Genomic DNA, 453,595 nt, shown 5'->3' on the forward strand with positions numbered 1-453,595 from the left:
ATGCACGGGCAGGTTGGTGCAGTAATTCACCGTGTTCACCACCTCGTCGATGTCGGAGAAATCGAGGCCGGGGTTCACGCCCTGCGTGTACATGTTGAGCGCGACGGTCACGAGATCGCAATTGCCGGTGCGCTCGCCATTGCCGAGCAGGCAGCCCTCGACGCGGTCGGCGCCGGCCATCAGCCCGAGCTCCGCCGCCGCGACGCCGGTGCCGCGGTCGTTGTGCGGGTGGAGCGAGATCACCACGCAATCGCGGTTGCGGATGTTGCGGCAGAACCATTCGATCTGGTCGGCATAGATGTTCGGCGTCGCCGCCTCCACCGTCGCCGGCAGGTTGAGGATCAGCGGGCGCTCGGGGGTCGGACGCAGCACCTCCATGACGCCCTCGCAGACCTCGACCGAGAAATCGAGTTCGGCAGTCGAGAAGGTTTCGGGGCTGTATTCGAAATGCCAGTCGGTATCCGGCCGCTTCGCCGCTTCGTCGCGCAGCACCTTGACGCCGTCGACGGCGATCTGGCGCACCTCGTCGCGGCTCATCCCGAACACGATCTTGCGCCACGCCGGCGAGACGGCGTTGTAGAGATGGACGATCGCGCGTGGCGCGCCGTCGAGGCTCTCGAAGGTCCGCTCGATCAGGTCGCGGCGCGATTGGGTGAGTACCTGCACCGTCACGTCGTCGGGCACGCGGCCCGATTTGACGAGGCCGGAGATGAAATCGAATTCGGTCGCGCCCGCGCTCGGGAAGCCGACCTCGATCTCCTTGATGCCGACCTTGACCAGCAGATCGAAGAAGCGACGCTTCTTCTCGGCATCCATCGGATCGATCAGCGCCTGGTTGCCGTCGCGCATGTCGGTGGACAGCCAGCGCGGCGGCTTGGTGATCGTTCGGTTCGGCCATTGCCGGTCGGGCAGGTCTACCTGCGGAAAGGGGCGGTATTTGACGCTCGGATCGCTCAGCATGATGCTTCCTCGGGGCTCGCGGGGGCAGCGGACACGCGCTGCCGAATGGCGGTTCTGGTGGTAGAAGGGAAGCCCTTAGGCGGATGCGGCGCTCATCAAGCGCGCAAAGAGGCTCCGCCTAAGGGCGGATAAGTCGTGCGCCGAGAAGAAGCTGCATCTGCATCGCGCGAGGGGGTGTGGCGCATTCGTCAGATTTTGTCCAGCAGATGATCTCGATCAATATCGCCTTCACCAAATCTTCAAGCGCCTGGTCGCAAATGACGGCAGCCGATTTTTGGGTAGAGGACCGCGCAATGTTGCAACTCGTCTATGTCAGCACCGCCGCACCGGGCGTGTCGGAGCGCGAGGTGCAGCAGATTCTCGCCCGGTCGCGGGCGAACAACGCGCGCAATCTGTTGACCGGGTTGCTTTACTTCGATGGGCTTCGCTTCATGCAAGTGCTCGAAGGAGCGCCCGATCGGATCGAGGCGACCTATGCGCGGATTACCGCCGACCCGCGCCACCGCGCGCTTGTGGTGGTATCCCGCCGAACGATCGAGGCGCGCGAGTTCGGCAATTGGGCGATGGCCTATGGGCTGTCCTTTGGTGAGCGTCAGGCGCTCGGCAACAAGGTTTCTGCGCTGGTTGAAGGCGCGTCGCCGGCGGTGCGAGGCATTTTTGAAGGTTTTCTGGCGGCGCGGCGCGCGGCTTAATCGTCTGCGAACAGTCGATCGATCGGGCTTTTTGGCAAAAACCACAGCAGTGCCACCAGCCCGGCGCAGGCGATCCCCAGCCATGGCGCGACGAACGCTAGCGGGAAGCCGGCGAGGTAAATCACCGTCGCTGCGAACCCCTTGCGCACGCTCTGGCGGTAGTAGCGCTGTGCCGCGGCGCTTTGTGAACCCGTGACGCGGATGATTTGCTGAAACGGCGTGTAGGCCAGCGCCGGCAACAGCATCGAGACGAGATAGACCAGCGTCGCATCGCGGCTGAAATGCTGGCCCCCAAGGTAAGCGGTCGAAAACGGCACCAGCGACAGCGCGAACAGCAGCAGTAGGTTGAACCAGACGAGGCCGTTGGTCACCCGTCGCGCATGGCTGACGAGGCGATGGTGGTTGACCCAATAGATGCCGACATAGGCGAAGCTGAGGATGTAGGCGAGGAAGGTCGGCCACAGCCGCCAGAGGTGGTCGAGCCCCGGCTCCTCGGGCGCCTTCAGTTCGAGCACCATGATCGTGATGATGATCGCGATCACGCCGTCCGAAAACGCCTCGACGCGCCCGATGCCGGGGCCGATTTCGGTGTCCTCGGCGGCGTTCACTTCATTTCGAACGCGGCGTTGATCGTCAGCAGCACGTCGTCGGAGAGCAGGGGAACGTCGGCGCCCATCCCCCAGTCGCTGCGCTTGATCGTCGTCGTCGCGGCGAAGCCGACATTGGGGTTGGGCGGCCCCATGATCCCCTTGCCCGCGCCGACGAAGCGCGCGTCGAGGCTGACCGGCTTGGTGACGCCGTGCAGCGTCAGGTTACCGTCGATCGTTGCCGCGCCATCGCCGGTGACGGTGACCTTCGTCGAGACGAAATGTGCGGTCGGATATTTGGCGGCGTCGAAGAAATCGGCGGTCTGCAGATGCTCATCGAGCGCGGGCACGGTGGTGCGCACCTTGGCGATCGGGAAGGTGACGTCCACCTTGTCGGCGGCGGGGTTCTTCGGATCGAGCACCAATGTGCCGGTCGGCATCGTGAACATGCCGGTATATTCGCTGAAGCCGAGATGGCTTAGCGTGAACAGCAGCTGGGTATGCTCGGAATTGACCTGGTAGGTGCCGGCGACGACGCGCGACGGATCGGGCGCGCCGGGTGCTTCGCTCGGCATATCCTGCGCTAGGACGGGAACGGCGGCGAGGGCGATGAGGCTGGCGATCACGAAACGCATCGGACGAATTTCTCCAACGAAACGGGCCGCGCCAGTCTGACGCGGCCCGTAACGATTGCAAGCGGCTTTGCCGTGGGGATCAGTTCTTGTCCTTGTCCACCAGCTTGTTGGCGCCGATCCACGGCATCATCGCGCGCAGCTCCGCGCCGACCTTCTCGATCGGGTGCGCGGCGGCGGCCTTGCGCGCCGCCTTCAGCTCGGGCTGGCCGGCGCGATTGTCGAGCACGAACTTGGAGACGAAGCGCCCGCCCTGGATGTCGGCGAGCACGCGCTTCATCTCGGCCTTGGTCTCATCGGTGACGATCCGCGGGCCGGTGGTGATGTCGCCATATTCGGCGGTGTTGGAGATCGAATAGCGCATGTTGGCGATGCCGCCCTCATACATCAGGTCGACGATCAGCTTCACTTCGTGCAGGCACTCGAAATAGGCCATTTCGGGGGCGTAGCCGGCCTCGACCAGCGTCTCGAACCCGGCGGTGATGAGGTGGCTGAGGCCGCCGCACAGCACCGCCTGCTCGCCGAACAGATCGGTTTCGCATTCCTCGCGGAAATTGGTCTCGATGATGCCCGAACGGCCGCCGCCGACGCCCGAGGCATAAGCGAGCGCGATATCATGGGCGTTGCCCGAGGCATCCTGATCGATCGCGATCAGGCAGGGCACGCCGCCGCCGCGGACATATTCGCTGCGTACGGTATGGCCGGGGCCCTTCGGCGCGATCATGATGACGTCGATATCCTTGGGCGGCTCGATCAGCCCGAAATGGACGTTGAGGCCGTGCGCGAAGGCGATCGCGGCGCCGGGGCGGATGTTGCCCTTGATATCGGCGTCCCAGATCGCGGCCTGATGCTCGTCGGGCGCGAGCATCATCAGGATGTCGGCCCATTTCGCGGCCTCGGCGTTGGACATCACCTCGAAGCCGGCGTCCCTGGCCTTCTTGGCCGAGGCAGAGCCGTCGCGCAGCGCGATCGCCACGTTCTTGACGCCGCTGTCGCGCAAATTCTGGGCATGGGCATGGCCCTGGCTGCCATAGCCGATGATCGCGATCTTCTTGGTCGTGATGAGATTCAGATCGGCGTCGCGATCGTAATAGACACGCATTGCATTCCCTTTCTTATCGAACGTCATGCCGGCGAAAGCCGGCATCTCGCGCCGCCAGCGCGCATGTGGATGGAGCCCCGGACCCGCGCCGGGGTGACGGTAAAATCTATGCCCCCTTCGGCCCTCGCGCGATCGCGACGATGCCGGTGCGCGCGACTTCGACCAGGCCGACCTCGCGCATCAGGTTGATGAAGGTATCGATCTTGTCGCTGCCGCCGGTCACTTCGAACACGAAGCTCTCGATCGTCGCGTCGATCACGCGAGCGCGATAGACGTCGGCCAGCCGCAGCGCCTCGATCCGGTGGTCGCCGGTGCCCGCCACCTTGACCAGCGCCAGCTCGCGCTCGACGTGCGGGCCGAGCAGCGTGAGATCGAGCACCTTGTGCACCGGCACCAGCCGCTCGAGCTGGGCGATGATCTGCTCCATCACGTGCACGCTGGCCGAGGTGACGATGGTGATCCGGCTGACGAGATCGTCCTCCGAGATGTCGGTCACCGTCAGGCTCTCGATATTATAGCCGCGCGCGGTGAACAGCCCGGCGATCCGGGCGAGAATACCCGGCTCGTTGTCGACGATGACGGCAAGCGTATGCCGCTCGATGGTTTCCTGTTTGATGTGCATCACTATTCCCTTCCTCCCCCTTGACGGGGGAGGATACGGAGACTTGCCGGCGTGCCGGCTAGTCGAAGTTGGTGAGGGTGGGGACGAAACGTACGTTGGCGTGCGCTCCCCTCTCTAAGCGTTGCTAGGCAGCCAAGCTGCCAAGCGCCGCTATTCTCCCCCGCCGGGGGGGAGAAGAATGTTTGGCTGTCCATCACACCAGCGCCTTGGCTTCGTCGTCCATCGTGCCCGACACCTCGTTGGCCTGGAGGATCATGTCGGTATGCGCGGCGCCCGACGGGATCATCGGGAAGCAATTGGCGAGTTGCGATACCGCGCAATCGACCATCACCGGCCCGTTATAGGCGAGCATGTCGGCAATGCCGTCATCGAGCTGGTCGCGCGTTTCGATGCGGATGCCCTTCCAGCCATAAGCCTCGGCCAGCTTCACGAAGTCCGGCAGGGACTCGCTGTAGCTGTTCGAATAGCGGCTCGAATAGGTCAGTTCCTGCCACTGGCGGACCATGCCCATATACTGGTTGTTGAGGATGAACACCTTGACCGGCAGGCGATATTGGCTCGCCGTCGCCAGCTCCTGGATGTTCATCTGGATCGAGGCTTCGCCGGCGATGTCGATCACCAGCGCGTCCGGATGGCCGAGCTGCGCGCCGATCGCCGCGGGCAGGCCATAGCCCATCGTGCCGAGCCCGCCCGAGGTCAGCCACTTGTTGGGCGCCTCGAACCCGAAATGCTGCGCGGCCCACATCTGGTGCTGGCCGACCTCGGTGGTGATGATCGGCGCCTTGTCCTTCGTCGCCTCCCACAGCGCCCGGATCGCGCGCTGCGGCATGATCGCGCGGGCGTCGGTCTCGGGAAAATCGAGGCTCCGGGTCGCGCGCCAGCCCTGAATCCGCGACCACCATTCGCCGAGATCGGGCGTCGGCGTGGCGCGCTGCTTCCACAAGGCGATCATCGCCTCGATCGCGCGGCCGGCATCGGCAATGATCGGCAGATCGACGCGGACGTTCTTGTTGACGCTCGATCGATCGATATCGACGTGGATCTTCTTCGAATGCGGCGCGAAGGCATCGAGCCGGCCGGTGACGCGATCATCGAAGCGGGCGCCGAGCGCGACGATCAGGTCCGCCTTGTTCATCGCCATATTGGCTTCGTAGGTGCCGTGCATGCCGAGCATGCCGAGCCACTGGTCGGACGAGGCGGGGAGCGCCCCCAACCCCATCAGCGTCGAGGTGACCGGCGCGCCGGTGATCCGCGCCAGTTCGCGCAACGCATCCGATGCCGCGGGGCCGGCGTTGATGATACCGCCGCCGGTGTAGAAGATCGGGCGTTCGGCCGCCGCCAGCATGTCCACCGCGGTTTCGATCAGCGCCGCATCGGGCTCGGCTTGCGGCCGATAGGTCTTGTGCGCGATTCCGCCGGGCGCGGCATAGCGCGCGGTGGCGACCTGCACGTCCTTGGGAATGTCGATCGCCACCGGGCCGGGGCGGCCCGAGGTGGCGATGTGGAACGCTTCATGGACGATATCGCCGAGCCGCGCCGGGTCTTTCACCAGGTAATTATGCTTGGTGCAATGGCGGGTCAGGCCGACGGTATCCGCTTCCTGAAAGGCATCGGTGCCGATCAGGTGCGTCGCGACCTGGCCGGAAATGACCACCATCGGGATCGAATCCATCAGCGCGTCGGTGATGCCGGTGATCGCGTTGGTCGCGCCGGGGCCGGAGGTGACGAGCACCACGCCGGGCTTGCCGGTGGCGCGGGCATAGCCCTCGGCCGCGTGGGTCGCCGCCTGCTCGTGACGCACGAGGATGTGGCGGATCTTATCCTGCTGGAACAGCGCGTCGTAAATCGGCAGCACCGCGCCGCCGGGATAGCCGAATACGAGCTCGACACCGAGATCGCACAAGGCCTCGATCAGGATGTCGGCGCCGCTCTTTTCGGCCATGATCAATCTCCGTGGTTTGCCGCAGTGCAATAGCATTGCGCGGGCTGGCCTGCTACCGGCATGAAAAGTGCTCGTCAACCCTTACGGGGATAATCTTGTTTCAAATCGAAGTGCAAAATTGACTGTTTCTTTCTCGCTCGTTCGTGGCCATGCCTCGGGCGGCTGGTTGCGGAACCAGGTATATTGCCGCTTGGCGTAGCGGCGGGTGGCGAGGCGGGCGCGCTCCAGCGCGGTGTCGCGATCGATGTCGCCAGCCAGCATCGCGGCGATCTCGGGCACGCCGATCGCGCGGCGGATCGGCGCGTCGGCGGGCAGGTCGGCGCGGGCGAGCAGGTGTTCGACCTCTTCGATCGCGCCGCCATCGAACATCATCGCCAGGCGGCGGTCGCAGCGATCGACCAGCCAGTCGCGATCGGGCAGCAGGATCAGCGGCACCAGGTCGACCTCGCCGCCGATCCCGCCGGCGCGCGCGGCTTGCCAATCGGCGAGCGGGCGCCCGGTCGACCGGACGACTTCAAGCGCGCGGGCGATTCGGGTGGTGTCGTTGGCATTGAGCCGCGCTGCCGCCGGCGGGTCGAGCGCCCGCAACTGTGCGTGCGCTTCGGTGACGGGCAGCGCGCGAATGTCGGCGCGGATGGTCGGCTCGATCTCCGGCACCGGCGCGATGCCGTCGAGCAGCGTACGGAGGTAGAGGCCGGTGCCGCCGACCAGGATCGGCAGGCGATCCCCGGCGTGCGCCTCGACGATCGCGGCGGCCGCATCCGCCGCCCAGCGCGCGGCGGAGCAGCTTTCGGCGCCGTCGATATACCCGAACAGGCAATGCGGCGCGCGCGCTTCTTCCTCGATCGTCGGCCGCGCGGAAAGCACGCGCAAATCGCGATAGACCTGCGCCGAATCGGCATTGATCACGGTGCCGCGATGCCGCTCGGCGAGCGCCAGCGCCAGCGCGGACTTGCCGCTCGCGGTCGGGCCTGCAATGAGCGCGACGCGGGGGCGCGGCATCAGCGGACCTCCGTTCGCCCTGAGCCCGGACTCGATCCGGGGAAAGGGCGGGCTTCGACAGGCTCGGCCCGAACGGTCTTGGGGATAGCGGAATCCATGTTCATCGCGACACTGATAGCAGCAGACCAGCTCGATCGCACCGCCGTCACCGCGGCAATCGATAAGCTGAATCAGGCGCATTGCCGGCCCGAGGATTGGCACTGGATCGATGAAGGGCGCGCGGCCGATATCGCGTTCGGCCACGATCCCGGGCAGGCGCGCGCGATCCTCGATGCTCCCGGCAACCTTTACGATGTCGTCGTCCAGCCCGCGGTCGGCCGCGAGAAGAAGCTGCTCGTCGCCGATATGGATTCGACGATGATCACCGTCGAATGCATCGACGAGCTCGCCGATTACGCGGGGATCAAGGCCGAGATCGCCGCCGTCACCGAGGCGGCGATGCGCGGCGAGCTCGATTTCGCCGAAGCGCTCGACGCGCGCGTGGCGCTGCTCAAGGGCCTCGACGCCACCGCGATCGACCGCTGCCTCGCCGAGCGCGTGACGATCATGGCCGGCGCGAAGACCTTGATCCGGACGATGCGCGCGCGCGGTGCCGAGACGATCCTCGTCTCGGGCGGCTTCACCCGCTTCGCCGAGCCGGTCGCCGCCGAGATCGGCTTTACCCAAGCGATCGCCAACGTGCTGGAAATCGACGGCGCCGCGCTCGCCGGCACGGTGGCCAAGCCGATCGTTGATTCCTCGACCAAGCAGCGCACGCTGCTCGAAGCCCGCGACCGCCTCGGCCTCGCCGCCCACGAAACCCTCGCGGTCGGCGACGGCGCCAACGACCTCGCGATGATCAAGCTCGCCGGGCTGGGCGTGGCCTATCACGCCAAACCCATCGTCGCCGCCGCCGCCGGCGCCCGCATCGACCGCGCCGACCTGACCGCGCTGCTCTATGCCCAGGGGATCGGGCGGGGAGAATGGGTGGAATAGTGTGGTGGAAACGACCTTCGCTGCATCAAGATCGAACCGTCACCGGCGAACTCGTTTCAGGGTCCATGGTGCTCCATCACCGTTGAGCGCGCCGGTTAAGTTGCACCATGGATGCTGAAACAAGTTCAGCATGACGACGCTTATGACGCGAACGGTAGATTCGAGTGACTGGGGGGCTGCTTTTGGGTGGTTAGGTGCCGCCGATATCCTCTCCCCTTGCGGGAGAGGATACGGAGCCTTGGCAGCTTGCTGCCTAGGCGCAGTTGGTGAGGGGGATGCGCGGCTGCGCCGCGCGCGAGGCGAGGCCTCGCATCCCCCCTCACTAAGCTCTGCTAGGCGGCAGAGCCGCCAAGCGCCGCTATTCTCTCCCACAAGGGGAGAGAAATTAATGTCTGCCGTTGGGGCGGATGCCGACCGACCGCTGCTGGTGCCCAATTGCTCGACTCGGTGACCAGAGTTTAGGTGGGGAACTGCCCGGCCGGCTTCGGTTATCACTAGGCGGAAAAAAAGGCTCTTATTTCTTCAAGCTGGCCAACGCCTCTTTCACGATATCTTGTTCCATGTCCTCAGTGTTCGTGGTCGTGTAGGCCTCCATTCTCCAACGCCCATCAAGGTAGTGCTTGCCTATCGGCTTGCCGAGAAATGCATTAATCTCTTTCAATTCGGCTTCCGCGAACTCCCAGTTGAGATGTTCTTCGTAAGCCTGCTGGTATGCGGCTCGCCGCTTGACATAAGCTGCTTTCAGTGCATCGAACCGCGCCTTAAATCCGTCGCTGAGGCTCTCTGTGAACTCACCCGGCGCGACTGCCCACATTGGTCCGCCAGGAATGGCATAGCGCTCCAGAAAGCTGCCCGTATCAAGCCGATCTTGAAGGCCAATCAATTGCATAAACTGCCTGATTAGCTTGAGCTTGGCAGGACTCGCCGGTTCCTCGATCTGGGCGGAAGGAGCAATTGTCGAAGGCATTGCCTCTACTCCTATGACACTTGCCTGCATGCCGAGCGCAAAGAGCGTTGCGAAAGCTAACGTCTGCATTCGAGTGTTCTGTAACTTCGTCGGTGTGTCCGCAAGTGGGGCGAGAGCTGCCGAGGCTTCCAATGTTGGAAAATGTTTGAGACACCGTCGCGGTCCGCTCGGGCGACCGCTCTTTGACAGATCTATTAACTTGGCCGCGAACCCGTCGCGTCGCTGTCGCCTCGGCGTGCCTCATCGTCGCGTCCCCGTCGCGTTTCGTCCCGCACGTGTAGCGCGACTGTCGCGTGGGCGTGGCGAACGGGCCGCTTTGTTGGTGCGTTCCCGGCGCAAAAGCCGCGAAAACGCTCCCGGGGTCTCTACTTTCTCCACTTCACGCCGAAATCGGAGCGACACCTGCTCTTGCGTCGCGCCGTTACGGCGCCACCGGCAGACACTGCCCGCCCGCGCGTTTGACGTCGGCGCAGGCGTGGGCTGCGTCGGCGCTCGAGGCGAAGCCGCCGGCTTGCAGGCGGACGATCGCGCCGGCCTTCACGTAATAGGGCTGGGCGCCCCGCAGCGCCCCGACCTTGGGGCTGATGGTCTGCCACAGGCTCTTCGCACGCGCCTCCGTGCTGAACGCGCCGAGCTGGACGCGCCACGCGCCGCCCGATGGTTTCGCGGCGGGTTGCGGCGCGGGCTTGGGCGGCGGGGCGCTCGGCTTCGCCGTCGCTGCCGGCGGTGAATAGGACGCGCCGGGCCCGGCGTTGGCCGCGACCTGCGACGGCGGCACCGGCGTCGTCTTGATCGTCGAGCCCGCGGTCACTTCGGGCGGCAGGTGCGTGCGCTGGGCATCGGCCTGATACTGACGGGCGAGCGCGAGGCCCTGCTTGCGTTGCGCTTCGGGAATATAGCGATCCATCTCGCCGAGCGTCTGGCTGGCTTGCGGCAGGCCGGCGTTCGAGGCGCGGGTCATCAGCGCATAGGCGCGCGGCCAGTCCTTCTGCAGCCCGCCGTCGCCGTTGAACAGCATCGTGCCGTAGATCAGCTCGCCGCGCGGATCGCCGCGCGCCGCAGACTTTTCGAGCCACGGCGCGGCCTGGGCATAGGCGCCCTTTTCGAACAGCATGCGGCCGTAATTGTCCTCGGCCTGAAAATGGCCCTGCTCGGCGGCCTTGCGATACCAATCCTCGGCCTTGGCCTTGTCGATCGGCACGCCCTTGCCGAGCCGATAGGCTTGGCCGAGGTTGAACTGGGCATCGGCATCGCCACGGGCGGCGGGGCCCTGCCAATCCTGGATCGCGGTCTTGTAGTCGCCGCGATCATAGGCGTCGACGCCGTTCTTGACCGGGTTCGACTGTGCCCAGGCGGCGCCCGCCGCCGCCACCGTCAACAATCCGGCGCCGAGCATGGCTCGCTTGATCGTCATCATCGCCGCTTTTCCCTCTTGCCCGTATCGGGACGATCATGCCCCGAGCCGGAGCCGAAGCAAAGGGGGCGATCGCCACGCGGCGCCGGAGCGCCCGCGATTCCGGCGCATTGGGCGCCGGCCGAGGCGCGGGCGACGCCCTGTCCCATTTTCGGACAGCAGACATATCGATACGACCAGGCGACTCTGGCGCGCGACGAACCGATGGCGGGGCATCGTGACGATTCGGCAACGATCGCTGACCACCCGGAATGGAGCGAGGGGCCAGCAGCCCTCATTCCTACATCCCCCCGCTGCTGGCTGCCGGGGGCGGCATTTCATAGCGACTGGAGTCGCCGTCCCCGAAAGCCCTGGGCCAATGGCCGCGGCGGACACATTGGCGACACATTCGGCCATCAAGGGCGGTCGCGACCGATCAGACCTCCCTTGTCTCGGTCAGCGGGGGCGGCGGCCCGGACAGCAATCTCGTCGTCGTCCCCGCATCCGTTGAAGGCTGGCGATGCCTCAACACCCCGGCCGTCTTAACCACTTCTTATCCTCGCCGTGACATTCCGCATGCCGGAGCAGACGGATTTCAGGGGAAATGATGCGCGTTCTCGCGATGGCTTCACAGAAAGGCGGCTCGGGCAAGACGACCTTGTCCGGTCACCTTGCCGTACAGGCGCAGCTGGCGGGGCAGGGGCCCGTCGTCCTGATCGACATCGATCCGCAAGGCTCGCTGTCGGATTGGTGGAACGAGCGTGAAAGCGAATATCCCGCTTACGCGCAGACTACCGTGGCGCGGCTCGCCGCCGATCTGGAGGTGCTGCGCCAGCAGGGCTTCCGGCTGGCGGTGATCGATACGCCGCCCGCCATCACCATGGCGATCCAGAGCGTGATCGCGGTCGCCGAGTTGATCGTCATCCCGACGCGGCCGAGCCCGCACGATCTGCGTGCGGTCGGCGCCACGGTCGATCTGTGCGATCGCGCCGGCAAGCCGCTGATCTTCGTCGTCAACGGCGCGACGCCCAAGGCGCGGATCACCTCCGAGGCCGCGGTCGCGCTGTCGCAACACGGCACGGTGGCGCCGATCACCGTCCACCACCGCACCGATTTCGCCGGATCGATGATCGACGGGCGGACGGTGATGGAGCTCGATCCCAAGGGCAAGTCGGCGCAGGAGATCGAGGCGCTGTGGGCCTATATCTCCGATCGTCTCGAAAAGAATTTCCGCCGCACCGTGTTCGCGGCGCCCACCGCGAACCCGGGCTACATCCCGCAACGTCCGATGAGCGGCTTCGGCCGCCGGGTGGTGAGCTGAGATGGCGGCGATCATGGGACAGCCCAAACCGCAAGCCTCGCTGTCGTCGAGCCTGCTCGCCCGCAAGGGCCAGGCGCGCCCGGCGATGCGGCCGCAGGGATTCTCCGGCTTCGGCAATCCCGCCGGGCAGATGGACGATCTCGGCTGGAACGACATGGGCGCGGCCGAACTGATGGCCGAGCCGCCGGTTCGCGAGGTTGCCGAGCCGGCGCCGGCGCCAATCCCCGAGCCACCGGTGCTGCGCGAGCGTGAGGCGCTGAAGGCCGAGATCGAGGCGCCGCGCAAGCAGCCGGTCGCGATCGACGCCCCGGCCAAGCCGGCAATGTCCGACGCGGCGCTGACGCGGATCGGCCGCAAGGTTCGCGCCAAGCAGACCAAGGCCAAATCGGCCTTCACGCTGCGCCTCGACGCGGAGCGGCACCTGCGGCTGCGCCTCGCCGCCGCGGTATGCGATCGTTCGGCGCAGCAGCTCGTCACCGAGGCGCTCGACGCTTTCCTTGCCACGCTTCCGGAAGTGGAGGCGCTGGCCCAGTCGTTACCGGCCAAGGGCCGCAAATCCCGGGGGGAATGATCCGATGAACCGCCGCCTTGCTGCTTCGTTCACGCTGTCCGCGCTGCTGCTCGGCGGCACGATGGTCGGCTGCACGCATGATGCGCATCTCGCCTCGGCCAGCGCGCGCGATGCCGACAAGGTCGCCGCCCAGGCTGCCGATCTCGCCGCCAAGGCCGGCAAGGCCGTGGCCGCGAAGAAGGGCGACAAGGCGGTCGAATATGCCGAGGCCGCGGTCGCGCTGCAGCCGCGTGACGCGGATTACCGTGCCGTGCTCGGCCAGAGCTACATGCAAGCGGGCCGGTTCGCCTCGGCGCATCAGGCGTTCGTCGATACGCTGTCGCTCGACCCGAAGAACGCCCGCGCGGCGCTGAACCTTGCGCTTGCCGAAACCGCCGAGGGCAATTGGTCGGGCGCGCGGCAGACGCTCGCCGATCATGCCGACATCATCCCGGCGAGCGATCGCGGGCTGGCACTGGCGCTGGCCGGCGATCCCAAGGGCGCGGTCGCGATCCTCTATCCGGCGGCGCGCGAACCGGGGGCCGATTCGAAGACGCGGCAGAACCTCGCGCTGGCGCTGGCGCTGGCGGGTGACTGGCGCGACGCGCGGCTGATCGTCAGCATGGATCTGTCGCCGGCCGATGTCGACAAGCGGCTCGGCCAATGGGCGCAGTTCGCGCAGCCGCGCCAGGCATCGGATCAGATCGCGTCGCTGCTCGGCGTCACGCCGATGCAGGACCCTGGCCAGCCGATCGCGCTCGCGCTCAACGCGCCGGCCGCTCCAGTGGCGCTCGCCGCGGCCGAGCCCGCCGCTGAACCGGCACCGGCACGGGTCGATACGCCGGCCTTGTCCGCCGCGGCGTCCGCGCCGGTCGCCGAAGCCAAGCCGGTGCAGACTGCATCAGTGGCGTTCGGGCCGCGTCATGAGGTCGTCCAGCAACTGCCCGCCGCGCCGGCGGCGCCGGTTCGCGAGAGCCGTGCGCCGGTGGTCGAGCAGGCGGCAGCCAAGACGGCGCCCAAGCCGCTCGCCGAGGGCAATTACTATGTCCAGTTCGGCGCATTTGATAGCCCTGCGGTGGCGCACGACGGCTGGGCTCGCGCGATGCGCCGGTTGCCGTCGCTTGCCGAACAAACGCCGCACGGAATGAGCTTCAGCCAGAACGGGGCGACCTATTATCGCTTGTCCGCCGGTGGCTTCGCCAAGGGTGACGCGCGGCGGCTGTGCAACCAGTATCGCGCGCGCGGCGGCCGCTGCTTCATCCGCACCGGCGCCGGCGATCAGGTCGCGCAATGGGTGGGCAAGGGCACCGAACTGGCGTCACGCTGAGCCCTCCCAGATCGTCATTGCGAGGCGCGTAGCGACGAAGCAATCCAGGGGCGGCGCGCGCGACCTAGTCTGGTGGAATCGATCAAGATCGAACCGTCACCGGCGAACTTGTTTCAGGGTCCATGGTGCTCCCTCACCGTTGAGCGCATCGGCTGCCGTTGCGCCATGGATGCTGAACCAAGTTCAGCATGACGACATTTATGATGCGAGCTCGATTCAGATGACCAGATTGCTTCGCTGCGCTCGCAATGACGAACTGGTCAAACCAGCGCCGCGCCGCCCTTGAACAAGCGGAGCACCTTGCCCTGAACCGGCAGCCCGTCGAACGGCGTGTTGCCGGCTTTGGCGCGCATCCGCTCGCTGGCAATCTGCCACGGCGCGTCGCGGTCGACGAGCATCAGGTCGGCAGGCGCGCCGGGGGCAAGCGTGCCCGCATCTAGGCCCAGGACACGGGCGGGGTTGGCGGAAATGAGCGCGATCAGCCGTTCGATCGGCAGCAGCTCGTCGCGCACGAAGCCGAGCGCCAGCGCCAGCAGCAATTCGGCATTGGCCGCACCGGGCGCCGAATCGACGAAGGGCAGGCGCTTTTCTTCCGGCCCGCGCGGATCATGGCCCGACGACAGGACGTCGATCGTCCCGTCGGCGAGCGCGGCGAGCGCGGCCTGGCGGTCCGCTTCGGAACGCAGCGGCGGGGAAAGGTGCGCGAAGGTGCGGAAATCGCTCATGGCGATGTCGCTCAGCAGCAAATGCGACGGCGTGATCCCGCAGGTGACGCGAACCCCGCGGCGCTTGGCGGCGCGAACGAGGTCGAAGCCCTGCTCCGTGGTCACCTGGCGCAGGTGAAGGCGCGCGCCGGTTTCCTCGGCCAGCATCAGGTCGCGCGCGATCGCCAGCGGCTCGGCGAGCGCAGGGGCGGCAGCGAGGCCGAGCCGCGTCGCGGTTTCGCCCGCGGTGGCGACGGCGTTGGCGGCGAGTCCGCCGTCCTCCGCATGCGCGACGACCGCGAGGTCGAGGTCGCGGGCATAAGCGAGCACCTTGCGCATCACGTTCGAGTCGGCGATCCAGCGGCGGCCGGTGGCGACCGCTTTCGCGCCTGCGCCCCGATTGATCGCCATTTCGGCGAGATCGGTGCCGGCCAGGCCCTGCGTGGCGGCGGCGAGCGGGTGGATCCACAGCTTGGGCTTGCCGATCAAGGCGGCGCGCTGGACGATGCCGGGATCGTCGAGCACCGGCGACTGATCGGGCATCAGCCCGACGCGGACGATGCCGCCCGCGTGGAAGGCGTCGAGATCGATCGCGAACACGCCCAGATCGACGATCGCGGGGCTGAGCATCTTGCCCTTGCAGTCGATCGTCTCGGCGTCCGAGGGCATGTCGATGCTGCCGGTCGCGGCGATCGCGCCATCCCTGACCAGCAAATTGCCGGTGGAGACGCCACTATCGGGGCAGACCAGTTCGGCGTTGAGGAAGGCGAGGGGACGGCTCATGCCCAACCCTCCACGCCGCGCGCCCGCCTGGTCAGCACGTCGAGGCATGCCATGCGGACGGCGACGCCCATCTCGACCTGCTCGGTGATTGCCGAGCGTTCGGGATGGTCGGCCACGCTCGAGGTGATCTCCACGCCGCGGTTCATCGGGCCGGGGTGCATGATGAGCGCATCGGGCCTGGCGCGCTCCAGCCGCTCGGGCGTCAGGCCGTAGCGCAGGTGATATTCGCGGGTCGAGGGGATGAAGCCGCCGTTCATCCGCTCGTTCTGAAGGCGCAGCATCATCACCACGTCGGCGCCGTCCAGCGCGGCATCGAAATCGGTGAAGGGGGTGACGCCCATCCGCTCGATCGCATCAGGCATCAGCGTTGATGGCGCGCAGACCCGCACCTCGGCGGCCAGCGCGGTCAGCGCGAGGATGTTGGAGCGCGCGACGCGGCTGTGCAGCAGGTCGCCGCAGATCACCACGCGCTGCCCGGCGATCGATCCGCGCCGCCGCCTTATGGTCAGCGCATCGAGCAACGCCTGCGTCGGGTGCTCATGCGAGCCGTCTCCGGCGTTGAGGACGGCGCAATCGACCTTGTCGGCGATCAGCTGCACCGCTCCCGACGCCATGTGGCGGATGACGATCACGTCGGCGCGCATCGCATTCAGCGTCATCGCCGTGTCGATCAGCGTCTCGCCCTTCTTCACCGAGCTTTGCGCCGCGTGCATGTTGACCACGTCGGCGCCCAGCCGCTTCCCCGCGATCTCGAAAGACAGCAGCGTCCGCGTCGAATTCTCGAAGAAGGCGTTGATCTGGGTCAGGCCGCCGAGCGGGTGGTGGCTCTTGGCGTGGCGCCGGTTCCAATCGACCCATTGTTCCGCCTCGTCGAGCAGGAACATGATCTCGTGCGGCTGCAATCCGCCGATGCCGGTCAAGTGGCGGTGCGGGAAAACGGCGCCGCCCTTGATCTGGGCGCCGGGTCGATGATCGGAAGCTGACATTAAAGCGATCGCGTAGCCCCCGGCCCGGAACCGCGCAAGGGCGCAGTCGAAAATCGACAAGCCCGTGTCCGGTTTTGCTTGAACCGGGCGGGGAGGGGTATACAGTCAACCCGTTCGGATCAAACGAGGAGTTGGCGTCACGGCATTGGCTTGAGCTTTGGAGTGTGGCGATCCCGCCAAGGGATGCGCCGTGCGATTTGGCTGTTGCTTCGTCGTCCCCCGCCTACGCCCGTTTTCGGGCGCATCCGTCGGCCCCGAACACCTTTCCAATTCGAAATCATCCAATCGGCTGCGGCTTTTGCCGTCGTCTGCCCGCGCGCTCGCGTCGTCCGACGCCTGAGGGGAATTCACCCCGCAACAGGGAGACTGGAAATGGCTTATTCTGACCGCAAGGTCGCGCTTCGGATGCCCGGACGCTTCAAGGGCTGGTGGATCTGGCTGATCGTCGCCGTGGCGATCGTGCTGCTGATGAGCAGCTTCGCGCGCGTGCAGCCCGGCAACGTCGGCATTCGCGTCAACAACGTCGCGGGTGGCGTATCGCCGCGCTCGCTCGGCGTGGGCTGGTATTTCGCGCCGCCGGGCACCCACATCTACGAATATCCGGTGTTCACGCGGACCTATACCTGGACGGCCTCGACGACCGAGCAGAGCACGATCGACGAGAGCTTCAACTTCCAGGACAAGAACGGCCTGTCGCTGAGCGCGGATGTCGCGGTGTCGTATCATGTCGATCCGATGCGGGCGTCGATCCTGTTCCAGCGCTATCGCACCAGCATGGACCAGATCATCGCGGGTCCGTTGCGCAATGCAATCCGCAACGCGATCGTCGAGCGTGCCGCGCAGCTCGGCGTCGAGCAGATCTACGGCGACCATAAGGCGGAGCTGATCCAGACCGCGCAGCAGCGCGTCCAGGCCTTCTTCGCGCCGGTGGGGCTGCAGATCGAGCAGGTCTATTGGGCCGGCAATATCGTCGTGCCGCAGCAGGTGCTGGCGCAGATCAACGCCAAGATCGCGAATGAGCAGGCCGCGCTGGCGGCGCAGGCGAATGTGGCCACCGCCAAGGCCGACGCCGAATCGCGCGTCGCCAAGGCCGAAGGCGACGCCAAGGCGATCCAGGTCGAGGCGGAGGCGATCCGCACCAACCCGGAGATCGTCAAGATGCGTGCGGTCGAGAAATGGAACGGCCAGTTGCCGACCTATACCGGCAACGGCCCGATGCCGTTCATCGACGTCAAGTGAAGGGGCGGGGCACTCGGCAGACCGGGTGCCCCATTTCGTCAGATCGCGAACAGCGTTACGCCAGCGTACCGTTCCTCGGCGGGATCGAACACCGGCTGCGGCTCGAACGAATGCTCGCCGACCTTGGGGTCGTGGATGCCGGTCAGCTTGAACGAGCCGACCTTGAGCTCGCGCGGCGGCTGGCCGTCGCGCTCGAGCGTCACCGCGTCGACATAGAGCTCGTCGTGCTTGGTATAGAGGATGTGCGGGGCGAGCCGGACCGCCTGGCGGTTGTAGACCCCTTCGAGGCACTTTCGGGTGGCGATGGCTTCGAGAACGAGACGGCTGGCTTCCATGCGCGCGAATTTAGGCGGCGGAACGAATCGATCAAGTCAAAATTGTGCAATGCAACATTTCCGTAACATCGCCATGTCGCAATCGTGATATCATCGGCGGCGCGACAAGCGCATCCTCTCCGGTCGGGACAGGAGAGAATTATGCCGCAATTCGTCATCGAGCGAGATATGCCGGGCGTCGGCACGCTGGGGCCGGGCAAGCTCAAGGGCGCCTCGCAGCAATCGTGCAGCGTGCTGCGCGACCTCGGGCCGGAAATCCAGTGGGTCCACAGCTATGTCACCGACGACAGGATCTACTGCATCTATCGCGCGCCCGACGAAGCGATGATCCGCCAACATGCCGAAATCGCCGGATTTCCGGCAAATCGCATCTCGGCGGTGCGCGCGATGATCGATCCGACGACGGCGGATTAGCCCGCGGTCAGCGCGTCGATCGCGCCCTGCAGGATGTAGGCAGCGGCCATCTTGTCGACCAGCTCGGCGCGCCTGGCGCGGCTCGCGTCCTGCTCGATCAGCGTGCGGGTGACGGCCTGGGTAGACCAGCGTTCGTCCCACAACAGCACCGGCAGGCCCCAATCCTCGACATTGCGGGCGAAAGCGCGGCTCGATTGGCTGCGCGGGCTCTCGCTGCCGTCGAGATTGAGCGGCAGGCCGATAACGACGCCCTTCACCGCCTGGCGCTCTATCACCGCGGCGATCGCGGCCTTGTCCTTCTGGAATTTGGTGCGGCGGACCAACTCGGCGGGGCTGGCGAAGCTCCAGCCGGCATCGCACAGGGCCAGCCCGATGGTTTTCGTGCCGACGTCGAGGCCGATCAGCCGCCCGCCTTCGGGCAGCGAGTCGCGAAAGATGGCGCGGTCGGCGGTAATCATCGCCGGCGCCTTAGCGCGGCGGCGGCCGACACAAAAGCGCCCGGCCGCATCGGGCCGGGCGCTCTATACGAAAGTATCGCGTCTTACTGCCCGGACGGGCCCGTCGATCCGCCCGCGTCCGGTGCCGCCTTGGGCGAAGCCTGCATCTTGGCGGCCGCGGCGGTCTGGATACGCTTCATCAGCGCGGGATCGGATTGCGAGGCCTTGGCGATCGCGTTGAACTTCTCGGGCGAGAGGCCCGACGAGGACACGGCAGACGCCATCTTGGTCTGCTTGTCGGCCGCCGCCACGGTCGAATCGTTCTGGATGTTCTGAACGGCGATCGCGGCCGATGCGAATTGGTCCACGTCGGTATCGCTGAACGACGTTTGCGCGGTCGCCCCGGCGGACGGCGCGGCGGCCCCGGGCGTCATGCCCGAAGCGGGCGGCGTCTGTGCCGGCGGGGTCTGCGTCGCGGTCGATTGTGCCAGCGCGCCGGTCGCGCCCAGCGCGACGGCGGCGGTAAAGGTGGCGAATTTACCCAGGCGGGTCATTGATGCTCTCCTGTCGATTGGCTTGGGAACAATATAACGATCCCGACCTCGGCATCGGCTACGGCGGTTCAATGCAAAAGTGGTCGCGCTGTGCCGTGGCCGCGACGGAGCGAGCCTCAACCGCAAGTGAAGCGGCCCGCAATCCTTCCTCAGCGCGATTCGAACGAAGACAAACGCCGCGCGGCGTCGGCACGAATATTCGCCCAGAACAGCGAATAGTCGAACACATGGTAATTGTTGCCCGGCAGCACGTAATTGCCGACCAGATCGGGCGGTGTGCCAATCGACAGGATGCCGCGCCCCTCGCATTTAGCGCCGATCCGCCCCGGCGTGATCGTCGCAGTGCGCAGGTCTGCGGCGGGATAGAGCGTGCCCTGATTGGCGTCGGCCGGCGCGGCATCGTCGGGCATGCCGGTCAGCGGATTGGTGCAGACCAGCGCGGTGCCCGCGCGCGGCGCGCCGGTGAACCCGGTGGTGGCGTCGAACGCGTCGAAGATCAGCGATGGATCGGCCGGTTCGGCGAACGTCTGCCACGAAAGGATGCAGCCGGCCTGGTCCGGCGTCGTGCATTCAGACAGCCCCAGCGCTGGAACATCGGCGGTCTTGGAAACCGGCCAGCCGATCACATAGGCCGCGACGATCCGGCGCGCGAGCGGGGTGCCGGCGACGCGATCGTGGAGCAGGTGCGTCAGGTGCAGCGCGCCCTGGCTGTGGCCGGCGAGGATGATCGGCTGGTTCGGCCCGATCTGCTTCAGGAAGGCATCGAACGCGGAGAGGACGTCGCGATAGGCAAGCGCGCGGGCGTCGAGCGCGGCCTTGCTGTCGGTCAGGAACGCGCCGAAGGTCGCCTGGCGATAGCGCGGCGCCCAGATCGCGCCGATGCCGTTGAACGCGCTCGCCTGGCCGCGCAGGAACAGGGCGGCGCGGGTATTGGCTTCGGCATCGTCGAGCGGCGCGTTCCACTGCGCACGATTGAGATACGAGGTCGGGTGGATGAAAAACACCGCGGCTTGCGGATGCGTGGTGGGGGTATAGCCTCGCGGCGTCCACAGCGCGGGATTGTCCGGAATATCCGGCCGCGCCAACCACATCCTGCGATCGTCATAGGCATTGCCGGCAAGCGCGGGCTCGGCCTTGAACGTCGTCGTCGGCACCATCGCCTGCCGAATCAGCTGCGCGCCGAACAGGCGGTAGGCGAAGGCGGCGGCGACGGTGAGCATGATGATGGCAGCAACCAGATAGAGGAACTTGCGGGCCAAGATGGCAGCTCCATTGTGCAATGCAACATAAACGCGCGGGGCGCGAGCAGGTTTCTCGTGCATGATGGTTGTTGCGAACGCAATCGCGAAGGCCATTGCCTTGCCGCGCTGCGCGGTGCTAGCCGCGCCCTTATGTCCGTAGACACTGCAACCGTGAAGCGGATCGCGAGCCTTGCGCGCATCGCGATCACCGAAGAGGAAGCCGGCCGGCTCGCGCCCGAGCTGGGCAACATCTTGGGCTGGATCGAGCAATTGGGCGAGGTCGACACGCGCGACGTCGCGCCGATGACGGCGGTGATCCCCAACCATCTGCGCCTGCGCGACGATGTCGTCACCGATGGTGGCGTGCGCGATGCGGTGCTTAGCAACGCACCCCAGGCCGAACACGGCTTTTTCGCGGTGCCGAAGGTGATCGAATAATGACCGAACTCACCGATCTCGGCGTCGCCGCCATCCGTGATGGCGTGCAGGACGGCGCCTTCTCCGCGCGCGAGGTGGCCGAGGCGTTCGTCGCCAAGGTGTCTGCCGCCAAGCAGCTCAACGCGTTCCTGGTCGAAACCCCCGATCACGCCTTTGCCGCCGCCGATGCCGCCGACAAGGCGCGCGCGGCGGGCGAGGCGGCCAAGCCGCTTGCCGGCGTGCCGATCGGGATGAAGGATCTGTTCTGCACCAAGGGTGTGCCGTCGACTGCGGCGAGCCACATCCTCGAAGGCTTCACGCCGCCCTACGAATCGACCGTCTCGCAGAAATTGTGGGACGCCGGCGCCGGGATGCTCGGCAAGCTCAATATGGATCAGTTCGCAATGGGCTCGTCGAACGAGACCAGCGCGTTTGGCAACGTCATCTCGCCGTGGCGGCGCAGCGACGGCGGTAATGCACCGCTCGCGCCGGGCGGCTCGTCGGGCGGCTCGTCGGCGGCGATCGCCGCGCGGCTGTGCCCGGCGGCGACCGGCACCGATACCGGCGGCTCGATTCGCCAGCCCGCCGCGTTCACCGGCATCGCCGGGATCAAGCCGACTTATGGCCGCTGCTCGCGCTTCGGCATCGTCGCCTTCGCTTCGTCGCTCGATCAGGCCGGCCCGATGGCGCGCGACGTGCGCGACTGCGCGATAATGCTCGAGGCGATGGCCGGGTTCGACGCGCGCGACGCGACGTCGCTGGAGCTCGACGTACCCAGATGGGAAGCTGGATTGTCGAGCGATCTCAAGGGCAAGCGGATCGGTATCCCCAAGGAATATCGGGTCGAGAACATGCCTTCGGAAATCGACGCGCTGTGGCAGCGGGGGATCGATTGGGCCAGGGACGCCGGCGCCGAGATCGTCGAGGTGTCGCTGCCGCACACCAAATATGCGCTGCCGGCTTATTACATCATCGCGCCGGCCGAGGCTTCGTCGAATCTCGCGCGCTATGACGGCGTGCGCTACGGCCTGCGCGACCTGCCCGACGGCGCGAACCTGCAGGATATGTATGCCGCCACTCGAGCCGCCGGCTTCGGCGACGAGGTGAAGCGTCGCATCATGATCGGCACCTATGTCCTGTCGGCGGGCTATTACGACGCCTATTTCACCCAGGCCTCGAAGGTCCGCACGCTGATCGCGCGCGATTTCGATGCTGCGTGGGAAAGCTGCGACCTGCTCCTCACCCCGACGGCGCCGTCAGCCGCGTTCGCGCTGGGCGAGAAATCGGCCGATCCGATCGCGATGTATCTCAACGACGTCTTCACCGTGCCGAGCTCACTCGCGGGCCTGCCGGCGATGAGCGTGCCCGCCGGGCTGGACGGCCACGGCCTGCCGCTTGGCCTGCAGGTGATCGGCAAGGCGCTCGACGAGCAGGGCGTGTTGAACGCCGGCTTGGCGCTGGAGCAACGCGCCGGATTCGCGGCTCGGCCGGAGGCGTGGTGGTAAAATGGGCAGGGACACCTTTCCGGTTGCGATGGCAGGGCTGCATGCGTCGCTGCACTCTCTAAGGATTTTGGCCAACCGAGGATTGGTTTCGCCAAAGGAAGTCGACGAGTCGTTAGATGGCGTCTCCGAGACACTTGAAAACTTGTCTCCCGAGCTGCTTGCGGTAGTTCAACGAAATTTAGATCCGATAATGGTTGATATAAAGCGTGCGGCTGGGTCCGCGTGGCGAGGCAAAGATGGTTGACTATCGTATTCAGGGCGCCACCGGCGAGTGGGAGGTCGTGATCGGCCTCGAAGTGCATGCGCAGGTCACCTCCAACGCCAAGCTGTTCTCGGGCGCCTCGACCGCGTTCGGGGCGGAGCCGAATACGCAGGTCAGCCTGGTCGACGCGGCGATGCCGGGGATGCTGCCGGTGCCGAACCGCGAGTGCATCCGTCAGGCGGTGCGCACCGGCATGGCGATCGACGCGGCGATCAACAAATGGTCGCGCTTCGATCGCAAGAATTATTTCTACGCCGATCTGCCGCAAGGCTACCAGATTTCGCAGCTTTATCATCCACTTGTGGGCGAAGGCTCGCTCGATATCGAGCTCGATGAGGGCGGCACCAAGACGATCGGCGTAGAGCGTATCCATGTCGAGCAGGATGCCGGCAAGTTGATGCACGATCAGCATCCGACGCGCTCTTATGTCGATCTCAATCGCTCGGGCGTCGCGCTGATGGAGATCGTCAGCCGGCCGGACATGCGTTCTCCCGCCGAAGCAGGTGCTTATGTGCGTAAGCTCAGGTCGATTCTGCGCTATGTCGGGTCGTGCGACGGCAATATGGAAGAAGGCTCGATGCGTGCCGACGTCAACGTCAGCGTGCGCAAGCCGGGCGCCCCCTTCGGCACCCGCACCGAGACCAAGAACGTCAATTCGGTCCGCTTCGTGATGCAGGCGATCGAGCATGAGGCCAATCGCCAGGTCGACGTGCTCGAAGCCGGCGGCACGATCGTTCAGGAAACCCGCCTTTACGATCCCGACAGCGGCACGACGCGGTCGATGCGCTCGAAGGAGGATGCGCACGACTATCGCTATTTCCCCGATCCCGACCTGCTGCCGCTCGAGCTCGACGACGCTTTCCTCGACGAATGTCGCGCCAGCCTGCCCGAACTGCCCGACGCCAAGCGCGCGCGCTATGAAGGGTTGGGGATCACCCCGTACAATGCCGGCGTGCTGACCGCCGAGGTCGAGACCGCGCGCTGGTTCGATGCGTTGCTTGAGGCGGGCGCGAAGCCGGTGCAGGCGTCGAACTGGGTCGCCTCGGAACTGTTCGGCGCGCTCAACCGGCTTGGCAAGGGAATTGAGGAAAGCCCGGTAAGTCCCTCGCAGGCGGCCGAATTGCTTGGCCTGGTCGCCGATGACACTCTGTCCGGCAGTCTCGCCAAGCAGGTGTTCGAGATCATGCTCGAAACCGGCGACGATCCCGCGAAAATCGTCGAGGAGCGCGGCCTCAAGCAGACCAGCGACACCGGCGCGATCGAAAAGGTGATCGCCGAGGTAATGGCCGCGAACGAGGATAAGGTCGCCGATTATCGTGGCGGCAAGGACAAGTTGTTCGGCTTCTTCGTCGGCCAGACGATGAAGGCGATGGCCGGCAAGGCCAATCCGCAGGTGGTCAACGAACTGCTGAAGAAGGCGCTCGGCTGATGCTCGGCGCGGCGCTTGCGTTGATGCTCCAGGCGGCGCCCGCCGCGCCGCCGCCCGCGCCTGCATTGCCGCGCGTCGACCTCGAAACCAGCGCGGGGCCGATCGTCGTCGAGGTCGATACCGTCCACGCGCCGATCACCGCGAAGAATTTCCTCGCCTATGTCGATCAGCACAAGCTCGACGGCGAGACCTTCTATCGCACGGTGAAGGTGCAGGATCATTTCGGTTTCGTGCAGTTCGGTGTGAGCGGCGATCCCAAGCGCGTGCTGCCGCCGATCGAGCACGAGCCGACCACCGAGACCGGCCTGCACCACACCGACGGCACGCTTTCGATCGCGCGGCGTGAGCCCGGCACCGCGCAGGGCGAGTTCACGATCATGGTCGGCGATCAGCGGCCGTCGTTCGATGCCGATCCGTCCAAGCCGGGCGACAATCTCGGTTATGCCGCCTTCGGGCACGTCGTCTCGGGAATGGACGTGGTCAACGCGATCCTCGACGGCGCGGTCGATCCGGCGGCGACGGTGCGTGGCTCGTTCAAGGGCGAGGTGCCCGCGCAGCCGATCAAGATCATTTCCGCGAAGCGCGAGCCCGCGTCTAGCTGATCGCGCCATCCGCTTGCGGGTGATGCGGCTCGAGCACCAGGTCGCGGCCCTCGACGCGCCACGATTTGAGCATCGACAGGAAATTCATGCCGAGCACGTCGGTATCGCCGAATGCCGGCGAGACGACCACCGGCAGATCGCGCGCGACGATATCGCCGAGCCGCAGTTCGGGCAGGGTCGCGGTGCGCGCGGTGATCGATCCGTTGGCGGTGTTGAGCACCACCGGGAACAGCTGCTGGTCGGTCTTGAGTCCCGCCGCGGCCGCGGTGCCGCTCGACAAGGCGGTCAGCGTCGCGCCGCTGTCGATCAGCATCCGCCGCGGCACGCCGTTGACGGTGACATGCGCCCAAAAATGCCCGTCGGGCGCCATGCGGATGCGCACCGCCTGGCCGACCACGTCCTGCCCGCCGAGGTGCAAGGCGGAGACGAGCCGCGAGAAATAGGGATCGTACCGTCCGCGCTGGATGACGACGACGATCAGCAGGCCGATCAACCCCGCCGTCACCGCGAAGCTGACGATCGAGCGCAACAGCCGCACGCGCAGCAACACCGTCGCGGCGATCGCGATCAGCGCGATCAGCAGGTAGAGGTGGATATCGGGGGAGAGGTGCGGCAGCATCGTGGTCATCGCGGGATCGATCGGCAAGATAGGATGCGTCGGCGCGTCGGCCAATGCCATAAGCGCCGCATGCGACTCGGCTTGCCCTCAGCCGTTGCGCTGCTATAGACGCCGCCGACCTGCTGTCCCACGCGGGCGTGGCGGAACTGGTAGACGCGCTGGATTTAGGTTCCAGTATCGAAAGATGTGGGGGTTCGAGTCCCTTCGCCCGCACCAGTTGCGTTGACTCGAAAACGTCCCTGGGGACGTTTTTCGGCAACGCAACTCCCGAGCGAAGCGAGGGACTGCCCAGCCCAGGAAAGAGATTGAAGACGAGCTTATGCAGACTGTCGAGACGTTGAACGAAGGCCTCAAGCGCGCCTACACCCTGACGATAACTGCCAAGGACATCGACAAGAAGGTCGAGGCCGAGGTGAAGCGCGTCGCGCCGCAGGTGCGCATGCCGGGCTTCCGCCCTGGCAAGGTGCCTGCCAACCTGATCCGCAAGATGCACGGCGAGGCGCTCGCCGCCGACGCGCTCAACACGTCGATCCAGGAAGGCGTGCAGAAGGTCATCGCCGACAACAAGCTGCGCCCCGCGATGCAGCCGTCGGTCGAGCTCGACGAGGGCTATGAGGCCGGCAAGGACGCCGAGGTCAAGGTCGAGCTCGAGGTGCTGCCCGACGTGCCGACGCCGGCGATCGACGCGCTCAAGCTCGAACGGCTGACGGTGCCGGTCGAGGATTCGGCGGTCGACGAGCAGCTCAAGACCTTCGCCAGCCAGATGAAGAACTGGAAGGACGCCGCCAAGACCCACAAGGCCAAGGAAGGCGATCAGGTCGTGATGGATTTCGTCGGCAAGGTCGACGGCGTCGCCTTCGACGGCGGCACTGGCGAGGACATGGCGGTCGAAATCGGCTCGGGTCGCCTGATTCCGGGCTTCGAGGACCAGATCGTCGGCGTCAAGGCGGGCGACGAGAAGACGATCAACGTCACTTTCCCCGACGATTACAATGCCGAGAATCTGAAGGGCAAGGCCGCGACCTTCGATCTGACGATCAAGAAGGTGCAGGTCTCGGGCGAGAGCAAGATCGACGACGAGCTCGCCAAGTCGATGGGGCTCGAGAGCCTGGAGCAACTCAAGGGCTTGCTCAAGGGCCAGGTCGAGCAGGAGCACAACCAGCTCACCCGCACCCACATGAAGCGCAAGCTGCTCGATCAGCTCGCCGAGGGCCATGATTTCCCGGTGCCGCCGTCGATGGTCGAGGCCGAGTTCAATCAGATCTGGGCCCAGTTGCAGCATGAAGCGAGCCACGAGGAAGACCCCGAGGCGGCGATCAAGGAAATGGAAGCCGAGCGCGACGATTATAAGGCGATCGCCGAGCGTCGCGTGCGCCTGGGCCTGCTGCTCTCCGAGATCGGCCAGGCCAATGGTGTCGAGGTCAGCCAGCAGGAAATGAACCGCCTGATCGCGCAGGCCGCGCAGCAATACGGGCCCGAGGATCGTCAGCGCTTCATCCATTATGTCCAGCAGGAGCCGATGGCCGCGGCCCAGCTGCGCGCGCCGCTCTACGAGGACAAGGTCGTCGACTTCCTGTTCGAAAAGGCCGAGATCAGCGATCGCGAAGTGACGCGCGAGGAGCTGGAAGCGGCGATCGAATCGGAAGATGGCTTCGCCACCGGCACCTACAGCCACGATCACGACCACGACCACGACCACAAGCCGAAGAAGGCGGCGGCGAAAAAGCCCGCGGCCAAGAAGCCGGCTGCCAAGAAGGCGGACGAGCCCAAGGCCGAGGAACCAGCCAAAAAGGCCGCGACCAAGGCGGCGCCGTCAAAGGACGACAAGCCGGCCAAGGCGCCTGCTGCCAAGGCCAAGGCAGACGCGCCGGTGAAGGATGCTGCGCCGAAGAAGGCGCCGGCCAAGAAGGCCGAGACCGCCAAGCCCGTTGCGAAGGCGGCGGCCAAGCCTGCGGTAGAAGCCAAGCCCGCTGCCAAGAAGCCGGCCGCAAAGAAGGCGCCGGCGAAGAAGTAAAAGTCATGTCGGTCGGCCATGGGCGCGTGTCAAAGCACCATGGTCGGCCGCGAGACGGCGGCATAAGACCGGGCGTCACCCTTAACTTGTTTCAGGGTCCATGGACCGCCATTCGCGCCAGTCGCGTCGCCGGCGTCGCACCATGGATGCTGAAGCAAGTTCAGCATGACGGGGTTTATGTCGCGAACTCGGGAATAAGGCGGCCACGGTAACGGGAACCCTTGTTCCGACATCGACGGTGGGGCAGGAGTCGCGCAGGCGGCACCTGCCGCCCGGTGGGCCCGGAGCGAGTCCGGGGTGATGAGGGGGCGACGTGACCGGTCCGAGAATCGCAGTCCTGCTGCCCTGCTATAACGAGGAAACCGCGATCGCGCAGACGGTCGCCGGGTTCCGCAGCGCGCTGCCGGATGCGGCGATCTACGTTTACGACAACAACAGCCGCGATCGCACGATAGAGGTCGCGCGCGCCGCCGGCGCCGTCGTCCGCAGCGAGCGGATGCAGGGCAAGGGCAATGTCGTCCGCCGCATGTTCGCGGACGTCGATGCCGATATCTACGTGATGGCCGATGGCGACGCCACCTATGACGCCGCCTCGGCGCCGGCGCTGATCGCGCGGCTGATCGACGAGCAGCTCGATATGGTCGTCGGCAGCCGCGTCGGCGAAGCGGTCGAGGCCTATCGCCGCGGCCATCGCTTCGGCAATCGCATGCTCACCGGCATGCTTGCTCGTCTGTTCGGACGCAGCTTTTCCGATATCCTGTCGGGCTATCGCGTGTTTTCGCGGCGCTTCGTCAAGAGCTTCCCGGTGCTGTCGTCGGGCTTCGAGATCGAGACCGAGATCAGCGTCCACGCGCTCGAGCTCAAGATGCCCGTTGCGGAGATCGAGACGCCCTATTTCGCGCGTCCCGAAGGCTCGGCCTCGAAACTCAGCACCTATTCGGACGGCTGGCGCATCCTGCGCACGATCGTCACGCTCTATCGGATTGAACGGCCGTTGCTGTTCTTCGGCTGGATCGGCGCGGCGTTTGCGGCGCTGGCAGTGATCCTCGCGGTGCCGCTCGTCATCACTTATATGCACACGCATCTGGTGCCGCGCTTCCCCACCGCGATCCTCGCCACCGGCCTGATGATCCTCGCTTTCCTCAACGGTTTCGCCGGATTGATCCTCGATACCGTGGTGCGCGGCCGCCGCGAAGTCCGCCGCCTGGCCTATCTCGCCCATAAGGCGCCGGGCGTTTGACAGCGGAACGGGGGAAGACCCCTTCAAAAGTTGGATTATCTCTGATCTATCCTGCGCGATGAACCGACACTTGCGCCAGCATCTTCACGCGCAACGGGCGCGCCACTGGCCTCCTCCGATCGTCACCCTGAACTTGTTTCAGGGTCTAAGGGCCGGCATTCGCGCCAGCCGTGCCGCCGTTCGTGCTGAGCTCGTCGAAGCATCGCTTTGTTGTGCACCACGCCTCGCCGGCGCAAAGCCGCCGCCAGCCCGCAGCGCCGGCGGCGCGACTCGTTTCGAAATCGTCGCGCATCGGTCGCCCATGCGCCGCGCCCGTGTCGCGTTGCTGTCGCGTCGTGGTCGCCTCGCAGACGAAAGCCGGCAAAAAGCCTCCGACGCTCTCCACTTTCTCCGCTTTCTCCACTTTGTCCCGATGCTCCCCTGCGAATCGCTGCCCGCGCCGTCAATTTGGTCAACTTCGGTGCGGGCGTTCAACCGGGCTTGAACTCATTCGCGCCAGCGCCGATGTTACAAAGCGAACTCAAGAGGACCTGAGACCCTTCATGCAAAATCCGTTCGAGACCGGTGATTTCATCCAGCCGCTGACCACGCTGACCAACGGCTTGGTGCCGATCGTCATCGAGCAGTCGAATCGCGGCGAGCGCAGCTTCGACATCTTCTCCCGCCTGTTGCGCGAACGGATCGTGTTCGTCACCGGGCAGGTCGAGGACCAGATGGCCTCGCTGATCACCGCGCAATTGCTCTTCCTGGAATCGGAAAACCCCAAGAAGGACATTTATATGTATATCAACTCGCCGGGCGGTGTCGTCACGGCGGGCATGGCGATCCACGATACGATGCAGTATATCCGCCCGCGCGTCGGCACGGTGTGCATCGGCCAGGCGGCGTCGATGGGCAGCTTCCTGCTCGCCGCCGGCGAGCCGGGGATGCGCGTGGCGCTCACCAATGCGCGGATCATGATCCACCAGCCGTCGGGCGGCGCGCAGGGAATGGCCAGCGATATCGAGATTCAGGCGCGCGAAATCCTTCGTATCCGCCACCGGATGAACGAGCTTTACGCGAAATATACCGGCAAGCCGATCGAGGAGATCGAGAAGGCGATGGATCGCGACAAGTTCCTTTCGGCCGAAGAGTCGAAGGAATTCGGCCTGATCGACGAAGTGTTCGACAAGCGCCCCGCGCCGACCGACGATGCGTCGGACGTGGCGAAGCTGCCGAGCGACAAGTCGTAACGGCGCATTTAGGTGATTGTGGTAAGCAGCGTTGCCGGTCTAGAATGATCGGCATGCTCGAACGCGCCCGGGTATGTGTGACGGCGCAAGGATGGATTGAATGACGAAACTCTCTGGCGGCGATAGCAAGAGTACGCTGTATTGCTCGTTCTGTGGTAAATCGCAGCACGAGGTCAGGAAGCTGATCGCCGGCCCGACGGTTTTCATCTGCGATGAATGCGTCGAGCTTTGTAACGACATCATTCGCGAAGAGACCAAATCGGCGCTCGTCTCGAAGAAGGACGGCGGCGTACCGACGCCGCAGGAAATTTGCGACGTGCTCGATGATTATGTGATCGGGCAGAAGCAGGCCAAGCGCGTGCTCTCGGTCGCGGTGCACAATCATTACAAGCGTCTCGCGCACGGCCAGAAGGGCGCCGACGTCGAACTCGCCAAGTCGAACATCCTGCTCGTCGGTCCCACCGGCTGCGGCAAGACGCTGCTGGCGCAGACGCTGGCGCGCATCCTCGATGTGCCGTTCACCATGGCCGACGCGACGACGCTGACCGAGGCCGGCTATGTCGGCGAGGATGTCGAGAACATCATCCTCAAGCTGCTGCAAGCGAGCGACTATAATGTCGAGCGCGCCCAGCGCGGCATCGTCTATATCGACGAGATCGACAAGATCAGCCGCAAGGCCGAGAATCCCTCGATCACCCGCGACGTGTCGGGCGAGGGCGTGCAGCAGGCGCTCTTGAAGATGATGGAGGGCACCGTCGCCTCGGTCCCGCCGCAGGGCGGTCGCAAGCATCCGCAGCAGGAATTCCTCCAGGTCGATACGACCAACATCCTGTTCATCTGCGGCGGCGCTTTCTCGGGTCTCGAGAAGATCATTGGCGACCGATTGCAAGGCAAGTCGATCGGCTTCGGCGCTTATGTCGCTGCGCCGGAAGAAAAGCGCACCGGTGAGGTGCTGCGTCAGGTCGAGCCCGAGGATCTGCTCAAGTTCGGCCTGATCCCCGAATTCGTCGGCCGTCTGCCCGTCATCGCGACGTTGGAAGACCTCGATATCGATGCGCTGGTCAAGATTTTGACCGAGCCGAAGAACGCGCTGGTCAAGCAATATCAGAAGCTGTTCGATCTCGAATCGGTCGGCCTCGGCTTCACCGATGATGCGTTGGTGTCGGTCTCCAAGAAGGCGATCGATCGCAAAACCGGCGCGCGCGGATTGCGCTCGATCCTCGAGGGCATCCTGCTCGACACGATGTTCGATCTGCCGTCGATGGACGGCGTCGACGAAGTGATGATCGACAAGGACGTGGTCGAAGGCCGCAAGGACCCGATCCGCGTCTATGCCAAGAAGGAAAAAGCCAGCGGCGACGCTGCCTGAGGTGGCCGCGGGGGGCGTCACGGCGATCGGCATGGGCCGGTTGCGGCCGCCGCTCTTCCTGTTGGACGACACCGGCCCGATGCTCGGTTACGTGCTGCGCGCGTGGCTGCTCGCGCTGGTGCCGGCGGTCGTCATCGGATCGATAGTCGCTTGGGCGTTTCCCGCAGGTGTGCCGAACTTCGGGGCGATGCCCTATGCGTTCGTCGTCATCTACGGAATCATCGGTGCGCCGCTGATCGAGACGGCATTGATGGCGGGATGGTTGGTGGTCGTCGAGCGGTTCGCCGGATCGATGATAGCGGTGCTCAGCAGTGCGGCACTGTGGGGGGTGATCCACGGGCTCGATTCGATCGATCAGGGCCTGACGGTGGTGTGGCCGTTCCTCATCTTCTCGATCGCGTTCGTCGTATGGCGGCGTCGGGGGATCAACCGCGGACTTCAAGCGGCGGCTTCAATCCACGCGCTTTATAATGCCTCGCTCTTTGCGGCAGCGACGGTGCTGTCTTAGGGATGGCGTTGGCGAAAGGGCAGTGTCATCATCGCGCAATGGCTGACCGTCAACTGCCACACGTCCGCATCGCGGCGCACGCCGATCGACCGGCGGTTGCCGCGATGCTGGCGCGGGCGTTCGCCGACGATCCGGCGATGCGCTTCATTTTCCCCGATCCGGCCGACCGCGCGAAGCGGCTGCCGCGCCTGTTCTCCCTGCTGTTCGATGGCGATGCGCCGGTCGGCATGCGGCTCGTCACCACCGGCACCGAAGCCGCGACCCTGTGGCGCGCGCCGGGCAAGGCGGAGACGGGCATCTGGGAGATGATCCGCCACGCGCCGCGCCTGCTCCACGCGCTCGGCGGCGCGACCGGCCGGGCGCTGCGTGTCGCCAATGCCATCGATGCCCACCACCCGAAAACCGCTTTCTGGTATCTCCACATCGCCGGCTGCGATCCCGCTTTTCAAGGGCGCGGAATCGGTGGCGCCATCATCCGCCATGGCCTTGCGCGCACCGCTGGCGATAACCTCCCCTGTTACCTCGAAACGCCGCTGGAAAAGAATGTCGGTTTCTATCGGGGGCTCGGCTTCGAGCTTGTCGACACTTGGGATGTGCCGCGCGGCGGCCCGCGGTTCTGGTCGATGGCGCGTCAGCCAGGCCCGTGATACAGCACTGTAAATAGGGGAGCATGGAGGGGGCATGCGACGGGGGATTTGCCTGCTGGCGACGGCGGCGTGCGTAGCGATGATGCCGGGCCGAGCGGCGGCGGTGGAACACCATTGCCAAATCGGGAAATTGCTCGATCTGCCGGTGACGATCGTCGACCGCCAGCCCACCGTCGAGGCGACGCTCGATGGTCATGCGCTGCGCCTGGCGGTCGATAGCGGCGCGTTCTTCAGTTCGCTCAGCCCGGGTACGGCGGCGGAATACGGCTTCAAGCGGCACATGGCGCCGCAGGAATTGCGCGTCTACGGTATCGGCGGCGAAGTCGAAACGGACATCACCACGATCGACGATTTCAAGCTCGGCCGGCTCCAGCTTCATCATGTCGAATTTCTCGTCGGCGGCAGCGAGGTCGGGGCAGCGGGATTGTTGGGGCAGAACATCCTTGGCGTCACCGACGTCGAATATGATCTCGGCAACGGGGCGATCCGGCTGATGCGCCCCGAACATTGCGACAAGGATCTCAACCTCGCCTATTGGGCGAAGGGAAAATCGGTGTCGGTCGAGGAGATCGAGCCGGTAAAATCGGCGCAATTCCATACCCAGGGCACGGTCGTGCTCAACGGCGTCAAGCTCAAGGCGATGTTCGATACCGGCGCGGCGGCCACACTGCTGTCCACCCGCGCCGCGGCGCGGGCCGGCGTCAAGCCGGGCAGCCCCGGCGTCGTCGAGGCCGGCTATCAGGGTGGGCTCGGGCGCGGCAATATCGAGACATGGATCGGCTCGTTCGACAGCCTGCAGATCGGCGATGACGAGCGGATCGAGAAGATCAGGCTACGCTTCGGCGATCTTGGCGACATGAACGATATCGATATGCTGATCGGCGCCGATTTTTTCCTGTCACACCGCGTCTATGTCTCGAACAAGCTGCACCGGATGTATTTCACCTACAATGGCGGACCGGTGTTCGATCTGTCGATGAACCGGCCAACCAAGCCTGTCGCCGGCGGCGAACTGACCAGCGCGGCGGCCTATGGCGGACGCGGTATGGCATCCGCCGCGCGACACGAATATGCGGCCGCGCTCGCCGATTTGACCCATGCGGTCGCGCTGGCGCCCGACGATGGCCATTATCGATACCAGCGCGCGACGATCGAACTGGCGATGCATGACGAGAAAGCGGGGAGCGCCGATCTCGACGCGGCGATCGCGCGCTTGCCGGACGATGCCACGGCGAGACTGGCGCGCGCCTGGCTGAGGGTGAAACAGGACGACCATACGGGCGCCGAGGCCGACGCCGATGCCGCCGATCGCATCCTGGCGACGCCGAGCGACACGCGGTTCGAACTCGGCACGCTCTATGACGCGCTTGATCTGTCGAAGCAGGCGATCCGCCAATATGGCATCTGGATCGATGCGCACCCGCGCGACAACAAGCTCGCCACCGCGTACAACAATCGCTGCTGGGCGCGCGTGACGCATGGGATGGATCTCGATGATGCGCTGTCGGACTGCAATCACGGTCTTCACTTGCGACCACACGATCCGAGCATTCTCGACAGCCGCGGTCTCGTTCGCCTCGAGCGCGGCGATTTCGATGATGCGATCGACGATTATGACGATGCGCTGAAGCGCAACCCGAAGATTGCGACGTCGCTCTATGGGCGCGGTGTCGCCAAGCTGCGACTGGGGCAAAGGGCGGCGGGCGATGCCGATATCGCCGCGGCGAAGAAGCTCGACGCCGATATTGCCGCGACGATGAAGGAATATGGCGTTTCGCCGTGAGCGCTCAGAGCAGCCCCGGAATGAAGCGCGCCACACGAGCGGCATAGGCGTCGTAGGCAGGACCGAACATCGCGCGGAGCAGCCTCTCCTCTTCGGCGATCCTGAGCCGGGTGCCGAGCGCGTAGAGCGGCAGCGCGACGATCAGCCGCCACTCGTTGCCGAGTCCGATGGCGAGCGCGAGCAGGATCAGCGCCATCGCGCTGTAGATCGGGTGGCGGACGTAAGCGAACGGGCCGGTGGTGACGAGTTCGTGGTCCGCGCGGGTGCGGGCGACGATGCTCCAGTTGCGGCCCATCGCGCGCGTCGCCCAGACGAACAGCCACACGGCGGCAGCCATCAGCAAGGCGATCGCGGCCGCTTCGATCAGCGCGAGCGGCGACAGCGGGTCGAGCATGGCGTTGCCGGAGCCGAACGACGTCAGCAGGAAAGCGACGCCCTGGATGGCGATGCCGATCATCGAGCGGAGCGAGCGCCGCGACGTCGCGCCATCGGTCTCTCCACGCCTGGCGCGCGCGACGATCACGGCGAGCAGGAACGCGAGGAAGCCCAGCGCCAGTGCCGCAAGGCCGGGAAGGCCGACCGGATAGCTCCGCAATATTCTCACTCCTTCCGATCCGCGTTCCGTCAGTCCGCTGCCTTGGTGCCCGCCCTCTGCGCGGCGAGTTTTGCCTTCCACGCCTGATAAGCGTCGATCGCCGGCTCGTCCTTGAGCACGCGATCATAGGGATCGATCGTGACATGCGCATGCGCGGGAACGATGATCGAGCCCGTGCCGTCGGCCATCGCCAGCTTGGTAATCGCATCGCCGATCTCGACCTCGATCGGCATCGGGAACGGCAGGCCCGCGGGTGCCAGCCAGGTGAGTGTGAGCCTGTCGCCGTCGCGCCGCGCGACGAGTTTGGGAAGCGGCGCCTGGCGCAGATAGACGTCGAAGAACCAGGAATAATCCTTGCCCGTCACCTTGTTGACGTTGGCGATGAACTCGTCGGTCGAGCCGAAGCGTGGCTGGAAATTGCCCGGCTTCGGATCGGGGCGGCCATAGACCTCCAACCGCGTCGCCTCGAAAAAAGCCTTGTCGCCGATCAGGTTGCGCAGCGTATGGAGGATCCATGCGCCCTTGTAATAGATGTCCTGTCCGGGGCCGCCCTTGCTGGGTTCGTAAACCTCTTCCTCGGTGATTACCCGGCCGCGGACGATCGGCACCCGGTTCTCGATCTTGTTGCGCTGATCGAGCATCATCGCGTCGTAGCGCGCCTCGCCCTGCAGCCATCGGCCGTAGAGCGGCTGCATATATTCCTCGAACCCTTCGTGAAGCCAGTAATCGTCCCAATTGGCGGCGGTCAGTTGGTTGCCGAACCATTCGTGGCCGAATTCGTGCTGGAACAGCCAGTCGAAGCCCTCGGGGCCCTTCGCGTAGTGATTGCCATAGGCGTTGATCGTCTGGTGCTCCATGCCCTCATAGGGCGTTTCGACCACGCCCATCTTTTCGTTACCGAAAGGATAGGGGCCGATCATCGTTTCGTAGAAATCGAGCGTCGGCGCGAATTCGGCAAACAATGCCTTGGCCTGTTCCTCCTCGCCGGGCAGGTACCAATAGAACATCGGAATATCGTTGCCATACTGGCTGTGATAGGCGCCCTCGACCACCTCATAAGGGGCGACGTTGAGCGCGATCGCATAGGTGTTGGGATGCGCGATCGACCAGTTCCAGGTGGTGCGGCCATCGGGTAGCGTGTCGACGCCCTTGAGCACGCCGTTCGAGGGCGCCTTGAGCCCTTTCGGCACGGTGATGTGGAGATCGACGCGGCCGGGCTCGCCGGTCGGAAAATCGAGGCACGGCCAGAATATGTCGCAGCCATAGCCTTCGGAGGTGGTGGCGAACCACGTCTTTCCGGCCGGGGTCTTGGCCCAGACCATGCCATCGTCCCACGGCGCCTGAACGGCGACGTGCGGTTGGCCACTGTATGTGATCGTCGTCGAGACGTGGCCGCCGGCTGCAACCGGCGCGGGCAGCGTGATGACGAGGCGACCGTCGGGATTGGCCCAGGCGTCTTGCGGCAGCGGCTTGCCGTCGATCGCGACCGCCTGCGGACCGAGATTGTGGTCGAGATCGATAACCAGCCTGGTCAGTGGAGCCTTGGCGGTGAAGGACAGGGTGGCAATGCCATTCAGCGTCTCGGTCTTGGGGATGACCTCGAAGCGCAGGTTGGCGACGTCGAATTGCAGTTTCGCCTGATCAGGATCGATCGGGCCGCCCGATCTTTGCGTCTGCGCGGTGAGCGGAGGCTCTCCTTTGGCCGGCAGGGTCGCAGTCTGCGCGTCGACGCCGGCCGCGATCGAAAGCAGCCCGCTGGCGACAAGCAGATGCGGCAATATTGCCTTCATCGTCATGCGGTTACGCGCGCCCGATTGATGCCGTGGCCGGCGCCACCATATAAGGAGCAAAGCGCGTCCGAATCCGGACGTATCGGAGTGTTCATGACCCAAAGTTTTCCCGTTCTTCCCCTGCGCGACATCGTCGTCTTTCCCAATATGATCGTGCCGTTGTTCGTCGGCCGCGACAAGTCCGTCGCCGCGCTGGAAGCGGCGATGACCGCCGACAAGGAGATCTTCCTGATCGCGCAGCTCGATCCGTCGGAGGACGATCCCGGCCGCGATGATCTGTATGACGTCGGCGTCAGCGCGACGGTGTTGCAGCTCCTCAAGTTGCCTGACGGCACGGTCCGGGTGCTCGTCGAGGGCAAGGAGCGCGCTCGCCTCGAGATGCTTGAGGAAACCGGCGATTACCTGACCGGCACGGTCGAGCCGGTCGAGGATCAGGGCGAGCTCGATCGCGCCGATCGTGAGATCAAGGCGTTGATGCGTTCGGTGATCGAGCAGTTCGAGAATTATGCCAAGCTGAATCGCAAGCTGCCGGCCGAAACCGCGGTGCAGCTTTCCGAGATCGACGACGCCTCGCGGCTCGCCGATGCGATCGCGGGGAACATCTCGATCAAGGTTTCCGACAAGCAGACGCTGCTTGTCGAGCGCGATCCGGCCAAGCGGCTGGAAATGGCGTTCGCCTTCATGGAAGGCGAGCTCGGCGTGTTGCAGGTGGAGAAGAAGATCAAAAGCCGCGTCAAGCGCCAGATGGAGAAGACGCAGCGCGAATATTATCTCAACGAGCAGCTGAAGGCGATCCAGCGCGAGCTTGGCAACGAGGGCGACGAGGGCGAGGGCGACGAGATCGCCGAACTGACCCAGAAGATCGCCAAGCTCAAGCTCTCCAAGGAAGCGCGGAGCAAGGCGACGGCCGAGCTCAAGAAGTTGAAGACGATGGCGCCGATGTCCGCCGAGGCGACCGTCGTGCGCAACTATCTCGACGTGCTGCTGGGGCTGCCGTGGGGCAAGAAATCCAAGCTCAAGAAGGATATCGAGGCGGCGCAGGCGGTGCTCGACGAGGACCATTATGCGCTCGAAAAGGTCAAGGACCGGATCGTCGAATACCTCGGCGTCCAGGCGCGGACCAACAAGCTGAAGGGGCCGATCCTGTGCCTCGTCGGCCCGCCCGGCGTCGGCAAGACCTCGCTCGGCAAGTCGATCGCCAAGGCCACGGGGCGCGAGTTCGTGCGGCAGTCGCTGGGCGGCGTGCGCGACGAGGCCGAGATCCGCGGCCATCGGCGAACCTATATCGGCTCGCTGCCCGGCAAGATCGTGACCAATCTGCGCAAGGCGGGAACGAGCAACCCGCTGTTCCTGCTCGACGAGATCGACAAGCTGGGCCAGGATTTCCGCGGCGACCCGGCGTCGGCGCTGCTCGAGGTGCTCGATCCCGAACAGAACAACAAGTTCCAGGATCATTATCTGGAAATCGACATCGATCTGTCCGACGTGATGTTCGTCACCACGGCGAACACGCTCAACCTGCCGCAGCCGCTGCTTGACCGGATGGAGATCATCCGGCTCGAGGGCTATACGGAGGACGAGAAGGTCGAGATCGCCGAGCGGCACCTGATCGCCAAGCAGGTCGAGATGCACGGGCTGAAGGACGGTGAGTTCACGCTGACCAACGAGGGGCTGCGCGACCTCATTCGTTATTATACGCGTGAGGCGGGGGTTCGTACGCTGGAGCGCGAGATTGCCAAGCTGGCGAGGAAGGGGCTGCGCCGCATCCTCGAAGGCAAAGCCGAGAGTGTGACGATCACGCCGGAGAACCTCGCCGATTTCGCGGGTGTGCGGAAATTCCGCTTCGGCCTGTCGGAAGAGGAGCACCAGATCGGCGCGGTGACCGGGCTCGCCTGGACCGAGGTCGGCGGCGAGTTGCTGACGATCGAGAGCGTCACCGTGCCCGGCAAGGGCGCGATCAAGACGACCGGCAAGCTCGGCGACGTGATGAAGGAATCGGTGGAAGCCGCGTTCAGCTTCGTCAAGGCGCGCAGCCCCAGCTACGGCATCAAGCCGAGCCTGTTCGCGCGCAAGGATATCCACGTCCACCTGCCCGAGGGCGCAGTGCCCAAGGACGGGCCCTCGGCGGGGATCGGCCTGGTCACCTCGATCGTCTCGACGCTGACCGGCGTCGCGGTGCGCAAGGATATCGCGATGACCGGCGAGGTTACGCTGCGCGGCCGCGTGCTGCCGATCGGCGGCTTGAAGGAGAAGCTGCTCGCGGCGCTGCGCGGCGGCATCAAGACGGTGCTGATCCCGAGCGAGAACGAAAAGGATCTCACGGAAATCCCCGCCAATGTCCGCGAAGGGCTGGAGATCGTGCCGGTCGCGCATGTCGACGAGGTTCTGCGGCTGGCTCTCGTCGATGTGCTTGAGCCGATCGATTGGAGCGAGGCGGACGAACTGGCGGCGCAGCCGCCGGCTGCGGTTCCCGGAATCGGCGGCGAAATGCATCATTGAGGGACGGTTGCCCGTGATTCCTGCGCTTTCGGGCGTGGAAATCACGGTTTTGCTTTGACTCGCGCGTGCCGACTCGCCTTAACTGTGCAACCGGCTTCGGCCGCGAATCCATTCCAGTCACGGTAAACCAGGGGGTTCCATCGGCATGAACAAACAAGAACTGATCGGCGACGTTGCCGACAAGTCCGGCCTCAGCAAGGGCGACGCCAGCAAGGCGGTCGAGTCTGTATTCGATTCGATCACAGCGGCGCTCAAGAAGGGCGATGAAGTCCGTCTCGTCGGCTTTGGCACCTTCTCGGTTTCGAAGCGCAAGGCCTCGACCGGCCGCAATCCGCGCACCGGCGAACCGATGACGATCAAGGCGTCGACCCAGCCGAAGTTCAAGGCGGGCAAGGGCCTCAAGGACGCGGTCAACTGATCGCTTGCCGGGGCTGGACAAGCCCCGGCCGGCTGCCTAAGGGCAGCGCGACGCAGCAGGCGCCGGGGCAACCGGCGCCGCTTCGTTTTTCGGGCGCGTAGCTCAGTGGTAGAGCACTGTGTTCACACCGCAGGGGTCGCTGGTTCAATCCCAGCCGCGCCCACCATATACAAGAGCCGGTTCGCTGCCGCGAGCCGGCTCTTTGTCGTTGTCGGTCAGGGCTGAACGAGCCTCGGCAGCAACGATCACCATGTCGATCGGCGCGAATTCGTGTTCGCCATCGTGGCCGGCGCGGCGGCAGCAGACATAGCCGCCAGATGCCATGCCGGCGAGGCAATGCTCGCCTTCCCGCAAGATCACCAGCGAAATCATGGTTGCACGACGGACGCGACAATATTGGCCATCAGTCCTTCCCGGTCTGAAGCCCACCCCACGTCCGCACCCTATATGGACGATGGCGTCATAGCACTAATCTCGATCAGTTGCACCTGTGTTGCCCTCGCGCAATGTCATGTAACTGTCACTTGAATGTCATCCATGAGTCTCCGAACTCGCATCAAACCGTCATCCACGACGTCTAGCCCGGCGCCGGGATCGACAGGGGGAACCGAGTCGATCTGAGGCGCGCCATCCGTGCGCCGACGCCAACGAAACGCGATCGATCGGAGATAGTATGACCAGCTTCAAGCGTGTCGGGATGATCCTGCTCAGCGGCACCGCGGTGGCCGCGCTGTCGGCGTGCGGCGCCGACGACATTGCGTCGCCCGGCAGCGGCGGCAACATCACCATCAATAACCCGGCGCCCTCACCGTCGCCGAGCCCCAGCCCGAGCCCCAGCCCGAGCCCGACCCCGGGTGTGACGCCGGCGGCGGACTGTCCGACCGGCACGACCAAGGGGGATACCAACGGCACCACGATCACCGGCCCGACCGGCGAGTATCTGATCTGCACGCTGCCCGCGAAGATCAGCTCGAATCTCGAGCTGCCGTATGAGCAGGGCTTGCTCTATCGCATGGCTGGCCGTGTCGACGTCGGTGACGATGGCGGCCCGACCAAGACCGCGAGCGACACCAATGTCACGCTGAAGATCGATCCGGGCGTCATCATCTATGCCGATGCCGGCCCGACGTGGCTCGCAGTCAATCGCGGCAACAAGCTCAACGCCGTCGGCACCGCCGACAAGCCGATCATCTTCACCAGCAAGGACAACGTCCTTGGCCTGACGTCCGATAGCTCTTCGGGCCAGTGGGGCGGCGTCGTGCTGATGGGCCGCGGTCAGGTCACCGATTGCGAGAGCCCCTCGGCGACCCCGGGCACCACCGCCTGCGAGCGCCAGACCGAAGGCGCGGCCGATCCTGCTGTTTATGGCGGCGACGACAACGTTACCAGCAGCGGCGATCTGGAATATATCCAGATCCGCTATTCGGGTTACGCGCTGTCGCCGGATAACGAGCTGCAGTCGCTGACGCCGGAAGCAATCGGCAGCGACACCGTGATCGACCATTACATGTCGTACAACAGCTCGGACGACGGCGCCGAATTCTTCGGCGGCCATCCGCACCTCAAGCACTATATCGTCGTCGGCGACGAAGACGATGCGATGGACAGCGATACCGGCACCAAGGCGCGCTTCCAATATGCGATCGTGGTGCAGCGCCAGGGCATCGGCGACACGATGATCGAGGCCGATACCGACAACGCGACCGCATCGGACATTCCGCGGCAGGATACCCGCGTTTCCAACTTCACCTTCATCGATCGTTCGCCGAACAATTCGGACAAGGCGTCGATCCTGCTGCGCGGCCAGACCGATTATTCGCTGCTCAACGGCATCCTGGTGAGCCCGGACAATCCCTGCCTGCGCATCAGCGACCCGGCGACGCTCCAGGCTGCCGATGCCTCGAAGGACGAAAATGGCCCGCCGGTGTTCAAGTCGATGGTGATGCAGTGTGCATCGACCAAATATGTCGGCAGCGACACCAACGGCACAGTGACGGCGGCGCAGGTCGAGGCTGCGTTCGGATCGGGCAGCAACAACAACAACGACTCTTTCACGCCCTCGCTGACGGATACGATCATCGATGGCGCCAACGAGTTGGCGGTACCGGTTTCCGACCCGAAGGCGTCGGACCCGTTCTTCGACACCGTGTCGTATATCGGCGCGGTCAAGGACGCCAACGACACCTGGTACAAGGGCTGGACCTGCAACAGCGCTGCGGTCGATTTCGGATCGACCAACGGTGCCTGCACGACCTTGCCCGTTTACGACAACTGAGCCGACGCGTGACGAAAGGGGGTGGGGCGGTGCCACGGCAGCGCCTCACCCCTGCTTGACTGTTTTCAAGGGGGTTTCGGGATGAACAAGATGCTGGCGCTCGGGCGTTTGTTGTTGGCGACGTCGGCGATCGTCGCACCTGCCATGGCATGGGCGCAGACCTCGCCGGGCACGTCGGGTATCGACACGCCGCAGCCGCAGCCGGATACGACGCAGACGCCGAGCGCAATCGAGCAGACCGGTGCGCCGCCCGCCGATAGCGGCGCGCAGGAGCAGCCGGACGTATCGGTGCCGGGCGGCGATATCGTGGTGATCGGCCGGCACACGGTCAATATCGAGCAGGCGACCCCGCAGGTCGTCTCGGTGCTATCCTCGGCGGATATCGCGCGCACCGGCGAGGGCGATATTGCCGGAGCGTTGTCGCGTGTCACGGGCCTCAGCGTTGTCGGCAACGGCTATGTCTATGTCCGCGGCCTCGGCGATCGCTACTCGCTGGCGCTGTTGAACGGCCTGCCGCTGCCGAGCCCCGAGCCGCTCAAGCGCGTCGTGCCGCTCGACATCTTCCCGACTAACGTGATCGATTCGTCGCTGGTACAGAAAAGCTATTCGGCGAATTTCCCCGGTGAGTTCGGCGGCGGCGTCATCAACCTCACCACCAAGGCGGCGCCACGCGAGGGCTTCATCTCGATCGGCGGCAGCATCGGCGGTGATACCTACACCACCGGCAACCTCGGCTATACCTATTACGGCAGCCCGACCGATTGGACCGGCTTCGACAATGGCCAGCGCGACAATCCGCCGGCGCTGAAGGCGTTCCTCAACAGCGGCAAGACGTTGCCCGAACTGTCGCAGGACGATCGCGAAGCGCTGGCCTCGCAGCTTGTCGTCGGCCGCATCGACGTGGTGCAGCGCAACAACAATATCCCGGTCAACTGGAACGGGAATGTCACCGCCGGCAAGACCTTCGACCTCGGCGGTGCCTCGCTCGGGTTGATCGCCACGGCGGGCTATTCCAACAAATGGCGGACTCGCGACACCACCAATCAGACCGCGAGCAACGCCGATCTTTCTAGCCTTGCGACTGATTATCAGCGCATCATCACCGACAATCGCGTCGTCGTCGACGGCCTGTTCGGTGCGGGCCTCGAGTTCGGCGAGAACAAGATCCGCTGGACCAATCTATTCATCCGCGACACGCTGAAGGACACGCGCCTGGCCAAGGGCGAGACCTTCTACAATGGCTACAAGCGGATGATCCAGAACACCGCCTGGTACGAGCGGCAACTGATCGATTCGCAATTGGTTGGTGAGTTCAAGTTCGGCGCGGTCGATCTCGACGCACGGCTCGGCTACGCCAATTCGAAGCGCAACGCGCCGTACGAAAGCGAGTTCGGCTACTCGCTGGTCGAAGCGGGCCCGTATGCAGGCAATTATGTCAACGTGCTCGATAGCCAGTCGGGCAATGCGGCGGTATCGTTCTCCAAGCTCAACGAGAATTTGTGGTCCGGCGGGCTCGACATCACGATGCACGCCGCCGACAATTTCGCGCTGACCGCGGGCGCCGCTTATACCGACCAGCGGCGCACATCGAGCCGTCGCGAGTTCGATTACTTCCTGCAGAACCGCACTGCCGACGGTTTCGGGTTCAATATCAACAATCCGGGGCCGGTGTCACTGTTCCGGCCGGACTATCTGCTCGAACCGACAGTCATCAAATATTACAACGTCGACATTTCCGAGCCGACCCAGGCCTCCGCGGCGTTCGGCGCGACCCTGCGCAACAATGCCGCCTATCTGCAGGGTGACTGGCACATCAACGATGCGCTCGAACTAAACGTCGGCGCGCGTTACGAACATGCCGTCGAGACGGTCGATCCGCTGCAGGTGTTCGACGTGCCGGTCAGTTCCACCGCGGGCAACCGGATCGATCGCGACTATCTGCTGCCATCGGCTACGCTGACGTGGCAGATCGCGCCTGAAATGCAGCTGCGTTTCAATGGTTCGAAGACGATCGCGCGGCCCCAGTTCCGCGAATTGCTCTACCAGCGGTTCTACGATCCCGACACCAACCGCGATTATTACGGCAACCCCAATCTGGTCGACAGCCAGCTGTATAACGTCGAAGCGCGATACGAATGGTATTTCGCGCGTGAACAGCATGTCTCGCTCGCGGTATTTGCCAAGCGGATCAATCATCCGATCGAGCAATATCTCTATACCGACGGCAATACCTATTTCTCGAGCTTTGCCAACGCCCCCAAGGCGCGTCTGTACGGTGTCGAGGCCGAGGTGCAGAAGCATTTCGATCTGTTCGCCACGCGGCGGGCCGTGATTGTCGCCAACTACACCTATTCGCATTCGCGGGTATCGGTCGGCGATAACGACACGACGATCAACAATCTCGGCCGCGAGATCGCGGCAACCGACCTGTTCAAGGACGGGCGCCCGCTCACCGGCCAATCGGATCACGTCGCCAACCTGCAGATCGGGCTCGAGGATACCGACCACCTTTCGCAGCAGACCTTCATCCTGTCCTATGCGAGCAAGCGGTTGACCGATCGCGGCCCCGGCGCGCAGCCGGACGTCTACGAATATCCCGGTTTCGACCTGGATTTCGTCGCGCGGCAGGGGATCACGATCGGCGGCGTGGATTTCGAGGTGAAGCTCGACATCCGCAACATCACCGGGACCAAGTACAAGGAATACCAGCAGGTTGGCGACAACAAGGTCTATTGGAACCTGTACGATGTCGGCACCAGCGGATCGATCGGGCTCAGCCTGAAGCTCTGACCGTCTGAAAAGGGGAAAGGCCCCGGTCGCATCAAAGGAGCGGCCGGGGTCACGTTATCCCCAGGGGCGTTCGCGAAACCACTTGGTGATGACGTATTTGGTGCCCTCTCGAACCTTCATGCCATGATGGATCGTCGAAGGGTTGCCCGATCCATCGGGCCTGAGGTTGTTCCAGGCGAGCAATTTGCCGGCTTCGGGCTGGACGATTTTGTTGACCGCCTTGAACCGCGTCGCGCCGCCGGCGCCCGGCTCGTTCAAGTAGATCATCGCCGTCCAGGTGCGATTGCCGGCGATCGAGCAATATTTCTGGAAGTCCTGCCCGCGCGGATCGAAATAATCGGTATGTGCCTTGAATTCCTGGCCAACGGCGTAGCGCTGACCCTGGATCGGCTCGCCATGCGCGGGGTCGAGCCCAGTAAACGCGATGATCCGCGCCTCGACCGCGGCGACGATAGGATCGCTCTTGTCGAGATCGCAAGTTTCGCTGGTACGGAACGAGGCGTCGCCATTGTAATCGGAGACGGTCGAGGGGCGGCGCTTGGCATCGATCATATCGATCAGCGCGGCGCACAGCTCGGGCTCGAGAAAATCGCGCTTGAGAAACAGCGTCAGCTTGGGGTTGGGCACCTTCTGCACGTTCGCATGCGACTGGATGAACGCCACTACAGGTTCGGACGGATAGCCCGAACCGAACGTCTCGGGCGGCGGAGCGGGATTCGCGAGGCTGGCCATGGCGGCATTTTGCCAAATGGCGTTCGCCGGCGCCAGAGCGGAGGCAAATCGCCACACGCTCGCCCAAAACATTTCACAGCGCAGCGATCAGTCTGTAACAGGAGCCCGGACGAGCGGAGTCCGGGGATAGGGTTCGCATGCGATTGGTGTTGAGTGGCCGCGCGCGCGCGTTGCTCCGGCGGTTGCCGAGGGCGAACGTCTATTCGCTCGCGGAGATCGTGTTGATTGCGTTGCTTGCGGTGCAGTGCGCGCGGTTGGTGTGGGTGATCGTCACCCCGGTGACGCCGCTTGGCGACTGGCGCCCGGCGCAGCCGGGGGGCGCTTCCGCCGGATTGCTCGGTGGATTCGATCCGTTTTTTCGCTTTTCGGGCAACGAGGACAAGCCGGCGGCGGTCACGTCGTTGCAACTCACGCTTTACGGCATTCGCGTCAACGAGGCCACCGGCGGCGGCTCGGCGATCATTGCCGGTCCCGACGGCGAACAGAAGAGCGTCGCGGTCGGCGGTGAAATCATGCCAGGGGCGACGCTGAAGGCGGTCGCCTTCGATCACATCACGATCGATCGCGGCGGCACGATCGAGGATCTCTACATCGATCAGTCGAAGCCGGTAACGCCAAGCGCACCCACCGCCGGTGCCGCTCCCGAACAACAGCATCTGTCGTTTTCTGATATCAAATCGCAAGGACTGACGCTGGCGCAGATCACCAGCGGGATCGGTTTCATCCCGCGCATCGATGACGGCCGGATCACCGGCCTGGTGCTACGCCCCAATGGCGACGGCCAGGCTTTTGCCAAGGCGGGGCTGCAGCAGGGCGACATCGTCACCGAAGTGATGGGCAAACCCGTCACCGGGCCCGACGACATCGCGAACCTCAAGGGACGCTTCGACAATGGCGGCATCCTTTCGCTGATGGTCGAACGCGGCGCCAAGAAAATTCCTATCGGCATCAACGTGACGGGTTCATGAAGAAGATAACACTGGTTCCGGCCATCGCTCTGGCGCTCGCATCGCCGGCGGTCGCGCAATTATCCCTGAACGTGCGCGATGCCGATATCCGCGCATTCATCGCCGACGCCGCACAGGCGACGGGGCGGACGTTCATCATCGACAATCGCGTCAACGGCAAGGTGACAGTGGTGACCGATCATCCGCTGTCGAAATCGCAATATTTCGAGATTTTCCTCTCGACGCTGCGTGCCAATGGCCTGGTCGCGGTGCCGACGTCGGGCGGCGCGTTCCGCATCCAGCCGATCGACAACGCCGCTTCGCAACCAACCCCGGTGGGTAGCCGCGCGGCGGCGCGCGACAGTTTCATCACCGATATCGTCCGGCTGCGGTCGATCGATGCACAATCGGCGCTCGACACGGTCAAGCCGCTGGTCAGCCCGCAAGGATCGGTAACCGCCAACAAGGCGGGCAATTCGCTGGTGATCGTCGATTTCGCCGATAACGTCCATCGTATCCGCCAGGTGATCGCCGGCATCGATACCGATCAGGCCTCGACGCGCGTCGTGCCGCTCAAGAACGCAGGCGCGCGGGAAATCGCCACGGCATTGAAGGGCTTGATCGGCGATGGTGGCGGACAGAATGGCACACCCGGCGTTCAGGTCGTATCGGTCGACAGCTCTAACTCGGTGGTGCTGAGAGGCGATCCCAATACGGTTTCGCGGCTGGCGACGGTGGCGGCACAGCTCGACCAGAAGGCCGAAGCCGGAACCGAGATTCGTGTCGTGTTCCTCGAGAATGCCGACGCGGCGCAGCTTCTCCCGGTGCTTCAGGAACTCGTCGGCGAGCAGCCGAGCGCAATTCCCGATGAAGATCAGGCGATCACGTCTAATTTCCTGTCGCAATCGGGCAGCGGTTCGAGCGGGGTCAGCCAATTGCAGCCGAGCGCCAATCGAACGTCGACGCCGACACCCACCCCGGCGGCGAGCCAGAGCAACAGTAATGGCGAGAATGGCACCAACAAGCCGGCGATCGTCGGCGAGGGCGGGCGCACGGCGGCAGTCGTCACGCGCTTTGCCGGGGCCAATGCGATCGTCATCGCCGGGCCGCCCGAGGTGCAGCGCCAGCTTTCCGAAGTGATCCGGCAACTCGATACGCGGCGTCAGCAGGTGCTCGTCGAGGCAGTGGTCGCCGAGGTGTCGGACAATGCCGCGAAGCAGCTCGGCGTACAGTTCCTGCTCGGCAATCTGAAGGGCGGGGCGTTCGCGGCGACCAATTATTCGACCTCGGCGCCGAGCCTGCTGTCGATTGCCGGTGCGATCGGCGCGCGGAAGCTGGCGACATCGACGACTACCGTTACCGACGGCGGCACGACGATTACCGGCCAGGATACCACGATCAGCGATCAACTCGCGCAATCGGCGGTGAGCTCGATCCTCGGTACCAACGGCGGCTTCTTCGGCGGCGGCGCGCAGATCGGCGATACGATCCTGGGCGGTATCATCAACGCGGTGAAGAGCGATACACAGTCGAACCTGCTGCAATCGCCTTCGGTGGTGATGCTGGACAACACGCCGTCGCATCTGCTGGTCGGGCAAGAGGTGCCGATCACCACCGGCAAGGCACTTTCGGATAATTTCGACAACGCCTTCCAGACGATCCAGCGCGAGAATGTGGGTATCGAGCTCGACGTCAAGCCGCAGATCAATTCGAGCGGGACGATCAAGCTGTTCCTTCACCAGACGGTGAGCTCGATCGCCGGGCCGGTGTCGAGCGACAATAGCGAGTTGATCATCAACAAGCGCGAAGTGCAGACCACGATGACGGTCGATGACGGCCAGATCGCGGTGATCGGCGGGCTGCTTGACGACAACGAGCGGCGGACGCTGGAGAAGATTCCTTATCTCAGCGACATCCCGCTGCTCGGCAATTTGTTCAAATCGCATTCGAAGAGTCATACCAAGACCAATCTGATGATCTTCATCCGGCCGACGATCTTGCGCACGGCGGACGATACGCAGAAAGTAACCGAGCAGCGCTACGGCTATCTCCGCGCGGTGCAGGGACAGATGAACCCCGACCAGGAACCGAGCATCGACCAACTCGTTCGCGACTATATGGGCGCGGCGCCTCCGACTCCGCCGGCGCCGCTGCCTGGCAACATCCACGATCCCCAGATCATGGTGCCAACGGTGCGCAGCTCCACCGAGGTGATTCGCCCGGCGAAGAGGGAGCAATGAAGATAGCACGAGGCGATGAGGCGGTGATGGACGCGGAGGCGCCGATCGAACCGGCGGCTGCGGCTGCCAGCGTCGCATTGCTGCCGGCGATCCCCTATCCGTTCGCGCGGCGCTTCGGCGTCGTGTTCGATGGCAATGCCGAAAAGTCGATCGTCGCGATGCGCGAGGGCGGCGATCCCAAGGTGCTGATCGAGCTGCGCCGCCATCTCGGGCGGCCGTTCGACGTCGAGTTCGTGAGTGCCGAAGCATTCGATAAGCTGCTGTCCGATCGGTACGCGATGGATGGGCAAGCAGCGGCGATGGCCGCGGGCAATCTCGGCCTCGACGGCGATCTCGATCTGCTGGCAACCGACTTGCCGACGGCCGAGGATCTGCTCGATTCGGCCGATGACGCGCCGGCGATCCGCCTCATCAATGGCGTTATCGCCGATGCCGCGCGCAACGGCGTGTCGGATATCCATATCGAGCCTTACGAGACCGGCCTCGTCATCCGGATGCGGATCGACGGCGTGCTGCGCGAGACCTTGCGAATGCCGCCCCACGTCGCGCCCGTCGTGGTCAGCCGCATCAAGGTGATGGCGCGGATGGATATCGCCGAGCGGCGCGTGCCGCAGGATGGCCGCATCGGCCTCACGCTCGGTGGCAAGCTGCTCGACGTGCGCGTCTCGACGCTGCCGAGCCGCGCCGGCGAGCGCGTGGTGCTGCGCATCCTCGACAAGGACAACGCCGGGATCGACCTCGAACAGCTCGGCATGCCGGCGGCGACCGACAAGGTGGTGCGTGGCGCAATCGCCGAACCCAACGGCATCGTCCTCGTCACAGGGCCGACGGGATCGGGCAAGACGACGACACTCTATGCCGCGCTGCGCCTGCTGAATGACGACAGCCGGAATATCCTGACGGTCGAAGATCCGGTCGAATATGCCGTCGAAGGCGTCGGGCAGACGCAGGTCAACGCCAAGGTGGGGCTGACCTTCGCGGCGGGCTTGCGGGCGATCCTGCGTCAGGATCCTGACGTGGTAATGGTCGGCGAAATCCGCGATCGCGAGACGGCGGAAATCGCGGTTCAGGCGTCGCTGACCGGGCACCTCGTGCTGTCGACCGTGCACACCAATGATTCGTTGGGGGCGATCACCCGGATGCGCGACATGAAGGTCGAGCCGTTCCTGCTCGCTTCGACCTTGCGCGCGGTGATCGCGCAGCGGCTGGTGCGGCGGTTGTGCCCCGAATGCCGCAAGCCGGTCGCGGCGGGCAATTCGCTTGCCGGTCTGCTCGGGATCGAGGCGGATGCCGTGGTCTACGAGCCCGGCGGCTGCCCGGAGTGCAACCATACCGGTTTCAAGGGCCGGATCGGCGTGTTCGAGGCGATCCGCATCGACGAGACGATGCGCCGGTTGATCAACGACGGCGCCGATGAGGGCGTCATCGCCCGTCACGCCTTCGCGCGCGCAGATACGCTGGCGATCGCCGCGCGGCAATTGGTCCGCGACGGCGTGACCACGCCGGAGGAAGCCGTAAGGGTTTCCCGGGCCGAAATGGCCGAGGTCGATGGCTGACGGCGATACATCATCCGTTCGCCCTGAATGTGTCGGAGGGCGGGGTGTGAACGGGCTTCGACAAGCTCAGACCGAACGGACGGGGCGGGCCGACCATGGCTGACTTCGACTTCGTCGCGATCGACGCGCGCGGGCAGGAGAAAGCCGGCCACGTCGCCGCCGCGACGATCGAGGCGGCACGCGCCACGCTGGACAAGCGCCGGCTCTATGTCGTGCGGATCGAGCCCGGTTCGGCGCCACCGCCGCGCGGGCGGGCGCTGCTGTCGCTGCCGAGCCTCGGCAACCGCATGACGGGCAAGCAGCTGACATTGTTCACGCGCCAGCTTGCGACCCTCAACCGCGTCAGCCCGCTCGAGGAATCGCTGCGCACGATCCAGCGCCAGACCGAGCAGGATCAGGTCCGCGCGATCGTCTCGACCGTCCATTCGGGCGTCGTTGAAGGGCGTCGCCTTTCCGACGCGATGGGTCGCGAGCCGAAGAGTTTCCCGCCGCTTTATCGCGCGATGGTTTCAGCGGGTGAGAGTTCGGGGACGCTGCCGACGATCCTCGACCGGCTTTCGGCGCTGCTGGAGCGGCAGGCGGAAATTCGCGGCAAGCTGATTACCACCATGGCCTATCCCGCGGTGCTCGCGGTGGTGGCGATGGGCGTGGTCGCAGCTCTGATGATCTTCGTGGTGCCACAGGTGGTGCAGCAGTTCGACACGGTGGGGCAAACGCTGCCGCTGCTCACCCGGATCGTGATGGCGATATCCTATTTCCTCGCGCATTATTGGTGGTTGCTGCTGCTGATCGCCGCCGCGCTGGGCGCGATCGCGTGGCGTGCCTTGAAGGAGCCGCAGATCAGGCTGGCGTTCGATAGCTGGCTGCTGCGGCTGCCGCTGCTCGGCCGATTGTTGCGCGACCTCCACGCGGCGCGGATGGCGCGAACGCTGTCGACGATGGTGGCGAGCCGGCTGCCGCTGCTCGAGGGGCTGGCGCTGACGGCCGGAACGATCAAGAACACCCGGCTCAAGATCGCGACCGACGAGATCGTCGAAGCGATCCGTGGTGGTGGCAGCCTGTCCGCGGCGATGCGCCGCAGCGAGGTGTTTCCGCCGCTGCTCGTCTATCTCGCGGCGTCGGGCGAGGCGGCAGGCCGGCTCGACGAAATGCTCGAACGCGCGGCCGACTATCTCGAGCGCGAGTTCGATCGCTTCACCGCGACGGCCCTGTCGTTGCTCGAGCCGCTGATCATCGTGCTGATGGGCGGCGTCGTCGCGACGATCGTGCTATCAATCCTGCTTCCCATCCTCCAGCTCGAAACGCTGGCCGGTCAATGAGGTTATCCATGGTTCGCTTGTTTCGCCGCTTGTTCTCCCCGCCCGCGCGCTCGCCCGACGAGGAGGGATTCACGCTCGTTGAGTTGATGGTTGTGATCGTCATCATCGGGCTGCTGGCCGCGATCGTCGCATTCAACGTGTTGCCGATGGGGGACAAGGCGCGGATCGAGAAGGCCAAGAGCGACATCTCGACGATCGATCAGGCGTTGGAAATGTATAAGCTGCAGAACATGCGCTATCCCAGCACCTCGGAAGGATTGCAGGCGTTGGTGACGGCGCCGAGCTCGGCCGACCCGTCGCATTATCAGACCGGCGGGTACATCAAGAAGCTGCCCAACGATCCTTGGGGACGGCCGTATCAATATGCGTCTCCGGGACAGCACAGCGAAGCCGACGTGTGGAGCTGGGGCGCCGACGGCAAGGAAGGTGGTAGTGGCACCGATGCCGATATCGGCAGCTGGCAATAGCCAGTCGCGCCTATTGGGCCTGTTGCACCCCGTTCGCGCGGATGGGGCGCAAGAGGGGGGCTTCACGCTTGTCGAGCTGATGGTGGTGATCGCGATCATCGGCATCGCTTCGGCGGCGGTGGTGCTGATGATGCCCGATCCGCGTGGCCGGCTGGCCGACGACGCCGATCGCTTCGCGGCGCGGGTGCGGGTGGCGCACGACGCTGCGGTACTGAATGCGCGGACGACCTCCGTATGGGTCGCGCCGGGGGGCTATGGCTTCGACATCCACAGCGGCGACGGGTGGCAGCCGATGCCCGACAAGGGATTGCGTGTGGCTCAGTGGGGCAAGGGTGTCCGGCCGCTCATTTCCGGCGGCGACAGGGCGCGGGTGATCTTCGATTCGACCGGGCTGGCGGATCAGCCGCTCGATCTGCGGCTCGAGCGCGACGGGCGGATCGCGACGGTGCATATCGGCGCCGGCGGCGAGGTGCGCGTCGATGGGTAACCAGCGCGGCTTCACCCTCATCGAGATGATGGTCGCGCTGGCGGTGTTCAGCCTTGCGGCGCTGGCGCTGATCCGGCTCGAAGGGGCGACGTTGCGTTCGACCGGTATCCTCGACGAGACGCTGACGGCGCAGATGGTCGCGCGCAACGTCGCGGTCGAGGCGCTGACCGACGCGCAACCGCCGGCTGCCGGCGAAACCAGCGGCAGTGAGGACAACGGCGGCCGCAATTGGACATGGACGCGACAAGTGACGCCGCTCGGCGATGCCGGGGCGCTACGCATCGACGTCGCGGTGGCGGGGGCGGGGCGGCCGATCGCGCACTTGATGGTCGTGCGGCCGGGAGGGTGATGGTGAGTCGATCGCCTTCCGAAGCCGGCTTCGAGCTTCCCCGACGTTCCGCTGAACCCGGCTTGAAGTCTTGCGGGCGTTCCGCCGAACACGGCTTCGAGTCTTGCGGGGGTTCCGCCGAACACGGCTTCACGCTGGTCGAGCTGATGGTCTCGCTGCTGATCTTCTCGCTGCTGGCGGCGGCTGGCGTCGGGCTGCTCGCATTCAGCGTGCGTGCGCAGCAGGTCGGGGCGGAAAAGCTCACCGATATCGCCAAGCTCAATCAGCTCGCTTCGGCGCTGTCGGCCGATCTCGCGCAGGTCCGCGCGCGGCCCACCCGGAACGAGGCAGGCGACCCCGTGCCGCCGTTCTTCGGCGCGCGCGATTCGGGGACGACACCGATGCTGCGGCTGGTTCGCGCGGGCTGGACCAACGTCGATGCCGCGCCGCGGCCAAGCGAGCAGAAGGTCGAATACCGTCTCGATAACGGATCGTTGCTGCGCGTTTCCTATCCGATGCTCGATGGCGCGGCACCGGGGCCGGCAGCGACGATCCTGAACGACGTGGCCTCGATCAAGCTGCGTTATCGTTTTGCCGGAGCCTGGAGCGACCAGTGGAACCCCGCGCCCGATCGTCCGCTGCCCGACGCGGTGGAAATGACGATCGCGCGAACCCATGGCACCACGTTCCGCGAACTGTTCCTGGTCGGCACCGGATACCGCGTCCACGGAGGCGGCAATGCGGGTTAAGGCTTCCGAGCGGGGGGCGGCGTTGCTGACGGTGCTGCTGCTCGTCGCGGTGATCTCGGTACTTGCGGCGAGCGCGCTCGAGAAGTTGCGGTTGTCGACCCGCCTCGCCGCGAACGGCGCGGCGATCGAGCAGGCGAGGGCGTTCGCCTATGCGGCCGAGACGGTCGCCACGATCCGGGTCAATTCGATCCTCGCGCAGGATGCCGCGCGCACCACGCTTGCCGGCGGTTGGGCGGGCAAACCCTATGCGCTGCCAGTGCCGGGCGGGATCGCGACACTGACGGTTACCGATGGCGGCAATTGCTTCAATCTCAACGGACTGGTCAAGCAGACCGAGCCCGGCCTCTACGTGGCGCAGCGCAATCAGGTGACGCAGTTCGTCCGGCTGATGAAGCTGATCGGCATCCCGGGGCAAGTCGCCGACGGCATCGCTGCCGCATCCGCCGACTGGATCGATACTGACGCCAACCCGCTGCCGATGGGCGCCGAAGACAGCGCCTATCTCGGCAAGGACGTGCCCTATCGCACACCCAACACGCTGATGACCGATCCCAGCGAGTTGCGCGCGGTCGCCGGGATGACACCCGAGATCTACGACAAAGTGGTGCCGTGGGTCTGCACCTTGCCTGTCGCGAAACCGTCACGGATCAACGTCAATACGCTGCAGCCCGAACAGGCTCCGCTGTTCGCGATGCTGTTTCCCGACACGATGGACCTGGGCAAGGCGCGCGCGCTGCTACTCCAGCGGCCTCCCGACGGATATGACAGCACGGTGGATTTCTGGAACCAGCCGGTGCTCGGCAACCTCAATGCCGATCAGGACGCGAAGAACAACGAGACGGGGGTGAGAACCTACTGGTTCGATATGAAGATCGACGTTACCGCATATGGCGTGCAGCTGACCCAGACTGACCTTCTCGACGCGACGCACCAGCGCGCCCAGATCGTCTCGCGCCAATGGAGCGATCCGGCGTGAGCGAGACCATCGTGCTATTCCCGCCGCAGGATGGGGACGAGCCCTATCGCTGGCTGCGCATCGCCGGGGACGCGGTGGTCGCGCGTGGCGAGGGCGTGCCTGCGTTGCCGGGGCCAGAGGATGAGCCGCAGCGGATCGTGTCGGTCGCGCCGGCCGATGCGGTGACGCTGCATTGGGCCGAACTGCCCGATCGCTCCGTGGCGCAAGCGGTTGCCGCCGCGCGGATCGCGCTGAGCGAGGCCAGCGCCGCGTCGATGGCCGATCTCCACGTCGCGGTCGGGCGCGAGGACGAGGCGGAGGAGCGGCCGATCGGCGTCGTCGGAGTCGAGCGGATGCGCGCTTGGCTCGGTGCGTTGGCGGCACAGGGGATCGATCCCGACGCCGTCGTTCCCGCTCCCATGCTGCTGCCGCGGCCAGAGGTAGGGTATGTCCGCGCCGATCTCGCCGGGCATGGCGTGGTGCGTGGCGCGACCGCGGGATTCGCCGACGAAGCGCGGCTGACCGAGCTAGTCACCGGCGGTACGCCGCCTGAAACGCTCGATCGCGATGCGGTCGATGCGGCGATCGTCGCGGCAGCAACGGCGCCTGCGCTCGATCTCAGGCAGGGACCGTTCGCCAAGCGGCGGCGGCGGGCGATCGACTGGGCACTGGTCAAGCGGCTCGGCTGGCTGGCGGCGGCAATCGTCGTCGTCACCGTATCGATCAGCGTATTCCGGATCATCCGCACCGAGATCGCCGCCGAAGGAATCGAGACCCGCACGGCGATGGTGGCCGAGCAGGGCCTGCCGGCCGGGACTTCGATCAGCGATCCCGAACGCCAGCTTGCCGCGCGGCTCGCCGGGATGCGCGGCGCAGGATTGGGCTTCAGCAGCACCGCGGGCGCCGTTTTCGGGGCGGTGCAGGCGATCCCCGGTACCGAGCTTACCGCGCTGACCTTTGACGATACCGGCGCGCTCAAGATCACCGTCACCGCGCAGGGAGAAGCGGCGGCCAACGATCTCAAGCACAGGATCGAATCGCTCGGCTTCACGGTCGATGCGAGTACCTTCACGTCGAATGCGGGGCAGGTTTCGGGCGACCTGACGGTGAAACCATGATGGCAGCGTTCAAAGCCTGGTTCGATGGTCGTTCCCTGCGCGAACGCCGGATGCTGCTGGTGATGGCGGCGATGATCGTGCTGACCATCATCTGGTTCGCGATCTTCTTGCCAATCAGCGATGGATTATCGTCGTCGCGCACGCGGTTGAACGACGCGGTCATCCGGCTGGGCCAGGCGCAGGCCGAGCGTGATGCGATCGCCGATCTCGCGAAGCAAAAGCCGCAGCCGATCCCCGGCGCGCTGGCCGATTATCTCCGCCAGAGCGCCGGTGATGTCGGGTTCGCGCTGTCCAACGTCGATGCCCAGAGCGACGATCGCGTCCGTATCGCGATTCCGACCGCGCGGCCGGGGGCGCTGTTCTCCTGGATCGCCGGGCTCGAACGTGCCGGCATCGTCGTCCAGACGATCAACGTCACCAACAATGGCGACCAGACGGTTGCGGCGGAGATGCTGCTGACGGAGCGCGGATCATGAGGCGAATCCGGCTTCGTACCGGCCCGGCTGCCTTGTTCGGGGCGATCTTCGTCGCGGCGCTGATCGTTTTCCTGCCGATGCGATTGGTGCTTGGCTGGATCGGGCTCGGCGATCTCGGCCTGACCGCGCGACAAGTGACGGGCAGCATGTGGTTCGGTTCGTTGACCGAGGCGCGAGCCGCCGGGTTCGTGCTGGGCGATATGGACGCGCATGTCTCGCCGATCCAACTGCTGGTCGGGCGGGCAAAGATCGATGTGGCGGGGAAAGGGCGCGCCCCGCTTCAGGGCGCGGCGAGCGTATCGCGGCACGGTTTTGGCGTCGACGACGTCAGCGCCAGCCTCGCGGGCGGGGCGGCGTTCGCGCCGTTGCCGGTTACGTCACTCGATCTCGACGATGTCAGCGCGCGGTTCAAGGACGGGGCGTGCGACCATGCCGAGGGCCGCGTCCGCGCGACTTTGGGCGGAGCATTGGGCGGCGTGCCACTGCCGCAGGCGATGGCCGGCACCGCGCGGTGCGATGGCAACGCGCTGCTACTGCCATTGGTGAGCACGGCGGGGACCGAGAGCCTCGACGTTCGCTTCCACGCCGATGGCAGCTATGCGGCGGACCTGACGATGCGCACCGGTGATCCGGCGCTCGGCACGAAGTTGCAGCTTGCGGGATTCCAGCCATCGGCAAACGGCTTCCTGCTTTCGGTCCAGGGGCGCATCTGATAGGCTTGACGGTAGCGGCTTCCCCCCGCTAGGGCGCGCGGATTGCGGCGATCGTAGCTCAGTTGGTTAGAGCATCGGTTTGTGGTACCGAGGGTCGCGGGTTCAAGTCCCGTCGATCGCCCCATTTCCTGTTGAACAACCCCGGGAAATTTGATGATCACCGGCTGGGGCTTCCCTGATTTCGATGCCCATGAAGGCGTCCACTTGTTCACCGACCCCGATTCCGGGCTGAGCGCGGTGATCGCCGTGCATTCGACCAAGCTCGGGCCGGCGGCTGGCGGCGTGCGCTTCTGGCATTATGCCACCAGCGATGATGCCATCACCGATGCGTTGCGCCTGTCGCGCGGCATGAGCTTCAAGAACGCGATGGCCGGTCTCGATCTCGGCGGCGGTAAGGGCGTGGTGCTCGCCGACAAGCCGGGGGCGACGATCAGCGAGGCGCAGCTCAAGGCGTTCGGCCGCGCGGTCGAATCGCTCGGTGGGCGATATGTGACGGCCGAGGATGTCGGCATGTCCGAAGCGCGGATGAAGGTGATCGCGAGCGAGACCAAATATGTCTCCGGCCTGCCTGTGCAAAGCGGCGCCGCGGGCGGCGATCCGGGGCCGTATACGGCGCATGGCGTCTATCTCGGCGTCAAGGCGGCGGCGAAGCGCGGACTGGGCGCGGACGATATGAAGGGCGTCCATGTCGCCATTCAGGGCGCCGGCTCGGTCGGCGGTGGACTGGCGCGGCTGCTGGCGAAGGACGGCGCACGGCTGACGATCGCCGATGTCGACGCCGACAAGGTCAGGGTGCTTGCCGATGAACTCGGCGCCGACCTGGCAGCAGCGGATACCGTGCTGGGTATCGAGGCGGACGTGGTGAGCCCCAATGCGCTTGGCGCAATCCTCACCGAACGTTCGATCGATGCGCTCAAGACCAGCGTGATCGCGGGCGGCGCCAACAATCAGCTGGCGACACATGCGGACGGCGCGCGCCTTCATGCGCGCGGCATCACTTACGCGCCCGATTACGTGATCAACGCAGGCGGCATCATCAACGTCGGGCTCGAATATCTCGGCCACGGCGATGAGGCCGAGGTGATGGCGCGGATCACCAGGATTCCCGATCGCCTCAACCAGGTGTGGGATGAGAGCGAAGCGAGCGGGCGCCCCGCCTCCGAAGTGGCCGATGCGATCGCGCGACGGCTGATCGGGCGCGGCTGATTTTCGCCAAGGATCGGTGGATTTGTTAGGTTTGTTTGCCTAAGCCCTGGTTCGTGCCCGCGATCCACGCCCTCGCCAATCCCGCCCGCTTCCTGAAGATCGCGCGGCCGCTGACGCCGCTGCTGTTCTGGCTGGGCATTGCGCTGGCGGCGTTCGGCTGTTGGGCGGGGCTTACCCAGACGCCCCCCGATTACCTGCAAGGCGATGCGGTGCGGATCATCTATATCCATGTGCCAACCGCATGGCTCGGCATGGCGGGGTGGAGCGGGATTGCGATTTCGAGCATTGCCTATCTCGTCTGGCGCCATCCGCTGGCGCGTGTCGCAGCCCAGGCGATCGCCATGCCGGGTGCCCTTTTTGCGGGCCTGTGCCTTGTCACCGGCTCGATCTGGGGCCGGCCGACCTGGGGGACGTGGTGGCAATGGGACGGGCGGCTGACCTCGATGTTGCTGCTGTTTTTCGTTTACCTGGCGTATATGGCGCTGGTCCGTGCCGACGATGATCGTGGTGGCGACGGGCGGATTCCAGCCATCTTCGGTATCGCCGGATCGGTGTTGCTGCCGATCATCCGTTATTCGGTGGTGTGGTGGAACACGCTGCATCAGGGCCAGAGCATCGGGTTGACCAGTTCAACGATCGCGATGTCGATCATGTGGCCGCTGTTCTTCACGCTGGCGGGGTTCACGCTGTTCTTTGCCGCCATCGTGCTGATCCGGATGCGCGCGCTGATCGCGGGGGCCAAGGCCGAGGCGCGGCTGCGGCGAAAGGCGACAGTATGAAGCTCGATCCCTGGCCGTTCGTGACCGCCGCCTACGCGATCGTCGCTATCGCGGCGGTCGCGATGTCGTTGCTGAGCTGGCGCGCGATGCGCCGCGCCGAGCGCGCGCTCGAGGAGAGCCGGCGGGCATGAAGGCTAAGCACCAGCGGTTGACGCTCGCGCTGCTCGCGCTCGCTGCGGTGATCGGTGCAGCGCTACTCGCGCTGTCGGCGCTCAAGGATCAGGCATCGTTTTTCTACGCGCCCTCGGACGTCGAGCGCGACGGGCTGCCGCTCGGCAAGGCGGTGCGGCTCGGGGGGATGGTCGAGGCGGGCTCGATCAAGCATCTGCCCGATGGCATTTCGATTCGCTTCGTGGTTACCGATGGACAGGCGAGCGTGCCGGTGTCGTTCAGCGGCATCGTGCCTGACCTGTTTCGTGAAAAGTCCGGTGTCGTTGCCGAGGGGCATTTCCAACCCGACGGCAGCTTCGTTGCGACCAACCTGCTCGCCAAGCACGACGAGAAATATATGCCGCCCCAGGTCGCTGGCGCGATGCACGAAACCAAGAGCCTCGAGCAATGATCGCCGAAGGCGGCCTTGCAGCCTTGTGGTTCGCTGCGGCGCTGGCGCTGCTGCAATTGGTGTTGGCGGCGGTGGCACTGTCGCGACGTCAGACCGCGATCGGGGTCGAGGACATGCTCGCCGCGGTGCGGCCGATCGCGATCGTGCAGGGCGTGCTGGTGGTGCTGGCGATGCTGCTGCTCATCGCGGTGTTCGTCGAGAGCGATATGTCGGTGCGGCTTGTTGCTGAAGATTCGAGCGCGGCCAAGCCATTGATTTACAAGGTCGCGGGGGCCTGGGGAAACCACGAAGGCTCGATGCTCCTGTGGGTGACGATCCTCGGGCTTGCCGGCGCGGCGGTGGCGTTGTTCGAGCGGACGTTAGAGCGGAAGACACTGGTCGCGACGCTCGGCGCGCAAGCCGCGATCGCGCTCGGCTTCTATGCGTTCCTGCTGTTCTCCTCCAATCCGTTCGCGCGGCTCGATCCGCCGCCGCCAGACGGGCAGGGGCTCAACCCACTACTGCAGGACCCCGGCCTCGCCTTCCATCCGCCGACGCTCTACCTCGGCTATGTCGGCATTTCGGTGGCCTTCTCCTTCGCCGTGGGCGCGATGATTACGCGCGATGTCGGCCCGGCCTTCGCTCGCGCGATGCGGCCGTGGGTGTTGGCGGCGTGGATATTCCTGACGATCGGCATCACCGCCGGGAGCTATTGGGCCTATTACGAGCTCGGCTGGGGCGGTTGGTGGTTCTGGGATCCGGTCGAGAACGCCTCGTTGATGCCATGGCTGGCAGCAACCGCGCTGCTCCATTCGGTGACGGTGCTGGCCACGCGTGACGGGTTGCGCGCCTGGACGATCATGCTCGCGGTTGTCGCGTTCTCGATGTCGATGATCGGCACCTTCCTCGTGCGATCGGGCATTCTGACCAGTGTTCACGCCTTCGCCATCGACCCGAAGCGCGGTGCTTTCATCCTCGCGCTGCTGGTGATCTATATCGGCGGGGCGCTGGCGCTGTTTGCGCTGCGCGTCGGTACGATCCGGCAAGGCAACACGTTCGAGCCGATCAGCCGTGAGGGCGCGCTGGTGGTCAACAACCTGCTGCTTTCGGTGATCCTCGGCATCGTTTTGATCGGCACGCTTTATCCGATCGTCGCGGCGGCATTCGGAACGCAGCTTTCGGTCGGGCACCCTTTCTTTGATTCGACGGCGGGTCCGATCGCATTGGCGCTTGTCGCGCTGATGGGTATCGGACCATTGCTGCGGTGGCGGCGTGACGACCTGCGTGCCGGGCTGAAACGGATCGCGATTCCGGCGGCGGTGGGCGTCGTGGCGCTGGTTGCGCTGTTGGTGCTCGCACCCGGCATCCATATCCTGCCGCTGCTGGGGCTCGCGCTGGCGGCGGGCGTCGCAGTGGCGAGTGTTGCGCCGCTATGGGGACGTGACCTCAAACGAACGCCGCTGTTCACCTATGGCATGGTGATCGCGCATCTGGGCATTGCGGTGAGCCTCGCCGGCATGGCGTCGGAAAGCGCCTTCAACAAGGAGACGCTGGTGGCGACGCGGATCGGCGAGCCGCAGCACGTCGGGCCGTATACGGTGACGCTGCTTGGCGTACGGCCGGTGGTCGGCGTCAACTGGTCCGCGGTCGAGGGCGTGTTGAAGGCCAGTCGTGGCGGGGCGTCGACGACGCTGCTCCCGCAATCGCGTTTCTTTTCGACACCGCCGCAGATGACCAACGAATCGGCCATCAAAACGGTGCTCGACGGCCAACTCTACACTGTGCTCGGCAATCAAGACGATGCCGGGCGGTGGCAGCTTCGCTTGTGGTGGAAGCCCTTCGTGACCCTTATCTGGGCGGGTGGCGCGTTGATCGCGATCGGCGGGGCGCTCTCGCTGCTCGGACGGCTGCGCCGCGAGCGTCGCGCGAGAAGGGGAGAGGCATGAAGCGCGTATTGCTGTGGGTGCCGCTGGGCGCGTTCGCGCTATTGTTTGCAGTCGTGGCGAGCGGGCTGTTCCGGCCGAGCGACCATCTCGTTCACTCGCAGATGGTGGGTAAGGCGTTGCCGCAATTCACGTTGCCGAAGATGGTGCCCGATGCGCCGGGCCTGGCCAGCACCACGTTCACCGATGGCAAGCCGCGACTGCTCAACGTGTTCGCAAGCTGGTGCATCCCGTGCATGGCCGAGAGCCCGAACCTGATGGCGCTCAAGCAACACGGCGTCGAGATCGACGCGGTGGCGGTCCGCGATACGCCGCGGAACGTCGAGGATTTCCTCAAGCGCTTCGGCAATCCCTATGCGCGGATCGGCGACGACCGGCAAAGCGCGGTGCAACTGGCGCTCGGTTCCTCCGGAGTGCCGGAAACCTATGTGATTGACGGTCACGGCCGGATCGTCGAACAGCATATCGGCGACGTCCGCGCCGAAGACGTGCCCGCATTGCTTGCCGCGCTGAAGAAGGCGGGCGGATGAAGCGGGCTGCCGCCCTTGCGCTGCTGGTCGTCGCTGCGCCGGCGGTTGCCGATACGCCGCTGCCCCCGGCAGCGCTGGCCGATACGCAGCTTCCCGATCCGCATCAGGAAGCCGAAGCCCGCGCGTTGATGGAGACGCTGCGCTGCGTCGTCTGCCAAGGGCAGTCGATTGCACAGAGCGACGCCGACATGGCGGGTCAGATGCGCGCGATGGTCCGCCAGCGGATCGCCGCGGGCGAGAAGCCGCGCGAAATCCGCAAATGGCTGATCGACCGCTATGGCGATTATGTCAGTTACGACCCGCCATGGAGCGCGGTAACGGCGCCGCTATGGCTGATGCCGCTGGCCTTGCTCATCATTGGCGCGTGGATCGCGCGGGCGAGCTTCAAGCGGCGCAAGCGGGGGCAAGGTTGATGGGCTGGGCGTTGATGATCGCCACCGGCGTCGGCGCCGCCGGCCTGCTCCTGGTTTTCGGTCTCCGGCGCGGATTGTGGTCGACCGTCGGCGCTGCGCTGATGCTCGGCGCGATCGGCTACGCGGTGCAGGGGAGCCCCGGGCTGGCTGGCCATCCGGTACGGGCCGATGCCGAGGGAATCGTCGTTGACCCCGGCATCACCGAGCTGCGCGGCGCCATGTTCGGTCGATACGGCGACGATGCGAAATATTTTATCACCTCCGACGCGCTGCAGCGCGCGGGTGACAGCGATCGTGCGGCGCGAGTGTTGCTCGGCGCGATTCGCCACAAGGGAGACGATGCTGCCCTGTGGACCGAACTCGGCACCGTCATTGCGGCGCATGACGGCGGCTATGTGTCGCCGGCGGCGCAACTGGCCTTCAAGCGCGCGCAGCAGCTCGCGCCGACCAATCCCGGGCCATTCTTTTTCGCAGGGCTCGCCGCGGTCCGCGCCGGCGACTTTCGCTCGGCGGTGCCGTCTTGGAAAAAGGCGCTGGCGCTGACGCCCGTCGATGCCGGGTATCGGCCGCTGCTCGCAGAACGGGTCAAGCTGCTCGAACGCTATCTGGTGCTGGCCGGGCAATAACGCCTGGCCGGATACCGGGACGGTGCCGACACCGTCCCGGCTTGCTCTCAGCTCGTTACGACCACGCTTCGAACGGCATGTCGAATGCCTCGGCGACGGCCTGGTGGCGAATCTTGCCGTCGGAGACGTTGAGGCCGGCCGCCAAATGCTTGTCGGCGCGCATCGCCGCCTCGGCACCGAGGTTGGCAAGTTTGAGGGCGAAGGGCAGCGTTGCGTTGTTTAGGGCGAACGCCGAGGTGCGCGCAACCGCGCCCGGCATGTTGGCGACGCAATAATGCGTGACGCCGTCGATCTCGTAGACGGGATCGTCATGGGTCGTCGCATGGCTGGTTTCGAAGCAGCCGCCCTGATCGATCGCGATATCGACGAGCACCGAACCGCGCTTCATCGTCTTGAGCATCTCGCGGGTGACGAGCTTCGGCGCCGCCGCGCCGGGCACCAGCACCGCCCCGATGACGAGATGCGCCTTGGCCACCGCGGCCTCGATCGCGGCCTTGGAGGCATAAGCGGTCTTGATCTGCGAACTGAAGAACATGTCGAGTTCGGCAAGCCGGCGGTTGGAGATGTCATAGATGGTGACGTCGGCGCGCATGCCGACCGCCATCTGCGCCGCATTGACCCCGGCGACGCCGCCGCCGAGGATCGCGACGCGCGCCGGCGCGACACCGGGCACGCCACCGAGCAGCACGCCACGGCCGCCCTGTTCCTTCTCGAGATAATGCGCGCCGACCTGGATCGACATGCGGCCGGCGACTTCGGACATCGGCTTGAGCAGCGGCAGCGAGCCGTCGTTGGCGGTCACCGTTTCGTAAGCGATGCAGGTCGCGCCCGATTTGATCAGCCCCTCGGTCTGGGGACGGTCCGCCGCGAGATGGAGATAAGTGAAGAGCAGGTGGCGCGGCTCGAGCATCGCGATCTCGCTCGCCTGAGGCTCCTTGACTTTCACGATCATGTCGGCTTGCGCGAACACCGTCCGGGCATCGGGGACGATCCGCGCGCCGACATCGACATAATCCTGATCGTCGAAATCGATTCCCGAGCCAGCCTTGGTTTCGACGATCACTTCATGGCCGGCGGCGACCAGCTCGGCGACCGACGACGGGGTCAGGCCAACGCGATATTCGTGGTTCTTGATTTCCTTCGGCACACCGATGCGCATGGAGGCTCTCCCAATAATCTGATGCTTGCCAATATATCCGATTGTCAGCCGCGAATCCGTGCAAAGTGTGCGTTGATGGGACTATTTGCTGCATGGACGTTTGGCCTATTGCCGACTAGACCGAACAATCATGCAGACAGATCGGATCGACTCGGGCATACTCCAACGCCTTGCCGCCGACGCGCGGGCCTCGGTGAGTCGGATCGCGTCCGAGGTAGGCTTGTCGCAATCGGCCTGCACGCGGCGTATTCAGGCGCTGGAAGCGGCGGGATTGATCGAAGGCTATGGTGCGCGGCTGGGGCACAAGCGGCTCGGCTTTCACGTTACCGCGCTGGTCGACATTACGCTCGGCACGCAGGTCGAGGAAGATCTCGCCCAGTTCGAATCGGCGGTGGCCGGCATCGACGGCGTCGTCGAATGCGCGCTGGTTTCGGGAGCGCAGGATTATCGCCTCAAGATCGTTTGCCGCGATCTCGACGATTACGAGCGGCTCCATCGCGAACATCTCGGCAGATTGCCCGGAGTCATCACGATTTCGAGCAGTTTCGTACTACGCGCGGTGCCCACCCGCGGAGAAGCCGACGCATTGTTCGGCGGAGCGAAATGACCTCTCCTCGCGTTACGTTGCGGTGCATCATCGGCCATGCTAGAGGCGCGATCGCTATGACGAGGGGCGTGATACAGGGGCCGTTCAGGGCTCAGCCGGCGTTCGAACGAGCACGAAGCATCTTTCAGTGACCAACACGAACGATCAAGCGGGCGACGCTGACGTGCGTCCGCCCGAGTCGGCTGGCCATGGCGCGCATGGGCACCAGGAGGGTTTCGCCAAGCTCGCCGTTGGCGCCGTCGGCGTGGTGTTCGGCGACATCGGTACCAGCCCGCTCTATGCCTTCCGCGAAACCTTCGCCGGCGAGCATACGCTGCCGCTCGATACGCTGCACATCATGGGCGTCGTCAGCCTGATGTTCTGGTCGATGATGATCGTCGTGACGCTCAAATACGTCTCGATCATCATGCGCGCCGACAACAAGGGCGAGGGCGGCAGCCTGGCGCTGCTGGCGCTGATCTCGGGCAAGGTCAAGAATCTGCGCTGGACGAGCGGGATCATCCTGCTTGGCGTCTTCGCCACCGCGCTGTTTTACGGCGATTCGATGATCACGCCGGCGGTCTCGGTGCTCGGCGCAATCGAGGGCCTGTCGGTCGCGGCGCCCGCGTTCGGCGGGCTCGTGCTGCCGCTTGCGGTCGTCATCCTCGTTTTCCTGTTCGCGATCCAGCGCGGCGGCACCAGCAAGGTCGGGCTGTTCTTCGGCCCGGTCATGATCTTTTATTTCGTGGTGATCGGCACGCTCGGGCTGATCAGCATCGCCAAGACGCCCGGCATCCTCTGGGCCTTTTCCCCGACCTACGCTTTAGCCTTCTTCGCCGCGGGGCCGCTCCATGCCTTTCTGGCGATGGGATCGGTGGTGCTGGCGGTGACCGGCGCCGAAGCGCTTTACGCCGACATGGGGCATTTCGGGCGCAATCCGATCCGTTTCTCGTGGTTGTGTTTCGTGCTGCCCGCGCTGATGCTCAACTATATGGGGCAGGGCGCCTTGCTGTTCCGCGATGGCGCACACGCGCTGGAAAGCCCGTTCTACATGCTGGCCCCGGATTTCCTGCAGCTGCCGCTGGTGCTGTTGGCGACGGCAGCGGCGATCATTGCGAGCCAGGCGGTGATCTCGGGCGCCTTTTCGGTGACGCAACAGGCGATCCAGCTCGGCTTCATGCCGCGCCTGCGGATCGAGCATACCAGCGCCTCGACCGCCGGGCAGATTTACATTCCGCTGGTCAACTGGCTGCTGATGACGATGGTCATCCTGCTGGTGCTGTTCTTCCAGACCTCGTCGAACCTTACGTCCGCTTATGGCATCGCGGTGACGGGAGCGATGACGATCGACACCTGCCTGCTGGGTGTCGTTCTGTTCCGGTTGTGGAACTGGAAGCCGCTCTACGCGATCCCGCTGCTTGCCTTGTTCTTCCTCGTCGACGGCGCCTATTTCGCCGCCAACATGACCAAGGTGCCATCGGGCGGCTGGGTGCCGTTGCTGGTCGGGTTCATCGTCTTTGCGGTACTGACGACCTGGGCCAAGGGGCGCCAGCTGATGATGAGCAGGCTGCGCGAAGCCTCGATGCCGATCAAGGTGTTCGTCCAGTCGGCTGCCAATTCGGCCTCGCGCGTGCCGGGCACCGCAGTGTTCATGACGTCGAGCCCGGAGGGCGTACCGCACGCGCTGCTGCATAATCTGAAACACAACAAGGTGCTGCACGAGCGCGTTATCCTGCTGACCGTGAAGATCGCCGACGAGCCGTTCATCACCGAAGCGGATCGCGTGCGTCACGACGATCTCGGCCAGGGCTTCCACCGCATTATCATCCGCTACGGCTTCATGCAGGATCCGGACGTGCCGGCGGCGCTTTCCAGCGTGCATGATTGCGGCACCGATTTCCGGATGATGGATACCAGCTTCTTCCTCGCCCGCCAGACGCTGCTTCCGGCCGAAAAACCCGGCATGATGCTGTGGCGCGAGAAACTGTTCGCGTGGATGCTGCGCAACGCGGAAAGCGCGATGGAATTCTTCAAGCTGCCCACCAACCGTGTCGTCGAACTGGGCAGCCAGGTCGAGATTTGAGCGCGCCGGCGCCGATCATCGTCACCGCGCTGCTCGGTTCCGAGGACCAGGCCCATTTCGATGCGCTGCGCCGCCGCTGGTTTCCGGCGCAGCTCAATCATCTCGATGCGCATCTTACGCTGTTCCATCACCTGCCGCCATCGATCGCTCCCGAATTGAAGCACAGGCTGATCGAGGAAACCCGCGGCATCCGCCCCCCGGATGCGCGCGTATCGTCGGTGATCTCGCTTGGTCGCGGTGTTGCCTATCGGATCGAGGCGTCCGGACTGGTGGCGATCCGTTCGCGGTTGGCCGAGGCGTTTGCCGGCCTGCTGGTGCCGCAGGATCTCGCCGCATGGCGTCCGCACATCACGATTCAGAACAAGGTGGTGCCGCCCGATGCGGCGGCGTTGCTGCGTGAATTGCAAGCCGATTTCAGGCCGCACCCGATGAAGATCGCCGGGCTCGCGAGCTGGTGGTATCGCGGAGGGCTATGGGAACCGCTATCGCGCCATATGTTCGCTTGACCGGGCAGGAAGGCCTTTCTATAGCCCGCGCCTCACGGACAGCGTGGCGGAGTAGCTCAGCTGGTTAGAGCAGCGGAATCATAATCCGCGTGTCGGGGGTTCAAGTCCCTCCTCCGCTACCATTCGTAGGCCTTTCATGAAAATCCGGCGGGCGCGTTTTCGCCCTGCGGGGCGGCGTGTCGCCCAAAAAAGCCGTCGCCTACCCAATTTGATCGCGCGAGCGCTACCCGTGCCCGTGCTAGCCCGATTGTCCGGGAGCAGTCGCGCAGGTCGCCAGGGCAGGAGTGATGAAACGACCCCGTCGCCATTTGGCCACACACCCTTTCCTCGGCCCCAACAACTGGGCGCGCGCGATTCGCAATCCGCGCCAGCTGATCAGTTTCGGACGGTTCACGACGGCCTCCTTCGCCGCGGTCGCGGTCTGGCTCGATCCAACCAGGCCGGCGCACGATCTCGACATGATCGCGGTAATCCTCGCGAGCTATCTCGTTGCATCGCTTGGTGCAATCTTCTTGGCCCTCACGGATCGGTTGGGCGAAGGCGCGTTGCGGCTGCTTCACGGCATCGATCTCGCCGTGCTGGGGCTGCTCGCCTATTTCAGCGAAGAACTCGACAGCCCATTCTTCATCTTCTTCACCTTCACCATCATGTCGTCCGCGCTTTTGTGGAAGATGAGGGGCGTGTTGTTGACCGCCGCGGCGCTGCAGCTGGTTCTGCTGGCGGTCGGATGGTCCGACATCGAGGACGGTGATTCCGAACTCAACATCCTCATTATCCGATCCTGCTACACGTGGGTGACGGCCGCGATGCTCGGCTATTTTGCAACGTATCGCGAAACGATGCGCACGAAGATGGCCAAGCTCGCCAGCTGGCAGCCTGCGGCGCCGCCGACCGGGGGCGATTCCACGCTCGCGGCGTCGCTGTCCTGCGCGCTGGAGGTTCTCGAATCGACGGCGGTCGTGATCGCCTGGCGCGATGCGGCCGCGCGGTATGGCAAGGCGATCCTGTGCAGTGCGCATGACTGGCGGGCCCTCAACCGTATATCGCCCGATTTTTTCGCCGCGCGGCTGTTGCCGGAACGGCAATTGGCACTGATCGAGAGGCGCGGCGCGCAAAGTGCGCCGATTCATGCGCTGATCGATCATTTCACGATCGATACCGAAGAGGCGCCTATCTCCGATTGGCGGTTCGCTGCGGTCGAACGGTTCCACAGCCGTTATCAGGCTGGCGCGGTGGTCATTCTTGATCCCGCCGCGACCGAGGAAATCGGGCCGCTGATGGCCTTGGTGACGGCACGAGTGAGCGAGCAGCTCGATCAGATCGCCAATACGCAGGAGCAGGCCGATGCCGCTATGCTGATGGAGCGATCGGCCGTCGCGCGCGATCTGCATGACGGCGTTCTGCAAGACCTCGCCGCCGCGGCGCTACACCTCAAGGTGGCGTCGACATCGGCGCCGCTCAACCCGGATGGCGCGATCGAAACGGCGTCGGCGATCCTGCGCCAGCAACAGCGCGCGATCCGGCGCTTCGTCGAGACGTCGAGGCCGTCGGAACTGGAGACCAACCAGTCCTTGCGCCATGGCCTTCTCACCGTGCGCGCGGTTCTCGAGCGGCAATGGAAATGCCGGATCCAGATCCATGTGTCGCCGCCGGCCCTGCTCGTGCCGGAGGACTTGATGGCCGAAATCTGCCTGATGCTTTCTGAAGCGGTGTCGAACGCGGTGCGGCACGGCAACGCCAACACTGTCACGGTCGAGGTCCGCGAGGATTGCGGAGCGCTGATGGTATCGTTCAAGGATGACGGCGGAACGGCGCAACATCCCGGGCCGCGATTGGTGAAATCGCCGCGCTCGCTCGATGCGCGCGTGCGCCAGCTCGGCGGAACGGTGAGCTGCTTCCATGCGCCCGATGGCTATACGATCTCCTCTGTCCTGCCGATTGGCGGCGTGAATGATGCCCACCATCACGCTGGCTGACGATCACCGGATTCTGCTCGAGCCGATGAAGGTGCTGATCGAGCGCGATACCGATCTTCGCGTCGTCGCGACGGCGGCGAATGGTGCGGAGGCGATCGCCGCGATCAAACGCTTGCAGCCGGACATCGCGTTGCTCGATCTTGCGATGCCGCCGCCCGGCGGATTGCAAATCCTGCGTACGCTGGCGCGCACGCCGGGCGACTTTTTCGGCACCAGGATCGTGTTTCTCACCGCTTCGATCGGCGAGGCGGAGATCGTACAGGCGGTGACATTGGGCGTCGCCGGCATCCTGCTCAAGGAATCGGTGCCTGAGGAACTCGTCGAGTGCCTGTCCGCCGTGCTGCGCGGCGAGCGCTGGTTGCCGAGACAGTTGGTCGGCCACGCACTCGCCACAACCATGGAACGCTATCGCCGGGCCAGTGCCGCGCTGACGGCGCGCGAACGCGAGATCGCCCAGGGCGTGGCGAGAGGCCTCTCAAACCGCGAAATCGCCGATCAGTGCGGCATTTCCGAGGGGACGGTGAAGATCCATCTCCACAACATCTTCGGCAAGCTCAAGCTCGAGAGCCGGTCGCAGCTCGCCTTCTGCGTCGGCACGGAGCGCGCCGGCTCGGGGTCGGCGATCGCGATCGGCTGACCGCCGTCCGGCTTATCGGATCATCCTTATGCGGCCTCGGGCAAGACCGATTTGCGGATCAGGAAATTGCCGAGCGCCAGACTGTCCATCCCGGTGCCGAAGAACGTTCTGAGCGCGTCGGTTGCGGTGCACACGATCGGCTCGCCCTTCACGTTGAACGAGGTGTTGAGCAGCACCGGCACGCCGGTAATTTGCTCGAACCGCTTGAGCAGGCTGTGGAATAGCGGGTTGGCGGTTTCATGCACCATCTGCACGCGCACCGTGCCGTCGACATGGACGATCGCCGGCGCGTCTTCGCCCAGCTCGGGCTTGGCGCGGAAAGCGACGACCATGAACGGCGCGTCGTCCCACCGTTCGAGATAGCGATCGGCGGCCTCAGCGGTCATCGACGGGCAGAACGGGCGCCAGGGCTCGCGATATTTGATGACGTTGTTGACCCTGTCGCGCGCGCTGACGTGGCGCGGGTCGGCGAGGATGCTCCGCTGGCCGAGCGCGCGCGGCCCCGCCTCCATGCGGCCCTGGAACCAGCCCACCACGCGCCCTTCGGCAAGCTCGACGGCGACCGACCGCGCGATGTCGTTCGAGCGCGCATAGGCGACGCCGCAGCGCTTGAGCACCGTTTCGATATCGTCGTCGCTTTCTGCGTTGCCGAGCGCAAGCGTGACGAGCGGTTCCGGGCGGATGCCGGTCTGCTGCCAGCACGCGACCAGAGCGGCACCGGCGGCAGCGCCGCTGTCGCTGCACAGCGGATGCGGGAAAATGCGCGAGATGCCCTCCATCTCGAACAATTTGCTGTTCATTTTGACGTTGAGGCCGACGCCGCCGCCGATGACCAGCGCGCTCGCCCCGGTTTCGCCCTGCGCCCAGCGCACGAGGCGCTGCGTTGCCGTCTCCAGCGCTTCTTGGATTGCGTAGGCGAAATCGAAATGCCACTCGGCGAGCGGTTCGCTGGCCGCGCGCGGGGCACGGCCGAACAGTTCGGCAAAGGCATCAGTGAACCGGCTCGACCAATTGTGGCGGCCATAATGGATCAACGCCGGATCGAGCCGGTAGCCGATCCCGTCCTCGGCTGCGAACAGCAGGTGATCGACCGCGCGCTTGATCTCGGGATTGGGGTGGCCATAGGCTGCAAGACCCATCACCTTGTATTCGCCGTCATAGGCCTCGAAGCCGAGATATTCGGTCGCAGCGGCATAGAACCAGCCGAGTGAATGCGGCATCGCCACTTCATAGAGAGGGCGCACCGCGTCATCCTGGCCATGCCAGACGACCGTGCAGAACTGATCGCCCGAACCGTCCACCGTCAGGCAGATCGCGTCGTCGAACGGCGATTGCAGAAAGGCGTGCATCGCGTGGACATAATGGTGCGGGATCGGCCAGATCGGCGGCATTTCCTGCGCGCCGAACGCCCGGCGCCAGGCAGTGGCGTGGCGTGCCTTGACGCTCTCTTCGCTGAAGTGGCGCAGCACGCCGTTCTGCCAGTTGATCGTCTGCTGGTCGACCGGCCATTCGCGGCGCATCTGCTGGAAGAAGTCGCGCATCGCGCCGTTGGTGTAGGACGGCACATCCCAGTTGATCGCCAGCGCGGAAACGTCGCCTGGCCCGATACCCGCCTGATCGAGGCAAAAGCGCAGCGACCGCGCCGGGTACCAGCCGTTGGCATGCTTGTTTCTGATGAACCGTTCTTCTTCGGCATAGGCCAGCAGCTTGCCGTTGCTGACGATGCCGACCGCCGGATCGTACCCGCCTTCGAAAATCCCCACAAAATGATCGGCCATCGCTGCCTCCCTGCCTTGATGGGGTCAGCTTATCCGGCGGGCCGAGGGGCGACCATTTATCGGCGATATACTTCCCACGGGGGAGGGCCGGCCTAACCATTTTGCGCCGTGGGATGGGCACATCTGGCGGAGCGGCCGGATCAGGATGCGGCCGCTTCCTCGCGCCGCGTCGCGCGTGCCAGCCTGGCGAGCACGGCGACTGCCGACGCGGAGCCTGGCGCAGCGCGGCGATGGACAATCAACCCCGATTCATTGTGCGGCTCGGCAAAATCGAGCTGGACGTCGAGTTCGCGCGGCGTTTCGTGCGGCGCGTGGCTGCGCTCCAGGTAGATCAGGCCGGGTATATCGAGCCGGCAACGCGCGACCAGCGGATCCAGCAGACGATCGACCTCGGCCGGCGAAACGTCGTCGAGCAATAGGGCGATACGCACACGTCTGCTTGCCTTGTACGCAAGACGGATCATTTCTTCGGGCAAGCGGCCATCGGCCTGCCGGTGAATGTCGAGTATCGCGAACGTGCTGGTCATGGCAGCGTCTCCTGTCGCGATTCTATCCTCGATGCGGGAGGATCGCATTAGGGGCAGAAGGCGTATAACCGGGTCGGATATTGTTTTTCGTGACCGCCGCGCTGGCGATCGAGCCGCAACCCGACACGCAACGATTTTCTTGGATCGTCCCGAAAATCCCCGCCATCTAGGTTCCTGACGAGGCCGCACGGAGCATGATTCGCGCTGGCAGGACGGGGCTTTCAATGGAAACAATCGGTCGGGATCTTCGCGAGATGCAGCGCGTGCCTCTGGCATCTTCGCATGTCGATGCGCTGCGTGAAGCGGGGCAGCTCGTTCATTATCCGGCAGGCGCCGTCATCGTGCGACCCGGCGATCCGGTCGATCACTTCGTCTATGTAGAGGACGGCGAGATCGAGGTGATGAACCCGTTCACCGGCGAACGTCATGTGCCGTCGACGCTCGGGCCGACCCAGTTCATGAGCGAGATATCGTTCCTCTATGGCGGCAGCTGGACGATGCCAATGCGCGCTGTTCGCGATACGCGGGCAATCGCCGTCCCGCGCACGGCGATGCTGCGGCTGATGTCCGAAATCCCGGAAATGTCCGATATCATCATTACCGTGCTCGCGGCGCGGCGGCGGCGTCAGCTCGATGCCGGTGACGGCATGTTGGTGCTGATCGGCGAGGAGGACCGCCGGATCCGGCGCATCGCCGAGTTCGCCAGTCGCAGCCGCTTGCCCTATAGTTCTTACGATATCGGAAGCCCCGAAGCCGCGCGGATCGCGGAGAGCTGCGCCATCGAAGCGGGGAAGCCGGCCGTCATCTTCGGGCGCGACGAGGTCGTTTCCGATCCCACGCCCGAAAAGGTGGCCCGTTTGTTCGGGGTCAATCGCGACCTCGCCGAGGACGAGCCGTTCGATGTCCTGATCGTCGGCGGTGGTCCGGCAGGCGTCGCGGCGGGCGTTTATGCCGGCGCCGAGGGGCTGAGCGCGCTGGTCGTCGACGAGATCGCCATCGGCGGCCAGGCGGGCACGTCGAGCCGGATCGAGAATTATATGGGTTTCCCCACCGGGATTTCGGGCGCCGATCTCGTCTGGCGCGGCGAGGTTCAGGCGATGAAATTCGGCACGCGCTTCGTCGTGCCGCGCCGTGTGGTGAAGCTGGAACGGCTGGAGGGCCGCCAATTCTGCGCCACGTTCGACAACGGGCAACGCGTCCGCGTCGGCGCGGTCGTGGTTGCGACCGGTGTCCAGTATCGCCGCCTTCCGATCGACCGGCTCGCCGATTTCGAGGGCGCCGGCGTCTATTACGCAGCCACCGAGAACGAGGCGCGCTTTTGCCGGGGCGCCGATACGATCGTCATCGGCGGCGGCAATTCGGCCGGCCAAGCGGCGATGTTTCTGTGCCGGTCGTCGAGCCACGTCCGCGTGATGGTGCGTGGCGCGTCACTTGCTGCATCGATGTCGAGCTATCTCTCCAGCCGTCTCGCGGCCGATCGGGCGATCACCGTGGAATATGGCACCGAGGTTGTGGCGTTGCACGGCACCGACAAGCTCGAAGCCGTCACTATCCGCGATTCGCGAGACCAGTCCGAACGCAAGCTTGCCACCTGCGCGGTGTTCGTCATGGTCGGTGCGGCGCCCAATACCGGGTGGCTGTCCGGGCTGGTCGCGCTCGACGACAAGGGCTTCGTGCTGACCGGCGATGCCGTCGGCGGCGGATCGCCATACGCCACGTCGCAGCCGGGGATATTCGCCGTGGGCGACGTGCGAGCGGGATCGGTGAAGCGCGTCGCTTCGTCGGTCGGCGAAGGATCGGTCGTCATCTCCAAAGTGTGGGAGCACATCAACGGCAAGTGATTGATTATGACATTGGACCGCCTTGTCCTTCTGTTGTCCGCTGGCGCATGAAGGCGGGATGAAGACACTCGTTGATCCCGACCGCGCGCTTGCCGCGGGCCTTGCCTCGATCCGATCCGATTTCCAGGTGCCTGACAACTTTCCGCCGGACGTGATTGCCGCCGCGAAAGAGGCAGCGTCGCGCCCGCTGCGCGATCATGTCGATCGCACGGCGACGCGCTTCGTCACGCTCGATCCGGCAAGCTCGACCGACCTCGACCAGGCGTTTGCGATCGAGCAGGCGGGGACGGACCTGGTGTTGCGCTATGCCATCGCTGATGTCGCGTGGTTCGTCGCCGATGACGATCCGATCGATGCCGAGGCGTGGCGACGGGGCGAAACGATCTATCTGCCCGACGGCAAGGCGACCCTGTATCCGCCGCTGTTGAGCGAAGGCGCGGCGAGCCTGCTGCCGGATGGCGACCGGCCGGCAGTCGTTTTCGCGGTGCGCGTCGCACCCGATGGCAAGGCCACGCTAGACGGCGCTGAACGGGCGCTGATCCGGTCGGCGGCGAAGCTGGCGTATGAAACGGTGAAACGAGAGGATTTGCCAGCAGGCTTCGACGAGCTGGCGCGACGGATCGGCGCGGCCGAGGACGCGCGCGGTGCCGCGCGTGTCGATCCGCCCGAGCAGGAAATGGTGCACGGTGACGACGGCCGGTTGCGGCTCGCGTTCCGCCCGCGATCCATGGCCGAAGACGATAATGCCGGCCTGTCGCTTGCGACCAACCTCGCCGTCGCCACTGCCCTGCGGGCGCATCACACCGGGTTGTTCCGGGTGATGGCGCCGCCCGATCCGCGAGCTGTCGAGCGGTTGCGGCATACCGCGCGCTGCTACGCGCTCGACTGGCCTCGCGAGGAGACGCTCGAGCAATTTTCGCGCACGCTCGACGCGAACGAGCCGCGATCCGCCGCGATGATGTTGGCGATCCGGCGTGCCGGCAATGGCGCTTCCTATGCGCCGTACAGGGCCGGGACGACGCCGTGGCACGCGGCAATGGCGGCGACTTACGCGCAGGCGACCGCGCCGCTGCGGCGGCTTGCCGATCGCTATGTCATCCAGGCGGCGCTCGCCGTCGCCAACGGACGGCCCGTGCCGGAGGGGGTCGTTGCCGCATTCGAAAAACTGCCCAAGGTGATGGCGCGCGCCGATGGCCGGTCCTCGCAGATCGAGCATGCCGTGATCGACCTGGCGGAGGCGGTGTTGCTCGCGGGGCGCGAGGGGGAGGTGTTCGGCGCTACAGTGGTCGACGGCGACGATGGCAGCGGGCACGTGCAGCTCGACGATGTCCCGGTGATCGTGCGGATCAACTCGGCGGGGCTGATTCCGGGCGAGCAGGTCAATGTTCAGTTGGTCGCGGTCGATGTCGACAAGCGGACGACGCGGTTCGTGCCGGTTGGCCAGATCGGACATTGACGTCATAATCTGGCGAGATCGGCGGGCGTATTGACGTTGGTGAGCGGGGCGGGGGTATCGACCGGGGATGCACCGATCCGATCGGCCCAGCCCCGGATCGATCGCTTCGGATCATGTTCGACATGCCGGTCGAGCGCGGCCGCCAACGAGGCGGGCCAGCAGCCGAGGATCGGGGCCGACGCGCAATAGGCGGGCTGGCGTTCGACCAGCGTCTCGATGAGCTTGGCCGGTATGCGCGGCATGTCGCAGCCGATGGTGAGGACCAGATCATGACCATGCGTTGCCGCATAATGCGTGGCGGCGGCGATACCGCCGAGCGGGCCGAGCCCGGCGCGGGGTCGGTCGTGGAGGCACAGCCAGCCGGGACGATCGCGGCCGACGAGCACGATCGCGCCGACATAAGGCCGAAGCTGGCGCGCGGCGTGCTCGACCAGCGGGGCGCCGTCGAGCAGCGCCTCGGCCTTGTCGCTGCCGAACCGTCGTGATTGGCCTCCGGCGATGACGGCACCGAGAATCAGCTTGCCTTCTCCAGCCTGACGGGCACCGATTTGCCCGCCGGTACATGGCTTTCCAGGGCGTGGTGGGCAACCGGGATGAGGTCGTTGCACTCCGGATAATAAGCGCCGATGCAGCCTTCGGGTACGTCGTAGCGGACAACACGCAGGCCATCGACGCGGCGTTCGATATTGTCTCCCGAATCGCCGAGCAGCGACACGGTATCACCCTCGGCGAGGCCCGCGCCGGCAATGTCCGCCGCGTTCATCAACACCACGTCGCGCGTGCCTTTGATCCCGCGAAACCGATCGTGATAGCCGTAGATCGTGGTGTTGAACTGATCGTTCGACCGCAGCGTCATGAGCCGGTAGCGGCCGGCCTTTTCGTCGAAACCGGTGGCGTTGAGCCCGGCCGGGCAATTGAATTCGGCCCGGCCGCTTTCGGTCTTCCATTGGCGGTGCGCGGCGGCGTTGCCTTTCCAGAACCCGCCGGGCGTCCATAGCCGCTGATTGAAATCCTTGAACATGTCGGGATAGGTCGCCTCGATCGCATCGCGGACATTGGCGTAATCCGCCACCCACGCATCCCAATTGACCTTGGGATTGGGGGCAAGCGTCGCCTTGGCCATTTCGGCGACGATCATCGGTTCGGAAAGCAGATGCTCGCTGGCCGGCGTCGCCTTGCCGCGCGAGCCATAGATATTGCTGAACGAATCCTCGATCGTCACCGCCTGCGGGCCCGATGCCTGCATGTCGGTTTCGATCCGTCCGAGGCAGGGGAGCAGGTAACAGGTCTTGCCCGGCAGCAGGTGCGAGCGGTTGAGCTTGGTCGCGATGCTGACGGTGAGATCGAGCTGGCGCCACAAGGGTTCGATCCGCGCCTGATCGGGGATCGCACGGGTGAAATTGCCGCCGAGCCCGATGAACGCCTGCGCGCTGCCATCGAGCACCGCCTCGCAGGCCTCCACCGTATCCCAGCCCTTTTCGCGCGGCGGCTCAAAATCATAGAGTTTCTTGAGCAGATCGAGCGGCGCCAGTTCGGGCTTTTCGGTAATGCCGACAGTGCGCTGGCCCTGCACGTTCGAATGGCCGCGCACCGGCCCCATGCCCGCACCCGGCTTGCCGATATTGCCGCGCAGCAGCATCAAATTGACCAGCATATGGACATTGTCGATGCCGTGGCGGTGCTGAGTCAGCCCCATGCCGTAGACGGCGATGACGCGTTCGGACCGGCAATAGACCTTGGCGGCATCGGTGATTGCCTTGACGGAAAGCCCGCTTTCGCGCTCGATATCGTCCCAGGAGGTGTTGCGCGCGCGCTCGGCGAAGGCCTCGAAACCATGGGTATGCTCGGCGAGAAACGCGTGATCGAGCACCGCGGGCTCGCCCTTGGCGCGCGCCGCATCGTCGAGTTCGATCGTATATTTGCACATGCCCATGATCGCGGCGATGTCGCCGCCGGTCTTGACCTGGTGATATTGGGTCGAGATCTGGGTCGATTTTCCAGTGGCCATCTGGATCGGGTTCTGCGGATCGGTGAAGCGTTCGAGCCCGCGCTCCTTCAACGGATTGAAGGTGATGATCTCGACCCCGCGATCGGCGCAGGCCTTGAGCGGATGGAGGAAGCGCGGGCTGTTCGACCCGGTGTTCTGGCCGAAGAAAAATATCGCGTCGCACGTCTCGTAATCTTCGAGATGGATCGTGCCGACCGGCGAGCCGATCGCCGACTTGAGGCCGACCGAGGTCGTTTCGTGGCACATGTTCGAGCTGTCGGGCAGGTTCTGGCTGCCGTACATCCGGGCGTACAGCGAATACATGTACGACGTCTCGAGGCTGGCGCGGCCGGAGGCGTAGAAGATCACCTTGGTCGGATCGTAGGTCTTGAGGTGCGCGCCGATGTCGGCGAACGCCTCGGCCCAGCTCACCGCGACATATTTGTCGGTCGCCGCGTCGTATTTGAGCGGGTGCGTGAGGCGGCCGGCCTGTTCGAGATCGAAATCCTTCCAGGTGAGCAGTTCGGAGACGGTATGCTGCTGGAAGAAATCCGGGGTGACCCGGAAACTGGTCAATTCCCAGGCGGTGGCCTTGGCGCCGTTCTCGCAGAATTCGGCGAGGTGCGGCTTGGCCGGTTTGCCCCAGGCGCAACTGACGCACATGAAGCCTTCGGGCTTGTTCTGACGGGAAAGCTCGCGCAGCGTTTCGACCGGGGGGACTTTTTCCCGTGCATTGATTTCGGCGAGCGATTTCATCGACCCCCATCCGCCCGCCGGGCCTTGATAGGGTCTGGTATCGATTTCGCGGTCGTCGCTCATGGTCTTCTCCCGAGGGGATCAACGATGGTGCAAGGCAATCGATGCATCGGCAAAGCATTTCTCGCATTTGGCGGGCGAGGGTGGATCACCATGTTGCCAGCGACCTCTCTTGCCCCGTAGATGCGGGACGATTTTCAAACGGGATTGACGAATGACCACTCACTCGACGCGCATGCTGATCCTCGGTTCGGGGCCGGCGGGGCTTTCGGCAGCGATTTACGGGGCACGGGCGGGGATGAAACCGATCCTCGTCCAGGGCATCCAGCCCGGCGGGCAGCTGATGACGACGACCGACGTGGAGAATTATCCCGGTTTCGCCGACGTGATCCAGGGGCCGTGGCTGATGGAGCAGATGCAGAAGCAGGCGGAGCATGTGGGGACCACATTGATCTATGACACGATCGTCGACGTCGACCTGACCGGCCGGCCGTTCCGGATGACCGGCGATGGGGGCGACGTGTACGAGGGCGAGGTGCTCGTCATCGCCACCGGCGCGCAGGCCAAGTGGCTGGGGATCGACAGCGAGGAGGCGATGAAGGGCAAGGGCGTCTCCGCTTGTGCGACATGCGACGGGTTCTTCTATCGCGGCAAGAAGGTGGCGGTGATCGGCGGCGGCAACACCGCGGTCGAGGAAGCATTGTATCTGACCAATCATTCGGACGACGTGACGCTGATCCACCGCCGCGATTCGCTGCGGGCGGAGAAGATCCTGCAGGAGCGGCTGTTCGCGCATCCCAACGTCAAGGTGCTGTGGAACAAGGAAGTCAGCGGGTTCATCGGCGGCGGTTCTCCCGAAGGACTGGTGGCGATCGACCTCAAGGACACGGTGACGGGCGATATCTCGCGGCTCGATGTCGAGGGCGGGTTCGTCGCGATCGGGCACCATCCGGCGACCGAGCTGTTCCGCGGGCACCTGGAGCTGGACAGCGACGGCTATATCAAGGTGGAGACGGGGTCGACGCGTACATCCGTTCCGGGCGTGTTCGCGTGCGGCGACGTGATGGACAAGGTTTACCGCCAGGCGGTGACCGCGGCGGGCACCGGCTGCATGGCCGCGCTGGATGCCGAGCGTTTCCTGGCGGCGGCCGAGTTCGCCGGCGACGCCATCAGCGAGGCGGTCGCGGCGGCGGGCTGACCGCACGGCCTGCGGTGATCGCGGGCAGTGATATCCCTCTTGGCAATGAGAACAAAAAGGGATTGTTCACTTATGCCAAGAAGGGGGCTGTAGGAAAGTTAAAAATGCGGCGCGGATGAGGTTGCGCGTCAGGCGACGATCTTGAGCGTCGGCGCCTGGGCATGGCCGGCCTCGGCTTCGGCCGCGGCGAGGCGGCTGGCGTAGAGACTGGCGAGCTCGGCATGGGCGCGGCGCGCGGGTTCGCTGTCGGCATTAGCGGCGCTGGCGCGCGCCACGTCGAGCCGATGGCGCAGATAGGTGATATCCATGAAATGCCTCCCATTTTTCGCGTAAGCGGGAGTGCGGGTAGCCTCTCAGTCGTCGGCGCTTACTTGTGGTCAGACTGCCGACGATGGTTATGGGGTAGCACGGCCGGAGCCATCGAGTCCTTGCCTCAGGTTAGGCCAGCTCGTCCGACGCGGCGAGGCGCGCAGCGGCAGCGGCCGCTTCGCGGGTTTCGCGTTGTGACAGAGTGTGTTCGGCGCGCTCGGCCATCCGTGTCCAGGCGGCCTCGGCGCGCTGGGCGCGATCGCGGACATTGTCGAGCGTGGCGGCTTCCGCCGCGGCGTGTTCGGCGGCGGCGCGGGCGCGGTAGAAGACGGGATCGCTGGTCATGCCGATCTCCTTCGGGGGAGGGAAGCGGCGGCGCCGGGCATGGCGCCGCCGTGACGATCGGGATCAGTCGGCCGCCTGGAGGTTGACCGCGCTCATCTTGCCGCGGCGATCCTCTTCGAGATCGTACTGGACGCGCTGATCCTGGGTGAGGGTCTGCATGCCGGCGCGCTCGACTGCGGTGATGTGGACGAAGGCATCGTTGCCGCCGCCATCCGGAGCGATGAAGCCGTAGCCCTTGTCGGCATTGAAGAATTTGACGGTGCCGGTGGTGGCCATGTGGATAGTCCTTCTTGTCTGGCGGGCGCGCCGACTGCCGGCGCGCGCCGGTGCCGCGGCAGCAGGGAAAGAAGGAAGAGGGTGCCGCAAAGCGCCGAAGACCGTCGATATGCGACTGTAGCGGGACGCTATATAGCGTATCGTCGGACGGATTGTAAGCCGGTGGCGGGAGCGGGGCGATGGGACAGGTGACGGTGAGGCTGGGCAGCGTCGCGGGGATGGGCGCGACGCTGGGGCGTGGGAGCGGCGGCGCATCGGTGGTGGTCGACCGGCCGGCGGGGCGCGCGGGCGGCACGGGGATCGGCTTCAACGGCGCGGAGCTGCTGGGGCTGGCGCTGGGCGGGTGCTTCGCCAACGATCTGCATTATGCCGCCGACGCGCTGGGCGAGGCGATCGAGCGGTTGGCGATTTCGGTGACGGTGGATCTGGACGGCGAGCCGCTGGTAGCGACGGCGGCGGTGATGACGGCGGACGTGGCGCTGGCGAGCGGCGGCGACCCGGCGGCGGTGATCGCGCGGGCCGAGGCGGGCTGCACGATCGCCAACACGCTGCGGCGCGGGATGAGCGTCGATCTGGCGACGGCACGGGGGGCGTGATGGGGGCGATCGATTTCCTGTTCGGGCTGTTTTCGCTGCTGCTCGGCCTGGCGATGGCGGAGGTGCTGGGCGGCTTCGCCAAGGTGCTGAAGCTGCACGCGCGGGCGCGGGCGGGCCATGAGCGCGAGGTGCGGGTGGGCTGGCTGGTGCCGCTGCTGGCGGTGTTTATCCTGCTGGCGCAGCTGAGCTGCTGGACGATCATGTTCCGGGTGCGCGACCAATTGCCGTTCAATTACGTCGCGCTGGTGGTGATGACGCTGGTGGTCGGCGGCCATTACCTGCTGGCGTCGCTGGTATGGCCCGAGGAGCTGGACGAATGGGCCGATTTCGACGCTTATTACGACCAGCACAACCGCTTCATCCTGACCGGGCTGTTGATCCTGACGGTGATCGGCGCGGTGATCGGCGCGCATTATGCGCCGCCGGCGGGGACGGCGCCCGAGCTATCCGACGATCCGCTGACGGTGACGGTGGCGCTGACCGGGGTGTATGGCGCGCTGGCGCTGAACATCGCGCTGATCTTCGTGCGGCGGCGGCGGTTGAACGCGGCGTTGCTGACGACGCTGATCGTGCTGGAGCTGGCGGGATCGGTGGCGATGGCGGTGGTGTTGGGGTAGCGCGGACGCGCGCGCACCGATGATTTAGCGACAGCTAAATCGAGCGCGGCGCGCAGGCGCCGGCGCGCCCGGCCGGCGGGTGGCGCAGCCAGCCCGTTCGACGTCACGGGAGCGGCAGGTGCGCAATGCCCCGCATTGCGCAGATCATGCCGGGGGCATGATCGACCTGCCGCTCTCCCGTGACGGGCCAAGCGCAGTTACCGATTTAGAGGCCACTAAGAACCCTATCGAAGGGCGTTGCCTAGGGGGATAGCCGGATTGGCCGGGCCCGCCCTCTAAGCGCCCTCTAAGTCCGAATATTTGGCTTGAGCAATATTGCTATTAGTTATAATACGGCTTATAGCTATTTCACCTAGACAGCAGAGTTCCCCCATGTCAGAACCTCTATTCGAAGTCTCGGCGAAGGATGTCGCCAACCGTTTCGGCTTCTACACCGACGAGGCGATGCAGCGGCCGGTGGGAATTCAGCGGCACGGCACGACGCGCGTGGTGATGCTGTCGCTGAAGGAATATGAGCGGCTGAAGCGTCGGGACCGGCAGGTGATCCGCACCGAGGACCTTGATGACGAAACGCTCGACGCCATCCTCAACGCCCCCATCCCCGAAGAGGCCGAGCGGCTCAACCACCTCTTGGACGATCCCGCAACCGACTGACGTTCTGTCCTACGTCTATCTCTGGGCGCGCGAGGCGGACCAGGGACGCGACGAGGGGAGCAAGGAACGGCCGGTCGTCGTCGTGCTGTCGGCTCGCGAGGGCAAGGATGGCACTCAGGTCATCGTCGCGCCGGTGACGACGCAGCCGCCGCGCGCCGGCGATGCGGTGGTGGAAATGCCGGCGGCGGTGCGGGCGCATCTCGGATTGGGCGACGCGCGATGCTGGATCGTCGCGAGCGAGGTCAACAGCTTCCTCTGGCCGGGGCCGGACCTGCGGCCGGTGCGGCGGACGGGCGACCTGTCGCCGTACTACGGCAAGGTGCCGGGCAATCTGCTGCGCAAGGTGCGCGAGCTGTATCGCCGAGCCGGGCCGCGGATTACGCCAAGATCAACGTGATTTGGTACATTTAGTAAACTGTGACCGTAATATTTTATCGCGTGTTCAAAATATCGTAAAAGTCGAGTTGATCTACATCTTTTTTTGGAATTGCCTCGGGAAATGCTCGATAAAATGATCGGTCGAATTGTTGCCGATCGTTTACCGACTCCCCGATGCCGACAACCTGCCAAAGATGTTGTCTAAACGCAGGAACGCCTATCTCATCAGAGAGGTACTGAAAGAATTTTCTTTTTCTTCCTCCAGAATCATACACTACCGGATTATGTTGTTCGAGATTATCTAAAATTGCCCCGTTGCTGTTAGCTAACGGGTAATAAATGTACCTCCTGATGAAATGTCCGAAAAATTGGGGATGCTTCGTGCTATCAGGCTGTTGACGTCTAAGGCCGTAAAGACGGTAAATCATATCAAAGAACTTATCGGGAAACTCTTTTTCCCATTGGCGAAACTCAGCTCTAATGAAGCCATCAAAGAGTTTCCGATACTCATCCCTCGTCTTATCGACATATCCCGTTGCCTCATCGACTAACGCAATAATTCCTAGTTTTGCTGCTGATCGAAAAATTATTTCTGCTTGGCGCGCCAGAAAGAACTGAGAGGGAGATAAATTTTTACTATTCTTGGCTTCGATAATAGCGTCGCAGACTTCTATCAGTGTTTCCGCCTCATAACCATCGGCTAGTTCTCCTCTCATCCCATAGAACGAAAGCGGCCTCTCAATCTTCTCGATGAGTTCGGGCGAGAGCGCTGACTGGATGCCTTTCCGCGACATCGTTCGCATGAAGGCGTTGCCGCCCTGCGATTTTAGGTTGAGACCGCGCGCAATTCCCTTCTTACTGATCACTCGCTGGCCGTTATCCAGCACATAAGCCTCAATCTCGACCTCCCCTATGCGAAGGCTCCCACCGTTTCGGGCGGTCGGAATCCTCGTCTGGGTCCGAGCGCGCTGCCATCTCGCCTTTGCGGCCTCCTGCGCGATCCGGCGGCGCTCTTCACTCGACAATCGGATCGCGCGTGCATCGCCTCCGAGACTTTGTGGGGTTCTTGGCATGGTGCGTCTGCTTGCTAGAGTCGCGGGCCTTTATGCTTGCTATCGGCAGCGCAAGCAAGCATAAAGTCCACGACTCGTGGAGAATGCTTGCTGGAGGACGATATGGCTTCGGCCGTTGTTCCATTGCCAAAGAATCGGGCGCTTATTGCGCTACCTACGGATGAGCTCCTCGATGAGTTTGGCGCTGGGCGTCATTCACCAGGGTCGGGAAGCGCTGCGGCGTTAATGGCCCTGCTGTCGGCCAAACTCAGCGCTACAGTATATAAAATTTCCATCCGACGAGATCACGGCGACGCAGCGCAGTTCGCTTACCTCCTAAAACAACTCGAAGATGTCCTCGTGCCGCGGCTCAAAACGCTGTTCCAAGAAGACGCGGAAAAGTTTGATGAGGTTATTTTGGTGCGGCAGGCGCGCGATTTGGAATCGGACTCGGCGGCCAAACGTCGGCTGCGCGAGCGCGCACTTCGGCTCTTACGGCAGGCGACTGACATAATTTCTGAAATAGTGAGGATTTGCAGCCAGTTGGTCGACTACGGAATTATCGCGTTTGATTCTGGTCCAGATCGCGTACGTGGTGACTCCGGCTCTGCAATAAGCGTCGCAATCGCGGGAGCGATGTCGGGCCTGTTCATTTTAAAGCTGAACCTCGAGTCCTTTTCGGAAGGGCAATGGGCGACCGATCAACGCGCTACAGTGGACCGATTGCAGGACATGATTCTTAACAAGCAAGCTGAAGCTCTCGCGAGAATTGCTCGATTGGCCCCAGCCGACGTTCGGTCTGCGCAATCATCATTTTTGTGATCGTAGAATCCAGTGCGGACGACAACCTTCTGAAGTTAAGAATAGCTTGTCATTCAGCCGCTTCAGCGGGGCGCGTCAAAAGCGGCGAGAGGTATTTGCCGGTGAACGAGCGCGGTTCGCTGGCGACGGCTTCCGGGGTGCCTTCCGCGACAATCTCTCCGCCCTTGACGCCGCCCTCCGGCCCGAGGTCGATGATCCAGTCGGCGGTCTTGATGACGTCGAGGTTATGCTCGATCACCACCACCGTATTGCCCTGCTCGACCAGCGCGTGGAGCACTTCGAGCAGCTTGCGCACGTCCTCGAAATGCAGGCCGGTGGTCGGCTCGTCGAGAATGTAGAGCGTGTTGCCGGTGGCCCGCCTGCTGAGTTCCTTGGCGAGCTTGACGCGCTGCGCCTCGCCGCCCGACAGCGTCGTCGCCTGCTGGCCGACCTTGACGTAGCCGAGGCCGACCTCGACCAGCATCGCCATCTTGTCGCGGATCGGGGGCACGGCCTTGAAGAACTCGGCGGCGTCCTCGACCGTCATGTCGAGCACGTCGGCGATCGAGCGGCCCTTGAACTTCACCTCCAGCGTCTCGCGATTGTAGCGCGCGCCGTGGCAGACGTCGCAGGTGACGTAGACGTCGGGGAGGAAGTGCATCTCGATCTTGAGCACGCCGTCGCCCTGGCACGCCTCGCAGCGGCCGCCCTTGACGTTGAACGAGAAGCGCCCGGGCTTGTAGCCGCGCGCCTGCGCCTCGGGGAGGCCGGCGAACCAGTCGCGGATGTTGGTGAAGGCGCCGGTATAGGTCGCCGGGTTGGAGCGCGGGGTGCGGCCGATCGGCGACTGGTCGATGTCGATCACCTTGTCGAGATGCTGGAGGCCGGTGATCTTCTCGTGCCGGCCGGCGAGGACGCGGGCGCCGTTCAGTTGCCGCGCGGCGGCGGCGTAGAGCGTGTCGATGGTGAGCGACGACTTGCCCGAGCCCGACACGCCGGTGATGCAGGTGAAGGTGCCGAGCGGGATTTTCGCGGTGACGTTTTGCAGGTTGTTGGCGGTGGCGTTGTGGATGGTGAGGTGCTTGCCCGAGCCCTTGCGGCGCTTGGTGGGCAAGGGGACTTCGCGGGTGCCGTTGAGATAGTCGGCGGTGATGCTGTTCTTCGATTTGAGGAGCTGCTTGAGCGTGCCGTGGGCGACGACCTCGCCGCCATGGACGCCGGCGCCCGGCCCCATGTCGATGACGTAATCGGCGGCGCGGATCGCGTCCTCGTCATGCTCGACGACGAGCACGGTGTTGCCGAGATCGCGCAGCCGCTTGAGGGTGGCGAGCAGCATGTCGTTGTCGCGCTGGTGGAGGCCGATCGAGGGCTCGTCGAGGACGTAGAGCACGCCTGACAGGCCGCTGCCGATCTGCGACGCGAGCCGGATGCGCTGGCTCTCGCCGCCGGAGAGCGTGCCCGAGGTGCGATCGAGGTTGAGGTAATCGAGGCCGACATTGTTGAGGAAGCCGAGCCGCTCGTCGATCTCCTTGAGGATGGCGCGGGCGATCTCGTTCTGCTGGGGCGAGAGGTCGGCGGGGAGGTGGGCGAAGAAGGCGAGCGCGTCGACCACCGAGAGGCGGGTGACGCTGGAGATGTCGCGCATCGCGACCTTGACCGCCAGCGCCTCGGGCTTGAGGCGGGCGCCGTGGCAGACCTCGCAGGGTTGGGCGGCCTGATATTTGGAGAGCTCCTCGCGCATCCAGGCGGATTCGGTCTGGAGCAGGCGGCGGTTGAGGTTGCCGATGACGCCTTCGAAGGGCTTGCGGACGTCGTAGGACTTGCGGCCGTCGACGAAGCGGAGCGTGACGGGCTTTCCGCGGGTGCCGTGGAGGATGATGCGCTGGACTTCCTCGGGGAGGTCCTTCCACGGGGTTTCGAGGCTGAAGTCGAACTCGCGGGCGAGGGAGCCCAGGACCTGCATGTAATAGGGGCTCGGCGGGTTGGACTTGGCCCAGGGGACGACCGCGCCCTTCTTGATCGACAGATCGTGGTTGGGGACGACGAGGTCCTCGTCGAACAGCATCTTCTCGCCGAGGCCGTCGCAGGCGGGGCAGGCGCCTTGCGGGGCGTTGAAGGAGAACAGGCGGGGTTCGATCTCGGCGATGGTGAAGCCCGAGACGGGGCAGGCGAAGCGTTCGGAGAAGACGATGCGGTTGTCGGGGACGCCGGCGCCTTTCATCGCGCCGCCCGCGTCCGTGTCGGACTCGCGGCCGGGGACGGGGCCGTCGGCGAGGTCGACAAAGGCGAGGCCGTCGGCGAGCTTGAGCGCGGTTTCGAAGCTGTCCGCCAGGCGCGTGGCGATGTCGGGGTTCACGGCGATGCGATCGACGACCACTTCGATGTCGTGCTTGTATTTCTTGTCGAGCGCGGGGGCTTCCTCGATCTCGTACAGCTCGCCGTCGATGCGGACGCGGGTGAAGCCGGCTTTCTGCCATTCGGCGAGTTCCTTGCGGTATTCGCCCTTGCGGCCGCGCACCACCGGCGCGAGCAGATAAAGCCGCGTGCCCTCGGGCAGCGCCATCACGCGGTCGACCATCTGGCTGACGGTCTGCGCGCTGATCGGCAGGCCGGTGGCGGGCGAGTAGGGGATGCCGACGCGCGCCCACAGCAGGCGCATATAATCGTAGATCTCGGTGACGGTGGCGACCGTCGAGCGCGGGTTGCGGCTGGTGGTCTTCTGCTCGATCGAGATGGCGGGCGACAGGCCCTCGATGTGATCGACATCGGGTTTCTGCATCATCTCGAGGAACTGGCGCGCATAGGCCGACAGCGATTCGACGTAGCGGCGCTGACCCTCGGCATAGATGGTGTCGAACGCGAGGCTCGACTTGCCCGAGCCGGACAGGCCGGTGATGACGGTGAGCGTGTCGCGCGGGATATCGATATCGACATGCTTGAGATTATGCTCGCGCGCGCCGCGGACGGTGATCTGGGTAAGGGCCATGCGTGGAGTTCTAGCTTTGTTCTGAACGGGGGGCTAGGGGGCAGATAGGAACGACGCGCGGGCGTTGCGAGGGTTGCGACCGTGCATCGCCAGTCATCCGCCATTCACCTCTGCTGGGGCAGCCAACCGACGCAATCGGGGAGGCCGGCATGATGCAGAAATGGATGGTTGGCGCGGTGATGCTCGGGCTGGCGGCTCCTGCGCTCAGCCAGGTGACGGGGATGGGCCAGGATGGCGGCATGGGCCAGATGGGAGGCGTGGGCCAGATGGGCGGGATGGGCCGGCACGGTCCCCGCGGCGGCGGCCACCTCATGGGCGGCGATGATGCGCGGCACGGGCCCAGCTTCAAGCCGATCAAGCGCGCGCATTTCGATGACGTGGTGACCGCGATCTACCGCGATCTGGACACCAGGCACGACAATCTGGTGACGATGGAGGAGGTGAACGCGGTGCGCGCCGCGCAACGCGACCAGGCGATCCGCGACCGGTTTGTGCGGATCGACACCAACCATGACAAGCTGATCGAACCCGACGAATTCCTCGCGTGGCAGCGCGGGCAGGGCGATGCCGTGGCGGAAGGCACTGGGCTTGGCGTCAACGCCGGCATCGCGATCGCCGACGCGGTCAACCTGCCAGGCCACGACAAGGGTGAGGACGGCATCATTCGCCGCATCATCGGGCCGGTCGACGGCGTGGTGATCGCCAAGGCCAATACCAATTACGATGCCGGCGTCTCGCTCGACGAGTTGCTTGCTTACGAAAACGCCCGGTTCGACGCGATCGACACCGACCATGACGGCGCGCTGTCCCAGGAGGAACTGCGCGCGGCCAAACTGGGTGGCGAGCGAGGCGGCTGGCGTGGCCGGGCCGGCGGCGGCCCGGGCGCTGACGCACCGCCGCCGGCGCCGGACGCGGATGACGGCGGGGGGATGTGACGAGGGCGGCCTGCCCATACCGTCTCGAGGAACGAGCGATCGCAGGTCGATAGCGTTTCGATATAATATGGTGGAATCGGTCTTCGCCGTATGAGGATCGTCATCGGCGAACTCGTTTCGGGGGCAGTGGCCCTCCTGACCGTCAAGCGCGCCGGCTGCAGTCGCTCCATGGATGCTGAAACACGTTCAGCATGACGATGCTTTCGAGGGGACCGTCAGATTCGGGTGAATAGCAGCGCGCCGTCTCCGCCCAGCGCGTGTCGAGGGAGAGCCTTGATCTGTCCGATCCGGCCGGCTCACGATGCCAGCGTACCAATTCGCTACCTCGCGTGCGCCCGCTTCAAAGAGCGTTGCCATGCCGAGGGCGGGTGATAGGGTATTGGAAAACAAGCAGGGGCTGCTGTCATGACGATGAGGAAGCGGGCGGTAACCGTCTCGATGGCCGGGGTGCTGCTGTGCGCGGCTTCCGCGCCCGACAAGGGCGCGGCGCCCGCTGTCTTGCAACCGGTGGGTGCCTGGCGGGTCGAATACAGTCAGAACATGTGCGTTCTGAGCCATGAATTCGGCACCGGCAAGGACAAGATCACCTTCGGCTTTCGGCCCTTGCCGCTTGGGGAGCTTGACGACATCGTCATCATTTCGCGGAAAAATCTATTTTCTCCCGATGAAGGGAAAGGTCAGGTGACGTTGCGTCCGGGCGGTAAGGCAATCGACGCCACGTATGAAAGCGTAACGGTGACCAAGGGGCCTTCGCGTCTGACGACGATGCAGGTATCGCATGACGAACTGTCGGACCTTGCCTCGGCGACGCAGATATCGATATCCGCCGGCCGAGACGTCGAAGCCACTATTGCTCCCGTGAATACCAAGGCAGCGCTGGCGGCGCTACAGACCTGCCAAGACGATCTCTTGCGTTCCTGGGGCCTTGACCCTGCGATGCAGCAGAAGATCGCCGTGCGGGCGAAAGGCAATGTCGGCGCACAATTTTCGCCTGACAGTTACCCCCCGGAGGCGATGGCAGGTGGAGAACAAGGAAATACGATAGCCGTCTATCAGGTGGGTCTCGACGGCAAGGTAACGGATTGTCGCATCGTGATTTCCAGCCATTCGGCGTCGCTGGATAAGGAAACGTGCCTCGAAATCTCGCACACCCACTTTACCCCCGCGCTGGGTTGGGATGGGAAACCGATGGTCTCAACCGAAACGACGACCGTGCGATGGCGGCTCGCGAGTTGACGATGTGGCCGATTGCCGCGCGGCCACGGATCGCGGCTGACATGCACACACGGCAACCTTTCTGGGACAGGCATCCATGATTGTGAGGTGTCCACCGCGCCGGTTTGTGGCACATTGATCGGATGCCGTTCGAAACCGATTCCCGCGTGCATCGCAAGCTGATCGATCAGCTCTATGTCGAGGCGATGCTGCTGGCCGATGAGGCGCGGGGGTATTTCGATGCGGCGGGGAAGGGCGATCGCGACGGGCTGACGCCGCTGCAACGCGTCGCTTTCTCGTGCGAGAGCCTGAAAGTGACGACGCGGCTGATGCACGTCATCGCGTGGCTGCTGACGCAGCGCGCGGTCGATGCCGGCGAGATGCCGCGGCGCGACGCGCTCGATCCGTCGCGGCGGCTGGGGGCGGCGCCGCAATCCGATGCCGATGCGGTGGCGGCGATGCCCGAGCCGGCGCGCGACCTGATCGCGGCGAGCGCCGAGCTCTATCGCCGGGTGGCGCGGCTCGACGCGGCGCAGGGGCAGGACGATGCGCCGGCGAGCCCGGCGCGATCGATGCTCAACCGGCTGGCGCGGGCGTTTTAGGGTCTGCGGTTATTCAGCCCATGGCGGGCTGCAAATGACGACTTCCTGCGCTTGCGGTGCTCACAGGCCTGTAGTCCGCTGCCGGTTCTCGAATGCTACGCTTTATCAGCCCGATCGTCGCGCATCGCGGCGTGGAGCGTTTTACGGCAAAGCAGCAGGATGAAGCGATCGGGAAAAGGCCGTGCGCCGCCGGAAAGAATAGGGCATGGGGATGCCAAGCGCTGGCATCCGGTTCACGATCCATGCGGCCGCGATGATGCCCGTGATGGCAGTGACCACGCCGGCCAGCAGATCGACGACATAATGCCCACCTATCGGCACTGCGGAGGCCAGCATCAGCGCATTGAGAACGGCGAAGGGCCATCGCACGGTGCGAATCGACCAAAAGCCGTAAGTCAGCAAAACGGCAGCGCCGGCATGGAAGCTGGGATAGTCAACGATGCCGTCCAGCGTGCCGAGAGAAATCAGCCTTAGCGTTCCGCGGTGCAAGCCCTCCAACAGCGCGGGCTGATTCCAGGGCGTGGGATCGAGCATACCCGGAACGTCGGCCGCCGCAATGCCGAAATGGTGATAGGCCCCGAGCACCGGGTAGAAAGCGAAAATCGCGACAACGATGCACAGCGTTGCGATCCACGACAGCAGGAAATGCCAGACCCGGCCATAGGCGGCGGCCAGCGACAAGATGGCGATCAGCAACTGGGGCTGCCAGTTGATGCTTTCATATACACGGTTGGCAATTCGGACAGGCAGCCCGGACGCCGAAAAGGAACGCATCGCGCCCGGCCAATTGAACCAGGGCAACAATAAATGATCCGCGTGCGCCAAGGGAGCATCGACGAACGCCCGGTCGCTCGTCCCCGCGACAAAAGTCATCAAGCAGAAAGTGACGCAGAGCGCATAAAACAATGTCGATGCCTCAAGCGCGGTGGCGACGCGCGCCAATCCGCGCCCGCGCAAACACCAGGCGAACCATAGCACGAAGGCAAAAATGCCCCCGACCAGGCCGAATTCGGCGGACGCGATGCGCAACCCGCTGATGGTCAGCGCCAGCGGCATCAACCCCCAGCTCACTATCAGGAAAAGATATATCGGTGCGGCGCCGATCGCAAAGGGCGACCGGCCGGGTTGCTCGAACGACAAGGCGGCGGAACGGCTGTCAAGCATGGCGCACTGCATGCACCGTGGTTTCTTAAGGACAAGCAAACCGACCGGCAATTATCCGGAAACCGGCGTTTTTTAGGCGCGCTCGCAACCAGCGGGCAGGGATGGCTCAGGCCGGGGCCGTGGCGGGGAGGTCGACTGGCTCGATCGCATAGCGCGCGACGTAGCCGACATGATCGGACAGCATGGCGCCGTCGCCCTCATGCCCGAACGGCGTGGTGATCGCCTCGACCGAAAGGCGCGTGGTCGGAGAGGAGACCGGGAGCTGCAGATCCTTGTTCTTGGCCCAGGAGAACAGCGCGTCGGGGGGCAATGAAACGCCTTCGGCAACCATCGTCGCCATCGCCGGCTGAGCATCGAGCGCGGCGATCGTCGAGGCGATCATCCGGTTGCGCGGTGCCGACTTGCCGACGTTGAAATCGCCCGCGACGATCATCGGCAGGCGCGGATCGTGGGCGCGCGCGACGAAGGCGTCGAACGCGGCGAGCTCGCGCTGGTAAGCGGCGTCCGCGCGTGCATCCTCGACGCCCGTTTCCTTACGGCAATTGAGGTGAGTTGTGACGATCTCGACCGGCGTGGCGAGACCCGGCACCGCGATACGGGCCAGCACCACGCCCTTGTTGGCGAGGCAATCGTACCCGGCGCAGCCATCGCGCGGATAGGCCATGGCGGTGGTCGACACGACGGGATAATCGGACAGGATGACGAGGCCGCTGTCGAGCACCGGCCCCTCCGTCTCGCCACGCAGCCAACGCGCGCCGGCCAGAAAGTGCGCGTCCGCCGCGCCGTCAGGATCGGCGCCGCGAAGCTGCGCGTCGGGGCCCTGGACGATGTAGCGATAGCCTGCCTCGCGCCCGATCGCGACGGCGGCGCTGGTGAACGCCTCCTGCATCACGACGACCTGCGGCGCCGTGCCGGCCGCGCGCATCGCAGCGAGGCGGGCGGCGATCCGGCGGAACGCGGCGGGCCGGTTCCTGGCGAGGGGCCAGGGCAGGCCGTGGACGTTATAGGTCAACACCGACAGCGAGCCATCGAACGGCATCGCCGCGGCGGCAGGCGGCGCAGCGGTCTGCGGTGCGGCAGCGACGCGGCCGGTTGCCAGTGCGAGCAGCATTGCTGTGGCACCGATCGCCGGCAGGAACCAGGCGGCGGAGGGAAATTTCTTCATCGTCGTTAGACGAGGCGACCCGGTGCGCGCCGCAGTCGCTGTCCGGGACTTGGGCGTGCGATCGGCATTGCTTGCGGCGCGACTGGTCGTGCATTGATCGTTCATATCGGCGCGGCTAAAGGCGCGGGCCGGTGACGCGCGCCATGGCGGCGCACAGCCTTCTGAGACAGCGCCCGCATGGCCGAATCCCCCGTCTTCTACGATGCTTCCGGGCGGAGACGACGCCGCTTCGCGCTGGCGGTGATCGCCTTCGCGATACTGATCCTGCTGGCGGCCGCGGTGTTCTTCGTCTCGGTGGGCGCGGTGCCGCGAGCGCCGCTGCTGCCGGTCCGTTCGGAGGCCGCCGCCATGCACCGGCTTCGTCCGCCGCACGAGGGCGTGCTGACGCGAACCCGTCGCAGCATCGACTGGTACGCACGCGCCATCTTCGGTGCCGTACCGGCGCGGCGCGGCGCGGCGGCAAACGCACCGCTGGCGATTGCTTTCCACGCGCCATGGGATCCATCGAGCACCGCGTCGCTGCGGCGGCACATCGACCAGCTCGACTGGCTGGTGCCGGGATGGCTGTCGGTGACCGGGCCGGATCACCGCATCACCGAATTCCAGGACAATCCGGGACGGGCGATCATCAACCGGGCGACGCACCGGCCGATCATCCTGCCGATGGTGCAGAACGCGCTGAACGATCAATGGGACGGGCCGGATACAGCGGCGCTGCTGCGCGACAAGACGGCGCGGGCGGCGTTGCTCGACCGGCTGGAGGGATTCGTCGCGCGCAATCATGCCGGCGGCGTGTTCTTCGATTTCGAGCAATTGCCACGCCCGGCGCAGCGCGACTATCGCCGCTTCCTGATCGAGGCGCACCACCGGTTCGCCCCGCATGGCTGGATCGTGGCGATCGCCGCCCCGGTGGGCGATCCGGACTGGAACCTGCCCGCTTATGCCGGGATCGTCGATAAGCTGTTCCTGATGACCTATGACCAGCACGAGACGAGCGGTCCGGCGGGGCCGATCGCCGCACAGCGCTGGTTCGCCGAGGAGGTCGCCCGCGCCGCACGGGGCATCCCGCGATCCAAGCTGGTCGTCGCGTTCGGCAATTACGCTTATGATTGGCACGATCACGGCGGCGATTCGCTCGACGTCGAGGAAGCGTGGCAGGAAGCCGCCGATTCCGGCGCGACGCCGAGCTGGGACGCGGCGAGCGGCAATTCGGGCTTCGCCTTCGAGGATGGCGACAGCCGGCATGTCGTCTGGCTGCTCGACGCCGCATCGGCTTATAACGAACTCCACTTCCTGAAGCAGGCCGGGATCGCCGGCGCGGCGTTGTGGCGGCTGGGATCGGAAGACCCGAGCCTGTGGTCGATCTTCGGTCGCGATCACCGCGCGTTGCCGCCGGCAACGGCGATCGACGCGATCCCGGCGGGCACCAACGTCGATATCGAGGGCGCGGGAGAGATACTGAAGATCGCGAGCTCGCCGGTTGCCGGGCGGCGGGCGACGCGAACGGCGACGGACGGCACGATCGACGGAGTCGACTTCCGCCAGCTGCCATCGCCCTATGTCGTCCAGCGCACGGGCAATATCCACGGCGACGTGGCGCTGACTTTCGATGACGGGCCCGATCCCGAATGGACTCCGCGGATCCTGTCGATCCTCGAGGCCAGGCACGTGCCGGCGACCTTCTTCATCGTCGGCGAGAACGCCTTGACCCAGCGGGGGCTATTGCAGCGCATGGTGCGCGACGGCGACGAGGTGGGCAGCCATACCTATACGCATCCCAACCTCGCCAATGTCTCGCATCGGCAGGTGGCGCTGGAGCTCAACGCCAACCAGCGGCTGTTCCAGGCCTTTACCGGCCATTCGCTGCGGCTGTTTCGCGCGCCCTATTTCGGTGACGCCGAGCCGACCACCGCGGATGAGATCGATCCCGCGCTGCAGGCCCAGCAGCGCGGCTATGTGTCGGTAGGGCTGCATGTCGATCCCGACGATTGGAAGCGCCCCGGCGTGGCGGCGATCATCCAGCGCACGATCGACGGCGTGACCAGCGGCCCGCCGACTTGCGGCGCCAACGCCGATGCCAATTGCAGCCGCAACATCGTGCTGCTGCACGACGGCGGCGGCGATCGCGCTGAGACCGTGGCGGCGCTGCCGGCGATCATCGACGGGCTGCGCGCCCGCGGCTACCGGCTGGTTCCGGTCTCGACTCTGGCGGGGCTGTCCCGGCAAGCGGTAATGCCGCCGATTTCGGCCAGCGACCGCCTGATGGCCGGCGCCGATCTTGCGTTGTTCACCACGATGGGCGCGATCGTCATCGCGCTGCGCTGGCTGTTCATCGTCGCGATCACGATCGGCATCCTGCGCGCGATCGCGCTTTCGGCGCTGGCGCTGATCCAGGCGCGGCGGGAAAATCGCGAGATATTCCCGGCGATCGACCCGATGCGATCGGTGACGGTGCTGATCCCGGCGTTCAACGAGGAGCGGGTGATCGAGCGCGCGGTGACGGGCGTACTCGCCTCGACCGACGTGCATGTCGAGGTGATCGTGATCGACGACGGATCGACCGACCGGACCAGCGCGGTCGTCGCCGCCGCCTTCGCCAACGAGCCTCGCGTGCGGCTGCTCACGCTCGACAATGGCGGCAAGGCGCGGGCGCTCAATCGGGCGCTCGATCTGGTTACGTCCGAGATCGTCATCGCGCTCGACGCCGATACGCAGTTCGAGCCGGTCACGATCGCGCGCCTGGCGCGGTGGTTCGGCGATCCGAAGCTCGGCGCAGTGGCGGGCAACGCCAAGGTGGGCAATCGCGTCAATCTGGTGACCCGCTGGCAGGCGCTGGAATATATCACTGCGCAGAATCTCGAGCGGCGCGCGCTCGGCCGGCTGAACGCGATTACCGTCGTCCCCGGCGCGGTCGGCGCCTGGCGGCTCGATGCCATCCGCGCCGTCGGCGGCTATCCCCACGACACGCTGGCCGAGGATCAGGACCTGACCATCGCCATCCAGCGGGCCGGCTGGTCGGTGCGATACGACCAGTTCGCAGTGGCGTGGACCGAGGCACCGGAAAGCCTGAAGGCGCTCGCCAAGCAGCGCTTCCGCTGGGCGTTCGGGACGCTGCAATGCCTGTGGAAGCATCGCGCCGTGATGGCCAGCGGACAGCCGCGCGGCCTCGCCCGGATCGGCCTGCCCCAGGCGATCGTGTTCCAGATCGCGCTCGCCGCGATTTCACCGATCATCGATCTCGCGCTGCTGGTGAGCTTCGTCGCGACCTATCTTGCGGTCGAAGCGCATGGCTGGGCGCAGACATCCCATGACGTGGAGAAGATGCTGGCTTTCTGGCTGGTGTTCACGGCGATCGACCTGCTGGCCGGCACGATCGCCTTCGCGCTGGAGCGGCGCGAGCGGTGGCGGCTCCTATGGCTGCTGATCCCGCAGCGCATCGGTTATCGACAGGTGATGTATTACGTCGTCGTCAAGGCGATCGCCCAGGCGGTGCGCGGACCGAAGGTGGGCTGGGGCAAGCTGCAACGCACCGGCCGAGCGGTGGTGCGGTAGGGCGGCCCAATCGTCTGGAGGCGGCGAAGGCAGGCTATTGCGCGCACAATCGCGCGCGCGCCGCGGCGTATTGATCGGCCATGCGGGCGATGCGGACGGCGGCGGGTTCGACCGCGTCGATCGCACCGATGCCCTGGCCCGAGCCCCAGATGTCGCGCCACGCCTTGGCCTTGGCGCCATTGCCGGTGCCGAAGTTCATCGTCTTGAGATCGCCCTCCGGCAGGTTCTCGGGATCGAGGCCGGCGGCTTCGATCGACTGGCGCAGGTAATTGCCGTGAACCCCGGTGAACAGGTTCGAATAGACGATATCGCTGGCGCGGCCGGCGACGATGCCCTGCTTGTAGGGATCGACCGCATTGGCCTCGTCAGTGGCGATGAAGGGCGAGCCGATATAGGCGAAATCCGCGCCCATCGCCTGCGCCGCCAGGATCGCATCGCCGGTGGCGATCGCGCCCGACAGCGCGAGCGGGCCTGTGAACCACTGGCGGATTTCCTGGACCAGCGCGAAGGGTGAGAGGCGGCCGGCATGGCCACCGGCGCCGGCGGCGACCGCGATCAGGCCGTCCGCGCCCTTTTCGATCGCCTTGCGCGCGAAGCGATCGTCGATCACGTCGTGCAGCGTGATCCCGCCCCAATCGTGGACGGCGTGGTTCAAATCCTCGCGCGCGCCCAGCGAGGTGATGACGATCGGCACCTGCCACTTGGCGCAGGTGGCGAGATCGGCCTCGAGCCGGTCATTCGAGCGATGGACGATCTGGTTGACCGCGAACGGGGCGGCGGGCTGGTCCGGATTGTCGCGATTCCAGGCGGCAAGCTCCTCTGTGATGCGGTGGAGCCATTCGTCGAGCAGCGCCTGCGGGCGCGCGTTGAGCGCGGGGAACGCGCCGACGATCCCCGCCTTGCACTGCGCGATCACCAGATCGGGACCGGAGATGATAAACAGCGGCGCACCGATGGCGGGCAGCCGCAGGCGGTCGAGCGGAGGGATCGCGGTCATGTGCGTTTCATAGCGCAACCTATCTCGCTGTCCAGCCAATCCGCGTTGCTTATGGTCTCCGATGAAACTAGGCATCCGAAGCTGACGCGCGCCGCATAAGCGTCGTCATGCTGAACTTGCTTCAGCATCCATGGAGCAACGGTAGCCGCGCACGCAACGGTGATGGAGCGCCATGGACCCTGAAACGAGTTCAGGGTGACGATGCCTATGCGACGGCCTTCTATTCCAAACCGCACAAGCGGACGTTCGGGGAGATGTAACGATGAAACTCGCGCTGCCGCTGGGCCTCGGCCTGCTGCTTTCGGTATCGACGCCCGCGCTGGCGGCGGGGCAATTGCCGCAGACGGTGGCGCCGATCGCCTATGACATCACGGTCGTCCCCGATGCGCAGGCGATGACCTTCGCCGGCAGCGAGAGCGTGACGATCGACGTCAAGCAGGCGACCAGCACGATCGTGCTCAATGCGCTGGAGCTGAACATCTCCAGGGCGACGTTCGACGGCAAGGCGGCGCCGGTAAGCTATGACAAGGCGCTGGGGCAGATCACGGTGACGCTGCCGACAGCAGCGAGCGTGGGCAAGCACGTGATGACCTTCGCCTGGACGGGCAAGATCAACCAGACCGCGGCGGGCTTCTTCGCGATCGATTACACCAATACCGACGGCTCCAAGGCGCGGATGCTGGTGACGCAGTTCGAAGCGCCCGACGCGCGGCGGTTCGCGCCGATGTGGGACGAGCCGGGGTTCAAGGCGACGTTCCGGCTTTCCGCGGTAGCGCCGGGCAACGAGACGGCGTTCTCCAACATGCCGACCAGCGCGGTGGAGAAGCGCAATGACGGCACCAAGCTCTATCATTTCGACGTGACGCCGAAGATGTCGAGCTATCTGCTGTTTCTCGGGTTGGGGGACGTCCAGCGCAAGGCGATTCAGGACGGCAAGACCGAGATCGGCGTCATCACGCGGCGCGGGGTGGTCGATCAGGGCGATTATGCGCTGCAATCGGCCAAGCGCGTGCTGGATTATTACAACGATTATTTCGGCACGCCCTATCCGCTGCCCAAGCTCGACATGATCGCCGGGCCGGGATCGAGCCAGTTCTTCGGCGCGATGGAGAATTGGGGCGCCATCTTCTATTTCGAACCGACGCTGCTGTTCGATCCGAGCCACGAGACGGTGAGCGACAAGCAGGACATCTTCCTGACCGTCGCGCACGAAATGGCGCACCAGTGGTTCGGCGATCTCGTTACACCGCAATGGTGGGACGATCTGTGGCTCAACGAAGGCTTTGCCTCGTGGATGTCGAACAAGGCGATGGGCGACCTCAATCCGGGTTGGAACATCCCGGCGCAGAACGTCGCGCATGATCGGGAACGGGCGATGGGCGCGGATTCGACCGCGGCAACCCATCCGATCATCCGCCACCTGACGACGGTCGACGAGATCGGCAGCGCTTTCGATGGGATCACCTATTCGAAGGGTCAGGCGGTGATCGGGATGATCGAATCGACCGTGGGTGCGGATACCTTCCGCAGCGGCATCCGCGATTACATGCAGAAATATAATCACTCGAACACGACCACCGACGACCTTTGGGCGGAGATCGGCCAAGCCTGGGGCAAGCCGATCAAGGCGATTGCCGACGATTTCACGCTGCAGGGCGGCGTGCCGCTGATCAACGTGGCGAGCGAGACCTGCGCGGGCGGTAAGACCAGCGTCGCGATGAGCCAAGGGCGGTTCGGGCTCGATCAGGCATCGAAGACGCCGCAGACGTGGCAGGTGCCGGTGAAGATCGGCGCGATCGGCGGCGGCACGGCCGATGGCATCGTGGCCGGGCCGACGACCACGGCGATGACGGTGCCGGGCTGCGGCCCGGTGGTCGTCAACCTGGGCCAGAAAAGCTATTTCCGGACGCAATATGACGCCAAGGATCACGCGGCGCTCGTCGCGGCGTTCGCCAAGCTCGCGCTGAGCGATCAGCTCGGCCTGCTGGGCGACGACATGGCGCTGGCGCGCGGCGGCTATCAGGATCTCGGCGTTTATTTCGACACGCTCGACGCGGTGCCGCAGAATGCCGATCCGCTGGTCTGGTCGATGGTGGCGGGCGATGTCGGGAGCTTCGCCGCCCTGTATCGCGACACGCCGCTCGAAGCACCGCTGGAGGCCAAGGCGGAGGCGATGCTGGCGCCGGTGCTCGACCGCGTCGGCTTCGAGGCCAAGCCCGACGAGGAGCCCTATGTCACCGATTTGCGATCGACGCTGATCAGCCAGCTCGGCGTCGATGGCGATCCGGCTCTGCTGGCCAAGGCGCGCAGCTACGTCGCGGCGCTGAAGAACGATCCCGAGGCGATTCCCGCGGCGATCCGGCGGCCGATCCTGATTACCTATGCCTATAACGCCACGCCGGCGGAGTGGCAGGCGCTGCTCGACCTGACCAAGGCCGAGACCAATCCGGTCATCAAGAATTTCGACGTGGTGATGCTGGGGCTGGCCAAGGATAGCGCGCTGGCGCAACGCGCGCTCGATCTGGTTAAGACGGCGACGTTTACCGATCCGCAGCGCGCGAGCCTGCTGGCGGCGGTCGCGCAATTCCATCCCGATCTGGCATTCGACTTCGCGGTGGCCAATCTGGACACGGTCAACCCGCTGCTGGAGGAGAGCACGCGCGCCGGGTTCGTCGTCGGGCTGGCGGCGCGATCCAACGATCCGGCGATGCCGGGCAAGGTGCAGGCGTTCGCCGACAAGAACTTGCCGGAAGCCTCGCGCCAGGGCGTCAAGGAAACGCTGACCGCGATCGCGGTGCGCAAGGCGATCGCCGACCGCTTGCGGCCGGCGGTGACGAAATGGGCGGGGAGGTAAATCCGCGCCCCCGACGTTCTTCATCCTTACGAACCTGGTTCAGGGTCCATGGTGCGGCATTTGTTCGCGCGGCGCCGATGGTGCGCCATGGATGCTGAAACGAGTTCAGCGTGACGGTGTTGGGGCAGGTCGTCAGTCGATCCGCTCGAGCCCGGCTGCGTAGCGGCGGGCCTTGTCGGTGTAATGCGCGGCGGAGGCCTTGAGCATCGCTACCGCGCGATCGTCGAGCTGGCGGACGGCGCGCGCGGGGCTGCCGACGATCAGGCTGCGGGCGGCGAAGTGCTTGCCTTCGGTGACCAGCGCGCCGGCGCCGACGATACATTCCTCGCCGATCTCGGCACGGTTGAGGACGATCGCGCCCATGCCGACCAGCGACCGCGCGCCGATCGTGCAGCCGTGGAGGATGGCATGATGGCCGACCGTCACATCCTCGGCGATCGTCAGCGGCGCGCCGGGATCGGAATGGAGCATCGCCGATTCCTGGATGTTGGTGCGCGCGCCGACGATGATCGGCGTGTTGTCGGCGCGAATCACGGCGCCAAACCAGACGCTCGCGCCGTCACCGAGCCGGGCGTCGCCGATCACGTCGGCGCTCGGCGCGATCCACGCGTGCTCGCCGAGCGTGGGGCGGTGGCCGTCGAAAGCATAGCGGGGCATGGCGCGTTCCATCGTGATGCCGCAAGGGCGGTTCACGCCCAACCTGCCGCGATCGGCGGCGCTTGTCACCCGCTGTGGCTTGCCCCCGCCGCCCGGTGCGGATAGTCGCGCGAACGGGCATGACCGATTCCGCACCTCGCCGCCGTCAGTTTCGCCTGCCCGAGGGGGTTCGTGCCTCGGCGCGCAATTTCGGCTGGCTGATGACGACGCGCGGCGTCGTCGCATTGCTCTCGCTGGTCTATCTCGGCATCGCGACGCGATCGCTGGGCGTCGCCGATTTCGGGCGATTTGCGCTGATTACCGGCGCGGCGCAGGCGATCGCGACGATGGCCGGATTCCAGACCTGGCAGATCATCGTCCGCTACGGCGTCGATCATCTCAATGCCGAGGATGACGTGGCGCTGGGGCGGCTCTATCGGTTGTGCATCCTGCTCGATGCCGGCAGCGCGGTGGTCGGCGGGCTGATCTCGGCGGTAATCCTGATCCTGTGGGGCAAGGATTTCGGGATTACGCCGGACTTGATGAAGGTGACGATCGGCTTCGTCATCGTCGAGCTGGTGACGATCCGCCAGAGCCCGATCGGGATGCTGCGGCTGCGCGACAAATTCTCGCGCGCGGCGCTGGCCGACAGCACGACGCCGGTGATGCGCTTCATCGGCGCGGCCGGCGCGGCGCTGCTGATGCCCGACGTGACCGGCTTCGTGATCGCCTGGTCGATCGCCGAAGTGGCGACCTCGGCGGTCTATTGGGTGATGGTGTCGCGCACCGGCGACCTGCGACTGGTGGGGCGCGGCGGCGCGCCGGGGCGGCAGGTGTTTCGCGAGAACCCGGGGCTGACGCGGTTCATGCTGAGCACCAACGCCACCTCGACGCTGGGGCTATCGACCAAGCAGGCGCCGCTGTTGATGGTCGGCGGATTCGTCGGGCCGGCGGCGGCGGGCGCGTTTCGCCTCGCGTTCCAGATCGCGCAGGCGCTGACCAAGCTGTCGCAGCAAGTCTCTCGCGCGGCGTTTCCCGAGATCGTGCGCGCGGTGCGCGCGCCGCAAGGACGCAATGTCGGCAAGATGATGGTGCGCGTGTTCCTGGCGAGCGCGGCGGCGGCGCTGGTCGTGCTGGCGCTGATCGCGGCGCTGGGCCACCCGATCCTGATCCTGGTCGGCGGCAAGGACTTCCTGCACGGCCGCGCCTCGATGCTGTGGCTGGCGGCGGCGGGGTGCATCGACCTGGCGACGGTGAGTTTCGAGCCGGTGCTGATGGCGGTGCATCGCGCCGGAACCGCGCTGGCGGCGCGCATTGCCGCGGCGATCGCGCTGTTCGCCACCTCGCTCTACCTGCTGCCGCGGGAAGGCACGTCGGGCGCGGCGATGGGCGTGATGGCCGGATCGGTGGTGGCCGCCGTGCTGCTCGGCTGGGCGGTGATCCACTATGTTCGGCAGCATCCGCGAGCGGCGGCGGCCGGCTCCTAATCGTTCGCGGCGATGAGCTGGCGGAGGTCGGCGGTATCGGCCTTGAGATCGGGGCTGGTGCTCGACAGGTCGCTCATCAGCAAGCGGGCGTGGCCGTCGCGATCGAAGGCGTAGAGCGCCGAGCTGTGGCTGACGACATATTTCGCCGGATCGGGATCGGGCTTGACCGAATAAGCGACGCGATAGCGCTTGGCGAGCGTCTCCAGCTCATTGGCAGGGCCGCGCAGCCCGACGAATTCGGGGCCGAAATTGGCGGTATAATCCTTGAGCGTCTTGAGGTCGTCGCGCCCCGGATCGACCGTGACGAACAACACGCGGACGTCCTTGGCCGATGCCTGGATCGGGGTGAGCATCTGGGCGATGTGCGCCAGCGTGGTCGGGCAGATATCGGGACAATAGGTGTAGCCGAAATAGAGCAGCACGATCTTGCCGCGATAATCCTTCGCGGTGACGGTCTTGCCGTCGGTCGCGCGGGTGAGCGTGAACTGGAGATCGGGCGTCGAGCCGCTGACATCGGTAGAGTGCCAATGCTGCGGGGCGTGGCAGGCGGTAATCGCGGCGGCGGCCGCGAGGGCGAGAAACGTGCGACGGGAGCAGGGCATGTGCCGGTTATCGCGACACGATCGCCGCGATGCAACCGGAACCGCGATGGCGCTCGCGCGTCGAGCGCGGTAGAAGCGAGACGACAACGCGGGAGAAGTATCATGGCCGACAAGAAAACCGACGCCAAAAACGCGACGCACGAGATCACCGAACGGATGAAGGCGGCGGGCGAGAAAATGCGCGCCTCGGGCGAGAAGATTGCCGAGCGCGGATCGGAAATGTCGATGAAGCTGCTCGATCAGGCCGAGCACAATACGCGCGAGGCATTCGACGCGATGCGCCGCGCGGCCAAGGCGCGCGATCTTTCCGAAGTGATGCACGTGCAGGGCGACTATCTGCGCGAACAGGGCAGCCGCTCGATGGCGCAGGCGCGCGAGATCGGCGAGATGATCGCCAATTTCGGCCGCGAGGCGATCGGGCGGATGACGGGGCACGACGAGAAGAAGTGACGGGCCTCAGGTCGCCAGCCGCATAAGGATCGAGCGCGCCATCAGCGTCGAGTGTGCTGGCGATCGTTGCTCCATGGATGCTGAAACAAGTTCAGCATGACGATGCGTGTGGGGCGAACGTCTATTCCCTGTCAGTAACTGAACTCGGCCTCGAGGAAGCCGTAATGGGTGTCGCCGGTATCGGGGGCGTTGGCGGCGGTTTCGAGGAAGCGGCCCTTGGCGAGGATGGCGAAGCCGGCGTTGAGGCGCAGCCGTTTGGGGATCGCCCAATAGCGGGCGCGCCAATCGATCTGGGTGCCGGCATAATGGCCGGCGCTGCCCGCGGCGTCCTTCACGCCGGTGCCGCTGAAACTGTCTGTGGCGCTGTCGAGCCATAACGGGCGCACGGCGACATAGCCGTCCCAACGGGCGCTCGGCTTGATCTCGGCGCGAGCGGCGAGGCTGACGAGATTGGCGCGTGAGACGGCGCCGTAGAAACTGCTCGGTCCGTATTCGAACACGCGGGCGCCGAACAGCGTGTCGAAGCGGCCGTATTTGCCGCCGCGATGATCGCCGCTGGCGTAATCGACCGCGATGGAGAGGCGAGGCTGCCAGGCGTTCGCGACGGTGTAGCCGACGCTCGAATGGCCGAACCAGGCGGAGACGTCGAGATCGTCGGTATCGGTGGGCGCCGTGGTGGCGCGGGTGCGGCCGGTCTGCCAGGCGCCCTCCAGCTCCCAATCGATCGCGCCGCTCGCGGGCGCGCGATAGAGCCGCAAGCCGGGCGTCCAGAGATGGCGGTTCCTGGTCTGCTGCGAGGGAGAATCGTCCTCGGCGAGGCGATAGACATAGGCTTCGAGCGTGCCGCCGAACACGCGCTGCTTGGTGCCCGATACGCCGAAGAATTGCAGGCCGCTGCGTTCGCGATCGAGCTCGACGTGATTGTCCTCGATGGCGGCGAGGCCATCCGGCAGGCGGGTCTGCGGCATTGTCCAGAAAACGGTCAGTGCGTCGCCGGCGCGCGATGACCAATCGAAGCGAGCGCCGGTGAAGGCGTTGGTGGTGTTGCGATAGGCGGCGCGCGCGACGAGGCGGCGCGAGCCGAGATTCATGGTGAACCGGCCCGCCGTCAGCGACGCGCCGCCGCCGAGATGGCCGGTGACATAGGCCTGGATCGGTTCGAGCGCGTTGACCTCGGTCGTGCCAACCGACGACGCCCTGTTTTCGAAATAGGCACGCGAATCGACCAACTCGCCGCCGACGGTGACGGGGCCGGCATCGTAAGTGGCGGCGAGCGAGGTGCGCAGCAGCAGCGCCGTATCGCTAGGCGTCGCGCCGGGGCGGAACTGGCCGTCGAACGTCTCGATCCGCGCGCGCAGATCGAAATCGATCGACAATGGGCTGCCGGCGCGATCGGCGGCGAAGGCTGGTGTCACGATGACGGCCGCGGGCAAGGCCAGGAGAAGGACAAGGCGCAATTGGTCGCTCCCTGCGTTCGGGCTGGTGCCCGCGACGATAATTATATACGGCTGGCTATAACCATTCGAGGAGCAATGTCATGCGCCGATTTCTTGTGTGGCCATTGCTATTTCTGCTGAGCCTGACCGGGGTCGGCGCGATCGCCGCGACGCCGCAGCCGCCGATCGTGCTGGCGGCGGCGAGCCTGCAGGAATCGCTCAATGCTGCGGCGGACGCCTGGTCGAGGCAAGGGCATGTGCGGCCGACCTTGTCGTTCGCGGGATCGTCGGCGCTGGCGCGGCAGATCGACGCCGGGGCGCCGGCCGACCTGTTCCTTTCCGCCGACGAGGACTGGATGACCGACGTCGAGAAACATGGCGCGGTGGTGGCGGGCACGCGGGTGACGTTCCTCGGCAACCGGCTGGTGCTGGTCGCGCCGGTGACGCGGACGGCGCCGGTGGTGACGCGGCCGAACAGCGCATTGGCGACGACGCTCGCGTCCGGGCCGGTGGCGATGGCCGATGTCGGCGCGGTGCCGGCGGGGAAATACGGCAAGGCGTCGCTCGAGCATATGGGAATCTGGGCGAGGGTCTCGCCGCATGTCGTGCAGGCGGACAACGTCCGCGCGGCACTGGCGCTGGTCGAGCGCGGCGCGGCGCCGCTGGGGATCGTCTATGCGACCGATGCCAAGGCCTCGCCCAAGGTGAAGATCGTCGGCGTGTTTCCCGACGCGAGCCACAAGCCGATCCGCTATCCGGTGGCGCGGTTGAAGGCGGGCAAGAGCCCGGAGGCCGAGGGGTTCCGCCGGTTTCTGATCTCGCCGGCGGGCAAGGCGATTTTCGCGCGCTACGGCTTCTCGCCGCAGTGAGTTTCGCGCTATCGGCCAGACGATGTCGCTGACCCCCACCGAATGGCAGATCGTCGGCCTGTCGCTCAAGGTCGCGCTGGTGGCGATGGCGGCGACGCTGCCGGTCGCCTTCGCCCTGGCCTGGATGCTGGCGCGGGGCCGGTTTCCCGGCAAGGTGGTGCTCGACGCACTGGTGCATTTGCCGCTGGTGCTGCCGCCGGTGGTGACGGGGTGGCTGCTGCTGATCGCATTCGGGCCGCACGGGCCGATCGGCGCGATGTTGCAGAACTGGTTCGGGGTCGGCGTACTCTTCCGCTGGACCGGAGCGGCGATCGCCGCCGGGGTGATGGCGCTGCCGCTGATGGTGCGCGCGATGCGGCTGTCGATCGAAGCGGTCGACCGGCGGCTGGAAAGCGCGGCGCGGACGCTGGGGGCGGGGCCGTGGCGGGTGTTCGGCGGGATCACGCTGCCGCTGAGCGTGCCGGGCATCCTGGCCGGCTGCGTGCTCGGCTTCGCGCGATCGATCGGCGAGTTCGGGGCGACGATCACGTTCGTTTCCAACATTCCCGGCGAGACGCGGACGCTGCCGCTGGCGATCTATTCGGCGCTGCAACTGCCCGATGGCGACGCCGAGGTGCTGCGGCTGGCGCTGGTTTCGGTGGCGCTGTCGCTCGGCGCGCTGATCGCTTCCGAGCTCATCGCGCGGCGCGGGGGGCGCACGCTGCATGTCGTTTGATATCGACGTGACCAAGCGGCTGGGCGACGCGCAGGTCGGCGCGGCGTTCGTCGCGGGCGAGGGCGTGACGGTGCTGTTCGGGCCGTCCGGCGCGGGCAAGACCTCGACGCTCAACATGATCGCCGGGCTGATCCGGCCCGACTGGGGGCATGTCCACGTCGATGGCGAGACGCTGTTCGATTCGGGCGAGCGGATCGACGTCGCGGTGGAGCGGCGGCGGATCGGCTATGTGTTCCAGGAGCCGCGGCTGTTTCCGCACAAGCGCGTGCGGGCGAACCTGGCTTATGGGCGGCACGATGCGGGCGAGAGCTTCGCGTTCGACGACGTGATCGCGTTCCTGGGCATCGGCCACCTGCTCGACCGCTGGCCGCGCACGCTATCCGGCGGCGAGGCGCGGCGGGTGGCGATCGGGCGGGCGCTGCTCGCCAATCCCCGGACGCTGCTGCTCGACGAGCCGCTGTCTTCGCTCGACGACGCCCGGCGCGAGGAGATCATGCGCGCGATCGAGCATATCCGCGACGTTTTCAGGCTGCCGGTGCTGATGGTGACGCACGACATGGCCGAAGCCGAGCGGCTGGCGACGCGGGTGGTGCGGGTTTAGGGCGCGTGAGGATTCAGCTCAGAGCTGGTTCCATCGCCGTCAGCGCGCTGGCCGGCGTTGCGCCATGGATGCTGAAACGAGTTCAGCATGACGATACCTATTGAAGCGACCTTCAGCTCTATTTGTAAGGAGCGACGGCGAGCCTGAATTTGCTCGGTCGCCCCGGAACAAGTCCGGCATGACGACGATGTCGCTGGCTCGCTTTTCCCGATCAGGCGACCAGTTCGATCGCCATCGCGGTGGCTTCGCCGCCGCCGATGCAGAGCGATGCGAGGCCGCGCTTCTGGCCGGTGGTTTCGAGCGCGGAGAGCAGGGTGGCCATGATCCGCGCGCCAGAGGCGCCGATCGGGTGGCCGAGCGCGCAGGCGCCGCCGTGGATGTTGAGCACGTCGTGCGCGATGCCGAGATCGCGCATCGCGATCATCGCGACGCAGGCGAAGGCCTCGTTGACCTCGAACAGGTCGACGTCGCCGATCGTCCAGCCGGCCTTGTCGAGCGCCTTCTTCATCGCGAACACCGGCGCGGTGGTGAATTTCGCCGGGGCATGGGCGTGGGCGGCATGGCTCACCACGCGGGCGACCGGCTTGATGCCGAGCGCGTCCGCCACCGACTGGCGCGTCATCACCAGCGCGGCGGCGCCGTCCGAGATCGACGAGGCGTTGGCGGCGGTGATCGTGCCGTCCTTCGAGAAGGCGGGTTTCAAGGTGGGGATCCTGGCGACGTCGCCGCGCGCGGGTTGCTCGTCGAGCGTGACGGTCTGCGGACCCTTGCGGGTGGCGATCTCGACGGCGACGATCTCGCGATCGAAGGCGCCCGATTTCTGAGCCTGTTGCGCGCGCTCCAGGCTGGCGATGGCGAAATCGTCCTGACCCTTGCGCGTGAACTGATATTCCGCCGCCGTCTCCTCGGCGAAGGCGCCCATCAGCTTGCCGGGATCATAAGCGTCCTCGAGCCCGTCGAGATACATATGGTCCTTGAGGACATCATGGCCGATCCGCGCGCCCGAGCGATGCTTCATCGACAGGTAGGGCGCGTTGGTCATGCTCTCCATACCGCCGGCGATGAGCAGATCGGCCGAGCCGGCGGCGAGCGCATCGGCGGCCATGATCGCCGCCTGCATCCCCGAACCGCACATCTTGTTGACCGTCGTCGCCTCGACCTGCTGCGGCAGGCCGGCGCGGAGCGCGGCCTGGCGGGCGGGGGCCTGGCCGAGGCCGGCGGGCAGCACGCAGCCCATGTAGATGCGCTCGATCGCCGCCGGATCGACGCCCGCGCGCTCGACCGCGCCGCCGACCGCCGCCTGGCCAAGATCGGTCGCCGCAGCACCAGCGAGGCTGCCCTGGAAGCTGCCCATCGGGGTGCGGGCATAGGACAGGATGACGACGGGATCGGCGGACATGCGGGGGCTCTCCGGTGGTTTGATTGTGTGACGACGATCTAGGTGCGGTGGGTGGCGAGGTCCAGTCGCGCAGCAAAAAGGGGCTCGCCGTGTGGCGAGCCCCGATGGTGGAAGCGACGTTTGCCGCGTAGGTCGTCACCCTGAACTCGTTTCAGGGGCTATGGCGCTTCATCGCCGTCATGTATCACGGCTGAGGTTGCTCCATGGATGCTGAAACAAGTTCAGCATGACGGCTTTTGGTGTTGGCTTCAGCTTCGCTGAATCGGTTCGGTGCCAGCCCGCTCCCCCCACCCCGCATAATGTTCTGGGAGGTGGGGTGGGGGGAGCAGGCTGGTGCCGCTTCCAGCGTTCAATATTTGAAGCGGAAGGTGGCGCCGAAGGTGCGGGGCGCGCCGAGGAAAGCGTCGAGCACGCCGGTGGCGTTGGTCGGCACGTTCTGGAAGCCCGAATCGAACGCGATCTGCTTGTAATGCGTATCGAGCAGGTTCTGCGACCAGACCTCTATGCCCCAGCGATCGTTCTGCGGGCCGAAGCCGATCCGTCCGTTCATGATGACATAGCCCTTCTGCACCTTGCCGGGATCGAGATCCGAGCCGGTGTTGTAGCTCGACGAATATTTGCCGCCGAGATTGAAGCGGATCTTGTAATCGGCGCCGATATCATGGCTGTAGGTGCCCGATAGCGAGGCCGAATAGAGCGGCGCGAGCGACATGCGCGAATGCTTGCCGCCCTGGAACCCCGTCTTGAGCTCGAGCGCGGCGAGCTGGGCATCGGTGAGATGATAACGAGTATCGGCGATGGTGAGACCGCCCTGGAAGCTCAGGTTGTTGCTCGCGAACCAGACGAAATCGGTGTCGATGCCCTTGCTGATGACTTGCGGAATCGAATCGACGACGAACACCAGGCCGTTGAAGGTGTTAAGCTGGAAGCCCTTGTATTTCTGATAGAACAACGTGGCATTGAGCAGCAGCTTGCGATCGAGCAGCGTCGCCTTCTCGCCGATCTCGAAGGCGTCGTTGGTCTCGTCCGGGAAATAGGTGTCGCGGATCGGGGTGAGCGCTTCGGTGCTGCCCGGCTCGCAACCGGGCTGGCCGATCGTGCACTGGACGCGATCGAGATTGAAGCCGCCCGCCTTGTAGCCGCGCGCATAGGACGCATAGATCAGGAAATCGCGATTGAAGCGATACGACAGCTTGGCGGTGCCCGAGAGATTATGCTCGGTCTCGTGCTGCTGGTTGTGGAAGCCGTTGAAGCCGGGGCTGAGGAACGGCAGGCACATCGTGTTGTTGACCGCGGCGAGCTCCTCCGCCGCCTCGGGATTGACGCCGTTCAAGATCGCGAAAGCGGCGTTGGCGGCGGCGCAGCCCTGGCCGTTGCCGATATTATAGTCGAAATTATCGAGGTTCTTCTTGTCGATGGTGTAGCGCAACCCGGCATTGAGCTCGAGATGATCGCCGAAGTGGAAGGTCTCGTCGGTGAACAGCGCATAGGTGTCGTCGGTCTGGCGATACTGGTCGCGCGAGCCGTCACCCGCATTGTACTGGACGCCGCCGACATAGGGGAAAGTGAGCCCGGTCTGCAGGAAATTGGGATCGGGCGTGCCTTCGACCAGCGATGAAAAGAGCAGGCTGAGATACGGCGTGAACTGGCTGCCGACGCGGACGCTGGTGTTCTGGTTCAGGCGCTCGTTCGAATAGAAACCGCCGATCAGATAATCGAGGAATTTCGACGAGCCGGCGTAGCGGACTTCCTGGCTGAACGTCTTGAACTCGGTGGAGTTCGACTTGTCGGGCGGCAGGTAATCGATATCGGCGGTGGAGAAATCGGCATCGAAACCGGCAGTGGTCTTCCAGTCGCGATAGGCGGTGATCGAGGTAAGCGTGCCGGGCCCGACATCCCAATCGAACTGGGTGGAGATGCCGGCATCCTTGATGCGCTGGCCATCGGGGCGGTTCGCATAGGCCTGGCGGCGATAGGGGTGAGCGGCATCGCCATCGTTGCCGCCCAGCGCGGCGACGAGGTTGTTGGCGAAATTGCCCTCGCTGTTGCGAACGATGACGGCCATGCAGCATTGTTCGTCACGGCGCGAATAATCGCCGATCACGCGCATCGAGACATCGTCGGTCTTGAGCAATAACTGGCCGCGCAACGTGTAGAAATTGCGATTATTGTCCTTTTTCGAGGTGCGCGGGCCGGGGCCGGTGTCGACATCGAAATAGCCATCGCGCTGGCGATCGGCGAAATAGATGCTGCCGGCGAGCGTATCGCCGATCAGCGGGCCGGTGGCATAGACGTCACCGCCATAGGCGCCGTAATTGCCGATCTCGAAAGAGGCATTGCCGTGATAATCGAATTGCGGCGCCTGGGTCATGATGTTGATCACGCCCGCGGTCGCCGACTTGCCGAACAGAGTGCCCTGCGGGCCCTTGAGCACCTCGATCCGATCGAGATTGCCGAGATCGCCGAAGCCTACGCCGTTGCGCGACCGATAGACCCCATCGACGACGACGCCGACCGAGGATTCGAGGCCGGGATTGTCGCCCACCGTGCCGATGCCGCGGATGCGCGCCGTGGTCGAGGCTTCCGAGGTGGTGGAGGTGACGAGCAGGCCCGGCGCGAGCGTGGCGAGATCCTTGATGTCCTTGACGCCGCTGTCCTGCAGCAATTGCTGGTTCACCGTGGTGACGACGATCGGCACGTCCTGCAGATTCTGGCTGCGCTTCTGCGCGGTGACGATGATCTCGTCGACATTCTGCGGCGCCTGGCTCGCGGCCGGTGCGGCCGGCGCGGGCGTGGGTGTGGTCTGGGCGAGGGCGGGCGCGGCTGACGAGGCGGCAATGATCGCGGCCGACGAAACGACGAGACGCAGGCGTACTGACGATTTCATGAATGTCCTCTCCGTTTGCACTTCTGTTTTCGCCGGCATCGTTAACGCGCCAGTCGAAAATTCGAAAACAGGGTGTGTTAAAAATCGGCTGAGGTAAAGCCCTGACGGCGCAATTTGATCAGTCGGTCGGTAAATGTTGCGCTTTGGCCACGATCGCCCGGACGAGATCGAGATCGGCGGGCTTGTCGACGTCGATCGCGGCATGGCCGTCGTGCGCGGCGACGATCGCGGCGCGGATGCCGGCGGTGCGGCCGAGATGGGCGACCGCGTCGGCCAGCGTCAGGCGACGCAGCAGGTAGCGCAGCAGAAGGCCGGGGCCGAGGCGGCGGACGATGCGCCACGGGCGCTTGCGATCGGCCTCGACCGCGCGCCACAGCTCGATCGCGGCAGCAGCGCGCGGCGTGGCGAGCAGGAACAGGTTGCAGCCCGACCAATCGCCATCGGCAAAGCGCAGATAGGTGCGCCGCGTGCCCGGCGCGGCCGTCTCGATCAAGTCGCGGCGGGCGAGCAGCGCGGCGACGTCGGCGCCGGCAGGAGCATCGCGCAGGAACTGGCTGATCCACGCGGGCTCGAGCAGGGCGTGATCGGCGGTAGTGACGACGAGCGGCGCGCCGAGCGCGGCGAGACCGGCGGCGGTGCTGCGGCTGGGTCCAGGCTCGGCGGCGAGCGGCTCGGTGCCGAGCGCGGCGGCGTGATCGGCAACGGCGGGCGAGGAAGCGGAAACCGCGATCCGAGCGGCGCCGGCGGCACGCAGCGCGGCGACGACGCGGGCGAGCATCGTTTCCCCGTCGATCTCGATCAGCGCCTTGTCGCTGACGCCGGCGTAGAAGGCGAGCGGATCGGCGCCGCCGCGCGAGCCGGCGAGGACGAGGGCGTTGAAGCTCATTTGCCGCGCCAGACCTGCCACAGCACGCCGGGCGCGGCGAGGATCGGGTGACGCTCGCGCCATGGCGTCAGCGCGAAATGGCGGCCGGTGTGGCGCTCGATCTTCCACAGCGCATAAGCGGCGGCGCCATCGAAGGTGAAGGCGGCCTTGGCGAGGCGGGCGAGGTTGAGCGGCTTGCCGGCGCGGCGGCGCGCGCGCCAGCGGGCGCGCAGGCGGCGGCGCTCGGCGGGCTCGATCGCCGGGCGCAGATCCGCGCCGTGCCGCGTGACCTCGATGCCCGCAGCCTGCCAGGCGAGCGGGAGCAGGTGCTCGAAATGATCGGGGGCGTTGTCGATGATCTGGGTCTCGCGGCCGGGGCGCTCGACGCGCAATTCGGTGCGGTAGGTGGCGGCGAACAGCGCCTGCCAGTAAGCGCGCGGCGGGCCGGCCTCGGGGCCGAGCGCGGCGGCGAAGCGCGCGGCGGTGATCGCGGCGGCGGCGATGGCATCGCGAACCGCGTCGCGCGCGGCATCACTGGCGCACCAGGCGAGGATCGCGGGCTGGACGAAGCGGGTCCAGATCGTCGTGTCGAGAAAGGCGCCGCGCGCCGCCTGCGCGAAGGTATCGAGCGGCATGGTGGCGACCTTGGCGCGGATCGTGCGGCCGCCGATCGGCATCTCGTGATAGCTGACGTCGGGCCACAGCCAGCGATTGGCGAGGCGGCGCACGCCGCGGTGACCAGGCGAAGCGGTGAGAACGTAGAAATCGAGCACGCCGTCCAGATCGCCGGTGCGCAGGACCGAGCCGTAGAACAGCACCGCGCTGCCGCCGAACTGGTCGGCGAGGCGGCGGGCCGCTTCGGCGATTTCGGCGGGGACGGGGCGATCGAGCGCGGCCGCGACGACCTTGCCCAGATCGCTCACGGGACGGCGAAGTCGATCGGCGCGCCGGTGGCGACGATCAGCTCGCCGCCGGGATAATGTTCACCGTCGAGGATGAATTCGGCATCGAGCGACAGGCGGAAGGCGCCCGGATCGGCGTGGTGGTAGCCGGCCCGCGCCAGCCGCTCGCTCTGCGACCCGGCAAGCAGCGCGGGGACGTGCAGCGCCAGCGCCTTAGGCGGTGCATCGACCGCGAGAACCTTGAGGCCGGGGCGCACGGGGCCGAGCGGCTTCAGGCCGAGCGGCAGGTTTTCCAGCGTGGCGCCGAGCAGGATGTAGAAATCACGATCGACCGAGCGTCCGTCTTCGGTGCGGATGGCCATGCGTTGGCCGGCGCGCCACGCGTTCGACTTGCGGCCGAACGCGGTCTGGCCGAGCGCGAGGGTTAGCGACAGGCCGACGGCCAAGCCCTTGAAGGCGCCGGCGCGATGCGTGCGCTGCGCGAGCTTGGTCGCCTGAACGAACGCCCCGGCGCCGAACAGGAAACCGCGCAACGGAACGGCGTCGCTGCCTTCATGGGCGATCTCGATCGGCGCGCGGCGCGCGAAGCGGCCGGCGCGCGCGGCAGCGACGGCATCCTCGACCGTCCAGCTGGCGGGAATGCCGAGATCGATCGCCAGCGCGTTGGTCTTGCCCGAGGGTACGACCGCGAGCGAGGGCAGCCGATCGCCGAAAAAGGCGGGCGCGGCGGTGATGACGTCACGCACGGTGCCGTCTCCGCCGTCGATGACCAGCAGATCGATGTTCGCCGCGGCAAGGCGGGCGAGGGCGCCAGCAAGATCGGCGCGCCGGCGCGGGGTTTCGACGAAGCGGGCGACCTCCGCCGATACGCCGGTGATGCCGTCACGCTTGTTGCGGTGGCTGCGCGCATTGGAGATCACGCCGATGCGATCGGACGAGAACCAGCTCGCGCGGCCGGGATGTTCGACGCGCACGGGCATATCGGCGCGCGCCAACAGCCCGTCATGCAGCATACGCGGCGAACCGAGCGCGGCCGTATCGGCGGCAATGGCGGTTGGTCTCGTCAAAACTGGCTCATCCGTAATCGTTGCGCGGGCGAAGCGGCATATCCCCTCGATGTGGCGGTTCAGGCCGTTTTCGCAAGACCCGCGCGCCCGGACGAACCGATCGCGCGGTGTTCAGGCGAGCCAGCTCTCCACCACGCCGCCGCTTTTACGCAGCAAAAAGGCCTGAATGAGGCGAACGAGATGAAAGACGAGCGAAATCACCGTCCATATCGCCACCGTGATGATGCCGAAATCGGGCCGGGCGACGAGCATCGCGGCGAACAGGATGACCATGTTCGGATTGCGCCGCGCGGTGATCAGCCGGAAATCGCTGTCGGCCTTGCGCCAGACGTGGATGTGCATGCCGAACGCGCGCATGAAGATGCCCTCGATCACGCGCTGGGCGACATAGCCGAACAGGATCACCGCCATGACGCCAATGAAGGTGGTGTGATCGAGAGGACGGCCATAGGCCGCACAGCCGACCGCCCAGGCCCACCACCAGAACGGCGGGTGGACGAGATCGATGCCATGATCCCAGAGGTTGCCGATCGGTGACGAGGTGATGGTGCAGCGCGCCAGCTTGCCGTCGACGGTATCGAGCACCATGAAAACGAGGCCGGTCGCCATCCCCGCCCAGAACCAGCCGTACCAGAACAGGATGGTGGCGACGACGCACAGGATCGTGCCGATCGCGGTGACGCCGTTGGGCGACAGGCCGATCCGCGCGGCGAGGCGGGTCAAATGGAACGCCCAGCTCGGCCAGAGATATTTGGTGAGAAGATCGGTGACGCCCTTGTAGGCGCCGGCATAGCTGGCGCGCTCGATCGCAGGGACGGTGGCGGGGGTGAGCGGCTGGACGAAGGGGCGTTCGCGCTTGCGCAGCGCGAGATTGTAGATGCCTTCGGGCGCGGCTGCGTCGATCACCGCGAGGCCGGTATCGGGCGGCAGCGCCGCGCCGGTCTGCATCGCGGCCGCGACCGCCTCGCGCGCGGGGCCGGCATCGACATGGGCGAGGACGGGACGGCCGTCCGCGACCAGCACGGTGCCGGGCAGCCCGGCAAGATGGGCGCTCCACGCCGGATCGAACACGAAGGCGAGGTTGGCGAGCAACTGACGCGGCGCGGCGGCGTTATCGAAGGACAGGCGCTGTTGCGCCGCGATCCGCCGCACGCGCTCGCGATTGGGCATGCCCCAGATGGGAACGGGATTGTCACCGATCGGGACGAGGCTCGGCGAAGGCATGTCGGGGAACGCGTTCGGCATCCGCGGGCGCCTAGCCAATCGCCTGATGATTGAGAAGAGGATTTGCCGCTATAGCCGGCGGATAGGGCGCAGCGAGGAGAGAAAGCGATGAACGAGACGATCCGGAAGTTCGGCCATCCGGCGACGCTGATCCGCGATTATGCGCATTGGGTGGTGCTATTGCGCCCGGCACAGGTGACGCTGGGATCGCTGGTGCTCGCGGCGAAATCCGACGCGACCGATTTCGCCGCCTTGCCGGCGCCGGCATTCGCCGAGATGCGCGAGGTGGTGAGTGATATCGAGCGCGCGCTGGCGCGCGCGATCGAGTATCAGAAGATCAATTATCTGATGCTGATGATGGTCGATCCTCATGTGCATTTTCATGTGATCCCGCGCTACGAGGGGAGCCGTTCGGGCGCCGCCCTGACGCTTGCCGACAAGGGCTGGCCGGGACCGCCCGACTTGGCGACCGCGGCGAAGATCGACAGCAGCGAGATCGCCGCGCTGGCGACGTGGCTGAAGGGTTATTGGCCGCGGGCATGACGGCGCTAGGCACCTGAATCTAAAGTTCGCGTCATACGTACCGTCATGCTGAACTTGTTTCAGCATCCATGGTGCAACACCAACGGCTCGCTTGGCGGTGATGGAGCACCATGGACCCTGAAACGAGTTCAGGGTGACGGTTCGATCTTGATGCAGCGAAGGTCGATTCCACCACGCTAGTTCGCGTAGCGGCCGGCGGCGACCCATCTGGCGGTGAGCGCGCGGGCGGCGTCGAGATCGGCTGAGAAATCGACCTCCGCCCAGTCGAGCCCCTCGATCGAGACGGTGCCGATATCATGGTCCGCCGCGAGCAGGTCGATCGCGCGGAGATACCAGCGCTGGACGCCTTCGGGCGTGCGCATCATCGCCTCGACCTGGTTGCGGAAGATCGCCGGGCCGTCGCCGGTGAAGGCGAGCATGCCGATCGATTCGGCATTCGATTGTTCGGGCGGCATGCGCTTGCCGATCGCGAGCAGCCGGCCGTTCTCGCGATGGACCTTCATGTCATCCTCGTCATAAGCGGGCTTGACGTCGATCGTGACGTTGATCGGGCGCGTGGCGCCGGCAATCAGCCGCGCGACGATCTCGTCCGAGACGATCGTGTCGCCGTTCAGGATGATGAAGTCCCGATCCATCGCCGCGCGAGCGATCCAGCAGCTGCCGAGATTGTCGGCGACCTTGTAGAAGGGGTTGAACAAGGTTTCGACGCGGATGCCGTCGATCGCGGCGAGATGCGCCTCGACCTTTTCGGTGTGGAAGCCGGTAACGACCGCGATGTCGGTGATGCCGTTGGCGCGCAATGCCTCGATCTGCCACTCGATCAGCGTGCGGCCGTTGAACTCGATCATGCACTTGGGGCTGTCCGCCGTGAGCGGCAAAAGGCGCGACCCCTGGCCGGCGCTGAGGATGATGGCTTTGCTGATCGTCATGGGAACCTGTTTGTTGAGCGCCTCTCGGCGAAGCCGGTGCCGAATCCGGAAAACCACCGCGCTTTAACCCGGTAAGCGGGCGAGGCAAACCCGCACCCGGTTCAGCCGCGCGGCAGCTCGGCCTTAGGGAAGCCCTGCCACACCTGATCGTAATCCTCGTCTAGCGCACTCGTTTTGAGCGCGTAATCGGTCGGCGAGAAGATCCAGCGGCTCTCGACCATGAAGGCCATGGTGTCCTCGATCTTGTGTGGCTTGAGCGCGGCTTCGCTGGCGCCCTTCCAGCTCGCGACATCGGGGCCGTGGCCGGACATCTGGTTGTGCAAGGAAAGCGCGCCGGGGCGGAAGCCCTCCGCCTTGGCGTCATAGGCGCCGGTGATGAGACCCATGCACTCGCTCATCACATTGCGGTGGAACCAGGGCGGGCGGAAGGTATCCTCGGCGACCAGCCAGCGTGGCGGGAAGATGACGAAATCGACGTTCGCCGTGCCGGGCACGTCGCTGGGCGAGGTGAGGACAGTGAAGATCGAGGGATCGGGATGGTCGTAGCTGATGCTGCCGATCGTGTTGAAGCGGAACAGGTCGTATTTGCAGGGCGCGAGATTGCCGTGCCAGGCAACGACATCGAGCGGCGAACGGCCGAGATTGGTGGTCCATAGCGAGCCGCGGAATTTCTGAACGAGCTCGAAATCGCCCTCGACGTCTTCGAACCATGCAGTCGGGGTTTCGAAGTCGCGCGGATTGGCGAGGCCATTGGCGCCGATCGGGCCGAGATCGGGGAGGCGGAAGGGTGCCCCGTGGTTCTCGGCGACATAGCCGCGTGCCTTGCCGTCGGGCAGCGTGACGCGGAAGCGGACGCCGCGCGGGATCAGGGCGATCTCGCCGGGCTGGAGGTCGATGCGGCCCATTTCGGTGAAGAGGGTGAGGCGGCCCTGCTCGGGGATGACGACCAGCTCGCCATCGCCGCTGACGAAGGCGCGGCGTGCCATGTCGCGGGTCGCGCGATAGATGTGGACAGCGACGCCGGCCTGCGTCGTCGGCCCGTCGCCGGCGACCACCATCGTCGTCAGGCTGTCGATCCAGTCGGCCTCGCCGTCGATGTCGAGCGGGCCCCAGCGCAGGCGGTTGGGGGCGAAGGGCTGCTTGACGACGCCGGGCGCGAACAGCGGCGCGCCCTGGTAGCGGGTGAAGGCGGGGTGCGCTGCCGAGGGGCGCAGGCGGTAGAGCCACGAGCGGCGGTTCTCGCTGCGCGGCGCGGTGAAGGCGGTGCCGGAGAGTTGCTCGGCATAGAGGCCGAACGCGGGCTTCTGCGGCGAATTGCGGCCCTGAGGCAGCGCGCCGGGGATCGCTTCGGACGCGAAATGATTGGCGAAGCCGGTCATGTAGGAAGTCGTCATGCCATCCCTTCCTCCTCCCCCTCGACGGGAGAGGATAGCGGAGCTTGCGAGCATTGCTCGCTAGCGTAGCTTGGTGAAGGTGGGGGCCACATGCACGACCGTTTCGCCCTCGAGGCTCCACCCTCACCAACTGCGACTAGGCAGCGAGCTGCCAAGTCTTCGTATCCTCTCCCGTCGAGGGAGAGGAAGGCCATCAGGCCTCGGTCTTTTCCTTCGCGGGCACGACGCCGCGGCGGATCTGGTCGAGCTCGATCGATTCGAACAGCGCCTTGAAATTGCCCTCGCCGAAGCCGTCATTGCCCTTGCGCTGGATGATCTCGAAGAAGATCGGGCCGACCATATTCTCGGTGAAGATCTGCAGCAGCAGGCCGCCGCCGGTCTCGGGCGCGCCGTCGATCAGGATGTCGCGCTTGCGCATTTCCTGGACGTCGTGATTGTGGCCGGGCAGACGCTTGTCGACCAGCTCGTAATAGGTTTCGGGCGTGGTCTGGAAGCGGATGCCGTTGGCGCGCAGCGCGTCGACGGTGGCGAAGATGTCATCGGTGGCGAGCGCGAGGTGCTGAATGCCTTCGCCCTTATAGTCCTTGATGAATTCCTCGATCTGCGAATGCTCGTCCTGGCTTTCGTTCAGCGGGATGCGGATCTTGTCGTCGGGCGCGGTCATCGCCTTGGAGAACAGGCCGGTCGATTGGCCTTCGATGTCGAAATAGCGAATCTCTCGGAAATTGAAGATCTTCTCGTAATATTCGGCCCAATAGTTCATCCGGCCGCGCTGCAGATTGTGGGTCAGGTGATCGAGCGTGTGGAGGCCGGTGGAGCGATCGTTCGCGCTCTTGCCGGTGGGCGTGAAATCCGTGCCGTAAATATCTGATTTCTTGTCGACGAGATAGAGATTGGCGCCACCGATCCCCTCGATGGCAGGGATGTCGAGCTCGCCGGGGCCATGCTCGCCCTTGACCGCGACGGCCCCGCGCTCGACCGCCATCGCGAGCGCCTTCTCGCCATCGGCGACGCGGAACGCCATCGCATTGGCGGAGGGGCCGTGAGCATCGCGGAAGCCGGCGACCTGGCCGGCCTTTTCCATGTTCAACAGGAAATTGATGTCGCCCTGCGCATAGCGGCGGACGTTCTTCGACTTGTGCGTGCCGACATGGGTGAAGCCCATCTTCTCGAACAAATCGGCGAGTGCCTGCGGGTCGGGACCGGTGAATTCGACGAACTCGAAGCCGTCGAGGCCCATCGGGTTTTCGCGTTGATCGGCGGTCATGGCATGGCTCTCCGTAAAACTGGTATCTGTTGATACTATATCAGCCGAAGCGGCGCAGTTCAAATAGTTCGAACGCATCGCCTGGCGGAACTTTCCCCGGCATTTTGGCAAGCGCGCGCGACTGGTCTATGCGCGACCGTGACTCGACCACCAACAGGGAGACCCGCCTTGCGGACACGCGCGCGGCTTGCCGGACTGACCGCTCTTTCCACCGTCGCTCTCGCCATCGGCGCTTCGGCGCAGCAGACGCCGCCGGCGTCGCCGCCGATCTCCGCCAAGGCGCTCGATCAGGCGAGCGCCCAGCCCGAGAGCGGCGACTGGCGCAATGCGCAGCCGGTGATGGCGCCGCACGCGATGGTGGTGGCGGCGCAGCATCTGGCGACCGATGTCGGCGTGCGCATCCTGCAGGAGGGCGGCAATGCCGTCGATGCCGCGGTCGCGGTCGGCTATGCCGAGGCGGTGACGCATCCGTGTTGCGGCAATATCGGCGGCGGCGGGTTCATGGTCGTCCACCTCGCATCGGGCAAGAACCTGTTCCTCGATTTCCGCGAGAAAGCGCCGCTGAAGGCGACCGCGACGATATTTCAGGACGAGGACGGCAACGTCGTGCCGGGCCGATCGACCGGAACCTGGCTCGGCGTCGGCGTGCCGGGGACGGTGATGGGGCTGAACGAGGCGCTGGCCAAATACGGCACGATGCCGCTCAAGAAGGTGATCGCGCCGGCGATCGCGCTGGCCGAGAAGGGCTATGTGCTGGCGCCGGGCGACGTCAAGATCATGGACAATCGCGTCAAGGATTTCGCGCAGGAGCCCAATGTCGCGCCGATCTTCCTCAATCACGGCCAGCCGTGGAAAGCGGGTGACCGGCTGGTGCAGACCAACCTCGCCAAGACGCTGAAGCGGATTGCCAGCAAGGGGACCAAGGCGTTCTACAGCGGACCGATCGCCGAGAAGATGGTGCAGGCGAGCCAGGCCGGCGGCGGGCTGTTCACGATGAAGGATTTCGCCGATTACACGGTGAACTGGGATACGCCGGTGACCTGCACCTATCGCGGCTACCAGATCATCGCCGCGCCGCCGCCGAGCTCTGGCGGGACAACGGTGTGCGAGATCCTGAAAACCGTCGAGGGCTATCCGCTGGGCCAATATGGCTTCGGGTCGGTGGAAGCGACGCATTATGTCGTCGAGGCGGAGCGGCGCGCGTTCGCCGATCGCAACACCGATCTCGGCGACCCGGCATTCGTCCACAATCCGGTCGCCCGGCTGATCTCGCCCGAACATGCCGCCAAGCTGCGCGCGTCGATCCTGCCGGACAAGGCGACGCCGTCGAGCGAGATCAAGGGCGGGGTGAGCGCCACCGAAGGGATCGACACGACGCATTTCTCGGTGGTCGACGCGCAGGGCAATGCCGTCGCGGTGACCTATACGCTCAACTATCTGTTCGGCGTCGGCAAGATGGCCGGCGACACCGGCTTCTTCCTCAACAACGAGATGGACGACTTCACCTCGAAGCCGGGCGTGCCCAATGGCTTCGGGTTGGTGCAGGGCGCCGCCAACGCGGTGGCGCCGGGCAAGCGGCCGTTGTCGTCTATGTCGCCGACGATCGTGCTGCGCCCCGACGGCAAGGTGCTGATGGTGACCGGGAGCCCTGGCGGCTCGACGATCATCACCACCGTGGCGCAGACGATCATGAACGTGATCGATTACGGCATGAACGTGCAGCAGGCGATCGACGCGCCGCGCTTCCACCACCAATGGCTGCCCGACACCGTGCTGGTCGAGCCCGGCTATCTGACGCCGGACACGCAGGCGAAACTGGAGGCAATGGGCTATTCGTTCCACCCGATCGCGGCGATCGGCGCGGACGAGGCGATCGTCGTCGATCCCAAGACGGGGATGCTGCACGGCGCCAACGACCGCCGCCGGCCGGCGGGCGAAGCCAAGGGGTATTGAGCGAGACTTTAGGTAACGGCGACCTTTTCTACCTCGTCACGCCCAGCTGGTTCCGGCATCACCGGGCGTGAACCACAGGAAGAGGGGAGGGACCATGGCCGACACGCTGAAGCTCGACGATTTCCTGCCGTATCGGCTGTCGATCGCCTCCAACCGCGTGTCGGGGGCGATCGCGACGGCATATCATGCGCTGTTCGGGCTGCGTATTCCGGAGTGGCGGCTGGTCGCGGTGCTCGCCGAGGGCGGCGAGATGACGCAGCGCGCGATCGGCCACGTCACGCAGATGGACAAGGTGACGGTGAGCCGCGCGGCGATCGTGCTGGTCGAGCGCGGGCTGGCGGCGCGCAGCCCCAATGAGGACGATCAGCGATCGCACCACCTGTCGCTGACCAAGGCGGGGCGGCGGCTCTACGACGAGGTGGCGCCGATGGCACTGGCGATCGATCACCAGATTTTCGAGGGGTTCTCGCGTGATGAGCTGGCGACCTTGCGCGCGATGCTCGAGCGGCTGGAAAAGGCCGCGACGGCGCTGGAAGTCGATCAGGGTTGAAGCGAGCGGCCGTTTTGCCGTAAACGCGCGGCCAAGCCCTCCCCAGGCCGAACGACGCATGACCGTTTGAGGAGGACCTATGATCGATCGCGCCGGCCTGACCATTGCCGACCCGCTTGCCCGCTTCGTCGAGGATAACGTGCTGCCGCCGCTCGGCATCGCGGCGGATGGCTTCTGGGCGGGCGTGGCCGACATCTTTGCGCGGTTGGCGCCGGAGAACCGGGCGCTGCTCGCCAAGCGGGATGCGATCCAGGCGCAGATCGACGATTGGTACGACGCCCACCCCGGCGAGGACATGCCCGATGCCTTCCTGCGCGAGATCGGCTATCTGGTCGATGCGCCGCCGTCGTTCGCGATCGGCACCCGCAACGTCGATGACGAGATTGCCCGGATGGCGGGGCCGCAGCTCGTAGTGCCGGTGCTCAATGCGCGGTTCGTGCTCAATGCCGCCAATGCGCGCTGGGGCAGCCTGTACGATGCGCTGTACGGCACCGATGTGCTGCCCGGAACGGCCCGGCCCGGCGGTTACGATGCCGAGCGCGGCGCGCAGGTGATCGCGCGGGCCAAGGCGTTCCTCGACGAGGCGGTGCCGCTGGCCGACGGACGTTGGGCGGATTGGCGCGGCGGCGAACCTGCGCTCCGCGATCCCGGGCAGTTGGTCGGGCGGCGCGGCGAGTCGCTGCTGTTCCGACACAATGGGCTGCACATCGAACTGGTGATCGACCACAATTCGGCGATCGGACGTGACGATCCGGCGGGGATTGCCGACGTGCTGATCGAGGCGGCGCTGACGACGATCGTCGATCTGGAGGATTCGGTCGCGGCGGTCGATGCCGAGGACAAGGTGGCGGCGTATCGCAACTGGCTGGGGCTGATGCGCGGCGATCTGGAAGAGACGTTCGACAAGGGCGGGCGCGTGATGACGCGGCGGCTGGCTGCGGACCGGACCTATGACGTGGCCGATGGCGGAACGCTGACGCTGCCCGGCCGATCGCTGCTGTTCGTGCGCAACGTCGGGCATCTGATGACGACGCCGGCGGTGGCGCTGGCGGACGGATCGGCAGCGCCCGAAGGCATTTTAGACGCGATCATGACCAGCCTGATCGGGCTTTACGACCTGCGCAGGCTCGGCCGCTATCGCAACAGTCGGGCTGGATCGATCCATATCGTCAAGCCGAAGATGCACGGGCCGGAGGAATGCGGCTTTACCGACCGATTGTTCGATGCGGTGGAGGATCTGCTGGGGCTCGACCGGCACACGATCAAGGTCGGCGTGATGGACGAGGAACGGCGAACCTCGGCCAATCTCGCGGCGTGCATCCACGCGGTGAAGGACCGGATCGTGTTCATCAACACCGGCTTCCTCGATCGTACCGGCGACGAGATCCACACCGCGATGCGCGGCGGGGCGGTGGTGCCCAAGGGGGAGATGAAGGCCGCGGCGTGGATCAAGGCCTATGAGGATCGCAACGTCCGCATCGGGCTTGCCTGCGGGCTCTCCGGCAAGGCGCAGATCGGCAAGGGGATGTGGGCGGCGCCCGATCGCATGGCCGACATGCTGGAGCAGAAGATCGCACATCCGCTGTCGGGCGCGAACACCGCCTGGGTGCCATCGCCGACCGCGGCGACGCTGCACACGCTGCATTACCATCAGGTCGACGTGTTCGCGCGGCAACGCGAGATTGCCGGCGAGGCGGCGCCGGGGCTCGAGGCGCTGCTAACGGTGCCGTTCGCGCGCGGCCGCAACTGGACGCGAGACGAGGTGGCGCGCGAGCTCGACAACAATGCGCAGGGCATCCTGGGCTATGTCGTGCGGTGGATCGATCAGGGCGTTGGGTGCTCGAAGGTGCCCGATATCGACGATGTCGGGCTGATGGAGGACCGCGCGACGCTGCGCATATCGTCTCAGCATATCGCCAACTGGCTGCTGCACGGGGTGGCGACGCCGGACGAGGTTGACGCGGCATTCGCGCGGATGGCGGCGAAGGTCGATGCGCAGAATGCCGGTGATCCCGCGTATCGGCCGATGGCGGACGATCCCGAGGGCCTGGCGTTCCAGGCGGCGCGGGCGCTGGTGTTCGAGGGCGTCGACCAGCCCAACGGCTATACCGAGCCGCTGCTACATCGCTATCGTGCGCTGGCCAAGGCGCGGAGCTGAGGGCCAGGACCCGAACCTGCCCGCACCCTAATATTTATCGCGGCGCGGCTTGTTCTGGCGATGGCTGGGCAGCGTATCGGCCATCGTCGCGCCGCGTTCGCCGCGCGGGCGGGGGGCGCCGGTCGTCGTGTCGATGCCGGTCTGGCGCTCCGCCTCGGCGTTGATCTCGGCGCCGATCAGCACGGCATAGGCCGACACCCACAGCCACATCATCAGCACGACGACCGCGCCGAGCGACCCATAGGTCGCGTTGTAATTGGCGAAATTGGCGACATAGACGCCGAACAGCACGGTCGCGAGCAGCCACAGGATCGTCGCCGCGATCGATCCGATTGTCAGCCATTGCCAGCGGGCATCGGCGCGATCGGGGCCGTAGCGATAGATGAAGCCGAACGCCCAACTGGCGATGCCGGCGGCGACGATCCAGGTCAGCGCCTGGATGATGACGACGCCGGCCTTGCCGAGCACGGTAACGGCGTTGCCGAGATAGCCGAGCACGATCGCCGCGAACAGGCCGATCACCCCGGCGGCGACCGTGACCATGGTAAGCCGCGCGGACAGCCAATAGACCGCGACGATCGAGCGGCCATCCTCCTCTTCGTAAATGACGCTCAATGCCTGGATGATCGCACCCGAGGCGCGCATCGCGCCGTAGATCGAGAAGATCAGGGCAACGAAGAAACCGAGCCCGGCCTTCGACGCCGCCGTCTGCGCGACGTTGGTGAGCTGATCCTGGATCAACTGCGCGGCATCGGGCGGCACGAGATCGATGATCGTGCGCATGTGATCGGCAACCGTGGCGGGATTGGCGACGAGGCCGTAGAGCATCACCACCGCGCCGAGCAGCGGGACGAACGACAGGAACGCGTAGAAAGCGACGCCCGCGGCCATCAACGAAAGGTTGTGATAGCCATCCATCACATAGATGCGCTTTAAGATAGCCTTCCATGCCGGCCAGGGGTGATGCCAGGGCGCGAGCGACTCGATGCCGGGGATGGCTAAAGGCTCGACTTCGGTTGTGGTTTGCGTCATTGACCTCGGGCTCGCTCGGTGGATGTCCAGTCAACCAACGGGCGGCTGACCGGGTTCACGCGCGCATGGAATCCGGGCGTTTCGAAGCGATTGGGAGCAAAAGAGCGGCCCGATCGTTTCGTGTGGAACGAGGGGTTTGCTGCGTTCGCGGCCAGGCCTGGGAGGAGACCAAGCGGGCGTGCGAGCGTTGACCGCATTTCGATGGGCGATTGTAACCGGTACCATGCTGGTGCCTGCGGCCGCGTTTGCCCAGACGATCGATACCCATACGACGCCACCACCGGTGCCGTCGGAGGGCGGCGATCAGGCTCAGGCCGACCAGCAGGCGATGCCGGCCCAGCCGGCCGATCCCAAGGGCGATCAACCGGTCATCCCGGACAGTCAGTTCGATGCCGCGCTGCCGCCCATCACCGACGATATCGAGGCGCCGCTGGAGCCGATCCAGCAGAACGGCCCGCTGCTGCCAGTTTCGCCGCTGCCCACCGCAACCGGCCAGGCGAACAGCGAGCAGCCGTCGGTCGATGTCGAGCAGCAGGACCAGTCGATCGTCCAGGAACAGCAAGCGGCATCGGGCGAGCTGCAACAGCCGCTGCAGCCGCTATCGACCTTCGATACGGTGCCGCTGCAGACGGTCGCCGACCAGGAGAATGCGGAGAAGACGCCGCAGGTGAATTACGACGTGGTGGTCAACGGGCTCAACGCGATCGGGCTCGACGACCAGTTCCACGATCTTTCGGCGCTCTATGACGGCAAGGGCAAGGCCGAGAACGGCACGATGGTCGAGGCGCGCGCCAAGCAGGACGAGGGCCTGGCGGTGCGGCTGATGCGCTCGATCGGCTATTACGACGCGACCGCGCTGTCGACGATCGAGCGCGAGCCCAACCAGCCGGGGCGGGTTCGCGTGATCGTGTCGGCGACGCCAGGGCAGCTGTACCGGCTAGGCACGATCGCGATCGATGCGCAGCCGACGGTGCCCGACGACCTGATCCGCAACGCGCTGACGCTCCATACCGGCGAGCCGATCAAGGCGGCGAAGGTTGAAGGCGCCGAGGCGAACGTCAGCCTGGTGCTGCCGCAGCAGGGCTATCCGTTCGCCAAGCTGGGCACGCGCGATATCGTGCTCGACGACGAAACCTATACCGGCGACTATACGCTGCCGGTCGATACCGGGCCGCGCTCAAGCTTCGGGGCGTTCCGGCTGCGCGGCAAGAATCCGGTGTTCAGCGAAAAGCACATCGCATTGCTGGCGCGGTTCAAGCCGGGCGACTTGTACGACGTGCGCGAGGTCGACGACCTGAGGAAGGCGCTGGTCGCGACCGGATTGTTCTCGACCGCCTCGGTGCGGCCGGTGAAGACCGGCGAGCCGGGGCCGGACGGGACCGAGATCGCCGACCTTCAGGTGCGCCAGGTGGCCGGGCCGCCGCGGACGCTGGCGGCGACGGCGGGCTATTCGACCGGCGAAGGGTTCAAACTGGAAGGATCGTGGACCCATCGGAACCTGTTCCCGCCCGAGGGCGCGTTGATCCTGACCGGCACCGCCGGCAGCCAGGAACAGGGCGCGAGCGCGACCTTCCGGCGATCCAATGCCGGGCGGCGCGACAAGACCTTCTCGCTCGGCCTCGCGCTCGATCACAACAATTACGACGCCTATGACGCGTTCACCAGCACGCTATCGGTGCGCTGGGCCTATGATTCGACGCCGCTGTGGCAGAAGAAACTGACCTACGCCTATGGCGCCGAGCTGGTCGGCACCAACGAGAGCGTCTACGATTTCGACAAAGGCGAGCGGGTGCGGCGTACCTATGGCATCCTGGCACTGCCCGGGCAGGTGCTGTTCGATCGCTCGGACGATTTGCTCAATCCGACCAGGGGCTATCGGCTCAAGCTCAACCTCAGCCCCGAAACCTCGGTGCAGGGCGCGGTGCATCCCTATGCGCGGACGATGGTGGAGGCGACCGGCTATTATCCGGTGATGGACAATCTGGTGCTGGCCGGGCGGGCGCGGGCCGGCTCGATCCTCGGCATCGACCGCAACGCGCTGGCGCCGTCGCGGCGCTATTACGGCGGCGGCGGCGGATCGGTGCGCGGCTATGGTTATCAGCGGCTCGGGCCGTTCGATCCGAACGGCGATCCGATCGGCGGGCGATCGTTGAACGAATTTTCGATCGAGGCGCGCTATCGCTTCGGCAATTACGGGATCGTGCCGTTCCTCGATGGCGGCAACGCCTATGAAAGCAGCATGCCGCAATTCGATCACCTGCATTTCGGCGCCGGCATCGGCGGGCGGCTCTACACCAATTTCGGTCCGCTGCGGATCGACGTCGCGACGCCGCTCAACCCGCGCAAGGGCGACGGGCGGATCGCGCTCTACATCTCGATCGGACAGGCCTTCTGATGGTCGAGAACCCGGTGCCGACGCCGCCCGAGGAGCGCGACGAGGAGGTTACCGTCGTCGAACGACGGCCGCCGTGGCAACGTATCCTGAAATGGATCGGGATCGCGATCGTCGCGCTGATCGCGCTGGTCGGGCTGATCCTGCTGGGCCTCAACACCGGGCCGGGGCGGCGGTTCGTCGCCAATCGCATTGCCGGTTATACGATGGCATCCGGCCTCAATATCTCGGTGGGGCGGATCGATGGCTCGATCTACGGCGCGATGGTGCTGAAGGACGTGCGGGTGAGGGACACCAAGGGCGTGTTCCTGATGTCGCCGGAGATCGATGTCGACTGGCGGCCGTTCAAGTTCATCAACAACCATATCGACGTGCGCTCGGCGACGAGCCGGCTGATCGTGATGACGCGCAACCCGGCGCTGAAGGCGACGCCAAGCCAGCCCAACCAGCCGATCCTGCCCAATATCGACATCGACGTGAACCGACTGGCGGTCGACCGGCTGGTGCTCGAGCCGCCGGTATCGGGCGCGAAGCGCGTCGTGCGGTTGAACGGCGCTGCGCATATCGCCGACCGCCGGGCGCAGATCACCGCCAATGCGGCGGCGCTGAGCGGCGCTGGTGTGGTCGGCGGCGACCGGCTGGCGTTCAAGCTCGACGCGGTGCCGGACGACAACAAGCTCGATATCGATGCACAATTGCGATCGCCGGCGGACGGGATCGTCGCGGGGCTGAGCGGGGTGAAGAAGCCGATTACCGTATCGATCGGCGGCACTGGCGACTGGAAGGCGTGGAACGGCAAGGCAGTGGCGACGCTGGGCGGCCAATCGCTTGCCGACCTGACGCTGGCGGCGCGTGACGGCACGTTCAAAGTGCGTGGCAATGCGCATCCCGGCTTGTACATGGCCGGCGCGGTTGCGCGGCTGACGGCGCCGCGGCTCGACATCGCGCTCGATACGACGCTCAACCAAAGGCAGGCGAACAGCCGGCTGACGCTGCGATCGAGCGCGTTGGCGGTCGATGCCAGCGGGTTGCTCGACCTCGGCAACAGCCGGTTCGGCAATTTCCAGGTCGACGCGCGGCTGCTGACGCCGGGCGCAGTGGCGCCGAAAATGACCGCGAAGGACGCCGCGGCGCATCTGACGCTCGACGGCGCCTTCGCCACGCCCAGCGTCGGCTATGTGATCCGGGCGGCCTCGATCGGGATCGACACGATTGCGGTCGAAGGGCTCTACGCGACCGGTCAGGCGAAGGTGAATGCGAACCGCATCCTGATCCCAGTCAACGCGCGCGCGGCGCGGGTGACGGGATTGAACGCCGCGGCCGGCGGGCTGCTCGACAATGTGACGATCAACGGCGACCTAGCGATCGACGGCAGCACGATCCTGTCGGACAATCTCCACCTCAAATCGAACAAGATCGACGCGACCGCGATCATCGCCGCGAACATGGCGACCGGGCGCTACACCGGCGCGCTGAAGGGGCGGGTCAACGACTACCGCGTGGACAGCATCGGCGTGATCAATGTCGTGACCGACGCCAATCTGGTTCCCGGCGCCAATGGCGGCTGGGGGATCAAGGGGCATGTCGTCGCGCGCACCTCGCAGATCTTCAATTCGGGCGCGCGCAGCTTCCTCGGCGGCAACGCAACGGTCTCGACCGACCTCGCCTATGACACGAACGGGGTCATCAGCTTCTCCAACCTGCGGCTCAACGCCCCGCAATTCCGGGTGACATCGGGGAGCGGGCGATATGATGCCGACGGCCGCCTGCTGGTCAACGCCGATGCCTTCTCGACCAAATACGGGCCGCTGACGGCGCGGGTGACGGGAAGTGCCACCAATCCCGACGTGCTGTTACGCGCGCCGCGGCCGGGGCTCGGCGTCGGGCTCGCCAATCTCGAAGCGCATGTGCGCGGCGCGAACGGCGCCTATGCCGCGATCGCCACGGGCGATACCGATTACGGGCCGTTCAGCGCCGATGTGACGCTGCGGCCGGGCAAGGCGCTGACGGTGGACGTCGACAAGCTTCTGTTCGCCGGAGTCGATTTCCATGGCCGCGTGCAGCAGACCGCGGCGGGGCCGTTCGCGGGCGATCTTGCCTTTGCCGGATCGGGGCTGAGCGGCAACGTCAAGCTCGGCGCGCAGGATGGCGTGCAGCGGGCGGACATCGCGGCGCATGGCTATAACGCGAAGATTCCCGGGCAGGTCGATTTCACCATCGGCCGCGCGCTCGTCAACGCGACCGTGGTGATGTACCCGAACGCACCGGCGGTCACCGGTGACGTGCAGGTCGCCGATCTGCATTACGGGCCGACCGCGATCGCCAAGGCGCGCGCCAAGATCGATTATCACGGTGGCAAGGGGACTGCGCAGCTCGTCGCCAATGGATCGAACGGGGTGCCGTTCAACATCTCGGCCAACGGCCAACTGGCGCCGCATGCCTGGCTGGTCGCGCTGGAGGGCAATGCGGCCGGCGTCAATTTTCGCACCGCCAACCCGGCGCGCGTGGTGAAGGCCGAGGGCAGCTATCAGTTGGCGCCGACGCGGATCGAATTCGATCGCGGCACGCTGCGCGTCGCGGGCAAATATGGCGACGGGCTGACGGTGCAGGCGCGGCTCGACCGGCTCGACCTGGTGATCGTCAACGCCTTTGTATCGGGGCTGGATATAGGCGGCGTCGCGACCGGCAGCATGGATTTCTCGATGCCCAAGGGCGGCGGCACGCCCAACGCTCAGGCGCTGATCACGATTAACGACTTCACGCGATCGAGCATCTCGACCGTTTCGAGCCCGGTCGACATCACGCTGAAAGGCGCGCTGCAATCGAACGGCGCCGACGTGCGCGCGCTGGTGAAGCGCGGCGATACCGCGATCGGCCGCCTGGTGGCGACGATGCAGCCGCTCGGCGGTGGCGAAAGCTGGACGACGAGGCTGGCCAATGCCCCGCTGAATGGCGGCATCCGCTACAACGGGCCGGCGGCGGTGCTGTTCTCGCTGTCGGGGCTGGCCAACCAGCAACTGACCGGGCCGATCGCGGTTGCCGCCGATTTCTCGGGACAATTGAATGCGCCGCGAGTCAACGGCCTGATCCGCGCCGACAATCTGACCTATGAGAACGAGACCTATGGCACGCGGCTGACCAGTATGGCGGTGCAGGGGCGGTTCAACAACGACCGGTTCGAGCTGACCAGCCTGAGCGCCAAGGCGGGCGACGGGTCGCTCAAGGCGCAGGGGTCGGTCGGGCTGGCGGCCGCGAGCGGCTTCCCGATCGACGTGACGGCGACCTTTGACAATGCCCGGCTGGCGCGCGGTGACTCGCTGGCCGCGACGACCACCGGCACGCTGAAGATTCATCACGACAAATCGGGCGGGCAGATCACCGGCGATCTTTCGATCCCCGAGGCACGCTACCAGATCGTCCGGCAGGGATCGGCCGATGTGCCCGAGCTGGACGGCATACGGCGCAAGGGGCAGCCGCTTGAGAGCGAGCAGCAAAAAGCCGAGGCGGCGCCGATCGGCCTGTTCCGTCTCAACATCCGCATCCATGCCGACAACGAGCTGTTCGTTTCGGGCATGGGCCTCGATTCGGAATGGAAAGCCGACCTGCGTGTCCGCGGCACCACCGCGGCGCCGCGGGTGACGGGCGAAGCCGACGTGGTGCGCGGCACCTACTCGTTTGCCGGCAAACGGTTCGACATCGATCACGGCATCGTCCATTTCGAAGGCGGCGCGCTGACCGATCCGACGCTCGACATCTCGGCCTCGACCAGCGTCAATGATATCGATGCGGTGATCAACATCACCGGCACCGCGCAGAAACCGCAGATCGAGTTCACCTCGACCCCGGCCCTGCCGCAGGACGAGGTGTTGAGCCGGCTGCTGTTCGGCGACAGCCCGGAGAATCTGTCGGCGATCCAGGCGATCCAGCTCGCCGCGGCGCTCAATTCGCTGCGCGGATCGGGCGGGGGATTAAACCCGCTCGGCAAGCTGCGCTCGGCGACGGGGATCGACCGGCTGGAGATCCTGGGCGCCGATCAGGCGACCGGGCGCGAGACTGCGGTTTCGGCGGGCAAATATATCACCAACAACATCTACGTCTCGATCATCACCGACGCGCGCGGCTTCACCGCGACGCAGCTGGAGGTGTCGCTGACCAAGGCGCTGAGCGCGCTTTCCGAAGCGGGGTCGTTCGGCGGATCGAGCGTCAGCCTGCGCTATAAGAAGAACTATTGATCCGTTTGCGTTGCGTTTTGAAATCGAATATTGGGTATCGTGAGAGGATGCGAGGCCCATGGAGCATTTCGACGTTATCATAGTCGGTGCCGGAATTTCGGGTATCGGCGCGGCATATCATCTGCAGCAGCATTGCCGGGACCGGTCCTATGCGATCCTGGAAGGACGCGCGGACATCGGCGGGACATGGGATCTGTTCCGCTATCCGGGCATCCGATCGGATTCGGACATGTACACGCTGGGCTATGCGTTCCGGCCGTGGACCGAGGCCAAGGCGATCGCCGACGGGCCGGCGATCCTGAAATATGTAAAGGAAACCGCGGCGCATTACGCGATCGATCGGCACATCCGCTTTCGCCACCACGTCAAGACCGCGAGCTGGTCGACCGAGACGGCGACCTGGACGGTGACGGCGACCGGCGCGTCGGGCGAGGAGGTGCGGTTCAGCTGCAATTTCCTCTTCATGTGCTCGGGCTATTACAATTATGCCAAGGGACATGCGCCCGATTTCGCCGGCAGCGAGGATTTCGCCGGGCAGATCGTCCATCCGCAATTCTGGCCCGAAGACCTCGACTATGCCGGCAAGCGCGTCGTGGTGATCGGCAGCGGGGCGACGGCGGTGACGCTGGTGCCGGAAATGGCCAAGCAGGCCGCGCACGTGACGATGCTGCAGCGCTCGCCGACCTATGTGGTGTCGCGGCCGGCGGAGGATCGCTTCGCCAACTGGCTGCGGCGGCACCTGCCGGGCAAGATCGCCTATGATATCGTGCGCTGGCGCAACGTGCTGTTCGGCATCTATTTCTTCAATCGCGCCCGCAAGCAGCCCGCCAAGGTGAAGGAGCGGCTGATCGGCATGGTGCGCGACGAACTCGGCCCCGATTACGACGTCGAAACGCACTTCACGCCGCGCTACAATCCCTGGGATCAGCGGTTGTGCCTAGTACCCGACAGCGACTTGTTCGCATCGCTTCGCGAGGGGAAATCGTCGGTGGTGACCGGACAGATCGACCGGTTCGTGCCCGAAGGCATCGCGCTAGCATCCGGCGAAACTGTGCCGGCGGACATCATCGTCACCGCAACCGGGCTCGAGCTGCAATTGCTGAGCGATGTCGCGTTCAGCGTCGACGGGCGGACGGTCGATCTCGCGCACAGCTATAATTACAAGGGGATGATGTTCTCCGACGTGCCGAACCTGGCGTCGGCGTTTGGCTATACCAATGCCTCGTGGACGCTGAAGGCGGACCTTACCGCGCTTTATGTCTGCCGTCTGCTCAACGCGATGAAGAAGCGCGGGATGCGGCAGGCGACGCCGCGCGTGGCGGAAGGCGAGATCGAGCCGGTGCCGTTCCTCGATTTCTCGTCGGGCTATGTGCGGCGCGCGATTGATAAATTCCCCAAGCAGGGCAACCGCAAGCCGTGGAAGCTCAACCAGAATTATGCGCGCGACCTGATGGCGCTCAAATTCGGCTCGGTCGATCGCGAGATGGAATTCTCCAATCCCGTGCCGAAGGAGCGGCGCGCGGCCTGATCGGAACCAGCCGCGCGCGATCGCGTTAGAGCACGCAGCGCACCGCGTTTATCCCACAGAAAGAAAGACCTTGCCCCGTTCGTTCGAACGAACTAGGGGCGCGGGTGATGGCGCACGACAAACTCCTGGAAGTGGCGGTTCGCGAATTCGGGCAAAGGGGCCTCGAAGGCGCGAGCACGCGCGGTATTGCCGCGGCCGCGGGCACGGCGATGTCGTCGATCACCTACCATTACGGCGGTAAGAAAGGGCTCTATCTGGCCGCGGCGGATTATATCGCGCAGCAGATGGAGGATGTCGGGAAGGGGCTCGAGTTCGAGCGCGCTGGACTGCCGGAGACGCCAGAAGCCGCACGCGCCGTGATCCAGACCGTGCTCGGCCGGATGATCGACAAACTGACGAGCACGCAGACCTCGCCCTGGTCGATGTTCATCGTGCGCGAGCAGATGAATCCGACCGAAGCATTCGATCGCATTTATGCGGGGCCGATGGGCCGGTTCATGGAAATGCTGGTCGAGCTTGTATGCATCGCCACCGGACGCCGCGACCGCAATGTCGCCAGTGTCGCGGTCGTGACGCTGTTCGGTCAGGTGCTCGCGATGCGCGCGGCGCGCGCGACCTGCGCGCGGCTGTTCGAGCGGCCGGTCGATGCACCCGATTTGATCGCCGAGGTCCGCGCGCGGATCGCCGCCAATACCGATGCCATTCTCGACCGTCTGATCGCTGAACGACAGGAGCCGCAATGAGCGAGGATCAGGACCGCGACACCGACGACGCAGCCAACAGCCATGACGGCGAAGGTGCCAGCGACGATAACGACAACAACAGCAACAACGAGAAGAAGACCTCGTTGTTCAGGACGCCCAAATTCTGGATCATCCTGATCGTCGTCGTCGCCGTGATCGCGGTCGGCGCGCTGCTCTACTGGCTGCATTCGCGGCAATATGAATCGACCGACGACGCGTTCGTCGATGCGCATGTCGTGCGGCTGGCGCCGCAGGTTTCGGGCACGCTGATCCAGGTCGCCGATGTCGACAATCGCCACGTCGAGGCGGGGCGGCTGCTCGCGGTGATCCGGCCGTCCACGCCCGAAGCACAGCTCGCTGAAGCGAGCGCCAACGTGCAGCAGGCGATTTCGCAGGAAAAGCAGGCCGAGGCGCAGGTGACCGCGGCGATCGCGGCGCGCGACCAGGCACAGGCGCAGGCGCGGGCACCGCTCGCCGACGCGCAGAAGGCGGCGCAGGATCTGGCGCGTTACGAACACCTTCAGGCGATCGACCCCAATGCGGTCGCCGGGCAGCAGCTCGACCAGGCGCGCGCGCAGGCCCGCTCGACCGCGGCGCAGGCTGCCGCGGCGCGGCAACAGATCGACAACGCCGATGCCCAGATCGCGGTGGCACGCAAACAGGTGACGGCGGCTCAGGCGATGATCACCGCGCGGCAGGCGCAAGCCAAGCAGGCGCAAGTCAATCTCGGCGATTACCGGTTGACCGCGCCGGTTGCCGGGCAGGTCGTCAATCGCTCGGTCAATCTCGGTTCTTATGTCGCGCCGGGCATGAACCTGATGGCGATCGTGCCCGATCACATGTGGGTGACGGCCAATTTCAAGGAAACCCAGCTCGCCGCAATGCGGATCGGGCAGCCGGTCGACATCAAGGTCGACGCCTATCCGGACGTCCATTTCAAGGGGCATATCGATTCGATCCAGCGCGGCGCCGGCCAGGCCTTCTCGATCCTGCCGCCGCAGAACGCGACGGGCAATTACGTCAAGGTCGTGCAGCGCGTGCCGGTGCGGATCGAATTCGATACCAAGAACGGGCCCGATCCGCGCAAATATCCGATCGGCCCGGGCATGTCCGTAGTGCCGACCGTCAAGGTGCGCTGACGTGGCCAGCGCTGCGGCAGCGCATACCTGGACGCCGACGCGATCGGCCGCAGGGCCATACAGCCCGTGGCTGATCGTGGTGATCATCTCGCTGCCGACCTTCATGGAGGTGCTCGACACCTCGATCGCCAACGTCAGCCTGGCGCATATTGCCGGCGGCCTGTCGATCTCCAACGACGAAGCGACCTGGGTACTGACCAGCTACCTCGTCGCCAACGCGATCGTCATCCCGATTTCGGGATGGCTGAGCGACGTGATCGGGCGAAAACGCTATTTCATGATCTCGATCGCGCTATTCACGATTTCCTCGCTGATGTGCGGGATGGCGCCCAATCTGACGACGCTGGTGCTCGCCCGGGTGTTTCAGGGGATCGGCGGCGGCGGGCTGGCGCCGGTCGAGCAGTCGATCCTCGCCGACACCTTCCCGCCGGAGAAGCGCGGCGTCGCGTTTGCCGCCTTCGCTATCGTGGTGATCGTCGGGCCGGTACTGGGGCCGACGCTGGGCGGCTATATCACCGAGCATTCGAGCTGGCACTGGATCTTCCTGATCAACGTGCCGGTGGGGATCATCGCGCTGGGCCTCACCGAAATCTTCGTCGACGAGCCCGAAGCGATCAAGGAAGAGCGGCGGCAGCTCTACCAGCGCGGCATCCGCATCGATTATATCGGCGTGCTGCTGGTCGCGCTGGGGCTCGGTTTTCTGGAGATCACCTGCGATCGCGGGCAGCGCGAGGACTGGTTCGCCAGCGGGATGATCGTGACGACCGCGATCATCTCGGCCACGTCGCTGATCGCCCTGGTGTTCTGGGAACTCAACCACGACGAACCCGTGGTCGACCTGTCGCTGCTCAAAAACCGCAATTTCGCGCTGACCATCCTGGTGATGGCGACGACGGGCATGATCCTGTTCGGCACGACGCAGCTGATTCCGCAGATGCTGCAACAGGTGCTGGGCTATAGCGCGCTCGACGCCGGGCTGGCGCTGACCGCGGGCGGCGTCGCAACGCTGGTGGCGGTGCCGATCGCCGGACGATTGTCCGATAAGATCGATGTGCGGTTCATGCTTTTCCCGGCGTTGCTGGTCCAGGCAGCGGCGCTGTGGAACATGTCGCGGCTGACCGCCGACATCTCGTTCGGCGATGCGGCAATGGCGCGGCTCTACCAGTCGATCGCGTTGCCGTTCCTGTTCATCCCGATCAATGCGGTCGCCTACGTCGGGCTGCCGCAGCGCAAGACGGCGCAGGCATCGAGCCTGCTGAACGTGTTCCGCAATCTCGGCGGCACCGTCGGCATCTCGTTCTCGCAAGTGCTGCTGGCCAACGGATTGCAGGTGCATCAATCGGTGCTGGTCGAGCAGCTCAATCCGCTCAACCCCAATTATACCGACTGGATCCAGAACGCTGCGCCGATGTTCGGCGGCAGCGGACAGCCGGGCGCGATCCCCGATCCGACGACGCTGGCCGTGCTCTACCAGCAGGTGCAGCGACAAGCGGCGATGCTGTCGTTCCTCGACGTGTTCCACGCGCTGATGATCGTCGTGCTGATCGTGTCTCCGGTCGCGTTGCTGATGCGCCCGCCCAAGAAGGGGCAGGGTGGAGGAGGAATGGGACATTGACCGCAAAACGCTTGCTCGCCGGCCTCGCGCCGTTGGCGCTGATGACGGCATGCACCGTCGGGCCGAATTATCACGCGCCCGAGATGGCGGTGCCGGTGTCTTATCAGGGGCCGACGGCCGAAGCGCCTCCGCCGGGGGCCGAGGTCGATCCGGCGACATGGTGGCGAGCCTATGGCGATCTCGAGCTCGACGCGTTGGTCAAGCGCGCGCTGGCCGGCAATCCCGACATCCAGGTCGCCGCGTCGCGCGTGCGCCAGGCGCGGCTCGCGGAGATCGTTGCCGAGGCGCAGGGCAAGCCGACGCTCGATGCGCAGGCCAATGTCAGCTACATCCATTTCTCGAAGAACGCCGGCCTGTCGTCGCTGGCCAAGCAGTTCGGCGGGGGTGGATCGGAATCCGGCAGCGGGTCATCGAGCGGTGGGGTCGCACTGCCGGGCGACGGCATCACGACCTATTCGGCCGGGTTCGACACGAGCTGGGAGCTCGATCTGTTCGGCGGTGCGCGCCGCGGCGTCGAGGCGGCGCGGGCGCGCAAAGAGGCCGCAGTGTGGAACGGACGCGATGCGGCGGTGACGCTGGCTGCCGAGGTCGCCGATGCCTATTTCGCGCTGCGGGCCGACCAGGAACGCGCGCGCATCGTCAATGAGGAAATCGCGCGGCAGACGCGGGCGTTGCAGATCGCGGCGCATATTGCCGAGGCCGGTCTGGCGCCGCATGTTGACGTGACACGGCAGAACGCCAGCATCACCAGCCTTCGCGCTACGCTGGAGCCGATCAACGCTGATATCGCGATGAAGAGCCATGCGCTCGGCATCCTGATCGGCGAGGCGCCCGAGACGCTGACCGCCGAGCTTGCCGCGCCGGCATCAGCGATGGCGCCGGTACCGTCGGTACCGGCGGGGCTGCCGTCCGATCTGTTGCGCCGGCGCCCCGACGTGCGGGCGGCCGAGCGGCAACTCGGCGCGGCGACGGCGGACATCGGCGTGGCGGTCGCGGACCTCTATCCAAAGTTCAACCTGACCGGGATGGCGCAGCTGATCTCCTCGGCGCTTTCGAACCTGTTCACCGGCGACAGTCTGCAATTGACCGGGACGGGGGCGGTACAGTTTCCGTTGCTCGACTGGGGGCGGCGCAAGGCGACGGTGGGGATGCGCAAGGAAGATCGCGAGCAGGCGTATCTCAATTATCGCAAGACCGTGCTCGGCGCGCTGCGCGACGTCGAGGATGCGCTGGCGCAGATCGATACCGAGCGGCGGCGCAATGCCACGCTCAATAAGGCGCTCGCCGATAGCGAAGAGACCGCCAAATCGGTCGAGGCGCAATATCGGACGGGCTTCGTCGCGCAGGATTCGCTGCTGAATGCGGAGACCGATGTGCTCAAGGCACGCGAGCAGGTGGCGATGAGCGACGCGCAGTTGCGCGAATATACCGCTGCCTTGTTCAAGGCGCTGGGCGGCGGTTGGCAAGCCGATGCTGCGAGCTCAGACACGGGCAAGTGACGCCCGTTCCATAAAATAAAAATGCCGCTGCCTGACGAAAGGCGCGGCATCAAGCCCATAATGGTACACCCGATTCGCTTATCGAATCGGGTCAATAGTCATGGCTGTGCAAGCACGCCGATAATCGTCGAACGCCTATCGGCAAAACAGCCCGGATCGCATAATTCCCCTTACAATACAAGGGGAAAGCGCGATCCGAGCTGGCCTGATATAATTACCAGGGGTGGACTTCGATGGGGTGTCCAGCCCCGAAAAGCAGCATCATCATTGTCGTTTCTCCCTTAGCACGCTCGCGAGAGCGTTGCCGATTATTAAAGCAAAATTAAGCATTAGGCAACGAATCGACTGACGTGCCGATCCCGCTTTGGGACCGTCGGTATCCTTAAGGGTTCATCAACATCGTTGACCTAGGGAGGGGCGCATGACTCGCGCGTCTTCCTTCCGGCCTCAGCGTCGTGATGCAGCGTTTCGGCGCGCCGGTGCCGGGGACGACAGATATTTGCCGCCAGTTCGCCCGACGGTGCGGGCCGAGCGTTCGCCGGTGCGCCAGCGCCGGCCCGTCCACTTCGGCCGTATTCGCAGCCAAGCGACGGCGTCTAATTCGACCAACGGCAACAAGCCGATGGCGTGGACCTTTCTGTGCACGGTCGAGATCACGAATTTCTCGGAACTTAGACGCCTGTTGGGCGTCACCGAAGCCGCGCAGGTGATCGACGAGGTTGCCGAGCGCATTTCATCGCTTCTTCCTGCGGCGCGCATACATCCGACAGGGCGGGCAAGCCTCGAATTCGGTTTCGAAAGCGATAACCGGGAGGCTTTGGACGCCACTCTGGAGCTGACGCTCAAGCGTCTGGCCGCAAGTCCTGAGTCGGCGGAGTGCGGATATCGGCTCGACGTCGCCCTGGCCGGCGTGGCCTGCCGGCTGGCGGTAGCGGATGAAGTTCGTATTGCCGAAGCGATCGAGGCGGCGGCGGCGGTCGCGCGGCGCGAGCATCGAATCGTCATCTACGATCTCGACGATGCGACCGGCTCGCTTGACCGCGCCGGGTTGAACCGGGATCTGGCCGGGGCGATCGCGCGTGGCGAAATGTGCCTTCACTATCAGCCCAAGCTCCACGTTCGCCGCCAGGAGGTGACCGGCGTCGAGGCGCTGGTGCGCTGGCGGCATCCGGAAAGGGGGCTGATCTATCCCGGCGATTTCATTCCCGCGGCGGAAGAGGCGCGGGTTATCGCCGACCTGACTTTATGGACACTCGATCAGGTGATTACGGATCAGCGTCGCCTTGCCGCGGCAGGCCACGATCTGGAAATCTTCATCAATATTTCCGGGCAATTGCTCAACGATGCCGGGTTTATCGCCGAGGCGTGCCATCGCGTTCGGACCGCCAATGGCAAAATCGGGTTCGAGATCACCGAGACGTCGGTGATCCGCGACCCCGAGACGGCGATCGCGCATCTGCGGGAGATCGCGGCGATCGGCGTGCCGATTGCGATCGACGATTACGGGGCCGGGCTGTCGTCGCTCGCTTATCTGAAGCAGCTTCCTGCGCGTGAGCTGAAGATCGACAAGATGTTCGTCATCCAGCTGACGAGCAGCAATCGCGATCCCCTGATCGTCCGTTCCACGATCGACCTTGCACACGCGATGGAGATGGAGGTGACCGCCGAGGGCGTCGAGACGCAGGCGGCGCTGGCTTTACTGAGCGTGATGGGCTGCGACATGGTGCAGGGGTTTCTGATCAGCCGGCCGGTACCTTTCGACGTGCTGCTCGAATTCCTGGCGGCGGAACTGCCGATCGCGCATTCGGCGCCCACCAAAGGTGCCTTCAATCAGCCGGCGAGCTTCTGGAAACGTGCCTAGCTGGTTTCCATCGAAATGGTGGCGACGCGTAGGTCCGCTGGCGTTGATCACGTTTGCCCTTGTGGTGATTTCGCCCCCCGCTGTCGCCGAGCCGGGTACACACGCCCCTCAAGGTGATTTCGGACAACAGCTCGATCAGATCAAAAAGGCGATGGGGGCCAATCCAGGACGCGTTCTAAAAGAGGCGCGATCGATCGATCGCAAACTCGCGCGTAGTCGCGTCTCGCCGGAGGAGCGCCGGACTCTTTCCAAAGCGCGCTGGCTGCAAGGCGAGGCATTGCTTCGTCTCAATGATCCGCAATCGGCTGAGCCGTTGCTCGGCAGCGCCTTCAAGTTGATCGGCGGGGACGACAACGCAACGAAGCTGCGGGGCGATATCCTGATGTCACGCGGCAATCTGGATACGGCACGCGCGCGCGTGGCCGATGCTTTGCGCGATTATCACAGCGCCTATGATATTTTTCGACGGCTTGGTGATGCGCGGAGTGAAGCCATCGCATTGCAAAATATCGCATCGCTTTATCGCGATGCCAACGATTTGCAGAACGCATTGAAATACGACGCGCAAGCCTCGGAAACATATAAGGGCGATCCTAGTCTAACAGTTTATCTGCGGATCAATCACGGCAACACGCTCTTTCATCTCAAGCGCTACGGCGAGGCCGACGCCGAATATCGTGCTGCGCTGGTACTCGCCAAGCGGTTGAAAAGCACGAATCTCCAACTCACCGTCCTGGTGAATATGGCGCTCAACAATGTGTTCGGCGGTGCGTTGAAGCCGGCCGAGGGCGTATTGCATCAGGGCTTTGCTCTGAGCGCGGCCTCCAAGGCGGATGGCTGGCTGCCACAACTCTATGCGATCAGCGCCGCTGCGGCGTTTCGTGAGGGTGATCTGGTCCGCGCCGAAGCGGCGATCCGGAAGTCCTTTTCGTCCGACAGCGGCGAATCGGCTATGCTTAACGACCGAGACGCCCATGAATTTGCCTACGACATCTACAAGAAGCTTGGCCGGGACGACCTGGCGCTGGAGCATCTCGAGGCGCTGAAGAGGCTCGACGACCAGGCCGCGAGCCTGGCTGCGTCGACGAACAATGCGCTGATGGCGGCGCGGTTCGATTATACCAATCAGAACCTCAAGATCGCCAAGCTCGAAGCCCAGGATCTGCAGCGCAAGATCACCTACGAACGCGCGCACGCCCGCACCGTCCGGCTGATCTTCATCTCCGCCGGCGGCGTCACGATCATCGTCATCGCGATGTTGGTGTTCGGCATCGTCACGATCCGCCGCAGCCGCAACGAGGAGCGGGCCGCCAAGGATGCGCTCGCCGAAACCAACGACGCGTTGGCCAAGGCGCTTGCCGCCAAGACCGAGTTCCTGGCGACGACCAGCCATGAGATCCGAACGCCGCTCAACGGTATTCTCGGCATGACGCAGGTGATGCTGGCCGATCCCAAGCTCGCCGTTGACCTGCGCGACCGGCTGGGCGTCGTCCATTCGGCGGGGGTGACGATGCGCGCGCTGGTCGACGACATCCTCGACGTCGCCAAGATGGAGACGGGGAACATGACGATCGAGCAGGCGCCGATGGATGTTTGCGCGGTGCTGACCGACGTCGCGCGGATCTGGCAGGATCAGGCGCGCGAGCGCGGGCTCGAGTTCGTGCTCGCGCTCGATGATTGCCCCGCGCATGTGATGGGCGACGCGGCGCGGCTGCGCCAGGTGGTGTTCAATCTGCTTTCCAACGCAATCAAGTTCACCGAACACGGCCGCATCACGCTGAGCGGCAACACCACCGATACCGCCACAGGAAAAATGGTGCGGATCGCCGTTGGCGATACCGGCATCGGCATCGCGCCGGAGAAACTGGACGAGGTGTTCGAATCATTCCGTCAAGCCGACGCCAGCACCACGCGGCGCTTCGGCGGCACCGGCCTGGGCCTGGCGATTTGCCGAAACCTCGCGCGCGCGATGGGCGGTGATGTTTCGGTCGAAAGTGCCGTGGGTAAAGGGACAACTTTCACCGTCGATCTTCCACTCGTCGAAGCGAGCGAGGCGTCTGACGACGAGGGAGCAGGCAAGGCGGAAGACGTGCTGCTGATCGTCGACCGCAATCCGATCACGCGCTCAATGCTCCGCGCCTTGCTGGAAGAGCGGGCAGGAAATGTGGTGTTCGCGGGGTCGCTCGACGAGGTATCCGAGCGGCTTGCGGCGGGCGGGATCGCGCTGGCGCTGTTCGACGAGGCGACGGTGCGAGCCGCGGGCGACGATTGGGCATCGGCGCTCAAGGTTGCGGTTGACCATGCCCGGGATATTCGGACGGTGCTGTTGTGGCGAGCAGCGGAGCCGGACGAGACCGAGCGGATTACCGCCAGTGGAATCGGCGACGTGCTGACCAAGCCGATCGCCGGCCCAGCCCTGCGCGACGCCCTGTATCCGGCGATTGAGACGAATGGAGACGAGGGCGGCGATAGCGACCTTGTATCCGACGCCGCTTGAGTCGATAGAGGGCGGCGGCAATGAATTCACGAGCGAAACGAACCGCAGGTTCCGCGGCTGAACGATGATGAATGTATTATTCATCGAGGATGATCCGATGAATCGGCGTGTCGTCAAGGACATGCTCGATGTCGCCGGCGCGCAACTAACGGAGGCCGAGAGCGGCGAGCGTGGACTCGCGCTGATCGATGAGCATAATTTCGATATCCTGTTGGTCGACCTACGCATGCCGGGGATGGACGGATTCGAGGCGATTCGCCGGATTCGCGCGCGCAATGATGCCAAGGCCAAGCTGCCGATCATCGTGGTGACAGCCGATACCGCCGCCGATCTGCGCGAGCGGTGCCTGGCCGCCGGCGCCGACGAGGTGCTGTTCAAGCCGGTGGCGATGGATTCGCTGTTCGATGCGATCGGCCGCCAACTCGCGCGCGGTGCCGAAGATGGCGGGATGATCGGCTGATCTCCGCGGCGGACTTTATCAGGAAATCGAATATTGGAGGCCCGAGCCGGAATCGAACCGGCGTGCAAGGATTTGCAGTCCTCTGCGTAACCACTCCGCCATCGGGCCGGAGCGGCGCAGATGCGCGGAGGCAGGCCTCGTGTCAACCATCGTGCAGGAATTTTGCGGTTATAGGCGGTTCGGTGCGGGCAAGCCGACATCGAGAGACAAAGGAAGCTTGGCGGGGCAGGGGTGTCGCGATAGAAGCCGGTCGAGACAAACAGTGTATTGCATGACTATAACAGTTGTGCGACAAAGGCAGGCAAGATGAGCGAAGCGACGATCGATACGGTGAATTTCACGCGGATGCGCGAAGCGATGGTGGCGAGCCAACTGCGCACCAACGCGGTCAGCGATCCGCGCGTCGTCTCGGCGATGGCGCGGGTGCCGCGAGAGGACTTCCTGCCCGAGAACCAGCGCACGCTTGCTTATCGTGACACGGCCGTGCCGATCGCGCACGGGCGCGCGGCCAATCTGCCGATCGCGACGGGCAAGCTGCTGACTCAGGCGCAGGTGCGCGCGACCGATCATGTGCTGCTGATCGGCGCTGCCGGGGGCTATGCCGCCGCTGTGCTGGCGCTGCTTGCCAGGGACGTCGTTGCGGTTGAGAGCGATCCCGCGCTGGCGACGCTCGCGCGGACCGCGCTTTCGGCTTATTCGAATGTCGAGCTGATCGAGGCCGATCTCGCCACGGGCGCGCCGAAGCAGGCGCCTTACGACCTGCTGGTCGTCGATGGCGCGGTGGAGCATCTGCCGCAGGCGTTGATCGATCAGGTCCAGCCGGGCGGGCGCGTCGTGACCGGAATCGAGGATCGCGGCGTGACGCGGTTGGCCGCGGGCGTGCGTAGTGCCGGCGGGTTCGGGCTGACGACCTTTGCCGATGTGGATTGCGTTTCGCTGCCCGGTTTCACGCGCCCCAAGACCTTTACCTTCTGACGAGAGAGACACGAGCGCCGCCTATGATTCGATCCATCGTTCTCGGCGGCGCCGCTCTGGCGACGGTTTTCGCATCGCCCGCTTTCGGCGAGACGCTGCAGCAGGCGCTGCGGCAGGCCTATGACAGCAACCCGACAATCACCGGCGCCCGGGCCGGCCAGCGCGCGCTGGACGAATCGGTACCGCTGGCGCGCGCCAACGGCTTGCCGAGCGCGAATGTTGAGACCGACTATACCGAGAACGTGGTGAAGGGCGCCAATGCCTATCTGGCGCCGTCACGATCGCTCACCGTATCGCCGCAAATATCAGTGCCGATCTATGCGGGCGGGGGCGTGCGCAATTCGATCAAGGCGGCGAAGACGCGGGTCGAGGCGGGGCAGGCGAACCTGCGCGAGACCGAAGCCGAATTGTTCACCGCCGTGGTCGGCGCCTATATGGACGTGATCCGCGACGAGGCTATTGTCGGCCTGAACGCGCAGAACGTCCATGTGCTCGAAGTCAACCTAAAGGCGACCAACGATCGTTTCCAGGTCGGCGACCTGACCAAGACCGACGTCGCGCAATCGCAAGCGCGACTGGCCCAGGCGCGCAGCGACCTCGAAACCGCGCAATCCAACCTGATCGCCAGCCGCGAGAATTACGTGCGGTTGATCGGGACGCCGCCGGGCGAGCTGGAGCCGCCGCCGGCGCTGCCGCTGCTGCCGCGCAGCCCGGAAGAGGCGGTGCAGATCGCGCTCGACGACAACCCCACGCTGCTGGCGGCACAGAAGACCAGCGATGCCTATGGCTACGACGTCAAGGCCGCGCGTGCTGATCGGCTGCCCAAATTGAGCCTGTTCGGGAGCGGCACTTATTTCAATTATCTCGGCACGTTGCAGGGCGCCGGCGAGGTTGGCCGTTCGCCCAATTCGGGCAAGTCGGCCGAGGCCGGCGTGCGGCTGACCGTCCCGCTGTATCAGGGCGGGCGTCCGGCCGCCGAGGTGCGCCAGGCGCAGGCTTATCAGAGCCAGGCGATCGAGCAGGCGACCGGCGCCGAGCGGCAGGTGATCGACGATGCGCGCTCGAATTTCGCAGCGTGGCAGGCGGCTGAGCAGGTAATCAAGTCGTCGCAGGTCGCGGTCGATGCCAACCGGCTGTCGCTGCAAGGCGTGCGTGCCGAGAACAGCGTAGGTAATCGGACGATTCTCGACATCCTCAATGCCGAGCAGGAATTGCTCAATTCGCAGGTGACGCTCGTTTCGGCGCAGCGGGACGCTTATGTCGCGGGCTTCGCGCTGTTGGCGTCGATGGGCCATGCCGAGGCGAAAGACCTGGGGCTCGCCAGCGGCGGCCTCTACAACCCCTTGGCGAACTTCAATCGCGTCAACCACAAGATGTGGGATTGGGACGAGGATCCGACGCCCAAGCCGGTCGCCACCGGCACGGCCAATACGCCGACCCAGGGCGCCGACGTCCACGAATCGGCAGTGCCCACCCTCGATTCGCCCATTGACAGCGGGGTACCAAATCCCGCAGTTACCGGCGGTTGAGGTCGTTAACCGTAATGCGGACGAGGTTGCCGATGGGGGATGTAAGCGCCGAACCGTCGATGGAGGATATCCTGTCCTCGATCAAGCGGATCATTGCCGAGGAGGGCGACGCCGCGCCCGCGCCGCGCCAGAAGAAGCCGATCCGGCCCGCAGCGCTCGCCGAGCGTGCCGCCGCCGTTTCCGCGCCGGCGGCGGTCGACGAGCATGACGACGATGACGACGAAATCCTGGAGCTGAGCGATCCCGTGCCTGCCGCCAAGCCGAGCCAGAAGGCGCCGCGCGCCGAAGACGACATCCTGTCGCGTCAGACGGCCGAATTGAGCCGCGGCGCGCTCGACGCGCTGTCGCGGATGATCGTCAAGCCCGAGACGACCGGCACCGACACGCTGGAAGGGCTGGTTCGTGAGATGTTGAAGCCGATGCTGCGCGACTGGCTCGACGCCAATCTGCCCGCGATGGTGGAACAGATGGTCGCCCGCGAAATCGCCCGGATCACCGGCCAGGCCAGCTGACGGCGTGCCCTCGGGGAGACGGGCGAGCCGCTTCGGCAGGCTGGTTCTGCTCCCCTGGCTGATCGCGGCGAGCACGCCCTCGCTGCCGCCGCTCCCCGACCCCTACGCCGCACCGCCCAAGGGGGTGGTAGCTTCCTTGCTGCGCCGTTCGCAATTCGGCGAGGCGGGGGCTGACGCTGCGATCCAGCGCTGGCTTGCCGCCAATGCCCATGGCGCGGCGGTCGACCGTGCGGCAATGTGGCACCGGCTGTGCAGCGATTACGGCCTGCGCGGTTGGTACGAAGCGGCACTGCACGCCTGCACGAGCGAAGCGACGGTTGCCCCCAGGGGCGAGGCCGATGACGATATCGCGATGGCGCGGGCGTTGCAGGGGCTGCCGCCAGTGCGCGCGATCGGATCGGCAAGGGTGCCGCTGATGCCGAACAAGCTCGGCAGCCGCAGCGCTAGTGTCGTCGTTGATGGTTTCGCCTTACCGTGGTTCATCGATAGCGGGGCCGAGGTTTCGGTGGTGTCGCAATCGGTCGCCGATCGCATTGAGGTGCGGATGCTGACGGGCAATGTGCAGGTCGGCACGACCACGGCGCCGGTGCAGGGCCGGATGGGGGTGATCGATACGCTGTCGATCGGCGGCGCGACGGTGGAGAATCTACCGGTGCTGGTGCTGCCCGATGCCCAACTGACCATTGCGGATTTGCCGACGATCCCGGCGATCCTGGGATTGCCGGCGCTTGCCGCGTTCCACCGGGTAGCATGGCTGGACGGCGCGAGCGAGCTGGCGCTGGGCGATGACGCGCCGGCGGTGCCCGCGGATGCGCCGCGGCTCTATTGGCACGAGGAAGGGGTGGGCGTGCCGATCTCCACGGCGCGGGGCACGCGCGGCGCGCACCTCGATAGCGGTGCCAACGCCAGCTATTTGCGCGCCGCCGGCCACGCCCTGCTGAGCCGCGCGCAGGAACGCGCCGCGGTGACGCACGACCGGCGGATCGGCGGGGCGGGCGGCGTCGTCGCGACGCGCCACAAGGTGTTGCCGAAACTGACGATCAAGCTCGCTGGTGCGCCGGTGACGCTGACCGACGTATCGATCATCGAGCAGGACAAGGAAGGCGCGGCACGCATCGGCGACGATGCGATTCGGCAATTGGGCGAACTGGCCCTTGATTTCGACCGGATGCGGGTGAGCGCCGCACCACTGGCGTCCTGACCAACCGATTGCTCGCCGGTCATCGCGCGTTCAGCTTCGTTTTCCTAGCATTGCGGCTCCCTGATTCATCATGCCGGAGGTGTTTTCATGCGCTTGATGTCGAAGGTTCTGCTCGGCGGGTTCGCGACGGTCGCGTTGGCCGGAACCGCGGTGGCAGCGGAACATGCGGTCCATGTCATGAATGTGGCGATGCCCGATGGAACGATCGCCAAGGTTCGCTACGTCGGTGACACGCCGCCGCAGGTGCATTTCGTGCCGGTCGCGGTGCGCGCGGTGCCGGTGGCTATGGTCGATCCCGGCTTCGCGGCGATGGACCGGATGATGGCCGCGATGGACGCCCGGGCGGATGCGATGATGCAGCAGGCGGCGATGATGGCGCGACTGCCCGCCACCGCCGTGCCGCTGCAGCATGCCGATATGAAGACGGTGCCGGGCGGGACGGTCAGCTATTCCTATGTGTCGACGACGAGCAGCAACGGCTGCACGCAGACCGTGCGGATGACCTCGAACGGATCGAGCGATCAGCCGCAGGTGATCCGTACCAGCGCGGGCACATGCGACAACGCCAAGGTGACGCCAGCGGTCGCCGACGGCGTGGCGCCGGCGAGGACGGTTAAGGCCGTGGAGACCAAGCCGATCGCGAACAAGCCGGTCGACCCGAATACGATCTGACTCGCGCGGCGCGACTGTTGTTCACGGGTTTGGCTTAGGAGGCGGCGGGCGACACCCGCCGCTTTTCCTTTGCGCGCAGCCTCGCTAAGGCCGCTCGCATGACCGAGCTGCCCAAGACCTTCAGCCCCGCCGAACTCGAGAACCGCTGGTACGCCCATTGGGAGGAGACCGGCCAGTTTCACCCTGATCGCCCGAACGCCGAGCCATGGACGATCGTCAATCCGCCGCCCAACGTCACGGGCAGCCTGCATATCGGCCATGCGCTCGATAACACGCTGCAGGACATCCTCGTCCGCCACGCGCGCCTGCAAGGCAAGGATGCGCTGTGGGTGGTCGGCACCGATCACGCCGGCATCGCCACGCAGATGGTGGTCGAGCGCCAGATGGCTGAGAAGCAGGACAAGCGCACCAACTATTCGCGAGAGCAATTCGTCGAGAAGGTGTGGGACTGGAAGCGCGAGAGCGGCGGCCAGATCACCCAGCAGCTCCGCCGCCTCGGCTGTTCGATGGACTGGGCGAACGAGCGCTTCACGATGGACGAGGGCTTCTCCAAGGCCGTCCTCAAGGTGTTCGTCGATCTCTATAACGAAGGCCTGCTCTACCGCGACAAGCGGCTGGTCAATTGGGATCCGGGCCTCGGCACCGCGATCAGCGACCTCGAGGTCGAGACGCGCGAGGTGCAGGGCAAGTTCTGGCATCTGAAATACCCGCTGGCCGACGGCTCCGGCTTCATCGAGGTTGCGACCACGCGCCCCGAAACCATGCTTGCCGACATGGCAGTCGCCGTCCATCCCACCGACGCGCGCTACACCGCGTTGATCGGCAAGACGGTCAAGCTGCCGATCACGGGGCGCGAGATTCCGATCGTCGCCGACGAGCATGCTGATCCCGAACTCGGATCGGGCGCGGTCAAGATCACGCCGGGGCATGATTTCAACGACTTCGAAGTCGGCAAGCGCGCCGGATTCAAGCCGGCCGAGATGCTCAACATGCTCGATGCCAAGGCGCAAGTGACGCAGACCGCCGATGGCCTGATCCCCGCCGACCTCATCGGTCTCGACCGGTTCGAGGCGCGTGACCGCGTGGTCAAGCTGCTCGACGAAGCCGGTGCGCTGGTCCGCATCGAGGATCGCGTGATCCAGACGCCTTATGGCGACCGCTCGGGCGTGGTGATCGAGCCGTGGCTGACCGACCAATGGTATGTCGACGCCGCGACGCTCGCCAAGCCGGCGATCGAGGCGGTGCGCTCGGGCAAGATCAAGATCGTCCCCAAGACCTGGGAAAAGACCTTCTTCAACTGGATGGAGAACATCCAGCCGTGGTGCGTGTCGCGGCAATTGTGGTGGGGGCACCGGATTCCGGTTTGGTATGGGCCGCGCGCGTTTTCGAAGCAGGAAAGGGCCGGCACGAGCTTAGCTGACACCGTTTATAGTTTTCAAAAACTGGATGGACTGGAAAACTCCGGCAACATCCTTGATGAAGTTCGGGTGTGCCTAACCGCGGACGAGGCCGTTCGTGCTTTCGAGGAGTATTATCGGGAGAAGGTCGGCAACCGGCGCGTTCGTCTTTGCGAGGATGAGCGAGCAGCGGATGCCCTGCTGCTATCTCCAGACTTTGACCCTCAATCTGAAGTCGCAATTTGGCAGGATGGCGACGTCCTCGACACCTGGTTCTCCTCCGCGCTGTGGCCGTTTGCGACGATGGGCTGGCCCGAGGGCGATCAGCCCGAATGGCAGCGTCGCTACCCCAATGACGTGCTGATTTCCGGCTTCGACATCCTGTTCTTCTGGGATGCGCGGATGATGATGCAGGGCTTGCACTTCCTCGGCGACGTGCCGTTCCACACGCTCTACCTGCACGGCCTCGTCCGCGCCGCCGACGGCGCCAAGATGTCCAAATCGAAGGGCAACACCGTCGATCCGCTCGGGCTGATCGACCAATATGGCGCCGATGCGCTGCGCTTCTTCATGGCGGCGATGGAGAGCCAGGGCCGCGACATCAAGATGGATGAAAGCCGCGTCGCCGGCTATCGCAACTTCGCCACCAAGCTGTGGAACGCCGCACGCTTCTGCCAGGCCAACGGCATCGGCGCCAGCACAACCCTCGACGCGCCGGCGGCGGCCCACGCCGTCAACAAATGGATCATCGCCGAGACGGTCGAGACGATCCAGGCGGTCGATCTCGCGCTCGCCGACTATCGCTTCGACGGCGCTGCAAACGCGATCTACCAATTCGCCTGGAGCCGCTTCTGCGATTGGTATCTGGAGCTGATCAAGGGCCAGATCGACGACGAGACCAAGGCGGTCGCCGGCTGGGTGCTCGACCAGATCCTGGTGCTGCTCCACCCGTTCATGCCGTTCATCACCGAGGAACTGTGGCACGCGCTAGGTGAGCGGCAGAACGATCTGATCGTCGCGCAATGGCCCAAGGCGGATGCCCGCGCGCTCGATGCGGAGGCGGTGAGGGAGATTGACTGCCTGATTCGCCTCGTCTCCGACCTGCGCACCGCACGGACCGAACTCAACGTACCGCCGGGGGCGAGAGTGCCGCTCCATCTCATAACCAACGATCGAGACGTCGTGGCTCAGGCTGGCGGCCGGATGAGCGCACAGGAAGCTACGTTGTGCCGACTGGCGCGAGTCCAATGGGTGAGCGCGGGCAATTTTTCGCTCGACGGGGCCGTTGCTCAGATCGTGGTTGATGGCCTGACCTACGCACTGTCGCTTGAGGGCATCATCGACCTCGACGCCGAACGCGCCCGGCTCACCAAGGCGATCGAGGCGGCGGCGAAGGAGCGGGATGCGCTTGCGGCGCGCCTCGCCAACCCGAATTTCGTCGAGCGCGCCAAGCCCGAGGCGGTCGAAAAGGCCCGCGCCGACCATGCCGACAAGGCCGCCGAGGCCGATCGACTGCAAGCGGCGCTCGCGCGGCTGGGCTGACTTACCGCCGTCATTGCGAGGAGCGTTAGCGACGAAGCAATCCAGGGGACCGCACGGTAGCTCTGGATTGCTTCGCTCCGCTCGCAATGACGGTGCGGGGCGCGGCTATCGATCGGCGGGTACCATCACCTCGATCACGCCGGCCGCGATCGAGGCGATTACCGGGGTGCGCGCGAGCACCTCGCCGTCGATCGAGATCGGCAGCGGCGGCACGGTGGTGATGCGCAGCCGGGTGCCGGTGAAATCGACGACATCGTCATGTCGCGCGTCGAGCCGCAGGATGCTTGCCGCCCAGTTCTTGAGCAGCCGACGCTTGAAATGCCCGGTCACCGCCTGCACGACGATTTCGCCGGACGTCACGCTGGCGGCGTCGACCAGTTCGGTGCCGCCCTGGAAGCGGCCGTTGGAAATCCGCACCTCCAGTGCTCGTAGAGTCCGTTCGCCGGTGCCGTCATCGACGCTCAGCGTGAATGGTCGGAATTTCGCATATTGCAGCACCGCCCAGCCGGCATAGCCGAACCGCCCGAGATAGCGCTTCAGCCCATGCGGCACCGTCCCGGCGATCTGCGGCGAGATACCGATCGCTGCGCAATTGGCGAAATAATCATGGTCGATCTTGCCGAGGTCGATGCGCTGTAATCGTCCGCTGCGGATCACCTCGATCGCGCCGTCGATATCGAGCGGGATGCCGAGCGACCGCACGAAGCTGTTGGCGGTGCCGAGCGGCAGCACCGCCAGCGCGGTGTTGGTGCCGACGAGATGATCGACCAGCCCGCTGATCGTCCCGTCGCCGCCGCCGAGGATCATCAGGTCCGGCTTCTTTGCGAGCGCGGCGCGCATGGTGATGTCGAGCTGCGCCGGATCGGCCACCGCATGCGCGTCGACGGGGAAGGGCAGGTCCTTCATCTGCGCGCAGGCATGATCGAACAGGTCGCGGCCCTTGCGCGATTGCGCGTTGACGATCATTGCCGCCGACCGAATTTGCGTGTCCTCTTTCATCACCACCGCTTAGCCCGCTCGCGGCGCTTGCACCATCGGCACTTGCGGCCCAATGAACGCGCATGAGCCACTATCCCGCGCTTCGCCTCCGTCGCACTCGCGCTGCCGCCTGGAGCCGCCGCCTCCATGCCGAAACCGTCCTGACGCCCGCCGACCTGATCTGGCCGCTGTTCGTGGTCGAAGGCGAGGGCCTCGAGCAGCCGATCGCCAGCCTGCCCGGCGTCTCGCGCTGGTCGGTCGACGGCATCGTCGCGCGCGCGCGCGAGGCGCGCGATCTCGGCATTCCGTGTGTCGCGCTGTTCCCCTATACCCAGCCCGATCGCCGCAGCGACGACGGGGCGGAAGCGCTCAACCCCGATAACCTGATGTGCCAGGCGATCGAGGCGCTGAAGGACACCGTGCCCGAGGTCGGCGTGCTCACCGACGTCGCGCTCGATCCCTATACCAGCCACGGCCATGACGGGCTGCTCGACGAGGCCGGCTATGTCCTGAACGACGCCACCGCCGAAATGCTGGTCGGGCAGGCGCTCAACCAGGCGCGGGCCGGTGCCGATATCATCGCACCTTCGGACATGATGGACGGCCGCATCGGCATGATCCGCGAGGCGCTGGAAAGCGAGGGGTTCGTCAACGTCCAGATCATGTCCTACGCCGCCAAATACGCCAGCGGCTTCTACGGCCCGTTCCGCGACGCGGTCGGCGGCCGCGGGCTGCTCAAGGGCGACAAGATGACCTACCAGATGGACGCCGCCAACTGGCAGGAGGCGCTGCGCGAGGTCGAACTGGATCTCGACGAGGGCGCCGACAGCGTGATGGTCAAGCCGGGCCTGCCCTATCTCGATATCGTCACCCGGGTGAAGGAGCGGTTCGAGGTGCCGGTGTTCGCCTATCAGGTATCCGGCGAATATGCGATGATCGAGGCGGCGGCAGCATCCGCCGCCGGTGATCGTGACGCGCTGGTGCTCGAAACCCTGCTGGCGTTCAAGCGCGCCGGATGCTCGGGCGTGCTGACCTATCATGCCGCGCACGCGGCGCGGCTGCTCGGCGCGTGATCGAAACCGAGCGCCTGATCCTGCGCGTACCGCTGGCCGGCGATCGCGCGGCGCTGCATGCGATGTGGGCGGACCCGGTGGTGATGGCCGATCTCGGCCCGGTGATGAATAGCGAGAAGGCCGACGCGACGCTCGCCCGGCACGACAGTTATCGCCACGAAGGGCTCGGCTTCAATGTCGTCGAGCGGCGCGAGGACGGCCGGGTGATTGGCTTTTGCGGGCTCAAGCGCGGCAATCCGGGTTCGCCGATCGCCGGGCTGGTCGAGGTCGGCTGGATGTTCGCGCAGCCCTATTGGGGGCAGGGCTATGCCCGCGAGGCGGCGATGGCGAGCCTCGGTTGGGCCTGGGCGACCCTTGCCGAGCAGCGGATCGTCGCCATCACCGCGGCGCGCAATCTCAAGAGCCAGCGGCTGATGGAGCGGATCGGCATGGAACGGGTTCCGGACGGCGATTTCGATCATCCGGCGTTCGAACCCGGCGATCCGCTGCGGCGGACGGTGACCTATGCGATCGCCAGGCCATGATCGACACCGATCGCCTTGTCATTCGCCCGTGGCACGACGGCGACCGCGCGCCCTTTCATGCGATGTGCCGCGACCCTGAGGTGATGCGCTTCCTCGGCCCGCCGCAATCGCGGGCCGATACTGATGCCGCAATCGATCGCATGCGGGCGATGCAGGCGACGCATGGTTATTGTTTCTGGGCGGTCGAGCGGCGTGACGATGCCGCGTTGATCGGCTTTTGCGGGCTGAAGCCAGGCAGTCCGCCGATCGACGGCGAGATCGAGATCGGCTGGCGCTTCGGCAGGCCATTCTGGGGCCAGGGCTATGCCCGCGAAGCCGCCGCGGCTTGCCTCGACTGGGGATGGCGGATGCTCGGCGCGGCCGAAATCGTGGCGATCACCGTTCCCGCCAACACGCGAAGCTGGGGCCTGATGGAGCGGCTCGGCATGGTGCGGGTGGCGGACGGCGATTTCGACCATCCCAACGTGCCCGACGGCAGCCCGCTCAAGCGGCACATTCTCTACCGGATCGCGCGGCCCGGCTGAGCGATCAGCTGCCGGGAATGCGCTTCTGCAAATCGGCGATCGTCGCGCTCTCGGCGGCGACCTGCGCCTCGCCTTTGTCATGGAGGCTGTCGAGCGCCGGATAGGCGGGTTCGAGCGCATTGGCGCGGGCGATGGCGAGTTCGTCCAGCGCGCTCATCGCGGCGGTCGATTCGGCACGGATGCCATCGAGCTCGGCCAATGCGGTCTGCGCGTCGAGCCAGGCGTCGCTGCCGATTCCGGAAGAGGCCGTGGCCGTGACGAGATCGCGCGTACGGGGGACAGCGGCGGTGAAAGCGGAATCGGCGGCGGAAAGCTGCTTACCGAGCGCCGCCAGCCGTTCGTCGAGACCGGCATCAGGTGTCGCCACGGGGGCCGGCGCCGGCGTGGTCGGCGCTTCCCCCATCCGCTCGATGGGGCGGGGCGCGAGCGATGGGAAATCGCTGCCTTGCTGGGCACAGCCGGCGAGCAGGGCGAGCGCGGCCAACGGCACGAGAAGCGGGCGATCCATGGCCTGCGATCTATGGACCGCAAACAATCTGCGCAATGGGCTTGCGCTCCACCGAATCCGCTTCTATGTCCGCCACTCCCAAGCGCCCGTAGCTCAGCTGGATAGAGCATCAGACTACGAATCTGAGGGTCGGACGTTCGAATCGTTCCGGGCGCGCCAAAAACCCCCGCCAAGTTCAACGACTTGGCGGGGGTTTTCGTTTTTGGCGGTGGAGCATTCCGACTTTGCGAATTCGTTCAAGGCATTGCGGGATTAGGGCAAGGCCACGGAATGGTCATCCGTTGTCGATAGCGCTCGCGAGATCGGTGATTTGAGGGCGAGGATCAATACGCCTCCGGCAAAGCCGATTGCCGCGTCGAGAGCCCAGAACATCGCCGGCGTCATCTCGCTGTAGAAGCTGCCGACCCAGCCCATCAGCACTGAGCCCAGAAACAGCGAGAGAAACGCACCGCCCATCAGCGTCGCGTTCATCTTGGGGGGCGCGGCCTCCGAAATCAGCGCGAGCAGCACCGGCCAGAAATAAAGGAAAGCGACGCCCATGCCGGCAAAGGATAGCAGCGGCCAATAAACCGCGACGCGGCTGCCGGCAGGCGTGAGGATGCAGCCGAGCGTGATGACCGAGGCGGAGACGCCCGTCAGCATCGATCCCAGCCCGATCTTGCCGATATCGCCGGGCTCGCGGCCGCGCTTCGCCTGCCAGCGCCACAATGCGACGAGCGGCGGCACCGCGACGATGCTGGCGAAGGCATCGACCGAATTGAACCAGCTCGCCGGCACCTCGCCCCATGGCGTTGCCAGCGATACGTGGCCGTTGACCCAGACGATGCCAATGTTCCAGATCATCGGATAGGCGATGTTGGGCAGCACGGTGAGCAGGATCACCAGCACGAGCATCCAGGTGCGCGTGCGTTCGGCGGGCGTCATCGGCGGGAAATGATGGCTTTTCGCCGCTACACGCCCTTCGGGAAAGTAGCGCTGGCCGGCGAGATAGATGCACAGCGCGAGGATCATCAGCGCGCCGGCCAGCCCGAACCCGTAATGCCAGCCATAAGCGGCGGCGATCGCGCCGCAGCCGATCGGCCCCAGCACCGCGCCGATGTTGATCGCGGCGGAAAAGATCGTGTAGCCCTGCGTCCGCCAGGATTCATCCTCGGCCGGATAGAGTCGTCCGACTTGCGCGGAGATGTTGCCCTTCAGGCAACCCGACCCGCAGATCAACAATACCAACGCGACGAGAAAGCTCGCGTCGAACGCCATCGCGAGGTGCCCGGCGCTCATCAGCAACGCGCCGATCACGACCGTACGGCGCGCACCCAGCCAGCGATCGGCGATCAGCCCGCCCAATACGGGCGTGAAATAGACCAGCCCCGAATACCAACCGAAGATCAGCGAAGCGAAGGCCTGATTGCCGATCGGCCCGCGCACCTCGAACAAATGGCGGAGCATGCCGAGGCCCAACACGTTCTCCGCATGGCCCGGCGTGAGCAATTGCTGGACCATGTAGAGCGCCAGCAGCGAGGTCATGCCGTAATAGGAGAACCGCTCCCATGCCTCGGTGAAAGCGAGATAGGCGAGGCCCCTGGGGTGGCCGAGGAAGCCGGTGTCGTTGGTCGATGCGGCGATCGCGGTGGCGGCCAAGCGTTTCTCCTTATTCCTCGTCGGGATAGGGACCGACTCCGCCATCGGCGATGAAGCGGTCGATCCGGGCATTCAACACAGGCAGGGGCACCGATCCCATCTGCAATACGGTATCGTGGAAAGCGCGGATGTTGAACTTCGGTCCCAACGCTTTCTCGGCCTTGGCGCGATCCTGGCGGATCGCCATCTCGCCGAGATAATAGGACAGCGCCTGTCCCGGCCAGGCGATGTAGCGATCGACCTCGGTCTGGATCTCGTGATCGGCGAGCGCGGTGTTGTCGTGTAGATATTGCTGCGCCTGCTCGCGAGTCCAGCCCATCGTGTGGATGCCGGTATCGACCACCAGGCGCGCGGCGCGCCACATCTGGTAGCTCAGCATCCCGAAGCGCTGATAAGGCGTTTTGTAGATGCCCATCTCCTGGCCAAGATATTCGCAATAGAGCGCCCAGCCCTCGCCATAGGCCGAAATGTAGGTATCGCGCCGGAACGCGGGCAGATCCTTGTTCTCGGCGGCAAGCGGCATCTGGAAGGCGTGACCGGGCGCGCTTTCATGCAAGGTGAGCGCGGGCAGCGCATAAAGCGGCCGCGACGGTAGATCATAGGTATTGACGAGGTATACGCCGGGGCCGCCCCTGCCGCTGGTGTAATAGGGCGCGATATCGGCCGGCACCGGCACGATCGCAAAGCGGCGGCGCGGAAGGTGGCCGAACCATTTTGCCGCGACGCCATCGAAGTCCTTGGCGATCCAGGCGGCGTCCTCGAGCAATTCCTGCGGGGTCTTGGCGTAGAATTGCGGATCGGTGCGCAGGAAGTGCAGGAACTCGGGGAACGTCCCCTTGAACCCGGCATCCTTCATGGTCTGCAGCATTTCGGCGTGGATCGTCGCCACTTGATCGAGGCCGAGCTGGTGGATCTGCTCGGGTGTCATGTCGAGCGTGGTGAATTCCTTGATCTTCGCCTGGTAATAGGCCTTGCCGTCGGGCAGGTCATAGGCGTGGATCGAGGGTTGCGCGTGGGGGATGTAATCGTCGCGCAGGAACGTCAGCAGCGTCTTGTGCGCGGGGATCACCGATTGCTCGATCGCCTTGGCGCCATCGGCGCGCAGAGCGGCCTGGGTTGCAGCCGGGATGCTGGTGGGCATCTTCTCGAACGGCTTGTAGAAAATGCTGTCTTCGGGCTTGGTGACGTCGATCACCGAAGTCACCGTGTCGTCGCGGCCCTGCAGGGTGATCTTGGGCGGGGTGAAGCCTCGCGCCAAACCGGCGCGCATATTAGCGATTTCCTGCGCGAAATAGCGCGGAAATTCATTGAGCTGCGAAACGTAGTTACGATAATCCTGCTCGGTAGTGAACGTTCGCCGTGCAGTGCCGGCGAGATCACCCCAGAACGAGGTATCGGCATTGAGCGGGCGCTGATAGTCCTTGAATTTCTGCTGGTTGATCAGAACGGCGATCTGCGCCTTGTAGACATCGTAATTGACCTGATTGGCTTGCGACAGCTTGGCGCGGTCAAGCTGATCGAGCTGGCTCATCACCTGCTGCCAATAGGCCAGGCGCTTTTCCTGCGCGGCTTGCGATACATCGGGCAGATCGGCGCTGACGTGCGAACTGGGATTGTCCTCATCGTCCGCGAACTGATGCTGGCGCCAATCCCATTCAGCTGAGTAGATCGATTTGAAGCGCGCATCTTCGGCGTTTTCGGGTTGCGCCGGTGCGCACGAACAGGCGGGGTGATCCTGGGCGACGGCCGGGGGGGCGGTGGCAGCCATGACGATGATGCCTGCTATTCCCATGATGATCGACCGTTTCAAGATTCGTGTCCTCCCATCCGAAATCACTCTTGTCGTATACCGTATAACCGTATCACATCAACCGCGTACCGCGCCGCGCCAGTGGACGTCGCTGCTTAATAAGCGCCGACCTTCACGCGGACGAGGCGGCTTTCCTTGTGGAAATTGATTCCGTAATCGACCTCGTCGCCATTGAGCCAGCGCTGCGGTTGCCAGGTGTCACCGACATATTTGCCTTCCTCGACACGCAGCAACTGGCCGTGCCGACCGTCCCTGGCGGCGCGGGCGAACTCGACGCGCACGTCGGTGCCGGTGACGAGGAAGTGTTGCTGATCGAGCCGGATCACCAGCGCGCGGCCGTCCACGTCGGGCGAGTTGGAAATGATCGCCGGCGATTCGCCCCATGGCGGCGGGCCGAATGACAGCGTCACTCGCCAGTCGCCGAAATCGAGCGTCTGGCGCGGCTCGCCCAATGCCTCGACCGCCGCCTTTAGCTGCCCATCAGCCATTGCCTGGGCGAGCAAGCTATCGATCGAGCCGAGCAGCGCGTAGTTGCGCGCGTGCGCATCAATGGCCTTGGCCTGCGCGTCGGAGGGCGGGTTGTCGATGCCGAAGATCGAGAAGCCGATGCCGTCATTCGCCAGGATGTAATAGAGGAAGGGTGCGGTCTTCGGATCGAAGCCGGTCTCCGAAATCCAGGAGGGATTGTCGGGGCGGTGATATTGCGCGAGCACCTTGCGGAACTCGGTCGCGTCGGTGGTGTAGAGATCGGTGCCGATCAAGTCGATCGACGGGCTGACCGCGCGCCAGACGTCGAACACATTGTAGGTCGCGCCGCCGCTCGGATAGTCCATGCCCGGATAGCGCTTGTCCTTGTAGCGCAGCCAGCAGTTCACATACATCGGCAACGGATAGACCTGCTTGCCGGCCGCGGCGACGGCGTTGATGTAGCGGGCATTGGCCCAGGCGTTGAACATTTCTTCGGCATCGGCGCCGAATAGCTGGCTCCAGGTACCGGCCCTGCCGCCGACGCGCTGCTGGATGGCGGCGGGAACGGGGCCATTGAACGCCGCATTGGCCGCCGGGCTGTGATCGCGCACCGCGCCGATCGTGCCGGGCTCGTTCTCGACTTGAACCATGATGACGGTATGGCGGGCGCCATCAACCTTCCTGAGGTGCGCCATGAGCGCGCCGAAGGCGTGGCTGTCCGCTTGAAGCGTGGCCGGGGCGAAGGTGGAAAGATCGCCGAGCGGCTGGCCGTGCTCATCGAGCTGGCGCGGATAGGTTTTGGCGTCGGCCTTTATCCATTCGGGCGCATATTGCATCTGCCCGTTTTTCCACGTGCCGAACCACAGCAGGATCAGGCGCTTGCCGCTCATGCGCGCCTTGGCGATCAGCGCATCGATATTGGTGGTATCGAAATGGCCGGGGGAAGGCTCGAACTGTTCCCAATAGACCGGCGCCTCGACGGTATTGGCATGGAGCGCTTCGACCGACTGCCACGATCGGTCGAGCATTTGCGGCCAGGCGCTCGAATTGTGCAACTGTGCCGCCAGAATGAAGAACGGCTTGTCGTCGACCATCAGGGTGAAATGCCCGTTATGGGTGACGAGGCGCGGGATCGTGCCGCCATTAGCCGGCCGAGCGGCGCTGTGGACCGCGGCCGATAAAGGGTTGGGGATGGTCATGGCGACGGCCATCCCCAGCGCCGCGGCATATGTCATTCGCTTGCGTCTCCCTGGAAAAAATGGGGCCGCTGTTTCAGGCGGCCCCAGGTCAGGTTCGGTGGAAAATGCCGATGCGCCTCAGAATTCGGCGGTCAGGCCGAAGAAGATATGGCGGCCGAGCGCATCGTAATAGCCCGGGAACGTGTTTCCGTTGCCGTATACGTTGTTCTGGCCTTCGTATAGCGCCGGCGGATCCTTGTCGAAGATGTTGTTGATGCCGGCACGCAGCGACACGCCGTCGAGCACCTTCACTGTTCCGGCAAGATCGAAATAGTTATACGCCTTGATCTTGGCACCGTAGATGTAGTTGGTACCGGCCAGCAGCGAATTGGTCTGGTTGCTGGTGATCTCGGTCGCACCCTTGTAGCGCCAGTTGATCGACAGCGTGGCGTGCGACCATGGCATCTGCCACGTCATGCGGAAGGTATGCCGCCAGTGCGGGTTCGGCTGCCCGCAGCTTGGACCATAAAGACCCGCGCAGTCATAGGTGCCCAGCCCCGGCAGCGGTTCGGTGATTTCGTGGAAGAGATAAGTGCCGACGAAATCGAAGTTCAGATTGCCGGAACTGCCCAATCCCAAGGTGTAATTGCCGTTGATATCCAGACCGTCGGTCTTGAGATAGCCCGTGTTCTGCGTCGTCGCGATGACGTAACCATCCGTGCCGAACAGCACGCCCGATTGCGGGTCGCGATGGAACAGGTTGCAAAAGAAGGGATTGTTGCTGTCGATGCACTGCTTGATGATCAGGTTTGCATCGATCGAGCTGATGTAATCCTTTACCTTGATATTGTAATAATCGATCGACAGCGACAGCGATGGCACGAAAGTCGGCGTGAACACCGCGCCGATCGTGTAGGTGTCCGCCTTCTCGGGCTTCACGTCGGGATTGCCGCCATATTGCTGGACGCAGACCGCTGCCGGACATTCCGGAATGCTGCCATATTGTGCCGCGGTGACGCCACTTGCCTCGCAGGCCTCGAGCGTTGCGTTCGGGTCGCTCGCCGTCGGGTTGGCGCCCGAGCATGGATCTTGCGACGAGACGTTGCCCACGCCCTGCGACTGGAACAGTTCAGCGATATTGGGCGCGCGCACCGCGCGATTGTAGCTGGCGCGGAAGCGGATATCGCTGGTCGGCGCATAGTTGAACTCAAACTTGTAGGTTGAGGCCTTGTAGCTCGACTCCGAAACCGTGCCCTTGTTCTTGTACCGCGAATAACGGAAGCCACCATCGATGCTGAGTTCGTGCATGAGCGGCACGTTCTCGACGATCGGTACGTTGAGTTCGGTGAACACTTCGGTCACGTCGATCGTGCCGTGCGAGTTGGTCGTGCCCTTCGACTGCGCGACTTCATCAGCCTGAAAATCGAGATATTCCTCGCGATGCTCCGCACCAATGGCGACCGCGAGGCCCTGGGATGCCCAGGGGCTGACGATGCCGTAGCTCGTGAGATCTGCGTTGACTGTATTGTTGAGTACCAACTCCTTGTATGTGCCATGCGTATAGCTGGGCACGTAGAGATAGTTGTAGCCCGCGTCGGAGATGGTGCCGTAACCGAACACGTCGACCGGCACGCAATTGGGATCGCTGCCGTCGATCACCGATTGACAGGTTGGCGTGCCATCGACGTTGGAGACCTGAAGGCCATTCGCCGCGCGTGTCTGATCGATGTCGTTCTTGTAGCTTTCGTCGTAAACGACTTGTGACCGTAGCGCACTGAAATCGTATGTGATTCCTTCGGCAAGCTTGCCGCGCAAGCCGGCGGTGATGCGGTAATCGGTGTGGCGCAAGTCATCGCGCCGCGGGGAGCTGCCATCCGAGGTCGGGCGATATCCGATGAACACGTTCTCGGTGGTTGGCGTGCCGGCGTCGCTGCCGCACAATGTCGTTGCCTGCGACGCGCTCATCAGCGGGTTGTCACAGTTGATCTTGAACGTCGTTCCCTGCCAGATTGCCGATGGGGCGACCTGCGACCAGGTATGATCGTCCATGAACATCACACTGCCATAGAGCGTGAAAAGGTCCGAAATATCGTAATGCGCGAAAGCGCCGGCGGTATAGCGGTTGTCCGACCGCTGGAAATAGTTGGTCGGCGCATAATTGTACGCAAACGAGCTGTCATACGGTACCCAGCTCTTGCTGCCATCCTTGGCGTTGACCAGCGTTTCACCCTTGTTGGGGCCGCTCAGCAGCGTGAACAGGCCATATTGATTGTTGCTCGATCCGCCGCAGCGTAGCGTGCTGTTTGCGTCATCGGCAGGATCCAGCGCGCAGGCGGACACGTCGCGTGACGATTCCAGGACCGGGTTCGAATGGCGGTTGCCGACGAACATCGTGACGTTACCGCGATGGTCCGCGAAGTCGGTGCCGATCGCAGCGTTTATCTCGTACGTGTCGCCGTCGGTCACGCTCTTGGGTGCAACATCGTAGCCGCTATTGGAGACGAGATCGCGCAGTGTCTGGTCGTCGTTATTGTGCTGATAGAAGCCGTAGGTCGCGTCGACCCGCGCGCCATTGAGATTGTCCTTCAGGACGAAATTGACGACACCCGACACGGCGTCGGCGCCGTATACCAGCGACGCCCCGCCGGTCAGCACATCGACGCGATCGATCAGCGAGGCGGGCACGAAGTTGAGGTCGATCGCCTGGCTCGGCAGCAGTCGCTTGCCGTTGATCAGCGTCAGTACGCGGTTCGAGCCGAGGTTGCGGAGATTGATGTTGGCGGTGCCGTCCGATCCGTTGGACACATTGCTGTTTGCATCCGGCGTGAATTGGGGAAGCCTGTTCAGCGTGTCCTCTACTGCGGTCGAGCCCTGGTACTGGAACTCCTTGCTGTCGACGACCGTGATCGGGCTGTTGCTCTTCAGGTTTGGTCGCCGGATCAGCGTGCCGGTAACGATGATGTCCTGCCCTGGATTATCAGCCTGTGGTGCACCTGCATCAGCCGCATCGGCTGCCGGCTGGCTGCCCGCGTTATTTTGCGCATGGGCCGGCGTCGCCAGCATTGCGGCAACGAGTGCGAGGCCCGCGCTGTTGAGCAATGAATTCCTCGCATTGAGAATCCCCGTCATCTCAAACCCCCTCTGTGATGTTGTGTTTGGTGGCGGAAAGAGAAGAACATGGTTCGGCGCGATTATCAAATATTTTATACGATATCCGTCATACAAATGTTACCCGCCTGTTTCCAATCGGTTGCAGTTGGGTTGCGCGGCGCCGGCGCGAGAGCGAAAACATATTGCCTGAGTAAATGTGGCGCGTTTGACACAGGCGATTCGCGCGAATCGGAGCGAAAGGGCTGCGTTGTGGGCGGCCGATATATTGTGCATTATACGTATACCGTATAATGCATGGCGAGACAGATCGGGAGTTTAGAGAAAATGGATCTCACCATGATCGATCGTCGGCATTTGCTGGGCGGCGTCGGCGCCATAGCGATTGCGGCCGGGTTCTCCGACGTGACGGCTCGTGCGGCCACTATGCGCGTCTTGCCCGATCGTGCGCAGCCCCTTGCGCTCGAAGCAGTGCGTCTGAAGCCATCGCCGTTCCTCGATGCCGTCCACGCCAATCGCGCCTATCTGATGCGGCTCGAGCCCGACCGGTTGCTGCACAATTACCGCAAGTTCGCGGGGCTGGAGCCCAAAGGCGCGCTCTATGGCGGCTGGGAAGGCGAGACGATCGCGGGCGAGGCGCTCGGACATTATCTGAGTGCGCTGGCGCTGCTCCACGCGCAGACCGGCGATGCCGAAGCGGCGACGCGCATCGATTATATCCTGGCGCAACTTGCCGAGGTGCAGGCGGCGCAGGGCGACGGCTATGTCGCCGGCTTCATGCGCAAGCGCAAGGACGGCACGATCGTCGACGGCAAGGAGATTTTCCCCGAGATCAAGGCCGGCGACATCCGCTCGGGCGGGTTCGATCTCAACGGCGCCTGGTCGCCCTTCTACAATCTGCACAAGGTGTTCGCCGGGCTGCTCGACGTGGACAAGCATCTCGGACGCCGTCAGGCGCTGGTGATCGCCACCGGGCTCGCCGGCTATATCGACGGCATTACCGGCGGGCTGACAGAGGCGCAGATGCAGGAGGTGCTCGCCTGCGAGTTCGGTGGCATCAACGAGAGCTTCACCGACCTTTACGCACGCACCGGCGATCCGCGCTGGCGGCGGCTCGCCGAGCGTTTCTATCACAAGGCGGTCCTCGATCCGCTGGAGCAGCAGAAGGACATTCTGCCGTATCTCCATTCCAACACGCAGATTCCGAAGGTGATCGGCGTCGCGCGCTATCATGAGGTGACCGGCGATGCGATGACCGGTGTCGCGGCGCGCTTCTTCTGGGACAGGGTGGTGCATCACCATAGTTTCGTGATCGGCGGCAATGGCGATCGCGAATATTTCTTCGAGCCCGATGCCATCGCCAGGCACATCACCGAGCAGACCTGCGAAGGTTGTTCAAGCTACAACATGCTCAAGCTCAGCCGGCATATGTTTGCGTGGGCGCCGGATGGCGCGGTGTTCGATTATTACGAGCGCACCCATCTCAACCACATTCTCGCGCAGCAGAATCCGGCAACGGGCATGTTCACCTATATGACGCCGATGATGTCGGGCACGAAGCGCGACTGGTCGACGCCGTTCGACGATTTCTGGTGTTGCGTGTGCACCGGCATGGAGAGCCACGCCAAGCACGGCGATTCGATCTTCTGGGAAGGGAAGGGGGGCGACACTGTCTTCGTCAACCTGTTCATCCCTGCGACCGCGCACTGGCAGGCGCGCGGCGCCGATTTCGAGCTGGCGACCGGCTATCCCTATGACGGCAAGGTGGCGATGACGGTGCGCAAGCTCGGCAGTGCGAAGCCGTTCGCGGTGGCGCTGCGCATTCCCGCCTGGGCGCCGGGCACGACCGTCTCGGTCAACGGCAAGCCGGCGCCGGTGCTGCGCGACAAGGGCTATGCGATCGTCCATCGCCGCTGGCAGGCGGGCGACGTGGTAATGCTCGACATTCCGATGGAGATCCGGCTGGAGCCGACCGAGGGCGACGACAATGTGGTCGCCGCGCTGCGCGGGCCGATGGTGCTCGCCGCCGATCTCGGCCCGGCCGACAAGGATTGGGAAGGCGACGCGCCGGCGCTGGTCGGCAGCGATCTGGTGGCTGCGTTCAAGCCGGTCTCGCCGAGCGAGGCGACGTATCGGACGCAGGGGATCGGCCGGCCCAACGACATGGCGTTCGGGCCGTTCTACGCCAATTACGAGCGGCGCAGCGCGGTCTATTTCCGCCGCTTCACCGATGACGGCTGGGCCAAGGCGCAGGTCGCCTATCGCGCCGAGCAGGAGCGGCTGCGCGATCTCGCCGCGCGGTCGGTGGACATCATGCACCTCGGCGAGATGCAGGCCGAGCGCGACCACAATCTGCAATCGGACATTTCCTATCCGGTCACCTATCGCGGGCGGAAGGGACGTGACGCGCGAACCGGCGGCTATTTCGAATTCACCATGAAGGTGCGGCCCGGCCCGCTGATCCTGCAGGCGACCTATTGGGGCGACGAGCGCAAGCGCCAGTTCGCCATCCTGGTCGACGGCACGCCGATCGCCACGCAGACGCTGGAGGGCAACAAGCCCGGCGAATTCTTCGACGTCGACTATCCGATCCCGGAGAAGCTGACTGAGGGCAAGCGGTCGGTGGTAGTGAAGTTCCAGCCCGAGGACGGCAAGACCGCCGGCCCTGTCTTCGGCGTGCGGATCTACACGCCGAAAACCGGGGCCGGTACTCAGGCGTAGCGCGGCGGCCCCGGATCTCGATCATCGTCGGCGTCCGGGGAGAAGGTCGATCGTCGTGCCGCCTTGCGGGAGCGGGATGTGCCAGCCGCCGGGGTCGCGCTTCAGCGCCGTTGCCGGGCGATACGGGCGGCCGGTCGCGGTGGTCGTGCTGACTTCGAGCACCGCCGCCGGCGTATAGCGGTCGCGAGCGGCGAGGTGCAGGCGAACGCGACCGGTATGCCGGTCGTAATCGACCTGTGTGAAGCTGCCGGCGCGCAGCGTCAGCCACAGCCCGGCCGGCGCGATGAACACGCGCGAGCGGAAGCTGTCGCGCGGCGTGATGCTGACGGTGTCGCCATGCTGCGCAACAATCCCGCCGAAACCGAGCCAGCCGAACACCGGATGATCGACCAGATAGCTGGCGGTGCCGAACGCCACGCCGAAGAAATTGGTGCCGTAATCCCCGCTATAGCCGTCGAACCGCATCATGTCGGGATAGGAGTGGAAGGCTGCCGAGCCGAACCCGTCCTCGGCGATATTGGTGATCGGCCCCATCAGCCCGCCATAAGCGACGCGCAGCAAATGGAAGTCGGTCGGGTCGCGGCGATAGGCGGCGAACAGCGGCAGCGCGTTGTTGGACGAGCCGTAATGGTGGAGCTGCCGCTCGATCCGACGGGTCTTGCCGGCATAGTTGAAGTCCCAATAGCGCCGCGCGCTGCCGTTATAGCCCCAGCTCGGGATGGTGGGGTCGTAGCCCAGGATCACCTCGCGCGTCTGGGCGGCTTTCGCGTCGTCGCCGAAATAGCGCATCCAGGCATAGACTTCGGGCTGGCCGGTCGAATCCCACGGCATCTCGCTGCCGAACGGATAGGCTTCATGCGCCCAGCGCTCGGCGCGGGCGCGCATGACCTGTTCGACGCTGGCGGCCTCGGCCGTCATCCCCTCGCGCTTCAGGTCGCGCAGGATGGAAACGAAGACATTGCCCTCCATCTGGCCGAACTTGGCATAGTCAGGGGCTAGCCGCTGCATCGCGACCGCGGTTTCAGCGGCGTGGGTCAGATACCAGCGCCAGTCATGCGCATGGACCAGCCCGACATGATAGCGCGCCAGCCGGTAAAGCACCCAATAGGCCGCCGCGACATGAACATAGTTGAACGATCGCCCGACCGAATAGGCCTGTTTCCTGTCCCACGCCGACCAGCTCTTCCAGTCGATCGACGGATCGTAACGGAAGTTGGGCTGCGCCTTGGGATCGTAATAGAACAGGCTCTTGCGCACGCCGTAGCAATCGGGCCCCTGATTGACCTGCAGCCGCCCGTCGAGCGTGCCCGTGACGAACTGCTCGAACTTCGCCACCTCGGCCGGGTCGGGTTCGCCGAGCTGCTTCATTATCGCGGCGAGCCAGGAGCCGGCGCCGCCCTCGTCGCTGAGCCCGGCGATCCAGACGCGCTGGTCCTGCAGCACCTGACGACCCTCGTCGTGATCGTAGCTGATGATCGAGGGCGCGCGGTGGAACGGGTCGCTCGTGTCGTCGAACCATTGCCGGGTGAACAGGAAGCGACCCATGTCGGCGACGGCTTGCCGTTCGGGTTTGGTCACAAAGTAGGAGACGGTCTGCGCCTCGCCGCCGACATAGCGGATCGTCAACCGCGCGCGTCCCCATTGGTGGCCCTGGACCCGGTAATGTGCCCAGCCGTTGCGAGAGCTCGCGGGCGTGACGGTGATCGCGCCCCGCGGCTCGACGCTCATCGCGGCGATGCGCTGCGGCGCTTTCAGGAACAGGTCGGCAGGCAGGTCGGTCGGCAGCACATAGCCGGGGATGCCGACGGCGACGGGGCGATCGTTCTTCGCCAGCGTATCCTCGATGCCCCGGATCGACGGCGACAGCACGAAGCGCACGCCGATCTCGCGGCTTTCTCCGGGCGCGAGTGTGAAAGCGGTCGGCGAGTTCCACTCGCGCACGCCCTTCCATTCCTTGTCGGCGAAGCCGCGCGTGGCGACCATCCAGTCGTAGAGTCCCTCGAAGGTCGTGCCGCGCTTGGTCGGATCGTTGAAGATTTTGGGCGTGCCGCCGGGGCCGGTCTGGTCGAGGATCGGTTTATAGGCCTCGAACGGCGTGTGCCGCTCGGGCAGCACCAGCAGCGCCGGCCCCTCGCCGTTGAGCCGCGTAACCTGCAGATAGCCGGCATCGCGGCCGATATAGGGGTCGGCGAAGCTCAGCCGATTGTGCGCCTGCTCCAGCGTGCGGTCGGTGAGGATGTTGTCGAACACCATCGGTAGCCCGAGCCCGCCGATCTCGACCGGCCGCGACGATCGGTTGGTCAGCCGGAAGCGCAACGCCAGCGTGCCGTCCGACAGCATCCAGCGGCGCTGCACGTCGAGCGGTATGTCGGCGGGAAAACAGGCCGCGAGATCGGCGGCGGCCAGCACGCCGTTTCCCGTCGGCAGCGCCCCGACCGCGCCCTTGTGGAACGCGCTCGAATAATCGCGCCAGACGCCGCCCGCCGATCGCAGGCGCAGGTCGATGTCGCCGAGATGATAATAGCCATCGCTATTACGCTGTTTTTCAAGGTCATAGGGCGTGAAGTCGAAGCCCGGTGTCGAACGCGGTACCAGTGACACCAGCGTCTGCGTGCGGGCGTCGAGCCGCGCGCTCAGGGTCGGCGTCGACAGCATTATTGCGCCACGGCTCGTATCGATCGGCGGCGCGGCGCCTCCCAGCGCGAACAGGCTGGCGACAAGCATCGATTGCCGGGCCATGGCTCGCAAGTGCTTCCGACGCATCATTCCCCCGATCACTGTCCTACCGCGGGCGCACTATACAAACTCAAAGCCGTCTGTATACGGTATAACGAAAGCAAATCAGGAAAGGGGATGCGGCGCGATGATCAAGCGGTCGAGCCTGTGGCTGGTGGCGATGGCGGGAATGATGGCGCCGGGCGTCGCGGTTGCTGCGTCGGCGGCGGCTCCGGCCGCGCGGCAATATCGTGACGCATTGTCGCTGCGTGAGCGCTGGGAATATCTGACGCGCGACATCGCCTTTCCCGCGCGATGGGTCGCGGGCGGCCACGATTTCGTGTTCCGCAAGACGGTGGCGGGCGGTTTCGCCTTCGTTCGCGAGAATGCTGATACCGGCGCCACGCGGCCGGCCTTCGACCAGCGTGCGGTAGCGGCCGCGCTGGGCAAGGCGACGGGCGAGCATTACGAAGCGCTGCGCCTGCCGTTTTCGGATATCGACTATCGCGACGACGGCAAGACGATCGTCTTCGAGATCGAGGAGACGCCGTGGCAATGCTCGCTGACTGGCGGGGGCTGCGCGCCGGTTGTCGACAAGGATCGTCCGACGGGCTTCGGCGTGGTGCGCGATCTGCGCTATCCGGCCAACAACACGCCGCACGTCTCACCGGACGGCCGCTGGGAGGCGCTGGTCCAGGGCTATAACGTCGTGATCCGCCCAGCCGGTGGCGGGCCGGTGACGATCCTCAGCCAGGACGGTACGCAAGGCAATTTCTACGATCCCGAGACGATCCACTGGTCGCCGGATTCGCGCAAGATCGTCGCCTATCGGATCAGGCCCGGCTTCCCGCGCTACGTGACGCGCGTGCTGTCGTCGCCCGGCGATCAGCTGCAGCCGGAAATCCGCAAGCAGCTCTATCCCAAGCCGGGCGATGCGATCGATCTCGAGCAGCCGGTGCTGTTCCACCTCGCGCCCGACGGCAAGACGCAGGAGATTGCCGTCTCCGACGCGCTGTTCCCCAACCCCTATCAGCTCACCGATCTGCATTGGCGGTCGGACAGCGCGACCTTCGCCTTCGAATTCACCCAGCGCGGCCACCAGCACGCGAAGATCATCGAGGTGAACGCCGATACCGGCGCGACGCGCGCGGTGATTTCCGAGGACGCCAAGACCTTCATCTATCAGGATCGCGGCTATTGGCATGACGTCGACAATGCCGGCAACGAGCTGATCTGGCTGTCGGAGCGCGACGGCTGGGCGCACCTCTATCTCTACAACGACAAGACCGGAAAGGTGGAGAACAAGATCACCGCCGGCGACTGGCCGGTGCGCCAGGTGGTTCGCGTCGATGACAAGGCGCGCCAGATCTGGTTCGCCGCCAGCGGCATGAACAAGGGTGAGGACCCCTATTTCGTCCATTATTACCGGATCAACTTCGACGGCACCGGCCTGACGCCGCTGACCCCGGCCAAGGCCGATCACGACCTGTCCTTCTCGTCGGACGGCGACTATTATGTCGACACCTATTCGCGCGTCGATATGCCGAACGTCGCCGAGCTCCACCGCACCAGCGACGGCGCACTGGTCCGCACCATTGCCAAGGGCGACATCTCGCGGTTGATGGCGGCGGGCTACAGGATTCCGCAGCCGTTCGTCGCCAAGGGGCGCGACGGCAAGACCGACATCTGGGGCCTGATCGTCAAGCCGCTCGATTTCGACCCGCACAAGAAATATCCGGTGATCGAGAACATCTATGCCGGCCCGCACGACAGCTTCGTGCCCAAGACCTTCTGGCCGTTCGGCTATCATTCCGGCGGCGACAAGGTCGTCGGGATGCAGGAACTAGCCGACATGGGCTTCATCGTCGTCCAGATCGACGGCATGGGCACCGCCAACCGCTCCAAGGCGTTCCAGGACGTGGCGTGGAAGAACCTTGCCGATTCAGGCTTCCCGGACCGCATCCTGTGGCACAAGGCGGCCGCCGCCCAATTCCCCTGGTACGACATTTCGGGCGGCGTCGGCATCTACGGCGGCTCGGCGGGCGGGCAGAGCACCGTCTCGGCGCTGTTGTTCCACCCCGATTTCTACAAGGTCGGCGTGGCGTTCGCCGGCTGTTACGACAACCGCATGGACAAGATCAGCTGGAACGAACAGTGGATGGGCTGGCCGGTCGACGGCAGCTATCTGCGCTCGTCGGACGTGGTCAACGCCTGGCGGCTGAAGGGGCACCTGCTGATGATCTTCGGCGAGCAGGACAGCAATGTCGATCCCTCGTCGTCGCTGCAGTTGGTCGATGCGCTGATCAAGGCGAAGAAGGATTTCAGCATGATCGAGGTGCCTGGCGGTGAGCACACCACCGGCCGCTCGACCGGCCCGATCCATTATGCCGAGCGTCGGCAATTCGGCTTCTTCGTGCGCTATCTGCAGCACCAGCCCACGCCCGACTGGAACAGCCTGCCGGCCGACGACCAGTAAGCGACGCGTCGCCCAGCTCAATCCGCGTTGGAGGCGAGCTGGCGGCGCAGGTCGGTGATCGTCTTCTTGATGTGCGCCTGCATGCTCTTGGCGACCGCTTTCTTGTCGCGAGCGAGCCAATGCCGGAGCAGCTCGGCATGTTCCTCGTTGGCGCGCTCGTCGCGACCCAGCGGCTCGAGATGCTTGCGGACATAACGGTCGCTCAGCACGTGCAACCGTTCGAGCAATTGAGTGGTGATCGATTGCCCGGCGGGGCGGATCAACGCGAGGTGGAAGGCGCGGTTGAACGCGCCGACACCGGCACCGTCATGCCCCGTCACACTATCGAGCGCCTCCAGCGTAGAGATCGCCAGCGACTGCTCCTGCTCGGTGGCGCGAACCGACGCCAGCGCCGCGGCCTCGGGCTCCAGCTTCAGGCGCAGGGCGTAGACTTCCTCCGCTTCGTCGGCGCCCAGCGGCCGCACAAAGAAGCCCCGGTTCGCTTGTGAGCGCACCAAGCCCTCCTGCTCGAGCCGGGTCAGCGCCTCGCGCAGCGGAATCTTGCTGACCCCCAGTTCGGAGGCGAGCGCGTCCTGCCGGATCGCCTGATCGACGGGCACCTCCCCGGCGAGAATCCGATCACGCACGAGATCGACGAGTTGATCCGAGAGATTTCGGATGACGATGGTACTCATTATTCTTTCGTATCCTGCGTGGGATCTTCATTATACGGTATCTTCACTTGGTAACGGCCATAGCGAACCCGAGCGAGCGCGTCGAGGGCGCGGCCCGACGTTACCGCCCAAAGCGGGCCAGCGAGAACGGATCGAAGTCGAACGACGGCGCATCGCCGCACAGCAGGGCGCCGATCGCCTCGCCCGTGGTCGCTGCCAGCGTAACCCCCAGATGTTGATGCCCGAAGGCATAAGCGAGCCAGGGTCGCGCAATATCGCGTCCGATCGCGGGAAGATAATCGGGCAGCGTCGGCCGCGCGCCGACCCACTCGCTGATCGGCGTGTTGAAGGGCAGGCCGAGCCGCGCGACGTGATTACGCAGCATTATCCATTTGCGCGGGTCGGGGGGGCTGTCGATGGTGGAGAATTCGACGAAGCTCGCTGCCCTGATCGACGAAGCGAAGCGGGTGACGATCATCGAGCGATCCTCGAACACCACCGGCGGTAGATCGGCGGGCCAATCCGCTGCGTCCGACTGAATGTGATAGCCCCGCTCCGCGATCAGCGGCGCGTCGAGACCGAGCGTCGCAAGCAGGTCGCGTGATGCGGCGCCGGCTGCCACCACGATGATGTCGGCCGACAGTGTCTCGCCGGTGTCGAGCGCGGCCCTGCCGCCATCGGCGTCGGGGGCGATGCGTGTGACCCGACCGGCGACACGATTGCCGCCGCAGCGCTGGAAGTGTTCGTGCAGGCGGCTTCCGAGGGTGGTCATGTCAGCTATTTGGCCGCTGCCCTCGACGCGCGCCGCGCCGGCCAGATTCGAGGACGTCAAAGACTGAAGCGCAGCCATTTCCATGGTGGTCGCCGGACGAGTGCTGGCGGTGCCGGTATCGGCGCCCAGCCAGTGCGCCATACCGCGGCGGGCGGTCGATTCCCGTTCCCAGACGATGAAATGGCCATCGAGCCGGAGCAGCGCGCGCGCACCGGCCGCATTGAGCAACCGCTTCCATGCCGGCACCGCAGTCGCTAAGGTGCTACGCAATGCCGCCGTGCCACGGTGGAAACGCGTGGGCGTCGACGCGCGCAACAGCCGCAACGAAAAGGGAAACCACGACCGTATATCACCTGGCGGAAAGGCGACCGGGCCGCCGAGGGCGAACAATCGCCGGGGCATGCTGCCCAGCGCCGCGAGTGACGCGTGCGGCTCAATCTGCTCGACCGCGATATGGCCCGCATTGCCCCACGAAGCGCCGCGCCACGGCACGTCGGGCGCGACCAGCCTGGTGACGACGCCGCGCTGTTGCAGATCGATCGCCGTGCACAGGCCGACGAGGCCATTGCCGATCACGATCGCGGTGGCGGGCCGCTTTGCCGGACCACGCGATATCGGCATATGCGTCAGCCCGCCGCCGTGACGATGTCGCGCGCCAGCGTGCTGCGCGCGCGGCCGTAGAGGAAATAGACGACCAGCCCGCCGGCGTTCCAGATCACGAAGCGCACCAGCGTCATTTCGGGCAGGCTGATGAGCAGATAGAGGCAGCCGAGGATCGCCAGCGTGCCGACCAAGAAGGGCGCGGGGCAACGGAACACGCGCTCCATCTCTGGCGCGCGCCGACGCAGGACCATCATGCAGGCGCCGACCGCGATGAAGGCAAGTAGTGTGCCGGCATTGGCCAGTTCGGCAATCTCACCAAGGCTGAAGAAGCCGGCAACCGCGGCGACGAACAGGCCGGTGATCGCGGTGATGAGCACTGGCGAACCGGTGCGTGGTGACACCTTGGCAAGGGTGCGCGGCAACAGGCCGTCGCGCGCCATCACGAAGAAGATACGGCTCTGGCCGTACATCATCACCAGGATCACCGACGGCAGGGCAACCAGCGCCGCACCGGCGACGAGATAGGCGGCGAGCGGATGGCCGAGCGTCCGCAGCACCAGCGCCAGCGGTTCGGCGGAGCCGCCAAGCGCCAGATACGACATCGCACCCACGGCCGCGATCGCGACCAGGATGTAGATGGAGGTGCATACGAGCATCGAGCCGACGATACCGATCTTGAGATCGCGGCCGGGATTGCGCGCTTCCTCGGCTGAGGTCGCCACAGCGTCGAAACCATAGAAGGCGAAGAATACGATCGCCGCCGCCGCCATCACTCCGCGTGTTTCGCCGTTCACCACATGGCTGCCGAAGCCATAGGGCATGAACGGATGGAAATTGCCTGACTGGAAGGCGGGAAGTGTGAGGGCGACGAATGCTGCCAGTGCCGTGAGCTTGATGATGACCAGAATGATGTTGAGCGTCGCACTTTCGCGCGTGCCGGCCATCAGCATCCCGGCGATTGTGAACGCGACGAGGACGGCCGGCAGGTTGATGATTCCACCGTCATGCGGCCCGGCGAGCAGGAGATGGGGCAGGGCGATGCCCATTTCGTGGAGCCATCCGACCAGATAACCTGACCAGCCGACCGCCACGGTGGAGCAGGCCAGCGAATATTCGAGGATCAGGCTCCAGCCGACCACCCAGGCGATCGTCTCGCCAGCGACCGAATAGGTGTAGGTATAAGCGCTGCCCGCGGTGGGGATCAGCGTCGCCAGTTCGGCATAGGCGAGTGCCGCGCAGGCGCAGACCACGCCGGCGACCAGGAAAGACAGCACCACAGCGGGCCCGGCGCGATCGGCACCCACACCGGTCAATGTGTAGATGCCGGTGCCGACGATCGCGCCGACGCCAAGGGCGATCAGATGGGGCCAGCTCAGGCTTGGGCGTAACCGATGCTCGGCGTCGATCGACCTGAATTGCTCGATCGGTTTGATCGGCCCCCAAATTCCCATCGTGCTGTCTCCCAATGTTCGTTTGTTGCTGTGTTCAGCTTACCGAAAATCCTTGCCAGAACGGGTCTTCGCGATCGATCCAGATCGTGTTGAACCCCGTGGTGATCGCAGAGCCTTCGATCGACGGCACGATGGCCGCCTTGCCGCCCAATTCGGCGGCTTCCTCGACCCGACCCGTGAAGCGGCTGCCGATGTAGCTTTCGTGGACGAAGGTATCGCCGACCGCGAGCTTACCCTTGGCGACCAGTTGCGCCATGCGCGCCGACGTGCCCGTGCCGCAGGGGCTGCGGTCGATCGCATTGTCGCCGTAGAACACGGCGTTGCGTCCGTCGGCGCCCGGCGCGGTAGGACGATCGGTCCACATCACATGGCTGACGCCATGGATGCGCGGGTCGAGCGGATGGACCGGATCGATCACCGCGCGAAGCTGCTGCCGGACGATGCGGCTAAGCGCGATCAGTCGGGCGGCCGAGAATGTGTCAAGTCCTGCGTAACCGCCTTGCGGCTCGACGATCGCGTAGAAATTGCCGCCATAGGCGATGTCGACGGTGATTGGCCCCAATCCGGGAACCTCGATCGAGATCCCCTCAGTGGCGAGATAGGATCGCACATTGCGAAAACGCACACAGCGCACGCGATCGCCGTCAACGCCATATTGCACGTCGAGGATGCCCGCCGGCGTCTCGACGCGCAGTTTGCCAGGCTCGCGCGGCGTGATGAGGCCGTTTTCGAGCCCGAAAGTGATCATGCCGATCGTACCGTGCCCGCACATCGGCAGGCAGCCGGAGGTCTCGATAAACAGGATGCCGATATCGGAATCCGGTTCGCACGGCGGATAGAGGAAGCCGCCCGACATCATGTCGTGGCCGCGCGGTTCGAAGCACAGCCCGGTTCGAATCCAGTCGAAGCGCGCCATGAAATCCTGGCGGCGCTCGGGCATCGTCGCACCGCGCAGCAGCGGCGCGCCACCGGCGACCAATCGCACGGGATTACCTGCGGTGTGGCCGTCGATACAAAAGAACACATGACGCATCGGCGTCAGGCCAGCTCGCGCTGCTTCTTGCTCGGCTGGGTCGCCTTGCATTTCTCGACGCGCGCGATCACGTCCGCCCGGCGTGCGCCGGACAGCGGCATGCGGGGCATCCGGACGCGCTCGCTGCCGCGGCCCATTATCGCCTCGGCGAGCTTGATCGACTGCACCAGGTCATGCTCGGCATCGAGATGGAGCAGCGGCATGAACCAGCGATAGATTTCGCGCGCTTCCCGCCAATTGCCGGCATTGGCGGCGGCAACGAGACGCACCGATTCGGCCGGAAATGCGCTGGTCAGCCCGGAAACCCAGCCGGTCGCCCCGAGCAGCAACCCTTCGAGCGCGATATCGTCGAGTCCGGCCATCACTGCATAGCGATCGCCGAAGCGGTTGATGACGTCGGTGAAGCGGCGCGGGTCGGGGGCGCTCTCCTTGACCGCGACGATATTCTCGACATCGGCCAGCGCGTCGAGCGTCTCCATCTCCACGCTGACGCGATAGGCGGGGGGATTGTTATAGAGCATGATCGGCAGCGCGGTCGCTTCGGCAACCATGCGGAAATGCTGCGCCAGTTCTTCCAGCGTCGGCACATAGACCATCGACGGGAGCACCATCAGCGCATCGACCCCGATCTTCTCGGCATCGCGGGCATAGGCGATCGCCGCATCGGTGGTGAATTCGGATATGCCGGCGACCAACGGCACGCGCCCCTTGAGCGCCTCGACCGCGCCGGACAGGATTGACCGCTTCTCGCCGGCTGTAAGCGAGTTGTTTTCGCCGCAGGTGCCGAGCAGGATCAGCCCGTCGACACCGTCGTCGACCAGCGCGGTTTGCACCTTCTGGGTCGCGTCGAAATCGACCGAATTATCGGGAGCGAACTGGGTTGTTGCGGCCGGATAAACCCCGGTCCACAAGGTCTTCGACGCGTTCATATAAGCTGATACCCTCTGTTGAAGATAAACTTCGTATACGATATAAGATTGGTGGAAACAACCGATTTTTGCGGCCGTATCGGACCATGCTGCGGCGCGGTGGACCGCATTTAGGGAGAATTGAGTGACGAACGGAATCGGCGGATCGACGATCGAGCATGAATTGGCGGATATCCGGCCCTGGGCCGATGTCGCCGCCGCACCGGGACCGGACGATTATGCCGCTCGGCTCGACCGTGCCAGACAATTGACGCGGGACATGAAGGCCGACGCCTTGCTGGTCGGCGCGGGGGCCAGCTTGCGCTATTTTGCCGGTGTCCCCTGGAGCGAGACGGAGCGGCTGGTGGCCATGCTGCTGCCGGTGAAGGGGCAGCCGATCCTCGTCGCGCCGCATTTCGAGCGCGGCACGCTGGAGGCCGACCTGGCGATCGATGTCGATCTGCGCTTGTGGGAAGAGGATGAAAGCCCGGCCGACATGCTTGCCGCGGCAATGCGTGAATGTGGCGTGAGCACGCTGGCGATCGATCCAGCGATTAGCTTCTTGTTCGTCGATCGGGTCGGCAAGGCGGCGCCCTCATCCACGGTGCTCGCCGCGAATTCGGTGATCGACGGCTGCCGGATGATCAAGTCGCCGGTTGAGCTGGCGTTGATGCAGCAAGCCAAGTCGATGACGCTCGAGGTTCAGCGGCGCGCGGCGCGAATCCTGCATCCAGGCATCCGGGCGAGCGAAGTCGCGCGCTTCCTCGATGCCGCGCACCGCGCGATCGGAGCGCCGGGCGGCAATGGCTTCGTCATCGTCCAGTTCGGACGCGCCAGCGCCTATCCGCACGGCTTGCCCGGCGACCCCGAACTGGCAGAAGGCGATATCGTCCAGATCGACACTGGCTGCCGGGTCCATGGCTATCATTCGGACATCACCCGCTCCTATGTGTTCGGGACGCCAAACGACGAACAGCGATCGATCTGGGAACTGGAACGCGCGGCGCAATATGCTGCATTCGAGGCGGTCGAACTCGGGGTGCCGTGCGAGGCGATCGACGCCGCGGCGCGAGGCGTGCTGGAAAAGGCAGGGCTGGGGCCCGACTACAAACTCCCGGGGCTGCCGCATCGCACCGGCCATGGCATCGGCCTGTCGATTCACGAGCCGGCCTATCTCGTGCGAGGCGACACGACGTCCCTGGCACCGGGCATGTGCTTTTCGAACGAGCCGATGATCGTCGTGCCCGATCGCTTCGGCGTGCGGCTGGAGGATCATTTCCATGTCACCGAAACCGGCGCGCAATGGTTTACCGAGCCGTCGCCCTCGATCGATCGACCGTTCGGCTGAGGCGGACGTTGTTTGTCGTGATCTGAAGCGCTGAGCCGCCAACACGCATAGCAGTATTACACTGAGCGCTGGGTAACTCGATAGTCCGTCTACAGTGGCAATCGCACCAGCCCATTGGGCGCCAGCGCTGGGCGATGACAAGCGCTGAGCGAACACGCCTGCCTTTCCACGCGGGCGGCTGTTTGGCTTTTACGAGATTTTATCTTGCCAATTTCGTTGTGCAGCGCATCATGGCTAGGCGGCGAAAGGGAGCGGATGGCCTTTTTCGAGATGACCGATCAATCCGGTGCGGTGCGGCCCTGCTATGCCGAGGTCCAGCGCTGGGTCGACGAGGTCGGGATCGAGGGGCTCAACGCCAGGCTCAAGGAAGCCGAGACGATCTTCCGCCGCATCGGTATCACTTTCGCGGTCTATGGTGAGGGCGGCGATCCCGAGCGGCTGATCCCCTTCGATCTGCTACCCCGCGTTTTTTCAGCGGCAGAATGGCGCACGCTCGATCGCGGTATCCGCCAGCGTGCCCGCGCGCTGAACGCTTTCCTGTACGACGTCTATCATCGCGGCGAAATCATCCGCGCCGGGATCGTGCCGGGCGAACTGGTCTATCGCAACAGCGCCTTCCTGCCGGAAATGATCGGATTCGACCCGCCGGGGCGCGTCTACAGTCACATCGTCGGCATCGATATCATTCGTACCGGCGAGGGCGGTTTTCAGGTGCTGGAGGACAATTGCCGAACGCCCTCGGGCGTCAGCTACATGCTCGAGAACCGCGAGATCATGCAGCGCATGTTCCCCGAACTGTTCGGTGCAAGCCGGGTGGCGCCGGTCGATTCCTATCCCAACGACCTGCTGGCGACGCTCAAGGAAGTGGCGCCGGCGAGCGCGGGCAGCGATCCGACAGTGGTCGTGCTTACCCCCGGTTCGTTCAATTCGGCTTATTACGAGCACAGTTTCCTCGCCGATTTGATGGGTGTCGAACTGGTCGAGCCGATGGATCTCTATGTCGACGACGATACGGTGTGGATGAAGACCACGCACGGGCCGAAGCGCGTCGACGTGATCTATCGCCGCATCGACGACGATTTCATCGACCCGCTCGCGTTTCGCCCCGATTCGATGCTGGGTGTAGCGGGGCTGTTCGGCGCCTATCGCGCGGGCGGGGTGACGCTATGCTCGGCGCCCGGCGCAGGGATTGCCGACGACAAGGCGATCTATCTCTTCGTTCCCGAGATGATCCGCTTCTACCTGTCCGAGGCGCCGATCCTGGAAAATGTGCCGACGTGGCGCTGCGCATTGCCGGACGAATGCGCTTATGTGCTCGATCATCTCGACGAGCTGGTCGCCAAGGAAGTGCATGGATCGGGCGGCTACGGCATGTTGATCGGGCCGAAGGCGACGCGCGCCGAGGTGGATGCCTATGCCCAGCGGATTCGCGCCAACCCGGCCGATTTCATCGCCCAGCCGACCCTAAACCTTTCGACGGTGCCGGTGCTCGGCCACCACGAGATTGTCGGTCGCCATGTCGATTTCCGGCCCTATTGTCTAGTCGGCAAGCAGATGCGGTTGACGCCCGGCGGCCTGACCCGTGTCGCGCTGACCGAAGGCTCATTGGTCGTCAATTCGTCGCAGGGCGGCGGGGTGAAGGACACCTGGGTGCTGGACGAATGACATGCTGAGCCGCACCGCCGAGAACATCTTCTGGATGGCCCGCTACATCGAGCGGGCGGAGAGCACCGCGCGGCTGATCCAGATGGGCCAGCGCATGGCGATCCTGCCCGGCCCGATCCATCGCGAGGAATGGCGATCGGTGCTGCGCGTCACCGGCTGCGACGGCATGATCGACGGTGACCGCCCGGTGGCAGAGGCCGACATCGTCCGCATGCTGCTGCTCGACGAGGGCAATCCGTCGTCGATCCGATCATGCCTGTTGCGCGCGCGCGCCAACGGCCGCGCGGTGCGCACCGCGCTGACGCAGGATATGTGGGAGGCGCTCAACGACGATTGGCGGCGGCTCGAACATTACGACGTCGCGAGTGCGCGACGCAATCTCGCCGAATTGCTCGACTGGGTGAAGACACGCGCCTCGACCTTCCGCGGCGCGGTCGAGACCGGGCAGATACGCAACGAAGGCCATGATTTCCTGCGCATCGGCGGCGCGCTCGAGCGCGCCGAGATGACGCTCAGGCTGCTCGACGTGAAATATTATGTCCTGCTGCCCGAAACCGCGGTGATCGGCGGGGTGCGCGATCATTACCAGTGGACGTCGGTGCTCCATGCGCTGTCGGCGGCGCGCGCCTATCACCATGTCTATGGCGGCGGCGACTATACGCCGTGGCGGATCGCCGACCTGCTGATCCTGAACCCGCAGTTTCCTCGCTCGGTGTCGTTCTGCTTCGGGCAGATCGGCTGGCACCTCGAACGATTGGCCCATGCCCATGGCCGGCGCAGTGCGGCGCACGATATCGCCATGACGATGCTTTCCGACCTGCGCGACCGCGAGAGCGGGGAGATTTTCGAGGAGGGGCTGCACGAATTCGTGCTCAAGGCGCTCGCCGTCACCAACCGACTGTCGGGCGAGATCGCCCAGGGATATCATTTCAACTGATGCTGCTCGTCGTCCGCCATCTGACCCATATGCGCTATCCGGAGGGAGCGGCGGGGCTCGCCTTGCGGCTCAAGCTGTTCCCGCAGAGCTTCGAAGGCCAGCGCGTGATCGACTGGCATGTCACGGTGGACGGCGACGAGATCGCGCGCACCGTGGTCGATGGCTATGGCGAACGCGCGGCGCAATGGCTGGCGCAGGGACATCGCGACGAATTGGAGATAGTCGCTCATGGCCGCGTGGAGACCGAGGATCAGGCGGGGATCGTCAAGGGCCTCCGCCGCGCGCCGCCTCCGGCGGTATTCCTGCGCGAAACCGCGCTGACGGCGCCAGATGACACGATCGCCGGGCTGGCCGAGGGACTCGACCCCGGCAGCGACACGCTATCCGGGCTCCACGCGCTGAGCGAGCGGGTGCGCGCGGCGCTGCCGTACCGGAGCGGGATCACCGATAGCAAGACGTCGGCGGCAGAGGCGCTCGCCGGCGGAGGCGGGGTGTGCCAGGATCACGCTCACGTCTTCATCGCGGCGGCGCGGGCAGCCGGGGTGCCGGCACGCTACGTTGCCGGCTATCTGCTGGCGAGCGAGGAGGCGCATCAGCAGTTCGAAAGCCACGCCTGGGCCGAGGCGTTCGTCGGCGACCTCGGCTGGGTGGGGTTCGACGTCGCCAATGGGGTCAGCCCGACCGATCATTATGTTCGCCTGTGCACCGGTCTTGACGCCGGCGATGCGGCGCCGGTACGCGGGATCGTGACCGGCGGGGGGCCGGGCACCGTTTCGGCCGATGTACGCATCGCCCGGGGCGAGGGGGACATCGAGGCGATCCAGCAGCAACAGCAGCAATGAACCGGGGACGCAGCCAATGACCTATTGCGTCGCGGTGCGGGTCGCCGACGGACTCGTGCTGCTATCCGACACGCGGACCAACGCCGGTGTCGACAATGTGTCGCGCTATTCGAAGATGTTCACCTGGGAAGCGGCCGACGAGCGCGCGATCGGCATGATGTGCTCGGGCAATCTCTCGATCACGCAAGGTGTGATGACGCGGCTCAACAAGGCGATCCGGATGAGCGCCGAGGATCCGGGGATTGAGACGATCCTCAACGCCGAAAGCATGTACCGGGTTGCCGAGCTGGTCGGGCTGGCGATGCAGGGGCTGCAGGATCGCTATCGTCAATCGATCCAGGCCGAAGGCTCGGGTGCCGATGCGACGATCCTCGTCGCCGGGCAGCGCAAGGGCGGGCAGCACCGCCTGTTCATGATCTATTCGGCGGGCAATTTCATCGAGGCGACCGAGGACACGCCCTATTTCCAGATCGGCGAGATCAAATATGGCAAGCCGATCCTCGATCGCGTGCTGACGATCGAAAGCCCGCTACCGGAAGTGGTGAAAGCGGTGTGCGTGTCGATGGATTCGACGTTACGATCGAACCTGTCGGTCGGCATGCCGCTCGACCTCGCGGTGATCCGGCGCGAGCGTTTCAGGTTCGACGTTCGCGAGCGGATCGAGGCCGACGATCCGCGCTTCCTCGCCATCTCGGAGCGGTGGGGGGAGGCCTTGCGAGACGCCTTCTCGACGCTGCCAGCGATCCTGCCTGCCTGAGCAGGCGTCAGGCGGCGGGAACGCCGAACAGGTCGTGGGCGTCGGCATCCTCGATCTCGACGGCCACGATGTCGCCGACCGAGAGATGGCCGGCATCGCGCAGGTGCACCTCGCCGTCAATCTCGGGAGCGTCGGCTTTCGATCGGCCGGTGGCGCCGCCGCTCTCCTCATCGACCGCATCGACGATGACGTCGAGCGTGCGGCCGACCTTGGCCTCGAGTTTGGCTGCGGAGATGCGCGCGGTCAGCTCCATCAGGCGGGCGTAGCGGTCTTCCTTGATCTCTTCGGGCACCGCATCGGGCAGCGCATTGGCGGCCGCGCCCTCGACGGGCTCGAAGCGGAACGCGCCGACGCGATCGAGCTGCGCTTCCTCTAGCCAGTCCATCAGATAACGGAAATCGTCCTCGGTCTCGCCGGGAAAACCGACGACGAATGTCGATCGCACCGCGATATCGGGGCAGATTTCGCGCCAGCCCTTGATCCGTTCGAGCACCTTGGCCTCGTTGGCGGGGCGGCGCATCGCCTTCAGCACCGATCGGCTGGCATGCTGGAAGGGAATGTCGAGATAGGGGAGCACCAGCCCCTCGGCCATCAGCGGGATGACCTGATCGACATGAGGGTAGGGGTAGACATAGTGCAGCCGCACCCATGGTGCGATCTTGCCGAGCTCGCGGGCGAGATCGGTCATGTGTGCGCGGACCTCGCTGCCGTGCCACATGCGCGGGTGGTGTTTGATGTCGACGCCATAGGCCGAGGTGTCCTGGCTAATCACCAGCAACTCTCTGGTGCCGGCCTCGACCAGCTTCTCCGCCTCGCGCAGGATTGCGTCGGGGCGGCGCGACACGAGATCGCCGCGCAATTGCGGTATGATGCAGAAGGCGCAGCGGTGGTTGCAGCCTTCGGAAATCTTTAGATAGCTGTAATGGCGCGGCGTGAGCTTGAGCCCGGCATCGGGCACCAGATTGAGGAAGGCATGCGGCGGCATCGGCGCGGCATCGTGGACGGCGCTGACAACTTCCTCATATTGGTGCGCGCCCGTCACCGCGAGGACATTGGGGAAGCGATCGCGGATCGTTTCGGCTTCCTTGCCCATGCAGCCGGTGACGATGACGCGGCCGTTTTCCGCGATCGCTTCGCCGATCGCCTCCAGGCTTTCCTCCTTGGCGGAATCGAGAAAGCCGCAGGTGTTGACCAGCACCACATCCGCGCCAGCATAATCGGGCGACATCTGATAGCCGTCCGAGCGAAGCTTGGTGAGGATGCGTTCGCTGTCGACAAGGTTCTTGGGACAGCCGAGCGAAACCATGCCCACTTTGGGCGGAGAGGGGAGTTGCGTTGCCATGGGAATGCTGGCGGATATAACGCTTGCGCCCCGATTTTCCTAGGTGTGTTGCATGGCCCATTACGCGCTTGTTCCGCATCGTGATTTTCCCAGTTCGGCGATCCAATCGATCGCAGTGGAGGCGAGTCGCGGCTCGGCCGGCAGGCTTGAACTCGGCTATCGGGCGTCGGGTGCGGTGGAGCGGGTGCGCTGGCCCGACTGGAAAGGCGTCGAACCGGCGGATGGCTTGTGGGAGCATAGCTGCTTCGAGGCCTTCGTCGGGACCGCGGGAAACCCTGCTTATGCCGAGCTCAATTTCTCGACCTCAGGACAATGGGGAGCTTATGCCTTCACAGGCTATCGGCACGGTATGGCGCGCATCGACAACGTATTGGTCGGCGGCGGGCGGACCTTCGGTGACGGGATTGTCGAGGTTCGGCGCACGGTCGACTTGCCCGATTGGGTCGATGTCGGCACGTGGGCGCTCGGCTTGTCGGCGGTGATCGAAACGCTGACCGGCGAGAAATCCTATTGGGCCCTCGCACATCCCGAGGGCGCGCCGGACTTTCACAACGCAATTTGCTTTGCGGCGCGGCTTGCGGCACCTGAGCCGGCATGAAATTCGGTATTGACCGGCTGCTCGCCGATCCCGCCCTGCGTCGCCCGTTGGAGGGCAGGCGTGTCGCGCTGCTCGCGCATCCCGCCTCGGTGACGGCGGATCTGACGCATTCGCTCGACGCGCTGATCGCGGCGGGACTGAACGTGACTGCCCTGTTCGGGCCGCAGCACGGCGTGCGCGGCGACCTGCAGGACAATATGATGGAATCGCCCGATTATACCGATCCGACCTATGGGATGCCGGTGTTCAGCCTCTACGGCGAGGTAAGGCGACCACGCGGGCAATGGATGGGCACGTTCGACGTGATGCTGGTCGACCTGCAGGATCTGGGTACGCGCATCTACACCTTCATCACCACGCTGCGATATGTGCTGGAAGCTGCGGCCGAGCACGGCAAGAGCGTTTGGGTGCTCGATCGGCCCAATCCGGCGGGGCGGCCAATCGAAGGATTGACGCTGCGCCCCGGCTGGGAGAGCTTCGTCGGCGCCGGGGCGATGCCGATGCGCCACGGGCTTACGATGGGTGAACTCGGGCGCTGGTTCATCGATACGCTTGGCCTCGATCTCGATTATCGTGTGATCGAGATGGAAGGGTGGGCACCCGAAGAAGGACCGGGTTTCGGCTGGCCTGAAGGCCAGCGCATCTGGATCAACCCGAGTCCCAATGCGCCCAATCTCAACATGGCGCGCGCTTATGCCGGCACGGTGATGCTCGAAGGCACGACGCTGTCGGAGGGGCGCGGGACGACGCGGCCGCTCGAACTGTTCGGGGCGCCCGACATCGATGCGCGAAAAGTGAAAGCCGAAATGGAGCGGCTGGCGCCCGACTGGCTGAACGGATGCGCGCTGCGCGACATCTGGTTCCAGCCGACCTTCCACAAGCATGTCGGGATGCTCTGCAACGGCTTGCACATTCATGCCGAGGCGCCGCTTTATGATCACGCGGCGTTCAAGCCATGGCGGCTGCAGGCGCTGGCATTCAAGGCGATCCGCGTCCTATACCCCGATTACGAGCTGTGGCGCGATTTTCCGTACGAATACGAGTTCGGCAAGCTTGCGATCGACGTCATCAACGGCAGCACCGAATTGCGCGAATGGGTTGAAGACACGAATGCGACGCCCGGCGACCTCGATCGGGCGGCGCGCACCGATGAAGCCGCCTGGGCGGAGACGCGGGCGCGCTACCTGATCTACTGACGCGTCAGGATTTCGCGGCGGCCTTCGGCTTGGCTGCGGTCTTGCGCGTGGTCGTTTTGCGCGTCGCGGGCTTCTTCGCCGCTGTTTTTGTCGCTGGCTTGCTGGTAGCTTTCGCGGCGGGCTTGGTCGGTGCCTTCTTGGTCGCGGCGGCCTTGCGGACCTTGGGTGCGGCAACCGCGGCGGCACCGGCCGCGAGCACCGCGCCGACCGCGGCGGCAGCCTTGCCAGGATTGGCCTTGACACTCTTCACCGCAGACTTGGCCGTCTTGCTGGCGTTCCTAGCGGCGGACTTGGCGGTCTTGGTCGCGCTGTCGGCGACCTGTTTCACGCGCGAGGGCTTTTTCTCGGGCGCGGCCTTGGCATGGGGCATGGCGGACTCCGGAATGTGAGACACGGAAATATACTCCTGCAATCTATCCTAACAACCGGAACGGGGGCGCAATGGTTCCGTCAACGCGCCGTCACACCGTCCGTGTCAATTCGCGCATCGCGTCGTCCAGGCCGTCCAACGTCAGGGGATACATGCGGTCGTTCATTAACTCGCGGATCAGGCGGGCCGATTGCGAATAGCCCCATTGCCCCTCGGGCACCGGATTGAGCCACACTGCCGCGGGATAGGTGTTGGTCAGCCGGTGCATCCAAACCGCGCCGGCTTCCTCGTTCATATGTTCGACCGAGCCGCCAGGATGGGTGATCTCATAGGGGCTCATCGATGCGTCGCCGACCAGCACCAGTTTGTAATCGTGGCCGTATTTGTGGAGTACGTCCCACATCGGCGTGCGCTCGGTGAAGCGGCGGCGGTTGTCCTTCCATACGCCCTCGTAGGGGCAGTTGTGGAAATAGAAGAATTCGAGATTCTTGAACTCGCTCGTCGCCGCCGAGAACAGTTCCTCGCAGAGCTTGACGAACGGATCCATCGAGCCGCCGACGTCGAGGAACAGCAGCAGCTTGACCGCGTTGTGCCGCTCCGGCCGCATCCGGATGTCGAGCCAGCCCTGCCGCGCGGTGCCTTCGATCGTGGCATCGAGATCGAGCTCATCGGCAGCGCCTTCGCGGGCGAAACGGCGCAGGCGGCGCAGCGCCAGCTTGATGTTGCGCGTGCCGAGTTCACGCGTGCTGTCGAGGTTTTTGAACTCGCGCTGATCCCACACCTTGAGCGCGCGCTTGTGGACGCTCTCGCCACCGATGCGGACGCCTTCGGGGTTGTAGCCCGAATTGCCGAACGGACTGGTGCCGCCGGTGCCGATCCACTTGTTGCCGCCCTGGTGGCGCCCTTGTTGTTCCTCGAGCCGTTGCTTGAGCGTCTCCATGATCTCGTCCCACGAGCCCAGCGACTTGATCTGCTCCATTTCCTCGGGCGTCAGGAATTTCTCGGCGACAGCGCGCAGCCAGTCTTCGGGGATTTCGGCGGTCTGGGTGCCATAAGTGGTGGCCAGCCCCTTGAACACCTTGGCGAAGACCTGGTCGAACCGATCGAGCAGACCCTCGTCCTTCACATAGGTCGCGCGCGCGAGATAGTAGAAGTCTTCGGGCGTGCGGGCGATGACCTCACGATCGAGCGCCTCGAGCAGCGTAAGATGCTCCTTGAGGCTGGCAGGGATGCCGGCGGCGCGCAGTTCGTCGAGAAAATCAAGAAGCATCGGGTGTCGTTCCTAAGGTGCGACGCGATGATACAGCCACCACTCCGTGCCGGACAGCCCCTCGGCGCGGCGCGAGGCGACGAGGCGATAGGTGCCGCAGCACAGTCGCTGGCTCGGTGGCTGGGCGGCGGGGTGGTCGCTGTCGAGCAACAGGAACGGGGCGGCGTCGCAGCTGGTGCCGGCGACGCGAACGCGATAACCGGCGGCGCGAGCGGCCCACTCGACGACGGGGACGAGGCGCTGGTCGGGGAGCATGAGCAAGGTTCCATGCGGCGCGAGCCTGCGCAATTCGGCAATGGCGACGGCGGGATCGGCGCGGCGATTGGCGATGATCGTTGCATCGAGCCGAGCTGAGCCGATCACGAAGAGTGCGGCCGGAAGGAGCGCGATCCAGCGGCGCTGCGTGGTGCCGAGCGTGTCGGCCGCAAGCAGTAGCAGTACCGTCATCGCGGATAGGTGATAGCGCGGGATCCCGGCGTTGCCGAGGCGGCACAGCGCGTACGCCACCGGACAGGCCAGGATGAGTATCACATAAAGCGAGGTGCGATGGCCATGCCGGCCTGATATGAGCAGAACCATCGCCGTGATGAACCCAAATAGCGCCGGCCATGCATTGAGCGCGGCGATGCCGAGTGTCCACCGCACGGCGCCGGCAATGCCGTCGATCCAGTCGCGCAGGTGAAACGGTTGGTAGCTGCCGATCGCGAAACCGTGCGGCGCCGCGCGGGCGGCGAGCAGCATGACAAGGAGGACCATTGCGCTGGCGGCAAGCGCGGGGCCGAGCGCGCGCAGGACGATGGCGAAGGCTGCACCGAACCCGTGCCGTCGCCATAGGGTGATCCCGGCCCAGGCGGTCATCGCAAGCAGCGGCACGACCATCATCGCCTGGGCGAGCGTGCCGAGAAGCGCAAGGATGGCGAGACCGATCCACGGTGCGGGGCGGCTGCCGTCCTGGTCTAGCCAGCGGTCGACGAGCACCAGCATCGCGACGAAAGCGGCGACCATCGGTGCATAGCCGCGCGCTTCGCTGCCATAGGTGACGAGCATCGGCGAGATCGCGAAGGCGAGTGCTGCGAGCAGGCCTGATGCGGAGCTTCGGCGGAAGCCGAAAGCTGCGGCGAGCGGAATCGTCGCGGCGCCCGCGGCAATTGACAATGCGCGCTGCAGCATCGGCGGGGCATTGGCGCCGACGAGTTGCAGCCACAGCGTGTTGAGAATGTGGTTGTTGTCGTGATTGATCCGCCAGATCACCCCGGCCGGGGTCACCGCTTCCTGTGCGAAGGTCGCCGACCAAGCCTCATCAAGCCACAGCGCGCCGCGCGCGGCCAAGATGCGCAACGAGAGCCCGAGCAGCGTCAGTGCGGCAACGGCGCACCAGAGATTCCGTTCGTGCTGAACTGGCCGAAGCACGATCAGCTCTCACCGCTCGGCAATCGGCTCTCGCCAGCCGCAGGCTGAACGGAGAGGCGGGTCACCGTCACTGCTGTACCGGCACCACCGGCAATTCGATCGCACTGGCGCGAGCGGGATCGTGGAACACGGTGATCGTCGCCTTCCTGTAGTCGACCGGCTTGGCATCGAAGATGTTGGGCACGAAGGTCTGCGGGTTGCGATCGTATAGCGGGAACCAGCTCGATTGCACCTGCACCATGATGCGGTGTCCGGGCAGGAAGACGTGGTTCACGTTGGGCAGCGCGAACTTGTAGGCGAGCGGGGTGTCGGGCGTGATCGGCTGCGGGTTGGAGTAACCGTTGCGATACCGCCCGCGGAAGATGTCCATCGCCACGCCGAGCTGATAGCCGCCCATCTCCTTTTTCTGCGGATATTCGCCGGGATAGACGTCGATCAGCTTGACCACGAAATCGCCATCGCTTCCGGTCGTTGCGGCAATCAGGTCGACCATTGGCGCGCCCGAGACGGCAATCGGCTTGTCGAGCGGCTTGGTTTCATAAGTCAGCACATCGGTGCGATCGGAAAATGGGCGCTGATCGTCGACCAGCCATTGGCGCCACGTCGAGCCCTCCGCATAAGTCGAGAGAATCGGGCGGATGCGATAGGGGACGGGCTTGGCCGGGTCCGAGATATAGGAATCCGCCGGTGTATCGGCCGGGACATCGAAGCCGAGCCCGAAATCGCCGTGGAGATACAGCGGCGTCATCGCCGTCGCGCAGCCGCTGGCGCAGGCGACCGGCCAATGATCGAGCTTCTGCCAAGTGTCGCTGCCCGTCTGATAGGCGAGCACCGGCGGCAGGTCGGCGGCTGGCGCGCCGGGCTTCAATTGCGCGTCGAGGAAGGGCAGCAGCACCTTCTGGCGGAACCAGAGCGCGGTATCCGAATGGAAATCGAGCGGGCCGAGATGCTCGCCATTGCCGGCCCATTGGCCATGATACCACGGACCGAGCACAAGGTGATCGAGGTTGTTCGTATCGTGCGGCTTGGTCGCCTCATAGGCGGCGACGGCGCCGTACATGTCCTCCTGGTCCCATTGCCCGGCGACCCACAGCGTCGGCACCGTCTGTGGCTGCTTGGCAAGGATGTCCTCGAGTGCCTGTGCCTTCCAGAAATCGTCGTACGAGGGATGATCGTGTAGCTTGTTGACGAAACCAAGCTGATCGAGACCGCGGCTCTTGACGAAGCCCGACGCTGAGCCCGCTTTCAGGAACGTATCGTAATCGTCATAGGTGTCGCGCCAGACGTCGCCGGCCGAACCCTTCACCGAATCCTGGCCGTAATAATAATCATAGCCGATCAGCCGGAACGCGCCGCCGTGGAAATCGTCGTCGCCCATCCAGGTGTTGATGACCGGATCAGCGGGGACAGCAGCCTTGAGCGCGGGGTGCGGGTTCACCAGCGCCATCGCCACCAACATGCCGTCGTAGCTGGTACCGATCATGCCAACGCGGCCGTTCGACTGCTTCACGTTCTTTACCAGCCAGTCGATCGAGTCCCAGGCATCGGTCGAGTGATCGACCTTGGTGGGATTGTCGGGGCCGCGCAGCGGGCGCTCGTTCACATATTCGCCCTCGGAGCCATATTTGCCGCGAACGTCCTGATAGACGCGGATATAACCATGATCGAGGAACATCGCGTCGGACGGGCGCACGGCCATATCGGCGAACGGCACGTCGTCCTTGACCGCGCCCTCGGCATCATAGGGGGTGCGTTCCAGCAGGATGGGAGCGTCTTGCGTTCCCTTCTTCATGATGATGACGGTGTGCAGCTTGACTCCATCGCGCATCGGAATGTCGACGACGCGGCGGACGTAATCGAAGCTCTGGTCCGCCGGGGTGAAATGCGCCGGCATGTCGGCAGGAAAATGCTGTGCGATTCCCGCGCTCCCGAGCATCGCCGCCGCCATCGCAACTGCAACGCCCAACCTCGGTTTACGCATATGCCCTCCCGCCTAGTTGTAATCTGACTGCCACAAGCGGGCGCGGGCGAACAGGTGCGAATTGCTGCGGCGTACGGCTCGTTAACCAATTGAGATTAGACATGCGGGGAACAGGGCGAGGGGTCGCTATGGGGTTCGAAGCAACGGTCAGCCATCCGGCGGACAGCATTCCGGCAATTGCCGAGGCATGCGGTCGATTCGCCGTCGAATGCAGCGACGTTGCCGGATTCGTCGCCAGCGCGAGCGAGCAGATCGCACGACAGACCGAGTTGCTGCGCGCGATCGAGGCTTCGTCAGCCGACGTCCTTGCCGATCAGAACGAGGTGGCCGAAGCAACGGCCGATGCGCACAATTTCGCGGCGCGCGCCAAGGCCGAACTTGCGCAGAGCAACGACGTGATCCGCGGCGCGATTACGGTATTCGGTGACCTTACCGAAACCGTGCTGGCGCTCGGACCGCGGATGGCCGCGCTGGCCGAGGCGTTGCAGCGCGTGCGGACCGTATCGCAGACCATCGAAGGGATCGCGGCGCAGACCCACCTGTTGGCGCTCAACGCGACGATCGAAGCGGCGCGGGCAGGGGACGCCGGACGCGGCTTCGCGGTCGTCGCAGCCGAGGTGAAGAAACTTGCCACCGACACGCACCGGGCGACCGCGGAAATTGCCGGAACGGTCGCATCGCTGAACGGTGAGGCGCAAGGCATCGGCGCGGAAATCGCCACCGGCGTTGCGCGCGGTGAGGCGGCGCGCGACCGAGTCGAGATGATCCAGTGCGCGATCGGGGATGTCGTCGAACTGGTCGGTCGGCTCGACGACAAGACCGACAGCATCGCCGGGCGCGCCGCTTCGATGCGCGCGGGGCTCGGTGAAGTGCGCGGCGGGCTGGCCAGCTTCACGCGGATTGCCGGCGAGGCGACCGTACGGCTCGCGAGCGCGCGCGATCGGCTTGATGGTCTCGAGGAACGCTCGAACGAGGTTCTCGATATCGTGGCGCACAGCGGGGCGGAAACGCCCGACAGCCGGTTCGTGCGGCTGGCGATCGAGGGAATGACCGACGTTCGCGAGGCCATCGACGCCGCGATCGCGGGGGGCGAGGTGAGCGCGGACATCGTGTTCGACCGCGACTACCGGCTGATCGAAGGCAGCAATCCCGAGCAGTTCACGACGCGGTTCGTCACGGCGGCTGACCGGCTTGTACGGCCGATCATCGATCGCGTGGCGGCCACGGACCGGAAGATCATCGCTGCCGCAATCGTCGACATGAATGGCTGGCTACCCACGCATTGCACCGAATTCAGCCAGCCGCAGCGACCGGACGACACCGAGTGGAACCAGGCCAATTGCCGCAACCTGCGTAATCTGATGGACGCGCCGACCCGCGCCGCGCTCGGGCGCGAAACCTTCTCGCTCTACACCTATCGGCAGGAACTCGGCGACGAAACCTATCGCGCGGTCAAGAGCGTGTTCGTCCCGCTGCATTTCCGCGGGCGGCGCTGGGGGAATTTCGAGCTTGCCTATATCGACGGCGCCGCCTGATCGGCCGCCACCAGCAATTCAGCCGTTGGGATCGTGCCAGCTCGGCGCATACGCATCGATCAGCGCGCCGACATAATCCGGGTTGCGGCCCGTGAGTTCAGGGGCGGCGTGCGCTTTCGCAACCGCATCGGGCGCATCTTTTGCCGGCGTACCATAGATGAAGCCATAGATCGGGTAGGTCGAGCTGCCGAGCCCGTCCATGTCCTTGTACCAGACGCGGACTTCGCTCCAGTCGTTATTCTTCGAAACGTCGAACAAGGTAACGTCCTGCTCGGCATGGCCGCGCTCGCCATCGATTTTCGACCAATTGGCCTGGGTGATGAGCGCGACCCGCTTGTCGACAATGCGGCTGATCACGCCGACATGGCCGAGCGGCAATCGGCTGGTCTTGGCGAAGACGATCACCGCGCCGACACGCGGTTCGTGGCCGCGCTGATATCGATCCTTGGCCTGGCCCCACCATGTCCAAGCATCGCCATAGATCTGGATGCCCGAGGCGGCTCGCGCGAAGGGCACGCATTGCCCGACATAATCGAGCAGAGATGCCGCGCTCACCGGTATCGGCGTCACTGCGGCAGCCAGCGCGGCAAGCGCGATATGAAGCGGGGGGAACTTCATGCCCCGCACCTTGCCGCGCGCGCGTCACGAAGTGGTTAGCGAACATGGTTAATTTCGATTAATCCGGCCAAAAATTGCCGAACCGTGCCGTAAGAACGGTCAATTCTTGCCGCTTAGCCGCCGCGCCATGAAGGCAAGCCGTTCGAACAGCATGACGTCCTGCTCGTTCTTGAGAAGGGCGCCGTGCAGCGGCGGGATAGCCTTGGATGGGTCGCGATTCTGCAGAACGTCGAGCGGCATGTCCTCGTGAAGAAGCAGTTTCAGCCAGTCGATCAACTCGCTGGTCGAGGGCTTCTTCTTGAGACCGGGCACCTCTCGAATGTCATAGAAGATGTCCATTGCGCGGGAGACGAGCAGCTTCTGGATGCCGGGGAAGTGGACGTCGACGATTGCCTGCATCGTCTCGCGATCGGGGAACTTGATGTAATGGAAGAAGCAGCGGCGCAGGAAGGCGTCGGGCAATTCCTTCTCGTTATTCGAGGTGATGACGACGATCGGGCGCTCGGCAGCGCGGATCGTTTCGCCGGTTTCGTAGACGTGGAATTCCATCCGATCGAGCTCCTGCAGGAGATCGTTGGGGAATTCGATATCGGCCTTGTCGATCTCGTCGATCAGCAGCACCGGGGTCTCGGGCGCGGTGAACGCCTCCCAGAGCTTGCCGCGGCGGATATAGTTGGAAATGTCGTGGACGCGCGGATCGCCGAGCTGGCCGTCGCGCAGCCGGGCGACGGCATCATATTCATACAGGCCCTGATGCGCCTTGGTGGTCGACTTGACGTTCCATTCGATCAGCGGTGCGCCGACCGCGTCGGCGATTTCCTGCGCCAGCACCGTCTTGCCGGTGCCGGGTTCGCCCTTGACCAGCAACGGGCGGCGGAGCGTGACGGCGGCGTTGACCGCGACCTTGAGATCATCGGTAGCGACATAGTTTGGCGTGCCTTCGAACCGCTGCATACCCATCCCGATCGTTTCGAATATCGGGTTTGGACATAGGGCTATCGAGCCCCGTCGCGCAAGCGATGCGTTACTGATCGTCTCGGGCGCTGCGGCGCGCGTCGAGCAGATCCCATAGCGCACGGTGCTGGGCGAGCACCTGCTGCGCGCCGAAGGTCATTGCCCGTTCGATACCTGGCGACGTGGAGAGCGCCGCGACCAGCGACATGGTGTCGGCGTCGAGCGGCAAGCCGAGCCAGGCGGGGAGAACGCCGAAGCGAAGCGCCGCGGCATCAAGCATCGTGCGGATCGCGCGCCAGTCGAGCACGAGCGCGATGGAGGCGCCGATCGCGCAGCCGGTGCGAGCGGATTGGGCAAGCATCTCCAAAGCGTGCCGTTGCGCCAAGATTGCGGCTTCGGTTTCGGCTTGGCCGGGGGTTGAGGGTAGCGGGCCGGCGGCGGCGGTGAGCTGCGCCAGATAGCCGCGCTCGACGGTGAAGGCCTGGGCGGCCTCGGCAAGCCAGGCTTCCGCGACGTCATCGTCATTCGATGCTATGGCGTGGTCAATCGCGCCGGGATGGCGGCCATGGAGCATGCACAAAGCGTGGATCGCATCAGCAACGTCGCGGATCGACGCGCTCGACTCGGCCAGCGCGCGCGCAACAGGGTGCGCGCCGCTGCCGTCGGCCGCGACGAGGGCTGCGATCGTGCCCAGATTGCCGTCGAGATGCGAGGCTTGTGCCATGCCGAACGCCATCTTTCTTCGCTCTGCTCCAATGGATCGGGCGGCGATCGCCACCGGTCCTCCGGCTTGTCGGCGCTTTTCTATACCGAAGCACGTAAAGACGTGGTGAAGATGCGGTTAAGTCCGTTTCAACCGTTCTCGGCGGGGTCGTCGCCGACCAGAATCGCCGCTACGCCATTGGGCGCGACTCCGCGCCGCAGCAGGCTGAGGCCGATGCGCACCGGGCGGCTGCCGGCCCGGTTCACCGGCATCATTGCTGATACGCCGCGCGGCGCGCCGTCTGCGATCACCGCTTCGATCGCCTCGGCAACGGCGACGCGCGAACCGACCTCGAACAGCGTGACGAAGCGCACGCTGGCCAGCGTTTCCACGGCGATGCCCGTGAGCGCGGCGAGCGAGGGCGTTGGCGATTCGAGATAACCGCGCAGGTTGATCCGCGCGGCAGCGGCGTCCTCTACGGCGGCGAGCGCCTGATCGAGCGCGCGAACGTGGCTCGTGGCATCCTTTCGTTCTTCCTCCAGCGTTACGTCATGGGCGAACAGGGCGGCACCCCTCGCCCAAGGCTGAATCGTCATTGACAAAAGGCGGTTCGACCGGCGTGACGAAACGATTTCGATCGTTTCGGCAGCACCCCGGGCAATAACGCGTGCGGCGGTTTCGACGAGGAAGTCGGTGGCCGGTCCCGGTGCCAATTGCGCCAGCGGGATGCCCGTATCGTTGCCGATGCTGAAATATTGCCTTGCCGCCGCGCTGGTGCGGGCGATCGCGAGTGCAGCGTCGACGATGACGACGATGTCGCCGATCGTATCGAGCAGCGTGTCGCCGATATCCTCTTCAGGGCGGGATGGTGCGCACATCGCTTCCATCAATTCGACCGAGGTGAGGGCAAGGCGCGCGCGGCCGCGATGAAGGATATAGACGGGCGCGCGGGCGGCGCGTTCCTGCCACAGGCCGAATTGCCGGACGAGGGCGGAAGCGGTGACCGTCTGGGCGTCGCCGGCGGCGGGGTGAAGATGCTCTGTCATACATGGGGTGTGCGCTTGGTGACTCCGCCGCCTCAACAGATGCTGGAACCGATTTGGAGGCGAGTGCGGCGACAGGCCGGTCGCGATCCTTGCGAGAAAACAACCGATCCGGATTAATTAACCAGCGTCAGTGTCGCAGCAGTTGTGGATGCGGCGCATGGAATGCGTAATCGAGCATTGGCGACACGAAGGCCTATCGCAAGGGTTGGCGCGCTAAACCTTTCCCTGCAAGTCGGAGGTACGAGAATCCCCAAGCCGCCTCCGCAATCCGGTCTCTCCCATGGTCCAGCGGAGAGCACCCCGGCCCCGGCAAGAGACTGGTCCTCTCTCGTCGGGGCCATTTCGTTGTAGCGGTATGGCGTGGCAGCTTGCGCGCCGCCTCTTATAGCGGCAGGCTGCGCCGCATACGGGGAGGAAATCGCATGCGGCATTGGGGAGCGTTGTTGGTCGCGCTGGTCGGCGCGGCGATACTGGCAATCATCGGCACGACGCCGCCACGCCCGGCGTCGGCGTCGGCGCCCGCGACTGCGTTCTCGGCGGCGCGCGCGATGTTGGATATTCGCGCGATCGGCCATGCGCCGCACCCGGCGGGCAGCGCCGAGCACGAGCGCGTGCGGCATTATCTGGTTCGGCGGCTGACGCGGTCGGGATTCACCGTGACGACGACGCGCTCGGCCGTCAGCGCCAAGGGCGCCAAGGCGTTTCACAAGCAGAATGGCGCGAGCGCGCCGCTACCCCCAATCGTCGACATCGTCGCGCTTCGCCCCGGTCGCAATTCGGCACTGCCGGCGGTGATGCTGATGGCGCATTACGACAGCGTCGCCGGATCGCCTGCGGCTGCCGACGACAGCGCCGGCGTCGCTTCGGCGCTCGAAACCGCGCGAGCAATCGCGGCCTCGGGCCAGGGAGATCGCGACCTCATCGTGCTCATCACCGACGGCGAGGAACTCGAGCTCGACGGGGCCAGGGCGTTTTTCACCAGCAATCCGTTGAGCCGCCACGTCGGGGTTATCGTCAACATGGAGACGCGCGGCGGCGGCGGACGCGCGAGCATGTTCGAAACCGGGGCGGACAACGGCGCGATGATGCGGCTGTTCGAGCGGAACGTCGACCGGCCGGTAGCGACTTCGCTCAGCGTGTTCGTCTACAAGCACTTGCCCAACGATACCGACCTTACCGTCGCCAAGGCGCACGGCTTCTTCGGGTTCAATTTCGCGTTTATCGGGCGTCCGTCGCAATATCATTCGCCGAGCGCGGTGCCGGCAGCGCTCGATCGGGGCGCATTGCAGGACATGGGCCGGCAGGTGCTCGATCTCACGCGCGGATTGCTTAAAGCGCCGAACTTGCCGGGGCATGCCTCCGATCTGGTGTTCTTCGACGCCTTTGGGCTGGTGCTGGTCGCTTACCCGGTCTGGGTCGGCTGGGTGCTGATTGGTGCTGCAACCGGGCTCTACGCGCTCGCGGGTTGGCGGCATGCGACACTCGGCGCAGCGGCGCGGGGCGCGGTGATGACGCTTGCGCTCATCATTGGCGGCGCAGCGTTGCTCTATGGCGCCAACCTCGTGTCAGGCGCGGACGGGCCGGTGAATTATTACGACCGGCTGGCCGCGATCCCGCGGCTCGAATGGCAGATCCTGCTGATTTGCCTCGGCGTGTTTGTGGTGGCCTGGGCACTGCTCATCGCGGATCACGATCGTATCGGCACCTCGGTCGGGGCGGCGGTGCCGCTGCTGATCCTGGGCGCGGTCGCGCAGGCGATGGCGCCGACCGCGGCCTATCCGATCGTCGTGCCGTTGCTGCTTGGCGGTGCGGGACTTGCGGCGATGCGCCGGGCGAACGAGACTGTGGGTAGATCGCTCGCGGTCGCCGCAGCCATGCTCGGCATCGGCTACATGCTGGCGATGGGCTTCCTGCTGGTCGAGGCGGTCGGCCCGTTCATTCCGATGATCGCCGCGCTGCCGCTGGCGATCGCCGCCGTGCTCGCGGTGCCACTGATGCCGACGGTCGAGCGGCGGCGCGTGGTCGTTGTCGGGGCAGCGATGTTGGTGCTGGCGATCGGCATCGCCTTGTGGATCCGGCTCGATCCCGTCGCTGCGAGCGTCGCGACCTATAGTAGCTTTAGCTAGGCCGCAGCCGGGAACGCGCTCGGCGCTCCCGGCTCGGCAAGGCTCATTGATCGAGGAAGGAGCGCATTTTGCGGCTGCGGCTCGGATGCTTGAGCTTGCGCAGTGCCTTGGCTTCGATCTGGCGGATACGTTCGCGCGTCACGCTGAACTGCTGGCCCACTTCCTCGAGCGTGTGATCGGTGTTCATGCCGATACCGAAGCGCATGCGCAGCACACGTTCCTCGCGCGGGGTGAGCGACGCCAACACCCGCGTCACCGTTTCCTTGAGGTTCGCCTGGATCGCGGCATCGACCGGGATCACGGCGTTCTTGTCCTCGATGAAATCGCCGAGGTGGCTGTCTTCCTCGTCGCCGATCGGCGTTTCGAGAGAGATCGGCTCCTTGGCGATCTTCATCACCTTGCGCACCTTCTCGAGCGGCATCGACAGGCGCTCGGCCATCTCCTCCGGCGTCGGCTCGCGGCCCTGCTCGTGAAGGAACTGGCGGCTGGTGCGGACCAGCTTGTTGATCGTCTCGATCATGTGCACCGGGATGCGGATGGTGCGCGCCTGATCGGCGATCGAGCGGGTGATCGCCTGACGGATCCACCAGGTCGCATAGGTCGAGAATTTGTAGCCGCGGCGATATTCGAACTTATCCACCGCCTTCATCAGGCCGATATTGCCTTCCTGAATCAGATCGAGGAATTGCAGCCCGCGATTGGTGTATTTCTTGGCGATCGAGATCACCAGCCGCAGGTTCGCTTCGACCATTTCCTTCTTGGCAATCCGCGCCTCGCGCTCGCCCTTCTGGACCATGTTGACGATGCGGCGGAACTCGGTGAGCGCCATGCCGGTCTGCTGCGAAATCTCGGCGATTTCGGTGCGGATGCGGTCGACGGCCGAGGCTTCGCTTGCCGCGAACGCCGCCCATTTCTTGTCGAGGCCTTTGACGGTGTCGAGCCAGGTCTCGTCGAGCTCGGAGCCGATATAGCGGTCGAGGAAATCCTTGCGGTTGACCTTGTGACGCTCGGCAAGGCGCAGCATTTGCCCGCCCAGCGCGGTCAGCCGCCGGTTGAAGCTGTACAACTGGTCGACGAGATATTCGATCTTCGCCTGGTGGAACTGAACGCTCTCGACCTCGGCGGTCAGGTCTTCGCGGAGCTTCTGATACTTGCGCTCCTCGGCGCCGGACAGTTCATTGCCCGCCGCCATCGCGTCGAGCCGCTGGCCCTGCATCTTCGAGAATTTCTTGTAGATCGCGGTGATGTTGGCGAACTTCTCGAGCGCTTGCGGCTTGAGCGTCTCCTCCATCTGCGCGAGCGACAGGGTGTTGTCCTCATCATCGTCGTCGGACGGGCGCTTGGCGCGCCGCTCGGTCATCGAATCCTCTTCGTCTTCGTCGGCCGATTCCTCTTCGACCTCATCGTCTTCCTTGAAAGACGGGCCCGCGGTCTTTTCCGAAATCTCGCCGCTGCCCTCTTCGTCCTCGTCGTCCGAAAGGCTTTCCGGCGCCGGATCCTTGGTCAGCATCGCTTCGAGATCGAGGATCTCGCGCAGCTGCATCTCGCCCTCGTTGAGCGCGTTCGACCAATCGATGATCGCGTTGAAGGTGATCGGGCTTTCGCATAGGCCGAAGATCATCGTGTCGCGGCCGGCCTCGATGCGCTTGGCGATCGCAATCTCGCCCTCGCGGCTGAGCAACTCGACGGCGCCCATCTCGCGCAGGTACATGCGCACCGGATCGTCGGTGCGATCGACGGTTTCCTTCTTCTTCGGCACTTCGGGCGGCGTCGGCGAGCCGTCACCGGCATCGACCGGTTCGTTGTCGTCCTCGTCGTTATTGTCCGATTCGCCGTCTTCGCCGGCTTCCTCGTTCTCGACGATGTTGATGCCCATCTCGTTGATCGCGGACATCACGTCCTCGAGCTGATCCGAGGTCATCTGATCCTGCGGCAATGCCTCGTTGAGCTCGTCATAGGTCAGATAACCGCGCTTCTTCGCTTTCGCGAACAGCTTCTTGATCGACGCATCGTTGAGATCGATCAGCGGCGCATCACCCACTTCCGTGGCCGTGTCATCACCACCGCTGCCATTAGTCTTCGCCATCAATTGCCCTCAAGCATCAAGAATTTCGTCGTCTTCGTCCGCAAGGACCAGATTTGCAAGCCGATGGCGCAATGCCGCCTGCTCACGCACCAACGCGTTTTGCCGGGCAAAGGCTTCCTCGGTTGCCTCGGCCTGCAATGTCGCGGTCGCTTCGGCCAAAGCCTGATCCACCTCCGGACCTGCAATCAGCACCGCGATCGCCTCGTTCAGATCCGCCGCGGCGCGCGATGCGTCGGCGGTTTTCTGCGTGAACGAGAAGGGCAGGGTGTCGGCCCTCAGCAAATCGCTGGCCACCGAGTCAAATCCGGACCGTGCCAATATGGTAAGCACGCTCCCACTATCAAGCGCCTGTTCTTCTAGCGCGAGATCGACCACCGCCTCGAACAGCCGTCCGAGCGCACCGCCGGCCATGCGCAGTGAGCCGAGCACCTCGACATGCCGGGCGATTTCCGCCGGATGCCGGATCAGCCCGGCGAGCACTGCCTTGGCGAGCACCGGATCGATGCCCGCCGCGCGGAACGCCTTCGCTTCGGCGGTAACCGGCGGCAGGGGCGGCACCCACTTCCCGCTTCGCCGTTGACCGGGCTGGAAGGGGCGGGAGCCACCGCTGAACTGCCGGCGCGGGGCTGCGAACTGTTCGTCGAAGCGCCGGCGGAACTCGGCGAGATATTCGTGGCGGACGTTGCGGTCCTCGATCGCCTCGGCGCGCTCGGTGAGCCGCTGGCGCAGACCGGCGCGCTGTTCGGGTGTGTCCAGCGGTTCGGCGGCGAGCTCATGCGCCCACAGCCGGTCGGCGAGCGGCTGCGCGTCGCGCAACAGCGCCTCAAACGCCGGAGCCCCACGCTGGCGGACGAGATCGTCGGGATCGAGCCCGTCGGGCAGCGTGACGAATGCGAGACTGCGACCGGGCGCCAACATCGGTAGCGCGCGCCCGGCGGCGCGGATCGCGGCCTTCTGGCCCGCCGCATCGCCATCGAAGCACAGGATCGGCACGTCGGAAAGCCGCCACAGCCGCTCCAGCTGTCCCTCGGTCAGCGCGGTGCCGAGCGGGGCGACGGCTTCCTCGATACCGGCCTGCGCCAGCGCGATCACGTCCAAATAGCCTTCGACGACGAGGATGCGGCCAGTCTTGCGGCTCGCGGCGGCGGCACGATCGAGATTGTAGAGCGTGCGGCCCTTGTCGAACAGCGGCGTCTCGGGCGAATTGAGGTATTTCGGCTCGCCATCGCCGATGATCCGCCCGCCGAACGCGATCACCCGCCCGCGCGGATCGCGGATCGGGATCATAAGCCGGCCCCTGAACCGATCATATGGCTCCTTGTCCTCGACCTGGATCAACAGCCCGGCTTCGACCAGCAGTGGATCGCCATAATCCTTGAGCGCGGCCTTGAGCTTGCCGCGTGCGTCCGGCGCGAAGCCGAGCGCGAACGTCTTGGCGGTCGCTATGGAGATCCCGCGCCGTTCGAGCACCTCGCGCGCTTCGGCACCTGCGATTCCGTTCAATTGCTGAACGAACCACTCGGCGGCATCGGCGCACGCTTCGTGCAACCCCTTGGAGCGCTCGGCCCGCTCGGCGGCGCGGGGATCGGGGGCGGGCATTTCCATCCCCGCCACCTGTGCCAGTTCCTTCACCGCGTCGATGAAGGGCAGGCCGCGCTGGTCGGTCATCCAGCGGATCGCATCGCCATGCGCGCCGCAGCCGAAACAATGGTAAAACGCCTTGTCGTCGTTGACGTAGAAGCTCGGCGTCTTTTCATTATGGAAGGGGCAGCAGCCCTTGAACTCGCGCCCCGCCTTGAGAAGCTTCACCGACTTGCCGACCAGCGCGGACAACAGGGTCCGCGCCCGAAGCTCGTCGAGGAATTGAGGCGAAAGGCTCATGGCGCCACGATTCTAACCTTATGCCGGATCGGCGGCGGAATCGCAACGTCGAAGGGCTCAGGAAAGCGCCGCTTTCACCAGCCCGCTGGCCTTCGACATGTCGAGCTGGGTGCCGTGGCGCGCTTTCAGTTCGGCCATCACGCGCCCCATGTCCTTCATGCCCGAGGCGCCCGTTTCCGACTTGATGGCCTCGATCGCGGCCTTGGTCTCGTCCTCGCTCATCTGCGCGGGGAGGAATCGCTCGATCACCGCGACTTCCTTGGCTTCGGCGTCGGCGAGTTCCTGGCGGCCGCCTTTTTCGTAGAGCTCGATCGATTCGCGGCGCTGCTTGACCATCTTCTGCAGCACCTCGACGACCAGCGCATCGTCGTCGGCGACCGGCGACTGGGTGCGCGCCTCGATATCGCGGTTCTTGATCGCAGACTGGATCAGGCGGATCGTCGCGGTGGTTTCCTTGTCGCCGCTCTTCATGGCGGTCACCAGCGCAGCCTTGATGTCATCGCGAATCATCTCGTCGGTCCTCGAAGGAGTAAACCGCCCCGTTAGCGCCATCGCGGTAACATTAACAGATTGACGCAGCCCCCCGCCGCGCCTAGCGGGTGAGCCTTAGCGACATCGCCAACCTTAACCTCGGAGTGCCCGCCGCCATGGCCGACGCCAACCCTTCGCCTGCGCCAACCGGAGCGACGGGGGTATTGGTTCTGGCCGACGGCACGATCGCCTGGGGCCGCGGCTTCGGCGCCGAGGGGCGGGCGGTCGGCGAGGTGTGCTTCCACACAGCGATGACCGGCTATCAGGAAATCATGACCGATCCCTCGTTCGCCGGGCAGATCATCACCTTCACCTTCCCGCATATCGGCAATGTCGGCACCAATGCGGAAGATTTCGAGGCGGATGCGCCCCACGCGCTCGGCATGATCGTGCGCGAGGACGTGACCGAGCCCAGCAACTTCCGCAGCGTCGAACGGCTTGACGCTTGGATGAAGGCGCACGCGCGGATCGGCCTGGCCGGGATCGACACGCGAGCGCTGACGCGGCGGATAAGGATGGGCGGTGCGCCCAACGGCGCGATCGCGCATTCGGCGGATGGCACATTCGACATCGACCTGCTGCTCCAGATGGCGCGCGACTGGCCCGGCCTCGAGGGCATGGACCTCGCCAAGGTCGTCTCGACCGAGATGGATTACGGCTGGGAAGGGGGCATCTGGCGGCTCGGCTTCGGCTACGGCGAGGAAGGCCGCGAGGATGGTCGCCCCCACGTCGTCGCGATCGATTACGGCAGCAAGCGCAACATCTTCCGCAACCTGGTCAAGGCCGGCGCCAAGGTCTCGGTCGTCCCCGCCACCGCCACCTTCGAGCAGATTATGGCGCTCGCCCCCGACGGTTTCTTCCTGTCGAACGGCCCCGGCGACCCCGCCGCGACCGCCGACTATGCGGTGCCGGTGATCCGCAAGCTCCTGGAGACCGGCAAGCCGCTGTTCGGCATCTGCCTCGGCCACCAGTTGCTCGGGCTGGCGGTGGGGGCGCGGACGACCAAGATGTTCCAGGGCCATCGCGGCGCCAACCATCCGGTCAAGCGCCTCGCCGACGGTGCGGTCGAGATCACCAGCATGAATCACGGTTTCGCGGTCGAGCGCGACAGCCTGCCGGCCAACGCGCGCGAGACCCACGTCTCGCTGTTCGACGGCTCGAACGCCGGCCTCGAACTCACCGACGCCCCCGCGTTCAGCGTCCAATACCACCCCGAGGCCAGCCCGGGCCCGCAGGACAGCTTCTATCTGTTCGAGCGGTTCGTGGGGATGTTGCGGTGAGGTGGCCGTGGCTCAGGCCGTTCTCGGCCGGAGCGGCGGTTGTATTCATTACGTTTTCAATTGGCTGGCTCATCCAGCAGACGCGCGGATCGCACGATCTATTCATTTTGCAATACACTCGCCCAACAGGTTGGGACCAAGAGGCTTTCAAGGGAAAGACTGATCCGGCTCCTGAGCTGCGAACGACCACCGATTATGTCGTTCAGATCGCAAATAAATGCCAGGTTCGCTCGTGGAAGTCGGAAACCAACATGAATACCACGGACGTGAATGAAATGACAAAGATCGCAATCCCGGCCCATGACGTCGATAGCGCGATGTTCAACTGCCTAAGTTCTTACGTCACGCCAATTTATGTCACGCTTACTCGGACGACGAACTAATGCCCAAACGCACCGACATCTCCTCCATTCTCGTCATCGGCGCGGGGCCGATCATCATCGGGCAGGCGTGCGAGTTCGATTATTCGGGCACGCAGGCGATCAAGGCTCTGAAGGAAGAGGGCTATCGCATCGTCCTGGTCAATTCGAACCCGGCGACGATCATGACCGATCCCGAGCTTGCGGATGCGACCTATGTCGAGCCGATCACGCCCGAAATCGTCGCCAAGATCATTGAAAAAGAACGCCCCGACGCCGTGCTCCCGACGATGGGCGGGCAGACTGCGCTCAACACCGCGCTGGCGCTGTTCCGCGACGGCACGCTGAAGAAGTTCGGCGTGCAGATGATCGGTGCCGATGCCGATGCGATCGACAAGGCCGAGGACCGCGAGAAATTCCGCGCCGCGATGGACAAGATCGGCCTCGAAAGTCCCCGCGCATCGATCGCCGCCGCGCCGGAGATCAGGGACGCCGCGGGCAATATTACCGGCTATGACCGCGTCACCGGCGTCGCCCGCGCGCTCGAGTTGCTCGACGAGATCGGGCTGCCGGCGATCATCCGCCCGGCCTTCACATTGGGCGGCACCGGCGGTGGCGTCGCCTATAACCGCGAGGAATTCGAACATTACGCCCGCACCGGCATCGAGGCGTCGCCGGTCGGCCAGATCCTGATCGACGAGTCGCTGCTCGGCTGGAAGGAATATGAGATGGAGGTGGTCCGCGACCGCGCGGACAATTGCATCATCATCTGCGCGATCGAGAATATCGATCCGATGGGCGTCCACACCGGCGATTCGATCACTGTCGCGCCCGCGCTGACGCTGACCGACAAGGAATATCAGGTGATGCGCAACGCATCGCTAGCCGTGCTGCGCGAAATCGGTGTCGAAACAGGCGGTTCGAACGTGCAGTTCGCGGTCAATCCGAAGGACGGCCGGCTGGTCGTCATCGAGATGAACCCGCGCGTGTCACGCTCCTCGGCGCTGGCGTCGAAGGCCACCGGCTTCCCGATCGCCAAGGTCGCCGCCAAGCTGGCGGTCGGCTATACGCTCGACGAGATCGAGAACGACATCACCGGCGTCACCCCGGCGTCGTTCGAGCCGACGATCGATTACGTCGTCACCAAGATCCCGCGCTTCGCCTTCGAGAAGTTCAAGGGCGCCGAGCCAGTGCTGTCGACCGCGATGAAGTCGGTCGGTGAGGTGATGGCGATCGGTCGCAACATCCACGAATCGCTGCAAAAGGCGCTGCGCGGGCTGGAGACGGGGCTGTCCGGCTTCAACACAGTGGATGCGCTGGTCGGCGCACCGCGCGCGCAGATCGAGGCGGCGCTGGCCAAGGCGACGCCCGACCGGCTGCTCGTCGCGGCGCAGGCGCTGCGCGAGGGCTTCACCGTCGCCGAGGTCCACGCCATCGCCAAATACGATCCCTGGTTCCTCGAACGCATCTCCGAGATTGTTCATGCCGAGGAAGAGGTGTGCCGCCACGGCCTGCCGCGTGATGCCGCGGGCATGCGTCGCCTAAAGGCGATGGGGTTCAGCGACAAACGGCTCGCCTATCTCGCGTTGAAATCAGCCAATCTGGCCGGCAACGAACGCGGCATCGCGCGCGGCTCGGGGCTGATCCACGAGACGGTCAAGGCGATGACCGGCGGCGTCACCGAGGACGAGGTACGTGCGCTGCGCCACAAGCTCGGCGTGCGCCCGGTGTTCAAGCGCATCGATACCTGCGCGGCCGAGTTCGAGGCCAAGACGCCCTATATGTATTCGACCTACGAGGCGCCCAGTTTTGGCGAGCCCGAGAACGAGGCGGCGCCCTCCGACCGGAAAAAGATCGTCATCCTCGGCGGCGGCCCGAACCGGATCGGGCAGGGGATCGAGTTCGACTATTGCTGCTGCCACGCCTGTTTCGCGCTCGAGGATGCCGGCTTCGAAACGATCATGGTCAATTGCAACCCGGAGACGGTGAGCACCGATTATGACACCTCCGATCGCCTCTATTTCGAGCCGCTGACCGCCGAGGACGTGCTGGAAATCCTGCATGTCGAGCAGTCGAAGGGGACGCTGGTCGGCGTGATCGTCCAGTTCGGCGGCCAGACCCCGCTCAACCTCGCGCGTGCGCTGGAGGCGGAAGGGATTCCCATCCTCGGCACTTCGCCAGACGCGATCGACCTCGCCGAGGACCGCGAGCGCTTTGCAGCCTTGGTCAATAAGCTCGGCCTCAAGCAACCTGCCAACGGCATCGCGCGCAGCCGCGAGGAGGCTATCGCGGTCGCCGAACGCATCGGCTATCCGGTGCTGATGCGCCCGAGCTACGTGCTCGGCGGCCGCGCGATGGAAATCGTCGACGGCCGCGCCCAGCTCGAGGAATATATCCAGACCGCGGTGCAAGTCTCTGGTGACGCGCCGGTTCTGATCGACCAATACCTCCGCGATGCGATCGAGGTCGATGTCGATGCGATCGCCGACGGCACCGACGTGGTGGTCGCCGGCGTGCTACAGCATATCGAGGAAGCCGGCGTCCATTCGGGCGACAGCGCCTGCTCGATCCCGCCCTACAGCCTTTCCGCCGAGATCATCGCCGAGATCGAACGCCAAGCCGATGCGCTGGCCCGCGCGCTGAAGGTCAAGGGACTGATGAACATCCAGTTCGCGGTGAAGGATGGCGCGGTCTATCTGATCGAGGTCAACCCGCGCGCCAGTCGCACCGTGCCGTTCGTCGCCAAGGCGATCGGCGCGCCCATCGCCAAGATCGCCGCGCGCGTCATGGCCGGCGAGAAACTCGCCAATCTGGGAAGGATAGACCGCAGCATCGATTACGTCGCGGTGAAGGAGGCGGTATTCCCCTGGGGGCGGTTCGCCGGCGTTGATCCGGTATTGTCACCGGAAATGAAGTCCACTGGCGAAGTTATGGGAATCGATCGCGATTTCTCGATCGCCTTTGCCAAGGCACAACTCGGCGCCGGTGTCGTTCTGCCGCAAGCGGGGACGCTGTTCGTCAGCGTCAAGGATACTGACAAGCCGCATATCGTGTCGGCGGTGAAGCTGCTGGCGGAGCACGGTTTCACGATCGTCGCGACCGGCGGCACGGCTGATTATCTCGAACGACAGGGAGTCGCCGTCGAGCGCGTCAACAAGGTCGCGCAGGGCCGGCCGCACATCGTCGACCGGATCAAGGACGGCGGTGTCGATCTGATCTTCAACACCACCGAGGGGTGGCAGTCGTTGAAGGACTCGCAGCCGATTCGTGCCGTGGCGGTCACGCAGAAGATTCCGTACTTCACCACCGCCTCGGCAAGTGTCGAGGCGGCCAAGGCAATCCGCGCGTTAAGCACCGAGAGCCTTGAAGTGCGCCCGTTGCAGTCCTATTATTCGCAATCGCACAATTGATCCCCTTATCGAGAGACGAACGTGCGGGCGGACCCGGCTGGGCCGTCTGATGACAGGGACGTTTGCAAAGGACTGAATATGGCGACGGTCGAAAAGATGCCGATGCTGGCCGAGGGCCACGCGAAGCTCACCGCTGACCTCAAGCGCTTGAAGGAAGAGCGTCCGCAGATCGTCGACGCGATCGAGGAAGCGCGAGCGCACGGCGACCTTTCGGAAAACGCCGAGTATCACGCCGCCAAGGAGCGTCAGGGCCAGATCGAGGCGTCCATCGCCGATATCGAGGACAAGCTGTCGCGCGCCCAGATCATCGATCCGAAGGAAATGTCGGGCGACAAGGTGGTGTTCGGCGCGACGGTGACGCTGCTCGACGAGGACGACAAGCCGATTAAGTATCAGATCGTCGGCCAGACCGAGGCGGACGCGAACAAGGGCCGCATTTCGTACAATTCGCCGCTCGGTCGCGCGCTGATCGGGCGCAAGGTCGATGACGAGGTCGAGGTGTCGGTGCCCGCAGGCGATCGTTATTATCTCGTCTCGAAGATCGAATTCATCTGATCGATCGCGGCATTTGAGAAACGAAGCGGGCTCCCGGTGACGGGAGCCCGTTTTCGTATCAGCCCTGCTTCGGCAGCTCCGGCTCGAGCAACCGGTGAAGGTGGACGAGGACGTATTTCATTTCGGCATCGTCCACGGTGCGCTGTGCGGCGCCCCGCCACGCCTTTTCCGCAGTGGCGTAATCGGGGAAGATGCCGACGATATCGATCGACTTGAGATCGGCGAAGTCGAGCGTCTGGGGATCGGTCACGCGTCCGCCGAACACGAGATGGAGCTTGCTCATCGCGAGGGACTTTCTGTCAGAGGAGGAGTCGGCGCTCCTCTAGCCCCACGACGACGCATTTTGAAACCCCTGAAACTATTTTGTCGGCTTCTTGGCCTTTTCGGCCGCGGCGCTGGCGGCTGCCTGACCGGCCGTGCTTGCCGCGTCGATTACGTCCTCGAACAGACGGTTGACCTGCGCCTTGGCGGCCTTGCCGCTGATCCCATGCGCTTCGAGTTCGGCAAAGCCGGTATCGCGTGCCGCGGCAGCAGCCGCGACGGCGGCAGCGGTCATCCGCTTGCCGACCGGGCCGAGCAACTCGCTTTCGCGCTCGGTACGCGGAATCGCCAGTCCTGCAAGCAATCCGACCGCGGCCCCTCCGGCGAGCACAGCGAGCGGGTTGCCCTCCAGCAGGTCTCCGGCGCGCTTCAGGCTATCGCCGGCCGTGCGGGTCTTAGAATTATCGGTGCTGGTCATCGGGACCTCCTTGATCGACGGGATTCGCCCCGTTCGGGTTTCAAACTATCGGCGTCGGCGTCGGTTGCCTTCGCGCGGCGCTTGCCCCACCAGGTTAGCACCGACAGTAGCGCGACCACCCCGGCCACCGCGACTGGATGGCGTTTCGCTCGCTCGACGCCGCTTTCGCCGGCGTGACGAAGCCCGCCCAGCGCATCCTCGGCCAGACTGCGCGGGGAAAGGCGTGCTCGTAATTGTTCTACCGTCGCCGTAAGTCGCGCACGAGCCAAGGCCGAGCGCGCTTCGGCGCGAGCGAGGCGTTCGCCGGAAAGGCTCATATCAGGTCGTCCTCCTTGCTCAGCGCGTGCTTGATACGCTGGAAGGCGAGCCAGGCGAACAGACCGGAGAAGATCAGCGCAAGCGCCATCACAATCAAGGCCGCGCCGATGATTCCGACGTGGATGCGCAGATACAACATCAACCCGACAAGCAGCACCAGCACGGCCGATTGCGCGAGCAGGGCGGAGGTGACCATGAAGAAGAGCGCCATTCGCCCCTTGACGAGGCGGCGGAAGAGGATCGCGCGGACGCGCGCGACCTCTGCCCGGGCGAGGAACTTGGCATCCTCGACCAGGTCACCGCACAGGTCGGCGATGCTCTCGCGTGTTTCGGCTGCGTCCTGTTCGGTCGTCGCGTCGGTCACATCGCCCCCTCGTTACGAATCGCTCAGGCGTCGCGGTCACCGTCGAGGCCCGATTTGACGATACGGGCGAGAACAAAGCCGATCGCCGCGGCGGTGCCGACCGCGACCGCCGGGCTCTTGCGCGCGAAATTGCGCAGATCCTCGAGCAATTCGTCGACGTCCTTGGCCTTGAGCTGATCGGAAAAACCGCCAAGCGCCTTGGCTGCCGAGCGCGCATAATCGCCATATTGCGCGCCGAGATTGTCATCGACCGAGCCCGCGGCCTCGCGCATCAGCTTGGAGAATTCGTCGAGTGCGCCGCCCGCCTTGTCCTTGCCTTCGACCACATAGGCACGTGCCTTGCCGGTCGCCTGTTTCTGCAGCTTGGCCGCGCTATCCTTCAGCGTCAGCGTAGCGGTCGACTTGGCTTTGTCTGCTTCCTTGCTCACTGACTTGGCAGCGGCGGAAACCTTTGCCTTGGCGCCGGATTTGGTGCGCACGGCCGTGGCCGGCTTGCCATTGCTGGTCGCGTTGATCGTCTCGTCGGCCATGATCCTACCTGCCTCTTCCCGTTACACTCAGCCAACGACCTGTGGCGGGCCGGGTTCCCGCTGGCCGCTCGCGAATTGCGATGCCGTGCCCGAGAGGCTACAGCCCGCCCCGAACGCCGCCGCTGGCGCCTTATCCCTATCTAGGAGGACCGTTTCGTGACCGCAATCATCGACATCCACGCGCGCCAGATTCTCGACAGCCGCGGCAATCCGACGGTCGAGGTCGATATGCTTCTGGAAGACGGCAGTTTCGGTCGCGCGGCCGTGCCCTCCGGCGCGTCGACCGGCGCGCATGAGGCGGTCGAGCGCCGCGATGGCGACAAGAGCCGTTGGGGCGGCAAGGGCGTCGACGGCGCGGTGGAAGCGGTCAATTCGGAGATTACCGAGGCGGTGATCGGCATGGACGCCGAGGATCAGGCCGACCTCGATCAGGCAATGATCGAACTGGACGGCACCGAGAACAAGGGCCGGCTGGGCGCCAACGCGACCCTCGGTGTCAGCCTGGCGGCGGCCAAGGCGGCGGCCGAAGCACGCGGCTTGCCGCTCTATCGCTATGTCGGCGGCGTTGCGGCGCACGTCTTGCCGGTGCCGATGATGAACATCATCAATGGTGGCGAACATGCCGACAATCCGATCGATTTCCAGGAATTCATGATCGTGCCCGTCGGCGCGGATTCGATCGCCGAGGCGGTGCGCTACGGCTCGGAAATCTTCCATACCCTCAAAAAGGGTCTTGCCGAAAAGGGGTTGATGACCGCGGTCGGCGACGAGGGCGGTTTCGCGCCCAATCTGGCGAGCACCACCGATGCGCTGGACTTCATCATGACCTCGATCGAGAAGGCGGGTTACACGCCGGGTGACGACATCATGCTGGCGCTCGATTGTGCGGCGACCGAATTCTTCAAGAACGGCAAGTACGAGATCGCTGGCGAGGGCAAGAGCCTGTCGCCCGACGAGATGGTCCGCTACCTCGAAGATCTCGTCGGCCGCTATCCGATCTTCTCGATCGAGGATGGCATGGCCGAGGACGATTGGGACGGCTGGGCCGCGTTGACCAAGGCGATTGGCAGCAAGGCGCAGCTGGTCGGCGATGATATCTTCGTCACCAACCCGAAGCGTCTCGCCGATGGTATCGAGAAGGGAATCGGCAACTCGTTGCTGGTCAAGGTCAACCAGATCGGCACGCTCAGCGAGACGCTGGAGGCGGTGTCGATGGCGCAAGGTGCGAGCTACACTGCGGTGATGTCGCACCGGTCGGGCGAGACCGAGGATTCGACCATCGCCGACCTCGCGGTCGCCACCAATTGCGGACAGATCAAGACCGGCAGCCTGGCGCGTTCGGACCGGCTTGCCAAATACAACCAGCTGATCCGCATCGAGGAAGAACTGGGCGATGCGGCGCGCTATGCCGGTCGTGACGTCATCCGAACGAAATAACAGCTTGATCCGCGAGTCGCGATGATTCACAGAAGGGTGGATGACGACGCCGTCCACCCTTCGTACCATGCTTCGCCGCGCGCTGTGGCCGGCCGCGATGCTGATCGTGCTGTCGTTCTTCGGCGGCTATGCGGTGCTCGGGCCGAACGGGGTGCTGGCCTATGGCCAGTACAAGCGTGAGCTTGCCGTCAAGCAGGCGCAATTCGCTCGGCTCGACAAGCAGCGCGCGGTGCTCAAGAACCGGGTCGACCTGCTCGACCCCAAGCATGTCGATCCCGATATGGCGGATGAACTGACGCGCAAGCAGCTGGGCGTCGTTGCGCCCGACGAAGTGATCCTGCCGCTCCACTGATGACTCCGCGTGAATTGATCGCCACCGCGCAGGTGCCCGGCGGCGCCGAGTTGCGTCTGTTTCGTCGGAGCGGCGATTTCATGATCGTGCTCGATCGCAACGAGTTGATGTCGACCCGGATGAGCGGCTCGGAAGAGGCGTTGGCGACGATGACCATTGCGCGCCTCAACACCCGCCCGGCGCCGCATCTGCTGATCGGCGGCTACGGCATGGGCTTCACGTTGCGCGCAGCCTTGGCGCAACTCGACGCCAGCGCGCAAGTGAGTGTCGTCGAGATCGTGCCCGAGATCATCGAGTGGGCGCGGGGGCCGATGGCCGACCTCGCCGCCGGCTGCCTTGATGATTCGCGGGTGACATTGATCCGCGGCGACGTTGCCGAGGCCATTGCGCGTGGGGCAGGGCGTTACGACGCGATCCTGCTCGACGTCGACAACGGTCCCGACGGGCTGAGCCGCGACGCCAACGACCGACTCTATTCTTCGCGCGGCCTTGCTACGTCGCGCGCCGCGCTGCGGCCCGGCGGCGTGCTCGCGATATGGTCGGCCGCGCCGGACAAGGCCTTTGCGCGCCGCCTCGCCGATGCGGGCTTCGCGGTCGAGGAAGTCGCCGTACGCGTGCGCAGCAATGGCAAGGGCCCGCAACACGTCATCTGGTTCGGCACCAGGCGCTGATAGGCCTTTCATGCTGCGTTTAGTAGCGAAGGGATCGACTCCGCCGCCTTCTCGTTCTTTTCGGTGACGCTGTTGGATGCCTCCCGCGGCGGGACATTGCGCCCGGCGCAAAAGTCGTCCTATAGGCGCGCCAGCATTCGATCCTCCCCCTACGGAAACGAGGTACTTCGCCCGTGGCAAAAGCCCCTGCATCCGCACGCAAAGTCGAACCCCCCAAGCCCAACCGTGAACGGCCCGACGAGCCAAAGCGTTACGAAGCGTCGAAGGACGAGCTTCTCAAGTTCTATAAGGACATGCTGCTCATCCGCCGCTTCGAGGAAAAGGCGGGCCAGCTCTACGGCCTCGGCCTGATCGGCGGCTTCTGCCACCTCTATATCGGCCAGGAAGCGGTTGCGGTCGGCGTGCAGTCGGCATTGACCGACAAGGACTCGGTGATCACCGGCTATCGCGATCACGGCCATATGCTGTTGTGCGGCATCCCGCCGAAGGACGTCATGGCCGAGCTGACCGGGCGCGAGGCCGGCATCTCGAAGGGCAAGGGCGGCTCGATGCACATGTTCAGCGTCGAGCACAAATTCTACGGCGGCCACGGCATCGTCGGCGCGCAGGTGTCGCTGGGCACCGGGCTCGGCTTCGCCCACAAATACAATGAGGACGGCGGCGTCGCGCTTGCCTATTTCGGCGACGGCGCGGCCAACCAGGGTCAGGTCTACGAGAGCTTCAACATGGCCGAGCTGTGGAAGCTGCCGATCATCTACGTGATCGAGAACAACCAATATGCGATGGGCACCAGCGTCAATCGCTCGTCGGCCGAGGATCAGCTCTACCGTCGCGGCGAATCGTTCCGCATTCCGGGCATCCAGGTCGACGGCATGGACGTGCTCGCCGCGCGCGGCGCCGCTGACGAGGCGGTCGCCTGGGTCCGCGCCGGCAAGGGCCCGATCATCCTCGAGATGAAGACTTATCGCTATCGCGGCCACTCGATGTCCGACCCGGCCAAATATCGCACCCGCGACGAGGTCCAGTCGATGCGCGACACCTCCGATCCGATCGAGCGCGCCAAGAAGGAACTCGAAGGGCTGGGCGTCAAGGAGGACGATCTCAAGAAAGTCGAGCAGGAAATCCGCAAGCAGGTCAACGAGGCCGCGGACTTCTCCGAACAGACTCCCGAGCCCGATGCGGCCGAACTGTATACAGACGTGCTGGTGGAGACCTATTGAGATGGCGATCGAACTCAAGATGCCGGCGCTGTCGCCCACGATGGAAGAGGGCACGCTCGCCAAGTGGCTGGTCAAGGAAGGCGATGCCGTAAAGGCCGGCGACATCATGGCCGAGATCGAGACCGACAAGGCGACGATGGAATTCGAAGCCGTCGACGAAGGCACGATCGCCAAGATCTTCGTCGCCGAGGGCACCGACGGCGTGAAGGTCGGCACGGTGATCGCGATGATCGCCGAGGACGGGGAGGATGCCGGCTCGGTCGAGACTCCGAAGCCGGTCGAGGAGGCCGAAGAGCCCGAGCTTCGCGAACAGGCGGCCGAGAGCAAGGCGCCTGAGCCCAAGCTGGTCGAGACCGGCGCGCGCCAGATGTTCGAAGCCGCCAGCCACGACGCCGAGAGCGACCCCGAGGTTCCCGATGGAACCGAAATGGTCAAGCTCACCGTCCGCGAGGCACTGCGCGACGCGATGGCCGAGGAAATGCGCGCCGACGAACGCGTGTTCGTGATGGGCGAGGAGGTCGCGCAATATCAGGGCGCGTATAAGGTCACTCAGGGACTCCTCGACGAGTTCGGCGACAAGCGCGTCATCGACACGCCGATCACCGAATACGGCTTTGCCGGCGTCGGCACGGGTGCGGCGATGGGTGGATTGAAGCCGATCGTCGAGTTCATGACCTTCAACTTCGCGATGCAGGCGATCGACCATATCGTCAATTCGGCGGCTAAGACCAATTACATGTCGGGCGGCCAGATGCGTTGCCCGGTGGTGTTCCGCGGCCCCAACGGCGCAGCGTCGCGCGTCGCCGCGCAACATTCGCAAAATTACGGGCCGTGGTACGCGAGCGTTCCCGGGCTGATCGTAATTGCGCCCTATGATGCAGCCGACGCGAAGGGCCTGCTCAAGGCCGCGATCCGCACCGACGATCCAGTCGTATTCCTCGAAAACGAGCTGATGTACGGCCGCAGCTTCGAGGTGCCGAAGCTCGACGATTGGGTGCTCCCGATCGGCAAGGCGCGCATCATGAAGCCGGGCAAGGACGTGACGCTCGTCTCTTATTCGATCGGCGTCGGCATCGCGCTCGAAGCCGCCGAGAAGCTGGCGGGCGAGGGGATCGACGCCGAGGTGATCGACCTGCGCACGCTGCGTCCGCTCGACAAGGCGACGGTGCTAAAAAGCCTGGCCAAGACCAACCGCATGGTGGTGGTCGAGGAAGGTTGGCCGACCTGCTCGATCGCGTCCGAACTCGCGGCGGTCGCGATGGAAGAGGGCTTCGACGACCTCGACGCGCCGGTGCTGCGCGTCACCAACGAGGACGTGCCCATGCCTTATGCCGCCAACCTCGAAAAGCTCGCACTGATCGACAGCGACAAGGTCGTGAAGGCGGCTAAGAAGGTCTGCTACAAGGAGTGATCGGTCGAGGCCGGCCGACGGATATCCCGCCAGGCCGGCCCTCCATCACTGTGTCAGATGCGCGGTAGCGACAGCCTGACGGAACAGGGCGTTGAGCGCGTCCGGAATTGAATCGTCGGTCGACACTTTCTGATAAAGGCCCGGAGATGCGCAGGATTGCAACGCAGGCGCTACGTTAGGAAGATAAGGAGCGACGTTAGTCTGTGACCAGTTGTCGCCGGTCAGTGATTCGGGCAAATACTCAGTATAAAGAATAGCGATCCGGATATTGCGCTTCTTGATAGCCTCGCATTGGTCGAGGTGCGTCGGCTGTAGCTCACGATGCGTGCGACCCATCCCGCTCAGATTTTCGTCGCTCATACCATCGGTGATGATGAACATCACCTCTTGCGGATCGTCCTTAGTTTGGCCGGTGCCGGGATTCGGCATGATGCTGTTCATCTGATCGAACGCGGACTTGAAATTGGTCGACTGGTCGTCGATGTTCGACGAAGAGCTGATCCAGCCGTTTTGATACCATAGGGTCATCGGCAGATTGGTTGACTTCGTTACGACCGACTGCACATTGCTGTCGCTATCCAAATCGGTAAGCGGCGCGACTTGTCCGTAGTTCGATGTTTTCGGACTGTAATAATCGAAGCGATAGACACCCATCCGATACATCACCTTATTATCGTCGGCGATTTCCTTCGCTGTCGGGACAAGTTGCTGCACCGCCTCTTGCTCGGCATCGATGCGCATTTCGATGTTTGGCTTGCCATTGTACGCAAGATTGTTGTGCGCCAACCAATATGAGTCGGCGTACATGCCGCTCGATTCTTTGGCGATCTTAACGGATTTTCCCTTGCTGTTGGTCGAATAGATGTAGCCGTTGGAAACATTGTCGACGCTGTAGGCATTACCGTTGCTGTCGAGCCAGATATTCTTCTTTTTGTTGTCCTGAATGTAGATATTTTCGCTGTGCGGGTCTGAGAGATGGCAAGCAAAGGCGCAGCCGGTGATCGTGCGCATACGCGTCAAGCCGTCCGACGTTGAAGGCAGCAACATCGACGGCGATGTGTCTAGCAACAGATAGAAATTGATATATGGCGCCTTGTCCGCGGTCGCGGTGGAGGTGCCGCCGATGGCAAGCGTCTCTTTGCCCAGAATGCCGCCGAAAGCGTTCTTCGACTGGGCATGCCAGGTGACGACAGCCTCACGCCCCGGCGAAGAAGCGTTGTAAATCGGCGTGATCGTCACATCCAGGTCGTCCGAGTTGAAGATGAGGTCGCTGCCTAGGGACGCTGCCTGGGCAACGAACATGTTTTCCGCCGTCGTCTTCGCTTCGTCGTCGCTCTTGAGCATCATGGGTTGGGTGACGGCGGCGAGGGCGGCGGCGTCCCCGATCGCGTCGAGTTTGCTCTGCAGTCGCGCCGCGCGCGAATAGTCGACCCCCATGCCGGTTGCGAACACCATCGGAATCATCGCGAAGGCGAAGATCATCAGCACGTTGCCGCGACGGCTGGTGCGGAACTTGGCGAGCAGGGCGGTTACCCGTTCTTTCATGGCTGAAAACCCTTGGGGCGTGCGGCTGGTCATGTGCAGTCGGAGCAGGCGACCGAATTCGACCGGCGCGGGTTCATGTAGATGTGATCGGTGAATGTGATCGGACCGATAAGCGTGGCCGCGACCCTCGGCTTATAATGATAGGTGATCTGGCTCAGCACGATATAGGTATCAGGAACGGCGATGTTCGTGGGCACGTCGAGGTCGCTTGCCTTCATCACTGTGCCGTCGTTCGATCGGCTCCAGTCGATCGATGGATTGCCCTTGTCGTCGAACTTGATCTGCGTGACGATCATCGTTGTATCATCGGTGGGATAGGGCGACATCACCTGACGCGCTCCGTCGATAATGGTATCGACTTCGGCTTGCGTGATCGTGACATACTGCGTGGTCACGTCGGCCAGCGTGCGATCGGAGAGGACGACCTTGCGATAGGCCGAGATCGCGTCCATCAACTGCGCCCCGCCGATATAGAGCAAGATCATGAACGGCGCGGCCATCGCAAACTCGACGGCGCCGAGTGCGCGGCGATCGCGTGCCAGTCCGCGCAAGCGGGTGAGGAGCGCGGCGCCGATCATTTCACATAGGACTCTGTCTTGAACACCGACGTCGCGATTAGCAGGCGCTTGCCGCCTTGCGCGTTCGAGAAGTCAAGATCGAGCGGGCCACCGATCACGGGAAAGAGATACATGGTCCGCATCACGACGATGCTGCCCGGAGAGCCAGGATTGAACTGCCAGTTGTTGATGATCTTGCCGTCCTTATCGTATTTCAACACCGGCGCGGACGTACTGATGTCGGCAAAGCTGCTGGCCGATTGCACGTCGATCATGAGATCGGTGCACTTCATGAAGGCCGGCAGGTTGCTGCACGCCGCTTGCTGGAAGTCCGATTGGCTCATGCCTGCGTTCTGCGCCTGGTTGGTGACGAGTTGGCGTGCCGTCTCTTCCGCGGTCGTTTCCAGCGTTTGCTGGGCAAAGAAGATAAGACTGGTCTGGATCGTTGCGAGCATCAGCGCTATGAGGGGAGCGGCGACCGCCGCGAACTCGATGATCGTCGCGGCGCTTCGGTCACGTGACAGGGTGCGCAGCCTCGCGAGGAGGTGCGACATCGCAGCAGGCTTCGTGCTTCCGCCCGGCATCGTTTCAGGTCCCCGGTCCCATGGTCCCGAGCCTGCCTAGGCCCATAGCTCTTAAGAAATTCTCAACTGCGGGAGGCTCGGTTTCGCGCTATGGCCGCGGCGATGATCTCCGAACGACCTGATATTCAGCTGGCGATTAATTATGCGAGGACAGGTCGCGCCGGTGCGACCGCGCTGTTTGCGCTTGATGCCCGTCTATCAGAAATCGTGCGCCGGAATAACGACCCGCTGGTCGGCCAGATGCGACTGACTTGGTGGCGTGATGCGATCGAGGCGCTTGACCGCGTGCCGCCGCCGGCTGAGCCCGTCCTGCGCGCGCTTGCCGAACATGTCCTGCCGTCCGGCACGCAAGGTTCGGCGCTGGCGGAGATCACCACTGGCTGGGAAGCATTGTTGGAGGAGCCGTTTGGCGATGAAGCGATCATGCGGCACGGCGTCCGCGGCGCGACTCTGTTCAGGGCGCTCGCCGCGGTTACGGAAGCTCATGACAAGGCGATCGCTGATGCTGGGCATGGATGGGCGCTTGCCGATCTTGCATCGCACTTGGGCGATCCCGTGATGGCCGGGCGTGCCGCCGCGCTTGCGCGGCCTCATCTGCAGGCGGCGTTTACGCAAAGATGGAGCCGATCGGGGCGTATGATCGGTGCGCTGGCGTTGATGGCACGACAAGATCTGGATGAGTCGCGCCCGGCGGTTAGGATCGGCCGGTTGATGTGGCATCGACTCACCGGGCGCTAGCTGGTTGCGCTCGGAAATGAATCGGTTAGCTTTGGGGCTAGGGGAGATCGGGATGTGGCGATATTTGGCGGGCGGCGTCGCGGCGTTGCTGCTTGTGACTGCGGGCTTCATATTTTTCCGGTCGGGCGCCAAGCCGGACCAGCCGCTGTTCGCGCCGGCCCCGCAAACCGCCTCCAGCCCGGCGGCGTTGCCCTCTGCCGCTCCGTCGGCGAGCGAAAGAACGCGCGAGCAGAAGCGTTTCGATCGCTATGACAAGGATCGTGACGGGCTGATCACGAGGGATGAATATCTCGCGTCGCGGCACAAGGCGTTCGCCAAGCTCGACACCAATCACGATGGGCAATTGTCGTTCGAGGAATGGGCGATCACAACCACGACCAAGTTCGCGACGGCCGATGCCGATCATTCGGGCACCCTGACGCCGGCGGAATTTCTGACGACAAAGGTGGTTCGCAAGACAACGCCCAAATGCGCGTGCTCGGCGCCGTCCTCCGACGAGTAGAGCGATCTATGCCGGCTCCAGCCAATCGGTGAGTGCCGCGCGGGCCCGGGCGGTGTAGAGCTTCTTGCGGTCGGCCTTCTTCGAACGCCCGGCAATCGGCGGGAACAAGCCGAAATTGACGTTCATCGGCTGGTAGGTCTCGGCCTCGGCAGCGCCGGTGATGTGCCCGAGCAGCGCCCCGAGCGCGGTTTCCGCTGGCGGCGGCGCGAGCGTGTGGCCAGCCAGTTCGGCGGCGGCGAACCGGCCCGCGAGCAGCCCGATCGCGGCGCTTTCCACATAGCCTTCGCAGCCCGTGATCTGGCCCGCAAAGCGAATATTGGGGCGCGATTTCAGGCGCAGCACCGGATCGAGCAGTTCCGGCGAGCGGATGAAGGTATTGCGATGCAGCCCGCCCAGCCGAGCGAATTCCGCTTGTTCGAGGCCGGGAATCGTGCGGAACAATCGCACCTGCTCGGCATATTTGAGCTTGGTCTGGAAGCCGACCATGTTCCACAATGTGCCCCTGGCATTGTCCTGGCGCAGCTGCACCACCGCATAGGGCCAGCGGCCGGTGCGCGGATCATCGAGGCCGACCGGCTTCATCGGGCCATAGCGCAGCGTATCGACGCCGCGCTCGGCCATCACCTCGATCGGCATGCAGCCCTCGAAATAGGGCGTGTTCTTTTCCCACTCGCGGAATTCGGTCTTCTCGCCATCGAGCAGCCCCTGATGGAAAGCGAGATATTGCTCCTTGTCCATCGGGCAATTGATGTAATCCTTGCCCTCGCCCTTGTTCCAGCGCGACTGGAACCACGCCGTCTCCATGTCGATCGTGTCGAAATGAACGATCGGCGCGATGGCGTCGAAGAAGGCCAGCGATTCCGCGCCGGTCGCCGCGCCGATACTGTCGGCAAGTCCGGTAGCGGTGAGCGGCCCGGTCGCGACGATCGCAAGGCCTTCGGCGGGCAGCGTATCGACCCGTTCGCGAACGATCGTAATATTGGGATGCGCTTGCAACGCGGCGGTGACGCCCGCCGAGAAGCCATCGCGATCGACCGCGAGCGCGGAACCGGCGGGCACCTTGTGCGCATCGCCTTCGCGCAGGATCAGCGAGCCTAGTGCGCGCATCTCGGCATGGAGCAGGCCGACGGCATTGCTCTCCGCGTCATCGGATCGGAAGCTGTTCGAGCAGACCAGCTCGGCAAGGCCGTCGGTCTGGTGAGCGGGCGTCATTTCGCCCGAGCCGCGCATTTCGGAAAGGCGGACGCGAAAGCCGGCCTCGGCAAGTTGCCAGGCGGCTTCCGAACCAGCGAGTCCGCCGCCGATGACATGGATATCGTGATTGGTCATGCGCGGTCGCTTAGCATCTTCGTGCCGCGCGAACAGGGGATGCTTGCCGGCACCCCGCCGGACGGCGACAAGAAAGCGGAAAGGGAGGCGCGATGCGTGCGATTCTGGGGGCAGCGATCATTGCCGGCGCGAGCTATTGCCTCGCGGCATGGTTCGGTTGGCACGGCCCGGCGACGGTGGTGTGGAAGGGAGCCGGCGTCGCGCTGCTTGCCGTGTGGGCGGCGATGCAGGCGCGCGATATCGACGGCTGGTTGCTCGCCGCCGTGATGGCGCTGGGCGCGACCGGCGACATATTGCTCGAGACGGCCGGGCTGACTGTAGGGGCGCTGGCATTCCTGCTCGGCCATCTTGTCGCGATCCTGCTCTATCTACGGCACCGACGTGATCGCCTGTCGGCCAGTCAGCGGGCATTGGGTGTCATCGTCATGCCGCTGGTGATCGCGATCGCGGCAGCGATGACGCGGCAGATCGGCGTCGCGATATATACCGCGGCGCTCGGCGGGATGGCGGCGGCGGCCTGGACCAGCGCGTTTCCGCGATACCGCGTTGGGATCGGGGCGATGATGTTCGTCGCGTCGGACCTGCTCATCTTCTCCCGGGCCGGGCCGCTCGCCGGATCGATCGTGCCGACGCTGCTTGTCTGGCCGCTCTATTTCGCGGGCCAGGCGCTGATCGCGACCGGCGTAGCCGACACGCTGGCTCGGCGGGCGCCGGCTTGACGCCCGCCGAGCCACGCCATCACTTGCAGACGACCTGCTGGTTGTTCTGATCGATCGACTTGCCGGCCAGCGCGCCCGCCGCGCCGCCCAGAAGCGTGCCGACGATCCGCGAATGGCCGCCATCGATCACATTGCCCAGAATCCCGCCGGCCGCGCCGCCGATGATCAACCCGGTCGTGCCGTCATTGCGCTTGCAATAATAGCGCCCGTCATTGCCGGCATAGACGCGGTCTTGCGGCGACAGGACGCGTTCGGGCGCATTGGGCTCGGCGCGATAGTAACGTGAGGGATCGTAGCCATTCTCATCGCGCTCGTAATAGCCGTTGTCGCGATAGCCGGGCGGCGCGGAGCGATCGTCGTAATAGCCGTTGCGGCGATCGCGGTCCTGCGCCGCGCGATAGCGGTCGAACTCGTCCTGAAAGCGGGCGAGCTCGCTCTGGAAACGCGCCTGCGCCTGGGCGAAGCGCGCCTGTTCCTCAACCGTCTGCGCGGCGGCGGGAGCGGTGGCGGCAGCAAGCGTGCCGAGGGCGGCGGCGGTGATCAGCATGGTCTTCAACATCATCGGGGCTTCCTTCACGCATTCGATCGCATCGCGCTACGCCGCTTCGGCAAAACGGTCGCTTAACGAGATGGCGGCACGGCCGGCATTTACCTTTCGGTAACCATCGGGGCGTTACCATATATTAACGCTATTCGCCGGGTTTCGGACCCGTTGCCCTGGAGCATCACATGCGTCCGTCGACGATAGCCTTGTGCCTTTCGCTCTTTGCGACCGGCGGCTGCGCGATTCTGCACACGCCGCCGCCGCCGGGCACCAGCGTGACGATCGAGCCCGAATCGCCGAGCGAAGGAGCCGAATGGCGCACGGTCGCGCGGCCGGAGGATCAGCAGCGGATCGATGCGATCGATGCACGCTGGCATGCGGCGATCGACGCGTTGCCCCACAGCCTGCGCCCGCCCACTGCCGCCGACCGCCAATTGCTCGATCCGCAAGCCGCCCGTCCGTTGGTTGCCCTGCCGCCCGGCGGATACGAATGCCGCCGCATCCGGCTCGGCGGGTGGGCGAAGCTGACGCGGTTCAAGCCTGATACCTGCTATGTGAAGCTCGATGGGAACAAGCTGTCCTATACCACCCAGACCGGCCGGCTGATGCCCGGCGGCTGGCTCTATCCCGACAGCGACACGCGGCAGGTATTGCTGGCGACCGATCGGCCGGCCGGCGTCCAGGTCGCACCCGCTTATGGCGTCGAGGCGAAGCGCGATCTGATCGGCGTGATCGAGCGGCTGGGGCCGCTGCGGTGGCGGCTCACCATTCCGCGTGATGACGAGCTCGACGTTTGGGAAATCACTCCCTGGCCCAAGCAGAAGCTGGAGGACTGATGCGGGCAGCACGCGCCGGGTGATTGCGGCGAAAATATGGCAAAGGTCACGGAAGGTCACGCTCCTACGCGCGAGGGGCGATCGCCGCACCGATATGCGAAAGAAGCGGAAACGGGCCCACGCCAGATCATCCATCCGGTGTGGCAAAGCTTTTCCAACATTGACAGCGGTGGGGTGGTGGGGGCGATGCCCCCGCCACCGATACCGGCCACGATCAATGCGGACGGCCAATGCCCCAATTGCCGAATTCGCAGGTGCCATCATAATCGTTGAAGCCGCGGATCGCGATAGTGCGGGCGCGGCGATCGATCGTCACGGTCGGCCGGTGGAGCAGGTTGAGGCGATAGCGCGCCGTCACCCGGTCGTTGCCGAAGCGAATGTTGGTCAGCGGCCACCAGCCGTTGTGGCCGCCCGAATTGATTGTGGGCAGCAGCTTGCCGCTCAGCCGGATGCGGCCCGATCCGTTACGGATCTCGACCTGCACCGAGGCGCGCATCAGATTGCGATCGCCATGCCCGCGCGCTTCGTAGCTTTGCGCGCGCTCATCCCAATCGAAGTCCGTGTTGGTGGAGAACAGGCCGGGGCGCTCCCCGCGACCCCAGCAGATCGCAGTCATTTGCTTGCCCCAGACCGGCGGTCGTGGGCCGGGCAATGGCGGCACCGGCCCGCCACGGCACTCGGCCGCCGGGCGCGATACGATCGAGGCATATTTGCCATTGCGCGTGGTAATGGCCGCACAGCTGCGGTCGCGATCCTTCTGCCAATAGGCGATGCCGGCGCTGACCCGCGTTCGGCGATAGCCGCGCCGCGCGATCTCCGCCTCGGCCGGTGGTCCGGCGCGGGCGTTGACCATGTCGCGCAGATCGAAAGGCGTGCCTGACGCAACCGGGGGCGGCGGGCGATGGCGCGCCTCCTGTGGCGAGGCCGGCGCGGCGGCGATGAGAAACAGCGGCGTGGCCGCAACGCAGACGAACAGAGGACGACGCATGGCTCAACCCTCCTGCAGGATCACACGCTCTGGCGGCGCGCGCGCCGCTTGAATAGCACGATCGGCGGGCGGCGCGCAGCGAAATCGCGTGGCTGCGCGGGCCGAAAGCGGTGGATGCGGCGGCGATGAGGATCTCACCGCCGCCGCCCGTCGTCAGCCCTTGATGAAGGCAAGCAGATCGGCGTTGATCACGTCAGGATGGACGGTGCACATGCCGTGCGGATAGCCGGGATAGACCTTCAGTGTCGCGTGCGGAGCGATCTTGGCCGAAAGCTCGGCGGAATCGTGGATCGGCACGATCTGGTCATCGTCGCCGTGCATCACCAGGCAGGGGACGTCGATCTTCTTCAGATCTTCGGTGAAGTCGGTCTCGGAGAAGGCCTGGATGCACTCGTAATGCGCCAGCGCGGAGCCCATCATGCCCTGCAGCCACCAATGATCGATGATGCCCTGCGAAGGCTCGGCGCCGTCGCGGTTGAAGCCATAGAACGGCACCGGCACGTCCTTGTACATCTGCGCGCGATTGGCGGCGAGCTGCGCACGGAAGCCGTCGAACACCTCGATCGGGGTGCCCTGCGGATTGCTGCCGGACTTGACCATGATCGGCGGAACGGCACCGATCAGCACCGCCTTGGCGACCCGCGCGGTGCCATGGCGACCGATATAGCGCGCCACCTCGCCGCCGCCGGTCGAATGCCCGATCATCACTGCATCGGTGACGTCGAGCGCGTCGAACAGCTGCGCCAGATCGTCGGCGTAGGTATCCATGTCGTTGCCGCCCGCGGTCTGGCTCGATCGGCCGTGGCCGCGGCGATCGTGGGCGATGACGCGAAAGCCGTTGCGGACGAAGAACAGCATCTGCGCGTCCCAGTCGTCGGCGGTGAGCGGCCAGCCGTGGCTGAAGGTGACGATCGGGCCGGCGCCCCAATCCTTGTAGAAGATATCGGTGCCGTCGCTGGTGGTGATGAACGCCATGATGCTGCTCCTGGTGAGAGAAAGCGAGCGGAACGGCGCATTCTTAACGCTGCATATCCGCTGGCGGCGCCAGCATATTGCAATGCAACATGAGTCGCCACTGCTCAAAAGGCGGATCGAAGGGAGCGCCCGATCGGTCGAATGACGGGTACGGCCGGCGGGGTCGGCTTCTACCCCACGCTCACGAAGCTATCCATCACCCGCTTTCGGCCGGCCTGCTCGAAGTCGATTTCCAGCTTGTTGCCTTCGATCTCGGCGATTTCGCCATAGCCGAATTTCTGGTGGAACACGCGCATCCCGACCGAGAGGTCTGCGCGGCCCTTGTTGCCGAGGCTGACGGCCGACGCGCGCGATTCGATCACACGGGCGGGCTCGCGGGTGAAGGTGCGTGGCTTGAACCCGCCGCCGGGACTCTTCAGGTCGATGCCCGCCGCGCGTTGCCAGCCCGGGCCACGGCCGGTGCCGCGCCCGACATCGGCGAATGGATCGGCGCGCTCAGACCAATTGGCGCGCCACAGGCTTTCGCCGCCCGACATGGTGCTTTCGCTCTCGATGTGATCCTGCGGCAGCTCGCCGACGAAGCGGCTGGGAATGCTGGAATTCCACTGGCCGTAGATGCGGCGGTTGGCGGCATGGAGAATGGTGGCGCGGCGCCGTGCACGGGTGATAGCGACATAGGCGAGGCGGCGTTCCTCCTCCAGTGAGGCGAGCCCGCCTTCATCGAGCGCGCGCTGCGAGGGGAACAGCCCTTCCTCCCAGCCGGCGAGGAACACGGTGTCGAACTCGAGCCCCTTGGCGGCGTGGATCGTCATGATCGTTGCCTTGGCCTCGTCGGCGGTGGCGTCGTTGTCCATGACGAGGCTGACATGCTCGAGGAACGCGCCGAGCGTCTCATATTCCTCCATCGCGCGGACCAGCTCGGTCAGGTTTTCCAACCGCCCGGCGGCTTCGGCGCTGCGATCGGCCTGGAGCATCGCGGTGTAGCCGCTTTCGTCGAGCATTTGCCGGGCGAGTTCGGGGTGCGGCAGGTCCATGTCGCGCCAGCGGGCGACGTCGCCGATGAAATTGCCCAGGGATCGGCGCGCCTGCGGGGTCAGCTCGTCGGTGTCGAGGATGCGGGCGGCGGCGATCGACAGGGGCACGCTCTCGGCGCGGGCGAGCTGGTGGATCTTGGCGATTGCCTTGTCGCCGAGGCCACGCTTGGGGGTGTTGACGATACGCTCGAAGGCGAGGTCGTCGGCGGGCTGGTGCACGAGGCGCAGATAAGCGAGCGCGTCGCGGATTTCGGCACGTTCGTAGAAGCGGAAGCCGCCGACGATGCGATAGGGCAGGCCGATCGCGATGAAACGGTCTTCGAATTCGCGCGTCTGGTGCTGGGCGCGGACGAGGATCGCGACGTCGTTGAGGCCGGTGCCGTTGCGTTGCGCCGCCTCGATCTCCTCGCCGACGCGGCGCGCTTCCTCGGGGCCGTCCCACACGCCGACGACGCGGACCTTCTCGCCAGCGTCGAGCTCGGTCCACAGCGTTTTGCCGAGACGCCCGCTATTCTGCGCGATCACGCCTGAGGCGGCGCCGAGAATGTGCGGGGTCGAGCGGTAATTCTGTTCGAGCTTGATGACGGCAGCGCCCGGAAAGTCCTTCTCGAATTTCAGAATATTCTCCAACTGCGCCCCGCGCCACGAATAGATCGACTGGTCGTCGTCGCCGACGCAGGCGATGTTCTTGCGCTCCTGCGCCAGCAGCCGCAGCCAGAGATATTGGACCGCATTGGTGTCCTGATATTCGTCGACCATGATGTATTTGAAGCGCCGCTGATAGTCGGCGAGCACGTCGCGATGCGTCTTCAGGATGACCAGCATGTGGAGCAGCAGGTCGCCGAAATCGCAGGCGTTGAGCGCCTGCAGCCGCGCCTGATACTGCGCGTAGAGCTCGCCGCCGCGGCCGTTGGCGTAGCGTTCGCTCTCGCCGGCGTCGATGTCGGCCGGGGTGAGGCCCTTGTTCTTCCATTGGTCGATCAGCCCGCCGAGCTGACGCGCTGGGAAGCGCTTCTCGTCGATATCGGCGGCGGTGATCAGCTGCTTGAGCAGCCGCAACTGGTCATCGGTGTCGAGGATGGTGAAGTTCGAGTGCAGGCCGACCAGTTCGGCATGGCGGCGCAGCATCTTGGCGCCGATCGCGTGGAAGGTGCCGAGCCACGGCATCCCCTCGACCACTTCGCCGACCAGCCGGCCGACCCGCGCCTTCATCTCGCGCGCCGCCTTGTTGGTGAAGGTGACCGCGAGGATCTCCGACGGCCACGCCTTGCGCGTGTAGAGCAAATGCGCGAGCCGAGCGGTCAGGCACGCGGTCTTGCCGGTGCCCGCGCCGGCCAGCACCAGCACCGGCCCCTCGGTCGTCAGCACCGCCTCGCGTTGAGGATCGTTGAGGCCGCGCAGATAAGGTGGATCGGCAGGTGAAGGCGCGGGAAGGGGCATCCGTGAACAGGTAGGGAACGCGGGCGTGCGGGGCAACCGTGTTGAATCGCGTCTTGCGGTTGTCATGGTGCTGCGGCACGGTGGCCTGGACCAAGATCAGGGAATCGCGAATGATTTCACGACGCTCGGCGCTGTTGGGCATGGGGGCCGGCCTCGTGGCGCCATGGATCGCCGGGCGGGCCGTGGCGGCCGATGGGCCGCTGGTCGTCCCGATCGCCATCCAGGGGCCGCGCATCCTGGTCGCCGTGGGGATAGACGGGCAGGGTCCGTTCTTCTTCATGATCGACACCGGCGGCACGCTCAGTCTGATCGACAATGCACTGGCGAGGCAGCTCAAGCTACCGGTGGTATCGGGCCACCTCATCCGCGGCGGCAACGGCAAGAGCACCAGCTCGGCGCTTTATCGGGCGCGCGAGGTATCGATCGGCAACGTCGTGCGTGACGGCAATCTGGCCTTCAACGGCGTCGACGGCTTCGGCTTCGGCGAGGATATTCGCGGCACGTTCGCCGCCGGCGCGCTGACCGCCTATGACAGCGTTCTCGACCTCGATCGCGGCGAGTGGCGCATCTATCGCAACGGATTACCCGATTTGCCGGGCTTCACCCCGATCGAGTCGGATGTCGGCCATCCGACCCGTCACGGCTCGGCCTATATGTACGCCACGGCGTCGCTCGACGGGCAGAGCTACCGCTTCCTGCTCGATACGGGGGCGCCCGCGGGCGTCCGGCTCTATCCGGAGGCGGTGCGGCGCAGCAGCCTGTGGGGCAAGGGTTCCTATGCGCCGGTCAGGAGCAGTGGTGTCGGCGGCCGTGGCGCGATCGACCGGATCGTCCGCGCGGGCGCGCTCAACCTCGGTGGCATAGCGTTCGATCGGCCGCTGGTGCATCTCGACGGCGGCGGCCGCGGCCAGCGTGTCGCCGATGGCGTGATCGGCTTCGCTGTCCTGCGGCAGCTCAATATCGCGACCGATGTACGTCACCGCCGGCTGCTGATCGAACACAATCGTCTGCACCCGCCGCCCGAACGCGCCTCGACATCGGGCCTGTGGATCGACCAGAGGGGCGACACGCTGGTGGTCGCGGATGTCGGTCGCGGCAGCCCGGCCGCCGCGGCGGGGATCGTGCCGGGAGACATCATCGCCGGCCATCGCCTGGGCGATGTGGTCCACGCGCTCGGGAGCGGCGCCGGCGCCACCGTCGGCCTGACGATCGAACATGACGGCACGCCACGGCGCGTGTCGATTGCGCTGGCCGACTATCTGTAACGCGGATCAGGGCGCTGGCCGGGCCGTCGTGATCCCATCGCCCAACAGGTCGCCGTTGACTGTCTGGCCGTAATAGTCGCCTTTCTTGTGGAACTGCGCCTTGGCCGCGGCGATCGTGCCGGTCTGGCGCGGGTCGCGCGGGCGGTCATGGCTGTCGACGAAGGCGGCGACGTCCCAGGCTTGCTGGTCGGTGAGCGTGCCGCCCTGGCCGAACGGCATGTTCGCCTTGATGAATGCCGCAGCATTGGCGATCTTGCCCATGCCGGCGCCCCAATTGAACGAGTTCGGGCCCCAAAGCGGCGGATAGGCGTAGCTGCCGTCCGCATTTTTCGCGCCCTGGCCATCGGCGCCGTGGCAGGCGGCGCATTGGTCGACGAACACGGTGGCGCCGCGAGCAGGATCGTGGCCCTGCGCGGTGGCGGCAAGCTCGGGATAGCCGCGGCCGGCGGGCGGCTTGCCGGTCGGCAGGCCGGTGGCGAGCCAGTAGAAATAGATTTCCAGGTCGGCATAGATCGGGTTGCCCGGCGGAGGCGGTCCGCCGCTCGGTGAGGCCGGCGCGTTCATCGAATAGCGGAAGCATTCGAGGATGCGGCGTTCCATCGTGTTGATCTCGCCATTCTTGGCGCGATAGGCGGGGTAGCTTACCCACGCCGCCCACATTGGCGCGGCACCGGCGGTGCGGCCGCCATCGAGATGACAATTGCCGCAGGATAGTCCGTTGCCGACATAATTGCCGGCATGGGCGCGGGTGTGGAGGAAGATCGCCTCGCCGCGACGGATGGCGTCACCCTCCGGGCCATCGGGAATGGTCGATTCCGCAGGGGGCGTGAAGGCTGTGGATGAAGCGCGGGGCGCGGGCGCCGGGGCCGCGCCGGTTGCGGGGTGCGCCCGGGTGCCGGCGTTGTAGCCGAAGCCGATGGCCGCCAGCCCGGCAATCGCGACGCAAAAGCCCAGCGTCATCAATTGCTGCGAGGTCCATGCGGCACGGGGGGCATCGGGATCGGTCATGCGGTTGGTCCGGGGTCGCTGAAGTCGCGCCGTTTCTAAGGCATGGCGAGATGAAATCGAAGCGGTTCGTAGTCGGCGCCGCCTGCTCGGTTCAAGGCGGAAACGGTAATGTGGAAGGGGCGACGAGATGTGCCGGCGCGGGGCGTGACGCGTAATTGTCATCAACTTGTCACACAGCGGCGCGATGGGCGATTTCCATGGCTACCAACTTCTTCGACGCCGCCGAGTCGGCGGGCCGGACCAGCCCGCGGTTCGATCGCCCGCTGCATCCCGCGGGGCGCTGGGCATTTCTGGCGATCATCATCGGCGCGGTGGTATATGCGGCGACCTCGATCTTCGTCGATACGCGGCACGTCGGCGAGACGTTGCAGGTCGGCGTGTTCCTGTTCCTCGGTCTGGCGCTGCTGATCGCGCTGGGCTTCGAGTTCGTCAACGGGTTCCACGATACCGCCAACGCGGTCGCCACGGTGATCTACACCAACTCGATGTCGCCCTCGGTGGCGGTAATCTGGTCGGGTGTGTTCAATTTCCTCGGCGTGATCGTGTCGTCGGGCGCGGTGGCTTATTCGATCATTACGCTGCTGCCGGTCGAGCTGATCCTGCACATCGGCAGCGCGGCGGGCTATGCGATGATCTTCGCACTGCTGTTCGCGGCGGTGTTGTGGAACCTGGCGACCTGGTTCGTCGGCCTGCCCAATTCATCGAGCCATGCGCTGATCGGATCGATCCTCGGCGTGGGCTTTGCCAACCAGCTCCTATCGGCCGGCAAGGGCGGTACCTCCGGCGTCGACTGGGGACAAGCCGAGAAGGTGCTTTCCTCGCTCCTGTTCAGCCCCTTGATGGGGTTCATCGGCGCGATGGTGCTGCTGTGGGTGATGAAGCTGCTGATCCGCAAGCCCGAGCTCTATCGGGAGCCGGACGGCAACAAGGCGCCGCCCAGGGGGATTCGCGCCCTGCTGATCGCGACCTGCACGGCCGTTTCGTTCGCGCATGGCGGCAATGACGGGCAGAAGGGCATGGGGCTGATCATGCTGATCCTGATCGGCTGTGCGCCGACCGCCTATGCGCTCAATCGCACGATGCCCGAAAGCGCGACCCCGGCCTTCGTGCAATCGACCAATCGCGCCGCGGCGATCTTCGAGGCGCACGGCGGCACCCCGATGCCGGTCAATCAGGCGCGTACCGTGCTCTCCGGCGCGTTGCAGGACAAGAAGGCGAATAACCCGGCCGTCTATGGCGCGATCGACACGGTGTCGCGCGATATCGCGGCGCGAATCTCGGGCTATGGCGCGTTGAGCAAGGTGCCCGCGGCGGTCACGCCCAACCTGCGCAACGACATGTATCTGGTGCTCGACACCAGCAGGATGGTGAGCGGCGCGAAGGAGGCCGGCGCGCGCTTCTCGAAAGCCGAGCTCGACGCGCTCAAAGCCTACCAGACGCATCTGCAGGACGGCACGCGCTACATTCCGTTCTGGGTGAAGGCGATCGTCGCGATCGCGCTGGGGCTCGGCACGATGGTCGGCTGGAAGCGGATCGTCGTCACGGTCGGCGAACGCATCGGCAAGGTCCATATGACATATGGGATGGGCGCGTCGGCCGAGATTGTCGCTGCGGGCACCATCCTGCTCGCCGAAGTCTATGGCATGCCGGTATCGACGACGCATATCCTGACCAGTGGCGTCGCCGGATCGGCCGTGGCGAACGGCGCCGGGCTGCAACGGCGCACGATCACCCACATGGTCGCGGCATGGCTGCTCACGTTGCCGGCAGCGATGCTGCTGTCGGGCGGGCTCTACTGGTTGCTGCTCACCGGCATCCGGCTGGCGGGATAAGGCCGGCCCCCGACTGGCCGGGGCAGCCTAGCCGCGCAATGTCCGCGTCACCGCATCGGCGCTCTGGATCGCGAGATGACCCGCGCTGGCGATCGCGACGCTGGCATCGTGGCTGATTCGCGGAGCGGGGTTGTCCACGGCGACGAGGCCGCCTGCCGCCAGCGCCAGGAGCAAGGCGTGGATCACCCGCCGGCGCGTCTTCGGTCTGCTCATGGTCGTCTCCCATTGCCGGCCCCGCATCAATCGCTATTGAGCAGCCCTCGGCTTGAATCGCGGATGAACGGGGGAAAGAGGGGATGGCGGATCGGCACAATATGGGTCCGCACCGCCGCATCCTGCTCGCCAGCCTGATCGGTACGGGAATCGAATTCTACGATTTCTATATCTACGCGACCGCGGCGGCGCTGGTGTTCGGACCGCTGTTCTTTCCCGTGCAATCGCATTCGGCGCAATTGCTCGCTTCCTATGCGAGCTTCGCGCTGGCATTCGTTGCGCGGCCGGTCGGCGGCGTGCTGTTCGGCCATTTCGGGGATCGCATCGGGCGCAAGTCGACGCTGGTCGCCAGCCTCGTGTTGATGGGCGGATCGACCCTCGCGATCGGGTTCCTGCCGAGCTACGCGCAGGCCGGGTGGATCGCCCCGGCGCTGCTCTGCCTGCTGCGGCTAGGGCAGGGGCTCGGGCTCGGCGGCGAATTCGGCGGGGCAGCGCTGCTCGCGGTGGAGAATGCGCCCGCTGGCTGGCGCAACCGCTATGGCATGTTCCCGCCTTTGGGCGCGCCGGTCGGCTTCATCCTGGCCAATGGCTTGTTCCTGCTGATCGGGCTGGTGCTGGACGATGCGCAATTCCGCGAATGGGGATGGCGGTTACCATTCCTGGGATCGAGCGTGCTCGTCGTGCTGGGCCTGTGGATTCGGTTGCGGATTACCGAGACGCCCGATTTCGTCGCCGCCGCCAAGGCCGAGGCGTTGCCCAAGGTGCCTGTTGCGACGCTGCTCAGCAGCCATTTGCGCGCGACGCTGGCGGGGACGATCGGCGTGGTCGCGTGCTTCGCGATCTTCTACCTCTCGACCGCTTTTGCGATGGGATATGAAACCGGGACGCTGGGCCACGGGCGAGAAGCGGTGCTCGGCGTCGAACTGATCGCGATTCTGTTCCTCGCCGCCGGCATCATCGTCTCGTCGGTGGTCGCCGATCGCACCGGCGCGGCGCGGATGCTCGGCTGGGGATTTGCCGGCACCGCGCTTGCCGGGTTGCTGATCGGGCCGATGCTCGGCGCCTCCTCGCTGCTCGTCGTCGGCGCGTGGTTAGCCTTCGCGCTGTTCGTGATGGGGTTTGCCTATGGCCCGCTGGGCGGCTGGCTGCCGAGCCTGTTCCCCGCCGGCGTGCGCTATACCGGGGTGTCGCTGGCGTTCAATTTCGGGGGGATCATCGGCGGCGGGCTGGCGCCGATCATTGCCCAGGCGCTGGCGGACCGGGGCGGGCTGGGGCTGGTCGGCGCTTATCTGGTCGCGGCAGGCGCGCTGAGCCTCGGGGCGCTGGCGCTGGTCAGGCGGCGCGGAGCAAGGTGAGCCGCGCCTTGCCGTGAACGCGGCTGGCGTCGATCTCGAACCCGGCGGCGGCGATCTCCTCGTCGCGCGCGGTTTCGATGCTGACCCAAGTGCCTGCGCCGATCCAGCCGAGCCGTGTCAGCTTGTCGAGCGCAACGCCGCCGGCGCCGGTGCCATAGGGCGGATCCATCATCACGAGGTCGAGTGGTGCGCGCGCCGGCCCGAGCGCGAGAACCGATTGCGCGCGAACGTCCGCACCGCTCGCGTCGAGCTTGGCGATGTTCGCCCGCAACGTATCGAGCGCCGCGCGATCCTGTTCGACGAACAGGCACGAAGCGGCGCCACGCGACAGCGCCTCCAGCCCGAGCGCACCCGAGCCGGCGAACAGATCGGCGGCCGCGAGTCCTTCGAAACTGCCGAGCCGGCTTGCCAGCATCGAGAACAGGGCCTCGCGGGTGCGATCAGCGGTCGGCCGTGTCGCGTCACCCTTGGGCGCGACCAACGGGCGGCCGCGCCATTCGCCGGCGATGATTCTCATTTGCGGCGCGGTCCGCCGCGCGGCTTGCCGGTCGGGCGAGGACGCGGCTTGGCCTTCGCCCAACCAGCGCCGCGCTTGGGGCGCTGCGGCCTGGTGGGCGTGCTTTCGGTGTCGATACCGGCGGCCCGCGAAGGAGAGGCGGGCCGCTGTGGCTTGGCGGTGTTTGCCTCGCGCCCGGTTCTGGGAGATGTCGTTCGTTTCACCCGGCCTTCGGCGGGCTCAGGGCGAGCGGCGTCGGGCCGGGAGGAGTAGAACGGCTCGACGACGACAGCCTGATCGTCCTTGCCGCCCTTGCCGAGTCGCTGACGAAAGGCGACGAGATCGTGCTGCCGCACCTCGCCGATCGCGCCGACCGGCATGTCGGCAAGCACGAACGGTCCGTATCGGGTCCGGATCAGGCGGCTGACCTCGAGACCGAGATGTTCGAGCACGCGGCGCACCTCGCGGTTCTTGCCTTCGGTGAGGATCAGTTCGATCCACACATTGGCACCGGTGCGCCGTTCGAGATTGGCGTCGATCGACCCGTAGCGGATGCCGTCGATCTCGACGCCTTCGATCAGTTCCTCGAGCTGTTCCTGGCTCACACTGCCATAAGCGCGGGCGCGATAGGCGCGCTCCACCCCGGTCGCGGGCAATTCCAGCTCGCGCTTCAATCCGCCGTCGGTGGTCAGCAGCAGCAGGCCCTCGGTGTTGAGGTCGAGTCGCCCGACGGGCATCACGCGCGGCAACCCGCCCGGCAGGCGATCGTAGATCGTCGGGCGGCCCTTGGGATCGCGCTCGGTGGTGAGCACGCCCTTGGGCTTGTGGAAGACGAACAGACGGGCGGGGCGCGGCGCTTCGACCGGCTCGCCATCGACGGTCACGCCGTGCAGCGAGGTGACCAGCGTCGCCGGGGTATCGAGCGCCTTGCCGTCGATCGCGATGCGGCCATCAGCGATCATCCGCTCGATCTCGCGGCGCGAGGCGATTCCGGCGCGGGCGAGCAGCTTGGCGATGCGCTGTGGTTCTTTGGTGGGGGATGAACGTGACACGCCGCGCTGATACATCCTTTTACCGCACCCGCTCAAAATATTTGCGGCCGATACCCATATCGCGCGTTAGGGCGTCGGCGGCGTAACGAGTCGGCGCGGTGCTCGGCGGAACGGAAAGGGTTGATTAGACGATGCTCTTCGGGCGCAGGCCACGGCAAATCAATCGCGTGCTGATCGTCGAGGACGAGCCGCTGATCGCGTTCGACACGGAACATTTCCTCTCCGAAGAAGGATTTGAAATCCATGCGACGGTCGATCGCGTCGCGCAGGCGATCGAGCATATCGAAACCAGCGGTGAGTCGATCGATCTGGTGCTGGTCGACGTCCAGCTTGCCGATGGCAGCGGCATCGAAGTGGCGGAGGCCGCGCACCGGCACGGTGTCGCCGCGCTGTTCGTCACCGGCGATTGCCCGAGCGAGGCGAAACACGTCGCCGCCGGTTGCCTCGCCAAGCCATATCAGCAGCGCGACTTGCTAGGCGCAATCCGGGCGATCGATGACGTGCTACAGGCCCGCAAGGTGCGCAAGCTGCCGGCCGCGTTCACCCTGTTCGCAGAACCAGCGGTGCGGACGTGATCCGGTCAGGCGAGGCGAGACTCGACGGCATAGTGGAACAGCCGGATGCCACTCTCCAGCGTGCCGAGCGTGACGCGCTCGACCGCGCCTGAAGCGAGTCCCTCCTGCCCGAGCGCGCAGGCGCGGAAATCCTCCGCCCCGAACACGCCGCCGTCGAGCAGTTTCCAGCTCTTTTCCCAATGCGCGAGTGCCTTGTCGGTCGTGGGCGCCTCGGGGACCAGCATGAAATCCTCGACCAGTACGCGGCCGGGCGATTGCGGCATCAGCACCATCAGATTGATGTAATCGGGGCTGACGATCAGCACCGTGCCGGGAAACATCTGATACGTATAGGTGATCGCGCGCCTCAGCGTCTCCCAATCGCCCGCGGCGAGCGCCTTCGCCTCGATCTCGCGGCCGACCGCCGAGCGCTGGTGCGGCCCGATCGCGTCGGCGGTCGACACGCCGTCCTTAAAGAAGGGCCCGATCGTCGCGGCGTGCAGCCGCGCAAGGTGATAGCTTTCGAGGAATGCGTCCATGACCAGTTTCCAGTTCGCCGGCACGTCATGAGTGTGGCGGCGGAACAGGTGCTGGCCGGCGAGATCGAATGCGGCGAAATCCTCGGCCAGAGCTTCGGCTTCCGAAAAATCGGCTTGTTCGTCGAACGAGAACCAGATCAGTCCGCCCGCCTCGCGCGTCGGCAGGCGTTTCAGGCCATAGTCGCATTTGTCGAGGCCGGGAAAAGCGTCGGGGCGCGGCACGCCGGCCAGTGCGCCGTCGAGTGTGTAGCTCCATGCGTGATAAGGGCAGACGAGGCGGGGCGTGGCAACTGCCTCGCTGCCTTCGACCAGCCGCGTGCCGCGATGGCGGCAGACGTTCAGGAAAACGTGCGCGTCGCCCGCCTTGTCGCGGGTGATGAGCAGCGGCTTGCCGAACCCGTCATGCGGCACCGCCATGTTGCGCTCGGGCAATAGCGCCGACGGCGCGATGACGAGCGGCAGCCGGGCGAACAGCCGCTGCTGCTCGGCGGCATATCGCGCGGGATCGGTATAGGCCGATGCCTCGACATACGTGATGCCGGGAACCGCTTTGCGACGCCCCCCATCGGCAAGATCGCGCGCCAGGGCGAGCTGTCCTGGCGTCGGACTCAGCGCGTTCATGGCTTCCTTCTCCGTCGTTTGCAGCTAGTGTCTGCCCGAATCCGGGAGGGAGCAAGACTATTCATGGATGGTGAAGCCGAGGCGATCGAGAGCGGCGGATGGTGGGCTGCCGTGCGGCCCTATCTGGAAAAGGCGCCGCTTGCCGCGCTTGCGCTCGGTATTTCGTCGGGCTTTCCCTATGCGATGATCGGCGCGACGCTGACCACGCGGCTGGCGCAGGACAATATCACCAAATCGACGATCACCGCGTTCAGCCTCGCGTTTCTCGTCTACAATCTCAAGCCGCTCTGGGCCTGGCTCGTCGATGGTGTGCGTCTGCCGTTGCTCGGCAGGCTCGGCCAGCGGGTATCCTGGCTGATCGTTGCCGGGCTGCTGGTGATGGCGGCGGTCGCCAACCTCGCGTTGATCGACCCCAAGGCGGATATCGCGCGCGCGGCACTGGCGGCGATCCTGGTCGGCGTGGCGGGAGCGACCTTCGATATCGTCATCGACGCCTATCGCATCGAGATTCTCGAGCCGCGGCAGCTCGGCGTGGGCTCGGGCATGAGCCAATATGGCTGGCGGATCGGCTCCGCCGGCGCCGGCGCGATCGCGCTGGTGATCGCCGAGCGCTGGGGCTGGCAGGCGGCGTATCTCGCTTGCGCGCTGCTTGCGCTGCCGGCGATGCTGACCGGCCTGATCGTCGGCGAGCCGAGGCGGCATCGCGAGATCGGTGAACGGCGCGATATCAGAACGATCCTCAAGGCAATCTGGGGGCCGTTCGTCCAGTTTTTCGAGCGGCAAGGCGCGTGGATCGTGCTTGCCTTCATCCTGATTCACAAGATCGGTGACACGCTGGCCAACCTGACTTTCCGCCTGCTGTTCGACAGCCTGCATTTCAGCAATGATGAAATCGCCTTCTTCGACGTCGGGCTCGGGTTCTGGGCGTATCTGATCGGCATTTTTGTCGGTGGTGTGCTTTACGCCAAGATGGGGATGAAACGATCGGTGCTGTTCGCGCTGGTGTTGATGATGATCTCCAACCTGTCGTTCGCGCTGCTCGCGGCGGCGGGACATTCCGACTGGGGCATGGCAGGCGCGATCGGGTTCGAGAATTTTTCGAGTGGGTTCGGCGGTGTCGCGGTGGTCGCCTATTTCTCGGCGCTCACCGATCTGCGCTTCACCGCTGCGCAATATGCGCTGATCTCCGCCGCCGCGAGCGTGGTCGGACGCGTGGTGACGGGGACGACCGCTGGCGCGCTGATCGATGCGTTTGGCTATGTCGATTTCTACCTGCTGACCACGGTGATCGCGCTGCCCGGCGTGCTGTTGTTCTGGTGGATGGTGAGGAGCGGCCTGGTAGACCGCTCGATCGGCAGCGCCGGTGTCGCCGGTGAAGGAGACGCGCGGGCCCGCGAGGGCGCCTAGCCGAGCGGCCGTCCCGCGTCGGTGAAGGCGGCGGCAACAGCTTCGGCGCACGCCAGCACGGCGGCGACGTCGCGGGTGCCGAGCTGGTCGGCTAGCAATACCCAGGCCGTGCATGGCGCGCTCGCCGCGCGGGTCAGCACGTTGATCAACGCCGCTTCGGATGGTGTCGCGCGCGGGCAGCAACAGGGCGCAATTGCGATCGGCTGCGTCGCGGTCGCGGCGAGCTCGTGCATGAAGGCGCGGATCAGCACCAGCGGACGTCGGAAGCCCTCGCCGAAGTGCGTCACGAAGGCATTGGTGACATGGGCGTCGGCAAGGCCATGCGCGCCGAGTCGGCGGATCGCGAACAGCGCGAGCCGCGCGTTCGCGTCATCGGGCAGCGCATGTGGCAGCGGGTAAGTAAAGACGGCAGGGCCGGGCGGGGCGGGACTCGCGTCAGTCATGCCAGCATGGTCGCGAGTCTGTTATTGCAAGTCAATAGCAACTAAGCGAGTCAGTCGGGCAGCTCGTCGTTCGCGGCCAGCACGCCGCCGGCGAGATAGAGCGAGCCGAGGATCAGGACGATGCGCGGCTCGCCGGGCTCGCCCAGCCGGGCAAGCGCCTCGGCCGGCGTCGTCGCCGTTGCGATGGTCGTTATGCCTAGCGTTCGTGCGGCTTCCGCAAGTGCTGCCGGCGAGTGGTGGTCATGGCCGGGGACGGGGATTGCAGTGAAGCTCGACGCGATATCGGCGAGCGGGGCGAGCAATCCGGCGGCATCCTTGTTGGCTAGCATCCCGCAGACGAGATCAAGCGGTCGGTGATCGAGCCGTTCGCGAATCGCCGCGCTGACCGCTTCCGCCGCGGCTTGATTGTGCCCACCGTCGAGCCACACTTCGCTGCCGGCGGGAAGCAGGGCGGTCAGCGGGCCGGCGGCGAGGCGCTGCATCCGCGCGGGCCAGCGGGCGGTCGTCGCGGCCGCGGCGATTGCGGCGTTCGGAATATCCAGCTTCGCTTGATGGCGCAGCATCGCGGTGGCCAGCGCGAGATTGCTCGGTTGATGCGGGCCGGGCAGCGCCGGTTTGGGCAAATGGAGCGGCCCTTTGCCATCGCGATAGACGATGTCCCTGTCGGTGAGATCGAAATGCCAGTCGACCCCGAGCGAATGCACCGGTGCGCCCGCTGCCGCGGCGACCTGCGCGATCCGTTGCGTCACATTGGGGGGATAACGCATCGTCACCAGCGGTACGCCTTGCTTGGCGATCCCGGCTTTTTCGCCCGCGATCGCCTCAAGCGTGTCGCCAAGGAACGACTGATGATCGATGCCGAGCTGGGCGATCCCCGTGACCAGCGGCTGGACCACGTTGGTCGCATCGAGCCGTCCGCCGAGCCCGACCTCGATCACGCAGGCATCGGCCGGCGTGCGCGCGAAGGCGAGGAAGGCGGCGGCCGTTGTCACTTCGAAGAAACTCGCGCCGATGCCGTCGGCATGGTCGAGCACCTCGGCGAGCAAAGTGGCGAGCGTATCGTCGTCGATCAACCGCCCGGCGAGGCGGATACGTTCGTTGAAGCGGACGAGATGGGGGCTTGAATAGACGTGCGCCTCGAGCCCGGCCGCTTCGATCGCGGCGCGCAGGAACGCACAGGTCGATCCCTTGCCGTTCGTGCCGGCGACGTGAAAGACCGGTGGAAGCGAACGCTGCGGGTCGCCGAGCCGCGCCAGCAGGCGGGCGATGCGGTCGAGCCCGAGCACGTCGGCGCCGGGCGAGAGCCCCCAGAGCCGATCGAGCTGCGCCTGGACCGCTGACGATGAGGAGGTGGCGTGATCAGACATAATTCACCCCTCCCGCGAAAGGGAGGGGCTTTGCGTCATTCTAAGCCGCCGCCTTGGTGCCGGCGCACAGATAGTCGATCAACTCGGCGAGCGTATGGCGTAGTTCCTTACGGTGCTTGACCATATCGAGCATGCCGTGATCGAGCAGATATTCCGCTCGTTGGAATCCCTCGGGCAGCTTCTCGCGGATCGTCTGCTCGATCACGCGCTGGCCAGCGAAACCGATCAGCGCGCCGGGTTCGGCGATCTGCACGTCGCCCAGCATCGCATAGCTGGCAGTGACGCCGCCCGTGGTCGGGTCGGTCAGCACGACGATGTACGGCAGCCCAGCGTCGTGCAACATCTGGATCGCGACGGTTGCGCGCGGCATCTGCATCAGGCTGAGGATGCCTTCCTGCATCCGCGCGCCGCCGGCCGCGGTGAAGATGATATAAGGGCATTTGTCGGCGATCGCCGCTTCGACGCCGGCAACGAAGGCTTCGCCCACCGCCTGGCCCATCGACCCACCCATGAAGGCGAAGTCCTGCACGCCGACCACCGCTTTGCGGCCCTCGATCGTGCCGCGCGCGTTGAGCAGTGCGTCGGGCTCGTTGGTGGCGGTGCGGGCGGCCTTGATACGATCGGTATAGCGTTTGGTGTCGCGGAACTTGAGCGGATCGTCAGCAACGCGGGGGCTCGGCAGCGCGCTATAGCTACCCTCGTCGAACGTATAGTCGAACCGCAGATGCGGGCCGATCCGCTCATGGAAGTCGCACTTCGGGCAGACGTAGAGATTTTCCTCCAACTCCTTGGTGAAGATCATCTGCCCGCAGCCCTTGCACTTGTGCCACAGGTTCTCGGCCGTCTGCGCCTTGGGAACGAAGGGGATCGCGTTGCGGACGCGGGATAGCCAACTCATGCTTCTTCCTTGGTCGTGTTGCGGACGGCGGCAGCCAGGCTCGCAACATAGTCGCGAACCGGCGCTGGCGCATCCTTTCCGTGCGCGCCGACCAGCTCGACGATTGCCGAGCCGACCACCACGCCATCGGCTACCCGCGCGACCGCGGCCGCCTGCTCGGACGTGCGGATGCCGAAGCCGACCGCGACAGGCAAGTCGGTCGCCGCCTTCAGCCGTTCCACCGCCTCGGCGATCGAGGCTTGTGCAGCCTGCTGCTTGCCGGTGATGCCGGCAACCGAAACGTAATAGAGAAACCCGCTGGCATCGGCGAGCACGGCAGGCAGCCGTGCAGCGTCAGTAGTCGGCGTGGCGAGGCGGATGAAAGCAATGCCGGCGGCGCGAAGGGCAGGGCCGAGCACGTCGTCTTCCTCGGGCGGAATGTCGACGCAGATCACGCCATCGACGCCCGATTGCTGCGCAGCATTGGCGAACCATTCGGCGCCGCGTCGCATCATCGGGTTGGCATAGCCCATCAGCACCAACGGCGTGTCGGGATGCCGCGTGCGAAAGCCTTTGGCGATGTCGAGGATGCCGGCGGTCGTCGTGCCGGCGGCGAGGCTGCGCAAGTTTGCCGCCTGGATCGCCGGCCCGTCGGCCATCGGATCGGTGAACGGCATGCCCAGCTCGATCACGTCGGCGCCGCCCTCGACCAGCGCGTCGAGGATCGCCGGCGTCGGGCCGTCGCCAGCGGTGACGAACGCGACGAGTGCCGGATGCGGCTTGGCGAACGCCGTCGCGAGGCGACCGCTCATATCGCCACCCCCAGCGCATCGGCGACGGTGAAGATGTCCTTGTCCCCCCGGCCGCAGAGGTTGGCGAGGATGATCTCGTCGCGGTCCATCTCGGGCGCGCGCTTGGTGAGCGCGGCGATGGCATGGCTCGGCTCGAGCGCGGGAATGATGCCCTCGGTACGGCACAGCAATTGGAAGGCGTCGAGCGCTTGCGCATCGGTCACGCTGGTATATTCGACGCGGCCGATCTCCTTTAGCCACGAATGTTCCGGACCGATGCCGGGATAATCGAGGCCCGCGCTGATCGAATGCGCCTCGGCGATCTGGCCGTCGTCATCCTGCAACAGATAGGTCTTGTTGCCATGCAGGATGCCGGGGAAGCCGCCGGCGAGGCTCGCCGCGTGCTTCCTGTCGAGCCCTTCGCCCGCCGCCTCCACGCCGAGCATCTTCACATCCGCGTCGTCGAGAAACGGATGGAACAGCCCGATCGCGTTCGATCCGCCGCCGATCGCCGCCACCAGCAGGTCGGGCAGGCGATCGATGCGGCTCAGCATCTGTTCGCGCGCCTCGCGGCCGATCACGCTCTGGAAGTCGCGGACCAGCTCGGGATAGGGGTGCGGGCCCGCCGCGGTGCCGATGATGTAGAATGTGTCGTGGACGTTGGCGACCCAGTCCCGCAACGCCTCGTTCATCGCGTCCTTCAGCGTCCGCGCACCGCTCTCGACCGCACGAACTTCCGCTCCCAGGAGCTTCATGCGGAACACGTTGGGCTGCTGCCGCTCGACGTCCTTGGCGCCCATGTAAATCACGCAAGGCAGGCCGAATCGCGCGCACACCGTCGCGGTGGCGACGCCGTGCTGGCCCGCGCCGGTCTCGGCGATGATCCGCGTCTTGCCCATCCGCATCGCCAGCAGGATCTGGCCGATGCAATTGTTGATCTTGTGCGCGCCGGTATGGTTGAGCTCGTCGCGCTTGAACCACACTTCCGCGCCCTTGCCCTGCGGCGCGCTCTCGCGCAGCGCCTCGGTCAGCCGCTCGGCATAATAGAGCGGGCTGGGGCGGCCGACATAATGTTCGAGCAGATCGTCGAACTGTGCCTGGAACGCGGGATCGTTCTTCGCCGCGCGATAAGCGGTTTCGAGATCGAGGATCAGCGGCATCAGCGTTTCGGCGACATAGCGGCCACCGAAATCGCCGAAATGCCCACGTTCGTCGGGCTGGGTGCGGTAGGAATTGGCGCTCATCACGCGCGGCGACATAGCATGATGCGCCGAAAGGGAAAGCCGATTGCGCCCGCGCTTACCTCGCGCCATGATACCTTGTCACCTCGGGGGATTAATAAATGAAGTCGTTCCGTACCTTGTTCGCCGCCTCGCTGCTGCTCGGCACCGCTGCCATCGCGCAGAGTGAGGCCGGCGCGCCAGCCGCCTCGACGCAGGCCGATCCGAACCTGTGGCTCGAGCAGCGCAACGCGCCGCGCGCGCTCAAATGGGTCGAGGCGGAGAATGCCAAGACGCTGCCGCGCCTTGAGGGCGATCCGCGCTACAAGACGTTCTACGATCAGGCGCTCGCGATCGCCTCGGCCGAGGATCGCATTCCCTATCCCGACCAGACCGGCGGCCGCATCCTCAATTTCTGGCGCGATCAGGCGCATCCGCACGGGCTGTGGCGCTGGACGACGCCGGCCGATTACGCGACCGCCGATCCGCACTGGACGACGCTGCTCGATATCGACGCGCTCGGCAAGGCGGAAGGCAAGAACTGGGTGTTCGAGGGCGCGCAATGCCTGCATCCCGAAGAACGCTACTGCCTCGTCAGCCTGTCGGACGGCGGCGAGGACGCGGTGACGGTGCGCGAATTCGATCTCCAGACTGGCCAGTTCGTCGTCGACGGCTTCGATCTGCCGAAGTCGAAGCAGGACGTGACATGGATCGATCAGGACACGATCCTCGTTTCGCGGGATTGGGGGCCGGACACGCTGACCAAATCGGGCTATCCGTTCATCGTCAAAATGCTGAAGCGCGGCGCGCCGTTGACCTCGGCGACCGAGGTGTTGCGCGGCGCCGCCACCGATCAGGCATCGAGCGGCGCGATGACGCTGACCGATGGCGAGGGCAATCGCGTCACCTTGCTTACCCGTGCCGAAACCTTCTTCGGCAGTGACAAATACATCCTGACACCGAACGGCGCGGTGAAGTTGCCGATCCCGAAGAAGGTCAATCCCGCCGGCATGATCGCCGGCCGCGTGCTGTTCCAAACCAGCGAGGACTGGACTGCCGGCGGCAAGACGATTCCCGCCGGCGCGCTGGTCTCGGTCGACCTCGCCGACATGCGCGATGACGGCGATCTCCATCCGCGCGTCGTGTTCCAGCCCGGTCCGCGCCAGTCGATCGACGGGGTGACGGCGACGAAGGACAAGCTGATCCTGGTCTATTCGGACAATGTCCGTGGTCGCGCGGCGGTCTATACGCCCGATGCCGATGGCGGCTGGTCGTCGCAGCCGCTCGCGTTGCCCGACAATGCGACGATCGGAATCGTCTCCAGCACCGATCGCAACAATATTGCCTATCTTTACGTCACCGGCTTCCTCGATCCCGATACGTTGTGGAGCGTCGATGCGGCGACCGGCGCGGTCGCCAAGGTCAAGTCGACGCCGGCGCGGTTCGATGCCTCGAACGACGTGGTCGAGCAGCACGAAGCGGTTTCGACCGACGGCACGAGAATTCCCTATTTCATCGTCCACAAGAAGGGCATGCCGCTCGACGGTTCGACGCCGACGATCATGACCGCTTACGGCGGCTTCGAGGTGTCGATGACGCCTTATTATTCCGGCACGACCGGCAAGCTGTGGCTCGAACATGGCGGCAGCTTCGTGCTCGCCAATATTCGCGGCGGCGGCGAGTTCGGGCCGAAATGGCACGAGGCGGGGCTGAAGACTCACCGGCAGATCATCTATGACGATTTCGCGAGCGTCGCGAAGGATCTGATCGCGCACAAATATACCAGCCCACAGAAACTCGGCATCTACGGTGGCTCCAACGGCGGCCTGCTGATGGGTGTCGAGTTCGAGCAGCATCCCGAGCTGTGGAAGGCGGTCGTCATCCAGGTGCCGCTGCTCGACATGATGCGCTACGAGCAGATCGAGGCCGGCGCTTCCTGGGTCGACGAATATGGCAGCGTCAAGAACCCTGCCGAGCGCGCCTTCCTGGCGAAAATCTCGCCGTATCAGAACCTCAAGCGCGACGTGCACTATCCCGAGCCATTCATCTGGACGACGACGAAGGACGATCGCGTCGGGCCCGAGCACGCCCGCAAGTTCGCCGCTCGCATGAAGGAATATGGGCTGCCCTATCTGTTCTACGAGGACACTGCGGGCGGCCATACCGGCAATGCCGACATCGCCCAGGGCGCGCGGCTGCAGGCGTTGCAGATGGTCTATTTCTCGCAGAAGCTGATGGGGAAGGGCGGCGGCACGCAATAGTTCCCGCCGTCGAGACGCCGCTCCGCCGCGAGCCGCCTGTCGGGATAGTTTACAGGAGCTCGCGTCGCGGCGAGCGCGTTAACTATCGTAAGCCGCGCCACAGCGGGGCTGGCGCCATCTGGCATGGCGGCTGCATCTCGATTGTCCCCCACCGAGCGTCTCCTCATTCGACGCTTTAGCAGGGCGGGCCGTTTCGCTTCCCACCAACAATGCGAAACGGCTCGCCCTCACCCGGCCGCCGCCAATTCCTCGACGCCGCGATAACGCCAGCCGCGACCCGACGCCGCGCGCGCTTGGGCATGGGCGAGGGCGCGCGGGTAAATGTCGCCGAACAGCATGCCGAAGGTGCGCCGCCAGCTATAATGCGCGAGCACATGTGCCCGCGCCGCCGCCCCGATCGCCGCGGCGCCGTCGCGCCAGAGAGCGAGCACGTTGTCGGCCATGGCGCTGGCATCGTCGACGGGGCCAAGGCGGCCGAGCGCGGGCGGCACGCGATCGGGCATCGCGCCCGAGGCGACACCGACTACCGGCAAGCCGCAAGCCTGCGCCTCGACCACCGAGATGCCGAACGTCTCGTCAGCCATCGCCGAAACGTAGATGTCCGACGAGGCGAGCGCACGGGCGAGATCGGCGCGACTCGTCTGGAAGCCGGTGATGGCAATCGGCAACCCCTGCGCTTCGGCGGCGAGACGGTCGCGCAGCTTGCCGTCGCCGATCAGCACCATCGCTGCACCGAGTTCGGCAGGCAATTGGCGGAACATGGCGACCAACAGGTCCGCGCGCTTCTCATTGTCGAGACGGCCGGCGTAGACGAGCAGGGGCCCGTCGCCGGGCAGGCCAAGCTGTGCGCGATAGCCGGGATCGCGCGCCGCCGGCGTGAAGCGATCGCTATCGACCCCCAGTGGCAGAATCGAGCTGCGATGTATTTTGCGGCGGGCGAGTGCGCTGCGCGCCGCTTCGCCCAAAGTGTAGACGTGATCGAACTCGCGATAGGTGATCTCGGCATAGCCGTAGCTTAGCCAGCGCAGCGCCCGGCCGATCGTGTCGCCGAATTTGGCGCGGCCGACGCGATAGACATGGGCGTTGGGGAAATCGGTGCGATAGCCGGCGACGAGGGCAGTCTGCGGGAAGGCCTTGCGATGGTTGATCGCGGTCCAGGGCAGCACCCAGGGGCAGAGCGATTCGATGATCGCGGGACGATAGCGTGCGAGGAGATCGCGGACCACGCGGGTGCGCAGAATGAACCGATAATTGGGGCTGCCACGCACCGGATCGGCGCCGACTTCGGCAAAGATATGCCGGCCGTTGGTGGTGATCCTGTCCTCGGGACCAGGGACGATCTGGAGCAGGTGGTGCGGCGTATGCGCGAGAACGAAATCCCGCTTCTCGCGCAAATAGGTGCTGATCCCGCCGCCGCCGGTCGGTGACCAGCTCTGAGTCAAATCGCAGACGACCAGCGGCGTGCCGTCATCGTTCGCATCGGCGCGTTTGAGCATGCCGCCGCATAACCCCGCCGTTATTGCGCCGTGATGACACCCGCGGTCTTGAGCAGCTCGGCAAGCTCGCCCGATTCGTACATTTCCATCATGATGTCCGAACCGCCGACGAACTCGCCCTTGACATAGAGCTGCGGGATGGTCGGCCAATCGGAATAGGCCTTGATGCCCTGACGGATCGCCTGATCCTGCAGCACGTCGACGCTTTCGAACTCGGCGCCGAGATGCTGGAGGATCGCCACCGCACGGCTCGAGAAACCGCATTGCGGGAACAGCGGGCTGCCCTTCATGAACAGCACTATGCCGTTCGATTTGACGATCTGGTCGATGCGGGCGTTGGTGTCTTCGGTCATCTTGTCTACTCCTGTCACTCGGGCGCGGCGGTGGTCAGCTGTAGCGCATGGAGTTCGCCGCCCATCCGGCCACCCAGCGCGGCATAGACCGCCTGATGCTGGCGAACGCGCGGCATGCCCCGGAAACTCTCCGAGACGACGCGTGCGGCATAATGATCGCCGTCGCCGGCGAGATCGGTGATCTCCACGGTCGCGCCGGGAATGCCGGTACGGATCAGGTCTTCGATCTTGGCCGCGTCCATCGCCATCGGATCAAAGCTCCTGCATCAGCTGGCGGCGCGCCTCGACCATCTTGGTGTCGAGCGCGGTACGGATTTCCGCCTCGTCGGTTTCGATACCGGCAGCGGTGAGATCGCCGACCAGCTTGCGGACGACGTCCTCGTCGCCGGCTTCCTCGAACTCGGCATGAACGACCGCGCGGGCATAGGCATCCGCTTCCTCCGGCGTCAGCTTCATCCGATCGGCGGCCCATAGGCCAACGAGCTTGTTGCGCCGCGCCGTCACGCGGAAAGCGAATTCCTCATCGGCGGCGAACTTGGCCTCGAAAGCGCGATCGCGGTCGTCGAACGTCGTCATGTTGTTTCGCCATCCCCTGCTGGCACGGTTGCTGATGCTGCGGAGATAGGGCGGGGGAGTGAAAGGCGCAATGATACCGTGTTCGTCATGCCGGTCTGGTTCCGGCGTCGGCTTCAGTGTGAGTGGCAATGTTCTAGGCGTGCCTGCGTTTGGAACAGGTCCGGGGAGCCGGAATCAGGCGATCTCGACCACCAGCTTCCCGATCGCGCCGCGCGCTGCCATCTTGGCGATCGCCTTGCCGCCGTCGGCAAGTGGGAAGGTCTGGGTGACGCGCGGTGCGATCCGCCCCTCGGCCCACAAGCGGAACAGGCGTTCGATATGCGCCTGGTTCGCCTTCGGATCGCGCGCGGCGAAGGCGCCCCAGAATACCCCGCAGACGTCGCAGCTCTTGAGCAAGGTGAGGTTGAGCGGCAGCTTCGGGATGCCGGCGGGGAAGCCGACGACGAGATAGCGCCCCTCCCAACCAATCGCGCGCAACGCGGGCTCGGCATAATCACCGCCGACCGGATCGTAGATGACGTCGGCGCCATTCGGCCCGACGGCGGCCTTGAACTGGTCTGCCAGCGCTTTCGATTGCGCCTTTTCGAAGGGCGCGCGGGGGTAGACGAATGTCTCGTCGGCGCCCGCTGTCTTGGCCGCGGCAGCCTTTTCCTCGGACGAGACAGCGGCGACGACGCGCGCACCGAATGCCTTGCCGAGCTCGACAGCGGCGAGGCCGACCCCGCCCGCGGCACCGAGCACGAGCAGCGTTTGCCCTTCCTGCAAATGGCCGCGATCGACCAGCGCATGGATCGTGGTGGCATAGGTAAGGAGCAGCGATGCACCTTCAGCGAAACTGCGCTCGTCGGGCAGGGCGTAGAGGCGATGCGCATCGGCGGCGACCTTTTCGGCCAGCCCGCCGTTACCGATCATCGCAATGACGCGATCGCCGGGTTGCCATCCGGTGACGCCGTCGCCGACGCTCTCGATCACGCCGGCGATCTCACCGCCCGGCGCGAACGGGCGTTCGGGCTTGAACTGATATTTGTCCTCGATGACGAGGACGTCGGGATAGTTGATCGAGCATGCCTTGACGGCGACGACGACCTGCCCCTTTCCGGCAACCGGATCGGCGACCTCGCTCAATTCCAGAGTTTCAGGTCCGCCCGGCGCCTTCGATAGTAATGCCCTCATATCCGCTCTCCCTCGCGATCCACGGCCGATCCTCGGCGAGACCGGACTCGAATTTCGAAATCTCGGTATCTCTTGCCAGCGTCAGGCCGATCTCGTCCAGCCCTTCCATCAGGCAGCGGCGGCGAAACGGGTCGAGGGAGAAGGTGAAGCGGTCCTGAAACGGTGTCGTCACGGTCATTGTCTCGAGGTCCACCGTGAGCGGCTGATCGGCTGCGACCTCGACCAGACGGTCGATCGCGTCCTGCGGCAGGGCGACCGTGACGATGCCGTTCTTGAAGGCATTGCCCGAGAAGATGTCGGAGAAGCTCGGTGCGATCACCGCTTTCACGCCCATGTCGGCAAGCGCCCAGGCGGCGTGCTCGCGGCTCGATCCGCAACCGAAATTGTCGCCGGCAACCAGGATCGGCGCGCCCGCGTAACGTGGATCGTCGAAAATATTGTCCGGTTGCGCACGGACCGTCTCGAAAGCGTGCTGACCAAGGCCCTCGCGGGTGATCGTCTTCAACCAGCGCGCGGGGATGATCACGTCGGTATCGACGTTCTTCGCACCCCACGGATAGGCGCGGCCGGAAACCTGGGTAACGGGTTCCATCAGTGTGTCTGCGCCGCCTCGTACGAGGGATTGGCGCTGGCAGCATATGCGGCAATGCCGCTCAGCAGGGCGCCAGCGATTAGCAGGTACAGGGCTTTTTTCATGGGTGCGACCCCCTTTTTGGTCGAACTATCTCATCAACTCCCGGACGTCGGAGAGCTTCCCGGTGACCGCCGCAGCGGCGGCCATTGCGGGAGAGACCAGGTGCGTCCGAGAGCCCGGTCCCTGTCGTCCTACGAAATTGCGGTTCGAGGTGGAAGCGCAGCGTTCGCCCGCCGGCACCTTGTCTGGATTCATCGCCAGGCACATCGAACAGCCGGGCTCGCGCCATTCGAACCCGGCTTCGGCGAAGATGCGATCCAGGCCCTCGGCTTCGGCCTGGCGCTTGACCAGCCCCGAGCCGGGAACGACCAGCGCGCGGACACCGTCCGCGACGTGGCGACCAGTGGCGACTTCGGCCGCGGCGCGCAGATCCTCGATCCGGCTGTTGGTGCAGCTGCCGATGAAGACGTGCTGGACGGGCACGTCCTGCATCCGCGTGCCGGGCGTAAGGCCCATGTAATCGAGCGATTTCCTGGCGGCGACGCGTTTCGACGGATCGGCGAAGCTCTCGGGATCGGGCACCGCGCCGGTGATCGACACGACATCCTCGGGGCTGGTGCCCCAGGTAAGTGATGGCGCGATGTCGGTGGCGTCGAGCGTTACGCTCTTGTCATAACGCGCGCCGGCGTCGGTCGGCAGCGTCTTCCACCAAGCCACGGCCTTTTCCCAATCCTTGCCACGCGGCGCCATCGGGCGGCTCTTGAGATAGGCGAAGGTGGTTTCGTCGGGCGCGATCAGGCCGGCGCGGGCACCGCCTTCGATCGACATATTGGCGATCGTCAGCCGGCCCTCGATCGAGAGGCCGCGGATCACTTCGCCGGTATATTCGATGACGTGGCCGGTGCCGCCCGCCGCGCCGATCTTGCCGATGATCGCCAGGATCACGTCCTTGGCCGAGACGCCGAAGCCGAGTGTGCCGTCGACGCGGACTTCCATCGTTTTCGACTGGCTGAGCATCAGGGTCTGCGTTGCCAGGACGTGCTCGACTTCGCTGGTGCCGATGCCGAATGCCAGCGCGCCCAGCGCGCCGTGCGCCGACGTGTGGCTGTCGCCGCACACTAGCGTCGAGCCGGGCAGCGTGAAGCCCAGTTCCGGCCCGATGACGTGGACGATACCCTGTTCGGGCGCGGTCGCGTCGATATAGTCGATGCCGAACTCGGCGGTATTGCGTTCGAGCGCGGCGAGTTGCTGCGCACTTTCCGGGTCGGCGATCGGCAGGCGGTGGCCCGCGGCATCGATCCGCGCGGTAGTCGGCAAATTGTGGTCGGGAACCGCGAGCGTGAGATCGGGACGGCGAACCTTGCGTCCGGCCGCGCGCAGGCCCTCGAATGCCTGCGGGCTCGTTACTTCGTGGACGAGGTGGCGGTCGATATAGATCAGGCAGGTGCCATCATCGCGCCGTTCGACGACGTGCGCGTTCCAGATTTTCTCGTAGAGCGTCAGCGGCTGGGCCATAATCCGGCTCGCATTAACCGATTCGTGCGCGTTCGCAACCCTGCGCATAATTTTCGAAGGATCAATGGCCGACGACGCCCAGCGATGCGAAGGGCTTGTCATGCTCGCCGAACTTGTCGACCAGCGTCGCGCTGGCCTGGTTCAGGCCGATGACCTCCACCGTCTTGCCCTCGGCGCGCAGCCGCAGCACGATCTTGTCGAGCGCGCCGGTTGCCGAGACATCCCAGAAATGCGCATCGGTCAGATCGATCACGACTCTTTCAACACCGTCCTCGCGGAAGATGATATCCTCGACGATGCGATCGACCGACGCGAAGAATATTTGTCCGGTGACGCGATAGATCCGTTCGCGGCCGTCTTCGGACAAGGCGGTCGTCATATCGACCATCCGGCGGACCTTGCCCGCGAAGAAGATGCCGCTGAGCAACACACCGACCAATACCCCGATCGACAGGTTTCCGGTCCAAACCACCGTCACAACCGTCGCCAGCATCACCGCCGTGGATTGCCACGGGAAATGCCGCAGTTCGGCGAAGCTCTTCCAGCGAAAGGTGCTGATCGAAACGAAGATCATCACGCCGACCAGCGCCGGCATCGGCACGCGCGCGACCCATGGGCCGAGCACGACCATCAGCACCAGCAGCATGATACCGGCAATGAAGGTCGAGGCGCGCCGCCGCCCGCCCGAGGAAATGTTGATGACCGACTGGCCGATCATCGCGCAGCCGCCCATCGCGCCGATGAAGCCGGTGAAGAAGTTGGCGATCCCCTGGCCCATGCACTCGCGCCGCTTGTCGCTGCGCGTTTCGGTCATGTCGTCGACGATCGCCGCGGTGAGCATCGTTTCGAGCAGCCCCACCGCCGCCATCGCCAGCGAATAGGGCGCGATGATTCGTAGCGTCTCCCAGGTGAAGGGGACATGCGGCACGCGGATTTGCGGCAGCGCCGACGGCAGGTGCCCCATGTCGCCGACGGTGTTGACGTGCGTGCCGCTGGCGATGGTGAAAACCGACAGGGCAACCACCGCAACCAAGGGGGCAGGCACCGCCTTGGTCAGGCGCGGGAACAGATAGATGATCGCCAGCGTCGCTGCCACCAACACATAGGTGATCGGCGCGACGTGGGTGAGTTGCGGCAACTGCGCCATGAAGATCAGGATGGCAAGCGCGTTGACGAAGCCGGTAATCACCGATCGCGACACAAAACGCATCAGCAGGTTGAGCCTCAATAGCCCGGCGATCACTTGGAATATGCCCATCAGCACAGTCGCCGCGAACAGATAATCGACGCCATGCGCCCGCACTAACGGCCCCACCAGCACCGCCACCGATGCGGTCGCCGCCGAGATCATCCCCGGCCGTCCGCCGGTGACGGCGATGATGCAGGCGATCGAGAAACTGGCGTAGAGCCCGACGCTCGGATCGACGCCCGCGACGATCGAAAATCCGATCGCTTCGGGAATCAGCGCGAGCGCGACCATCAGCCCGGACAGGAATTCCACGCGCGGGTTGGTCAGCCAATCACGGCGGATGTTCGAGGCGAAGGACATGCGGACGTCGGCCATTGCGGTTCCCGTGGACGCGCGAACCACGGCCGGACGGTCAGGCAAGCAGGTCGCGATGAACGATGGTGCAGCGCAACATGAGCGTGCTCGGTCTGCCTAACGGGCTCAGCCGGCGCGATCAACCCTTCGACGCGAGCGCCTCGAGCATCGACTTGGTCAATACTTGCGGGAGGATCTGGGGCTGGTCGGCGCCTGGTGCGTAATAGAGGTAGAGCGGCACTCCGAGCCGATTGTGCGCCTCGATGAAGCGGCCGAGCTCGGGATCGCCATCGGTCCAGTCGCCTTCCAGCACCGCGACGTCATGCGCCTTGAACGCGCGCTGGACATCATCGGTCTCGATCGCGGTCTTTTCGTTGACCTTGCATGTCAGGCACCAGTCGGCAGTGAAATAAGCGAACACTGGGCGGCCCTGCTTGCGCAGCTCGGCGAGTTTCGGCTCGCTGAACGGCTGCGCTCCGGCCGCCGCGGTGACGGTGCCGTCCTTCGGCGCCGGCCGGACGATCGCTACCCCGGCGATGACGACGGCGAGCATCATCAGCCCGATCGGCCAGCCCGCAGCGAGACCGCGCACCTGCCGGCGGCCGGCGAGCCACAGCAGCAACGCCAGCGCCAGCGCTGCCGCAAGCCCGAGCGTCATGCCGCCGATGCCGGCCTCCTTGCCGAGCACCCAGGCGAGCCCCAGCGCGGTAACGAACATCGGCACCGCAAGAATGTGGCGGAAGGTTTCCATCCACCCGCCCGGCTTGGGCAGGCGGCGGCGCAGCGCGGGAATGAAGCCGATCGCCAGGAACGGCAGCGCGAGCCCGAGGCCGAGACCGGCGAACACCGCCAGCGCCGCGATCCACGGCAGCGCCAGCGCAGCGCCGAGCGCGGTCGCCATGAACGGGCCGGCGCACGGCGTGGCGATGAACGCGGCCAGCGCGCCGGTAGCGAATGCTCCCGCCGCGCCGTTCGAATTGGCGGCGAAGCGCGGCGTCGGCAGCTCGAACAAGCCGGCGAGATTGAACGCGATGGCGGTCACCAGCAGGAGCAGGAACAGGATCGCGCGCGGATCCTGCAACTGGAATGCCCAGCCCGCCGCGGCGCCGCCCGCGCGCAACCCGAGGACGATCGTGCCGAGTGCCACGCACACCGCCACAACGCCGGCCGTATAGGCGATCGCCTCGTGCCGCGCCTCGCGCTCGTCGACCTTGGCATTGGCGAGGCTGAGCGCTTTGAGGCTCAGGATCGGGAACACGCAAGGCATGATGTTGAGGATCAGCCCGCCGAGGATCGCGCCGCCGAGTGCGGCGAGCGCCAGCGCCCAGCCGCGGCTGGCCGAGGGCGCCGTCGACGAGGACGGGGACGCCGCCGCCGCCACGGTGCCCGGCTTCGCCGTAATCGCCAGGCCGCGATCGGGGCCGATGCGCAGTACGCCGGCGAACGCGCCCGAACCACCGCTGCCGGCCTTGGTCTCGACCACGATCCGATTGCCGTCGCGCGTCACCGTCTGCGGCGCGGAATTGGCGATGAAACCGTTCGCTGCCGGAAAGAAATAGGCGCCGTCGAGGCTGGCGTCGGCGGGGTAGGGGATGGCGAGGCGGAGCCGGCCGCCGGTGGTTTGGTAGGTCGCCGTGCTGCCGAGCGGCTTGGGCTGCGCCTGGCGCCAGGCATCGAATTGCGCCTGCTTATCCGGGCTGACGCGACCGTCACCGACCGTGAGGTTGAGCGAGAGGTCGGCGCTTTCCGGGACGCAGAGCGACGCGGAGCAGACGAGATAGGCGGTGTGCAGCTTGATCGGCAGCGCGGTGCCGACCACCAGGCCGGCGGGCACGTGGAGCGTCACCAACGGTGCATAAGGCTTTTCGTAGACATAGTTCATCAGCCCGGCGATTTCGAGCGTGGTCGGCATGGGATAAGCGGGATCGCTTGCGGTCATGCCAGCGGGCAGCGTCCAGTCGAGCGTCGCAGGATAGCCGGCATCGCCGGGGTTCGACCAATAGCCGTGCCAGCCGGGGGACGGGGTCGTCGCCAGAGCGACGGTCAGGTCACTGCCGGCCCTGGGCGCGTCGGTTTCGGCGACGAGGCGGATCGAGAGATGCGCCGCGCCGCTGATGGGCAGGCTGTCGGCGCGCGCAATGCCGGCGAGGCCGAACAATGCCGCCAGGAATGCCATGAAAACGAAACTGGTTGCGCGCATGCGCTGATCCTTGTCACTAACCGTTGCCGGCGAGATAGCGCCGTTCGATCGATTTTGCATCCGAAGGTGAGGAGATATCGTGAAAGCTCGCCGCCTGACCGCCTTTCTCGCCAGCGTCGCCCTGGCTGTCCCCGCCGTTGCGCAGCAAACACCGCCGGCCGCGCCCACGGCTACGGCCAGTATGGAGACGCCGCCGCGGCTGCTCGTGGCGATCTCGATCGACCAGTTCTCGGCCGACCTGTTCCAGGAATATCGTAACCGTTTCGCCGGCGGCTTCGCGCGATTGCTCGACGGCGGCGTCTTTCCTTCAGGCTATCAGAGCCACGCGGCGACCGAGACCTGCCCCGGGCATTCGACGTTGATGACCGGGATGCGGCCCGAGCACACCGGTATCGTCGCCAACAACTGGCTGAACCTCGGATCGACCCTCGCGGACAAGAAAATCTACTGCGTCGAGGACGAGACCGTTCCCGGCAGCACGCATGAAAAATACACGGTCGATGTCGCGCACCTGCTGGTGCCGACGCTGGGTGAGCGAATGAAGGCGGCAAATACCGCCAGCCGCAACGTCTCGGTCTCGGGCAAGGATCGCGCGGCGGTGATGATGGGCGGCCACGATGTCGATCAGCTCTGGTGGTGGAACGGCCAGCAGTTCGTAACCTACGCGGGGCGCTCGACCCCGGATGTCGTCGCCCGGGCCAATCGCGTGATCGGTACCGAGCTTGCCGAAGCGCAGCCGGCCCTGGAACTGCCCGATTATTGCGTGCCGCGTGCCCAGCCGATCGCGGTCAAGCCGGGGTTGACGGTCGGCGACGGGCGGTTCGCGCGCGCTGCCGGCGACGAGGACGCATTTCGCGCCTCGCCCGAACTCGACGGCGCGACGCTCGCGGTCGCCGGTGCGCTGGTCCAGTCGATGAAGTTGGGGCAGGGCAGCGCGCCGGATATGCTCAACATCTCTCTGTCGGCGACCGATTACGTCGGCCATGCTTATGGCACGCAGGGCAGCGAGATGTGTCTGCAACTCGCCTCGCTCGATCGCGATCTTGGCGATTTCTTCGCGATGCTCGACCGGACGGGGGTCGATTATGCGGTGGTGTTGTCAGCCGATCACGGCGGCATCGATCTGCCCGAACGCCTCGATCAGGAAGCGATGCCGATGGCGAAGCGGGCCGATAAGGGGTTCGATGCGCAGGCGCTGTCGAAGTCGATCGCGGCAAAGCTGGGCTTGGCGGGCGATCCCCTGCGGAGTTCCGACGGCATTTTTTATGTCGATCCGTCCTTGTCGGGGGCGCAGCGTGCCGCCGTCATCCGCGAAGCGAAAGCGATGCTCCTCGCCGATCCCGATGTTGCCGCGGTATTCACTGCCGACGAAATCGCCGCCGCGCCGGAGCCGAGCGGACCGCCCGAGACCTGGCCGCTGATCGAGCGCGCCAAGGCGAGTTTCTATCGGCCGCGTTCGGGCGACTTGGTTGTCGCGCTCAAGCCGCGTATTTCGCCGATCGAAGACCCCGGCAAGGGCTATGTGGCCACTCATGGCAGCTTCTGGGATTACGATCGCCGCGTGCCGATTCTGTTCTGGCGCAAGGGCATGACGCCGTTCGAGCAGCCGCTGTCGGTCGAGACTGTCGACATCGCGCCGACGCTCGCCGCGCTGATCCATCTGCCGCTCGCGGCACCGAAAATGGACGGGCGGTGCCTTGATCTCGACGCCGGCGCCGCTTCGACCTGTCCCTGATCGCCCGTGCGATCAGAGCAGGTGCGCAATGCCATAGAACAGCGCGCCGATCGCGGCCGCGGCGGGCATCGTCACCAGCCAGGCGACGACGATGCTCGATGCCACATTCCAGCGCACCGCCGACAGTCGCCGCGCCGCGCCGACGCCGATGATTGCGCCGGTGATGGTGTGCGTCGTCGAAACCGGGATGCCCAGGAAGGTCGCCATGAACAGGGTGATCGCGCCGCCGGTCTCGGCGCACACACCTTGCGGCGGGGTGAGACGCGTGATCTTCGAGCCCATCGTATGGACAATCCGCCAGCCCCCGGCGAGCGTGCCGAACGCCATCGCCGCCTGGCAGGCCAGGATCACCCACAGCGGCACATGGAATCCGCCGGACAGCAATCCTTGCGAATAGAGCAGGACGGCGATGATCCCCATTGTCTTCTGCGCGTCATTGCCGCCATGCCCGAGCGAATAGAGCGCCGCCGAGGCAAGCTGAACCTTGCGAAAGCGCTTGTCGACCTGCATCGGCGTGAGGCGGATGCTCGCCCAGGAGACGACCAGCACCATCAGCAGCGACAGCGCCATGCCGACCGCCGGTGAGAGAACGATCCACACCACCGTCTTGATCACGCCGCCCCACACGATCGGCGACAACCCCGCCTTGGCGATACCGGCGCCGAGCAGGCCGCCGATCAGCGCGTGGCTGCTCGATGTCGGCAGGCCGAGCACCCAGGTGATGATGTTCCAGCTGATTGCGCCCATCAGCGCGCCGAATACCACCGCAGCATCGATCGTCTCGGCATCGATGATCCCCGCGCCGACCGTGTTGGCGACGTGCAGACCGAAGACGAGGAACGCGACGAAGTTGAAGAAGGCGGCCCAGATCACCGCATAATGCGGGCGCAGCACGCGGGTCGATACCACGGTGGCGATCGAATTGGCCGCATCGTGCAGCCCGTTGAGAAAATCGAAGGCGAGCGCGATTGCGATCAGCCCGACGAGGAGCGGCATGGCCAGGGTCATCGTTCGGCCTCGCTCAGGCGTGGTCGATCACGAGGCCCTGGACCTCGTTGGCGATATCCTCGAACTTGTCGACGATGCGCTCGAGATGGCTGTAGACTTCCTGGCCGACGATGAAATCCATCGGCTGCGTCTTGCCCAGCCGCTTGAACAGCGCTTTCAGGCCCGCCTCGTGAATGTCGTCGGCATGGCCTTCAAGCTGGATCAGCCGCGCGGTCAGATCATGGAGCCGGCCGGCATTCTCGTTCAAATGGCGCAGCAGCGGGATCGCCTCGGCGGTGACGCGCGCCGCCTCGACGATGATCCCGCTCATGTCGCGCATCTGCGGCTCGAACTCGTTGAGCTCGTAGAGCGCGATCGTCTTGCCGGTCGCGTTCATCTGGTCGATCGCATCGTCCATCACCCCGATCAGGTCGGTAATCGCGGAGCGGTCGAACGGGGTAACGAAGATGCGCCGCACGTCGTGCAGCACTTCGCGCGTGATGTCGTCGGCCTGATGTTCGCGACGGACGATCTCGGCGATGTTTTCGTCGATCGTATCGCCGCCCTGGAGCAGCAGCGCCAGCGCTTCGGCGCCGGCGACGAGCGTTGCGGCATGCGCTTCGAAGAGATCGAAGAAACGGCCCTGCTGCGGCATCAGCGACTGAAACCAGCGCATCATCGGAAACTTCTCCCTATTGGTCCGCTGCGAAGTCGGCATGATGCGTTGGGCAAGGCCAGGCACCACCGGCGGCACGCGGAAATTGGCTATGAGACGTTTGAGCTCGGGTTCGTCGACCGCGTCGGCGGCCTCGGCAAGACCGAACCAGCGCACTTCGCGTTCGTCCTGCTCGGGCCATTGGTCGGCCTGGCGCTGGAAAGCGAGCGGGAACACCGCGACGGTGACGTTACGGGTGGTGCCGTCGGCACGGCGCTTGCGGTAGCGATATTCGCCGATCGCGGTTGGGCACGGGATGCCGAAGATGCCGGCTTCCTCGAACGCTTCCTCGGCGGCGGCTTCATGGAGGTTGAGCGTCGCCATCGTATTACCCTTGGGCACGACCCAGCGACGCTGCTCGCGCGAGGTAATCAGCATCACCTGCGCGCGGCCGTCGGATTCGATTCGATAGGGCAGGGCGGCGACCTGGCGGATGGGGCGATTCCCGTGTTGGCGTTGCGGCTCCCGCCGTTCGCATAGTGTGGCGCGATTTGGAACCGTCTAGTTGTTGCGCCGCTCGGGCTTAGGCATAGCGGCGGGCATGACTTTCGTTCTCGATCGATTCGATACCAACGGCTTCGTCGCCGCCACGCTGGCCGAAGATCTGGGCGATATCGGTGACATCACCTCGGCAGCGGTGATCCCGCAAAGCGCGCGCTTCGCCGGCGTGATGACGAGCCGCGATGCGATCACGGTTGCCGGGCTGGAACTGGCCGAAGCGTTCTTCCGCGCGCTCGATCCGGCAGCGACGATCGAACGGCTCGTCGAGGATGGCGATCGGGTCGCCGCCGGCACCGCGTTGATGCAGCTTTCCGGGCTTGCGCGCGCGATGCTGACCGCCGAGCGCTCGGCGCTCAACACCATCCAGCATCTCTCTGGCATCGCGACGATGACGCGCGCTTACGTCGATCGCATCATGGGAACGGGCGCGACGCTGCTCGATACGCGCAAGACGATTCCCGGCCTACGCGTGCTGGAGAAATATGCGACGCGGATGGGCGGCGCGACCAACCATCGCATGGGCCTGTGGGACGCGGCGATGATCAAGGACAATCACGTCGCGGTCGCCGGATCGGTTGGCGAGGCGGTGCGACGCGCGGCGGAGGCCGGCATCGCGTCGATCATCGTCGAGGTCGACAGGATCGATCAGATCGAGCCGGCGCTTGCTGCCGGTGCGACGCATCTGCTGCTCGACAATATGGAACCATCGACGCTGCGTGGCGCGGTGACGCTGGTCGGCGGTCGTGTCCCCACCGAGGCCTCGGGCGGCGTGACGCTGGAAAAGATCCGCGCGATCGCGGAGACGGGCGTGACCTATGTCAGCGTCGGGCGGCTGACTCAATCGGCGCCGGCGGCCGATATCGGGCTGGATTTTCAGATGGAAGGCTGATCCAATGCCGCATCGGACGAAGGGGGGAATGATGATGCGGATCGGGATAGCATTAATGGCGGCGGGCGTGGCGCTGCCTGGCATGGCGCATGCGCAGGCCTATCAATGCGTGATCCCGCACACGATCCCCACGCCACGCCCCGAATTGCCGAGCAGCAGCGAGCCCAAGCGAGTGTTGCCGATCGGCGGCTACACGCTCGCGGTGCGCTGGGCGCCGCAATATTGCCACGTCAACGGACGGCGCGCGGACGCGAAGTTCGAATGTGCCAGCGGCAATCGCTTCGGCTTCACGCTGCATGGATTGTGGCCGGACGGCGTCGGCAAGACCTGGCCGCAATATTGCCGCGCGGCAACGCTGCTGCCCAAGCCGGTGATCGCCCAGCATCTCTGCGCCAATCCGTCGGTGCAATTGACGCAACACGAATGGGCCAAGCACGGCACGTGCACGAGAGATTCGCCGCCGCGGTTCCTGGCGCGATCGCGCGCGCTCTACGCGCGGCTGCGGTATCCGGCCATGGATGCGCTGTCGCGCCGCAAGATGCTGACCGCGGGCGATTTCGCGGCCGCGATGGCGCGCGCCAACCCGGGTATGAAGGCGAACATGATGCGGATCACCGCCGATCGGCGTGGCTGGCTCGAGGAGGTATGGGTCTGCCTCGACAAGACTTACCGCTATCGTCGCTGCCCGAGTTTTCAGGGCGGCCTGAAGGCCAATGCGCGGATCAGGATCTGGCGCGGCGTGCGGTGATCGGCGTGCCCCTCAGCCCTCGATCACCGCGCTGGCAGGGTGATTCCGGTCTAAGTGCCGCTTGATCATCCGCAGATTGCGGGTGTTCGAGCGGAAGAAGAAATCCGGCACGATGCCGACGACGGGGACGAGGCCGAGCAGCCAGTCGAATCCGACGTTGCCCGTCATCCGCGCCATCTGCCATTTCGACATGCCGGCGTTGCGCGCTTCCCAGATCAGCCATGCGCCGAGCGCGGCGGCGATCGTGTCGCCGACGACGGGCACGACGTCGAGGATCACGTCTAGGCCGATCTTGCGCTTGGTGCCGGGAACGCGGACGAGCCCTTCGAGAACGTGCTCAAGCGCTTCGAGCCGTTGCCGAACGGCGGCTGGATCGCGGCCCATCGCCGCAGCGAGGCGCGGATGGATCGTGGATGAGAACTGGTTGACCATGGCGTCTATTTGGTGGGGCTGCGTAGCGCGTTCAATGGATGCCAGGCACGGGCGTTCTGTTGCCAGAGGTCGAGGCCGGGCGCGACCAGCGACCAGCGCAGCGGCGTGGCGAGCGGGATGAAGGCGGTATCGGCGGTCAGCGTCGCATCCGCCTTGGCCAGCGCGGCGGCGCGATCGGCGGGTGTCGGTGCGGTGCGCGCCGCCTCGATCGCGGCGTGCGCGTCGTCGCTGCACGGCGCACATGCCGTGGCGAGATACCAACGCGCGGTATCGAACGGCGAGACGCGGTCGATCAGCCGGAGATCGGCGTCGGCATCGATCGCGACGCGTTGCGGCTCGATACCGATCGCCAGCAGTGCCGAGCCGATCCAGCCGTAGAGCAATGTGCCGCCCGGGCCGGCGGGCAGCGCGATGCGCAGCGTCAGCGGGTCGGAATGTGTCGCGCGCCATGATGCGGTGACGACGCGGGCACCGTCGCGCCGCTGCTCGATCGATCCATTCGCCCAGGCGGGAGACGCGGAGGCGGCGGCCGAATCGAGGCGTTCGGGAAGGATCGCTGCTTGCGAGGGCCAGTCCGGGGCGATGGCGGAGACCATGCCTTGCCGATCGATCGCCGCGGCAATTGCGGCGCGCGCCGTGGCCTGGCCCAGAAAACCGGAGCGATCGACGACAGCCAGGCCGAACAGGCCTTGCGCCGGATCGCGGTGGATGCTGCTCGCCGGGATGTCCACGCCGGCGACCAACGGCCAATCGGCGACCGTGCCGCCGGTCACCATGTCGGAACGGTGGTCGGCAAAACGAATGATGGCGCGCGCGGCGCGTTCGCCGATCAGTTCGATATCGTCACGCGGGTTCGGCTCGGCGGTGTCGGCTTCGGGATCATCGCTATCGCCGGGCGCCGGACGCAGGAGGACGGTATTGCCGTGGTGCTTGACAAGCCGCAGCGGGCCGGCGCCGCCCGGCGGATTCATACGAAACAGTGCGAGTTCCGGCTGGGCGAGGCGACGCAACAGGTCGGGGCGCGGCTGTGAGAGGTGGATTTCGATCACCTCCGGCGTCATCGCCACGATCTCGTCGATTGCGGTCAGATAGGCAGCGGCGGGATTGTTCGTTCGGTCCTTGAGTGCGCGGCGCAGGATAGTGACGACTTGCTCGGTAGTGACCGGCCGGCCATCGCTCCACGTCGCGTCGCGGAGGCGGAAGATATAGCTGAGGCCATCGTCCAGCACCGTCCAGCGCTCGGCAAGACCCGGTTCGATCTGGCCGGCCGCGTCGAGGCTGACGAGTCCCTGGGCCGTGGCGGCGAGCAGCAGCCGCGGCGGGAGATCGGACGTCAGTTGCGCCGGCGGGACGATATGGGGAGCGCCACCGATCGCACTGACGACGACCGGGCCGTCACTGGCGCGACGGTCGCAGCCGGTGACCGTCAGGGCGGTGAGGAGCAGGAGGATGCAAGCGCGGTGCATGGCGGCGCTTTTGTGCCATCGTCGAGCCAGATGCGCTAGCCGTCGCGGCGCAGACGATCCCGGATCAGCAGCGCGGCACCAATCAGGGTGAGCAGCGCCAGGCCGAACCATGTCAGCGCATATTGCAGATGGGCGTTACGGAAGTGGACAACCGTGAGCCCGCCGACCGGCGCGTCGGCGGGAAGCGCGGTGCGATCGGCATCGATGAAATAAGGAGCGATCGTGCCGAGGCCTCGCGCCTTGGCTATCGCGGCAACGTCGCGCGAATACCAGCGATTGGCGGCGGGCGCATTGTGGCGGAGAAAGGCGCCGCCCGGTTCGGTGACGCGCAACAGGCCGGTGACGGTGGTAACGCCCGCGATCTGCGCGTCGCGACGGCTGGCTGCGGCACGATCGCCGGCCGGGACGAAGCCGCGATTGACCAATAACGTGAACCCGCGCGTCGTGGTGAAGGGTGTCAACACCCAGAAGCCGGGGCCGAGCTCCGTATTGGCCTGGACCAGCGTTTCGCGGTCATTCTCGTAGCGGCCGGTGACGGAGACGTGGCGATATGCGTCCTTGTCGGCGGTGATCGATCGCCATGCATCCCGGCCGGGTGCCGGCGCCGGAGCGGCGTGAACGCGGGCGTTCACATGCTCGATCAGCGCCAGTTTCCACGCCCGGCGATGGACCTGCCAGACGCCGAGCGAAACGAAGCCGGCAAAGGCGGCGCAACAAAGCGCGAGCAACAGGACGAACTTCGCCGTCGAACGGTTGCTCGCCTCGCGGCCGGCGGCGAGCGGCGCCGGCCGGGGCCGAGCGCCGGGATCGCTCACGGGGCGCTTTCAGCCATTGCCGGAGTCATCGGCATCATATTGGCGTTGAGGTGATACATCACCCAGATCGAGCCCGAGAGCGTGATGATGACCATCACCAGCGTGAAGATCAGCGCGAGCATCGACCAGCCGCCTTCCGAGCGCGTGTTCATGTGCAGGAAATAGACCATGTGCACGAAAATCTGCACCGCGGCGAGGAACAGGATCGTCGCAGTCGTCCAGCCCGGGCTGGTGATGACGTGATCCATTACCAGCCAGAACGGCACCGCCGTCAGGATAACCGAGAGGATGAAGCCGGTGAGATAGCCCTTCATCGAACCATGCGGCTCGAGATGGTCATGGCCGGTTGGATTGCCGTGGTGCGGGGCGGGGGTGTCGATGCTCATCAGAGCACTCCCATCAGATAGACGAAGGTGAAGACGCCGATCCACACGACGTCGAGAAAGTGCCAGAACATCGAAAGGCACATCAGGCGGCGCTTGTTGGCCGGGATCAAGCCCTTCTGTGCGGTCTGCACCATCAGCACGATCATCCAGATCAGGCCCGAGGTGACGTGCAGCCCATGGGTACCGACGAGGCTGAAGAAGGCGGTGAGGAAACCGCTGGTCCAGGGGCCGTGGCCCTCGGCAATCAGGCCGGCGAATTCGTGCATCTCGATGCCGATGAACGCCGCGCCGAAAACCCAGGTGATCGCCATCCACAGCAGCGTCTGGCTCTTGCTGCCGCGCTCCATCGCCAGCATGGCGAAGCCATAGGTGATCGACGAGAACAGCAGCATCGCCGTGTTCACCGCGACCAGCGGCAATTCGAACACGTCTCGGCCAGAAGGGCCGCCGGCATAGGAATGGCCGAGCACGCCGTATGTCGCGAACAACCCTGCGAAGATCAGGCAGTCGCTCATCAGGTAGATCCAGAAGCCCAGCATCGTGCTGCCGCCTTCGGGATGATGCTCCTCCTCGGTGACGTAGAAGGTTGGCGCGCCGTTGCCGGCGAGAAGCGCTTGCGTTGCCATCGGATTACCCTTGGGTCGCCACGGCGGGGGTGCGATGCCCCTCGGTCCGCGCGACTTCCTCTGCCGGGATGTAATAATCGCGGTCATAGTTGAAGGTGTGGAAGATCGCGTAGCCGATCATCGCGACGAACGAGATCGCCGCCAACCACCACATGTACCAGATCATCGCGAAGCCGAATGCCGTTGCCAGCACGCCGAGCACGACGCCGGTGGCGGTGTTCTTGGGCATGTGGATCGCGTGATAGCCGCTGGTTGGATGTTCGGCGCCGCGCGCCTTCATATCCCACCAGGCATCGAGATCGTGGACCACGGGGGTAAAAGCGAAATTATATTGGGGCGGCGGCGAGGTGGTCGACCATTCGAGGCTGCGGCCGTTCCACGGATCGCCACCGACCTTGAGCTTTTCGCGGTCGCGGATCGAAACGAAGAACTGCATCAGCATGCAGGCGATGCCGCCGGCGATGAGCAGGGCACCGAACGCCGCGACGATGAAGAAGGGATGCAGCGTGGGATCGTCGAAATGGCGCAGACGACGCGTCACGCCCATCAGGCCGAGCACGTAGAGCGGGGCGAAGGCGAACCAGAAGCCGATCACCCACAGCCAGAACGAGCGCACGCCCCAAGTGCGGTCGAGCTTGAAGCCGAACACCTTGGGGAACCAATAGTTGATCCCGGCGAACATGCCGAACAGCACGCCGCCGATGATGACGTTGTGGAAATGCGCGATCAGGAACAGCGAGTTGTGCAGCACGAAATCGGCGGGTGGCACCGCCAACATCACGCCGGTCATGCCGCCGATCACGAAGGTCAGCATGAAGGCGACCGTCCACATCATTGGCAGCTCGTAGCGGATGCGGCCGCGATACATGGTGAACAGCCAGTTGAAGATCTTCGCACCCGTGGGGATCGAGATGATCATCGTCGTGATGCCGAAGAACGAGTTGACGCTAGCCCCAGAGCCCATCGTGAAGAAGTGGTGCAGCCAGACCAGATACGACAGGATGGCGATGACAACGGTGGCGTAGACCATCGAAGTATAGCCGAACAGGCGCTTGCCGGTGAAGGTCGGCACGACCTCCGAGAACACGCCGAACGCCGGCAGGATCAGGATGTAGACCTCCGGATGGCCCCAGATCCAGATCAGGTTGATGTACATCATGGGGTTGCCGCCCATGGTGTTGGTGAAGAAGTGGAAGCCGAGGTAGCGGTCCACCGTCAACATCGCCAGCACCGCCGTCAGGATCGGGAAGGCGGCGACGATCAGCACGTTGGTGACGAGCGCGGTCCAGGTGAACACCGGCAGCTTCATCATCGTCATGCCCGGCGCGCGCATCTTGACGATCGTGGTGACGAAGTTGACGCCCGAAAGCAGCGTGCCGATACCCGATAACTGCAGGCCCCATATCCAGTAATCGACGCCGACATCGGGGCTGTAGGCGAGGTTGGAAAGCGGCGGATAGGCGAGCCAGCCGGTGCGCGCATATTCCCCGATGAACAAGGACAGCATCGTCAGGATGACGCCCGAGACGGTCATCCAGAAGCTGAAATTGTTGAGGAACGGGAAGGCCACGTCGCGGGCGCCGATCTGCAGCGGCACGACGAAGTTCATCAACCCGATCACCAGCGGCATCGCCACGAAGAAGATCATGATCACGCCGTGCGCGGTGAACACCTGGTCATAATGGTGCGCCGGCAGGAAACCCTGGTTGTCGCCGAACGACAATGCCTGCTGCGCGCGCATCATCAGCGCGTCGGAGAATCCGCGCAGCAGCATGATGATCGCCAGCACGATATACATCACGCCGATCCGCTTATGGTCGACGCTGGTCAGCCACTCCTTCCACAGATAGCCCCACCATTTGAAATAGGTGATCGCGCCGAGCACGGCGATGCCGCCGATCGCGACGCCGATGAACGTGCCGATCAGGATCGGCTCGTGATAGGGGATCGATTCCAGGCTGAGGCGCCCGAAGATGATCTTTGCGAGGTCTGACGTGGTCATAGCTGCGGTCTATCGGTTGTTCTGAGCGGAAAGCGGCGGGCGGCGGTGCCTCACGACATGCCCCGGTTCTTCTGGTCGCTGGGCTTGATGTTGCCCGGCGTGCCGGGGGCGGGCGGCTCGCCCACGTTCTTGCCTTCGCCCTTTTCCTGCGGCGATTTGAACAGGGCCCCCTCGGCGTTACCGATCGTGCCTGGACCGGTTACGTTGACCGGTGCGGGCGACCTGGGGCTCTCGCCACGCATGTCCTTCATCATGTCCGCCTTCATCTGATCGGCGACACAGGGCTCGCCAGGATGCGTGCACTCGTTGAGGATGCGGTCATAAAGGCCGGGCGCGTAAGCGGAGAAAGCGATCGGCTTCACGTTTTCGCTGGGCTTTTCGAGCTTGTAATAATTGGCGTTCGAAAGCTGCAATCCGCTGCTCTTTACCTTGCCGATCCACTGATCGAAGCCGCCGGCATCGAGGCCGAGCGTCTTGAAGTGCATGCCCGAGAAGCCCGCCCCGCTGTAATTGGCGGAGAAACCATTGAACGTGCCAGTGTCGTTGAGGACGGCGTGAAGCTTGGTCTCCATACCCGGCATAGCGTAGATCTGGCCGGCAAGCGCGGGGATGTAGAAGCTGTTCATGATCGAGGTCGACGTGATCTTGAACGCGATCGGGCGATCGGTCGGCAGCGCGAGCTGGTTGACCGTCGCCACGCCATATTGCGGATAGAAGAACAGCCACTTCCAATCCATCGCGACAACATCGACCTCGAGCGGTTGCGCGTTGGCGGGAACGGCCTGGCCCTTGTCCAGCCGGGCGATCGGCCGATACGGGTCCAGCGTATGCGTGCCGAGCCAGGTGATCGCGCCGAGGCAGATGATGATCAGCAGCGGCGCCGACCAGATGACCAGTTCGAGCGCGGTCGAATGGTCCCAATCCGGCAGATAGGTCGCTTCCTCGTTCGACTCGCGATAGCGCCAGGCGACGATCACGGTGAGCACCATCACCGGAATGATGATCAGAAGCATCAACAGAGTCGCGGCGACCAGAAGATCGCGCTGCTGCGCCGCAACATCGCCGGACGGCTGCAGCACATCGGCATGGCAGGCGCCGAGCAAGGCGACGGCAGCAACTGAAAGACCAGCACGAATCACGCGATTCCGCGTAAAATGGGCAAATCGGTTCGGGATCATGCGGCCCCCATAGGCGCAAAATTTGGAAATTCCCATAGGACAGTTTGTCTAACCCTCTCGCATGTGCAAAAGGGCCTCCATGTCGGTGATGGTGCATATGCGCGCGCCGGACTATATGAGAATGTATCGCCGAGTGCGAGACGAGGAGTCGAATCGACCATGAATGCAGGGACCGCAGCGGGATCGGGCGAGGCCGAGCGCGACGCGCGGGTGATCAACACGCGTGACACGCACGTTGCGCCGGGCGAGATCGCGATCGGCGTGATTATCGGCCGCACGTCCGAATTCTTCGATTTCTTCGTCTATGCGATTGCCTCCGTGCTGGTGTTCCCGGCTTACTGCTTTCCCTATGTCGATCGGTTGACCGGGACGCTTTACTCGTTCGCGCTGTTCTCACTCGCGTTTATCGCGCGACCGGTGGGATCGCTGATCTTCATGGCGGTTGACCGCAACTACGGCCGCGCGACCAAGCTGACGATCGCGCTGTTCGTGCTCGGCATCTCGACCGTGTCGGTCGCCTTTTTGCCGGGCTACGATAGCGTCGGAAGCGCGTCGTGGATCCTGCTCGCGGCATTTCGTATTCTGCAAGGTCTCGCCCTAGGCGGCGCTTGGGACGGGTTGGCGTCGCTGCTGGCGATGAATGCGCCCGCGAATCGGCGCGGTTGGTATGCGATGGTGCCGCAGCTTGGTGCACCGCTCGGGCTGATCGTGGCGAGTGGCTTGTTCGCCTATTTCGTCCTCGAATTGTCGAACGCCGATTTCCTCGATTGGGGCTGGCGCTTCCCGTTCTTCTGCGCGTTCGCGATCAACGTCGTCGCGCTGTTCGCCCGGCTGCGGCTCGTTTCGACGCCTGATTTCAGCAACCTGTTCGAGAGCAAGGACCTACAGGCATCGGCCGTTTTCCCGACGCTGGAGAAGGAAGGTCGCAACATCATCATCGGCGCGTTCGCCCCGTTGGCGAGCTTCGCCATGTTCCACATGGTCACCGTCTTTCCGCTGTCCTGGGTGATGCTGTTCACGCACCAATCGGTGTCGCACTTCCTGGTGATCGAAGCGGTCGCGTCGCTGTTCGGAATCGCTGGGATCGTCGCTTCGGGCTATCTCGCGGATCATGTCGGGCGGCGCTCGCTGCTCGGTGTTGGTGCGGCGGTGATTGCGGCGTTCAGCGGCTTCGCGCCGCAATTGCTCGATGCCGGTGACCTTGGCGAGATCGTCTTCATGGTGGTCGGCTTCACCATTCTGGGTTTTTCGTTCGGTCAGTCGTCGGGCGTCGTCGCCTCGAACTTTCCCAGCTTGTCGCGCTACACCGGCTCGGCGATCACCTCGGATATCGCCTGGCTGTTTGGCGCGGGCTTCGCGCCGCTCGCAGCATTGTGGCTGGCGGCCAATTTTGGCGTCATGGCGGCGGGCGGATACCTGCTCTCCGGCGCGATCGCCACGCTGCTTGCGCTATGGCTGAACCGGGCACTCGGCACCGATCGGCAGGAGCCGGTGGCGGCGGAATAGACCGCACACTTTCGAAGATTTTAAATGGCTCCCGTCTCGCGGCGGGAGCCTTTTTTCATAACGATGGCAGGTCGAGCCCGTGCTCGCGCGCGCAATCGATTGCGATGTCGTAGCCGGCGTCGGCGTGGCGCATCACGCCCGAGGCGGGATCGTTCCACAGCACGCGTTCGAGACGGCGGGCGGCATCGTCCGAGCCGTCGGCGACGATCACCATGCCGGCGTGCTGCGAATAGCCCATGCCGACGCCGCCGCCATGGTGCAGCGAGACCCAGGTCGCGCCCGAGGCGGTGTTGAGCAGCGCGTTGAGGAGCGGCCAGTCGGAGACGGCGTCGGAGCCGTCTTTCATCGCCTCGGTCTCGCGATTGGGGCTGGTGACCGAGCCGGAATCGAGATGGTCCCGGCCGATGACGACGGGGGCCTTGAGCTCCCCGCTCGCGACCATCTCGTTGAACGCGAGGCCGAGGCGGTGGCGATCGCCCAGGCCGACCCAGCAGATCCGCGACGGCAGGCCCTGGAACGCGATCCGCTCGCGCGCCATGTCGAGCCAGCGGTGGAGGTGCGCGTTGTCGGGGAGCAGTTCCTTCACCTTGGCGTCGGTCTTGTAGATATCCTCGGGATCGCCGGAGAGCGCGACCCAGCGGAACGGGCCGATGCCGCGGCAGAACAGCGGCCGGATGTAGGCGGGCACGAAGCCGGGGAAGCCGAACGCGTCGTCGAGGCCTTCGTCGAACGCGACTTGGCGGATGTTGTTGCCGTAATCGACCGTCGGGATGCCTTGCGCCTTGAACGCGAGCATCGCTTCGACGTGCGTCTTCATCGAGGCCTTGGCGGCGGCTTCGACCTTGGCGGGGTCGCGCTCGCGGCCGTCGCGCCACTGGTCGAGCGTCCAGCCGGCGGGGAGGTAGCCGTTGAGCGGATCATGCGCCGAAGTCTGGTCGGTGACCATGTCGGGACGGACGCCGCGGCGGACCAGCTCGGGGAGGATTTCGGCGGCATTGCCGAGCAGGCCGATCGAGGTGGGTTTGCCCGATCGCGTCGCGTCGTCGATCATCGCCAGCGCCTCGTCGAGGTCGTGGGCCTGCTTGTCGAGATAGCGCGTCTTGAGGCGCATCTCGATCCGGCTCGGCTGGCATTCGATCGCGAGGCACGACGCGCCCGCCATCACCGCCGCCAGCGGCTGCGCGCCGCCCATCCCGCCGAGGCCGGCTGTGAGCAGCCATTTGCCGGTGAGGTCGCCGCCGAAATGCTGGCGGCCCATCTCGGCGAAGGTCTCGTAGGTGCCCTGCACGATGCCCTGGCTGCCGATGTAGATCCACGAGCCGGCGGTCATCTGGCCATACATCATCAGCCCGGCGCGATCGAGTTCGTGGAAATGCTCCCAGGTCGCCCATTTGGGGACGAGGTTCGAGTTGGCGATCAGGACGCGCGGCGCATCCTTGTGGGTGCGGAACACGCCGACGGGCTTGCCCGACTGGACGAGCAGGGTGTGGTCGTCGTCGAGGCGCTTCAGCGTATCGACGATGCGGTCGAAACTCTCCCAGTCGCGCGCGGCGCGGCCGATGCCGCCATAGACGACCAGCTCCTGCGGGTTCTCCGCCACCTCGGCGTCGAGGTTGTTCATCAGCATCCTGAGCGGCGCTTCGGTGAGCCAGCTTTTCGCGCTGAGCTCGGGGCCGCGCGGGGCGCCGATGTGGCGGCTGTTATCGAGGCGGGTCATAAAGGCTCCAGGCAGGCTTGGATGACGCGGGTGAGGATCGCGGTCATCGGGCGGGCGTATTCGGGGTCGAAGGGCACGGGCCACGGCTCGGGATCGGCGCCGATCGGCTCGTCGAGATAGCCGCGACAGGCGAGCTCCATCTGGATGGCGTGGATGTCGTGATCGGGCGCGCCATAGTGGCGCGTCGTCCAGCCGCCCTTGAAGCGGCCGTTGACGACGCGGGTGAACGCACTGGCGTCACAGGCGGCGGCGACGCGCTCCTCCAACTCGGGCGCGCAGGTGGTGCCGTTGTAGGTGCCGATGTTGAAATGCGGCAGCGCGCCATCGAACAGGCGCGGGATCACCGAGCGGATCGAGTGGCAGTCGTAGAGGACGACGCGGCCGTGCGCCTTGTGCAGGCGGTCGATCTCGGCGGCGAGCGCGTCGTGATAGGGGGCGAACCAGCGGGCCTTGCGGGTGTCGATTTCCGCCTCATCGGGTTCCTCGCCGTCGCGGTAGAGCGGCTCGCCGTCGAAGGTGGTGACGGGGCACAGGCCGGTGGTCGCCTGGCCGGGATAGAGCGACGCGCCCCAGGGATCGCGGTTTACGTCGATCACGCTGCGCGAAATGCTTGTGCGAACCATCGTCGCGCCCCTATCGGCGGCGAAGGCGTAGAGCTTGTCGACCCACCAGTCAGCGTCCTTGCGAGCGAGATCGGGGGAGACGAGCCGCGCTTCGATGTCGACGGGGATGTCGGTGCCGGTGTGCGGGAAGGCGAGCACCAGCGGGGCGTCGCCGCGCGAGACGGAGAGCCAGTCGGTCACGCCGTCACCGTCGGCAGCGGGATCGCCGCGTCGGTGAGCAGATCGGCGAGCGCGCCCGAGCGGACGATCGCCAGCGCCGCGTCGATATCGGGGTGCATGTAGCGATCCTCGTCGAGCGTCGGCACGTCGCGGCGCAGGCGGGCGCGGACGGCCTCCAGCGCGACGGAGCTGGTCAGCGGGGCGTGGAAGTCGCAGCCCTGCGCGGCGGCGAGATATTCGATGGCGATCACGCTGGCGAGGTTGGCGGCCATCTCGGGCAGGCGGCGGGCGCCGTGCGCGGCCATCGAGACGTGATCCTCCTGATTGGCCGAGGTGGGGACCGAATCGACGCTGGCCGGGTAAGCGCGCTGCTTGTTCTCGGAAACGAGCGCGGCGGCGGTCACCTGCGGGATCATGAAGCCCGAGTTGAGGCCGGGCTTGGGGGTCAGAAACGCGGGAAGGCCGGACAGCGCGGGATCGACCAGCATGGCGACGCGCCGCTCGGCGATGCTGCCGATCTCGCAGATCGCCAGCGCGATCATGTCGGCGGCGAAGGCGACCGGCTCGGCGTGGAAATTGCCGCCCGACAGCGCGACGTCCTCGCCGGCGAAGACCAACGGATTGTCGGTGACGCCGTTGGCCTCGATTTCGAGCGTGGTGGCGGCGTGGCGCAGCACGTCGAGCGCGGCGCCCATCACCTGCGGCTGGCAGCGCAGGCAATAGGGGTCCTGCACACGCTCGTCGCCGGTGACGTGGCTGGCGCGGATCGCCGAGCCGACGAACAGCGCGCGCAGCGTCTCGGCGACCGCGATCTGGCCGGGCTGGCCGCGCAAGCCGTGAATGCGGGGATCGAACGGGGTGTCGGAGCCCTTGGCCGCTTCGGTCGACAGCGCGCCGGTGGCGAGTGCGGCGTGGAACAGGCGTTCGGCCTCGAACAGGCCGGCGAGGGCGTAAGCGCAGGAGAATTGCGTGCCGTTGAGGAGGGCAAGCCCCTCCTTGGGACCGAGCGTGAGCGGGGCGAGGCCGGCCTTGGCAAGCGCGTCGGCAGCCGGCATGCGCGTGCCGTCGAGCTGGATTTCGCCGGCGCCGATCATCGCCGCGGCCATGTGCGCGAGCGGGGCGAGGTCGCCCGAGGCGCCGACCGAGCCTTGCGCGGGGATGACGGGGAGCAGGTCGCGGGCGAGCATTTCCTCGATCCGCTCGAGCGTCTCCACGCGCACGCCCGAGGCGCCGCGGCCGAGGCTCGCCAACTTGAGCGCCATCATCAGCCGGACGACATCGCGCGGCATCGGTTCGCCGGTGCCGGCGGCGTGGCTGACGACGATATTGTGCTGGAGCTGGGCCAGGTCCCCATGCGCGATGCGGACGGTGGCGAGCTTTCCGAAGCCGGTGTTGATCCCGTAAACCGCGTCGTCGCCGGCGATGATCCGTTCGACCGCCGCGGCGCTGGCAGCGACGTCGGGGCGGCAGGCGGGATCGAGCGCGATGCCCTCGCCGCGATAAATGGCGCGCCAGTCGGCGAGCGTTGCCTGGCCGGGGGTGAGGATCACGTAGGCGCTCCGTTGAAGATGCGTTGGTGCAGGGGGTTGAAGCCGATGCGGTAGACCAGCTCGGCGGGGCGCTCGATGTCCCAGATCGCGAGGTCGCAGGCCTTGCCGGGTTCGAGCGTGCCGATCTGGTCGGCAAGGCCGAGTGCGGCGGCGGCGTTGCGGGTGACGCCGGTGAGGCATTCGGGGACGGTGAGGCGGAACAGCGTCGCGGCCATGTTCATCACCAGCAGGATCGAGGTCATCGGCGCGGTGCCGGGATTGCAATCGGTGGCGAGCGCGATTCCGATGTGGCGGGCGCGCAGGCCCTCGATCGGCGGCAGCTTCGTCTCGCGGACGAAGTAGAAGGCGCCGGGGAGCAGGGTGGCGACGGTGCCGGCGTCGGCCATCGCGTCGAGGCTGGCGTCGCTGGCATATTCGATATGGTCGGCGGACAGCGCATGGAAACGTGCCGCAAGCCCGCTGCCGCCGAGATCGGAGAGCTGGTCGGCGTGGAGCTTGACCGGCAGGCCATGCGCCGCGGCGGCGGCGAAGACGCGCTCGGTCTGCTCGGCAGTGAAGCCGATCCCCTCGCAGAACGCATCGACCGCATCGGCCAGTTCGGCGTCGGCGATGGCGGGCAGCATCTCATCGACGACCTCGCGGATGTAATCGTCGGCGTCGCGGCCGGGCGGCAGGGCGTGGGCGCCGAGGAAACTGGTCTCGACGCGGACGGCGCGTTCGTCGGCCAGCGCGCGGGCCGTGCGGAGCTGCTTGGTTTCGTTGGCCAGGTCGAGGCCGTAGCCGGACTTGATCTCGACGGTAGTGACGCCCTCCGCGAGCAGCGCGTCGAGCCGGGGGAGGGCGCTCGCCAGCAGCTCTGCCTTGGTCGCCGCACGGGTCGCCTGCATGGTCGAGACGATGCCGCCGCCGGCACGGGCGATCTCTTCATAGCTGGCGCCTTCGAGGCGCAACTCGAATTCGTGCGCGCGATCGCCACCGTAAACCAGGTGCGTGTGGCAATCGATCAGGCCGGGGGTGATCCAGCGGCCGGCGCAGTCGATCCGTTCGGTGGCGTCGAAGGTGGGCGCATCGGCGGCGGGGCCGGCGTAGCGGATGCGGCCGTTGTGGCTGGCGATCACGCCGTGCTCGACCTCGCCCAGGCCGTCGCCGGCCATCGTCGCAAGGCGGGCATGGTGCCAGACGCGGTCGCAGCGCATCGGAGGGCCTTTCTGCTAGCGGGTGAGCGATCGATAAAGTATATACAAATAATAGAAGGGTGACGTCCAGTCCTTCTAATGGCCCGCACACCACTGTTCGCCCTGAGCCTGTCGAAGGGCAGTTTCTTGGTTGAAGGGAAGAGCGGTGCTTCGACAAGCTCAGCACGAACGCGGTAAAGGGATGCTGCAATGACCGATCTCTGGTTCGAAACTGCGCTGCTGCCTGATGGCTGGGCGGATCGGGTGCGCGTGACGCTTGACGGCGAGCGGATCGCCGCGGTCGAGGCGAATGCTGCGGCGGATGCTGCGCGGCAATTCGGGGCGGCGGTGCCGGGGCTCGGCAATCTGCACAGCCATGCGTTTCAGCGGGCGATGGCGGGGCTGGGCGAGGTGCGGGGCGCTGGCGACGACAGCTTCTGGACGTGGCGCGAGGTGATGTATCGCTTCGCCGGCGCGATCGGGCCGGAGGCGCTGGAGGCGATCGCCGCGATGGCGTTCGTCGAGATGCTCGAGAGCGGCTTCGTGCGGGTCGGCGAGTTTCACTATCTGCATCATCGGCCCGACGGGCGGCCGTATGACGATCTCGCCGAGATGGGCGCGCGGATCGGCGCGGCGGCGGACGCCACCGGGATCGGGCTGACGTTGCTGCCGGTGCTCTACATGCAAGGCGGGTTCGGCGGTGCGGCGACGGACGCGGGGCAGCGGCGGTTCGTCAACGACCTCGATCGATACGCGGCGCTGCATGCGGCGAGCGCGCGGGCGCTGGCGAGATTGCCGGATGCGGTGGTCGGCGTCGCGCCGCACAGCTTGCGCGCGGTCGGGCCGGAAGCGCTGGCAGCGATGGTGGAGATCGGCGGCGACGGGCCGAAGCATATCCATGTCGCCGAGCAGCAGCGCGAGGTCGACGATTGCCTCGCCTGGAGCGGGGCGCGGCCGGTGGCGTGGCTGCTCGACCATGCGCCGGTGGGGCCGGACTGGTGCCTGGTTCACGCGACGCACATGAGCATTGCCGAGACGCGGCGGCTGGCAACGAGCGGCGCTGTGGCGGGGCTTTGCCCGCTGACCGAGGCGAGCCTGGGCGACGGCATTTTCAACGGGCGCGATTATGTCGCGGCGGGCGGCCGCTATGGGATCGGATCGGATTCGAACGTGCTGATCGATGCCGGGCAGGAATTGGCGGCGCTCGAATATTCGCAGCGGCTGGCGCACCGGCAGCGCAACGTGATGGCGGCGGGCGAGGGCTCGACCGGCCGGGCGCTGTTCGATGCGGCGCTGGCGGGCGGCGCGCAGGCGCTGGGCGTCGCCCCCGGACGGATCGAGATTGGCGCGCCGGCGGATGTCGTCGCGCTCGATCTCGCGCATCCGTCGTGCGCGGGGCGGCAGGGCGATGCGCTGCTCGACGCCTGGGTGTTTGCCGGTCAGCGCGGCATGGTCGACGCGGTGTGGCGGCGCGGACGGCATGTGGTGCGCGGTGGGCGGCATATCGCGCGCGACGCGGTGGCGGCGCGCTATCGGGCGGCGGTCGCGGGGCTGGCCGGTGCGTGAGGCGGCCCGTGCGGCGGGGCGCTCGCTGGAGGCGCATATTCGTAGCGTGATCGAGGATCGGATCATGTCGGGCGCCTGGCACCCCGGCGACCGCGTGCCCGCCGAGCATGAGCTGATGGTCGAGTTTGACTGCTCGCGGATGACGGTTAACCGGGCATTGTCGGCGCTGGCCGACGCCGGTTTCGTCGAGCGGCGGCGGCGCGCCGGCACGGTGGTCGCACGGCCCAGGCGGCAGATGGCGGCGATCGAGATTCCGGATATCGAGGCGCAGGTCGAGGCGGCCGGGGCGCGCTACCGGCTCGAAACCTTGTCGGTCGATCGGATCGACGGTGCGGCGGCGCCGGCGGTGGCGCGACTGGAGGGTGCGGCCGAGGTGCTGGCGATCGTCTGCCGTCATCACGGCGACGGGGTGTTTGCGCTCGAGGAACGCTGGATCAATCTCGACGCAGTGCCGCGGGCGGCGGGTGTCGACTTCGGCCGCGTCGCGCCGGGGCGCTGGCTGCTCGATTACGTGCCCTGGACCGAGGGCGACTATCGCATCGCCGCCGTCGCCGCCGATCCGCGGTTGACGGTGCCGGCCGACACGCCCTGCCTTTCCTTCGAGCGCTGGACGTCGCGCGGGGGGCAGACGATCACCTATGTCCGGCAGGTCTTTCCCGGCGGATTCGCGCTGACCGCCGGCGGCAGCGGATAACCGCGACTAACGGTTCGGGATCGGCGATCCGGCGGGTTCGGGCTGGCTCGGCCTGGGGCTGTTGGCGGTGGCGTCGAGCGTCGCGTCGCCGCCGAGCGCGGTGTAGAGATCGACGAGATTGGTCGCCCCGGCGAGTTCGGTGCCGACGAGCGTTTGCTGTGCGCTGTAGAGCGTGCGCTGCGCGGTGAGGCTGTTGAGATAGGTGTCGATACCGCCGCGATAGCGCGCGTCCGACAGCCGGTAATTGTCCTGCGCCGCATCGACATTGTTGCGGTCGGCGGTGGTCTGCGCGTCGATCGTGCCGCGCCGCGCGAGCGCGTCGGCGACGTCGCGGAATGCCGACTGGATTGCCTTTTCGTAGGTCGCCAGTGCCGCGTCGCGCGCGGCCTTGCTGGCGGCGACATTGGCACGCCCGGCGCCGGCGCGAAAAATCGGATAGCTTATCGACGGTGTTGCCGAATAGCTGAACGCGCCGCCGGTAAAGAGCGAACTGAGCGCGGTGCTGGCGAATCCGGCGAGGCTGGTCAGCGAGATCGTTGGAAACAATTCGGCCCGCGCTGCGCCGATCTGGGCGTCGGCGGCGCGCAGCTTGTATTCGGCCTCCACCACGTCGGGCCGCCGCAGCAGGATCGAGGAATTGAGTCCGGCGGGCACCGCGCCGAGCGTCGGCGCAACCTGCTCGATCGCGTCGGGCAGCAGCGCCGGATCGACCGGTGCGCCAACCAGCAATTGCAGCGCGTTCGCGTCCTGCGCCAGATAGGTCTTTTGCTGCGCGATGTCGGAAAGCGCGGTGTCGAGTACGGTCTGCGCCTGGCGCAGGTCGGTGCGCGGCGCGATGCCACCGTTGAGGCGCGCCTGGGTGAGCTCGACGCTCTTCCGCGCGTTGGCGGCGGTATCCCGGGCGAGCTTGAGCAGGCTCGCGTCGGCGGCATAGGTCAGCCAGGCGGTCGCGACCTCGCCGACCAGGCTGAGCCGGGTGGCGCGCGCGGCCGCCTCGGTCGCGAAATACTGGTCGAGCGCGGCATGGTTCAGCGAGCGCACACGGCCGAACAGGTCGATCTCGAACGCGCTGGCGCCAACATCGGCGGAGAAGCTGTGCTTCGCCGAGCCGGCGGCGACGCCCTTACCGCCGCGGAAGGTGCCGCTGCCTGTCGCGTCGATTTCGGGGAACAGTCCGGCATGCTGGACGCGATATTGCGCACGCGCCTGTTCGATATCGGCGACGGCGACGCGCAGGTCGCGGTTGTTCTCCAGCGCCCTGGTGATGATCTGCTGAAGGCGCGGATCGCGGAACACCTGCTTGAAATCGACGCTGGGCAGTGCCGCCTCGCTGCTGGTGAGATAGGCGTCGCCCTGCGGCCAGGAGGCGGGCACGGGGGCGGCCGGGCGCACATAATGCGGCTCGAACGAACAGGCGGTGAGCGACGCGGTTGCCAGCAGGAGCGCGATGCGCTTGGTCATCATGCCGAGCCCTCCGGTTCGGCCGGCGGCGCCGGATCGTCGTGATGGAGATGCGACAGCGCGTCTCGGGTCGTGCGCCGCACGATCACGAAGAACAAGGGAATGTAGAAGATCGCAAGGATCGTCGCGGTCAGCATGCCGCCGATCACCGAGGTGCCGATCGCGATGCGGCTGTTGGCGCCGGGGCCGGTCGCGATCGCCAGCGGAAACACGCCGAAGATGAACGCGAACGACGTCATCAGGATCGGACGGAGACGGATGCGCGCGGCCTCCAGCGCGGCGTCGATCACGCGCTTGCCCTGCTTTTCGGCCTGTTCGGCGAATTCGATCATCAGGATCGCGTTCTTCGATGCGAGGCCCATCGTCGTCAGCAGGCCGATCTGCAGATAGACGTCGTTCTGAAGCCCGCGCAGCGTCACCGCGAAGATCGCGCCGACCAGGCCGAGCGGGATCACCAGCAGCACCGCGATCGGGATCGACCAGCTTTCATAGAGCGCGGCGAGGCACAGGAAGACGACGATCAGCGACAAGGCATAGAGGACGGGGGCTTGTCCCGACGACAGCCGCTCCTGATAGGACGCGCCGCTCCACGCGACCGACGTGCCCGGGTATTTCGCGGCGAGCTTGGCGATCTCATTCATCGCGTCGCCCGAGCTTTTACCGGCGGCCGGTTGTCCATCGATCTCGTATGACGAAACGCCCGAGAAACGGCTCAGCGTCGGCGGTGCCGACGACCAGGAAATCGTGGAGAAGGAGGAGAACGGCGCCATTTGCCCGTTTGCCGAGCGCACATACCAGTCGGCAAGGTCGCTTGGTGCAGCACGATAGGGGGCGTCGCCTTCGACATAGACGCGCTTCACCCTGCCGCGATCGATGAAGTCGTTGACATAGGTGCCGCCCCAGGCGGTCGCGAGGGTCGCGTTGACGTCCGATTGCGAGAGGCCGAGCACCGCGAGCTTCTGGTTGTCCGTGTCGACCTGGAGCGTCGGCTGGTCTTCCAGATCGGCCAGGCGAATCTGGGAAAGCACCGGATCCTTGCGCGCCGCCGCGACCAGCTTGTCGCGCGCCGCCTCGAACTCGGCGCGGCTGAGCCCGCCCGAATTGAGGAACTGCATCTCGAAGCCGTTCGATTGGCCGAGGCCGCGCACCGCCGGCGGCACCAGCGAAAAGACGCGCGCGTCGCGCAAGCCACTGAACGCCTTGGTCGCGCGCTCGGTGATCGCCGATGCGCTGTTTTCCTTGCCCTTGCGCTGGCTCCAATCGGTCAACGAGACGAATCCGCGGCCCTGGTTCTGCCCGCCCGAACCGCCGCCGCCGGAGCCCGCGATCGTGAAGATCGCCTTCACGTTGCCCTTTTCCTGCGTCAGGAAATAGCGCTCGATCGCATTCTGGACCTGCACGGTGCGGCCCTGCGTCGCCCCCGGCGGAAGCTGGAACTGCACCATCGCCGTGCCCTGGTCCTCGGTCGGCAGGAAGCCGGTCGGCAGGCGGAAGAACAGCAGCACCATCACCGCTGCCACCAGCAGATAGATCACCAGGAACAACCACTTGCGATCGACGACCTTGGCAATCGCGCCTTGGTAGCGGTGGACGGTATTGTCGAAAGTGGTGTTGAACCAATCGCGCGCGCCAGCGAGCCGTTCGGCCAGCCGGCCCTGGTTCTCCGCGTTCTTGCGCTTGAGCAGATTCGAGGTGAGCGCCGGCGTGAGGATCAGCGCGACCAGCACCGACAAAGCCATTGCCGACACGATCGTTACCGAGAACTGGCGGTAGATCACGCCGGTCGAACCGCCGAAGAATGCCATCGGCAGGAACACCGCCGACAGCACGAGGGCGATCGCGATCAGCGCCATCTGGATCTCGCCCATCGAGGCGATCGTCGCTTCCTTGGGCGACATTTCGGGATTTTCCTCCATCAATCGCTCGACATTTTCGACCACGACGATCGCGTCGTCGACGAGCAGGCCGATCGAGAGGACGAGCCCGAACAACGTCAATGTGTTGATAGAGAAGCCCGCGATCGCGAATACGCCGAAGGTGCCGAGAATGACGACGGGCACCGCGATCGTCGGGATCAATGTCGCGCGCCAGCTTTGCAGGAACACGAACATCACCACGACGACAAGCACGATTGCCTCGAGCAACGTCTTCACCACTTCGTCGATCGACAGCTTGATGAACTTGGTGGTGTCGAACGGGAAATTGTATTTGTACCCGGGCGGCAACTCGCTGGCGTGCGTGGCGAAATAATTCTTGACTGTCTCTGCGGTGGAAAGGGCGTCGGCGCCCGGTGCGAGCGAGACGGCGATGCCGGCACCGGGGTGGCCATTGAGCTTGCCGACGATGCCGTAGGATTCGGCGCCGAGTTCCACGCGTGCCACATCCGACAGCCTCACGGTTGAGCCGTCCGACTGCGTCTTCACGATGATGTTGCGGAACTGTTCGGGCGTAGTCAGCTTCGACTGCGCGGTCACGGTCGCGTTGAGCATCTGGCTTTGCGGCATCGGCTGGCCGCCGACCTCACCCGCGGCAACCTCGGCGTTCTGCGCCTTGATCGCGGCGATCACGTCGCTCGGCATCAGCGAATAGCTCTGCAGCTTCGCCGGATCCAGCCAGATGCGCATCGCATATTGCGATCCGAACACGTTGATCTCGCCAACGCCGGGCAAGCGAGCCACCGGATCCTGGAAATGGGAGACGAGGAAATCCGATATGTCTTCGCGCGAATCGTGATCGGTCGAATCGTACACGCCGACCACGAGCAGGAAATCGGTATTCGCCTTGGTGACCTGCACCCCTTGTTGTTGCACCTCTTGGGGTAGGCGAGACAGGGATTGCTGCACCTTGTTCTGGACCTGCACCTGGGCGATGTCGGGATCGGTGCCCTTGGCAAAGGTGACGCTGATCGACACCTGGCCGCGCGAGCTGGAGGTCGACTCGAAATAGAGCAGGCCGTCGATGCCGGTGAGCTGTTGCTCGATCACTTGGGTGACGCTGTTTTCCAGCGTTTCGGCCGACGCACCGGGATAGGTCGCGCGGATGTTGACCTGTGGCGGCGCGATATCGGGATACTGCTCGACGGGCAGCGTGTAGATCGCGCCGACGCCGAGCATCATGATGATGATCGCGATGACCCAGGCGAAAATCGGTCGTTCGATGAAGATCCGGGAAAGCACGCGCCGTCAGCTCGCGGCTTTGCTGGTGCCGTCTTTACCCGAGCCGCCGATCTCCTGCGGCGAGCTGGCCGGCACCGGCCGGACGACGGTGCCGGGCGTGGCGTTGAGCGAGCCCTGGGTGATGACCTTGTCGCCGGGCTGCAGGCCACCGGTGACGACCCAGTCGGTTCCCTGGGTGCGCGAGGTGGTGACGGTTTTCTGCACGACCTTGTTGCCGGGGCCGATGACCAGCACCGTCGCGTTGCCCTTGGGATCGTGCGCGACGCCCTGCTGCGGCACAAGGATCGCGTGCGGATCGACCGCCTGGGCGAATTCGGCGCGGACGAACATGCCGGGAAGCAGCAGCCCCTGCGGATTGGCGAAGCGCGCGCGCAGAGTCACCGTGCCGGTATCGGGATCGACCACGGCTTCGGAGAATTCGACCTTGCCGACCTGACCATAATCGCTGCCGTCATCGAGCTTCAGCCGGACGCTTGCCTCCGCCGGCACGACGCCGTTGGTCGCCAGCGACTGACGTAGCTTGAGCAGATCGCTCGCCGATTCCTGGATATCGACATAGATCGGATCGAGCCGCTGGATTTCGGCGAGCGGATCGGTCTGGTTGGCGGTGACGAGCGCGCCCTCGGTGAACAGCGAGCGGCCGATGCGGCCGGTGATCGGCGCGGGAACCGTGGTGTAGTGGAGATTGATCCGCGCCGTTTCCAGCGCCGCCTTCTGTTGCTGGACGGCGGCTGCCGCTTCGCGCGCGGCGGCGGCGGCATCGGTATAATCCTGCTGGCTCACGGCTTGTACGTCGGCGAGCGGCTTGTAGCGATCGGCCTTGATCTTGGCGGCTGCCGCGGTCGCCTCGGCGTTGGCGAGGTTGGCCTGCGCTTGATTGAGGCTGGCGCGATAAAGGCTGGGGTCGATCTCATAGAGCGGCTGGCCCTTATGGACGATCGAGCCCTCGGTGAAGAAGCGCTTGCGGATGACGCCGGAAACCTGCGGCCGCACCTGCGATTGCTGATAGGCCGACGTGCGTCCGCCGAGCTCGATCGTCAGCGGGACACTCGATTGCTGAACGACGACATAGCCCGCCTCGGGCGCGGCTTGGTCGTGTTGGGGCTTGCCGCTGCCGCATGCCGTGAGCGACAGCAGCACGCCGGCCGCTGCCCCGCGCATCCAGAGCATCAATATCGTCCGTTGTCGGAGGGTCAAAGATGCCGCGAACAGGATGATCGGGTTCCTTACCGAAAGGCCTTGAAACCCCCCGACATTCGCCGATCGATTTCACAGCCTGGATTACCGTTCATGTCTGGCGACCGTCACGCCGCTTGGACGTCCCTCTTTGACGGAGCCAACCGCCCGATCGAAGGCGGTTTTTGTTCGACCGAACGAAACTCGGGCCGGCTTAATCGGGTTGTTCGATGCTTGTCCAGCCGGCATTTGTCGCAAATTGTCGCAGCGCGCCGGCTTGGGCTGGCGGCCGAATTTCCCGCGCTGCGGCGCTCGATGACCCGTCAGCTACCCTGTAGCACCTTCATGATCAGCATTGATTGTTCGGCACCCGACTGCGGAACGATCTCGCCCGTCCGGTCAGTGATCTGGCGCCAACGGTCGGCAATGCCTTCGGGCGTGCAGGCATCACCCGTGAGCGCGACGCCAGGAGTCAGCGTGACATACGCGCTCTGGAACACACCCGCGCCGGCGCCGACGATGGCGTTGCTCGGCGCGTCCTCCGATACCAGGTAAACGGCGGCTGGGGCGACCTTTTCGGGCGCGAAGGCCTCGAACGCCTGCTCGGGGAACAGGTCGGCGGTCATCCGAGTGCCTGCGACGGGCGCGATCGTGTTGACCCGGATATTGTATTTCGCGCCCTCGAGGTGAAGCGTCTTGGTAAGGCCGGCGAGGCCGAGCTTCGCGGCACCGTAATTGGCCTGGCCGAAATTGCCGTAGAGGCCGGTCGACGATGCCGTCATCAGGATGCGGCCATAGCTTTGCTCGCGCATCGTTTCCCACACCGCCTTAGTGCAGTTGGCGGAACCGAACAGATGAACCTTCACCACGAATTCGAAATCGGCCGGCTCCATCTTGGCGAAGCTCTTGTCGCGCAGCACGCCGGCATTGTTGATCAGGATATGGACGCCGCCCCACCGTTCCTTGGCCTTGGCGACCATCTCGACCATCTGGTCATATTCGGTGACGCTGCCGCCGTTCGACATCGCCTCGCCGCCGGCCGCCTCGATTTCCTCGACGACCTTCAGCGCCGCATCTGAATGACCGGTGCCGTCGCGCGCGCCACCGAGGTCGTTGACGACCACCTTGGCACCGCGTTTCGCCAAGTCGAGCGCATAGGTGCGCCCCAGGCCACCGCCGGCGCCGGTAACGATGGCGACGCGGTTATCGAAACGGATGGTCATGGCGCGGATCCTCGATGGGCAGGTTGACGTTCACGTCATGCTCTAGCCGATCGCCGCGCATACGAAAAGGCGCGGGACGATCCGGAGCCGCCCGCGCCTTTTTCAATGATGCGGAAGCACCGCTTACTTGCGGCCGCCGCCCGGCTCCATGCACTTGTCGGTCTGGCCGCGTTTGCAGATGGGATAGTGATCCATCGCAGGCGGCGGCGGGAACGCCTGATCGGGCGAAACCGAGGGCTGGAAGGTCACGGTCGCGCCCGGCGTCGCCGGCTGCGACATCGGCGGGGTCGCGGGCTGATAGCCGCCTGCCTGCTCGGCCGCCGAAGCGTCGGGTGCGGCGGCGGTGGTCGGCGCCATCGACTGGTCCTGCGCCGTCGTGTCGTCGGTGGTCTGCGCGATGGCCGGGACGGCGATCGCGGCGGCCGCGGCGAAAAGGATGAGCTTCATGCCTTACTCCTCGAGCTTTTATTTCGTGCGCGACCCGTCTGGGTTGCGCGCGGGGGAGAAACGCATGTCTTGCTGGTTCGTTGCGCTGGCGATTCCGTTTTTTCGCCACGCGGCCTCGTTCGGCGGCTACGCGCCCGAATCGAGCGAGTAGCCGGCGGAGCGGACGGTGCGGATGATATCGGGGCGGCCGTCGCGGTTGATTGCCTTGCGCAGGCGACGGATATGGACGTCGACCGTCCGCGCTTCGATATCGGCGTCGTGGCCCCATACCGCATCCAGGAGCCGCTCGCGTGAGAACACCCAGCCGGGATGTTCGAGGAAATGCTTGAGCAGACGGAATTCGGTGGGGCCGAGCGGCAGCACCTCGCCACCGCGGCGCACCTTGTGGCCGACCGTGTCCATCTCGACATCGGCATAGCTCAGTGTCTCTCCGGCAAGGCCGGGACGGACGCGGCGCAGCACCGCGCCGACGCGCGCGACCAGCTCGCGCGGGGAAAACGGTTTGGTGACGTAATCGTCGGCACCGGTTTCCAGGCCGCGGACGCGATCCTCCTCCTCGCCCCGCGCCGTCAGCATGATGATCGGCACATTGGCGGTTTCGGGCATGCGGCGCAGGCGGCGGCAGACCTCGATGCCGGACAGGCCCTCGATCATCCAGTCGAGCAGCACGATGTCGGGCGCCGCCTCGCGCGCCATCAGCAGAGCCTCTTCGCCATCGGCGGTGTGGCGCACCTCGAAATCCTCGCGCTCGAAATGATAGGTGAGCAGCTCGCCAAGCGCGGCATCGTCCTCGACAAGCAACATTCGGGCGGCGGACATGGGCTTCTCCTTCAATGCATCCGCTCGATCGGGGGGATCGGCGAGGCGCCGCGTTCGCGCTCGGGCATGTGCGCGCCGGTTGCGGCGTAATGGACCATCTCGGCAACGTTGGTAGCATGATCGCCGACGCGTTCGAGATTCTTGGCGATGAACAGCAGGTGCGCAACCTGGCCGATGCTCTCCGGATTCTCGATCATGTAGGTGACGAGCAGGCGGAACAGGCCGTCATAGAAATCATCGACCGCACGATCGCGTTCAGCAACGTCGATCGCGGCTGCGGCGTCGCGCGCGGCGAAGGCATCAAGCACGTCATGGACGAGGCCGCCCGCCATTCGCGCCATCGCCGGCAGCATCGCAATCGGCTCGATCGCGCCGGCGTCGATCGCGGGCACGCGCTTGGCGATGTTCTTGGCATAGTCGCCGATCCGTTCGACCACCGCGGCGATCTTGAGCGCGGCAACCGCCTCGCGCAGATCGCCGCCGGTCGGCGCTCGAAGCGCGATCAGGCGAATTGCAAGCCGCTCGACCTGGCTTTCCAGCGCGTCGACGCGACGGTCACCGGCGATCACGCCTCGCGCGGCCTTCAGATCGTGGCGCACCAGCGCATCGACGGATGCGTCCAGCGCAGCTTCGGCAAGTCCGCCCATTTCGGCGATCAGCCCCCTCAACTCGCCGATATCGGGATCGGCATCGTCGGCGTCGGCAGGTGCAACCGCCGACTCGACCAAGGGCGCCGATGCCGTGGAGTCATGACGTTTTGATGACAACACCTCATCCGCCGCGCCGATCGGAAGCAGCACCGTGACGGTGGTGCCCATGCCGCGGACGCTGGCGATGTCGAGCCGGCCGCGATGCCGCTCGACGATGTGCTTGACGATAGCGAGGCCTAATCCGGTGCCGCCGACTGCCCGGCTGCGGCCGGGGTCCGCGCGATAGAAACGCTCGGTGAGGCGCGGTACGTGTTCGGGCGCGATGCCTTCGCCCTGATCGGCAACGGTGACGCGCACCATGGCGGGCTTGGGCTGGGCGATCGAGATGGTGACGGGGGTGCCCGCGCGCCCGTATTTCATGGCATTGCCGATGATATTGTGCAGCATCTGCGACAATTGCACCCGATCGCCGTGGACCGGGGCGAGGTCGTTGGTGACATCGAGCACGAGATCGTTGCTGCGCTCGTCACCACCTTCACTCAATTCCCGCACGACCGCATCCGTCAACGCGGCGATATCGACCGAGCCGGTCGGCTGCGCATATTTCTCGGCCTCGATGCGCGATAGTGACAGCAGGTCGTCGACCAGTCGCTGCATCCGCGACGCCTCGCCGGACATGACCTTGAGGAAGCGGTCGCGCAGCCGGGCATCGCCACCGGCCTCGGGCTCGGACAGCGTTTCGACATAACCGAGGATCGAGGCGAGGGGGGTCTTGAGTTCGTGGCTCGCCGACGCGACGAAATCGACGCGCATCCGTTCCGCAGCGTAGCTGCCCGTGCGATCGATCAGTTGGACGATGCGCCGTCCGTTCTCGACTGGCGACACGCGCATTTCCCAACGCTGGTCACGAGTGCCGAGGCCGATCAGCGAAATACCCTCGCCGCCATGATCGCCGCCGAGATCGGCCAGCCGCTCGGTCGCGGCGGGATGACGGATGGCGAGACGAACATCCTCGCCCAGGATGTGATCGCCGAGCAGCGCGCGGGCAGCCGCGTTGGCTTCGATCACGCGGTTGCCCGCGACCATCAGCACGGGTTCGGCAATCGCCTCGATCACCGGGGCGGTGGTGCTGGGCGGCTCGATCGGTGATGACGGCGCTGTCTCGCTGGAAGGTTCGGCGCGCCGGTGCGAGAAGATCACGGCAATTGTGACGATGCCCCCCGCCAGTGCACCCGCTGCGACGCCCCAGCCGAACAGCCATGCTGATAGCGCGGCGATCGCTATCGTCGCGGCAAGCGCCCAAATCGGCCGTGGAGCGGCAAATTGTGTCATTCTGATCCGAGTCCCATGGCTTTGCCGGGCGGAAGGCCCGACCACGATCTTGCGCCTGCTTTACGAATATGAAAGGGCAAAGACGACAGGATGGTGCCGCGATGACCGACGAGACCAGCGATCGACCGGCCGACGAGGCCGCAGGCACGACCCGTCGCCGTGCCCTGATGCTTGGTGCGGTCGGCGCATCCGCGGTGGTATCGATCCGCCCGGCGCTGGCGCAGACCCAGGCCTCCGTCATCAATTGCGAGATCCCGGTGCCCGACGCCGGTCGTGCAGGCAGCTATATCGCCGCGGACGGATCGGTGGTGCCGGCGGGCACGCCCGGCGCCTTCCCGCCCGCATCGCTGGCGTTCAAGGGCCAGGACGTGAAGAATGCGCTTGCCGGCGGGCAATTGCCCGGTACGACCTACGAGCAAAACCAGGCCTATGTGAAATACATCCGCCGCCTGCAATCGGGGACCAGCGGCTTCACCTGCTTCGCCTCGTTGCAGATGCCGCGCGGCTGAGCGCAGCGGCGTGGCCGAGCGCCTCTATCGGGCGGCGGCGGCGGACGCGCTGCGGATCGTGCCACTCGACGATTTCACCGTGATTTTTCACCGTCCGTCCGGGCTGACTCACCTCGTCACTGCGCCGGCGCCGGAGATCCTGGCACTGCTTAGCGAGGATGTGCTGACGCGCAATGCACTGCTCGCCTGCCTCGGCGCCCAGTTCGATCTGGGAGATGCGAGTGCGGAAGCGCTCGACGCGCGCCTTGGCGAACTGGTCGCGACCGGACTGGTCGAAACCGCGTGAGACACATCTTCCAGGTGCGTATCGGCCCGGCCGGCTTTCGCGTCGGATCGGATTGGCGCGCGCCAATCGCCGAGCTCGAACGCCTTTATGCCGGTTATCCCGCCCCGGAAAACGGCGTGCCGGATTTCACCGTGCGGCTGTTCGCGGCACGGCCGTGGCGGCGCTGGTTGCGCCCTGCGGTGACGTTGGGTGGCGATTTCGTCCTGCCCGACGCGGCGCCGTTGCCGCTTTCGCAGGGGCTGCTTGCGGCCGAGATGGCGATGAACCTGCAGATGGCGCTGGGTCAGCGGCGCTATCTGCTGCTCCATGCCTCCGCCGTCGAGCGCGAGGGCCGCGCGGTGCTGATGACCGGGCTGTCGGGGGCGGGCAAGTCGACGCTCGCCGCATTGCTTGGTGCGCGCGGATGGCGGCTGATGGGCGACGAGTTCGCCCTGATCGACCCGGCGACGGGGATGGTTCACGCCTTTCCCCGCCTCGTCAGCCTGAAGAACGCGGCGATCGGCGTGGTTGGCGATGCCGTTCCACAGGCGCGATTCGGGCCGCTGCTTGCTGGAACGCCGAAGGGGGACATCCGGCACCTTGTGCCCGACCCACAAGCCGTGGCGCGTATGGACGAGCCGGCGCAACCAGCACTGCTGCTGTTTCCGCGCTTCGGCTTCGCTATCGCTCAGCGAGACTTGGGGCCGAGCGAAATATTCGTGCGGCTGACGCAGGCCTCGACCAATTATGTCGCGCTGGGCGAACGCGGCTTCGATGCTATGACGCGCGTCGTGCGAGACGTGCCGGCGCGCGCAATCGATTATCCCAATGCCGAGGCCGCGATCCAGCAGGTCGAGGCGCTGTGGAACGCCCTGTGAGCCCCGACGCTGCCTTGCTTGCCCGCGCGCTGCGCGATCCGGCCAGCCTCGAGCCGCTCGACGCTGACGGCTGGACGGCCCTGATCGCGATGGCGCGAGCAGAGCAGTTGATCGGCACGCTGGCGCAGCGCCTCGCCGGAGCAGCTATGCCGCCTGCGGTGGCACGCATCCTCGAGGACGCCCGTGCGTCTGCCGCCGATCAGCGCCGCGCCGCCTTGTGGGAAGCCGAGGCCGCGCGGCGGGCGCTCGTGGGTGTCGAGGCGCCGATCGTGCTGCTCAAGGGGACCGCTTATGTCGCCGCCGGCTTGGCGGCCGGGGAGGGGCGATCGATCGGCGATCTCGACATCCTGGTGCCGCGTGAGAGCCTCGACGCGGTCGAGCGCGCGCTGCTCTCCTCCGGGTGGGAATGGGTCAAGCCCGATCCCTATGACGACGCCTATTACCGCCGCTGGATGCACGAACTGCCGCCCCTGATCCATCGCGAGCGTGATCGGATGATCGATGTCCATCATACGATCCTGCCGCTCACGGCGCGCATTACGCCAGACCCCGAAGCGATGATCGCGGATAGTATCGTGCTGGAAAACGGGCTGCGCGTGTTGTCGCCGGAGGACATGATCTGCCACGCCGCGGCGCACCTCTTTGCCGATGGCGACCTTGCCGGCGGGATGCGCAATTTGTGGGATATCGATCGGCTGTGCCGTGAATTTGGTGGGCGGGACGAAGATTTCTGCTTGTCAGTCTACGAGCGGGCGCATCGGCACGGCCTTCTGACGGTCGTGCGAAGGGCGTTTCGACTCGCCCGGCAGCTCTACGGGACTCCCGTCCGAGCCTACCGCTCGCCGATCCGTGTGCCTCTCGATGACCGGCTTTCGGATCGACTCTACCGCCGCCGCTTGTTCGCGCGCAACGGCTGGGGGCGGCCGACGCGAAGGGGCACCCGATTTGCCTTCTATCTCCGCTCGCACTGGCTGCGGATGCCGCCGGCGATGCTCGCGCGGCATCTATGGACCAAGTGGCGTAAGGGCTACCGCCCGGTCTGAACGGCGATGGCGCATAGCGCCTCGGGCAAAGCCGCGAAATCGTCGATCACCGCATCGGCGCCGAGTTCCGCAACGGGCTTGCCCGGATAGCCGTAGCTGACGGCGACGCAGGGCAAGCTGGCCGCTTTCGCCGCGGCGATGTCGAATTCCGAATCGCCGACGAATGCGGCGCGACCGGCGGCGCAGCGGCGCAGCATCTCGATCAGCGGATCGGGCGCGGGCTTGCCCTTGGCAACGCTGTCGCCGCCGATCACCGTGGCGAAGCGATCGGCAAGGCCGAGCGCGTCGAGCAAACGGGCGGCGAGTTGCTCGCTCTTGTTGGTCACCACCGCCAATTCGACACCAGCCTCGGATAGCATCGCCAGCGTATCGGTGACGCCGGGATAAGGTCGCGTCTCATCGGCGATATGCACGGTGTAATAATCGATCATCCGGTCATAGAGCGAATCGAGCGGGTTCGGCGCGGTCATGCCCGAATCGGCCAGGCTCCGCGCCAGCATCCGCCGCCCGCCGCCGCCGATGTTGCGCCGCACCTGCGCGACCGCGAGCGGCGGCGCGCCGAGCGAGGCGAGGACATGGTTTACGGCGGCGGCGAGGTCGGCACTCGAATCGGCCAATGTGCCATCGAGATCGAAACCGACGAGATCGAAGGGAAAATCGGGCATCGTCCGTCTGCCTGCCAGTGACGCTATGGAAATGGCAAGACAATCATGGCAGGGCGAGCGCGATGAGGGAGTGCCGATGACCGAGCCTGTCGCCGCGATCGTGCTTGCCGCGGGCAAGGGGACGCGGATGAAATCCGATCTCCACAAGGTGCTGCACCCGATCGCCGGGCGGCCAATGCTGTTGCACCTGCTCGATAGTGTCGCGGCGCTCGATCCGGCGCGCACGATCGTCGTCACGGGCGCGGCGGGGGAGCAGGTAGAGGCGGCGGTGGCGCCACTTGGCGTCGCGACTGTCGAGCAAAAAGAGCAACTTGGCACGGGCCACGCGGTGCGTCAGGCGGAGCGCGCGCTCGATGGGTTCGAGGGCGATGTGCTGGTGCTTTACGGTGACGTGCCGCTGGTGACACCCCGGACGTTGCAGCGGATGATCGAGCGGCTGCATGCGGACGATAGACCGGCGGCAGTGGTGCTCGGGTTCCGGCCCGCCGATCCGGGCGCCTATGGGCGCGTGATCGCCGATGCCGATGGCCGCATTGCGAAGATGGTCGAGTTCAAGGACGCAAGCCCCGAGGAACGCGCCGAAACCTTGTGCAATTCGGGCCTGATGGCGGCGCGCGCCAGCGACCTGTTCGGTCTGCTCGCCCGCGTCGGCAACGACAATGCGGCCGGCGAATATTATCTGCCCGATATCGTCATGCTGGCGGCTGCCGATGGGCGGCGTTCGGCAGTGATCGAAACGGACGCCGAAGAGGTCGCCGGGGTGAACAGCCGCGCCGAACTGGCGCGGATCGAGGCGCGCTGGCAGGCGGCGCGGCGCGAACGCGCGATGACCGATGGTGTTTCGCTTGTCGCCCCCGAGACGGTGTGGTTCGCCTGGGACACTACGTTAGGCCGCGATGTGACGATCGAGCCCAATGTCGTGTTCGGTCCCGGCGTGACGATCGGCGACCGCGTGGCAATCCACGCCTTCAGCCATATTGAAGGTGCGACGGTGGCGAACGGCGCCGATATCGGTCCTTATGCCCGGCTGCGGCCCGGCGCGGAGGTCGGGGTCGGCGCGCGGGTCGGCAATTTCGTCGAGATGAAGAAGGCGGTGCTGGGCCATGGCGCCAAGGCCAATCACCTGACCTATCTCGGTGATACCGAAGTCGGGCCGGGAGCGAACATCGGTGCCGGAACGATTACCTGCAATTACGACGGCTTCTTCAAGTATCGGACGAAGATCGGCGCCGGCGCGTTCATCGGCTCGAACAGCGCGCTCGTCGCGCCGGTCAGCGTCGGGGACGGGGCGATCGTCGGCGCCGGCAGCGTGGTGACGCGCGACGTCGAAGCCAATGCGCTGGCGGTGGCGCGCGGATCGCAGGAACAGAAGCCGGGCTGGGCCGCGCGCTTTCGCGAGCGGATGCGGGCGAAGAAGGACAAGGGACAGGCCTGATGTGCGGGATCGTCGGAATCGTCGGCAAAGAAGCGGTGGCCGATCGGCTGCTCGATGGGCTCAAGCGGCTTGAATATCGCGGTTACGATTCGGCGGGCATCTGCACGATCGATCATGCCGCGTTCGATCGCCGTCGCGCGCAGGGCAAGCTCAGGAACCTCGCCGCCCGGCTCATCGAGGCACCGCTCGCCGGCGATATCGGCATCGCGCACACTCGTTGGGCGACGCATGGTGCGCCGACCGAGGACAATGCGCATCCGCATATCGTCGGCGACGTGGTGATCGTCCACAATGGGATCATCGAGAATTTCAAGCCGCTGCGCGACGAATTGATCGCCGATGGCCGTACCTTCGCCAGCCAGACCGATACCGAGGTGGTAGCGCACCTGATCGCGCGCGAGGTTGAGAAGGGCGTGCCGGCGCGCGAGGCGGTTGCGGTGGTGCTGCCGCGTCTCCATGGCGCATTCGCGCTCGCGGTGATGGTGCTGACCGAGCCCGACGTGATCATCGGCGCGCGGCTGGGCGCGCCGCTGACGGTGGGCTATGGCGATGGCGAGAATTATCTCGGCTCGGACGCGCTGGCGCTGGCTCCGCTCACCCAGCGGATCGCCTATCTCGAGGAAGGCGACTGGGTCGCGGTGAGCCGCGAGCGCGTCGAAATCTACGATCGCGACAATAATCCAGTCGAGCGGCCGATCGTCCACTCGGGTGCGTCCGGCCAATTGATCGACAAGGGCAATCACCGCCACTTCATGCAGAAGGAGATATACGAGCAGCCGGTGGTCGTCGCGCAAACGCTCGGCAGCTATATCCGGCCGCTCGAAGGCGTGGTCGCGCTGCCCGACATGGAATTCGATCTCGGCTCGGTCGAACGCGTGGCGATCGTCGCCTGCGGCACCGCGAGCTATGTCGGCATGATCGGCAAATACTGGATCGAGCAGTTCGCGCGGCTGCCGGTCGAGGTCGATGTCGCCAGCGAGTTCCGCTATCGCGATCCGGTGCTGCTGCCCAACACGCTGGGCATCGTCATTTCGCAATCAGGCGAGACGGCCGATACGCTGGCGGCACTGCGCCACATGAAATCGTCGGGCGTGACGACCGCGGGGATCATCAACGTGCCGACCAGTTCGATGGCGCGCGAGGTCGATCTGCTGCTGCCGACTCATGCCGGGCCCGAGATCGGCGTCGCGTCGACCAAGGCGTTCACTTGCCAGCTCGCGGTGATGGCGGCGCTGGCCGTCAACCTCGCTCGGGCCAAGGAGCGGCTGAGCGCGGACGAGGAACGCGAGATCGTCCGCCATCTGGTCGAGGTGCCGGCGGCGATGAGCGCGGCGCTGGCGCATGACGAGGAGATCGAGGCGATGGCGCCGGCGATCGCGCAGGCGCGTGACGTGCTCTATCTCGGGCGCGGGCCGGATTATCCGATGGCGCTGGAAGGCGCTCTGAAACTCAAGGAAATCAGCTATATTCACGCCGAAGGTTATGCGTCGGGTGAAATGAAGCACGGGCCGATCGCATTGATCGACGATGCCGTGCCGCTGATCGTCATCGCGCCATCCGGGCCGCTGTTCGACAAGACCGTTTCCAACATGCAGGAAGCGCAGGCGCGCGGCGCGCAAGTGGTGCTGATTTCGGACGCCGAGGGCATCGCGCAGGCAGGCGAGGGGACGATCGCGACGATCGAGATGCCCAAGGTCCACCCGCTGATTGCGCCGATCGTCTATGCGATTCCGGTGCAGCTGCTCGCCTATCACGTCGCGGTCGCCAAGGGCACCGATGTCGATCAGCCGCGCAATCTCGCCAAGTCGGTGACCGTCGAATGAGGTGACGCGCCCGCCCGGGCCGCCGTTGCCCGCGCGCGATTGCCGCTTATCTCGGTTGGCGAAGGCGATCGTGAGGGACGGGCCGATGGCGGGCGTGATTGCGCAACGGATGAAACGGGCGATGGCGGGCGAGGTGCGTGCGCTGTTCAACGATCGCTCGCGCGGCGAACGGCCGGTGATGCCGCAGTCGGATGGCCTGTTCGGACCGCAATCGGTCGCCTGGCGCGTGCATCGCGACGTCACCTCGATGATGGTCGGCGGCGTTGCGGCGCTGCTGCTGCAGATGCTCCACCCGGCGGTGCTTGCGGGGGTGTGGGATCATTCCGGGTTCCGGCACGACATGCTCGGTCGCTTGCGGCGAACCGCGCGGTTCATTGCCGTTACCACTTATGGCAGCGCGGCCGATGCCACGGCGGCGCTCGATCGCGTGCGTATGATCCATGACGGCATCAGCGGCGCGCTGCCCGACGGCACCACCTATCGAGCGAGCGATCCCGCCTTGCTCGCCTGGGTCCATGTCTGCGAGGTGACGAGTTTTCTGGCGGCATGGCGTCGCTATGGCGAACCCGGCATGACGGCGGCCGATCAGGATCGCTATGTCGCCGAAATGATGCGGATCGCCACACCGCTCGGTGCGAACCCGGTGCCGAGCAACCGCCAGGAGGCTGCACGGCTAATCGAGCGAATGCGGCCGTCACTGGTCGCCGACACGCGAACGCGGGAAGTGGCCGGCCTGCTGTTGCGGCAACGGCCGGCGCGGCTGGCGATCGCGCCATTCCAGGCGATCACCTTTCGTGCCGCGGTCGATCTGCTGCCGGGATGGGCGCGACGGATGCACGGGTTCGCCGATCCGCTGGCCGCTCGCCCGCTGGTTCGCGCCGGCACGTTCGGCTTGGCCGAAGCGGTGCGCTGGGCGTTCCGCTAGGGCCGATCGCCATTCAGTTCTGGCGGGCTGCAAATGGCGGCTCTTACGCGCTTCCGGTGCTCACGGACCTGTAGTCCGCTGCGCTCCGGGTCACGGAAATCCACCATTTTCGCGCCGCCACCTCCTGAATGTCGATCGACCCTAGGCCGAACGGCGATATTGGAGGTGCCGCTTTGAGTCTGCGGTCCTCGCGCCGACGCCGATCAGCGCTATGCGGTGGCTTCCTCGTCGATCGACGAGGAGACTTTCCACAGGTTGATACTGCCGTCGGTCGCGTAGCGATCGATCTCGGCAAGCTCGGCATCGCTGAAAGCGAGATTGTTGACCGCGTCGAGCGAATTGTCGAGTTGGCTGACGGTGCGCGCGCCGATCAGCGCCGAGGTGACACGCGGATCGCGCAGCACCCAGGCGATCGCCATCTGCGCCAGGCTCTGGCCGCGGCGTTCGGCAATGGCATTGAGGCGCCGGATGCGCTCAATATTGTCGTCCGACAGCAAGTCCTGCGACAGCGATCCTTCTCTCGCTGCCCGCGCGTCGGCCGGAACGCCGTTCAGATATTTCGCCGTCAGCATGCCCTGGGCGAGCGGCGAGAAAGCGATGCATCCGGCACCGAGTTCCTCGAGCGTATCAAGCAGGCCATCCTCGATCCAGCGATTGAGCATCGAATAGCTCGGCTGGTGGATCAGCAGCGGCACCTTGTGCTCGGCCAGGATCGCCGCGGCCTTGCGCGTCAGCTCGGGCGAATAGCTCGAGATGCCGACGTAGAGCGCCTTGCCCTGCTGGTGCAGCGTCGCCAGCGCGCCCATCGTTTCCTCGAGCGGCGTGTCGGGATCGACGCGGTGCGAATAGAAAATGTCGACATAGTCCAGGCCCATGCGCTTCAGGCTCTGGTCGCAGCTCGCGATCAGATATTTGCGGCTGCCGCCGACATCGCCATAAGGGCCGGGCCACATGTCCCAGCCGGCCTTGGTGGAAATGACGAGTTCGTCGCGGTGCGTGGCGAAATCGGCGGCCATGACGCGGCCGAAATTCTCTTCCGCCGAGCCGTAGGGCGGGCCGTAATTATTGGCGAGATCGAAATGCGTGACGCCGCGATCGAACGCGCGCCGCAGCATTGCACGGCCGGTCTCGAACACGTCATCGCCGCCGAAATTCTGCCACAGGCCGAGGCTGATCGCGGGCAGCTTGAGCCCCGATCGGCCGCAGCGGCGATAGGGCATGCGGTCATCATAACGGGCCGGATCGGCGTGATAGGGGTCGGGGAAGGGCATGACTGTCTCCGGTATCGTGGCGCTCAGAGCGCGAGTTTCCAATCCCAGCCGAGCGGATCGCCATCCATTACCTCGACGCCGGCTGCGGCAAGGTCGTCGCGGACCGCGTCGGATCGGGCGAAGTCCCTGGCGGCGCGGGCGTCGCGGCGCTCGGCGAGGCGCCCGGCGATTTGCTGTGGCGTCAGTGTCGCGCCTGCGGGTGCGATGCGCAGATCCTCGCGCGTCAACCGGCCCAGATCGAGCCCGAGCACGGCGTCGAAATCGGCAAGCGCGGCGAGGCGGACCGCAGGTGAGAGCTTCTTGTCGGCGAGCATTTCGTCGAGCACCGGCAGCGCCTTGGGCGTGTTGAGATCATCCGACACTGCCTCGTCGAGGCGCTCGAAATAGGGCGCGGCGTTGCCCTTCGATGGCGCGGCAGCATCGGCGGCGGCACGATCGCGCAACGTCGACACGGCCATCACCAGCCGCTTGAGGCGGGTAAGCGCGGCGGCGAGGCCTTCGCCGGAAAATTCCAGCTCGCTGCGATAATGCGCCGATAGGCACATCAGGCGATAGGCAAGCGGGTGGACGCCCTTGTCGACCAGGCTTTTCAGCGTAGTGAAGCCCCCAGCGGATTTGGACATTTTCCCCGAGCGCTCGACCAGGAAATTGTTGTGCATCCACCAGTTGGCGCCGGTCTCCGCACATTCGCAATGCGCCTGATTCTGCGCGATCTCGTTGGGGTGGTGGATCTCACGGTGGTCGATCCCGCCGGTGTGGATGTCGAACTGGTCGCCGAGATATTTCTTGCTCATCACCGAGCATTCGAGGTGCCAGCCCGGCGCGCCGCGGCCCCAGGGCGACTCCCATTCCATCTGCCGGTTCTCGTGCGTGCCCGATTTGCGCCAGATCGCGAAGTCCTGCGGGTGGCGCTTGCCCTCGACCGCCTCGATGCGGCCGGCGGCGGCATCATCCTGCCCGCCGGCGAGCGCCCCGTAATTCGGCACCGTCGTCACGTCGAAATAGAGCCCGCTGTCGAGCTCGTAGCAATGCGCTGGCGCGATCTGTGTGGCGAAGGCGATCATGTCGTCGATATGATCGGTCGCGACCGACCAGCGGCTTGGCGCGCGGATGTTGAGATCGGCGATATTCTGCTTGAACGCCTCGGTATAATGCGCCGCGACATCCCAGATGCTCTTGGCTTGCGCGCGGGCGGCGGCCTCCATCTTGTCGTCGCCGGCATCGGCGTCGGAGGTCAGATGGCCGACATCGGTGATGTTGATGACATGGGTGAGGGGATAGCCCTTCCACGTCAGCACGCGCGAGAGCGTGTCGGTGAAGACATAAGCGCGCAGGTTGCCGATATGCGCGTAATTGTAGACGGTCGGCCCGCACGAATAGAGACGCACATTGGCCGGATCGATCGGCACGAAAGCCTCGATCTGGCGGGAGAGGCTGTTATAGAGTCGCAAGGGCACGCCGGTCATGCGCTCGCCATAGCCAAGCGCGCGGGCGCTGCAAATGCCCCGCATGGAACCGTCTGGCCGGCCAAATCGCTTGATAAGCAGGCGCGCGACTGGTAGGGGCGGCGCGTTACGGCGCAGGCCATGCTTGCGACGACCGTTATTCTATTGATCGGAGACCTGACGCTTTATGCAAATCATCGTTCGCGACAACAATGTCGACCAGGCGCTGCGCGCGCTCAAGAAGAAGCTGCAGCGTGAGGGCGTCTATCGCGAGATGAAGCTGCGCCGTCATTACGAGAAGCCGAGCGAAAAGCGCGCCCGCGAGCGTGCCGCCGCTGTCCGCCGCGCCCGCAAGCTGGAGCGCAAGCGGATGGAACGCGACGGCGTCCGCTAAGGATCGCGCTGGCCGGGGAGCGTCATCCCCGGCACGTTTCTCTCTGAAAATATCTCACCCGACAAAGGGCTTGCCATGTCCGTGACCGCCGTTCCGCTCCAGCCGACCCGGCGGGCAAATCTGGTATTGCTTTGGCTGGGGATCGTGATCGCGATCGCCGCCGCGATTTGGCTCGCCTTTCACGGCACCAGCGCGGCGCGCGCGCAGGTCGGCAGCAACGAGCAGTTTCTCGCGTGGAACGCCAAGCAGCCCGGCGTGAAGACCACGGCCGATGGCCTTGAATACAAGATGCTGAAAGCGGGCGACGGCGACAAGCATCCGACCGACGACGATATCTCGCTGATCAACTATAGCGGCGCGCTGCGTGACGGCACGGTTTTCGACCAATCGAAGCAGCCGACGCCGCTTCCCGTCGCCGGCAGCATCAAGGGCTTTTCGGAAGGCCTGAAGCTGATGACGAAGGGGGCGAAGTACCGCTTCTGGATCAAGCCGGAGCTTGGCTATGGTGAGCAAGGCGCCGGGCCGATCCCGCCGGATTCGCTGCTGGTATTCGATGTCGAACTGGTCGATTTCCTGCCGCAGAGCGTCGTTCAGCAGCAGATGCGCATGCAGCAGATGATGCAGGGCGGCGGTGCCCCGGACGGCGCGGGCCCGCCGGGCCAATAGGGCTGCCGATCAAAGGCAAAAAAAGGCCGCCGGATGCCTCCGGCGGCCTTTTTCTTATCTGCTCGTCACCCCGAAAGTGGGCGAAGGGTCATATTGAAACGCTTGCTCCGCGCGTGTCGGTTGTTGCGCCATGGATGCTGAAACGAGTTCGGCATGACGCGGTCAATTTTCAGGCGAACTTGCCTGCGACCAGCAGCCGGCCCGGGCCGAGCGTATCGAGCACCGTGGGCAAATCTTCCTCGGCAACGGCGAAGCAGCCTTCGCTGCGGCCGAGCATGCCGTGCTGCTTGATCATGTCATCGCTGACGTACCAGGCCCCGTGGACGACGATCGCGCGCGACATCGCGTTGCTATTGGTCGCCTCCAGCCCCTCGACGCGCATCGAATGGCCATGGGCGCCGGAATAATAATCGGCGGTGCGATAAGCACCCTCGGAGGTGCAGTTCGAGCCGGGTTCATTCGAGAAGCGATGCAGGAAACCGGTATGCGTCGGGTCCGAGCCGCGGCCATGCGCGACGAGATACGACGTCACCTGGCGCCGCTTGAGATCGACGAGATGCAGCCGCGCGGCACGCGAGGCCGGCGAGAAATCGGCGAGGCCGACGACATCGTCATGGGCGATTTGCGCGCGGTGCTTGGCCAGCGCGGTGGTGGCGTGATCGAACAACGGCCCGGTGGGCCCGCTCGGCACGGCAGCGAAAGTGGCGGCGCGCACCGAGGAGCCAAGCATACGGGGCGCGAACATCGCTCCGGCGCCTAGCGCGGCGGCGGAGAGAAAGCGGCGGCGATCAGGATTGCTCATGGTCATGATGTGACATGAATATCATGAAACGTTCCCTAACCTTGTTGAGAATCCGCCCGATTCGTCGCATCGACAGCACATCCGGGCGTGAAGCGGCCGTTGCGGACGCAGTTTCGCGGCTTTGCGCAGAGTTCGCATGACGAGGCCCGATTTGTCGGCTAAGCGCGCCCGCGACATGGCGGTGCACATCCTTCACATCCATTCGACCTTCTCGCTGGGCGGCAAGGAAGCGCGCGCAGTGCGGCTGATGAACGCGTTCGGCGATGCCGCGCGGCACACGATCGTCTCCGCGATGCCCGATCAGCTTGGCGCGCGCGACGCGATCGCGCCCGGCATCCGCTACGAGATCGCGCAGGACCCGCCGGCGCTGACCGGCAAGCTCTCGGTCGCGCGATACGAGGCGATCGCGCGCTTCATGAGCCGATTCGACCTCGTGCTGACCTACAATTGGGGCGCGATGGACGCGGTGATGGCGGCGCGCACTTTTGCCAAGGGCGTGCCGCCGATCGTCCATCACGAGGACGGCTTCAACGCGGACGAGGCTGAGCGGCTCAAGCCGCAGCGCAACATGTATCGCCGCGTCGCGCTCGGCGCGGTCAAGGCGCTGGCCGTGCCGTCGGAAACGCTTGAGGATATCGCGCTCGACACGTGGAAGCAGCCGCGCGCGCGCGTTCATCGCATCCCTAACGGCATCGCGGTCGATCGCTATGCCACGCCGCCAAAACCCGATGCCATTCCCGGCTTTCGCCGCAAGAAGGGCGAGGTGGTGATCGGCACGCTTGCGGGTCTGCGCGACGTGAAGGATCTGCCGATGCTGGTCCGCGCCGTTGCCGGGGTGCCGGTGCCGACGCGGCTGGTAATCGTTGGAGAGGGGCCCGAACGGGCCCGGATCGAGGCAGCGGCGGCAGCGATGGACATGGCCGACACGCTGCACCTGCCCGGCTTCCTGCCCGAGCCGTGGCGCTACATCGGCCTGTTCGACATCTTCGCGCTGTCGTCGAAAAGCGAGCAATTCCCGATTTCGGTGATCGAGGCGATGGCGGCCGGCCTGCCGGTTGCGAGCCCCCATGTCGGCGACGTATCGCGGATGCTGTCGATGGCTAATTATCCGTTCGTCGCCCCCAATATCGACGAGGTGGAATTGCGCGATTCGATTACCGCCTTCGCTCGCGATCCGGAAAAACGCAAAGTCGTCGGCGAGGCCAACCGCGCGCGGGCGAAGGCCGATTACGACGAGCGCATCATGATCGCGCGCTATGCGGCACTTTACGGCGAAGCGCTGGGCAAGCCGGGCGTTTTCGGTTGAGTCGGTATTTCCTCGCGTCGCGGCGCATGTCCGCTATAGTCGCGCGCGTGTTCATCCAACGGAGAATGATGTGTTCAAGGGTCTGAAGCCAATCACCTATAACGGCAGCGAAGTCTGGCCGCTGGTGGAAGGCGGCAAGGGCGTGGCGGCGACCAATCATGCCAGCGCGGGCGCCTGGGCGGCCGCCGGCGGCATCGGCACCGTTTCGGCGGTCAACGCCGACAGCTACGACCCCGAAGGCAAGATCATCCCGCAGGTCTATAAATCGCTGACTCGTCGCGAGCGCCACGAAGAATTGATCGACTATGCGATCGAGGGCGCGGTGCAGCAGGTCAAGCGCGCGTTCGAGATCGCCGGCGGCAAGGGCGCGATCAACATCAATGTGCTGTGGGAAATGGGCGGCGCGCAGCGCGTGCTGCATGGCGTGCTGGAACGGACCAGGGGGCTGGTCGCGGGCGTTACGTGCGGCGCCGGGATGCCGTACAAACTCAGCGAGATAGCGGCGTCTTATAACGTCAATTATCTGCCGATCGTCAGCTCGGCGCGCGCCTTCCGCGCGCTGTGGAAGCGCGCTTATTCGAAGGCGGCCGAATGGCTTGCCGCGGTGGTTTACGAAGACCCCTGGCTCGCCGGCGGTCACAACGGCCTGTCCAACGCCGAAGATCCGCTCCAGCCCGAGGATCCCTATCCGCGCGTCAAGGCGTTGCGCGAGACGATGCGCGAGGGCGGCATTCCGGATCACGTGCCGATCGTGATGGCCGGCGGCGTCTGGTATCTGCGCGACTGGAACCACTGGATCGACAATGAGGAGCTGGGCGCGATCGCCTTCCAGTTCGGCACGCGGCCGCTGCTTACCAAGGAAAGCCCGATTCCGCAGGCGTGGAAGGACAAGCTGCTCGAGATCGAGGAAGGCGAGGTGTTGCTGCACCGTTTCTCGCCGACCGGTTTCTATTCGAGCGCGGTGCGAAATCCCTTCCTCAAGAGCCTAGAAGCGCGCTCGGAGCGGCAAATCCCGTTCTCGACGCAGGAAGCCGGCGACCACACGTTCCAGCTCGACGTCGGCGTGAAGGGCAAGAATTTCTGGGTGACGCGCAACGACCTGATCCGCGCGCGCGGCTGGTTCGGCGCGGGCTTCACCGAGGCGCTCAAGACGCCCGATAACACGCTGGTTTTCGTCACCGACGCGGAGAAGAAGGAAATCCGCAAGGATCAGGCGGATTGCATGGGCTGCCTCAGTCAGTGCCTGTTCTCGTCTTGGGCGGACAGCGAAACCAACTCGACCGGGCGGCTCGCTGATCCGCGCAGCTTCTGCATCCAGAAGACGCTGCAGGATATCGCGCATGGCGGCCCGACCGACCAGAACCTGATGTTCGCCGGCCATGGCGCCTATAATTTCAAGAAGGATCCGTTCTATTCGAACGGCTTCGTGCCCACAGTGAAGCAGCTGGTCGATCGCATCCTGACGGGCGATTAAAGCGGCGCGCTTCGGCGTCGCACAGGCGGAAATCGATGGCGCACCGGCCGGAGGCGACAGCAACAAGGAGCTGTCGCCCGTTCCACAGCGCCCCTGTCATCACCGCGTCAATTGTCGAAGGCAAAGCCTGAATCCGACTCGGGGGTGAGACACGGAACTGCGGTGCCACTGCTGCCGCGTCGTCTCCTCACCGAATGGTCTGGAGCAACGCTATGCCTACCCGCCACCTTGCGATCGGTCTCGTCCGGGATCCCGTGCTGATCGTAGCCATGTTGATACTGGGGGTGGGATTGGCGGCGATACTGATGTTGCGGGCGGTCTTTTCGATCATGGCCGGGATGCGCAGCCTCCGTTCGCGCGCGCCGGACCGATCAGATCCAACCCTCGAGCACCTGGTCGGGCGGCCGGTGGCCGTCAGCCCAGGTGCGAATATTGGCGATGACCTTTTCGCCCGTCGCTTGCCGTCCCTCGAAAGTCGCTGAGCCCATATGCGGCAGCAGGACGACATTGGGTAGCGCCAGCAGCCGCGCGTCGACCGCGGGTTCGTGCTCGTAAACGTCGAGGCCTGCCCCCGCGAGCTGCCCCTGTTCCAGTGCATCGATCAGCGCGGCTTCCTCGACCACGTCGCCGCGCGAGGTGTTGATCAGATAGACGTGGCGTCCGAGCAGGGCGAGCCGCCGCGCGTCGATCAGATGCTCGGTCTGTGGTGTGTGCGGTGCGTTGATCGAGACGATGTCCACCTCGCGCAGCATCGCGTCGAGATCGTCATGCCAGGTCGCGCCGAGCGGCGCCTCGATCACCTCCGGCAAGCGGTGGCGGTTGTGGTAATGGATCGACAGGCCGAATGCCCGCGCGCGCAGCGCGACCGCCTGGCCGATCCGCCCCATCCCGACGATACCGAGCTTCTTGCCGCCGATCCGGTGACCGAGCATCCCGCCGGGGCTCCAGCCGTTCCATCGCCCCGATCGCATCAGCTTCTCGCCTTCGGCCAATCGCCGCGGCACCGACAGGATCAGCGCCATCGTCATGTCGGCGGTGTCCTGGGTGAGCACGCCGGGGGTGTTGGTGACGATGATGTCGCGCGCACGCGCCGCCGCAAGATCGATATGATCCACGCCGGCGCCGAAATTGGCGATCAGCTTGAGTCGCTCGCCAGCGCCGGCAATCAGTTCGGCGTCGATATGATCGGTGACGGTCGGCACCAGCACGTCGCACGTCGCCATCGCCGCCGCGAGCGCGGTGCGGTCCATCGGCGCATCGCCGCGGTTGTTGATCGTATCGAATAATTGCTCCAGCCGGGTCATCACCGCGTCGGTGAGTTCTCGGGTGACGATCACCCTGGGATTGGCGCGGCGCTTACTCTCGGGCATGTGCGATGGTTGGCGTGTCCCGCGGCGCGCGTCAACGGTGGTTGAAGCCACCGTGGCGATCGCGTTACAGCGAATGTGCAACGCAAAGGGGAAGGGCGGCATGCGGTTCGGTTCGTGGTTCGTGTTCCTGGCGGCGGCGGTTTCACTCGTGCTGCTCGCAACCGGCCATGCCTCGGCGCAGAAGCGGCATCCGCCTTATTACGCCTCGATCGTGCCCAACCAGGCATTGATGCGCACCGGGCCGGGGCGCAATTATCCGGCGGTCTGGCTCTATCGGCGCGCCGATCTGCCGATCAAGGTGGTCGAGATCTACAAGGACTGGCGCAAGGTGGAGGATCCCGACGGCACCCAGGGCTGGATGCTGCGCACGCTGCTCAGCGATCGCCGCACCGCTGTCGTTACCGGCGACGTCACCGAATTGCGCGAGACTCCCGATTTTGCCGGCAACGTGTTGTGGCGGGCCGAACCGGGCGTGGTCGGGCGGATCAGCAAATGCGCGGGCGGCTGGTGCTGGTTCGATGTTCACGGCAAGGCGGGGTACGTGCAGGAAACCCATTTATGGGGCGTCGACCCGGGCGAGCAGATCGACTGAGCAAGCCCGCGACCCGACCTTCGCGCTAATCCCGATGCCCCACGGGGCTGCGGGCGCCGGCCTGCTATCTTCGCCTTGCCGTTCCGCGATGGCGGCAGAAGATGGAGCGAGGCGGACAGCCGACGATGAAACGGGGTCGCTATTGGGCGCGGCGCGTCAAGCATGTGGCCGATCGTATCGTCGCAGCCGCGCTGCTCGTCGTTCTTTCGCCCATCATGCTGATGACGGCGTTGGCGGTATGGGCGGTGCTCGGACGGCCGATCCTCTTCCGGCAGACGCGGCCCGGCTATCTCGGACGACCGTTCACCATCGTCAAGTTCCGCACCATGTCGCTCGCGCCACCGGGATCGGAAGACAGCGCGTCGGATGGCGAGCGGCTCGGGCGATTCGGGCGTTTCCTGCGCGCGACCAGCCTCGACGAACTGCCCGAGTTGATCAATGTCGTTCGTGGCGAGATGAGCCTGGTCGGGCCGCGGCCGCTGCTGATGACCTATCTGAAACGCTATTCGGCCGAGCAGGCGCGCCGGCATGAGGCACAGCCCGGTATCACCGGGCTGGCGCAGGTCAATGGCCGCAACGCGCTGGGCTGGGAACGGCGGTTCCGGTTCGATCTATGGTACGTCGATCACTGGTCGCTGTGGCTCGATTGCAAGATCCTGGTGCTTACGCTGGTGCAACTCCTCAATCCGCGCGGGATCAGCGCCGAGGGCCATGCGACGATGCCCGAATTCATGGGCAATGACAGCGTGGTGCCGTTCCGGCCTTTCCCGCGTCCGCCGGTCGGCGCGATGGTTCGCGCGCCGCTCAAGATTGCCGCGCTTGGCGTCGGCATGGCGTTCAGCCTTGCGGCCTGCGTCGCGGTGGTCGATCCCTATGGCGTCACGCATGTCGCGACCATTTCGGGCTTCAATGCGCAGAAGACCGAGCGGACCGACGGCGGCGGGCGTATCGCCAAGTCGCTGCAGCTCTGGCTGCACGATCCCCAGACATTGATCCTCGGCGGGTCGCGGACCTGGACCGGCATTGATCCCGACGATCCGGCGTTTGCCGGTGGCACTGCCTATAATGCCGCGGTGCGCGACGCCACGATCGACGAGGTGGCGGCGATCGGCCGCTTCGCACTCGTTCATGCCAAGCCGAAACGGATTTTCATCGGCCTGGAATTTTCGATGTTCAAGGCCGATCGCGCCGATCGCCGCGACTTCGAGGATTCGGGTTTCGATGGCGATCCGATGCCGGTGGTGCTGCTGCGCTCACTGATCGGGCCGCAGGCGTTGAAGGACAGCGTTCAGACGGTCGAGCACAATGTGCAGGGCGAATATGCGCTCGACAGCGCCGACGGCTATCGCTGGTTTCCCGGCGAGGCGAATTATCGGCGCGCTTTCCGCAACGTGCTGGTGTCGTTCCTCGACGATCCTGGCCAGGCCGCGCGCGTCCATTACGATCGCCACGGCTTTATCGTGTTGCGGCAGTTCCTCGATCAGGCGGCCGCTGCCGGCGTGCCCGTTACGCTGTTCACTGCGCCGCTTCATGCGCGCCAGCTCGAAACGATCCGCGCGGTCGGCCTAGCGCCGGTCCGCAATCAATGGCTTGCCGAACTGACCTCGATGGTGGCCGACGTGAATGCCGCCCATGAAGCTGGCGCGTCGATCCGCCTGTTCAACTTCACCGGTTACAACAGCCTGACGACCGAGGATATTCCCGACCCCGGCGACCCCGAGACGGTGATGCGCTGGTATTGGACGCCGTCGACATACAAGCCGACGCTCGGCCATCTGGTCATCGCCCGGCTCACCGGCAACGCCGGGGCGCCCGCCGATTTCGGCATTCAGCTGACGCCAGCCGCGCTCCCCGGCGTGCTCGCGGCCGAGATCGGCGGGCATCGCGCCTATCTTGCCCATCATCCGGAAGAAGTGCGCGATATCGCAACGGCGGTCGCCGCGCACCGCGCCAAACTCGCGATCTGAGCCGCTGTCGGCCAAAACCCGGCTTGCCGCAAATCGGGCTGTTCTTATGCGCGCTATCGGCTAGCGATAGACCATGCCCGGCACGTTCATCGATCCGCTTGGCCTGCGGGGCCGCGAGGAATTGCGTTGAGCGGTGCGTTGCTGTGGCCGGTGGCGCTGGGTGTGCTCGGCGCGATCCTCGGCAGTTTCTTCGCCGCGTTGGTGATCCGCTGGCCGCAGGGGCGGTCGGTAACGTCTGGCCGGTCAGCGTGCGACGCCTGCGGCCGCACGCTCGGTCCCGCCGAGTTGATACCGCTATTGAGCGCATTGTTGCTGCGCGGCCGATGCCGGACATGCGGGGCGGCGATCGATCCCAGGCATTGGCAGATCGAGCTCGCCGCGGCAGCGATCGGGCTCGCCGCGGGGATGGCTGTGCCGGGGCCGATCGGGCTGGCGGGGGCGGTATTCGGGTGGCTGCTGCTCGTGCTGGCCGCGCTCGACGTGACGGCGTTCTGGCTGCCCGACGTGATGACCGGGGCGCTGGCGCTGGCCGGTCTGCTTGTTGGCCTGCTCGGCGTCGAGCCGCCGCTGGCGGCACGAGCGATCGGCGGTGTTGCCGGCTTCGCGTGCCTGTGGGCGATCGCCGCCGGCTATCGGATGATCCGGCATCGCGAGGGGCTGGGCGGCGGCGACCCGAAGCTGTTCGGCGCGATCGGGCTTTGGCTTGGCTGGCGGATGCTGCCGGTGGTGCTGGTAATGGCCAGCGTGACGGGGCTGATGCTCGTTATGCTGCGGATAACGACCGGCACGAAGGTTCGCGCGGACGACCGGCTGCCGTTCGGCGCGTTGCTGGCGATCGCGGCTTACCCGGTGTGGCTGGTCATGCTAGCTTCGGTGCCATGAAGCTGAGACCGTTGTTGCTCGCGATCATTGTGGCGGCTGCGCCGGCCACGGCGCGCAAGGCCGACAAACCGGCTCCCCGGCCTTTGCTGACGTCGATCGACGGCGTGCCCTTGGGCGAGCTGCCGAAGCAGGAGCTGCCGGCGACCGGCTGCGCGGCGTATCTCTGGAGCAAGGGCACGACGCACGCTCTGGTGGCGATGGCGAGCGCCGATCCGGCACGCCTGCGCCTGTCGCTCGACGGCAAGATTACCGATTATCCGCGGACCGCGCAGCAAGGCGCCGGCGGATTCGGTTTCGCTCAGACGACAACCTATCAGGCCGGCGACCTGACGGCGACGCTGGACCTGACCATCCGGGCGAATGCGGATTTGACACAGGGCGCCGCAGTGCCATCGGGGACGCTGACGGTGGAGCGGACTGGCCAGGATGGCATCGTGTTGCCGGTCGGCGGGTTGATCGGATGCACCGCAACCAAGGAGGTGACGCCATGACCATGCGCGAGACGCTCGATCGGCAACGGCAGGCGTTCATGGCCGAGCTGCCGGTCTCGCTATCGGCACGGACCGATCGGCTGAGGCGGGCGGCGGCAATGATCGCGGACAATGCCGATCGCTTCTGCGACGCCCTGAGCGAGGATTTCGGCCATCGCAGCCGCGAACAATCGATGGTGACCGATATCGCCGGCTCGATCGCGCCGATCAATCACGCGATCAAGCATCTCGACCACTGGGCCCGGCCGGACAAGCGCTCGGTGCAATTTCCGCTGGGCCTGCTCGGCGCCAAGGCATGGGTCGAATACCAGCCGAAAGGCGTGGTCGGTGTGATCGCGCCGTGGAATTTCCCGGTCAATCTGGTGATGGGCCCGATCGCTGGCGCCTTCGCGGCGGGCAATCGGGTGATGGTGAAGACCAGCGAGTTCACGCCGCGCACCGCCGCCTTGTTCGAAGAGGTGGTGAGCGATTATTTTCCCTCCGAGGAACTGGCGTTCTTTTCGGGCGGCCCGGAGGTTGGGAAGGCATTTGCCGAACTGCCGTTCGATCATCTGCTGTTCACCGGCGCGACGGCGATCGGGCGACACATTCTGCACGCGGCGGCGGATAATTTGACTCCGGTGACGCTGGAGCTCGGCGGCAAATCACCGGTGATCGTCGGCCGTTCCGCCGATCTCTACCAGGCAACCGAGCGGGTGGCGCTGGGCAAGATGCTCAACGCCGGCCAGATCTGCCTCGCCCCCGATTACATGCTGGTGCCCGCCGAGGCGGAGGAACGTGTCGTCGATGGGCTCAAGCAGGCGGCGTCGGCTATGTATCCGACGCTGCTGGCCAATCCCGATTATACCTCGATCATCAACGACCGGCATTTCCAGCGCCTCAACGACTGGCTCGACGATGCCCGTGCCAAGGGCGCGACGATCGATCAGGTGAACCCGGCGAACGAGGATTTTGGCTCGACCAATGCGCGCAAGATGCCGCTGACCATCGTCCGCGACGCGACCGATGACATGACCGTGATGCAGGAGGAGATTTTCGGCCCAATCCTGCCGATCCGTCGCTACGATACGACCGATGGCGCGATCGAGGAGGTCAATCGACGCCCGCGGCCGCTGGGCCTCTATTATTTCGGCCGCGATGAAGCGGAGCGTCGCCGCGTGCTCGATCGCACGATCTCCGGCGGCGTGTCACTCGACGACGTGATCTTCCATGTTTCGATGGAGGAACTGCCATTCGGCGGGATCGGCCCGTCGGGGATGGGCGCCTATCACGGGCGGGACGGCTTCCGCACGTTCAGCCATGCCCGGGCGGTGTTCAAGCAGGCGAAGCTCGACGTCGCGAAGCTCGCCGGGATCAAGCCGCCTTATGGCCCCGCAACGATAAAGGCGGTCCGGCGCCAGATGAAGGGCTGACGCGGATCAATCCGCATCGTCGGCGCCAGCCTTTCTCGGCTGGGTCTGATACCGGATTGCTGTGCTCTCGTGAGGTCGAAGCGTCACCCGGAACACCGGCCTGCCGTCCCCGATCGACAGCGGGTGATCGGCACGCACGATCGCTTCGGACGGCGGGATGCCTATCCTCAATTCGACGATCGCCGTCTTCGCTCCAGCGTTGATGACGTCGATGCGGGCGACCCGGCTCGGCTGCACCTGCCGCAGCCAGATCGCGCCCGGCACCAGCGGTAGCATCTCGACCGAGCTCCCGCCGATCCGCCGCGCTTCGAGCGTCTGACGCACCTGCACGTCGGGCGCATCGCCGAGCGCCAGTTCGACCTTCTCGTTGACAGCGGTATCGCGGATGCCCGCATTGCCGACCAACATCGGCCGCGCGCCGCTCGCCTGGAACACCGTGACACGCCCCGACGGCAGCGGCAGGCCGAGATGATGCGCGGCGTCATTCTTCGTGCGCAGCAGCATTGTGGCGGGATGGAAATTGTCCGACGCGATCGGATTGATATCGGCGCGATAGATCCGCTCGACCGGCACATCGGCGCGATCGAGCAGCCGCACCTGCTTGCTTTCGCGCGCCGCGACATCGGTGTTTTCCGGCACGCGATACAGCTTCAGGTCGCCGAGCTGCTCCTGCACCACCTTCATGCCCGTGACGACAATCGCCGGCGGTGGAGGCGCCGGTGGCGGCGGCGCCATCATCCTCATCATCATCACCGGCATTCCCGCTGGCCCATGCGCATCATAGGCGCTTTCCGGCTGTGGCAGGTCGCTGGTGGTCTGGTGCGGCCAGCATCGCGCAATCACCGGGCTGCCGATATCGAACGGCTCGACCTCGCCCGTGTCCCGGTTCAGCCGACCCGCGACCACATTGGCCTTCGCCGCCGGAAAACCGATGCCGTTGCCATTGGCGAGCGTCACCCAGCCGCCGAGGTCGATCGTCTTTCCATCGGGCGCCAGCGTCGCGACATAATCGGCCGACCAGTCGAACCCGCGCGCGATGTACGACAGCGTGACCGTTGCATCGACCGCATGCGCGCTCTTCGTCAGCACCGACAGCGTCGGCCTGGCGGTCAGCCCCGGCGTCGCCAGCGCGAAGTCGAACGTCTCGGGCAGCCCCGAACACCGCAGCGCCTCCACGCCGTCGGCGGTTTTGAACACCACGCCGCCATCGGCATCGGACAGGATCGTGCCCGGCACATGCTGCTTCTCGCCGGTCGCCGGATTGGTGCGCACTAGTTCCACCGGCTGCCCCAGCGACGCCGCGATCAGCGCCGAGGGGCTGAGGAGCTTCGCATCGCGATTCTTCTCGATCACGCTCGAAGGCAGGCCGGTGACGATCGCGGTGGTCGCATCGATTCCGTCGGCGACGCCTTCGAACCGCAACCGGCTGACGCCCGCGGGCAAGTGCACATTGCGCGTCTCGGTGATCAGCGCGAACCCGCCGAGCCGGTCGAGATCGATGCTGCCCTGCCGGCGATCAGGCGCGCGATAGATCGTCACCGCCAGCGATCGCGGCGGCGAGGCGGCAACGTCATCCGCGCGCGCCGGCCCGGCCATGGCCAGCGCCACCAGCAGCGGCAGGGTCAGGCGCCGCATCCGCCGTGCCGTCAGAAGCGCGTGTCGAACACGGCGTCGACCTCGGCGGTGCCGTTGGCGGGCACCTGCACATGCCAGGTCGCGACATCGGCGTTGGTCCGGTCGCTCTTCTGGCTTTCGGAGACGATCCGCGTGTCACCCCACAAACCGTCCTGCATCAGATCGACCGTCACGGCCTTGGGCAGCGCGTTGGTGAGCGTGTATTTCATCGTCGTTTGCCAGCGGAACAGGCTGATCGCGGTGCGCTTCACCACCATCGGTTTCACCTTGACGTCGAACGCATCGCCGGTCGACAGCGACAGCATTGATCCCATCGGGGTGTGCTCGACCTGGCTTTCGCCGATGAACTGCGGATCGCCGCGCTTGTCGCGCATGTAGAAGCGCAGCGTGCCCGCCGGCAGTTGATCGCCGAGCCCCTGATGCCCGCTGGTGGAAAAGCGATAGACGGTTTGCGCGCTCTCCGGCTCCTGGGCGCTGTCGAGCCAGCCGTTGCGATATTCATAGCCGTGCTCGGCGGGGATGCCGTGTACGTCGAGGAAGCTGACCTGCTTGGTCTGCTTGTCGGCAATCGTCGTGCGTTGGGCCAATGGATAGAGATAATAATCGCCCAGCCGTTCGCGCGTGCCGCTCTCGGTGCCGGCCTTGATGATCGTGCCGCGCGTCTGGCGGCGCTGGTATTGCTGATACTGATTGTAGCCCGAACGCCCATTGTCATCGCCAAGGTTGGGCGAACCCGCGACGAGGACGGTGTCGGCATTGTCGTAGGTGGTGCCGCTGGTATTGGTCAGCGTCACCCAACCCTGCACGTCGATCTTGCCGGCGGCCTCGTCATAGAGTGCGACATAATCGGCATGCCAGCCGAGCCCCGGCGTCAGATAGCTGAGCCGGGCCGGCCGCGTGCCCGCGCGTCCCGAATCGACCGTTACCGAAAGCGTCGGCCGCGCGCGCAGATTGTCTGGCACGTGATCGAAGATGACGCGCGTCGGCAGCCCGTCGTCGCGCAGCACCTCGATATGATCGCCGATCTGCAGCACGACGCCGCCGTTGGTCGCCAGCACCTTCGCCTTTTCGCGCGTCTCGGCGCCGGTCGCGGGATTGGTGCGGACGATGGTGACTGAGTCGCCGACCGCCTTTTCCATCAGCTTGCCCGGTGTCAGCAGGTCGAAATCGAAATTCTGCTCGATGATGCCGATATCGGCCGCCGACAGTTGCACGGTCGCCGGCTCGATCTTCGCCGATACGTTCGGAAATTCCAGCGTCTGTCGCCCCTTGCCGATGTCGAGCGAACGCGTGTCCTGAATGAGCGCGATGTCGTTGGAATAGATCGTCACCGCCAGATTGCGGTCCTGCGCGGCGGCGGGCACGGTCGAACAGGCCACGCCCAAGGCCAGGAATGTCGCCAGTTTCATGATCGCTCCCCTGTTCGTCGGGAGCATAGTCTCTGGCCGATATATTGCCAATCTCTTAGCGACTTGGATGATTCGGCGAGGTCGCCGACCCAGCGTCAAGGGATGGGCAGCGGGCAGTTTTCCGACGCCTCCCGAGCCCGGCGCTTTTCAGCGAGCGATTGGCGCCAGCGGTTGCGCAGCTCGGCGCGGCGTGCGGGATAGCGTTCGTCCAGGAATGTGGCCGATGCGATGCGGTCGGCGCGGAAGTGGCGGAAATCCTGGCGCAGCTCGCACCATGCGGCAAGGATGCGCGTGGTTTCGAAATAGCCGATCATCACCGGCCAGATCACGCGCTCGCTGGTGCGGCCCTGTTCGTCGCGATAGGCGATGCGGATCTTGCTGCCGCCGTGGATCGCCGCGCGCGTTCGCACCATATCGATGCCATCTGGATCGCTTGCGCGGCGCGGGGCCAGGCCGCTTGCAGGCTCCTCGACGAAGGGCCGCAGCCGGGCAGGCACCGCCGCCTCGATCTTGGCGACGAGGTCGCGCGCAGCTTGTGCCAGAACCGCGTCCCCACGCCGTGCGACCCATTGCGCACCGAGCACCGCGGCCTCGATCTCGTCCGGCGTCAGCATCAGCGGCGGCATGTCGAAATCACCGCCGAGCACATAGCCAATCCCTGCCTCGCCCCTGATCGGCACGCGCTGGCCGATCAGATCGGCGACGTCGCGATAAAGCGTCCGCCTGGAAACCTCGAGCTCGCTCGCGATCGCTTCTGCGGTGACGGGCGCGCGGGCGCGGCGCAGGATCTGGATGATCTGAAACAGGCGGTCGGCGCGGCGCATGCTGACAACATGCTGTCAGCAGGGGCGCGCTACAAGCCCGGAATGCCGCGAGCATCTTCGTGGCAATGACGAGGAGACCCCGATGATTACGCTCTATCACGCGCCCAAATCGCGCTCGACCCGGATAATCTGGCTGCTCGAGGAACTGGGTGTTCCCTATGACGTGCGCCAGGTTTCGATCTTCCGGCCGATGACCGGAGACGGCGCGCCCGATCCGGTTAATCGCCATCCCGACAAGCGCGTGCCGGCGATCGTCCATGACGGCGAGCTGGTCGCTGAGTCAGTCGCGATCGTGCTTTATCTGACCGATGCGTTTCCGGCGGCGGGGCTTGGCCCGGCGGCGGGCGCGGCTGGGCGTGGCGACTATCTGACCTGGATCTCCTGGTATGCCGCGGAAATGGAGCCGGCGATGTTTGCCGCGATGGGCGGCGATCTTGCCGCCAGCCCAATGAAGCAGCGCAATTACGATGCGGTGCTCGCGCGGATCGAGAGCGCGTTGGCGAAGGGGCCGTATCTGATGGGCGAGCGGTTCACCGGGGCCGATCTGCTGGTTTCCAGCGCGCTCAATTTCGCGCGTTCGGCGTTTCCCGAGAGCGCCGCGATCGATGCCTATGTCGCCCGATGCGTGGGCCGCCCGGCGATGCAACGCGCGATCCTGCTCGACGAGACTGCCGGCGTTCGCGAAGCGGCGTAACCGGCGATGCGGCCCAGCGACGCGGCGACATGTCGCGTCGCTGGGCGGCATGGGTCAATAGGGCGGGGCGCGCCTGTCTCGTTGCGTCCGCGCCGCTTCGGTCCACCAGGCGAGGTCGTCGGCGAAGCGCGGAAAGGCGTGATCGAGTGCAGCACCGCCATCCCCGGTCGGTCGTCCTTCGGCATCGAGCGCATGGCCGATCGCGCCAACGGCGAGCGAGCTCGAAATCACCACCATGCCCATTTCGGAAAGTGTGCCATGCCAGGCCAGCCCCGCCCGCGCGCCGGAGAAGCGGCCGGCCGAATAGCTGGCGATCGCCGCGGGTCGCCAGAACCATTCCTGGAGGAAATGGTCGGTCAGATTCTTCAGGCCCGGCTGGATGCCCCAATTATATTCGCCGGTAACGAAGACGAACGCATCGGCCGCGCGTATCTTGCCGGCGAGGTCCTCCAGCGCGGCGGGGGCGCCGCCGACTGGATATTCCTTGTACATGCGATCGAGCATCGGCAGGCCGACGGCCTTGGCATCGATTAGTTCGACATCGGCGCCGCGCGCGGCAAGGTTGCGGACGAGATAATGCGCCAGGCGGATGCCCTGTCGATCAGCGCGGTAGGAGCCGTAGAAAACGAGAATGCGATCAGCCATCTTGTCCTGTGCTCGGGAAGCTAGGGGAACTGGCCTCTATCATTGGGTGTGATACGAGGCGAGCGCGGTGTCGCTTAGCCATTGAGCGATTTCGGCCCGCTGACGAACGGATTGCCGCGAACGTAAAATCGCAGGAGGCGATGGGGATCGCGCGAGATGCCGATCCTGACGCTCGGCCCGATGTGGCCGGTCTTGTGGCCGTCGCGCGCGAGGCAATCAATTTTTGCCGCAAAGATTGGTGGACGCACTAGGGCTCGAACCTAGGACCCGCTGATTAAGAGTCAGCTGCTCTACCAACTGAGCTATGCGTCCACACCGATCGAGAATGCGGCGGCTGCGAAGGCCGTCCGTCGATTGGAGGGCGCCGGTTAGCATCGCCTATCGGGGATTGCAAACCCCCAAATGCAACTTTTTCAGAAACGCGGCTTGATGCGGTTCTGGCGGTCGATCGACATCAGGATGCCGAGGCAGATCAGCACCGTCATCTGCGCCGAACCACCGAAACTGACGAGCGGCAGCGGGATGCCGACGACCGGCGCCAGTCCCATGACCATGCCGAGATTGATCGCGACATAGAAGAACAGGGTCGATGCCATTCCCGCTGCGGTGAGGCGGCCGAAGCGCGTCCGCGCGGCGAGTGCGACGCGAATCCCCCAGAGAATCACCGAGAAGAAAGCAAGGATCAGGAACACACCGCCGATCAGGCCCCATTCCTCGGCCATCGTCGCGAAGACGAAATCGGTATGGCCTTCGGGAAGATAATCGAGATGGCTCTGCGTGCCGTTGAGGAAGCCCTTGCCGAGCACGCCGCCCGAGCCGATCGCGATCTTCGACTGGCTGATGTGATAACCGAGGCCGAGCGGATCACGATCGGGATCGAGGAAGATCATGATGCGATCGCGCTGATAGCCGTGGAGCAGGAAGTTGACGGCGAGCGGCGCAGCGATACCCGCCGCGAGCGCACCGCCGACGAAAAGGCGAAGCGGCACCCCGGCGAGGAACATGACGACGACGCCGCTGAAGACCACCATCAGCGCGGTACCCAGATCGGGCTGGTGCGCAATCAATGCGGCAGGAACCAGGATCATGCCGGCGGGCAGCCATACGGCGATGAAGCGTCGTGTCTCCGCTGGTGGCATGCGATCGTAGACCATCGCCACCGCCAGCACGATCACCGGCTTCATGAACTCGGACGGCTGCAGCTGGAACGGGCCGACGCCGAGCCAGCGCTGGCCACCACCGCGCACGGCGCCGATCAGCTCGACCAGTACCAGCAGGATGATGAGGATCCCATAGGCAGGCAGCGCGCCGTGCCGCCACCAAGATTCGGGGATGCGCGACAGGATGATGGCGCCAGCGAGGAAGACGAGGAAGCGAATACCTTGCGACAGCGCCCAGGGTTCAAGGTGGCCGCCGGCAGCCGAATAGAGCACGACCAGCCCGAACCCGCCGATCGCCATCACGGTGAGGATCACGCGCCAAGGTATCTGCGCGAGCGGGGCGGGGATAAAATCAGGCCGGGTCACTGGTCATCCTCCGGAGACCCGCTTTGGGCTGCGGCACCACCAACCGCCTCGACCGCGGCATTGGTTGCGGCCGCGGCGTTTTCGACCGCGCTCGATGCGGTGGCGGCGCCGGCATCGGTCTTGGTGGTGAGCAATTCGGGAACCTGGTGCGCGGCGCGGTACACGGCTTCTTCCTGCGCCATGCGGGTACGAATGTCGCCACCCCAGGTCGGCTCGATCTCGGCGAGCGACTTCAGCGCGCGATCGCGATCGAACAAATAGGTCATGATGTCGCGACCCGTCACGTGGGCGTCGAGATTGGCGATCAGGTGGCCATTGTGTTCGAGCACGATGCTCGCCGCATAGCGCGGGTTGTCGGCGGGGGCGAAACAGATGAACAGTGCATGCTCGCGCAGCTTGAAGGGCACGCCGGCATTGCCGGTCCGGCCGGCGCGGCGATCAGCCATGGTGATGCGGCGGACCTGCGCGGTGCCGGTCTTGGCGGCCAGCGTTACGCCGGGCACCAGCATACGCGCCCGTGCCGCGGTGCCGCCGTCGTTGACTGCCGCATACATCGCGTCCCGCACGGTGGCGATATGCTCCGGTTGCACGTCGGAGAGGAACGGAGCGGCGCCATGCGGGTGATCGAGCAGCACGCGCGGCTGGATGTTGCGTCCCGATGCAAGCCGCGCCGCCATCACCGCCAGCTGCAACGGATTGACCAGCATGTAGCCCTGGCCGATCGCTGCATTCAGCGTGTCGGCAACCGTCCAGGGATGATGATATTTCTTCATCTTCCATTCGCTGTCGGGCACCGTGCCGTAGCGCTGGCTGGAGAACGGAATGTCGAAGGTCTGGCCGAGGCCGAGTTCGCGCGCGGTCGGCGCGATATTGTCGTAGCCGACGCGGCGCGCCATTTCCCAGAAATAGATATCGCAGCTCTGCGCCACCGCCCGGCGCATGCTGATCGGGCCATGGCCGCCCCGCTTCCAGCAATGGAACAGCCCGGTGCCGACACGGATCACGCCGGTGCAATTGACAGTGTCCTGCGGCGTCACGCCGGCGCGGAGCAGCGCCAGCGAGTCCATCGTCTTGACCGTCGACCCCGGCGGATAGAGCCCTTGCAACACCTTGTTCATCAACGGCACATGGTCGTTATCCGACAGCATGTTCCATTCGAGGTGGCTGATCCCTTCGGAAAAGACGTTGGGATCGTATGCCGGCATCGAGCACATCGCCAGCACGTCGCCGGTCAGGCAATCGAGCACCACGGCGGAGCCTGAATTGGTGCCCAGCCGACGCGCGGCATATTCCTGCAGGCCGAGATCGATCGCCAGGCGCACGTTCTGGCCCGGCGTATCTGGCCGTGTCGCGAGCTGCCGTACGATCTTACCGCGCGCCGTGACCTCGACGCGCTTGGCGCCGGGTTTGCCTTCGAGGCGAGACTCCAGGGTCTTTTCGAGCCCATCCTTGCCGATCTTGAAACCGGGCGTGATCAGCAGTGGATTGTGGGTCTTCTCATATTGCTCGGCAGAGGCGGCGCCGACATAACCCGTCAGGTGCGCGACGGCGGCGCCGGCCGGATAGTTGCGTGCATAGCCCTGCGTCGGCGCGACGCCGGGTAGCTCGGGCCAGTGAACATAGATGCGGGCGAATTGCTCGTAATCGAGTTTGTCGGCTACCTCGACCGGCTGGAAGCCGGCGGCCTGCTTGAGGTCGGCGCGGATGCGTTCCATCGTCTCGTCGCTGAGCAGCAGCATCGCTTGCAGACGGCCGAGGACGCGATCCTTGTCCTGGAGCTGGTCCGGGATGATGTCGACGCGGAAATCGGTGCGATTGTTGGCAATCGGCTTGCCGTAACGATCGATGATCCAGCCGCGCCGGGGCGGGATCATCGTCAGGTTGACGCGGTTGCTTTCCGACAGGAGCTCGTAATGCTGGTTCTCGGCGATCGACAACCAGGCCATGCGGCCCGCCAGCACCGCGCCGACGGTGGCTTGCGCGCCGCCCAGGAACACCGCGCGGCGGGAGAAGCTGTAAGTCTGTGCCGCCTCGGTAACGATGCGCGTCGGACGCTTCATGCGCGCCCGCGCTTCCGGTCGAGCCAGGCGATCAGCCGGGCGACCAGCGGGAACAACAAGACCGAGAGAAGAATCTGCACGAGCAGCATTGTATCGACATGTGCCGCGATCGGCGAGGCGATCAGGCGTCCGCCGATGAGACAAAAGGCGATCGCCAGCGCGGCGATCAGCCAGTCTTGCCAGAAATCGCGCCAGACGAGCCGGGTGTCGAACAATTCGATCGCGAAGAAGCTCACCGTCCAGAGCAGCATCGCGCTCCCCATCGGCTGGCCGCTGACGCAATCGTCGAACAGGCCGAACGGGGCGGCGGCCCATATCGGAAACACCTCCGGACGCAGCAGGCGCCAGCCGAGCAGGACCATCAGGCCGAACGGCGGAAGCACCGGGTTCACCGCGATCACCGGCACGATCGTCACCAACGATCCGATCAGCACCGAAGCGATCGGTACGCCGATGCGCTGCCAGCGCGGCGCCGACGGGGTAAAGCGTTCGACGGGGGGCTCGTTCATGGCGCCGGCGTCGGCGCAGGCAGCGGCGGTGCCGGGAAGAAGGCGCGCTGGACGATGGCATAATCGAGCGTGTCGGGCTGCTCGAACGGCATGGCCAGGGCGCCGTCGCGATCGAGACGCACTACGCGAGCGACGGGAATATCGGGCGGGTAGAGGCCGCCGGTGCCGGAAGACAGCAGCACGTCGCCGACCTTGAAGGGCTTGTCGACCAGGCTGACCGGGTGGATTTCGATCAACGCGTCGCCGCGGCCGTTGGCGATTGCCGGCACCCCATCGCGCGTGCGGCGAACGGGCACCGCGCTTTCAGGATCGGTGACCAGAAGCACGCGGGCGGTGTCCGGCCCCGTTTCGAGAACGCGGCCGATCACGCCATGCGGGCCGCTGACCGGCATGCCGGGCGCGACCTGCTGGCGGAAGCCGGCATTGAGCAAGGCCATCCGGCGCGTGCTGCCGGCCGAGGAACTGATCAAACGGGCCGCCACGACCGCCGGGGTAGACCGATCCCGCAACTCGAGCAAATGCTTGAGCCGATGGTTGTCGTAGCTCAGCAAGCGAGCGCGCATCAGCAATTCGTGCTGCGCGGCCAGCTGTTTGCGCAGCCGCGCATTTTCGTGCTTCACGCCGAAATAGTCGCCAATCGCGCCGGGGATCGACGCAATGCCGTTGGCGACGTTCGACACGCCCGCCGAAACCGGCGCGGTCAGCTCGGCGACGCCGCTTCTCAGCGCGGCGAAGGCCGGCGGGTTGAGCGTCGACAAGGCAAGCAGCACGACGGCCGCCACAGCAAGCACCGCTGCGACGACATAGCCGAAGAACAATCCATATTGCGCCCGCCGCGAAAATCCGGGGCGCCGGTTCTTTGGCGGCGCCATTCCCTAGAGCCTATTCGGGTCAAGTAGCGGCATCGGGATTGCCCTGTCGTGTTCGCCTGGCAAGAAGCGTGTCGAAGCGCGTAGCAGCGCTACGCGCCAGGCTCGCGACGCCGCCCGCGGGCACGACAGGGCAACCGCTTTGCGGCGGGCGGATTTTGGCGCCGGGCGGCGTTGCTCGTCAGTCGCGATGGTCTGCCATCGCTCCATTCCTCGCTCCTTGCCCACCACCAAAATCCGCTCCGTCACGATGCCGCTACTTGGCCCGAATAGGCTCTGTCCCTCAGCCGGTCATCAGCACGCCGCGGAACGTTGGGTCTTCGAGCGCGCGGCCCGTGCCCAACGCGACGCAGGTCAGCGGCTCCTCGGCAACGGTGACGGGCAGGCCGGTCTCGTCGCGCAGCACCTCGTCGAGCCCGGCGAGCAGCGCACCGCCACCGGTCAGCACGATGCCCTGGTCGACGATATCGGCGGCGAGTTCCGGCGCGGTATTTTCAAGCGCGATGCGGACGCCCTCGACGATCGTGCCGACCGGTTCGCTCAGCGCCTCGGCGATCTGGCCCTGGTTGATCTGGATTTCCTTGGGCACGCCATTGACGAGGTCGCGGCCCTTGATGTGGATCGTCTGGCCGATGCCGTCATCGGGCGCCTTGGCGACGCCGACTTCCTGCTTGATCCGCTCGGCGGTGGCTTCGCCGATCAGAAGGTTGTGATTGCGGCGAACGTAGGAGACGATCGCCTCGTCCATCTTGTCGCCGCCGACACGAACGCTTGTGGTGTAGGCGAGGCCGCGCAGCGACAGCACGGCGACTTCGGTGGTGCCGCCGCCGATGTCGACGACCATGCTGCCGATCGGCTCGGTGACGGGCATGTCGGCGCCGATCGCGGCGGCCATCGGCTCCTCGATCAGCCAGACCTGCGAGGCGCCGGCATTCTGGGCGGCGTCGCGGATCGCGCGGCGCTCGACCTTGGTCGAGCCCGACGGCACGCAGATCACGATCTGCGGCCAGCGCTTCAGCCGGCTCTGGCCGTGGACCTTCTGGATGAAATATTTGATCATCTGCTCGGCGACGTCGATGTCGGCGATCACGCCGTCGCGCAGCGGCCGGATCGCTTCGATCGTGCCCGGCGTCTTGCCCATCATCAGCTTGGCGTCGTCACCGACTGCCTTGACCTTCTGGACGCCGTTCAGCGTCTCGATCGCGACCACCGACGGCTCGTTGAGGACGACCCCCCGGCCGCGCACGTAAACCACCGTGTTGGCGGTCCCGAGGTCGATCGCCATGTCGTGGGACATCAATTTGAAGAAACGCGAGAAGAGCATCGATCATTCCGTCCTTGCCGCGCGGCCGGCACGCAGCGGTTCGCACCTAATATCCCGGCCACGCCCCGAGCCTGGAAATCCACGCTGGGATGCCGTTCAGATGCGGGTCGCGGGATGCCGCCGCTTGGGCTAGAGCAACATTTATGTCAATACGCCGCCTGCCTGAACAGCTCGTCAATCGTATCGCTGCCGGTGAAGTGGTCGAAAGACCCGCCAGTGCGTTGAAGGAGCTCGTCGAGAACGCAATCGACGCGGGTGCGGCACGGATCGTCGTGCGGTTGGGGGCAGGCGGCACCGAACTCATCGAGGTGACCGACGACGGGTGCGGGATGGCGCCGGACGAGATGGCGATGGCGCTCGAACGCCACGCGACCTCGAAACTGCCGACCGATGCGATCGAGGAGGTGACGACGCTCGGCTTCCGCGGCGAGGCGCTGCCGTCGATCGCCAGCGTCGCGCGGCTGACGCTGGAAAGCCGGGTGCGCGGCGCCGATGGCTGGAGCCGCATCATCGATAACGGGCAGCTGGAAAGCGAAGGGCCGGCCGCCTTGCCGCCGGGGACGCGGGTGCGCGTCGAGCGGCTGTTCGAGCGAGTACCGGCGCGGCGTAAGTTCCTGCGCACCCCGCGCGCGGAATATGGCGCCTGCCTCGACGTGGTGAAACGATTGGCGATGGCCCGGCCCGACATCGCGTTCAGCATCGACCATGACGGGCGGCGGATCTTGTCGGTCGCCGGCGGCGAGACGCGGCCCGAGCGGGTTGCCGCGCTAACCGATGCCGCGCTGGCGGAAAACTCGGTGCCGATCGACCTCGAACGCGAGGGGCTGGTGCTGGGCGGCGTGGCGAGCCTGCCAACCTTCAACCGCGGCATCGCCGATCATCAATATCTCTTCGTCAACGGCCGGCCGGTGAAAGACCGGTTATTGATCGGCGCGGTTCGCGGCGCTTATGCGGAACTGCTGGCGCGCGATCGCCACGCTGTGGTCGCGCTGTTCCTCGACGTGCCGGTCGAGGCGGTCGACGTCAATGTCCACCCGGCCAAGACCGAGGTGCGCTTCCGCGATCCGGCACTGGTTCGCGGGCTGATCGTCAGCGGCCTGCGCCGCGCGCTCGATGCCGAGGGTTTTCGCAGCGTTCAGCGCCCGAGCGAGGCGGCGTTGAGCCATTGGCAGCGCGAGCCGATGTCGGCGGCAGCGTCGTCGTCGGTGCCTCTATGGGACGGGCTGGGCGAACCGACGGCGCGACCGCAGAGCATGGTGCTCGATCGTCGCCCGGCCTTCGCGCCGCCGCCGCAGGCACGCGCCGAGCCGGCTTATGCGCCGCCGCCGGAAACGACCAGCTTTCCGCTCGGTGTCGCGCGCGGGCAAGTGGCGAAGACCTATATCGTCGCGGAAGCCGAGGATGGCCTCGTCATCGTCGACCAGCATGCCGCGCACGAACGGCTGGTGCTCGAACGGATGCGCGCGGGGCTGGCAGGGAAGGGCGTGCCGAGCCAGGCGCTCTTGCTGCCCGAGGTGATCGAGCTCGACGAACCCGCTTGCGACCGGCTGGAAGCCCGCGCGTCCGAACTTGGCGAGCTCGGCCTCGATCTCGAACGCTTCGGCCCCAAGGCGATGCTGGTGCGCAGCGTTCCGGGGCCGTTGGGCCAGAGCGACGTTGCCGGCCTCATCACCGATCTTGCCGATGAATTGGCTGCCTATGACGAGGCGTTGAGCCTCAAGGAACGCATCGACCATGTCGCGGCGACCATGGCCTGCCACGGCTCGGTGCGGGCCGGGCGTATCCTGTCGGTCGCCGAGATGAACGCGCTGCTCCGCGAAATGGAAGCGACGCCGCATTCCGGCCAGTGCAACCATGGCCGCCCGACCTGGGTGAAACTGGCACACGGCGATATCGAGAAACTGTTCGGGCGGCGGTGACGGGCGGCAGTTTTCGTTTAGGGTTTCCGATATGAAGTGGAGAAAGTGGAGACCCTGGCAGCGATTTTGCGGCTTTTGCGCCGGAAACGCGCCTGCGACGCGACATGTTTGCCACACGCACGCGACAGTGGCGCGACGTGGGCGCGACATGGTCGCCCCGGTCGCGGCGTAAAGCGCTACGGCGACGCCACCGTGCCGCACGCCGAGGCGACGGGTTTGCGATTGGGATGATGGATCTGTCAAAGAGCGGTCGCCCAAGCGGACGCGACGGTGTCTCAAACATTTTCCAACATTGGAAGGCCCTGTCCGCTTTCGCCCCGGTTCACGACATTCACGCCTCGGTTTGAGGCGAGCAAAAATGGACGTTCATAGGCGACGCAAGGTGCCCAACTAAGCATCGCTGAAACCCGCTGAACTCCGCTCTGGATCCCCACCAAGGCATTGTTGATCCTAATCGAGCAATCGCAGGCACGGCATCCACCGAAAATCGTTCGGTGGGACGAAGGTCTGGAGCGGCATCGCCGCGAGCAATGTCCTGCATCGCGCGGCGGCAGCTTCCATTACAGCCTGCCAATCCTGTTCGGTGCGACTCTGGGATAGAAATTCATATTCATCCAGCTCCGCAACGACGTCGATGATTTCCGGGGAAATCCCGAAGGCTTGCATTCGCTCGACGATCCGAGGAATTCCGATCGTGAAAAACGCCTCGTCCTGGTGAATCGCCCGCTGGCGAAGTGCCTCGATGAATCCGAGCACCACCAATAATAGCGCCTTCTCGGTCGCCAATATCCGCTCATCTACGGTCATGAATGATGCGCTAGGGGCGCTGTCTTGGCCGACGCTCGGCGACGGCGGATGATGTCCGATGGCCGGTGGGCCAACGTGGCAATGCTATCACACCACGCGTTGACCTTTCAACTCGGCGACGCTTCCGCGCTTCTATGCCACCATTGCATCAATTTCGCTGAAGTCGCCGATCGCCTGAGCGTGGGCGAAACGTCGCTTATTGCCTTAGGTCGGTCCCAAGCGGACCTTCCGTTTTCCACCCAGTAGCCGCCGTTTGCCTCCCGCTGCGGATGGCGCTCGACTGTGGGGTGGTAATATAACAAAAGGCCGCCCGGATCGCTCCGGACGGCCCTTTTCAATATTTCGTCATGCCGGACTTGTTCCGGCATCCAACGAGCAACAAGCGATGGCGCTCGTGGAGGGTTGGCCCCCGGAACAAGTCCGGGGTGACGGTGAAGGGTGTCAGCCTTCCGCCGATTCGCCGGCCTCGGCTTCCTCGGTCGCATCGGCTTCGGCAGGTGCCTCGCCCAGCACGGCAGCAGCGTCTTCGGTGACCTTGTAATCCTCGACGAAGCCCGCGACGTCGCGGCCTTCCTCGAACATTGCGGCCATCACGTCGACGCCCTCGGCCTGCATCTCGGCCTCTTCAGGCGAGCGGGCGACGTTGACCTTGATCGTCACCGCCACCTCGGGGTGCAGCGCGACCTTCACTTCGTGCACGCCGATCGCCTTGATCGGGCGATCGAGCACGACCTGGCTCTTGGCGATCTTGTGGCCATCGGCCTCCAGCGCCTCGACGATGTCGCGGACCGCGACCGAGCCGTAGAGCTGGCCAGTGTTCGACGATTGACGGATCAGCGTCAGCGACGTGCCTTCGAGGCCCTTGGCCTCCTTCTCGGCGTCGGTGCGACGCGAGGCGTTTTCGGCCTCCAGACGCTCACGATTGGCTTCGAAGACCTTGCGGTTGGCTTCGTTGGCGCGCAGCGCCTTCTTGTTGGGGAGAAGGAAGTTGCGGGCAAAGCCGTCCTTCACCTTCACCACGTCGCCGATGGAGCCGAGCTTCTCGACGCGTTCGAGCAGGATCACATCCATGTTCGCGCTCCTTACTTAACGATGTAGGGCAGCAGGCCCAGGTGACGGGCGCGCTTGATCGCCTGGGCGAGCTCGCGCTGCTTCTTGGCGCTCACCGAGGTGATGCGCGACGGGACGATCTTGCCACGCTCGGACACGAAGCCCTGCAGCAGACGAACGTCCTTGTAATCGATCCGCGGCGCGTCCTTCGCGGAGAAGGGGCAGCTCTTGCGGCGGCGGAAAAACGGGCGTGCCATATCTTAGTGCTCCTTACGCGCGGTCACGGTTGTCGCGGCCGCCATCGCGGTCACGGCCGCGGCGGCCGTCGCGATCGCCCTTGCGCATCATCACGGTCGGGCCCTGCTCGAGCTCGTCGACGCGGACGGTCATGTAACGAATGATGTCCTCGTTGATCGCTTCCTGGCGCTCGAGCTCGGCAACGATCGGGCCGGGGCCGTCGATCTCGAGCATCACGTAATGCGCCTTGCGGTTCTTGGCGATCTTGTAGGCGAGGCTGCGCAGGCCCCAGGTCTCGGTCTTGACGACCTTGCCCTGATTGTCCTCGATGATCTTGGTGGCGGTTTCCGCCAGCGCGTCGACTTGCGCCTGTGCCAGATCCTGGCGCGCAAGGAACACGTGCTCGTAAAGAGCCATGCCTTTTCCTTCATCTTGGCCGATCGCTGACGCCGCCCCGTGCGACGCCCCTCCGGCTATCGTCTCAAATGCAAACCGAGGCGGAAAGCGTGCGCTTCCCACCCCGGTTGCGTGTTTCCTTAGCGGTTTCCCCGCGAAACGCAAGCCTCGCGAGGAATTCCGGTCTTAGTGGATCGCGCCGCCGATGACAGCGCCGATCAGGCCGCTGGCGAGCGCGACGAGCACCGCGTCGTTGCCCGATTGCCGCCACTGGTAGCCGTAAGGCGGCGCCTGCAGGCCGTAATCGCGATAGTCGCTGATGACGCGATAGTTGGTCGCGTAGCGGCTGTCGAAGCGATCGCCGCGATTCCAGGTGCGATAGGCCGGACGATAGGTCTGGCGGTAGGTCACCCGGGTCGGCGCACGATAGGTCGTGCGCGCCGTATGGCGGTAATTCGCATAGCGGTTGCCGTCCTGATGGCGGTTTCCGCGATGGTCGCTGGTTTCGGTGCGGCCGTGGCGTTCGGCGGCATTGGCCGGCGCGGCGGCAAGGATCGGGCTGGTGATCATGGTCGCTGCGGCGGCGCCTAGGATGATCTTTTTCATGTTCTTCACTCCATTTCCGGCGCCCTTCTTTGGCGTCATGGACAACATGGAGGGAATCTGTCGCAAGCATTTGTCGAGTAACGGGAAAGTTGTAACACTTTGTCGCAGTTGGATAGAGCGATGCTATCGTGACGGGGCGCGTCGCCACGCACGAAGAGAGGCGGGGAGCCTGCGCTCCCCGCCCCGGTTGGTCCAAGCGGACCGTTTAGTTGAAGGCACCAGCGACGACCGCGCCGATCAATCCTCCGGTGATCGCGACGAGCACCGCGTCATTCCCCGAGCGCACCCAGTGATAGCCGCGGGGCGGCGCGTACAAACGGTGATAGTTGCGATAATTGGTCACCACCCGATAATTGCGGGCATAGCGATAATCGAACCGCTCGCCGCGCTTCCAGTTGCGGTAGACCGGCTTGCGGGTCACCGTGCGCTTGGTCACCACGGTATGGCCCGGCTCGTGGCGGACGACCGTGGTCTGGCGCTGCCGGGCAGCATCGGCAGGCGCAGCGGCGAGAATCGGTGAGGCGATCAGCGACGCGGCGATGGCCGTCAGCAGAAATTTCTTCATGTCACTCACTCCACTTTGTCGGCGCCTCGTTGGCGTCACAAGGAAACTATGAAGCGGGTGTCGCAGGGGTTTGTCGCCGAGCGACGGAATTGGTCGCAAAGTGTCGCAGGCTTGCGTCGGCGCGCGCGGCTTTATAACCGGGCGCCTTCATTCAAGGAGAGGATCATGCGCGCGTTCATCTTTCCGGGGCAGGGCAGCCAGGCGGTCGGCATGGGGGCCGCGCTCGCCGAAGCGAGCCCGGTCGCGCTCGAGACCTTTCAGGAGGTCGACGAGGCGCTCGGCCAGCATCTGTTCCGGTTGATGCGCGAAGGCCCGGCCGACGAGTTGACGCTGACTGAAAACGCCCAGCCGGCGATCATGGCCAATGCCGTGGCGATGTTGCGGGTGCTCGAAAAGGAAGGTGGCGTCAGCCTTGCCGACAAGGCCGATTTCGTCGCCGGCCACAGCCTCGGCGAATATAGCGCGTTGTGCGCGGCGGGCGCGATCGACCTCGCGACCACGGCGAAGCTGCTCAAGCTGCGCGGCCAGGCGATGCAGGCCGCCGTGCCGGTCGGCGAGGGCGCGATGGCGGCATTGCTCGGCGCGGATGGGGACAAGGCGCAGGCGATCGCCGACGAGGCGGCCGAAGGGCAGGTGTGCACGGTCGCCAATGACAATGACCCCAACCAGGTGGTGATCTCGGGCCATCGCGAGGCGGTCGAGCGCGCCGCCGCGCTGGCCAAGGACAAGGGCGTCAAGCGCGCGGTGATGCTGCCGGTGTCGGCGCCGTTTCACTGTCCGCTGATGCAGCCCGCGGCGCAAGCGATGGAAAAGGCGCTGGCAGACGCGCGCATCGCGCCGCCGCTGGTGCCCGTCTATGCCAACGTCACCGCCGCGCCGGTCAGCGATCCCGATACGATCAAGGCGTTGCTGGTCGAACAGGTGACGGGGCGCGTCCGCTGGCGCGAATCGGTGCTGGCGATGCACGCGGCCGGGGTGGGCCAGTTCGTCGAGTTCGGCGGCAAGGTGCTCGGCCCGATGGTCAAACGCACCGCGCCCGACGCCGAGACGATCAGCGTGATCTCGATGGACGACATCGAGGCGTTGTTGAAGATAATTTAATTCACGCAGAGACGCGGAGGCGCAGAGGGGGCATCTTGCGGGATATCGATTCGATCTCGGGCGATGTCGTCGATTTGGCGATCGGGATGCACCGGGAATTGGGGCCGGGGTTGCTCGAAAGCGTCTACGAAATGGTTCTCGCAGCACAGCTTGTGCGGCGCGGCTATAAGGTTTCCCGCCAGCAGCCGGTCGACATCGAGTTCGACGGAATGCGGTTTGAGGGAGCATTTCGCATCGACCTTTTGGTGGACGAACGGCTGTTGGTCGAGATCAAATCGGTCGAACGGCTAAATCCCGCTCATGCCAAGCAGCTGTTGACCTATCTTCGATTGACCAAGCAGCCCGTCGGGCTGCTTATCAATTTCGGGGGCGCGACGCTCAAGGAAGGCATCCGGCGTCTCGTCAACGGCTACGACCCCTCTGCGTCTCCGCGTCTCAGCGCGAACCAAATTACGGAGTGAAAAGAATGTTCGACCTTACAGGCATGACCGCGCTGGTGACGGGCGCTTCCGGCGGGATCGGTTCGGCGATCGCCAGGGCGCTGGCAAGGCAGGGCGCGCGGCTGGCGCTGTCCGGCTCCAATGCCGAGAAGCTGACCGCTTTTCGCGCCGAGCTCGGCGGCGATCATGTTGCCGTGCCTGCCGACTTGAGCGATCCGGTTGCGGTCGACAATCTGGTTCCGGCCGCTGTCGAGGCATTGGGTGGCAAGCTCGACATCCTGGTCAACAATGCCGGCGTCACGCGCGACAATCTGGTCATGCGGATGAAGGACGAGGAATGGGATCAGGTGATCCGCGTGAATTTGGAGGCGGCGTTCAGATTAGCGCGCGCCGCGGCCAGGCCGATGATGAAGGCCCGGTTCGGACGGATCGTGTCGATCACGTCGGTGGTCGGGCAGACCGGCAATCCGGGGCAAGCGAACTATGCCGCGTCGAAGGCCGGGCTGGTCGGCATGTCGAAGGCGCTGGCGCAGGAACTCGCCAGCCGCGGGATCACCGTCAATTGCGTCGCGCCCGGCTTCATCCGCTCGGCGATGACCGACGTTTTGCCCGACGCGCAAAAGCAGGCGCTGCTCGCGCGCATCCCGGCGGGCGATCTCGGCAGCGGAGAGGACATCGGCGCCGCGGTCGTGTATCTGTCGAGCAAGGAGGCGGGGTACGTCACCGGCCAGACGCTGCACGTCAATGGCGGCATGGCTATGGTCTGAAGGCTTGCCAGCGCGGAGAGGTCGTTCTAGGGCGTTCAGGTAATCCAAACCCCAAGCCAGAGAGGGAAGAAGAATGAGCGAGACTGCCGATCGCGTGAAGAAGATCGTCGTCGAGCATCTCGGCGTCGAAGCCGACAAGGTGACCGAAGATGCGAGCTTCATCGATGATCTGGGCGCCGACAGCCTCGACATCGTCGAGCTGGTGATGGCGTTCGAGGAAGAGTTCGGTGTCGAAATCCCGGACGACGCCGCCGAGAAGATCACGACCGTCAAGGACGCGATCACCTATATCGACGAGCACAAGGGCTGATTGCCCCAACTCGATCCGTTCGCCCCTGAGCTTGTCGAGGGGCTGCCCTTCGGCGAAGAGGGGCAGAACGGGGCTTCGACAGGCTCAGCCCGAACGGGTTGGGCCTGTTTTGCTATGTGGAGAATGACATGCGGCGCGTAGTCGTAACCGGTCTGGGCCTCGTGACGCCGCTCGGCGCTGACGTCGAGACGAGCTGGAACAACATCATCGCGGCGAAATCGGGCGCCGGCCCGATCACGCGGTTCGACGCGTCGAACCAGAAGTGCCGAATCGCCTGCGAGGTGAAGCCCGCCGATCACGAATACGGTTTCGATGCCTCGAAGCGCGTCGACCACAAGATCCAACGCCAGGTCGATCCGTTCATCGTCTATGGCATCGATGCCGCCGGCCAGGCGATCGAGGATGCCGGGCTCACCGAGATGAGCGAGGAAGAGCGGCTGCGCGCCGGTTGCTCGATCGGCGCGGGCATCGGCGGGCTGCCGGGGATCGAGAGCGAATCGATCGTGCTCCACGAAAAGGGGCCGGGCCGCGTGTCGCCGCATTTCGTCCACGGGCGCCTGATCAACCTCATTTCGGGGCAGGTTTCGATCAAATACGGCCTGATGGGGCCGAACCATGCGGTCGTCACGGCCTGTTCCACCGGCGCGCACTCGATCGGCGATGCGGCGCGGATGATTGCGCTGGACGATGCCGACGTGATGCTTGCCGGCGGCGCCGAGGGCGCGATCTGCCCGCTCGGCATCGCGGGCTTTGCGCAGGCGCGCGCGCTGTCGACCGCGTTCAACGACACGCCGGAAAAGGCCAGCCGCCCGTACGACAAGGATCGCGACGGTTTCGTGATGGGCGAGGGCGCGGGCGTCGTCGTGCTCGAGGAATATGAGCACGCGAAGGCGCGCGGCGCGAAAATCTATGCCGAGGTGATCGGTTACGGCCTGTCGGGCGACGCCTATCACGTCACCGCGCCGCATCCCGAAGGCTCGGGCGCGTTCCGTTCGATGCAGATGGCGGTCAAGAAATCCGGCCTCGATCTGTCGGACATCGATTATATCAACGCCCACGGCACCTCGACCCCGCTTGGCGACGAGCTCGAACTGGGCGCGGTGCGGCGACTGTTCGGCAACAACATCGCCAACCTGTCGATGAGCTCGACCAAGTCGGCGATCGGGCATTTGCTCGGCGGCGCGGGCGCGGTGGAGAGCATCTTCTGCATCCTCGCGCTGCGCGACCAGATCGTCCCGCCGACGCTCAACCTCGACAATCCCAGCGAAGGCTGTGCCGGGGTCGATCTCGTGCCGCATACGGCGAAGAAGCGGCAGGTGCGCGCGGTGCTCAACAACAGCTTCGGCTTTGGTGGGACCAATGCTTCGCTGGTGATGAAGGCGGTGTGACGCAAGGTGCCGTCATCCTGAACCTGGTTCAGGGTCCATGATGCGACAATTGCGGCGATCGTGACGGGTGTTGTGCCGTGGATGCTGAAACAAGTTCAGCATGACGGTGGAATTGATGGCGCGGATTCGCGGCGAAAGGATCGGCTGAATGCGCAAGGTCGGTTGCTTCGGGATGATCGTCGCGCTCGCGGCGATCGTCGCGATGTTTCTCGTCGTGCAGAGCTGGGGCGGGCGCGGGCCGGCCAAGCAGACGACGACAGTGCTGATCCGCGATGGCGAAACGCTGTCCGACGCCGCGCACGATCTCGCCAAGGCCGGCGCGATCAATTCCGCGCGGCGCTTCGTGCTGCTCGCTAAGCTGCTCGGATCGAGCGCCCCGATCAAGGCGGGCGAATACCGCCTGCCGCCGCACTTGAGCCAGTCCGACATCCTCAAGATGATGCAGGGCGGCGAAACCCTTCAAAGGCTCGTGACGATCCCCGAGGGCATGCCGTCGGTGATGGTCCATGATCGGCTGATGGCGGCCAAGGGCCTGACCGGTACGATCGCGATGCCCGCCGAAGGCTCGGTGCTGCCCGATACCTATGGCTATCAGCGCGAGGATACGCGCGCCTCCGTGCTCAGGCGCATGCAGGATTCGATGAAGCGCTATCTTGCCGCCGCCTGGGCGAAGCGGGCGAAGGGCCTCGGCGTCTCGACCCCCGAACAGGCGCTGACGCTGGCCTCGATCGTCGAGAAGGAAACCGCCAAGCCCGAGGAGCGCGCGATCGTCGCCGGCGTTTATTACAATCGCCTGAGGCTCGGCATGCCGTTGCAGGCCGACGCGACGGTGATCTACCCGCTCACCAAGGGCCGCGCGCTTGGCCGCCGCATCCGCGAATCCGAGCTCCACGCGAAAAACGATTACAACACTTATCAGATGACGGGGCTGCCCACCGGCCCGATCTGCAACCCCGGCCGCGCCTCGATCGATGCGGTGCTCCACCCGGCGGCGACCAAGGCGCTCTACTACGTCGCCGACGGCAAGGGCGGCCACATCTTCGCCGAAACCTATGAGGAGCAGCAGGCCAATGTCGCGAAGTGGTTCGCGATCAGGCGGGCGCGGGGGGAAATGTAGGGGGCGACTAGAGATCAGTTTCCGCTTTCTGGAACTGCGCCGCTCGATCCGCACATAGATCGACGCCGCAAGGTATTGCTAGTCTGCCTAGCGGCTGCCAACCTTGGGCGGGGGTTATCCATGACTTCGGACTATCTTGTCGCTGTTGGCGCTGAATATCGAAAAGAGACGCAGAGGATAGAGCCGAAGCTACTATTTTTTGGCCTTGCTCTTTTAATCTCTCATGTCTTGGAAATTAAACCGTCAGATTTTGACGTGGGTGGCATTAAGGTTGCCATAAAAGATGTGTCGGTCATCCATGGCGGCATCGCTCTGATATATTTATATTATTTTTGGAGCTACGTTGCATCGGCATTTCAGGGCAGTGCGTTAATGCCGATCGAGTTTAATCGCCGAGTTTCGCGACATCTTTTGAAATCGGCGAAAAAGCCATATAAAAACGAAAAATCGAAACGCATGACCTTCAGAACCCCCAAGCAAGTCAAGAGACATGCTTGGTGGGCAATGTTTTGGTTTCAGCTATTTTTGATGCCATTCGTTTTGCTGATGATTGCGCTGATGTTTTTGGCTTGGATCGTGGGCCTGTATGATGCTTGGACGTTCTCCGAATACATTTACGAGCGTCTGTTAATTATTTGGGCATGACGTCAGTTTATGAGTTCCACGCCTGCAGGGGCGTCACTCGTCACACCACGTTTTGTGGCAGCAATAACTGGCTGGCAAAGTTGCGTTACGCTCGCAACCCCGCCGCCGCGCGCGCCTTCGCTTCCACTTCGGCCATGGTGCCGCCGGTCACCCAGCTGCCGCCGACGCACAGCACCGGATCGAATGCCAGCCACTCGGGGGCGGTGGCTTCGGTGATGCCGCCGGTCGGGCAGAATTTGCATTGGTAGAATGGCGCGGCGAGGCTTTTGAGCGCTTTGAGGCCGCCCGAGGTTTCCGCCGGGAAGAACTTGAAGTGGGTGAGGCCCAAATCGAGGCCGCGCATGATGTCGCCGGCGTTGGCGATGCCGGGGAGGAAGGGGACGCCCGAATCGACGATCGGTCGGGCCAGGCGCTCGGTCAGGCCGGGGGAGACGATGAACTCGGCGCCCGCTTCCATCACCTGTTCGAACTGATCGGTGTTGACCACGGTGCCGGCGCCGACGATCGCGCCCGGAACCTGCTTCATCTCGCGGATTGCGTCGAGCGCGGCCGGCGTGCGCATCGTCACTTCAAGCACCTTGAGGCCGCCGGCGACCAGCGCCTCCGCCAGCGGCTTCGCGGTCGCGGCGTCGTCGATCACCAGCACGGGGATAACGGCGCTGGTCAGCATGATCTGGTCGATGGTCACTTGGTATGCTCCTGGGCGAATGCGGCCGCGGCGCCGAACAGGCCCGGCTGGGGATGGGTGATGAGTTTGACGGGGATCGTTGACATCAATTGCTGGAACCGGCCCTTGGCGACGAAACGCTGGCCGAAGCCCGATTCGAGCAGGTTGTCCTTGAGGCGCAGGCCGAGCCCGCCGGCAATGACGACGCCGGTGGGGCCGTGGGTGAGCGCGAGGTCGCCGGCGACCGCGCCCAATGCGAGGCAGAAGCGATCCATCGCGGCGACGGCGAGGCTGTCCTTGCCGTCGAGCGCGAGTTTCCACAGCTCGATATCGTCCTGGTTCTGCTTGACGCGCTTGCCCTCGATCGCGGCGAGCGTCTCGTAGATCGCGACGATTGCGGGCCCCGAGCAGATGCGCTCGGCCGACACGCGGGTATAGGTCTTGCGCAAGCGGCGGACGAGTTCGTCCTCGATGCCGTCGAGTGGCGCGAAATCGACGTGTCCGCCCTCGGTCTCGATAACGTGATAGCCTTGTCCCTTGACGCGCAGCACCTGGGCGACGCCCAGGCCGGTGCCGGGGCCGCAGACGGTGATCGAGCCGTGATCGGGCAGCGGCTTATCCGGCCCGCAGAGATGGATCAGCCATTGAGCGTCGAGCTGGCCGACGGCATGACCGACCGCGCCGAAATCGTTGATCAAGGTCCAGGTGTCGACCTCCAGCCGCGAATTGATCAGCGGCGGACGGATGATCCACGGATTGTTGGTCATCTTGATCAGCGTGTCGTTGATTGGCGAGGCGACGGCGATCGCCGCGGCGCGCGGCAAGTCGCGGCCGAGCTTCTTGCCGAATGCCTGCCAGGCGAGTTGCAGGCTGCCGTGGTTAGCGGTCTCAAGAGTGGTCGGCTCTCCGAGCGAGACGACGTGACCATCCTCGACCTCGGCAATCGCGAAGCGGGCGTTGGTGCCGCCGATGTCCGCGGCGACGACTTCCATTCGGCTCATGCTCGCATCGCCGCGAGCATCGCGGAGCCGCCGCGCTCGGCTTCGTTAGCGGTAGCACGCATCAGCGCGAAGAGTTCGCGGCCCATGCCCTCGACCGGCGCGGGCGCCTCGGCTTGCGGGCGGCTGGCCCATTCATGTTCGTCGACCATCGCCTGCAGCTCTCCCGTTACCGCGTCGACCCGGATCAGGTCGCCGTCTTGTATCTTGCCGATCGGGCCGCCGCCCAGCGCCTCGGGCGAGACGTGGATCGCGCACGGCACCTTGCCGCTGGCGCCCGACATGCGCCCATCGGTGACGAGCGCGACCTTGTACCCACGGTTCTGCAGGACGCCCAATGTCGGCGTCAGCTTGTGCAGTTCCGGCATGCCGTTGGCGCGCGGGCCCTGGAAACGGACCACGACCACGACGTCGCGGTCAAGCTCGCCGGCCTTGAAGGCTTCCTGCACCGAGGCCTGATCGGCGAAGACGCGGGCGGGGGCTTCGATCGTCCAGCGTTCGCGCTCGACAGCGGAAACCTTGATGCACGCGCGGCCGATATTGCCCTTGAGGATGCGGAAGCCGCCTTCGGGCGAGAACGGCTTGTCGGCGGGCGCGAGGATCGTCTCGTCGCCGCTCGGGCCGGGATCGCGCCAGACCAAAGCGTCGCCATCGAGCTGCGGCTTTTCGGCATAGGCGGCCATGTCGCCGGTGGACACCGTCAGAAGATCGCGGTGGATCAGCCCGGCCGAGAGCAATTCGCGGATCACGAAGGCCATGCCGCCGGCATCCTCGAAGCCGTTCACGTCGGCCGCGCCATTGGGATAGACGCGCGCGATCAGCGGCACGACGCGCGACAGGCGGTCGAAATCCTCCCAGTCGATCGTGATCCCGGCAGTCGCGGCGATGGCGGGGAGGTGGATCAGGTGATTGGTCGAGCCGCCGCTGGCGAGCAACCCGACCGCGGCGTTGACGATCGCCTTTTCATCGACGCAGCGGCCGAGCGGGCGGTAATCCTCACCGTCCCAGCCGATCTCGGCAAGGCGGTGGACGGCGGCGCGGGTCAGCGCCTGGCGCAGCTTGGTGCCGGGATTGACGAACGCGGCGCTCGGCATGTGCAGCCCCATCATCTCCATCATCATCTGATTGGAGTTGGCGGTGCCGTAGAAGGTGCACGTGCCCTTCGAATGATAAGCGCCGATCTCGGCCTCGAGCAGCGCGTCGCGATCGACCTTGCCCTCGGCATAGAGCTCGCGGACGTGCGCTTTCTGCTTGTTGGGAATGCCCGAAGGCATCGGCCCGCCCGGGATCAGGATCGCCGGCAGATGGCCGAAGCGCAGCGCCCCCATCAGCAAGCCCGGCACGATCTTGTCGCAGATGCCGAGTAGCGCGGTGCCTTCGAACATGCCGTGGCTGAGCGCGATCGCGGTCGACATCGCGATCTGGTCGCGGCTGAACAGCGACAACTCCATGCCGGCATAGCCCTGCGTCACGCCGTCGCACATCGCCGGCACGCCGCCCGCGACCTGCGCCGTGGCGCCGACCTCACGGGCCCAGACCTTCATCTGTTCGGGATAGCGATAATAGGTCGCGTGGGCCGACAACATATCGTTGTAAGCCGTTACGATACCGATATTTACCGCGCGATTATCCTTCAGCGCATCGCGATCTTCCTCGGTGCCGGCATAGCCGTGGGCGAGGTTGGCGCAGCCGAGATTGGGGCGCAGCGATCCCGCCTCGCGCTCTCGATCGATCAGCGCGAGATAGGCTGTGCGCTCGGGGCGCGAGCGTTCGATGATGCGGTCGGTGACCGCGGAGACTTCCTTATGCAGCGTCACGAGGCGCTCCAATGAATATCGACCGGCAGCTCGACGTCAGCGAGGACGCGGCCGACCGGGAGTTGCGAGGAGGGGCCTTCCTCGATCGCGCGTTCGAGCACCGCCTTCTTCGCATCGCCGGTGATCGCGATCATCAGCGCGCGGGCGGAAACGATCGCGGCGCGCGACAGGGTGACACGCGGGACGGGGGCTTCCTTGGGCAAGGGATCGGGCATCACGCCCAGCGCGCGGCGCTCCACCGGCCCCGCGATCGCCTCGTCGAAATCGGGGCCTGGGAAGATCGAGGCGCAATGGCCGTCGCCGCCGATGCCGAGCAGGCAGAGATCCAGCGGCCAGTGCAGATCCTGCAGGATCGCATCGGCGGCGCGCCCGGCGGCTTTGTAATCGGGCGCGGTGGCGCTGACGAGCGGGATGACGCGCGCGCCGACCGGCAGGAACGCCTTGCCGATCGCGGTGACGTTCGACAGCGGATCGCCCAGCGGCACGATGCGGTCGTCACCGGGCACGATCGTCACGCGTTTCCAGTCGCGCTTGGTCTCGGCCAGTTTCTGGTAGATCGGCAGCGGCGTCTTGCCGCCGGCGAGCGCGATCACTGCGGCACCGCGCGCGTCGATCGCGCTATCGATGATGAAGCCGATATCGCCGGCGACCGCCTCCGCCATTTCCTCGGCGTCGTCGTATTCCCACCATTCGATCTCGGTCATTGTCACTCTCTCAATTCAGTCAACAGATTAGGCAGGGTTGTTCAATCGTCCTGCCAGGTGACGCCATCGCGTTCGGTGAGCGCGATGGCGGTCGATGGCCCCCAGCTTCCCGACGGGTAGCTCTTGGGCTTGGTGTCGTTGGCGGTCCAGCCTTCGCGGATCGCGTCGATCCACGTCCATTGCGCCTCGACCTCGTCGCGGCGGACGAACAGCGTCTGGTCGCCCTCGATCAGGTCGAGCAGCAGGCGTTCATAGGCGATGCGCCGCCGGGTGCCGGCGAATTCGGCGTCGAGACTGAGGTTGAGCGGCACTTCCTTGAGACGCACGCCTTCGCGGTCGAGGCCCGGCTCCTTGGTCATCACCAAAAGCTGGATATATTCTTCGGGCTGGAGGCGGATAATCAGCGTGTTGGGCTGCAACAGGCCGCCGCGCGAGGCGAACATCGAATGCGGCACCGGCTTGAACTGGATCGCGATCTCGCTGCGCCGCGTCGCCATCCGCTTGCCGGTGCGCAGGTAGAAGGGCACACCCTGCCAGCGCCAATTGTCGACATGCGCCTTGATCGCGACGAAGGTTTCCGCGGTCGAGGGCTTGCCGAGCTCGTCGATATACGACTTGACGATCTCGGTGCCGATCGCGCCCGCGCCGTACTGGCCGGTCACGGTGACGTGCGGCACTTCCGCCGGCGTGATCTGGCGGAGCGAGCGGAATACCTTGACCTTCTCGTCACGGATCGCTGTGCCGTCGAAGCGCGCAGGCGGCTCCATCGCGATCATCGCCAGCAATTGCAGAATATGGTTCTGCACCATGTCGCGCAGCGCGCCGGTGCCGTCATAATAGCCGGCGCGATCTTCCAGCCCGACCGTTTCGGCGATCGTGATCTGGACGTTGTCGATCCCTTGCGCGTTCCAGATCGGCTCGAACATCGAATTGCCGAAACGCAGCGCCAGGATATTCTGCACCGTCTCCTTGCCGAGATAATGGTCGATGCGGAACGTCCGGTCCTCGGGGAAAACCGATGCGACGGCATCGTTGATCTCCCGGCTCGACGCAAGATCCTCGCCGAGTGGCTTTTCCAGACCGATGCGAACAAGGCCGTGCGCGAGCCCGGCTTCATCGAGGCCCTTGATCGTCGGCTCGAACAGGCTCGGCGCGGTCGACAGGAAGATGGCGAGGCCACCGGAGGTATCGCCGATCTTCTTGGCGAGATTGGGAAAGCCCTCGGGATGCGTGATATCGAGCGCCTGATAGAACAAACGATCGAGAAATTCTTTGATCTTCTCTTTGTTCTTCAGCTCCTTGGGTAAGAACTCTTCGAGCGCCTTGGAGGCGAAGGTACGATAGCTCTTGTCGTCATAATCACTGCGCGCAGTGCCAGTGATCGTCAGCCCTTCGGGCAACAGGCCGTCGGTGTGCAGCCCGAACAGCGAGGGGAGGAGCATCCGCTGGGCAAGATCGCCGGTCGCACCGAACAGCAGGAGCTTTGAAACGGGCTGGCGCATGGTTTCTCCCTTGGCTGGCGAAGGCGACGTCATAGCGTGAGCCCCGCGACCGGATCGATTCCGGCCATGATATTGAGGTTCTGGACCGCAGCGCCCGCGGCGCCCTTGCCGAGATTGTCCAGCGTTGCGATCAGCCGCGCGCGGCCGGTCTCGGCGTCGCCATGGACGCTCAGTGTCATGCGGTCGCTGCCGGCGTCGACGGCGATGTCGACAAGGCCGCCGTCGCGCTGTGCGACCGTGATGAGCGGCGCCGCTTCATATGCCTCCCGCAACGCGGTCTCGATCGCGTCGAGCGACGGACGGCGGCCGAAGGCGAACAGCGGCAGCGGCACCTCGACGACCATTCCGCGATACGTCCGTGCCACTGCGGGCGCGAAGATGGGAGGATGGGCGAGCCGCGCGTGGCGTTGCATCTCCGGCACATGCTTGTGGGCGAGATCGAGCGCATAGCCTCGATATGCCGCGCCGCCGCTGTCGGTTTCGAACTCGGCGATCATTGCCTTGCCGCCACCCGAATAGCCAGAGGTAGCGTTAACAGTCAACGGCCAGTCGTGGGGAACCAGGCCGGTGCGGACGAGCGGCCGCACCAGTGCGAGAAAGCCGGTCGGGTAGCAGCCGGGGTTGGCGACGCGAGCAGCTTCGGCAATCGCCGCTTGCTGGCCAGGCTCAAGTTCAGCGAAGCCGTAAACCCAGCCATCGGCGACGCGATGCGCGGTCGAGGCATCGATCACCCGCGTGCGATCGTTGTCGATCAGCGACACCGCCTCGCGCGCCGCGGCGTCGGGCAGGCAGAGAATGACGAAATCCGCGGTATTCAGCGCATCGCGCCGCGCGGCGGCATCCTTGCGGGTCGCCTCGTCGAGTTCGATAAGGTCGAATTCGGCGCGACCTGCGAGGCGGTCCTTGATTTCAAGGCCTGTTGTCCCGGCGCCACCATCGATGAACAATGAGTGCGTCATGCCGCCTGCTCCGCTGCCCGGTCGAGCGCATCGCGCGCGACATAACCGACTACCCCGCCCGGCTGCTGGCCCCAGCACCACGTCGTGGTGATCTCTAGCACGTCAAACGTATCGCCGGAGCGCAGATGGGCGAATATCTCGGCATCGGGGTTTGCGCTGGCGAGAATCGGCGTATCGCGAACCGCGAGCATCGCGATCGGCTGCGCATAATGCGGGGCGAAAACCTGCGCGGCGAGGCGGACATCGGCAAGATCCGGGCGCACCGCATAAGTGCGCGGATCGAGCGCGACAGAGCGGCCGGTCAGCGCGAAAGCGTTACGCGGTGGCGTGCTGGACGGCGGGCAGGGAGGAGTCGTCGTCGAGGAAGTGTCCGAACTCTTCAAGAAAATCTGCCCCTTCAGCCGTGCGCGTGACAAAGATGTTGCGCTTGTCGCTGTCGTCGCGCTGGCGGCGCAGATAGCCGAGCGCACCGAGCCTGTTCAAGGCGCGAGTCACAACCGGCTTAGAAACGTTGAGGCTCCGTGCCAATCCCCGCACGGTATGCGGTCCCGGCTTGAGGTAGACGATCATCAGAAGCGCCATCTGGCGGTTGGTGAGATCGGGCTCGCCCGATCGGACATAGTCCACGAGGGTCTGCATCCAGGTCTTGAGCGGCTTTTCGGCGATAGTCGTCACGGCAGCTTCCGTTTGTCGTTAGGCATGACACCCGGCTGATGTTCTTGCCTTGTAACGATCGGAAGCGCTCTCGGTTTCAGTGCGGACGCGAAATGTCGCCCGGTTTTCTGCGGGGCGCGCAGCCATGGTTGATCCAGCGCGCCGCCTCGCTTATGTGCCGCGCACGTTTTGCCGTACGGATCGTCTGCACCCACCATGCTCATTTTTCTGCTCGTCGTCCAAGCCATCATCGCGGCCTGCCTCGTCACCGTGATCCTGATGCAGAAATCCGAAGGGGGCGGCCTGGGCATGGGCGGCAGCCCGTCGGGCTTGATGTCGGCGCGCGGTGCTGCCGATTTCCTGACGCGGGCGACCGCCGTGCTCGCCAGCCTGTTCGTGCTGCTTTCGATCGCGATGGCGGTGCTCACGGCGACCAGCCACGACACCACGATCGATACGTCGCTGGCGCGCAAGCCGTCGGCGCCGCCGATATCGAGCCAGGCACCGGAGCCCAATAGCGACAATCCGTTCGCTACTGCGGCGCAGAATGCGATTGCGCCGGCGAACGGCCCGGCCGCACCGGCCAACGATTCGGTCCCGCTGCAACAATAAACACTCACCGATCGCACTTTTTTCGTGCCCGAAGGGATTCGGGCGCTTGTCCAACCTCGTGTTCAGCAGCTAGGCAGTGATTCCCATGGCGCGGTTCATTTTTATCACCGGCGGCGTGGTCTCCTCGCTCGGCAAAGGACTCATGGCGGCAAGCCTCGCGGCGCTGCTGCAGGCGCGCGGCTATCGGGTGCGGATTCGCAAGTTCGATCCGTATCTCAACGTCGATCCCGGCACGATGTCGCCCTATCAGCATGGCGAGGTCTATGTGACTGACGACGGGGCGGAAACCGACCTCGATCTCGGCCATTACGAACGCTTTACCGGCGTCGCCGCGCATCAGAGCGACAACGTCACCTCGGGTCGGATTTACCAGCAGATCATCCAGCGCGAGCGCCGCGGCGACTATCTCGGCGCCACCGTGCAGGTGATCCCGCACGTCACCGACGCGATCAAGCAATTCGCCCAAGCCGATACAGACGACCTCGATTTCGTGCTGTGCGAAATCGGCGGCACCGTGGGCGACATCGAATCGCTGCCGTTCATCGAGGCGATTCGCCAGCTCAGGAACGAGCTCGGCCGCGGCAACTCGATTAGCATCCATGTGACGCTGGTGCCGTTCATCTCGGCTGCCGGCGAATTGAAGACCAAGCCCACCCAGCATTCGGTGCGCGAGCTGGCGGCGCTCGGGGTTCAGCCGGACGTGCTGGTGTGCCGCTGCGAAAAGCCGCTGCCCGAAGGCGAGCGTGCCAAGATCGCCTTGTTCTGCAACGTGCCCAAGGAAGCGGTGATCCCTGCGCTCGACGCGCCGAGCATCTATGAGGTGCCGCTGCAATATCATGCCGAGGGCATCGACCGCGAGGTGCTGAAGGCATTCGGCATGGAGCCCGGCGCCGCCCCGCGGCTCGATCGCTGGACCGAGATCGTCGAGCGGCTCGAAAACCCCGAGGGCGAGGTGACGATCGGCGTGGTCGGCAAATATGTCGGCCTGCCCGATGCCTACAAGTCATTGAATGAGGCCCTGGTCCATGGCGGCATCGCCAACCGGGTGAAGGTCAACATCCGCTGGATCGACGCCGAACTGTTCGAGCGCGAGGAAAGCGAGATCGCTGCCAAGCTGGAGCCGTGCCACGCGATCCTCGTTCCCGGCGCGTTCGGTGAGCGCGGCGCCGAGGGCAAGATTGCCAGCGTCCGCTTCGCCCGCGAGCGCGGCGTGCCCTATTTCGGCATCTGCTTCGGCATGCAGATGGCGTGCATCGAGGGCGCGCGAGACCTGGCGGGAATCGAGCATGCGTCATCCACCGAATTCGGCCCCACCGACGAGCCGGTGGTCGGCCTGATCACCGAATGGATGTCGCAATCGGGGCTGGAAAAGCGCGAGGCGGGCGGCGATCTTGGCGGCACGATGCGGCTCGGCGCGTACCCGGCGAAGCTCGCCGGCAACAGCGTCGTCGCGTCGATCTACGACAGCACCGAGATCAGCGAGCGCCACCGCCACCGCTACGAGGTCAACACCGCCTATCGCGAACGGCTGGAGGAGGGCGGCCTGGTCTTTTCCGGCATGTCGCCGGACGGCATGCTGCCCGAGATCGTCGAGCGGCCCGACCATCCGTGGTTCGTCGGCGTCCAGTTCCACCCCGAGCTGAAGTCGAAGCCGTTCGATCCGCATCCGCTGTTCGCCAGCTTCATCGAGGCAGCGGTGCGGCAGAGCCGGCTGGTCTGATCCCGTCGAGCAGCGGCGGCAGCGCCGCGCGCAGGGTTTCCGCGATCGACAAATCCCGGTCGACCCAGGCCTGCACGATCAGCCCGTCGATCGTTGCCAGCAGGCTGGAGACGATCGGTTCGAGCGGCAGGGCATCCTTGACTTCACCGCGCGCCTGGCCGGCGCGGAGCATCCCGACCAGCGCACCGCGAAACGCATCGAGCATCGCCGCATAGCGATCCGCGAAGCGCGCGCGCGTCGCCTCGACGCCGGCGGCCGACCAGAATTCCAGCGTCAGCGGCACCAGCAGCGAATCGCGATCGAGCCGGGTGCCGATCTCGACCAGCAACCCGATGACCTGATCGGGCGCGGTCCCGGCGGGCAGGGCGGGGGGCGCCGCCATCGCCTCGTCCGCGAACGCCGCGAACAGCGCGAAGAACAAGTCCTCCTTGCTCGCATAGCTCAGATAGAGCGTGCCCTTGGCGACGCCCGCCGCCGCCGCGACCTCGTCCATCGTCGCCGCCCGGAAGCCGCGCCGCGCGAACACCGCTGCCGCCGCATCGAGGATCTGTCGCTCGCGCGCCGCCTTGTCGATTTTCTTCGGGCTCAAGTCGCCTCCGCTCTTTATTATGACTGACTGGTCAGTCATAATAGCACGATCGCCGAGTCGGACGCCAGCAAGATCGCGCCGGAGGCACAACAAGAGGAAACAGCCGATGCAGATCCTGATCAGCGGAGCCGGTGTCGCCGGGCCGACCCTGGCCTATTGGCTCGATCGCGCCGGGCACACGCCGATCATCGTCGAGCGCGCCCCCGCCTTCCGCACCGGCGGCTATGTCATCGATTTCTGGGGGCTGGGCTATTCGATCGCCGAGCGCATGGGCGTAATCGATGCGGTTCGCGCGCGCGGCTATCAGGTGCAGGAAGTCCGCTTCGTCCGCGATGGCGGCTCCCGCGCGTCGGGCTTTCCGGTGTCGGTGTTCGATCGCCTGACCAAGGGCCGCTTCACCAGCCTGCCGCGCGGCGATCTCGCCCGCTGCCTCTACGATACGATCGAGGGCCGCGTCGAAACCCGCTTCGGCGATCACGTCACCGCGCTTGACGATCATGGCGACGGGGTCACCGTGACGCTGGCTAGCGGGGCGACGCGCGAGGTCGATCTCGTGATCGGCGCCGACGGCCTGCATTCGGGCATCCGCGAGCTGGTTTTCGGCCCCGAGGCCCGGTTCGAGCGCGATCTCGGCTATTATGTCGCCGCCTTCACCGTGCCCGGCTATGCGCCGCGCGATCCCGACGTCTATGTCACGCGCTCCTGGCCCGGCCGCAGCGTCTCGCGCTTCGCCTTGCGCGACGGCAGCACCTTGTTCCTGTTCGTGTTTACGTCGGATCACCTACCCGATGGGCCGCCAACCGACGATGACGCACGCCGCGCCGCGCTCAGCCGGATTTTCGCCGGCTCGGGCTGGGAATGCGCGGCGATCCTCGATGCCATGGAGCGCGCAGACGACCTATACCTCGATCCCGTCAGCCAGATCGAGCTGCCGCGCTGGTCGCAGGGCCGAGTCGCGCTGATCGGCGACGCTGCCGCCTGCGTGTCGCTGATGGCGGGTGAGGGGACCGGGCTCGGCATGACCGAGGCCTATGTCCTTGCCGCCGAACTGGTGAAGGCGAACGGCGACCACACCCGCGCCTTCGCCGCCTACGAACGGCAATTGCGCGATTTCCTGCTCGCCAAGCAGAAGTCGGCGCGCAACTTCGCCTCGTCCTTCGCGCCCAGAACGCGCACCGGGCTGATCGTCCGCGATGTCGTCGCCCGGCTGATGGCGATCCCGTTCGTCGCCGATTGGGCGATGGGCAGCAGCGTCCGCGACGATTTCGTGCTGCCGGACTTTCCAGAAACGAAATAGGGTGACCGGGTATACGTTCGGGCGCCTCGAAGGGCCGAGCGATTAGTCACGGCGGTGCTCAAGCGGAGCTGAATGGTGTGAGCCAGCGCAGATCACCTAGGGAGATGCTCCCCGACCGAATTGGGCCTATCGTGGCAGGGTGCCATTGGCGAACCATCAAGAATCATAAGAACGACAGGTGGCTCTTTCGACGGTACCGGCGGCGACGTATCGGGGTCGCAACGCAAGTCGCTGCCGAACAATGCAATCGCTCGCTGACGCATGTATTGTATCGCGTCGGTCAAATCTGCGGTTTCACCTTCGATCACATACAATGCGTTGGCCATCGCGGCGTCTGACCAGTCGCAATTGGATCGCAACTTTCGAGAAGGTGGCTGATCTCAGCGATCGACAGGTCGCGATATCCATCTATGCCGGCAAAGGTGCTACACTGCTTGCCGCGCAAGCCGATCGTCATGCCTACCGATGAGTCCTGGATCGTCAGCGCGGCGAGCGGCGTCGGCACGTTAAGCGACAGGGTCGCGACGGTATTTGCTATCCCGACGAAAGCCGGCTCGCCCTCGCCTCGGGAAGACACAACCTCATTGTAGGAAATGCGGCCGAATTGCCGGATGGAACGGGCAACGTCCCTTGCTGCAACGCTGGACGGTATCAGCGCAGTCAGTACGGCAAATCCCAGCAAGGCGCGGGTCATCGACTTCTCCGCGATCGGTAATAATCAGAGTCCATTACACTTAGGCCTTACAACATAACAGAAAGAGCGCCCGGATTGCTCCGGGCGCTCCACTTTATCAACAGGCGCTCTACGTTACGCGGCGGCCTTGTCCTCGTGGCTCTCTTCGATCGCCTGCGGGCCGGAGCCGGTCTTGATCGCGATCGTCTTGGGCTTCATCGCCTCGGGGATCTCGCGGACCAGATCGACGGTCAGCAAGCCATCGGCCAGCCGTGCATCGTCGACCCGCACGAAATCGGCGAGTTCGAAGCGGCGCTCGAAGCTGCGATTGGCGATGCCGACGTGCAGGAAATCGCCATCCTGGGTATCGTCGCCGCGCTTACCCTGGACGAGCAGCAGGTTCTGCTGCGCGGTGATCTCGATCTCGTCGCGGCTGAAACCGGCGACGGCGATCGTGATGCGGTAGCGATCCTCGGACAGGCGCTGCAGGTTGAAGGGTGGATAATTGTCGCTGGACGCGGCGCGGGCGCTGTTTTCGAGCAGGTCGAACAGCCGGTCGAAGCCGATCGTCGAGCGGCGATAGGGGGTCAAATCAAACTGACGCATGTCAAAGTCCTCCAATGAGCGAGTTCAACAAAGGTCGGCGCCCGCTCTTGCGCGACGCCGGCGATGTGCGTGGCCCGATTGTGGCACCACGCGAGATTGAAAATGGGAACCCGTCGCCGGAGTTCAAGGGGCCGGATCGGCCATAACGCGGGATGATCGTCGATGCCGCCGCCGCCGTATCGAGCTCGAAAAGCAAACGCCCGGGCCGTTTGAACGACCCGGGCGCCTGCGTGACGATTGCTCGTCAGCCCCCTTGTCTCGTTACCGCTACGACGCTGCATCCGTTGCTGGACTGCGGAGCGGGAACTCCCCGAACCCGGCTTTTTGCCTGAGCTTCAGTAAGACCGAACGCTATTGAAGGGCGGGGCTTTTGTCATCGTAAATCCCGGGTTCATCCGCCGATTGCTCGAATCCTGTGGTGATTCCGCAACAGGGGTGCGTCGACGTTGCCAGCCCGTCGGCGCTCCCCTAGAGGATCGATCATCGTAACTGACCGGGGGCAGATACCGCCATCGCCATGATTCTCTCTCGGTACGAACGCATCATCGTCCGCCGCTATCTGTTGCCCGGCAAAGGCGAGCGCTTCATCGGTCTGGTCGCCGGGTTCAGCGTCGGCGCCGTCATGCTCGGCGTCGCCGCGCTCGTTATCGTGATGAGCGTGATGAACGGCTTCCGCGCGGAGCTGTTCGAAAAGAGCGTGGGCCTCAACGGCCAGGCGGTGGTGCAGGGATTCAACAATCAGCTACCCGATTGGCGCACCATCGAGCGCGAAGCGAAGGTGACTCCCGGCGTCACCAGCGCGATTCCGCTGATCGAGCAGCCGTTGTTCGCCAGCTTGAACGGCCGCACCGAGCCGATCCTGCTGCGCGGCATGGACGTGCCCGATATCGTCAACAACAAGACGATCGACGGCAAGGTCGTGATGGGTTCGCTCAACAGCCTGAAAGCCGGCAGCAACGTCGTCGCGATCGGCTCGCGCCTTGCCGAATCGCTCGGCGCGCAGGTCGGCAGCCAGATCACCATCGTCAATCCGCAGGGCCCCTCGACGCCGTTCGGCACGATGTTCCGCAGCGTTTCCTACACCGTGGGCGCGATCTTCGAGATCGGCATCTATGATTACGACAAGGCCTATGTGCTGATGCCGCTTTCCGACGCGCAGAAGCTGCTGTTGATGGGCGACACGGTGGGGATGGTCGAAATCAACACGGTCAATGCCGACAGGGTGAGCGAAATCCTCAAGCCGCTCGAGCCCAAGGTGCAGACGGTCGGCGTCATCCAGACGTGGCAGGACATGAACGCCGAATTGTTCAAGGCGCTGCAGATCGAGCGCGTGGCGATGTTCACCATCCTGTGCATCATCATCCTGGTCGCGGCGTTCAACATCGCCTCGTCGCTGATCATGCTGGTGCGATCGAAAACGCGGGACATCGCCATTCTGCGTACCATGGGGGCGACGCGCGGCGCGATGCTGCGCATCTTCATGACCGTCGGCACCGCGATCGGCGTAACCGGGATCGCGCTGGGACTCGCGCTTGGCTTCCTGTTCCTTTTCTACCGCCAGGGCGTCGTGAATTTCGTGCAGTTCGTTACCGGGCAAAACCTCTGGGATCCGTCTATCCGTTTCCTCACGGAGCTGCCGTCGCAGCCCGATCCGGTCGAGATCGTCTCGATCGTCGTCATCGCGCTGCTGATGAGCTTCCTCGCGACGATCTATCCGGCGTTCAAGGCGGCGAGCACCGATCCTGTGGAGGTGCTGCGCTATGAGTGACGCGATCCTCGAAACCGTCGGGCTGACGCGGAGCTTCGAACAGGGCGGGCAAACCATCGACGTCCTGCGCGGCGTCAACCTGCGGGTCGAGCCGGGAGAGATCGTCGCGCTGCTTGGCCCCTCGGGGTCGGGCAAGTCGACGTTGCTGCAAGCGGTCGGGCTGCTCGAAGGCGGCTTCGGCGGCTCGCTGCGTATCGCCGGCATCGAAGCGGTCGAGCTCGATGCGGCGGGGCGCACCGACATGCGGCGCGATCAATTGGGGTTCGTCTATCAATTCCACCATTTGCTGCCCGATTTCAATGCGATCGAAAACGTCGTCCTGCCGCAGTTGATCCGCGGCGCGGCGCCGGTTGCCGCGAACGACCGCGCCGAATCGCTGCTCACCGCGCTGGGGCTGGGGCATCGGCTGACGCACCGTCCGTCGCAGCTTTCCGGCGGCGAACAGCAGCGCGTCGCCGTCGCCCGCGCGCTTGCCAATCAGCCCGCCCTGGTGCTTGCCGACGAACCGACCGGCAATCTCGACGAGCATACCGCCGACGTGGTGTTCGCCGAGTTCCTGCGGCTGGTGCGCCACGAAGGCTCGGCCGCGTTGGTCGCAACCCACAATGAGCGTATCGCCGCGAAGATGGACCGCATCGTGACGCTCCACGAGGGGCATCTGGAATGAGGTGCATCGGGTTCCGCGCGCATGACACGGCAGAACGCGCGTGACTGCCTGGCGCGAAACGCCTGTGTTGGCGGGCCGTCACGTCACGCTGCGCCCGCTCGACCGCGACGACCGCGCCCAAATCCTCGCCGCGTTCGCCAGCGGGCTCGAAGGAGCGTTCGCAACGACGGTGCCCTCGCCGGAGACGATCGATCACTGGTACGAGCGGGTGGAGCGCGATCGCGACGCCGGGCGCGCGCTGCCGTTCACGGTGCTCGATCGCGACGGCGTCATCTCTGGCGTCACCCGTTTCATGCGCATGAGCGAGGCCAATCGCCGGGTCGAGATCGGCGGCACCGTCTATGCCCCGCGCGTCCAGCGCACCGGGCTCAATACCGAAGCCAAATTGCTGCTGCTCACGCACGCCTTCGAGGTGCTGGGCTGTCACTGTGTGCAACTGCGCACCGATTGGCTCAATCGTGCGTCGCGCCGGGCGATCGAACGGCTGGGCGCGAAGCAGGATGGCGTGCTGCGCGGGCATATGGTGCTCGGCGACCGCTTGCGCGACACGGTGGTCTATTCCATCCTCGCGCACGAATGGCCGGGGGTTCGCCGCAATCTGCGGACGCTGCTCGCCGCGCATGAGGAGCAACCGCGATGAGCGCGATCACCGATTTCCACGTCCGCGCCGCCGATGGCTCGGACGTGAATCTATCCGCCTATGCCGGCAAAGTATTGCTGATCGTCAATACCGCCTCGAAATGCGGTTTCACACCGCAATATGAGGGGCTGGAGGCGCTCCACCGGCGCTATGCCGCGCGCGGCTTCGAGGTGCTGGGCTTTCCCTGCAACCAGTTCGGCCATCAGGAGCCGGGCGACGCCGCGGAGATCGCCAGCTTCTGTTCGCTCACGTACGACGTCACGTTCCCGCTGTTCGCCAAGATCGACGTCAATGGCGACGGCACCGACCCGCTCTATGCCGAATTGAAGCGCCAGGCCCCCGGCCTGCTCGGTTCGAAGGCGATCAAGTGGAATTTCACCAAGTTCCTCGTCGATCGCACCGGCAAGGTGGTCGCGCGCTATGCGCCGACTACCAAGCCGGAAGAGATCGCCGCCGACATCGAGAAGCTGCTCTGACGCCTGCCCTTATACCGCGAAGGCGTGCGCGCCCTTGCGGTGGTTCATCGCCCGCGTCACTTCGACGAAGCCCGCCAGCAGGAAGCTGATTCCCAGGATCGCGCCGGGGAGCGTCAGCGCCGTCCACGAAATGGTCGCCAGGATCACCAACGCCAGCAGCACGTTGACGACGCCGAGCGCGATCATCCAGCCGCGATGCCGCGCGAAACGCACGCCCCACAGGAATTCCATCACGCCGCGCACCGCCAGCCAGATAGCGACGACGAGCGTCAGCGACAGCGCACCGGAGGCCGGATCGAACACCATGATCGCACCGATCATCAGCGAAACGAAACCGAACAGGATCGCGTAGAGCCGTCCTTCGCGCTTGCCGCCCATCACGCCCGCAGCGATCGATGCCACGCCGGCGATCAGGAAGAAGAAGCCGATCACCGTCACTGCCGCGACCGTCGCGGCCAGCGGCCACACGAAAGCAGCGAGCCCCAAAACCAGCGAGACGACGCCATAGGCCATCAGCCACCCCCAGCCCGCGCCGATCGGGCGGGTCTCGTCGTACAACGTTTCATCCATGATCTGCCTCCTTTCGTCGCCAACGTCGCGATCGCTCCACAGGTTCCACCGATCGCGATCGGCAAATGAGGTTCACAGAATCGGCGGCGCGCTGCATAGTCGGGAAATGCCGCATTCCGCCTTCGTGCCGCTTCGTATCTTTTCGTCCTTCACCATGCTCGATGGCGCGATTCCGCCCAAGGACATCGCCAAGCGCGCGAAGGAGCTGGGCTTTCCCGCGGCCGCGCTCACCGATCGCAACGGCCTTTATGCCGCGATGGCCTTTTCGGATGCCTGCATGGGGGCGGGCGTGCAGCCGATCATCGGCACGATGCTGGCGATCAAGCGGCCCGACATGCCCGATGGCGTCGAGGCGCCGCTCGATTGGCTCGCGCTCTACGCGCAGGATACGGCCGGCTACGACAATCTCTGCGCGCTCGTCAGCCGCGCGCACCTCGATCGTCCGATCGAGCAGGCCGCCCATGTCGAGATGTCCGATCTGGAAGGACGGATCGAGGGCCTGATCGCGCTCACTGCCGGTCGCGAGGGGGCGCTCGCGCGGTTGTTTGCCGACGAGCAGCATGATCGCGCGCTCGGCTATGCCGATCGCTTGCAGGCACTGTTCGGCGATCGCCTCTATGTCGAACTGACCCGTCGGCTCGATGAGACCGAGGGCAAGGCCGAACCGCACCTCCTCGACCTCGCTTACGCGCGCAACCTGCCGCTCGTCGCGACCAACCCCTGCTGCTTCGGTGAGGCGGCGTTCAGCGAGGCGCACGACGCGTTGCTCTGCATCGCCAATTCCACCTATGTCGCCAGCGAAGATCGCCCCCGATCGTCGCCCGATGCGTGGATGAAGCCGGCGCGCGACATGCGCGACCTGTTCGCCGACCTGCCCGAGGCGATCGCCAACACATTGGTCGTCGCGCAGCGTTGCGCGGTCGCCGCGCCCAAGCGTAAGCCGATCCTGCCCAGCCTTGCCGGCGATCGTGAGGGCGAGGCCGCGAAATTGCGCGATGATGCGCGCGCGGGGCTCGACGCGCGGCTGGCCAAGATCGAGTTGCTGGAGGGCGCGCCGCTGTCCGCGGACCGCCGCAAGGCCTATGCCGACCGGCTGGAGTTCGAGCTCGACATCATCATCCAGATGGGCTTCCCCGGTTATTTCCTGATCGTTGCCGATTTCATCAAATGGGCGAAGGATCACGACATTCCGGTCGGCCCCGGCCGCGGCTCGGGCGCCGGCTCGGTGGTGGCGTGGTCGCTGACCATCACCGATCTCGATCCGCTCCAGCTCGGCCTGCTGTTCGAACGCTTCCTCAACCCCGAGCGCGTCTCGATGCCCGATTTCGACATCGACTTCTGCGAAACCCGCCGCGGCGAGGTGATCCGCTACGTCCAGGAGAAATACGGCCGCGATCAGGTCGCGCAGATCATCACCTTCGGAAAGCTGAAGGCGCGCGCGGTGCTGAAGGACACCGGCCGCGTGCTGCAGATGAGCTACGGCCATGTCGATCGCCTCGCCAAGCTGGTGCCCAATCTGCCGGCCGACCCCTGGACGCTCGACCGCGCCTTGAACGGCGTCAGCGAGCTGGCGGCGGAATACAAGAACGATTCCGGCGTGCGCCACCTGCTCGATCTGGCGATGAAGCTCGAAGGCCTGCCCCGCCACAGCTCGACCCACGCGGCGGGCGTGGTGATCGGCGATCGGCCGCTGAGCGAGCTCGTACCGCTCTACCGCGATCCCCGCTCGGACATGCCGGTGACGCAATTCGACATGAAATATGTCGAGGGCGCGGGACTGGTGAAGTTCGATTTCCTCGGCCTGAAGACGCTGTCGGTGCTCAAGATGGGCGTCGAACTGCTGGCGAAGCGCGGCATCACGGTCGATCTCAGCGCGCTGCCGATGGACGATCCGGGCGTGTTCGAGCTGCTCCAGCGCGGCGAGACGGTCGGCGTGTTCCAGGTCGAATCGGAAGGCATGCGCCGCACCCTCTCGGCGGTGAAGCCGACGGTGTTCGAGGATATCATCGCCCTCAACGCGCTCTACCGGCCGGGGCCGATGGACAACATCCCGATGTTCGGCAGGCGGAAGAACGGGCAGGAGGAGATCGAATACCCGCACCCGCTGCTCGAAGGCATCCTCAAGGAAACCTACGGCATCTTCGTCTATCAGGAACAGGTGATGCAGGCCGCGCAGATCCTGGCCGGCTATTCGCTCGGCGGCGCCGACCTGCTGCGCCGCGCGATGGGCAAGAAAATCCAGGCGGAGATGGACCAGCAGCGGGCGATCTTCGTCGCCGGCTGCAAGGAGCACAACGATATCCCCGAGGGGAAGGCCAACGAGCTGTTCGACTTGATCGACAAGTTCGCCGGCTACGGCTTCAACAAGTCGCACGCCGCCGCTTATGCGCTGCTGACCTATCAGACCGCCTGGCTGAAGGCGCATCACGCGCCCGAATTCTACGCCGCGTCGATGAGCTTCGACATGGCGCTGACCGACAAGCTTAGCGTGTTCGTCGACGACATGCGGCGGCTCGGCGTCGCTTGCCTGGCGCCGGACGTGAACGCGAGCGAAGCTGACTTCTCGGTCGAGCCGCACGAGGATGGTTTTGCGGTCCGCTACGCACTCGCCGCACTCAAAGGGGTTGGGGAACGCGCGATGGAGGAACTCGTCGCCGAGCGGAAGGCCAGGGGCAGCTTCGCCTCGCTCGGCGATTTCGCCAAGCGGGTCGATCCGCGCCTCATCAACAAGCGCCAGTTGGAGACGCTCGGCGCGGCCGGGGCGTTCGATTCGGTCGATACCAATCGGCCGGGCATCGTCGCGGTCGCGGAAACCATCCTCGGTACCGCGTCCCGGCTGCACGAACAGCGCATCAGCGGACAGGGTGGCCTGTTCGGCGAAAGCGATGCCGGCGGCGCCGCGATCGCCCCGCTCGCGACCGCCCGCTGGACGCTCGCCGAGCGGATGGAGCAGGAGAAAGAGGCGTTCGGCTTCTATTTCTCGGCGCATCCCGTCGATCGCCACCGGCTGCTCGCCAAGATGCACGGCGCGCGCAATTACGCGGCGCTGGGCGAATTGCCGATCGCCGAAGGCCAGCGCACCGGCGCGACGATGGCCGCGCTGGTCGAGGATGCGCGCTGGCGCACCTCGGCGCGCGGGCGACGATACATGATGGCGACGCTGTCGGATTCGACCGGGCAGTTCATCGCCACCTGCTTCGACGATGCAGTTGCCGCGGATCTCGAAGATGCGGCCAAGTCGGGGGGCTGCGGCCTGCTCACTGTCGAGCTCGACCGCCGCCCCGGCGAGGAAACGCCGCGTGTCACCGTCAAGCGCATCCAGCCGTTCGAAACGCTGGCGACCAGCGCGCGCGTGGCGATGGAGCTGTCGGTCAGCGACGCGGCCGCACTTCGCCAGATCGCACAGCTCGTCGATGGCGCGCGTGGGGGGCGAGGGGAACTGCGCATCCGGGTCGCGTTGCCCAACGGCACGGCGCAGGTCCTGCTCGGCCGCGATTTCCTGCTCGATGCCGAGCTCGCCGCCAGCCTGGAAACACTGCCCGGCGTCGACGACGTGGCGTTCAAGACCTCGGAGATGCGGCTGGCGCTGGTCGGCTGATCGAGCCCCGGCGGCCACCACCGAAGATTTATTCGAACAGACGGTTCGCTCGCCTCCTTGCGGACGGAGAGGAAGCGTTGCACGATGCCCGGCGTCCGCTCACTGCCCGGAGGCGCGGTAAACGCGCCGGGGAAAGCGGGAGCGTTGGGAGAGGGCGATGCTCGGAGGCATGCAGGATTTCGAATTGCGAGTACCCCGGCTACTCGATCACGCCGCGCGCGAGCATGCGACGCGGCGGATCGTAACCCGCTGGGCGGACGGTCGCGAAACGCGGACCGACTGGGCGGGAATCGCCCGCGATGCGAGGCGGTTCGCCCAGGCCCTCGAAGGGCTCGGCATCGCGCCCGGCGATCGCATCGCCACACTGGCGATGAACCACACCAATCATCTCATCGCCTGGTATGGCACGATCGGCATGGGCGGCGTCGTTCACACGATCAACCCGCGGCTGTTCGATGACCAGCTTGAGTATATCGCCAACCATGCCGGCGATCGCGTGCTGCTCTACGACAAGACGTTCCAGCCGATCGTCGATCGCCTAAAGCCGCGCTGGACGTCGATCGAGCATTTCATCGCCTTTGACGACGCCGGCTTTGAGGCGCTGCTCGACGCGGAGAGTGGCGATTACGCTTGGCGCGAAGGCAGCGAGCGCGATCCGTGCATGCTCTGTTACACCAGCGGCACGACGGGCAATCCCAAGGGCGTGCTCTACGAGCATCGCTCGACCGTGCTTCATGCGATGAATGCGACGCAGCCATGGGTGCTGGGGCTGTCGTCGCGCGACACCATCCTCCCGATCGTGCCGATGTTCCACGCCGCCGCCTGGGGGCTGCCGTTCGCCGCGCCGCTCGCCGGGGCGGCGCTGGTCTTTTCGCAAACCAATGATGCAGCGGTGCTGTGCGACCTGATGACCGCGGAGAATGTAACGCTGGGCAGCGGCGTCCCGACCGTGTGGCTTGCCTTCTTCCAGCATATCGATGCGGGCGGCACGGTGCCGCCGGCGCTCAAGCAGATCACCGTCGGAGGCTCGGCGGCGCCGCGGGCGATGCTGGCGCGGTTCCTCGATCTCGGCATCAAGCCCACGCATCTATGGGGCATGACCGAAACCTCGCCGGTCGCAACCGCATTTGCCCCGCGCCCGGATTGGGATGAGATGCACCGCGACGCGCAACTCGACGTGATCTGTCGGCAGGGCGCGATCCCCTTCGGTATCGAGCTGCGCATCGTCGACGACGACGGCCGCGAACTGCCGCGCGACGGCTCCGTCTCGGGTCGCCTGCAGGTGCGCGGTCCGTGGATCGTCAAACGCTATTTCGGCGCCGATGCCGATGCCGTCGATGCTGACAGCTGGTTCGATACCGGCGATGTCGCGCTGCTTCATCCCGATGGCACGATGCAGATCACCGATCGCGCGAAGGACGTCATCAAGTCCGGTGGCGAGTGGATCAGCTCGGTCGATCTCGAAAATGCCGCAGTCGGGTGTCCCGGCGTGGCCGAAGCCGCGGCGATCGGCGTGGCGCACCCGCGCTGGGACGAGCGGCCGTTGCTCGTCGTCGTCCGCAAGCCCGGCAGCGACGTGACGGCGGACGCCATCCTGGGCCATCTCTCCGGCCACGTCGCCAAATGGTGGCTGCCCGACGAGATCGTGTTCGTCGAGGAATTGCCGCACACCGCGACTGGCAAGCTCCTCAAAACCGTGCTGCGCGAGCGGTTCAAGGATTACCGGCTGCACGCGGCTTGAGCTGGTTCAGTCGAACAGATCGCCCTGAGCGCCGCGCGGCGGCTTGAACAGATCGGTCCTCAGTGCGATCCGCTCGTTGGCCAGCCCGGCGCGGCGGCAGGCGATCTGGAAACGGCGGCGGATCAGCTCCGCCCACGGCCCTTGCCCGCGCATCCTGGTGAAGAAATCGGGATCGTTGTCCTTGCCGCCACGCAACGATTGGATCGTCGCCATCACCTTGCCGGCACGATCGGGAAAATGCGCATCGAGCCATGCGCGAAACAACGGGGCGACTTCGAACGGCAGGCGCACCGGTATGAAGAAGCAGCCGCGCGCCCCGGATTCGGCCGCGCGCTCGATGATATGCTCAAGGTCGCCATCGGTGATCGCCGGTACGACCGGAGCGATCGAGACATAGGCCGGCACGCCGGCGTCGGCGAGCCGGCGCACTGCCGTCAGCCGCCGTTCGGGCGCCGGCGCCCGCGGCTCGAGCGTCATCGCGATCCTGGGATCGAGGGACGTCACCGAAAGCGCCACCGCGGCCAGGCCTTGCGCTGCCATCGGCGCGATGAGATCGAGATCGCGGACCACGCGATCCGATTTGGTGGTGATCGTCAACGGGTGCCGCGTTTCGGCGAGCACGGCGATACAGTCGCGGGTGATGCCATATTGGCCTTCGATCGGCTGATAGGGATCGGTATTGGTGCCGAACGCGATCGGCTGCGCCCGATAGCCGGGCTTGGCCAGCTCGCTGCGCAGCAGGTGCGGCGCATCCGGCTTGGCGAACAACCGGCTTTCGAAATCGAGGCCGGGCGAGAGATCGTGATAGGCATGCGTCGGCCGCGCAAAACAATAGATGCAGCCGTGCTCGCAGCCCCGATAGGGATTGATCGAACGATCGAACCCGATGTCGGGCGATCGGTTGCGCGTGATGATCGTGCGTGGCTGTTCGATCGTCACCGACGTCCGAAGCGGCGGAGGCTCGCCATCGAGGTCGGTTCGCGCGTCGAGCCAGTCTCCGTCCGCCTCGGTCTGCGGCAGATTGAAGCGCGTGCTCGCCGCGTTGAGCGTCGCGCCGCGGACGGGGCGGGGGCGTTTGGCCATTGACCGAATCTACCCGACGGAATAGAACATATCAAGAACGATTGGGGAGACACACAATGCCCGCACGGCTCAATTACCTGGAGCTGCCGGTCGCCGATACGGCGCGCTCGAAGGCGTTTTTCAACGCCGCGTTCGGCTGGACCTTCGCCGATTTCGGGCCGACCTATGCCGCGACGACCAGCGGAGACACGGATATCGGCTTTCAGGCCGATACCGCGGAGAAAACCGCGGCGGCTTTGCCGGTGATCGAGGTCGATGATCTCGAAGCAGCCGAAGCGGCGGTCTGGTCGGCGGGCGGCACGATCACCCGACCGATCTTCGCCTTTCCCGGTGGCCGCCGCTTCCATTTCCGCGATCCGGACGGGCACGAGTTGGCGGTCACGCAACCCGGAGGATAGCGGTGGTGGCGCTTATCGTTCGCGCAGCCGCGGCATCAGCTCGACGAAGTTGCAGGGGGTGTGGCGGCTGTCGAGCTGGCTTGCCAGGATGCCGTCCCAGCCGTCCTTCACCGCGCCGGTCGATCCGGGGAGGGCGAAGATATAGGTGCCGCGCGCAACGCAGGCGCAAGCCCGCGATTGCACCGTAGAGGTGCCGATCTTGGCATAGCTCAGCCAGCGGAACAGCTCGCCGAAGCCGGGAATCGCCTTGTCGGCGACGCGATCGAGCGCCTCGGGCGTTACGTCGCGCCCGGTGACGCCGGTGCCGCCGGTGGTGATGATGCAATCGATCTGATCGTTGTCGATCCAGCCTTGGAGATGCGCGACGATCGCCTCGGCATCGTCCTTCAGGATCGCGCGATCGGCCAACACATGGCCTGCCACCGTCAGGCGCTCGACCAGCGTGTCTCCCGAGCGATCATCGGCAAGGGTGCGCGTATCCGAAACGGTCAGCACCGCGATGCGCACCGGCACGAACGGCGCGCTCTCGTCAATCGGCACTGGCGAGCGCGTGCTTGTCGATCGGCGGATTGATCCGCACCGCTTCGGGGCCCCTCAGCCCCGGAAAGCGCGGCCACATATCTTGGGCGAGTGCCGCGCGGCTCGGCGATTTCTTGCCTTCCTCGCTCTCGTACATCCAGTAATTGCGCAGCACCGACACCACGTAGCCGCGCGTTTCCCAATAAGGGATCGATTCGATGTAGAGCAGCGGATCGGCATTGTCGCGCGGATCGGTGTTCCAAGATGCGACCGGCACCGGGCCGGCATTGTACGCAGCGATCACCTTGGGCAGCAGGCCGCCGGTCGCCGGCTGGTCGCGCAATTGCTCGAGATAGGATTGGCCGATCTCGATATTGGTCGACGGCTTGGTCAGCGCCGCACGATCGTAGGCGCCGTCGTCATGCCCCCGCGCGCGGGCGATGTCGGTCGCCGCGGCAGGCCGGATCTGCATCAGGCCATAGGCGCCCGCCGGGCTCACCACGTCGCGCCGGAAGCGCGATTCCTGCAGCGCATGGGCATAGACCAGCGCCTTGTCGACCCGCCAGCCGCCGTCGGGTGTCCAGTTCGGCGCCGGATAGCGCGCCGCCACCGACGGCTCGGCGCCCGCCGGCCCGTTGTGCGCCAGCCACAATTGCGTTTCGGGCAGGTTGAGGTCGGCGGCGAAGCGGGTCAGCGCGGGATAATCCTGCGCCTCGCCGATCGCAGCCTGGTGGCGGATCACCTCGTCGGCCAGCTCGGGCTCGCCGATCTCGACCAGCGCCGCGGCCACCTGCACATTGGGCAGGCGCGACAGGAGCTGCCATTCGTTGCCGCCGTTCTCCGCCGGCGGTGGGGGCGGCGCCAGGCCAAGCGCCTGGCGCGACAACAGCCCGTAGAAGGTTTCCTTATATTGCGCGGCGCTGTTGAGCTCGTCCTGGATCAGGTCGGGGCGGCCGCACATCATGTTGGCGCGGCTCGCCCAATAGAGGCCCGCCGCGCGCATATCGACGTCGGTCGCGCGCGTCGCGACGGTCAGGAACGCGCTGGCCGCGGTGGTGCAATCCTTCTGGCGCCATGCGGCGAGCCCGATCGTCCAATTAGCCTGGGCGCCCCAGTCGCTCGGCGCGTCGGCGCTCTTGGCGGCCATCAGCCGGGCATTGGCGTCGTCACCGGAGAGATAATAGATCCACGCGACCCGCGCCTGCCATTCGGTCAGCGCATCGCCCGACAGGCCGCTGGTCGATTCAAGCAACGCCTGCGCCGCGACGCCATTGTCGTCCTTGATATAAGGCCGCATAGCGACCGCGAGTTGCTCGGCCGCCGCGTCGCTCGCGCCGGCATGCAGATGGACGCGATTGGGCGCGCCGGGGATCCAGCTGAGCTTCTGTTCCTGGGGAATGGTGGGAAGCTGGTCGTCGCTCGCGCCGCGCCGCTTGGCCAGCCCGGCGAGTTGGTCCGCCTCGGGCAGTTCGGGGGCCTGGGCGAGCAGCGCGAGCAGCGAATCGCGGTCGATCTTCGGCGATCCCTTCGCAGTGTAGAGCTCGGCCAGCGCGATCGCGTGGAGCGGCCCTGGCTTCATCGCGTCGAGCTCGATCCGCGCGTCGTTCCACTGGCCGGCATGGATACTGGCGAAGACCTGGCGATAGGCCGTCCGCTGCGCCGGATCGAGCTGCGCCGGGATCGCCGATTTGGCCGGCGCCGCCAGGCGGATGTTGGCATCCACGTCGCTCGGTGCCGCCAACGCGGGCGTCGCGGCGATCAGCGCTGTCGCTGCCAGCAGAAATGATTTCATGCCCCCATGCCCTCGATCAGCATCTGCAGGTCTCTCCACGCCCTGGCCTTCTGTGCCGGCTGGTCGAGGAGGAACCGCGGATGAAATGTCGCGACCGCCTCCGTTTGTCCGGCATCGTGCTTAAATACATGTAAAAGCGGCGGGCTCGCAGCCGCACTGGTCCCGAGCAGCACACGATTCGCCGCATCGCCCATCACCAGCAGCCGCCTTGGCCGGACCAGCGCGACGTGATGCCGCGCGAGATCGGCGAGCGGCGCCGTCATTTCCGGCGCGATCCGCCCCGAGGCCGGCCGCGCGACTGCGAACGAGGCGAGATAGACCGATTGCCGGTCGCGGCCGATCGCCGCCAGCATCCGGTCGAACAGCCGGCCGACGTCGCCGGACAGCAGCGTGCCTGCGCGGCCGTCGTCGCGCTCGGGCATGTCGACGACGATCATCAACCCGGAGGCCGCAGCGCCCTGCGGCGCGATCGGCACACCCCAGCCGGCATCGGGCGCATCGGCGCCGATCCGCCACGCCTCGAACTCGGTGAGCGTCGCGGGTAGCGCGGCCGGCACTGGATCGACGCCGGCTGCCGGCGCGGCAGCGGCCGGCCGGGCTTCCGGGGGCGCCAGCCAGTTGCGCGGCGCCTCGTCCACCAGCGTGTCGACGCCGGCGTCCTGCCACCATTCCAGCGCGCTTGCCGCCGCGCTTGCCCAGTCGATATGCTGATCGGCCCCCATCACGACCCTATAGAGTCACTGGTTGACGAGCTGGTCAATTCGCGTGCAGGCGGGGACCGACAAAGCGTTGCCTCCGCGCGACGAGATCGGCCGCAGCGGCTGCGATACGGGAGAAGATGATGAGCGATCGTGAGTCGATGCCCTATGACGTGGTGATCGTCGGTGCCGGGCCGGCGGGGCTGGCGGCGGCGATCCGCCTCAAGCAGCTGGCGACAGAAAACAGCGCCGAGCTGTCGGTCTGCATCCTCGAAAAGGGATCGGAAGTCGGCGCGCACATCCTGTCCGGCGCGGTGATCGACCCGCGCTCGCTCGATGAGTTGATCCCCGATTGGCGCGATCAGGGCTGCCCGCTCGCCGAAACGCCGGTCACCGAAAACCATCACTGGACGCTGTCGCGCAAGGGCAGGCGGTCGATGCCCGAATTCCTCATCCCGCCGTTCATGCGCAATCACGGCACCTATACCGGCAGCCTCGGCAACCTGTGCCGCTGGCTCGCCGGCCAGGCCGAAGCGCTGGGCGTTGAGATCTTCCCCGGCTTCGCGGCCGCTGAAATCCTGTTCGACGGCGATCGCAAGATCGTGCGCGGTGTCGCGACCGGCGACATGGGTGTGGCGCGCGATGGCAGCCACAAGCCCGACTATCAGCCGGGGCTCGAGCTCCACGCCAAATACACGCTGTTTGCCGAGGGCGCGCGCGGCCACCTGACCAAGGAACTGATCCGCCTGTTCGATCTGCGTAGCGATTGCGATCCGCAGATCTACGGCATCGGCATCAAGGAATTGTGGGATATCGCGCCCGACAAGCATGTTCCCGGTCGCGTCATCCACACCCAGGGCTGGCCGCTGAGCGAGACCGATGGCTCGAACGGCGGCGGCTTCCTCTATCACCAGGCGAACGGGCAGGTCGCGCTCGGCTTCGTCACCTGGCTCAGCTATACCAATCCGTATCTTTCGCCCTTCCAGGAAATGCAGCGCTGGAAGACGCATCCGGACATCGCGGCGATCCTGGAAGGCGGCAAGCGCGTCTCCTATGGCGCGCGCGCGATCAGCGACGGCGGCTGGCAATCGGTGCCCAAGCTGGTCTTCCCGGGCGGTGCGCTGGTCGGCGATACCGCGGGTTTCCTCAACGTGCCGCGGATCAAGGGCACGCATACCGCGATGAAATCGGGCATGATGGCCGCCGAAGCCGCGTTCGCGGCGATCGCGGCAGGCCGCGAGCATGACGAGCTTGCCGCTTATCCCGAAGCCTATCGCACCAGCTGGGTGGAGAAGGAATTGCGCGTCGTGCGCAACGTCGCGCCGCTGGTGAAGAAATATGGCGACAGCATGGGATCGGTGCTGGCCGGCATGACGATGTGGCTGGAACATTTCGGCATTCGCATGCCCTTCACCATGAAGCACAAGCCCGATCACGAAAGCCTGTGGCGCAAGGATCTGGCGCGCAAGATCGATTATCCGAAGCCGGATGGCGTGTTGACCTTCGATCGTCTCTCCTCGGTGTTCGTCTCCAATACCAATCATGAGGAGGATCAGCCCTGCCATCTGACGCTCAAGGACCCCGCGATCCCGGTCGATTACGATCTTCCGATGTACGACGAGCCCGCGCAGCGTTATTGTCCCGCCGGCGTTTATGAGATCGTAGGCGAAGAGGACGGTGATCCGAAGTTCGTGATCAACGCGCAGAATTGCGTCCATTGCAAGACGTGCGACATCAAGGACCCGACCCAGAATATCAACTGGGTCGCGCCCGAAGGCGGTGGAGGGCCCAATTATCCCAATATGTAAGCGTATTCTGCTCGGTGGCGCGACGGCGCTGGTGGTCGCCAGCCCGGCCTTGGCCGCGGCCAGCCCGAGCGATCTCGCCGCTTATCTGAAGGCACGCGCGGCCGATGCCGATGGCGATGCGGCGGCCGCGGTGGTCAGCTACGCCACCGCGCTCGATTCGGCGCCGGACAATCCCGTGATTGCGCTGCGCGCCTATCGCGCGGCGCTCGATGCCGGCGATTACCCGCTGATCGATCGCTCGGTCGCGGTCATGACCAAGGCAGGCGTCGCGCCGGCGGACAGCGCCATTTCGACGTTCGCCCAAGCGGTGGCTGCGAAGGATCGCCGTGCTGCCGATGCCGCGATCGATCGTTTCGACGGCACACCGATCGCGTTCATGGCCCCGGTGCTGCGTGCCTGGCAGGCGTTCGATCGCGGCGACAAGGATCCGATGGCAAAGCTCGAAGGCAATGCCAATCCGATCGGCCGGCGCTATTATGCCGAGAACCGCGCGCTGCTGCTGATCGCGACGGGCAACATTGCGGACGGCACGGCCGCCGCCCAGGCGTTGCTCGGCCCCGATCAGGGCAGTTTCGATTTCAGGGTCGCGGCGGCGCAATTGCTCGCCGCGAAGGGCAAGCGGGATCAGGCCGCATCTTTGCTCGCCGGCGACGATCCGGTGCTCATGGCTTATCGCGCGCAGCTTGGCGATGGCGCGCAGCCGGGTCTTGCGTTCGGCGCATCCCGCCTGTTCGATCGGCTGGCGTCGGACCTGTCGCACGACGATCCCAGTCCGCTGACGGTGGTGCTGGCGCGCGCCTCGCTGCGGATCGATCCGCGTGACGATCGTGCCCGGTTGTTGCTTGCCCAGACGCTCGAACAGCGCGAGGAGACCGGCTTGTCGCTGGCCGCGCTCGACGGGATCGATCCGAAAGGCCCGTTCGCGACCATCGCGCGCGCCGCGCGCGTCGCCGTGCTCGACGATGCCGGGGACGATGAGAAAGCGCTGCAAGCCGCCGCCCAGCTCAACAGCGCGCCGCAAGCGACCGCCGCGGATGCGCGCCGTTATGGCGATGCGCTCGTCGCGGTCGATCGCTACGCCGATGCTGCCAAGGCCTATGACGAGGCAATCCGGCGCGCGGGCGATGCGGCGGATTGGTCGCTTTATCTTCAGAAGGGCGGGGCGCTCGAACAGGCCGGTGACTGGACGGCGGCCCGTGTCGTGCTCAAAAAGGCGGTCGAGATGGCCCCCAACGAACCGCTCGCGCTCAATTACCTCGGCTATGCCGATATCGAGCATGGGGAGGACATCGGCGCGGCGATGAAGTTGCTCGAGAAGGCAAGCGCGCTCAAGCCGGGCGATCCGGCGATCACCGATTCGCTCGGCTGGGCCTATTTCAAACATGGCGATGCCGCGAAGGCGCTGCCGCTGTTCGAACGAGCCGTGGAAGGGCAGCCGGCCGACGAGACGATCAACGAGCATCTCGGCGACGCTTATTGGCAGACGGGCCGCTATTTCGAGGCGCGTTACGCCTGGCGGGCTGCCAGTGTTACAGCCGAAGGCGATGACAAGGCCCGGCTGATGGCCAAGATCGAAAATGGGCTCGGTGCCGGCCCTGTCGACAATTGACGTGACGGCGATTGTCGAGCCGGCTCCGGCCAAGATCAATCTCGCGCTGCACGTCCGCCGCCGACGCGAGGATGGCTATCACGAGATCGAGACGTTGTTCGCTTTCCTGCGTGATGGCGATCTCCTGACCGTTGCCGACGCGGACAGCGACAGTTTCGCGGTCATCGGCCCGTATGCGGCGGCGCTGGCGGGGGAGGGGACCAACCTCGTCATGGCCGCGCGAGACGCCTTTGCCCGCGCATTCGGCGCGATCGCGCCGCTGGCGATCACGCTCGACAAGCGGCTGCCGGTCGCCTCGGGCATCGGCGGCGGATCGGCCGATGCCGCCGCGCTGTTGCGCGTGCTGGCGCGCCGGCATGGCGTGACGCTGGACGATCCCCGGCTGCTCGATTGCGCGGCGTCGCTCGGTGCGGACATTCCGGCATGTTTGCTCGGGCGCGCCGCGTTCGGCACCGGGATCGGTACCGACTTGCAAGCGACCGAAAGTCTTGTCGATACGCCGGTACTGCTGGTCAATCCCGGCGTCGCCGTATCGACCGCAGCCGTTTTCCGCGCCTGGAACGGAAGCGATCTCGGCCCGCTGGGCGGGGCGGACCCGCTTGCCGCCGCCAGGGCCGGGCGCAACGATCTCGAGCCCGCGGCACTCGCCCTCGCGCCGGTGATCGGCATCGTGCTCTCCGCGCTGGCGGCGGCGCCGGGCGTGCTGCTTTCGCGCATGTCGGGCTCGGGGGCGACCTGCTTCGCCCTGTTCGAGGATCGGCAGGCGTGCGCCGCTGCCGCCACCGCGCTGCGGGCCGCGCATCCGGATTGGTGGCAGCTCGAGTCGACCCTTGCCTGATCCGCGCGGCCTCGGGCAATCATGGCCGGCATGATCGATTGGACGCTTGATGGTCCGCTCGCCGTACTGACGCTGGATCGCGGCGGCGCGCGCAACGCCGTTCCGGTGGCGGGCTGGCAGCGCATCGCCGCTGTCCTGGCGGAAGTCGCAGCCAGCGACGCGCGGGTCTTGATCCTGCGATCGGGCGTGGCCGGCATCTTTTCCGCCGGTGCCGACATCGCAGAATTTGACAGGTTTCGGGCGGATCGTGCCGCCGCCGGCGCGTTTCGCGTCGCCATGCGCGATGCAATCGATGCCCTGGCAACGCTGCCGATCCCGACGATCGCTGCCGTTTCGGGCGGTTGCTACGGTGCCGCCGTCGCGCTGATCCTCGCCTGCGATTGCCGCATTGCCGATCGCAACGCGCGCTTCGCCGTTACGCCAGCCCGGCTCGGCATTGCCTATCCCGCCGAGGACGTCGCTCGCCTGATCGCGCAGGTTGGGCGCGGACAGGCCAGCCGCCTGCTGTTCGCCGCCGAGCCGATCGACGCCGGCGAAGCCGCGCGAATCGGCTTGGTGGAAATCGCCGCGGAAGACGCCGATGGTGAGGCTCGCAACCTTGCGACGACCATCGCCGGTCACGCGCCGGAAACGATCGCGCTGCTCAAACGCGCCCTCGCCGATCCGTCGGACCCATCCCACGCCACCGCCTTCGATGCGGCATTCGCCGGCGCCGCGTTCGCGCGCGCCTTTGCTGCCTTCACATCACGAAAGTCCCGATGACCGAACCCGAAATCCTGTCCGGCAACGCCGATATCCTGCTGCTGTGCGATCATGCCTCCAACCATGTGCCGGAAGGCATCAAGCTTGGCGTTCGTCCCGAACAGCTCGATCTGCATATCGCGATCGACATCGGCGCCGAGCCGCTGACCCGTGCGCTTGCCGCAAGCCTCGACGCGCCGGCGATTCTCGCCACCGTCTCGCGGCTGGTGATCGACCTTCATCGCGAGCCGGAACACCCCGATCTTATCCCGTCGGTCAGCGATGGCCACGTCATTCCCGGCAACGCGCTTCCCGATCGCGACGCGCGGATCGCATCTTTCCATCGGCCCTATCACGAGGCACTCACCGCCCTGATCGATCGGACGGCGCCGGCGTTGCTCGCATCGATTCACAGCTTCACGCCGCGTCTCGAGACCGCCCATGCCGAGCGTCCGTGGCAAGTCGGCATTCTCTACAATCAGGATGATCGCGCCGCCCGCATCGCGATCGATCTGCTCGCCGCCGAGGGGCTCGAGGTCGGCGACAACCAGCCGTATTCGGGCAAGCTGCTCAACGCGACGCTCAACCGCCACGGCGAGGGCAGGGGGCTCCCCTATCTCGCCATCGAGGTGCGCAACGACCTGATCGCGGACGCCGCCGGCGTCGCGCGCTGGAGCGAGATTCTCACGCGTGTGATCGCCGAAACGCGCAACAGGGTTGCGTAAACGGGCTCAATCGGGAAATAGCCTGTCGCCATGACCAGCCGTTTCGACAAATCCCGCCTGCCCAGCCGTCACGTCTCCGTCGGTCCCGAGCGCGCCCCGCACCGTAGTTACTATTACGCGATGGGCATTCCTGAGGAAGACATCGCCAAGCCGTTCGTCGGCCTCGCCAGCGCCGGCAACGATTCGGCGCCGTGCAACACCACGCTCAACGCGCAGGCCGATGCTGCGCGTGCCGGGGTGATCGCCAATGGCGGCATGCCGCGCCGTTTCAACACGATTACCGTCACTGACGGCATTGCGATGGGCCATCAGGGCATGAAGTCGAGCCTCGTCAGTCGCGAGGTGATCGCCGATTCGGTCGAACTCAGCGTGCGCGGTCATTGCTACGACGCGCTGGTTACCTTTGCCGGCTGCGACAAATCCTTGCCCGGCATGATGATGGCGATGCTGCGGCTCAATATCCCGTCGATCTTCGTCTATGGCGGATCGATTTTACCCGGACATTTCCACGGGAAAGACGTCACTGTTGTCGACGTGTTCGAAGCCGTCGGCCAGCATGCTGCCGGCGCCTGCCCCTTGCAGGAACTGATCGAGCTGGAGAAGGTCGCGTGCCCCGGCCACGGCGCCTGCGGCGGCCAGTTCACCGCCAACACCATGGCCTGCGTCGGCGAGGCAATCGGGCTCAGCCTGCCCAATTCCAACATGATGCCCGCGCCCTATCCCGATCGCGCCGGCCTCGCCGTCGCCGCCGGCGAGCAGGTGATGAACATCCTCGAGAAGAACATCCGCCCGCGCGACATCTGTACCCGCGCCGCGTTCGAGAACGCCGCGCGCGTCGTGGCAGCGACCGGCGGCTCGACCAACGCCGCGCTCCACCTGCCGGCGATGGCCAACGAAGCGGGCATCGAATTCACGCTGTTCGATGTGGCCGAGATATTTAAATCAACGCCTTACATCGCTGACCTCAAGCCCGGCGGCAAATATGTCGCCAAGGACATGTACGAGGCCGGTGGCGTTTACATGCTGATGAAGACGATGCTCGACGGCGGTTTTCTCGACGGCGAGTGCATCACCGTCACCGGCAAGACGCTGGGCGAGAATATCGATCAGGTCACCTGGAACCCCGACCAGAAGGTGATCTACGACGTGAAGACCCCGCTGTCGCCGACCGGCGGCGTGGTCGGCCTCAAGGGCTCGCTCGCCCCGGAGGGCGCGATCGTCAAGGTAGCCGGCATGAAGCGCCTGCAGTTCGAAGGCCCCGCGCGCGTGTTCGATTGCGAGGAGGATGCCTTCGCCGCCGTCGAGCACCGCGAGATCGCCGAAGGGTCGGTCATCATCATCCGCTACGAAGGGCCCAAGGGCGGCCCCGGCATGCGCGAGATGCTGTCGACCACTGCCGCGCTCTACGGCCAGGGCATGGGCGAAAAGGTCGCGCTCATCACCGACGGCCGCTTTTCGGGCGGGACGCGCGGCTTCTGCATCGGCCATGTCGGCCCCGAAGCCGCCGATGGCGGTCCGATCGCGCTGATCGAAGATGGCGACATGATCCGCATCGACGCCGAAGCCGGCACGATCGATCTCGACGTGGCGGAAGACGTGCTCGCTGAGCGCAAGGCGGCGTGGCAGGCGCGACAGTCCGATTATGGGGCAGGGGCGCTCTGGCGCTATGCCCAGAACGTCGGTCCTGCCTATAAGGGCGCGGTCACCCACCCGGGAGCCCGAGCCGAACGCCATGTCTACGCGGATATCTAGCGCCCTTCTTTTGTTCCTCGCTCTGGCTGCCTGCGACAGCGCGAACCGCCAGGGCGATCAATCCGCCGCCGATCGTGGCGAGATCGACTGCGCGCCGCAGGGCGCCGCTGCGTTCAAACGCGCCTGCACGCTCGATCGCGTCTCCGGCGGCGATGGCCTGACGCTGGTCGTCCACAATCCCGACGGCGGCTTTCACCGCCTGCTCGTCACCACCGATGGCCGCGGGGTCGTCGCGGCGGACGGGGCAGAGAAAGCCAAGGTAACGATCATTGGCCCCGGTCAGATCGAGGTCGCGGTCGGTGGCGATCGCTACCATCTGCCGGCGACGGTAAAGGGCCAATCGGCTTCATGACGCCAATCGCCGGCAAGCCCGTTGTTACCGCTGCCGAAATGCGCGCCGCCGAAAACTGCGCGATCGCCGCCGGCACCAGCGCCGACGACCTCATGGAGCGCGCCGGCAAGGGCATCGCCGCCGCCGTCCACCGCCTCGCCGCCGGGGCGCCAGTTCTCGTCCTGTGTGGTCCGGGCAACAATGGCGGCGACGGCTACGTTGCCGCCACCGCGCTCGCAGCGATGGGGCACGACGTCCGCATCGCTGCGATGGCCGAGCCGTCGAGCGACGCCGCCAAGCACGCCCGCGCCGCCTGGACCGGCCCGATCGAATCCATTGCCGAGGCCAAGCCCGCGCCGGTCCTGCTCGACGCCCTGTTCGGCACCGGCCTGTCGCGCGGCCTCGATGACACGCTGTCGGCGCGCCTGTGCGAACTCGTCAACGCCGCCCGTCTCGCGATCACCGTCGATCTCCCCAGCGGCGTCGCCACCGACGACGGCACGGTGCTCAGCCCGGTCCCCGATTTCGAAGTCACGCTGACGCTCGGCGCGGTGAAGCCCGCCCATCTGCTGCAACCCGCCGCGCGCCATTGCGGCGCCGTCCGCCTGATCGACATCGGCATTGTGGCCGACAGTGCCGCGCACGTTCTCGGCAGACCTAACCTGCCGGCCCCCAGCCCGGACTCGCACAAATACAATCGCGGCATGGTCGTGATCGTCGGCGGCCCGATGCGCGGCGCCGCGTTGCTCGCGTCGACCGCGGCGATGCGCGCAGGCGCCGGCTATGTCGCGCTGCTCGATGGCGGGGCGGGCGGCCCCCACGCGCTCGTTCACCGTGCTTTCGACGACCAACCGCTCGATGACGACCGCATCGGCGCGCTGCTGATCGGCCCCGGCCTCGGCCGCAATGAGGAGGCCGCCGCCAGGCTCGACAAGGCGCTCGCCAGCGACCGCCCGCTGATCATCGACGGCGATGCGCTCCATTTGCTCAAGGACCGGCTCGACCGCCTCCGCAACCGTCCCGCCCCGGCGATCCTCACCCCGCACGAGGGCGAGTTCACTGCCCTGTTCGGCAAGCTCGACGGCAGCAAGCTCGATCGCGCTCGCACCGCAGCGCGCCAGGCAAACGCGATCCTTGTCTACAAGGGCGCCGACACCGTGATCGCCGCGCCCGATGGCCGCGCCCGCCTCGCTCGCGATGGCAGCGACTGGCTTTCCACCGCCGGCACCGGCGACGTTCTCGCCGGCACGATCGCGGCGACGCTCGCCGCCGACCTCGACCCGCTGGAGGCCGCCGCCGCCGGCGTCTGGCTCCACGGCGAGGCAGCGCGGCGTCTCGGCGCGTCATTCATCGCAGACGACTTGGCGAACGCGCTGACCGCTGTACGAGCGTCGCTATGACCCAGGACACCGAGATCATCCGCGTCGCCGCGCGCGGCGAAGGCATGACCGCCGGCGGCCGCTACGCACCGCTTGCGGCTCCCGGCGACACGTTGCTGCCCTCGGGCGAAATCGTCACCGGGCCGCACCATCAGAAGCCGCCATGCCGCCATTTCCCGCAATGCGGCGGTTGCCAGCTCCAGCATCTCGATGACGCCGCTTATGCCGGTTTCATCACCGACCGCATCGCTTCCGCTCTCGCCGCGCAGGATCTGACGACCGACATCCGCGCCCCGACCCTCTCGCCGCCCAGAAGCCGTCGCCGCGCCACGCTCCATGCCGAGCGCCGCGGCCGCCAGGTTCATCTCGGCTTCACCGAGCAGAACAGCCACGCGCTGGTCGACATGCAGGAATGCTGGATCCTGACGCCCGACCTGTTCGCATTGCTCCAGCCCTTGCGCGGCCTCCTCTCGGTGCTGCTGACCAACACGCGGCGCGCCAGTGTCACGCTCACCCGCGTCGATCAGGGCGTCGATGTGCTCATCGAGGGCGTCGAGGCGACCGGCCTCGCCGCTGCCGAGGGCCTCACCGCCTTCGCTGAGCGCCACAGGCTCGCGCGGCTTTCGCTCGACAGCGGCTTCGGCCCCGAAACGCGCTGGGAGCCCGAGCCGGTGACGATCACGCTCGGCGGCGTGCCGGTGCCGTTCCCCACGGCCGCTTTCCTGCAAGCCACCGCCGAGGGCGAGGCCGCGTTGCTCGACGCCGTTCGCGGGGCCGTCGGCCGCGCCGGGGTCGTCGCCGATCTATTCGCCGGTCTCGGCACCTTCGCGTTCGGCCTGCAGAACGCGCGTGTCTACGCCGCCGAGGCCGCGCGCGAGGCGATCCTGTCGTTGAAGGCCGCCGCCGGCCGCGCTCAGCGCCACGTCGCCGCCGACCATCGCGATCTCTACCGCCGCCCGCTCGCAGTCGAGGAACTCGATCGCTTTGCCGCCATCGTGCTCGATCCGCCCCGCGCCGGCGCCCGCGACCAGATCGCCAACCTCGCCGCGTCGAGTGCGCCGGTCATTGCTTATGTCTCGTGTAATCCCAGCAGCTTCGCGCGCGATGCGAAAATGTTGCGCGAAGGTGGCTATATGCTCGATTGGGTCCAACCGGTCGGCCAGTTCCTCTGGTCCACGCACGTCGAGCTGGCCGCGCGGTTCAGCCGCTGACCTCGTCCGGATAATCCGCCCGCACGAAATACAGTCCCTCCGGCGGTGCGTTGAGGCCCAGTGCCGCGCGGTCGCGCGCCTCCAGCGCCCGCCGCACGTCGTCTGGCCTCCATTGCCCGCGCCCGACCAGTGCCAGGCAGCCGACCATCGATCGCACCTGGTGATGGAGGAACGACCGCGCCGACGCCTCGATCACGATCGTCCCGCCGGGCCCGGCGATCACCTCGAGCCGGTCGAGCGTCCTGATCGGGCTGTCCGCCTGGCAATGCGCCGAGCGAAAGGTGGTGAAGTCGTGCCGCCCGACGAGCATTGCGGCGGCTTGCGCCATCGCGTCGATGTCTAGCGAGACCGGGATCCGCCACGCCAGCCCGCGCGCCAGCGTCATCGGCGCGCGGCGTGTGATGATGCGATATTCGTAGTGCCGCGCGACGCACGAGAAGCGCGCATGCCAATCGTCCGCCACCTCGCGACAATCGAGGATCGCGATCGGATCGGGCCGCAACAGCGCGTTCAGCCCTTCCATCAGCCGGAACGGCGTGATCGTGCGCGCGATATCGACATGCGCGCGCATGGCGAGCGCGTGGACCCCGGCATCGGTGCGCCCGGCGGCATGCACCACCGCCTCCTCGCCGGTGATCGCCGTCACTGCGCGCTCGACGGCTTCCTGCACGCTCGGCCCATGCGCCTGCCGCTGCCAGCCCATGAACGGGCCGCCGTCGAACTCGATCGTCAGCGCGAACCGGGTCAAAGCCGCGTTCCGCACGGGATCGCGAAGCCGCGCAGCAGTTCGTCCGCGCTCATCACCCCGCGCCCGGCGCGCTGCACCACCACCGGCTGGATCGCACCGCTGCCGCAGGCGATCGTCAACTCGCCGTCGATCACCTCGCCCGGCGCACCCGCGCCATCGGCCATCGCCGCTTCTAGCACGCGCACCCGCTCGTCATTCGCCTCGAACCAGGCACCGGGCGGGTTGAACGCACGCACCTGCCGCTCGACCGCCTCGGCCGGTTGCGTGAAATCGAGCCGCGCTTCCGCCTTGTCGATCTTGGCCGCATAGGTGACACCTTCCTCGGGCTGCGCCACCGCCGGATACGCGTCGAGATCACTCAGCACCGTGACCATCAGCCCCGCGCCCATCGCGCTCAGCTCGTCGGTCAACGCACCCGCCGTCTTGCCGTCGATCACGGTCCGCCCGGTCAGCCGCACCGGCCCGGTGTCGAGCCCGGCCTCCATCTGCATGATGCACACCCCGGTCTCGTCGTCGCCGGCAAAGATCGCCCGCTGGATCGGCGCCGCCCCGCGCCACCGCGGCAGCAGCGAGGCATGGACGTTGAGGCAGCCATGCGCCGGCGCCGCCAGCACCGCGTTGGGCAGGATTAGCCCGTAAGCCGCGACCACCGCCACCTCGGCCTCCAGCGCCGCGAACGCCGCCTGCGCCTCCTCGCCCTTCAGCGACACCGGCGATCGAACCTCTAGCCCCAATGCCTCGGCCCGAGCCTGTACCGGCGAGGCGACCGTTTTCTTGCCGCGCCCTGCCCGCCGCGGCGGCTGCGTATAGACGGCGACGATATCGTGCCCCGCGTCGACCAGCGCCTGCAGCACCGGCACCGAGAAATCGGGCGTTCCCATGAAGACGATCCGCATGGCGCTTGCTCTGGCCGCTTGCCCGGCCCCTAGGCAACCCCCTATCTGTTCCCTCATGGCATCCCCAGAGATCGAGGCGCTGACGCAAGCGCTGTCCCGGCTTCCCGGCCTCGGCCCCCGTTCGGCGCGGCGCGCGGTGCTGCATCTCCTCAAGAAGCGCGAGACCGCGCTCGAACCGCTGCGTGCCGCGCTCGAACAGGTCGCCGAGCGGCTCGCCACCTGCTCCATCTGCGGCAATGTCGACACGACCGATCCTTGCGGCATATGCGCGGATCACCGCCGAGACCCGCGGGCGCTATGCGTTGTCGAGGAGGTCGCCGACCTCTGGGCGCTCGATCGCTCGCGGTTGTTTCCCGGCAAGTTCCACGTTCTCGGCGGCCGGCTCTCGGCGCTCGAAGGCGTCCGCCCCGAAGACCTCGCGATCGACACATTGCTCGCCCGCGTCGAGGCCGGCGGAATCGACGAGATCGTGCTGGCGATGAACGCCACGCTGGAGGGGCAGACCACCGCGCATTACATCGCCGAGCGGCTCGAACGCTTCCCCGTCCGCCTGACTCAGCTCGCCCACGGCCTCCCGGTCGGTGGCGAGCTCGACTATCTCGACGAGGGCACCTTGGCGCAGGCGTTGCGCGCCAGGCGTCCAGTCGCTTGACGTTTCTGTTAGCCCACCCGCACCAGCCCGTTCCCCCTCCCGGCCTCCCAACAGCAGTATTCTATGGGAGGTCGGGAGGAGGAGCGGGCTGGTGCCGTCTTTACAAAAAGACGCCCGCTGCCTAGCTGACTCGCATCATGGCAGTGCTCGAAATCCTCGAAGTTCCCGATCCGCGTCTGCGCGACGTCGCCAAGCCCATCGCCACGGTGGACGACGACATCCGCGGCCTCGCCGCCGACATGCTGGAGACGATGTACGCGGCGAACGGCATCGGCCTCGCCGCGATCCAGGTCGGCATCGACAAGCGCATCCTCGTCATCGACCTGCAGGAACGCGTTACCGAGGACGAGGAAAAGGAAGGCGAGGGCGAGCCGGTCCGCGACCCGCACGTCGTCATCAATCCCGAAATCCTGTCGGTCAGCAACGAAACCTCGATCTACAACGAGGGCTGCCTGTCGATTCCCGAGCAATATGCCGAGGTCGAGCGCCCCGCGCGCTGCCGCGTCCGCTGGCTCGATGAAAAGGGCGAGACTCACGAGGAAGAGCTCGACGGCCTGATGGCGACCTGCATGCAGCACGAGATCGATCATCTCGACGGCGTGCTGTTCACCGACCATATCTCGCGCCTGAAGCGCAACATGATCATGAAGAAGCTGGAAAAGCTGCGCAAGAAAGCGGCGTAGGCCGAAGCGCTTGCCCGTCGCGGCCTGAGCGGCTAGGTTCCCGGTTCGTTCCGGGGAGCCTTCGATGTCCACAACCGCCGTCATCCTGATCCTCGCCGCGCTTGGGGTCGGGCTGCTGTTCGGATGGTTTTTCGGCAGCCGCGCCGCCGCCGCCGCGCGCGCCGAACGCGACCAGCGCACCGAGGATTTCCGTAAGGCGATTACCGATCTTGCTGGCGCCGAAGAGCGCGCGAAAGCCGCCGATGCGCTCCGCGCCGATCTCGCCACCATCCGCGACGAGCGCGACACCGCGCGCACGGAACTGGCGACGTTCAAGGCGGACATACGCTCGGCGGAAAAAACGATCGAGGAAATGAAGGCTGCGCGAGAAATCATGGCCGCGCAATTCGCCGAGGTCGCCAACAAGCTGCTTGGCGAGGCTCAGAAGAGCTTCCTCGAACGCGCGCACGAACGCTTCAACCAGGCCGGCGAATCGAACGAGGCGAAGCTGAAGGCGCTGCTCCAGCCGGTCGAGGCGACGCTCAAGCGCTACGAGGAGAATGTCGGCAAGGTCGAGAACGAGCGCAAGGAAGCCTATGGAAATCTCACCGGCCTGATCGACGCGATGCGGATCGGGCAGGAATCGGTGCGCGGCGAGGCGGCCAAGCTGGTCAACGCGCTGCGCTCGGCGCCCAAGGCGCGCGGCCGCTGGGGCGAGCAACAACTCCGCAACGTCCTCGAAACCTGCGGCCTTGCCGAGCATACCGATTTCGAGATGGAGGTCTCGGTCGACAGCGAGGGCGGCCGCCTGCGCCCCGACGCGATCGTCCGCATCCCCGGCGGCAAGAGCCTGGTGATCGACGCCAAGGTGTCGCTGAACGCCTATCAAGACGCGCACGGCGCGGTCGACGAGACCGAGCGCGCCGACTTCATGGCACAGCACGTCGTGTCGATGAAGACGCACATCAACGCGCTCGGCGCCAAGGCCTACCAGCAGCAGTTCGACGACACCCCCGATTACGTCATCATGTTCGTCCCCGGAGAGCATTTCCTGTCCGCCGCGCTCGAACACGCGCCGGAGCTGTGGGACTATGCTTTCGACCGCCGCGTACTGATCGCCACGCCGACCAACCTGATCGCCATTGCCCGCACCGTGGCGGCGGTATGGCGCCAGGAAAAACTTGCCGGCGAGGCGCGCGAGATCGCCGAACTCGGCAAGGAGCTTCATGCGCGGTTGGCGACGATGGGCGGACACGTCTCGCGGCTCGGCAAGAACCTCGAAACCGCGATGGGTGCTTACAACGCGTTTGTCGGCAGCCTCGAATCGCAGGTGATGACGAGTGCCAAGCGTTTCGAAACGCTCAACATCGAAACTGGCGGCAAGTCGATCGACGCGCTTCCCGTTGTCGAACAATCGCCGCGCCCGCTAACCAAGCTCGCCATCGCCGATGATACCGCCGAAGCGGCGGAATAGCCCGGGCGCCCACCCAGATCTCCCGTCATGCTGAACTTGTTTCAGCATCCATGGCGCACCATTGGCGTCATTTGCGCGGGTTGGTGTGATTCATGGTGGAGCCTGAACCAAGCTCGGGTGAAGGGCCGGGCGCCTCCGCTATTTCTCCGGCGCCAAGGTCGCCGTTCCGGCATCGTCACTCAATGTCATCGAGCCATCGTCCTGCCACGTCATTGTCATCGGCTGGCCGAGGATTTTGAAGAACGCATTCTCCTGATCCATCCCGGCCCCGACACACGCCATCTTGGTGGAAATCACCTGCGTTGCGGTCATGACGTCGCCCGAAATTGCGTAACCGGCGCCGAAGCTGTTGCACCCGGCGTTGCCCGAAATGCGATCCTCGGAAAAGCGAACCTTGGCTTTCCGCTCGGCCGTCGGCGCGGCGCCGTTGATGCTGGCAATCGTCCACGACGTTCCGGCGAGCTTGGGTGGCGCTGCCCCGCCTGTCGTCATGGTGGCGCCATCATGCGCGCACCCGATGAGTAGGGCCGCGCTGGCCAGTGCGATGATCGTCCGCATGAGTCCCTCCATCGTCTCGCCCACGAAACGAACGAACGGGCGAGGGGTTGCCGCTCAGCACCGCTGCTGCGCGAGCACCTCATAGGCCATCACTGCCGTCGCCACCGCGGCGTTGAGGCTGTCGGCCTTGCCCAGCATCGGCAGCTTGACCAGCAGATCGCATGCGGCGGCATAATCGGCGGGCATGCCCTGCGCCTCGTTCCCGGTCAGCAGGAAAGTCGGCGCGTCGTAATGTGCGGCACGATAATCATTGTCGGTATCAAGGCTGAGGCCGACGAGTTGGCCGGGGCCACCACGCAGCCAGACAAGGAAAGCGTCCCACGATGCCCGCACGATCGGCACGGTGAACAAGGCCCCCATGCTCGCCCGCACGGCTTCGACCGAAAAGGGATCGACGCACTCGCCGATCAGGATCAACCCGCCCGCGCCGACCGCATCGCCGGTGCGCAGGATCGTCCCCAGATTGCCCGGATCGCGCAGCCGTTCGGCGACCAGCCAGATTCCCGCGCTGGACCGATCGAGCGCATCCAGCGAGGTTTCGAATTCCTCGAACACGCCGACCACGGCCTGCGGATTGTCCTTGCCGGAGAGTTTGGAGAGGATGTCGGGCACCGTTTCGATCGCCTCGCCGCCGGCGGTCTCCACCGCCGCGATCAACGATGTGACTAGCGGATGGCCGGCGCTCGCCTTCGAAAAGAACAGCCAGGCCGGCAGCCGTCCGGTCTCGCGCGCCTCGGTCAGGATGCGCAGGCCTTCGGCGAGGAACAGCCCTTCCTCGCGGCGATGGCGCTTCTCGCGGAGTCCGCGCATCCGCTTGATCAGCGGGTTGGAAAAGGCGGTGATCTGGCGAGGCATCAGTCCTCGCCGAACTTGGCCTCGACGAGTTCGACCAGCGTGGCGACCGCGGCTTCGGCGCCATCGCCCTCGGCGCTGATCGTGATCGTGTCGCCCATCGCCGCGCCGAGCATCATCAGCCCCATGATCGAGGTGCCGGTCACCGCCTGGCCGTCCTTGGCCACCGCGACGTCGACCGGCTGCGACGAGGCGAGGGTGACGAACTTGGCGCTTGCCCTGGCGTGCAACCCGCGTTTGTTGGTGATGAGCACCGATCGTTCGGCGCGCATCAGGCAGCCGCCTCGCCGAGCACCTCGGAAGCGACCGAGATATATTTGCGCCCGGCCTCGCGCGCGGCGGCTACCGCGTCGGTCACCTTCATCGCCTTGCGCGCGCCACCCAGCCGAATCAGCATCGGCAGGTTGATGCCGGCGATCACCTCGATGCGGCCGGCCTCCATCAGTGAAATGGCGAGATTGGAAGGCGTGCCGCCGAACAGATCGGTCAGCACGATCACGCCGCGGCCCGAATCGACCTCGGCAATCGCCTCGGCGATATCCTGGCGGCGGGCTTCCATATCGTCATCGGGGCCGATGCAAACCGTCGCGATTCGCTCCTGCTTCCCTACGACGTGTTCCATCGCGGTCACGAATTCCTGGGCCAGCCGCCCATGCGTGACGAGTACCAAGCCGATCATGCGTAATGCGTTCCCGAAACTCTCATCTCTTGGTCGGCGCGTCTTCGAGCGAGTCCTGCGGCGCCGTTGCCAGATCGCGATGCGCGACCGTGGGCGAAAAACCCGCGTCGCGCAACCGTGACGCCATGCGATCGGCGACATGAACCGACCGGTGTCTCCCCCCGGTACACCCGAAGGCCACCGTGACATAGGCCTTTCCTTCGGCCCTGTAGCGCGGCAGCAGGGTCAGCAACAGCGCCTCGATCTGCGCCATTGCCTCGTTATAGGTCGGGTCGGCGGCCACATAGGCGGCGACATCGGCATCGAGCCCGGTCCCCGGCCGCAGCACCTCGTCCCAATGCGGATTACGCAGGAATCTCATGTCGAAAACGAGGTCGGCATTGGACGGCAGCCCACGGGAATAGCCGAACGACATCACCGACAGCACCGTATCGCCGATCCCCTGCCGCGCGAACTGCGATCGGATTTGCTGAGCGAGGTCGTTCTGGGCCAGCGCGGTCGTGTCGATCAGCCGGTTCGCCCATCGCCTGAGCGGCGCGAGCAACTCGCGTTCGCGCGCGATCCCGTCGCTCGCCGGCCGGTCGAGCGCCAGCGGATGGCGGCGGCGCGTCTCAGCATAACGGCGCTCCAGCTCGCTTCCCGCGCAATCGAGGAACAAGGTGCCGATGTCGTGGCCATGCTCGTCGCGCAAACGCTTGATCCGCTTGACGATCCGTTCGGGCTCGAACCCCCGAGTGCCGGCCCCGAACCCGATCGCCAGCGGTCGCGAATCGCCGTCGGTGCCTTCGGGCAGCGGGCTCGCCAGCAGGCGGTCGAGCAGCACCAGCGGAAGGTTGTCGACGACTTCCCAGCCCAGATCCTCGAGCGTCTTGAGCACGGTCGATTTGCCCGCGCCGGACATGCCGGTGACGAGCAGGATGTCCTTGGCCGCGTGCGCCACGGCTCAGCCCGCGACTCGTGCCAGCGCGAGCCCGACCTTGATCGCGGCCGACGCTTCGCGGGCATTGAGGGTGATCATCGGCACCACGATGCCGGCGATCGTGCGGATTTCGCCGTCGTCCGGCATCCGCTCGACCTGTTCCGATAGGCAAACGACCAGCGCGACGGGCACCCGTTCGCCATGGGGCATGTCGACGATGCCGATCCCGCGCACCTCGATCTTGCCCGCGATCGTCGCCGGCGGTTGCGCCAGCAGGCGGTCTCGCTCGCGAACCAATACCGTGTAATCGTCCGAAACCAGCCTGGCGCCGCGATCGATCAGGCGGAGCGCGAGGTCGGACTTGCCGCTGCCCGACCGCCCCTCGATCAGCACCGCGCGGCCGTCGATCGCGACGCACGACGCGTGCAGCGTCTCCGAGGAAACATTGGTCATCGCTCGCCCCCTGCGCCCGCCAACGGCAGCTTCACGACGAACCGCGCGCCCGACAATCGGTCCTCGCGCGATTCGACCGCGATTTCGCCTTGATGCCCCTCCACGATCGTCCGCGCAATGGCGAGGCCGAGGCCGGAATGCTTGCCGAACTGTTCACTATGCGGACGGATCGACTGGAAGCGGCGGAAGATCGCCTCGCGCGCTTCTTCCGGCACGCCGGGCCCTTCGTCCTCGACGCGCACGACCAACTGCCCCTGATCCGCGCCGGCGGCGATGGCGACCAGCCCGCCATCGGGCGAAAAGGAGACCGCATTGTCGATCAGATTCTCGAACACGCGCTCCAGCCGGCCACCGTCGCCCAGTGTAACCAGCGTGTCACCCGGCTTGCGATCGAACATCAGCCGCACGCCGCGCCCGACGCCGCGCTTTTCATGCGTTTCGATCAAGGCCGCGATCATCGCGCCGATATCGACGGGATCGAACTTGGCGCGGCTCAATTGCGCGTCGAGGCGAGACGCTTCGGAAATATCGGTAATCAGCCGGTCGAGCCGATGCACGTCGTCCCGCGCCACGTCGATCAGCTGTGCCTGCAAATCGGGATCGCGGATCGTGGTCAGTCCCTCGATCGCCGAACGCAGCGAGGCGAGCGGATTCTTCATCTCATGGGTCACATCGGCGGCGAAGGATTCGGTCGCGTCGATCCGTGCCCGGAGCGCCAGGCTCATGTCGGAAAGCGCGCGTGCCAGCATCCCGATCTCGTCGCGCCGCGAGGGCAGCCGCGGCACCACCACCTCGCGCGCGCGCCCCAGCCGCACCCGCACCGCGGCGCGCGCCAGCCGCCTGAGCGGGCGAACGATCGTCCGCGCGAGGAACAGCGACAGCAGGATCGACACGATCGTCACCGCGCCCAGCACCACGCTCAGCCGCGCGCGTTCGACGCGCACCGTTTGGGTGACGTCGCGCGCATTGATCGTCGTCATGATCGCGCCGCCGGTCGGCAGCGGCGCCGCCGCCGTGATCACCGGAGTACGGTCGGGTGCCCGCCATACCGTCGCCGGCGCCTGGTTCGCCGAGAGCGCGGTGCGAACGTCGGGCCAATAGCGCCCATCGTCATCGGGCGCCTCTCGATAGAGCGGTGCCCGCGCTGCGCCCACCACCGTATCGATCACCGCATCGAGAAACCGCGCGACGCTTTGCTGCCATGGCTCCTTGTCGGGATCGATCAGCACGAAATTGCGCAGCCCCATCCGCCGGGTGTCGACCGCTTCGCGGCCATCGGCATTATAACGGCGAATGCGCGTCCGGGTCTCGCGCGCGAGCCGGAGCGTCATCGCGTCGCGATTGGCCGGCGGCGCGGCGCTCACCGCCTCGGCGATCAGCCGTACCTCGCGGCTCGCCTGGTGCATGCGTGCGTCGAGGATGCGGGTGCGATACGAATCGAGATAGAAAAACCCGCCCGCGAGCAGCGCCAGCGCGAAGATATTGACCGCCAGGATACGCCGCGTGAGCGAAACCCGGCCCGACCAGCGCAACGCCAGATCGCGCTCGCGCGGCTCATTCCTCGGCAAATCGGTAGCCGGCGCCATAAAGGGTTTCGATCGCATCGAAGTCGGGATCGGCCTGGCGGAACTTGCGGCGGATGCGCTTGATATGGCTGTCGATGGTGCGATCGTCGACATAGATGTCGTCGTGATAGGCCGCGTCCATCAGCTGGTTCCGCGTCTTCACCACGCCGGGGCGCTGCGCCAGCGTTTCGAGGATCAGGAATTCGGTGACGGTGAGCGTAACGTTCTTGCCGCCCCAGGTGACGCGATGGCGCGCCGGGTCCATCGACAGCCGCCCGCGCTCGAGCTTTTCCACGCTCGTCTCGGCATCCTCGTCGCCCGGTTTCTGCGCCAGCTCGGTGCGGCGCAGGATCGCCCGGGTCCGCGCGATCAGCAGGCGCTGCGAAAACGGCTTGGCGATGTAATCGTCGGCCCCCATCGCCAGGCCCAGCGCCTCGTCCAGCTCGTCGTCCTTGGACGTCAGGAAGATCACCGGCACGCTGCTTTTCTCGCGCAGCCGGCGCAGCAGCTCCAGGCCGTCCATTCGCGGCATCTTGATGTCGAAGATCGCCAGATCGGGCGGATTGTCGGTGAGCGCCTTCAGCGCCGTCTCGCCGTCCGAATAGACGCGCGTCAGGAACCCCTCGGCCTGCAATGCGATCGACACCGAGGTCAGGATGTTGCGGTCGTCGTCGACGAGCGCGATCGTAGCCGTCATTGCGCTTGCCTCCGTATTGGCCGGGCCTTGTGCCGTAAGCGAAACCGCGCCGGTGCTCAACCATCACGTGCCGGCGCGCCGGCTCATCCCTCGCCGGGCGGCTTCAGCGCCGCGGCCAGCGATGCCGTCCCGCTGCCGCGTCGCGCCGGCTTGGGCTGCGACGGGCTGGGCGACCAGCCGGTGAGAAACACGATGTCGAATGTCTCTGCGAGACGTCCGTCATCGCCTGCGCGCTCTGCGAACAAGGCGGCAGCGCGGCCAAGCGCGGCGCGCGACAAGGGCTGCCGCTGGGCGAGCATGTTGCTCGCGCCCATCCCGCGCAGGTCGGCGAGCAGCGTGCCGAGGCTCGCATAGCGCACCGTGAGCGTCTCCAGATCGGCGACCGGCAGCGCAAAGCCGGCGCGCACCAGCAGATCGCCGGCCGAGCGCACGTCGATGCGGGGATGCGCGCGCGCTGCCGGGCGGTCGCCTTCGGCGGCGAGCAGCAGGCTGCGCAGCGTGGCGAGGCTGTCGCCGCCGACGAACGCGGCGAGGAACAGGCCGTCGGGCTGCAGCATCCGCCGGGCGAGCGTCAGCGCCCCGGGCAAATCGTTGACGCTGTCCAGCACGCCGGCCGAGACGACCAGGTCGAACGTGCCATCGGCAAAGGGTGGCCGGTCTTCATCGGCCTGCACTCCGCCGGATGAGCGCGCGAACCGATATCCGGCATCGAGCCGCGCGATCCGCGCGCCGGGCGGCGGCGTGAACGCACCGTCGAAGCTGCCGAGATCGAGCACGGCGCCGAAGCCGCGCTTCACCGTCTCGAGGCGATCCATGATACCGTCGAGCATTGCCGCCCGAAGGAAATCGTGCGCACTGTATTGCGCGGCGGCGCGGTCGCGGCGACGGCGGCGCAGGGTGCGGTCGAAAAGGTCAGGCGTGCTCACGCCGGGCCTTGTGGCGATCGATGAGGGGCGCGGCAAGGGGGGCAGGATATGCGAACATTGCGCCGCGCGGCCGCGATCGCCGTCGATCTCGCTTTGCCGCCGCGTTGCCCCGGATGCGGCGCGGTGACGCGCGCCCCGCACCGTTTTTGCCCCGATTGCTGGCAGGCGCTCCACTTTCTTGGTCCGCCGTGGTGCGCCGGCTGCCAGGCCCCGTTCGCTTATGATCGCGGCGAAGGCGCCTTGTGCGGCGATTGCCTTGCCCGGCCGCCGCGCCATTCCGGCATCTTCGCAGCCGTCGCCTATGGCGACATCGCACGGAACGTCGCGCTCAAGCTCAAATATGGCGGACGGATGGCTCTGGCCGAAACGATGGCGGGCCCGATGGTCAGGCGGTTTCCGGCCAATACCGACCTGATCGTTCCGGTGCCGCTGCATCGCCGCCGCCTGCGATCGCGCGGGTTCAATCAGGCCGCGCTGATCGCCGCCGCGATCGGTCGTGAAACCGACGTGCCGAGCGACCTCTTCCTGCTCGAGCGGCGACGCGCGACGCCGGTGCTGCGCGGGCTCGGCGCCAGGCAGCGAGTTGCCGCGGTCAGCGGCGCCTTTTCGGTTCCTGACCGCCGCAAACCGGCGCTGCGCGGCAAGCGGCTGGTCCTCGTCGACGATGTCCATACCAGCGGCGCGACCGCCGCGGCCTGCACGGCCGCTTTGCTCGCCGCGGGCGCGGCGAGCGTCGCCATCCTGTGCTGGGCGCGCGTCCTCGACGGCGAGAGTGATTGACAAGCGCCCCGCCGCGCCACACCTCGGCTTCATGGCGAAAGTTGAAATCTACACCAAGGCATTCTGCGGCTATTGCCACCGGGCGAAGGCATTGCTCGAGGGCAAGCAGGCCGCGTTCGAGGAATATGACATCACCATGGGCGGGCCGAAGCGCGCCGAGATGATCGATCGTGCCGGCGGCCGCACCACGGTGCCGCAGATCTTCATCGATGGCGCTCATATCGGCGGGTCGGATGAGCTTGCCGCGCTCGATCGCGGCGGCAGGCTGGATGCGCTGCTGGCGCCATGAAGATCGCGCTGGCGCAGATGACGAGTGGGATCGACCCCGCCGCGAACGCCCGAACGGTTGCCGAGGCGATCGCCGAGGCAGCCGCCGGCAGCGCGGCGATGCTGTTCACGCCGGAAATGTCCGGCGTGCTCGATCGCGATCGCGCGCGCGCTGCCAATAGCATTGCGTCCGAACAGCAGGACGTCACGCTCGCCGCGGCGCGCGACGCGGCGGCCAGGCACGGCATCTGGGTTCACATCGGCTCGCTGGCATTGCGTCGCGACGACGGCAAATTCGCCAACCGCGGCTTCGTCATCGATGCCGCGGGCGAGATCCGTACCCGCTACGACAAGCTGCATCTGTTCGACGTCGATCTGCCCACCGGTGAAAGCTGGCGCGAATCGGCGGCCTATGCGGCGGGTGAAACGGCGGTGGTGGTCGATACGCCGGTCGGCACCTTGGGCCTGTCGATCTGCTACGATCTGCGCTTCGCCGATCTCTATCGCGCCTTGTCCAGCGCGGGCGCTACGATCCTGTCGGTCCCTGCCGCTTTCACCCGCCCCACCGGTGCCGCGCATTGGCACCTATTGATGCGCGCCCGGGCTATCGAATCGGGCGCGTTCGTCGTCGCCGCGGCGCAAACCGGCACGCATGAGGACGGCCGGGCGACCTACGGCCATTCGCTCGTCATTGGCCCCTGGGGCGATATCCTGCTCGACATGGGCGAAGCGGCCGGTGTCGCCTTCGCCGAAATCGACCTTGAAAGCGTTGCGGCGGTGCGGGCCCGCATTCCGGTGCTCGCACACCGGCGTGCGATCCCGCAGGTGGAGCATGTGCGATGATCGTCTATGATCTGCGATGCACGACCGGGCATGTGTTCGAGGCGTGGTTCGGATCGAGCCGCGATTATGAGGATCAGCGCGCCCGCGGCTTGCTCGAATGCCCGCTTTGCGGCGACCGCGAGATCGGCAAGGCGGTGATGGCGCCCAACGTGCCGGCAAAGGGCAACACGAAGATCGAGGCGCGGCCGCCGGACCCGGCAGCGGTGAAGGCCGCGCTTGCCGCGCTCGCCGCTGCCCAGCGCAAGGCGCTCGATGGCTCGACCTGGGTCGGCACCGGCTTCGCGACAAAGGCGCGCGCGATGCACGATGGCGAGATCGATCACGCCCCGATCCATGGCCAGGCCAGCGCCGCCGAAGCCCGAGACCTGATCGAGGATGGCATTCCGGTGGCGCCGCTCCTGTTCCCCGTCGAGCCGCCCGAGACACGCAATTGACCGTTCCCGCGCACGCCTCTACGACGCGGCGCGCGTGCCCCCGTAGCTCAGCAGGATAGAGCGACGGTTTCCTAAACCGCAGGCCAGAGGTTCGAGTCCTCTCGGGGGCACCAGCATCAGAACACCAGCGCCATTTGCGCCTCGGCGTGCGGTTCGGGCGCCGCGAAGCCCGATACCGTGACGCCGAGCAGCCGGATGCCGGTGCGCGGCGGGTAGATCGTCCGGACCAGTTCGACAGCCACGGTGCGCAGCGTGTCGCGATCGGCGACGGGGCGGGGCAGGGTGCGACTGCGCGTGGCGATCTTGAAATCGGCGAACTTGATCTTCGTCGTCACCGTGCGGCCGTACATTTCGGCCTTCTCGCACCACGCCCAGACGTCGTCCGCCTGGCCGATCAGGCCGGCCTCGATCGCGGCGGGATCGGTCAAGTCGACATCGAAAGTGGTTTCCGATCCCGAGGATTTGCGCGCGCGATGCGGCGATACCGGCCGATGATCCTCGCCGCGCGAAATCGAATGATACCAGCGCCCCGCCTTGCCGAACCGCCGTTCGAGAAATGCGACATCCTGCGCGCGCAGATCGGCGCCGGTGAAAATCCCCATCCGGTTCATCTTCGCCGCGGTCTTCGGCCCGATGCCGTGGAACCGGCCGACCTCGAGGCCGGCGACCACGTCCGGGCCGCGCGCGGGCGTGATGACGCATTGCCCGTTCGGCTTGTTCATGTCCGACGCTAGCTTGGCGAGCAGCTTGTTGTACGAAATGCCGGCGGATGCCGTCAGCTTCGTCTCGGAAAGGATGCGGGCGCGGATTTCCAGTGCCGTATCGGTCGCGGACGGCAGGCCGCGGCGGTTTTCGGTGACGTCGAGATAAGCCTCGTCGAGCGACAGCGGCTCGATCAGGTCGGTATAATCAGCGAAGATTTCGCGAATCTGCCGGGAAACCGCTCGATAGACGTCGAAACGATGCCGCACGAAGATGAGGTCGGGGCATAATCGCGCCGCCGTCACTGATGGCATCGCCGAGCGCACCCCGAACCGGCGCGCCTCGTAACTGGCCGCCGCCACGACGCCGCGCCCGCCCGAGCCGCCGACCGCCACGGGCTTGCCGCGTAACTCGGGATGATCGCGCTGCTCCACCGACGCGAAGAAGGCGTCCATGTCGACATGGATGATCTTGCGGCCGGTCATTGCCGGAACATGATAGGAACGCGCGCGATCAAAGTCACGCGTTTCGAAGTGCGCACTTGTGATGTGCCCCTCGGCGACTTGTGCGGTGCAGCACCGAATCAGGGTTGCGCCGCCGCAATATTGACGACAGTCTCGCTGTCAATAGCCACGACCAAGACAAAAGGCGGGGAGAGGAAAATGGATTTGGGGCAATTGGCCATGCTGGCGATTTGCGGCATCGGCACCTTGGGCGCGCTTACTGCCATGGCGTTCTTCGCGCAGAAGAATTCGACGCGCAGACCTTAGTTTTATCTTGCAGGGATCGGGGCCGGCGGCCGCAGTAAACGGCCGCGGGCGCTGGTTCGATTCACATGATTGACGCGGACTGGTCATCGCGGCGTCATCGCCGCGGCGTAGCGGCGCGGCGGGGAGAACCGCCATGCCCGATCGGTCGTATGCCAATGGCGCTGTCCGCGCCGCCGTCCACCGCCACCGCCAACTTAGCCGCCAGGGGCTGCTCGAACGCGCCTTCACCTTCGCCTTCCGCGGCCTGGTCTATGCGCAGATCTGGGAAGACCCCGCGGTCGACCTCGAAGCACTGGCCGTCACCCCCGATTGCCACATCGTCACGATTGCCTCGGGCGGGTGTAACGTATTGAGTTATTTGACGGCTGATCCGCGCGCGATCACCGCGGTCGACCTCAATACGGCGCACGTCGCGCTCAACAAACTCAAGCTCGCGGCGGCGCGCCATCTGCCCGATCACGCCCACTTCCGCCGCTTCTTCGCGATCGCCACCCGCGACAACATCGCAGCCTATCACCAATATGTCGCCCCGCACCTCGATGACGTCACCCGCCGCTATTGGGAAGGGCGGGGGCTCAATGGGCGCCGTCGCATCAGCGGTTTTGCGTCGGGGTTCTATAAGCGCGGGCTGCTCGGTCATTTCATTGGTGCCGCGCATCTGCTCGCGCGGCTTCATGGCATCGATCCCGGCGTTATCCTCTCTGCTCGTTCGCTCGACGAACAGCGTGCGATTTTCGACGCGAAGCTCGCTCCGTTCTTCGACAGCGGTTTCATCCGCTGGCTCGCCGACCAGCCCGCCTCGCTGTTCGGGCTCGGCATCCCGCCGGCGCAATACGAAGCGCTGGCCGGCGACCAGGAAATGATCGCAGTGTTGCGCGCCCGGTTGCAGCGGCTCGCCTGTGATTTCGATATCGCCGACAATTATTTCGCCTGGCAAGCGTTCGGTCGCGGCTATGGTAAGGGGGCTACTGCGCCGGTTCCGCCGTATCTGCAGGCTCGTCATTATGCTGCAGTTCGCGATCGCATCGATCGGGTGGAAATTCGCCACGCGAATTTCGTCGATGATCTCGCCGCGCGGGCCGATGCGACGATCGACCGCTATGTGCTGCTCGATGCGCAGGATTGGATGACCGACGCGCAACTGGCGGCCTTGTGGACCGAGATCACCCGCACTGCCCGTCCCGAGGCCCGCGTCCTGTTTCGTACCGCCGGCGAGCCGACCATTCTGCCCGGGCGCGTGCCCGATGCCATTCTGTCGCGTTGGGATTATCGCGCCGCGGAGTCGCGCGATTTCACGCGGCGCGATCGGTCGTCAATCTATGGCGGCGTTCACCTCTATGTGTTGGGAGACCGGGGCTGACCGCGCACGACCACGCCGATCGCATGGACGCGATGTATCGCACCCAGCGCCACATCTATGACCTGACCCGCAAATATTATCTGCTCGGGCGCGACCGCCTGATCCGCGAACTCGCACCGCCGCCGGATGGCACCATCTTGGAGATCGGCTGCGGCACCGGGCGAAACCTGATCGCGGCCGCACGTGCCTGGCCGCGGGCCCGCCTTTATGGCCTCGATATCTCCAATGAAATGCTGGCAACCGCCCGCAACAACGTCGCGCGTGCCGGGCTTGCCGATCGAATTCGGCTCGCTCAAGCCGATGCCGCCGATTTCGACCTGCTGGCGTTATGCGGGTGCCAGCGTGTCGATCGCGCTTTTCTTTCGTACACCCTGTCGATGATCCCGCCGTGGCAGGCCGCGATCGCCAACGCCGTTGCTATCGCCGACCGCGTCCACATCGTCGATTTCGGCCAGCAGGAACGGCTGCCCGCAGTGTTCCGGAAGGGCCTGCTCGCCTGGCTCCGCCGCTTCCACGTAACCCCGCGCGCCAACCTCCACGCCGAAGCGAAAACGATCGCCGCGCAGTGGAACCTGACAGCCGAAACTGCGTCTCACTATCGCGGCTACGCCTGGAGCGCCGTGCTCGGCTGAACTGGTGGAGGGGGTGGCTCCCTGAGTAGGATTCGAACCTACGGCCGCTCGATTAACAGTCGAGAGCTCTACCGCTGAGCTATCAGGGAACGATGTCGAGGGCGGCTCTATACCGCCTCGAATTCAGGATGCAACCCATCACGCGATGAATTGCTCCATCGTGATGCGATCATCGAGCGCGTGTTCGGGATCGAACAGCAATGTGAGATCGCGGGCGCGGTCGATCGCTATCTCGACCTTGGCCACCTCGCGCACCTCGCGCTGGTCGGCGACCGCGCTCACCGGACGTTTGGCGGCATCGAGCACCCGGATCGAGATGCGCGCCGAATCGGGAACGATCGCGCCACGCCAGCGCCGCGGCCGGAACGGGCTGATCGGCGTCAGCGCCAGCAGTGACGAGGCGAGGGGCAGAATCGGGCCCTGCGCGGAGAGATTATAGGCGGTAGACCCCGCCGGCGTGGCAACGAGAATGCCGTCGCAAGCAAGTTCGGGCAGCACCACGCGCTCGTTGAGCGTGACTTCCAGCTTCGCCGTCTGCCGCGTTTCGCGCAGGAACGAGACTTCATTGATCGCCGGAATGACATGCGTTTCGCCAGAGACCGTCGTCGCCGTCATCCGCAGGGGCGTGACCTTAAACGGCCTGGTCGCGGCCAACCTTGCCTCAAGACCGCTCGACCGCCACTCGTTCATCAGGAAACCGACCGTCCCCAGGTTCATGCCGAACACCGGCACCACCGGCGTCCGGCGATCGAGTTGGGCGTGAAGCGTCTGCAACATGAATCCGTCGCCGCCCAAGGCGATCACGGTTTCGGCTTCGGCGATCGGCACCCATTCATAGCGCTCGCGCAAATCCACCGCCGCAGCCTGGGCTTGCGGCGTCGGCGAGGCGAGGAGGGCACGGCGGGCGCCGTTCATCCGCCGGTAACGCTCATATGACGTTCGACCGCCGGCGCGGCGCCAGAAACGATCTGAAAATCGTGTCGCGCGGGCTTTGCCGCCATCGCGGCATCTATTGCATCGTCCACCGCGTCCAAGCCGCCACGACGAAGCGCCTCCTTCAGGTCGACGCGATCGCCATGCCCGAGGCACATGTAGAGTTTGCCCTCGGTGGTCAGTCGTACGCGGTTACACCCGTCACAGAAATTGGCGGTGAGCGGCGAAATCAGCCCGAGCCGGGTCTGGCTGCCCTCGACACGCCAATAGCGGGCAGGGCCGCCTGTCGTACGATCGATCTCGCGAATGAGGTCGAAGCGCCCGCGCAACGCTTCGAAGGCTTCGGTGAGCGGCAGAAAACGCTCGGCGCGATCCTCGTCGATCGCGCCGAGCGGCATCGTCTCGATCAGCGTCAGATCGAAACCATGATCGACGCACCACAGCAACATCGGCGCGATTTCACGATCGTTGAGACCCTTGAGCGCCACCATGTTGATCTTGACGGCGAGCCCCGCATCGCGTGCCGCGAAGATGCCGTCGATCACGCGGGAGACATCGCCATGCCGCGTAATGTGGCGGAAAGTTTCCGGATCACGACTGTCGAGGCTGACGTTGATCCGCTTGATCCCCGCCGCAGCCAAGGTCGACGCATGCTCGCTCAGACGATTGGCATTGGTCGTCATCGTCAATTCGTCGAGACCGTGGCCGAAGTGGCGTCCCAACCGCGTCGCAAGCTCGCCGATCCCGCGCCGCACGAGTGGTTCCCCGCCGGTCAGCCGGATTTTGCGCACCCCGCGCGCAACGAAGCGATCGGCGATCGCCGCAATTTCCTCGAGCGTCAGCACTTTGTCGCGCGGCAGGAAGCTCATGTGCTCCGCCATGCAATAACGACAACGCAGATCGCAGCGATCCGTCACCGATATGCGCAGATAGCTGATTCTGCGGCCGTGCTGATCGATCAAGGCTGAGGCGGGGGCCATGACTTGGGAGCTAGGCTTTCGTCGACTGGCAAACAAGCCCGTTTGCGGATTGGCCTTGCCGCGATAGGACGGAGTGTGGAACGTGCCCTCGTGCCGTTCCGAAGTGGCGGAGGGGGTTTGAGCGACTTTGAGATCCGATCGGCGGGCACGGCGGCGCCGCTTTTCTTGTTGTCTCCGACGGCGGCGGAGGGGCTTGCTGCATTGGCAGCCGCAGGGGGCTGGCGTGTGGTCCTCGCGGATGGGCCGGAAGACGCCGAGCGCCGCTTCCTGGCCAGTGGCGCCGGCGTTGCCCTCGTCGATATTCGCTCGGGGGTTGAAGCGGGCCTTGCCGCCGTGCGGGCGATCAGCGAAGCGGTTGAAACGACCGGTGCCGGATTGCTGGCCCTGCTGGACCGCAATGACAGCGCCTCGCTCGGTCGCTTGTTCGACGCCGGCGCGACCCATTTCCTGCTCACGCCAACCAATCCCGCAGATGTGCTGCAAGCGCTGCGCTATGCCACGCGCCATGCCGCCCGGATCGGTGCGATCCGTGATTTGCCGGCGCCCCCGGCTACGGGGCCCGGCGCCCTGTCTTCCGCGGGTGCGCGCCGTTGGCTCGATCGCGCTCTTGCGGGGCAGGGGGGGCGGATCACGGTCTTGCTGATCGCGCTTACCCGGTTCGACCTCGTCAACGCGAGCTATGGCCGCGCCGCCGGTGACGCGGTGCTGACCATGGCGCTCGAACGGATTGAACATGTGACGGCGGAACTCCTCGGCAGCCGCGCGATCGTCGCGAGGATGAGTGGCGCGGAATTCCTGGTTGCCGCACGCGATCCCGATGCGCGGGCCGATCTCGCGGCCGAACGCCTAGCGGCCGAACTGGCCCGCACCTACCCGGTGGCGGACACGCCGATTGTCATCGCTGCACGGATCGGCATTGCGGGCGCCGAGCACGACGATCAGGCCGGCAGCCTGCTGCGCCGCGCGAGCGAGGCCCTTGCCGAAGCCAAGGCTTCGGATGGCGCCGTGATCCGCCGTGCCGGAAGCGACGGGATCGAAACCATGCCGATCGAGAAACTGGCGATCGACCTTCGCCACGCCCTCGATCGCGACGAGATCGACGTGCTGTTCCAGCCGCAGGTGATGATCGCCACCGGGGCTATCGTCGGCGTCGAGGCGCTTGCGCGCTGGGAACACGGTCGGCTCGGCGCGCTGGGGGCGGAAACGCTGTTTGCCGCGGCCGAACGCGCCGACTTGGCGATCGCGCTGTCCGATCGAATCCAGCAAAAGGCGTTGGCCATTGCCGCGTCCTGGCCGGCCGCGCTCCGAGCGTTGCGCCTGTCGATCAATCTTACCGCAGCCGATATCGCTCGGCCGGGTTTTGCCGACCTGTTTCTCGACCGCATTGATACCGGTGGCTTCCCGCGCTCGCGATTGACGGTGGAGATCACCGAATCCGGCCTGATCGACGATCTCGGCGCCGCTGCGGCATTGTTCGCGATGTTGCGGGGCGCGGGGTGTCGCGTCGCCATCGACGATTTCGGGACCGGCTATTCGAGCCTTGCCTACCTGAAGGCCTTACCGCTCGATTATCTGAAGATCGACAAGCATCTGGCGCAGGATATTGCAGGAACGCCGCGCGATCGCGTGGTGGTGCGCGGCGTGATCGAAATGGCGCGCTCATTGGGGCTTGGCGTGATCGCCGAAGGGGTCGAGACGCCCGAGCAGCTCGATCTCCTCGCCAAGGAGGGGTGCAATTATTACCAGGGATTCCTGTGCGCCGAGGCGCTGTCGAGCGAGGCGCTGGCGGCGTTGGTCGAGAGAGGACAAGGGCGATGAGAGCAATCGGTTTGGCGGCGGCCGCGATCGTGTTTTCCACACCGGTGGCAGCCCCGACACCGGCGGAGCATGCGCAGCAGGCGGTGATGGCGGCGATGACGGACAGCGCAGCAGGGTGGAATGCGGGCGACCTCGATCGCTTCATGGCAGTCTACGCCGATGCGCCGACGACGACCTATGTCACCGGCAACGGCCTCGCCCATGGCAAAGCCGACATCGCATCGCACTATCGCGATTATTTCGGCGGGGCCAAGGATGCTGAGCGCGGCACCCTGTCGTTCCAGATGCTCGATTTCCGGCTGCTCGATGCGACCCACGCACTGCTTATCGCGCGCTACACGGTGTCGCCGGCCGGTACGCGAACGAAAGCGTGGACCGGGCCGACGAGCCTGGTGTTTGTAAAGGGCGCGGCTGGCTGGAAAATCATCGCCGACCATAGTTCCTGACACCTACGCCATCGCCTTGGCCAGCCCTTTCGATAGCTGCAGCGCGCCGTTGAGGCGGCTCCTGGGATCATTCCACGCCCGGGTGATGACGAGCTTGCTGTCTGGGCGCAGCTTGGCGACGCCATCGAGACGCGCGACATAAGCGAGCAGGCCATCGACATTGGGCGGCTTGTCGTCATGAAATGACACCAGGGCGCCGCGCGGCCCCAATTCGATCTTCGCGACGCATGCCTTCTTGGCGTTAAGCTTGATTTCCATCAGCCGGATCAAATTCTCGGTCGGCTCGGGCAACTTGCCGAACCGGTCGATCAACTCGGCGGCGAAGGCCTCGATACCGGCCTTGTCGTCGACCTCATTGAGGCGGCGGTAAAGCCCCATGCGGAGATCGAGATCGGGCACATAGTCGTCGGGAATGAGGATCGGCGCATCGACGGTGATCTGCGGCGAGAAGTCGCGCGGGCGTTGCAGCGCGCCGCCAGCCTTGGCCTCGAGGATCGCCTCTTCCAGCATCGACTGGTAGAGTTCGTAGCCGACTTCCTTGATATGCCCGGATTGCTCGTCGCCAAGCAGATTCCCGGCGCCGCGTATGTCCAGATCGTGGCTGGCGAGCTGGAAGCCTGCACCAAGACTGTCGAGATCGCTCAGCACCTTGAGCCGCTTTTCGGCGGTATCGGTCATGATGCGGTCGGGTGGCGTCGTCAGATAGGCGTAGGCGCGCGTCTTAGCGCGGCCGACGCGACCGCGAAGCTGATAAAGCTGCGCCATGCCGAAGCGATCGGCGCGGTTGATGATCATCGTGTTGGCGCTCGGAATATCGAGGCCGCTCTCCACGATCGTGGTTGAAACGAGAACCTCGTAGCGCTTGTCGTAGAAGGCGCTCATGCGCTCCTCAACCTCGCTCGGCGCCATCTGACCGTGGGCGATGACGTAGCGCACCTCGGGCACTTCCTCGCGCAGGAATTCCTCGATGTCGGGAAGGTCGGCGATGCGCGGCGTGACGATGAAGCTCTGCCCGCCGCGATAATGTTCGCGCAACAGCGCCTCGCGGATCACTACCGGATCCCACGGCATCACGTAAGTGCGCACGGCAAGGCGGTCGACCGGCGGCGTCTGGATCACCGACAGTTCGCGCAAGCCCGACATCGCCATCTGCAGCGTGCGCGGGATCGGCGTCGCGGTGAGCGTGAGGACGTGGACGTCGTTCTTCAGCGCCTTCAGCCGCTCCTTGTGGGTGACGCCGAACCGCTGTTCCTCATCGACGATAACCAAGCCAAGCCGCTTGAACTCGACCGACTTGGCGAGCACCGCATGCGTGCCGACGACGATATCGATCGTCCCGTCCGCCAGGCCCTCTCGCGTCGATTTCGCATGGTTGGCGGAAACCAGGCGGGATAACGCACCGATTCTTATCGGAAAGCCTTCAAAGCGCGCGGTAAAGTTCTGGAAATGTTGACGCGCGAGCAGCGTCGTCGGACACACCACCGCTACCTGCATCCCGGCCATCGCCGCGACGAAGGCGGCGCGCAAAGCCACCTCGGTCTTGCCGAAGCCGACGTCACCGACGATCAACCGATCCATCGGCTTGCCCGCCGCGAGATCGTCAAGCGCGTCGCCGATCGCGCGTTCCTGGTCATCGGTTTCGGCGAAGGGGAAGCGATCGACGAACGCGGCATAACCCTGTGAATCGGGCTCGGCGACCTCGCCCTGGCGCAGGGCACGCTCAGCGGCGACGGCGATCAGCTCGCCGGCGATCTCGCGGATGCGCTCCTTCATGCGGCTCTTGCGGCGCTGCCACGCCTCGCCGCCGAGCTTGTCGAGGGACGCTCCGTCCTCGCTCGACCCGTAGCGGCTCAGAACCTCGAGATTTTCGACCGGCACATAGAGTTTGTCGCCGCCGGCGTAGCTCAGCGCGACGCAATCGTGCGGTGCTTGGCCAACCGGGATCGAGGTCAATCCGTCATAGCGGCCGATGCCATGATCGACGTGGACGACGAGGTCGCCCGGCGTAAGCGACGCGAGCTCGGCCAAAAAGGCGTCGGCCGACTTGCGACGTTTGGCACGGCGGACGAGCCGGTCGCCGAGCATGTCCTGTTCGGTCAACAACGCGACGTCCGGCGTGGTGAAGCCGTGATCGAGCGGCAGGACGATCAGCGCGACGTGCGTTTGCGCGGCGCCGAGCGCGTGCTGCCAGTCGTCGGTCTGGCGCCCGTGCGGCAAGCCATGATCGGCAAGTAGCCCGGCGAGCCGCTCACGCGCTCCAACCGAATAGCTGGCCAGAACCACCTTCTTGTCTTGCCGCCGCAGCCGCTCGACATGCTTGACGACAGCTTCGTAGATATTGGCACCGCTCGCGCGCTCGGGCGCAAAATCGCGCGCGCCGTCAACGCCGAAATCGAGAACGGTGGCGCTCTCTGGCTCATGAAACGGGGTGGCGAGGTGCGCTCTGGCAGCCTTGTCTCGCTCGGACATTTCCTCGGGAGTCAGGTAGAGCGCAGCGGCCGGCAGCGGACGGTAACTGCCAGGGTCGTTCGATTGCGCGCGGACCCGGTTGGCGTGATAGTCGGCAATGGCTTCGAACCGCGCCTCGTCGGCGCCGGGGACGCCGGCGTCGCGGACGATCACGGTGTCGGCATCGAGATGGTCGAACAGCGTCGCCAGCTTTTCCTCGAACAGCGGCAGCCAATGCTCCATGCCGGCGAGACGACGGCCGTCGGAGATCGCCTGGTAGAGTGGATCGCCGGTAGCGGTCGCCCCGAACGTCTCGCGATAACGGCTGCGGAAACGCTTGATCGAATCGGCATCGAGCAGTGCTTCGGAAGCAGGGAGCAGCGTAAAACTGTCGACGCGACCGGTGGTGCGTTGGTCGGCGGGATCGAAGGTACGCACGCTCTCGATCTCGTCGCCGAAGAAATCGAGCCGGAGCGCCTGTTCCTCGCCGCTCGGGAACAGATCGACGAGGCCGCCGCGGACCGCGAATTCGCCCGAATCGGCAACGGTCTCGACGCGGTGATAGCCATTGGCCTGGAGCAATTCGGCGAGCGTGTCGCGCCCGATTCGCTCGCCGGGCGCGAGACGCGCGACGAGCTGGCGGATGCGGAACGGAGTGAGCGTGCGCTGTGTGACAGCGTTGGCGGTCGTCACCATCAACTGCGGCGCTTTCGCCGGCTGTTGCAATTTGTGCAGCGCGGCCAGCCGCTCGGCCATCACGCGGAGCGTCGGCGAGGCGCGATCGTAAGGCAGACAGTCCCAGGCCGGGTAGCTGAACACGTCAAGCTCTGGCGCGAAATAGGCGGCTGTCGCGGCAACCGCGCGCATCTCGGCCTCGTCCGCGGCAACGAAGACGGCGCGTTTGTCCGCCGCACGCGCCAGATCGGCGAGCAGCCAAGGCAGGAATCCCGCTGGGACGCCCGAGAGCGTCAGCGGCTCCTTTGCCGAGAGGATTTTAGAGAGATCGGGCATGGGGTCGTGAGAAAATCCGGTCGTGCTGAGCTTGTCGAAGCACCGCACTTTTCGTGGTGGGAAGATAGAACGGCCCTTCGACAAGCTCAGGGCGAACGGGGCTATTCAGCGACGGGCACGTATCCCAGTGCCTTCAACTGCGTCATCATCGGCCCCTCCCAACGCGCAGGGACGGCGATCGACCCGATCGCCCAGCCCATGATGTCGACGTCCTGCTCTTCCAGCAGTGTCTCGAACCAGTCGACTTCCTGATCCGACCAGTTCGCCGAATGCGTGTCGAAAAAGCCGCCGATTAGCAGATCGGCCTCCTTCGTGCCGCGGTGCCAGGCGCGAAAGCGCAGGCGTTTCATTCGGGTTTGTCGATCCATGCTTTCGTCCCATAGGCAATCGGCCGGCAGCCGTTCGACGGCAGTCGGCACCGAATCAACGCCCGCTCGCCCCGCGCTTGTCGAAGGGCCGTCCTTTCCGTTACGTCGAGGCAGAAGAAGGACGGGGCTTCGACAAGCTCAGCCCGAACGGGTGTGGAGTAGAACCCAGATAGTCATGCGCCCCGAAATCCTCAATCCGCTGTTCGCCGAGATCACCGCGCTCAAGGGCATCGGTCCGCAATTGGCCAAGCCGCTCGAACGCCTGGGCATTGCGCGGGTCGTCGACGCCGCGTTCCATTTGCCGACCGGTTTCATCGATCGCGTGCCCCGAGACGAGTTGATGCAGGCCGATGTCGGCCGCACCATCGCGATCACGCTGACGCCGGTCGACTATCGCACCAGCGCCGGCCGTGGCCCGACGCGCGTGCGCGCCATCGATGCTCACGGCAATTACGTCAGCCTGGTCTATTTCGGCGGCTCGACCGGCTGGGTGAAGAAGCTGCTGCCGTTGAATGAGCCCCGCCGCATTTCCGGTCGGCTGGAACAATATGGCCAGGACCTGCAAATCGTTCATCCCGATTATGTCCTTGCCCCCGAAGAGGCCGCCGATCAGCCCGAGCGCGAGGCGATCTATCCGTTGTCCGAAGGCCTTACCGCACGCCGCATGGGGCAGCTCGCTGCGCAAGCGATAGAACGCGCTCCCGATCTTCCCGAATGGATCGAGCCGGGCCTCAGGGCGCGCCACCAATGGCCACATTGGCGCGAAGCGCTCGCCCGTATCCATGCCGATCCGGCTGACGCCATCGCCCGGACGCGGCTCGCTTATGATGAAGTGTTCGCCAACCAGCTCGCACTGATGCTTGTCCGGGCCGCCTCGCGTGGCCGTCGCGGCTGGCCGCTCGCCGGCGACGGGCGGTTGCGTGCGATGCTCAATCTTCCTTACGCGCCGACGGGGGCGCAATCGCGCAGCGTTGCCGAGATAGAGGGCGATATGGCGCAATCGCAGCCGATGCTCCGCTTGCTGCAAGGTGACGTCGGCGCCGGCAAGACGCTGGTTGCCGCGATGGCGATGCTGATCGCGGTCGAGGCAGGGGCGCAAGCCGCCTTCCTCGCGCCCACCGAAATCCTCGCTCGCCAGCATTTCGAGACGCTGCAGCGCCTGCTCGCGGGGCTGCCGGTCAACCTCGCGATCCTCACCGGCCGCGACAAGGGGCGCACGCGTGAAGCGACGCTCATGGGGCTTGCCGATGGCTCGATCCATATCCTCGTTGGCACGCATGCGATCTTCCAGCAGGCGGTCGCGTACAAGGAGCTCGGTCTCGTCGTGGTCGACGAACAGCATCGCTTCGGTGTCGCGCAGCGGATGCTATTGACCCAAAAGGCCGAACGCCCGCCGCATCTCCTTGCCATGACCGCCACGCCGATCCCGCGCACGCTTACCCTCGCGCAATACGGCGAGATGGACCAAAGCCGCCTCGACGAAATGCCGCCCGGTCGTCAGCCGATCGAAACCCGCGTCATCTCCGAGGATCGTCTTCCCGACGTCGTCGAGGCGCTCGGTCGCCATCTCGCGGCCGGCGGCCAGGCCTATTGGGTCTGCCCGCTGGTCGAGGAAAGCGAAAAATCCGATCTCGCCGCAGCCGAGGATCGCGCCGCCACTTTGCGCGCCCGTTTCGGCGACAAGGTCGGGCTCGTTCACGGCCGCATGAAGGGGCCGGAGAAAGACGCGGTGATGGCCGATTTTGCGGGCGGCCGCACCGGCGTTCTCGTCGCCACCACGGTGATCGAGGTCGGCGTCGACGTTCCCAATGCCACGCTGATCGTCATCGAGCATGCTGATCGCTTCGGCCTCGCCCAGCTCCACCAGCTTCGCGGCCGGGTCGGACGGGGGAGTGAGGCGTCGAACTGCCTGCTGATCCGCGGCGGCAATCTGAGCGAAACCGCGCGGGCGCGCCTGGCGCTGATGCGCGAGACCAACGACGGCTTCCGCATTGCCGAGGAGGATCTGCGGCTGCGCGGTGCCGGAGAGCTGCTCGGCACACGCCAATCGGGTGAGGCGGCGTTTCGCCTGGCGACGCCGGAGATGCTCGGCGACCTGTTGCCTGTTGCCACTGATGACGCCCGGCTGCTGATCGATCGCGACGGTGGCCTTCGAGGCGAGCGGGGAGAGGCTGCGCGAATAGCGCTCTACCTCTTCGACAGGGACGCTGGCGTCGAGCTGCTACGGTCCGGCTGATCGGCGTTGAAAACTCCAAATCGGATGAAAGCCGCGATGAACGGATTGGCATTCCGTTAACAGGCGTCTGGCATGGGGAAGTATAGCACTTGCCACGACGAGAGGAAGAATGTCGCGCTACCTCCGCAAATTAGCCGCCGGATTAGGTCGCCGGGAAGACCATTCCGACCGGCAGGCCCCGGTTCACCGGCTGGTATCGGAGATGGCAGCGTCTGATCCCTCCGCTATCGCGATTCGGGATGGCAATCGCGATATTACGCGTGGCGAGTTGCTCGACCGCTCCGGATTTCTGGCGGAGAGACTCGCGGATCGGGGTGTGGAGCGCGGAGCCGTCGTTGCAGCTCGGCTTGATCGGTCTCCCGAGCATATCATCGCCTGTCTGGCGATACTCCGCGCCGGCGGGGCATTCATGAGCCTGGATCCCACCGACCCCGTAGAACGAGCCAGATCGCTGATCGCGGACGCCGGCGCCGCAGCGATCGTTACGGACGACGTCCGAGCCGCCGATCATCCTGATATTGCGGTGGTCGTAAGCCAGGAACGGCGTCGCCGCTCAGTGGAGTTCCCCTTCGACATCGATGCCGAAGATCTGGCTTATATTGCGTACACCTCGGGATCGACCGGATCACCAAACGCGGCCGAAATTACGCATGGCAACCTGATCAACCTCGTCAATTGGACGCACGAGGCGTTCGATATCAGCGAGAACGATCGCGTCAGCCTCTCGCTCGGGCTCGCGTTCGATGCGGCGATCTGGGAATTATGGCCTGCGTTGACGGCGGGAGCGACGGTTCATGTCATGAGCGACATCGTCCGCAACTCCCCCAAACTCCTGTATCGCGAATTGCTCGATCAAGGGATCACGATCGCCACCGTGCCGACCGCTATCGCCGAAGCCTTGATCGCGATGGATTGGCCGGCCGATACGCCACTTCGCTATCTGCTGACCGGGGGTGACGTTCTGCGCGCTTATCCGCGCCGAGACCTGCCCTTTGACCTGGTCAATAATTACGGACCGACCGAATGTACCTGCGAGGCAACGTGGGCGCTGGTTCCCGCGGGCACCGCAAACAATCGCGGCTTGCCGGCGATCGGACGCCCGATCGGCGGCGTCGCCATTCATCTGCTCGACGAGGCGCAGCGTCCGGTTCCGCCGGGAACTGAGGGCGAAATCTGGATCGCCGGTAAAAGCGTTGGGCGAGGCTACCGCAACAAGCCAGCGCTGACGGCGGCCCGGTTTCGCCCCGATCCCTTCTCCGGTGTTCGTGGTGCGCGGATGTATCGCACAGGTGATCGCGGCCGGTTGCTTGCCAACGGCGAGATTGCGTTTTGCGGGCGGGGCGACCGGCAGGTCAAGATCGGCGGTGTACGGATCGAGCTTAACGAAATCGCCCTCGCTCTCCAGACACATGCCGACGTTGCAACGGCGATCGTCACGGCGCCGGAGACCGACGGCGGTAGATCGCTGATCGCCCATATCGTACCGACCGACCCGTCGCGCCCGCCTGGGGCGATCGAATTGCGTCGATTTCTCTACGATCGCCTGCCGCGCGCCTATATTCCGCGGGCGTTCATCTGCATCGATGCAGTGCCCCTCACCCGAAACGGCAAGATTGATTTTGCCGCACTGCCGACGCCAGCGTCGGACGAAAGACCCGTTCGGTGCGGTGACGACCTGTCACTGGCGGAGCGCAGGGTAGCCGATATCGTGGGCGACGTGATCGGTGTGGACCACGTTGTGCTGGACGACAATTTTTTCCTGCTCGGCGGCCAATCGCTGCAGGCGACGGAGGTAGTCGTCCGCTGCCGGGAGGTGTTCGCCGTGAAGATCGAGCTCAGCGATCTTTTCGAGGCCGATACGATCGGCGCGTTCGCGGCCAGGATCGAGGCACGGATCGCGCAACATGTGGCGCAATTGTCTGATGAGGAAGTCCGCGCGGCGCTTCGCAGCTAGCGGTTCTTCACCATGATCGCGAGCAGCTCGTAATAATCGCTGAGCGCGATCGGCTGGTCGAGCTGGCAACCGATCCGGCCGCCGAGCGACCAGCGGACTTCGGCGACCACGACGCCGACGACGGGAAGCGTCACCCTGATGCGATCGCCGGTTTCGAACGAGGCCTCGCAGCGGGCCATCAGGCCGAGCGCGGAGATATTGACGATGAGCAGGTTGAGCGGTTGCGCCGCGGCGCCGAAACCCCGCGTCCGGTAATGAACCTCGTCTCTCGCGACAAGACGGTCATCCTTGACCGCCAGCCGTGCGTAACCACTCATATCTGCGCCCCTCCCATTGGCTGGGATGTCTGATAAATAAAGACACAAGCGTAAATCACGCGGCAACGAAGCTGGTTGACGAAACCTTGCCAGGGTTAACGCGTGAGCAGCCCGTGATGCTTCTTGCCCGCGGAAATCCTGACGTTTTCGCCGCCGACGTTGATGACGAGATTTTCGTCCGACACCTTTTCGCCATCGACGCGGGCGCCGCCGCCCTTGATGAGTCGCCGCGCTTCGCCTTTCGAGGCGACGAGGCCGAGCGCGACGAGCGCATCGACGATGCCGATTTCGCCGGCGGAAACGGCGTGGCTCGGCAAGGCTTCGCCGGCCGTTCCTTCTTCGAACGTCTTGCGCGCGGTTTCGGCGGCTTCGGCGGCAGCGGCCTCGCCGCGACACATCGCGGTAGCGGCATCGGCGAGCACTTTCTTGGCCTCGTTGATCTCGGCGCCTTCGAGCGCCTCGAGCCGGGCGATCTCGTCAAGCGGAATGTCAGTGAACAAGCGCATGAAGCGGCCGACGTCGCGATCGTCGGTGTTGCGCCAGAACTGCCAGTAATCATAGGCCGAGAGCTGCGCCTCGTTGAGCCACACCGCCCCCGACACCGTCTTGCCCATCTTGCCGCCATCGGCGGTGGTGATGAGCGGCGTCGTGACGCCATAGACCTCTGTGCCGTCCATGCGGCGCGCAAGCTCGATGCCGTTGACGATATTGCCCCATTGATCCGATCCGCCCATCTGCAGCCGGCATCCGGCGCGGCGCGACAGTTCGAGGAAATCGTAGGCCTGCAGGATCATGTAGTTGAATTCGAGGAACGACAACGATTGCTCGCGATCGAGCCGGAGCTTGACCGAATCGAAGCTGAGCATCCGGTTGACCGAGAAATGCTGGCCGACATCGCGCAGGAACGGGATATATTCGAGCTTGTCGAGCCAATCGGCATTGTCGAGCATGATCGCATCCGACGGACCATCGCCGAAGGTCAGGAACCGTTCGAACACCTGCTTGATCGAGGCAATGTTGCCGGCGATCGTCTCCGTCGTCATCAGCTTGCGCGCCTCGTCCTTGAACGAGGGATCGCCGATCTTGCCGGTACCGCCGCCCATCAGCACGATCGGCTTGTGGCCGGCCTGCTGAAGGCGGCGCAACAGCATGATCTGCACCAGGCTGCCGACGTGAAGCGAGGGCGCGGTGGGATCGAAGCCGATGTAGCCGGGCACGATACCCTTCACCGCGAGGGCATCGAGCCCGGCGGCGTCGGTGAGCTGGTGGATATAGCCGCGCTGATCGAGCAGGCGGAGCAGATCTGAGCTGTAAGTCGTCATGACGGAGGCGCGCTTAGCATGGCGATCAGCGACCGTCATCCCGCCGAAAGCGCATGCGTCGCGCCGAAGAACGAAGCCGGAAATGCCGTTTTTCGGAGCCAGTGACTCCGGGTGAAGTGGAGAAAGTGGAGAGTGTCGCGCGCCTTTGCTCACGGTGCGACGAACGACAAGATTCAACCATGCGGTTCAACGTGGCGCGTACCTGCTGCATGGCGATTCGTGTCGCAGCAAATCTCCAACATTTCCAGCGAAATGAGGAGGGTTGAACCCTATCCCGACAGCTTGCCGAGCGGATCGACAGGATCGCGGCCCTTGCGGATTTCGAAGTGCACACTGGGCTGATCGACCGCGCCGGTTTCACCCGATACCGCGATCTCCTGACCGCGCTTGACCGACTGGCCGCGGCGGACCAGCAACTCTTTCGCGTTGCCGTAGACGGTGGTGTAGCCGTCGCCATGTTTGACGATTACCAGGCCGCCCAGCGAGGGGATGCTGCTGCCGACATAGGCGACGACACCATCGGCCGCCGCGAGTACCGGCGTGCCTTCGGGGACGGCGATCTGGATGCCGTCACTGCGCACGCCGCTCTTGCCCGGACCGAAGCCGGTGACGACGCGACCGTGCACCGGCCAGGAAAAACCGCCGATCAGTTTCGAGGGCGTCTCGATCGGCGTGGTTGAAGCAAGCACGCGACGCGAGGTAGAACTAGGTGCGGCGGGCCGGGCATTGCCGGCAAGCGCCGGTTCGGAGCCAGTGACGAGATCGCCGATATCGAGATGGAAGGCAGCAGCGCGTTGCGCGGCCGTCGAACCCGACGGCAGTGGGGGCGGGGTGCCGCCGCCGGGAATCAGCAGCCGCCAGCCGGCGCGCAGCAGATACGGCTCGCTGAGGCCGTTGGCGTCGATAATGTCCGACCAATGAACGCCATAGGCCTGGGCGATGGCGATGCCGGTGTCGCCGCGAACGATGAGATGATAGCGGCCGCCGGGAATGGTGAGCTGCTCGCCGGGCGTGACGGCATAAGGTTGCGACAGCCCGTTGGCGCGCGCGATCGCGAGGATTCCGGCGCCGGTGCGATCGGCGATCCGGCGCAGCGTGTCGCCGGGCCGGACGGTATAGGTCGATGCCGGGACGAACCGGCCGGTGGGCGTCGCGGGATGGGCTTCCCAGGCTGGTTGCGATGCCGGCAGCGCGGAAACCTGCTCCTCGCCGGCACGGGAGGGGGCGGGAGCCGGGTTATTGGCACTGCGATAATAATCCGGCGGCGGCGCGACCTGGGGGATGCACCCGCCGAGCAACATTGCAAGGCCCAGCAAGGCAAGCGGCGCGCGCATCTCGTTCATCCGATCCCCCATTTGCGCGGCGAGCTCCAACCCGGCCGCCCCGCGATCAGCTGCGATAATCAGCGTTGATCGAAATGTAACCATGCGTGAGGTCGCACGTCCAGACGGTGGCGCGGCCATCGCCGAGGCCGAGATCGACGCCGATCTCGATGTCGCTGCCCTTGAGGTGCGCGGCAACCGGCGCCTCGTCATAGCCTTCGACCGCGAGGCCGCCGGCGGCGACCTGCGTATCGCCGAAGCGGATAGCCAGCCGATCGCGCTCAGCGGGTTCGCCGGCCTTGCCGACCGCCATGACGACGCGGCCCCAATTGGCATCCTCGCCGGCGATCGCCGTCTTGACCAGCGGCGAATTGGCGATCGACATCGCGATCCGATGCGCGCTGGCGTCGCTTTCGGCGCCGGTGACGGCGATCTCGACGAACTTGGTCGCACCCTCGCCATCGCGCACGACGAGCTGGGCGAGCTGACGGCACAGATCGCCGAGCGCGGCGGCAAAGGCGTCGGCGCCGGGATCGTCGGCGCGGGCGAGCGGGGCGTTACCCGCCTTGCCGGTGGCGAAGGCGAGCACGGTGTCGCTGGTCGACGTATCGCCATCGACGGTGATGCAAGAGAAAGTGGTGCGGTTCGCCGCGTCGAGTGCAGCCTGAAGGAAGCCGGGCTCGACCGCCGCGTCGGTGAAGATGAAGCCGAGCATCGTCGCCATGTCCGGCGCGATCATCCCCGAGCCCTTGATGATGCCGACGAGATTGATCGTGCGGCCATCGACGATCGCGCTGGTGGTCGCGGCCTTGGCGAAGGTGTCGGTGGTCATGATTGTCGCGGCGGCATCTTCCCAGCCGCAGACCGGCGCGGCGAACGCGGCGTCGAGCCCGGCCTCGGCCTTGTCGATCGGCAGCGGCACGCCGATCACCCCGGTGGAGGCGACCAGCACGTCCGACGGCTGGCAGCCGGTCGCCCCGGCGACGCGCGCGGCGATCGCTTCGACGGCGGCACGGCCGCGGTTGCCGGTGAAGGCATTCGAATTGCCGGCATTGACCACCAGCGCGCGCGCGGTGCCGAGCGGGAGCACCTTGCGACACCATTCGACCTCGGGCGAGGGGCATTTGCTCTGCGTCAGCACGCCGGCGACGCTGGTACCGGGATCGAGCGCGGCGAACGTGAGATCGCAGCGGTCCCACGTCTTGTAGCGCGCGCGGGCGACACGCAGCGTCACGCCGGCGATGACCGGCAGTTCGGGAAAACCGCTCGGGGCGAGCGGTGAACGGGACGATGACATGGCGGCGCTCCGGTATTAGCGTATCGGCGACGGGGGAGCTGTTAGCGTGATTGTGGGATCAGGCAAATCATCGATGATCGTGGTGCGGGCCGCGTGCGGGGTGTTGATCGTGGCGATCCTGTTCCTCGCCGGATTGGCGGTGCAAGGGCGCGTTGAACGGTTCATCGACGAACGCCGGGTGCTGCAGGCGCTCGCTGCCGAAGCGCCGGGAAAAATAGCGAATGCCGCGGGCCTGATGCCGAAGCCACTGGGCAGTCCCGGAGCGTGGTTCGACCCCGATTCCTATCCCCCGACCGCGTTGCGAGCCGGGGAGGAAGGGAGCGTGCGTGTGAAAGTCGCAGTCGATTCGGACGGCGTTCCGATCCGCTGCCGCGTTGTGCAAAGCAGCGGTTACGCCGATCTCGATCAGGGCACGTGCGATATCGTGATGAGGCGAGGCCGCTTCGTACCGGCAACGGATGCCGCCGGCCATGCGATTCCGGCGATATCGGACAGCTTTCGGATCAGGTGGCAATTGACGTCCTAAAGCCGATCGACATCCAGGACTGACGGCGGCCAAGCCGATACAGGCTGGCTCGTTGGTCAAAGGGGGGCGCCTTGCCGGCTGCGGATGCTTCATGGATGCTGAAACGAGTTCAGCATGACGAGGCTTTTGAGGCGAACTCAGGCGAACGTCGATTCCGCCATGCTAGGGCGGTGACATTGCGGTGTCCTCGTAGTAGGATTCGTGTTTCCCGGTTCAACGATGGCGACGAGGATTGTATTCGGTGAGTTCCATTCGCGTTTCTGGCATAGCGGCCGGCCTTTGCATCTTCGCGGCAGCGCCCGTTTCGGCCCAGACCGCCGCGACGCCCGTATCCACTGCACCGTTGGCGACGCCGATCGGCAATCCCGCGAGCTGGTTTCCCGCCAGCGCCTACCCACCCGAAGCCAAGGCGGCGGGTGTGCAAGGACGCACCGAGTTCAAGCTCGAGCTCGACCCGCAAGGCCGCATCACCGAATGCGACATCGCCAAGAGCAGCGGATCGGCATTGCTTGACAGCACGACCTGCGCGCTGCTGGTGACCAACGGCCGGTTCAAGCCCGCGCATGACGCATCGGGCAATGCGGTGGCCGGCGAATGGCAATCGGCGATGGTGTGGCAGCTCGCCGCCGCAGCGCCCGATACGCTCGACGGATTTAGCGGCCAGACGGGCCCGTCCCCGGCGGAAATCTACAACCAATCGGTTTCGGCCGAACAAAAGCAGGCGCAACAGGCGCAGGACAGCCAGCAGGGTGGCGGCGGCGACGATCAGTGACGCGTGCCCGATTTCCATTGGACGAATCCGTTCGTCGCACCTATCTGGACAGCCATCGTCCGCTCAGGGCCGGATAACGGGGTAAGATGAACCTGCTGCTGCTGATCTACGCGATGATTGCGGGGTTGGCCGGCTTCAACGCCGGTCCGTCGGCTGTCGCGCGCGCGGCGGTCGCCGAGACCGGCAGCCTAGCGCAGGTGGCAGAAGCGCCCGATCAGGTGTCGATCGCGGTGAAGGCGCTGGCGGTGCGCACGGTCGCGCGGGCGTTCGCGCCCGAGACGGCACGGCCCGATGTTCGCAGGATCGCGATAATCGCCCCGCGGCAGCCGATCGTGGCGATGGGCCGCGCGGCGCCCGAGCGCCGGCTCGAATAGCAACGGCGCCGGCGGGGCCGGGCCTCGCTTTTCCTCGCATCGTCATTTGATGCCGCGCCGGACGACCGCGCGCGGCGCGCATAATCATCAAGGGTATCAGCATGTTCGGCAATTTCGCCAAATCGATTTTCGGCTCGTCCAACGACCGTTACGTCAAGTCGCTCAACCCGATCATCGCCAGGATCGCCAAGCTCGAGCCGCAGATGGAAGCGCTGTCGGACGCCGACCTCGCCAATCAGACAATGCTGTTCCGCGAGCGGCTGGCGGCTGGTGAGACGCTCGACGACCTGCTGCCCGAAGCGTTTGCGACGGTGCGCGAAGCCTCGAAGCGCGTGCTGGGCATGCGGCATTTCGACGTGCAGATGGTCGGCGGCATCGTGCTCCACCGCGGCGAAATCGCCGAAATGCGGACCGGCGAGGGCAAGACGCTGGTCGCGACGCTGGCGACCTATCTCAACGCGCTGCCGGGGACCGGCGCGCATGTCGTGACGGTCAACGATTATCTCGCCAAGCGCGACGCCGAGTGGATGGGGCAGATCTATCGCTTCCTCGGCCTCACCGTGGGCGTGATCGTGCCCAACCTCTCCGACCAGGAGCGGCGCGACGCTTATGGTTCGGACATCACCTACGGCACCAACAACGAATTCGGCTTCGATTACCTGCGCGACAACATGAAGTACGAACGCTCGGGCATGGTGCAGCGGCCGTTCAACTTCGCGATCGTCGACGAGGTCGACTCGATCCTGATCGACGAAGCGCGGACGCCGCTGATCATCTCGGGCCCGACCGACGACAAATCCGAACTGTACATGAAGGTCGATGCCGTCGTGAAGCAGTTCGCGCCCGAGGATTACGAGTTCGACGAGAAGATGCGCACGATCGTCCTCACCGAAGACGGCACCGAACGCGCCGAGCGGATGCTCGAGGATGCGGGGCTGCTGCAGGGCAGCAACCTCTACGATTTCGAGAATACGCAGGTGGTGCACCACCTCAACCAGAGCCTGCGCGCCAACGTGATGTTCAAGCGCGACATCGATTATATCGTCAAGGACGGCAAGGTCGTCATCATCGACGAATTCACCGGGCGCATGATGGACGGCCGGCGCTGGTCGGACGGGCTGCACCAGGCGGTCGAGGCCAAGGAAGGCGTCAATATCGAGCCGGAGAACCAGACGCTCGCCTCGATCACCTTCCAGAATTATTTCCGCATGTATCCAAAGCTCTCGGGCATGACCGGCACCGCGGCGACCGAGGCGGCGGAATTCTACGACATCTACAAGATGAACGTCGTCACCATCCCGACCAACCGGCCGATCAACCGCGTCGACGAGGAGGACGAGTTCTACAAGAACACGCAGGACAAGTTCAAAGCGATCGCCAAGAAGATCAAGATCCACGCCGACCGCGGGCAGCCGGTGCTGGTCGGCACGGTGTCGATCGAAAAATCCGAGATGCTGTCCGAATTCCTCGAGCAGGAAAAGGTCGCGCACAAGGTCTTGAACGCGCGCTTCCACGAGATGGAGGCGCATATCGTCGCGCAGGCGGGCCGCAAGTCGGCGGTGACGATCGCGACCAACATGGCCGGCCGCGGCACCGACATCCAGCTCGGCGGCAACCTGGAATTCCGGGTCGGCGACGAGCTCGCCGAAATGCCCGACGGCCCCGAGCGCGACGCCGCGATCGAGCGGATCCGCCAGGAGATCGAGGCGGAGAAACAGGAAGTGCTCGATGCCGGCGGACTGTTCGTGCTTGGCACCGAGCGGCACGAGAGCCGGCGCATCGACAACCAGCTGCGCGGCCGTTCGGGCCGCCAGGGCGATCCGGGCCTCAGCCGCTTCTACCTCAGCCTCGACGACGATCTGTTGCGCATCTTCGGGCCGGACACCTTGTTCGCCAAGATGATGCGATCCAACATCGAGGACGGCGAGGCGATCGGATCGAAATGGCTCTCCAAGGCGATCGAGACCGCGCAGAAGAAGGTCGAGGCGCGGAACTATGATATCCGCAAGCAGGTCGTCGAATATGACGACGTGATGAACGATCAGCGCAAGGTGATCTACGAGCAGCGCGCCGACATCATGGAAACCGAGGACGTTACCGAGATCGTCGAGGACATGCGCGCGGAGACGGTCAACGCCGTGGTCGGCGATGCCTGCCCGCCGGGCAGCTATCCCGAGCAATGGGACGTCGAGGGCATGAAGGCGCGCTTCGCCGAGTTGCTCAACATCGAGCCGCCGATCGATGCCTGGCTGCAGGAAGATTCGGTCGACGCCGAAATGATCGAGGAGCGCGCGCGCGAAATGGCCGATGCGCTGGTTGCCGACAAATCGGCGGAGATCGATCCGCAAAGCTGGCGCAGCGTCGAAAAGTCGATCCTGCTGCAGAATCTGGACCATCACTGGAAGGAGCATCTGTCGACGCTCGACGCGCTACGCCAGGTGGTCCACCTGCGCGCCTATGCGCAGAAGACGCCGCTCAACGAATACAAGTCGGAAGCGTTCGCGCTTTTCGAGCGGATGCTGAACTCGATTCGCGAGGACGTGACGCGGACCGTCGCGCACGCCCAGTTCCAGATGCAAGCCCCGCCGCCGCTCCCCGATCTGCCCGATTTCATCACCTCGCACTTCGACCCGTTCAGCGGCGAGGACGACAGCGCCGATATCGACGGCGGCACGCTGGGCACGGTGACGGCGCGGACGCCGACGCTGGGCGCGGCCAGCCCGGAAGGCGAGACGCTGGGCGAGGATCCGGCAAGCTGGGAAGGGCGCGTCAGCCGCAATGCGCCGTGCCCGTGCGGATCGGGACGCAAATACAAGCATTGCCACGGCGCGATCGGGGCCGAACAGGTTTAGGGCCGATCGACATTCAGTTCTAGCGGGCTGCAAAGCGCGGCTCTCCGCGCTTCCGGTGCTCACGGACCTGTAGTCCGCTGCGCTCCGGGTCGCGGAAATCCACCATTTTCGCTCCGCCACCTCCTGAATGTCGACCGACCCTAGGGTTCGTGGCGGGCTGCAAAGCGCGGTTTTCTGCGCTTTGCGGCGCTGCGTGCCGATTCTTGAAGGCCGCGCTTTTCGCCTCGCCCTGACCAGAATTAACGCCAAGCGCGCTGGTTGGCGGAGCGCCATGGATGCTGAAACAAGTTCAGCATGACGACGATGGGGAGGCGAACTTCAGGTCCGGCCGACTAGTTACGCCGATCTGACGTTCGCCGCAGAAGCACCAAGCCGGACTTTTGGGTGACGAGCCGGATTATCGGCGCGCGCCGGGCATCACGATCGTGGGGCCGAGGTTCTGGATCACGTCGCGCGCGTCGAAGGCGTGGACATCGCCTGACGGGCGCTCGCCATGGCCCATCACGATCTCGGCATGCGCATCATATTTGTCGATCGTGTTGACGTCGACCGGACCCCACGGATCGCCCCAGAAGGGATCGTAAAAGCCCCAGCCGAAGCCCGGACGGTGGTAACGCCAGCTCACGCCCCAATACCCCCACGGGCCGGGACGGAAGGGATCAATGACGTAGGTCCGCGTCTTGCGGTCGGTGTTGCGATCGACCAGTTCGAACCAGTCATATCCGTTCTGCACGGTGAGTTCCGCTGCGCGATAGAGCAGGTAGCGTTCGACCGTATCGCGCGAGGTGACCGAATTGCCTGCGAAGCTGACCATGAAACGATTGGCCTCGATCCGCTGCTCGCTGAAGCCCTCGCGGTTGAAGCCATGGCCGGTCGCGGGATGATAGGTCGTCGCGCTCTCGCAGCCGGCGAGCGCCAGCGTGGCAGCCGCGACGGCGGCGAGGAGCAGCGGGCGGCGGTTGGACGGCAATATCGACATTATACTCTCCACGGGCGGAAAGCGCGGACGATGCGGTTCCGCCTTACGTAACGGAACGCGCGCAAACCAGCGCAGTTCCGCCACTTTTGGAGATCTTCAGGCGGGCGTTTCGCCCAGTTTCGAACGGCGCAGGCGCGGCTCTCGGTCGAGCTCGGCGGCGTCCTTGATCGCGCGGCGAAGCTCATCACGCTTCTCGTGGATCGAGGCGATCACCGGCCCCATCGCCACGCCGAGATCGACCAGCACCGCTTCGGAAAGTTGCAGCGAGCTTTCGACCGTTTCGGGCACCGCATCGGTGGCGCCGGCGCGATAAAGCTGCGCGGCATGGGCGGTATCGCGCGCGCGCGCGATGATCGGCAGTGCCGGTACCCAGCCGCGCACGCGGCGGGTGATGCGGATCGTCAACACCGGATCGTCCATCGTCAGGATCAGCGCCTTGGCGCGTCCGAGATTGAGGCGATCGACCAGCTCCGAGCGCGCGACATCGCCGAAGATCACCGGGTATCCCTGGCGGCGCGCGGCGTTCACCGTATCGATATCGGCTTCGACCGCGACATATTTCTGATCGTGCGCGGCGAGCATGTCGGCCACCAGCCGGCCGACGCGGCCGAAGCCGATGACCACGGTGCCCGGCCCCTCGGGATCGGTCTCGATCTCGGGTTCGTCACCCCCAAGCCGGCGCTCGATCCGCCGCGCTGCGAACTGGCCGAAACGGGCGAGCAGCGGGGTGATGGTGAGGCCGATCGCGGTGACGGTCTGCCAGAAAGCCGCGGTGGACCCGTGGATCAATTGCGCCTCGGTCGCGACGCCGAGCACGATCAGCGTGGTTTCCGAAGGGCTGGCCATCAGCACGCCGGCTTCGGCGGCGACGCCGTTGCGAGCGCCGGTGACGCGCAACAAGGCGAACGTGACGAGCGCCTTGACGATCACCACGCCGAGCACCGCCAGCAGCAGCATCTGCCAATTGTGCATCACCAGCCGGAGATCGAGGCTCATGCCGACCGAGATCAGAAACACGCCGAGCGCCAGGCCCTTGAACGGTGCGGTGATGACCTCGACTTCGCTGTGATATTCGGTTTCCGCGATCAGCAGGCCGGCGAGCAAGGCGCCGACGATCGGCGACAGGCCCGCCGCGGTGGTGGCGAGGCTGGCGACAATCACAACAAGCAGCGAGGCAGCAAGGAACAGTTCGGGGCTCTTGGTCCGCGCCGCCTGAGCAAACAATCGCGGCAGCACGAAGCGGCCGCCGACGAACATCACCATCACCGTAAGACCGCCGGAAAGCGCGACATGGGCGAGGCCGGCCCAGCCGTTGTCGCTGGCGGTCGGCGCCATCGCGCCAAGCACGAAGATGATCGGCACCAGCGCCAGATCCTCGAACAGCAGCATCGCGAAAGCGGACCGGCCGACGGCGCTGGCGGTGCCGGCGATCGGCAGGACCAGCGCGGTGGAGGACAGCGCCAGCGCCAGCCCCAGCCCGATCGCGCCGCCCCAACCTTGCCCGAGCAGGTGCAATGCCAGCCCGATGATGAGACCAGACCCGATCAACTCGGCGGCGCCCAGCCCGAAGACCAGCCCGCGCATCGACCACAGCCGTTTCAGCGACAGCTCCAGCCCGATCGAGAACAGCAGCAGGATGATGCCGAATTCGGCGAACGGCTCGATCGCGTGCGCATCGGTGATGGTGACGTAATAGAGCCACGGCGCCTGCGGGACGAGCGCGCCGAGCCCCGCCGGGCCAACCAGAATGCCGACCAGGATGAAACCGATCACCGGGCTGACCTTGAAGCGCGCGAAGGCAGGGATCACCAGCCCCGCCGCGCCCAGGATCACCAGTGCGTCACTGAATCCAGCATCTTCGAGCCCGATCGCCATGCCGTTGGTTAAAGCCGATGCGCCCCGGCTTGTCAGCCGCTCCGTGCCTCGCTCGCCGCATTTTTTCGTGCTAAGCGATACGGAGCTTCACGAAATGCGGAGGTGTGTGATGGGACTGCTCGACGGATTGCTCGGACAGGTTGCAGAAAATGTCGATATTGCGAATCTCGCTGCGAAGGTCGGCCTGTCACAAGACCAGGTCGAGCAGGCGGTGGCGGCGCTGGCCCATGCGCACCCGCAACCGGGCGACACGGTGACGCAGGCGTCGCAGACGACCGGCCTGTCCACCGACGTGCTGCAGCAGATCGTCGGCCATATCGGCGGCGAAGGCTCGCTGGCGCAGTTCGCGAGCCTGATCGAATCGCAGGGCGGGCTGTCGAGCCTCAGCGGGCTTGCCGCGGGCCTGTTCGGCAAGTCCTGACCCAAGCCGCTGACGCGCGGCGATGGCCGAGCGGACCAGCGATGTCGTGATCGTGGGCGGCGGGCCGGCGGGGATGATCGCCGGCCTGCTGTTCGCGCGCGCCGGGATTGAGACGGTCGTGCTGGAAAAGCACGCCGATTTCCTGCGCGATTTCCGCGGCGACACGATCCATCCCTCGACGCTGCAAGTGTTCGACGAACTCGGCCTGCTCGATCGATTGCTGGCGCGCGATCACGTCAAGGTGAGCGAGCTTCATGCCCGCGTCGCCGGCGAGAACCTGGCGGTGGCCGACTTCAGCCATTTGCCGGTCGCCGCGCCGTATATCGCGCTGATGCCGCAATGGGATTTCCTCGATTTCGTCGCCGAGACGGCGGCGCGCTATCCGAGCTTCGCGTTGGAACGCCGCACCGAGGCGGTAGCGGCGGTGAGGACCGGCGGCCGCGTTACCGGCGTGCGCACGGCAGAGGGCGACGTTTTCACCGCACGAAAGCTCGTGATCGCCGCCGACGGCCGCGGATCGACGCTGCGCGCCGGATCGGGCTTGCCGCTGGAAACGATCGGCGCGCCGATGGACGTATTCTGGTTTCGCCTGCCCAAGGAAGCCGATCCCGAGAACGAAACGGTCGGCGTGTTCGATGCCGGCCGCATCTTCGTGCTGATCGACCGGCGCGATTATTGGCAATGCGCGTTCGTTTTCGCCAAGGGGCGGGCCGAGGCGATCCGCGCCGAAGGGATCGACGCCTTCCGCGAGCGGGTCGCGGCGATCGGGCCCGAGACGGCGCGGGCCGACGCGATCGGGAGCTGGGACGACGTCAAGCTGCTTACCGTGACGGTTGATCGGTTGACGCAATGGCACGAGCCGGGGTTGCTGTTCATCGGTGACGCTGCACACGCGATGTCGCCGATCGGCGGGGTGGGGATCAACCTGGCGATCCAGGATGCGATTGCCGCGGCGAATATCCTGGCCGGGAAGATCGCGGCCGGAGAGGATGCCGATCCACTGCTGAAGCGCGTTCAGCAGCGGCGGATGATGCCGACGCGGATCACACAAGCGATGCAGAAGCTGATTCAGGACCGGGTGATCGCCCCGCTGCTCGATGACGCGACGACGCTCGAACGGCCGCCGGCGTTGCTCGACCTGCTTGGGCATTGGCCGCGGCTCAGGCGGTTGCCCGCGCGGATCGTGGGGCTGGGTGTCCGCCCGGAGCATGTCCATTCGCCCGATCGGGGAACCGCGCGCGCCACGCTCCGTTGACGGGGGCATGCACCACATCGGCTTTCTGGGCTGGCAGCTTCCTGTCCCGCTGGCGGATACGATCGCCTGCATAATCGCGGTGATCGCGGCGCTGGCGGTGCATTGGCTGGTTTATGCCGTGTTGCGTCGGTTGGTGCGGCGCTCGTCGACGTCGAGCGACGATATCGTCCTGTCGCAGGCGTGGCATCCGCTCCGATGGATTTGCGTCGCGCTGGCTCTGGCGCTGGTCCGGCTTCATCTGCATCTGGTTGGCGAGGCGGACGCCGCGTGGCGGCAGGGCGCGGGGCTGCTGCTGCCGGCGATGCTCGGCTGGCTCGCCATTGCCATGCTGCGCGCGATGCAGCGGATCGTCGAGATCAGGACAGACATTACCGTTGCCGACAATCTGGCGGCGCGGCGGCGGCGGACGCGGAGCGCGATCCTGGGGCGGATCGCGATATTCCTCGTCGCCTTCGTGACCATCTGCCTGATGCTCCTGAGCATTCCCGCGGTGCGCGCGGTTGGCGTGACGCTGATGGCATCGGCGGGGCTGGCGGGCCTAGCGGTCGGCGCCGCGGCGCAGCCCGCGCTCAAGAACCTGATTGCCGGCATCCAGATGGCCTTCACCGAGCCGATCCGGATCGACGACGTCGTCATCGTGGAGAACGAATGGGGGCGGATCGAGGAGATCCGGCTGACCTATGTCGTCGTCAAGATCTGGGACGAGCGGCGGCTGATCGTGCCGGTGTCGCGGTTTCTGGAGCAGCCGTTCGAGAATTGGACGCGCGCCAACTCACAATTGCTGGGCACCTCTTTCTTCTATCTCGATCCGACCGCGGATCTCGTCCGGCTGCGGACCAAGTTCGAAGAAACGGTGAAGGCCGATCCGCGCTGGGACGGGCGGGTGATGACGCTCGCCGTCACTGACATCCGCGAACAGGTGATCGAGGTGCGCGCGCTGGTCAGCGCGGCCGATTCGGGGCGCCAGTTCGATCTGCGCACCGCGATCCGCGAGAAGCTGCTCGCGTTCATTCGCGATGAGATGCCGGAGGCGCTGCCGCGTCGCCGGGCGGAACTGGTTCCTCATCCGGCAGGGTGAGATCGAGCGGCTCGACCAGCAGCGTATTGCCGGCGATGCCGACGATACGGGCCCGCGCGCCGGCGGGAAGATCGTGGCCGCTGATTGGCCATGAGCTGTCACCGATCCGGGCATGGCCGAAGCCGTCGACGATCGCATCGGTGACGATCACCGTCTGGCCGATCAGGCGCGCGGCGCGATCGTTGAGCTGGGGATCGAGGCTCTCGACCGGATAATCGCTATACCAGCGCTTGCCGATCGCGACGGTGACGCCGCTCCAGATCGCGAACGAGACGAGCTGGGCGGCGAGCGGGAGATCGGGTAGCGCAACCGCGGCGATGCCGGTGATCGCCGCCGCAATCGCGAGGAAGATCAGGAAGACGCCGGGAACGACGATCTCGCCGATCCCGAGCAGCACCGCGGCCGCCAGCCACCAGACGACCGGGCTGGTGGCGAGGCTGTCGAGGGTCATGCGCCGCCCGCGTCACCCGAGCCGCGGGTGCGGCGAACGGTGGGCGTGGTGGTGGTCGTCGGCACCGAAGCCGGGTCGCCACCCTTGTTGAGCGCTTCCCTGGCGAGCTCGCCGATGCCGCCGAGCGTGCCGATCAGTTGCGTCGCCTCGACCGGGAACATGATCGTCTTGGCGTTGGGCGACGTGGCGAATTTGCTCACCGCGTCGACATATTTCTGCGCGACGAAATAGTTGATCGCCTGTGCCGAGCCCTGCTCGATCGCATCGGAGACGAGTTTGGTCGCCTTGGCCTCAGCCTCGGCGGCACGCTCGCGGGCTTCGGCTTCGCGGAAAGCCGATTCGCGCTTGCCCTCGGCCTCGAGGATCGCCGACTGCTTCTTGCCTTCGGCGCGCAGGATGTCCGACGCACGCGCGCCTTCGGCATCGAGGATGTTGGCGCGCTTCTCGCGCTCGGCCTTCATCTGGCGGCCCATCGCGTTGACGATGTCTTGCGGCGGGCGGATGTCCTTGATCTCGACGCGGGTGATCTTGACGCCCCAGGGATTGGTCGCGTGATCGACGACATTCAGCAGCCGCACATTGATTTCGTCGCGCTTCGACAGCGTTTCGTCGAGGTCCATCGAGCCCATCACCGTGCGCAGATTGGTGGTCGAGAGCTGCATGATGCCGAGGAACAGGTCGCTGACCTCGTAAGCCGCCTTGGCCGCATCGAGCACCTGGAAGAACACCACGCCATCGACCGCGACCATCGCATTGTCCTTGGTGATGATCTCCTGCCCCGGGATGTCGAGTACCTGCTCCATCATGTTGACGCGCTTGCCGACACGATAGAAGAACGAGGGATAGAAGTTGAACCCCGGCTTCGCGACAGTGGTGAAGCGGCCGAAATGTTCGATCGTATATTGATAGCCTTGGCGCACGATCTTGATGCTGGTCATGAGGTAGAGCAGCACGATCACCAGGATCAACGCGGCAATGATGACGATCATGAATAACCCCCGAAATCCACTTCTCACGGTGACGGGAAGGCTAGCAGGTTCCGACGTGGCGCGCATCTGAAACCGGCGCAACAGCGCCGGAAAATCGCACTTGTCGATACGTCACTAGCGCCGGGCGGATGCTTTGGTTACATGGCCTGCCACGATTCCCCTAGGAACTGGCGTATCACATGGACATCCGGCTCGGCCTCACTTTCGACGACGTACTCCTGCAACCTGCCGAATCGAGCGTATTGCCCGGCGAGGCCGACGTCCGCACGCGCCTGAGCCGCGAGATCGCGCTCAACATCCCGGTGCTTTCCTCGGCGATGGACACGGTGACCGAGGCGGACATGGCGATCGTCATGGCGCAACTGGGCGGGATCGGCGTGCTCCACCGCAACCTGACGGTGCTGGAGCAATGCGATGCCGTGCGACAGGTGAAGCGCTTCGAGAGCGGCATGGTGGTCAACCCGATCACGATCGCGCGCGACGCGACGCTTGCCGATGCCCAGGCGCTGATGGCGCACCATCGGATCAGCGGCATTCCCGTCACTGAGCCGGGCGGCAAGCTGGTCGGCATCTTGACGCATCGCGACGTGCGCTTCGCCGAAAATCCGCGCCAGCCGGTGTCCGAGCTGATGACGCACGAGAATCTGGCGACGGTGAAGATCGGTGTCGGGCAGGACGAGGCGCGGCGGCTGCTTCACCAGCGGCGGATCGAGAAGCTGCTGGTGGTTGACGACGATTATCGCTGCGTCGGCCTGATTACCGTCAAGGATATCGAGAAGGCAGTGACCTATCCCGACGCGACCAAGGATGGCGCGGGCCGGTTGCGCGTCGCAGCCGCGACGACGGTGGGCGAGAAGGGGTTCGAGCGGACCGCGGCGCTGGTCGACGCCGAATGCGACCTGATCGTGATCGATACCGCGCACGGCCATAACAGCGATGTCGCCAAGGCTGTCGAGCGGGTCAAGAAACTGTCAAATTCGGTGCAGGTGATCGCCGGCAACGTCGCCACCGCCGAGGCGACGCGTGCGCTGATCGACGCCGGCGCGGACGGTGTGAAGGTGGGGATCGGGCCGGGATCGATCTGCACGACGCGGGTCGTCGCCGGCGTCGGCGTGCCGCAATTGACGGCAGTGATGGACTGCGCGGCGGAAGCGGCCAAATCGAACGTGCCGGTGATCGCCGATGGCGGCCTGCGCACTTCCGGCGATCTCGCCAAGGCACTTGCCGCGGGCGCTTCGACCTGCATGGTCGGATCGCTGCTCGCGGGCACCGAGGAAGCGCCGGGCGAGACGTTCCTCTACCAGGGGCGCGCCTACAAGAGCTATCGCGGGATGGGCTCGGTCGGCGCGATGGGGCGCGGATCGGCGGATCGCTATTTCCAGGGCGAGGTGAAGGACCAGCTCAAGCTGGTGCCCGAGGGGATCGAGGGCCAGGTGCCGTTCAAGGGGCCGGCGAAGGATGTGATCCACCAGTTGGTCGGCGGCGTGAAAGCGGCGATGGGCTATACCGGATCGGCGACCATTGCCGATCTGCAGAAGCGCGCGCAGTTCGTGCGGATTACCGGCGCGGGGCTGCGCGAAAGCCATGTCCACGACGTGACGATCACGAGGGAAGCGCCCAATTATCCGACGCGGTGACTCTTTATCCTCTTCCCACCGAGGAAGGCAAAGAATGAGGTCTCCTTCCGCCGCGAGGCTCCACCTCTTTCCCGCCCCTGGAGGGGAGGGGCTGGTTGGCGCGTCATGACCCCCGGCGGGCGGGCGCAGGCGGCGATCGAGCTGCTCGACGCGATCATTATCGCCGCGCGCGATCAGGGGCCAGCGGCGGACACGCTGATCGCGCGCTATTTCGCCGAGCGGCGCTATGCCGGGAGCAAGGACCGGCGCGCGGTGCGCGACCTGGTCTATGCCGCGATCCGGCGCGCGGGCGAGCGGCCGGAAAGCGGACGAGCGGCGTTAATCGGGGTGGCCGATGACGATCCTGCATTAGCAGCGTCATTCACGGGCGAAGGGCACGCACCAGCGCCGATCGCTGCGGATGAGGCGCGGGCGGCCGCAGCAGTAGCGCCGGGCTGGCTGATCCAGCAGTTGCGCGCATCGGGGCTGGGCGATGAGGAACTCGCCGCGCTTGGTGAACGCGCGCCGCTCGACGTGCGGGTCAATCGGCTCAAGGCCGATCGCGCGAGCGTGATGGCATCGATCCCGGATGCCGTAGCCTTGCCGCATGCGGCGGACGGATTGCGGTTGCCGGCAGGAACGACAGTCGAGCAACTCGACGCGTTTCGTGCCGGGCGGATCGAAGTCCAGGACGAGGGCAGCCAGATCGTGGCGATGGCCGCTGCTGCCAAGCCGGGCATGGCGGTGGTCGATCTGTGCGCCGGTGCCGGCGGCAAGACGCTTGCCCTCGGCGCGGCGATGGCCGGGAAGGGGCATTTGCTCGCCTGCGATGTCGATCGCGCGCGGCTTGCACGACTGGCGCCTCGCGCCGAGCGGGCGGGGCTGGCGATCGTCGAGACGCGGCTGATGAATCCCGGTCGGGAAGCAGACGCGCTGGCCGACTGGCAGAGCCGAGCCGACGTCGTTCTGGTCGATGCGCCCTGCTCGGGGACGGGAACCTGGCGGCGCAATCCCGAGGCGCGCTGGCGGCTGAGCCCCGACCGGATTGCCCGGCTGGCCGATACGCAGCGCCGGCTGCTGACGCTCGCGGCCGGGCTGGTCAAGCCGGGCGGCGCGCTGATCCATATCGTCTGCTCGCTGCTAGACGCCGAGGGGGCGGGGCAGATTGCACGGTTCCTCGACGAGCATCCCGGATGGCGCGCCGAGCCGCTTGCCTTGCCCGCGGGGCGGCCGCACGAAAGGGGCGTCCGGCTTACCCCGGCGCACGACGGGACCGACGGTTTTTTCGTCGCGCGGCTGGTTCGGCCGTGCTAATCGGGCGCTGAAAAGCCATGCTGGAGAAATTGATGCGTATCTCGCTCGTCGCCACCGCCGCCGCGCTGACGCTGGCCTCGGTGTCGACCGCGCTGCATAGCCAGAAACCCGACGACCAGATCGACGCCCGCTCGCTCGAATGGCTGGCCAAGGGCAAGGCGGCGAGTGTGGCGGGCAAGCTCGAAGAAGCGACCGGCGACCTCGAAACCGCGTTGGCGGTCGATCCGCGCAACCGTGGGGCGTTCGTGGTGCTGGGCGACGTGGCGCACAAACAGGGCCTCAACGGCAAGGCGATCCGGCATTATCGCGATGCGATGCTGCTCGATCCCAACGATCCGGCCGCGATCGCCGGTGAAGGGCAGGCGTTGCTCGCCAAGGGCGCGGTGAAGCAGGCCAATGTCGATCTCGCCAAGCTGAAGAAAGTATGCAAGGGCGCGTGCCCCGAGGCGCAACAGCTCGCCGCGGCGATCGCCAAGGGACCGCCGGCGACCACGCTCGCGCAGCAGGCCGGCAGCGACGACAAACCGGTCGATTGATTAGCCCGCGTCGAGCGCAGCGGCGATCGCGACAAATTCCGGAACGCTGACGGTCTCGGCACGGCGGGTCTCGTCGATGCCCAGCGTGGCCAGTGCATCGAGCGCGCCGGGCACGGCCTTGAGGCTCTGACGCAGCATCTTGCGACGCTGCCCGAAGGCGGCGGCGGTGAGACGCTCGAGAGTGGTGAAATCGACCCCGGCGGGGGCTGTCGCGGGCTCGATATGGACGACCGCCGACATCACCTTGGGCGGCGGCGTGAAGGCCGAGCGGTGGACCGTCATCGCGATCCGCGCGGTCGAGCGCCATTGCGCGAGGACGGCGAGGCGGCCGTAGGCCCCACTGCCGGGCGCCGCGACGATCCGCTCGGCGACTTCCTTCTGGAACATCAGCGTCAGGCTTTGCCACCACGGCCGCCAGTCGGCCGACAGCCAGCGGACGAGCAGCGCGGTGCCGACATTGTACGGCAGGTTGGCGACGATGTGCGGGCGGCCGTCGAACAGCGAGGCGGGATCGGTGTCGAGCGCATCGCCCTCGATCACGCGGAGCTTGCCGGGATAGGCTTCGGCGAGTTCGGCCAGCGCGGGAATGCAGCGGCGATCGCGCTCGACCGCGGTGACGCGCGCGCCAGCGGCGAGCAGCGCGCGGGTCAGGCCGCCGGGACCGGGGCCGACCTCGAACACCTCGGCATCTCGCAGATCGCCCGGAACAGCGGCGATGCGGGCCAGCAACTGGCCGTCGAACAGGAAATTCTGGCCCAGCGCCTTGCTGGCGGAGAGGCCGTGCTTCGCGATCACCTCGCGAAGCGGCGGCAGCGCCGTCAGCGCCGTCATGTGCGTTCGGCGGCGCGGCGCGTCGCGGCCTCGGCCGCCATGCGGATCGCCGCGATCATCGCGCCCGGCTCGGCGCGATCCTGCCCGGCGATCGCGAAAGCGGTGCCGTGATCGGGCGAGGTGCGGACGATCGGCAACCCCAGCGTCATGTTGACGCCATCGTCGAAATAGAGCGTCTTGATCGGGATCAGCGCCTGATCGTGATAGCAGCACAAGGCTGCGTCATAGGTCTTGCGGGCGCGATCGTGGAACATCGTGTCGGCGGCGGACGGGCCGGTCGCGTCGATGCCCTCGGTGCGGAGCTGCTCGATCGCCGGCAGGATGAAGTCGATTTCCTCGCGGCCGATCGCGCCCTGCTCGCCGGCATGCGGGTTGAAACCGGCAAAGGCGAGCCGCGGGTGCTCGATACCGAAATTGCGCTGCAGCCCACGCGCGGTCGCACGCGCCTTGGCGGCGATCAGCTCGATGCTGAGTAGGCTCGAAACGCTGGCGAGCGGCACGTGCGTGGTGATCGGCACGACCCGCAGACCGGGCCCTGCCAGCATCATCACGGCGTTGTCGCCCGAGACGCCGAACCGCTCGGCAACGAATTCGGTCTGGCCGGGATGGGTGAAGCCGATCTGGTAGAGCTGGGCCTTGGAAACGGGACCGGTGACGAGCGCGCCGGCGGCGCCCGTGCGCGCGAGGCCGGTGGCGAGCTCCAGCGCGTGGAGCGCGCAACGGGCGCCGTCGGTATCGGGCACGCCAGGCGTGATCGCGCCGGCATCCTCCACCCTGAGCACCGGCAAGGCGGCAGCAAAGGCGCGGGAAGCGGCGTCGGGGGTGTCTATCACCTCGATGGGACCGTCCCAGACGCGCTCGATCGCGCGTGGATCACCGACCGCGAAGAAGGGGGCGAGTTTCGCGCGACGGCGCGCAGCCCATGCCTTGGCGATGATCTCGGGCCCGATCCCGGCGGGATCGCCCATCGATACGGCGAGCGGCGCGATCACGTGCCGACTCCCTCCTCTTCGTCTCAGCGATATTCGATGATCGCGTCGCGGCGCAGATCGCGCAAGACCTGTTCGGCACGCAGGTTGACGCGCTGCTGCTCGATCTGGTTCTGCACCTGGCCGGGCGCGGGGATCGACTGCGCCGGCGGATCGTCACGACCGCACAGCACCAGCGTCCGAACCCCTTCGGTCGGCGAACCAAACGGCGGCGTCGCCTCGCCGACCTGCATTTTGAGCAGGATTTCCTGCAACTGAGCGGGCAGCTGGCGCGCAACGATCTGATCGTTGTCGACAACCTCTGCGCCGATCTTCTGCGCTACGCCGGTGGCATCGCCGCAGCCGTGGATCGACTGAATTTCCTTGGCGAAGGTGGCGATCTTGGCCTGTGCCTGGGCCTGCGGCATTCCCTTGGGGAAATCGAGCGTCAGCTGACGCAGGCTGAGGCGCGCGTCACGCGGATCGGCCTTGCCGACCTCTCGCTTGTCGACGAGGTAGAGGATCGAGAAACCACCCGGCGTCTCGATCGGACCGGCGATCTGGCCGACCTGCATCTGCTGCGCGGCCTGGGCCAGCGGGGCGGGCAAGGTGTCGAGCCGCACCCAGGACAGGTCGCCGCCCACTGCCCGGGTCGATGCTTCTGAAAATTGCGCAAAATAATCAAAAGGCTGCGCGCCGCTTTGAATTTGCTGCATCATCTTCTGCATGTTGTCGTGGACCTGCTGCGCGCGGTCCGGCGTCGCCGACATGTAGATTTCACGCAGATGATATTCTTCGGTGCCCTGATCGGCCTTCAGGCGATCGAGGATGGCGTTGACCTCCTGATCGCCGACGTTGACGAACGGCTCGACTTCCTTGCTGAGATAGCGGCTCCAGGCGATCTGTGATTCGATCTGGCCGTTCAGCGAGCGCACCGACGAGCCGATCTTGTCGAGATATTGCGTCAATTGCTCGGGCGTCATGTTGAAACGCTGCGCGACGCGGTTGAAGCCGCTGGTCATCTCCGCAGGGGTGACGGTGACGTCATTGGCCTTGGCTTCCTGAATCTGCAGCGTCTCGTCGATCAGGTTGCGCAAGACCTGGAGCTTGAGGCGATTGAGTTCGTCACCCTGCAGCTTGAGGTTGTTCGCCGCCTCGATCAGCGCGACCCGCTGGTCGACGTCGGTACCGGTGATGACCGTGCCGTTGACGATCGCGGTGGGCTTGCGGACGTTGGGATCAAGCTTGCCGAACAGCTGCACATCGCTGGGGATATTGAGCCCCGAGCTGTCGGTGGTCTGGGCCGGGGGAGCTTCGTCCTGATCGTCGGTTTGCGCGAATACCGAGGTGCCAAGCGCCAGGGCGGCAACGAACCCGATCGTGCGGGTCGCCCGCGCCGCCTTCGAAATCGACATGATCACGTAAATTCTTATCCCATCCAGCCGGACATCCATCGACGCGCCGGTCTTATCATCATCAACTGAACCTGAGCTTAGCGGCCCAGATTCTTGAAGGCCAGCGTCAACAGGAAAGAGTTGCCACGCCGCGCGTCGCCGGTCTGCTGATAGTCGCGTTTCCAGGTGACGCCAAGTTTCAGACAATCGTCTTCATAAGCGATGCCGGCGCGGTGGCGCACCGGCTCGAACCCGTCGGCCAGCGACAACGGATCCTCGGCCTTGTCGGTGAGATCGATGATCGTCGAGCCGAACAGCGACCAGAACTTGCCGATCTGGACGCGGCCGCCGAGCCGGACTTCCTCGCTGTCGCGCAGATCCTCCAGCGACGGATCGATGTTGCGGTTGAGGCGAAGATAGCCGGCCATGATATAGGTCGCGCGCGAGCCGATCGTCGCGTCGACCTCGTTGCGCCGCACCGCCAGGCCATCCTTGTCGAGCCGGTAGCGATGGACCAGCGAGAAGAAGTCGCGGTAACGCAGCTCGGTGCGTCCGACGATGTCCGACACACGATCGGAGAGGCCCGTGCCATCGGGCAGCAGCGTCGGCTGCGAGGTGAGGCGGTAGCTCTGGCCGACCACGGCATCGAGCGAGAAATCGGGCAGATCGACCTGCCATTCGAGGCCGTAGGTGAAGCGCGTCGAATCCTCCCAACGGTCGTACCCCGGGAAGCGATTGAGCGCGAACAGGTTCGAATCCTCGAGATCGACCGCGCGAGCATCCTCGTTGGGAATGTCGAGATTGGGCGTGTGCGGCGACGCCACGACCTGGATGCGCGGGGTGAGCCGCTGCGTGCCGTTGAGGAAAGAGCCGATGAACGGCCATTTCACGTCGGCCGCCAGCGCACCGATGAAGCGGTGCTGGAAGCCGTCCTGCCCGCGATAGCTGGGCACCGTCGTCGCCAGCGAATCATCGGTGTGGTAGAGATCGCCTCGGCCATAAGCGGTGAACGTGACCTGCTGCCCCCAGGGCGTCAGCTTGTTCAATTCCCAGGTCGCACTGGCAAAGGCGCGCTGGGTATCCTGCCCCTCGGTGCGGTCGAGCGCGAGGCTGTTGGCCTGCAGCGTGATCGTGCCGCCCAGCCACGGATCGGCCAAGCGGCGGCGATAATCGATCTCGGGCAGGGCGAGCGGCTGCAGCCGCTGCTGTTCGTCGAGGCGAAGCTCCTGCACCGCCCACCCGGCGATCGACAGATAGCTGTCCTGATCGATCCGCTCGACATTGATCGTGTTACGCAGGCGATCGTCGCGCGAAATGTCGTAGCGGCGCAGGAAGGTCTTGTCGGTGGCGACGCGGAACGAGCCGCTTACGCTCCAGTTGGGATCGAGCTGGAAGCGGCCGGCGGCATCGATATAGCCGCGAAACTGATTGTTGCTCGACGCATTGGTGACGACGCCGGCTAGATCGTCGCTCTGGCGGCTGTAGGTGCCGTAAGCGGTGACGCGGAACGCGCCGGTGCTCGATAGCGAACGAAACTCGCCCTCGACCATCGGCAGCGCGTTGGTGAAGACATAGGGCTCGATCATCAGCCCGCGGTTGGGCGCGAGGCGGAAATAATAGGGCAGGCCGAGTTGCAGCCCGTTGGTGTGATCGATCTGGATATCCGGCGTCAGGAAACCACTGGCGGCGTCCGCACCGACCGAATTGGAAAAGGCCGGCAGCGGCACCGACAGCCCGAACAGGTGGAATTGCGCGCCCTTGTAGAAAATGCGCTGCTTGTCCGGGCGATACGTTACGCGGACGGCAGTGATCTTCCAGCTCGGCTCCTTGGGGCAGCCGTTCGAGGCAGTGACGTCACATGGCGTATAAGCGGCATGATCGAGGCTGACGCTGCCGTCTTCATGGCGCGTGCCTTGCCTGGCGGCGAGGCGCCCGCCCTGTTCGAGCACCACCAGCATGTTCTGGACGACGCCGTCCTTGAGCGTATCGGTGAGTTCGATCGAATCGCCGTAGGCGATGTCGCCCTGCGGATTGGTGACAGCGACGTTGCCGGTCGCGACGACCTGGCCGGACTTGCGGTTCCACACCACCTTGTCGGCGCGCAGGCGGTTGCCCTGGCGAAACATCTGCACCGCGCCCGATACGGTGACGATATCGGCCTTGCTGTCATATTCGAGCGTGTCGGCGCTGAAACCGACCTGGTTCGCGTCGGCCTGCGACGGAATCGGAGACGGCGGCGGCGGCGGCACGGAACGATCGGCGAGATCCTGCGCGCGTGCCGTGCCGGCAGCGAATGCCAAGGGCAACGTGCAGCACAGAAAGACATCGCGACGGCGCAATTCGACACACTCCACTTCCGGCCGACGCGGCGGCGGCAGACGCGCCCTATCGCATCGCTCGCCGCGCGCCGCAATCGCATCCATGGCTTTGCCAGCGCGACCAAGACCTCCTAGAGGACGAGTCATTCGAAAATCCATAATTCAGTTCGAGGTATTGATGCAGATCCAGTTCGCCCCGCGCGCCACAGATACCGGCGTGATCGTGCTTCCGGTGGAAAAGGACGGCATCGGCCGGGTCGCGTTCGGCGACATCGCCGCGGCCGACCAGAAGGTGATCCTCGGCGCGGCGCGATCGAACCGGTTCGAAGGCGACGCCGGCGCGATCGTCGAGACGTTCGTTGGCGCAGGCGATGCCGTGCGTCGCGTGCTGCTGCTTGGTCTCGGCGCCGGCAGCGAAGAGGATTATGAGCGCGCCGGCGGGGCGCTGGCGTCTCGCCTGCTCGCGTCTGGCGTGACCGCGCTGACGGTCGATTTCGCCGCATTGCCGGGCAAGCCCGTCGCCAAGGCGGTCGCGCGGTTCGCCGCCGGCGCGGCGCAGCGTGCCTGGCGTTACGACGTCTATCGCACCAAACAGCCCGAAAAGCAGAAGCCGACACTGGAGACGATCACGATCGCCGGCGCGCCCGATGGCGCCGACGCCGCCTGGGCCGATTTCAACGCGGTGACGCAGGGCATGGCACTGACCCGCGAACTGGTCGTCGAGCCAGCCAACATCATTTATCCGGAAAGCTTCGTCGAGCGGGTGGAAAAGTCGGTCGAAGGGCTGGGGCTCGAGATCACCGTGCTCGGCGAGGACGAGATGCGCGCGCTCGGCATGGGCGCGCTGCTCGGCGTCAACCAGGGGTCGCGGCGCGCGCCACGGCTGCTCGCGCTCAAGTGGAACGGTGCGGGCGCAGGCGATCCCGAGGTTGCGTTCGTCGGCAAGGGCGTGACGTTCGACAGCGGCGGCATTTCGATCAAGCCGGCCGCGGGCATGGAAGACATGAAGTGGGACATGGGCGGCGCCGCGGCAGTCGTCGGCGCGATGAAGGCGCTCGCCATGCGTAAGGCCAAGGCGAACGTGATCGGCGTGTGCGGGCTGGTCGAGAACATGCCCGACGGCAACGCCCAGCGCCCCGGCGACGTCGTGACGTCAATGTCCGGACAGACGATCGAAGTGATCAACACCGATGCCGAGGGGCGGCTGGTGCTATGCGACGCATTGTGCTGGGTGCAGCGGACGCATCACCCCAAGACGATCATCGACCTGGCGACGCTCACCGGGGCGATCATCATCTCGCTCGGCCACGATCACGCCGGGCTGTTTTCGAACGACGACGCACTGGCGGGCGAGCTTACTGCCGCTGGTCTCGCCTCGGGCGACAAGCTGTGGCGGCTGCCGGTCAACGCGACGTATGACAAGTTGCTCGACAGCGCGATCGCCGACATGAAGAACGTCGGGCCGCGCGCGGCCGGATCGATCACGGCGGCGCAGTTCCTGCAGCGCTTCATCGAGGACGGCGTGCGCTGGGCGCATCTCGACATCGCCGGCATGGCCTGGGCCGACAAGCCCGGCGCCAATTTCGAGAAGGGTGCGACCGGCTTCGGCGTGCGCGTGCTCGACCGGTTCATCCACGATACCGTGGAGAAGTGAGCCGCGCCGTCACCCCGGATCTCGTTCCGGGGTGCGCCGGGCAGTGCGAGGGACGCGCTCGCGGGGCAAGGGATGCCGGAATACGTCCGGCGTAACGGGTTGGTATGCAGGTCGATTTCTATCATCTCACCGCCGCCCCGATCGAGCGCGTGCTGCCGCGCATCGCCGAGCGCGTGCTGGCCGATGGCGGGCGGCTGCTGATCGTCGCCGATCAGGCGCGGCTGCCGGCGCTCGACAAGCTGCTATGGACGTGGCGCGCGGACAGCTTCCTGCCGCACGCCTGCGCGGGCGGCGAGCGTGATGCCAATCAGCCGATCCTGCTTGCCGCCGACGTGATCTCGCCCAACGATGCGCGGAACGTGGCGATCGCCGACGGCGAGTGGCGTGACGAGGTGCTCGGCTTCGATCGCGCGTTTCACTTCTTCGACGAGGAGCGCATCGTCGAGGCACGGCAGGCGTGGAAGGCGCTGGGCGACAGGTACGGCGTCGAGCGGCGTTACTGGAAGCAATCCGAGGGCGGCGGCTGGGAGCAGCTTGCATAACCCGGCCAGTCCGATTAGGGCGGCGCCACTCATCAAAACCTAATAGCAGGAGCCGCACGGCCATGGCCGCGAACCGGACGTTTTCGATCATCAAGCCCGATGCCACCCGCCGCAATCTGACCGGCGCCGTCACCAAGATGCTCGAAGAGGCCGGCCTGCGCGTCGTCGCCTCGAAGCGCATCCAGATGACCAAGGATCAGGCCGAGGGCTTCTACGCCGTTCACAAGGAGCGGCCGTTCTTCAATGATCTGGTCAGCTTCATGATCTCGGGCCCGGTCGTCGTCCAGGTGCTCGAGGGCGAGAACGCCGTGCAGCGCAACCGCGAAATCATGGGCGCGACCAATCCCGAAAATGCCGAGCCCGGCACGATCCGCAAGGAACTGGCCGAATCGATCGAGGCGAACTCGGTCCACGGATCGGATTCGGACGAGAATGCGGCGATCGAGATCGCCTATTTCTTCAAGCCCGAAGAAATTGTCGGCTGATCTGAAGCCGGTTCTACGACGCGCGGTGGCGGCGGACGCCGCCGCGCTGTCGCTGGTCGCCTGCGCGACCCTGCTCGATACCTTCGCCGGTATCCTGAGCGGCAGCGACCTCGTTCAGCATTGCGCGCGACACAACACGCCCGACAAGTTCGCGGCGTGGATCGACGATCCAGCGAGCGTCGTCACGCTTGGCGAAACGGCCAGTGGTGCCGCACCGATCGGCTATACGGTACTGACGACGCCCGACCTGCCGGTGGAGATCGTCGCCGGCGACATCGAGCTGCGCCGCATCTACACGCTGTCGCGGCTGCACGGATCGGGGCTCGGCGCCGAGTTGATGGAGCGCGCGCTTGCCGATGCGCGGGCGATGGACAAGGCCCGCGTGCTGCTCGGCGTCTATGGCGGCAATGCGCGGGCGCGGGCATTCTACGAGCGCCAGGGCTTCGTCGTAGCCGGTGAGCGGCGCTTCCTGGTCGGCGAGACCTGGCACGACGACGCGATCTACGCGAAGGTGCTCTAAGCCCTCGGCTTGATCTTCGACCAATGCCGGTCGACGGCAGCCTGGGTGGCGCCGGTGCGGCGGACGAGCACGATCCCCCTCAGTTCGAGCGCGCGGCCGCGCAACAGGCGGCCGTGGGTGGCCCAGACGATATCGTAGACCGCGCTATCGGAAAGGTGCTGCTCGCCATCCCAATAATCCGCGGTGATCAGCACGGGGAGCCGGCCCTGTTGATCGGCCGGGCCGCCCGCGATCGCCTTGAGCAGCGCACCTTCGAACCAGTCGGCATCGATTTCGGGATGCAGCGTGCTCGACTGCGGGCTGATGCCAAGCGCGGTGGGAAAGCGGACCTCGATGCCCTGGATGCGGTGCGCCGCATCGTCGAGCACGAGGCGGCCGCCGTCGTCCTTCGGCGTCGCGGTGAAGGTGACGAGGGCGCCAGTCCGTGCGGCGCTGGCCTGGCTCGCCGCTTCGAGCGCGCGAGCCTGCTGGTCGGCCTCGCGCCCCTGCCAGTTGTTCCACAAGGTGAGCCCGGCGATGACGACGCCGGCAATCGCGACGATTTCGGCCAGCGTCAGCCAGCGGCGGCGCGCCTTGGCGGCCTCCGCCTTTGCCTCGGCACGCTCGGCGGCGGACTCGGGAGGCGCGGGATCGTCCTGATACTTGCTCATCGGCCGCCGGCCTCCAGCAAGCGACGCGGGGCGACCAGTTCCCAGCTCTGCGCGATGCGGTTCCCGACGCGGTCCCAATCGGTATCGGGACGATCGAGGCGCATCGCCACCCAGCCTGAAGGACCGAGATAGGGCGGGCTATAATAGCAATCGGGATCGATTTCGATCAGCATCGCCTGCTCCTCGCGCCCGCTGGTCTTGACGATCACCACCGTTTCGCCGTCGCCGTGATGGTTATGCCAGAAATAGGCGAAGAACTTGCCCTTCTCGATGTGAAAACCGGGCGAGCCGTGCGAAATACGCTCGGCAGCCTCGGGCAGCGCCAGCGCCAGCGCACGGACCTTTTCGAGCGGAACGGCGGGATCGGGGCTCATCGTGCGGCGAAGTCTGCCAGAACACGCGGATAAAGGCGATGCTCTTCGACGAGGACGCGCGCGGCGAGCGTCTCGGCGGTATCGCCGGGCTCGATCGGCACCTCGGCCTGGCCGAGCACCTCGCCGCCGTCGAGTTCCTCGGTGACGACGTGGACCGAGCAACCGGCGACGGCATCACCAGCCTCGATCGCGCGACCATGGGTATCGAGGCCCTTGTATTTGGGCAGCAGCGACGGGTGGATGTTGACGATCCGGCCGCGCCACTTCGCGACGAATTCATCGGACAGCAGGCGCATGTAGCCGGCCAGTGCGATCACCTCCGCACCGGCCTCGCGCAGCGCGCCATCGATGGCGGCTTCGTAGGCCGGCTTGCCGATGCCTTTCGGCGAAAGTGCGAAAGTGACGAGATTGTGCTCGCGCGCCCAGGCGAGACCGGCGGCGTCAGGCCTGTCGGAAGCGACGATGGCGATCTCATATGAGCAATCCGCGGCTTGCGCTGCCTTGGCCAGCGCCATCATGTTCGACCCGCGCCCCGAGATCAGGATCGCGACCTTGCGCTTAGCCATGGTGCGTCGCCGACCAATCCGCGCGCGCGCTCCAGGTGCCTGCCGAGCCGGCCACGGTGCAGCCGCGAGCGCCCGATTCGACGATGCCGATCGTCTCGACCCGCTCGCCGGCGGCGCGGAGAGCGTCCGCGACATCGCCGGCCGTATCCGCCGCGACGATCACGGCCATGCCGATGCCGCAGTTGAAGGTACGCGCCATCTCCTCGGGCTCGATCGCGCCCTGGGCTTGCAGGAAAGCCATCAGGCGCGGCTGCGGCCAGGCATCGGCATCGATTCGCGCGTGAGTGTCTTGCGGCAGCACGCGCGGGATATTCTCGAGCAGACCGCCGCCGGTGATGTGCGCGAGCCCCTTGATGCGGCGCTCGCGGATCAGCGGGAGCAGGCTTTTCACATAGATGCGGGTCGGTGCCATCAGCGCATCGATCAGCAGCACATCCTGATCGAACAGGGCAGGGCGGTCGAGCTTCCAGCCCTTGTCGGCGGCGAGGCGGCGGACCAGCGAGAAGCCGTTCGAATGCACGCCCGACGACGCCAGGCCGAGAATGACGTCACCGGGAGCGATGTCGCGGCCGGTAAGCACCTGATCGCGTTCGACGGCGCCGACGCAGAAACCGGCGAGATCGTAATCACCCGCGGCGTACATGCCGGGCATTTCCGCAGTCTCGCCGCCGATCAGCGCGCAGCCGGCCTGGCGGCAGCCCTCGGCGATGCCGGCGACGACGCGGGTCGCGACGGCGTTGTCGAGCTTCGCGGTCGCGTAATAATCGAGGAAGAACAAGGGCTCGGCGCCCTGGACGACGAGATCGTTGGCGCACATCGCGACAAGATCCACGCCGACGCCATCGTGCCGGTCATGCTCGATCGCGAGCTTGAGCTTGGTGCCGACGCCATCATTGGCGGCGACCAGCAGCGGATCGGTGAAGCCCGCTGCCTTGAGATCGAAGAACCCGCCGAAACCGCCGAGATCGGCGTCGGCGCCGACGCGGCGCGTCGCCTTGGCAAGCGGGCCGATCGCCTTGACCAGCGCGTTGCCCGCGGCGATCGAGACGCCAGCATCGGCATAGGTATAGGGGCTGTTGCTCATCGTCTTTGGCCTAGATCCGATCGCAGGGAACTCACGCCGTCCGCCCCGAGCTTGTAGAGCGGCGGTCCTCGCGAGCCGGACGGTGGCTTGCGAAACCGTGCTTCGACAAGCTCAGCACGAACGGGGTTTGTGGGTCGACTAGCGATATCGCGCTTGGATTTCCACGCCTGCTTCGCCAAAAGGACGCGCAGCATGATCCGAATTCGTCTCTCGCGCGCACTGACCCCGCTGGCCGGTCTCCTCGCTATCGGTGGTGCGGGCGTGGTGCTCGGCCAGGTCGAAACCAGCGCGCCGATCGCGCCGATCGATGATTCGGGCAATTTCGAGGTCGATGGCGTTTCGGTCGACGTCACCGGCAAGACGTCGGAAGAAGCGCGCGAGGCGGGTTGGCGGCTGGCGCAGCGCAAGGCGTGGCAGATGCTGTCGAAGCGGCTCGGCCAGAGCGGCGCGCTGGTGCCCGATTCGACGCTCAACGGGCTGGTGTCGGGAATCATCGTCGAGAATGAGAATATCGGCCCCGATCGCTATGTCGCCCGGCTCGGCGTGACCTTCAGCCGTGCGCGCGCCGGGCCGCTGCTCGGCGTTGCGGGCGGCGGGTTCCGGTCGCCGCCGATGGTGGTGTTGCCGATCGAATGGACCGGCGGCGTCGGCGAGGCCTTCGAGCAGGAGACCGGCTGGCGCCAGGCATGGGCGCGGTTCCGCACCGGCAATTCGGCGATCGATTACGTCCGCCCCGCCGGCACCGGCCCCGATTCGCTGTTGCTCAACGCCGGGCAGGCGGGCCGGCCGGGGCGCGGCTGGTGGAAGGCAGTGCTGGATCAATATGGCGCGTCGGACGTGCTGATCCCGACCGTTCATCTCTACCGGCAATATCCCGGCGGCCCGGTGATCGGGCATTTTGAGGCGCGTTACGGCCCCGACGACCGGTTGGCCGGAAGCGCGACCCTGCGCGTCGCCAATGCCGACGGGATCGATGCCCTGCTCGATGCCGGCGTGAAGCGGATCGATTCGATCTATCAGGACGCGCTCAAGGGCGGCATCCTGCGCACCGATCCCGGCCTTGCCTATCAGCCGACCCCGACGCCGACTCCGACGCCGATCGATCTCGACGGGCTGCCGCTGGTCAACGGCGGTGTCGCGACGGCCCCGCAGGGCACCTCGATCGACGTGCAGTTCGACACGCCCGACGCCGCCGCCGTCAATGCCGGCGAAGCGGCGCTGCGCGCGATCCCCGGCGTCGGCTCGGCGGCAACGACCAGCCTGGCGATGGGCGGCGTATCAGTGATGCGCGTCACCTATGCGGGCGATCAGGGCGCGCTGGCGGCACAATTGCAGGCGCGCGGCTGGCAAGTGCAGAGCGGCCCCGGAGCCTTGCGCATCCGCCGCGCCGCCGCGCCGCCGCCAAACGGACAGAATGGCGGATGAGCCAGTTCGCCCTGCCGTTCGAATGGCCGGCGGACCCGCGCGACGACGAATTCCTGGTCAGCGACTCGAACGCCCGCGCGGTCCACGGCATAGAGCATTGGGGCGCATGGCCGGTGATGACGGCGTTGCTGGTGGGGCCACGCAAATCGGGGCGCAGCCTGCTGGCACGGATCTTCGCCGGCAAGAGCGGCGGGACGATCATCGACGATGCCGAGCGCCAGAGCGAAGCAGCGATCTTCCATGCCTGGAACCGGGCGCAGGCCGAGCGGCATCCCCTGCTGATCGTCGCCGACGCCGCGCCGCCGGAATGGACAATCAAGCTACCCGACCTGAGGTCGCGGCTGACGGCTACGCCAGTGCTTGAGCTGGGGCCGCCCGACGATGTGCTGATGCGCGCGCTGTTCGAGCGTCAGTTCATCAAGCGCGGGCTCGATGCCCGGCCGGATTTGATCGACTGGTTGCTGACGCGGGTCGAGCGTAGTCATATTGCTGTCATGCGCACGGTCGATGTGCTCGACCAGGAAGTGCTCGAACGGCGCAAACGCTTGTCGATCCCGCTCGCTCGCGCCACACTGGCCGCGGCCGCGCTGATCGCCGAGCCTGCCAGCAAGGTTGACGCGAAATGACCCGTCCCGCTCATCTGCCGATCTTCGACGACGACGATCCGTTCGTCCGCGAGGACAGTAGCGAACGCTATTTCAACCGCGAGCTTTCGTGGCTGGCGTTCAACCGGCGCGTGCTCGAAGAGGCGCTCAACCCGGCGCATCCGCTGCTCGAGCGCCTGCGTTTCCTGTCGATCTCGGGATCGAATCTCGACGAATTCTTCATGGTCCGCGTCGCCGGGTTGAAGGGCCAGCAATTGCAGGACGTGCAGCGCAAGTCGGTCGACGGGCGCACGCCGAGCGAGCAGCTTCACGATATCGCGATCGAGGCAGACCGGCTGATGCAGGCGCAGCAGCAGGTGTGGATATCATTGTGCGAGGAACTGGCCGATGCCGGCATCGCGGTGCTCGATGCCCGGGACATCGAAGGCGAGGCCGAAAGCTGGCTGGAAGGGCATTTCCGCGATCAGATCTTTCCGATCCTCACCCCCCAGGCGCTCGATCCGGCGCACCCGTTCCCGTTCCTGCCCAATCGCGGATCGAGTCTGATCTTCGATCTCGTGCGCTTGTCCGACGGCGAGCCGATTCGCGAAGTCGTGCTGCTGCCCGGCACTGCGCCGCGCTTCGTGCGGATTCCCGGCAAGACCGCGCGCTATGTCGCGATGGAAACATTGCTCAAGCATTTCTCGGCAATGATCTTCCCCGGCTATCGCGTGAAGGGCTGCGCCGCATTCCGGCTGCTGCGCGACAGCGATATCGAGATCGAGGAAGAGGCCGAGGATCTGGTCCGTTATTTCGCCAACGCGATCAAGCGGCGGCGGCGCGGACGGGTGATTCGGCTCGACCTCGAGACGGGCATGCACGACGAACTCGGCACCTTGTTGAAGGAAGAGCTGGGCGGCGGCGATGCGATCATCACCGAAAGCGCGGCATTCCTGGGCGTTAGCGACCTCGAAGTGCTGGTCGACGAGGATAGGCCCGACCTCAAGTTTCCGCCGTACAGCCCTCGTTTTCCGGAAAGAATCCGCGAATTCGGTGGCGATTGCTTTGCCGCGATCAAGGCCAAGGACATCGTCGTTCACCACCCCTATGAAACGTTCGACGTGGTGCTCGCCTTTCTGCGGCAGGCGGCGAACGATCCTGACGTCGTCGCGATCAAGCAGACGCTCTATCGCGCCGGCAAACAGCCCGCGGTAATCAACGCGTTGATCGCCGCGGCTGAGGCCGGCAAGTCGGTCACCGCCGTCGTGGAACTGAAAGCGCGGTTCGACGAGGAGCAGAACATGCTCTGGGCCAATGCGCTGGAGCGGGCCGGCGTGCAGGTCGTCTACGGCTTCATCGACTGGAAGACGCACGCCAAGATTTCGATGGTGGTGCGGCGCGAGGGCAGCGAATATCGTACCTATTGCCACTTCGGCACGGGCAATTACCACCCGATCACCGCGCGCATCTATACCGATCTCAGCTTCTTCACCGCCGATCCGCGGATCGGGGCGGATGCGGCGCATGTGTTCAACTACATCACCGGCTATGTCGAGCCGCAGCAGCTCGGGCTGATCAGCCTGTCGCCGCGCGACCTGCGCGCCAAGCTGGTCGAGATGATCGATATCGAGATCGCCAATGCCGAAGCGGGCAAGCCATCGGGCATCTGGGCGAAGATGAACTCGCTGGTCGATCCGGCGGTGATCGAGAAGTTGTACGAGGCATCGAACGCCGGGGTGGAAATCGACCTGGTGATCCGCGGCATCTGCTGCCTGAGGCCGGGCGTGCCGGGGATGTCCGAGCATATCCGGGTGAAGTCGGTGATCGGGCGGTTCCTCGAGCACAGCCGCATATGCGCATTCGGCAACGGCAAGGCGCTGCCCAATGACGGCGCCAAGGTGTTCATCTCCTCGGCCGACTGGATGCCGCGCAATTTCGATCGCCGGGTCGAATATATGCTGCCGATCGAGAACCCGACGGTGCATGACCAAATCCTCGATCAGGTGATGGTCGCCAATCTGCTCGACAACGAGCAGAGCTGGGAACTGCAGGCCGATGGCGGTTACGTGCGCGACGAGCCGGGCGATCGGCCGTTCAACCTGCACCGCTATTTCATGACCAACCCCTCGCTTTCGGGACGCGGCGCGGCGCTATCGAACAGTGAATCGGTGCCCAAATTGTCGCTCAGGCGGCGACGCTGACCCCGGTGGCGACGCTTTTCCGCAAGCCTCGCGCGGTGGTCGACGCGCACCCGCGCACCGCGATCATCGACATCGGATCGAACTCGATTCGCCTGGTCGTCTATCAGGGGCCGGCGCGCATGCCGTCGATCCTGTTCAACGAGAAGGTGATGGCCGGGCTCGGCCGCGGACTAGCGGCGACCGGCGCGATCGACGCTGCCGCCATGGCGCGCGCGCAGGACGCGCTGGCGCGTTTCGCCGCGCTCGCCGAGGCCATCGAAGTGAGCGACGTGCGTACCGTCGCTACCGCAGCGGTGCGCGACGCGAGCAACGGCGGCGAGTTGATCGACCATGCCACGGCGATCGGGCTCGACGTCGAGTTGCTTTCTGGCGACGAAGAAGCGCAGGCGTCCGGGCAGGGCGTGCTGTCGGGCATTCCCGATGCCGATGGAATCGTCGGCGATCTCGGTGGCGGCAGCCTGGAGCTGGTGCGCGTGCGCGGCGGCGAGGTGGGCGAACGGGTATCGTTTCCGCTCGGCGTGCTGCGCGTGGCGGATGTGCGCGCCAAGGGCAAGAACGCGCTCGACCGCCTTGTTCTCAAGCTGCTGCGTAAATCGGGCTGGGAAGGGGCGGGGGCCGAGCGCCCGTTCTATCTGGTCGGCGGATCGTGGCGATCGCTGGCACGGCTCGATATGCACCTGACCGGCTATGAGCTGCCGATCGCGCATCATTACGAGATGTCGGCGCCGACGATTTCGCGGCTGGCGCGGGCGATCGCGCATCTCGACAAGGCGCGGTTGCGCGAAGTGCCCGACCTGTCGAGCGCGCGTATCCCGACATTGAGCGATGCGGCGGCGGTGCTCGGCTCGGTATTACGCCACCTTGGCAGCGCGACGACGATTGTTTCGGCTTATGGTTTGCGTGAAGGGCTGCTCTACGGCGCGCTCGATGACGAGACGCGCCGCGAGGATCCGCTGATCGTCGCTACGCGCGAGGAGGGCCGGAGGCTGGGGCGGTTCGCCGAACATGGCGACCTGCTCGACCGCTGGATCGCCCCTTTGTTCGAGGACGACGATGCCGATCTCGCGCGGCTGCGCCACGCCGCTTGCCTGCTCGCCGATGTCGGCTGGCACGCCAATCCCGAATTCCGCGCCGAACGCGGGCTCGACGCGGCGCTGCATGGCAATTGGGTGGCGATCGACGCGCGCGGGCGCGCGCTGGTCGCGCAAGCGCTGTTCACCGGGCTGGGCGGCGGCACGCGTTCGCCGGCACCGCTCGGCGGGCTCGCCGGCGAAGGCGATCTCAGACATGCGATATGCTGGGGACTGGCGATCCGGCTGGGGCAGCGGCTGAGCGGCGGCGTCGCCGGGCCGCTCAATCGCGCGCGGCTCGGCCGCGAAGGTGGGGCAGTCGCGCTTACGCTGCTGGAAAGCGATGCGGCACTATACGGGGAAACTGTCGAGCGGCGGCACAAGTCGCTTGCCGCGATGCTTGGCGGTGATGCGCGGTTGCTGCTCGCCTGAGCCGGTCAACCGCAAGTGAACTTGGTTATCGCGTTGTCGTTATCGAGGTGAATATCGAGTCGGTCCTGGCGGAAATCCATCGTCACCATCGTGCCTGGCTGAATCCAGCGCAGTGTAGTGGCGCCCGATCGCTTCAACGCTTCGGCGGCGAGGTCGCTCGACCCGGGCTTGCCGATCAGATCGTCCAGCCCCTCGGCCTTGCAGACGTGCCCGCTGCCGCCGACCGTGGGAGGCGTCGAGGTTGCAGCGCAAGCGCCAAGTAACAGGGCGATGGGAAGCAGTCGCATCATGCCTCGATCCTGCTCATCTTGAGCTTGCCGTTCATCACCGCGAAGCCGAGACGCCCCTCGACGAGATCGAGCGCGTCGTGGCCGAACTGATCGTAGCGCCAGCCATCGAGGATCGCCAGCCCGTCACGGCGGCCCGCGGCGAGAGCCTCGAGATCGTCGCTGCGGGCGAGAAGTTTCGGCGCGACATCAATCTCGCGCGCGCGAATCTTCAGAAGTAGCTTGAGAAGATCGGCGACCAGCGCACCTTCCTTGCCAAGGCCCGGCTTGCGATCGTCGCGCGACGGCATTTCATCGGGCGGCAGCGGCCCGGCATCCGCGAGCGCGGCCATCAGGCGGCCCCCTATGTCGTTCGACGCCCAGGCGCCAGAGAGCCCACGAACGCGCGACAGGTCGGCCTGCTTCTTCGGCGGCGAGCCGGCGAGATCGGCAAGTGTCTCGTCTTTCATGATGCGGCCGCGCGGAAGGTTCTTGCCCTGCGCCTCGATCTCACGCCAGCGCGCGAGCGACTTGAGCCGACCGAGGACTTCCGGCTTGCGGCCGGGAATGCGGACGCGCTTCCACGCGTGATCGGGATCGTTGGCGTAATTATTCGGATCGGCGAGTCGCTCCATCTCCTGATCGAGCCATTGGCCACGGCCGGTCTTCTTCAGGCGATTGAGCATCTTCGGGAAGATTTCGGCGAGATGCGTCACGTCGGCGATGGCGTAATCGATCTGGCGCTGGTCGAGCGGGCGGCGCGACCAATCGGTGAAGCGCGCACCCTTGTCGACCGTCACGCCGAGCCAGGCGTCGACCAGATTGCCATAGCCGATCTGCTCGCCCTGGCCGAGCGCCATGGCGGCGATCTGGGTATCGAACAGCGGGTGCGGGGTGGTGCCGGTAAGATTGTAAACGATTTCAAGATCCTGCCCGCCGGCATGAAAGACCTTGAGCACCTCTTCATTGTCGGTCAGCAGAGCGAGCAGCGGGCCGAGATCGATGCCCGGCGCGAGCGGATCGACGGCAGCCGCCTCTTTGTGATCGGCAATCTGGATCAGACACAGCTCGGGCCAGAAGGTGTTCTCGCGCATGAACTCGGTATCGACGCAGACGAACGGCGAACCGGCAAGGCGGGTGCAGAGATTGGCGAGGGCGGCCGAGTCCTCGATCAGGTCATGGATGTGCATCGCGGCTCCATAGCGAGCGCCAGCCGGGTTGACAAAGCGGCAGTTGCGCGTGAAGCGCGGCCACCTTTCCAACCGTCATCGAAGAAACGAGACGTAGATCATGCACGCCTATCGCACCCACACCTGCGGCCAGCTTCGCGCCGAGCACACTGGCGAGACCGTCCGCGTCTCGGGCTGGGTCCATCGCAAGCGCGACCACGGCGATCTCGTGTTCATCGACCTGCGCGATCATTACGGCATGGTGCAGATCGTAACTGAAGTGGATGGCCCAGTATTTTCGGTGATCGAGAAGCTCCGCCCCGAAAGCGTGGTGACGATCACCGGCAAGGTGACGAAGCGCGCGAGCGAGGCGGTCAACCCCAACCTGCCGACCGGTGAGATCGAAATCCGTGCCGAGGATGCAAGCGTGCTGTCGGCCGCCGCCGAGTTGCCGCTGCCGGTGGCGGGCGAGCAGGACTATCCCGAGGACGTGCGCCTTCGCTATCGCTTCCTCGACCTGCGCCGCGAAACGCTGCACGCCAATATCGTCAAGCGGACCAAGGTGATCTCCGACATGCGCCGGCGCATGGAAGACGCCGGTTTCACCGAATATTCGACTCCGATCCTGACCGCCTCTTCGCCCGAGGGCGCGCGCGACTTCCTGGTGCCGAGCCGCATCCATGCCGGCAAGTTCTACGCGCTGCCGCAAGCGCCGCAGCAGTACAAGCAACTCCTGATGGTTGCCGGGTTCGACCGTTATTTCCAGATCGCCCCGTGCTTCCGCGATGAAGACCCGCGCGCCGATCGTCTGCCCGGCGAATTCTACCAGCTCGATCTGGAGATGAGCTTCGTCACCCAGGAAGACGTGTGGAACACGATGGAGCCGGTGATCGCCGGCGTGTTCGAGGCGTTCGCGGACGGTAAGCACGTGACGCCGGCGGGAAGGTTCCCGCGCATCCCATACAGCGAGGCGATGCTCAAATACGGATCGGACAAGCCCGACCTGCGCAACCCGATCGTCATCACCGACGTGACAGATCACTTTCAGGGTTCCGGCTTCGGCATCTTCGCCAGCATCGTGGAGAGCGGCGGCGTGATCCGCGCGATCCCGGCGCCGGGTGCGGGAGCGGGCAGCCGCAAATTCTTTGACGATATGAACAATTGGGCGCGCTCCGAAGGCTATTCGGGGCTCGGCTACATCAACATCAAGGACGGCGAGCCGGGCGGGCCGATCGCCAAGAACCACGGGCCCGAAGCGACCGCGAAACTGATCGCGACGCTGGGGCTGGGGCCGAACGATGGCGTGTTCTTCGCCGCGGGCAAGGAAGCGCAGGCGGCCAAGCTCGCCGGCCTCGCGCGCGTGCGCACCGGCGAACAGCTCGACCTGATCGACAAGGATCGTTTCGAACTGTGCTGGATCGTCGATTTCCCGTTCTACGAATATGACGAGGACGAGAAGAAGATCGATTTCGCGCACAACCCCTTCTCGATGCCGCAGGGTGGGCTGGAGGCGCTGAACGGCGACGATCCGCTCGCGCTCAAGGCGTTCCAGTATGACATGGTGTGCAATGGATTCGAGATTGCGTCCGGTTCGATCCGCAACCAGTCGCCCGAAACGATGGTCAAGGCGTTCGAGCTGGTCGGCCTGAGCAAGGCGGATGTCGAGGAGCGGTTCGGCGGGCTCTATCGCGCGTTCCAATATGGCGCGCCGCCGCATGGCGGGATGGCCGCGGGCGTGGATCGCATCGTCATGCTGCTGTGCGGAGCACAGAATCTCCGCGAGATCACGCTGTTCCCGATGAACCAGCGCGCCGAGGATCTGCTGATGGGTGCGCCGTCGACCGCCAGCATGAAGCAACTGCGTGAACTCTCGATCCGCGTGATCGAACCGCAGGCCAAGCCGGACAAGACCGACGTCGATGCGATAGTCTCGCCCAAAGCGGGCTGATGGGGTATCGATCGTCCATGACGATCGATCTCCACGAATATGAAGCCGGCCGCAAATATGACGGCCATTACAAGAAAGACCTGAAAAAGCTGCAGAAGCGGCTCGAGCGGATCCAGGTCGCGCATGCGATGCACAAGCGGCCGGCGATTATCGCGCTCGAAGGTTGGGACGCGGCGGGGAAGGGCGGTATCATCCAGCGGATGACCGCGGAATGGGATCCGCGCTTCTACGAAGTATGGCCGATCAGCGCGCCGACCCCGCCCGAACTGGCGCATCAATTCCTGTGGCGATTCTGGAAGCGGCTACCCGAAGCGGGAGATATCGCCGTGTTTGACCGCACCTGGTACGGCCGCGTGCTGGTCGAGCGCGTCGAAGGGTTTGCCAGCGAGTCCGACTGGCGGCGCGGCTATGACGAGATCAACGCGTTCGAGGCGCAACAGATCGCCAACGGCACGACCGTGGTGAAGTTGTTCATCCACGTGACCCAGGCCGAACAGGACCGTCGGCTCAAGGCGCGGCTCGAGGAGCCGTGGAAACATTGGAAGACCGGCCTCGAAGATTACCGCAATCGCGCCAGGCGGGACGATTACCTCCGCGCCATGCACGAGATGTTCGCACGCACCGACACAAAGGCGGCGCCGTGGACCGTGATCGACGGCAATGACAAGAAATCGGCGCGGATCGCGGCGATGTCGGCGGTGGCGGATGCCCTGGAAGCGCATGTGCCGATGTCACCGCCGCCGATCGATCCCGACGTGGAGAAAGTGGCGAAGAAAGCGCTGGGTCTGGACTGAGCCGATTTACCGCCAGCCGGCCGGGTAAGCAGGGAGCGGCTATCGCCTCAGCGCAATTTGGCGATGCTCAGGCCGTCCTCCTTGGCGCGTTGCTTGACCGATTCCTCGCTGCGGGTCAGTGCCTTGGCGATTGCTTTCAGCGCCATGCCCTTCTTCGCCAGCGTGTGGAGCTTCTGGATTTCGTCCTGACGCCAGGGCTGGCGGTGGCGTTCGAAATTCTTTTCGCTCATGAATGCTCCTCGGGGATCGGCGAGACCGCGATCACCTCGATCGCCTCGGGCTTGCCATTGAAATCCAGGTGCTCGCCCGCGATCGCACCGAGCAGCGCATTGGCAAGCGGGGCCGCGAAGCCGATGCGGTCGGTCGCGGGATCGGCCTCGTCGGCGCCGACGATGTCGATCGTGCGCTCGCGGCCGGCAAGGCGGATGCACACCCGCGAGCCGATGCCGGCCTCGCCCTCGGCCGGCGGCGGCGCGATCTCGGCGGTGGTCATCCGCGTGACCCAATAGCGATGCTCGCGGCGCAGCGGCTCGACCGCCTCGCCTTCGGCCGCGGCGATCGCCGCTTCGAGCTCGGCGACTTTTGCCTCAATCAGAAGGCGGCCACGCGCCGTCACCAGGTTGGGGCCCGGCGGCAGCGGCAGCTCGAACCGCGGTTCCTTATGTTCGTCGTCGCTCTCGCGACGAAACGCTACGCTCATGATTGTCTCCTGTGCCCGATCAACGAGCAGCGGCGGGGTTCGGTCCGGCCACAGCCAGCGTTTCCTCGACCCAGGCCGGCACGAGAAGGCTTGCCGGGCCGAGACGGCTTTCATCGAACAAGGCGCTGCCGGCGGATGGTTCGAGGTTGAGCTCGAGCGTACGCCCGCCGGCATAGCGTGCGGTCTGGACGAAACCGGCGGCGGGATAGACCGCGCCCGACGTGCCGATCGAGACGAACAGGTCGGCGGCCGCGATGGCGCCCTCGATCCGGTCCATCGCGTAGGGCATTTCGCCGAAGAAAACGATGTCGGGGCGCAGCGCCGGCGCGTCGCAGGCCGGGCAGGGCATGCCGGGATCGAGCTGGCCGGCCCAGGGCTCGCGTGCGCCGCACGACGCGCAAAGCGCCGACAGCAATTCGCCGTGCATGTGGATCAGGCGGCGTGCGCCGGCGCGTTCGTGGAGATCATCGACATTCTGGGTGACGATCACCAGGTCGCCAGGCCATTCGGCATCGAGCCGGGCAAGCGCGCGATGCGCGGCGTTGGGCTCCACCTGGGATAGCGCAGCGCGGCGCGCGTCGTAGAAACGATGGACCGTCGCCGGATCGCGCGCGAGCGCCTGCGGAGTGCAGACCTGTTCGACGTGATGGCCTTCCCACAGACCGTCCGGGCCGCGGAAGGTCGCAAGGCCGCTTTCGGCGGAAATGCCGGCACCGGTCAGCACGACGATCGAGCGCGGTGACGCCATGACGTCAGGCCGGGTTGAACGCGCCGTCCTCGCCCATCACCCACAGAATGCCGTCGCGGATCGCGAAATAGGCGCCACGCAACGCGAGCTTGCCTGCGGCCTCCCGCTCGGCAACGAACGGGAAGGTGCGTAGATTGGCCAGCGAGACGCGAACCGTCTCGAGTTCCAGCGCGCGATTGGCGTCCGGCCCGGTGCCGCATTCGGAAACGACCTTGGCGCGAGCGTCGTCGAGCATGTCGACCCAATGGGCGATGAACCCGCCCTTGCCGGGCGCTGCGCCGTCGAACACGCCCGTCAGCGAGGCATTGACGCCGCCGCAAGAGCCGTGGCCCATCACCACGATTTCCGGCACCTCGAGCTGCGTCACGGCGAACTCGATCGCCGCCGAAACACCATGGCGGCCGCCGCCGACCTCATAAGGCGGGACAAGCGCGGCGATGTTGCGGACGACGAAGATCTCGCCCGGCGAAACGTCGAACACGGTGGCGGGATCGGTGCGGCTGTCGGCGCAGGCGATGACCATCACGCGCGGGCTCTGGCCCTCGGCGAGCTGGGCCCAGCGATCGTGCTGGCGCTTGTAATCGGTATCGCGGAAGCGGTGGTAGCCGGCGACGAGGTCGGAAAAGTCAGTCATGGATGCATCCTTTGCAGGCGCGAGCGGGGGTTTCAAGCCAGGACGACACTCGCTATCTGGCGGACATGAACGAGCTTACTCCGATTGCCCAGCCGCCGCGCCAGCGCAAGCCCGACTGGATCCGCGTCAAGGCGCCGACCAGCGCCGGCTTCGCCGAAACCAAGCGGCTGATGCGCGAAAAGAACCTCGCGACCGTCTGCGAGGAAGCGGCCTGCCCGAATATCGGCGAATGCTGGACAAAGAAGCACGCCACGGTGATGATCCTGGGCGACACCTGCACGCGGGCCTGCGCCTTTTGCAACGTCAAGACCGGGATGCCCCGCGCGGTCGATCCGATGGAACCCGATCACGTCGCCGAGGTGGCGGTGCAGATGGGGCTGGCGCACATCGTCATCACCTCGGTCGATCGCGACGATCTGCCCGATGGTGGGGCGAAGCAGTTCGTCAAGGTGATCGAGGCGATCCGCAAGGCGGCGCCCCGGACCACCATCGAGATCCTGACTCCCGATTTCCGCAACAAGGCCGATGCCGCGGTCGAAATGATCGTCGCGGCGCGGCCCGACGTCTATAATCACAATCTCGAGACGGTGCCGCGGCTCTATCCGACGATCCGGCCTGGCGCGCGCTATTATGCGTCGCTGCGGCTGCTGGAGAGCGTCAAGAAGCACGATCCGTCGATCTTCACCAAATCGGGCGTGATGCTGGGCCTGGGCGAGGAGCGGCTCGAAGTGCATCAGGTGATGGACGACATGCGCTCGGCCGACATCGATTTCTTGACGATGGGCCAGTATCTCCAGCCGACGCCGAAACATGCCAAGGTGATCGATTTCGTGACGCCGCAGGCGTTCGACGCTTACGCCGCGATCGCCCGCGCCAAGGGCTTCTTGCTGGTTGCGTCGTCGCCGTTGACGCGATCGAGCTATCACGCCGGTGACGATTTCGAGCGGTTGCGCGCCAATCGCGAGGCAAAGCTCGCGCGCGCCTGATGCCGAAGCATAGTGAAACCCGCGCGCTGCCCTATACGCCGGAGCAGATGTTCGATCTCGTCGCCGATGTCGGACGTTATGGCGAGTTCCTGCCCTGGGTGAGCGCGATCCGGGTGCGGTCGAACAATGACACGCAGATGATCGCGGACATGATCGTCGGGTTCAAGGGATTGCGCGAAACCTTCACGTCGAAGGTCGACAAGCAGCGACCAAGGGAAATCCACGTCGATTATCTCGATGGCCCGCTCAAATATCTCCACAACGATTGGCGCTTCCGGCCCGATGGCGACGGCGGCAGCCTGGTCGATTTCTCGGTCGATTTCGCGTTCAAGAACCGCGTGTTCGAGATGCTTGCCGGGCAGGTATTCGATCGCGCGCTGCGCAAGATGATCGGCGCGTTCGAAACCCGCGCGGCCGAACTCTACGGGGCTTCCGACGCATCTTCCGAAGGCGCCGAAGGCATCAACAGGTCCAGCGCGCACAACGCCGCCTGAAGCCGGACGCCGCCGCGGCCGAGATCGCCGAATTCCTGCCGATCGGCAACGACATGAGCCGGATCGCCGCCCTTCTCCGCGCGCGCGAACACGACGGTGCCGACCGGCTTCTTCTCACTGCCGCCTGCGGGGCCGGCGATACCGGTGATCGCGACGACGGTGTCCGCACCCGTAACCTCCAGCGCGCCCTGCGCCATGCTCCAGGCGACGGCGACCGACACCGAGCCGAAGGTTTCCAGCACGTCACCCGAAACCTTGAGAAGATCGAGCTTCACGTCGTTGGAATAGCTGACGATTCCGCATTCGAACACATCAGATGACCCGGGCACTTCGGTAAGCGCGGCCGAGACGAGTCCGCCGGTGCAGCTTTCCGCGACGGCGATGTGGCGGCCGGCGGCGCGATTGGCTTCGATGACGCGGGCGGCGGCATCAACCAGTTGTTTGGGAAGAAGCGTGTCCATGATGTCCTAGCGCCTGTCGTCGCGGCAGATCGGGATGTCCAGCGTGGCATTGCCGAACTCGGCCTGCTTGTCACGCGTCAGCTTGAGCGTCGCGACGATCAGGCCGGCCGCATTTTGCGGCGGCAAGGGCTGGGCGAGGGTGACGATGCGATCGATTTCGCTGCAATCCTGCGGCTTTACGGCATCTACCAGCGCGGGGGCGAGCAGCGAAACGAGCATCGGCCGGGTGAAATCAGATTGTAGCAGCGGCGCGATATCGGGGCCGGCGACACGCCCGAGCGCGGTGCGCGCAGCGGGCCACGCACGCTCGGCCTCGGCCTGATAGCGCGCGATGAAAGTGCCGTCAGTCTGGCGCAGCAGCGAGCCCGCCGGCACCCGCGCGGCACAGATCTGGCCGACCTGGCGAATCACCTCTGGCATCGCAACCAGCGCGATCGAGGTCGCTTCGGGCGTGGTGACGCACGGCGTCTGCGCCTGCGCGGCATTGGCCGAAAGCCCGGCGAGGGCCGCGAGCGCGGCGAGGGTCTTCTTGAACGTCATGGCAGTCTCACGGTGGCGATGGCGTGCGCCGCGATGCCCTCGCCACGGCCGGTGAAGCCGAGCCGCTCGGTCGTGGTCGCCTTGAAGCTGACCTGATCGGGGGCAAGCGCGAGAATGTCGGCGATGCGCGCGCGGATCGCCTCGCGGTGCGGGCCGATCTTGGGTGCTTCGCAGATCAGCGTGACGTCGACGAAATCGATCGTGCCGCCCTGCGCGGCGACGAGGCCGGCAGCGTGAGCGAGGAACTGGTCCGAGGCCGCGCCGCGCCATTTGGGATCGCTGGGCGGGAAGTGCATGCCGATGTCGCCGGCGGCAATCGTGCCCAGCACCGCATCGGTGATCGCGTGGAGCACGACGTCGGCGTCGCTATGCCCGCTCAGCCCCTTGTCATGCGGGATAAGCACGCCGCCGAGCCACAGCTCCTCGCCATCGACCAGGCGGTGGACGTCATATCCGCTGGCGCTGCGGGTGCGACCGCCGGCGAGGCGCTTTTCCGCGGCGGCGAGATCGGCGGGGTAGGTCAGCTTGTCGAGCATGGCATCTCCTGCGACTACCGCGACGGTGCCGCCATGGCGGCGGACCATCTGCGCATCGTCAGTGGCGTCCTCATCGTCGGGCCAGGCATGGTGGGCGGCCCGGATCGCGTCGTAGCGGAAGGCCTGCGGCGTCTGCACACGGACGAGGCCATCGCGCGGCACGGTTTCGCCGAGCAAATCCTCGACGCGCGCGAGCGTGTCAGCAACGGGGAGGGCAGGGATGGCGCCGTCATGGTGATCGAGCGCGTCGAGCAGCGAATCGATCACCGCTGCGGGAACGAACGGACGTGCGGCGTCGTGGATCAGCACGCGCGCGGGCGCCTCGCCGGCAAGTGTGTCAAGCCCGATCCGCGCCGAATCGCGCCGCAGCACGCCGCCGATCACGAAGCGCACGTCGCCCAGCGTGTCGTGCAGCGCCTGCTGCTGGCCGTCGGCGATCAGCACGATGACGTCATCGATTCGCGCGTGCGCGGCGAAGGCAGCGTAACTGTGCGCGACCACCGCCTTCCCGCCCAGGGGAAGGAACTGCTTGGGCGTCGAGCCCATGCGGTGGCCCTGGCCGGCGGCAACGATCAGCGCAACGGTGCGAGGTCTGGTCATCGCGCCCGCCTAGCGGAACGCGGCCAGCCTTGCCAGCGGGGCTTGTCTCGCGTAGAGGGCTGCCTAATTTTCAGGCATAACCATGACCAAGCTCGCGCCCATCCAGGTCGGCCCCGTGCGGATCGACAGCCCCGTGGTGCTCGCGCCGATGACCGGCGTGAGCGACATGCCGTTTCGCACGCTCGTGCGCCGTTACGGCTCGGGGCTCAACGTCACCGAAATGATCGCCAGCCAGGCCGCGATCCGCGAGACGCGGCAATCGCTGCAAAAGGCGGCGTGGCATCCGCTCGAAGAGCCGGTGTCGATGCAATTGGTCGGCTGCACGGCCTATGAGATGGGCGAAGCGGCAAAGCTCGCCGCCGATCGCGGCGCCGCGATCATCGACATCAACATGGGATGCCCGGTTCGCAAGATCGTCAACGGCTGGGCCGGATCTGCGCTGATGCGCGATCTCAAGCTCGCATCGGAGATCGTTGGCGCGGTCGTCAAAGCCGTCGACGTGCCGGTGACGCTCAAGATGCGCATGGGCTGGGATCATGCCAGCCTCAATGCGCCGGAGCTCGCCCGGATCGCCGAGGATATCGGCGTCAAGATGATTACCGTGCACGGCCGCACCCGGTGCCAGATGTACAAGGGATCGGCGGACTGGGCCTTTATCCGGCAGGTCAAGGATGCGGTGACGGTGCCGGTGATCGTCAACGGCGACATCTGCAGCATCGAGGATGCCGAAACCGCGCTCGCGCAATCGGGCGCGGATGGCGTCATGATCGGGCGCGGCGCCTATGGCCGCCCGTGGTTGCTCAACCAGTTGATGGTCTGGTTCGCCGAGGGGCGGCGGCTGCCTGATCCGAGTCTCGACGAACAATATCGCGTGATCGTAGACCATTACGACGCGATGCTCGACCATTATGGCATCGAGACCGGGGTCAACATGGCGCGCAAGCATATCGGCTGGTACACGCGCGGCCTGCACGGCTCGGCCGAGTTCCGCAATCGCGTCAACCAGGAGCCGGACGCGAAGGTGGTGAAGGCGATGCTCGCCGATTTCTATGCGCCCTGGCGCACCCGTGTCGCAGCCTGACCTCGAGAGCGGCGGACAGCCTGGTGCGGACGAGTGGCTCGCCGCGCTGCCCGTCGCCATTCTAACGATCGCGCCGGACGGGACGATTACGCGGGCGAATCCCGAAGCTGAGCAACTGCTCAACATGTCGGAACGCGCGATGACCGGCCAGCCGCTCCGGGCGGCACTGACGCCACCGGCCTTTGCCCAGCGCGACGGACAGGGGCTCGCCGCGTTCGATACCGATGTCGAAACCGCGCGCGCCGGCCGGTTGCGGCTCGATTATCTGGAGGCGCCGCTCGCCGATCGGCCGGGCTGGCGGACGATCACGCTCCACCACGCCGCGACGTCGCGACGCATCGGCGTCACCGCCGATCGCGCCACCGGCGCACGCGCGGCGATCGGGGCAGCGGCGATGCTGGCTCATGAGATCAAGAATCCGCTGTCAGGTATCCGCGGCGCGGCGCAACTGATCGCGACGGGGGGCGATCCCGGCGGCGACCTGACCCGATTGATCACCACCGAGGTCGACCGGATCGCCGCGCTGATCGACCGGATGCAGGATTTCACCGATACGCGGCCGCTGCAACCGCAGCCGGAGAACATCTATCCGTTGCTCGATCACGCCCGCCGCGTCGCGCTTGCGGGATTCGCTGCCGACATCACGATCGAGGAGCGGTTCGATCCGTCATTGCCGCCGGTATTGATCGACCGCGACGCCTTTCTGCAAGTGATCCTCAACCTGCTCAAAAATGCCTGCGAGGCCGTGCGGGGTGAGGAGGCACGGCAAGTCGTGCTCACCACTGCTTATCGGCATGGCATGGCGGTCAGCACCGCCGCAGGCGCGCCGCGACTGCCGCTGCCGATCGAATTGTGCGTGCTCGACAGCGGCCCCGGTGCACCGGCCGATATCGCCGAGCATCTGTTCGATCCGTTCGTGTCGGGCAAGCCGGAGGGGCAGGGGCTCGGCCTCGCGCTGGTCGACAAGCTGGTGCGCGACATGGGCGGGATCGTCCAATATGCGCGCGAAGGAGAGCCGGAGATGACCGTGTTCCGCCTACTGCTGCCAAGGGCGCCGCGATGAGCCGGGCCGGGCGCATCCTGGTGGTCGATGACGACGCCGCGATCCGCGCGGTGATCGGCCAGTCGCTGCGGCGCGCCGGGCACGAGGTGAAGGCGGTCGGCTCGCTCGCCGAGCTTGATCGCGCGTTCGCCGCAGGAGCACCCGACGTACTGGTGACCGATGTCGTGCTGCCCGACGGCAATGGCTTGGACATGGTTGCGGGCTTGGTCGCCGATCATCCGGGGCTCCCGGTAATCGTGCTATCCGCGCAGAATACGCTGACGACCGCGGTGCGCGCGACCGAAGTCGGCGCCTATGATTATCTCCCCAAGCCGTTCGATCTCGACGCGCTGACGCAGGCGGTGGCCGGCGCGCTGGCGCGCGGCGAGAGCGATAGCGTCGCGCCGATCGGCGAAGAGGATCGCGCGCTGCCGCTGATCGGCCGGTCACCGGCGATGCAGGAGGTCTATCGCGTCATCGCGCGGGTCGTGTCGAACGACCTGACCGTGCTGATCTCAGGCGAATCGGGCACCGGCAAGGAGCTCGTCGCGCGCGCGATCCACGATCTCGGGCCGCGGCGCCGCGCGCCGTTCGTCGCGATCAACATGGCCGCGATTCCGCGCGAGTTGATCGAAGCCGAACTGTTCGGCCACGAACGCGGCGCCTTCACCGGCGCGCAGGCCCGCACCGCCGGCCGGTTCGAGCAAGCGGCGGGCGGCACGCTGTTCCTCGATGAGATCGGCGACATGCCGATCGAGGCACAGACGCGATTGCTCCGCGTGCTGCAATCGGGCGAGTTCACCACGGTCGGCGGCGCGCGCGCGATTCGCGCCGACGTCCGCATCGTCGCCGCGACCAATCGCGACCTCGCCCGGCTTGTTGCCGACGGGCAATTTCGAGAAGATTTATTCTATCGCCTCAACGTCGTGCCGATCACGCTTCCAGCGCTGCGCGAGAGGCGACAGGACATGGCGCTGCTCGCGCGCCATTTCCTCGAACGCGCAGCCGAGGGCGGCCTGCCGAGCAAGCAGCTATCCGAAGGCGCCGTCGGCGTGCTCGCGCAGCACGATTGGCCGGGCAACGTCCGCGAGCTCGAGAATCTGATGCGCCGTTTGGCGGTGCTGAGCCGCGATGTGGTGATCACCGCTGCCGATATCGGTGGCGTGATTGGCGCGCCGACGCCCGAAACGGTCGTGCCGAGCGATGCCGGGATCGAACAGGCGGTGCGAACGCGGCTGGCGCGGATCGAGCGTGAGGAGCCCGACCGGCTCGACGACGGCACGCTCTACGATCGGCTGATCGCGGAAGTCGAACGCCCCCTGATCGAGGCGATGCTGGCGCGCCACGGCGGCAACCAGCTCCGAGCTGCCCGCGCGCTGGGGATTAACCGCAACACGTTGAGAAAACGGCTGGACACGCTGGGAATCGAGCCGCGCTGAGCGCCTCCAGCGACGAACCGAGCGCTGCAAACGTCCGATCGCACCATAATTGTGTTTTCTGTGCAACGCAGGCGTTGTATCGAAGCAACGATGGCTTTGGACGACCAGCCTGTCGAGGAACCACGCAAGCGGCGATGGCCGTCGCGCTGGTCGATCATCGAGATCGCGGTGGTTGCCGCCGCTGTGGCGATGGCGGCACTTACCTATGTCGTTCTAAGTAACAACAATGATACGCAGCGACTGCTGAGTCCTGGCATCGCCGCGCTGCTATTGCTTGGCGATCTGATCCCGGTCGTCGGCATTATCGTGATGATCGGGCGTCGCGTTGCCCGCCGCCGCGCTGCGCAGCTCAGCGGGACCGGGGGAGGGAAGCTCCATGTCCGGCTGGTGGCGATCTTCTCGCTGATCGCCAGCGTGCCGATCGTGCTCACCGTGATCGCCGCATCCGTGATGTTCCAGTCGGTCAACCAGTTCTGGGCGTCGAATCGTGCAGCCAACGCCTTCAATGCAACGATTTCGCTGGTCGAGGACGCTCAATATCAGTTCATCAAGCGTTGGACCGGGGAAGCGCGCCTGATGGCCAATGACATTGGCAATAACCGGGATCTTTATCCAATCGGCACCGCGAAGGGGCATCAATACCTCCTGTACGAAACTTACAATCGTAGTCTCAACCAGGCCGTATTGTTCAATTATGCCGGCAAGGACGGCGTCAACGTGGTTGATGTCTGGAACGCACCGGACGACAAAACCTTTTTCAGCCGCGTAACACCGGAGTTGCTCAAGACACTCCACAAGGATGAGAAGCCCTTCATCAATTACACGCCCGATACGGTGTGGGTCGTCACCAAGGTGCCGGATATCGACAGCCTCTACTTGTATGTCGGCACCGGCGTGGATGCAGGATTCCTCAATCGCCAGCATATGGCTGCAAGCGATGTCCTGCGAGATTTCAAATCGCTTCAGGGGCATTCGCACGCCCTCCAGCTACGGTTCAATGCGGCGTTGTTCGGGGTTGCCGTCCTCATCGTTGCGCTGACCATGTGGATCGCGCTGGTCGTCGCGGATCGCCTCGTTCGGCCCGTCAACCAACTCGCCGGCGCAGCGCGGCGTGTAGCGGAGGGCGATCTCGCGGTGCGTGTCCCCGAACCGACGACCGACGACGAGGTCGGCACACTCGGCGTCGCCTTCAACGCCATGACGCAACGCCTGGAAGCGCAGACCAGTGCGCTCGAAAATCGTCGCGCGCTGATCGAGGCGGTGATGTCGGGTGTGACGGCCGGCGTGATCTCGATCGACACGGCGCGCACGGTGCAACTGGTCAACAGCTCGGCGGCATCGATGCTCGGCGCGGAACGCGATCCGGTGGGGCAGCCGCTCGCCGCGGTGGCGCCGGAGCTCGATGCGATGCTCGACAGCGGGCAAAGCGAAGCGATCATCCAAGTCGCGGCCGAGGGCGAGCCGAAGACGCTCGCCGTCAAGGTGACGGGGGACGCGGCAGGGCAGGTGCTGACCTTCGACGACATCACCCAGCAATTGCTCGATCAGCGCCGCGCCGCTTGGTCGGACGTCGCGCGACGCATCGCGCACGAGATCAAGAACCCGCTGACCCCGATCCAGCTCGCCGCCGAGCGGCTGCAGCGCCGCTATGGCAAGCAGTTCGACGGGCAGGACGCGACCTTCAACCGACTCACCGAGACGATCGTCCGTCAGGTCGGCGACCTGCGCCGGATGGTCGACGAATTCTCCTCGTTCGCGCGGATGCCCAAGCCCGTGTTCCGTGAGGAATCGCTGGTCGATATCGGCCGACAGGCGCTGTTCCTGCACGAAGTCGCGCATCCCAACGTCAGTTTCCGCCTCGATTACGACGAGCCGGCGCCGATGCTGGTCTGCGATCGCCGCCAGATCGGCCAGGCATTGACCAACATCGTCAAGAACGCCGTCGAGGCGATCGAGGCGAAGGGCGAGGAAGCAAAAGGCGAGATCGTCATGACGCTGGCCGAGGATGATGCCAGCACGACGATCGTCGTCACCGACGATGGCGTCGGCCTGCCCAGCGAACGCAGCCGCTTGGTCGAACCCTATATGACGACGCGCGCGCGCGGCACCGGGTTGGGCCTCGCGATCGTCAAGAAGATCGCCGAGGAGCATTTCGGCGAGATCACCTTTGCCGATCGCCCCGGCGGCGGCACCATCGTCACCATGCGCTTCGATACGCGCATGCTCGCCGCGATCGATGCAAGCGGCGCCACCCCAGAGGCGAGCGCCGACGACGCGCCGTTGCCCGCACTCACCCGAAATCGGAATAATTGACCCATGGCTCTCGACATCCTCGTCGTCGATGACGAACTCGACATTCGCGAACTGGTCGCCGGCGTCCTCGAGGACGAAGGCTATGAGACGCGCGACGCGGCCGATAGCGACGCGGCGCTGGAAGCGATCGCCGCGCGGCGGCCGAGCCTGGTGCTGCTCGACGTCTGGCTGCAGGGGTCGCGCCTCGACGGGCTCGATCTGCTTGATGAAATCAAGCGCCGCGATCCCTCAATCCCGGTGCTGGTGATCTCCGGCCACGGCAACCTCGATACCGCGGTGGCGGCGATCCGGCGCGGTGCCGCCGATTTCATCGAGAAGCCGTTCGAAGCCGAACGGCTGCTGCTGATGGTCGACCGTGCGACCGAGACCGAGCGGCTGAAGCGTGAGGTCGAGTCGCTGCGCCAGAGCGCGGGGCGCGACACCGATCTCACCGGCTCGTCAGCCGCGATCAACGGAGTGCGCGCGACGCTGAAGCGCGTCGCTTCGACCGGCAGCCGGGTGATGATCGTAGGCGCGGCGGGCGTCGGCAAGGAAGTCGCGGCGCGGTTGCTCCACGGCTGGAGCCAGCGCGCGGCGGCGCCGTTCGTTATCGTCAGCGCGGCGCGGATGACGCCCGAGCGTGTCGAAGAGGAATTGTTCGGGGTGGAGGAGGGGGGGGACCTCGTGCGTCCCGGCCTGCTCGAACAGGCGCACGGCGGCACGTTGTTCCTTGACGAGATCGCCGATATGCCGGTGGCGACGCAGGCGCGCATCCTGCGCGTGCTGACCGATCAGAGCTTCACGCGCGTCGGCGGGCAGCGGACGGTGAAGGTCGACGTTCGCGTCGTCTCGGCGACGGCCCGCGATCTCATGACCGAAATCGCCGAGGGGCGCTTCCGCGAGGATCTGTATTACCGGCTCAACGTCGTGCCGGTGGATATTCCGCCGCTGTCGCAGCGCCGCGAGGACATTCCGCCGCTGGTCGAGCATTTCGTCGCGCATTACGCCGCCGAGCGCCGCGTGCCGACCCCGGAGATCGCGCCCGACGCGCTGGTCGCGCTGCAATCCTACGATTGGCCCGGCAACGTGCGGCAATTGCGCAACGTCGTGGAGCGTACCGTGATCCTGGCGCCGGGCGATCGCATCGGCCGGATCGACATCGACCTGCTGCCGGCCGAAGTGCTCGGCGATCAGGGCGAGGGCGGGGCGGGAACCAGCGCGATCATGGGCGCGCCGCTGCGCGAAGCGCGCGAAACCTTCGAGCGCGAATATCTGCGCGTGCAGATCCGGCGCTTCTCGGGCAATATCTCGCGCACCGCGACCTTCATCGGCATGGAGCGCTCCGCGCTGCACCGCAAGCTCAAGCTGCTCGGCATCACCGAAAACAAGACCGACGACTAAGCCGGTGGTGGACGGCGGCGCGCGCTGCCCCTAGATTGGCGCCATGCGTGCACGTCGCACGCCGTTCCGACGCCGGGAGCCGGCGCGATGCGGGCATATGACCCGCCAATAACAAGGACCTTTCGATGGCCGACAAGCAGACTTCGCTTCAGGATCTGTTCCTCAACGCGCTGCGCAAATCGAAGACGCCGGTGACGATGTTCCTCGTCAAGGGCGTCAAGCTCCAGGGAATTGTCACCTGGTTCGACAATTTCTCGGTGCTGCTACGCCGCGACGGACAATCGCAGCTGATCTACAAGCACGCCATCTCGACGATCATGCCGTCGGGCCAGATCGACGTGCACCAGATCGTCGAGCAGATGGGCGATTCGTCGAAGAAACAGCCCCTGTTGCAGGAGATCTTCCTCAACGCGGTGCGCAAGTCCGACGATAATGTCACCATGTTCCTGGTCAACGGCGTGATGCTGCAAGGGCAGATCGCCGCGTTCGACCTGTTCTGCATGCTGCTCCAGCGCGAGGGCTTCTCGCAACTCGTCTACAAGCATGCGGTGTCGACGATCCAGCCCGCTCATCCGCTGAATCTTGCTGATGAGACAAACAGTTCGGACGAGGATTGAGCACCGGCTTCGACCGCGACCGCGGTGAATTCACGCGCGGCGCCCGGGCGATCGTCGTCTATCCCGATCATGGCGATTCGAGCCGCGACGCCGAGGCGCGGCTGGAGGAAACGGCCGGGCTGGCGGCAGCGATCGGCGTGGTCGTCGCCGACAAGGTAGCACTGCGGGTGCGCAATCCCAAGCCGGCAACGCTGATCGGGTCGGGCCAGGTCGAAGCGCTCGCGGCAACTGTGCGGATGGAAGAAGCGGGGCTCGTCGTGTTCGACGCGAGCCTCACACCAGTGCAGCAACGCAACCTCGAAACCGCGCTCGAGGCCAAGGTGATCGACCGCACGGGGCTGATCCTCGAGATTTTCGGCGAGCGCGCGGCGACTGCCGAGGGCCGGTTGCAGGTAGAGCTGGCGCACCTCGATTACCAAGCGGGGCGGCTGGTGCGCAGTTGGACCCATCTCGAGCGCCAGCGCGGCGGCTTCGGCTTCCTGGGCGGCCCCGGCGAAACCCAGATCGAGGCCGACCGCCGGTTGATCCGCGACCGCATGGCGCGGTTGCGTCGTGAGCTCGATCAGGTCAAGCGCACACGGAGCCTGCACCGCGAGCGGCGCCAGCGCGCGCCCTGGCCGGTGATCGCGCTGGTCGGCTATACCAATGCCGGAAAATCGACGCTGTTCAACCGTTTGACCGGTGCCGACGTCATGGCAGAAAACCTGCTGTTCGCAACGCTCGACCCGACATTGCGGCAGATATCGCTGCCCGGCATAGACAAGGCGATCCTGTCCGACACGGTGGGGTTCGTATCGGAATTGCCGACGCAACTGGTCGCGGCGTTCAAGGCGACGCTGGAAGAAGTGGTCTCGGCCGACCTCTTGATCCACGTCCGCGATATCGCACACCCCGACAGCGAAGCCCAACGCGCCGACGTCGAGGCGGTGCTGACCGAGATCGGCGTCGAGGAAGCAACGCCGCGGATCGAGGCGTGGAACAAGCTCGACGCGCTCGATGACCAAGCGCGCGCGGAGGTGATTGAAGAGGCAGGGCGACGCAGTGACGTCGTCGCGGTATCGGCGCTGACCGGGGAGGGGATCGATCGGCTGGTGAGCACGGTCGCCGACAAGCTCACCGCCGGCCATCGCCGCTATCGCGTTACGCTCGACCCCGCCGACGGCGCCGGCGCCGCCTGGCTGCATCAGCATGGCGAGGTGCTCGACCAATCGGTCGAGGGCGATCGGGCGGTTTACGAGGTCCGGATGGCGCCGAGCGACCACGAACGGTTCATCACGCGATTCTCTCGGGCATAGGCTTTTTTGCCTTCATCCCGGACTGGTTTAGCAGCCCTTTTTCGCTTCAACCCACAACGCTTCCTTGGCATCGAGATCGAGCCCGGCGAAGGCATCGCCGGCTGATTGCTCCATGGCGCGGAAGCGGCGTTCGAATTTGGCGGTGGCGGCGCGGAGCGCGGTTTCGGGATCGATACCGAGCTTGCGCGACCAATTGACCATCGCGAACAGCAGGTCGCCGATCTCTTCCTCGCGATCGGCATCGGTGTCGGCGGTTTCGACTTCGGCGAGTTCCTCGTCGATCTTGGCGCGAGCGCCCGACGGATCGGGCCAGTCGAAGCCGGTGCGCGCGGCGCGTTTCTGCACCTTTTCGGCGCGCAAAAGCGCCGGCAGGCCGAGTGCGACGCCGTCCAGCGCGCTTGACGGCACATCGGGCTTGCCTTTGGCGGCGCGTTCCTCGGCCTTGATAACCTCCCACAGATGATGGCCGCCTTCGGCCCGGTCACCGAAGATATGCGGGTGGCGGCGCTCCATCTTGTCCGAGATCGCGGTGGCGACGTCGTCGAAGCCGAACAGCCCGGCTTCCTCGGCCATGCGCGCGTGGAACACGACCTGGAGCAGCAGATCGCCGAGTTCATCCTTGAGCTCTGCCATATCGCCGCGCGCGATCGCATCGGCGACTTCATAGGCTTCCTCGATCGTGTACGGCGCGATCGTTTCGAAGGTCTGGACGGTGTCCCATTCGCAGCCGTGATCGGGATCGCGCAGCCGCGCCATGACCGCGAGCAGGCGATCGATCGGGGAAGGTGGCGAAGTTGGCGCGGAAACCATGTCGATCAAAGTCCGATAATATACATTATGTAAAATTATGATGCGGGTTCGCCGGGGTCGAGGATCAGCGTGTCCCCCTCCACGCGCCAGCCTTTCAGCCGCGACAGGAAGTTCATGCCCAATATGTCGGTGTCGCCGAACGATGGCGAGACCACCGCCGAGAGATCGTGCGTCTCGATGCCGCCGATCCTGAGGTCGTCGATTGACGAGCGCGTTACCGCGACATCGCCATTGGCGGTCGACAGCATTGTGCCGAACGGGCTCTCGCCAAGGTCGAGCTTGGCCGCTTTGGCAGTATCGACGGAAATCGCGGTGATCGTCGCGCCGCTGTCGACCAGCATGCGGCGGCGCACGCCGTTGATCTCGGCGGTCGCCCAGAAATGGCCGTCATCGGATTTGGCAATGCGAACGACGCTGCCATCGACGCGCTGGCCGCCATCGGCGAGCGCGCCGGTCAGCGCCGACCATCCGGCAGCGATGCGATGCCGCCCGGCGACGATCAGCATCGCCACCGCGAAGATCGCCAGCCACGCCAGCGCCATCTTCGCCGCCTGGCCGATCGGTATCCGCCGCGCCGCCAGCGACGAGCCGACGAGCACGATCAGCAACACCATGTAGAGGACGTTGGCGGTGGTATTCGATGTCACAGCACGAACTCCTGGCCGTCATAGCCGGGCTCGACATGCGGCGGCAATTCAGCACGAAGCGTCTCGTAATCCATCGACTGATCCATGTGGATCAGCGCGGTATGACCGATATCGAGCTCGCCCGCCCAGCCGAGCACATCATCGAGCGTGGCGTGCGTGGGATGCGGCCGGCGGCGCAGCGCGTCGGCGATCCAGAGATCACAGCCCCGATAAAGCACCGTCATGGCCGGCGTCATCGTAGCGAAATCAGTTGCATAGCAAACGGACTTGCCAGCCGATTCGAAGCGCAGCCCGGCGCTGGTGATCGAGCCGTGCGGCTGATCGACGACGCGAATGCCGAGGTCGCCGATCGTCAGGTCATCGGGCAGCGTTTCGCCCGCGACGGTCGGCGGATAGCCGTCGCGGCCCCGGAACACGTAGCCAAACCGCTGTTCGAGCGACGCCAGCGTTGCCGGCCGCGCCATCCCGCGCACCGGGCCGCCCTTGATGTGGAAGATCTGGCGCAGATCGTCGATGCCGTGGCAGTGATCGGCATGGTCATGCGTCCAGACCACCGCGTCGATATCCGAGACGTTCGCGGCGAGCAATTGCTCGCGCATGTCGGGCGTGGTGTCGACGAGGACGCGCGCCGCCTCGGTCTCGACCAACAGCGAGACGCGGGTGCGGCGGTTGCGCGGGTTTGCCGGATCGCAGGCACCCCAATCGTTCCCGATCCGCGGCACCCCCGACGAGGTGCCCGAGCCGAGGATGCGGACCTTCACGCGGCGCGCGTCTTTGCGAAGAGCGTGTGGAAGTTACGCGCCGTAACATCCTGTAATTCATCGATATCATCGCCGCGCAGATCGGCGAGGAAGGCGGCGGTATCGGCCACGAAACTCGGTTCGCCGGTCTTACCGCGATGCGGCACCGGCGCGAGGAACGGCGCGTCGGTTTCGATCAACAGGCGCTCGATCGGCAATTTGGCGGCGGTGGCTTGCAAGTCGCGCGCGTTCTTGAACGTCACGATACCCGAGATCGAAATATAGAGGCCGAGATCGAGCGCGATGTCGGCGAAGGCCTGGCTCGCGGTGAAGCAGTGGATGACGCCGGGATAGGCCCCCTTCCCCATTTCCTCGCGTAGGATTTGCGCGGTGTCGTCCTCGGCATCGCGAGTGTGGACGACGATCGGCAGCCCGGTCTCGCGGGCGGCGGCGATATGGGCACGGAAGCTCGCTTGCTGGCGGGCGCGGTCGCTATGGTCGTAATAATAATCGAGGCCGCTTTCGCCGATGCCGACGACGCGCGGATGCTGCGCGCGCTCGACCAGCTTGGCGGTATCGACGTCCGGGTGCTGGTCGGCCTCGTGGGGGTGGATGCCGACGGTGGCCCAGACATCGGGTTCGCGCTCGGCAGTGGCGACGACGGCATCCCATTCGCTTTCGCGAGTCGAGATGTTGAGCATCGCCGTCACGCCGCGGGTGCGGGCGCGTTCAAGAACCGCTTGCTGTTCCTCGATCAAGCCTTTGTAATTCAGGTGACAATGGCTGTCGGCAAGCATCAGGCTGGCTCCTCCTCCGGCAGTTCGAGGCGCGGAAAGAGCGGGGTCGGCTGAGCCAGCTTGAACTCGCTTTCGGCGAGCGGCGAATACCAGTGGCTGACGATGCCGTCGAATGTGCGCAGCTCGGGCGCGATGCCCATCGTATCGAGCAAGGTGTCGGCGCTGGTCGGGATCACCGGGCGGATCGCGACGGCGAGCATCGCGATCGCGATGTAGAGCGTGGCGAGTACCGTCTCCATCCGCTCAGGATCGGTTTTCTTGAGCTTCCACGGCGCCTGCTCGTCGATATAGGCATTGCACGCGAACACGGCCTGCACCCAGGCTTCGGTCGCCTGGCTGAGCGCGAGATCGCGATAGGCGTGCGGGATGGTTTCGGTGACCGCCTTGCCGACAACATCGAACAGCGCGTTGTCGGCGTCATTATGGCCGTGAATCTCGGGCAGGCCGCCGCCGAGGTTCTTGAAGATCTGCGTTAGCGTGCGCTGAGCAAGGTTGCCGAAGCTGTTGGCGAGATCGGCATTCGCCCTTGTTACAATAGCTTCGGCCGAGA

413 protein-coding genes, 9 tRNA genes and 2 pseudogenes (2 of these 424 cut by a window edge) are annotated in these 453,595 nt (G+C 65.5%); 216 read left to right on the top strand and 208 right to left on the bottom strand.

Annotated features, from left to right (window positions below; translation table 11 throughout):
- Positions 1 to 960, bottom strand: the 5' portion of a protein-coding gene (gene leuA, locus K7G81_RS05060; RefSeq protein ID WP_223029669.1) for a 2-isopropylmalate synthase. Its footprint begins 699 nt before the window's first position; 960 of the gene's 1,659 nt are visible here — the first part of the coding sequence; the start codon lies at positions 958 to 960; its stop codon lies beyond the left edge, outside the window.
- A 293-nt stretch (positions 961 to 1,253) separates the two neighbouring features.
- On the opposite strand from leuA, the gene K7G81_RS05065 reads away from it, so the two are divergent.
- The gene (locus K7G81_RS05065) at positions 1,254 to 1,652 is read left to right on the top strand and encodes a BLUF domain-containing protein (protein WP_223029670.1); all 399 of its coding nucleotides are present in this window, start codon (positions 1,254 to 1,256) and stop codon (positions 1,650 to 1,652) included.
- On the opposite strand, the gene K7G81_RS05070 is transcribed toward K7G81_RS05065, so the two are convergent.
- From K7G81_RS05070 to miaA, 6 genes are all read right to left on the bottom strand, one after another.
- Positions 1,649 to 2,260, bottom strand: a complete 612-nt coding sequence (locus K7G81_RS05070; RefSeq protein WP_369412038.1) for a TMEM175 family protein — start codon at positions 2,258 to 2,260, stop codon at positions 1,649 to 1,651. The genes K7G81_RS05065 and K7G81_RS05070 overlap by 4 nt on opposite strands.
- A complete protein-coding gene (locus K7G81_RS05075; RefSeq protein ID WP_223029671.1) occupies positions 2,257 to 2,874 on the bottom strand; it encodes a YceI family protein in 618 nt (205 codons plus the stop codon). Before K7G81_RS05075 ends, K7G81_RS05070 begins: the two co-directional genes overlap by 4 nt.
- A gap of 79 nt (positions 2,875 to 2,953) precedes the next feature.
- Positions 2,954 to 3,973: a ketol-acid reductoisomerase gene (gene ilvC, locus K7G81_RS05080; RefSeq protein WP_223030128.1), complete on the bottom strand. Its 1,020-nt coding sequence runs from the start codon at positions 3,971 to 3,973 to the stop codon at positions 2,954 to 2,956.
- 106 nt (positions 3,974 to 4,079) lie between these two features.
- On the bottom strand, positions 4,080 to 4,595 hold the full coding sequence (gene ilvN, locus K7G81_RS05085; protein ID WP_223030129.1) for an acetolactate synthase small subunit: 516 nt from the start codon (positions 4,593 to 4,595) through the stop codon (positions 4,080 to 4,082).
- A 193-nt stretch (positions 4,596 to 4,788) separates the two neighbouring features.
- Positions 4,789 to 6,537, bottom strand: a complete 1,749-nt coding sequence (gene ilvB, locus K7G81_RS05090; protein ID WP_223029672.1) for a biosynthetic-type acetolactate synthase large subunit — start codon at positions 6,535 to 6,537, stop codon at positions 4,789 to 4,791.
- Positions 6,538 to 6,618: 81 nt separating this feature from the next.
- Entirely contained in the window at positions 6,619 to 7,539 is a 921-nt protein-coding gene (gene miaA / locus K7G81_RS05095; RefSeq protein WP_223029673.1) for a tRNA (adenosine(37)-N6)-dimethylallyltransferase MiaA, read from the bottom strand.
- A 96-nt stretch (positions 7,540 to 7,635) separates the two neighbouring features.
- Between miaA and serB the strand changes: the two genes are divergently transcribed.
- Complete coding sequence (serB, locus tag K7G81_RS05100) at positions 7,636 to 8,514, top strand: phosphoserine phosphatase SerB (protein ID WP_223029674.1); 879 nt, start codon at positions 7,636 to 7,638, stop codon at positions 8,512 to 8,514.
- 514 nt (positions 8,515 to 9,028) lie between these two features.
- Here serB and K7G81_RS05105 read toward each other — a convergent pair.
- Positions 9,029 to 9,550: a DUF2059 domain-containing protein gene (locus K7G81_RS05105; RefSeq protein ID WP_223029675.1), complete on the bottom strand. Its 522-nt coding sequence runs from the start codon at positions 9,548 to 9,550 to the stop codon at positions 9,029 to 9,031.
- Between the two features lie 352 nt (positions 9,551 to 9,902).
- A complete protein-coding gene (locus K7G81_RS05110) occupies positions 9,903 to 10,898 on the bottom strand; it encodes an SPOR domain-containing protein (protein WP_255586626.1) in 996 nt (331 codons plus the stop codon).
- Positions 10,899 to 11,481: 583 nt separating this feature from the next.
- On the opposite strand from K7G81_RS05110, the gene K7G81_RS05115 reads away from it, so the two are divergent.
- The 3 genes from K7G81_RS05115 to K7G81_RS05125 are packed head-to-tail and all read left to right on the top strand — an operon-like array spanning position 11,482 to position 14,072.
- A complete protein-coding gene (locus tag K7G81_RS05115; RefSeq protein ID WP_223030131.1) occupies positions 11,482 to 12,195 on the top strand; it encodes an AAA family ATPase in 714 nt (237 codons plus the stop codon).
- A 13-nt stretch (positions 12,196 to 12,208) separates the two neighbouring features.
- On the top strand, positions 12,209 to 12,766 hold the full coding sequence (locus K7G81_RS05120; RefSeq protein WP_223029676.1) for a hypothetical protein: 558 nt from the start codon (positions 12,209 to 12,211) through the stop codon (positions 12,764 to 12,766).
- Between the two features lie 4 nt (positions 12,767 to 12,770).
- Positions 12,771 to 14,072, top strand: coding sequence for an SPOR domain-containing protein (locus K7G81_RS05125; RefSeq protein WP_223029677.1), 1,302 nt, complete (start codon positions 12,771 to 12,773; stop codon positions 14,070 to 14,072).
- 260 nt (positions 14,073 to 14,332) lie between these two features.
- On the opposite strand, the gene K7G81_RS05130 is transcribed toward K7G81_RS05125, so the two are convergent.
- Both K7G81_RS05130 and K7G81_RS05135 read right to left on the bottom strand, forming a co-directional pair.
- The gene (locus K7G81_RS05130) at positions 14,333 to 15,559 is read right to left on the bottom strand and encodes a dihydroorotase (RefSeq protein ID WP_223029678.1); all 1,227 of its coding nucleotides are present in this window, start codon (positions 15,557 to 15,559) and stop codon (positions 14,333 to 14,335) included.
- On the bottom strand, positions 15,556 to 16,545 hold the full coding sequence (locus K7G81_RS05135) for an aspartate carbamoyltransferase catalytic subunit (protein ID WP_223029679.1): 990 nt from the start codon (positions 16,543 to 16,545) through the stop codon (positions 15,556 to 15,558). Before K7G81_RS05135 ends, K7G81_RS05130 begins: the two co-directional genes overlap by 4 nt.
- A gap of 372 nt (positions 16,546 to 16,917) precedes the next feature.
- Here K7G81_RS05135 and K7G81_RS05140 point away from each other — a divergent pair, with 372 nt between their 5' ends.
- Positions 16,918 to 17,784: an SPFH domain-containing protein gene (locus K7G81_RS05140; RefSeq protein WP_255586630.1), complete on the top strand. Its 867-nt coding sequence runs from the start codon at positions 16,918 to 16,920 to the stop codon at positions 17,782 to 17,784.
- Between the two features lie 38 nt (positions 17,785 to 17,822).
- Here K7G81_RS05140 and K7G81_RS05145 read toward each other — a convergent pair whose 3' ends face one another.
- On the bottom strand, positions 17,823 to 18,119 hold the full coding sequence (locus K7G81_RS05145) for a WYL domain-containing protein (RefSeq protein ID WP_223029680.1): 297 nt from the start codon (positions 18,117 to 18,119) through the stop codon (positions 17,823 to 17,825).
- 141 nt (positions 18,120 to 18,260) lie between these two features.
- On the opposite strand from K7G81_RS05145, the gene K7G81_RS05150 reads away from it, so the two are divergent.
- A complete protein-coding gene (locus K7G81_RS05150; RefSeq protein ID WP_223029681.1) occupies positions 18,261 to 18,533 on the top strand; it encodes a DUF4242 domain-containing protein in 273 nt (90 codons plus the stop codon).
- On the opposite strand, the gene ruvX is transcribed toward K7G81_RS05150, so the two are convergent.
- The 3 genes from ruvX to K7G81_RS05165 all read right to left on the bottom strand — a co-directional run bounded on the left by ruvX (position 18,530) and on the right by K7G81_RS05165 (position 20,783).
- Positions 18,530 to 18,991: a Holliday junction resolvase RuvX gene (gene ruvX, locus K7G81_RS05155; RefSeq protein WP_223029682.1), complete on the bottom strand. Its 462-nt coding sequence runs from the start codon at positions 18,989 to 18,991 to the stop codon at positions 18,530 to 18,532. The two genes, K7G81_RS05150 and ruvX, sit on opposite strands and share 4 nt — an antisense overlap.
- 83 nt (positions 18,992 to 19,074) lie before the next feature.
- Positions 19,075 to 19,524: a DUF4168 domain-containing protein gene (locus K7G81_RS05160; RefSeq protein ID WP_223029683.1), complete on the bottom strand. Its 450-nt coding sequence runs from the start codon at positions 19,522 to 19,524 to the stop codon at positions 19,075 to 19,077.
- A 149-nt stretch (positions 19,525 to 19,673) separates the two neighbouring features.
- A complete protein-coding gene (locus tag K7G81_RS05165; RefSeq protein ID WP_223029684.1) occupies positions 19,674 to 20,783 on the bottom strand; it encodes a DUF3089 domain-containing protein in 1,110 nt (369 codons plus the stop codon).
- Between the two features lie 132 nt (positions 20,784 to 20,915).
- Here K7G81_RS05165 and gatC point away from each other — a divergent pair, with 132 nt between their 5' ends.
- The 4 genes from gatC to K7G81_RS05185 all read left to right on the top strand — a co-directional run bounded on the left by gatC (position 20,916) and on the right by K7G81_RS05185 (position 24,980).
- On the top strand, positions 20,916 to 21,203 hold the full coding sequence (gatC, locus tag K7G81_RS05170) for an Asp-tRNA(Asn)/Glu-tRNA(Gln) amidotransferase subunit GatC (protein ID WP_223029685.1): 288 nt from the start codon (positions 20,916 to 20,918) through the stop codon (positions 21,201 to 21,203).
- Positions 21,203 to 22,687 carry an Asp-tRNA(Asn)/Glu-tRNA(Gln) amidotransferase subunit GatA gene (gene gatA, locus K7G81_RS05175; RefSeq protein ID WP_223029686.1) on the top strand — a complete coding sequence of 495 codons (1,485 nt, stop codon included), beginning with the start codon at positions 21,203 to 21,205 and terminating at the stop codon, positions 22,685 to 22,687. Before gatC ends, gatA begins: the two co-directional genes overlap by 1 nt.
- 236 nt (positions 22,688 to 22,923) lie before the next feature.
- Positions 22,924 to 24,378 carry an Asp-tRNA(Asn)/Glu-tRNA(Gln) amidotransferase subunit GatB gene (gene gatB / locus K7G81_RS05180; RefSeq protein ID WP_223029687.1) on the top strand — a complete coding sequence of 485 codons (1,455 nt, stop codon included), beginning with the start codon at positions 22,924 to 22,926 and terminating at the stop codon, positions 24,376 to 24,378.
- Entirely contained in the window at positions 24,378 to 24,980 is a 603-nt protein-coding gene (locus K7G81_RS05185) for a peptidylprolyl isomerase (protein ID WP_223029688.1), read from the top strand. Before gatB ends, K7G81_RS05185 begins: the two co-directional genes overlap by 1 nt.
- Here the strand turns inward: K7G81_RS05185 and K7G81_RS05190 are convergent.
- A complete protein-coding gene (locus tag K7G81_RS05190) occupies positions 24,973 to 25,608 on the bottom strand; it encodes a retropepsin-like aspartic protease family protein (RefSeq protein ID WP_255586631.1) in 636 nt (211 codons plus the stop codon). The two genes, K7G81_RS05185 and K7G81_RS05190, sit on opposite strands and share 8 nt — an antisense overlap.
- A gap of 122 nt (positions 25,609 to 25,730) precedes the next feature.
- On the opposite strand from K7G81_RS05190, the gene K7G81_RS05195 reads away from it, so the two are divergent.
- The 8 genes from K7G81_RS05195 (at position 25,731) to K7G81_RS05230 (ending at position 34,392) form a co-directional block, all read left to right on the top strand.
- A tRNA-Leu gene (locus tag K7G81_RS05195) sits at positions 25,731 to 25,815 on the top strand.
- Positions 25,816 to 25,918: 103 nt separating this feature from the next.
- Positions 25,919 to 27,613: a trigger factor gene (tig, locus tag K7G81_RS05200; RefSeq protein ID WP_223029689.1), complete on the top strand. Its 1,695-nt coding sequence runs from the start codon at positions 25,919 to 25,921 to the stop codon at positions 27,611 to 27,613.
- Positions 27,614 to 27,926: 313 nt separating this feature from the next.
- Entirely contained in the window at positions 27,927 to 28,853 is a 927-nt protein-coding gene (locus tag K7G81_RS05205) for a glycosyltransferase family 2 protein (RefSeq protein WP_223029690.1), read from the top strand.
- A 542-nt stretch (positions 28,854 to 29,395) separates the two neighbouring features.
- Positions 29,396 to 30,085, top strand: coding sequence for an ATP-dependent Clp endopeptidase proteolytic subunit ClpP (gene clpP / locus K7G81_RS05210; RefSeq protein ID WP_223029691.1), 690 nt, complete (start codon positions 29,396 to 29,398; stop codon positions 30,083 to 30,085).
- A gap of 100 nt (positions 30,086 to 30,185) precedes the next feature.
- Positions 30,186 to 31,454 (top strand): ATP-dependent Clp protease ATP-binding subunit ClpX, encoded by a 1,269-nt coding sequence (gene clpX / locus K7G81_RS05215; protein ID WP_223029692.1) that lies wholly within the window; start codon positions 30,186 to 30,188, stop codon positions 31,452 to 31,454.
- Between the two features lies 1 nt (position 31,455).
- Complete coding sequence (locus K7G81_RS17980) at positions 31,456 to 31,962, top strand: CPBP family glutamic-type intramembrane protease (protein ID WP_223029693.1); 507 nt, start codon at positions 31,456 to 31,458, stop codon at positions 31,960 to 31,962.
- Positions 31,963 to 32,000: 38 nt separating this feature from the next.
- Complete coding sequence (locus tag K7G81_RS05225; protein ID WP_255586632.1) at positions 32,001 to 32,609, top strand: GNAT family N-acetyltransferase; 609 nt, start codon at positions 32,001 to 32,003, stop codon at positions 32,607 to 32,609.
- A 34-nt stretch (positions 32,610 to 32,643) separates the two neighbouring features.
- Positions 32,644 to 34,392: an aspartyl protease family protein gene (locus K7G81_RS05230; RefSeq protein WP_223029694.1), complete on the top strand. Its 1,749-nt coding sequence runs from the start codon at positions 32,644 to 32,646 to the stop codon at positions 34,390 to 34,392.
- Positions 34,393 to 34,396: 4 nt separating this feature from the next.
- Here the strand turns inward: K7G81_RS05230 and K7G81_RS05235 are convergent, their stop codons facing one another.
- Positions 34,397 to 34,996, bottom strand: coding sequence for a methyltransferase family protein (locus tag K7G81_RS05235; protein WP_223029695.1), 600 nt, complete (start codon positions 34,994 to 34,996; stop codon positions 34,397 to 34,399).
- 20 nt (positions 34,997 to 35,016) lie between these two features.
- Positions 35,017 to 36,783, bottom strand: coding sequence for a M1 family metallopeptidase (locus K7G81_RS05240; RefSeq protein WP_439649524.1), 1,767 nt, complete (start codon positions 36,781 to 36,783; stop codon positions 35,017 to 35,019).
- Between the two features lie 87 nt (positions 36,784 to 36,870).
- Here K7G81_RS05240 and lon point away from each other — a divergent pair, with 87 nt between their 5' ends.
- The 3 genes from lon to K7G81_RS05255 all read left to right on the top strand — a co-directional run bounded on the left by lon (position 36,871) and on the right by K7G81_RS05255 (position 39,860).
- Complete coding sequence (gene lon / locus K7G81_RS05245; RefSeq protein ID WP_223029696.1) at positions 36,871 to 39,276, top strand: endopeptidase La; 2,406 nt, start codon at positions 36,871 to 36,873, stop codon at positions 39,274 to 39,276.
- Positions 39,277 to 39,421: 145 nt separating this feature from the next.
- A complete protein-coding gene (locus tag K7G81_RS05250; protein ID WP_223029697.1) occupies positions 39,422 to 39,694 on the top strand; it encodes an HU family DNA-binding protein in 273 nt (90 codons plus the stop codon).
- Positions 39,695 to 39,785: 91 nt separating this feature from the next.
- A tRNA-Val gene (locus K7G81_RS05255) sits at positions 39,786 to 39,860 on the top strand.
- On the opposite strand, the gene K7G81_RS05260 is transcribed toward K7G81_RS05255, so the two are convergent.
- Positions 39,839 to 40,054: a hypothetical protein gene (locus K7G81_RS05260; RefSeq protein WP_223029698.1), complete on the bottom strand. Its 216-nt coding sequence runs from the start codon at positions 40,052 to 40,054 to the stop codon at positions 39,839 to 39,841. The genes K7G81_RS05255 and K7G81_RS05260 overlap by 22 nt on opposite strands.
- A 313-nt stretch (positions 40,055 to 40,367) precedes the next feature.
- Between K7G81_RS05260 and K7G81_RS05265 the strand changes: the two genes are divergently transcribed.
- On the top strand, positions 40,368 to 41,969 hold the full coding sequence (locus K7G81_RS05265; RefSeq protein WP_223029699.1) for a beta-helix domain-containing protein: 1,602 nt from the start codon (positions 40,368 to 40,370) through the stop codon (positions 41,967 to 41,969).
- An 81-nt stretch (positions 41,970 to 42,050) separates the two neighbouring features.
- Positions 42,051 to 44,759, top strand: a complete 2,709-nt coding sequence (locus K7G81_RS05270; protein ID WP_223029700.1) for a TonB-dependent receptor domain-containing protein — start codon at positions 42,051 to 42,053, stop codon at positions 44,757 to 44,759.
- Positions 44,760 to 44,813: 54 nt separating this feature from the next.
- On the opposite strand, the gene K7G81_RS05275 is transcribed toward K7G81_RS05270, so the two are convergent.
- Positions 44,814 to 45,491, bottom strand: coding sequence for a prolyl hydroxylase family protein (locus K7G81_RS05275; RefSeq protein WP_223029701.1), 678 nt, complete (start codon positions 45,489 to 45,491; stop codon positions 44,814 to 44,816).
- A gap of 137 nt (positions 45,492 to 45,628) precedes the next feature.
- Here K7G81_RS05275 and K7G81_RS05280 point away from each other — a divergent pair, with 137 nt between their 5' ends.
- The 21 genes from K7G81_RS05280 (at position 45,629) to K7G81_RS05375 (ending at position 62,884) form a co-directional block, all read left to right on the top strand.
- The gene (locus K7G81_RS05280; RefSeq protein ID WP_223029702.1) at positions 45,629 to 46,459 is read left to right on the top strand and encodes a type II secretion system protein N; all 831 of its coding nucleotides are present in this window, start codon (positions 45,629 to 45,631) and stop codon (positions 46,457 to 46,459) included.
- Positions 46,456 to 48,678, top strand: a complete 2,223-nt coding sequence (gene gspD / locus K7G81_RS05285) for a type II secretion system secretin GspD (RefSeq protein WP_223029703.1) — start codon at positions 46,456 to 46,458, stop codon at positions 48,676 to 48,678. Before K7G81_RS05280 ends, gspD begins: the two co-directional genes overlap by 4 nt.
- Positions 48,679 to 48,704: 26 nt before the next feature.
- The gene (locus K7G81_RS05290; protein WP_255586737.1) at positions 48,705 to 50,234 is read left to right on the top strand and encodes a GspE/PulE family protein; all 1,530 of its coding nucleotides are present in this window, start codon (positions 48,705 to 48,707) and stop codon (positions 50,232 to 50,234) included.
- 95 nt (positions 50,235 to 50,329) lie between these two features.
- Entirely contained in the window at positions 50,330 to 51,553 is a 1,224-nt protein-coding gene (gene gspF, locus K7G81_RS05295; protein ID WP_223029705.1) for a type II secretion system inner membrane protein GspF, read from the top strand.
- A gap of 8 nt (positions 51,554 to 51,561) precedes the next feature.
- On the top strand, positions 51,562 to 52,020 hold the full coding sequence (gene gspG, locus K7G81_RS05300; RefSeq protein ID WP_255586634.1) for a type II secretion system major pseudopilin GspG: 459 nt from the start codon (positions 51,562 to 51,564) through the stop codon (positions 52,018 to 52,020).
- Positions 51,995 to 52,507, top strand: coding sequence for a GspH/FimT family pseudopilin (locus K7G81_RS05305; RefSeq protein ID WP_223029707.1), 513 nt, complete (start codon positions 51,995 to 51,997; stop codon positions 52,505 to 52,507). The genes gspG and K7G81_RS05305 overlap by 26 nt, the downstream gene beginning before the upstream one ends.
- Positions 52,500 to 52,856 (top strand): type II secretion system minor pseudopilin GspI, encoded by a 357-nt coding sequence (gspI, locus tag K7G81_RS05310; RefSeq protein ID WP_223029708.1) that lies wholly within the window; start codon positions 52,500 to 52,502, stop codon positions 52,854 to 52,856. Before K7G81_RS05305 ends, gspI begins: the two co-directional genes overlap by 8 nt.
- A 62-nt stretch (positions 52,857 to 52,918) precedes the next feature.
- Positions 52,919 to 53,584, top strand: a complete 666-nt coding sequence (gene gspJ, locus K7G81_RS05315; RefSeq protein ID WP_255586635.1) for a type II secretion system minor pseudopilin GspJ — start codon at positions 52,919 to 52,921, stop codon at positions 53,582 to 53,584.
- A complete protein-coding gene (gene gspK / locus K7G81_RS05320; protein ID WP_223029710.1) occupies positions 53,574 to 54,560 on the top strand; it encodes a type II secretion system minor pseudopilin GspK in 987 nt (328 codons plus the stop codon). Before gspJ ends, gspK begins: the two co-directional genes overlap by 11 nt.
- Entirely contained in the window at positions 54,557 to 55,657 is a 1,101-nt protein-coding gene (gene gspL / locus K7G81_RS05325; protein ID WP_223029711.1) for a type II secretion system protein GspL, read from the top strand. Before gspK ends, gspL begins: the two co-directional genes overlap by 4 nt.
- Positions 55,654 to 56,133, top strand: a complete 480-nt coding sequence (gene gspM / locus K7G81_RS05330) for a type II secretion system protein GspM (RefSeq protein ID WP_255586637.1) — start codon at positions 55,654 to 55,656, stop codon at positions 56,131 to 56,133. Before gspL ends, gspM begins: the two co-directional genes overlap by 4 nt.
- Positions 56,130 to 56,846 (top strand): type II secretion system protein N, encoded by a 717-nt coding sequence (gene gspN / locus K7G81_RS05335; protein ID WP_223029712.1) that lies wholly within the window; start codon positions 56,130 to 56,132, stop codon positions 56,844 to 56,846. Before gspM ends, gspN begins: the two co-directional genes overlap by 4 nt.
- Before the next feature lie 47 nt (positions 56,847 to 56,893).
- Positions 56,894 to 56,970: transfer RNA gene (locus K7G81_RS05340), tRNA-His, on the top strand.
- A gap of 29 nt (positions 56,971 to 56,999) precedes the next feature.
- The gene (locus K7G81_RS05345) at positions 57,000 to 58,052 is read left to right on the top strand and encodes a Leu/Phe/Val dehydrogenase (RefSeq protein WP_223029713.1); all 1,053 of its coding nucleotides are present in this window, start codon (positions 57,000 to 57,002) and stop codon (positions 58,050 to 58,052) included.
- 53 nt (positions 58,053 to 58,105) lie between these two features.
- Positions 58,106 to 58,831, top strand: a complete 726-nt coding sequence (ccmC, locus tag K7G81_RS05350; RefSeq protein WP_223030137.1) for a heme ABC transporter permease CcmC — start codon at positions 58,106 to 58,108, stop codon at positions 58,829 to 58,831.
- The gene (locus K7G81_RS17715) at positions 58,828 to 58,962 is read left to right on the top strand and encodes a hypothetical protein (protein ID WP_255586642.1); all 135 of its coding nucleotides are present in this window, start codon (positions 58,828 to 58,830) and stop codon (positions 58,960 to 58,962) included. Before ccmC ends, K7G81_RS17715 begins: the two co-directional genes overlap by 4 nt.
- Positions 58,959 to 59,393, top strand: coding sequence for a cytochrome c maturation protein CcmE (gene ccmE / locus K7G81_RS05355; RefSeq protein WP_223029714.1), 435 nt, complete (start codon positions 58,959 to 58,961; stop codon positions 59,391 to 59,393). The genes K7G81_RS17715 and ccmE overlap by 4 nt, the downstream gene beginning before the upstream one ends.
- Positions 59,390 to 61,318: a heme lyase CcmF/NrfE family subunit gene (locus tag K7G81_RS05360; RefSeq protein WP_223029715.1), complete on the top strand. Its 1,929-nt coding sequence runs from the start codon at positions 59,390 to 59,392 to the stop codon at positions 61,316 to 61,318. Before ccmE ends, K7G81_RS05360 begins: the two co-directional genes overlap by 4 nt.
- On the top strand, positions 61,315 to 61,845 hold the full coding sequence (locus tag K7G81_RS05365; protein ID WP_223029716.1) for a redoxin family protein: 531 nt from the start codon (positions 61,315 to 61,317) through the stop codon (positions 61,843 to 61,845). Before K7G81_RS05360 ends, K7G81_RS05365 begins: the two co-directional genes overlap by 4 nt.
- Entirely contained in the window at positions 61,842 to 62,258 is a 417-nt protein-coding gene (locus tag K7G81_RS05370; protein WP_223029717.1) for a cytochrome c-type biogenesis protein, read from the top strand. The genes K7G81_RS05365 and K7G81_RS05370 overlap by 4 nt, the downstream gene beginning before the upstream one ends.
- Complete coding sequence (locus tag K7G81_RS05375) at positions 62,174 to 62,884, top strand: tetratricopeptide repeat protein (RefSeq protein WP_255586643.1); 711 nt, start codon at positions 62,174 to 62,176, stop codon at positions 62,882 to 62,884. Before K7G81_RS05370 ends, K7G81_RS05375 begins: the two co-directional genes overlap by 85 nt.
- 55 nt (positions 62,885 to 62,939) lie before the next feature.
- Here K7G81_RS05375 and ald read toward each other — a convergent pair whose 3' ends face one another.
- A complete protein-coding gene (gene ald / locus K7G81_RS05380; protein ID WP_223029718.1) occupies positions 62,940 to 64,043 on the bottom strand; it encodes an alanine dehydrogenase in 1,104 nt (367 codons plus the stop codon).
- Between the two features lie 130 nt (positions 64,044 to 64,173).
- Between ald and K7G81_RS05385 the strand changes: the two genes are divergently transcribed.
- From K7G81_RS05385 to K7G81_RS05410, 6 genes are all read left to right on the top strand, one after another.
- Positions 64,174 to 64,650, top strand: a complete 477-nt coding sequence (locus tag K7G81_RS05385; RefSeq protein ID WP_223029719.1) for an Lrp/AsnC family transcriptional regulator — start codon at positions 64,174 to 64,176, stop codon at positions 64,648 to 64,650.
- Between the two features lie 163 nt (positions 64,651 to 64,813).
- Entirely contained in the window at positions 64,814 to 66,712 is a 1,899-nt protein-coding gene (locus K7G81_RS05390) for a potassium transporter Kup (RefSeq protein ID WP_369412052.1), read from the top strand.
- Complete coding sequence (locus K7G81_RS05395) at positions 66,709 to 67,218, top strand: 2'-5' RNA ligase family protein (RefSeq protein WP_223029721.1); 510 nt, start codon at positions 66,709 to 66,711, stop codon at positions 67,216 to 67,218. Before K7G81_RS05390 ends, K7G81_RS05395 begins: the two co-directional genes overlap by 4 nt.
- A 45-nt stretch (positions 67,219 to 67,263) precedes the next feature.
- Positions 67,264 to 67,340, top strand: a tRNA-Met gene (locus K7G81_RS05400).
- 165 nt (positions 67,341 to 67,505) lie between these two features.
- Positions 67,506 to 69,194, top strand: coding sequence for a sensor histidine kinase (locus tag K7G81_RS05405; protein WP_223029722.1), 1,689 nt, complete (start codon positions 67,506 to 67,508; stop codon positions 69,192 to 69,194).
- Entirely contained in the window at positions 69,169 to 69,831 is a 663-nt protein-coding gene (locus K7G81_RS05410) for a response regulator (protein ID WP_223029723.1), read from the top strand. The genes K7G81_RS05405 and K7G81_RS05410 overlap by 26 nt, the downstream gene beginning before the upstream one ends.
- Positions 69,832 to 69,857: 26 nt before the next feature.
- Here K7G81_RS05410 and K7G81_RS05415 read toward each other — a convergent pair whose 3' ends face one another.
- Positions 69,858 to 71,609: a carbamoyltransferase family protein gene (locus tag K7G81_RS05415; RefSeq protein ID WP_223029724.1), complete on the bottom strand. Its 1,752-nt coding sequence runs from the start codon at positions 71,607 to 71,609 to the stop codon at positions 69,858 to 69,860.
- 140 nt (positions 71,610 to 71,749) lie between these two features.
- Complete coding sequence (locus K7G81_RS05420; protein WP_223029725.1) at positions 71,750 to 72,136, bottom strand: hypothetical protein; 387 nt, start codon at positions 72,134 to 72,136, stop codon at positions 71,750 to 71,752.
- A gap of 224 nt (positions 72,137 to 72,360) precedes the next feature.
- On the opposite strand from K7G81_RS05420, the gene K7G81_RS05425 reads away from it, so the two are divergent.
- Entirely contained in the window at positions 72,361 to 73,977 is a 1,617-nt protein-coding gene (locus K7G81_RS05425; RefSeq protein ID WP_223029726.1) for an FAD-dependent oxidoreductase, read from the top strand.
- A 58-nt stretch (positions 73,978 to 74,035) separates the two neighbouring features.
- Complete coding sequence (locus tag K7G81_RS05430) at positions 74,036 to 75,433, top strand: RNB domain-containing ribonuclease (RefSeq protein WP_223029727.1); 1,398 nt, start codon at positions 74,036 to 74,038, stop codon at positions 75,431 to 75,433.
- 2 nt (positions 75,434 to 75,435) lie between these two features.
- Here the strand turns inward: K7G81_RS05430 and mobA are convergent, their stop codons facing one another.
- Positions 75,436 to 76,041: a molybdenum cofactor guanylyltransferase gene (mobA, locus tag K7G81_RS05435; RefSeq protein ID WP_369412039.1), complete on the bottom strand. Its 606-nt coding sequence runs from the start codon at positions 76,039 to 76,041 to the stop codon at positions 75,436 to 75,438.
- Complete coding sequence (locus K7G81_RS05440) at positions 75,948 to 78,239, bottom strand: FdhF/YdeP family oxidoreductase (protein ID WP_223029728.1); 2,292 nt, start codon at positions 78,237 to 78,239, stop codon at positions 75,948 to 75,950. The genes mobA and K7G81_RS05440 overlap by 94 nt, the downstream gene beginning before the upstream one ends.
- Positions 78,240 to 78,390: 151 nt before the next feature.
- Here K7G81_RS05440 and trxB point away from each other — a divergent pair, with 151 nt between their 5' ends.
- Positions 78,391 to 79,374 carry a thioredoxin-disulfide reductase gene (trxB, locus tag K7G81_RS05445; RefSeq protein WP_223029729.1) on the top strand — a complete coding sequence of 328 codons (984 nt, stop codon included), beginning with the start codon at positions 78,391 to 78,393 and terminating at the stop codon, positions 79,372 to 79,374.
- 128 nt (positions 79,375 to 79,502) lie between these two features.
- On the opposite strand, the gene K7G81_RS05450 is transcribed toward trxB, so the two are convergent.
- From K7G81_RS05450 to K7G81_RS05460, 3 genes are all read right to left on the bottom strand, one after another.
- Positions 79,503 to 79,682 carry a hypothetical protein gene (locus K7G81_RS05450; protein ID WP_223029730.1) on the bottom strand — a complete coding sequence of 60 codons (180 nt, stop codon included), beginning with the start codon at positions 79,680 to 79,682 and terminating at the stop codon, positions 79,503 to 79,505.
- Between the two features lie 130 nt (positions 79,683 to 79,812).
- Entirely contained in the window at positions 79,813 to 80,028 is a 216-nt protein-coding gene (locus K7G81_RS05455) for a hypothetical protein (RefSeq protein WP_223029731.1), read from the bottom strand.
- A 63-nt stretch (positions 80,029 to 80,091) separates the two neighbouring features.
- Entirely contained in the window at positions 80,092 to 80,304 is a 213-nt protein-coding gene (locus K7G81_RS05460) for a cold-shock protein (RefSeq protein WP_223029732.1), read from the bottom strand.
- A gap of 179 nt (positions 80,305 to 80,483) precedes the next feature.
- Here K7G81_RS05460 and K7G81_RS05465 point away from each other — a divergent pair, with 179 nt between their 5' ends.
- The 4 genes from K7G81_RS05465 to K7G81_RS17985 all read left to right on the top strand — a co-directional run bounded on the left by K7G81_RS05465 (position 80,484) and on the right by K7G81_RS17985 (position 82,568).
- On the top strand, positions 80,484 to 80,900 hold the full coding sequence (locus K7G81_RS05465) for an OsmC family protein (protein WP_223029733.1): 417 nt from the start codon (positions 80,484 to 80,486) through the stop codon (positions 80,898 to 80,900).
- A complete protein-coding gene (locus K7G81_RS05470; protein ID WP_223029734.1) occupies positions 80,900 to 81,517 on the top strand; it encodes a hypothetical protein in 618 nt (205 codons plus the stop codon). Before K7G81_RS05465 ends, K7G81_RS05470 begins: the two co-directional genes overlap by 1 nt.
- 372 nt (positions 81,518 to 81,889) lie before the next feature.
- Entirely contained in the window at positions 81,890 to 82,171 is a 282-nt protein-coding gene (locus K7G81_RS05475; RefSeq protein WP_223029735.1) for a type II toxin-antitoxin system Phd/YefM family antitoxin, read from the top strand.
- 82 nt (positions 82,172 to 82,253) lie between these two features.
- Positions 82,254 to 82,568 (top strand): hypothetical protein, encoded by a 315-nt coding sequence (locus K7G81_RS17985; protein WP_223029736.1) that lies wholly within the window; start codon positions 82,254 to 82,256, stop codon positions 82,566 to 82,568.
- Positions 82,569 to 82,602: 34 nt separating this feature from the next.
- Here K7G81_RS17985 and K7G81_RS05485 read toward each other — a convergent pair whose 3' ends face one another.
- Positions 82,603 to 83,622: a P63C domain-containing protein gene (locus K7G81_RS05485; protein WP_223029737.1), complete on the bottom strand. Its 1,020-nt coding sequence runs from the start codon at positions 83,620 to 83,622 to the stop codon at positions 82,603 to 82,605.
- An 87-nt stretch (positions 83,623 to 83,709) separates the two neighbouring features.
- On the opposite strand from K7G81_RS05485, the gene K7G81_RS05490 reads away from it, so the two are divergent.
- Entirely contained in the window at positions 83,710 to 84,423 is a 714-nt protein-coding gene (locus tag K7G81_RS05490; RefSeq protein ID WP_223029738.1) for a cyclodeaminase/cyclohydrolase family protein, read from the top strand.
- Between the two features lie 49 nt (positions 84,424 to 84,472).
- On the opposite strand, the gene uvrA is transcribed toward K7G81_RS05490, so the two are convergent.
- Positions 84,473 to 87,388 carry an excinuclease ABC subunit UvrA gene (gene uvrA / locus K7G81_RS05495; protein WP_223029739.1) on the bottom strand — a complete coding sequence of 972 codons (2,916 nt, stop codon included), beginning with the start codon at positions 87,386 to 87,388 and terminating at the stop codon, positions 84,473 to 84,475.
- A 149-nt stretch (positions 87,389 to 87,537) separates the two neighbouring features.
- Here uvrA and K7G81_RS05500 point away from each other — a divergent pair, with 149 nt between their 5' ends.
- The 3 genes from K7G81_RS05500 to K7G81_RS05510 all read left to right on the top strand — a co-directional run bounded on the left by K7G81_RS05500 (position 87,538) and on the right by K7G81_RS05510 (position 90,140).
- Positions 87,538 to 88,323 carry an EF-hand domain-containing protein gene (locus K7G81_RS05500; protein ID WP_223029740.1) on the top strand — a complete coding sequence of 262 codons (786 nt, stop codon included), beginning with the start codon at positions 87,538 to 87,540 and terminating at the stop codon, positions 88,321 to 88,323.
- A 405-nt stretch (positions 88,324 to 88,728) separates the two neighbouring features.
- Entirely contained in the window at positions 88,729 to 89,559 is an 831-nt protein-coding gene (locus K7G81_RS05505; RefSeq protein ID WP_223029741.1) for a TonB family protein, read from the top strand.
- A gap of 122 nt (positions 89,560 to 89,681) precedes the next feature.
- Positions 89,682 to 90,140, top strand: a complete 459-nt coding sequence (locus K7G81_RS05510) for a DUF1465 family protein (protein WP_223029742.1) — start codon at positions 89,682 to 89,684, stop codon at positions 90,138 to 90,140.
- A gap of 141 nt (positions 90,141 to 90,281) precedes the next feature.
- On the opposite strand, the gene K7G81_RS05515 is transcribed toward K7G81_RS05510, so the two are convergent.
- Both K7G81_RS05515 and K7G81_RS05520 read right to left on the bottom strand, forming a co-directional pair.
- Positions 90,282 to 91,304 carry a phosphatase PAP2 family protein gene (locus tag K7G81_RS05515; RefSeq protein WP_223029743.1) on the bottom strand — a complete coding sequence of 341 codons (1,023 nt, stop codon included), beginning with the start codon at positions 91,302 to 91,304 and terminating at the stop codon, positions 90,282 to 90,284.
- 106 nt (positions 91,305 to 91,410) lie between these two features.
- Positions 91,411 to 92,469, bottom strand: coding sequence for an endonuclease/exonuclease/phosphatase family protein (locus K7G81_RS05520; RefSeq protein WP_223029744.1), 1,059 nt, complete (start codon positions 92,467 to 92,469; stop codon positions 91,411 to 91,413).
- 177 nt (positions 92,470 to 92,646) lie between these two features.
- On the opposite strand from K7G81_RS05520, the gene K7G81_RS05525 reads away from it, so the two are divergent.
- Positions 92,647 to 96,021: a trifunctional glycoside hydrolase family 18/polysaccharide deacetylase/glycosyltransferase family 2 protein gene (locus K7G81_RS05525; protein ID WP_223029745.1), complete on the top strand. Its 3,375-nt coding sequence runs from the start codon at positions 92,647 to 92,649 to the stop codon at positions 96,019 to 96,021.
- A 34-nt stretch (positions 96,022 to 96,055) separates the two neighbouring features.
- On the opposite strand, the gene K7G81_RS05530 is transcribed toward K7G81_RS05525, so the two are convergent.
- Entirely contained in the window at positions 96,056 to 97,018 is a 963-nt protein-coding gene (locus tag K7G81_RS05530; RefSeq protein WP_223029746.1) for an NAD(P)H-dependent flavin oxidoreductase, read from the bottom strand.
- 262 nt (positions 97,019 to 97,280) lie between these two features.
- Between K7G81_RS05530 and K7G81_RS05535 the strand changes: the two genes are divergently transcribed.
- On the top strand, positions 97,281 to 99,872 hold the full coding sequence (locus K7G81_RS05535; protein ID WP_223029747.1) for a M1 family metallopeptidase: 2,592 nt from the start codon (positions 97,281 to 97,283) through the stop codon (positions 99,870 to 99,872).
- A gap of 132 nt (positions 99,873 to 100,004) precedes the next feature.
- Here the strand turns inward: K7G81_RS05535 and K7G81_RS05540 are convergent, their stop codons facing one another.
- Positions 100,005 to 100,529 (bottom strand): gamma carbonic anhydrase family protein, encoded by a 525-nt coding sequence (locus K7G81_RS05540; protein ID WP_223029748.1) that lies wholly within the window; start codon positions 100,527 to 100,529, stop codon positions 100,005 to 100,007.
- A 119-nt stretch (positions 100,530 to 100,648) separates the two neighbouring features.
- Here K7G81_RS05540 and K7G81_RS05545 point away from each other — a divergent pair, with 119 nt between their 5' ends.
- Positions 100,649 to 101,995: a lipopolysaccharide biosynthesis protein gene (locus K7G81_RS05545; protein ID WP_223029749.1), complete on the top strand. Its 1,347-nt coding sequence runs from the start codon at positions 100,649 to 100,651 to the stop codon at positions 101,993 to 101,995.
- Here the strand turns inward: K7G81_RS05545 and K7G81_RS05550 are convergent.
- The gene (locus K7G81_RS05550) at positions 101,992 to 102,597 is read right to left on the bottom strand and encodes an SCO family protein (protein WP_223029750.1); all 606 of its coding nucleotides are present in this window, start codon (positions 102,595 to 102,597) and stop codon (positions 101,992 to 101,994) included. The genes K7G81_RS05545 and K7G81_RS05550 overlap by 4 nt on opposite strands.
- Positions 102,598 to 102,699: 102 nt before the next feature.
- Between K7G81_RS05550 and K7G81_RS05555 the strand changes: the two genes are divergently transcribed.
- Positions 102,700 to 103,047 carry a phasin family protein gene (locus K7G81_RS05555; protein ID WP_223029751.1) on the top strand — a complete coding sequence of 116 codons (348 nt, stop codon included), beginning with the start codon at positions 102,700 to 102,702 and terminating at the stop codon, positions 103,045 to 103,047.
- Positions 103,048 to 103,178: 131 nt separating this feature from the next.
- Here the strand turns inward: K7G81_RS05555 and K7G81_RS05560 are convergent, their stop codons facing one another.
- Positions 103,179 to 104,504, bottom strand: coding sequence for an alginate export family protein (locus K7G81_RS05560; RefSeq protein WP_223029752.1), 1,326 nt, complete (start codon positions 104,502 to 104,504; stop codon positions 103,179 to 103,181).
- Positions 104,505 to 104,584: 80 nt separating this feature from the next.
- Here K7G81_RS05560 and modA point away from each other — a divergent pair, with 80 nt between their 5' ends.
- The 3 genes from modA to K7G81_RS05575 are packed head-to-tail and all read left to right on the top strand — an operon-like array spanning position 104,585 to position 106,668.
- A complete protein-coding gene (gene modA / locus K7G81_RS05565; protein ID WP_223029753.1) occupies positions 104,585 to 105,352 on the top strand; it encodes a molybdate ABC transporter substrate-binding protein in 768 nt (255 codons plus the stop codon).
- Between the two features lie 22 nt (positions 105,353 to 105,374).
- On the top strand, positions 105,375 to 106,067 hold the full coding sequence (modB, locus tag K7G81_RS05570; protein ID WP_223029754.1) for a molybdate ABC transporter permease subunit: 693 nt from the start codon (positions 105,375 to 105,377) through the stop codon (positions 106,065 to 106,067).
- Positions 106,057 to 106,668: a molybdenum ABC transporter ATP-binding protein gene (locus K7G81_RS05575; protein WP_223029755.1), complete on the top strand. Its 612-nt coding sequence runs from the start codon at positions 106,057 to 106,059 to the stop codon at positions 106,666 to 106,668. Before modB ends, K7G81_RS05575 begins: the two co-directional genes overlap by 11 nt.
- Positions 106,669 to 106,879: 211 nt before the next feature.
- Here K7G81_RS05575 and K7G81_RS05580 read toward each other — a convergent pair whose 3' ends face one another.
- From K7G81_RS05580 to K7G81_RS05605, 6 genes are all read right to left on the bottom strand, one after another.
- Positions 106,880 to 108,067 (bottom strand): acetyl-CoA C-acyltransferase, encoded by a 1,188-nt coding sequence (locus K7G81_RS05580; protein ID WP_223029756.1) that lies wholly within the window; start codon positions 108,065 to 108,067, stop codon positions 106,880 to 106,882.
- A gap of 349 nt (positions 108,068 to 108,416) precedes the next feature.
- Positions 108,417 to 110,954 carry a TonB-dependent receptor gene (locus tag K7G81_RS05585; protein WP_223029757.1) on the bottom strand — a complete coding sequence of 846 codons (2,538 nt, stop codon included), beginning with the start codon at positions 110,952 to 110,954 and terminating at the stop codon, positions 108,417 to 108,419.
- A gap of 118 nt (positions 110,955 to 111,072) precedes the next feature.
- Positions 111,073 to 111,840 carry an NTP transferase domain-containing protein gene (locus K7G81_RS05590; protein ID WP_223029758.1) on the bottom strand — a complete coding sequence of 256 codons (768 nt, stop codon included), beginning with the start codon at positions 111,838 to 111,840 and terminating at the stop codon, positions 111,073 to 111,075.
- A complete protein-coding gene (locus K7G81_RS05595; protein WP_223029759.1) occupies positions 111,837 to 112,742 on the bottom strand; it encodes a hypothetical protein in 906 nt (301 codons plus the stop codon). Before K7G81_RS05595 ends, K7G81_RS05590 begins: the two co-directional genes overlap by 4 nt.
- Positions 112,739 to 113,788: a diacylglycerol kinase family protein gene (locus K7G81_RS05600; protein WP_223029760.1), complete on the bottom strand. Its 1,050-nt coding sequence runs from the start codon at positions 113,786 to 113,788 to the stop codon at positions 112,739 to 112,741. The genes K7G81_RS05595 and K7G81_RS05600 overlap by 4 nt, the downstream gene beginning before the upstream one ends.
- Before the next feature lie 111 nt (positions 113,789 to 113,899).
- A complete protein-coding gene (locus tag K7G81_RS05605) occupies positions 113,900 to 115,033 on the bottom strand; it encodes a CDP-alcohol phosphatidyltransferase family protein (protein ID WP_223029761.1) in 1,134 nt (377 codons plus the stop codon).
- Between the two features lie 87 nt (positions 115,034 to 115,120).
- Here K7G81_RS05605 and K7G81_RS05610 point away from each other — a divergent pair, with 87 nt between their 5' ends.
- Positions 115,121 to 115,555, top strand: a complete 435-nt coding sequence (locus K7G81_RS05610) for an HIT family protein (RefSeq protein WP_223029762.1) — start codon at positions 115,121 to 115,123, stop codon at positions 115,553 to 115,555.
- 176 nt (positions 115,556 to 115,731) lie between these two features.
- On the opposite strand, the gene K7G81_RS05615 is transcribed toward K7G81_RS05610, so the two are convergent.
- The 3 genes from K7G81_RS05615 to hppD form a co-directional block, all read right to left on the bottom strand.
- Positions 115,732 to 116,484 carry a phosphocholine cytidylyltransferase family protein gene (locus tag K7G81_RS05615; protein WP_223029763.1) on the bottom strand — a complete coding sequence of 251 codons (753 nt, stop codon included), beginning with the start codon at positions 116,482 to 116,484 and terminating at the stop codon, positions 115,732 to 115,734.
- A gap of 101 nt (positions 116,485 to 116,585) precedes the next feature.
- On the bottom strand, positions 116,586 to 117,878 hold the full coding sequence (gene hmgA, locus K7G81_RS05620) for a homogentisate 1,2-dioxygenase (protein ID WP_223029764.1): 1,293 nt from the start codon (positions 117,876 to 117,878) through the stop codon (positions 116,586 to 116,588).
- Positions 117,879 to 118,071: 193 nt separating this feature from the next.
- The gene (gene hppD / locus K7G81_RS05625) at positions 118,072 to 119,145 is read right to left on the bottom strand and encodes a 4-hydroxyphenylpyruvate dioxygenase (RefSeq protein WP_223029765.1); all 1,074 of its coding nucleotides are present in this window, start codon (positions 119,143 to 119,145) and stop codon (positions 118,072 to 118,074) included.
- A 168-nt stretch (positions 119,146 to 119,313) separates the two neighbouring features.
- On the opposite strand from hppD, the gene ggt reads away from it, so the two are divergent.
- The 3 genes from ggt (at position 119,314) to K7G81_RS05640 (ending at position 123,806) form a co-directional block, all read left to right on the top strand.
- A complete protein-coding gene (gene ggt / locus K7G81_RS05630) occupies positions 119,314 to 121,098 on the top strand; it encodes a gamma-glutamyltransferase (RefSeq protein ID WP_223029766.1) in 1,785 nt (594 codons plus the stop codon).
- 94 nt (positions 121,099 to 121,192) lie between these two features.
- A complete protein-coding gene (locus K7G81_RS05635; RefSeq protein WP_223029767.1) occupies positions 121,193 to 121,648 on the top strand; it encodes a MarR family winged helix-turn-helix transcriptional regulator in 456 nt (151 codons plus the stop codon).
- Positions 121,649 to 121,727: 79 nt separating this feature from the next.
- Complete coding sequence (locus K7G81_RS05640) at positions 121,728 to 123,806, top strand: malate synthase G (RefSeq protein WP_223029768.1); 2,079 nt, start codon at positions 121,728 to 121,730, stop codon at positions 123,804 to 123,806.
- A 27-nt stretch (positions 123,807 to 123,833) separates the two neighbouring features.
- Here K7G81_RS05640 and K7G81_RS05645 read toward each other — a convergent pair whose 3' ends face one another.
- Positions 123,834 to 124,838 (bottom strand): YihY/virulence factor BrkB family protein, encoded by a 1,005-nt coding sequence (locus K7G81_RS05645; protein WP_223029769.1) that lies wholly within the window; start codon positions 124,836 to 124,838, stop codon positions 123,834 to 123,836.
- A gap of 223 nt (positions 124,839 to 125,061) precedes the next feature.
- On the opposite strand from K7G81_RS05645, the gene K7G81_RS05650 reads away from it, so the two are divergent.
- From K7G81_RS05650 to K7G81_RS05695, 10 genes are all read left to right on the top strand, one after another.
- Positions 125,062 to 127,233 carry an autotransporter assembly complex protein TamA gene (locus K7G81_RS05650; RefSeq protein WP_439649525.1) on the top strand — a complete coding sequence of 724 codons (2,172 nt, stop codon included), beginning with the start codon at positions 125,062 to 125,064 and terminating at the stop codon, positions 127,231 to 127,233.
- The gene (locus K7G81_RS05655; protein WP_223029770.1) at positions 127,233 to 131,462 is read left to right on the top strand and encodes a translocation/assembly module TamB domain-containing protein; all 4,230 of its coding nucleotides are present in this window, start codon (positions 127,233 to 127,235) and stop codon (positions 131,460 to 131,462) included. The genes K7G81_RS05650 and K7G81_RS05655 overlap by 1 nt, the downstream gene beginning before the upstream one ends.
- A gap of 58 nt (positions 131,463 to 131,520) precedes the next feature.
- The gene (locus K7G81_RS05660; RefSeq protein WP_223029771.1) at positions 131,521 to 132,990 is read left to right on the top strand and encodes a flavin-containing monooxygenase; all 1,470 of its coding nucleotides are present in this window, start codon (positions 131,521 to 131,523) and stop codon (positions 132,988 to 132,990) included.
- 107 nt (positions 132,991 to 133,097) lie between these two features.
- On the top strand, positions 133,098 to 133,733 hold the full coding sequence (locus tag K7G81_RS05665; protein WP_223029772.1) for a CerR family C-terminal domain-containing protein: 636 nt from the start codon (positions 133,098 to 133,100) through the stop codon (positions 133,731 to 133,733).
- Entirely contained in the window at positions 133,730 to 134,872 is a 1,143-nt protein-coding gene (locus tag K7G81_RS05670) for an HlyD family secretion protein (RefSeq protein ID WP_223029773.1), read from the top strand. Before K7G81_RS05665 ends, K7G81_RS05670 begins: the two co-directional genes overlap by 4 nt.
- 1 nt (position 134,873) lies before the next feature.
- Positions 134,874 to 136,487 (top strand): DHA2 family efflux MFS transporter permease subunit, encoded by a 1,614-nt coding sequence (locus K7G81_RS05675; protein WP_223029774.1) that lies wholly within the window; start codon positions 134,874 to 134,876, stop codon positions 136,485 to 136,487.
- Positions 136,484 to 137,986 carry an efflux transporter outer membrane subunit gene (locus K7G81_RS05680; protein ID WP_255586649.1) on the top strand — a complete coding sequence of 501 codons (1,503 nt, stop codon included), beginning with the start codon at positions 136,484 to 136,486 and terminating at the stop codon, positions 137,984 to 137,986. The genes K7G81_RS05675 and K7G81_RS05680 overlap by 4 nt, the downstream gene beginning before the upstream one ends.
- Before the next feature lie 541 nt (positions 137,987 to 138,527).
- Positions 138,528 to 139,847, top strand: a complete 1,320-nt coding sequence (locus K7G81_RS05685; RefSeq protein WP_369412040.1) for an EAL domain-containing protein — start codon at positions 138,528 to 138,530, stop codon at positions 139,845 to 139,847.
- 277 nt (positions 139,848 to 140,124) lie between these two features.
- Positions 140,125 to 142,344 (top strand): ATP-binding protein, encoded by a 2,220-nt coding sequence (locus K7G81_RS05690; RefSeq protein WP_255586650.1) that lies wholly within the window; start codon positions 140,125 to 140,127, stop codon positions 142,342 to 142,344.
- 67 nt (positions 142,345 to 142,411) lie between these two features.
- Entirely contained in the window at positions 142,412 to 142,804 is a 393-nt protein-coding gene (locus K7G81_RS05695) for a response regulator (RefSeq protein WP_223030144.1), read from the top strand.
- 34 nt (positions 142,805 to 142,838) lie between these two features.
- Here the strand turns inward: K7G81_RS05695 and K7G81_RS05700 are convergent.
- Positions 142,839 to 142,912: transfer RNA gene (locus K7G81_RS05700), tRNA-Cys, on the bottom strand.
- Positions 142,913 to 143,110: 198 nt separating this feature from the next.
- Between K7G81_RS05700 and K7G81_RS05705 the strand changes: the two genes are divergently transcribed.
- The 6 genes from K7G81_RS05705 to K7G81_RS05730 all read left to right on the top strand — a co-directional run bounded on the left by K7G81_RS05705 (position 143,111) and on the right by K7G81_RS05730 (position 150,632).
- A complete protein-coding gene (locus K7G81_RS05705) occupies positions 143,111 to 143,779 on the top strand; it encodes a protein-L-isoaspartate O-methyltransferase family protein (RefSeq protein ID WP_223029775.1) in 669 nt (222 codons plus the stop codon).
- A 23-nt stretch (positions 143,780 to 143,802) separates the two neighbouring features.
- Positions 143,803 to 145,308 (top strand): TolC family outer membrane protein, encoded by a 1,506-nt coding sequence (locus K7G81_RS05710; protein WP_223029776.1) that lies wholly within the window; start codon positions 143,803 to 143,805, stop codon positions 145,306 to 145,308.
- Between the two features lie 32 nt (positions 145,309 to 145,340).
- Complete coding sequence (locus K7G81_RS05715; RefSeq protein ID WP_223029777.1) at positions 145,341 to 145,820, top strand: DUF2497 domain-containing protein; 480 nt, start codon at positions 145,341 to 145,343, stop codon at positions 145,818 to 145,820.
- A gap of 4 nt (positions 145,821 to 145,824) precedes the next feature.
- Positions 145,825 to 147,021 (top strand): retropepsin-like aspartic protease family protein, encoded by a 1,197-nt coding sequence (locus tag K7G81_RS05720; protein WP_223029778.1) that lies wholly within the window; start codon positions 145,825 to 145,827, stop codon positions 147,019 to 147,021.
- A gap of 87 nt (positions 147,022 to 147,108) precedes the next feature.
- A complete protein-coding gene (locus K7G81_RS05725) occupies positions 147,109 to 147,693 on the top strand; it encodes a hypothetical protein (RefSeq protein WP_223029779.1) in 585 nt (194 codons plus the stop codon).
- A gap of 98 nt (positions 147,694 to 147,791) precedes the next feature.
- Entirely contained in the window at positions 147,792 to 150,632 is a 2,841-nt protein-coding gene (locus tag K7G81_RS05730; protein ID WP_223029780.1) for a valine--tRNA ligase, read from the top strand.
- 105 nt (positions 150,633 to 150,737) lie between these two features.
- Here the strand turns inward: K7G81_RS05730 and K7G81_RS05735 are convergent, their stop codons facing one another.
- Positions 150,738 to 151,631 carry a diacylglycerol/lipid kinase family protein gene (locus K7G81_RS05735; protein WP_223029781.1) on the bottom strand — a complete coding sequence of 298 codons (894 nt, stop codon included), beginning with the start codon at positions 151,629 to 151,631 and terminating at the stop codon, positions 150,738 to 150,740.
- Between the two features lie 62 nt (positions 151,632 to 151,693).
- Between K7G81_RS05735 and hemB the strand changes: the two genes are divergently transcribed.
- The 3 genes from hemB to K7G81_RS05750 are packed head-to-tail and all read left to right on the top strand — an operon-like array spanning position 151,694 to position 153,731.
- On the top strand, positions 151,694 to 152,683 hold the full coding sequence (gene hemB / locus K7G81_RS05740) for a porphobilinogen synthase (protein ID WP_223029782.1): 990 nt from the start codon (positions 151,694 to 151,696) through the stop codon (positions 152,681 to 152,683).
- Entirely contained in the window at positions 152,680 to 153,207 is a 528-nt protein-coding gene (locus K7G81_RS05745) for a GNAT family N-acetyltransferase (protein WP_369412041.1), read from the top strand. Before hemB ends, K7G81_RS05745 begins: the two co-directional genes overlap by 4 nt.
- Positions 153,204 to 153,731 (top strand): GNAT family N-acetyltransferase, encoded by a 528-nt coding sequence (locus K7G81_RS05750; RefSeq protein WP_223029784.1) that lies wholly within the window; start codon positions 153,204 to 153,206, stop codon positions 153,729 to 153,731. Before K7G81_RS05745 ends, K7G81_RS05750 begins: the two co-directional genes overlap by 4 nt.
- A gap of 4 nt (positions 153,732 to 153,735) precedes the next feature.
- Here the strand turns inward: K7G81_RS05750 and K7G81_RS05755 are convergent, their stop codons facing one another.
- Entirely contained in the window at positions 153,736 to 154,239 is a 504-nt protein-coding gene (locus tag K7G81_RS05755; protein ID WP_223029785.1) for a hypothetical protein, read from the bottom strand.
- 82 nt (positions 154,240 to 154,321) lie between these two features.
- Here K7G81_RS05755 and K7G81_RS05760 point away from each other — a divergent pair.
- Positions 154,322 to 154,398: transfer RNA gene (locus K7G81_RS05760), tRNA-Arg, on the top strand.
- A 93-nt stretch (positions 154,399 to 154,491) separates the two neighbouring features.
- Here K7G81_RS05760 and K7G81_RS05765 read toward each other — a convergent pair.
- From K7G81_RS05765 to K7G81_RS05780, 4 genes are all read right to left on the bottom strand, one after another.
- Positions 154,492 to 155,877, bottom strand: a complete 1,386-nt coding sequence (locus K7G81_RS05765) for a peptide MFS transporter (RefSeq protein WP_223029786.1) — start codon at positions 155,875 to 155,877, stop codon at positions 154,492 to 154,494.
- 10 nt (positions 155,878 to 155,887) lie between these two features.
- Positions 155,888 to 157,645 (bottom strand): DUF885 domain-containing protein, encoded by a 1,758-nt coding sequence (locus K7G81_RS05770; protein ID WP_223029787.1) that lies wholly within the window; start codon positions 157,643 to 157,645, stop codon positions 155,888 to 155,890.
- A 137-nt stretch (positions 157,646 to 157,782) separates the two neighbouring features.
- Entirely contained in the window at positions 157,783 to 159,390 is a 1,608-nt protein-coding gene (locus K7G81_RS05775; protein WP_223029788.1) for a DUF5597 domain-containing protein, read from the bottom strand.
- 81 nt (positions 159,391 to 159,471) lie between these two features.
- Positions 159,472 to 162,462 carry a TonB-dependent receptor domain-containing protein gene (locus K7G81_RS05780; protein ID WP_223029789.1) on the bottom strand — a complete coding sequence of 997 codons (2,991 nt, stop codon included), beginning with the start codon at positions 162,460 to 162,462 and terminating at the stop codon, positions 159,472 to 159,474.
- Positions 162,463 to 162,780: 318 nt separating this feature from the next.
- Between K7G81_RS05780 and K7G81_RS05785 the strand changes: the two genes are divergently transcribed.
- On the top strand, positions 162,781 to 165,162 hold the full coding sequence (locus K7G81_RS05785; RefSeq protein WP_223029790.1) for a glycoside hydrolase family 127 protein: 2,382 nt from the start codon (positions 162,781 to 162,783) through the stop codon (positions 165,160 to 165,162).
- A 21-nt stretch (positions 165,163 to 165,183) separates the two neighbouring features.
- Here K7G81_RS05785 and K7G81_RS05790 read toward each other — a convergent pair whose 3' ends face one another.
- A complete protein-coding gene (locus K7G81_RS05790; RefSeq protein ID WP_255586651.1) occupies positions 165,184 to 167,901 on the bottom strand; it encodes a DUF5695 domain-containing protein in 2,718 nt (905 codons plus the stop codon).
- Between the two features lie 124 nt (positions 167,902 to 168,025).
- On the opposite strand from K7G81_RS05790, the gene K7G81_RS05795 reads away from it, so the two are divergent.
- Positions 168,026 to 170,353 carry a S9 family peptidase gene (locus K7G81_RS05795; RefSeq protein WP_223029791.1) on the top strand — a complete coding sequence of 776 codons (2,328 nt, stop codon included), beginning with the start codon at positions 168,026 to 168,028 and terminating at the stop codon, positions 170,351 to 170,353.
- A 17-nt stretch (positions 170,354 to 170,370) separates the two neighbouring features.
- Here K7G81_RS05795 and K7G81_RS05800 read toward each other — a convergent pair whose 3' ends face one another.
- The 5 genes from K7G81_RS05800 to K7G81_RS05820 all read right to left on the bottom strand — a co-directional run bounded on the left by K7G81_RS05800 (position 170,371) and on the right by K7G81_RS05820 (position 175,794).
- Positions 170,371 to 171,027, bottom strand: coding sequence for a GntR family transcriptional regulator (locus tag K7G81_RS05800; protein WP_223029792.1), 657 nt, complete (start codon positions 171,025 to 171,027; stop codon positions 170,371 to 170,373).
- Between the two features lie 100 nt (positions 171,028 to 171,127).
- Complete coding sequence (locus K7G81_RS05805; protein ID WP_223029793.1) at positions 171,128 to 172,399, bottom strand: NAD(P)/FAD-dependent oxidoreductase; 1,272 nt, start codon at positions 172,397 to 172,399, stop codon at positions 171,128 to 171,130.
- 5 nt (positions 172,400 to 172,404) lie between these two features.
- Positions 172,405 to 173,832, bottom strand: a complete 1,428-nt coding sequence (locus K7G81_RS05810; RefSeq protein WP_223029794.1) for an amino acid permease — start codon at positions 173,830 to 173,832, stop codon at positions 172,405 to 172,407.
- Between the two features lie 34 nt (positions 173,833 to 173,866).
- Positions 173,867 to 174,865, bottom strand: a complete 999-nt coding sequence (locus K7G81_RS05815) for a 4-hydroxyproline epimerase (protein WP_223029795.1) — start codon at positions 174,863 to 174,865, stop codon at positions 173,867 to 173,869.
- A gap of 5 nt (positions 174,866 to 174,870) precedes the next feature.
- Positions 174,871 to 175,794 carry a dihydrodipicolinate synthase family protein gene (locus K7G81_RS05820; RefSeq protein WP_223029796.1) on the bottom strand — a complete coding sequence of 308 codons (924 nt, stop codon included), beginning with the start codon at positions 175,792 to 175,794 and terminating at the stop codon, positions 174,871 to 174,873.
- A gap of 124 nt (positions 175,795 to 175,918) precedes the next feature.
- On the opposite strand from K7G81_RS05820, the gene K7G81_RS05825 reads away from it, so the two are divergent.
- The 5 genes from K7G81_RS05825 (at position 175,919) to K7G81_RS05845 (ending at position 181,322) form a co-directional block, all read left to right on the top strand.
- On the top strand, positions 175,919 to 177,121 hold the full coding sequence (locus K7G81_RS05825; RefSeq protein WP_223029797.1) for a M24 family metallopeptidase: 1,203 nt from the start codon (positions 175,919 to 175,921) through the stop codon (positions 177,119 to 177,121).
- Between the two features lie 255 nt (positions 177,122 to 177,376).
- Complete coding sequence (locus tag K7G81_RS05830) at positions 177,377 to 178,786, top strand: circularly permuted type 2 ATP-grasp protein (RefSeq protein WP_223029798.1); 1,410 nt, start codon at positions 177,377 to 177,379, stop codon at positions 178,784 to 178,786.
- 1 nt (position 178,787) lies between these two features.
- Positions 178,788 to 179,723: an alpha-E domain-containing protein gene (locus K7G81_RS05835; protein WP_223029799.1), complete on the top strand. Its 936-nt coding sequence runs from the start codon at positions 178,788 to 178,790 to the stop codon at positions 179,721 to 179,723.
- Positions 179,723 to 180,565: a transglutaminase family protein gene (locus K7G81_RS05840; protein ID WP_223029800.1), complete on the top strand. Its 843-nt coding sequence runs from the start codon at positions 179,723 to 179,725 to the stop codon at positions 180,563 to 180,565. The genes K7G81_RS05835 and K7G81_RS05840 overlap by 1 nt, the downstream gene beginning before the upstream one ends.
- Before the next feature lie 16 nt (positions 180,566 to 180,581).
- Entirely contained in the window at positions 180,582 to 181,322 is a 741-nt protein-coding gene (locus K7G81_RS05845; protein WP_223029801.1) for a proteasome-type protease, read from the top strand.
- Between the two features lie 7 nt (positions 181,323 to 181,329).
- Here K7G81_RS05845 and rimO read toward each other — a convergent pair whose 3' ends face one another.
- A complete protein-coding gene (rimO, locus tag K7G81_RS05850; RefSeq protein WP_223029802.1) occupies positions 181,330 to 182,664 on the bottom strand; it encodes a 30S ribosomal protein S12 methylthiotransferase RimO in 1,335 nt (444 codons plus the stop codon).
- 52 nt (positions 182,665 to 182,716) lie between these two features.
- Between rimO and K7G81_RS05855 the strand changes: the two genes are divergently transcribed.
- Positions 182,717 to 183,262: a DOMON-like domain-containing protein gene (locus K7G81_RS05855; RefSeq protein WP_223029803.1), complete on the top strand. Its 546-nt coding sequence runs from the start codon at positions 182,717 to 182,719 to the stop codon at positions 183,260 to 183,262.
- Positions 183,259 to 184,458 (top strand): exo-beta-N-acetylmuramidase NamZ family protein, encoded by a 1,200-nt coding sequence (locus tag K7G81_RS05860; RefSeq protein ID WP_223029804.1) that lies wholly within the window; start codon positions 183,259 to 183,261, stop codon positions 184,456 to 184,458. The genes K7G81_RS05855 and K7G81_RS05860 overlap by 4 nt, the downstream gene beginning before the upstream one ends.
- Positions 184,459 to 184,462: 4 nt before the next feature.
- Here K7G81_RS05860 and K7G81_RS05865 read toward each other — a convergent pair whose 3' ends face one another.
- The 4 genes from K7G81_RS05865 to K7G81_RS05880 form a co-directional block, all read right to left on the bottom strand.
- A complete protein-coding gene (locus K7G81_RS05865) occupies positions 184,463 to 184,870 on the bottom strand; it encodes a hypothetical protein (protein ID WP_223029805.1) in 408 nt (135 codons plus the stop codon).
- 49 nt (positions 184,871 to 184,919) lie between these two features.
- Positions 184,920 to 186,098: a vWA domain-containing protein gene (locus tag K7G81_RS05870; RefSeq protein WP_223029806.1), complete on the bottom strand. Its 1,179-nt coding sequence runs from the start codon at positions 186,096 to 186,098 to the stop codon at positions 184,920 to 184,922.
- Positions 186,099 to 186,110: 12 nt separating this feature from the next.
- Positions 186,111 to 187,508 (bottom strand): hypothetical protein, encoded by a 1,398-nt coding sequence (locus tag K7G81_RS05875; RefSeq protein ID WP_223029807.1) that lies wholly within the window; start codon positions 187,506 to 187,508, stop codon positions 186,111 to 186,113.
- 67 nt (positions 187,509 to 187,575) lie between these two features.
- Positions 187,576 to 189,489, bottom strand: a complete 1,914-nt coding sequence (locus K7G81_RS05880) for a CocE/NonD family hydrolase (protein WP_223029808.1) — start codon at positions 189,487 to 189,489, stop codon at positions 187,576 to 187,578.
- 128 nt (positions 189,490 to 189,617) lie between these two features.
- On the opposite strand from K7G81_RS05880, the gene K7G81_RS05885 reads away from it, so the two are divergent.
- Complete coding sequence (locus tag K7G81_RS05885) at positions 189,618 to 191,024, top strand: methyl-accepting chemotaxis protein (protein ID WP_223029809.1); 1,407 nt, start codon at positions 189,618 to 189,620, stop codon at positions 191,022 to 191,024.
- Positions 191,025 to 191,042: 18 nt separating this feature from the next.
- On the opposite strand, the gene K7G81_RS05890 is transcribed toward K7G81_RS05885, so the two are convergent.
- The 4 genes from K7G81_RS05890 to K7G81_RS05905 form a co-directional block, all read right to left on the bottom strand.
- Positions 191,043 to 191,642 (bottom strand): CHAP domain-containing protein, encoded by a 600-nt coding sequence (locus tag K7G81_RS05890; RefSeq protein WP_223029810.1) that lies wholly within the window; start codon positions 191,640 to 191,642, stop codon positions 191,043 to 191,045.
- 99 nt (positions 191,643 to 191,741) lie between these two features.
- Positions 191,742 to 192,596, bottom strand: a complete 855-nt coding sequence (locus K7G81_RS05895; RefSeq protein WP_223029811.1) for an AAA family ATPase — start codon at positions 192,594 to 192,596, stop codon at positions 191,742 to 191,744.
- A 70-nt stretch (positions 192,597 to 192,666) separates the two neighbouring features.
- Complete coding sequence (locus K7G81_RS05900) at positions 192,667 to 193,320, bottom strand: DUF6975 family protein (protein WP_223029812.1); 654 nt, start codon at positions 193,318 to 193,320, stop codon at positions 192,667 to 192,669.
- A 128-nt stretch (positions 193,321 to 193,448) separates the two neighbouring features.
- Positions 193,449 to 194,345, bottom strand: coding sequence for a nitrogen regulation protein NR(II) (locus K7G81_RS05905; RefSeq protein WP_223029813.1), 897 nt, complete (start codon positions 194,343 to 194,345; stop codon positions 193,449 to 193,451).
- Positions 194,346 to 194,767: 422 nt separating this feature from the next.
- On the opposite strand from K7G81_RS05905, the gene K7G81_RS05910 reads away from it, so the two are divergent.
- Positions 194,768 to 196,471 carry a M28 family peptidase gene (locus K7G81_RS05910; RefSeq protein ID WP_223029814.1) on the top strand — a complete coding sequence of 568 codons (1,704 nt, stop codon included), beginning with the start codon at positions 194,768 to 194,770 and terminating at the stop codon, positions 196,469 to 196,471.
- Positions 196,472 to 196,514: 43 nt separating this feature from the next.
- Here the strand turns inward: K7G81_RS05910 and rpoD are convergent, their stop codons facing one another.
- Genes rpoD through K7G81_RS05925 form a run of 3 tightly spaced genes read right to left on the bottom strand, consistent with a single transcriptional unit; the run spans position 196,515 to position 200,948 of the window.
- Positions 196,515 to 198,557 carry an RNA polymerase sigma factor RpoD gene (gene rpoD / locus K7G81_RS05915; RefSeq protein ID WP_223029815.1) on the bottom strand — a complete coding sequence of 681 codons (2,043 nt, stop codon included), beginning with the start codon at positions 198,555 to 198,557 and terminating at the stop codon, positions 196,515 to 196,517.
- A gap of 9 nt (positions 198,558 to 198,566) precedes the next feature.
- A complete protein-coding gene (gene dnaG / locus K7G81_RS05920; protein ID WP_223029816.1) occupies positions 198,567 to 200,438 on the bottom strand; it encodes a DNA primase in 1,872 nt (623 codons plus the stop codon).
- Between the two features lie 57 nt (positions 200,439 to 200,495).
- On the bottom strand, positions 200,496 to 200,948 hold the full coding sequence (locus K7G81_RS05925; RefSeq protein ID WP_223029817.1) for a GatB/YqeY domain-containing protein: 453 nt from the start codon (positions 200,946 to 200,948) through the stop codon (positions 200,496 to 200,498).
- Between the two features lie 137 nt (positions 200,949 to 201,085).
- On the opposite strand from K7G81_RS05925, the gene carA reads away from it, so the two are divergent.
- The 3 genes from carA (at position 201,086) to greA (ending at position 206,573) form a co-directional block, all read left to right on the top strand.
- Positions 201,086 to 202,249: a glutamine-hydrolyzing carbamoyl-phosphate synthase small subunit gene (carA, locus tag K7G81_RS05930; RefSeq protein WP_223029818.1), complete on the top strand. Its 1,164-nt coding sequence runs from the start codon at positions 201,086 to 201,088 to the stop codon at positions 202,247 to 202,249.
- A gap of 382 nt (positions 202,250 to 202,631) precedes the next feature.
- Positions 202,632 to 206,018 carry a carbamoyl-phosphate synthase large subunit gene (gene carB / locus K7G81_RS05935; RefSeq protein ID WP_223029819.1) on the top strand — a complete coding sequence of 1,129 codons (3,387 nt, stop codon included), beginning with the start codon at positions 202,632 to 202,634 and terminating at the stop codon, positions 206,016 to 206,018.
- A 78-nt stretch (positions 206,019 to 206,096) separates the two neighbouring features.
- Positions 206,097 to 206,573, top strand: a complete 477-nt coding sequence (gene greA, locus K7G81_RS05940; protein ID WP_223029820.1) for a transcription elongation factor GreA — start codon at positions 206,097 to 206,099, stop codon at positions 206,571 to 206,573.
- A 58-nt stretch (positions 206,574 to 206,631) separates the two neighbouring features.
- On the opposite strand, the gene K7G81_RS05945 is transcribed toward greA, so the two are convergent.
- From K7G81_RS05945 to K7G81_RS05965, 5 genes are all read right to left on the bottom strand, one after another.
- Positions 206,632 to 206,856 (bottom strand): DUF4170 domain-containing protein, encoded by a 225-nt coding sequence (locus K7G81_RS05945; RefSeq protein WP_223029821.1) that lies wholly within the window; start codon positions 206,854 to 206,856, stop codon positions 206,632 to 206,634.
- A gap of 75 nt (positions 206,857 to 206,931) precedes the next feature.
- A complete protein-coding gene (locus K7G81_RS05950; RefSeq protein ID WP_223029822.1) occupies positions 206,932 to 207,312 on the bottom strand; it encodes a hypothetical protein in 381 nt (126 codons plus the stop codon).
- The gene (locus K7G81_RS17990; protein ID WP_223029823.1) at positions 207,309 to 207,629 is read right to left on the bottom strand and encodes a DUF3618 domain-containing protein; all 321 of its coding nucleotides are present in this window, start codon (positions 207,627 to 207,629) and stop codon (positions 207,309 to 207,311) included. Before K7G81_RS17990 ends, K7G81_RS05950 begins: the two co-directional genes overlap by 4 nt.
- Positions 207,626 to 207,994, bottom strand: a complete 369-nt coding sequence (locus K7G81_RS05960) for a hypothetical protein (protein WP_223029824.1) — start codon at positions 207,992 to 207,994, stop codon at positions 207,626 to 207,628. Before K7G81_RS05960 ends, K7G81_RS17990 begins: the two co-directional genes overlap by 4 nt.
- Before the next feature lie 23 nt (positions 207,995 to 208,017).
- Entirely contained in the window at positions 208,018 to 208,524 is a 507-nt protein-coding gene (locus K7G81_RS05965; RefSeq protein WP_223029825.1) for a hypothetical protein, read from the bottom strand.
- Between the two features lie 156 nt (positions 208,525 to 208,680).
- Between K7G81_RS05965 and eno the strand changes: the two genes are divergently transcribed.
- From eno to K7G81_RS05990, 5 genes are all read left to right on the top strand, one after another.
- Entirely contained in the window at positions 208,681 to 209,961 is a 1,281-nt protein-coding gene (eno, locus tag K7G81_RS05970; protein WP_223029826.1) for a phosphopyruvate hydratase, read from the top strand.
- Positions 209,962 to 210,001: 40 nt separating this feature from the next.
- Positions 210,002 to 210,313 (top strand): FtsB family cell division protein, encoded by a 312-nt coding sequence (locus K7G81_RS05975; protein WP_223029827.1) that lies wholly within the window; start codon positions 210,002 to 210,004, stop codon positions 210,311 to 210,313.
- Positions 210,313 to 210,984, top strand: a complete 672-nt coding sequence (locus K7G81_RS05980; RefSeq protein ID WP_223029828.1) for a spermidine synthase — start codon at positions 210,313 to 210,315, stop codon at positions 210,982 to 210,984. The genes K7G81_RS05975 and K7G81_RS05980 overlap by 1 nt, the downstream gene beginning before the upstream one ends.
- 173 nt (positions 210,985 to 211,157) lie before the next feature.
- The gene (pdhA, locus tag K7G81_RS05985) at positions 211,158 to 212,204 is read left to right on the top strand and encodes a pyruvate dehydrogenase (acetyl-transferring) E1 component subunit alpha (protein WP_223029829.1); all 1,047 of its coding nucleotides are present in this window, start codon (positions 211,158 to 211,160) and stop codon (positions 212,202 to 212,204) included.
- Position 212,205: 1 nt separating this feature from the next.
- Positions 212,206 to 213,615, top strand: a complete 1,410-nt coding sequence (locus tag K7G81_RS05990) for a pyruvate dehydrogenase complex E1 component subunit beta (RefSeq protein WP_223029830.1) — start codon at positions 212,206 to 212,208, stop codon at positions 213,613 to 213,615.
- Positions 213,616 to 213,660: 45 nt separating this feature from the next.
- On the opposite strand, the gene K7G81_RS05995 is transcribed toward K7G81_RS05990, so the two are convergent.
- From K7G81_RS05995 to K7G81_RS06005, 3 genes are read right to left on the bottom strand one after another with little or no spacing between them, the layout of a single operon-like run.
- Positions 213,661 to 215,193 carry a pilus assembly protein TadG-related protein gene (locus K7G81_RS05995; protein WP_223029831.1) on the bottom strand — a complete coding sequence of 511 codons (1,533 nt, stop codon included), beginning with the start codon at positions 215,191 to 215,193 and terminating at the stop codon, positions 213,661 to 213,663.
- Entirely contained in the window at positions 215,190 to 215,738 is a 549-nt protein-coding gene (locus tag K7G81_RS06000) for a TadE/TadG family type IV pilus assembly protein (RefSeq protein ID WP_223029832.1), read from the bottom strand. Before K7G81_RS06000 ends, K7G81_RS05995 begins: the two co-directional genes overlap by 4 nt.
- The gene (locus K7G81_RS06005) at positions 215,735 to 216,271 is read right to left on the bottom strand and encodes a TadE/TadG family type IV pilus assembly protein (protein WP_223029833.1); all 537 of its coding nucleotides are present in this window, start codon (positions 216,269 to 216,271) and stop codon (positions 215,735 to 215,737) included. The genes K7G81_RS06000 and K7G81_RS06005 overlap by 4 nt, the downstream gene beginning before the upstream one ends.
- Before the next feature lie 120 nt (positions 216,272 to 216,391).
- On the opposite strand from K7G81_RS06005, the gene K7G81_RS06010 reads away from it, so the two are divergent.
- Positions 216,392 to 217,039: a squalene/phytoene synthase family protein gene (locus K7G81_RS06010; RefSeq protein WP_223029834.1), complete on the top strand. Its 648-nt coding sequence runs from the start codon at positions 216,392 to 216,394 to the stop codon at positions 217,037 to 217,039.
- Positions 217,040 to 217,091: 52 nt separating this feature from the next.
- A complete protein-coding gene (locus K7G81_RS06015; protein ID WP_223029835.1) occupies positions 217,092 to 217,541 on the top strand; it encodes an EF-hand domain-containing protein in 450 nt (149 codons plus the stop codon).
- 6 nt (positions 217,542 to 217,547) lie between these two features.
- Here the strand turns inward: K7G81_RS06015 and trmFO are convergent, their stop codons facing one another.
- A complete protein-coding gene (gene trmFO, locus K7G81_RS06020) occupies positions 217,548 to 218,870 on the bottom strand; it encodes a methylenetetrahydrofolate--tRNA-(uracil(54)-C(5))-methyltransferase (FADH(2)-oxidizing) TrmFO (protein ID WP_223029836.1) in 1,323 nt (440 codons plus the stop codon).
- A 92-nt stretch (positions 218,871 to 218,962) separates the two neighbouring features.
- On the opposite strand from trmFO, the gene K7G81_RS06025 reads away from it, so the two are divergent.
- Entirely contained in the window at positions 218,963 to 219,589 is a 627-nt protein-coding gene (locus K7G81_RS06025) for a lysoplasmalogenase family protein (protein WP_223029837.1), read from the top strand.
- Positions 219,590 to 219,608: 19 nt separating this feature from the next.
- On the opposite strand, the gene K7G81_RS06030 is transcribed toward K7G81_RS06025, so the two are convergent.
- Positions 219,609 to 220,151 carry a glycine zipper 2TM domain-containing protein gene (locus K7G81_RS06030; RefSeq protein WP_439649526.1) on the bottom strand — a complete coding sequence of 181 codons (543 nt, stop codon included), beginning with the start codon at positions 220,149 to 220,151 and terminating at the stop codon, positions 219,609 to 219,611.
- 167 nt (positions 220,152 to 220,318) lie between these two features.
- Between K7G81_RS06030 and K7G81_RS06035 the strand changes: the two genes are divergently transcribed.
- The gene (locus K7G81_RS06035) at positions 220,319 to 220,969 is read left to right on the top strand and encodes a DUF4893 domain-containing protein (protein WP_223029838.1); all 651 of its coding nucleotides are present in this window, start codon (positions 220,319 to 220,321) and stop codon (positions 220,967 to 220,969) included.
- 214 nt (positions 220,970 to 221,183) lie between these two features.
- Here K7G81_RS06035 and K7G81_RS06040 read toward each other — a convergent pair whose 3' ends face one another.
- The 3 genes from K7G81_RS06040 to K7G81_RS06050 form a co-directional block, all read right to left on the bottom strand.
- A complete protein-coding gene (locus K7G81_RS06040) occupies positions 221,184 to 221,957 on the bottom strand; it encodes a hypothetical protein (protein WP_223029839.1) in 774 nt (257 codons plus the stop codon).
- 153 nt (positions 221,958 to 222,110) lie between these two features.
- A complete protein-coding gene (locus K7G81_RS06045) occupies positions 222,111 to 222,932 on the bottom strand; it encodes an alpha/beta fold hydrolase (RefSeq protein ID WP_223029840.1) in 822 nt (273 codons plus the stop codon).
- 170 nt (positions 222,933 to 223,102) lie between these two features.
- On the bottom strand, positions 223,103 to 225,406 hold the full coding sequence (locus K7G81_RS06050) for an ATP-dependent helicase (protein ID WP_223029841.1): 2,304 nt from the start codon (positions 225,404 to 225,406) through the stop codon (positions 223,103 to 223,105).
- Positions 225,407 to 225,516: 110 nt separating this feature from the next.
- Here K7G81_RS06050 and K7G81_RS06055 point away from each other — a divergent pair, with 110 nt between their 5' ends.
- Positions 225,517 to 226,671: an aspartyl protease family protein gene (locus K7G81_RS06055; RefSeq protein ID WP_223029842.1), complete on the top strand. Its 1,155-nt coding sequence runs from the start codon at positions 225,517 to 225,519 to the stop codon at positions 226,669 to 226,671.
- Positions 226,672 to 226,677: 6 nt separating this feature from the next.
- Here K7G81_RS06055 and K7G81_RS06060 read toward each other — a convergent pair whose 3' ends face one another.
- A complete protein-coding gene (locus K7G81_RS06060; RefSeq protein ID WP_255586659.1) occupies positions 226,678 to 227,679 on the bottom strand; it encodes a c-type cytochrome in 1,002 nt (333 codons plus the stop codon).
- A gap of 197 nt (positions 227,680 to 227,876) precedes the next feature.
- On the opposite strand from K7G81_RS06060, the gene K7G81_RS06065 reads away from it, so the two are divergent.
- Positions 227,877 to 229,511, top strand: a complete 1,635-nt coding sequence (locus tag K7G81_RS06065) for an inorganic phosphate transporter (protein WP_223029843.1) — start codon at positions 227,877 to 227,879, stop codon at positions 229,509 to 229,511.
- A gap of 27 nt (positions 229,512 to 229,538) precedes the next feature.
- Here K7G81_RS06065 and K7G81_RS06070 read toward each other — a convergent pair whose 3' ends face one another.
- Positions 229,539 to 229,724 carry a hypothetical protein gene (locus tag K7G81_RS06070; RefSeq protein ID WP_223029844.1) on the bottom strand — a complete coding sequence of 62 codons (186 nt, stop codon included), beginning with the start codon at positions 229,722 to 229,724 and terminating at the stop codon, positions 229,539 to 229,541.
- Positions 229,725 to 229,807: 83 nt separating this feature from the next.
- Here K7G81_RS06070 and K7G81_RS06075 point away from each other — a divergent pair, with 83 nt between their 5' ends.
- A complete protein-coding gene (locus tag K7G81_RS06075; RefSeq protein ID WP_255586661.1) occupies positions 229,808 to 231,079 on the top strand; it encodes an MFS transporter in 1,272 nt (423 codons plus the stop codon).
- On the opposite strand, the gene rsmD is transcribed toward K7G81_RS06075, so the two are convergent.
- Complete coding sequence (rsmD, locus tag K7G81_RS06080; RefSeq protein WP_223029845.1) at positions 231,057 to 231,596, bottom strand: 16S rRNA (guanine(966)-N(2))-methyltransferase RsmD; 540 nt, start codon at positions 231,594 to 231,596, stop codon at positions 231,057 to 231,059. The genes K7G81_RS06075 and rsmD overlap by 23 nt on opposite strands.
- The gene (locus K7G81_RS06085) at positions 231,593 to 232,627 is read right to left on the bottom strand and encodes a pseudouridine synthase (RefSeq protein WP_369412042.1); all 1,035 of its coding nucleotides are present in this window, start codon (positions 232,625 to 232,627) and stop codon (positions 231,593 to 231,595) included. Before K7G81_RS06085 ends, rsmD begins: the two co-directional genes overlap by 4 nt.
- A 131-nt stretch (positions 232,628 to 232,758) precedes the next feature.
- Here K7G81_RS06085 and K7G81_RS06090 point away from each other — a divergent pair, with 131 nt between their 5' ends.
- Positions 232,759 to 233,202, top strand: coding sequence for a response regulator (locus tag K7G81_RS06090; protein ID WP_223029847.1), 444 nt, complete (start codon positions 232,759 to 232,761; stop codon positions 233,200 to 233,202).
- Between the two features lie 5 nt (positions 233,203 to 233,207).
- On the opposite strand, the gene K7G81_RS06095 is transcribed toward K7G81_RS06090, so the two are convergent.
- Complete coding sequence (locus K7G81_RS06095; protein WP_223029848.1) at positions 233,208 to 234,341, bottom strand: aromatic ring-hydroxylating oxygenase subunit alpha; 1,134 nt, start codon at positions 234,339 to 234,341, stop codon at positions 233,208 to 233,210.
- Between the two features lie 63 nt (positions 234,342 to 234,404).
- Between K7G81_RS06095 and K7G81_RS06100 the strand changes: the two genes are divergently transcribed.
- Positions 234,405 to 235,748 (top strand): AmpG family muropeptide MFS transporter, encoded by a 1,344-nt coding sequence (locus K7G81_RS06100; RefSeq protein WP_223029849.1) that lies wholly within the window; start codon positions 234,405 to 234,407, stop codon positions 235,746 to 235,748.
- Here the strand turns inward: K7G81_RS06100 and K7G81_RS06105 are convergent.
- Genes K7G81_RS06105 through trpB form a run of 5 tightly spaced genes read right to left on the bottom strand, consistent with a single transcriptional unit; the run spans position 235,745 to position 240,470 of the window.
- The gene (locus tag K7G81_RS06105; RefSeq protein WP_223029850.1) at positions 235,745 to 236,191 is read right to left on the bottom strand and encodes a DUF6628 family protein; all 447 of its coding nucleotides are present in this window, start codon (positions 236,189 to 236,191) and stop codon (positions 235,745 to 235,747) included. The genes K7G81_RS06100 and K7G81_RS06105 overlap by 4 nt on opposite strands.
- A 50-nt stretch (positions 236,192 to 236,241) precedes the next feature.
- Entirely contained in the window at positions 236,242 to 237,558 is a 1,317-nt protein-coding gene (locus K7G81_RS06110) for a bifunctional folylpolyglutamate synthase/dihydrofolate synthase (protein ID WP_223029851.1), read from the bottom strand.
- A 40-nt stretch (positions 237,559 to 237,598) separates the two neighbouring features.
- Entirely contained in the window at positions 237,599 to 238,456 is an 858-nt protein-coding gene (accD, locus tag K7G81_RS06115) for an acetyl-CoA carboxylase, carboxyltransferase subunit beta (RefSeq protein WP_223029852.1), read from the bottom strand.
- Positions 238,453 to 239,247, bottom strand: a complete 795-nt coding sequence (gene trpA / locus K7G81_RS06120) for a tryptophan synthase subunit alpha (protein WP_223029853.1) — start codon at positions 239,245 to 239,247, stop codon at positions 238,453 to 238,455. The genes accD and trpA overlap by 4 nt, the downstream gene beginning before the upstream one ends.
- Positions 239,244 to 240,470, bottom strand: a complete 1,227-nt coding sequence (trpB, locus tag K7G81_RS06125; protein WP_223029854.1) for a tryptophan synthase subunit beta — start codon at positions 240,468 to 240,470, stop codon at positions 239,244 to 239,246. Before trpB ends, trpA begins: the two co-directional genes overlap by 4 nt.
- A 98-nt stretch (positions 240,471 to 240,568) precedes the next feature.
- Between trpB and K7G81_RS06130 the strand changes: the two genes are divergently transcribed.
- Positions 240,569 to 242,707, top strand: coding sequence for a prolyl oligopeptidase family serine peptidase (locus tag K7G81_RS06130; RefSeq protein WP_223029855.1), 2,139 nt, complete (start codon positions 240,569 to 240,571; stop codon positions 242,705 to 242,707).
- 227 nt (positions 242,708 to 242,934) lie between these two features.
- Here the strand turns inward: K7G81_RS06130 and K7G81_RS06135 are convergent, their stop codons facing one another.
- The 9 genes from K7G81_RS06135 to K7G81_RS06175 all read right to left on the bottom strand — a co-directional run bounded on the left by K7G81_RS06135 (position 242,935) and on the right by K7G81_RS06175 (position 252,197).
- Positions 242,935 to 244,203: a glycosyltransferase gene (locus tag K7G81_RS06135; protein WP_223029856.1), complete on the bottom strand. Its 1,269-nt coding sequence runs from the start codon at positions 244,201 to 244,203 to the stop codon at positions 242,935 to 242,937.
- A 20-nt stretch (positions 244,204 to 244,223) separates the two neighbouring features.
- The gene (gene grxD / locus K7G81_RS06140; protein ID WP_223029857.1) at positions 244,224 to 244,556 is read right to left on the bottom strand and encodes a Grx4 family monothiol glutaredoxin; all 333 of its coding nucleotides are present in this window, start codon (positions 244,554 to 244,556) and stop codon (positions 244,224 to 244,226) included.
- Positions 244,557 to 244,570: 14 nt separating this feature from the next.
- Positions 244,571 to 244,804 carry a BolA family protein gene (locus tag K7G81_RS06145; protein ID WP_223029858.1) on the bottom strand — a complete coding sequence of 78 codons (234 nt, stop codon included), beginning with the start codon at positions 244,802 to 244,804 and terminating at the stop codon, positions 244,571 to 244,573.
- A 4-nt stretch (positions 244,805 to 244,808) separates the two neighbouring features.
- Positions 244,809 to 245,132: a DUF1476 domain-containing protein gene (locus K7G81_RS06150; RefSeq protein ID WP_223029859.1), complete on the bottom strand. Its 324-nt coding sequence runs from the start codon at positions 245,130 to 245,132 to the stop codon at positions 244,809 to 244,811.
- Positions 245,133 to 245,306: 174 nt separating this feature from the next.
- Positions 245,307 to 246,305: an NADPH:quinone oxidoreductase family protein gene (locus K7G81_RS06155; RefSeq protein WP_223029860.1), complete on the bottom strand. Its 999-nt coding sequence runs from the start codon at positions 246,303 to 246,305 to the stop codon at positions 245,307 to 245,309.
- Positions 246,268 to 246,897 (bottom strand): 3-isopropylmalate dehydratase small subunit, encoded by a 630-nt coding sequence (gene leuD / locus K7G81_RS06160; RefSeq protein WP_223029861.1) that lies wholly within the window; start codon positions 246,895 to 246,897, stop codon positions 246,268 to 246,270. The genes K7G81_RS06155 and leuD overlap by 38 nt, the downstream gene beginning before the upstream one ends.
- A gap of 129 nt (positions 246,898 to 247,026) precedes the next feature.
- Positions 247,027 to 248,454, bottom strand: a complete 1,428-nt coding sequence (gene leuC, locus K7G81_RS06165; RefSeq protein WP_255586664.1) for a 3-isopropylmalate dehydratase large subunit — start codon at positions 248,452 to 248,454, stop codon at positions 247,027 to 247,029.
- 61 nt (positions 248,455 to 248,515) lie between these two features.
- Positions 248,516 to 250,003 carry a SulP family inorganic anion transporter gene (locus tag K7G81_RS06170; protein ID WP_223030150.1) on the bottom strand — a complete coding sequence of 496 codons (1,488 nt, stop codon included), beginning with the start codon at positions 250,001 to 250,003 and terminating at the stop codon, positions 248,516 to 248,518.
- A 133-nt stretch (positions 250,004 to 250,136) separates the two neighbouring features.
- Complete coding sequence (locus K7G81_RS06175) at positions 250,137 to 252,197, bottom strand: protein-disulfide reductase DsbD family protein (RefSeq protein WP_255586666.1); 2,061 nt, start codon at positions 252,195 to 252,197, stop codon at positions 250,137 to 250,139.
- Positions 252,198 to 252,378: 181 nt separating this feature from the next.
- Between K7G81_RS06175 and K7G81_RS06180 the strand changes: the two genes are divergently transcribed.
- Positions 252,379 to 253,932 (top strand): alkaline phosphatase family protein, encoded by a 1,554-nt coding sequence (locus K7G81_RS06180; RefSeq protein WP_223030152.1) that lies wholly within the window; start codon positions 252,379 to 252,381, stop codon positions 253,930 to 253,932.
- A 12-nt stretch (positions 253,933 to 253,944) separates the two neighbouring features.
- Here the strand turns inward: K7G81_RS06180 and K7G81_RS06185 are convergent, their stop codons facing one another.
- Positions 253,945 to 254,940 (bottom strand): inorganic phosphate transporter, encoded by a 996-nt coding sequence (locus K7G81_RS06185; RefSeq protein ID WP_223029862.1) that lies wholly within the window; start codon positions 254,938 to 254,940, stop codon positions 253,945 to 253,947.
- Positions 254,941 to 254,953: 13 nt separating this feature from the next.
- The gene (locus K7G81_RS06190) at positions 254,954 to 256,069 is read right to left on the bottom strand and encodes a DUF47 family protein (RefSeq protein WP_223030153.1); all 1,116 of its coding nucleotides are present in this window, start codon (positions 256,067 to 256,069) and stop codon (positions 254,954 to 254,956) included.
- 106 nt (positions 256,070 to 256,175) lie between these two features.
- Between K7G81_RS06190 and nadC the strand changes: the two genes are divergently transcribed.
- Both nadC and K7G81_RS06200 read left to right on the top strand, forming a co-directional pair.
- On the top strand, positions 256,176 to 257,024 hold the full coding sequence (gene nadC / locus K7G81_RS06195; RefSeq protein ID WP_223029863.1) for a carboxylating nicotinate-nucleotide diphosphorylase: 849 nt from the start codon (positions 256,176 to 256,178) through the stop codon (positions 257,022 to 257,024).
- A 4-nt stretch (positions 257,025 to 257,028) separates the two neighbouring features.
- Entirely contained in the window at positions 257,029 to 257,772 is a 744-nt protein-coding gene (locus K7G81_RS06200) for a ribonuclease T2 family protein (RefSeq protein WP_255586667.1), read from the top strand.
- Positions 257,773 to 257,784: 12 nt separating this feature from the next.
- Here the strand turns inward: K7G81_RS06200 and K7G81_RS06205 are convergent, their stop codons facing one another.
- The 7 genes from K7G81_RS06205 to cyoA form a co-directional block, all read right to left on the bottom strand.
- The gene (locus K7G81_RS06205; protein ID WP_223029864.1) at positions 257,785 to 258,204 is read right to left on the bottom strand and encodes a DUF4112 domain-containing protein; all 420 of its coding nucleotides are present in this window, start codon (positions 258,202 to 258,204) and stop codon (positions 257,785 to 257,787) included.
- 5 nt (positions 258,205 to 258,209) lie between these two features.
- Entirely contained in the window at positions 258,210 to 259,670 is a 1,461-nt protein-coding gene (locus K7G81_RS06210) for an ABC transporter substrate-binding protein (protein ID WP_223029865.1), read from the bottom strand.
- Between the two features lie 35 nt (positions 259,671 to 259,705).
- On the bottom strand, positions 259,706 to 260,401 hold the full coding sequence (locus K7G81_RS06215; RefSeq protein ID WP_223030155.1) for an SURF1 family protein: 696 nt from the start codon (positions 260,399 to 260,401) through the stop codon (positions 259,706 to 259,708).
- An 80-nt stretch (positions 260,402 to 260,481) separates the two neighbouring features.
- Positions 260,482 to 260,871, bottom strand: coding sequence for a cytochrome o ubiquinol oxidase subunit IV (gene cyoD, locus K7G81_RS06220; protein ID WP_223029866.1), 390 nt, complete (start codon positions 260,869 to 260,871; stop codon positions 260,482 to 260,484).
- Positions 260,871 to 261,497, bottom strand: a complete 627-nt coding sequence (gene cyoC / locus K7G81_RS06225; protein WP_223029867.1) for a cytochrome o ubiquinol oxidase subunit III — start codon at positions 261,495 to 261,497, stop codon at positions 260,871 to 260,873. The genes cyoD and cyoC overlap by 1 nt, the downstream gene beginning before the upstream one ends.
- A 4-nt stretch (positions 261,498 to 261,501) precedes the next feature.
- A complete protein-coding gene (cyoB, locus tag K7G81_RS06230) occupies positions 261,502 to 263,499 on the bottom strand; it encodes a cytochrome o ubiquinol oxidase subunit I (RefSeq protein WP_223029868.1) in 1,998 nt (665 codons plus the stop codon).
- A gap of 50 nt (positions 263,500 to 263,549) precedes the next feature.
- Complete coding sequence (gene cyoA, locus K7G81_RS06235; RefSeq protein WP_369412043.1) at positions 263,550 to 264,638, bottom strand: ubiquinol oxidase subunit II; 1,089 nt, start codon at positions 264,636 to 264,638, stop codon at positions 263,550 to 263,552.
- 198 nt (positions 264,639 to 264,836) lie between these two features.
- Between cyoA and K7G81_RS06240 the strand changes: the two genes are divergently transcribed.
- Complete coding sequence (locus K7G81_RS06240; protein ID WP_223029870.1) at positions 264,837 to 266,183, top strand: MFS transporter; 1,347 nt, start codon at positions 264,837 to 264,839, stop codon at positions 266,181 to 266,183.
- A 55-nt stretch (positions 266,184 to 266,238) separates the two neighbouring features.
- Here the strand turns inward: K7G81_RS06240 and hutU are convergent, their stop codons facing one another.
- From hutU to hutI, 4 genes are read right to left on the bottom strand one after another with little or no spacing between them, the layout of a single operon-like run.
- Positions 266,239 to 267,900, bottom strand: a complete 1,662-nt coding sequence (gene hutU / locus K7G81_RS06245; protein ID WP_223029871.1) for a urocanate hydratase — start codon at positions 267,898 to 267,900, stop codon at positions 266,239 to 266,241.
- Positions 267,897 to 268,703 (bottom strand): N-formylglutamate deformylase, encoded by an 807-nt coding sequence (hutG, locus tag K7G81_RS06250; RefSeq protein WP_223029872.1) that lies wholly within the window; start codon positions 268,701 to 268,703, stop codon positions 267,897 to 267,899. Before hutG ends, hutU begins: the two co-directional genes overlap by 4 nt.
- Positions 268,700 to 270,232: a histidine ammonia-lyase gene (gene hutH / locus K7G81_RS06255; protein ID WP_223029873.1), complete on the bottom strand. Its 1,533-nt coding sequence runs from the start codon at positions 270,230 to 270,232 to the stop codon at positions 268,700 to 268,702. Before hutH ends, hutG begins: the two co-directional genes overlap by 4 nt.
- Positions 270,229 to 271,428, bottom strand: a complete 1,200-nt coding sequence (gene hutI / locus K7G81_RS06260; protein ID WP_223029874.1) for an imidazolonepropionase — start codon at positions 271,426 to 271,428, stop codon at positions 270,229 to 270,231. Before hutI ends, hutH begins: the two co-directional genes overlap by 4 nt.
- Before the next feature lie 189 nt (positions 271,429 to 271,617).
- Here hutI and K7G81_RS06265 point away from each other — a divergent pair, with 189 nt between their 5' ends.
- Positions 271,618 to 272,973 (top strand): formimidoylglutamate deiminase, encoded by a 1,356-nt coding sequence (locus K7G81_RS06265; RefSeq protein ID WP_223029875.1) that lies wholly within the window; start codon positions 271,618 to 271,620, stop codon positions 272,971 to 272,973.
- Complete coding sequence (gene hutC / locus K7G81_RS06270) at positions 272,966 to 273,667, top strand: histidine utilization transcriptional repressor HutC (RefSeq protein WP_369412044.1); 702 nt, start codon at positions 272,966 to 272,968, stop codon at positions 273,665 to 273,667. The genes K7G81_RS06265 and hutC overlap by 8 nt, the downstream gene beginning before the upstream one ends.
- 6 nt (positions 273,668 to 273,673) lie before the next feature.
- Here the strand turns inward: hutC and K7G81_RS06275 are convergent, their stop codons facing one another.
- The 8 genes and pseudogenes from K7G81_RS06275 to K7G81_RS06305 all read right to left on the bottom strand — a co-directional run.
- Entirely contained in the window at positions 273,674 to 275,128 is a 1,455-nt protein-coding gene (locus K7G81_RS06275) for an efflux transporter outer membrane subunit (protein ID WP_223030156.1), read from the bottom strand.
- Positions 275,128 to 278,304, bottom strand: coding sequence for an efflux RND transporter permease subunit (locus K7G81_RS06280; RefSeq protein WP_223029877.1), 3,177 nt, complete (start codon positions 278,302 to 278,304; stop codon positions 275,128 to 275,130). Before K7G81_RS06280 ends, K7G81_RS06275 begins: the two co-directional genes overlap by 1 nt.
- A 6-nt stretch (positions 278,305 to 278,310) precedes the next feature.
- Positions 278,311 to 279,465, bottom strand: coding sequence for an efflux RND transporter periplasmic adaptor subunit (locus K7G81_RS06285; protein WP_255586668.1), 1,155 nt, complete (start codon positions 279,463 to 279,465; stop codon positions 278,311 to 278,313).
- 338 nt (positions 279,466 to 279,803) lie between these two features.
- Positions 279,804 to 280,703 (bottom strand): SDR family NAD(P)-dependent oxidoreductase, encoded by a 900-nt coding sequence (locus tag K7G81_RS06290; RefSeq protein ID WP_223029879.1) that lies wholly within the window; start codon positions 280,701 to 280,703, stop codon positions 279,804 to 279,806.
- 123 nt (positions 280,704 to 280,826) lie between these two features.
- On the bottom strand, positions 280,827 to 281,150 hold the full coding sequence (locus K7G81_RS06295) for a hypothetical protein (protein WP_223029880.1): 324 nt from the start codon (positions 281,148 to 281,150) through the stop codon (positions 280,827 to 280,829).
- 126 nt (positions 281,151 to 281,276) lie between these two features.
- Entirely contained in the window at positions 281,277 to 281,969 is a 693-nt protein-coding gene (gene phoB, locus K7G81_RS06300; RefSeq protein WP_223029881.1) for a phosphate regulon transcriptional regulator PhoB, read from the bottom strand.
- 11 nt (positions 281,970 to 281,980) lie between these two features.
- Positions 281,981 to 282,697, bottom strand: coding sequence for a phosphate signaling complex protein PhoU (gene phoU / locus K7G81_RS17725; RefSeq protein ID WP_255586752.1), 717 nt, complete (start codon positions 282,695 to 282,697; stop codon positions 281,981 to 281,983).
- A 69-nt stretch (positions 282,698 to 282,766) separates the two neighbouring features.
- A pseudogene (locus K7G81_RS06305) lies at positions 282,767 to 283,951 on the bottom strand (ATP-binding protein); the annotation flags it as partial.
- Between the two features lie 101 nt (positions 283,952 to 284,052).
- Between K7G81_RS06305 and K7G81_RS06310 the strand changes: the two are divergent.
- Genes K7G81_RS06310 through K7G81_RS06320 form a run of 4 tightly spaced genes read left to right on the top strand, consistent with a single transcriptional unit; the run spans position 284,053 to position 286,646 of the window.
- A complete protein-coding gene (locus K7G81_RS06310; protein WP_223029882.1) occupies positions 284,053 to 284,460 on the top strand; it encodes a hypothetical protein in 408 nt (135 codons plus the stop codon).
- Between the two features lie 10 nt (positions 284,461 to 284,470).
- On the top strand, positions 284,471 to 284,746 hold the full coding sequence (locus K7G81_RS06315; RefSeq protein WP_223029883.1) for an HPr-rel-A system PqqD family peptide chaperone: 276 nt from the start codon (positions 284,471 to 284,473) through the stop codon (positions 284,744 to 284,746).
- Positions 284,743 to 285,603 (top strand): HprK-related kinase A, encoded by an 861-nt coding sequence (locus K7G81_RS17730; protein ID WP_369412045.1) that lies wholly within the window; start codon positions 284,743 to 284,745, stop codon positions 285,601 to 285,603. The genes K7G81_RS06315 and K7G81_RS17730 overlap by 4 nt, the downstream gene beginning before the upstream one ends.
- Positions 285,600 to 286,646: a nucleotidyltransferase domain-containing protein gene (locus tag K7G81_RS06320; RefSeq protein ID WP_369412046.1), complete on the top strand. Its 1,047-nt coding sequence runs from the start codon at positions 285,600 to 285,602 to the stop codon at positions 286,644 to 286,646. The genes K7G81_RS17730 and K7G81_RS06320 overlap by 4 nt, the downstream gene beginning before the upstream one ends.
- Here K7G81_RS06320 and K7G81_RS06325 read toward each other — a convergent pair.
- Positions 286,631 to 287,311, bottom strand: a complete 681-nt coding sequence (locus K7G81_RS06325; RefSeq protein ID WP_223029885.1) for an HAD-IA family hydrolase — start codon at positions 287,309 to 287,311, stop codon at positions 286,631 to 286,633. The genes K7G81_RS06320 and K7G81_RS06325 overlap by 16 nt on opposite strands.
- A gap of 76 nt (positions 287,312 to 287,387) precedes the next feature.
- Between K7G81_RS06325 and glmU the strand changes: the two genes are divergently transcribed.
- The 3 genes from glmU to K7G81_RS06340 all read left to right on the top strand — a co-directional run bounded on the left by glmU (position 287,388) and on the right by K7G81_RS06340 (position 291,494).
- On the top strand, positions 287,388 to 288,746 hold the full coding sequence (gene glmU, locus K7G81_RS06330) for a bifunctional UDP-N-acetylglucosamine diphosphorylase/glucosamine-1-phosphate N-acetyltransferase GlmU (RefSeq protein ID WP_223029886.1): 1,359 nt from the start codon (positions 287,388 to 287,390) through the stop codon (positions 288,744 to 288,746).
- Positions 288,746 to 290,569 carry a glutamine--fructose-6-phosphate transaminase (isomerizing) gene (gene glmS / locus K7G81_RS06335; protein WP_223029887.1) on the top strand — a complete coding sequence of 608 codons (1,824 nt, stop codon included), beginning with the start codon at positions 288,746 to 288,748 and terminating at the stop codon, positions 290,567 to 290,569. Before glmU ends, glmS begins: the two co-directional genes overlap by 1 nt.
- Positions 290,570 to 290,654: 85 nt before the next feature.
- Positions 290,655 to 291,494 (top strand): oxygenase MpaB family protein, encoded by an 840-nt coding sequence (locus K7G81_RS06340; RefSeq protein ID WP_223029888.1) that lies wholly within the window; start codon positions 290,655 to 290,657, stop codon positions 291,492 to 291,494.
- Between the two features lie 209 nt (positions 291,495 to 291,703).
- Here K7G81_RS06340 and mgrA read toward each other — a convergent pair whose 3' ends face one another.
- Together mgrA and cysS are read right to left on the bottom strand one after the other, a co-directional pair.
- Positions 291,704 to 292,765, bottom strand: coding sequence for an L-glyceraldehyde 3-phosphate reductase (gene mgrA, locus K7G81_RS06345; protein ID WP_223029889.1), 1,062 nt, complete (start codon positions 292,763 to 292,765; stop codon positions 291,704 to 291,706).
- 23 nt (positions 292,766 to 292,788) lie between these two features.
- Complete coding sequence (gene cysS / locus K7G81_RS06350) at positions 292,789 to 294,231, bottom strand: cysteine--tRNA ligase (protein ID WP_223029890.1); 1,443 nt, start codon at positions 294,229 to 294,231, stop codon at positions 292,789 to 292,791.
- A gap of 166 nt (positions 294,232 to 294,397) precedes the next feature.
- Between cysS and rpsU the strand changes: the two genes are divergently transcribed.
- The gene (rpsU, locus tag K7G81_RS06355) at positions 294,398 to 294,604 is read left to right on the top strand and encodes a 30S ribosomal protein S21 (RefSeq protein ID WP_106640311.1); all 207 of its coding nucleotides are present in this window, start codon (positions 294,398 to 294,400) and stop codon (positions 294,602 to 294,604) included.
- 75 nt (positions 294,605 to 294,679) lie between these two features.
- Positions 294,680 to 295,270 (top strand): FKBP-type peptidyl-prolyl cis-trans isomerase, encoded by a 591-nt coding sequence (locus tag K7G81_RS06360; protein WP_223029891.1) that lies wholly within the window; start codon positions 294,680 to 294,682, stop codon positions 295,268 to 295,270.
- Positions 295,271 to 295,439: 169 nt separating this feature from the next.
- Here the strand turns inward: K7G81_RS06360 and K7G81_RS06365 are convergent, their stop codons facing one another.
- A complete protein-coding gene (locus tag K7G81_RS06365; RefSeq protein ID WP_255586669.1) occupies positions 295,440 to 296,015 on the bottom strand; it encodes a murein L,D-transpeptidase catalytic domain family protein in 576 nt (191 codons plus the stop codon).
- Positions 296,016 to 296,208: 193 nt separating this feature from the next.
- Between K7G81_RS06365 and K7G81_RS06370 the strand changes: the two genes are divergently transcribed.
- Positions 296,209 to 297,378 carry a glycosyltransferase family 4 protein gene (locus K7G81_RS06370; protein WP_255586670.1) on the top strand — a complete coding sequence of 390 codons (1,170 nt, stop codon included), beginning with the start codon at positions 296,209 to 296,211 and terminating at the stop codon, positions 297,376 to 297,378.
- A gap of 70 nt (positions 297,379 to 297,448) precedes the next feature.
- A complete protein-coding gene (locus tag K7G81_RS06375) occupies positions 297,449 to 298,852 on the top strand; it encodes an NAD(P)H-dependent flavin oxidoreductase (protein ID WP_223029893.1) in 1,404 nt (467 codons plus the stop codon).
- Between the two features lie 371 nt (positions 298,853 to 299,223).
- On the opposite strand, the gene K7G81_RS06380 is transcribed toward K7G81_RS06375, so the two are convergent.
- On the bottom strand, positions 299,224 to 300,222 hold the full coding sequence (locus K7G81_RS06380; RefSeq protein ID WP_223029894.1) for a 2-hydroxyacid dehydrogenase: 999 nt from the start codon (positions 300,220 to 300,222) through the stop codon (positions 299,224 to 299,226).
- 100 nt (positions 300,223 to 300,322) lie between these two features.
- On the opposite strand from K7G81_RS06380, the gene K7G81_RS06385 reads away from it, so the two are divergent.
- The 5 genes from K7G81_RS06385 to K7G81_RS06405 all read left to right on the top strand — a co-directional run bounded on the left by K7G81_RS06385 (position 300,323) and on the right by K7G81_RS06405 (position 305,566).
- Positions 300,323 to 300,814: an SH3 domain-containing protein gene (locus tag K7G81_RS06385; RefSeq protein ID WP_223029895.1), complete on the top strand. Its 492-nt coding sequence runs from the start codon at positions 300,323 to 300,325 to the stop codon at positions 300,812 to 300,814.
- A gap of 125 nt (positions 300,815 to 300,939) precedes the next feature.
- Positions 300,940 to 302,781, top strand: coding sequence for a sugar transferase (locus tag K7G81_RS17950; RefSeq protein WP_223029896.1), 1,842 nt, complete (start codon positions 300,940 to 300,942; stop codon positions 302,779 to 302,781).
- A 126-nt stretch (positions 302,782 to 302,907) separates the two neighbouring features.
- A complete protein-coding gene (locus K7G81_RS06395; RefSeq protein WP_223029897.1) occupies positions 302,908 to 303,663 on the top strand; it encodes a prepilin peptidase in 756 nt (251 codons plus the stop codon).
- Positions 303,664 to 303,674: 11 nt separating this feature from the next.
- The gene (locus K7G81_RS06400) at positions 303,675 to 304,154 is read left to right on the top strand and encodes a hypothetical protein (protein ID WP_255586671.1); all 480 of its coding nucleotides are present in this window, start codon (positions 303,675 to 303,677) and stop codon (positions 304,152 to 304,154) included.
- The gene (locus K7G81_RS06405; RefSeq protein WP_223029899.1) at positions 304,151 to 305,566 is read left to right on the top strand and encodes a coniferyl aldehyde dehydrogenase; all 1,416 of its coding nucleotides are present in this window, start codon (positions 304,151 to 304,153) and stop codon (positions 305,564 to 305,566) included. Before K7G81_RS06400 ends, K7G81_RS06405 begins: the two co-directional genes overlap by 4 nt.
- A gap of 6 nt (positions 305,567 to 305,572) precedes the next feature.
- On the opposite strand, the gene K7G81_RS06410 is transcribed toward K7G81_RS06405, so the two are convergent.
- From K7G81_RS06410 to K7G81_RS06420, 3 genes are all read right to left on the bottom strand, one after another.
- On the bottom strand, positions 305,573 to 307,201 hold the full coding sequence (locus tag K7G81_RS06410) for a DUF4139 domain-containing protein (protein ID WP_223029900.1): 1,629 nt from the start codon (positions 307,199 to 307,201) through the stop codon (positions 305,573 to 305,575).
- 11 nt (positions 307,202 to 307,212) lie between these two features.
- A complete protein-coding gene (locus tag K7G81_RS06415; RefSeq protein WP_255586673.1) occupies positions 307,213 to 308,610 on the bottom strand; it encodes a DUF4139 domain-containing protein in 1,398 nt (465 codons plus the stop codon).
- Positions 308,611 to 308,705: 95 nt separating this feature from the next.
- A complete protein-coding gene (locus K7G81_RS06420) occupies positions 308,706 to 309,434 on the bottom strand; it encodes a helix-turn-helix transcriptional regulator (protein ID WP_223029901.1) in 729 nt (242 codons plus the stop codon).
- 82 nt (positions 309,435 to 309,516) lie between these two features.
- On the opposite strand from K7G81_RS06420, the gene K7G81_RS06425 reads away from it, so the two are divergent.
- Positions 309,517 to 310,128 carry a glutathione S-transferase family protein gene (locus K7G81_RS06425; protein ID WP_223029902.1) on the top strand — a complete coding sequence of 204 codons (612 nt, stop codon included), beginning with the start codon at positions 309,517 to 309,519 and terminating at the stop codon, positions 310,126 to 310,128.
- A gap of 54 nt (positions 310,129 to 310,182) precedes the next feature.
- Here K7G81_RS06425 and K7G81_RS06430 read toward each other — a convergent pair whose 3' ends face one another.
- The 7 genes from K7G81_RS06430 to K7G81_RS06460 all read right to left on the bottom strand — a co-directional run bounded on the left by K7G81_RS06430 (position 310,183) and on the right by K7G81_RS06460 (position 317,061).
- Entirely contained in the window at positions 310,183 to 310,773 is a 591-nt protein-coding gene (locus K7G81_RS06430; RefSeq protein WP_223029903.1) for an NADPH-dependent FMN reductase, read from the bottom strand.
- 236 nt (positions 310,774 to 311,009) lie between these two features.
- Positions 311,010 to 311,085, bottom strand: a tRNA-Lys gene (locus K7G81_RS06435).
- A gap of 101 nt (positions 311,086 to 311,186) precedes the next feature.
- Entirely contained in the window at positions 311,187 to 312,299 is a 1,113-nt protein-coding gene (gene rodA, locus K7G81_RS06440; RefSeq protein WP_223029904.1) for a rod shape-determining protein RodA, read from the bottom strand.
- Complete coding sequence (gene mrdA, locus K7G81_RS06445; protein ID WP_223029905.1) at positions 312,296 to 314,359, bottom strand: penicillin-binding protein 2; 2,064 nt, start codon at positions 314,357 to 314,359, stop codon at positions 312,296 to 312,298. Before mrdA ends, rodA begins: the two co-directional genes overlap by 4 nt.
- On the bottom strand, positions 314,356 to 314,868 hold the full coding sequence (locus K7G81_RS06450) for a rod shape-determining protein MreD (protein WP_223029906.1): 513 nt from the start codon (positions 314,866 to 314,868) through the stop codon (positions 314,356 to 314,358). The genes mrdA and K7G81_RS06450 overlap by 4 nt, the downstream gene beginning before the upstream one ends.
- A complete protein-coding gene (gene mreC, locus K7G81_RS06455) occupies positions 314,865 to 315,740 on the bottom strand; it encodes a rod shape-determining protein MreC (RefSeq protein WP_223029907.1) in 876 nt (291 codons plus the stop codon). Before mreC ends, K7G81_RS06450 begins: the two co-directional genes overlap by 4 nt.
- A 280-nt stretch (positions 315,741 to 316,020) precedes the next feature.
- Positions 316,021 to 317,061: a rod shape-determining protein gene (locus K7G81_RS06460; protein WP_223029908.1), complete on the bottom strand. Its 1,041-nt coding sequence runs from the start codon at positions 317,059 to 317,061 to the stop codon at positions 316,021 to 316,023.
- 143 nt (positions 317,062 to 317,204) lie between these two features.
- Between K7G81_RS06460 and mutL the strand changes: the two genes are divergently transcribed.
- Positions 317,205 to 318,980 carry a DNA mismatch repair endonuclease MutL gene (gene mutL / locus K7G81_RS06465; RefSeq protein WP_223029909.1) on the top strand — a complete coding sequence of 592 codons (1,776 nt, stop codon included), beginning with the start codon at positions 317,205 to 317,207 and terminating at the stop codon, positions 318,978 to 318,980.
- A gap of 450 nt (positions 318,981 to 319,430) precedes the next feature.
- Here mutL and K7G81_RS06470 read toward each other — a convergent pair whose 3' ends face one another.
- The 6 genes from K7G81_RS06470 to K7G81_RS06495 all read right to left on the bottom strand — a co-directional run bounded on the left by K7G81_RS06470 (position 319,431) and on the right by K7G81_RS06495 (position 322,641).
- On the bottom strand, positions 319,431 to 319,787 hold the full coding sequence (locus tag K7G81_RS06470) for a DUF3969 family protein (RefSeq protein WP_223029910.1): 357 nt from the start codon (positions 319,785 to 319,787) through the stop codon (positions 319,431 to 319,433).
- A gap of 441 nt (positions 319,788 to 320,228) precedes the next feature.
- Positions 320,229 to 320,858 carry a 50S ribosomal protein L9 gene (rplI, locus tag K7G81_RS06475; RefSeq protein ID WP_223029911.1) on the bottom strand — a complete coding sequence of 210 codons (630 nt, stop codon included), beginning with the start codon at positions 320,856 to 320,858 and terminating at the stop codon, positions 320,229 to 320,231.
- 11 nt (positions 320,859 to 320,869) lie between these two features.
- Positions 320,870 to 321,094 (bottom strand): 30S ribosomal protein S18, encoded by a 225-nt coding sequence (gene rpsR, locus K7G81_RS06480; RefSeq protein WP_010543816.1) that lies wholly within the window; start codon positions 321,092 to 321,094, stop codon positions 320,870 to 320,872.
- Positions 321,095 to 321,107: 13 nt separating this feature from the next.
- Positions 321,108 to 321,491: a 30S ribosomal protein S6 gene (rpsF, locus tag K7G81_RS06485; protein ID WP_223029912.1), complete on the bottom strand. Its 384-nt coding sequence runs from the start codon at positions 321,489 to 321,491 to the stop codon at positions 321,108 to 321,110.
- Positions 321,492 to 321,656: 165 nt separating this feature from the next.
- Complete coding sequence (locus tag K7G81_RS06490) at positions 321,657 to 322,076, bottom strand: RcnB family protein (protein WP_223029913.1); 420 nt, start codon at positions 322,074 to 322,076, stop codon at positions 321,657 to 321,659.
- 205 nt (positions 322,077 to 322,281) lie between these two features.
- On the bottom strand, positions 322,282 to 322,641 hold the full coding sequence (locus K7G81_RS06495; protein ID WP_223029914.1) for an RcnB family protein: 360 nt from the start codon (positions 322,639 to 322,641) through the stop codon (positions 322,282 to 322,284).
- Between the two features lie 165 nt (positions 322,642 to 322,806).
- On the opposite strand from K7G81_RS06495, the gene fabD reads away from it, so the two are divergent.
- The 7 genes from fabD to K7G81_RS06530 all read left to right on the top strand — a co-directional run bounded on the left by fabD (position 322,807) and on the right by K7G81_RS06530 (position 328,409).
- Entirely contained in the window at positions 322,807 to 323,742 is a 936-nt protein-coding gene (gene fabD, locus K7G81_RS06500; RefSeq protein WP_223029915.1) for an ACP S-malonyltransferase, read from the top strand.
- A gap of 35 nt (positions 323,743 to 323,777) precedes the next feature.
- On the top strand, positions 323,778 to 324,203 hold the full coding sequence (locus K7G81_RS06505) for a GxxExxY protein (protein ID WP_223029916.1): 426 nt from the start codon (positions 323,778 to 323,780) through the stop codon (positions 324,201 to 324,203).
- Between the two features lie 5 nt (positions 324,204 to 324,208).
- Positions 324,209 to 324,949 (top strand): 3-oxoacyl-[acyl-carrier-protein] reductase, encoded by a 741-nt coding sequence (gene fabG, locus K7G81_RS06510; RefSeq protein WP_223029917.1) that lies wholly within the window; start codon positions 324,209 to 324,211, stop codon positions 324,947 to 324,949.
- A 73-nt stretch (positions 324,950 to 325,022) separates the two neighbouring features.
- Entirely contained in the window at positions 325,023 to 325,259 is a 237-nt protein-coding gene (locus tag K7G81_RS06515; protein ID WP_019515010.1) for an acyl carrier protein, read from the top strand.
- A gap of 128 nt (positions 325,260 to 325,387) precedes the next feature.
- Positions 325,388 to 326,647 (top strand): beta-ketoacyl-ACP synthase II, encoded by a 1,260-nt coding sequence (fabF, locus tag K7G81_RS06520; RefSeq protein WP_223029918.1) that lies wholly within the window; start codon positions 325,388 to 325,390, stop codon positions 326,645 to 326,647.
- A 148-nt stretch (positions 326,648 to 326,795) separates the two neighbouring features.
- Complete coding sequence (gene mltG / locus K7G81_RS06525; protein WP_223029919.1) at positions 326,796 to 327,764, top strand: endolytic transglycosylase MltG; 969 nt, start codon at positions 326,796 to 326,798, stop codon at positions 327,762 to 327,764.
- Between the two features lie 120 nt (positions 327,765 to 327,884).
- Positions 327,885 to 328,409, top strand: coding sequence for a hypothetical protein (locus tag K7G81_RS06530; protein ID WP_223029920.1), 525 nt, complete (start codon positions 327,885 to 327,887; stop codon positions 328,407 to 328,409).
- An 85-nt stretch (positions 328,410 to 328,494) separates the two neighbouring features.
- Here the strand turns inward: K7G81_RS06530 and eda are convergent, their stop codons facing one another.
- From eda to K7G81_RS06570, 8 genes are read right to left on the bottom strand one after another with little or no spacing between them, the layout of a single operon-like run.
- The gene (eda, locus tag K7G81_RS06535) at positions 328,495 to 329,079 is read right to left on the bottom strand and encodes a bifunctional 4-hydroxy-2-oxoglutarate aldolase/2-dehydro-3-deoxy-phosphogluconate aldolase (protein ID WP_223030160.1); all 585 of its coding nucleotides are present in this window, start codon (positions 329,077 to 329,079) and stop codon (positions 328,495 to 328,497) included.
- 14 nt (positions 329,080 to 329,093) lie between these two features.
- Positions 329,094 to 330,068: a glucokinase gene (gene glk / locus K7G81_RS06540; RefSeq protein WP_223030159.1), complete on the bottom strand. Its 975-nt coding sequence runs from the start codon at positions 330,066 to 330,068 to the stop codon at positions 329,094 to 329,096.
- A gap of 5 nt (positions 330,069 to 330,073) precedes the next feature.
- On the bottom strand, positions 330,074 to 331,891 hold the full coding sequence (edd, locus tag K7G81_RS06545) for a phosphogluconate dehydratase (protein ID WP_223029921.1): 1,818 nt from the start codon (positions 331,889 to 331,891) through the stop codon (positions 330,074 to 330,076).
- The gene (gene pgl / locus K7G81_RS06550) at positions 331,888 to 332,595 is read right to left on the bottom strand and encodes a 6-phosphogluconolactonase (RefSeq protein ID WP_223029922.1); all 708 of its coding nucleotides are present in this window, start codon (positions 332,593 to 332,595) and stop codon (positions 331,888 to 331,890) included. Before pgl ends, edd begins: the two co-directional genes overlap by 4 nt.
- Before the next feature lie 41 nt (positions 332,596 to 332,636).
- Complete coding sequence (gene zwf / locus K7G81_RS06555) at positions 332,637 to 334,097, bottom strand: glucose-6-phosphate dehydrogenase (RefSeq protein ID WP_223029923.1); 1,461 nt, start codon at positions 334,095 to 334,097, stop codon at positions 332,637 to 332,639.
- Positions 334,098 to 334,126: 29 nt separating this feature from the next.
- Positions 334,127 to 335,056: an N-acetyl-gamma-glutamyl-phosphate reductase gene (argC, locus tag K7G81_RS06560; RefSeq protein WP_223029924.1), complete on the bottom strand. Its 930-nt coding sequence runs from the start codon at positions 335,054 to 335,056 to the stop codon at positions 334,127 to 334,129.
- Positions 335,053 to 335,439: an SH3 domain-containing protein gene (locus tag K7G81_RS06565; protein WP_255586688.1), complete on the bottom strand. Its 387-nt coding sequence runs from the start codon at positions 335,437 to 335,439 to the stop codon at positions 335,053 to 335,055. The genes argC and K7G81_RS06565 overlap by 4 nt, the downstream gene beginning before the upstream one ends.
- On the bottom strand, positions 335,372 to 335,695 hold the full coding sequence (locus tag K7G81_RS06570; RefSeq protein ID WP_223030162.1) for a MarR family transcriptional regulator: 324 nt from the start codon (positions 335,693 to 335,695) through the stop codon (positions 335,372 to 335,374). The genes K7G81_RS06565 and K7G81_RS06570 overlap by 68 nt, the downstream gene beginning before the upstream one ends.
- Positions 335,696 to 335,926: 231 nt before the next feature.
- Between K7G81_RS06570 and secG the strand changes: the two genes are divergently transcribed.
- Both secG and pyrG read left to right on the top strand, forming a co-directional pair.
- The gene (gene secG, locus K7G81_RS06575) at positions 335,927 to 336,322 is read left to right on the top strand and encodes a preprotein translocase subunit SecG (RefSeq protein WP_223029925.1); all 396 of its coding nucleotides are present in this window, start codon (positions 335,927 to 335,929) and stop codon (positions 336,320 to 336,322) included.
- Between the two features lie 85 nt (positions 336,323 to 336,407).
- A complete protein-coding gene (gene pyrG, locus K7G81_RS06580) occupies positions 336,408 to 338,042 on the top strand; it encodes a CTP synthase (RefSeq protein ID WP_223029926.1) in 1,635 nt (544 codons plus the stop codon).
- Here pyrG and K7G81_RS06585 read toward each other — a convergent pair.
- On the bottom strand, positions 338,005 to 338,631 hold the full coding sequence (locus K7G81_RS06585) for a TetR/AcrR family transcriptional regulator (protein WP_255586689.1): 627 nt from the start codon (positions 338,629 to 338,631) through the stop codon (positions 338,005 to 338,007). The genes pyrG and K7G81_RS06585 overlap by 38 nt on opposite strands.
- A gap of 106 nt (positions 338,632 to 338,737) precedes the next feature.
- Between K7G81_RS06585 and K7G81_RS06590 the strand changes: the two genes are divergently transcribed.
- Positions 338,738 to 339,928 carry an FAD-binding domain gene (locus K7G81_RS06590; protein WP_223029928.1) on the top strand — a complete coding sequence of 397 codons (1,191 nt, stop codon included), beginning with the start codon at positions 338,738 to 338,740 and terminating at the stop codon, positions 339,926 to 339,928.
- Positions 339,929 to 340,232: 304 nt separating this feature from the next.
- Here K7G81_RS06590 and K7G81_RS06595 read toward each other — a convergent pair whose 3' ends face one another.
- Together K7G81_RS06595 and K7G81_RS06600 are read right to left on the bottom strand one after the other, a co-directional pair.
- Positions 340,233 to 340,622, bottom strand: coding sequence for a hypothetical protein (locus K7G81_RS06595; protein ID WP_223029929.1), 390 nt, complete (start codon positions 340,620 to 340,622; stop codon positions 340,233 to 340,235).
- Positions 340,623 to 340,736: 114 nt separating this feature from the next.
- Entirely contained in the window at positions 340,737 to 341,207 is a 471-nt protein-coding gene (locus tag K7G81_RS06600) for an Hsp20 family protein (RefSeq protein WP_223029930.1), read from the bottom strand.
- A gap of 517 nt (positions 341,208 to 341,724) precedes the next feature.
- Between K7G81_RS06600 and K7G81_RS06605 the strand changes: the two genes are divergently transcribed.
- The 4 genes from K7G81_RS06605 to K7G81_RS06620 are packed head-to-tail and all read left to right on the top strand — an operon-like array spanning position 341,725 to position 344,758.
- Positions 341,725 to 342,975, top strand: coding sequence for a lipoprotein-releasing ABC transporter permease subunit (locus tag K7G81_RS06605; protein ID WP_223029931.1), 1,251 nt, complete (start codon positions 341,725 to 341,727; stop codon positions 342,973 to 342,975).
- Positions 342,968 to 343,642 carry an ABC transporter ATP-binding protein gene (locus K7G81_RS06610; RefSeq protein ID WP_223029932.1) on the top strand — a complete coding sequence of 225 codons (675 nt, stop codon included), beginning with the start codon at positions 342,968 to 342,970 and terminating at the stop codon, positions 343,640 to 343,642. Before K7G81_RS06605 ends, K7G81_RS06610 begins: the two co-directional genes overlap by 8 nt.
- Positions 343,643 to 343,682: 40 nt before the next feature.
- Complete coding sequence (locus K7G81_RS06615; RefSeq protein ID WP_223029933.1) at positions 343,683 to 344,282, top strand: GNAT family N-acetyltransferase; 600 nt, start codon at positions 343,683 to 343,685, stop codon at positions 344,280 to 344,282.
- Positions 344,279 to 344,758 (top strand): glutathione peroxidase, encoded by a 480-nt coding sequence (locus K7G81_RS06620; RefSeq protein ID WP_223029934.1) that lies wholly within the window; start codon positions 344,279 to 344,281, stop codon positions 344,756 to 344,758. The genes K7G81_RS06615 and K7G81_RS06620 overlap by 4 nt, the downstream gene beginning before the upstream one ends.
- Positions 344,759 to 344,767: 9 nt before the next feature.
- On the opposite strand, the gene K7G81_RS06625 is transcribed toward K7G81_RS06620, so the two are convergent.
- Positions 344,768 to 345,328 carry an HdeD family acid-resistance protein gene (locus tag K7G81_RS06625; protein WP_223029935.1) on the bottom strand — a complete coding sequence of 187 codons (561 nt, stop codon included), beginning with the start codon at positions 345,326 to 345,328 and terminating at the stop codon, positions 344,768 to 344,770.
- A gap of 106 nt (positions 345,329 to 345,434) precedes the next feature.
- Here K7G81_RS06625 and dnaE point away from each other — a divergent pair, with 106 nt between their 5' ends.
- The gene (gene dnaE / locus K7G81_RS06630) at positions 345,435 to 348,926 is read left to right on the top strand and encodes a DNA polymerase III subunit alpha (protein WP_223029936.1); all 3,492 of its coding nucleotides are present in this window, start codon (positions 345,435 to 345,437) and stop codon (positions 348,924 to 348,926) included.
- Positions 348,927 to 349,083: 157 nt separating this feature from the next.
- Positions 349,084 to 350,667: a long-chain fatty acid--CoA ligase gene (locus K7G81_RS06635; RefSeq protein WP_223029937.1), complete on the top strand. Its 1,584-nt coding sequence runs from the start codon at positions 349,084 to 349,086 to the stop codon at positions 350,665 to 350,667.
- A 6-nt stretch (positions 350,668 to 350,673) separates the two neighbouring features.
- On the opposite strand, the gene K7G81_RS06640 is transcribed toward K7G81_RS06635, so the two are convergent.
- On the bottom strand, positions 350,674 to 351,750 hold the full coding sequence (locus K7G81_RS06640) for a PA0069 family radical SAM protein (RefSeq protein WP_223029938.1): 1,077 nt from the start codon (positions 351,748 to 351,750) through the stop codon (positions 350,674 to 350,676).
- Between the two features lie 56 nt (positions 351,751 to 351,806).
- Between K7G81_RS06640 and K7G81_RS06645 the strand changes: the two genes are divergently transcribed.
- The gene (locus K7G81_RS06645; RefSeq protein WP_223029939.1) at positions 351,807 to 352,148 is read left to right on the top strand and encodes a VOC family protein; all 342 of its coding nucleotides are present in this window, start codon (positions 351,807 to 351,809) and stop codon (positions 352,146 to 352,148) included.
- 12 nt (positions 352,149 to 352,160) lie between these two features.
- Here the strand turns inward: K7G81_RS06645 and moaB are convergent, their stop codons facing one another.
- The 3 genes from moaB to K7G81_RS06660 are packed head-to-tail and all read right to left on the bottom strand — an operon-like array spanning position 352,161 to position 355,181.
- A complete protein-coding gene (gene moaB / locus K7G81_RS06650) occupies positions 352,161 to 352,688 on the bottom strand; it encodes a molybdenum cofactor biosynthesis protein B (RefSeq protein WP_223029940.1) in 528 nt (175 codons plus the stop codon).
- Positions 352,678 to 354,459, bottom strand: a complete 1,782-nt coding sequence (locus K7G81_RS06655; protein ID WP_223029941.1) for a lytic transglycosylase domain-containing protein — start codon at positions 354,457 to 354,459, stop codon at positions 352,678 to 352,680. The genes moaB and K7G81_RS06655 overlap by 11 nt, the downstream gene beginning before the upstream one ends.
- Positions 354,456 to 355,181 (bottom strand): uracil-DNA glycosylase family protein, encoded by a 726-nt coding sequence (locus tag K7G81_RS06660; RefSeq protein WP_223029942.1) that lies wholly within the window; start codon positions 355,179 to 355,181, stop codon positions 354,456 to 354,458. Before K7G81_RS06660 ends, K7G81_RS06655 begins: the two co-directional genes overlap by 4 nt.
- Positions 355,182 to 355,300: 119 nt before the next feature.
- On the opposite strand from K7G81_RS06660, the gene K7G81_RS06665 reads away from it, so the two are divergent.
- Genes K7G81_RS06665 through K7G81_RS06705 form a run of 9 tightly spaced genes read left to right on the top strand, consistent with a single transcriptional unit; the run spans position 355,301 to position 365,551 of the window.
- Positions 355,301 to 356,965 (top strand): electron transfer flavoprotein-ubiquinone oxidoreductase, encoded by a 1,665-nt coding sequence (locus K7G81_RS06665; RefSeq protein WP_223029943.1) that lies wholly within the window; start codon positions 355,301 to 355,303, stop codon positions 356,963 to 356,965.
- 31 nt (positions 356,966 to 356,996) lie between these two features.
- Positions 356,997 to 358,574 (top strand): tetratricopeptide repeat protein, encoded by a 1,578-nt coding sequence (locus tag K7G81_RS17995; protein WP_223029944.1) that lies wholly within the window; start codon positions 356,997 to 356,999, stop codon positions 358,572 to 358,574.
- Positions 358,543 to 359,412: a 4-(cytidine 5'-diphospho)-2-C-methyl-D-erythritol kinase gene (locus tag K7G81_RS06675; RefSeq protein WP_223029945.1), complete on the top strand. Its 870-nt coding sequence runs from the start codon at positions 358,543 to 358,545 to the stop codon at positions 359,410 to 359,412. Before K7G81_RS17995 ends, K7G81_RS06675 begins: the two co-directional genes overlap by 32 nt.
- 21 nt (positions 359,413 to 359,433) lie before the next feature.
- Positions 359,434 to 360,174 (top strand): enoyl-CoA hydratase/isomerase family protein, encoded by a 741-nt coding sequence (locus K7G81_RS06680; RefSeq protein WP_255586692.1) that lies wholly within the window; start codon positions 359,434 to 359,436, stop codon positions 360,172 to 360,174.
- Complete coding sequence (locus tag K7G81_RS06685; RefSeq protein WP_223029946.1) at positions 360,171 to 360,878, top strand: N-formylglutamate amidohydrolase; 708 nt, start codon at positions 360,171 to 360,173, stop codon at positions 360,876 to 360,878. The genes K7G81_RS06680 and K7G81_RS06685 overlap by 4 nt, the downstream gene beginning before the upstream one ends.
- Before the next feature lie 30 nt (positions 360,879 to 360,908).
- Complete coding sequence (gene ilvD, locus K7G81_RS06690; RefSeq protein ID WP_223029947.1) at positions 360,909 to 362,630, top strand: dihydroxy-acid dehydratase; 1,722 nt, start codon at positions 360,909 to 360,911, stop codon at positions 362,628 to 362,630.
- 10 nt (positions 362,631 to 362,640) lie between these two features.
- Positions 362,641 to 362,982: a hypothetical protein gene (locus K7G81_RS06695; protein WP_369412047.1), complete on the top strand. Its 342-nt coding sequence runs from the start codon at positions 362,641 to 362,643 to the stop codon at positions 362,980 to 362,982.
- On the top strand, positions 362,979 to 364,361 hold the full coding sequence (locus K7G81_RS06700) for an NAD(P)H-hydrate dehydratase (protein ID WP_223029949.1): 1,383 nt from the start codon (positions 362,979 to 362,981) through the stop codon (positions 364,359 to 364,361). The genes K7G81_RS06695 and K7G81_RS06700 overlap by 4 nt, the downstream gene beginning before the upstream one ends.
- A complete protein-coding gene (locus tag K7G81_RS06705) occupies positions 364,358 to 365,551 on the top strand; it encodes a class I SAM-dependent RNA methyltransferase (protein WP_223029950.1) in 1,194 nt (397 codons plus the stop codon). Before K7G81_RS06700 ends, K7G81_RS06705 begins: the two co-directional genes overlap by 4 nt.
- Here K7G81_RS06705 and truA read toward each other — a convergent pair.
- Complete coding sequence (gene truA / locus K7G81_RS06710; RefSeq protein WP_223029951.1) at positions 365,541 to 366,299, bottom strand: tRNA pseudouridine(38-40) synthase TruA; 759 nt, start codon at positions 366,297 to 366,299, stop codon at positions 365,541 to 365,543. The two genes, K7G81_RS06705 and truA, sit on opposite strands and share 11 nt — an antisense overlap.
- On the bottom strand, positions 366,296 to 367,195 hold the full coding sequence (fmt, locus tag K7G81_RS06715) for a methionyl-tRNA formyltransferase (RefSeq protein WP_223029952.1): 900 nt from the start codon (positions 367,193 to 367,195) through the stop codon (positions 366,296 to 366,298). The genes truA and fmt overlap by 4 nt, the downstream gene beginning before the upstream one ends.
- A gap of 55 nt (positions 367,196 to 367,250) precedes the next feature.
- Between fmt and recR the strand changes: the two genes are divergently transcribed.
- From recR to K7G81_RS06730, 3 genes are all read left to right on the top strand, one after another.
- The gene (gene recR, locus K7G81_RS06720; RefSeq protein WP_223029953.1) at positions 367,251 to 367,847 is read left to right on the top strand and encodes a recombination mediator RecR; all 597 of its coding nucleotides are present in this window, start codon (positions 367,251 to 367,253) and stop codon (positions 367,845 to 367,847) included.
- Positions 367,848 to 367,984: 137 nt separating this feature from the next.
- A complete protein-coding gene (def, locus tag K7G81_RS06725) occupies positions 367,985 to 368,530 on the top strand; it encodes a peptide deformylase (RefSeq protein WP_223029954.1) in 546 nt (181 codons plus the stop codon).
- Positions 368,531 to 368,594: 64 nt separating this feature from the next.
- Positions 368,595 to 369,983, top strand: a complete 1,389-nt coding sequence (locus tag K7G81_RS06730; protein ID WP_223029955.1) for a DNA recombination protein RmuC — start codon at positions 368,595 to 368,597, stop codon at positions 369,981 to 369,983.
- A gap of 138 nt (positions 369,984 to 370,121) precedes the next feature.
- Here the strand turns inward: K7G81_RS06730 and K7G81_RS06735 are convergent, their stop codons facing one another.
- The 9 genes from K7G81_RS06735 to K7G81_RS06775 all read right to left on the bottom strand — a co-directional run bounded on the left by K7G81_RS06735 (position 370,122) and on the right by K7G81_RS06775 (position 376,632).
- Entirely contained in the window at positions 370,122 to 370,541 is a 420-nt protein-coding gene (locus tag K7G81_RS06735; protein WP_223029956.1) for an META domain-containing protein, read from the bottom strand.
- 54 nt (positions 370,542 to 370,595) lie between these two features.
- Complete coding sequence (locus K7G81_RS06740) at positions 370,596 to 371,396, bottom strand: TrmH family RNA methyltransferase (protein ID WP_223029957.1); 801 nt, start codon at positions 371,394 to 371,396, stop codon at positions 370,596 to 370,598.
- Complete coding sequence (locus K7G81_RS06745) at positions 371,396 to 371,665, bottom strand: HPr family phosphocarrier protein (RefSeq protein ID WP_223029958.1); 270 nt, start codon at positions 371,663 to 371,665, stop codon at positions 371,396 to 371,398. The genes K7G81_RS06740 and K7G81_RS06745 overlap by 1 nt, the downstream gene beginning before the upstream one ends.
- A complete protein-coding gene (locus K7G81_RS06750; RefSeq protein WP_223029959.1) occupies positions 371,665 to 372,072 on the bottom strand; it encodes a PTS sugar transporter subunit IIA in 408 nt (135 codons plus the stop codon). Before K7G81_RS06750 ends, K7G81_RS06745 begins: the two co-directional genes overlap by 1 nt.
- A 22-nt stretch (positions 372,073 to 372,094) precedes the next feature.
- Positions 372,095 to 373,012: an RNase adapter RapZ gene (rapZ, locus tag K7G81_RS06755; protein ID WP_223029960.1), complete on the bottom strand. Its 918-nt coding sequence runs from the start codon at positions 373,010 to 373,012 to the stop codon at positions 372,095 to 372,097.
- A gap of 3 nt (positions 373,013 to 373,015) precedes the next feature.
- Positions 373,016 to 373,444, bottom strand: coding sequence for an HPr kinase/phosphorylase (locus K7G81_RS06760; protein ID WP_223029961.1), 429 nt, complete (start codon positions 373,442 to 373,444; stop codon positions 373,016 to 373,018).
- Complete coding sequence (locus K7G81_RS06765) at positions 373,441 to 375,030, bottom strand: sensor histidine kinase (RefSeq protein ID WP_223029962.1); 1,590 nt, start codon at positions 375,028 to 375,030, stop codon at positions 373,441 to 373,443. The genes K7G81_RS06760 and K7G81_RS06765 overlap by 4 nt, the downstream gene beginning before the upstream one ends.
- Positions 374,999 to 375,706 carry a response regulator transcription factor gene (locus K7G81_RS06770; protein ID WP_223029963.1) on the bottom strand — a complete coding sequence of 236 codons (708 nt, stop codon included), beginning with the start codon at positions 375,704 to 375,706 and terminating at the stop codon, positions 374,999 to 375,001. The genes K7G81_RS06765 and K7G81_RS06770 overlap by 32 nt, the downstream gene beginning before the upstream one ends.
- 83 nt (positions 375,707 to 375,789) lie before the next feature.
- A complete protein-coding gene (locus K7G81_RS06775; RefSeq protein WP_223029964.1) occupies positions 375,790 to 376,632 on the bottom strand; it encodes a class I SAM-dependent methyltransferase in 843 nt (280 codons plus the stop codon).
- A gap of 48 nt (positions 376,633 to 376,680) precedes the next feature.
- Here K7G81_RS06775 and K7G81_RS06780 point away from each other — a divergent pair, with 48 nt between their 5' ends.
- From K7G81_RS06780 to K7G81_RS06800, 5 genes are all read left to right on the top strand, one after another.
- Positions 376,681 to 377,412, top strand: a complete 732-nt coding sequence (locus tag K7G81_RS06780; protein WP_223029965.1) for a ComF family protein — start codon at positions 376,681 to 376,683, stop codon at positions 377,410 to 377,412.
- A 31-nt stretch (positions 377,413 to 377,443) separates the two neighbouring features.
- Complete coding sequence (gene grxC, locus K7G81_RS06785; protein ID WP_223030164.1) at positions 377,444 to 377,701, top strand: glutaredoxin 3; 258 nt, start codon at positions 377,444 to 377,446, stop codon at positions 377,699 to 377,701.
- On the top strand, positions 377,698 to 378,522 hold the full coding sequence (locus K7G81_RS06790) for a carbon-nitrogen hydrolase family protein (RefSeq protein ID WP_223029966.1): 825 nt from the start codon (positions 377,698 to 377,700) through the stop codon (positions 378,520 to 378,522). The genes grxC and K7G81_RS06790 overlap by 4 nt, the downstream gene beginning before the upstream one ends.
- Complete coding sequence (locus tag K7G81_RS06795; protein ID WP_223029967.1) at positions 378,519 to 378,956, top strand: DUF1178 family protein; 438 nt, start codon at positions 378,519 to 378,521, stop codon at positions 378,954 to 378,956. Before K7G81_RS06790 ends, K7G81_RS06795 begins: the two co-directional genes overlap by 4 nt.
- A 36-nt stretch (positions 378,957 to 378,992) precedes the next feature.
- Positions 378,993 to 379,069 (top strand) — tRNA-Arg (locus K7G81_RS06800).
- 3 nt (positions 379,070 to 379,072) lie between these two features.
- Here the strand turns inward: K7G81_RS06800 and dinB are convergent.
- Complete coding sequence (gene dinB, locus K7G81_RS06805) at positions 379,073 to 380,143, bottom strand: DNA polymerase IV (RefSeq protein WP_223029968.1); 1,071 nt, start codon at positions 380,141 to 380,143, stop codon at positions 379,073 to 379,075.
- On the opposite strand from dinB, the gene K7G81_RS06810 reads away from it, so the two are divergent.
- The 3 genes from K7G81_RS06810 (at position 380,120) to K7G81_RS06820 (ending at position 382,420) form a co-directional block, all read left to right on the top strand.
- Entirely contained in the window at positions 380,120 to 380,428 is a 309-nt protein-coding gene (locus K7G81_RS06810; RefSeq protein WP_223029969.1) for a hypothetical protein, read from the top strand. The genes dinB and K7G81_RS06810 overlap by 24 nt on opposite strands.
- Positions 380,429 to 380,561: 133 nt before the next feature.
- Entirely contained in the window at positions 380,562 to 381,788 is a 1,227-nt protein-coding gene (locus K7G81_RS06815) for a BtaA family protein (protein ID WP_223029970.1), read from the top strand.
- Between the two features lie 23 nt (positions 381,789 to 381,811).
- Positions 381,812 to 382,420, top strand: a complete 609-nt coding sequence (locus tag K7G81_RS06820) for a class I SAM-dependent methyltransferase (RefSeq protein WP_223029971.1) — start codon at positions 381,812 to 381,814, stop codon at positions 382,418 to 382,420.
- Between the two features lie 14 nt (positions 382,421 to 382,434).
- On the opposite strand, the gene K7G81_RS06825 is transcribed toward K7G81_RS06820, so the two are convergent.
- From K7G81_RS06825 to moaA, 3 genes are all read right to left on the bottom strand, one after another.
- Positions 382,435 to 382,509, bottom strand: a tRNA-Asn gene (locus tag K7G81_RS06825).
- Positions 382,510 to 382,558: 49 nt separating this feature from the next.
- A complete protein-coding gene (locus K7G81_RS06830; RefSeq protein WP_223029972.1) occupies positions 382,559 to 383,335 on the bottom strand; it encodes an NAD kinase in 777 nt (258 codons plus the stop codon).
- Entirely contained in the window at positions 383,332 to 384,333 is a 1,002-nt protein-coding gene (moaA, locus tag K7G81_RS06835) for a GTP 3',8-cyclase MoaA (protein ID WP_223029973.1), read from the bottom strand. The genes K7G81_RS06830 and moaA overlap by 4 nt, the downstream gene beginning before the upstream one ends.
- Positions 384,334 to 384,558: 225 nt before the next feature.
- Between moaA and K7G81_RS06840 the strand changes: the two genes are divergently transcribed.
- Positions 384,559 to 386,151 carry a putative bifunctional diguanylate cyclase/phosphodiesterase gene (locus K7G81_RS06840; RefSeq protein WP_439649528.1) on the top strand — a complete coding sequence of 531 codons (1,593 nt, stop codon included), beginning with the start codon at positions 384,559 to 384,561 and terminating at the stop codon, positions 386,149 to 386,151.
- Positions 386,148 to 386,597: a YybH family protein gene (locus K7G81_RS06845; protein WP_223029975.1), complete on the top strand. Its 450-nt coding sequence runs from the start codon at positions 386,148 to 386,150 to the stop codon at positions 386,595 to 386,597. Before K7G81_RS06840 ends, K7G81_RS06845 begins: the two co-directional genes overlap by 4 nt.
- A 3-nt stretch (positions 386,598 to 386,600) precedes the next feature.
- On the opposite strand, the gene mfd is transcribed toward K7G81_RS06845, so the two are convergent.
- Both mfd and K7G81_RS06855 read right to left on the bottom strand, forming a co-directional pair.
- Positions 386,601 to 390,056, bottom strand: a complete 3,456-nt coding sequence (mfd, locus tag K7G81_RS06850) for a transcription-repair coupling factor (RefSeq protein WP_223029976.1) — start codon at positions 390,054 to 390,056, stop codon at positions 386,601 to 386,603.
- A 101-nt stretch (positions 390,057 to 390,157) separates the two neighbouring features.
- Positions 390,158 to 390,424: an FAD assembly factor SdhE gene (locus K7G81_RS06855; protein ID WP_223029977.1), complete on the bottom strand. Its 267-nt coding sequence runs from the start codon at positions 390,422 to 390,424 to the stop codon at positions 390,158 to 390,160.
- A gap of 175 nt (positions 390,425 to 390,599) precedes the next feature.
- On the opposite strand from K7G81_RS06855, the gene recG reads away from it, so the two are divergent.
- Complete coding sequence (gene recG, locus K7G81_RS06860; protein WP_223029978.1) at positions 390,600 to 392,660, top strand: ATP-dependent DNA helicase RecG; 2,061 nt, start codon at positions 390,600 to 390,602, stop codon at positions 392,658 to 392,660.
- Between the two features lie 109 nt (positions 392,661 to 392,769).
- Complete coding sequence (locus K7G81_RS06865; RefSeq protein WP_223029979.1) at positions 392,770 to 394,614, top strand: non-ribosomal peptide synthetase; 1,845 nt, start codon at positions 392,770 to 392,772, stop codon at positions 394,612 to 394,614.
- Here K7G81_RS06865 and K7G81_RS06870 read toward each other — a convergent pair.
- From K7G81_RS06870 to argJ, 4 genes are all read right to left on the bottom strand, one after another.
- Complete coding sequence (locus K7G81_RS06870; protein WP_223029980.1) at positions 394,611 to 394,931, bottom strand: PilZ domain-containing protein; 321 nt, start codon at positions 394,929 to 394,931, stop codon at positions 394,611 to 394,613. The two genes, K7G81_RS06865 and K7G81_RS06870, sit on opposite strands and share 4 nt — an antisense overlap.
- Positions 394,932 to 395,026: 95 nt before the next feature.
- On the bottom strand, positions 395,027 to 396,253 hold the full coding sequence (gene tyrS, locus K7G81_RS06875) for a tyrosine--tRNA ligase (protein WP_223029981.1): 1,227 nt from the start codon (positions 396,251 to 396,253) through the stop codon (positions 395,027 to 395,029).
- 269 nt (positions 396,254 to 396,522) lie between these two features.
- Positions 396,523 to 397,587 (bottom strand): peptidoglycan DD-metalloendopeptidase family protein, encoded by a 1,065-nt coding sequence (locus K7G81_RS06880; RefSeq protein WP_439649533.1) that lies wholly within the window; start codon positions 397,585 to 397,587, stop codon positions 396,523 to 396,525.
- 55 nt (positions 397,588 to 397,642) lie between these two features.
- A complete protein-coding gene (argJ, locus tag K7G81_RS06885; RefSeq protein ID WP_223029983.1) occupies positions 397,643 to 398,872 on the bottom strand; it encodes a bifunctional glutamate N-acetyltransferase/amino-acid acetyltransferase ArgJ in 1,230 nt (409 codons plus the stop codon).
- A 73-nt stretch (positions 398,873 to 398,945) separates the two neighbouring features.
- On the opposite strand from argJ, the gene K7G81_RS06890 reads away from it, so the two are divergent.
- The 4 genes from K7G81_RS06890 to secA all read left to right on the top strand — a co-directional run bounded on the left by K7G81_RS06890 (position 398,946) and on the right by secA (position 403,396).
- Complete coding sequence (locus K7G81_RS06890) at positions 398,946 to 399,398, top strand: energy transducer TonB (RefSeq protein WP_223029984.1); 453 nt, start codon at positions 398,946 to 398,948, stop codon at positions 399,396 to 399,398.
- Between the two features lie 241 nt (positions 399,399 to 399,639).
- Positions 399,640 to 400,170 carry an energy transducer TonB gene (locus tag K7G81_RS06895; RefSeq protein ID WP_223029985.1) on the top strand — a complete coding sequence of 177 codons (531 nt, stop codon included), beginning with the start codon at positions 399,640 to 399,642 and terminating at the stop codon, positions 400,168 to 400,170.
- Positions 400,171 to 400,256: 86 nt separating this feature from the next.
- A complete protein-coding gene (locus K7G81_RS06900) occupies positions 400,257 to 400,544 on the top strand; it encodes a hypothetical protein (protein WP_223029986.1) in 288 nt (95 codons plus the stop codon).
- A 101-nt stretch (positions 400,545 to 400,645) separates the two neighbouring features.
- Positions 400,646 to 403,396, top strand: a complete 2,751-nt coding sequence (gene secA, locus K7G81_RS06905; protein WP_223029987.1) for a preprotein translocase subunit SecA — start codon at positions 400,646 to 400,648, stop codon at positions 403,394 to 403,396.
- Between the two features lie 397 nt (positions 403,397 to 403,793).
- Here the strand turns inward: secA and K7G81_RS06910 are convergent, their stop codons facing one another.
- Together K7G81_RS06910 and K7G81_RS06915 are read right to left on the bottom strand one after the other, a co-directional pair.
- A complete protein-coding gene (locus K7G81_RS06910; RefSeq protein WP_223029988.1) occupies positions 403,794 to 404,375 on the bottom strand; it encodes a CC0125/CC1285 family lipoprotein in 582 nt (193 codons plus the stop codon).
- 96 nt (positions 404,376 to 404,471) lie between these two features.
- On the bottom strand, positions 404,472 to 406,250 hold the full coding sequence (locus K7G81_RS06915) for a cation:proton antiporter domain-containing protein (RefSeq protein WP_223029989.1): 1,779 nt from the start codon (positions 406,248 to 406,250) through the stop codon (positions 404,472 to 404,474).
- Between the two features lie 109 nt (positions 406,251 to 406,359).
- Between K7G81_RS06915 and K7G81_RS06920 the strand changes: the two genes are divergently transcribed.
- From K7G81_RS06920 to K7G81_RS06930, 3 genes are read left to right on the top strand one after another with little or no spacing between them, the layout of a single operon-like run.
- Positions 406,360 to 406,671, top strand: coding sequence for a hypothetical protein (locus K7G81_RS06920; RefSeq protein ID WP_223029990.1), 312 nt, complete (start codon positions 406,360 to 406,362; stop codon positions 406,669 to 406,671).
- 22 nt (positions 406,672 to 406,693) lie between these two features.
- The gene (locus K7G81_RS06925; RefSeq protein WP_223029991.1) at positions 406,694 to 407,926 is read left to right on the top strand and encodes an FAD-dependent oxidoreductase; all 1,233 of its coding nucleotides are present in this window, start codon (positions 406,694 to 406,696) and stop codon (positions 407,924 to 407,926) included.
- A 7-nt stretch (positions 407,927 to 407,933) separates the two neighbouring features.
- Complete coding sequence (locus K7G81_RS06930) at positions 407,934 to 409,004, top strand: mechanosensitive ion channel family protein (protein ID WP_223029992.1); 1,071 nt, start codon at positions 407,934 to 407,936, stop codon at positions 409,002 to 409,004.
- Here the strand turns inward: K7G81_RS06930 and K7G81_RS06935 are convergent.
- Entirely contained in the window at positions 408,934 to 409,455 is a 522-nt protein-coding gene (locus tag K7G81_RS06935; RefSeq protein ID WP_223029993.1) for an NfeD family protein, read from the bottom strand. The genes K7G81_RS06930 and K7G81_RS06935 overlap by 71 nt on opposite strands.
- Positions 409,452 to 410,444, bottom strand: a complete 993-nt coding sequence (locus K7G81_RS06940; protein WP_223029994.1) for an SPFH domain-containing protein — start codon at positions 410,442 to 410,444, stop codon at positions 409,452 to 409,454. Before K7G81_RS06940 ends, K7G81_RS06935 begins: the two co-directional genes overlap by 4 nt.
- Positions 410,445 to 410,623: 179 nt before the next feature.
- Between K7G81_RS06940 and guaB the strand changes: the two genes are divergently transcribed.
- From guaB to K7G81_RS06955, 3 genes are all read left to right on the top strand, one after another.
- Complete coding sequence (gene guaB, locus K7G81_RS06945) at positions 410,624 to 412,081, top strand: IMP dehydrogenase (protein ID WP_223029995.1); 1,458 nt, start codon at positions 410,624 to 410,626, stop codon at positions 412,079 to 412,081.
- 105 nt (positions 412,082 to 412,186) lie between these two features.
- Entirely contained in the window at positions 412,187 to 413,374 is a 1,188-nt protein-coding gene (locus tag K7G81_RS06950; RefSeq protein ID WP_223029996.1) for an RsmB/NOP family class I SAM-dependent RNA methyltransferase, read from the top strand.
- A 32-nt stretch (positions 413,375 to 413,406) separates the two neighbouring features.
- The gene (locus K7G81_RS06955) at positions 413,407 to 413,910 is read left to right on the top strand and encodes a tetratricopeptide repeat protein (RefSeq protein WP_223029997.1); all 504 of its coding nucleotides are present in this window, start codon (positions 413,407 to 413,409) and stop codon (positions 413,908 to 413,910) included.
- Here K7G81_RS06955 and rsmA read toward each other — a convergent pair whose 3' ends face one another.
- The 4 genes from rsmA to K7G81_RS06975 all read right to left on the bottom strand — a co-directional run bounded on the left by rsmA (position 413,911) and on the right by K7G81_RS06975 (position 419,442).
- On the bottom strand, positions 413,911 to 414,741 hold the full coding sequence (rsmA, locus tag K7G81_RS06960) for a 16S rRNA (adenine(1518)-N(6)/adenine(1519)-N(6))-dimethyltransferase RsmA (RefSeq protein WP_223029998.1): 831 nt from the start codon (positions 414,739 to 414,741) through the stop codon (positions 413,911 to 413,913).
- The gene (gene pdxA, locus K7G81_RS06965) at positions 414,738 to 415,709 is read right to left on the bottom strand and encodes a 4-hydroxythreonine-4-phosphate dehydrogenase PdxA (protein ID WP_439649534.1); all 972 of its coding nucleotides are present in this window, start codon (positions 415,707 to 415,709) and stop codon (positions 414,738 to 414,740) included. Before pdxA ends, rsmA begins: the two co-directional genes overlap by 4 nt.
- A 47-nt stretch (positions 415,710 to 415,756) precedes the next feature.
- Entirely contained in the window at positions 415,757 to 417,124 is a 1,368-nt protein-coding gene (locus K7G81_RS06970; RefSeq protein WP_223030000.1) for a peptidylprolyl isomerase, read from the bottom strand.
- A 77-nt stretch (positions 417,125 to 417,201) separates the two neighbouring features.
- Positions 417,202 to 419,442 (bottom strand): LPS-assembly protein LptD, encoded by a 2,241-nt coding sequence (locus tag K7G81_RS06975; protein WP_255586701.1) that lies wholly within the window; start codon positions 419,440 to 419,442, stop codon positions 417,202 to 417,204.
- 157 nt (positions 419,443 to 419,599) lie between these two features.
- Between K7G81_RS06975 and K7G81_RS06980 the strand changes: the two genes are divergently transcribed.
- The 4 genes from K7G81_RS06980 (at position 419,600) to K7G81_RS06995 (ending at position 422,622) form a co-directional block, all read left to right on the top strand.
- Entirely contained in the window at positions 419,600 to 421,075 is a 1,476-nt protein-coding gene (locus tag K7G81_RS06980) for a leucyl aminopeptidase (RefSeq protein WP_223030002.1), read from the top strand.
- A gap of 104 nt (positions 421,076 to 421,179) precedes the next feature.
- Positions 421,180 to 421,617: a DNA polymerase III subunit chi gene (locus K7G81_RS06985; protein ID WP_223030003.1), complete on the top strand. Its 438-nt coding sequence runs from the start codon at positions 421,180 to 421,182 to the stop codon at positions 421,615 to 421,617.
- Positions 421,618 to 421,679: 62 nt separating this feature from the next.
- The gene (gene ndk, locus K7G81_RS06990; RefSeq protein WP_223030004.1) at positions 421,680 to 422,102 is read left to right on the top strand and encodes a nucleoside-diphosphate kinase; all 423 of its coding nucleotides are present in this window, start codon (positions 421,680 to 421,682) and stop codon (positions 422,100 to 422,102) included.
- Between the two features lie 25 nt (positions 422,103 to 422,127).
- A complete protein-coding gene (locus tag K7G81_RS06995; protein ID WP_369412048.1) occupies positions 422,128 to 422,622 on the top strand; it encodes a GNAT family N-acetyltransferase in 495 nt (164 codons plus the stop codon).
- Here the strand turns inward: K7G81_RS06995 and K7G81_RS07000 are convergent.
- The 4 genes from K7G81_RS07000 to purM are packed head-to-tail and all read right to left on the bottom strand — an operon-like array spanning position 422,619 to position 425,296.
- A complete protein-coding gene (locus K7G81_RS07000) occupies positions 422,619 to 423,272 on the bottom strand; it encodes a hypothetical protein (RefSeq protein ID WP_223030006.1) in 654 nt (217 codons plus the stop codon). The two genes, K7G81_RS06995 and K7G81_RS07000, sit on opposite strands and share 4 nt — an antisense overlap.
- Positions 423,269 to 423,646, bottom strand: a complete 378-nt coding sequence (locus K7G81_RS07005; protein WP_223030007.1) for an MmcQ/YjbR family DNA-binding protein — start codon at positions 423,644 to 423,646, stop codon at positions 423,269 to 423,271. Before K7G81_RS07005 ends, K7G81_RS07000 begins: the two co-directional genes overlap by 4 nt.
- Positions 423,643 to 424,212, bottom strand: a complete 570-nt coding sequence (gene purN / locus K7G81_RS07010; RefSeq protein WP_223030008.1) for a phosphoribosylglycinamide formyltransferase — start codon at positions 424,210 to 424,212, stop codon at positions 423,643 to 423,645. The genes K7G81_RS07005 and purN overlap by 4 nt, the downstream gene beginning before the upstream one ends.
- Positions 424,205 to 425,296: a phosphoribosylformylglycinamidine cyclo-ligase gene (gene purM, locus K7G81_RS07015; protein WP_223030009.1), complete on the bottom strand. Its 1,092-nt coding sequence runs from the start codon at positions 425,294 to 425,296 to the stop codon at positions 424,205 to 424,207. The genes purN and purM overlap by 8 nt, the downstream gene beginning before the upstream one ends.
- A 192-nt stretch (positions 425,297 to 425,488) precedes the next feature.
- Here purM and K7G81_RS07020 point away from each other — a divergent pair, with 192 nt between their 5' ends.
- From K7G81_RS07020 to K7G81_RS07035, 4 genes are read left to right on the top strand one after another with little or no spacing between them, the layout of a single operon-like run.
- Entirely contained in the window at positions 425,489 to 426,721 is a 1,233-nt protein-coding gene (locus K7G81_RS07020) for a heavy-metal-associated domain-containing protein (RefSeq protein WP_223030010.1), read from the top strand.
- Entirely contained in the window at positions 426,718 to 427,347 is a 630-nt protein-coding gene (locus tag K7G81_RS07025) for an HdaA/DnaA family protein (protein ID WP_223030011.1), read from the top strand. The genes K7G81_RS07020 and K7G81_RS07025 overlap by 4 nt, the downstream gene beginning before the upstream one ends.
- On the top strand, positions 427,344 to 429,506 hold the full coding sequence (locus tag K7G81_RS07030) for an RNA degradosome polyphosphate kinase (protein WP_223030012.1): 2,163 nt from the start codon (positions 427,344 to 427,346) through the stop codon (positions 429,504 to 429,506). Before K7G81_RS07025 ends, K7G81_RS07030 begins: the two co-directional genes overlap by 4 nt.
- Before the next feature lie 5 nt (positions 429,507 to 429,511).
- The gene (locus K7G81_RS07035) at positions 429,512 to 431,008 is read left to right on the top strand and encodes a Ppx/GppA phosphatase family protein (RefSeq protein ID WP_369412049.1); all 1,497 of its coding nucleotides are present in this window, start codon (positions 429,512 to 429,514) and stop codon (positions 431,006 to 431,008) included.
- Between the two features lie 5 nt (positions 431,009 to 431,013).
- On the opposite strand, the gene K7G81_RS07040 is transcribed toward K7G81_RS07035, so the two are convergent.
- Together K7G81_RS07040 and rnd are read right to left on the bottom strand one after the other, a co-directional pair.
- Complete coding sequence (locus tag K7G81_RS07040; protein ID WP_223030013.1) at positions 431,014 to 431,298, bottom strand: I78 family peptidase inhibitor; 285 nt, start codon at positions 431,296 to 431,298, stop codon at positions 431,014 to 431,016.
- Complete coding sequence (gene rnd, locus K7G81_RS07045) at positions 431,295 to 432,464, bottom strand: ribonuclease D (protein WP_223030014.1); 1,170 nt, start codon at positions 432,462 to 432,464, stop codon at positions 431,295 to 431,297. The genes K7G81_RS07040 and rnd overlap by 4 nt, the downstream gene beginning before the upstream one ends.
- A 100-nt stretch (positions 432,465 to 432,564) precedes the next feature.
- Between rnd and aspS the strand changes: the two genes are divergently transcribed.
- Positions 432,565 to 434,391 (top strand): aspartate--tRNA ligase, encoded by a 1,827-nt coding sequence (gene aspS, locus K7G81_RS07050; RefSeq protein ID WP_223030015.1) that lies wholly within the window; start codon positions 432,565 to 432,567, stop codon positions 434,389 to 434,391.
- A 17-nt stretch (positions 434,392 to 434,408) separates the two neighbouring features.
- Positions 434,409 to 435,185: a polyphosphate kinase 2 family protein gene (locus K7G81_RS07055; protein ID WP_223030016.1), complete on the top strand. Its 777-nt coding sequence runs from the start codon at positions 434,409 to 434,411 to the stop codon at positions 435,183 to 435,185.
- A 47-nt stretch (positions 435,186 to 435,232) separates the two neighbouring features.
- On the opposite strand, the gene K7G81_RS07060 is transcribed toward K7G81_RS07055, so the two are convergent.
- The 4 genes from K7G81_RS07060 to K7G81_RS07075 are packed head-to-tail and all read right to left on the bottom strand — an operon-like array spanning position 435,233 to position 437,267.
- Entirely contained in the window at positions 435,233 to 435,415 is a 183-nt protein-coding gene (locus K7G81_RS07060; protein WP_223030017.1) for a hypothetical protein, read from the bottom strand.
- Entirely contained in the window at positions 435,412 to 435,885 is a 474-nt protein-coding gene (locus K7G81_RS07065) for a GreA/GreB family elongation factor (RefSeq protein ID WP_223030018.1), read from the bottom strand. Before K7G81_RS07065 ends, K7G81_RS07060 begins: the two co-directional genes overlap by 4 nt.
- A gap of 19 nt (positions 435,886 to 435,904) precedes the next feature.
- Positions 435,905 to 436,633, bottom strand: coding sequence for an NAD-dependent deacylase (locus K7G81_RS07070; RefSeq protein ID WP_223030019.1), 729 nt, complete (start codon positions 436,631 to 436,633; stop codon positions 435,905 to 435,907).
- 4 nt (positions 436,634 to 436,637) lie between these two features.
- Positions 436,638 to 437,267, bottom strand: a complete 630-nt coding sequence (locus K7G81_RS07075) for a carbonic anhydrase (RefSeq protein ID WP_223030020.1) — start codon at positions 437,265 to 437,267, stop codon at positions 436,638 to 436,640.
- A 65-nt stretch (positions 437,268 to 437,332) separates the two neighbouring features.
- Here K7G81_RS07075 and lipA point away from each other — a divergent pair, with 65 nt between their 5' ends.
- Both lipA and K7G81_RS07085 read left to right on the top strand, forming a co-directional pair.
- Positions 437,333 to 438,253: a lipoyl synthase gene (gene lipA / locus K7G81_RS07080; protein WP_223030021.1), complete on the top strand. Its 921-nt coding sequence runs from the start codon at positions 437,333 to 437,335 to the stop codon at positions 438,251 to 438,253.
- Positions 438,253 to 438,747, top strand: coding sequence for a type II toxin-antitoxin system RatA family toxin (locus K7G81_RS07085; protein ID WP_223030022.1), 495 nt, complete (start codon positions 438,253 to 438,255; stop codon positions 438,745 to 438,747). The genes lipA and K7G81_RS07085 overlap by 1 nt, the downstream gene beginning before the upstream one ends.
- Here K7G81_RS07085 and K7G81_RS07090 read toward each other — a convergent pair.
- Genes K7G81_RS07090 through K7G81_RS07100 form a run of 3 tightly spaced genes read right to left on the bottom strand, consistent with a single transcriptional unit; the run spans position 438,675 to position 440,884 of the window.
- Positions 438,675 to 439,208, bottom strand: a complete 534-nt coding sequence (locus K7G81_RS07090; RefSeq protein WP_223030023.1) for a CinA family protein — start codon at positions 439,206 to 439,208, stop codon at positions 438,675 to 438,677. The genes K7G81_RS07085 and K7G81_RS07090 overlap by 73 nt on opposite strands.
- A 6-nt stretch (positions 439,209 to 439,214) precedes the next feature.
- Positions 439,215 to 439,748: a hypothetical protein gene (locus K7G81_RS07095; protein ID WP_223030024.1), complete on the bottom strand. Its 534-nt coding sequence runs from the start codon at positions 439,746 to 439,748 to the stop codon at positions 439,215 to 439,217.
- Positions 439,745 to 440,884, bottom strand: coding sequence for a bifunctional 2-C-methyl-D-erythritol 4-phosphate cytidylyltransferase/2-C-methyl-D-erythritol 2,4-cyclodiphosphate synthase (locus K7G81_RS07100; RefSeq protein WP_223030025.1), 1,140 nt, complete (start codon positions 440,882 to 440,884; stop codon positions 439,745 to 439,747). The genes K7G81_RS07095 and K7G81_RS07100 overlap by 4 nt, the downstream gene beginning before the upstream one ends.
- Before the next feature lie 82 nt (positions 440,885 to 440,966).
- On the opposite strand from K7G81_RS07100, the gene dusB reads away from it, so the two are divergent.
- The 7 genes and pseudogenes from dusB (at position 440,967) to hflX (ending at position 450,051) form a co-directional block, all read left to right on the top strand.
- Positions 440,967 to 441,965, top strand: a complete 999-nt coding sequence (dusB, locus tag K7G81_RS07105) for a tRNA dihydrouridine synthase DusB (RefSeq protein WP_223030026.1) — start codon at positions 440,967 to 440,969, stop codon at positions 441,963 to 441,965.
- The gene (locus tag K7G81_RS07110) at positions 441,934 to 443,028 is read left to right on the top strand and encodes a two-component system sensor histidine kinase NtrB (protein ID WP_223030027.1); all 1,095 of its coding nucleotides are present in this window, start codon (positions 441,934 to 441,936) and stop codon (positions 443,026 to 443,028) included. The genes dusB and K7G81_RS07110 overlap by 32 nt, the downstream gene beginning before the upstream one ends.
- Positions 443,025 to 444,446, top strand: coding sequence for a nitrogen regulation protein NR(I) (gene ntrC, locus K7G81_RS07115; RefSeq protein WP_223030028.1), 1,422 nt, complete (start codon positions 443,025 to 443,027; stop codon positions 444,444 to 444,446). The genes K7G81_RS07110 and ntrC overlap by 4 nt, the downstream gene beginning before the upstream one ends.
- 90 nt (positions 444,447 to 444,536) lie before the next feature.
- A complete protein-coding gene (locus K7G81_RS07120) occupies positions 444,537 to 446,759 on the top strand; it encodes a sensor histidine kinase NtrY-like (protein ID WP_223030029.1) in 2,223 nt (740 codons plus the stop codon).
- Between the two features lie 3 nt (positions 446,760 to 446,762).
- A complete protein-coding gene (ntrX, locus tag K7G81_RS07125; RefSeq protein ID WP_223030030.1) occupies positions 446,763 to 448,139 on the top strand; it encodes a nitrogen assimilation response regulator NtrX in 1,377 nt (458 codons plus the stop codon).
- Between the two features lie 122 nt (positions 448,140 to 448,261).
- A pseudogene (gene hfq, locus K7G81_RS07130) lies at positions 448,262 to 448,756 on the top strand (RNA chaperone Hfq); the annotation flags it as partial.
- Entirely contained in the window at positions 448,753 to 450,051 is a 1,299-nt protein-coding gene (gene hflX / locus K7G81_RS07135; protein ID WP_223030032.1) for a GTPase HflX, read from the top strand. The pseudogene hfq and the gene hflX, both read left to right, overlap by 4 nt.
- Before the next feature lie 27 nt (positions 450,052 to 450,078).
- Here hflX and mazG read toward each other — a convergent pair whose 3' ends face one another.
- The 5 genes in view from mazG to metG are tightly spaced (at most 35 nt apart) and all read right to left on the bottom strand, a layout consistent with a single transcriptional unit that may run on beyond the window.
- Positions 450,079 to 450,861 (bottom strand): nucleoside triphosphate pyrophosphohydrolase, encoded by a 783-nt coding sequence (gene mazG / locus K7G81_RS07140; protein WP_223030033.1) that lies wholly within the window; start codon positions 450,859 to 450,861, stop codon positions 450,079 to 450,081.
- 35 nt (positions 450,862 to 450,896) lie between these two features.
- Complete coding sequence (locus K7G81_RS07145; protein WP_369412051.1) at positions 450,897 to 451,508, bottom strand: retropepsin-like aspartic protease family protein; 612 nt, start codon at positions 451,506 to 451,508, stop codon at positions 450,897 to 450,899.
- The gene (locus K7G81_RS07150; RefSeq protein ID WP_223030034.1) at positions 451,505 to 452,269 is read right to left on the bottom strand and encodes an MBL fold metallo-hydrolase; all 765 of its coding nucleotides are present in this window, start codon (positions 452,267 to 452,269) and stop codon (positions 451,505 to 451,507) included. Before K7G81_RS07150 ends, K7G81_RS07145 begins: the two co-directional genes overlap by 4 nt.
- On the bottom strand, positions 452,266 to 453,045 hold the full coding sequence (locus K7G81_RS07155) for a TatD family hydrolase (protein WP_223030035.1): 780 nt from the start codon (positions 453,043 to 453,045) through the stop codon (positions 452,266 to 452,268). The genes K7G81_RS07150 and K7G81_RS07155 overlap by 4 nt, the downstream gene beginning before the upstream one ends.
- On the bottom strand, positions 453,045 to 453,595 hold the 3' portion of the coding sequence (metG, locus tag K7G81_RS07160; RefSeq protein WP_223030036.1) for a methionine--tRNA ligase. 1,009 nt of this gene lie beyond the right edge of the window; 551 of the gene's 1,560 nt are visible here — the last part of the coding sequence; the start codon falls outside the window, past its right edge; the stop codon is at positions 453,045 to 453,047. Before metG ends, K7G81_RS07155 begins: the two co-directional genes overlap by 1 nt.

It is taken from the genome of Hephaestia mangrovi, from assembly GCF_019880555.1.
GTDB lineage: Bacteria > Pseudomonadota > Alphaproteobacteria > Sphingomonadales > Sphingomonadaceae > Sphingomonas > Sphingomonas mangrovi.

Bases quoted from the DNA above. Each gene is read 5' to 3' on its own strand.
- K7G81_RS05065 (WP_223029670.1), top strand. From the start codon at position 1,254: ATGTTGCAACTCGTCTATGTCAGCACCGCCGCACCGGGCGTGTCGGAG.
- K7G81_RS05075 (WP_223029671.1), bottom strand. From the start codon at position 2,874: ATGCGTTTCGTGATCGCCAGCCTCATCGCCCTCGCCGCCGTTCCCGTC.
- ilvC (WP_223030128.1), bottom strand. From the start codon at position 3,973: ATGCGTGTCTATTACGATCGCGACGCCGATCTGAATCTCATCACGACC.
- ilvN (WP_223030129.1), bottom strand. From the start codon at position 4,595: ATGCACATCAAACAGGAAACCATCGAGCGGCATACGCTTGCCGTCATC.
- ilvB (WP_223029672.1), bottom strand. From the start codon at position 6,537: ATGGCCGAAAAGAGCGGCGCCGACATCCTGATCGAGGCCTTGTGCGAT.
- miaA (WP_223029673.1), bottom strand. From the start codon at position 7,539: ATGCCGCGCCCCCGCGTCGCGCTCATTGCAGGCCCGACCGCGAGCGGC.
- serB (WP_223029674.1), top strand. From the start codon at position 7,636: ATGTTCATCGCGACACTGATAGCAGCAGACCAGCTCGATCGCACCGCC.
- K7G81_RS05105 (WP_223029675.1), bottom strand. From the start codon at position 9,550: ATGCAGACGTTAGCTTTCGCAACGCTCTTTGCGCTCGGCATGCAGGCA.
- K7G81_RS05110 (WP_255586626.1), bottom strand. From the start codon at position 10,898: ATGATGACGATCAAGCGAGCCATGCTCGGCGCCGGATTGTTGACGGTG.
- K7G81_RS05115 (WP_223030131.1), top strand. From the start codon at position 11,482: ATGCGCGTTCTCGCGATGGCTTCACAGAAAGGCGGCTCGGGCAAGACG.
- K7G81_RS05120 (WP_223029676.1), top strand. From the start codon at position 12,209: ATGGGACAGCCCAAACCGCAAGCCTCGCTGTCGTCGAGCCTGCTCGCC.
- K7G81_RS05125 (WP_223029677.1), top strand. From the start codon at position 12,771: ATGAACCGCCGCCTTGCTGCTTCGTTCACGCTGTCCGCGCTGCTGCTC.
- K7G81_RS05130 (WP_223029678.1), bottom strand. From the start codon at position 15,559: ATGAGCCGTCCCCTCGCCTTCCTCAACGCCGAACTGGTCTGCCCCGAT.
- K7G81_RS05135 (WP_223029679.1), bottom strand. From the start codon at position 16,545: ATGTCAGCTTCCGATCATCGACCCGGCGCCCAGATCAAGGGCGGCGCC.
- K7G81_RS05140 (WP_255586630.1), top strand. From the start codon at position 16,918: ATGGCTTATTCTGACCGCAAGGTCGCGCTTCGGATGCCCGGACGCTTC.
- K7G81_RS05145 (WP_223029680.1), bottom strand. From the start codon at position 18,119: ATGGAAGCCAGCCGTCTCGTTCTCGAAGCCATCGCCACCCGAAAGTGC.
- K7G81_RS05150 (WP_223029681.1), top strand. From the start codon at position 18,261: ATGCCGCAATTCGTCATCGAGCGAGATATGCCGGGCGTCGGCACGCTG.
- ruvX (WP_223029682.1), bottom strand. From the start codon at position 18,991: ATGATTACCGCCGACCGCGCCATCTTTCGCGACTCGCTGCCCGAAGGC.
- K7G81_RS05160 (WP_223029683.1), bottom strand. From the start codon at position 19,524: ATGACCCGCCTGGGTAAATTCGCCACCTTTACCGCCGCCGTCGCGCTG.
- gatC (WP_223029685.1), top strand. From the start codon at position 20,916: ATGTCCGTAGACACTGCAACCGTGAAGCGGATCGCGAGCCTTGCGCGC.
- gatA (WP_223029686.1), top strand. From the start codon at position 21,203: ATGACCGAACTCACCGATCTCGGCGTCGCCGCCATCCGTGATGGCGTG.
- gatB (WP_223029687.1), top strand. From the start codon at position 22,924: ATGGTTGACTATCGTATTCAGGGCGCCACCGGCGAGTGGGAGGTCGTG.
- K7G81_RS05185 (WP_223029688.1), top strand. From the start codon at position 24,378: ATGCTCGGCGCGGCGCTTGCGTTGATGCTCCAGGCGGCGCCCGCCGCG.
- K7G81_RS05190 (WP_255586631.1), bottom strand. From the start codon at position 25,608: ATGACCACGATGCTGCCGCACCTCTCCCCCGATATCCACCTCTACCTG.
- tig (WP_223029689.1), top strand. From the start codon at position 25,919: ATGCAGACTGTCGAGACGTTGAACGAAGGCCTCAAGCGCGCCTACACC.
- clpP (WP_223029691.1), top strand. From the start codon at position 29,396: ATGCAAAATCCGTTCGAGACCGGTGATTTCATCCAGCCGCTGACCACG.
- clpX (WP_223029692.1), top strand. From the start codon at position 30,186: ATGACGAAACTCTCTGGCGGCGATAGCAAGAGTACGCTGTATTGCTCG.
- K7G81_RS05225 (WP_255586632.1), top strand. From the start codon at position 32,001: ATGGCTGACCGTCAACTGCCACACGTCCGCATCGCGGCGCACGCCGAT.
- K7G81_RS05230 (WP_223029694.1), top strand. From the start codon at position 32,644: ATGCGACGGGGGATTTGCCTGCTGGCGACGGCGGCGTGCGTAGCGATG.
- K7G81_RS05240 (WP_439649524.1), bottom strand. From the start codon at position 36,783: ATGACGATGAAGGCAATATTGCCGCATCTGCTTGTCGCCAGCGGGCTG.
- lon (WP_223029696.1), top strand. From the start codon at position 36,871: ATGACCCAAAGTTTTCCCGTTCTTCCCCTGCGCGACATCGTCGTCTTT.
- K7G81_RS05250 (WP_223029697.1), top strand. From the start codon at position 39,422: ATGAACAAACAAGAACTGATCGGCGACGTTGCCGACAAGTCCGGCCTC.
- K7G81_RS05265 (WP_223029699.1), top strand. From the start codon at position 40,368: ATGACCAGCTTCAAGCGTGTCGGGATGATCCTGCTCAGCGGCACCGCG.
- K7G81_RS05270 (WP_223029700.1), top strand. From the start codon at position 42,051: ATGAACAAGATGCTGGCGCTCGGGCGTTTGTTGTTGGCGACGTCGGCG.
- K7G81_RS05275 (WP_223029701.1), bottom strand. From the start codon at position 45,491: ATGGCCAGCCTCGCGAATCCCGCTCCGCCGCCCGAGACGTTCGGTTCG.
- K7G81_RS05280 (WP_223029702.1), top strand. From the start codon at position 45,629: ATGCGATTGGTGTTGAGTGGCCGCGCGCGCGCGTTGCTCCGGCGGTTG.
- gspD (WP_223029703.1), top strand. From the start codon at position 46,456: ATGAAGAAGATAACACTGGTTCCGGCCATCGCTCTGGCGCTCGCATCG.
- K7G81_RS05290 (WP_255586737.1), top strand. From the start codon at position 48,705: ATGGACGCGGAGGCGCCGATCGAACCGGCGGCTGCGGCTGCCAGCGTC.
- gspF (WP_223029705.1), top strand. From the start codon at position 50,330: ATGGCTGACTTCGACTTCGTCGCGATCGACGCGCGCGGGCAGGAGAAA.
- gspG (WP_255586634.1), top strand. From the start codon at position 51,562: ATGGTTCGCTTGTTTCGCCGCTTGTTCTCCCCGCCCGCGCGCTCGCCC.
- K7G81_RS05305 (WP_223029707.1), top strand. From the start codon at position 51,995: ATGCCGATATCGGCAGCTGGCAATAGCCAGTCGCGCCTATTGGGCCTG.
- gspI (WP_223029708.1), top strand. From the start codon at position 52,500: ATGGGTAACCAGCGCGGCTTCACCCTCATCGAGATGATGGTCGCGCTG.
- gspK (WP_223029710.1), top strand. From the start codon at position 53,574: ATGCGGGTTAAGGCTTCCGAGCGGGGGGCGGCGTTGCTGACGGTGCTG.
- gspM (WP_255586637.1), top strand. From the start codon at position 55,654: ATGATGGCAGCGTTCAAAGCCTGGTTCGATGGTCGTTCCCTGCGCGAA.
- gspN (WP_223029712.1), top strand. From the start codon at position 56,130: ATGAGGCGAATCCGGCTTCGTACCGGCCCGGCTGCCTTGTTCGGGGCG.
- K7G81_RS05345 (WP_223029713.1), top strand. From the start codon at position 57,000: ATGATCACCGGCTGGGGCTTCCCTGATTTCGATGCCCATGAAGGCGTC.
- K7G81_RS17715 (WP_255586642.1), top strand. From the start codon at position 58,828: ATGAAGCTCGATCCCTGGCCGTTCGTGACCGCCGCCTACGCGATCGTC.
- ccmE (WP_223029714.1), top strand. From the start codon at position 58,959: ATGAAGGCTAAGCACCAGCGGTTGACGCTCGCGCTGCTCGCGCTCGCT.
- K7G81_RS05360 (WP_223029715.1), top strand. From the start codon at position 59,390: ATGATCGCCGAAGGCGGCCTTGCAGCCTTGTGGTTCGCTGCGGCGCTG.
- K7G81_RS05365 (WP_223029716.1), top strand. From the start codon at position 61,315: ATGAAGCGCGTATTGCTGTGGGTGCCGCTGGGCGCGTTCGCGCTATTG.
- K7G81_RS05370 (WP_223029717.1), top strand. From the start codon at position 61,842: ATGAAGCGGGCTGCCGCCCTTGCGCTGCTGGTCGTCGCTGCGCCGGCG.
- K7G81_RS05375 (WP_255586643.1), top strand. From the start codon at position 62,174: ATGGCTGATGCCGCTGGCCTTGCTCATCATTGGCGCGTGGATCGCGCG.
- ald (WP_223029718.1), bottom strand. From the start codon at position 64,043: ATGCGCATCGGTGTGCCGAAGGAAATCAAGAACCACGAATATCGCGTT.
- K7G81_RS05385 (WP_223029719.1), top strand. From the start codon at position 64,174: ATGCAGACAGATCGGATCGACTCGGGCATACTCCAACGCCTTGCCGCC.
- K7G81_RS05405 (WP_223029722.1), top strand. From the start codon at position 67,506: ATGAAACGACCCCGTCGCCATTTGGCCACACACCCTTTCCTCGGCCCC.
- K7G81_RS05410 (WP_223029723.1), top strand. From the start codon at position 69,169: ATGATGCCCACCATCACGCTGGCTGACGATCACCGGATTCTGCTCGAG.
- K7G81_RS05415 (WP_223029724.1), bottom strand. From the start codon at position 71,609: ATGGCCGATCATTTTGTGGGGATTTTCGAAGGCGGGTACGATCCGGCG.
- K7G81_RS05420 (WP_223029725.1), bottom strand. From the start codon at position 72,136: ATGACCAGCACGTTCGCGATACTCGACATTCACCGGCAGGCCGATGGC.
- K7G81_RS05425 (WP_223029726.1), top strand. From the start codon at position 72,361: ATGGAAACAATCGGTCGGGATCTTCGCGAGATGCAGCGCGTGCCTCTG.
- K7G81_RS05430 (WP_223029727.1), top strand. From the start codon at position 74,036: ATGAAGACACTCGTTGATCCCGACCGCGCGCTTGCCGCGGGCCTTGCC.
- K7G81_RS05440 (WP_223029728.1), bottom strand. From the start codon at position 78,239: ATGAGCGACGACCGCGAAATCGATACCAGACCCTATCAAGGCCCGGCG.
- trxB (WP_223029729.1), top strand. From the start codon at position 78,391: ATGACCACTCACTCGACGCGCATGCTGATCCTCGGTTCGGGGCCGGCG.
- K7G81_RS05450 (WP_223029730.1), bottom strand. From the start codon at position 79,682: ATGGATATCACCTATCTGCGCCATCGGCTCGACGTGGCGCGCGCCAGC.
- K7G81_RS05455 (WP_223029731.1), bottom strand. From the start codon at position 80,028: ATGACCAGCGATCCCGTCTTCTACCGCGCCCGCGCCGCCGCCGAACAC.
- K7G81_RS05460 (WP_223029732.1), bottom strand. From the start codon at position 80,304: ATGGCCACCACCGGCACCGTCAAATTCTTCAATGCCGACAAGGGCTAC.
- K7G81_RS05465 (WP_223029733.1), top strand. From the start codon at position 80,484: ATGGGACAGGTGACGGTGAGGCTGGGCAGCGTCGCGGGGATGGGCGCG.
- K7G81_RS05470 (WP_223029734.1), top strand. From the start codon at position 80,900: ATGGGGGCGATCGATTTCCTGTTCGGGCTGTTTTCGCTGCTGCTCGGC.
- K7G81_RS05475 (WP_223029735.1), top strand. From the start codon at position 81,890: ATGTCAGAACCTCTATTCGAAGTCTCGGCGAAGGATGTCGCCAACCGT.
- K7G81_RS05485 (WP_223029737.1), bottom strand. From the start codon at position 83,622: ATGCCAAGAACCCCACAAAGTCTCGGAGGCGATGCACGCGCGATCCGA.
- uvrA (WP_223029739.1), bottom strand. From the start codon at position 87,388: ATGGCCCTTACCCAGATCACCGTCCGCGGCGCGCGCGAGCATAATCTC.
- K7G81_RS05500 (WP_223029740.1), top strand. From the start codon at position 87,538: ATGATGCAGAAATGGATGGTTGGCGCGGTGATGCTCGGGCTGGCGGCT.
- K7G81_RS05505 (WP_223029741.1), top strand. From the start codon at position 88,729: ATGACGATGAGGAAGCGGGCGGTAACCGTCTCGATGGCCGGGGTGCTG.
- K7G81_RS05510 (WP_223029742.1), top strand. From the start codon at position 89,682: ATGCCGTTCGAAACCGATTCCCGCGTGCATCGCAAGCTGATCGATCAG.
- K7G81_RS05515 (WP_223029743.1), bottom strand. From the start codon at position 91,304: ATGCTTGACAGCCGTTCCGCCGCCTTGTCGTTCGAGCAACCCGGCCGG.
- K7G81_RS05520 (WP_223029744.1), bottom strand. From the start codon at position 92,469: ATGAAGAAATTTCCCTCCGCCGCCTGGTTCCTGCCGGCGATCGGTGCC.
- K7G81_RS05525 (WP_223029745.1), top strand. From the start codon at position 92,647: ATGGCCGAATCCCCCGTCTTCTACGATGCTTCCGGGCGGAGACGACGC.
- K7G81_RS05530 (WP_223029746.1), bottom strand. From the start codon at position 97,018: ATGACCGCGATCCCTCCGCTCGACCGCCTGCGGCTGCCCGCCATCGGT.
- K7G81_RS05535 (WP_223029747.1), top strand. From the start codon at position 97,281: ATGAAACTCGCGCTGCCGCTGGGCCTCGGCCTGCTGCTTTCGGTATCG.
- K7G81_RS05540 (WP_223029748.1), bottom strand. From the start codon at position 100,529: ATGCCCCGCTATGCTTTCGACGGCCACCGCCCCACGCTCGGCGAGCAC.
- K7G81_RS05545 (WP_223029749.1), top strand. From the start codon at position 100,649: ATGACCGATTCCGCACCTCGCCGCCGTCAGTTTCGCCTGCCCGAGGGG.
- K7G81_RS05550 (WP_223029750.1), bottom strand. From the start codon at position 102,597: ATGCCCTGCTCCCGTCGCACGTTTCTCGCCCTCGCGGCCGCCGCCGCG.
- K7G81_RS05555 (WP_223029751.1), top strand. From the start codon at position 102,700: ATGGCCGACAAGAAAACCGACGCCAAAAACGCGACGCACGAGATCACC.
- modA (WP_223029753.1), top strand. From the start codon at position 104,585: ATGCGCCGATTTCTTGTGTGGCCATTGCTATTTCTGCTGAGCCTGACC.
- modB (WP_223029754.1), top strand. From the start codon at position 105,375: ATGTCGCTGACCCCCACCGAATGGCAGATCGTCGGCCTGTCGCTCAAG.
- K7G81_RS05575 (WP_223029755.1), top strand. From the start codon at position 106,057: ATGTCGTTTGATATCGACGTGACCAAGCGGCTGGGCGACGCGCAGGTC.
- K7G81_RS05580 (WP_223029756.1), bottom strand. From the start codon at position 108,067: ATGTCCGCCGATCCCGTCGTCATCCTGTCCTATGCCCGCACCCCGATG.
- K7G81_RS05585 (WP_223029757.1), bottom strand. From the start codon at position 110,954: ATGAAATCGTCAGTACGCCTGCGTCTCGTCGTTTCGTCGGCCGCGATC.
- K7G81_RS05590 (WP_223029758.1), bottom strand. From the start codon at position 111,840: ATGAGCTTCAACGCCCTCGTCCTCGCCGGCTCGCGCGGCGGCGCCGAT.
- K7G81_RS05605 (WP_223029761.1), bottom strand. From the start codon at position 115,033: ATGCCGAACGCGTTCCCCGACATGCCTTCGCCGAGCCTCGTCCCGATC.
- K7G81_RS05610 (WP_223029762.1), top strand. From the start codon at position 115,121: ATGAACGAGACGATCCGGAAGTTCGGCCATCCGGCGACGCTGATCCGC.
- K7G81_RS05615 (WP_223029763.1), bottom strand. From the start codon at position 116,484: ATGACGATCAGCAAAGCCATCATCCTCAGCGCCGGCCAGGGGTCGCGC.
- hmgA (WP_223029764.1), bottom strand. From the start codon at position 117,878: ATGACGACTTCCTACATGACCGGCTTCGCCAATCATTTCGCGTCCGAA.
- hppD (WP_223029765.1), bottom strand. From the start codon at position 119,145: ATGACCGCCGATCAACGCGAAAACCCGATGGGCCTCGACGGCTTCGAG.
- K7G81_RS05635 (WP_223029767.1), top strand. From the start codon at position 121,193: ATGGCCGACACGCTGAAGCTCGACGATTTCCTGCCGTATCGGCTGTCG.
- K7G81_RS05640 (WP_223029768.1), top strand. From the start codon at position 121,728: ATGATCGATCGCGCCGGCCTGACCATTGCCGACCCGCTTGCCCGCTTC.
- K7G81_RS05645 (WP_223029769.1), bottom strand. From the start codon at position 124,838: ATGACGCAAACCACAACCGAAGTCGAGCCTTTAGCCATCCCCGGCATC.
- K7G81_RS05650 (WP_439649525.1), top strand. From the start codon at position 125,062: ATGCTGGTGCCTGCGGCCGCGTTTGCCCAGACGATCGATACCCATACG.
- K7G81_RS05655 (WP_223029770.1), top strand. From the start codon at position 127,233: ATGGTCGAGAACCCGGTGCCGACGCCGCCCGAGGAGCGCGACGAGGAG.
- K7G81_RS05660 (WP_223029771.1), top strand. From the start codon at position 131,521: ATGGAGCATTTCGACGTTATCATAGTCGGTGCCGGAATTTCGGGTATC.
- K7G81_RS05665 (WP_223029772.1), top strand. From the start codon at position 133,098: ATGGCGCACGACAAACTCCTGGAAGTGGCGGTTCGCGAATTCGGGCAA.
- K7G81_RS05670 (WP_223029773.1), top strand. From the start codon at position 133,730: ATGAGCGAGGATCAGGACCGCGACACCGACGACGCAGCCAACAGCCAT.
- K7G81_RS05695 (WP_223030144.1), top strand. From the start codon at position 142,412: ATGAATGTATTATTCATCGAGGATGATCCGATGAATCGGCGTGTCGTC.
- K7G81_RS05705 (WP_223029775.1), top strand. From the start codon at position 143,111: ATGAGCGAAGCGACGATCGATACGGTGAATTTCACGCGGATGCGCGAA.
- K7G81_RS05710 (WP_223029776.1), top strand. From the start codon at position 143,803: ATGATTCGATCCATCGTTCTCGGCGGCGCCGCTCTGGCGACGGTTTTC.
- K7G81_RS05715 (WP_223029777.1), top strand. From the start codon at position 145,341: ATGGGGGATGTAAGCGCCGAACCGTCGATGGAGGATATCCTGTCCTCG.
- K7G81_RS05725 (WP_223029779.1), top strand. From the start codon at position 147,109: ATGCGCTTGATGTCGAAGGTTCTGCTCGGCGGGTTCGCGACGGTCGCG.
- K7G81_RS05730 (WP_223029780.1), top strand. From the start codon at position 147,792: ATGACCGAGCTGCCCAAGACCTTCAGCCCCGCCGAACTCGAGAACCGC.
- K7G81_RS05735 (WP_223029781.1), bottom strand. From the start codon at position 151,631: ATGAAAGAGGACACGCAAATTCGGTCGGCGGCAATGATCGTCAACGCG.
- hemB (WP_223029782.1), top strand. From the start codon at position 151,694: ATGAGCCACTATCCCGCGCTTCGCCTCCGTCGCACTCGCGCTGCCGCC.
- K7G81_RS05750 (WP_223029784.1), top strand. From the start codon at position 153,204: ATGATCGACACCGATCGCCTTGTCATTCGCCCGTGGCACGACGGCGAC.
- K7G81_RS05755 (WP_223029785.1), bottom strand. From the start codon at position 154,239: ATGGATCGCCCGCTTCTCGTGCCGTTGGCCGCGCTCGCCCTGCTCGCC.
- K7G81_RS05770 (WP_223029787.1), bottom strand. From the start codon at position 157,645: ATGGCTGCCACCGCCCCCCCGGCCGTCGCCCAGGATCACCCCGCCTGT.
- K7G81_RS05775 (WP_223029788.1), bottom strand. From the start codon at position 159,390: ATGACATATGCCGCGGCGCTGGGGATGGCCGTCGCCATGACCATCCCC.
- K7G81_RS05780 (WP_223029789.1), bottom strand. From the start codon at position 162,462: ATGACGGGGATTCTCAATGCGAGGAATTCATTGCTCAACAGCGCGGGC.
- K7G81_RS05785 (WP_223029790.1), top strand. From the start codon at position 162,781: ATGATCGATCGTCGGCATTTGCTGGGCGGCGTCGGCGCCATAGCGATT.
- K7G81_RS05790 (WP_255586651.1), bottom strand. From the start codon at position 167,901: ATGGCCCGGCAATCGATGCTTGTCGCCAGCCTGTTCGCGCTGGGAGGC.
- K7G81_RS05795 (WP_223029791.1), top strand. From the start codon at position 168,026: ATGATCAAGCGGTCGAGCCTGTGGCTGGTGGCGATGGCGGGAATGATG.
- K7G81_RS05800 (WP_223029792.1), bottom strand. From the start codon at position 171,027: ATGAGTACCATCGTCATCCGAAATCTCTCGGATCAACTCGTCGATCTC.
- K7G81_RS05805 (WP_223029793.1), bottom strand. From the start codon at position 172,399: ATGCCGATATCGCGTGGTCCGGCAAAGCGGCCCGCCACCGCGATCGTG.
- K7G81_RS05810 (WP_223029794.1), bottom strand. From the start codon at position 173,832: ATGGGAATTTGGGGGCCGATCAAACCGATCGAGCAATTCAGGTCGATC.
- K7G81_RS05815 (WP_223029795.1), bottom strand. From the start codon at position 174,865: ATGCGTCATGTGTTCTTTTGTATCGACGGCCACACCGCAGGTAATCCC.
- K7G81_RS05820 (WP_223029796.1), bottom strand. From the start codon at position 175,794: ATGAACGCGTCGAAGACCTTGTGGACCGGGGTTTATCCGGCCGCAACA.
- K7G81_RS05830 (WP_223029798.1), top strand. From the start codon at position 177,377: ATGGCCTTTTTCGAGATGACCGATCAATCCGGTGCGGTGCGGCCCTGC.
- K7G81_RS05835 (WP_223029799.1), top strand. From the start codon at position 178,788: ATGCTGAGCCGCACCGCCGAGAACATCTTCTGGATGGCCCGCTACATC.
- K7G81_RS05840 (WP_223029800.1), top strand. From the start codon at position 179,723: ATGCTGCTCGTCGTCCGCCATCTGACCCATATGCGCTATCCGGAGGGA.
- K7G81_RS05845 (WP_223029801.1), top strand. From the start codon at position 180,582: ATGACCTATTGCGTCGCGGTGCGGGTCGCCGACGGACTCGTGCTGCTA.
- rimO (WP_223029802.1), bottom strand. From the start codon at position 182,664: ATGGCAACGCAACTCCCCTCTCCGCCCAAAGTGGGCATGGTTTCGCTC.
- K7G81_RS05855 (WP_223029803.1), top strand. From the start codon at position 182,717: ATGGCCCATTACGCGCTTGTTCCGCATCGTGATTTTCCCAGTTCGGCG.
- K7G81_RS05860 (WP_223029804.1), top strand. From the start codon at position 183,259: ATGAAATTCGGTATTGACCGGCTGCTCGCCGATCCCGCCCTGCGTCGC.
- K7G81_RS05870 (WP_223029806.1), bottom strand. From the start codon at position 186,098: ATGCTTCTTGATTTTCTCGACGAACTGCGCGCCGCCGGCATCCCTGCC.
- K7G81_RS05880 (WP_223029808.1), bottom strand. From the start codon at position 189,489: ATGCGTAAACCGAGGTTGGGCGTTGCAGTTGCGATGGCGGCGGCGATG.
- K7G81_RS05885 (WP_223029809.1), top strand. From the start codon at position 189,618: ATGGGGTTCGAAGCAACGGTCAGCCATCCGGCGGACAGCATTCCGGCA.
- K7G81_RS05890 (WP_223029810.1), bottom strand. From the start codon at position 191,642: ATGAAGTTCCCCCCGCTTCATATCGCGCTTGCCGCGCTGGCTGCCGCA.
- K7G81_RS05895 (WP_223029811.1), bottom strand. From the start codon at position 192,596: ATGCAGCGGTTCGAAGGCACGCCAAACTATGTCGCTACCGATGATCTC.
- K7G81_RS05900 (WP_223029812.1), bottom strand. From the start codon at position 193,320: ATGGCACAAGCCTCGCATCTCGACGGCAATCTGGGCACGATCGCAGCC.
- K7G81_RS05905 (WP_223029813.1), bottom strand. From the start codon at position 194,345: ATGACAGAGCATCTTCACCCCGCCGCCGGCGACGCCCAGACGGTCACC.
- K7G81_RS05910 (WP_223029814.1), top strand. From the start codon at position 194,768: ATGCGGCATTGGGGAGCGTTGTTGGTCGCGCTGGTCGGCGCGGCGATA.
- rpoD (WP_223029815.1), bottom strand. From the start codon at position 198,557: ATGGCGAAGACTAATGGCAGCGGTGGTGATGACACGGCCACGGAAGTG.
- dnaG (WP_223029816.1), bottom strand. From the start codon at position 200,438: ATGAGCCTTTCGCCTCAATTCCTCGACGAGCTTCGGGCGCGGACCCTG.
- K7G81_RS05925 (WP_223029817.1), bottom strand. From the start codon at position 200,948: ATGATTCGCGATGACATCAAGGCTGCGCTGGTGACCGCCATGAAGAGC.
- carA (WP_223029818.1), top strand. From the start codon at position 201,086: ATGGCCGACGCCAACCCTTCGCCTGCGCCAACCGGAGCGACGGGGGTA.
- carB (WP_223029819.1), top strand. From the start codon at position 202,632: ATGCCCAAACGCACCGACATCTCCTCCATTCTCGTCATCGGCGCGGGG.
- greA (WP_223029820.1), top strand. From the start codon at position 206,097: ATGGCGACGGTCGAAAAGATGCCGATGCTGGCCGAGGGCCACGCGAAG.
- K7G81_RS05945 (WP_223029821.1), bottom strand. From the start codon at position 206,856: ATGAGCAAGCTCCATCTCGTGTTCGGCGGACGCGTGACCGATCCCCAG.
- K7G81_RS05950 (WP_223029822.1), bottom strand. From the start codon at position 207,312: ATGACCAGCACCGATAATTCTAAGACCCGCACGGCCGGCGATAGCCTG.
- K7G81_RS17990 (WP_223029823.1), bottom strand. From the start codon at position 207,629: ATGAGCCTTTCCGGCGAACGCCTCGCTCGCGCCGAAGCGCGCTCGGCC.
- K7G81_RS05965 (WP_223029825.1), bottom strand. From the start codon at position 208,524: ATGGCCGACGAGACGATCAACGCGACCAGCAATGGCAAGCCGGCCACG.
- K7G81_RS05975 (WP_223029827.1), top strand. From the start codon at position 210,002: ATGACGACGCCGTCCACCCTTCGTACCATGCTTCGCCGCGCGCTGTGG.
- K7G81_RS05980 (WP_223029828.1), top strand. From the start codon at position 210,313: ATGACTCCGCGTGAATTGATCGCCACCGCGCAGGTGCCCGGCGGCGCC.
- K7G81_RS05990 (WP_223029830.1), top strand. From the start codon at position 212,206: ATGGCGATCGAACTCAAGATGCCGGCGCTGTCGCCCACGATGGAAGAG.
- K7G81_RS05995 (WP_223029831.1), bottom strand. From the start codon at position 215,193: ATGACCAGCCGCACGCCCCAAGGGTTTTCAGCCATGAAAGAACGGGTA.
- K7G81_RS06000 (WP_223029832.1), bottom strand. From the start codon at position 215,738: ATGATCGGCGCCGCGCTCCTCACCCGCTTGCGCGGACTGGCACGCGAT.
- K7G81_RS06005 (WP_223029833.1), bottom strand. From the start codon at position 216,271: ATGTCGCACCTCCTCGCGAGGCTGCGCACCCTGTCACGTGACCGAAGC.
- K7G81_RS06010 (WP_223029834.1), top strand. From the start codon at position 216,392: ATGGCCGCGGCGATGATCTCCGAACGACCTGATATTCAGCTGGCGATT.
- K7G81_RS06015 (WP_223029835.1), top strand. From the start codon at position 217,092: ATGTGGCGATATTTGGCGGGCGGCGTCGCGGCGTTGCTGCTTGTGACT.
- trmFO (WP_223029836.1), bottom strand. From the start codon at position 218,870: ATGACCAATCACGATATCCATGTCATCGGCGGCGGACTCGCTGGTTCG.
- K7G81_RS06025 (WP_223029837.1), top strand. From the start codon at position 218,963: ATGCGTGCGATTCTGGGGGCAGCGATCATTGCCGGCGCGAGCTATTGC.
- K7G81_RS06030 (WP_439649526.1), bottom strand. From the start codon at position 220,151: ATGATGTTGAAGACCATGCTGATCACCGCCGCCGCCCTCGGCACGCTT.
- K7G81_RS06035 (WP_223029838.1), top strand. From the start codon at position 220,319: ATGCGTCCGTCGACGATAGCCTTGTGCCTTTCGCTCTTTGCGACCGGC.
- K7G81_RS06040 (WP_223029839.1), bottom strand. From the start codon at position 221,957: ATGCGTCGTCCTCTGTTCGTCTGCGTTGCGGCCACGCCGCTGTTTCTC.
- K7G81_RS06045 (WP_223029840.1), bottom strand. From the start codon at position 222,932: ATGGCGTTCATCACCACCAGCGACGGCACCGATATCTTCTACAAGGAT.
- K7G81_RS06050 (WP_223029841.1), bottom strand. From the start codon at position 225,406: ATGCCCCTTCCCGCGCCTTCACCTGCCGATCCACCTTATCTGCGCGGC.
- K7G81_RS06055 (WP_223029842.1), top strand. From the start codon at position 225,517: ATGATTTCACGACGCTCGGCGCTGTTGGGCATGGGGGCCGGCCTCGTG.
- K7G81_RS06060 (WP_255586659.1), bottom strand. From the start codon at position 227,679: ATGACCGATCCCGATGCCCCCCGTGCCGCATGGACCTCGCAGCAATTG.
- K7G81_RS06065 (WP_223029843.1), top strand. From the start codon at position 227,877: ATGGCTACCAACTTCTTCGACGCCGCCGAGTCGGCGGGCCGGACCAGC.
- K7G81_RS06070 (WP_223029844.1), bottom strand. From the start codon at position 229,724: ATGAGCAGACCGAAGACGCGCCGGCGGGTGATCCACGCCTTGCTCCTG.
- K7G81_RS06075 (WP_255586661.1), top strand. From the start codon at position 229,808: ATGGCGGATCGGCACAATATGGGTCCGCACCGCCGCATCCTGCTCGCC.
- rsmD (WP_223029845.1), bottom strand. From the start codon at position 231,596: ATGAGAATCATCGCCGGCGAATGGCGCGGCCGCCCGTTGGTCGCGCCC.
- K7G81_RS06090 (WP_223029847.1), top strand. From the start codon at position 232,759: ATGCTCTTCGGGCGCAGGCCACGGCAAATCAATCGCGTGCTGATCGTC.
- K7G81_RS06095 (WP_223029848.1), bottom strand. From the start codon at position 234,341: ATGAACGCGCTGAGTCCGACGCCAGGACAGCTCGCCCTGGCGCGCGAT.
- K7G81_RS06100 (WP_223029849.1), top strand. From the start codon at position 234,405: ATGGATGGTGAAGCCGAGGCGATCGAGAGCGGCGGATGGTGGGCTGCC.
- K7G81_RS06105 (WP_223029850.1), bottom strand. From the start codon at position 236,191: ATGACTGACGCGAGTCCCGCCCCGCCCGGCCCTGCCGTCTTTACTTAC.
- K7G81_RS06110 (WP_223029851.1), bottom strand. From the start codon at position 237,558: ATGTCTGATCACGCCACCTCCTCATCGTCAGCGGTCCAGGCGCAGCTC.
- accD (WP_223029852.1), bottom strand. From the start codon at position 238,456: ATGAGTTGGCTATCCCGCGTCCGCAACGCGATCCCCTTCGTTCCCAAG.
- trpA (WP_223029853.1), bottom strand. From the start codon at position 239,247: ATGAGCGGTCGCCTCGCGACGGCGTTCGCCAAGCCGCATCCGGCACTC.
- trpB (WP_223029854.1), bottom strand. From the start codon at position 240,470: ATGAGCGCCAATTCCTACCGCACCCAGCCCGACGAACGTGGGCATTTC.
- K7G81_RS06130 (WP_223029855.1), top strand. From the start codon at position 240,569: ATGAAGTCGTTCCGTACCTTGTTCGCCGCCTCGCTGCTGCTCGGCACC.
- K7G81_RS06135 (WP_223029856.1), bottom strand. From the start codon at position 244,203: ATGCTCAAACGCGCCGATGCGAACGATGACGGCACGCCGCTGGTCGTC.
- grxD (WP_223029857.1), bottom strand. From the start codon at position 244,556: ATGACCGAAGACACCAACGCCCGCATCGACCAGATCGTCAAATCGAAC.
- K7G81_RS06145 (WP_223029858.1), bottom strand. From the start codon at position 244,804: ATGGCGATGGACGCGGCCAAGATCGAAGACCTGATCCGTACCGGCATT.
- K7G81_RS06150 (WP_223029859.1), bottom strand. From the start codon at position 245,132: ATGACGACGTTCGACGACCGCGATCGCGCTTTCGAGGCCAAGTTCGCC.
- K7G81_RS06155 (WP_223029860.1), bottom strand. From the start codon at position 246,305: ATGAGGGCATTACTATCGAAGGCGCCGGGCGGACCTGAAACTCTGGAA.
- leuD (WP_223029861.1), bottom strand. From the start codon at position 246,897: ATGGAACCCGTTACCCAGGTTTCCGGCCGCGCCTATCCGTGGGGTGCG.
- leuC (WP_255586664.1), bottom strand. From the start codon at position 248,454: ATGGCCCAGCCGCTGACGCTCTACGAGAAAATCTGGAACGCGCACGTC.
- K7G81_RS06170 (WP_223030150.1), bottom strand. From the start codon at position 250,003: ATGTCCTTCGCCTCGAACATCCGCCGTGATTGGCTGACCAACCCGCGC.
- K7G81_RS06175 (WP_255586666.1), bottom strand. From the start codon at position 252,197: ATGCGCGCAACCAGTTTCGTTTTCATGGCATTCCTGGCGGCATTGTTC.
- K7G81_RS06180 (WP_223030152.1), top strand. From the start codon at position 252,379: ATGGAGACGCCGCCGCGGCTGCTCGTGGCGATCTCGATCGACCAGTTC.
- K7G81_RS06185 (WP_223029862.1), bottom strand. From the start codon at position 254,940: ATGACCCTGGCCATGCCGCTCCTCGTCGGGCTGATCGCAATCGCGCTC.
- nadC (WP_223029863.1), top strand. From the start codon at position 256,176: ATGACTTTCGTTCTCGATCGATTCGATACCAACGGCTTCGTCGCCGCC.
- K7G81_RS06200 (WP_255586667.1), top strand. From the start codon at position 257,029: ATGCCGCATCGGACGAAGGGGGGAATGATGATGCGGATCGGGATAGCA.
- K7G81_RS06205 (WP_223029864.1), bottom strand. From the start codon at position 258,204: ATGGTCAACCAGTTCTCATCCACGATCCATCCGCGCCTCGCTGCGGCG.
- K7G81_RS06210 (WP_223029865.1), bottom strand. From the start codon at position 259,670: ATGCACCGCGCTTGCATCCTCCTGCTCCTCACCGCCCTGACGGTCACC.
- cyoD (WP_223029866.1), bottom strand. From the start codon at position 260,871: ATGAGCATCGACACCCCCGCCCCGCACCACGGCAATCCAACCGGCCAT.
- cyoC (WP_223029867.1), bottom strand. From the start codon at position 261,497: ATGGCAACGCAAGCGCTTCTCGCCGGCAACGGCGCGCCAACCTTCTAC.
- cyoB (WP_223029868.1), bottom strand. From the start codon at position 263,499: ATGACCACGTCAGACCTCGCAAAGATCATCTTCGGGCGCCTCAGCCTG.
- K7G81_RS06240 (WP_223029870.1), top strand. From the start codon at position 264,837: ATGAATGCAGGGACCGCAGCGGGATCGGGCGAGGCCGAGCGCGACGCG.
- hutU (WP_223029871.1), bottom strand. From the start codon at position 267,900: ATGACCCGCCTCGATAACAGCCGCCACATCGGCGCCCCGCGCGGCCCC.
- hutI (WP_223029874.1), bottom strand. From the start codon at position 271,428: ATGCGCTGCGACCGCGTCTGGCACCATGCCCGCCTTGCGACGATGGCC.
- K7G81_RS06265 (WP_223029875.1), top strand. From the start codon at position 271,618: ATGACCGATCTCTGGTTCGAAACTGCGCTGCTGCCTGATGGCTGGGCG.
- K7G81_RS06275 (WP_223030156.1), bottom strand. From the start codon at position 275,128: ATGACCAAGCGCATCGCGCTCCTGCTGGCAACCGCGTCGCTCACCGCC.
- K7G81_RS06285 (WP_255586668.1), bottom strand. From the start codon at position 279,465: ATGCGCGGGGCAGCGGCCGGCGTGCTGCTGTCGCTCACGGCATGCGGC.
- K7G81_RS06290 (WP_223029879.1), bottom strand. From the start codon at position 280,703: ATGACCATCCGTTTCGATAACCGCGTCGCCATCGTTACCGGCGCCGGC.
- K7G81_RS06295 (WP_223029880.1), bottom strand. From the start codon at position 281,150: ATGAAGCTCATCCTTTTCGCCGCGGCCGCCGCGATCGCCGTCCCGGCC.
- phoB (WP_223029881.1), bottom strand. From the start codon at position 281,969: ATGTCCGCCGCCCGAATGTTGCTTGTCGAGGACGATGCCGCGCTTGGC.
- K7G81_RS06310 (WP_223029882.1), top strand. From the start codon at position 284,053: ATGACCGACGAGACCAGCGATCGACCGGCCGACGAGGCCGCAGGCACG.
- K7G81_RS06325 (WP_223029885.1), bottom strand. From the start codon at position 287,311: ATGCCCGATTTTCCCTTCGATCTCGTCGGTTTCGATCTCGATGGCACA.
- glmU (WP_223029886.1), top strand. From the start codon at position 287,388: ATGACCGAGCCTGTCGCCGCGATCGTGCTTGCCGCGGGCAAGGGGACG.
- glmS (WP_223029887.1), top strand. From the start codon at position 288,746: ATGTGCGGGATCGTCGGAATCGTCGGCAAAGAAGCGGTGGCCGATCGG.
- K7G81_RS06340 (WP_223029888.1), top strand. From the start codon at position 290,655: ATGGCGGGCGTGATTGCGCAACGGATGAAACGGGCGATGGCGGGCGAG.
- mgrA (WP_223029889.1), bottom strand. From the start codon at position 292,765: ATGCCCTTCCCCGACCCCTATCACGCCGATCCGGCCCGTTATGATGAC.
- cysS (WP_223029890.1), bottom strand. From the start codon at position 294,231: ATGACCGGCGTGCCCTTGCGACTCTATAACAGCCTCTCCCGCCAGATC.
- rpsU (WP_106640311.1), top strand. From the start codon at position 294,398: ATGCAAATCATCGTTCGCGACAACAATGTCGACCAGGCGCTGCGCGCG.
- K7G81_RS06360 (WP_223029891.1), top strand. From the start codon at position 294,680: ATGTCCGTGACCGCCGTTCCGCTCCAGCCGACCCGGCGGGCAAATCTG.
- K7G81_RS06365 (WP_255586669.1), bottom strand. From the start codon at position 296,015: ATGTTCGCGCCCCGTATGCTTGGCTCCTCGGTGCGCGCCGCCACTTTC.
- K7G81_RS06370 (WP_255586670.1), top strand. From the start codon at position 296,209: ATGACGAGGCCCGATTTGTCGGCTAAGCGCGCCCGCGACATGGCGGTG.
- K7G81_RS06380 (WP_223029894.1), bottom strand. From the start codon at position 300,222: ATGCCCGAGAGTAAGCGCCGCGCCAATCCCAGGGTGATCGTCACCCGA.
- K7G81_RS06385 (WP_223029895.1), top strand. From the start codon at position 300,323: ATGCGGTTCGGTTCGTGGTTCGTGTTCCTGGCGGCGGCGGTTTCACTC.
- K7G81_RS17950 (WP_223029896.1), top strand. From the start codon at position 300,940: ATGAAACGGGGTCGCTATTGGGCGCGGCGCGTCAAGCATGTGGCCGAT.
- K7G81_RS06405 (WP_223029899.1), top strand. From the start codon at position 304,151: ATGACCATGCGCGAGACGCTCGATCGGCAACGGCAGGCGTTCATGGCC.
- K7G81_RS06410 (WP_223029900.1), bottom strand. From the start codon at position 307,201: ATGCGGCGCCTGACCCTGCCGCTGCTGGTGGCGCTGGCCATGGCCGGG.
- K7G81_RS06415 (WP_255586673.1), bottom strand. From the start codon at position 308,610: ATGAAACTGGCGACATTCCTGGCCTTGGGCGTGGCCTGTTCGACCGTG.
- K7G81_RS06420 (WP_223029901.1), bottom strand. From the start codon at position 309,434: ATGCGCCGCGCCGACCGCCTGTTTCAGATCATCCAGATCCTGCGCCGC.
- K7G81_RS06425 (WP_223029902.1), top strand. From the start codon at position 309,517: ATGATTACGCTCTATCACGCGCCCAAATCGCGCTCGACCCGGATAATC.
- K7G81_RS06430 (WP_223029903.1), bottom strand. From the start codon at position 310,773: ATGGCTGATCGCATTCTCGTTTTCTACGGCTCCTACCGCGCTGATCGA.
- mrdA (WP_223029905.1), bottom strand. From the start codon at position 314,359: ATGAAGCGTCCGACGCGCATCGTTACCGAGGCGGCACAGACTTACAGC.
- K7G81_RS06450 (WP_223029906.1), bottom strand. From the start codon at position 314,868: ATGAACGAGCCCCCCGTCGAACGCTTTACCCCGTCGGCGCCGCGCTGG.
- mreC (WP_223029907.1), bottom strand. From the start codon at position 315,740: ATGGCGCCGCCAAAGAACCGGCGCCCCGGATTTTCGCGGCGGGCGCAA.
- K7G81_RS06460 (WP_223029908.1), bottom strand. From the start codon at position 317,061: ATGCTCTTCTCGCGTTTCTTCAAATTGATGTCCCACGACATGGCGATC.
- mutL (WP_223029909.1), top strand. From the start codon at position 317,205: ATGTCAATACGCCGCCTGCCTGAACAGCTCGTCAATCGTATCGCTGCC.
- K7G81_RS06470 (WP_223029910.1), bottom strand. From the start codon at position 319,787: ATGACCGTAGATGAGCGGATATTGGCGACCGAGAAGGCGCTATTATTG.
- rplI (WP_223029911.1), bottom strand. From the start codon at position 320,858: ATGGATGTGATCCTGCTCGAACGCGTCGAGAAGCTCGGCTCCATCGGC.
- rpsR (WP_010543816.1), bottom strand. From the start codon at position 321,094: ATGGCACGCCCGTTTTTCCGCCGCCGCAAGAGCTGCCCCTTCTCCGCG.
- rpsF (WP_223029912.1), bottom strand. From the start codon at position 321,491: ATGGCTCTTTACGAGCACGTGTTCCTTGCGCGCCAGGATCTGGCACAG.
- K7G81_RS06490 (WP_223029913.1), bottom strand. From the start codon at position 322,076: ATGAAAAAGATCATCCTAGGCGCCGCCGCAGCGACCATGATCACCAGC.
- K7G81_RS06495 (WP_223029914.1), bottom strand. From the start codon at position 322,641: ATGAAGAAATTTCTGCTGACGGCCATCGCCGCGTCGCTGATCGCCTCA.
- fabD (WP_223029915.1), top strand. From the start codon at position 322,807: ATGCGCGCGTTCATCTTTCCGGGGCAGGGCAGCCAGGCGGTCGGCATG.
- fabG (WP_223029917.1), top strand. From the start codon at position 324,209: ATGTTCGACCTTACAGGCATGACCGCGCTGGTGACGGGCGCTTCCGGC.
- K7G81_RS06515 (WP_019515010.1), top strand. From the start codon at position 325,023: ATGAGCGAGACTGCCGATCGCGTGAAGAAGATCGTCGTCGAGCATCTC.
- fabF (WP_223029918.1), top strand. From the start codon at position 325,388: ATGCGGCGCGTAGTCGTAACCGGTCTGGGCCTCGTGACGCCGCTCGGC.
- mltG (WP_223029919.1), top strand. From the start codon at position 326,796: ATGCGCAAGGTCGGTTGCTTCGGGATGATCGTCGCGCTCGCGGCGATC.
- K7G81_RS06530 (WP_223029920.1), top strand. From the start codon at position 327,885: ATGACTTCGGACTATCTTGTCGCTGTTGGCGCTGAATATCGAAAAGAG.
- eda (WP_223030160.1), bottom strand. From the start codon at position 329,079: ATGCTGACCAGCGCCGTTATCCCCGTGCTGGTGATCGACGACGCCGCG.
- glk (WP_223030159.1), bottom strand. From the start codon at position 330,068: ATGGAAGTCGTCGCCGCGGACATCGGCGGCACCAACGCCCGCTTCGCG.
- pgl (WP_223029922.1), bottom strand. From the start codon at position 332,595: ATGACCGAGATCGAATGGTGGGAATACGACGACGCCGAGGAAATGGCG.
- zwf (WP_223029923.1), bottom strand. From the start codon at position 334,097: ATGCGCCAGCCCGTTTCAAAGCTCCTGCTGTTCGGTGCGACCGGCGAT.
- argC (WP_223029924.1), bottom strand. From the start codon at position 335,056: ATGACGCACTCATTGTTCATCGATGGTGGCGCCGGGACAACAGGCCTT.
- K7G81_RS06570 (WP_223030162.1), bottom strand. From the start codon at position 335,695: ATGCAGACCCTCGTGGACTATGTCCGATCGGGCGAGCCCGATCTCACC.
- secG (WP_223029925.1), top strand. From the start codon at position 335,927: ATGCTCATTTTTCTGCTCGTCGTCCAAGCCATCATCGCGGCCTGCCTC.
- pyrG (WP_223029926.1), top strand. From the start codon at position 336,408: ATGGCGCGGTTCATTTTTATCACCGGCGGCGTGGTCTCCTCGCTCGGC.
- K7G81_RS06590 (WP_223029928.1), top strand. From the start codon at position 338,738: ATGCAGATCCTGATCAGCGGAGCCGGTGTCGCCGGGCCGACCCTGGCC.
- K7G81_RS06595 (WP_223029929.1), bottom strand. From the start codon at position 340,622: ATGACCCGCGCCTTGCTGGGATTTGCCGTACTGACTGCGCTGATACCG.
- K7G81_RS06600 (WP_223029930.1), bottom strand. From the start codon at position 341,207: ATGCGTCAGTTTGATTTGACCCCCTATCGCCGCTCGACGATCGGCTTC.
- K7G81_RS06605 (WP_223029931.1), top strand. From the start codon at position 341,725: ATGATTCTCTCTCGGTACGAACGCATCATCGTCCGCCGCTATCTGTTG.
- K7G81_RS06610 (WP_223029932.1), top strand. From the start codon at position 342,968: ATGAGTGACGCGATCCTCGAAACCGTCGGGCTGACGCGGAGCTTCGAA.
- K7G81_RS06620 (WP_223029934.1), top strand. From the start codon at position 344,279: ATGAGCGCGATCACCGATTTCCACGTCCGCGCCGCCGATGGCTCGGAC.
- K7G81_RS06625 (WP_223029935.1), bottom strand. From the start codon at position 345,328: ATGGATGAAACGTTGTACGACGAGACCCGCCCGATCGGCGCGGGCTGG.
- dnaE (WP_223029936.1), top strand. From the start codon at position 345,435: ATGCCGCATTCCGCCTTCGTGCCGCTTCGTATCTTTTCGTCCTTCACC.
- K7G81_RS06635 (WP_223029937.1), top strand. From the start codon at position 349,084: ATGCTCGGAGGCATGCAGGATTTCGAATTGCGAGTACCCCGGCTACTC.
- K7G81_RS06640 (WP_223029938.1), bottom strand. From the start codon at position 351,750: ATGGCCAAACGCCCCCGCCCCGTCCGCGGCGCGACGCTCAACGCGGCG.
- K7G81_RS06645 (WP_223029939.1), top strand. From the start codon at position 351,807: ATGCCCGCACGGCTCAATTACCTGGAGCTGCCGGTCGCCGATACGGCG.
- K7G81_RS06655 (WP_223029941.1), bottom strand. From the start codon at position 354,459: ATGAAATCATTTCTGCTGGCAGCGACAGCGCTGATCGCCGCGACGCCC.
- K7G81_RS06660 (WP_223029942.1), bottom strand. From the start codon at position 355,181: ATGGGGGCCGATCAGCATATCGACTGGGCAAGCGCGGCGGCAAGCGCG.
- K7G81_RS06665 (WP_223029943.1), top strand. From the start codon at position 355,301: ATGAGCGATCGTGAGTCGATGCCCTATGACGTGGTGATCGTCGGTGCC.
- K7G81_RS06675 (WP_223029945.1), top strand. From the start codon at position 358,543: ATGGGCTCGGTGCCGGCCCTGTCGACAATTGACGTGACGGCGATTGTC.
- K7G81_RS06680 (WP_255586692.1), top strand. From the start codon at position 359,434: ATGGCCGGCATGATCGATTGGACGCTTGATGGTCCGCTCGCCGTACTG.
- K7G81_RS06685 (WP_223029946.1), top strand. From the start codon at position 360,171: ATGACCGAACCCGAAATCCTGTCCGGCAACGCCGATATCCTGCTGCTG.
- ilvD (WP_223029947.1), top strand. From the start codon at position 360,909: ATGACCAGCCGTTTCGACAAATCCCGCCTGCCCAGCCGTCACGTCTCC.
- K7G81_RS06700 (WP_223029949.1), top strand. From the start codon at position 362,979: ATGACGCCAATCGCCGGCAAGCCCGTTGTTACCGCTGCCGAAATGCGC.
- K7G81_RS06705 (WP_223029950.1), top strand. From the start codon at position 364,358: ATGACCCAGGACACCGAGATCATCCGCGTCGCCGCGCGCGGCGAAGGC.
- fmt (WP_223029952.1), bottom strand. From the start codon at position 367,195: ATGCGGATCGTCTTCATGGGAACGCCCGATTTCTCGGTGCCGGTGCTG.
- recR (WP_223029953.1), top strand. From the start codon at position 367,251: ATGGCATCCCCAGAGATCGAGGCGCTGACGCAAGCGCTGTCCCGGCTT.
- def (WP_223029954.1), top strand. From the start codon at position 367,985: ATGGCAGTGCTCGAAATCCTCGAAGTTCCCGATCCGCGTCTGCGCGAC.
- K7G81_RS06730 (WP_223029955.1), top strand. From the start codon at position 368,595: ATGTCCACAACCGCCGTCATCCTGATCCTCGCCGCGCTTGGGGTCGGG.
- K7G81_RS06735 (WP_223029956.1), bottom strand. From the start codon at position 370,541: ATGCGGACGATCATCGCACTGGCCAGCGCGGCCCTACTCATCGGGTGC.
- K7G81_RS06740 (WP_223029957.1), bottom strand. From the start codon at position 371,396: ATGCCTCGCCAGATCACCGCCTTTTCCAACCCGCTGATCAAGCGGATG.
- K7G81_RS06745 (WP_223029958.1), bottom strand. From the start codon at position 371,665: ATGCGCGCCGAACGATCGGTGCTCATCACCAACAAACGCGGGTTGCAC.
- K7G81_RS06750 (WP_223029959.1), bottom strand. From the start codon at position 372,072: ATGATCGGCTTGGTACTCGTCACGCATGGGCGGCTGGCCCAGGAATTC.
- K7G81_RS06760 (WP_223029961.1), bottom strand. From the start codon at position 373,444: ATGACCAATGTTTCCTCGGAGACGCTGCACGCGTCGTGCGTCGCGATC.
- K7G81_RS06765 (WP_223029962.1), bottom strand. From the start codon at position 375,030: ATGGCGCCGGCTACCGATTTGCCGAGGAATGAGCCGCGCGAGCGCGAT.
- K7G81_RS06770 (WP_223029963.1), bottom strand. From the start codon at position 375,706: ATGACGGCTACGATCGCGCTCGTCGACGACGACCGCAACATCCTGACC.
- K7G81_RS06780 (WP_223029965.1), top strand. From the start codon at position 376,681: ATGCGAACATTGCGCCGCGCGGCCGCGATCGCCGTCGATCTCGCTTTG.
- grxC (WP_223030164.1), top strand. From the start codon at position 377,444: ATGGCGAAAGTTGAAATCTACACCAAGGCATTCTGCGGCTATTGCCAC.
- K7G81_RS06790 (WP_223029966.1), top strand. From the start codon at position 377,698: ATGAAGATCGCGCTGGCGCAGATGACGAGTGGGATCGACCCCGCCGCG.
- K7G81_RS06795 (WP_223029967.1), top strand. From the start codon at position 378,519: ATGATCGTCTATGATCTGCGATGCACGACCGGGCATGTGTTCGAGGCG.
- K7G81_RS06810 (WP_223029969.1), top strand. From the start codon at position 380,120: ATGGATGATCTTGCGGCCGGTCATTGCCGGAACATGATAGGAACGCGC.
- dinB (WP_223029968.1), bottom strand. From the start codon at position 380,143: ATGACCGGCCGCAAGATCATCCATGTCGACATGGACGCCTTCTTCGCG.
- K7G81_RS06815 (WP_223029970.1), top strand. From the start codon at position 380,562: ATGCCCGATCGGTCGTATGCCAATGGCGCTGTCCGCGCCGCCGTCCAC.
- K7G81_RS06820 (WP_223029971.1), top strand. From the start codon at position 381,812: ATGGACGCGATGTATCGCACCCAGCGCCACATCTATGACCTGACCCGC.
- K7G81_RS06830 (WP_223029972.1), bottom strand. From the start codon at position 383,335: ATGAACGGCGCCCGCCGTGCCCTCCTCGCCTCGCCGACGCCGCAAGCC.
- moaA (WP_223029973.1), bottom strand. From the start codon at position 384,333: ATGGCCCCCGCCTCAGCCTTGATCGATCAGCACGGCCGCAGAATCAGC.
- K7G81_RS06845 (WP_223029975.1), top strand. From the start codon at position 386,148: ATGAGAGCAATCGGTTTGGCGGCGGCCGCGATCGTGTTTTCCACACCG.
- mfd (WP_223029976.1), bottom strand. From the start codon at position 390,056: ATGCCCGATCTCTCTAAAATCCTCTCGGCAAAGGAGCCGCTGACGCTC.
- K7G81_RS06855 (WP_223029977.1), bottom strand. From the start codon at position 390,424: ATGGATCGACAAACCCGAATGAAACGCCTGCGCTTTCGCGCCTGGCAC.
- recG (WP_223029978.1), top strand. From the start codon at position 390,600: ATGCGCCCCGAAATCCTCAATCCGCTGTTCGCCGAGATCACCGCGCTC.
- K7G81_RS06865 (WP_223029979.1), top strand. From the start codon at position 392,770: ATGTCGCGCTACCTCCGCAAATTAGCCGCCGGATTAGGTCGCCGGGAA.
- K7G81_RS06870 (WP_223029980.1), bottom strand. From the start codon at position 394,931: ATGAGTGGTTACGCACGGCTGGCGGTCAAGGATGACCGTCTTGTCGCG.
- tyrS (WP_223029981.1), bottom strand. From the start codon at position 396,253: ATGACGACTTACAGCTCAGATCTGCTCCGCCTGCTCGATCAGCGCGGC.
- K7G81_RS06880 (WP_439649533.1), bottom strand. From the start codon at position 397,587: ATGCGCGCGCCGCTTGCCTTGCTGGGCCTTGCAATGTTGCTCGGCGGG.
- argJ (WP_223029983.1), bottom strand. From the start codon at position 398,872: ATGTCATCGTCCCGTTCACCGCTCGCCCCGAGCGGTTTTCCCGAACTG.
- K7G81_RS06890 (WP_223029984.1), top strand. From the start codon at position 398,946: ATGATCGTGGTGCGGGCCGCGTGCGGGGTGTTGATCGTGGCGATCCTG.
- K7G81_RS06900 (WP_223029986.1), top strand. From the start codon at position 400,257: ATGAACCTGCTGCTGCTGATCTACGCGATGATTGCGGGGTTGGCCGGC.
- secA (WP_223029987.1), top strand. From the start codon at position 400,646: ATGTTCGGCAATTTCGCCAAATCGATTTTCGGCTCGTCCAACGACCGT.
- K7G81_RS06910 (WP_223029988.1), bottom strand. From the start codon at position 404,375: ATGTCGATATTGCCGTCCAACCGCCGCCCGCTGCTCCTCGCCGCCGTC.
- K7G81_RS06915 (WP_223029989.1), bottom strand. From the start codon at position 406,250: ATGGCGATCGGGCTCGAAGATGCTGGATTCAGTGACGCACTGGTGATC.
- K7G81_RS06920 (WP_223029990.1), top strand. From the start codon at position 406,360: ATGGGACTGCTCGACGGATTGCTCGGACAGGTTGCAGAAAATGTCGAT.
- K7G81_RS06925 (WP_223029991.1), top strand. From the start codon at position 406,694: ATGGCCGAGCGGACCAGCGATGTCGTGATCGTGGGCGGCGGGCCGGCG.
- K7G81_RS06930 (WP_223029992.1), top strand. From the start codon at position 407,934: ATGCACCACATCGGCTTTCTGGGCTGGCAGCTTCCTGTCCCGCTGGCG.
- K7G81_RS06935 (WP_223029993.1), bottom strand. From the start codon at position 409,455: ATGACCCTCGACAGCCTCGCCACCAGCCCGGTCGTCTGGTGGCTGGCG.
- K7G81_RS06940 (WP_223029994.1), bottom strand. From the start codon at position 410,444: ATGATCGTCATCATTGCCGCGTTGATCCTGGTGATCGTGCTGCTCTAC.
- guaB (WP_223029995.1), top strand. From the start codon at position 410,624: ATGGACATCCGGCTCGGCCTCACTTTCGACGACGTACTCCTGCAACCT.
- K7G81_RS06950 (WP_223029996.1), top strand. From the start codon at position 412,187: ATGACCCCCGGCGGGCGGGCGCAGGCGGCGATCGAGCTGCTCGACGCG.
- K7G81_RS06955 (WP_223029997.1), top strand. From the start codon at position 413,407: ATGCGTATCTCGCTCGTCGCCACCGCCGCCGCGCTGACGCTGGCCTCG.
- rsmA (WP_223029998.1), bottom strand. From the start codon at position 414,741: ATGACGGCGCTGACGGCGCTGCCGCCGCTTCGCGAGGTGATCGCGAAG.
- pdxA (WP_439649534.1), bottom strand. From the start codon at position 415,709: ATGGGCGATCCCGCCGGGATCGGGCCCGAGATCATCGCCAAGGCATGG.
- K7G81_RS06970 (WP_223030000.1), bottom strand. From the start codon at position 417,124: ATGTCGATTTCGAAGGCGGCGCGGGCGACCCGCACGATCGGGTTCGTT.
- K7G81_RS06980 (WP_223030002.1), top strand. From the start codon at position 419,600: ATGCAGATCCAGTTCGCCCCGCGCGCCACAGATACCGGCGTGATCGTG.
- K7G81_RS06985 (WP_223030003.1), top strand. From the start codon at position 421,180: ATGCAGGTCGATTTCTATCATCTCACCGCCGCCCCGATCGAGCGCGTG.
- ndk (WP_223030004.1), top strand. From the start codon at position 421,680: ATGGCCGCGAACCGGACGTTTTCGATCATCAAGCCCGATGCCACCCGC.
- K7G81_RS07000 (WP_223030006.1), bottom strand. From the start codon at position 423,272: ATGAGCAAGTATCAGGACGATCCCGCGCCTCCCGAGTCCGCCGCCGAG.
- K7G81_RS07005 (WP_223030007.1), bottom strand. From the start codon at position 423,646: ATGAGCCCCGATCCCGCCGTTCCGCTCGAAAAGGTCCGTGCGCTGGCG.
- purN (WP_223030008.1), bottom strand. From the start codon at position 424,212: ATGGCTAAGCGCAAGGTCGCGATCCTGATCTCGGGGCGCGGGTCGAAC.
- purM (WP_223030009.1), bottom strand. From the start codon at position 425,296: ATGAGCAACAGCCCCTATACCTATGCCGATGCTGGCGTCTCGATCGCC.
- K7G81_RS07020 (WP_223030010.1), top strand. From the start codon at position 425,489: ATGATCCGAATTCGTCTCTCGCGCGCACTGACCCCGCTGGCCGGTCTC.
- K7G81_RS07025 (WP_223030011.1), top strand. From the start codon at position 426,718: ATGAGCCAGTTCGCCCTGCCGTTCGAATGGCCGGCGGACCCGCGCGAC.
- K7G81_RS07030 (WP_223030012.1), top strand. From the start codon at position 427,344: ATGACCCGTCCCGCTCATCTGCCGATCTTCGACGACGACGATCCGTTC.
- K7G81_RS07040 (WP_223030013.1), bottom strand. From the start codon at position 431,298: ATGATGCGACTGCTTCCCATCGCCCTGTTACTTGGCGCTTGCGCTGCA.
- rnd (WP_223030014.1), bottom strand. From the start codon at position 432,464: ATGCACATCCATGACCTGATCGAGGACTCGGCCGCCCTCGCCAATCTC.
- aspS (WP_223030015.1), top strand. From the start codon at position 432,565: ATGCACGCCTATCGCACCCACACCTGCGGCCAGCTTCGCGCCGAGCAC.
- K7G81_RS07055 (WP_223030016.1), top strand. From the start codon at position 434,409: ATGACGATCGATCTCCACGAATATGAAGCCGGCCGCAAATATGACGGC.
- K7G81_RS07060 (WP_223030017.1), bottom strand. From the start codon at position 435,415: ATGAGCGAAAAGAATTTCGAACGCCACCGCCAGCCCTGGCGTCAGGAC.
- K7G81_RS07065 (WP_223030018.1), bottom strand. From the start codon at position 435,885: ATGAGCGTAGCGTTTCGTCGCGAGAGCGACGACGAACATAAGGAACCG.
- K7G81_RS07070 (WP_223030019.1), bottom strand. From the start codon at position 436,633: ATGGCGTCACCGCGCTCGATCGTCGTGCTGACCGGTGCCGGCATTTCC.
- K7G81_RS07075 (WP_223030020.1), bottom strand. From the start codon at position 437,267: ATGACTGACTTTTCCGACCTCGTCGCCGGCTACCACCGCTTCCGCGAT.
- lipA (WP_223030021.1), top strand. From the start codon at position 437,333: ATGAACGAGCTTACTCCGATTGCCCAGCCGCCGCGCCAGCGCAAGCCC.
- K7G81_RS07085 (WP_223030022.1), top strand. From the start codon at position 438,253: ATGCCGAAGCATAGTGAAACCCGCGCGCTGCCCTATACGCCGGAGCAG.
- K7G81_RS07090 (WP_223030023.1), bottom strand. From the start codon at position 439,208: ATGGACACGCTTCTTCCCAAACAACTGGTTGATGCCGCCGCCCGCGTC.
- K7G81_RS07095 (WP_223030024.1), bottom strand. From the start codon at position 439,748: ATGACGTTCAAGAAGACCCTCGCCGCGCTCGCGGCCCTCGCCGGGCTT.
- K7G81_RS07100 (WP_223030025.1), bottom strand. From the start codon at position 440,884: ATGACCAGACCTCGCACCGTTGCGCTGATCGTTGCCGCCGGCCAGGGC.
- dusB (WP_223030026.1), top strand. From the start codon at position 440,967: ATGACCAAGCTCGCGCCCATCCAGGTCGGCCCCGTGCGGATCGACAGC.
- K7G81_RS07110 (WP_223030027.1), top strand. From the start codon at position 441,934: ATGCGCCCTGGCGCACCCGTGTCGCAGCCTGACCTCGAGAGCGGCGGA.
- ntrC (WP_223030028.1), top strand. From the start codon at position 443,025: ATGAGCCGGGCCGGGCGCATCCTGGTGGTCGATGACGACGCCGCGATC.
- K7G81_RS07120 (WP_223030029.1), top strand. From the start codon at position 444,537: ATGGCTTTGGACGACCAGCCTGTCGAGGAACCACGCAAGCGGCGATGG.
- ntrX (WP_223030030.1), top strand. From the start codon at position 446,763: ATGGCTCTCGACATCCTCGTCGTCGATGACGAACTCGACATTCGCGAA.
- mazG (WP_223030033.1), bottom strand. From the start codon at position 450,861: ATGGTTTCCGCGCCAACTTCGCCACCTTCCCCGATCGATCGCCTGCTC.
- K7G81_RS07155 (WP_223030035.1), bottom strand. From the start codon at position 453,045: ATGCTTGCCGACAGCCATTGTCACCTGAATTACAAAGGCTTGATCGAG.